The sequence below is a fragment of the Polaribacter sp. P097 genome (assembly GCF_036864555.1).
Lineage (GTDB): Bacteria > Bacteroidota > Bacteroidia > Flavobacteriales > Flavobacteriaceae > Polaribacter.
The window spans coordinates 115,344-576,716 of record NZ_JAZETJ010000002.1 but is presented as its reverse complement, the minus strand read 5'-3'; the positions used below and the strand labels follow the sequence as shown (position 1 = coordinate 576,716).

Below are 461,373 nucleotides of genomic sequence, written 5' to 3'. Positions count from 1 at the left end.
AAAAATTAATGTTGACTTTTAGTTTAGCTCAAGTAGGGGAGTTTGCTTTTGTTCTCTTGTCTTTTGCCTTTGGTTTAAATATTCTAGGTCAAGATCAAATGGATATGCTGTTAGTAATAACTGCACTATCTATGTCTTTAACACCAATTATCACAATGATTAATGAGCGATTAATTTTACCTAAAACTGGTACAAAAGAATCTATAAAAAGGCCTATGGATCATATTGCAAAATCGCAAAAAATAATACTGGTTGGTTTTGGGCATTTTGGAAGCACAGTAGGTAGATTTTTAAGGTCTCATGGAGTAGAAGCAACAATTTTAGATCAAGATTCTAATAGAGTAGATTTTTTAAGGAAAATGGGATTTGAAGTTTATTATGGTGATGCTACAAGAATAGATTTATTAGAATCTGCAGGTATTGCAGAAGCAAAAATTATAATTTGTGCAACAAATAAATTATCAGTTTCAAAAGCAATTAGTAAAATTGTGAAAGAGAAATATCCTCATGTAGATTTAATGATTAGAACCAAAAACAGGTATGATGCTTATGAACTTTTAAATATGGGGCATGAAAAGGTGTATAGAGAATCTTTAGATACATCTTTACTATTGGCAAGAGATGTTTTAAGCAAAATGGGGTATCGCAAATACACACTTAATACACAGCTTCAAAATTTTAGGAAATATGATGAAGAAAGTTTAAAACGTTTAGCTCAAGAACCTAAAAGAGATGAAAAGTATATTTTTAAAGTAAAAGAAGAATTAAAACAGCAAGAAAAATTCTTAAATGATGATTTAAAAAGGGGAGTAGTTGACTTTGATAATCATTGGGATAGTGAATCTATGAAAGAGGCTCTTAAAGACAAAAAGTAAACGAATAAGCTTTTAATTTTAAAAGACTATTGGTACAAATAAAAATGATAGCATAGATCAAAGAATTTAAACTTTAATTTATACTATCAATTCTAAAATTAGCAGGAATTTATCTTTTGTAAATTGGAGTTCTTTTTGCTAAGAAACCTAACGTAATCTTATATGCATTAGGAGTTTGCCAAAAAGATTGATGATCTTTGGTAAAGATGTTTTCACCTTTATCATTATAAATATTCATAGTAATATTGGTAGCATAATTTTGCTGAGTAGTACCAAATGTGCTGCTATTTGTTTTTCGTTTATTACTATTCCAAATATCTCCAATAATATGTCCATGTCTGTCTACTCTAAGACTATTATTTCCGTTTCTTTTGGTCGTTGTATTTGTATTACTGTAAGAAGTTACAGTAGTTTTTTCTATGGAAACCATACCTTGTACCAAATACTCAACACCTAAAATATTTGCAATTTCGCCCATTGTATAACCTGCAATATTATTATTGTTGATACCAGCTTTGGCCAATAATGCATTAGTTGTATTAGGGTCTTGAAACTTTAAAGAAGCTGACTTTCGTTTAAAAATACTAAAAGTTTCCTGTTGAATTTTTTTCTGCATGGTAGCATTACTAGTTTGTTGATCTTTTAAGTAACCAAAAGGTAAAATTGCCACTTTGTTATGATGATCTTCTAGATTATAATTGTTAGATTTTGTATTTAGTTTATTAAAAAATTCGACTCTACCAGAACTAAAAGTAATTTTTACGATGTCAGATTTTCTAACTGTATACTCTATGGTTTCATTTTCATACACAAATTGTATCGTGCTTTCTCCCATTTTTAAAACCTTACCTTTCATTTCTTCACCAGTCGTTTTTAGGATGATGTCACTTTGGGCTAGTGCAATGTTTGTGAATAAAAAACAAACTAGGGCTAAGAGTAAATTTGTGTTTTTAGCTTTAATCATTATCAATTATTTTAAATTTAGGTTATTATTTAAATCAAGTGTAATCTTTCTTATGAAAATTACTGCTACTAATTTAAATATTATTTTTTAACTATTTATCCTGGAGTAATAATATCAAATTATAAAATTAAAAAAAGTGATTCAAATTAAATTTAAATCACTTTTTAAGATTGTTGTTGAGTTTAATATATTAAGCTTGTTTTGCTTTATAATATTTTTTTCGCAGCCAGAAAGAAACTCGAACCAGTAATATTAAAGCAGGTACTTCAACTAAAGGACCAATTACTCCTGTAAATGCTTGACCTGAATTTAAACCAAATACAGCTATAGCTACAGCAATTGCAAGCTCAAAGTTATTACCTGCAGCAGTAAAAGCTACAGCAGCAGTTTTATCATATTCTGCACCAGTTGCTTTTGTAAAAAAGAATCCAATAATAAACATTAGCGTGAAGTAAATTAATAATGGAACTGCTATAATTAAAACATCCATAGGTATTTCTACAATTAATTCTCCTTTTAAAGAAAACATAATTATAATAGTAAATAATAACGCTATCAAGGTTAATGGAGATATTGTAGGAATAAATTTTTGAGTATACCAAGCTTCACCTTTTAGCTTCACTAAAATTACTCTACTTAAAATACCTAAAACAAATGGTAAACCTAGATAAATAGCAACACTCTCAGCAATTGTTGCTATAGAAATATCTATAATTGCGCCTTCAAAACCAAAGTAGGGAGGAAGCACGGTTATAAAAATCCAAGCATAAAAACTATAGGCAAATACTTGAAAAATACTATTTAAAGCTACTAAACCTGCTCCATATTCGCTACTACCATCAGCAAGATCATTCCAAACTAAAACCATAGCAATACATCTTGCTAAACCAATAAGAATAAGGCCAACCATGTATTCTGGGTAATCTTTTAGAAAAATAATAGCCAAAAAGAACATTAAAACTGGTCCTATAATCCAATTTAATAATAATGAGATTGATAAGATTTTAGTATTTCTAAATACTTTTGGTAATAATGCGTAATTTACTTTTGCTAAAGGAGGGTACATCATTAATATTAAACCAATGGCAATTGGTATGTTGGTTGTACCACTATTAAAAGAATTAATAATATCTGGAAATGTGGGTATAAAGTAACCCAAAGCGACACCTATCGCCATTGCTATAAATATCCAAAGTGTTAAATTCTTGTCTAAAAAGCTTAATTTTTTCATTTGATTTTCAATCTATATTTGGTTCATTACTATTTCTTTAATAACTATATTGCAATATTACGATTAAAGATTGAATTTATTCAAATTTTATTCTTTTTTTAAATACTCATTAGAGCCGTATTCTGTAAATAGTATTATCTTATTAGAGTTAGGCATTTCAATTTTATAAGCCATTTTATCAATAGATGACATTCCATTTCCAATACTTTTCATGGTAAGAATTAGTGAATCACCTTTTAATTCCCAATTTTGATAAAGAAGTGTTTCCATATTGTCTGATCGTGCAACGCCATTTTCTAATAAGGTAAAATTTAGCTTGGCATCAGACAGATCTATCCAAGCACCTAAAACATCTTCATTTTTAATACTAGTTGATTGACAGGCCAATACTAATAATAGCATCACAAATAAAAGTTTGTTTATATTCTTCATAAATTCTGTTTTTAGCTTTACAATATATATAAAATATAAATTCTTGATACTTAAGCATGATAAATAAATTGTTATCTCGTAAAGTCGTGTTTACAATTTACTAGGGGAATAATATTAAATAGAATGGAAATACTTTACACCCTTTTGTTCTATAATTTATAATATCGTTAACTAAAATTTCAATGTTTACGAGGGTTTAGAAAAAAAAGTTAAAAGCTGGCAGAAAAAAATTACGCATTTTTAAACATGCCCTTTTTCTGATATTATCTTGCGCACAGTTAGTGTATACTGTGCGAAAAAAAATTAAACTACATATAAAAGATAAGCGTAGTTCTTTTGGTGGAAATATCAAAAGACCTTATTTCCTTTTCCTTGAAATGGGAGAGAAGCAGTTTGTTTTTTCCAATAAGGTAAAAGCTAAAAAATGGTTGGTAACCTTTGAAAATAATTTAAATACGCTAACCCAGGAATTAATTTTAAACGTTCCAAAATTATACACATACAATACTTTACTTTCTTTAAATGTTGATTTTCCAAAACAAAGGCAAATGAGAGAAGATTTAGATTTTGTTATGCAGCGTTATTGGAGATTATATAATTCTGACCATGTAACTTCCATAGGTAGAGAAATAAATAATATACATTTCATTTTAGAAGAACAATTTGACTTTTATAAAAAGCTTTTAGGCAAAAATAGTCGTAATCAAACATTACTGACTCAAATTAAAACTGAAATTAAACATATTAAATATTTGAAAAATGATATTAACGTTTTATTCGATGTTGATAAAAATTTATTGTCATTAGGTAAAGTAGAGAAAACAAAAACAATAAATCAATCAGAAAATTACTTGAGAATAGCATAATTATCATTTTAGATAAAACAACAAAAAGGCGCTTTTAAGCGTCTTTTTTTATTTACACTACACAATTGTAGTTGAAATAGCATATAGCCTCTTAAAACCTCTATTTAGCCCCTTAAAATTTAATTCTCCCAGAGATTATAGTTTTTTTTTAATTTTTTTAACTTTTTTTTGGTCGTATGAGGAAAATAGAAAAAATAGAAATTTATAATTTCTTCTTTTTTCAATTTCAGAAGAGTGCCACGTAGTGGAATGATTTTTTAAAGCGAGTACATGGAATAATTTTTCAATTCTTGAAATTCAATAAAACAAAAAAAACTATTTCTAGTTTTTTGTTAGTTTTATTACATTTCTTTTTGAAAAAATTGTTCTTTGCTTTGCTTTCTAAAATCATTTTTACGCTGATAAGAATACCCTCAATTTTGTAAGAAAAAAAGAAGTAAAAAAAAAGTGTTAAAAAGGACTTGGTGCAAGGTGTCTATAGTAACACACCTTGCCAAGTTCCGATAACGCAACTTTTTTTTGGATAAAACACTGTAAATCAGTGAGAAGACTAAAACTGTTAAATATTTGTTAAAATTAACATAAAACACTGAAAGTCAACTAGTTGTATAATTACTTGTAAATCAAATAGTTAACGTTTTGTTTTGTTTTTAAAAAGTATTCAGAATAGATTTTAATTTACTTCAAAATTGACATTTAAATTATCAAATTATAATAAAGAATATTATTGTAATTTTAGAATAAAACCAGTTTGAATTATTAATAAAATGTTTACTAATAAAATGTTTTAAAGACATATTTACAATTACCATTAATGACTAAATTGAAATTTATTTTACTTTATTTTTTTAAAATATTCCTGATTACAGATCAAAGTTGGGTTCTTACCTAAATTTGACATTCCTGCACCTCCCTCTATTTTTTTATTACCTAATGTTTTCTTAATAAAATCTGTAATTTCAATATAATACCAAGATTTAAATTTTCTTTCATATTGATTATTAACTTGTTTTACAACATAATAATAATTAATGGGATAAGTTTTTTTTAATTTTTTAATATTTTCTAATCTTCTTGTGTCCATACCAAATCCGGGATTTCTCTTACTTAAGTCTTTTTCTTTAATTTCTAAAAAGTTAAATTTTCCATTTTTCTTGCTTATTGAATCTATATCGGACGCTATACCTCTATACTTAGAAAAGCCCAAAAAACCGTCAAAAATTAGTCTTTCAACATAAATATCTAGTAACATTTTAATATCAAAATCCTTCAACATTTCATAACATTCTTTTAAAGTGTTTTTTTCTATTTTGAAATTAACTTTTGTAGGCGTTTTATCAACATATATAGAGGTAAAACTTTCTATTTCCTTCGAAAATAGTTTTATTTCCCCATTAATATACTTATATATTTTTACAGGAGGAATAGGGAAAATTTCATTTTCTATCACTGTACTCTCCCAATTTTTTATTTCATAATTATTAAATTGGATAAAGAATAATGATTTGAAAATGTCTTGAGATAATAACTCGTATAATTCTAAATAATTATTATCAATAATGTTTGAAGATATAGTAAAGTAAATAGGATTATCTAAAGTATTAGATTTGCTTTTTACAGGTAAAATATAGCCACCATCTAATAATAAAGTTTCTGTATTAAATTTACTTTTAAATTCTAATTCTGAACGATAACCAATTATTCTATTTCTAAACGCACGATTATATATATTAAAATTTGTCGCAAATAAATTAGCTTGAAGTAGCTTGAATATATAATTTATTATTGTTTTTTTCAACTTTGATATGTTTAATCATCTGTTCAGCAATTTTTTCCACAACTTTCACAGGCACACTATTTCCAAATTGACGATATGCTTGAGTGTTAGAAACTGGGATTTTGAAATTATCTGGGAACCCCTGCAATCTAGCACATTCTCTAGGAGTTAATTTTCTTGGGTTTTTATCTTTTTGTTGAATCAATACCTCACTACCATCTTTATAATATCTCGCGGAAAGTGTATTTGTATATTCAGAGTTTTCATTAACTATTCCATATCCAAAACCTTTACCTTTCAGTTTATTTTCTCGTTTTCTTCGTTGATGCCCAGCCCAAAGTTTATCAGAAATTGTGTATTTTTCCTCTACAGATTTTTCCAAAATATCTCCAACTCTTGTTACTTCATAACTAGGCTTTGGAAATTTAAAATTAATTTTTTCGTCTAAAAATCCAACAATATAAATTCTTTCTCGATTTTGGGGAAGACCAAAATCTCTAGCTCTTAAAACTTCGTATTGAACATTAACATAGCCAATTTTTTTTAAATGTGATATTATAGTTTTTAAAGTTCTTCCTTTGTCATGTCCTCTTAATTGCTTAACATTTTCTAATAAAAATGCTTGTGGTTTTCTATGTATTAATATTCTTTCAATGTCAAAAAATAAAGTTCCTCTTGTATCTGAAAAACCTTTTTTTAAACCTGCTTGTGAAAATGGTTGACAAGGAAATCCTGCTAATAAAATATCATGATTTGGCACGTTATCTTCATCTATTTCTGTAATATCACCAAAAACTTCTTCATTATTAAAATTAGCTTGATATGTTTCTTTTGAGTATTTATTCCATTCACTTGTAAAAACGCATTCTATTTTATTTTTTGATGCATTTTCAAATCCAAGTCTAATTCCCCCAATACCAGCAAAGAGGTCCACTATTTTTATATTATTTTTCTTTTTATAATTATTCATTTCCCCAAAATTTTAAAATTGAAGGTATTTCTTCGAATAGATAATCTTCAAAACTTATTATATTTTTCATTGATATGAGTTTATCAGAATTAGCTATCCAGTCATATGCGACAACTATTATATTGTGATTGCTCATTTCTTGTGCTTTGCTGGAAGAAATATCTTCATCGGCAGTCAACAAATGAATTTCAGGAATTTTGGTGCGTTCTATTTCTTCTGCAACTTCTTGCCATCGTTCACGTAATGAAGTTTTCATTGTGCCAACAATAGTTTTATTTCTTCTTTTTTCATATGCTTTTACACTAGGTAAAATAGAATCTACCTTTTTCCCTAAACCAAGTTCAGTAAATGTTTTTCTACCAACTTTACCTTGTGAATCAAAATCATAATTTAGACATTCATATACTTTATAAATAATAGATTCAAAAGTTTTACCTGCCCTAGAACGTCTTGAATTTGTATTACTTAATGCTATTTTATAAATATAGGGATATACTCTTCCAGCATATTCTCCACAAATTTTAATAACTTCTTCTTGTAATGCTTTGCCTTCTAATTCTGTTATATTTTGGTTTAACAATGTATCCAAAATTTGTTTAGGAGTTTTTAAGATTTTATATAAATCTTGCATTAAAATAATATTGAATGTCACTTCATCTTTAAGATATTCAGTCCAAACAATTTCCCTTAAATCAGCTATAGATTTACTAACTTCTCCACCAATGATTTTAGCAAAAAATAATTGATTTTCAGTGAATACTTTTTCAACTATTTCTTGAGAATTTCTTATATATTTTTTTCTATAAGTTTTAATTAATTTATCTAATTCTTTTTGTTCGTTGGTAGGTATTTCAATTATAATTGGAATGTTCGTTTTGCTATTCAATTTATTATTAAGTTAGATTAATTACAAAGTTAATTAATTTTTATTTGTGTATATATTTTAAGTAATTCAGTTAAATGCTATGAATTACAATTTATATTGTTTTAAGAAACTTATTTAGTTTTTAAGACAATAAGAGTTGTAAGGAAATTTTTAAATTAGGGATAAAATAGCAATAAATTATAAATCGATTTATAATTTATTATTTTTCCATAAATTATCTGAAATCCCAGAACTTAATTTTTCACTTGCATTTTTCAATTCTAATAATAACGGTTCAATAGCATCAAATCTGTTCTTCAAAAATCCAAAATAGTCTAAATCATAATCACCATCAATTAGCTTTTTAGTATCTCCCATGTAATGAGTATTCAAAGATTGTTTAACCTTTTTATTTTTACCTTTCAATTCTCCTAAGTATGTTTTTGGAGGTTTGTTACTAATTTTGATATTCTCAATTTTGTTAATTCTAACTTTATTTAAAATCGAATCGGAAAAATCAAATTCTGCTGAATCTTTTCCAAATTCAGATTCTAAATAATCTGATGGAAAAATATGATGAACATCAACTTTTTCAGTAAAACTAACGTCTGCAAAATTATTTAGGTTCTTAAATGGTGTTTTATTATACATATAATAGTTTAGAGCCATAAATTTTGCATTTGATTTACTATCAATCTTTTTTAATTCATCAAATGAATAATCAATCCTAATTTTTTGCCAATAAGAATTTGCTGGGAATTTGTTTTGTGCTAAATTTTTCATAACGTCACAATCTTCCTTTATTACAACATTTGTTGAACCATGCCTAGCACCCCCATATCTCGTATCTAAAATTGAACCATAAAACCAAAATTTAAGTAGATCTAATTGTTTTTGACTTGCTTGTGAAAATTCTTTGTGTTTTAAATTCTGATAAAATGATAAAATAGGTAATAGCATTGATCTATATGGTATTTGTTCAACATTAAATAACCAATTATTATCAATTAACCAACCTTGAATTGTAGACAAATCTTTTACAGTATTGCTCCAGTATTTATTAAAATGCGTACCATTTAAATCCTTCAATATAGATTTTTTAGTAACGGCATCGTTAGCAACATAGTTAATGTATCTTACTGAAGAATCTACCAATTTTTCATTGAAATAAGTGTACGTTTTTACTGCTTTGTCAATTTCACTTCTTAGGTTGAATTCTGTGTAAACTTTTGCCGTAATAATATCTGTAAATGATAGTGTTAAACCCTGTGAATTACTTCTCTCAAAGTACAAACAGAATTTTTCTATACTCATATCAAGTAATTGAACTGAAATCAAAGTTTTTTGCTTTAGAATTGAAGAATTAAAATCTGATTTTAATTGTATAGCAAAATCTCGAAGTATTTCTTTTTTTTCATTATCCAAAGAAAAAGTATCAAGAATTGGATTTATATATTCGTCTAAAAAAGGAGTTTCTCTATCGTTTCTAGCTTGATATAAATCTTTTAAACTAATAAATAAAGTCTTTTCATCAGGTTTACTAGAATCAAAACCATCAACATATTCGTCATAACTGACTTTAATTCTTTTATTTTCATAGTCATAAAATTCATCAGACAATAAAGTGTTTACATCTTTAAATAATAAATTTACGACATCAGGTCCTTTAAGTGTTCTGTATATCGAGGTAGCCCTTTGTTGTCCATCCAAAATTGTATAAATATCATCGATTTCAAATTGCTGTTCAGTATACTTTTTAGGAATTGGTCTTCTTTTTTTTGATCCTCTTTCTCTTAAATCCAATTTTTTACAAGCTAAATCGAATTGAGGTTTAGATAGGATTAAAGAACCAATGAATAGATCCTTAAAAATAGAATCAAATAACGTTTCGGATTTTTCTAAGGGCCACTTAAAGTCTCTTTGAAATTCTGGAAGAAGTAATTTTCCATTGTCATACATTGTAATTAACTCCTCAATAGATTTTGTCGGTCTTGAACTACTCATGCTTTTAATTATATTTTTTTATTATGTACATATATTTAACTGTATTTAACTGTATTTAACGTATTTGCATATAAATTCTTTAAATTTATCATCAAAAATTTTTTAAAAATCTTGAGAATTTTATAAAATATGCCATGGATTACTATTAAATTATATCTAGTTTTATCTAAAAATCTTTAATACCAAGAATCATCTTCATCTTCATATATTTCCTCTTCTGGTTCAGTTTTTATTAATTTATATTCAATTGCAAAAAATGTTCCAATATTTAATTCAACTTTTGCCTTAGGTATGATTTGATTTTCTGAATTATAAAAAGAAATCTTAAGATCTTTTAGTATGTCAAAAAAATCATTATTTAAAATAGCTTTGTCATCATCAAATTCAAGCCAATTCTTTTTTATAGTCTCATATAATAGTAACCAATTTTCTCCAAAACTACTTGTGCTTTTAAGTTGTTCTTTTATGGATTTTAAATTGGGTTTTCTACCACTATATAATTTCTTATTGATTATATCGAGACATAAAATTTTAGAAATAGAGTCTTTACTTTCTAAAATTTCTTCCAAAATCTTTTTATCACACCTTATTTTAAATGTAATAAAAAACCATAAAGACCAAGACACCTCAAAGGAATGATTCAAAATTATATGTTCTTCTATTATTTTCTTTAATACATTTTTAATTTTTAGTTTTCCTTTATTATCAATGTACACTTCGTAAATCAAAATAATTTCAAATATCAAAGAGATTACACTAGTATCAATAATTAGTGTTTGCAGTAAAAATGAAAGGAAAATTTCCCACTCATTTATTTTAACTTCTATTTCTCCAGTTTTAAATCTTTTTAAAGCATAATGGATTATCCAAGCTGAATTATTTTTGTTTGAATTAATTGATTGGTGTAAAAGATTAAAGAAATTCCTTATTTCAAATTTATCAAATTTGTCAAATTTATATCTATCAAAACTGTCTGACCAAGATTCAATATACTGAAAGGGAAGGCTATTAATGCTAACTTTACTTTCATTAGTTTCTAATTGAAATTCATACAGTACTTGTTGTATTATTTTTAAAGCATTTTCCGCATCATTTCTAGTATTGAAATAAAAGTAGTAATCGTCATAATATCTAGTTCCAGAATGATCAATGAATTTTAATCTTTTTTTTATTTCAAAATCAATTCTGTTACCTATAACTTCAGCTAAAATAAATGATGTATCGGGTCCAATACTTAAACCAATACTTTGTCGGTCATTACAGTTTCGAACCAAACTATCTATGAAATCAGCTGATCTATATTCCATCGCATCTGTATCATTTTGAGCTAAAAGATTTTTCCATTCTAACTTGTTAGTTGCATAAATTTTAAAAATTTTTTTTGCCTTTTCTTTCCCTAAAATTGCCCAAGGGATTGAATGAGTATAAATAGTTGGATAAAATTGAGAAATATCTAGTCTTAATTCTATTTTTTTATCAAATGATTTTTCAATTAATTGAAATTTAAAATTACTCCAAGAAGAGCTTTTTGTTCTAACTGATCTTTTATTTGAACCTGACTCAATTGGTGTGCTTTCCGAATACTCGCTTTTTTTATAAGTTCTTCGTAATAAGCTCCAATTTTTAATTATAGCATTTGATAGTTCTAAATATTGCTTTGGATTTGGTAAAGAAAGTTTTCGTCTTGAATATATTCCTTTGGGCAAACTAAAAATTGCAAGTTGTGAACTTAAATATTTTCCATATTGATCGTCATACCTTTTTTTAGCTTTATTTTTACTTTCTCCTTTCTTTGGTTTTTGTACTTCAATTATAAGTTTTTCCCACCTTTTTTTGACGAAATTGTGTTTTTTAGCAAAAGATTTAGTTTCAAATGGAGGAGGAAGCTCCTTAGGGAAGTAACCTTTTTCTAATATTTTTTTTAAATTCATTTAATGGTCTTTTTGTTTTTTACTAATTGTACTCAACTTAATTTTACAATAATAAAAATCATTAAATGTTTGTATAATTGAACAATCAGGTACAACTAATTTTTTGTACATACAGTAAAATATTATAAAAAGAATATTCTTGGTAAGAAGGTGGGGTATTTCATTCAAAGATTATTCTGTTGCAATTTTTTATAAAACTAATAAAATTTAATTGACAGAAAATTTATTTAACAAAAAATATGGATATAAATATATTTTGTATGTTTGCGTACAACTGTGCTATAATTTATATTATGTAAAATAGAAAACAATAAAACCTATATCCTACATATTCTGTGTATAATAATTATAATCTTTTAAAACAGTGCTTATAAACTCTTTGTCACTTTTGTGAAGAGATTGAATTTGAGTTACCTCCAAGATTTTCGATCTAAGTTTTATCAAAGTCGAATAATCATCAAACTTTGCAGAACTCTCAAAGGTTTCTTTTATGATTCGTACGTCATTATCAGATAATTTAACAACACTTGGATATGTAGGTTTATACGTGTCTTTTATTTCCTGCAAAATGGTTTGTGAGAATTTTACTTCATCCTTTAAATAAATAACAATGGTATTTGCAATAATATCTCCAAAACGTTGGCTTTTATTTGTGAATAAGATTAAAAAAAAGCCAACTAATTTTCCAAATATAAAAAGTAAAACGAGCAAAATATATTCATCTGTTAATCCTAAGGAAGCCACATAAACAAACAATAAACTAAATATATTAAAATCGATAACTCTTAAAAACCATCTAATAATAAAATCGGTTGTTGTTGGCTTATACCCTTCAATATTAATTACTTTTAAGTGCAATAACTTTTTACCCAATGTTTGACCATTCAATAAAATTTCTGAATACAAAGAATAGAAAGTTATAGGTATCAATACTAAGGCTTCTATGGCTTTGATGTCCCAACTATCGCCATTTAAAGCATTTTCAAGAGAAGAAAATTCAAAAAATTCAAAGATTAAATATAGATAAGTAAACTTTATAATATTGTCTATAATAAACGCTAAAAGTCTTTGAAATACACCAGCCAAAGTAAATTTTATATTTACATTTTGTGCAGTTTTTATTTGGAGTGTTTTCATGCAATGATTAAATTCGCTCTGTATGAGAGAGGTCGCTTTTATAAAGCAAAATAAAGAAAAATGGCTAGAATTTGAACAATTAATTTCAAATAAAGAGAAAAAAAGTCCAGACCTAATTGCCAATTTGCACATAAAAATAATGAACGATTTAGTTTATGCGCAAACTTACTATCCTAAAAGCAAGGTTACCAAGTATTTAAATAAATTAGCTAAATCTAGTTTCGATAAAGTTTATGACTCTAAAAAACGAAATAAAAATGCAATTCTTTATTTCTTTTTAGACGAGGTTCCTCTACTCTGCTATCAATACAGAAAAATTATATACTTCTCATTTATAGTATTTTTTGTTTGTTTTTTTATTGGTTTATTAAGCACATTTAATGATGCTGATTTTGCAAGGCAAATTCTCGGTAATAATTATGTAGATCAAACTCTAGAAAATATTGAAAGTGGTGATGCTATGGCTATTTACAAAAGTGGTAGTAACTGGGCTACTTTTATTGGTATTTATAATAATAATCAAAGAGTTGGGCTAAATATGTTTCTTTCAGGTCTATTTTTAGGCTTTGGTACAGCTTATTATATTGTGATAAATGCTATAATGGTTGCAGTTTTTCAAGCATTTTTCTATCAATACAATAGTCTTTACGATAGTTTAAAAGGAATTTGGATTCATGGAACCTATGAGATTTTTGGTATAATAATAGAAGCTGCAGCTGGCTATATTATTGGAGCTAGTATTCTTTTTCCTGGCACATTAAAAAGATTAGAATCTTTTAAAATTGGCATTAGAGACGCCTTTTATATTTTTATCAGTACAATTCCTTTTACCATTATTGCTGCATTTTTAGAGGGTTATATTACTAGGTACTCTAATCAAATGCCAGATATATTTTGTTTCGCTATTATTTTCTTTTGCTTAATTACAATCAGTTATTACTATCTCATTTTGCCATTTAAAAGAGCAAAACAATATCAAGGAACTGCATGAAAAATTTAATAGCTTCCCTCATTTTATTGTTATGCTTTAATAGTTTTGGCTTTAATCAACCAGACACTACAGATTTAAATTCTAACCATGTAGTTGGGTTAAATACTTACCAAAGAGAGTTGCCAAAAAACCTTAAAGAAAAATACAATGATGATGATTTTATTTATAAAGAGAAAAAGGAAAAGCCGAAAAAATCATCAAATATAAATTCTGCCTTTTTAGACGGATTTATCATTTTTATGAAATTTATATTTCCCTTTCTGTTAGGGATTTTTATTGTTTATATTATTTTAAAAACTGTTTTAAATATCGATATACGATTTTGGAAAAAACAAAATAATGCAACGAATACAGTTCAAAAATTAGAGTTTGATAATAATGATATTCATGAATTAGATATTGATTCTCTATTGAATGCTGCTTTAAATAACAACGATTATAGACTAGCCACAAGATATTATTACCTAAAACTCTTAAAATATCTAAGTGACTTAAATCATATCGATTATCAAATCGAAAAAACTAATTCAGACTATTTGTTGGAAATCAAAAAAGATGAAATTATTTCCGATTTTTCTTATCTATCTTACATCTATGCTCATATTTGGTATGGTAAATTTGCTATAGACGCAATTGGTTTTAAAAATGTGGAAAGTAAATATCAGTCATTTTTTAAAAAATTAAAGGATGACTAAATATTTCAATCATTTTGCTGTATTTATAGTGAGTTTAACAATATTCAGTTGTTCAGAAACCAACTGGGAAGAAAACTTCAATTATAAAGAGAAAAGTCCTTTTGGTACGTACATCATGCATCAAGAAATAAATAATTTATTTCCAAATGATAGCATCATCAACTTAAAGAAAAACTTTAGAGATTATTTGGCTGATGGTAATTTTGATTCAATTTCTACTCAAAATTATGTTTGCATTAATTACAGCATGAATAAACTAGAAGATGAGGGTGTAGATTCTTTGCTATCTTTTGTAAGTAAAGGAAATAATGCTTTTATTGCTCTAGAGTATTTTAGTAAAAAATTTCGTAAAAAATTAGAATTTACCTCTAATAATTTAAGTAAGGATTCTTATTTCTATGAAGATTTGAAGAAACTAAAAGGTCAGTTTTATTTGGATTCTTTGAGAACTGAAACTTACAATTTTGAGCGAAATATTAAAAGAAATTATTTTGTTACCTATAATAAAAACAATACCTCAATTTTAGGATTTGCTGAAATTGACACTGAATTAGTACCTAATTTTATTCGAATAAAACATGGTAAAGGCTATTTCTATTTGCACACAAACCCTATAGTTTTTACAAATTATTATTTGTTAAAAGATGAGAATTCTTATATCAATCAGCTACTCTCTTATCTCCCATCAAGAAACATTATTTGGGATCCACAATTAAGATACAGTAAGAATTCCGATAACAATAAAGACAACACCTCCGTATTTGATTTCTTCTTTAAACACAACACGTTAACTTGGTTTTTAATTGTGTTATTAGCAGGTATACTATTGTTTATTTTATTTAATACCAAAAGAAAACAAAGACCAATACCTATCATTCCAAAATTAGAAAACACTACAGTTGCTTTTACACAAACAATTGCTAGTTTGTATTTAAAGGAACAAAATCATAAAAATTTAGTTGACAAAACAATTCGCTTTTTTCTAGAGAAAGTTAGAACAAAATATTTATTAAATACCAGTAGACTTAATACTGAGTTCATAAAGAATTTAGCATCAAAGTCTGGTAATGAATTGGCAAATACCAAGTATTTAATCAATACAATTAAAACTTTAAATAAAAAGACAGAATGTACTCAAGAAGAGTTATTTGTCTTGCAAAAAATGATTACAAAATTCTTAAAAAAATAATAGTATGGATATGCATAATGAAGACCAAAATACTGGTGAATTATCTTTTGAAAATAGAATAGATTTAGCTGAGTTACAGGCAAGTGTTCTAAAAATTAAAAAACAATTGCAAAAGGTAATTGTAGGTCAAAAAGAAATGGTAGATCTACTTTTAGTTTCACTGTTAGCTAATGGTCATGTGTTAATTGAAGGTGTACCAGGAGTTGCCAAAACTATTACAGCAAAATTATTATCAAAAACCATAAATGTTGGGTTTAGTAGAATTCAGTTTACACCAGATTTAATGCCATCAGATATTTTAGGAACTTCTGTATTTAATGCGAAAACCTCAAATTTTGAGTTTAAGAAGGGGCCCATTTTTTCGAATATGATTTTAATTGATGAAATCAATAGAGCACCTGCAAAAACTCAGGCAGCATTGTTTGAAGTAATGGAAGAAAAGCAAATAACTATCGATGGTACAACTTATAAAATGGATGAACCATTTGTGGTTTTAGCTACTCAAAACCCTATAGAACAAGAAGGTACATATAGATTACCAGAAGCACAATTAGATAGATTTTTATTTAAAGTTATCGTTGAATATCCTAATGCAGAAGAGGAACTAGAAATTTTAATGAAAGAGCAAGCTTTAGAAAATAGTACTAAAACCAGCCAAATAGAAACTATAATTGAAGGTTCTAAAATTGTAGAATATATAGCTCTAGTTAATCAAGTTAAAATTGAAGAAAATCTATTGAAATATATAGCTAATGTAGTTGTAAATACAAGGTCTAATTCGTTTCTATATTTAGGAGCATCTCCAAGAGCTAGTATTGCTATTTTAAATGCTTCTAAGGCTTTTGCAGCTATTGAGGGCAGAGATTTTGTAACGCCAGAAGACATTAAAAAGGCAACAGTACCTGTTTTACAACATAGAGTAATTGTAACTCCAGAAAGAGAAATGGAAGGTTTAACTAGTAAACAAATTATTAAACAAATTATAGAAACAGTAGAAATTCCTAGATAGTCTTGAAATACTTTTACAACTCATTATTTATAAATAAACGGTTTTTCTATGCGTTAAGCATAATAGCCTCACTTTTTGTGATTGGTTTTTTCGTTGCTATATTTTTTAAAATTGCAAAAGTGCTATTATTAGTATTGGTTGTTTTACTTATAATCGATATAACTTTGTTATATAAAACAAAAAACGGAATTTCAGCAGAACGTTTTTTACCTGAAAAATTATCTAATGGCGATGAAAATAAAATTACCCTAGAAATTCATAACAAGTATAATTTTGAAGCACATATAGAATTGATTGAAGAATTGCCTTATCAATTTCAAAAAAGAGATTTTAATTTTCAACTTAGTTTACAAAAAAAAGAAATTAAAGCAGTAAAGTATAGTTTAAACCCAAAAGAAAGAGGACTTTATGAATTTGGTAATCTTAATGCTTATGCAAATTCAGGTTTAAAATTGGCCACTAAAAAATACGTTTTAGCTAAAAAGAAAGAGTTAAAATGTTATCCATCCTTTTTGAAATTACGAGAGTTTGATTTTCAAACATTCAATAATTCTGTAGTTTCTTATGGTACTAAGAAAGTAAGAAGAATAGGTAATTCTTTAGAATTTGAACAAATCAAAGAATACGTCTCTGGTGATGATATTCGTACTTTAAACTGGAAAGCTACAGCCAAAAGCAATCAACTTATGATTAACCAATATATGGAAGAGAAATCTCAAGCTGTATATTGTATTATTGATAAAGGTAGAGCAATGCAAATGGAATTTGAAGGTTTAAGTTTGTTAGATTATGCAGTTAATGCCACTTTAGCGATCAGTAATATAATTTTAAAGAAACAAGATAAAGCTGGTATTTTATCATTTTCTAAAAAGCTGGAAGATATTGTAGTTGCCGAAAAACGAAATTCTCAAATGAGTTTAATTTCTGAAGCTTTGTATAGAATTAAAACTAATTTTTCTGAATCTGATTTTAGCAGTTTATATACTATTGTTAAAAGAAAAATTAGACAGCGAAGTTTACTTGTTCTCTTTTCAAATTTTGAAACTTTAGATGGTTTAAATAGGCAACTTCCCTATTTAAGAGCTTTAGCTAAAAATCACTTAGTTTTGGTTGTGTTTTTTAAAAATACAGAATTGAATGTATTAATTGAAAAAGAATCAAAAAATATTCAAGATGTTTATGATGCTATTATTGCAGAAAAGTTTCTGTATGAGAAAAAGCAAATTGTAAACGAATTAAAAAAATACGGTATACAATCTGTATTGACAACGCCTAAAGATCTTACAGGAGATACTATTGAAAAATATTTAAGTTTAAAATCGAGAGGATTATTTTAATTTATTATTATATTTCCATATTGAAATTAACCAAAATTATAACGAATAATTAATAAAAAAAATGAATTGGTATTTAAAAGTATTAAGACAGTATGCAGATTTTAAAGGTAGAGCTAGAAGAAAAGAATTTTGGATGTTCTACTTATTCAATACAATAATAACCTTATTGTTTCGAATATTAGATCATTTATTAGGAACAAATTATGGTGATTATGATGATCAAGGAATTTTAGAATCTATTTACGGTTTAATCGTTATAATTCCGTTTATAGCAGTAACAGCAAGAAGAATGCACGATGTTGGTAAAAGTGGATGGTTTATGTTAATTCCTTTTTACAATTTCTATTTAAGTGTTATTGATGGTGAACCACATGCAAATAAATGGGGAGATAACCCAAAAGGTTTAGGTAACGATTCTATGATAAATCAAATTGGTAAAGAATAATTTACTCTTCTAATTTAGCCCATTTACCATAATAAATAATGGTAGTTCTAATGCTACTATTAATTCTTAAAGTACTGGTATTATTGGCAAATAAAGTTAGGTTAGCAGTTAAGCTTTCTTTATTTGCATTAAGAATATAAGTTAAGTTGTACCTGTTTTTACTACTGTCAAATTCTATTTTAGTTCTGGCAGGTACTCCTTTAAACACAAGTCCACTCTCAGAAGTGTAAGCACCACCTATTTGCTGTTCTCCATAATAAGGTAGGTACAAATCGATACTATCGTTTTTAATTTTAAAGAAATTGGGATTATTAATTAAACTAATTCTAGCCAAGTTACTTCCTGGAGGTAGTAAATTTTCTAATCCTCTTGTATTTGTGAATGCAACAGGGTTTGCTGCATCAGAAACTATTTCTATTTGAGCATTTTCTACAGCACTTTTTAAATTTGCAATTTGAGTTGCACTAACTTTATTTTTAGAACTGGCACAACCTACTATCACCATAGAAAAAATGCCTAAAATTAAATATCTCATAATGTTATTTTTTCACTTAAAATACTTCAAAATTAATACCACATTCTGCGAATTGAGATTATATTTGACGATTAAAGATAAGATTTTAATATGAGCTTAGAAATTATTTATGAAGATGCCTATTTGTTATGTGTAACCAAACCTAATAATGTTTTGGTACATCATGCCTACCATTCCAGAAATATGGCCGATGAAAAATCACTTCTTCAACTAGTTTCTGAAGAAACTAGGTTAAAAGTTTATCCTATTCATAGATTAGACAGAAAAACTTCTGGAGCAATTTTATTGGCTAAAGAAAAAGAATATGTGGCTAAGTTTCAAGATTTGTTTACTAAGAATCAAATTCAGAAAATATATTATGGGGTTGTGCGTGGTTTTTCACCATCTACAAAACGTATAGATTCTCCTGTAAAAGGTAGAGATGCTAATGTGCATAAAGAAGCGTTAACAGAGTTAAAAACCTTAGCGCAAATTACTTTAGATATTCCTGTAAAACCATATGATAGCAGTAGGTATAGTTTGGTTGAGCTTTTTCCAAAAACGGGTAGAATGCATCAATTAAGAGTGCATAGTAATAAAATTAGTCATCCATTAATAGGTGATGCAAAATATGGTGATAAAAATCATGATGTGATGTTTGAGCAAAACTTCGGATTTAAAAACCTTTTTTTACATGCAGGTAAATTGGAATTTATTCATCCTTATACCCATGAAACCTTAATTTTAAAATCGACTTTTCCAACTGATTGGATTCAGCTTTTTGAAAATTTCAATTGGAAAAACCCTTTAGATTAAAAAAAATCCTGCAAATGCAGGATTTTTTTTATTGCTCTATAGATTGTGCTTGAAAAGCAACTAAAGTACTTTCTTCAAATTGAGGAGATATTTCTATGGGATTGCAGCATACTTCACAATCTTCTATATAAGTTTGTTGTCTTACACTACTGTCTAAAATCATAGAAATTTCTTCCCAACAATAAGGACATTGAAAAAAATGTTCTTGCTCCACCTCTAGTCTTCGATCACTTTTAATACTAACTTTCCTTTTTTATCGCCAGAAAACAATCTGTTATAGGTTTCATGAAAATTCTCAATGCCTTCATAAATATCTTCTTTCGATTTTAATTTACCCTCTTTCATCCATATTCCCATCTGTTTTGCAGCTTCTCCAAATTTCTTTGTGTAATCCATTACAACCATACCTTGCATTGTAGAACGAGTTACTAATAATGATAAATAATTACTTGGGCCATCTACTTTAGACTTGTTATTGTATTGAGAAATGGCACCACAAATTACAACTCTAGCATGCATTCTTAATTTGCTTAGTGCTGCATCTAAAATTTTACCACCAACATTATCAAAAAAGACATCTACACCTTGAGGACACTTTTGTTTTAATGCAGAATAGATGTTTTCTGATTTGTAATCAATAGCATCATCAAAACCTAATTCATTTACAATGTAATCGCATTTTTCTTTACCACCAGCAATTCCAATTACGGTACAGCCTTTAATCTTTGCAATTTGACCAACAATACTACCTACTGCACCAGCTGCTCCAGAAACCAAGACAATATCACCTTCAACTATTTTACCCACTTCTGTAATTCCGAAATAAGCTGTCATTCCTGGCATACCTAAAGTTCCAATATACATAGGCATAGGTGCTAAATTCGTATCTACTTTATACCAACCATCACCATTTGTTATGGCATATTGTTGCACACCACCCCAACTTGTAACTGTATCACCAATTTCGAATTTTGGGTTTCCATTATTTTTAATGACTTTACCAACTGACCCAGCTCTCATTACTGCATCTATTTCAACTGGAGGAATGTATGATTTTGTATCATTCATCCAGCCACGCATTGCAGGATCTAAAGAAATATAATGATGTTGTACTAAAATTTCTCCTTCTTCCAATTCAGGAACTTCATTTGTTTGTAATTCCCAAGTATCTGCATCTGGCACACCTGAAGGTCTCTTTTTAAATATAATCTGTTTATTCGTCATGAATTGATCTGTTTTGAACCCTAAATTTAATTAATAATTATTTATTTCTAAAATAACATTTGTTAAGATTGATTTACTCAAATATTGTTGCTCTAAGTCTGATTGAAAGGGTATTGGAGTATCTAAACTACCTACTCTTTTAACAGGTGCATCTAAACTATTAAAACAATTTTCTGTAATTAACGCAGAAATATCACTAGCAATTCCTCCAAACAAAGAGTCTTCTTGTACAATGACAGCTTTATTGGTTTTACGTACTGATTTGTAGATGGTTTCTGTATCTAAGGGTTGTAAAGTTCTTAAGTCAATTACATCTGCAGATATTTCTTTATGTTTATTTAACACTTCTAAAACCCAATGTACAGTAGCTCCATAAGCAATAATGGTTAGATTTACACCTTCTTTTATCAGGTTTGCTTTACCAATTTCTACAGTATAGTTATTCTTTGGAACATCTTGATATACTGATCTGTATAAAGCTTTGTGCTCAAAAAATAAAACCGGATTTGGATCTTGAATTGCACTAGCTAATAATCCTTTTGCATCTTCAGGAAATGCTGGGTAAACTACCTTTAAACCAGGTGTTTTGGTAAACCAGGCTTCATTCGTCTGCGAATGAAATGGGCCAGCTCCTACTCCTGCTCCACAAGGCATTCTAATAACTACATCTGCATTTTGAGCCCATCTGTAATGAGATTTTGCTAATAAGTTTACGATAGGATTAAATCCTGAAGATACAAAGTCAGCAAATTGCATTTCAACAACAGCTTTCATTCCATTTAAAGACAAACCATAGGCTGCAGAAACAATAGCAGACTCACAAATAGGTGTATTTCTAACTCGATCTTTACCAAATTTATCTGTGAAACCATCCGTAATTTTAAAAACTCCACCATAATCTGCAACATCTTGACCCATAATAACAAGATGATCATCTTGTTCCATTGCCTGTTCTAGACCTTCTGAAATGGCATCTACAAAACGTATGTTATTCGTTAATTTTGATGGTTTTACCTCTTTAAATTGAAATGGTTTGTAAACATCATTTAACTCTTTTTCTAAATTAGGAATGATTTTTTCTTCAGCGTAAGCGATTTCTAAATGTTCATTTATTTCTGAAGTGATGATTGTCTTAAATTCATTATCTATTTCATCATTCAAAATAGATTTGCTTCTAAGGTAATTTTCAAAATTGATAATTGGGTCTTTGGCTTTCCAAAAATCTAATAAATCTTGAGGCACATATTTAGTGCCACTTGCCTCTTCATGACCTCTAACTCTAAATGTTTTGAATTCAATTAAAATAGGTCTGGGTGTTAATCGCATACTTTCCGCTAATTCTTTAACTTTAGTATACACCTCTAGAATATTATTACCTTCTATAATATGGCTTTCCATTCCATATCCTATTCCTTTATCTGCTATATTTTCACAGTTAAACTGTTCTGATGTAGGTGTTGATAAACCATAACCATTATTTTCTACACAAAATAAAACAGGTAAACTCCATACAGAAGCTATATTAAGAGCCTCATGAAAATCTCCTTCACTAGTGCCTCCTTCACCTGTAAAAACAGCACAAAATTTTTGTTTATTTTGTAGTTTATTAGCCAAAGCAATACCATCTGCAACCCCTAATTGAGGTCCTAAGTGAGATATCATTCCAATAATATTGAATTCTTGAGTACCAAAATGAAAGCTTCTATCTCTACCTTTAGTGAATCCGCTCATCTTTCCTTGCCATTGTGCAAATAATCGATATAAAGGAATTTCTCTGGTTGTAAAAACACCTAAATTTCGATGCATAGGTAAAATATATTCGTCTGTATCTAATGCTTTAGTTACACCAACAGAAATGGCTTCTTGACCAATACCAGAAAACCATTTAGATATTTTTCCTTGACGTAATAAAATCAACATCTTCTCCTCTATTAATCGAGGTTTCAACATTGATTGATATAAATTTAATAATGTGGAATGATCTAAATTATAATTTGAATTATAATCAATATTATCTGTCATAAATTATCAATTTATTAATTATAACAAACATAATGAAAGATGAATTCATTGCATAAAAAAATCCTTATCAATTTGATAAGGATTTAGTTTTATATAAAAAGTTAGAATTATAGCTCTGCAAAAATTGCATGCATCATTCTTTTCTTGTCATTAATACTCTCTTCTAAGGCAATCATAGTTTCTGTTCTGTTTACACCTGGAACATCATCTATTTGATAAATAATATCTTTTGCATCGTTTGTACCTTTCGCTCTTACTTTACAAAAAATATTGTATTTACCTGCTGTAACGTATGCTACTGTTACGTTTGGTATGCGTCTTAAGTTTTCTATAACGCTTTGAGTCATTGAAGTTTTCTCTAAATAAACACCAACATGAGCTATAAAAGAATATCCCATTTTCTCATAGTTTAGCGTTAAAGTAGATCCTTGAATAATACCTTCATCTTCCATTTTTTTAACACGAACGTGTATTGTTCCAGCTGATACTAAAAGTTGTTTAGCAATGTCTGTAAATGGTGTTCTTGCATTCTCGATCAAAATATCTAATATTTGGTGATCTATTTCGTCTAAGATGAATTTTTTCATTTTTGTGTTTTATTCAATTTATGTGGCAAATTTATAAATTTAATTTAATCTAATTGAATAAAACATGAGAAAAATTTAAATATTTTTCGATTCGAAAACGATTTCGTAATGTCCTGTTTTACCAATTACGTCATTATTTGGTACTTTCTCTAACTTAGAAACCAGTCTATTATCTACAATTTCATCTATGTATTGATAGCCTTCTATCGAACCATTTTTATATTTATGTATTATATCTAAAAACTTTTTATCATTATTTGGAATAGTAAAATAAGCTTCATAATCTATAAAAGTATCTGAAATTGCAATATGATGCAAGCCTTGCAAAATGCTGTAAAAGGTATATTCTTTCGTTTTTTCTCTTTGATAATCTTCAGGGTAATGACCAGATTCAATTAAAATAGTATTGTAACCTAATTTTTGAAAATTATCTCCTGTTGCTGTTGGATAAAATTCATCTGTATATCTACCCACAAAATTCGGAATTAGCTGCTGTAACATGGCATTCATTGCCACAATTACATTCATTGTTTCAATTCTACCTTTTGTAAGCGCTCTAGTTTCTTCTTCTGAAGGTGCTAAAAATGAAATGGTTGCAGGGTTTTGAGTGCCTTCTACATTAAAAATGGTTCTTTGATCGTGTAAATTAAAGCAAAAAGAAGGATGGAAATCTTCTAAAACCTTTCTTAGTAAAATACTTTCTTTTGCTACTCTATCTACAGCATCTCTATTTAAATCAACTTTATTGGCGTTAACTCTGGTATAATTTTGAGCACCATCAGGATTTAAAATTGGGATAAATAATAAGGTACATTCCTCTAAAATTGTTTTAATTTCATCTGAGTTGTAAGCAGTAAAGCAATTAAACAAATCAAAAAGTGCTCTAGTTCCTGTACTTTCATTTCCATGCATTTGCGACCAAAGCAAAACTTTCTTTTTACCTGAACCAATTTTAAATGTAAAAATGGCTCTACCTTCTTCTGACACTCCTATTTTATGAATTGAAAATGCATCTTTATGCTTTTTAAATAAAGGTAAGATATGCTCTAGGGTAATCCATTTACCAAAAAGTTTTTCTTCTTTTTGATTTTTATATAATTCTTGTAAAATTTCTGGAGATATAATATTCACTCAATATAATTTTTAACCAAACAAATTTACACTATTGGTGGCTAGTTGACAATTCTATCTCATGAAATACCACGATTTTCAAAGAATTAAACTAGCTAGATGATTGATTAAAACAAAGTACTATTTTTAGATTGGTTCATTATTACTAAATATTTGATAACTCAAAATTAATTTATTTAAAGCCTTGATATATTGATGAATAGTAATTATTAGTTAGACTTTTTGATTAAGATTAAATACTATCTTATCATTCAAATAGTTTAGGTTTAGGAATCAGGTTATTATTATTTTATATTTGCTACCCTTAAAATTTTACAATGTTAAACAGTGTTGCTTTTATCAATAGATTAAAACAGATTATGGAGTATCATCAATTCTCAGCTTCTTCTTTTGCTGATAAAGTTGGTGTACAAAGATCTAGCATTTCGCATATTTTATCTGGTAGAAATAAGCCAAGTTTAGATTTTGTATTAAAAATTAATACTGTTTTTGATGATTTGGATTTAGAATGGTTGCTAAATGGCACAGGAAGTTATCCAAAATCTAAAGATGAATTCTCAAATTCAGGCACTACAATAAAAAATACATCAAACATAAAAAAGGAAATTCAAAGAATTGTAACTTTTTATACTGATGGTACTTTTGAAGAATTTATAAAATAATTTATTGCCCATATAACAATAAAAAAACCAGCTATAAAGCTGGTTTTTCTGTATAATATATGAATTATATTTTATTGGTTTCCTAAAATAATAGGTAATCCGTCTTTTCCAGAACCAATAACAATTACCTTACTGTTTGGAGATTTAGACAATTCTAATGTAGCATCTATACCTTTTTCCTGTAAGATTTTTTCTGTTAATGAAGCACTTAAAATTTTATTTGCAACAGCTTTACCTTCAGCATCAATTTTTTGTCTTTCAGCCTCTTTTTTAGCTTTTGCAAGTCTAAACTCATATTCCAAAGATTCTTGCTCTTGCTTTAATTTTGTTTCAATTGCAGTTCTAATTGTTGTTGGTAATTTAACGTCTTCTACTAATACTCTCTTTACAGTTAAAAACTGTCCTTCTAACACTAATTTTACTTCGTCTAAGATTTCTTGCTCAATTACATCTCTCTTACTAGAATATAATTGCTCTGGTGTATAACGCCCTACAACGCTTCTTGCTGCTGCATTAATTGCAGGATCTAATAATTCGCGCTCATAATCTTCACCTTTCGTTTTAATTAAAGAACCTAAGTTCGAAAATTCTGGCTCATACCAAATTGTACCATTTACTTTAACTTCTAAACCGTTTACAGAAAGTACATTCATTTCATCAGAAATAGACTGCTGACGTACTTTTCTAATAATCATTCTGTTCCAAGGTGCTACAATATGAAAACCTTCACCATACGTTTTCTCTGTATTAATACCATCTCCTAAGGTTTCAAAGATAACTCCACCTTCACCTGGACCAATAGTTACTGTTGATTTAGAAAAAAGAATAATAACTGCAATTACAATAAGTACTAAAAAAACTCCACCTTTTGGGAAGTTGAATTCCATTTGATTATTTGCCATTTTGTATTTTATTTATTTTTATCAAATTTACGATTTATAACCTTTAAAGACAATTCATTCAAGGCTATATTTTGCCATTATATTTTCTTACAAACCATTCTATACTTAATAAAGCTATAGAAACGAATAAAAGCCATTTCCAATTGATTAAATTGACTTCGATTTTATTAGATTTTTGAATTGTGTAATAATTTTCATTACTCATTAATTCTTTACTAAGCTGCTCAATTTCATCAGGATAATATAATTGACCACCTGTATTTAAAGCAAGGATATTCAGTTTGTCTTTATTTGCATTTGTAAATTGTTGTTCAATTTCGAATTCTGATACTTTAAATCTGCCAGTTTTTCGAATGTTTTGATTTTCAACAATAACTTCAAAGAAATAATCACCAGAAGCCAAGTTTTCTATTTCTGCTTGATACGACTTTTTTACCAAAGAAAATGGAATGGATGTAACCTCTTTACTTTCAGAATTTGTAACTTTTATTTCTAAATTTGCTCTATCATCAAATCTGTAATTTTTATCGGTATAAAAGGCAGCAATTTTAATACTTGAATTTGCAGGATAAATACTTTCAACATTTACCTCTAACCTATTTCGTTTTTTAGTTGAAGCTAAATATTGAATAATGTTTCCTACAAAACTATCAAATTCTTCAAACGAATTTGTATTTAAGTAGCTGTTAGCTCTCCATTTCCAAATACCCTCTCCTAGCAAAAATCCTTTTTTAATAGAGTTCGATTCTAAGAAAGTTAATAATGGCTGTTTGGTTATTACTCCATTTAAATTTTGAAAAATCAAAGTTTGTTTTTCACCTGAAATGGTAACATCTCCAAATTTATCGGTTAAAGGAGGCAAATTATTAAAGTTGATATCTTCTTGTAAGAAAGTTAAAAAGCTTTCATTATAAAATGGAATTAAATTTTCAGTTTGATTAATCGCATTTTTAGAAATACCTATATTTTGCTGATTGATAAAACTCCAATTCGTATTTGCACCAGAAATTAACCAATAGTTAGATTCCGATTTTTTAAGTTGATTAAGTATTGCATTAAATTTTATTGTTGGTTGATAGAGTATCACTAATTGATAGTCACTTACGTTTTCTTTAAATTTATCAATGCTAAAATTTTCTAAAGAACGTTGTTTGTTGCTTTCAATAGCTTTTTTTAAGGCCCCTATATCAGGATGAACTATTGAGCTAATTAAAGCTATTTTAGTTTGTTCGTTAATTACTTCTATAAAAAATGATTTCACATTATTCTTACTATTTTTTTCGTTCTCTAGTTTTCCTACAGAAACTGTATAATATTGTAAACCCTCAGTAAGTGATTCTAGTTCTGCTGAAATGGTAGCAGACTTTTTAGTTTTGCTAAAATTTACTTGTTTTTGATAAATTCTTTTTCCGTTTTTAATAATAGATACAGGTAATCTATTAGAAAGGGTTCCATCATAATTTAGTATGATTTCTACAGGAAATTTATTGTTTAAATAACTGTATTTATTCACATTTACTTGAGCTATACTAACATCTTCATACTTTGTAGTATCGCCAATAACTATAGGATAAATAGATTGTTCAGATGTTATAAAACTATAATCTAAACCTTTAGTTTGATTGCCATCAGTTAAAACTACAATAGGAGATTTTTTTCCTTTCTGTAATTCATTTACATCTTGAATTGCCTTAGAAATGTTAGTATTTGTATTATCAAAACTTAAGCTATCGAATATTTGTAAATCATTACCAAACGAAAATTTTTCTATTGAAAATTTATTGGCTAATGCTTTATTGCTTTCCAATTGTGCAATTAAATCGTTTACGGTTTGATTTTTTTCAAAGTAATCTATAGAGCTAGAATTATCAACCAATAAAGTTAAAACAGGCTTTTCATTTGTAATTTTTGTACTTTCAATTTTAGGGTTAATTAAAAGAATTAGCAGTAAAAATAGACTGCTAAATTTTAAAACTAATAAAATCTTGGGAAGTGTACTATTATTATTCTGCCTATAAAAATATTGATAGTAAGCAATTAAAACACTTATTAAAAGTGCCAAAAGAATTAGAAAATAAGTAATTGCAGTCAATTTTAAAATTTAAAGGAAAGATATACATATCACATCAAAAAAAAAACCTACAACGAATAAAGTTGTAGGTTAGTTTTTATCAAATTGATATGGTTTCTATAGGGATTCCCAAAAGGGGTTTAGGGTTAACGTTTTCAGAAAGCAATAAAATTTAGGGAAATTTTTTAGGGCTTACTTTCTTTCTACACTGTAAAGATACAATGCGTTTGAAGTTAATTTTCTGAAAATTAGATAGAAACCTTATAAGCTTAGATAATCAGTAATAAAGATTAGATAAGCTGAAATTTGTTATTATTTTTCTTTTGAAAATTGGTATTCTATGTTAACATTCCCCCATCAACAGAAAGTGTTTGTCCTGTTATGTATGCACTCATGTCTGAAGCTAAGAATACGCAAGCATTTGCAATATCTTCTGGCTTCCCTCCTCTTTTTAAAGGAATAGAATCTCTCCAACTTTGAACAGTTGCTTCGTCTAATTTATCTGTCATTTCAGTTTCTATGAAACCTGGAGCAATAACATTACTTCTTACATTTCTAGAACCTAATTCTAAAGCCACTGATTTAGAAAAACCTACTATACCAGCTTTTGATGCTGCATAATTTGTTTGACCTGCATTCCCTTTTAAACCAACAACAGAACTCATATTAATAATAGAACCAGCTCTTTGCTTCATCATTGGTCTAATTACTGCTTTTGTTAAATTAAAAACTGACTTTAAGTTTACTTCAATTACTTTATCAAAATCGTCTTCAGAAATACGCATCAATAAATTATCTTTTGTAATACCTGCGTTATTTACCAAAATATCTATTGAACCAAATTCTGCTAAAACTTCTTTAGCTAATTCTTGAGCAGCATCAAAGTTTGCTGCATTAGATTGGTAACCTTTTGCAGAAACACCTAAAGCTTTTAATTCTTCTTCTAAAGCATTTGCTGCATCAACAGATGAACTGTAAGTAAAAGCTACATTTGCTCCTTGCTTAGCAAATTCGATAGCTATTCCACGACCAATACCTCTTGTTGCTCCTGTAATTATTGCTGATTTATTTTCTAATAATTTCATAAAGTTTGATTTTGTTTAACTCAAATATAAAAAAGAAATTCCCGTTTTTAACGGGAATATTCTCTTCTATATAATTAAATATGTAGTTTCTTATTTTAAAACGCTTGCTACCATTTCTCCTATTTTTGCAGGAGAACTTACTACGTGAACACCATTTTCTTCTAATATTTTCATTTTAGCTTGTGCAGTATCATCTGCTCCACCAACAATAGCTCCTGCATGTCCCATAGTTCTACCTGCAGGTGCAGTTTGCCCAGCAATAAAACCAACAACAGGTTTTCTATTACCATCAGCTTTAATCCATTGTGCAGCCTCAGCTTCTAGGTTTCCACCTATTTCACCAATCATTACAATTGCTTCAGTTTCCTCATCGTTCATTAACATCTCTACAGCTTCTTTTGTAGTTGTTCCAATAATAGGATCACCACCAATACCAATAGCAGTTGTTATTCCATAACCTTGTTTTACAACTTGGTCTGCAGCTTCATAAGTTAAAGTTCCTGATTTAGAAACAATACCTACTTTACCTTTTTTAAAGATAAAACCTGGCATAATACCTACTTTAGCTTCGTCTGGAGTAATAACTCCTGGACAGTTAGGCCCAACTAATCTAGTATCTTTATCTGCAATATAAGCTTTAACTTTAACCATGTCTGCTGTAGGTATACCCTCAGTAATACAAATGATAACTTTTATTCCTGCATCAGCAGATTCCATAATAGCATCAGCTGCAAATGCTGGTGGTACAAAAATTATTGAAGTATCAGCACCTGCTTTTTCTACAGCTTCTACAACTGTATTAAAAACGGGCTTTCCTAAATGTTCTTGACCTCCTTTACCTGGAGTTACACCACCAACAACATTGGTACCATAATCAATCATTTGGCCAGCGTGAAAAGTACCTTCACTTCCTGTAAAACCTTGTACAATAATTTTTGAATTTTTATTTACTAAAACACTCATGGTTCTTTTTTTAATTTAGTTACACAAAAATAGTTATTGTTTACTTTTATAAAAAACTTATTTGCGATTTATTTTTCTTTTAGCAGTCTTTTTAATCCTGCTAATTGTTTTAACTTTTCTCTTGATTCTTCGATTGGTGTTCCGAAATAAGATTTACCTCCTGGAACTGATTTAGTAACACCTGTTTGCCCTAGAATTACAGCCCCTTTTCCTATAGTGATTCCGCTATTTGTACCTACTTGTCCCCAAATGGTTACTTCATCTTCTATAACTACACAACCTGCAATACCTGTTTGTGATGCAATTAGACATTTCTTACCTATAACTGTATCATGACCAACATGAACTTGATTATCAATCTTAGTGCCTTCTTTAATAGTAGTATCACCAGTAACTCCTTTGTCTATTGTACATGAAGCACCCAAATCTACATGATCTTCCAAAATAACTCTACCTCCAGAAATAAGCTTATCAAAACCACTTGGTCTATTTTTATAATAAAAAGCGTCTGCTCCTAAAACTGTATTTGCATGGATGGTGCAGTTATTACCAATGATTGCATTATCATAAATGGTAACGTTTGGATGTATGATACAATTACTCCCAATTTTTACGTTATTCCCAATAAATACATTAGGTTGTATTGTTGTGTTATCGCCAATAATAGCTGTTTCTGAAATACTTACAGAAGAAGCAATAAAAGGATTAAAATGATTGGTAATCTTATTAAAATCTCTAAAAGGATCATCTGAAATTAAAAGAGCTTTACCTTCAGGACAATCTACTTTTTTATTGATAAGAATCGTTGTTGCAGCAGAATTTAAAGCTTTATCATAATATTTAGAATGATCTACAAAAACAATATCACCTTTTTCAACCACATGAATTTCGTTGATTCCTAAGACTTCAAAATTTGCATAACCAATAAATTCAACATTTAGCAGTGTTGCAATTTCTTGTAAAGTTTGCGGATTTTTAAATTTCATAAAAAGCTAAAAGCACTATTACTCTTTAATTCGCTCTTGGTAAGTACCCTTAGTTGTCTCAACCTTAATTTTATCTCCTTCATTGATAAATAAAGGAACGTTTACAGTTGCTCCTGTTTCTACTGTTGCTGGTTTAGTTGCATTAGTAGCTGTATTTCCTTTTACACCAGGTTCAGTATGTGTAACTTCTAAAATTACACTTAATGGCATTTCTACAGATAAAGGCATATCATCTTCTGAGTTGATAATAATAGTTACCACTTCACCTTCTTTCATTAATTCTGGTGTATCTAAAGCATTTTTCTGTAACTGAATCTGAGAATAATCTTGTTCATTCATAAAATGATAAGTATCACCATCATTATATAAATACTGAAATTTGTGAGTTTCCACTCTAACATCATCAATTTTTCTACCTGCAGGAAAAGTATTATCTACCACTTTACCATTGGTAACACTTTTTAATTTAGTTCTTACGAAAGCAGGACCTTTACCTGGTTTTACGTGTAAAAATTCTATAATCTTATAGATATCATTGTTATATCTAATACATAATCCGTTTCTAATATCTGATGTTGTTGCCATTTATCTATTTTAATTTGCTTTGTAATATCCTTTCATGATTCCTCTATGAGAATCTTTTATAAATTGTATAATTTCATCACGTTCTGGAGTTGCTTCCATTTCTGCCTCAATTATATCTATTGCTTGTGTGTAATTGTAATTTTTTTGGAAAAGAATTCTGAATATATCCTGAATTTCTCTAATTTTTTCTGTGGTAAATCCTCTTCTTCTTAAACCAACAGAATTTATACCAACATATGATAATGGTTCTCTTGCTGCTTTAACATAAGGAGGTACATCTTTTCTTACCAAAGAACCACCTGTAACAAAGGCATGATTTCCTACAGATGCAAATTGATGCACAGCAACCATACCTGCTAATACTACATTTGCTCCTATAGTTACATGACCTGCCAAAGTTGTATTGTTTGAAAAAATACAATTTTCACCCACAAAACAATCGTGTGCAATATGACAATAAGCCATAATTAAACAATTATCTCCAATTTTAGTAATCATTCTATCTTTTGTACCTCTATTGATGGTAACACATTCTCTTATGGTTACATTATCACCAATTTCTACAGTACTTTCTTCATCATCAAACTTTAAATCTTGTGGAATTGCAGAGATTACAGATCCTGGAAAAATTCTACAATTTTTACCAATTCTTGCACCTTCCATAATTGTTACGTTAGAACCTATCCAAGTGCCTGAACCAATAACTACATTGTTATGTATGGTTGTAAAAGGTTCAATTACCACGTTTCTGGCAATTTTTGCTTGGGGATGAACGTAAGCTAATGGTTGATTCATAATTTATTTTTTCTTGGCTATTTGTGCCATTAATTCTGCTTCTGCAACTAATTTACCATTAGCATAAGCATAGGCTTGCATATGGCAAATTCCTCTTCTAATAGGTGTAATTAGTTCAGCTTTAAATATTAAAGTATCTCCAGGTAAAACCTTTTGTTTGAACTTAACATTGTCCATTTTCATGAAATACGTTAAGTAATTTTCTGGATCTGGAACTGTACTTAAAACTAAAATCCCTCCACATTGAGCCATTGCTTCTACTTGTAAAACACCTGGCATTACTGGTGCTCCTGGAAAATGACCAACAAAGAAATTTTCGTTCATTGTTACATTTTTCATACCCACAACGTGTTTATCAGAAAGTTCTAAAATACGATCTACTAATAAAAAAGGTGGTCTATGAGGAAGAATATCCATAATTTGATGAATATCCATAAGTGGTGGTTGATTTAAATCGTAAGCAGGAACATTATTTCTTTTCTCTGCTTTTATAATTTTTGCCAACTTTTTAGCAAATTGAGTATTCACTAAATGACCAGGTTTATTTGCAATAACCTTACCTTTAATCCTTGTACCCACTAAAGCTAAATCTCCAATAACATCTAATAATTTATGACGAGCTGCTTCATTTGCCCAATGTAAATTTAAGTTATCTAAAATTCCATTTGGCTTTACTGCAATATCATCTTTCTTAAAAGCTTTCTTTAATTTTTGCATGGTGCTTTGAGATAACTCTTTATCTACATAAACTATTGCATTATTTAAATCTCCACCTTTAATTAAATCATTTTCTAACAACATTTCAATTTCATGTAAGAAACTAAAAGTTCTTGCAGCAGCAATTTCTTCTTTAAAATCAGAAATATGATCTAAAGTAGCATTTTGTGTACCCAAAATTTTAGTACCAAAATCTACCATTGTTGTAACTTGATATTCGTCTGCAGGCATTAAAATAATTTCGCTACCTGTAACTTCGTCTTTATAAGAAATAATTTCTTTTACAACGTACTCTTCAATTTCTGCATCTTGCTCCTCTATACCCGCTTTTTCTAAAGCTTCTATAAAATACTTAGAAGAACCATCCATAATAGGTGGTTCTGAAGCATCTACTTCTATCAATAAATTATCAATATCTAAACCCACAGCAGCAGCTAAAACGTGTTCTGATGTTTGTATTTGAACGCCGTTTTTCTCTAAATTAGTTCCTCTTTGAGTAGTAACTACATATTCTGCTTTGGCCTCTATTGTTGGAGCACCTTCTAAATCAACTCTACTAAAAGCAAAACCGTGATTAACTGGGGCTGGTTTTAGGGTCATTGAAACTGTATTACCAGTGTGTAAACCTACACCTGATAACGTAACTTCTTTTTGTATTGTTTTTTGCTTTTTACTCATTACTTCTGCTTTTGAGTATTTAATTCTTTTTCTATGTTACTAACAGATGCTGCTATTTTTGGCAGATTTCTAAAGTATACATAACTTTTATTAAAGTCTGTATATCCGAAAGCTGGTGTACCTTGAACAACATCATTGTTTTTTAAATTTTTAGTGATTCCAGATTGCGCTTGAATCTTTACTCCATTACCTATTGTTAAATGACCAACAATACCAACTTGGCCACCAATCATACAATTTTCTCCAATTTTGGTAGAACCTGCAACCCCTGTTTGCGCTGCAATTACAGTGTTTTTACCAACTTCTACATTGTGAGCAATCTGAATTTGATTGTCTAATTTTACACCTTGTCTAATAATTGTAGATCCTAATGTTGCTCTATCTATTGTAGATCCAGAGCCAATATCTACATGGTCTTCTATGATAACATTACCAATTTGTGGAACTGCTTTAAACTGGCCTTGTTCATTTGGTGCAAAACCAAATCCATCAGAACCTATAATACAGCCTGAGTGAATTTTACACTGATTACCAATTTGTGTTTCTGAATAAATTTTAACTCCAGAAAATATAACACAATCATCGCCAATGGTAGCATTATCTCCTATATAGGTATTCGGATATATTTTTACATTATTACCAATACTTACATTCTCACCAATGTAAGAAAATGCGCCTATGTATTCATTTTCGCCAATTTTAGCAGAATCTGAAATAAAATGAGGGGCTTCTCTACCTTGTTTATTATTCTTTACTTCATTGTAGAATTCTAACAATTTAGAGAAAGACTTATAAGCATTATCTACTTTAATTAAAGTTGTACTAATCTCTTTTTCAGGTACAAACGTCTTATCAACTATAGCAATAGAAGCATTTGTAGTATATAAATAAGGATTATATTTTGGATTAGACAAAAAGGTTAATGAACCATTTTCACCTTCTTCTATTTTAGATAATTTAGAAACTTCTTCATTTGGGTTTCCCTCAATTTCGCCTTCTAAAATGTCTGCTATTTGTTGTGCTGTAAATTTCATTAACGGCAAAAGTATAAAATTTATAAGTATTTGGCTAATTTCATTTTACTTTGGGTAGCAAATGAAATGTTTTATTACTGGTTTTGTAAGCGCTTGTAAATTTAATTGGTCTGATGCTTTGGCAATATCTTTTAATTTGCCTTTTTTACTTAAAATATAAATTGGCTTTTCTGATTGATATGCTTGATTTCTAATTTCTCTTGTAAACACAAAATATTTTAGTTCTTCAACTGTAATATCTAGCTTTTTAGCAAACTTAGTTTTAATCTTAGTTATTTTTTCTTCAGTAAATTCATTCTTCTGAATTTCTATTTTTAGAAGTTTTCTATTTACAATCATTTGAGATAATAATGATAGTACTTTATCTGAATGATTCGTCCATTCTTTAATGGCAGAAAGAATATCAAAATCATCTAATTTGGCAAATTGCTGTAATGTGTTTTCAGAAAAATTATTAGATGTAATTTGATTTTTTAAGAAATAAGTAAATGCTGAACTAGCATACAGCTCCTCACCTTTTTCGGCCAATTCCTTTGCTCTTTTTAATATATTAACCAATATATTTTCGGCAACCAAACCTGTTTTATGCAAGTAAACTTGCCAATACATAAGTCTTCTAGCAATTAAAAATTTCTCTACAGAATAAATTCCTTTTTGTTCAATAACCAACTCATCATTTTTAACATTCATCATTGTAATTAATCTGTCTGATGAAATATTACCTTCAGTTACTCCTGTATAAAAGCTATCTCTTCTTAAATAATCTAAACGATCTATATCTAACTGGCTAGAAATTAATTGACATAAAAATTTACGTGGATATTTACCTTCAAAAATTTGAATTGCTAAACTGAGTTTACCCTCAAATTCATTATTTAAATCTTTCATGAATTTAAGAGATATTTCTTCATGAGATATACCGTTTACAATACTATTTTCTAAGGCATGAGAAAAAGCACCATGACCAATATCATGTAAAAGAATTGCAATACACAAAGCATTTTCTTCTTCTTTCGAAATTTCTATTTGCTTAAACCTTAAAACACGAACAGCTTTTTGCATCAAATGCATACAACCAATAGCATGATGAAAACGAGTATGATTGGCTCCAGGATAAACCAAACTAGAAAACCCCATTTGTGCAATTCTTCTTAATCGCTGAAAATAAGGATGTTCTATAATATCAAAAATTAAGGTGTTTGGAATTTGAATAAATCCGTAAATAGGATCGTTTAAAATTTTAAGTTTATTCGGTTTTTTTTTCTTCAAAAGATGCTGTTTTGTCAATTTCTAGCAAAGTACGAACATTATTTTTTTTGGCAATAATTTATCATTTAGAACCTTTTAAAAATATAACAAATTGGTACTTTTAACGTTCAATTTATAAATAAAACAATAGAATGAGCAACATACAGATATTATGGGTTGATGATGAAATAGAACTTTTAAAGCCTCATATTCTATTTTTAGAACGTAAAAATTATAATGTAACAACCTGCACAAATGGTGCAGATGCTATAGACTTGGTAGAAGAACAAAATTTTGACATTGTTTTTCTTGACGAAAATATGCCTGGTTTAACTGGTTTAGATACTTTATCTCAAATTAAACAGAAACAAGCCAATTTGCCAGTGGTAATGATTACCAAAAGTGAAGAGGAATATATTATGGAAGAAGCAATTGGTTCAAAAATTGCAGATTATCTTATAAAACCCGTAAATCCAAGTCAGATTCTTTTAAGTTTAAAAAAGAATTTAGACAATTCTAGATTGGTGTCAGAAAAAACAACCTCTAGCTATCAACAAGAGTTTAGAAAAATTGCCATGGATTTATCTATGGTAAATTCATATGAAGATTGGATTGAACTTTATAAAAAGCTTGTTCATTGGGAATTAGAGTTAGAAAATATTAGCGATACTGGAATGCTAGGGATTTTAGAAAGTCAAAAACAAGAGGCTAATAATCAGTTTTTTAAGTTTATGAAAAGAAACTATGAAGACTTTTTAACTTCTAATGACAAGCCTACATTTTCACATACCTTATTTAAAGATTATGTTGTTCCAGAATTAAGCAAAGAACAGGGTGTTTTATGGGTTGTTATTGATAATTTAAGGTATGATCAATACAGAATTTTAGAGCCTCTAATAAACAATTATTATAAAAAAGACGAAGAGTATTCTTACTTTTCAATTTTACCAACTGCTACTCAATATGCTAGAAATGCTATTTTTTCTGGATTGATGCCTTCTGAAATGGAAAAGAAGTTTCCGAATTTTTGGAAAAACGATACAGATGAAGGTGGAATGAATTTGTACGAAAATGATTTTTTAACGGCTCAAATTAAAAGATTAAGTTTAGATATAACTCACGAGTATTACAAGATTACTACTTTAAAAAGCGGTAAAGAATTGGCAGACAATTACAATGGTACAAAACAAAACGATTTAACAACTGTTGTATATAATTTTGTTGATATGCTTTCGCATTCTAAAACAGAAATGGAAGTAATTAAAGAATTAGCAGGTGATGATAAAGCGTATAGAAGCTTAACATTAAGTTGGTTTAAGAATTCACCTCTATTTGAAATTATACAAAAGGCACAAAATTTAGGTCAGAAGTTAATTATTACTACAGACCATGGAACAATAAATTGCAAACATCCAACAAAAGTAATTGGAGATAAAAATATTAGTTCTAACCTTAGGTATAAAACAGGTCGAAGTTTAACGTATGAAGAAAAAGACGTCTATGCTGTTCGTAATCCTAAAGATATTTTCTTGCCAACTGTGGCAATGAATAGTCCTTTTATTTTTGCTAAAGAAGATTTCTTCTTTGCTTACCCTAACAATTTTAATCATTTTGTAAAGTATTATAAGAACACATATCAACATGGAGGTATCTCTTTAGAAGAAGTAATAATACCTTGTGCTGTGTATTCTCCTAAATAAAATTGCAACCAACTTTTTAACTCAAAAATGCCAAAAAATGAAAAAGATAATACTATTAGTGTTGGGCTTACTATGTTTAAACTTAGTAAATGCCCAAGATAAAGAACTACAATTATTAGAAAAAGCAACATATTTATACAAACAGAAACAACATAAACATGCAATTTTAAAGTTAAATGAATTGATAAAAATAAATCCTGATTTTGTTGCAGCTTACTTATATAGAGGTAACAACAAATCTGAGTTAAATCAATTTAATAGCGCTCTTACCGATTTTAAAAAAGTAGTACAACTGGACTCTTTGAACATGTTGGCACTTTTTGAAATAGCGAACAACTACTCTAATCTTTTAGATTATAATTCTGCAATTTTATATTATAACAAATCTGAAAGTTTGCATAAAAATACACCGAAATTAAGTTATTCTGGATTTATGAAAAGGTCTTTTTTAAAAGAGACTAACATGTATTTTGTAGAAGAAAATGATATTTTTTTTAATAGAGGTTTAAGTTATTTTGCATTAAAAGAATATTTGCTAGCATTTAAAGATTTCTCTGGTATTAATAATGAAGGTGTAGATGCTGACACTAAATATATGTTAGGTTTAACTCTGTTAAAATTAAAAAAGACTAAAGAATCTTGTAAAGAATTAGATTCTGCCATTCTTTTAGGTAGTAAAAAAGCTATTATACTTAAACAGAAAAATTGTAGTTAATCTTCTTTTTAAAAATAAAAAAAGAGCTGATAAATCAGCTCTTTTTTTCGAAAATACGATCCAAATTATAATTAGGGATTATTTTTTGAAAACTATTTTCTTGGTTCCAAAGTTTGCATTAGGAGATATAATTTTTAAGAACATTATTGAGTTTCTAACATTAAAATTAAATTCTAATTCATTGATTCCACCTTTCAATTCTATTGTTTGATTTAAAATAACCTTTCCAGTTACATCAAATAAATAAACCATTGCATTACTTGCAGTTTCACTTTTTACTGTTGTTTTAACATAACCTACAGATGGGTTTGGATAAGCTGTAAAGCTATTATCAAATAAGTTACTTGAAGTATCTGATTTTGAAGCTACAGCAGATAAAGTTACGTTTACTGTTGCTGTAGATGCATCACCATTAGCATCAGTAATTGTATACACAAAACTGTCTGAAGTTATATTTTCATCATTCGTTGAATAGTAAGCTATTCTATCATCTGAAGGATCATTTTCTGTTCCATTATCGTCAATTTTAATTCTCATTCCGTTATTACTAGCTGTATCTGTTTTACCATTTAGTAATACTAAAGGATGATTTGCATTCTGGCCATCAGTTCCAAAATCATCATTTGCAGTTACATCTATATAAATAATTTGATTAGGCTCTGCTTCTGTTCTATTTACAGTTACTGCGTCATCTACTGCAGTTGGTGTACCATTTTGAATTACAATTGCTTCTACAGTAATTGTAACCTTGGCACTAGAAGTATCTCCTGAATCATCTGTAATAGTATATGTAAAGGTATCTACACCTACAAAATTTGCAGCAGGGCTGTACAACACCTGATTGTTGGCTACACTTAAAGTTCCTCCTAAATCTGAATTAGCACCCACTGTTAGAGCATCATTTTGTGCTGCTCCATCATCACCATAGGTATCGTTTACTAAAACATCTATACTTGAAGAACTATCTTGATCTACTGTAACTGAATCATCTACTGCATTTGGCACATCTGTAGGAATTGCAACTGTAACAGTTACTGTTGCAGTTGATGCATCACCTGTAGCATCTGTAATTGTATAGTTAAATGAATCTTCTCCAACAAAATTTGCAGCAGGCTCATATACAATAACATCATCTGAAGTATCATTTGTACCTTTATTATCTACACTAATTAAAGCTCCATTTGCGGTGGCACTAGAAAGTGTACCATTGGTCATGGTTAACCCATTATCAATAGCACCATTTAAACCAAAATCGTCATTTAATAAAACATCAATTTCAGTTGAATTTTGTAATGCATTTATATTTACAGCATCATTATTAGCAGTAGGTGTTGCAACTGCTCCTGAACCAGTTACTGTTATTGAAACAGTAGCTATTACAGCATCTCCACTTGCATCTGTAATTCTATAGTTGAAAGTATCTTCTCCACTAAAATCTACACTTGGCGAATATAAAATTACATCATCAGATAAATCATTTGGAGTATTATTATCACCAATAGTTAAAGAACCACCTTTAGCACTGGCATTTACCATAGATCCGTTTGCGAAGGTTAAAGGGTGTGTTGCATTAGGACCATCTGTTCCAAAATCATCGTTTACTATTACATTTATAACATTATCTGAACTATTTTGATTTACAGTAATTGTATCATCTGTAGCAGTTGGAAGACCATTATCTGAAACTACTTCTGTTAAAGTAATAGTAACACTTGCTGTATCTGTATCTCCATTTGCATCTTCTATAGTATAAGTAAAACTATCTACACCTACAAAGCCTGTAGCTGGAGTATACACAACTAAATCATTAGCGATACTCAATTGTCCTCCTAAATCTGAGTTTGATGGAACTGATAACGCATCACTTTGTGCAGCACCATCTGTACCAAAACTATCATTAGATAAAACATCGATATTTATTGTTGAATCTTGTTCTAAAGTAACTGCATCATCTACAGCAAAAGGTACATCTTCTACTCTAGCAACAGTTACAGTAACTTCACCTATTGAAGCATCTCCACTTGCATCTGTAATTACATAACTAAAAGTATCTGTACCTTCAAAACCTGTGGCTGGTGTATACATAAAAATATCATCTGATGTATCTGCAGTACTTTTATTGTCTATAGAAATGGTTGCACCATTTGCTGTGGCACTAATTAATGTTCCATTTGTCATGGTTAAACCTCCATCTATAAAACCATCTAATCCTGCTGTATCATTATCTAAAACATCGATTTCATTATTTAGACTATCTGTAAATACTGATACTGCATCGTTAGTTGCTGTTGGTGTACCATTTACAACATCTCCTGCAATTACTGTAATTGTTACAGTTGCTGGGTCTGAAACTCCTGATGCATCTTCTAAGCTATATTCAAAAGTATCAATACCTGTAAACTTTTCAGCTGGTGTATATTCTATTGTATAATCTAAAGGGTTTCTAGAAAAATTATTCTTTACCACTAATGTACCTCCTTGAGAAGTTGTTAGATTATTAATTATTAATCTTCTTAATAAAACTCTAGCACCAATAATATCATTATCAAAAATTGATATTTCATTACTTACACTATTCTCATCTACTTCAACACTATCGTCAATTAAAGCTAAAAGTGTTTGATCTTCTTCTACAGTTACTGTTACAGTTGCAGTTGAAGCATCTCCATTTGCATCTGTAATTACATAATTAAAAGTATCTGTTCCTGTAAAGTTTGTTGGAGGTGTATATGTGATATAATAATCTCCATAAGGTGAATTGTCATCATTTTTATTGATACAGAATAATGCTCCAATTGAAGTGGTTTGCATCATCCAACCTTTGTCTGTGGTTACAGGGTCATGACTTGTGATTGGTCCTTCGTTTCCAAAAGAATCGTTAGGTAAAATATCTATTACTGCTCTAACACTATTCTGAGTTATAGTAATTACATCATTTTGTGCAACTGGAACATCATTTACAAATTCTGCAGGTGTAACCATTACTGTTACTGTTGCAGATGATGTTTGTGCTGTAGCATCTGTAATTGTATAATTAAAAGAGTCTGTACCACTAAATCCTGTTGCTGGTGTATACACAATTTTGTCATCTACAATCGATATTGAAGCTCCATTTGTTATTGTTGGAACATTAATAGCGAACGAATTATTTTGTGCTCTACCTTCTGAACCAAAAGCATCATTTATTAAAACGTCTATAATATTATCTGAACTGTCTTGTTCTAAAACTACTGCATCATTTTCTGCAGTTGGTACGTCAAAAATTTCTACTTCTACAGTAATTGTTACTGTAGCTATTGAGGCATCTCCATTTATATCTGTTATTGTATAATCAAAAGTATCTTCACCAACAAAACCAGTTTGAGGTACATAGTTAATAACATCATCTGTAGTTGTATTAGTGCCTTTATTGTCTACAAAAATGATTCCTCCATTTGGTGTAGCACTACTTAAAGTACCATTTGTCATGGTTAAACCACTATCAATTAAACCATCTAATCCTTCACTATCATTAGCTAAGACATTAAATTCATTTGCTAAACTTTCTGAATAAACTGTATAGGCATCATTAACAGCAGTTGGACTTGTACTGTCATTATTACCTTCTACAACTGTTACTGTAACAAGAGCTGAAGTTGCATCTCCATCAGTATCAGTTAAGATATAAGTAAACGTATCTTCACCAACAAAATCAGCAGCTGGTGTGTATAAAATAACATCATCTAATAAGTCATTAGGGGTATTATTATCAGAGATAGTAAGTAATGCACCATTATTACTAGCACTATTTAAGCTTCCGTTTAAAAAGGTGAAAGGATGTTCTACATTCGCTTCATTACCACCAAAATCATCATTAGATAATACATCAATACTATTATTCGTGCTATTTTTATCTACTGTTGCAACATCATCTGTTGGTACTGGAATAATTGGCCTTACAATAATAGTTACAGTTGCTGTTGCTGAATCTCCATTGGTATCCTCTAAAGTATACGTAAAAGAATCTGAACCATTATAGTTTGGTTTTGGTGTAAATTGTATAAAATCATCAGTTACATCTGCTGTACCATTATCATTTAAAACAACAGTTCCGTTTTCCGTAGATGTTGCTCCACTAATTGTAAAACTTAAAGCACCATCTGAACCAAAACTATCATTTGCTAAAACGTTTAAAGTGTTGTTAGTTGAATCTTGATTTAAAGTAAATGTATCATTTACTGGTTCAGGTACTACTGCTAGAACGTTAATAGTTACTGTAATGTTTTCTGTTTCATCTCCATTACCATCTGTAATTGTGTAGGTAAAAGAATCTTCACCTACAAACTGCACAACTGGCGTATAAACAACTTCATTGTCTGAGTTTAGGTTAATTGAACCACCTTCTGTTGTGTTTGCTCCAATAGTTAAACTACCAAAACCATCTAAATCGATATCATCATTATCTAAAACATCCAAAATGTTGTTTGAACTATCTTCGAATACAGATAATACATCTGCAGAACCACTAGGCAGTCTGTTAATAGTAATAGAAACAGTAGCTGTTGTTTGATCTCCATTTCCATCTTCTATTCCATACACAAAAGAGTCTGTAGTTACATTGCTTGTAGGTGTATACTCTATACTATTGTTCTGTAAATTTACTATTGCTGTTCCATTAGATGGTGCAGTTTCTATATAAACTGAATTTGTATTTGCAGCTGCATCAGGACCAAAAGAATCGTTAGTTAATACTAAAATTGAGTTGTTTGTAGTACCTTCTGTTACTACAATTGCATCGTTTGATGCTGATGGTAAACCATTAACAATTACAGTTCTTGATACCACTGTAGATTCATTGTTTGAACCATCTGAAGCTTTGTAAGTTAATGTATAACTACCAGAATTATTGGTATCTACTGTACCAGTTATTTGTATTGTTGTGTTAGAGCAATTATCTGCACCTGTTGCTCCAGGATCAGTAAAAGTTGTTCCATGTAAAATATTAATTGTTTCATCTCCATTTAAAGTAATAGTTGGTATAATATTATCAACAACTGTTACTGTAGCTGTTGCTGAAGACGAATTATTTGCCTCATCAGTAACTGTTAAGGTTACTGTATTACTACCCAAATTAGCACAGTTAAAAGTTTCATTATCTAAACTTAAGGTTAAATTTGATGAAACATTATCTGATGAACCATTATTTATTTGATTTGCAGTAATTGAAGCAGCTCCATTAGCGTCTAAACTTACTTCTAAATTTTGTGTTACTACTGTTGGTGGTGTAGTATCTGCGCTATTACTCAACCCATTATTGAATATGTAGGCTGAGCCTGAATTAGTACCATTGTCATCATTTAAATATGCACCAATAATTAAATTATTCCCATCAATTGCTGAGGCCCATCCAAAATAATCATTTGAAGCCCCATCTGAAGCAAGTAATTTAGATTGTTGAGACCATGCTGTACCATTTCTTTGAAAAACATAGGCAGATCCTGAATTAGTTCCTTTGTCATCATCTAATCTAGAACCTACAACAACTACATCTCCAGAAATATCTACAGAAATGCTAAATTGGTCTCCTGTTGCTGCATCTATAGCTGTGATTATGCTTTCTTCCATCCATCCTGAATTTGTCTTGTGATATATATATGCAGCACCTGAATCCGTTAAATTTGAATTATCACTAGCATAAGCTCCCACCACTATATAATCTCCATCAATTCCTATAGATTGATAACTAAAACGATCATATGCGCTGGCATCTGATGCTGTTAATTTAGCTTCTTGGCTCCATGTATTTCCATCATTATTAAAAATATAAGCAGCACCAGCATAGCTATTATCACCATAAGCCCCTACTAATATATTATTTCCACTGATGTCTACAGCCCTTCCAAACTCTTTGTATTGAGAAACATCTGAAGGTTGAATTTTTTGGGTTTGGGTCCAAGTTGAACCATTATGGTTAAAAACATATGCACTTCCAGAACTTACTCCATTATTATCTGTAAACATTGCTCCTATAACAGCTATATTGCCATCAATGGCAACATCCCAACCAAAATAATCGTATTGAGCACCATCTGAAGCCAATAATTTGGCTTCTTGGTTCCATGTATTTCCAGATCTTCTAAAGACATAAGCAGCACCATTTCTTTGGTTATTCGATACATCATAAAAGGCACCCACTATAACTAAATCTCCTTTAATGGCAACAGAGTTTCCAAAATAATCTGAAGATGCTGCGTCATTTGCAATTAGTTTAACCTGCTCTTCCCAAGTATTTAAAGCAACGTTATATTTTAAAATATAAGCAGATCCAGAATTGGAACCAATATCATCATTGCCTCTTGCTCCAACAATAGCGTATTCTCCATCAATAGCTACATCATACGCATAGAAATCACTAGCAGCAGCATCAGAGGCTGTAGTTTTTACAATTTCAGTCCAGGTTTGTGCATTTAAGCCAGAGTTATAAGTTATTGTAAGCAAAATTGCTATTACAAAATTATAATCTTTAAAAAACTTGTTACAAGTTTCTTTTAAGTCATTTACACAAGTAAATAACCTACAATAGGTAGTTTTTAACATCTTAAAGAGGATTTAATGTTAGTTAAAGTTTGGTTAGTATGTAATAATTATGAGTGTGTAAGAATCTTGAGTTGTGATTCTTGATAATTGTATATACAGATTTGCATAAACAACTTGTGTAAAGTAGTTTTCATTTTAGAGGTATTAAGGGGTTAAAAATAGATCGCTTATTATTTTTTCTGAATAATAAACTGGAATAAAATTACTTAAATTCTTGATTGCTAAGTTATAACGAAATTGATAATTAAAGGTATCATTAATAATACATTTTGTATTTTATTATATAAAAGACTGTATATCAATGTTTTAAATTTATCGATTTTGTAATTTTAACAAATGAGTTGCTGAAAATGAGTGCAAAGAAGTACTAATTAAATAGCCTTTTCGCATTAAATTTAGTGCGAAAAAGCGAATTGTAACAAAATTCTAAAATTTATTAGGGAATTACAATCTATATAAAATAACTCCTTATTTTTACCTTATGATTACTACATACTCGTTAAACGATTTGCCAAAAGTGGCTAATTCTATTATTGCAAGTGCAAAGCATAAAGTATTACTTTTTTACGGAGAAATGGGCGTAGGAAAAACAACTTTAATTAAACAAATTTGCAAAGAACTTGGTACAGAAGATAACATTTCTTCACCCACCTTTTCTTTAGTTAATGAATATAGTACTTGTGATAACAATACCTTATATCATTTTGATTTTTATAGAATTAACCATGAAGAAGAGGCTTTAGATATAGGAGTTGAAGATTATTTATATAGTAATAATTGGTGTTTCATTGAATGGCCAGAGAATATCGAAAATTTATTACCTTTAGATGCTGTTGCAATTCATCTTTCTATTTTAGAAGATGGTCAACGTAAAATTGAACTAAAATAAATACACTATATGAGCCAGTTTTCTCCTTTTAGTAAAGAAGAATTATTACCACAAACAGAAATGTTGGAAATAAAGAAAAAGAAAGGAGAACTTTTTATTGGTCTACCCAAAGAATCCCATTTAGGAGAAAAACGTGTTTGTTTAACTCCAGACGCTGTAACCGCTTTAACTGCTAATGGTCATAGAATTGTTATAGAAACTGGGGCAGGTGATGGCGCAAGTTTTACAGACAAAGAATATTCGGAAGCAGGTGCAAAAATTTCTTATGATACAGAAGAAGCATTTAAATGTAATATCATATTAAAAGTTGCACCACCTACTGAACAAGAAATTGAATATATAAATCCTCAGGCAGTATTAATATCATCACTTCAGCTAAAAACTCAATCTAAAAAGTATTTTGAGTGTTTGGCTAAAAAAAGAATTACGGCTGTTGCTTTCGATTATATTAAGGATGAACATAATACATTTCCTGTAGTAAAATCACTAAGTGAAATTGCTGGGACAGCTTCTGTATTAATAGCAGGTGAATTAATGAGTGGTGTTAATAAAGGTAATGGATTGTTATTTGGTAATATTGGTGGAGTGCCACCTACTAGTGTAGTTATTTTTGGAGCTGGTACTGTAGGCGAATATGCAGCAAGAACGGCTTTAGGTTTAGGTGCAAGAGTAAAGGTTTTTGACAATTCAATATCCAAATTAAGAAAATTACAACATGGCTTATCATCACCTATCTATACATCAACTTTACAACCAAAATCTGTTTCTAAAGCTTTAATGAGATGTGATGTTGCTATTGGTGCTATAAGAGGTAAAAACAGATCTCCTATTTGCGCTACAGAAACTATGGTAGAAACAATGAAAGAAGGATCTATTATAGTTGATGTTAGTATTGATAGAGGTGGTTGTTTTGAGACTTCAAATGTGACCTCGCACAACAAACCAACTTTTGTGAAGCATGGAGTAATTCATTATTGTGTGCCTAATATTCCTGCAAGATACTCTAGAACAGCTTCTGTTTCAATAAGTAATATATTTACACCTTATTTATTAAATATTGCTGAAGAAGGTGGTTTTGAAAATGCTGCCAGATTTGATAAAAGCCTAAGAAATGGAATGTATTTTTATCATGGAATTTTAACAAATAAAACTGTAGCAGAATGGTTCGATTTGCCATTTAGAGATATCAATTTATTAATTTTGTAATTCTTTTCTGAACTTAAAATCTTAAATTTGCCACTCAAAATTTATTGATGTTACTAAAACGTATAGGATATTTTTTAATTGGTGCTAGTATTAGTTCTATTGGGGTGTATTTTTTCTGGCAAAAGAAAAACGCCACTTTTGATTATGGTATGGATGCTAGAACGCTTAAAACTATTAGAATTAGAGAAAGAGTCTATTCTGATGAGGCTAAAAAAGTGATGCAAACTTCAGATATTGATAGCCTTAAGATAGAAAAGATTTTAAACTTTGGTGATGTAGATTTTGGTAAAGGAAAACCTAGACAGAAGCCTTGTGCTGAGTACTTTGTTACTGGTAAGAAAGAATTAGAAAATGTTAGTTTATACATTTCTAGATGCGACTCTACTTCTACCATTCAAAAAATAATGATACAATAGTTATTTATATTTATCATTTAAGCCTTTTCCTGCTTTAATTAGAGGAATAATTTTCTCAATTCTAGAATTTTTAGTATTTTCTTTTTTGGCTGTAGAAATATACTCAGCATATTCTCTTTGCTTTGATAAGGTTAACTTATAAAATGCATCATTCAGAGTTTTATTTGAATTCAAAACCAATTTAAGTTCAGAAGGTAAAATCACTGGTTTTGTATTTCTAGTTGGTTTAATTTCTTTACCAGCTTTACAGTTTTCAATTGCTTCTAAAACATAATTCTTAACTAGCTCTTTATCTATTTCATCAATAGAGCTAAATCTCATTTGTCTTAAGGCTTTTGTTTTATTCTCTTGAGCATTGATTAATAGATTTGCTTTATCCTTTAAAAATACACCTTGATGAAACCAAAGACCAACATAATTTTTAAAAGCTGACATTCCCAAAATATTTTTATCATTAAAAATATAAGCAGGTATGCCCCATTTTATATCTTCAACTAAAGGCAACTCATTTAAAATTGAACGAAGTAAAACTAACTCTTCTTTCCAAAAATCTTGTTCGTTAATGTATTCTGTAATTTCATTATTCATCCTCTAATTGTTGGTAAAACCGTTCTTCTATTTTAGTTACATTCTTAATGGTTTCTTTAATCCATTGCAGATATAATTGTTCCTTTTCATCCTTAGAAAGCATCCAATTAATATCTGAACTTTTAAGTCTAGTTGTCACATCTTGTAAAATAATAGCTGCAGCTACAGAAATGTTAAAACTTTCTGTAAAACCAACCATCGGAATTTTTAAAAATCCATCTGCATGTTCTTTTACAGTATCTGAAATACCTGTTGCTTCTGCTCCAAAAACAAAAGCTGTTTTTTTATTAATTTTGAAATCTTGTAAAAGATTAGCATCAGCATATGGAGAGGTTGCTATAATCTGATATCCAGCTGTTTTTAAATCATTTAAACATATTTTCGTATTATCATCATCTGTTTTGTATCTTTTAGTAGTAATCCATTTTTGAGCACCTTTTGTAACATATTTAGATACTCTATTAATGTACCTATTCTCTATTACATGTAAATCTTGAACACCAAAAATATCGCAGGTTCTAACTACTGCACTTGCGTTATGAGGTTGATAAATATCTTCTAAAACAACTGTAAAATGTCTAGTTCTTTCTGCCAAAACTTTCTGAAAAGTCTGTTTTCTTTTGTCAGTCAAAAAACCTTCTAAATACTCCAATAACTTTTTATCTACCATAAATACAAACATATCATTTTATTATTATTTTTACTAATATGAAAAATGTAGTAGTACTTACAGGTGCAGGAATTTCTGCAGAAAGTGGTATAAAAACTTTTAGAGATGCTGATGGTTTATGGGAAGATCATGATGTTATGGATGTTGCTTCCATAAGAGGTTTTAGAAATAATCCTGAATTAGTTTTAGACTTTTATAATCAAAGAAGAAGGCAATTGTTAGAGGTAGAACCTAATAAAGCGCATTTAAATTTAAAGAAGTTAGAAAAATATTATAAGGTAAATATCATTACTCAAAATGTAGATGATTTGCACGAAAGAGCAGGTAGTATTGCTATTACTCATTTGCATGGAGAGCTATTAAAAGTTAGAAGCACTAAAAATGAAACTGATGTTCTAAATTGGAAGAAAGATTTAAATTTAGGTGATGTTTGTAAATTAGGATATCAATTAAGACCACATATTGTATGGTTTGGAGAAATGGTACCTATGTTAGATAAAGCAATAGAAATTACGAAAAGAGCTGATATTCTAGTGGTAATTGGTACTTCAATGCAAGTATATCCTGCAGCTAGTTTAATTGAGTTTGTAAGTAACGAAGTTCCTATTTATTTTATAGACCCTAAACCAAATATAAATAGTCATTTATTTAATAAGCTAACAGTTATAAGTGATAATGCAACTAACGGAACTGATAAATTATTAGAAATTCTTAAGCTGTAAACGGTCTTACTAAACTTTTTCTGTCCATTTCAGAAACACACATTAATTCTGCAATGTGAATTATTTTTAGAAAGGTTAAGCTTAGTCCCATATTAACACTTTCATCAAGGGTTACTTCGTTTTCAGCTTTTATAGAAGATTTGGCTTTTTCAATCTGACTTTCACTAAGATCGCCATAAGAGTTGATATTTAAAGCTGTTACAATTAAGGAAACTAGAATTATTAGGGATTTTCTCATGATATTTTCTTTATATCATAAAGATACCCCCAATTTGAACCTTAAAGATTAAACTTCGCTTTGTACAAATTTACTGTAGACGAATGAAACTTAAGTTACGATTAGAAACTTATAACAGATCTAAACGCTTCATTAATTCTGGTCTGTTAGATCTACTTACGGGAATTACATCCTTTTTAATTAAAACACTATTATCTTCTATATCAATAATATGCTTTACATTAATTATATAAGATCTATGTACTTTTAGAAATAGAGAATCTGGTAACTTTTCCTCTATTTTTTTAAGTGTAGAGTGCACTATGTAATTCTTCTCCTCTGTTTTAATATTGATATAATCACCTTTAGCTTCAATTAGATAAATACTAGGCAAATCAATCTTTATTAGCCTTCTGTCAATATTTACATAAAAGTCATTTTTTATTGTTGGAGCAGCAGTTGTTTTTTCTTTTTTAGCAACAGCTAATGCCTTTTGCGCTTTTTGTATTGCCTTTTTAAATCTAGGTAATTCTACTGGCTTTAAAAGATAATCTACAATAAAATCAAACTCAAAAGCCTCTATAGCATACTTTGCATCTGTTGTAGTAAAAATAACTTTTGGTGGGTCTTTTAATGTTTTTATAAAATCTACTCCACTAAAAGCTGGCATATGAATATCTAAGAAAATTAAATCTACCTTATTTTCATTTAAATACTTTATGGCCTCAATAGCATCAGAAAATTCTTCAACTAGGTTTACATCTTTAATTTCATTACACAGCGTTTTAATAATTACGCGTGCCATTTTTTCATCGTCTATTACTATACAATTCATGTTTCTAAATAGTTTTTAAATATTTAGTAATTGCTGCAAGTGTATTTTCAAATTCTTCTTGTAAACCTTGGTTGGATTGATTGTTTCGAAGTACTTCTTCTAATTTCACAGCACTGTTATAACTAGTTTCTAAGCCCAAAATACTAAATTTATGTTTAATGCGATGAACGTTACTCGCAATAATTTCAGAATTTTTAGTTTTTAAGCATTCAAAATATTCTTTTTTCTCATCAGGAAATTCATCTTTAATCACTTGAATTAAAGTTTGTCTTATTGAGTCATCTCCTCTGGCCAATTGTTCTATATAATTTAAATTGGGTTCTATCATAGCTGCTTTCTTAAAGTAAATATTACAAGTGTTTCTTCACCTGGGTTCGATTTTATTTCAATATTACCATAATAAACTTCCACAATCTTTTTGGCTATAGATAAACCTATACCTGAAGATTGATTGTCATTATTTAATTTTTGAAAAGCATTAAATATTTTATCTAAATACTGATTTTCTATCCCTTTTCCATTATCCTTAACACAGAATTTCCAGTAGTTTTTCTCTTCTTCAAATAGAATTTCAACCAAGCCATTCTCACCTTTATCATTGTATTTAATGGCGTTATCTATTAAATGATAAAAAAGTAAATTTAATCGATATGTATCACCACTAATTATTGGTAGATTGTCTTGAATTTTGATTTCTATTTTATTAGGATTTTTTATTAATTTTAATAAACTTTTTAATAAATCATTTAAATCAATATCTCGCTTTTTATTGTGAATTTTATCAATATTAGTATACTCGTAAACATTTTTTAGAAGAGCATCCATCTTTTCTACATTTTCACCAATTAAACGAAGTATATCTTTACCTCCTTCATCTATCTGATCTTCGTAGTCAGTTTTTAGCCAAGTGGTTAACGCTTCTATACTTTGTAAGGGTGATTGTAAATCATGAGAAATCATATGAGCATAATCATTCAGTTCTGCATTTTGCTTTTCTAAATTAGAAAGTAAAAGATCTTTCTGCTTATTAATTTCTATAATTTCTTTGGTTTGATTATCAATAAAATCTACTAATTTTAAAGAATCTGATTCTTCCAAATTATTGGTTTCATCTAAGCCATAAAACTTTAATGTGTTAATTACATTATTAAGTTTAGCTATTATTTCTTTTTGAGCTTCTGATTCTTCTCTTAACTGCTGATTAGATTCAAATAGTTCTTCTGAACTTATAGATGCAGCTCTTTGCAACATTTTAAATTGCTCATCAGAAGTATTATAAGACCTTTCAATGGCCTCTAAAAATTCATTTAAGTCATCATCTGACTTGAATTTTTCGGGTAAATATTTACGAATTTGTCTTTTAAGTAAAGAGTTCATTACTCGCTTATTAATGTAATTGCCATTGTTTGATTGTGCAGTTGACAATTAGTTTCATCTTCAAAAGGAGCAATTTCTCCATAAGAATAAAAACCGCTTACTAACGTATTTGCACCAATTACTTCCATAACTTCTTCTACTTCCTCCTCTACTCTTTGATCTAGCACCAATTTTCTACCAATACAACTAACTAATATGGCTAATTCAGGTGCATTTTTTCTTTCTGCTAATGCTTTTTCAGCACCAATTTCTGCTGCATTTACAATGCTATCTACATTTGTCATCATTAACTGTACTTGAGATCCTTCTAAAATATCTCCAGCTAAAATCATAGAATTGTCTTCTTCATTAATATTTAAAATGGTTCTAACAATCGATTTTTTGTCATCTTTAGATTTTACATTTAAAGGATATAATAAGGCAGCACCTGGCAATTCTTTAGATTTTTCTCCTAAATAGGTTTTGTATAAGTCTAAAGCTGGTTTACCATCAATTTCGTATAACACATTATCTTTTGATTTTGTAACTAATCTTTCTGGTCCAAAAGGTGTCCATCCTCCATTAGAGGCAAAAGAAATTTCTAAAGATTCTCCATACAAACCAATAGCAATAATTTCGCCTTCTTTTGGCAACTCGTTGTAAGAAGAAAGTGTTTTTTCAAATCTTGCTGCATCTCCACATAGTGCACCTGTAACAATTAAATCTTGGTCTGAAGCTGAGTTCATACCAATAGCCAATTGACTTCCATTAATAAAACTACCATCAGAAATAATAAAAACGTGTTTTAAATTTTCTTGAGGTAATTGTTGTATAAGTTCTTTACCAACTTCTGTACTATTTAAACTTTCTTGATTCTCGCTAATTACGTTGGTAGTTTTAATAACAAAACTACTTTTTTCAAACTCGATAGCTGTTACAACAATAGATTCATCATCTACAGACTCTGATGTAATATTACCAGAGGTTGAACCAAAAACAAGATGACCATCAGGAAAAATAGATTTAATTTCATCATAAACAGATTCTGCTTCTAACAAATATCTGCTACCAAAAATTAGTACCAAAGGTGCTTTTAAAGTTTGCTTTTCGGTAATAAATTTAAACTCTGAATTTGCTTCTCTTTTTAATTGAACAGTTTTCATTAATCTATGTTTGGTTAGAGGTATACTAAATTAATATATTGATTGTATTATACATAGTATAAGCACTAAATTTACAATCTTTTTGGCAATACATAATCTATTTCTGTAAGAATATTATAACAAAAATAAAAAATTATTAAAAAGAACGTTAAAACAAAGTAGCTGATAGCCAAAAGTTTAAAAAACAGATTTAGAAATTAAAATGATGATAAAGTAGATAATAAAAAATTAAAAAAAGTAAAGTTTTTATACTTTTCTTAATTCATTCACGCTCCAATATGCCAAAACTTTTTCAATTTTTTTGACATAATCCTCATATTTAAGTGGCTTTAATACATAACCAGACATCCCTGTTTTGTAACATTCAATTAGGTCTGATTGATTACTAGAAGTAGTTAATATTACTGTAGGAATATGTAACAATTCATCATTAGCTTTAATGATTTTCAAAAATTCAATTCCGCTAATTTTAGGCATGTTAAGATCTAATAAAATTAAATCTGGTATGTTTGATTTATCTTCTAAAAATTTTAGAGCTTCCTCTCCATTCTTTGCCTCATGAAGCGTATGGTTTAATTTTAATAATGAAATGGTTCTTTTCATTTTCATTATTTCGATTAAATTATCTTCTACAAGTAATATTTTAAGGGTTTTTTCCAACTATGCAATTTTTTCGCGTTATTTACTGCAAATTAAATCTAAACTAATTTACTTTATTAATATTCGTGTTAGAAAGTGATTTGCATTCGATTAAATACCAATAAGTGTCGACGAATGGATTTCATCTATCTTTAAGAAACCAAACTGTTTATATAATCGTAAATCTCTCCTTTAGAAATTGAACTACCTTTTTCTATCAAATCAAAGATTTCTAAATTTCTTTCAACATTGTAAGGTTTACTCCCTTTAAAAATTTCTACAGAATTATCCATAGGATTTTGCATGAGCCATTCAAAACCCTTTTGTTCTAATAAATTAATATCCCAATTGACTTTAATAGCAATTCTATGAATTTGTTCATCTTCACATTTAAACAAGTTTGCAGAAGTTTTAGAAAAATGTTCTACATAGTTTACTTTTGTTAAAACATCATCCCAAACCAAATCCGAAAAAATATTCATTTCTTCTTCTGCTACCTTAGGTTTATTGGTCTTAATATCTTGCCATTCTTTTACATCTATACTTTGTGTTGCTAAAAACTGAGCAAACTCTTTATGCAAACTTTCAAATTGTTCTTTGGTAAGTTGTCTATATTTCATTTTGTTCCATTAAAAAACCGCTCAAAAAGTTTTGAGCGGTTCAAATATCTATTTATTATTTTGGTTTAGAAAATATAACGTAGACCAATTTGAGCTTGCCATCTAGATTGTAAGCTACTATCAAAAGCAAACGTGTCTGTTAACGTTTCGTCAAAAGTATAAGTTGGTTGTAATGTATTAGCATCAACAGAAACTCCTAATGGTTGTACATTTCTTGGTTGTTGAACAACACCCCAATCTGAATTAATTAAGTTACCAAGGTTTAAAATATCTAAACTTATTTGAATAGTATTTTCTTTACCATCTGCAACATTAAAATTAAAGTCTTGTAATACTTTTAAGTCCCAACGACCTCTCCATGGAGCTAGAGCACCATATCTTTCTACATACTGTCCTCTTCTTTCACTTAAATAATCATCTTGCTGAATGTAAGATTCAAATGCTGCAGCTTGTCCTGCACCTGTAAATTGCATTGAATTTAATTCTGATGCTGTTGGTACATATAATAAATCGTTTACAGATGAACCATCGTTATTGATGTCTCCTCCATACGTATAATTAAATCTACCTCCTTTAGCATATTCAAAGAATGTAGTAAAAGTTGTTGGAGCTTTTTCTCCAAAAAAGTTAAACTTTTTAGAAGCAACACCAATAATTCTATGTGTATCTCCATATTTAGAGTACGCTAAAACATCGTTGTTAGCATTTCCTACTACTGGATTAAAAGCGAATGCATCTCCTGTAATTTCTGCTTCAATTGAGTTTACATCTTTAGAGTTTAAGTAACTATATGCAATGTTTGTATACAAACCGTTGTCAAACGTCTTTTCTACTTTTGTAGTAAAGTTGTAAGTTCTACCTTTATTTGAGTTGGTAAATACATAACCATTGTTACCTTTATCTGAGTCTAAATAATATGCTCTATTATCTGCACCAGATAAGTTTCCTGTAGGATTTCTTAATCCCCAGTTTTGTACATGTGCACCGTTAATATCTTTACTGTAAGATAAATCTGTAGAGATTACATAGTTGCTTTCTAATTTATAATCTACACCAATGTTGGTTCTCCAAACTTGTGGAAATTGAAAATCTGGATCAACTGCTTGATAAAAGAAAGCCTCTGGATTTGCAATTTGGTTTCCAATCCAAACAAAAGGTAATCTACCTGTAAAGATACCTGTTCCTCCTCTTAATTGTAATTTTCCTTCGCCATTAGCATCCCAGTTAAACCCTAATCTTGGAGAAAATAACCACTTGTCTGTTGGCATTTTTCTGTTGTCTAGAGTAACTTCTTGTTGTGTATTTGGATTATAATAAGGAATATCAGGAGCAAAACAACATGCATTATCTATAACATCTTGCGCTTTCTGAGTAGTATCAAAGAATAAAGGTTTGTCAAAACGTACTCCATAAGTAATCTTTAAATCATCACTTGCATTCCATTCGTCTTGTACATAAAAAGCCAATTGACCTACATTAGTTTCTGCTAATGCAAAACCACCAGGATTTCCTGTACCATTTGCCAATCTTGAATTGTTTGCAGCAATTGCAGCATCAAATTGTGCTTGATAGTTTGCTACTAAAGCAGCTTCTGCTGTTGGGTTACCAACTGTGTTTCTAAAGTCTGCAATATCTCCTGAAGGGAAAAATACACCTTGAGCACCAAAAGCACCTAAGTTAAAAGAGTTATCAAACATAAATTTCTCAAAAGAAAAACCAACTGTATAAGTATGATCTCCTTTAAAAAAGCTCATGTTATTTGTAATTTGTAATACTTTTTGATCTAACTTGTTATTAATAGAAAATGGCTCATGACCAGCAATAATGTAATTAGAACCTCCATTTAATAAAGTAATTGATGGAGCTGGAGTAGATAATGGCGTTCTAAAATCATCAAAATGAGTATACCCAACTTGAAGTTTGTTAGAAGTTTCATCATTAAAAGTTGAATTTAATTCTACTAAGAATGAATTGATATTATTATTTATTTGATAACCTGCATTCTCAAATTGTAATGTAGTTGCATTTGGCCCTCTAAAACCTAATGCTGTTGGGTGTGCTGGTTTTTCTTTAGATGCTGTTAAAAAATTGTATACAAATGCTAATCTATGATTTTCATTAATATTCCAATCTAACTTAAATAAACCTTTCGTTGAATTTGCATCGTAAGTAAAGCCTTCATAAGCTCCTGGGTTATATGTTTGGCCATCACCAATATTAACCTGGCTTAAAATACTACTTACTAATTGTAAATCAGATTCTAAAACTCTAGACTCGTTTAGTGCTCCAGAACCTGTATTTGGTACAAATGAAGAACCTAATTCAGTAACTTCATCTTTCTCAAAATTAGCAAAAAAGAATAATTTATTTTTAATAATTGGTCCTCCAATACTAACTCCATACTGATTTTGAGTTAAACTTGGTTTGAAAACATCTTGACCATTGATTTTACCTCCTGTTAAATCTTCGTTTCTGTAAAAACCATAAACAGTTCCACGAAACTCATTTGTACCACTTTTCGTAACTGCATCTACAGAAGCTCCTGTAAATCCTGATTGAGTAACATCATAAGGTGCTACAGAAACAGAAATTTGTTCAATTGCATCTAAAGAAATAGGCTGTGCGTTTGTTTGTCCTCCAGGTGTTGCAGCATCCAATCCAAAAGGATTGTTAAAAATAGAACCGTCTAAAGAAAAGTTGTTAAACTGATCGTTTCTACCTCCAAAAGAACCATTACTTGCTGTAGGCTCTAATCTAGTAAAATCTGATGCTGATCTAGAAATTGTTGGTAAAACTTTTAATTGAGTAGCTGTTACACTTGTTTGTGCTCCAGTTCTATCGTTATTAAAAATTTTATTTTTTGCAGACGAAATAACAATCTCGTCTAAAGATTCTCCTTCTTCTACTAATTTTGCATCAATGTTTGTTGTTTTACCTAAGGTTAAATAAACATCATTAACTACTTGTTCTTTAAAACCTAAATAACTAAAAGTAATTTTATACGGTCCTCCAACTCTTAAGTTTAAAACGGTATATCTACCATTATCTTGAGCAGTTGTTCCTCTTAACGTACCTGTTGGAACATGTAAAACAGAAATTGTAGCCCCAAAAAGTGCTTCTCCTGTTTCGTCTGTAACAGTACCTTTAATTTTAGATGTTGTAACCTGTGCAAACAGAACAACATTTAACATTAAAAATAATGTTGTGAAAAATAATTTTTTGTTCATTTAATTTTGAATTTAAATTAGAATTTGATATTTCAGCAAAAGTAATAAAAACAAAAAACGCTTACTACAATAGTAAGCGTTTTTTTTAACGTTTAGTTAACAGTTTATTAACTATTCTGAAACTACTTCAAAATTAATATCTGCAACTACCTCTCTATGTAATCTAACAGATGCTTCATAAACTCCTAATCTTTTTACAGAACCACCAACAACTTTAATAAATTTCTTGTCGATTTCTGTTCCTTCTTTTGCTAAAGCTGCAGCTAAATCTATGTTGTTTACAGAACCAAATAATTTGTCTCCTGAACCAGTTTTAGATGCAATTTTAATCTCATATCCTTTAATTGTTTCTGCAACTTTATTTGCATCTTCAATTAATTTAGCTTCTTTATAAGCACGTTGTTTTAAATTCTCTGCTAAAACTTTCTTTGCAGATGAAGTAGCTAAAACTGCTTGTCCTGTAGGGATTAAAAAGTTTCTACCATAACCGTTTTTCACGTCTACGATGTCATCTTTAAATCCTAAATTTTCTACGTCTTGTCTTAAAATCAATTCCATGTCTCTACCTCTTTATTATTTTAACATATCTCCAACGTAAGGCATTAACGCTAAATGACGCGCTCTTTTAATTGCTTGCGCAACTTTACGTTGATACTTTAATGAAGTTCCTGTTAAACGTCTAGGTAAAATTTTACCTTGCTCGTTTACTAAATACATTAAGAAGTCTGCATCTTTATAATCGATATACTTGATACCTTTTTTCTTAAATCTACAGTATTTAGCTTCTTTTTTAGTTTCAATGTCTAATGGTGTTAAATATCTTACATCTGCAGATTTACCACCTTTTGCTTGTTGTTCTATTGATGCCATACCTTATTTTTTAGTAGATTTAACACGTTCTCTTCTTTTCTCTGCCCATGCAGCTGCATGTTTGTCTAGTCTTACAGTTAAATAACGCATAACGCTATCATCTCTTCTAAACTCTAATTCAAAAGCAGTAATTTCTTCTCCTGCAATTTTAAATTCAAATAAGTGATAAAAACCACTTTTCTTTTTTTGAATTGGGTAAGCTAATTTTTTTAAGCCCCAATCTTCTTTAGAAATCATTTCGGCACCTTTAGAAACCAAATAGTCATTAAACTTTTGTACTGTTTCCTTTATCTGAGTATCAGATAAAACGGGATTCAAAATGAAAACAGTTTCGTAATGATTCATAATTAAAAATTTATTGTTTATTTTTAAGGGTGCAAATATAATAACTTTTTTCTATTTAACACATAAAACAACCATTTATAATTAAGTAATTTATTGACTGCTAAATAAACCTAAAACACTGAAATGCAAATACCTAAAATACCTGATTTAATTCATTATGCGATTCCTTTTTTTGTAGCTACTGTAATCTTAGAAATAGTACTTACTATTAAAGTTAAAATGCAGGAATACGAATATAAAGATGCAGGAACCTCAATTATTATGGGTTTAGGAAATGTATTTATAGGTTTATTTACAAAAGCACTTGTATTAAGTTTGTTTTATTTCTTTTATCAATTCAGAGTTTTTAGCATTCCTTTTGCACTTTGGTCTTGGGTTGTTTTATTATTTGCTGATGACTTCTGTTATTATTGGTTTCATAGAATTAGTCATGAAAGTAGGTTTTTTTGGGCTAGCCATGTTGTGCATCACTCCTCTAAAGAATATAATCTTAGCACAGCTTTAAGGCAAACTTGGTCTGGTAGTTTTTTTAGCTTTATTTTCTGGATTCCATTAGTTGTTATAGGCTTTCATCCAATTATGGTTTTGGTTCAGATGTCTGTAAGTTTAATATACCAATACTGGATTCACACCAAATTAATTGATAAAATGCCAAAATGGTTTGAAGCCATTTTTAATACTCCCAGTCATCATAGAGTGCATCATGCAACAAATGCTCAGTATTTAGATAGAAATCATGCTGGAATATTTATTATTTGGGATAAATTATTCAAAACTTACGAACCTGAGGTTGAAGAACCTGTCTATGGTTTGGTAGCCAATATAGATACATATAATCCTATTAAAGTAGCTTTTTTAGAGTGGTATCAAATGTTTAAAGATGCTTTTACAACTAAAACTTCTTTAAGGAATAGAATTAATTACTTTATAAAACCTCCTGGATGGAAACATGATGGCTCTAGCATTTTGTCATCTGACTTAAGAAAATCTTGGGAAGAAAAAAGAGATAAGTAAAATACTTATCTCTTTATTAAAATAAACAATTCTTGAATTATTCAAAAATACCTTCTAGTTCTTCATAAGTAATTTCACCTTTTACAATATTTAATCCTTTTGCTAAACTTTTATCGGTTTCACAGGCCTTTTCCCAACCTAAATTAGCTAATTTTAATATATAAGATAAAGTTACATTGGTTAATGCCATAGTTGATGTGTAAGGCACAGCACCTGGCATATTTGCGACACAATAGTGTACTACATCATCTATAATATAAGTGGGATCTTCATGTGTGGTTGCTTTTGTTGTTTCAAAACATCCACCTTGATCTACTGCTACATCTACAACAACAGTACCTGGCCTCATTTCTTTAAGCATATCTTTTGTAATTAGTTTTGGAGCTTTACCTCCTTTAACTAAAACACCACCCACTATTAAATCGTGAGTTTTGATATGTTGACGAATACTATACTCACTAGAAAAACCAGTAATTACATGATTTGGTAATACATCATTCACATAACGTAAACGTTTCATATTAATATCTAAAATAGTAACATGAGCACCTAAACCTGCTGCCATTTTTGCTGCTTGCACTCCAACAACACCTGCGCCTAAAATTAACACTTTACCTGGGGTAACACCTGGAACACCACCTAATAAAATCCCTCTACCCTTCACAGGTTTTTCTAAATATTTTGCTCCTTGCTGTATAGACATTCTTCCTGCAACTTCGGACATTGGTGTTAATAATGGTAAGGTACCTTCTGAATCTTCTACAGTTTCATATGCAATACAAATAGACTTACTTTCTATCATTGCCTTTGTTAAAGGCTCACTAGATGCAAAATGGAAATATGTAAAAACAATTTGATTTTCTTTAATTAAAGGATATTCTAAAGCTATTGGCTCTTTTACCTTTACTATCATTTCGCTTTTAGCGTAAACATCTTCTATAGTTGGTAAAATTTCTGCTCCAACTTCTAGGTAATCATCATCAAAAAAACCACTTCCTTCACCAGCTGTAGATTGTACATAAACTGTATGATTATTTTTTACTAAGGCAAAAACACCTGCTGGTGTGATACCTACTCTACTTTCGTTATTTTTAATTTCTTTTGGAATACCAACTATCATCTTTAAGGTTTAAAAAATATAGAATAAAAGTAATAGGATTATTTAATATAATCTAAAATAGAATTCTGATTTTAAAAACTTTTATCATATCAACAAAAAAGCTTTTAGAAAATCATAAATCAATAATTATTTAGCACAAAAAAAGTCAATGTAATTACATTGACTTTTTGATAATATTGTTTTTAAAGATTAGTTTAAATCTAAACGAATTCCCATTGAAATATTTCTAGATTCAGAGTTCTTAAATAATGGATTTAAATCATATTTTACATAAAAACTAGTTGATTTGTAACCTATATAACTGCTAATACCATAGTTAAATGTATTCATGTTAAAGTTATCATATTGAACTTGTTTTGTTTCTACACCTGCAGTATCTGCAAATTCTAAATATTGTCTTGTACCTAATTTAAAACCAAAGAATCCACCAACTCCCAAACGTACAGATTCGTTTGTTCTATCTCTAACTCTACCATCTTTGTACACCTTGTTTCTAGATAAATCCCATTCTAAATGTAAAGGGAAAATCATTTGTACATGACGCAATCTACTTTCTGAAAGTGGATCTCCAAAATCTTGAATTTCAGTCATATCTCCATTTTTAACGTGAATTCTATTATCTTCTAATCTTAAGTTATTCCAAAGAAAAGAAAACCCATATTTTACATATAACTGAGATGGTTTTCTAGAAAAACGTGTTTTCCAAGTAAAGCCAAGTTCATAAAAACGAGATCTCCAAAATTGATATTCAGAATCATTTAAAGAAGATAATTCATTATCATTCAAAACATTATTAACACCCATTGCAAAAACGAATTGAGTTGTAGTTGTTCTTTGATGCTTGTTCTTGTAACTCCATCTTTCTTCTCTTTTTTTATTGCGCTCTTCAATGTCTCCTTCAGAAATATTTAGTTTAAAAACCTTATTACCTATTGTAAAGGTATTATCCTCATCTTCATTGGTAATTGAGTCTTCTGAACTTGCAATTTTACCATTAGTTTTTGCTTGTACTAAAATTTGCAACAATGCTTCTTGCTCTCCTACTAATTTTTCTATTCTCTCTGCATGATATTCTGCAGCCTCCTTCTTTAAATCATCAGCAGTATCTTTTGTTATTTTACCTCCAGCCAAACGTTTATCGATGTTTAATACCTTGGCCTTTAGTGAGTCTTTTTGCTGTTTTGTTATTAACTCTATTCTTTTAGAAATTTTGGCAACTTCTTTCTCAAATGTTTTTTCTTGAGATTGCATCATAGTTGTACATAACACAACTAATATTAGTAGTATTCTTTTCATTTTTATTGATTTTAAGATTGTTAGATTATTTTATTTTGTAGAATTAATTAATCGTTTCTACTGGCAATTGCAGAAGCAATATCTGATACTTTGCTTTTTAATGATTTTAAGAAATTATTCTGAAAATCGTCATCATCTATTGTTCTTTCTACTTCTGCTAAAATGGTATTGGGATTAACTTTTAAATTCGATTTTTTGAGCTCAATTTTTATCGTATTCAAAATTGCATCTCTATCCATATTATATTTAGCATAATACTGTTTTACTTCTTGAGAAGTATGCGTAACTGCAAAAAGTAAGTCTTCTGCATTTACTTTAATTTTGCTATTCTTATAGCCTTTTCTTATTGTTGATGCTTTTTTGACATCATCTATTTTTAGGTTATTTTCATCTACTTCTGGATCAACATCAACAATAGCTAAGCCTTTATTTTGTCTTTTATCAGTTGCTATTTTCTTCGTTTTTTTCTTGTAAACACTATTCTTTACAACTATTTTATCTTCGGATTTCGAGAATTTATCAGCATCAATTTCTTCTTTTACTAAAGCTTCTTCTACAGGAATTTCATTTATGAATTCTTCTATTTTAGAATCGATGCTATTTTTATCTACTGGTTTTACAACCACCTCTTTTACAGGTTTAAAATCACTAGAATCTTTAGAGAATAATTGAACTCCTATAGTAACCAATAACAAAATACTTGCTGCTACACCTATATAAAAAAACCAACCAATTTTCTTTTGTTTCGGTTGCTCATCTAATTGTACAGACAAGCGTTCCCAAGCAGAAGCTGATGGCTCAAAAGTTCTGTTTTCGAACTTCTTTTTTATTTGTTGATCTAATTTATTTGTCCTCATGAACTACCTTATTCATTTTTATATAATTTTTCTGCAAAAGTTTACGCGCTTTAAACAATTGAGATTTTGATGTACTTTCAGAAATATCTAATTTTTTAGCAATTTCTGAGTGCTTATAACCTTCTATGGCATATAAATTAAATACCATTTTGTAACCTTCAGGCAATTGATCTATCAATTTTTGAATATCTTCAACAGACGTGTTTTCTAAACTTTCTGTTGCAGAATCATTAAAGACATAATCTTCATCAGATAAATCAATAACATTTTTTTTTCGCAAATAAGAAATACAGGTATTTACCGTTATTCTTCTTATCCAACCTTCAAAACTACCTTCGTGTTTGAACCTATGTAAATTAGTAAAAACCTTTAAAAAAGCTTGTAATAATAAATCTTCTGCATGATGCAAATCCTTTACATATTGCCTGCAAACCCCCAACATTTTAGGAGAATATTGCTCAAACAACATTTGCTGAGCTTCTCTATTGTTAGCAATCGCTTTTTTAATTAGCGATTTTTCTTTGTTATGCAACTTTATAATTTTCAAGCCTCTTTAGTTGGTTTTAACTGCCTTACAAATATATAGACTACAAGGTTCTAAAAAAGGTTGCCTCATTCTAAATTTTATTTATAAATATTTAAAGAAAAGTTATTAAGGCATGAAATTTGATAAATTTATAGCGTTAAATAAAATCTATGAAAGCAAAACTAACTATTCTACTTTTTGTATGTTCTCTTTTATCTCTAGCTCAAACACCTAAAGATGCTGAACTAAAAACCATATCTGGTTTTATATATCATAAAAACAAACCACTAAAAAATGTTACTATTTTAGTCGATAAAACAATTAGATATACTGTTTCTGATGAAAATGGTTTTTATTCAATAGAAGTAAAACCAAATGAGTATTTAACTTATAATTATGTAGGCCTGAATGAAGTAAAAGTTTTAATTGAAGATATTACACAAACTTTAAATATAGATTTAAAACTAAAATCTAGTATTACTAGTATTGAACATGAAAAGGTTGTTAATTTAGGTGAAAGTACTTTTGGTGAAAACTTATCTAATTTTAAAGCTGTAAAAATAGATCCTAAAAAGCTAAACCCAAATGCTACAACACTTACACAAGCCCTAGCAGAGAAAATTCCAGATATTCTAGTTCGTTATAATGATTATGGGCAAGAGATTATTTATTTAAGGGGTAAAGAATTAGATGGCCCAGCAATTTGGGAAATAGATGAAGTAATTTTTGATTTTCCATATCCTATTTATATTTCTGAAGTAAAAGATCTTTTAATAGTTACTAGTTCAGAATTTTATCCTCAGTTAGAAATTACCAATCCACTTATAAAAGTTTCAACATCCATAGATTATAAAAAAATAAAGAATTTAAATTATAATAATTATTACTTCACAAAAGATCATTTCTATTCAGGTGATGCTAAAAAATATAAGTTTGTAGAAAGTAAATATCCTTTCTTAGATAAGTTTAATAAAGTATCTAAAGATGATGAACTACTTAGTATTTATAAAAATAGTTACAATACAGATAAAAACCTTACTAATTATCATTTAGCTGTTTTTAACTATTTCAAAGAAGAAAAAGTCGATAAATCTTTACTATTGAATGTATTATCAGACTTCGAAAAATTCACAGACAATCCAGAATACTTAAAAGCAATTGCGTATAATTATCAATTGATAAATGAAGGTTTAAAGGCAATAGAAGTTTATAAAAGAATTTTAAAAATTAGACCTAAGAAAAGGCAATCGTTTAGAGATTTAGCCAATGCATTTTATGAACAAAAACAATACAAGAATTTTCTTAAAACTTATGCCTATTATTTACAAAAGGGTTTAAAAATAGATGCAACTGATATTGGTGCTATAATGTCATCAGAAATTATGTCAGTTTATAATATGGATTTGGAAAGCATAAATTCTACGCAAAAAATTAAAATTAGTAATCCTAAAAAAAATGAGGAAAGTGATGTAAGAGTTGTAATTGAATGGAATGTTTCTGAAGCTGAATTTGTTTTGGAATTGGTAAATCCTGAATTAGAACGATACACGTTAAAAAATACATCTTCTCATAATCCTGCTTTAATTGTAGATCAAAAAGAAAAAGGGTATCAATCTAAAGAATTAATTATAAGAGATTTAAATCCTAGAAATTACCTTTTAAACTTAACCTACCTTGGTAATAAACAATACAAACCTACCTATTTTAAAATTACAACTTATTATAATTGGGGTAGAGAAAACCAATCAAAAAAAATAGAAATTTTTGAATTGTCTGAAAAAAACAAAAAAGTAAGATTGGGCAAAATAAATCGTAGAAACTTATAATTTTTAGTAAGCATCTACGTCTGCAATAAATCGAATTGGTCTAAATTCTTTTACAGCTTCAAAAGTATTTTTGATTTTAGCCACTTGCTGTTTAGTGTTCGCTAAACTTTGTTTTGGCGGAATTTTTATAACAATGTTTTTTATATATTGATTTCGTATTCTAGAAACTGCTGGTGCTGTTGGGCCTAATACATGTTCACCAAATGAAGAATATAAAGCTTTAAATAACCAATTTACTCCAGTATCTACTTTATTATAATCTCTATGTTTTAGAGTTATTTTTATAAGCCTATAATAAGGTGGATATTTATATTGCCAACGTTCTTGCAATTGTTCCTTATACATTTCTATATAATTTGTTGTAGAAACCTGTTGCAGTATTTGATGGTATGGATTATATGTTTGAATGGCAACATTACCTTGTTTTTTACTTCTACCTGCTCTACCAGAAACTTGTACCATCATTTGGTAAGCTCTTTCATGAGCTCTAAAATCTGGAAAATTAAGCATGGTATCAGCATTTAAAATACCAACAAGAGAAACATTGTCAAAATCTAAACCTTTAGATAGCATTTGTGTACCCACCAAAATGTCTATTTCTCGAGCTTCAAAAGCTCCTATAATTTTTTGATAACCAAATTTACCACGAGTAGTGTCTAAATCCATTCTACCAACTTTAAAATCTGGAAACAATTCTTTAAGTTCTAGTTCTATTTGCTCTGTTCCAAACCCTTTTGTATCTAATGTATTACTACCACAAGCCGAACATGAATTTGGCATTGCTCTTTGATAACTGCAATAGTGACAACGCAACTCACTTCTATATTTATGAAAAGTTAAACTTACATCACAATTAGGGCACTGAGGAGCAACCCCACAAGTTTTACATTCTACTATAGGTGAGTAACCTCGCCTATTTTGAAATAAAATGACCTGCTCTTTTTCATCTAAAGCTTCTTGAATTAATTTTAACAATCGATCTGAGAAATGACCTTTCATTTCTTTTTTCTTATGCTTGTCTTTTACATCTATCAATTCAATTTTTGGCAACTGTACATTTCCAAAACGCCTATTTAATTCAACAAAACCATATTTATTTTGTTTGGCATTAAAATAACTTTCTAAAGACGGAGTTGCAGAACCTAATAAAATTTTAGCATTGTGCATCTTTGCCAAAACAATGGCAGAATCTCTAGCATTATATCTTGGTGAAGGTTCAAATTGCTTATAAGATGTTTCATGTTCTTCATCTACCACAATCAAACCCAAATTAGAAAAGGGCAAAAAGACGGATGATCTTGCACCTAAAATAATTTGTGCTTTTGATTTATTGTTAAGCAAGTTATTCCATACTTCTACTCTTTCATTAACAGTATATTTAGAGTGAAAAACAGAAATTTGTTCTCCGAAATAAATCTGTAACCTTGTAATAATTTGAGTGGTTAAGGCTATTTCTGGTAATAAAAACAATACTTGTTTGCCTTCATCTAAAACATTCTGAATTAATTTGGTATATATTTCTGTTTTACCCGAACTTGTTATTCCATGCAAAAGCGTTACATCCTTACTTTTAAAACTCTCATTAATTTCAGAGTATGCTTTTTCTTGAAATTCATTCAACCTTTTTAAAGCATTAGATTCACCTTTAAAATTTATTCTATCTGTTTGTATTTCGTAGAACTCAAGGATGTTTTTTTCTACTAGAGATTTTAAAATTGCAGCAGAAACATTTGCTTTTACTTCTAGGTCTTTAGCTTTAATGGGCTTTCTGGAAGTGGCTAATTGAAAAAACGTTAATACAGCTTCTCTTTGTTTTTTAGCTCTAGATAATTCTTCTAATAATGAGTTCAACGAATCATCAGAAGTATAATCTGAATGCAAGCGAACATATTTCACCAATTTTGGTTTGTATTGTTCGTAGATTTTTTCTTGAATGAATATTGCTGATTTTTTAATAAGTTCATTCACAATAGGCATCACCTTTTTCTTACCTAAAATATCTGCTACTTGATGAATTGTAAGTTGAGATTGATGTTGTAAAGCCTCATAAATTAAAAATTCTTCCTCCTCTAAAATATCTTCGTTTATAAAACCTTCATTTTTAGAAATAATAGTTTCGCTTTCTAATAAAAAAGCAGATGGTAATGCAGCTCTATAAACATCTCCCAAAGAACACATATAGTAATTAGCAATCCATTGCCAATGTTTAAGCTGTAATTCATTAACTATAGGTTTCTCATCTAATATTTGAATAATATCTGTAGTTTCATATGATGTAGGCTTTTTAGTATGTATGCTAAACACTAAACCTGTATACATATTTTTATTACCAAAGGATACTGCTACTCTCATTCCCTTTTTTAGAAAACTAGCTTCCTCATCTGTAATAGAATAGGTAAAAGTTTTAGGAATTGGTATTGGTAATATTACGTCTATGAAGTTGATGTTTTCTAAAATTTAAAGCTTTGAAAAATCAAAATTAAAGAAAAAATAGTATCTTTAGGTTTATTAACTAATATTTAATCCCCCCACATATAATGACTGCCGAGAATTGGAAAAAACTAGGTAAATATGTAACTATTGATGACAAACGTATTTTTGTTATTGATACTGGAGACCATCCTGATACTTTGGTAATCTTACATGGTTACCCAACTTCATCATACGATTATTTTAGAGTTATACCAGAACTATCTCATTACTACAGAATTGTAGTACATGATCATTTAGGTTTTGGATTTTCAGATAAACCAGATTCATTAACTTATTCTCTTATTGATCAAGCTGATGTTGCTTTAGAATTATGGAGAAAATTGGGTTTAAAAAAAGTGTCTATACTAGCACATGATTATGGTACATCTATAGCCAAAGAAATTTTAGCAAGAAGAAATCATAATTTAATTCCGCTTAAAATTGATAAAATGTATTTGTGTAGCAGTAGTATGCGATTAGAGCACTTGCATTTAAAAAATATTGGTGTTTTACTTAGAGACAGAAAAATAGGAAAATACATTTCTAGACTTACAAACTTTGGGTATCGAAAAATAAGACGTCGTTTTAAGAAAGATAATATCAATTATCAAATAAGTAAAAACTACGATATTAAAGATATGTGGAATCAAATGGATTCTTCTGAAGGTCAAAAAGAAATACATTTTGTTAGTAATTTTATTAATGAACGTTATACGTTTTTTCATAGATGGACTAATGCTTTAAGAGAAACCACAGTTCCTGTTAAAATATTTTGGTCTAAAACAGATTCTTTAGCCATTAAAGAAATTGCAATTGTTTTAGCAACAGAAGAAGAAAACGAAAAACTTGCTTGGGTAGAAAATGTTAAACATTATTCAATTTTAGAAACACCTAATAGTTGGATAAAGTTAGTTTTTGAATATCAAAACAGAACTAAACCTGTATTTTAAATCTAAATTTTTATGGACGTAAAAGCATGGTCAGAAAAAGGTAAAATGTTTTCTGTTTTGGGTAAAGAAGTTTTTGTTATTGATGAAGGTAGTAGTGAAAATACACTTGTTATCTTGCATGGTTATGGAACATCTACCATAGATTATCATAAAATTTTACCAGAATTAACAAAGCACTATAGAGTAGTTTTACAAGATTTAGTTGGTTTCGGTTTTTCTGATAAACCTAACAAACAATATTTTAGCATTCTAGATCAAACTGACGTAATTTTAGAATTATGGAAAATACTAGAGCTTGAAAATATAACACTGGTAAGCCATAATTTAGGTGCAGCTATTGCTTTAGAATTAATGGCTAGAAATAAAACACAGCTTTTAGATATCAATTTTAAAGAATTCGTTTTCTTAAATAGTACAGTATCTTTTAATCATGAAATAGAAGATGAAGAACATGATAACGTTAGTCCTCTTCAAGATTTTTCTCGTAAAATGCAATTGATGTTTTCTTCTTTTGCCTATTATAAAATTAAAGTAAAAGACTTCTTTTTTGATTCCAATCATTTTAGTGAAGAAGACATGAAAGCAAGATGGATTTTAATGGATCATAAAGATGGAAGAGAAATTATAGATTTCCTAGCCAACTATGGTACTGAGTGCAGATTGTTATGGAACAGATGGTTTACTGCTTTAGATAAAAATATATTGCCTTGTAAAATTATTATTGGTAAAAATGATATTATCTATAGTGAAATTGAAGCAGGTCATTTCGCAAATCATATTAGAGATTGCAAACTTCACAATATTGAAAATTGTGGGCACTACCCTATGCTAGAGAAACCAAATGAATTGATTAACTTAATCCTGAATTAAATATCAACTGCATTTTTCTTTAGTTTTCTAGAACCTTCATACAATTCATATTTTACAAACTTACAATCCAAATCTCCGTTTTTAAGTGCAATTCGTTTAGAAGTACGTAAACCAACAGATTTTAAAGCATCTGTATCTGAAGTAATTAACCAAGCTGTAGAACCAGGATAATTGTGCTTTAAAGTATCTCCTATTTTTTTATAGAACTCATTGGTATCAATATTTAAACGTTCTCCATAAGGAGGATTAAATAAAATAGTAGTATTACCAAAAACTTCTTTTGTAGAATTAAAAAAGTTTACATGATGCACACCAATAAACTCTTCCAAATTTGCAGATATTACATTGGCTTTTGCCTTTTGAACAGCAGAAGGTGCTTTATCAAAGCCCATTATTTTAAAATGCGATGATCTTATTTTTTTAAGTAAAGCATCTTGAATGGTAAAATATAGGTCCTCATCATAATCTTTCCAATTTTCGAATGCAAAAAGCTTTCTATTGATATTTGCAGGAATATTATTGGCAATCATTGCTGCCTCAATTAATATAGTTCCTGAACCACACATTGGGTCTATAAAGTTTTCATCTCCTGTATAACCCGAAAGTAAAACCATACCTGCAGCCAAAACCTCGTTGATAGGTGCAATATTGGTTGCTGTTCTGTAGCCTCTTTTATGTAGAGAATCTCCAGAAGAATCTAAAGAAACTGTTAACCAATCTTTCTGAATATGAATATGGATTTTTACATCTGGATATTTTAAATCTACATTTGGTCTTTTATGATATTTGTGTCTAAAATAATCTGCAATTGCATCTTTAGACTTTAATGATATATAATGTGAGTTAGAGGTAAAGTTTTTTGAGTTTACCACTGCTCCAATTGCAAAAGTACCTTCTGCATCTAAATAGTTTTCCCATTTAATTTTTTGAATAGACTCATACAAATCTTCTTCATCATAGATTTTACAAGTTTTAATTGGTTTTAAAATTCGAACAGCAGTTCTTAATGCAATATTAGCTTTGTACATAAAACCTTTATCACCTCTAAAAGAAACACTTCTTACAGCCTCTTTTATATCTTGTGCACCTAACTTTTTAAGCTCTTCTGCCAAAACACTTTCTAAACCAAAAAGTGTTGTTGCTGTCATTTTAAAATCTCTATTCATACTCATTATTATAGACTGCAAAAATACATTTTCTTAAAGTATATATCAGATTTTCTTAATTTCATTTTTAGAAACGTAAGATTTAACTACTTTTGTTGACTTAGTTTATTTATGAAAACAAAAGAGTGGTTTACAGATTGGTTTAATACACCTTACTATCATATACTTTATAAGGATAGAAATGATGCTGATGCACAGTTATTTATGACAAACATAACTGAGTTTTTAGCATTACCAAAAACTACTCATATTCTAGATTTACCTTGTGGAAAAGGTCGTCATTCAGTTTATTTAAATTCGTTAGGATATAAAGTTACAGGTGGTGATTTAGCTGAAAACAGCATTGCTAAAGCCAAAGTCTTTGAAAATGATACTTTAAAATTTAAAGTTCATGACATGAGAGAACCTTTTAATAATTCTTATGATGCCATTTTTAACTTGTTTACCAGTTTTGGATATTTTGAAGATGATAAAGAAGATTTGTTAATTTTAGAAAACATTAAAAACGGTTTAAAGAATAAGGGTTATTTCGTATTTGATTTTTTAAATGTAGAGTTGGTTAAACGCAATTTAGTAGTTTCCGAAACAAAAATTGTAGAAGACATTACTTTTAATATAACAAGAGAAATTAAAGATGGTTTTATTATTAAAACCATTAATTTCTTTGCTGATGATAAACATAGAAGCTACACAGAAAGGGTAAAGTATTTAGATGAAGCCAAAATAAGAGCGTACTTTCATAAAGTTGGTTTTACCATTGAAAACACATTTGGAGATTATCATTTAAATACATTTGATGTCAATAATTCTAATCGGTTAATTTTTGTAGCAAGGTGAATTACATTCTATTAATTATATCTGTTTTATTTGGTGCGCTGCTGGTTTTGTATAAAAAACCGAATAAAAATATTGTTCGATTATTATTGGCTTTTAGTGGTTCATATCTACTATCAGTAACCATTTTACATTTATTACCAGATGTCTACACAATTACTTCGAGCGATAATTTAATAGGTATATTAATCTTAATAGGTATCATTTTACAGTCGGTTTTAGAATCATTTTCTAAAGGTGCAGAACATGGGCATATTCATATTCATTCAGATAATAAAAAATTCCCTTCGCTGTTATTTGTGAGTTTGTGTATACATGCATTTTCTGAAGGATTACCCATACATAATGCAGATGAAAATTTACTTTGGGCAATAATAGTTCATAAAATCCCGATTGCAATTGTACTAACCACCTTTTTACTCCATGCTAAATACAGCAAAAAAATAGTATTTACTTTCTTAACATTATTCGCTTTAATGAGTCCTTTAGGCTTGTTATTAGGAGATAAAATTGATTGCTTCCAAACCTATAATACAGAAATTACTGCGTTAATTATTGGAGTATTTTTACATATTTCAACAATAATTTTATTTGAAAGTACCGAAAATCATAAGTTTAATTTTCAGAAATTTTTGGCAATAATTTTAGGAATTGTACTTACGCTAATAACTTTGTAGAATCATCTTCACTCGAAAAGAATTGAACTTTAATTGGCAACCTCATTTATGAATTTAATTCGCATTAAACGCAATTCATCTTCATCATAATCACCATCAAATTCATCTAAAGCTTCTTGAATTTTATCGGTTTCAGCTTCCATAAAATATTCATGAATTTCTTCTTGCTGATCTTCATCTAACAAATCATCTAAGGCATAATTAATGTCTAATTTAGTTCCAGAAAAAATAATTCTTTCCATCTCTTTAATTAGTTCATTAATTTCTAATCCTTTCGACTTTGCAATATCTTCTAATGGTAATTTTCTGTCTGTATTCTGAATGATGTAAAGCTTTAATCCAGAATTTACACCAGTACTTTTTACGATTAAATCATCTGGTCTTAAAACATCGTTTTCTTTTACGTAAGTTTCAATAAGTTTTACAAAATCTTTACCAAATTTTCTAGCCTTACCTTCACCTACTCCATGAACTTTGGAAAGTTCTTCTAAATTTACAGGATACTTTAAAGCCATATCATCTAAAGATGGGTCTTGAAAAACTGCAAATGGCGGTACTCCTTGTTTGGTAGCTACTTTTTTACGTAGATCCTTTAGTAACTTCACTAATTTTTCGTCAGTAACTCCACCTAATGATTTTGCATTCGTAATAATTGCATTATCATTCTCTTCATTATATTCATGATCTTCTGTCATCATAAATGAAGTTGGGTTTTCTAAATATGCTTCACCTTCTTTGGTAATTTTAATAACACCATATTGCTCAATCTCTTTTTTGATATAATTCACCACCAAAATTTGACGAATTAAAGCCATCCAATAAGCAGCAGATTTACTTTTACCAATTCCAAAAAATGGTTGTAAATGTGTTTTGTGTGAAGTTAGTAATGCATTTTCTTTACCAACTATGGTATTTACAACTTCTTTAGGTTTGTATTTTTGTAAAGTATCTTTAATTACATTAAGTAAAAGCACAACATCATCTTTTGCTTCGTGCTTTTTCTTAGGATTTCTAGAATTATCATCCATATCTGCACCTTCACCATTTACTTCATCAAAATCCTCACCAAAATAATGCAATAGATATTTACGTCTGTTCATAGAAGTTTCTGCATAACCCACAACTTCTTGCAATAGAGCATGCCCAATTTCTTGCTCAGCAACTGGTTTGCTTGCCATAAATTTTTCTAACTTCTCAATATCTTTATACGCATAAAAAGCCAAACAATATCCTTCTCCATCATCTCTACCTGCTCTACCAGTTTCTTGATAATAACTTTCTAAGCTTTTAGGAATATCATGATGAATTACATAACGAACATCGGGTTTATCTATACCCATTCCGAATGCAATAGTGGCAACAACCACATCACAATCTTCCATTAAAAACATATCTTGATGCTTAACTCTAGTTTTGGCATCTAACCCTGCATGATAAGGAACAGCTTTAATTCCATTTACTTGTAAAATTTGAGCAATCTCCTCAACTTTTTTTCTACTTAAGCAATAAATAATTCCAGATTTACCTTCTCTTTGTTTTACAAATCGAATAATATCTTTTTCAACCTCTTTTGTTTTAGGCCTTACTTCATAAAACAAATTAGGCCTATTAAATGATGCTTTAAATCTATTTGCATCAGTAATACCAAGTGTTTTTAAAATATCTTCTTGTACTTTTTCTGTTGCAGTTGCAGTTAAGCAAATTACAGGCACATTATCAATTGCTTTAATAATGTGTTTTAAATTTCTATACTCAGGTCTAAAATCATGTCCCCATTCAGAAATACAATGTGCCTCATCAATAGCTACAAATGAAATGGTTTGTGTTCTTAAAAAAGTAACATATTCTTCTTTTATTAAAGATTCAGGTGCAACATATAAAAGTTTGGTAATTCCGTTAGAAATATCAGCTTTAACTTGTGCTACTTCTGTTTTATTTAAAGATGAGTTTAAGACATGAGCAACTCCATGTTGTTCAGAAATACCTCTAATAGCATCTACTTGATTTTTCATAAGTGCTATTAATGGAGATACAACAATGGCAGTTCCTTCTTTCATCAAAGCTGGTAGTTGGTAACATAAAGATTTACCACCACCTGTTGGCATAATTACAAAGGTATTATTGTTCTCTACAATACTTTTTATAACCTGCTCTTGTAACCCTTTAAATTTATTAAATCCAAAAAACTTTTTCAGAGGACCATGTAAATCCATATAAATATTTATTTGATTGAATAGAAAAAAGAAACCACAAACTATATAGTTTGATGAAAGCTAATTTTATAGTAAATTTGCCTGTTTCCTATATCTAAAGATATAACTTTTTTTTATTCTGAAAAAATATAAAACTTGAAAGATAAATCATCAATAATTGCCAATGCTAAAGAGACAATTTTAGCTGAAAGTAAAGCTATTTCTCAAATGGCAGAACTAGTAGATATCAATTTTGAAAACGCTATAAATTGCATATATAATTCAAAAGGTAGAGTTATTATTACTGGTATTGGAAAAAGTGCTAACATTGCTACAAAAATAGTAGCAACCTTTAATTCTACTGGAACACCAGCAGTTTTTATGCATGCTGCAGATGCCATTCATGGAGATTTAGGAAATGTTTTAGAAGATGATGTTGTAATCTGTATATCTAAAAGTGGTAACACTCCAGAAATTAAAGTTTTACTTCCCTTAATAAAAAATTATGGAAATAAAGTAATTGCCATTACAGGAAATATTGATTCTTTTTTAGGCAAAAATGCAGACTTTGTATTAAATACTTTTGTAGAAAAGGAAGCTTGTCCAAATAATTTAGCACCAACTACAAGTACTACTGCTCAATTAGTTATGGGTGATGCTCTTGCAGTTTGTTTATTAAAATTAAAGGGTTTTACAAGTAAAGACTTTGCCAAATATCATCCAGGAGGTGCATTAGGTAAAAGATTGTATTTACGTGTTTCTGATTTGATTAAAAATAATGAATTGCCTAAAGTAGAAAAAGACGATTCGATTGCTAAGGTAATTGTTGAAATTTCAGAAAAAAGACTTGGAGTTACAGCTGTTATGGACAATGATACCATTGTTGGAATTATCACTGATGGAGATGTTAGAAGAATGCTTACCAAAACAACGCAAATAGAAAACTTTACAGCGAAAGACATTATGGGTAAAAACCCAAAAACTATAAATTCTGAAGCAATGGCTATAGAAGCATTAGAGGCATTAGAAAATGATAGTATTACACAAATTTTAGCTGTAGATGACAATAATAATTACGCAGGAGTTGTACATTTGCATGATTTAATAAAGGAAGGAATCTTTTAATGGCTGCAGAACAAAAAGAAATGTCTTTTTTAGGACATTTAGAAGAATTAAGATGGCATTTGGTTAGAAGTGCAGCTGCAATATTTATACTTGCAATTGTATTTTTTGTTTTTGCCAAACAAGTGTATACACATTTTCTTTTAGCTCATCTTCAACCAGATTTTATTACCTATCAATTGTTTTGTGATTTTTTTAATTTATTTGGAATGGATAGCTCTTTTTGTAGCATCAATTTTGGAGAAAAGAAATTACAGAGTATTAAAGTAACATCACAGTTAATGAACTCTATTTGGTCTTCATTAATTTTAGGAGTGATAGTTGCTTTCCCTTATATTTTATGGGAAATTTGGAGATTTGTTTCTCCAGGACTAACTGAAAAAGAAATTAAAAAATCTAGAGGTTTTATCTTAATTGCTTCTTTCTTATTTTTTATAGGTGTCTTTTTTAGTTTCTACGTAATTGCACCAATATCAATTCAGTTTTTATACAATTATCAAATTACAGAAGCAATTGAAAACAGTTTTACATTAGAATCTCATATTGGCTTAGTAACTAATATGTTATTAGGGGTTTCAGTTTTATTTGAGCTACCTGTGTTAATCTATTTTCTAACCAAAATAGGTTTAATAACACCAGAATTTTTAAGAAAATATAGAAAGCATGCATTAGTAGTTGTATTAATATTAGCAGCTATTATTACGCCTCCAGATGTTGCCAGTCAAGTTATTGTAGCAATACCAATTTTAATATTGTACGAAATAAGTATAAGAGTTTCAGCAAGAGTTATAAAAAATCAAGAAAAGAATGCCAACAAAAGTTAAAGAATTTAATGATTATCGTCAGAAAATGAACGATAAAATTTTAGCTTCAGATAATAAGGTTATCAAAAGAATTTTTAACCTAGATACAAATGCCTTTAAAGAAGGTCATTTACCTGTAAAAACAAAAGAATTATTAGGCTTAGTTGCATCTATGGTTTTAAGATGTGATGATTGTGTACAATATCACCTAGAGGCTTCTATGAAAAACGGAGTTACGAAAGAAGAAGTAATGGAAACATTATCTATTGCCAATCTTATTGGAGGTACTATTGTAATTCCTCATTTACGAAGAGCTGTAGAATATTGGGAAGCGTTAGAAAACGAATAAATCTATTCAACAATAGGTAACGTTTAAGATTCTATTAAGAGGATTTAGATTTAGATTACCTACATTTACCTAGTATTTAATTAAGATTCGTTTTAATTCTATGATTTTAAGAGCAGATAATATTCAAAAACTTTATGGTAGTAGAAAGGTTGTAAAAGGCATTTCTTTAGAAGTACAGCAAGGTGAAATTATTGGTTTATTAGGCCCAAATGGTGCTGGTAAAACCACATCTTTTTACATGATTGTTGGTATGATAAAACCAAATTCTGGCCAAATATTTTTGAATGATTTAGAAATAACTAAAGACCCAATGTACAAGCGTGCTCAGAAAGGTATTGGTTATTTGGCTCAAGAAGCATCTGTCTTTAGAAAATTGTCTGTAGAAGATAATATCATGTCTGTTTTACAATTTACTGATCTTTCTAAAAAAGAACAGAAAATGAAACTAGAGTCTTTAATTGAGGAATTCAATATAGGTCATGTACGTAAAAATAGAGGAGATTTACTATCTGGTGGTGAGCGTAGAAGAACCGAAATTGCACGTTGTTTGGCTTCTGATCCTAAATTTATTTTATTAGATGAGCCTTTTGCAGGTGTAGACCCTATTGCTGTTGAAGATATTCAAAGTATTGTAGCTCAGTTGAAAGATAAAAATATTGGTATTCTTATTACCGATCATGATGTGCAAGCTACTTTAGCCATTACTGATAAAACGTATTTGATGTATAATGGAAGCATTCTGAAGGAAGGAACACCAGAAGAATTGGCAGCAGATGAAATGGTAAGAAAAGTATATTTAGGAAAAGACTTTGAGCTTAAAAAGAAACGTGTTTTTAGCTCTTAAAATTTCCTATATGCCAAAGAATTCCTGAAGGGTCATGCAAAAAGAATTCTTGTCCCCAATCATTCTTAACAATTTTAGATAAACGAACTTTTTCGTATTTCTTATCTAATTTTTTCGCTTTAATTTCTTTCCAATATTCAGTTAGATTTTCAACTTCTAAAAATAACATTGAATTATCTACCCAATCTTTTACATAAGCTTTTTGTAAATAGAAGCCTAAATTATCATGAATAGAAAAATAAAGCATACTGTCTAAATCTACATAGCTAAAACCTAAATCTTGATAGAACTTTTTTGACTCTTCAAAGTTTTTTGCGCCAATAAAAGCTCTAACAGATTTAAACATTTTATGCTGTAATATCTTTAATTAACACTTTAAATTGAAAACAAATTCCTTCAGCATTATCAGCAGGATCTTCTAAAGAATACGTACCTCCTAGCCTTTCTATTATAGATTTTACTGTGGTTAAACCAATACCTGTATTATTATTTTTTTCATTAGAAAGTGTTTCAAACATATTAAAAACTTTATCTCGATATGCTTTTGGAATTCCTGGTCCATTATCACAATAAACAAAAGTATAATACTCGTTATCTTTAGTAAGTTCAATGCTTAACTCAACGTTTTCTTTATCTGTAAACTTAATAGAATTTGATATCAAGTTTTGAAAAACTTGCATCAATCCTATTTTAGAACTAATTATAGAAGTTTTAACTAAATTGTAAGAACAAGACACCAAGTTTTCATGGTCAATATTGGTTATAATGCTCTCTATTGTCTCCTGGATATTAAATTTACTGTAAACAATATTCTCATTATTCACTTTAGTATAATGCAATATATCATCTACAAGGTTACTCATGTAACCCATTCTATCAGCAATTAAATTCAAATAATTCTTAGCTTCTTCATCAATAAATAAAGCTGCATGATCTGTTTTTAAAACTTCCACCAAAAAATTCACTCCATTTATAGGCGATTTTAAATCGTGAGTTAAACGATATGCAAAATTATTTAATTGCTCATTTAAGTTAGAAACTTCTTTATTTACATTTTCAAGTTCGCGGTTTTTCTTTCTAAGTTCCAGTAAGTTTACTACCTGATTTGCAAGTAATTTTAATGCTTCTTTTTGCTCTTCATTTAAAGTTTTAGGCTCATTATCAATTACACATAAAGTTCCTAAAGGATAGCCATCTTCAGTGTTTAAAGGTGCACCTGCATAAAAAATTACGTTAGGATCTCCTGTAGTTAATGGATTATCGAAAAAGCGATCGTCTTTGGTAGCATCATTTATGATGAACAATTCATCTGGTTCTAAAATGCTATGGGCACAAAAAGCAAAATCTCTTGGTGTTTCTCTTGCATCTAAACCATGATTTGCTTTAAACCATTGCCTGTCTTTATCTATTAAAGATATAAGCGCAATTGGTGTATTACAAATACTTGAAGCTATTTTAGCAATAGCATCATAGTCTTCTTCTGGCAAAGAGTCTAGAATTTTATAATTCTGTAAAGATTTTAATCTTTCAGATTCGTCTTTTGGGGGAGTTGCAATGATCATCTATTATTTCTTAGTTACTACGTTCTTTAGTATCGATAAAAGAACATACAATATTATAATGATTGGAATTGAGATGTAATTTAAGAAAATTATAAATAATAACGAAATGATTAAAAATAAATAAACAAACCAATTCTTTTGAACAGAAAAACTCTTGAGTTTTAAAGAGAATAATGGTATTTCTGCATTCATTAAATAACTTAAAGTACAGGTTACAATAATTAAAAAGTAATTGCTGCCAATTAAATTATTTACAAAATCGATATTAGAATTCTCATAGATTAATGGTAATGATATTACAAACAAACACATTGCTGGCGTTGGCAAACCAATAAAGGAATCTGTTTGTCTGGTATCTAAATTAAAATTAGCTAACCTGTAACAAGCTGCTAATGTTAGCAACAAACCAATTAATGCAACATCTAAAAATGAATCATTATAAAATTCAGTTTCTCCAAAAAAATTCAATTCTATAAGTTTAAACATAATTACACCTGGTACTACTCCACTTGTAACCATATCAGCTAAAGAATCTAATTGTTTACCTAACTCACCAGAAACTTTTAACAGCCTTGCCACAAATCCATCAAAAAAATCAAGGACAATACCTAAAACTACAAATAAAGCTGCATAACTAAAATCACCTGAAACAGCGTAAATAGTTGCAATTGTTCCACATAATAAATTTCCAAGCGTTATTAAATTTGGTATATGTTGTTTAATCTTCATTGTGTTTTTTTTGATATAGCTAAAGTAATAAAAGCAAATTGGGTTGTTTTCTATATTGTTAATTTTTTGTCATATTTGTCATATAATTATACAGATGCCAATTTTACCTTCTAATTTTTCGCCAACCATTCCTTTTAGAAATGGTCATTTTAATACCATGTACAGACCATTATTTATGAAAGGTGTTGTTAACTATAAAAGAGAAAGATTACATACTTGGGATAATGATTTTCTAGATTTAGATTTTTCAAAAGTTGGTTCTAAGACCTTGGCAGTTTTAATTCATGGCTTAGAAGGTAGTTCATCTTCTCATTACATTACAGCAACTATTAAACATCTTAATAATAAAAACTTAGATGCAGTTTGCATTAATTTAAGAGGTTGCAGTGGCGAAGATAATAACCTGCTTGCTACTTATCATAGTGGAAAAACTGAGGATGTTAGTTTTGTAATGAATCATCTTTTAGATAAATATAGCTACGAAAATATTGTAATTATTGGTTTTAGTTTAGGTGGTAACTTAACCCTTAAATATTTAGGGGAACAAGGAAAAGAATTGCCATCAGAAATTAAAGGAGGTATTGCTTGTTCTGTGCCTGTAGATATTGCTTCTGCAGAAAAAGAAATGGATAAATTAAAGAATAAACTCTATATGGAAGTGTTTTTTAAAACCATGAAAAATAAAATTTTAGAAAAAGCACATAAGTTTCCTGAATATAAATTAGACAAAGACAAACTGTTTAAAGCAACCAAATTTAAACACTTAGAGCATTTATATACAGTGCCTGTTTTCGGATTTGAAAGTCCTGAAGATTATTGGCAGAAAGCTAGTTCTAAACCTTACATTCCTTCTATTAATAGACCTACACTACTTATTAATGCTAAAGACGATACTTTCTTATCTAAAGAGTGTTATCCGAAAGAACAAGCTAAGACTTCAGATAATTTCTTTTTAGAAATCACCAAGTATGGAGGTCATTGTGGGTTTATGTCTTCTTTTAAACCATCAGATAATACTTGGCTAGAAGAAAGAATTGCAAAGTTTATTCAGAGAAACATCAATATTGATATGCCCTAAACAATAACTGTTAAAAAGAACTGTTATTTTAGTAGGTTTTTAGATATTTGTTATTGGTAATTTTCAATTTTGTGAAATACAAATTTTTACTTCTTAGTATACTTTTTTCTTCCCTTTTAAGTGCACAAGCATTTAGAAATTATTCCAACGAATTTTTAAATATTGGTGTAGATGCAGCTGCTTTAGGTATGAGTAAAGCTGTTGTTGCAACTACAAATAATGTAAATGCTAGTTACTGGAATCCTGCAGGTTTAGTAGGTATAGAAGATTATCAAGGCTCATTAATGCACTCTTCTTATTTTGCAGGAATTGCCAATTACAATCATGCTGCATTTGCTATGCCCATAGATAAACAAAGTGCTTTGGGTATTTCCGTAATTCGATTTGGAGTAGATGATATTTTAAATACCACAGCTCTAATTGATAACGATGGTAATATAGATTTTAATAGAATTAGCCTTTTTTCTGCTGCTGATTATGCATTTAACTTTTCTTACGCTAGAAATTTAATTTTCAAGGATTTAAAACTTGGGGTGAATGCAAAGTTAATTCGAAGAATTATTGGTGATTTTGCTACTTCTTGGGGTTTTGGCTTTGATGTCGGACTTCAATTTGAGAGAAATTCTTGGAAATTTGGGGTAATGGCTAGAGATTTAACTACAACTTACAATAGTTGGGCTATAGATGAAGAAGAGTTTGAAAGTATAAGAAATGCCATTCCTGGTCAAAATCAAGAATTGCCAGAAACAACAGAAATTACCAAACCAAAATTACAAATTGGTGTTGCCAAAGACTGGAAAATTGGTCGTTTCTTCAACTTACAATCCGAATTTGATTTGAATATAAGGTTTGAACAAACCAATGACATTTTTTCATCCGAAGTTGCAAGTATAGATCCTGCATTAGGTTTGCAATTAGATTATGAAAAACTCGTTTATTTAAGGTTAGGTGTTGGTAATTTTCAATACACTACAGAATTCGATAATTCAAAATCATTATCTACACAACCCAATTTTGGAGTTGGCTTTAACTATAAAGGCATTCAAGTAGATTACGCTTTAACGAATATAGGAAGTGTTGGAAACGCACTTTATTCTAATATTTTCTCTATTACTTTCGATTATTCTTTTTTTAGAAGATAACATTACATGAAGAAAAAATACTTAATTTATATACTGTTTTTATTTTTTGCTAAATCAAGTTTTGCACAACTACAACTATCTGTTTATTCTGAGGTAAGTATTATTACTGCTGGTCCTGGTACTGAATTGTATGAGGCTTTTGGTCATTCTGCATTGCGAATTAAAGATCCTGTTTTACAACTTGATCTAATTTATAATTATGGAATGTTCGATTTTAATGCACCTAATTTTTATAGCAATTTTACAAAAGGAAAGCTCATTTATAAATTAGGGAGATATCGTTTTGATTATTTTTTAAGAGGTTATAATACTGACAAACGTTGGATAAAAGAACAAGTATTAAATTTAACTAGAGATGAAAAACAAGCTTTCTTTACGTATTTAGAGAAAAATGCTGCACCTCAAAATGCCTCCTATTTTTATGATCCTTATTTTAATAATTGTGCTACAAAACTAAGAGATATTACTCAAGAAGTTTTAGGTGATAAAATTAGTTGGAATGATGAAGATATTGAAGCTAATCTATCTTTCAGACAATTAATGAATAGAGAAATACCTTGGAATACTTGGGGTAGCTTTGGTATTAATTTGGCTTTAGGAAGTAAACTTGATCAAAAAGCTGATTTTAAAGAATTCATGTATTTACCAGACTATGTTTATTTAATTTTTAAAAATAGTACAGTAAAATTAAACAATGAAAATACTAGCTTAGTCAAAAAAGAAAATACAATTTTGCAATATGATGAATTAGAGCAAAGTACCTCTTTATTAAGTCCTTTTTTAATTTTTAGTTTACTGAGTTTATTAGGTTTATTCATAACCTTTAAAGACTACAAAAATAGGGTTAGAACAAAAGTTTTAGATTTCATATTACTATTTGTTACTGGTATTATAGGAGTGTTAATTGTCTTTTTATGGTTCTTTACAGACCATTCTACAACACCTAACAATTTTAATGTTTTATGGGCATTTGCACCCAATTTAATTCTAGGCTTTTTATTACTAAAGCAAAGAAATTCAGCTTGGTTTCATAAGTATTTTATAGTGCTAGTTGGTTTTCTAATCCTCATTCCAATGATATGGATTTCAGGAATACAATTATTCCCAACTTCAATAATTCCTTTATTGATATTATTTTTTGTTAGATATTTATATTTAGTAACGTATTTCAAACCTAAATCTTAATACAATCATGAATGCAGATTTAGAAATTATTTCTTTTAAAGAGGGATATTCACAACAATTTTATGCTTTAAATGCAGCATGGTTAGAGAAATATTTTTACATAGAGCCTTATGATGAAAAAGTACTTAGCAAGCCTAAAAAATATATTATTGATGAAGGTGGCTATATCTTTTTTGCAAAATATAAAAATGAGATAGTTGGTGTGGTTTCATTAATCAATCAAAAAACATACTTTGAATTGAGTAAAATGGCTGTAGACCCTAAGTTTCAAGGTTTAAAAATTGGTAAATCACTTGTTAAATTCTGTATAGATTTTGCTAAGAATAAAAAATGGGATAATATAATTCTATATTCTCATCGATCTTTAGAAACTGCAATTCATTTATACAGAAATATGGGTTTTGTGGAAATTCCGGTAGAAGAAAACTCACATTACGAAAGGGCAGATATAAAAATGATTTTAGAGTTTTAAGAATACAAAAAGCTCTGAATTGCCAAATCGTAACCTTTTAAACCAAAACCAAAAAGTACACCTTTAGCAGCAGGAGCTATAAAACTTTTATGCCTGAAATCTTCACGAGCATGAACGTTAGAAATATGTAATTCAACAACAGGTGTTTCTATACCTTTTACTGCATCACCAATACCAACAGAGGTATGCGTGTAAGCTGCTGCGTTTAAAATAATTCCATCATAATCAAAACCAACTTCGTGCAACTTATCTATAATTTCACCTTCTATATTCGATTGAAAATAGCTAAGCTCTACAGTATCAAACTTCATTTGTAAAGTTCTGTAGTACTCTTTAAAAGTTTGCGAACCATAAATTTCTGGTTCACGTTTACCTAATAGATTTAGGTTTGGTCCGTTAATAATGATAATCTTCATAACTTCAAAAATACAATTATTTACATAAAAAAAGGAGGCTAAAAGCCTCCTATAAATTTATTGTTGATATTATATTATAACGCAAACGTAAATCCTAATCCTACATTATTTGCATTTGCACCATCATCACTAATACCTTCAAAGAATAGTGATAAACTAGTAGCATCACCAACCATGTAACTTAACATTGGTTTGTAGTAAAATCCACCATCATTACCATCATTAATTCCAAATGCATAACCAATTTTAGATCCTGCAGAGAAATTATTAGAAATTCTATAATGTAATGAACCAGCTACTGGTAAAAATTGAATTGATTCTGCCTCTACTGTTGTACCTAAAAACTCATACTCTTCACCAAAATAATTAATGAATCCAGCTGAAACTCCTAACATTAAATTGCTATCTGTAGCAAAAGAGTAACCTAAATCTCCACTTAATGCAAAAGAACTTGCATCTTCTAAATCGCCAACTGGTAAACCTCCATTAACGCTTACTGTAAATTGAGCGCTTGCTGCTAAACTGCTTAAAACTAAAGCACATACTAAAATTACTTTTTTCATATTTCTTAATTTTAAATTATAATACGAAACTAGAAATAATAGCATTTTCAATTTAACTCATTCACTATTTTTAAGAACGATATCAATTCAGTAAAAAGAGAATTAATTTGAGTTATTTATTATTTTTCTTAGGCTTTACAGTAAGTTTTACAATGTTTAATATTGCTGCTTCACCTTTCTTTAAATTGGCAACTACCTCATACTCTCTTCGAAAATCGAACAGTTTTAATTTAGTAGTATTGGTTTCTAACTTACCTGCATCAACAGTAATAATTTTAAAGGTATTTACCTTTTCGTTTAAGTTTAACACAAAAGACTGTTTGCGTCTTGAAACTTTAATATTCTCTATAACTGGTTTATCATTTTGTAATATGGTAATTATATCACCATCCTCAATTCCATAATCCCAAACATCAATTTTTATTTTGCTAGAATAAACAAATACAGAAACTTTTTCTCCAGAATTAATTTTAGTTTCACTAAACTTTTTAAGATAATTCTCTGGCTTCAAGTTGTCTTTAACAATACTATCTACTCTTTTTACCTTCTTAATTTTTTTATAAACCTTTTTAACTTTCTTTTTAATGAATTTTTTACCTACTAATTTAATCTTACCAGTAGCACAGGTATCTTTATCATCGTAAATACCAACAAAATTACCATCTAACAACTTTTTATTCGAATCGCCTTTAAAATCTCCTTCAAAACTTACAAAGCAGAATTCCTCTGGTAAAAATTTAGATTTGGTATATAGAATATCACTTTCTTTAAACTGAATTTTATTTGTCTTTTTATTGTAGTAACCTCTTATATAAGATTTGGTTTCATCTTCACCATCAATGTCTGTAATAGAATAACCTTGAATAAAATTATTCTTTTCTAAGTTAAATTGAATTTTATAAGATATAAGTTGATTTTCATCTAATACAATTGCTCCAAGTAACTCATAATCGAATTTTTTAAGATCTTGAGCGTTAAAACTAAAAATAGCGACCAAACAAATTAATAAGCAAAAATTAAATTTCATAGATATTTTTTAGTTAACTTTAGAACAAATTAACTAAAATTATATTTGTTATTATGAAAAAATCATTAACTATTTATGCATTCCTAGTTGCCTTTTTAGCATTCTCTTTTAATGCAGAAGCTTCTTTTCCTGTAAAGAAGAAAACAAAAACTGTAGAAGTTGTAAAAGGAGATAAGGTAGAAAAATCAGAAGTTACTACATTTTCTTCAGCAGCAAGTTCAGGCAAAAGTCAAACAACAGCTTTATTACTATCTATCTTTTTAGGAGGTTTAGGTATTGATAGATTTTACCTTGGTTATACCCTTTTAGGTGTTTTAAAACTAATAACCTTAGGTGGATTAGGTATTTGGTATATTATAGATTTAATTATGATTATTACTGGTGATTTACAGCCTAAAAATGGTAGTTATTCAGAAACATTGTAATACATATTTACTTTAAATTATAAACCATCCAATTTTGGATGGTTTTTTTTATATTAGTATTTAATGAATTGGAAAAACGCCATCAACGATTATCAATTATTTTTAAAAATTGAAAGAGGTTTATCTCAAAACACCATAGATAGTTATACTAGAGATTTAAATAAACTAACCCAATTTTTAAATGCAAATGATGTTGAAATATCACCTATAAAAATCGATAAAGAAATTGTGCAACAGTTCATTTATGAGGTTGCAAAAGAGGTAAATCCTAGAAGCCAAGCAAGAATTATTTCTGGTTTGCGCAGTTTTTTTGACTATTTGGTTTTCGAAGACTTTAGAGAAACAAACCCTACAGATTTAATAGAAGCACCCAAAATTGGTAGAAAGTTACCAGACACACTTTCTGAAGATGAAATAAATGCGCTGATTCAATCTATAGATCTAAGTCATCCTCAAGGAGAAAGAAATAGAACAATTCTAGAAACTATGTACAGTTGTGGTTTGCGCGTAAGTGAATTAATTACACTTAAAATATCTGATCTTTTTTTTGACGAAGGCTTTATTAAAGTAACTGGAAAAGGAAACAAAGAGCGTTTTGTACCCATTCATTATAATGCACAGAAATACATTACTACTTATATTCATCAAATTAGAAATCAGGTAAAATCCGTTAAATCCTTTGAAGATACTTTGTTTTTAAATAGAAGAGGCAAAGGTTTAACCAGACAAATGATTTTTACCATTCTTAAAGACTTGGCCATTAAAATTGAATTGAATAAGAAAATAAGTCCACATACACTAAGACATTCATTTGCAACCCATTTATTAAAAAACGGAGCAGATTTAAGAGCAATTCAGCAAATGTTAGGACATGAAAGTATAACTACTACTGAGGTTTATGTACATTTGGATAATAGTTATTTAAAAGAAGTTGTGGAAACTTACCATCCTAGAAAATAAAAAATCCCACAAAAGTGGGATTTTTAATATCAATAAATTTTTAGATTCTATTTCGCTACATTCACAGCTCTAGTTTCTCTAATTACTGTTACTTTAACCTGACCTGGATAAGTCATGTCATTTTGTATTTTCTGAGAAATATTAAATGACAACTCAGAAGCTTTAGAATCGTTTACTTTAGTACTTTCTACCATAACTCTTAATTCACGTCCAGCTTGAATAGCATAAGCCTTCTGAACTCCTGTAAAACCAAAAGCAATTGCTTCCAAATCTTTTAAACGCTGAATGTAAGAATCTAATACTTGACGTCTTGCACCTGGTCTTGCACCAGAAATAGCATCACAAACCTGTACTATTGGAGAAATTAAACTTTTCATTTCAATTTCATCATGGTGTGCACCAATTGCATTACATACATCTGGCTTTTCTCCATATTTCTCAGCCCATTCCATACCTAATAAAGCATGTGGTAATTCACTTTCAGCATCTGGCACTTTACCAATATCATGCAATAAACCAGCACGTTTTGCAACCTTAGAATTTAAGCCCATTTCTGCAGCCATAATTCCACATAAGTTTGCAACTTCTCTAGAGTGCTGCAATAAATTTTGTCCATAAGAAGAACGATATTTCATTCTACCTACAGCTTTCACCAATTCTGGATGTAAACCATGAATTCCTAAATCAATTACCGTTCTTTTACCAACTTCTATAATTTCTTGAGAAATTTGTTTTTCGGTTTTCTTTACAATCTCTTCAATTCTAGCAGGGTGAATTCTACCATCTGTTACTAATTTGTGCATAGACAAACGTGCTATTTCTCTACGAACTGGATCAAAACAAGATAAAATAATTGCTTCTGGAGTGTCATCTACTATAATTTCTACACCTGTAGCAGATTCTAAAGCTCTAATGTTACGACCTTCTCTACCAATTATTCTTCCCTTAACATCATCAGATTCTAGGTTAAATACGGAAACACAATTCTCTACAGCCTGCTCTACACCTACTCTCTGTATAGTTCCTAAAACAACTTTTCTTGCTTCTTGCTCTGCAGTAAGCTTTGCTTCTTCAATAGATGTTTGTACAAAAGCCATAGCTTCTGTTTTTGCTTCATCTTTTAAAGAACTTACCAATTCTTTTTTAGCTTCTTCTGCAGATAAACCAGAAATTTGCTCAAGCATATCTACATGCCTTTTATGCATTTTTTCAAGTTCGTTCTCTTTCTTTTCTAAGAAATCTAGCTTAAAATCATAATCTTTTTCTTTTTGTTCTAAAGATTGATTTAACCTTTTATTTTTATCAAGTTCAGAAGCTACTTTAGATTCTCTATCTCTAATTCGCTTTTCTACATCAGAAATCTTCTTTTCTCTAGATAAAATTACTTTTTCGTGTTCAGATTTTAATTCTATGAACTTTTCTTTTGCCTGTAAAATTTTATCTTTTTTAATTGATTCTGCATCAATCTTTGCTTCTTTTAGAATAGAGCTAGCTTCTTTTCTTGTGCCATTTAAAATCTTCTTTCCTTTAGATTTCTCAATTGATTTAAATATTATAAAACCAAAAGCGATTCCTACTAAAACTCCCAAAATAAGGGGAAGTATTATTCCTTCCATAATTAAAATTTGTATATAAAAAAAGCCTACATTAGTTGGTTTTTTTTAAACTCCATAATGACATGTATAGGACTAACTAACTGTTCAAGGATCCACTCAAGGTGGCTTGCTTTAGTAGTTAAGACTCATCCTTCATAATAGAATAGTGTTGAGTTTAATAAACAATTACTAACGTAGGCAGTGTGTTGTTAATGTATTTTAATGAACTTATTCTAAATGAGTTTTTACCAAATTGGTAAGCTCATTTAACTTTTGCATTTCTTCTTTATTTGTGTCGTTTTTGTTTAAAGATAGTATTTCTAATTTAGATGCAAATTGCAAAGCAGACATGGCTAAAACATCTTGTTTATCGCTCACAGCATAGTTTTGCTCATACATAGCAATTAGTTTATTAATAGCATTTGCTGCTTTACGCATACCTTCTTCTTCTTTAGTGTTATTCACACTTAAAGGATATGTTCTACCAGCAATAACTATATTAATCTTTAATTTACCCACAATGTAAAGAACTTTATTCTTGAAGCTGAGTTATACATTTATCAATTTCTTTGATTAATGAATTTATTTTCAGCTTTGTATCTTTTGTATTTGAACTACTGCCTTCAATAGTTTTTGCAATTTTTAAAGATTCAAATTCTTTTTTTTGAACGCTTAAAGCTTGCTCTTTTTCTATAAGTTCTTTTTGTAATGAAGTGTTATTTTGAAGCAAGATTTCGTTTTCTTTCTTTAAAAATTCATAATTAGAAAGAAGGTTTTGCAACGATTTTTCTAGTAAATGAATTGCTTCTAGTGTGTTACTCATTTTAAACTTTAGAATAAACTATCTCTACAAAGTTAGCATTCTGTTTTAAATATTACAACATTTAATCGCTTTTTTAATAACCTTATGATAACTAACCTTTTACATAAACAATCATTTTTGCTATTTTTACGTAAAAATATTGTCGTTTGAAAAGATTATTAATTTTTGCATTATTTTTAGTGCAAAGTATTTGTTTTGCTCAAAAAGAGTATCCTCAAAATTATTTTAGAAACCCATTAGATATCCCTATTTATTTAGGTGGATCTTTTGGAGAGTTACGTAGCAATCACTTTCATGCTGGTATAGATATTAAAACTCAAGGGAAGGAAGGGTTAAACGTCTATGCTGCTGCAGATGGTTACGTTTCTAGAATTAAAGTACAGCAATTTGGTTATGGTAAAGCATTATACATTACTCACCCTAATGGGTTTACAACCGTTTATGGGCACTTAAATAAGTTTAATGATGAAATTGATGCCTACGTAAAATCGATACAATATAAAAAAGAGAATTATGCAACAGGTAATTTATATTTTAAAGAAAATCAATTTCCGGTTTCTAAAGGAGAAATAGTGGCAATTTCTGGAGATACAGGTGGTTCAGGTGGCCCTCATTTGCATTTTGAAATTAGAAATACTGCTACAGAAAACATTATAAATCCGCTATTATTTGGTTTAAAGGTAAAAGATGATATACCACCAATAATCCAAGCAATAAAGGGGTATTCTTTAAGTGCCGATGCTAGAATAAATCAACAAAGAAAAAGTTTTCAAATACCTATTAAAAAAATTTCAAAGGGTAATTATGTTGCGGATAGAATAGCTACAAGTGGGTTAATTGGATTTGGTGTTAGTGTTTTTGATCGATTTAATGGTGCGCCAAATAAAAACGGAATTTATAGTTTAGAGATGAAAGTAAATGGAAAACGATATTATTATCATGATGTTGAAACATTTGCCTTTTCTGAAAGTAAATTTATTAATCTGCATATAGATTATGCACATTACAAGCGTTATAAACGAAAATATCAACGAACATATAAGCTTACACCTAACAAACTATCTACTTATGAAGAACTTATAAATAACGGTAGAATAAGCACAAAAGAAGGTTTTAATTACATTGTAGAGATTATTGCAAAAGATTTTAAAGGAAACACAAGTATTGTTAAAATACCTGTTGCTGGAAAAAAGCCAAATGCAATTTTTGATGAAGAACTAGATTCTACTGCTTATTTCATTGCTTCTAAAAAGTTCAATAAATTTTCTACAAATAAGGTTACAGTCGCTTTTCCAAAGAATTCTTTTTACGAAGACTTGTATTTAGACTTTAAAGTCGAAGATGGTATTGCTCAAGTTCATAACTCAACAGTTCCTTTAGATAAAAATTTTACATTAACTTTTGACGTATCTGATTATGATGAAGCTGAGAAACAACAGCTTTATATTGCTAGTTTGGCTTATCCTAAATATCCAAGATATCAATATACTAGAAAGAAAGATAGTACATTTTTTACAACAAGTAAAACTTTAGGTAATTACACTTTAATGATTGATAATCAAAAACCTAAAATAAATTTATTGCATTTTAAAGATCAACAATGGATTAGCAATTCAAAAACAATTCAAGTAAAAATTACAGATGTTGGTTCAGGTATTAAAAACTGGAGAGCTACTATTGATGGTGAATGGATTTTAATGCAATACAATCACAAAAAAAAGATTTTGACTTATAATTTTAGTGATAAAAAATTGGTTGGTAGCAAACATATCTTTAAACTTGTAGTTCAAGACAATGTAGGAAATACGAATACGCTTTCTACAACGTTCTTTAAAAAACAACTAAACTAATCTTTGTGAAGCAACTTTTTTTAATTCTATGTTTACTACCTAGTTTTTTTTATGCCCAAAAAACAACCATAGTAAAAGGTACGGTAAAAAATAGCCAGAAAGAAGGTATTGAAAAAGTTTCTATAAAATTTAATAATACAGGAACTGTAACAGATGAAAATGGTAATTATTCCATTAGAATCCCTTTAGACAAAGAAGTAACCATCACTTTTAGTCATGTTTCTTATACTACCTTTATAAAAAAGATTACAGCGAAAAACAGAAATATAATTCGCTTCTCTCCTATTTTACTTACAAAAACTGAAAACCTTAAAGAGGTTATCGTAAAAGATAACAGGAAAGAAGCAGCAGGAATTAAAAAAATTGACATCCATAAAGCAAAAAATATTGTTGGGCCAAATGCAGGTGTAGAAAATGTGTTAATGACTTTACCTGGGGTAAACAACAATAACGAATTGAGTACGCAATATAATGTTAGAGGTGGTAATTTTGATGAAAATCTAGTCTACGTAAATGGTATTCAGGTCTATAGACCTTTTTTGATAAGATCTGGCCAGCAAGAAGGTTTAAGTTTTATAAATTCTAACATGGTGCAAAATATCGATTTCTCTGCAGGAGGTTTTCAAGCAAAGTATGGAGATCGATTATCATCTGTTTTAGATATTACTTACAGAAAACCAACTGAAACTGCTTTAGCCATCGATGCAAGTCTTTTAGGTGCTAGTGCAACTTTTGAAGGACTCTTTTTAAATAATAAATTAAGCGCAATTACAGGAGTTAGGTATAGAGATAACAGCTTATTTGTAAATAGCAAACAAGTAGAAACGAATTTTAGACCAAGATTTACTGATGTTCAAACTTATTTATCTTATGAGTTTTCAGAGAAATTTCAACTCAGCTTTTTAGGTAATTTCTCACTTAACAATTACAATTATCAACCCTTAACTAGAAGAACACGTTTTGGAACTGTAGCTAATCCTTTAGAATTAACTGTGTTTTATCAAGGCCAAGAAGAAGATAAATATTTAACACTTTTTGGAGCCTTAGCAGCAGAATATAAAGTAAATGATTCGTTTACATTAACGACAACTGCCTCTAGATATAACACCCAAGAAGAGGAACATTTTGATATTTCTGCTCAATATAGTTTGGGAGAAGTAGATGCCAATATTGGTTCTGATAATTTTGGTGATGTTCAATTTTCTCAAGGAATTGGTTCTCAATTAAATCATGCAAGAAACGATTTGGATGCGCTAATAACCAACGTAGAACTAAAAGGAACAATAAAGCAAGGGTCAAAACAGTGGAACTTTGGAGTAAAATATCAAAAAGAAGATATTATTGATCGAATTCGTGAATGGGAAGTAATAGATTCTTTAGGCTTTTCAATTAGACCTCCTTTTCACTCTTCTAACAATCAACCTTATGAACCTTTCGAAGGTGAGATTACACCTTTTCAAAATATTAGAAAAGACAACAACGTACAAATAAATAGAATTACCGGTTTTGCTCAATTTAATCAGCGTTCTTTTTGGAACGATCACGAAGTATTTTACAATTTAGGAGTTAGAGCGCATTCATGGACAGTTACAGGAAATGGTTCTAAATCTGAAAATAAAATAATAGTAAGTCCACGTGCTCAGTTTGCAATTAAACCAAACTGGGATAAAGACATGCTTTTTAGAATTTCGGGAGGTTTGTATGCACAACCACCTTCATATAGAGAATTAAGGGATTTTAATGGAGATATCAACATAAATGTAGAAGCGCAAAAGTCTTATCATTTGGTTACAGGAATGGATTATAGTTTTAATCTCTGGAATAGACCATTTAAGCTTACTTCTGAGGCTTATTATAAGAATTTAACAGATGTTAATTCGTACACCTTAGATAATGTTAGAATTAGATATAGAGCAGATAACGTTACTAAAGCTTATGCATATGGAGTTGATTTACGTTTGAATGGTGAATTTGTTCCTGGTAGTGAAAGTTGGGTGAGTTTAGGCTATTTAAAAACTGAAGAAAATATTAATGATCGAGGTTATATTGCTAGGCCATCTGATCAAAGAGTAAAATTTGGAATTCTATTTCAAGATTATGTACCTAATTTACCTGATTTAAAAGCGTATTTAAATCTGGTTTATAATACTGGAGTTCCTGGTGGTTCACCTTCCTATTCAGATCCTTATAATTTTCAAGAGCGATTAAGAGATTATAGGCGTGCAGATTTGGGTGTATCTTATATTTTTGTAGATGCAAATAAACAATATAGCTCAGGCTGGCTATCTAATTTCAAAGAATTAAGTGCTGGTTTAGAACTTTTTAATATGTTCGATATCCAGAATGCTATTACCAATACTTGGGTTAGAGATGTTTATACAAAAACTCAATTTGGAATCCCTAATTTTATGACAGGTAGAGTGTTAAATTTTAAATTAGCGATGAAGTTTTAATTTATAATACCTTTTTTTCTTCAATTAAAGCACCAAATTCTTTTTTATAAATTCTTACAACTACTAAGAATAAACTTATTAATAACGGTCCAAAAATCAAACCAATAAAACCAAATAAAGGTACACCAACGATTACCCCAATTAAGGTTATTAAAGGATGAACGTTATCTAGTTTTTTAAGTAAAAATAAGCGAATAATATTATCTGTAGAACCTACCACAACCAAACCATAAATTAAGATTCCCCAAGCACCAACGGTATTACCATAAGACATACTTAATATAAAAACAGGTAAAATTCCAATTAAAGTACCTACAAAAGGAATCATAGAACCAATAGTTACTATAATAAACCAGAAAAACGGATCTCTAATACCAAAAATCAAAAATCCAATTAAGGCAATAATTCCTTGCGCTATTGCTACTAAAGGTATTCCAATGGCATTAGAACGAACCATGGCTTGAGATTCTGCTCCAATAATTTTTAAATTTTTATTACTAATAGGTATATATTCATACAGCGAATCTTTAAGTCTACGTCTATTAGTTAACATATAATAAAGAATAAAGTACATTAAACCAATACCAATAAAAATATTAAAGGTACTACCAGCAAAGGTTTCCAAGTTACTTGAAATCCATGTAGAAATTTCTTCTGTATTTATTCTAGAACTTAAATCATAACCATATTCGCTTTCTATAGTTCTTATTTTGTTTTGAACTACTCTAGCTATTTCTTCTGAATTTTCTACAGCTTCACCAATTTTTTCGCCCAACATAAAAATAATACCAGTTACTGGTAAAAGAATGCAAATAAAAGAGAGAAACATTAGTAAAATTGCTGCAACATCTGCATTCCAATTTTTATTAATCAAAATAACCATCCATTTTCTAAGAAGCACATAAATGGTAATTGCACCTAACACACCTGATAAATAAGGAATTAACTCTGTAAATATTAAGACTGCAAAAAATATTATAAGTAATAAAACAAATACCTGTCTAATAATTTTTGGTGCGATAACATCATTCATAGTAGCGTAATTTTATGGCAATTTAGAAATTTATTGAACTATAAAATGTAAAAATCCGATATAAAATTAATGCATTTAAAAATAGGAATGCTACTCCTCTTCTCTATTTACTAAATCCATAGAAAAAGCAGGAGTACAAATCGCTATATACTCGCATTCCTCTTGAAAAGGATTTGAATATTGTACACGCACATTTTTCTCAATCTTAATAGACTCTCCTGCACTTAAAACTATTTTCTCATCCTCTATAATAAATTGCTTTTTACCTTTAATGATGTAGGTATATTCATCAAATTGTGGTGTTTGAAAAGGTTCTTTCCAATTTGGAGGAGCCACCATATGTGCAATACTTATATCTGATTGTTTTGTAGTGGCATTACCAAAATGTTCTTCAATTAATTTACCATCAGTTGTTGGCACAACAAAAGGACTTTTTTGAATTTTATATTTTTTCATCAATACTCAGAATAAATTAGAACAGTTATTGAAACCAAATTATAAATAGCTTAATTTTTGCTAAATCAGGAATTTGCTCTAAAGAAACTTTTTGATTCATGCCAAAATCTCTTAATCCTAATTCTTCTTTATCAATAGCAATTGTTGCATTTAATTCGTCTAGAAATAAAGTTACAGATTGTAACGTAGTTTCTGGTCTTGCAGCATAATTTGCATTAATTTCAGAAAATGTAGAATTTAAATTAATTCCAGATTTTGTTTTGTAACGAGAATCATGAATTTCGATACTTTTAATAGTAGAAGTGCTATCTAATTGCTCTTTTGGAACAATAGTTAACAAATGCTTACCTCCTTTTTCATATATTAAATAGGTGTCATCATCTTGAAAATAGTTATCTCCTAAAGCACCTTCACTTAAGTTTTTAACGATAGAATCGTTTTTAAAAATTTCATCTAAATCAGATACAGTAGTTGTTGTAGTAATTTCACCAACTGTGCCTTTGGCTATTCTAAATTTATCGTTGTTGGTACAACTTACTATACATAATGAAAATAGTACTAGGGATAAAAAACTTCTTTTGATCATTCTATTTGGTTTTTATTAACGTTAACGCTAATATTCTTGATTTGTTATTTAATTACTTTTTTTAAAATTCCGAAAACTGCTCTAATAAATGTTGCGCTTGTTAGCACTTTTACTAAAGGATCTTGTCTTGTACTTCTTCGTCTAGAGCCTCTTCTGTAATTTTCTTCTCTTGCTTTTTGTTTGGCTAAACGTTCAATTTCTTTCTGTCTTTCAGCATCTTCAATAGCTTTTTGTTCAGCTTCATTAATATCTTTTATTTTCTGATTTAACAGCTCGTAGGCACTCTCTCTATCTAATTCATTATTGTATTTATGAATTAACCTAGAATTATTGATAACCTGATTCAATTCTTGATCAGTTAAAATATCCATTCTACTCATAGGAGCACGTAACATGGTTCTCGCTAATGGTGTAGGAATACCTTTTTCGTTTAAAACAGAAACAAACGCTTCACCAATACCTAATTGGGTTAAAACTTCTTTGGTATCATAATATTCTGAAGTCGGATAATTCTCTGCAGCTAATTTAATTGCTTTTCTATCTTTTGCTGTAAAAGCTCTTAAAGCATGCTGAATTTTTAAACCCAATTGAGCTAAAATATCTTCTGGTACATCTTTAGGATTTTGTGTTACAAAGTACAATCCAATTCCTTTAGAACGAATTAACTTTACAATACTTTCAATTTGATTTAATAAGGCTTTAGAAGCTTCTTCAAAAACCAAATGAGCTTCGTCTATAAATATCACTAATTCTGGTCTGCCAGAATCACCTTGTTCAGGAAAAGTTTCATAAACTTCAGCCAATAACTGTAACATAAAAGTAGAAAACAGTTTTGGCTTATCTTGTATATCTGTTAATCTTAAAACAGAAATAACTCCTCTACCATCATCATCTATTCTAATTAAATCTTCTACTTCAAAAGATTTTTCTCCAAAAAACAAGTCTCCTCCTTGTTGCTCTATCTCAATAATTTTACGCAAAATTGCTCCTGTAGAAGAAGTCGAAATTCTACCATATTCAGCTTGTATAGCTTCTTTACCTTCTTGCGTTACAAATTGCAATACTTTCTTAAAATCTTTAATGTCTAAAAGTGGTAATTTATGATCATCACAGTATTTAAAAATAATAGCAACAATTCCGCTTTGTGTTTCTGTTAAATCTAAAATTCTAGATAATAGTACAGGTCCAAATTCAGAAATGGTAGCACGCATTTTAGTACCATTTTGTTCTGAAATTGATAAAACTTCTATTGGAAACTTTTTGGCTTCAAAAGGAAAACCAATTTTCTGATGACGTTCATCAATTTTTGGATGTCCAGGACTTGCTTTGGCCAAACCTGAAAGATCACCTTTAATATCCATTAATAATACAGGAATACCTTTTTCTGATAAATTCTCGGCTAAAACTTGTAAGGTTTTTGTTTTACCAGTACCTGTTGCACCAGCAATTAAACCATGCCTATTTAATGTTTTAAGTGGTACTTTTACAATAGCATTTGTAACAGTTTCTTCACCCAACATTGCAGCACCAAGTGCTATAAAATCACCTTTGGTTTTGTAGCCCTCATTTATGTATTCAAAAAACGATTCTTTTTGACTCATCAAAATAAATTTTGATAAAAATAAGTAAAGTTTAAGAAGTGGGAAATAATTTAAGGCTTTTGTGAAATATTTGTTTATATCAAAATATAAATATTTAAATCAACATTAATTTAAAAAGAGTAGTAAATAATAACTAGCGTCTTTGTTTTCTAATCGCTTTGTCTTTTTGCACCTTATCCCAGTATTTTTTAGCAACAAGTAATAAACCAAAACTTTCGCCTTTCTCTTTTCCTAAATGCTTATGATGCATTTTATGCGCCCATTTTATAGCTTTTACATAGGTATTATTACCTCTAGAAAACCATTTAAAACGTTGATGAATAATAACATCATGCACTAGAAAATAAGCAAAGCCATAAAGTGCAATACCAAAACCAATACCTGCAAGCCAGAACACTTTATCTTGCAAACCAAACATTATACATAACCAACTAGGAATAGCAAAGATTAAAAAGAATGCATCATTTTTTTCGAAAAAATGCGCATTTGGTTTGTGATGATCTTCATGCAAATACCATAAAAATCCGTGCATCACATATTTGTGCATTACCCAAGTTACACCCTCCATTATAACGAATGTTATTAAAGTAATTGATAAGATATAAAGAAAAATCATTTATAAAATAAACTAATAGTTATGAAAAATATAAGTTGAATTACATATAAATAAACAGCAAATTTATTCTGTTTATTAAAACTCAAATTTACGAATAAATACTGTAAAATTAAACTTCCAAAAAACCAACATACGTAGTTATAAATTGGAATTTCTCCAAGAGGATACCATTGCCAGAAATTTAATTTGATTGCAACAGGTTCTAAAAATAAATCTAAAAATACTGCTGCAAAGGCTCCAGCTATCGCCAATACATGAAGCTCTAAACCCTTAGAAATTGCCAAGTTATATTTAATCTTAAGCCAAGTATAGGTTTGAAAAGTTAAACTACCAACAGTATACATAGTGATAAACCATAAATTACCCAATAAAATAGGAACACCCCAAATTTTATATCCCATAACACTTGAATATTCATAATCTCCAAAAAGAAAACCTGTATTGATACCAATAATTTCATATGTGAGTCCTGCAAAAATACAGGCTATAAAAAAGAGCCAAAGTGATTTATTAATTTTTTGATGCGTATAAATCAACAATACCAAGGAAACAATTAAATTTAATGGTGTGTTATCAATAAAAAAATCATCGTAATCAGTAAAAAGCAAACCAATAATGGCACTCACATGAAATAATAAAGTTATTCCTATGGCTAATTTATATTTATGTAAGGTTAATTTATTCAATGTCATCTGCTACTAATTTTGCACTTTTAAAACACAAAGGAATTCCTCCTCCTGGATGAACACTTCCTCCACAGAAATATAAATTTTTATAATGCTTACTTCTATTTTGTTGCCTGAAAAAAGCAGCCATTTTACTGTTACTACTTGTTCCATATAAAGAGCCCATAAAGCTTGCCGTTTTTTCTTGAATGTTTAACGGAGATAATGTCTCTTCTACAACAATATGATTTTCAAGATTAGTATTTAATTGTTTATTTATTTGTTTAATAATAAACTTTTTAACTTTTTCTTTCTGTTCTTCCCAGTTATGCTCTTTGTGTGCAGGAGCATTTACCATTACAAACCAGTTTTCACTGTTATTTGGAGCATGACTTTTGTCAAATTTAGAAGTTACATTTACATAAATGGTTGGTTCATCAGGTAAAATTGATTCTTCAAATATTTGTTGAAACTCTTTTTTATAATCTTCACTAAAAAAGATATTGTGCAAACCTAATTCTGAAAAAATAGTGTCAATTCCCCAATAAAATATAAAAGCACTACTACTTCTTTCTTGTTTCAAAACCTTATCAGCAAACTTTTTATCAGAAAGTAAATTTTTATAGGTGTAATAAATATCCATATTACTTACTACGATATCAGCTTCATGCTTTTTCCCATTTACATAAACACCTGTTACTGTTTCTTTTAAAGTTTCAATTTTTTCAACTTTACTCTCTAGGTGAAATTTAACACCAATATCTTTTGCAAGTTGCACTAAAGCTTTGGTAATGCTTATCATTCCTCCATCTGGATAAAAAGTTCCTTGGCTTTGCTCTAAACTTGAAATCATACTTAACATTGCAGGCGCTTTATAAGGATTACTGCCATTATAAGTTGCAAATCGATTAAAAAGCTGAATCATTTCTGGCGTTTTAAAACTTGATTCGTTATAACTATTTAGTGACTTAGCAATGTATGGAAACTTAACACTAAACAACGCTTTGTAAGTTTCACTTTTGGTAATTAAGCTTAAATCTAAAGGAAAATCTAAAAAAAGTTCTCCTATATTTTGATAGGCTTTTTTACTGTTTTGAAGATACTTTACAGTGTTTTCTGCTGGTTCTCCAAAAACTTTTTCTGCTTCATCAGCAAATACTTCAATGCTTTTCTTTGCTACTATTTTTTTTCCGTTTGCAAAAAAATAACGACAACTTTCATCTAAATCTCGATAGGTAAAATAGCTAGAAATGTCTTTTTTGGCCAGACTAAATAGTTCTTCTATATTTTCTGGAGCTGTAAAAAGTGAAGGCCCAGCATCAAAAGTAAAACCCTCTTTTTCAATTGAAGATAGTTTTCCTCCAAAGTAGGAATTTGCTTCAAAAACAGAAACATCATAATTCTTTAAAGCCAATCGAATAGAAGTTGCTAAACCACCTATTCCACTGCCTATAACAGCTACTTTCTTCATTTGTTTAATGTTTACGTAAAAGTATGAAACAAAACAATACTAAACCTTAATTTTTAATTAAAAATCTCATAATAATTAACAGCTTAATAAATGAAATCGAAAAAGAGAAAGCATTTGCCATAAGAGAAAATCAACATATTATTTTTCAAGTTTTTGCAGGATCGTAAAACGTGTAAACATATCTTCACTATACCATTTTTGTTTTCTAGTTTTTTTGATAACAGCTTTATGTTGTGGCATTCTGTAAGCAAAATTTTTCATCATTGTTTTTGATTCCCAAACACTAAAAGTTGCTTGCTTTATCCAAGGAATCTCACCAACTCCGTAAGAATTTACAAATCCTTCTGCAGTAGCCATTTGCGATGCAATTGGAGCTACATTTTTCCAAAAATAACGTAATTTGTTTAGGCGAATTGAGGCTCTAGTTAACACAGCTATTTCACCTTCATAATCTGTAGTTGCTGGTAAATTGCCAAAAACCTTTTTCTTATCCCATAAACCATGACCTTCAATTGGTTTTAAGAAATAGATGGTTTGCCTTTTACAGAATAAATCAAACCATTTTAAAATGAAGCTTCCAAATTGGGATTTTAAATTTAAATCACCTTCGTAAGTTACTAAAATAGCCCATTGAGATAAATCTGGAATTTTATCAAAGGTGCCATTTTTACCAGTACCCATTAATTTATAAAATTGGATGTTTTTATTAAAAAATAATGGAATTCTAAAAATCGCCATCGATAAAAATCCAAAAATGGCAAAAATTCGGTAGTATTTTACGATGATTAAACTTGTTCTCAAAATAGTATCTATACTTCTATTAAAATATACTCAAATATAGATAAAGTTATTGAGGTGGATTCGTATTTAATTTACTGTTTTGAATATTATTTTAGATTATTTATTTCCTAAAAAAATAGTAATTAAAACTTAAGAACTCAAATTGAAAGGTTAGTCAATCCAATTTTTAAAATCTTTTACACGCTCTCTACTTACAATTATTTCTTGCTCATTATAAGAGTGTAGAATTAGTTTTAAACGTGAATTTGAATAAGCAACAATATCTTTTATTGCGTTTATATGAATAATAAACGTTCTATTTACCCTAAAAAATTGTTCTGGATCTAATTGTTCTTGCCAGTTTTCTAAAGAGTTGTCTAACAAGTAATTTCGGTTTTCTGAAGTATGAATATAGGTCGATTTATTTTCGCTGTAAAAGCATTCAATCTCATCAATATGAATAATCTTTATATGTTGGCCAACTTTAATTGAAAGTCTTTTTTTAAATTTTCTATCAACAGGATTTACCAAAAGCTTTCGTATATCATCTAGATTTACTTGTACATCAGTTTGTTTTGGCTGTTGTTTTTTAAACTGCTCTACTGCTGCAGCCAACTCATCATCATCTATAGGCTTTAAAAGATAATCTATACTATTTAGTTTAAAGGCTTTTAGAGCATACTCATCATATGCTGTTGTAAAGATTATAGCAGATTTTACCTCTGTTTCTTCAAAAATTTCGAAAGATAAACCATCAGATAATTGAATGTCTAAAAATATTAATTTTGGATGTTCATTGTTCTGCAGCCAATTTAAAGATTCTTCTACAGAATGTAACATTTGTTGTACTTCTATACCTAGTTCTGCAAGCATTCTACTTAATCTTCTTGCTGCAGGCTTTTCATCTTCTATAATTAATACGTTCATACTTTTAATGCTAAAATCTTCTTTTTTCTTCTTCTTTTTCTAAATAAGCTTGTATTTTTTTTTCTTCCCAGTTTTTATCAAAACCTAAAGATTTAAAACCGAAAACTCCCATCCAATGAAAGAAGATTCCAATTCCCCAGAAAATCCAAGTTGAATATACACCAAAATTAGAAAATGCATCTGTTATTGAATAATTACTTTGCATTAGACCGAAAATAATTATGCCACTTAAAAATATATTTACAAGTACATAGACTATAGCATGAATATAAAACCCTTTAATGGCTTTAACTCGTTTTTTAGCTCTCATGTAGTTTTGCTCTTGTATAAATTTATTGTCCATAATTCTTAACTCTTTTTATTTATAAATTCTTGAATCTTTTTTTCTTCCCAGTTTTTACCAAAACCTAATTTATCAAATCCAAATACACCAAACCAATGAAAGAATAAGGCAATACAAATACCAGCAACAGCATACCAAAAGAAATAAAAATCGGGCACAAATTGTAAATTAACTAGCACTATAATAAATACTGCAAGAATAGAAACTCCAAAATGTACATAAAAACCTTTTATTTCATTGACCTTCTTTTTGGTTTTTAAATAATACTGTTCTTGAATAAATTCTGATTTATCTTCATGATCTTCCAAAACTTCATTTAGTTTCTTAGCTTCCCATTCATCTAAAAATTTTGCAGAACCAAATACATAAAACCAATGTATAATTAAGCCTACAAACCAAGCTGCTATTGCAATCCAAAACCAGTGAAATTGAGGTGCTGTTTGTAAATTGATAAACACTAAAAAAGGCGGAATAATAAATGTAGCCACTAAATGCGTGTAGAAACCTTTAATCTCCTCTACTCTTTTTGCTGCCTTTAGTCTAAGCTTATGGTTGTTTGATTCGATATTCATGTTAAAAGTTTTTATTTTGTTCATCTAAATATTGCTGTACTTTTCTTTGCTCCCATTCTTTGTTGAACAACAAGCTAATGCCAAAAGTATTAATTGCTTGAAAGGCAATACCAATTCCCCAATAAAACCAAATTTTGTAATTATGATAATTGTAAAATGCTTGGCTAAATGTATCCCCATCATTCATATCACCAACTATAAATATTGCCGATAAAAATGTGTTTACAATAAGATAAACCGCTAAATGCTTATAGAATTTACCTATTTTTTCTATACGTTTACGAGCCAAAATATACTTTTGTTCTTGTGTGTATTCTCTTTTCATTATCTTAATCTTTTTTGTTGATTCTCTTTATCCATCATTTCTTTAATCTTTCTTTCTTCCCAATTTCTTCCTAAGAAAATATTATAGTTATTTACTTCTAAGAAGTGGAATAATAAGCCTATTCCCCATCCAAAAGCTGGAAACCAAAACCAGTAAAAACCTGGTGAGAATCTTAAATTGATAAATATTAAAAATGGTATTACTAAACAGTATGAAGCCAAATTTTGATAAAATTCTTTTAATTTTTCTACTCTTTCTACTGCTTTTACGTATTTGCTATTTTCTAAATCTTCTGTAAACATAATTTCGTTCATTTTATATAAGAGAGGTAAACTCACCTTAAATGTTTTATTGTTATTTTCTATTCTAACCCCTTGTTTGGTTAATAAACCATACCTATCTGCAATATTCTGTAAGCCTACTTTGGTGCTTTTACCAATTGCTTCTTTTGGGTTAATGTTATTTTCTATAATTAAAAAACTACCTTCTTGATATATAGTTATCGTTAATGGTTTAGAAGGTGAAACCACATTGTGCTTTACTGCATTCTCTAACAATAGTTGTAATGATAAAGGCACAATCTTTAATGCAGGATCTTTAACATCTTCTGGAATATTAAACTTCACAGCCTCTTCAAATCTCATTTCTAGCAATTGCATATAGGTTTTAGCAAACTTCAGTTCTTCAGAAATTGGTACTAAATCTTTATTTCTTTGCTCTAAAACATATCTATAAACCTTAGATAGTTTTGTGGTAAATTTTTCTGCTTGATATGGATTCTCGCCAATTAAACTGGTTAATACATTTAAACTATTAAATAAAAAATGTGGATCTAATTGATTTTTTAGTGACTCAAACTTTGCAGTTTCTGTTTTGGCTACAATTTGTTGTTTGGTACTTTCTTGTTTTACCGATTTTTTCCATGCAATCATAAATCCTCTAGCATGCAAAAATGCTGATACTCCAAAGGATAAAATGATGTAGAAAATGTGCATCAATAAATAATTGCCACTAAAAAAATTATCGGGATTATTTTTATTGATAATGATGAAGTTCACATAATCTATTAAAAGAACTACAGGAATTGTATATAGTATAGTAGAAACTATACCTGCCCAAACTCTGGCATTTGTATCCTCTACCCAAGACCATTTTTTACTAAGAGCGTGATTAATTACACCTTGTGCAAAACCTAACCCAAAAGAATACATAGCAGAAATCAAAAAGGTGTAAGCAATATTTAATATGCTAAAATTTTGGTTGATTAAAGTAAAAACTACTGCAAAAATGATGGTAATTTTTAAACTTACAGAAACACCTTCTTTTATATTGCTTCTTACTATTCTGCTATTTGTATTCATACTTGGCATTTATTTTTACTAAAATTTTATAATTAAAGATACATTTTTATCAGCAACTACAAACTTAGCGTTTTCATAATTTGGTGGTCCAAAACTCATATTGTTATTAGAAACTCCATAATCTTCTAATGGCATTCTGTATTCTGAAAAATCCATTTTGTCATTATTATTTTTATCATGGTAACAAATAACTGCATATTCTCCAGGTGTAATGTTTTCAAAATCAATTTCTGTTTTACCATTAACAATCTTGCCGTTTTTAGCTTGTACTGGCTCTTTCATAAAATTGTCTTTATTGTATAATGCAAAACCAACTTTACCTTCATCTGAAGAAATATTTTCTATAGTTACTGTAATTGTTTTTGTTTGAGCTGTAATTGTAGTTGAAATAAACATTACAGTTGCGAATAAAAGTGATACTACAAGTTTCATAATTTTTAGTTTTTTAGATTAATTATGGTACAAATATGCAACTGAACTACAGTTTTTAAAACTAAAGATTACTGAACTGTATTTTTTTTAGGCTGAATTGTAATTTTATATATCGTCCACTATCAAGCACTTATAATTTAGTTAGAGATTTGCAAGTTCTATTATGGATTTCAAAAAAACCTATGTCGTTTTTTTCTAATTTGATAAAAATTTTAAAAAAATGATTAATAGTTACCAAGCATAATAAAAAATAAATACATTTGTCACATAATATTATTATATATTTTGATTAAACAACATTACATATCAGCAATTTTTAATTTTACTCCTAGTAGTAAAATTGCTTTTGTGCGTCGCTCTTTCTCTGAGCGCCCTTTGGGTGTTTAATAATTCTTAGGAATTAGGTGCGTCCAATTCCACACTTCAAAACTTTACAAAATAATTCAAATCTTAACAAATCAATACAATGCAAATTGTTATTGCAAATAAATCGCATATTATTTATGCCAACATCATCTGCGAAACTATAGCTGAAGCTGCTAAAGTTAGAGGTACAGGTATTGCTAAAAGAAAACCTGAATATGTTGCTAAAAAAATGGAAAATGGCAATGCTGTTATCGCTTTAGATGGCGATAATTTTGCTGGCTTTTGTTACATAGAACAATGGGGTCATGGAAAATTTGTAGCCAATTCTGGTTTAATTGTTCATCCTAATTATAGAAATATTGGTTTAGCAAAACAGATTAAAGAAGTCATTTTTAAACATTCTAGAACCAAGTTTCCAGATGCAAAAGTATTTAGTATAACAACTGGTCTAGCTGTTATGAAATTAAATAGCGATTTAGGTTACAAACCAGTAACCTTTTCTGAATTAACAGATGATCAAACCTTTTGGAATGGTTGCCAAACCTGCAAGAACTTCGATATTTTAACAAGAACAGAAAGAAAAATGTGTTTGTGTACAGGAATGCTTTTTGATCCTAAAAATCAAGATGAATCTGAATCAAAAGAGGTTAAAGAAAACGTATTTAAAAGATTAAAATCAATGAAACAAAATCTGTTTCTAAAAAAAGATAAAAAATGAAAAAATTAGTTATTGCTTACAGTGGTGGTTTAGACACTTCTTATTGTGCTGTAAGTTTATCGAAAGAATTCGAAGTACATGCAGTAAGTGTAAATACAGGTGGTTTTACTGAAAATGAAGTTAAAAATATAGAGCGTAATGCTTATAAAATGGGTGTTACTACTTATAAAAATATAGATGCTGTAGCTACCTTTTATAATAAGGTTGTAAAATATTTAATTTTTGGTAATGTATTAAAAAATGCTACTTACCCACTTTCTGTGAGTGCTGAAAGAATTATACAAGCTATAGAAATCATTGAATATGCTAAAAGTATAAATGCAGAATATATTGCTCATGGAAGTACAGGTGCAGGAAATGACCAAGTTCGTTTTGATATGATTTTTCAAACGCTTGCTCCAGGAATTAAAATTATTACACCAATCAGAGATCAAAAATTATCTAGACAAGAAGAAATTGATTATCTAAAAACTGAAGGCATAGATATGAATTGGGAGAAATCGAAATACTCTGTAAACAAAGGTCTTTGGGGAACTAGTGTTGGTGGTGTAGAAACTTTAGAATCAGAAAAACCATTACCTAGTGAGGCTTATCCTTCTCAATTGGAAAAAGAAGGAGAAGAAAAAGTTACATTGACTTTTAAAAATGGAGAATTTGTTGCTTTAAATAATCAAGAAAATGCTCCTGAGGTTAATATCGAAAAGTTGAATGAAATTGCTGCTAAATATGCAATTGGTAGAGATATTCATGTTGGAGATACAATTGTTGGTACTAAAGGTAGAGTTGGTTTTGAGGCAGCTGCTGCACTAATTGTGGTAAAAGCTCATCATTTATTAGAGAAACACACGCTTACCAAATGGCAATTACAACATAAGGAATATCTGTCTAGTTTTTACGGAATGCACTTGCATGAAGGACAATATTTAGATCCTGTAATGAGAGATACTGAAGCCTTTTTGCAAAGTTCTCAAAAAATGGTTTCTGGTAATGTAGTTGTTACTTTAAAACCTTATCACTTTACGTTAGATGGTATTGTTTCTAAGCACGATTTAATGTCAAGTAAATTCAGTACTTATGGTGAAGAGAATAAAGCTTGGTCTGCAGATGATGCAAAAGGTTTTATTAAGATTCTAGGTAATCAGAACAAAATATATCAACAAGTAAACTCATAATTATGTTAGAAGTAGGTATAATTGGTGGTGCAGGTTACACAGCAGGTGAATTAATACGTTTATTATTAAATCACCCAAAAACAAATATCAATTTTGTGTTCAGTACTTCTAATGCTGGCAATAAATTGTATAAGGTTCATCAAGATTTAATAGGAGCTACAGAAATTAGTTTTTCAAGCGAAATAAATGCTGATGTAGATGTTTTGTTTCTCTGCTTAGGACATGGAAATTCAACTGCTTTTTTACAAAAAAACAGCTTTTCAAGAAATACAAAAATTATAGATTTAAGTAATGATTTTAGATTACTTGCCGATAAAAGTTTTGAGGGTAAAGAGTTTGTTTATGGTTTGCCTGAGTTAAACAAAAAAGCAATTCAATCTGCTAATTACATTGCAAATCCTGGTTGTTTTGCTACAGCTTTACAGTTGGCTATTTTACCTTTAGCTTCTAATGGATTATTAAAAAATGATGTTCATATTAATGCTGTAACTGGTGCAACTGGTGCAGGAACATCATTATCTGCAACTACGCATTTTACTTGGAGAGATAATAATTTTTCGCATTACAAAGCATTTAATCATCAGCATTTAGGCGAAATAAATCAAACAGTTCATCAGTTACAAACTGATTTTAAAAGTGAGATAAATTTTATGCCAAATAGAGGCGATTTCTCAAGAGGAATTTTTGCGACTACGTACACAAAATTTAATAAATCTCTAGAGGAAGCCATAAAAATGTATGAAGCATACTATAAAGATGCTGCCTTTACATTTGTTACCAACCAAAATTTATTTTTAAAACAAGTAGTTAACACCAACAATTGTTTTATTCAACTGGAAAAACATGGTGATAAATTATTAATCACTAGTATGATAGATAATTTATTAAAAGGAGCTTCTGGTCAAGCCATTCAAAACATGAATTTGATGTATGGCTTTCAAGAAGATACAGGTCTAAAATTAAAAGCAAATTATTTTTAAGTCTTGCAAAAGCTTTACATACTGAACTTGTTTCAGTATCTAATTATTAACAGTTTTAACTTTTGAAAAATTTCAACTTTAAAACGCTGAAATACAAAAAATGAAAATAGCAATTATAGGTACAGGGAATTTAGGTAAATCAATTGCCAAAGGTTTAATCACCAACAATGCAATTACATCTTTATACTTAACCAAAAGAAATATTGAAGGACTTGCTGAATTTGATGGATATTCAAACGTATTTTTAACCGTAGATAATATAGCTGCAGTAAAAAATTCTGATATATTGATTTTTGCAGTGCAACCTGCACATTTTGAAAATATTCTAAAAGATATTAAACCTCATTTAACAGAAAAGCATGTTGTAATTTCTACGATAACAGGTTTCTTAATTCCACAAATTGAAGAAGAAATTGGTGCAGATAAATATATAATACGTGCCATGCCAAATACAGCCATTGCTGTTGGTAAGTCTATGACCTGTTTATGTAGCAATACACAAGGAGAAAAAAGAATACCAATTGCAGAAGCTATTTTTAATAGATTAGGCCATTCTTTAAGTATACCAGAATCTCAAATGCAAGCTGCAACTGTAGTTTGTGCAAGTGGAATTGCATTTTGGATGCGTTTAATTCGTGCTACAACTCAAGCTGCCATTCAACTAGGTTTTGATGCCAAAGAAGCACAAGAATTAGCCATGTTTACCAGTGAAGGTGCTGCCAATTTATTAATAACAAATGGCAATCATCCTGAAGAAGAAATTGATAGAGTAACAACACCTAAAGGTTGTACCATAGAAGGATTAAATGAAATGGAGCATAAAGGTTTAAGCTCTTCATTAATTCAAGGTATGGTTGCATCTTTCAATAAAATTAACAATATTAAAAAAGAACAAATATGAGTTTATTTAATGTTTACCCTTTGTTCGATATTACCCCAGTAAAAGCAAAAGATGTTTTTGTATACGATGAGAATAATACTCAATATTTAGATTTGTATGGTGGTCATGCAGTAATATCAATTGGGCATTCACATCCTAAATATGTAGCTGCAATTTCTGATCAAGTTTCAAAAATGGGATTTTATAGTAATTCTATCCAGAATCCTCTACAGTCTAATTTGGCAAAGAAAATTGTTACACTTTCTGGCTGTAAAGATTATACGTTATTTTTATGTAATTCAGGTGCAGAAGCCAACGAAAACGCTTTAAAATTAGCCTCATTTCACAATCAGAAACATAAAGTTATTGCCTTTAAAAATGGTTTTCATGGTAGAACATCTGCTGCAGTTGCAGCTACAGATAATCAAAAAATTATTGCGCCCTTAAATGCACAACAAGAAGTAGAAATTTTAGAGTTGGGCGATTTAAAAGGTTTAGAAACTGCATTAAAAAAGAACGATGTTTGTGCTGTAATCATTGAATTTATTCAGGGAGTTGGTGGTTTAGACCAAAGTACAGCTGAATTTTATGAAGGAGCAGACGCTCTATGCAAAAAATACAACACCTGTTTTATAGCAGATGAAGTGCAATCTGGTTTTGGTAGATCTGGAGATTTCTTCGCTTTCCAAAAATTTAAAGTTACTCCTGATATTATTTCAATTGCAAAAGGAATGGGCAATGGATTTCCTATTGGCGGAATTCTAATTCACCCAAATATAAAAGCAACTTTTGGTTTATTAGGTACAACCTTTGGTGGAAATCACCTAGCCTCTGTTGCCTGCACAACTGTTTTAGAAGTGATAGAGGAAGAGAAATTGATGGGAAATGTAAAAATGATTTCAAAATACTTTGTTGAGAAAGCCAAAAGCATACCTGAAATTAAAAATATAAAAGGCCGTGGTTTAATGTTAGGTTTAGAATTCGATGCACCTATTGCAGACTTAAGAAAAAGACTAATATTCAATCAACAAGTATTTACTGGTAGTGCAAAAAATCCTAATTTGCTAAGAATTCTTCCTCCTTTAACACTGAAAAAAGAACATGTAGATGCATTTTTTGATGCTTTAAAATCTGAGTTATAATGAAAAATTACACGTCTATAAATGATATTTCAGATATCAATGATTGGATAGCTGAAGCCAAAGAATTAAAAGCAAATCCGCTTCAAAATATCGAACTTGGTAAAAATAAAACCTTAGGATTATTATTTTTTAATTCAAGTTTAAGAACTAGACTCAGCACTCAAAAAGCTGCATTAAATTTAGGTATGGAGCCTATAGTGATGAATGTTTCTGGTGATGCTTGGGGCATTGAATTTGAAGATGGTACAGTTATGAATGGTTCTACAGCTGAGCACATAAAAGAAGCTGCTGCTGTTGTTTCTCAATATTGTGATGTAATTGCTGTAAGAGCTTTTCCAAGTTTAACAGACAAGCAAAAAGATGAATCTGAACAAATTTTAAGTGCATTTGTAAAACATGCCTCAGTGCCTATTATAAGTATGGAAAGCGCTACAGGTCATCCTTTACAAGGTTTAACAGACGCAATTACCATATCTGAAAATTCCAACAAGAAAAAGGTAAAAGTGGTTTTAAGTTGGGCACCTCATATAAAACCTTTACCACATGCAGTAGCGAATAGTTTTACACAAGCTATGCAAAAAATGGATGTTGAATTTGTTATTGCAAATCCTATAGGGTATAATCTGAACAAAGAAATTACAAAGGACACACCTATTTATCACAACCAAGAAGAAGCTTTTAAAAATGCTGATTTTGTTTATGCTAAAAATTGGAGTTCTTATGAATCTTATGGAGAAATTTTAGATGTTGATGATAATTGGACTATCACCAAAGACAAAATTGGTGATGCAAAATTTATGCATTGCTTACCTGTAAGAAGAAATGTTGTAGTAGAAGATGCTGTTTTAGATTCGGAGAATTCTTTAGTTATAACACAGGCAAACAACAGAACCTATGCAGCACAATTGGTGCTGAAAAAAATATTAGAGAATGTCTAAAACTAAATTATCCATAATTAAAATTGGTGGAAATATAATTGAAGATGAACAAGCTTTAAACACTTTCCTTTCTATTTTTTCAAATATAAAAGGTAAAAAAATATTGGTTCATGGAGGAGGAAAACGTGCAACACACATTGCCTCAAAATTAGGTATTACCTCTAAAATGATTGATGGTAGAAGAATTACTGATGCAGAGACTTTAGAGGTTATAACTATGGTTTATGGTGGTTTAGTAAACAAAAATATAGTTGCTAAATTGCAAGCGCTTCAAGAGGATGCTATTGGTTTAACTGGTGCAGACATTAATAGTATTCAGTCTGATAAAAGACCTGTTAAAGAAATTGATTACGGATTTGTAGGTGATGTAGAACAAATCGCATCAAACTCCATAAATAAATTGCTTCAGGCTGACTTTACACCTGTTTTTTGTGCTATAACACATGATGGAAAAGGACAATTATTAAACACAAATGCTGATACCATTGCAAGCACAATTGCAGCGGGTATGAGTGCAATCTATGAAACATCCATTTATTATTGTTTTGAATTGAATGGCGTTTTAAAAGATTTTAATGATAAAGAATCTGTAATTAAAAACATAGATATTAATTCCTATAAAGACTTGCTTCAAGAAGGCGTCATTTCAGATGGCATGATTCCGAAATTAGACAATTGTTTTGATGTTCTAAAAAACGGAGTTACAAAAGTTTACATTGGTAATACATCAATGCTTACTAAGGAAAACAATAATTATACAACCATAACCTTATAATGATAACTATAGATAAATTAACGGAAAAAGCAATTTCACTTTTAAAAAGTTTAATTGAAACGCAATCTTTTTCATCCGAAGAAGAACAAACTGCAGCATTAATAGAAGCATGGTTTCAAGAATTTAATATTCCTTTTAATAGAACCAAAAACAATGTTTGGGCTACAAATAAACATTTTACAGAGGGCAAACCAACATTGTTATTAAATTCACATCACGATACTGTAAAACCGAATTCTGCTTACACAAACGATCCTTTTAAAGCCATTGTAGAAGGAGATAAATTATATGGTTTAGGCTCTAATGATGCAGGTGGTTGTTTGGTTTCGTTAATTGTAACATTCACCAATTTTTACGCCAGTGAAAATTTAAATTATAACTTGGTTATGGTAGCTTCTGCAGAAGAAGAAAGTTCAGGCCCTAATGGATTAAATAGCATGTTATCCATTATTCCTCACATAGACGTTGCCATTGTTGGTGAGCCAACCTTAATGAATTTAGCAGTTGCTGAAAAAGGTTTGGTAGTTTTTGATGCCAAAGTTGAGGGCACACCAAGTCATGCTGCACACCCAAATAATAACAATTCTATTTACAATACAATCGAAGTTTTACAGTGGTTCAAAGATTTTAAATTTAAAAAATCTTCTGAGGCTTTAGGTGATGTAAAAATGACTGTAACTCAAATAAACGCAGGTAAACAACATAATGTAGTTCCTGCTCACGTAGATTTGGTAGTAGATGTTCGTGTAAATGATGCGTATTCAAATCAAGAAATTGCAACTATCTTAAAAGAGCAATCTCCTTGCTCAGAGATTGTTCCTAGAAGTTTACGACTAAACTCTTCTTCTATTTCTACAAATCATGATTTGGTAAAAGCGGGTATTGCAATGGGTAGAGAAACCTATGGTTCTCCTACACTTTCAGATCAATCTGTGTTAACTTGCCAATCTTTAAAATTAGGACCTGGAGATAGTACAAGATCTCATTCTGCAAACGAATTTATATACATTTCAGAAATTGAAGAAGGAATAAAAATTTATATAGAATTGCTAAATAGAGTAATTCTAAAACAATAAAAATTAAAATTATGAAACTTTGGGATAAAGGGTTTTCTATAGACAAACAAATTGAAAATTTTACAGTAGGTAATGATAGAGAAATTGATATGCATATTGCAAAATATGATGTTCAAGCTTCTATAGCACATGCAATAATGCTGGAATCTATTGGTATTATTACAGCTGATGAATTGACCGACTTAAAAAAAGGCTTAAACGAATTAGCTACAGATATTGAAGAAGGAGCATTTGTCATTGAACCTTCTTTTGAAGATGTTCACTCCAAAATTGAATGGGAATTAACCAATAAACTAGGTGAAGTTGGTAAAAAAATACACACAGCACGTTCTAGAAATGATCAAGTTTTAGTTGCGCTACAATTATATTATAAAGAAAACCTAGCCATTGTTAACGATAAAGTAAAATCACTTTTTGATACATTGTTACAACTTGCAGATACGCACAAAGATTCATTATTACCTGGCTATACACATTTACAAGTGGCAATGCCATCTTCTTTTGGGTTATGGTTTTCTGCTTATGCAGAGTTATTAATTGACGATGTATATGTACTAAATGCGGTTTCTAAAGTTGTAGACCAAAACCCTTTAGGCTCTGCTGCAGGTTATGGAAGCTCCTTCCCTATTGATAGAGAATTAACCACCAAAGAATTAGAGTTTGCAACTTTAAAGTACAATGTAGTTGCAGCTCAGTTAAGTAGAGGTAAAAGTGAACGTTCAATTGCTGCTGCATTAGGTGGTTTATGCAATACATTAGCGCGTTTTTCTATGGATGTATGTTTGTATATGAGCCAAAATTTTAATTTTATTTCTTTTCCTGATGAATTAACGACAGGAAGTAGCATTATGCCTCACAAGAAAAATCCTGATGTGTTTGAATTAATCCGTGGAAAATGTAATAAAATACAAGCTTTACATTCAGAAATGTTATTGATAACAAACAATTTACCTACAGGATATCATAGGGATTTTCAACTATTGAAAGAAAATATCATTGCTGCTTTTGAAGATGTAAAAGACATATTAGATATTTTTAATTATTCAATTCAACAAGTAATTGTAAAAGATATTGATTTAAATGATGAGAAATATCAATATTTATTTACGGTAGATTCTATAAATAATTTAGTAGTTGAAGGCATGTCATTTAGAGAAGCTTATCAAAAAATTGGTGGCCAAGTGCAAGAAGGAACCTATAAACCAGATTTAGGCAAGCAACATACACATTTAGGTAGCATTCACAATTTAGGCTTAGATAAAATTAAGGCCAAATATCCTTTAGAATAGTCGCTTTAATAAAGCTTTAGAAAACAAAACAGTTGGCATTTTAGAGAATATTTTTAATTCTTCTGCAAAGTTTGTTTCCTCATCTAAGAATTTAAAAATTAGTTGAGGAGATATACTTTTAAACATTTTAGAAAATATGGCTGCTCCTAATTGGTTTTTCTGTGATAAAATATCCAACAAAAGTAAATCGTAAAACCAAAAACGATTGGTTTTATAAAATGCATTTAAAGGCTTCTGTTGTTTTAAATGCTGTATTAAATTGCTTGTTTTCTTATCGATATTCTTAAAAGTAAAACCTGTACTAGCTTTACTCCAACCACCTGCAGTACCTATATGAATGATATTTTTGGAATTTGATTTCCAAAATTTGTAAGATGTCATTGGTATAGAGCCTTGCTCCTTCTCTATAATTTCATAATCTGTAATATTTTTTTCTTGCAGATATTCTTTTATCGCGTCTGTGTAAGTTTCGTACTTTAAAAGATCTTTAGAAAATAAAGTATATTCAAAAAGTGCCTCATCTTTTGCATATGGTAATATATACATGAACCTAGTATTTCCTTTTTGGGGAATTGTAAAATCCATAAAAGTGGCTGATGATTCATCAAAAACAGGAGATTTTGTTTTGACAAAATAACCTACAAAATGCTGCTGTAAAACTGGATATTGCTCTTGTTTTTTATAAGCATCAGTAAATAGAATGCTGTTAATTATATTTTGAGAACTGTACGTACTCAATTCCGTAATTACTTTACCTAAATTGGTTTCTTGCTGTACTTGTTTAACAGATTCCGTTTTAAACTCAATATTTTCATGCTTGGAAATTACGCCCCATATTTTATCATAGAAGTCGGTACTTCTAATCATTTTGTATTGATAAGGTTTAATTGATAGAGTTTCAGCAATACTATCGCTTTTGAATATGATTGACTTCCAAGAATGGTTTAAGATTGCATCCCAATCACCATTTTTGCTTTCCCAAAAACACCATGTTCTATCATTTCCTGATTTTTTTACTTTATCTAAAATTAAAATTTTCTTGTTGTAAAAATAAGCGTCCTTGCTCATCCTATAGGCCATCATTAAACCAGAGGCACCTGCACCAACAATGATATAATCGTAATTTTTTGTTGATGAGTTCAAAGTAAATAAAGTAAAATAAGATTTAAAAAAGCGGTACTAGTTTTTATACTGTTTAAAGTATTTTAAAGGTACAAATAACATTCCAAAACATTGGCTATCTTCTTTGCCCATATTTTTATGATGGATTTTATGTGCTTTACGCAAACCCTTTAAGTACCAATTATTGGTGTTTTTAAACCATTTAAAACGTTGGTGAATTAGTACATCATGTACCAAAAAATAGGCGATTCCATAACATAATATACCTAAACCAACAAAAGTTAAATAATTGTAATTATCGTAACTACCAAAATAAAATAATGCCATGCTTGGTATTGCAAATATTACAAAAAAGGCGTCATTTTTCTCGAAACCATTGTATTTAGGTTGATGATGATCTTCATGCAAATACCATCCAAAACCGTGCATCACATATTTATGTGTACACCAAGTTATACATTCCATCAACAAAAAAACACCCAACGTAACTAAAAGGAGCATACTAAATAATGTTCAATTTGTATTTCACATAACTTCTAGCCAACAAATTTATTTTCATTGGGTCAGAAATCCTAATCCTTGTATCCATAATTTTTTCCGATGGTACAGCTTTTAGTTTCTTTAGTAATCTTCTGTAATACCTGTAAGCCATGTATACTCCGAATTTAGCTTCCACAGGTAATTTTAAAATTCCATGTGTATACGCATAATCGAAATCGGCTTCTATTTCGTCAATAATAAGTTGTTTAGAAATGGCATTTAACTGTCCTAAATCAACATTAGGAAAGTAAGATCTGTTTAACAATTCAAAATCATCTTTTAAATCACGCAAGAAGTTTACCTTCTGAAAAGCAGATCCTAAACGCATTGCAGCATCTTTTAACTCATTGTATCTTTTTTCATCACCATCTACAAAGACCTTTAAGCACATTAAACCAACTACATCTGCAGATCCATAAATGTATTCGTCATACTCTGCTTTCGTTTCATACTGTGTTTTATGCAAGTCAGCTTTCATACTTTTCAAAAAAGCCTGAACCATTTCTTCTGGTATATTGTATCTGTTTACGGTTTGTTGAAATGAATTTAAAATAGGGTTTAAACTTATTCCTTGTTCTTTAGACATGTAATAATCACGTTCAAAATGAGCCATCAACTCTTCTTTATTGTAATCGTGAAATGTATCTACAATTTCATCTGCAAAACGAACAAAACCATAGATGTTGTAAATGTCTGCTCTAATTTTTGGTGACAGCATATTCACAGCCAAAGAGAATGAAGTACTATAACTTTTTGTAACCAATTTGCTACAATCGTTAGAGACACTGTCAAATAATTCTTTCATGTTACTTGTGATTTTTATTAATTAAATCTGATGCTATTTTACCTGATATTAATGCTGGAGGAACTCCTGGACCAGGAACTGTTAACTGACCAGTAAAATACAAATTACTTACTTTACTACTTTTTATTTTTGGTCTTAGAAAAGCAGTCTGTAACAGCGTATTTGCCATTCCATAAGCATTGCCTTTATAAGAATTATATTCTTCTTTGAAGTCTTTTACACAAAAAGATCGTTTAAAGATAACACTTTTTGTAACGTCTTGATTTGTTAATTTTTCAAATCGGTTCATTATTTTTTCAAAATATGCTTCTCTCAACTCCTCTGTATCTTCAATTCCAGGCGCTAACGGAATTAAAAAGAAACCTGCTTCTTTACCTTTTGGTGCAGATGTTTTGTCTGTCATGGAAGTAAAGTTAGCATAAAACAAAGGTGCTGTAGGCCATTTAGGATGATCATAAATTTCTTCTGCATGCTTGTCAAAATCGGTATCAAAAAATAACGTGTGATGACTTGCGTTTTTTATTTTCTTATCAAAACCAACATAAAATAATAATGAAGATGGTGCAAAAGTTTTCTTAACCCAATATTTTTCTGAATATTGTCTTAAATTGTCGTTCAATAAGGTTTCTGTATGATGATAATCTGCCCCACTTAAAACCAAATCAGTTTTAATTTCTTTTCCATTTACTAGTAAACCCTTAACAGCATTATTATCATCAGTAATAATTTTTTCTACGTTTGCATCAACCTGAAAATGAACACCTAAAGAAGTTGCCAATGAAACCATTCCTTCAACTACTTTAAACATTCCTCCTCTTGGATGCCAAGTTCCAAGACCAAAATCTGCATAATTCATAAAATTATAGAAAGCTGGAGTATTGCTTGGTTTTGCACCTAAAAATAATACTGGGAATTCTAAAATTTCAATAAGCTTTTCATTCTTTATATTCTTACGAACTTGTTTTCTTATTGTTGAAAAGAATTGAGTAACCCTTGCAATAGTAGTAGAATTTACCAACTCTAAAGGAGAAATTCCTGGTTTGTAAACCAAATCTTTTATGGCAGTATCATAATTTGCTTTAGCCGAATCTAAAAATGACTTCAGATGCTTAGAACTGCCTTTTTCTACACTCTCAAATAATTCGTAAATTTCCTTTAATTTATCAGAAATCTTAATAGAATCATTTTCTCCAAAGTAGACTTCATAACCAGGACTCAATTTATCTAACGTATAATAGTCTGAGGGCTTCTTACCAAAATCTGCAAAAAAGCGCTCAAAAACATCGGGCATCCAATACCAAGAAGGTCCAAGATCGAAAGTAAAACCGTCTTTTTTGAACTGCCTAGCTCTACCTCCAAGCGTATCGTTTTTTTCTAATACAGTAACATTATAACCTTCTTTTGATAAATAACAAGATGCTGCTAAAGAAGAAAAACCAGAACCAATTATATAGATATTCTTACCCATGGAAAATATTTGTTCAACAAATATAAATATTAATTAAACAGTTTATAAAGTTTATTATTTTTTTATAAGACTTTTAACAAATCAGGTATTGAATCATACAATTTAATGTTATCATTCAATTCTAAGTGCTTAATCTTCTCAATTTTTCTACCAACAGCAATAAACTGATTGTTCGTATTGTGCATTACTTCACCTATTTCACTAAAATAGTCTTCTACTTTATCATCATAAGGCTGAATAGTTAAAGAAGAAATAAAACAAATTTCTCTATCTCCTTCTAGGAAATAATTCAAGTTATTTAAAGGCAAACTTTGCCCCAAATAAATGGTATGAAAACCTCTTAACACTAACTCATAGTTTAAATATAGTAAACCTAATTCATGAATTTCGTTTTCTGGAAGAAATAAAACGAAAGTTTTATTCGTGTTACTAATGCTATACTGCAGTTTTTCGGTATTAAGTTGTATTTTTTGAGCAATTAAGTTCGATATAAAATGCTCATGAGCAGGTAGTAAAGTTTCTGTATGCCACAACAAACCAATATGATCTAAAAACGGAATGAACACATCTTTAAAAATTTCTCTAAAGGTTTTTTTATGTAACAATTTATGATAAGTATTGTTAAACAACACTTTATCAAATTGAAACATAGAAACTTTAAAGGTATTAATAGCTTCATCATTAGTAGCAATACTAAAGGCCAATTCTCGAGATTGAGAAGTTATCTCATCATCAGACATTGCAGCTATTTTAGAGATTTTATAGTTATTTTTATTTAATAAAACTATATTTAGAAGCTTTGTTAAATTCTCTGGTGTGTAAAATCTTATATTTGTCTCGGTTCTTTTTGGCGTTAATAGATTATATCTTTTTTCCCAAATTCGAATTGTATGTGCCTTGATACCAGAAATGTTTTCAAGGTCCTTAATTGTAAAATCTTGTTTTATATTGTTCAATTTATATCTATTTGAGTTAAACAAATTTACAAAAAATAACGCTCTTAAAATATTTTTTAAGAAAAATGTAACAAATTAATAATTTAAGCTACTTATAGTTAACTAACTAATTTAAAGAAGTGCAGAAAGATTTAGAGGCTAAATTTTTATCGGACTTTGAAACAAATCAAAATATTGCGCATAAAATTTGTAGATTATATACTACAAATAGAGAGGCTCATAATGATTTGTTTCAAGAAATAACCATTCAACTTTGGAAGAACTATCCAAAGTTTAGAGGAGATTCTAAATTTAGTACTTGGATGTACAGAGTTGCTTTAAACACTGCAATTTCTTTATATAGAAAATCAACAAGAAGAGTTAAAACACAAGACATAAGTGACTTTGCCTACAAAATAAAGTCGCAAGATTATGATGATACAGAAGAATTACAACTTAAAGCTTTGTATAAGGCTGTACATCAATTAAATGATATTGATAAGGCCCTTATTTTTCTTTACTTGGAAGATAAGCCCTATAAAGAGATCTCTGAAACGTTAGGAATAACTTCTGTAAATGCAAGAGTTAAAATGAACAGAGCTAAGGAGAAATTAAAAAACATACTAAACCCATAGTTTATGGATGTATTAGACAATTACAAAAAAGCCTGGGAGAATCAACCAGAGGAATCAAATAAGGTTTCTAGTGTAGAAATCTACAAGATGGCGCATTCCAAATCATCATCTATTGTAAAATGGATTTTTATAATTGGTATTTTAGAATTTATTTTTTGGGGTGCTATTAATTTAACCATTCCTGATAGTTTCTATAAAGTTTATGAAGACTTAGACTTAATGGAGTATTTAAACTTCTTTATGATTCTACACTATGTAGTAATCGCTATTTTCTTATACTTGTTTTACATGAATTTTAAACGTGTATCTCTAGTAGATAATACCAAGAAACTAATTAATCGAATCTTAAAAATTAGAAAAACCGTTAAATATTACGTTTTTTACAACCTAGCCACTGTATTTTTAGGAAGTATTATATTAAATGTTATCATGTTTTCTGATAATAACAAGCTAATGAAAGTCATGAATCCTGATAACTTGGCTTTAGACATTAAACAAGTAATTACAATTACAGTTATTAGCCAAGTTATAGCCTTATTTATTATTTTAGTATTGCTTTGGTTGTTTTATAAATTGGTCTACGGAATTCTTTTAAAGAAATTAAACAAGAACTATAAAGAGCTTCTTAAACTGAACGAAAACTAATAAAAAACTCCTTTGCTTGGCAAAGGAGTTTTTTATTATTAGAAGTTTTTAAGTTCTTTTAGTAAAATTTCGTGCATTGCATCTGTATAGTCTAAATGGGTTACAATTCTAATTTTACCTTCACCCATTGGCGTTAATAAGATATCCTTTTTCGCCATTTTCTCAATAAAATGATCTGCTCCTATTTTATCATCAACATAAAATATTAAGATGTTTGTTTCTACAGGTTCTATTTTTGTGATGTAAGAACATGTTTCTAAAACAGCAGCAATTTCTTTTGCTTTTTTATGATCTTCTGCCAATCGTTCTACATGGTTGTCTAATGCATAATCTGCAGCAGCTGCTAAAAAACCAACCTGCCTCATTCCTCCACCCAACAATTTACGCAAACGCAAAGCTTTTTGCATTATTTCTTTACTCCCAATTAGCATAGAACCTATAGGTGCTCCTAAACCTTTTGAGAAACAAATAGAAATGGTATCAAACAAAGCCCCATATTGTTTTGGAGTTTCGCCTTTAGCAACTAGAGCATTAAACAAACGTGCTCCATCTAAATGAAAACTTAATTTATTCTTTTTGGCAACTTTATGAATCTTTTCAATTTCTTTAAAATCCCAACAAGCACCACCTCCTTTATTAGTAGTGTTTTCCAAACAAATTAAACTGGTATTGGGCAAATAAATTTGTGGTTTTGCAGAGGCGACTTCTTCTATCTGTGCTGCTGTAAACATTCCTCTATTACCATCAATCAATTTACAAGTTACACCAGAATTAAAAGCTACTCCTCCACTTTCGTAATTATATATGTGTGCATATTTATCACAAATAACCAAATCTCCAGGTTGTGTATGTAATTTTATTGCAGTTTGATTTGCCATAGTTCCTGAAGGAAAAAAAAGTGCATCTTCCATTCCGAAAAGAGTTGCCACTTTTTGCTCTAATGCATTTACTGTAGGATCCATCTTAAAAACATCATCACCAACATTTGCATTTAGCATGGCCTGCATCATTTCAGGTGTTGGTTTTGTAACTGTATCTGATATTAAATCTATTGTCATTTTTAATTGTACGCTTTAATTAGTTACCAATTGGTGAACCGTCTGGAATTTTAGGTGCAGCCGTTTTTTTGAATGAAGTTGGGTTTTTCATAAAACCATCAATCAATTTTAACATTGCTTGATTGTAAATTTGCTGTACACCTTTGTCTTTTTTGTTTTGATAGATTGTTTTAATCTCAATCAATTTATAAGAAGCTATTGCATTTACTTGCTTGTACTGATTTTTATGTGTTGATAAATACATTAATTCTTCTAAAAACTGTAAATTAATTACATTTTGTAATTCTTGATGATAAGAATCTTTTGGATACACTTTTATGGTATTTTGAATTACAATATCTAGCAATTCTGCAAAACCTAATTGTGATTCGTCTAAACTTTTATGATTGATAAGTCTGGACATTCTCTGAGGATTTAGCAATAAAGAAAAAGTCATTTCAGAAGCAGTTTCTACTGCAGAAAAAGCATCAAAAGCAACCCCTAATTTACTTCTAAAGGATTCTCTAGATCGTCCATAACCTATTGCTCTTGGTGGAAATAAAGCCAGTTTTTCTTCAGGAATGGCAATTTCATTTACTTGTACCGTTTTTAGAACGCTAGCCAATGCTTTTCTTTCTTCAGCTCCAGAAACTCGTTTTACTACAGTAGCATTCCCACCTTTTACAGCGTAAGAATAATCTAAACCTCCTATTAACTTAACAGTAGCTTCTGTTTGAAAACGATGCAGAAAATACAAGGGTACAAATACATCTTCTAACACAGAATAAGGCTCACCCATCTTTATATTATCTGCCGAAAAATTAGTGATTGCTGTTTTTCTAACTTCTAAAAGGTTATTTAATTCATCGTAAATAGTACCTCCATTATCCCATAAATGCGCTGTAGCACTTGCACTACCCTGTGGCCTAGCATCTGAATCAGACAAATAACGCATACCATTGTTAAAACCTTGAGTTAAAATGTTGTTTAAAGCTTGATCTTCATTCGTGTTTTCAGGAAAATCTTGATAAGAGTAAGCCACAGTTAGTTTATCCCAATCACCTATTTTAGTGTCATAAGCGTCAGAAAAATCAATTTGACCATTCTTCAACGTAAATTTTGGGTGTGGATAATCCATCACAGAAGTTCTTCCGTTTGTACTTGCTGCAAAATTATGAGCAAAACCTAAAGTGTGCCCAATTTCGTGTGCAGACAATTGTCTTATTCTAGCAATTGCCATTTGCAAGGCGAATTCATCATCTGCAGTTTTTGTTTTAAAAGGCGCTTGCAAGGCTTGTGCTATTAAATAATCTTGACGAATTCGTAAACTCCCTAAACTCACATGGCCTTTTATAATTTCACCTGTTCTTGGGTCAGAAATGCTTGCGCCATAACTCCAACCTCTAGTAGATCTATGTACCCACTGTACAACATTATATCGTACATCTAACATGTCTGCACCTTCAGGTAACATTTTAAATTGAAACGCGTTTTTATATCCTGCAGCTTCAAAAGCTTGATTCCACCAACGACCACCATCTAACAAAGCAGATCTTACTGGTTCAGGTGTACCTCTGTCTAAATAATAAATAATTGGTTCAACAGGTTCAGACATTGCAGCATCTGGATTTTTTTTAGCCAATCTGTGTCTATAAATAAAACGTTTTGTTAAAGATTCATTTACGGGTGTAGAATAATCTAAATAGCTCATTTGGTAAGAACCAGATCTAGGATCAAACTTTCTTGGTTTGTAATTATCATCTGGCAATTCTACAAAAGAATGATGTTGATTTACGGTTACTGCACTTGCATCTGGAGTAACACTTCTAATATTATATCCTTTAGGAGAACCTTTAAAGGTTAGTAAAACATCAAACTCAGAATTTTTAGGAAACGATTTTGTACGCTCTAAGTTAAAGGCACTTCTACTTTTATCTAAATTATAACTTCCTTGACCTTGTCTTGCTAAACTTCTTGCAACTCCATGTGCATCTCGCATAAAAAAGGAAGTAGCATCTACCAAATGCACATTGTTTTTAGTTTCTTTTACCACAAAACCATGTAAAACCGATTTTGCAAATGCCTCTTTTACTGAGTTTTGTTCTTCGATATTATCTGTAATTGCTCTATAATCTTGATTGGGTTGTACCATCAAAATTTTATTACCGGCTTTTTTAAAATGCACAACTACTCCACCACCTAATTGTCCTCTATCTAAACCAATATCATTAGAACCTATTCCTTCCGATAGTGATCTTACATAAAGAAAATCAGCATTTAATTTATCTATCTGTAAATAAATTTTATCTGAATTTTCATCGTAGTAAAAGGTATAATAACCTGTATATTTTGTAATTCCTTTTTCTAATTTTTTACCAGATTTATCTAAAAAAAACTGAGAGAAACCTTGTAAAGAAAAAGAAACAAATAATAATGTAAGTAGTACTTTTTTCATGAGTAGAATATTTTTATAAAACTATGAAATAAGGAGCAGTTTAAAAACTCGAAATCCTAAAAAATCATTTATTTTTGTTCAACTTATGATTACACAAGACCAACTTAAAGATATTTCAACAAGAATCGATAAACTAAAATCTTATTTAGAGATCGATAAAAAATTGATTGAAATAGCGAATGAAGAAGAGAAAACAGCAAACCCTGATTTTTGGAACGATCCTAAAGCAGCAGAACTTGTAATGAAAGAGTTGCGTTTTAAAAAGAAATGGGTAGAAGACTACAACACTATTATTCGATTGAATGAAGATTTGAATGTTTTTTATGAGTTTTACAAAGAAGATGAAGCTGATGAAAAAGATGTGGTACAACAATATGAAAAAACCATTGCCTTATTAGAAGATATTGAGTTTAAAAACATGTTGTCTGATGAAGGTGATTCATTATCTGCAGTAATTCAAATAACAGCTGGTGCTGGAGGAACAGAATCTTGTGACTGGGCAGAAATGCTATTTAGAATGTACACTATGTGGTCTGAAAAGCAAGGCTTTAAACTTAAAACGCTTAATTATCAAGCAGGAGATGCAGCCGGAATTAAAACTGTTACTGTTGAAGTTGAGGGCGATTATGCTTTTGGTTGGTTAAAAGGTGAAAATGGTGTGCACAGATTAGTACGTATTTCTCCTTTCGATTCAAATGCAAAACGTCATACAAGTTTTGCTTCTGTTTATGTGTATCCTGTTGCAGATGATTCTATAGAAATAGATATTAATCCTGCAGATATCGAAATCACCACTGCAAGATCTAGTGGTGCAGGTGGTCAGAATGTAAATAAAGTAGAAACTAAGGTTCAATTAACGCACAAGCCTTCAGGTATTCAGATTTCTTGTTCTAACTCTCGTTCACAGCATGACAATAGAGCTACAGCAATGCAAATGCTAAAATCGCAATTGTATGAAATAGAGCTGCAAAAACAACAGGCTGCTAGAGATGATATTGAAGCTAACAAAATGAAAAACGAATGGGGAAGCCAAATACGAAATTATGTGATGCATCCTTATAAATTGGTAAAAGATATTAGAACAGCTCACGAAACAGGTAATGTAGATGCTGTTATGGATGGCAATATAAATGCCTTCTTAAAAGCCTATTTAATGTTAAATGGTCAAAAAACTAGTGAATCTTTATAATTAAAGTTCCGCAAAAATTAATTATATGATAAAAATATACCATAATCCACGATGCAGAAAGTCTAGAGAGGGATTACAACTTTTAGAAAATTCTGGTAAAGAGTTTGAAATTGTTAAATATTTAGAAAATATTCCTACAGAAAACGAATTAAAAGAAATCATTCAGAAACTAAATATTGCTCCTATCGAATTGGTAAGAAAAACCGAAAAAATTTGGAAAGAGGAATACAAGGCTAAGAAATTGACTGATAATGAAATCGTTAAAGCAATGGTTGATAATCCTAAACTAATTGAAAGACCAATTGTAACTCATAATAACCAAGCAGTAATAGGCAGACCTGCAGAAAACATCACAGCTATTATTTAGTTAAATTATTATAAAATTGTTTAACTTTTTTTTAACTCACTTAAACTTAAAGAAGATGAATCTTTGCAAAACAAACTAAAAAAAACTTGTTTTGACAAAAAAAATTATCCTCCTTCTTTGCTTATTTTTATCGGCAAACCAGTTCTTTGCACAAGCTAAATCGAGTGCAGATGAAATTAAAATAACTGGTAAAGTAATTGAGGCTGGTTCTAATATGGCTTTAGAATACGCTACTATTGTTTTAAAAAACACAAAAACCAATGCCATTTCTGGAGGAATTACAGACATGGAGGGTAAATTCAGTATTTCTGCCCCAAAAGCAACCTATGAAATTAGTATAAAGTTTATTTCTTTCAATTCTAAAAACTATCCTGCCAAAAACATTACCTCAGATTTAGATTTGGGCGTGATCAAATTATCAGAAAATTCGAAATCGTTAGACGAAGTAGTTATTGTTGCTGAAAAAACAACCGTAGACATTCGTTTAGATAAAAAAGTTTTTAATATTGGTAAAGACCTTTCTATTAGAGGTGGTAATGCTAGTGATGTATTAGGGAATGTACCCTCAGTACAAGTAGATGTAGAAGGTACAGTGAGTTTAAGAGGTAATGAGAACGTAACTATTTTAATTGATGGTAGACCAAGTGCACTAGTTGGTTTAAATGGTGCTGAGGCCTTAAGACAAATTCCTGCTGAGGCTATAGAGAAGGTAGAAGTTATTACTTCTCCATCTGCAAGATATGATGCAGAAGGTACAGCTGGTATTTTAAATATTATTCTTAGAAAAAATAAATTAACTGGTTTTAATGGCTCTCTTCAATTAGATTTAGGATATCCTGAAAGATTGGGTGCTGCCTTTAATGCAAACTGGAGAACAGAAAAATGGAACTTATTTACCAATACAGGTTTTAGGTATAATGAAACTCCAGGTAATTCTTTAAGTGAATCTAACTTTTTATCTTCTACAGCTCAGAATGCAAGAGTTATAGAGCAAAGAAATTTTGGAAGACTAGGTAGATCATTATTCACAAGTTTCGGAGCTGAATATTATTTAACCAAAAGCTCTAGCATTATTGGTAACATAGTATTTAACAGTGGTAATGATGATGATGTAAATACCAACGATATTCAAAGATATGATGCAAATGGTGGTTTAAACGAAGCTACATTTAGAACAGAAAGTGAAGGTGAAGACGAGCAAAGAATACAGTATACTTTAGATTACGTAAATAATTTTGATCAAAAAGGGAGAAAATTATCTGTGAACCTACAGTACTCTACAGAAATGGAAGATATTTTAAATAATATTACTGAGGTAGATACGCAAATCAATGAATTGAATGATCTAGAGCAAGTAATTGAAGATCAAGATGAAAATAGAGCTTTATTACAAATAGATTATGTACATCCTGTGGGTGAAAACATTCAGTATGAAGCTGGTTATAGAGGTAACTATAGAGATATTTTCAACAGCTTTTATTTAGCAGAAAGACAAGTTTTTCCTGATGGCCCATTAGTGCCAGATACAGGACTAAACAATTCATTCAATTACGAAGAATTTGTGAATGCAGCCTATTTTCAATATGGTCAAAAATTCAATAACATTTCTTTACTAGCAGGTTTACGTTATGAATATACCTCTATAGAAATTGAGCAGCAAACTGCTACAACAGTAGATTCTGGAAGTTATGGTAATCTTTTTCCAACCATCAATTTAGGATATGAGTTTAAAGACGGAGAAAATATTACAATAGGTTATAACCGAAGAATTAGAAGACCAAGAGGACGAAACTTAAATCCTTTTCCTAGTAGATCTAGTGAGGCTAACATTTACACAGGTAATGTTGAGTTAAACCCAGTAATTACAGATGCTGTAGATATTGGATACTTAAAAAGATGGGAGAAATTTACATTAAGTACTTCATTATATTACAATATTAGTAATGATAATTGGGAAAGAATACAAGAAGATACAGGTGAAGTTACGGATAATGGAGATCCTATTACAAGAAGGTTCCCTATTAACTTATCTACCTCAGAAAGATTAGGTTTCGAGTTTACATTGAACTACAGACCATTTAAAATATGGAATATTAATAGTGATTTTAACTTATATCAAGTTACAACAGATGGTGATTATACCAACCCTACTACTAATGTTACTCAAAGTTTCGATTTCGAAAACACTTCTTACTTTATAAGATTGAATCAAAAAATTACTTTAGGCAAAACAGACTTACAAATTAACTCTAATTATAGAGGGCCGTCTCAAAACGCACAAACAGAAAGTCAGGGTGTATTTAGCATGAACATTGCTGCAAGTAGAGATTTCTTTGATGAAAAAGCTTCTTTAAGTGTTAACTTTAGCGATGTTTTTAACAGCAGAATTAGTAGAAGAACTACAAACATTCCTGGATTCTTAGATCAGTATTCAGAGTTTCAATGGAGAGAGCCACAATTTAGAGTAAGCTTGGTGTATAGATTCAACCAAAAGAAGAAAAGATTTGGCAGAGATAGAGAAGATAATGGTGGAGATGATTTTGAAGAGTAGCAAAATCAATAGTATAAAAAACAAAAAACTCGTTCATAAAATGAACGAGTTTTTTTTATAATAAAATCTAAAAACGACTACTTACCTTCAGCAGCTTTCTTAGCATCTCTTTTTAATTTGAAATTCTCCCAAATTGTTCCTCCAATCCAGTAAGGAACTACAAATGTTAATAAGAAAATTAACAACCAAAAACCGGCTGTAAAAATAAACATGAATAAAACTAAACCTGAAAATTCTGAAAAATCTAACATTTATTGGTAATTATATTTATATACATGCAAAAATAACAGATTTTTTTAAAAGTACACAATTAAAATTAAAGTTTTTGTGCCTATTTACCCTTGTTAATATTAAAATATTTGAGCGATATTATTTAAATTTGTTATCCTAAAATATAAAGTACATCATGACAAAGTTTAGAGTAGAAAAAGATACCATGGGTAATGTAAATGTTCCTGCAGATAAATATTGGGGAGCACAAACAGAACGTTCTAGAAACAATTTTAAAATAGGTGCACCAGCTTCTATGCCATTAGAAGTTGTGTATGGTTTTGCTTATTTAAAAAAGGCGGCTGCATTTACCAATGCTGAATTAGGTGTTTTATCTGAAGAAAAAAGAGATTTAATTGCACAAGTATGTGATGAAATTTTAGACGGTAAACATGATGACCAATTTCCTTTAGTTATTTGGCAAACAGGTTCTGGAACGCAATCTAACATGAATGTGAATGAAGTTATTGCCAACAGAGCTCACGAAATTGCAGGTAAAGTTATTGGTGAAGGTGATAAAACCATTCAACCAAATGATGATGTAAACAAATCACAATCTTCTAACGATACATTTCCTACAGGTATGCACATTGCTGCTTACAAGAAAATTTTAGAAAATACCATGCCTGGTTTAGAACAGTTAAGAGATACGTTACAAGCCAAAGCAGAAGCATTTAACGATGTAGTTAAAATTGGTAGAACGCATTTAATGGATGCTACTCCACTTACTTTGGGTCAAGAATTTTCTGGTTATGTAGCGCAGTTAAACTTTGGATTAAAAGCTTTAAGAAATACATTAGACCATTTATCGCAATTAGCATTAGGAGGTACTGCAGTAGGTACAGGTTTAAACACCCCTAAAGGCTATGATGTTTTAGTGGCAAAATACATTGCAGAATTTACAGAATTACCATTTGTAACTGCAGAAAATAAATTTGAGGCATTGGCTGCACACGATGCTTTAGTAGAAACGCATGGCGCTTTAAAGCAAATTGCGGTTTCTTTAAATAAAATTGCTAACGATATTCGTTTGATGGCTTCAGGACCAAGATCTGGAATTGGAGAAATTATCATACCAGCAAATGAACCAGGTTCATCTATTATGCCTGGTAAAGTAAACCCAACACAATGTGAAGCCTTAACAATGGTTTGTGCTCAAGTAATGGGTAATGATGTTGCTGTGACTATAGGTGGTACTCAAGGACATTATGAACTGAATGTATTTAAACCAATGATGGCTGCAAATGTGTTACAATCTGCACAATTAATTGGTGATGCTTGTGTATCCTTTGATGAAAACTGTGTTGCAGGTATAGAACCAAATCACTCTAGAATTGAAGAATTAGTAAACAATTCATTAATGTTGGTTACTGCTTTAAATACAAAAATAGGCTATTATAAAGCTGCAGAAATTGCAAATACTGCTCACGAAAACGGAACAACTCTTAAAGAAGAAGCTGTTCGTTTAGGGTATGTAACTCCAAAAGAATATGATGCTTGGGTAAAGCCAGCAGAAATGACTGGAAGTTTAAAATAATTAATACATCCACTAAAAAAAACCGAAGTTTTGACTTCGGTTTTTTTTATTTCTATAAACGTTATTATTTATCTTCTACCCTCTTTATACACAGTAATGCCTCCCTTTAATTTTCTTTTCATTTTAACAGAAGGCTGAAAGTTTACATGAAACTTTTTAATGTTTCTTTTAACACTTAAGGCTTCAGGTGATTCCTCTGCTTTGCCACTAAAACCCATTTTAAATTTACCAACATCACCTAAATCAACTATTTTACCATCGCTTAAATAAAAATCAAGCTTTTTACCTAGTGCTATTAAAACCGCTTTTACATCTACACTATGCAGAGTGCACTCATTACTTATGCTTTCACTTAACGTATCTAAATCTATAGTACCTGTATTGATGGCTTGTAAAATATAATTTGGTGTATTTTCTGAGATACTATTATTTCTTTTGGTAATTCTGTAACGTAAAGACATTTGCTAAGGTTTTAATCTAAAGTTTATAAGAAATTGTTTCATTCCTCCTCAGCAAATTACAAAAAATACTACATTATTTTATAAAATATACTAGTATATTTTATAATTTATACTAGTATATTTTTATATAAGGTATAAAGCTTTATAAAAATACTTTCGCATCTATGTTATAGAAGAAACTAAGCTTTACAATGATATCAACTAAACTATTGAATTAAGAAAGCAGTACTTAATAATTACTTTCTTTTTTAAAATTCAATATTCTAAATTTAGGATTTGTAATTCCACAAAAAAAGCCCAAAAACAAATCTTGGGCTTTTCATATTTTATATAACAATTAGACTATGGTCTAAATTCAATTTTACGCATACGTAAACTTTCTGGAGTTACTTCTAAATATTCATCTCCTTTAATATACTCCATACATTCTTCTAAAGAGAAATCTGTTTTAGGAGCAATCTTAACACTATCATCTGTTCCAGAAGAACGAACGTTTGTTAATTTTTTACCTTTAATTAAGTTTACACCCATGTCTGTATCCTTACTGTTCTCACCTACAACTTGCCCAATGTAAATTTCTTCATTAGGATCGATAAAGAAACGTCCTCTATCTTGTAAACGATCAATAGCATAAGCAGTTGCTTTACCTGCTGCAGAAGAAACAATAGCACCTTTAATATCTTCTGAAAACTCACCTTTATAAGGACCATATTCCGAAAAACGGTGGTTGATAATTGCTTGACCAGCTGTTGCAGTTAATATCTTATTACGTAAACCAATTAATCCTCTAGATGGAATGGTAAATTCTAAGTGTTGTAAATCACCTTTTGGTTCCATTACTAATAAGTCTCCTTTTCTTAAAGAAACTAAGTTAATGGCTTTAGAAGCTACATCTTCTGGAACATCAATAGATAATGTTTCATAAGGTTCTGATTTTACACCATCTATTTCTTTTAAAATAACTTGTGGTCTCCCAACTTGTAACTCATACCCTTCTCTACGCATTGTTTCTATCAATACAGATAAGTGTAAAACTCCACGACCAAATACGTTAAACTTGTCTTCAGAATCAGTAGTATCCACTCTTAAAGCTAAGTTCTTTTCCATTTCTTTAAACAATCTGTCACGTAAATGACGAGAAGTAACAAATTTACCTTCTTTACCAAAGAAAGGCGAATTGTTAATGGTAAACAACATACTCATGGTAGGTTGGTCTACTTCAATTCTTGGTAATGCTTCAGGATTTTCTAAATCTGCAATAGTGTCTCCAATTTCAAAACCTTCAATACCTGTAATTGCACAAATATCTCCACTTCTTACTTTAGAAGTCTTTGCTTTACCCATACCTTCAAACACATGTAATTCTTTGATTCTTACTTTTTTAGTAGAACCATCTGCTTTCATTAACATGTAATCTTTATTCTCTTCTAAATCTCCTCTAAAAACACGACCAATAGCAATTCTACCTGTAAACGCAGAAAAGTCTAATGACGTAATTTGCATTTGAGGAGAACCTTCTCTATAAGGTGCTTCTGGGATAGACTCAATTACAGCATCTAATAAATCGATAATGTCTTCTTTTTCATCTTTCCAGTCTGTAGACATCCATCCGTTCTTAGCAGAACCGTAAATGGTAGTAAAGTCTAACTGCTCTTCTGTTGCATCTAAAGCAAACATTAAATCAAAAACCTTTTCATGTACTAAATCTGGTGTACAGTTTTCTTTATCTACTTTGTTTACAACAACAATTGGTGTTAAACCTAATTCAATTGCCTTACCTAATACAAAACGAGTTTGTGGCATTGGGCCTTCAAAAGCATCAACTAATAATAAAACACCATCTGCCATTTTTAATACACGCTCTACTTCTCCTCCAAAATCGGCGTGACCTGGTGTATCAATTACGTTAATCTTTACACCTTTATAATTTACAGACACGTTTTTAGAAAGAATAGTAATTCCTCTTTCACGCTCTAAATCATTATTATCTAATAATAAATCAGTACGTTCTTTACGATCGTCTAAAATTTTTGCTTGGTCTATAATTTTATCTACTAACGTTGTTTTACCATGATCAACGTGTGCAATAATTGCGATGTTTCTTATTGATTGCATTTATACTTTCTTAAATTTCGTGCAAAAGTAGTTGTTTCTATGCGATTTACACCTTATCTAACAGATTATTTTATTGTTAAGGTTGCAAACGACTTACTTAAAGAAAGATATTAGAGAAAAGCTGCTAGTGTTCTGATGCATCTTCTCGAAACGCAGAGGGTAAAATATCTGGAATTAATTTAATTAAGAGTGGCAAAAGAATTGCGCCCCCAGGTAATAAAAATACTGCTAATGCTGGTATAGATTTACAAATGTCTAAAATGAGAACATATATCTTTTGACGTTCTTCTGGCGTTAATTTGGCGTGTGTAGATTTACGAATTAAAGACATTGCTTCTTTACTCTGAACGAGTTCTTGATGCAATCGCAATTTATTTTTATGCAATAATGCCCTTATTTCTTCTGCTGTTTTCATTTTAGTTTTCTACGCTCGCGTTCTGTTTGCAGTAGATTTAACTCTCTACTTGTTTGGCCAGCTACAGAAGTATTTTCTTCTGCTCTTCTAATTAAGTACGGCATAACATCTCTAACAGGCCCAAAAGGCAAATACTTAGCTACATTGTAACCTTCTTTGGCTAAGTTGTAACTAATATTATCGCTCATACCAAATAATTGTCCGAACCAAAGTCTTCTATCATTATTTCTTAGTTGATATTCCTTAGCTAAATCCATTAACAAATAAGAGCTTTCTTCATTATGCGTGCCTGCAAATAAAGCCATATGCGAATTGTCCATCATATACTTAATGGCAGCATTAAAATTTTCGTCAGTTTCCTGTTTGTCTTTACAAATAGGATCTCTATACCCCATTTCTTGGGCCCTTTTGCGCTCTTTCTCCATGTAAGCACCTCTTACCACCTTCATACCTATGTGAAAACCTCTTGCTTTTGCTTTTGTATGTAGGGCTTGTAAATAGTGTATTCTATCATGTCTATACATTTGTAATGTATTAAACACAATGGCTTTTTTAGTATTGTACATCTCCATTAAATCTTCAATAAGCTCATCAGCTGCATCTTGCATCCAACTTTCTTCTGCATCAATTAATAAGGGTACATCTTTTTCTAAGGCAACTTGAGCAACTTTGTGAAATCTTTTAATGACTTGAATCCACTCAATTTCTTCTTTTTCAGTAAGCTCTTTACCTTCTGATACTTTTTGATAAAGTGCAAAACGACCAAAGCCTGTTGGTTTAAAAACGGCAAAAGGAATTGATTTTTTCTCTGCACAGAAATCGATAATTTTAAGAATTTTCTGCAAGGCCTCATTAAAGCTTGCTTCTTCGTCTTTACCTTCTACAGAATAATCTAATACGCTATGAACATTACCATTAGTGTACATGTTTTCAATGATAGGTAAGCAATCATCTTCTGTAACTCCTCCACAAAAATGATCAAAAACCGTAGAACGAATTAAGCCTTCTATAGGTAAATGCGCTTTTAAAGCGAAATTAGTTACAGCACTACCAATTTTAACAAGAGGCTGATTTTGTATCATTTTGAATAAATAATAAGCTCTCTCTAACTGCGAATCTGATTTTAATGCAAAAGCAACTTCTGTATCATCAAAAAGTTTCATACTATATCGATTTAGTGGTACAAATATAGTGTTTGGATAGTAATTTTTATATAAATTCTAGTTATTTTGCACTTTCAATTTTACAAAAAATGAAGACTATAGAAGCTGTTTCTTATCCTGTTCATTTTCAGGAAGAAAGCTATGCAGAATTATCTAAATTAATTCAGAATAAAGACTATTCTACTTTATTTGTTCTGGTAGATGAAAATACCATGGAACACTGTTATCCTAAATTTATACCTAATTTAAAGACAGACAAGACAATAGAGGTTATAGAAATAGAGTCTGGTGAAATTAATAAAAACTTAGAAACTTGTGTTGGGCTTTGGAATGCCATTACAGAGTTGGGTGGAGATCGAAAAAGTTTGCTAATTACTTTAGGAGGTGGCGTAATTACAGACATGGGCGGTTTTGTGGCTTCTTGCTTTAAACGAGGAATCGATTTTGTAAACATACCAACCACATTATTATCTATGGTAGATGCTTCTGTAGGTGGAAAAACTGGTGTTGATTTAGGGGTATTAAAAAACCAAATTGGCCTGTTTGCAAATCCGCAAATGGTAATTGTAGACGACCAATATTTAGCAACAGTTTCTGAACGCGAATTAAAATCTGGAATGGCAGAGATTATAAAATATGGTGTTACCTATGATGTTTCTTTGTTCGCGCATATTAAAGAGCATAAAGAGGCTAATATTAGTAACCTTATTTTTAGATCTGTAGAAATTAAAAACGAAGTAGTACTTAAAGATCCTAAAGAAAAAAACTTGCGTAAAATTTTAAATTTTGGGCACACACTGGGGCATGCTATAGAATCTTTTTATTTAGAATCTGAGGATAAAGAAAACTTAACGCATGGTGAAGCCATAGCTATAGGCATGGTTTGTGAAAGTTATATTTCTAATAAATTACTTGACTTTCCTTTACAGAAAGTAAATGATTTAAAAGAAGTGGTTTTAGCCATTTATGATAAAATTGATTTGTTGTCTGAAGATTTTTCAGCAATTATGGACTTGTTAAAACACGATAAAAAGAATGTAAATGGGCAAGTTAATTTTGTGCTCTTAAACGACTTTGAAGATTTTAAATTAGATTGTAAAGTAAGTGAAGACTTAATACAAGAAAGTTTACACTTTTATAACGCATAAAAAAATCCCATCAAACAAATGATGGGATTTTTAATATCTAGAAAAGTATCAATTATACTTTTTTAACTTTTACTGCATTCATACCACGCATACCTTTTTCTAGTTCAAAAGTTACTTTGTCATTTTCTGCAATAGTATCTATTAAACCACTAACGTGTGTAAAGTATTTTTCTCCATTATCAGAATCGATAATAAAACCAAATCCTTTAGAAGAATCAAAGAAATTCACTTTACCTTTTCTTACAGGATCTTCCTCTGGTAAATCTTCTTTTTTAGTAGTAGATATTTGAATATCTTCTAACTCATACTCTACTTTTAATTCTGGATCTGGAGGAGTATCTGTTAAGTTTCCATTATGATCTACGTAAGCAAACTGAATTCCAGAAGTTCCACTTTCTTCTTTAGCAGCTTTCCTTGCTTCCATTTTTTTACGCTTGTCTTCGCGTTTTTTTAAACGTTTTTTTTCTTTTTCACTTTTACTAAATGTCTGTTGCGATTTTGCCATTAACTATATAACTGTTTTTATGTGGTTTTTCTTACTAAATCTAAAGAAAGGTAATTGCACCTAGGGCGTTTGCTGTAGAATCAATTTTAAAAAAACAAAATGAATTTGCTATTTTATTTACCAGTAGTTCTTTAGTGCTACAAAGGTATTAAAAAATTAGCTTTTATGAAATAGCTGCAATCAAATTTAATGCAACAGCACCAATTGTTAAATTATGTTAAAAAAGAAACACTAAAAACCAAGTTGTACTTCCTTTCGTATATATACCTGAAAACTAAAATTAAATTACAATGAAAACAATTAAGACACTTGCACTTATTGGTGCTATTGCATTAGGTTTAACCTCATGTTCAGACGAAACTTCAAACGTAACAGCACAGCTAGACACAAAATTACTTTTTACCTCTAATAATGACGATGGTAATGTAAATGTATATAATGTAACGAACTTAAGTGCTGTAGCTACTTCTACTTTAACTACACCTATTTCTGCAGCTGATGGCGTTTATTATAATAGTGATGAGGACCTAGTTGTGCAAGCCTCTAGATCTACATTTGGTTTAGAAGGTTATGCAGGAATTACTACATCATCTTCTCTTATTTCTACAACTGTAACTGCAAACGTAGTTGGTAGTTTAGATATGACAAGTCCAAGAGAATTAGCCGTAAATGGCAACTTTTATGTAGTAGCCGATAATGCTGATGCAGATGGAGATGATACTACAGATGATGGTAGATTATTTGTATACACTAAAAATGGAAATAGTTTTACACTAAGAAATACTATTACCACAGATATTAAATTATGGGGAATAATATTTATTGGTAACGATTTGTATGCTATTGCAGATACTACTAATGAATTAGCTGTTTATACCAATTTTTTAAACAACACAACAACTACAACATTGGCAACCTCAAAGAAAATTGCTGTAGAAGGTATTATAAGAACTCATGGTTTAACTTATGATGCAATGACAGATACCATGGTTTTAACAGATATTGGTGATGCGTCTAATGGCCAAGATGATGGTGGGTTTCATGTAATTGATAATTTCACTTCAAAATTTAGTGGTACTGCAAACGGAGCTAAATTAGCTACGGCTCAACAAACAAGAGTTTCTGGTGCAAGTACGCTTTTAGGTAACCCAGTAGACGTAGCTTATGATGGTGAATCTCAAACCGTTTTTATTGCTGAAGCAGGTAATAATGGTGGAAGAATTTTAGCCTTTAGCAATGTAGGTTCAGGTGGCGATGTAGCACCCAGTTACAACTCTTCTTTAGCCAAAGCTTCTGCAGTATATTTACATAAAGAATAATAATTGAGTTAAGTTAATATGTAGAAAGCCTTTCGGATCTGATTCGAAGGGCTTTTTTTATGCTTTATGCTTTATTTTTAAATGTTAAAAAATCATTAAAAATTAGAATTACATTCTAAAATAATAGTATTGCTATTATATTTGCATTTAAATAGTAAAACCATGAAAGATTTATTATCTACTTTAAAAATATCTGTTCCAGATAAAATATATATAAAGGATCCTGAAACCTCTCAATTAGGTAAACGAATTATAGAAAACAGTATCATTATAATTAATGAAATTGGTTTTGAGAGTTTTACTTTTAAGAAGTTAGGTATTCGAATAGGTTCTAATGAAAGTTCTATTTACAGGTATTTTGAAAGCAAACATAAGCTTTTATTATACTTGTCTTCTTGGTATTGGGCTTGGTTAGAATACCAATTGGTATTAGAAACATTTAGTATTTCTAATAAAGAAGAAAAGTTAGAAAAAGCCATTACTATTTTAACAAGAACTGTAGAAAAAGACAGTAATTTTTCGCATATCAATGAGGTTTTATTGTATAAAATTATTGTGAACGAAAGTTCAAAATCTTTCTTAACAAAAGAGGTAGATAATGATAACAAAGAAGGCTATTTCGAAGTTTACAAGCGTTTGGTAACGCGTTTGGAAGAAATGATTTTAAATGTGAATCCAGAATATAAATTCGCGCTAAGTTTAGCAAGTACCATTATAGAAGGTGGTTTGCATCAGCATTTTTTAAACAGCCACTTCCCTTCTATTACCAATTGTGATAATAATAAAGTACCCACAAAATTCTTTTTGCATTTAGTATTTCATACTTTAAATAAAGATAATGACTAACACAAAACTAACTCCTTGGCAGCGTTTCCTAGGACTTTTAAAATTAGAAAAAAGAGAAATCTTTCAAATTTTTTACTATGCCATTTTTGGCGGAATTGTTTCGCTTTCATTACCCTTAGGTATTCAAGCTATTATCAACCTAATTCAAGGAGCACAAATATCTACTTCTTGGATTGTTTTAGTTGTAGCTGTAACCATAGGTGTAATTTTTTCTGGTGCATTACAATTAATGCAGTTAAGAATTATTGAAACCATTCAACAACGAATATTTACAAGAGCATCTTTTGAATTGAGCTATCGTTTTCCAAAAATGAAAATGATAGAGTTGCGTGAATATTATCCACCAGAATTAGCCAACAGGTTTTTTGATACTTTAACTATACAGAAAGGATTGTCTAAAATATTAATAGATGTGCCAACAGCCATCTTACAGATTATTTTTGCTTTGATTTTATTATCATTTTATCATCCATTCTTTATCATCTTTGGTATTTTATTATTATTACTAATCTATATTGTATTTAAGTTTACAGCTCAAAAAGGTTTAGAAACCAGTTTAGTAGAATCTAAGATTAAATATAAAGTAGCACATTGGATTCAGGAAGTTGCAAGAACGGTAGTAAGTTTTAAGTTATCTGGTAATACAAATTTAGCAATGTCTAAGAATGATGCATTGGTAGATAAATATATTGAAGCTAGAGAAAATCACTTCAAAATTTTGATACTACAATTCATGCAAATGATTGGTTTTAAAGTTATTGTAACTGCTAGTTTACTTTTAATTGGTGGTGCATTAGTATTAAACCAAGAAATGAATATTGGGCAGTTTGTAGCTGCAGAAATCATTATTCTTTTGGTAATTGCTTCTGTAGAAAAACTAATTGTAGGTTTAGAATCTTTTTATGATGTACTTACCTCAATTGAAAAAATTGGTCAGGTTGTAGATAAAGATTTAGAATCTCAAGATGGCGAAAAACCAATTTTTAAATCAGGTTTAACTGTTGAATTAGATAATGTTTCTTATGAAGTAACGAATAGAAAAAAACCAATTATTAAGAATGTATCATTTAAAATAGAACCTAAAAGTAGAATTCTAATTGTAGGTGAAAGTGGTGCAGGTAAATCTAGCTTACTTCGTTTAATCTCTGGAGTTATCGAGCCAACAGCTGGTAATATTTATGTAAACAACCTAGCCTTAGGTAGTTTAAACTTAAACCATTACAGATCTCAACTAGGTTTGTCTTTATCAGAAGAAACACCATTTGAGGGTAGCATAAGAGAAAATTTAATTTTTGGTAATGATAAAATAAAAGATTCTAAAATATTTGAAGTACTAGAAATTGTTGGTTTATCTCAATTCTTGAAAGAACAGAATAATGGTTTAGATACCATTTTAAATGCTGAGGGTAAGCAAATGTCTTACACAATTGCTAAAAAGATAATTTTAGCTAGAGCCATTATAAAAGAACCAAAAATAATGATTTTAGAAGATCCTTTAGATCAATTTAATTTAGAGGAAACTATAAATATTATTAAGTATTTAACAGATAGTGCAAGACCTTGGTCTTTAATTGTAGTGAGTAGTAAAAAGAGCTGGAGAACAGAATGCAGCCAAACTATTACAATTGATAAAGGTGAAATTAAAGCTATAAACTAGTATACAATGTTAAACATATCTAACAATCAAGTTCATAAAAAAGTAGATTTAAGACAGTTTAAATCTGGAGGAAGAGTTTACGCAAAAGAATACTATAAGGCATTCAATAAATTCTTATTGGCAGCTGCAATTATTGGTTTTATTTTCTTGTTTCTCCCATGGACACAGAACATAACTGGTAATGGTATTGTAACTACGTTAACTCCTGAGCAAAGACCACAAACCATTCAATCTCAAATACCTGGTAGAATTGAGCAATGGTATGTAAGAGAAGGAGATTATGTAGAAAAAGGTGATACTATTCTTAGAATTTCTGAAATTAAAAGTGAGTATTTTGATGATAAGTTAATTGAAAGAACCAATGAGCAAATTAACGCAAAAACATCATCTGTAGGTGCTTATGCTTTTAAAGTAGCTGCTTTAGATAGACAAATTGAGGCGCTTAAAGAAGAACAAAAATTAAAATTACAGCAAGCAAAAAACAAACTATTACAATCAAAACTAAAAGTACAAAGTGATAGTATTGCATTCGAGGCTGCTAAAACCAATTTAAAAATTGCTCAAAGTCAGTACAATCGTGATTTTACCCTACAACAAGAAGGAATAAAAGCGGTTAAAGATGTAGAAGAAAAGCGTTTAAAATTACAAGCAACAGAAGCAAAAATTATAGAGCAAGAAAATAAATTATTAGCCTCTATTAATGAAGTAATAAATGCTCGAGTAGAAATATCTAGAATTGATGCAAGCTATGCTGATAAAATTTCAAAGGCGCAAAGTGATAAGTTCACAGCACAATCTAGTGGTTTTGATGCCAGAGCTCAAGTATCTAAATTAGAAAATAGCAATAGTAACTATAAGGTTAGAAATAGTTTATTATACATACAAGCACCACAACATGGTTTTATTAATAAAGCCTTAAAAGGTGGAATTGGAGTAACTTTTAAAGAGGGTGAAGAAATTGTGGGCATTATGCCAGCACAATATGATTTGGCTGTAGAAACTTACATTAGACCTATAGATTTACCTTTAGTTCATATTGGTGAAGAAGTACGTGTGCAGTTTGATGGTTGGCCTGCAATTGTATTTAGTGGTTGGCCTAACATTTCTTACGGAACTTATGGTGCTAAAGTAGTAGCCATAGAAAATTTTATCAGTGATAATGGTAGATATAGAATTTTACTTGCGCCAGATGAAACCGATCATACTTGGCCAACAGCCATAAGAGTGGGTTCTGGTGCAAAAACCATAGCACTTTTAGAAGATGTGCCAATTTGGTTTGAATTATGGAGACAGTTAAACAGCTTCCCTCCTAATTATTATCAGCCAGATGGAAAATCTGCAAGCAAAAAAAGCACAAAAAAGTAACTTATAACATCAATTAATTATAGAATTTAATTTATGAAAAAAATTATTGGTCTTCTGTTTTTACTGATGTTTCAGCAATTTACTGCACAGGATAAGATTGAGTCTGTAATGACGTTGTCTGAGTTTTTAGGTTATGTAAAAAACTATCATCCTATTGTAAAGCAAGCAAACTTAGTTATCAATACTAGTGAAGCTAAATTATTAAAAGCTAGAGGTGCTTTTGACCCTAAAATAGAAATTGATTTTGATAACAAACAGTTTAAAGAAAAAGAGTATTACAATAAGTTAAATGGTACATTTAAAATACCTACTTATTATGGGTTGGAGTTCAAGGCCAATTTTGAAAACAACGATGGATTGTTTTTAAATCCTGAAGCAAATGTACCCACAGATGGCTTATATGCTGCAGGAGTTTCTGCATCTTTATTAAAAGGATTATTGATCAATAAAAGAATGGCCGATTTAAAACAAGCAAAATTGTTTTTAAATCAGGCTAAAGAAGATCAGCAAATTTTAGTGAATGAAATTCTTTTTAATGCATCTTTATCTTACTTTAATTGGTTAAAAATATTCAATGACAGAAATGTTTATTTGAATTTCTTAAACAATGCTGTTGTTCGTTTTGAAAGTACTAAAAGAGCTTTTCAACAAGGAGATAAAGCTGCTATAGATACTGTAGAAGCAGGAATTACTTTAAATAACCGAAAGCTAAATTTAGAAAAAGCACGTATAAAATTAGTTAAAGCTTCTTTAGAGCTGTCAAACTTTTTATGGTTGAATGATAATACTCCTGTAGAATTACAAGACAATATTATTCCAGATGTAAATACCTTACAAAAAGTAGATACCACTTTTAATATTGCCCTATTTAACAATGCTAATTTTGATATAGAGAATCATCCTAAAATTAGATCTTTAAATTTTAAAGTAAGAAGTTTGGGTGTAGATAAACGATTAAAAGCTAACAATCTTTTACCACAACTAGATGCTCAATATAATTTTATTACGCAAACTCCAAGGCAAGGTAATTCGTTTAATGTTGATAATTACAAAGCAGGAATTAGCTTTAAATTACCGATTTTTTTAAGAAAAGAAAGAGGAGATTTAAAATTAGCGAAAGCGAAATTACAAGATGCCGAATTTGAAACGGAAGCTGCAAAAGTTGCCATTAGAAATAAAGTAAATGCAGTACAGCAAGAATTAGATTCTTATGTAACTCAGAATGATTATATTATAAATATAGTAAGAGATTATGGTACTTTATTAAAAGCGGAAGAACGTAAATTCTTCTTAGGTGAAAGCTCGTTATTCTTAGTGAATTATAGAGAATCTAAACTTATAGAAACCAAATTAAAGGCTATTGATTTAGAAAATTCTTATTTAGAAACAAAAGCCAATCTATTTAAAACAGCTGTAATTTCTATAGCTGATTAAATACTACAATAAATAATATAGATAAGAGGATGATTAAGCTAAACAAGAGTTTAATCATCCTCTTCTAGTGTAAAGAATTCATTAACAGTTATATTAAAGACTTTAGATAGTTTTAAAGCCAAAACTGTACTGGGCACATATCTATTTTTTTCGATAGAATTTATGGTTTGTCTAGAAACGCCAATTTGTTTCGCTAAATCGTCTTGTGTAAGATTTAAAATAGCACGTTGTACTTTTAGTGTATTCTTCATCTTATTTATTAAATCTTTTCAGTTGCCAAAAAACCATTAACTGAACTACTAGCATATAAAACAATACTTGAAAGTAATCAAAACCCTGTAATTTCTCTGTTTCATCAAAAAGTAGACCTACTCCGTAATTTATTAAGGGTTGCACTAAGGCATAAAGAATTACCAAAATAAAGGCAATTCTGTAAGATTGAGATCGTAAACTATCTATATACTCATCTTCTACTTTTTCTTTGGCTAAAGAAATAACTAGCATACCAATTAATAATAAACCAGATAACACTGGTTTTACCCAAGTTGGTTCATCTACAAACTTTTTAGCAATCATTAAAGCAAAAGCCGATAATGATATGATGTATCCTATTTTTTTATACTTATGATGCAGTTGAAACTTGTTCATTTTTTCTACATAACTTCTTTCCCTTTCACAGATTGATTGCTTATTCATTTTAATTTTGTTTTACAAATTGACAAATGCTTTTTATATAATGACAAATATACTTTACATTTTAAGATTTTGCAAATTTTTTACTACATTTAAAAAATCAACCAAAGAACTACATAATGAATATCAAGAAAAAACCGAGTACTAAATTTTATATAATTGCGGTATTGGCACTTATTTGGAATTTAATGGGCGTTGGCGCTTACTTAGTCCAAGCCTTTATGACAGATGAAATGATAGCCACTTTTCCAGAAGAACAGCAAGCTGAATTTCTAGTAGAGCATCCTGCTTGGTATACAGCTCTTTTTGCACTAGCCGTTTTTGGTGGAGCTTTAGCTTGTATTTTACTACTAGCTAGAAAAAAATTGGCCTATTATTTATTTATAGTATCTGGAGTTTGTGCAATTGCCCAACAAGGATATTTATTAGCCACAGTAGATCTATCTAGTGTAGTTATGCCAATTATGATTATTATTTTCTGCATCTTTTTAATTTGGTATTCTAAAAGGTCTATTACAGAAGGATTATTAAATTAACCAACCGAAAAAAGCTGCTTTATGCAGCTTTTTTTTATCAATCATATTTATTAAATTTTCCTACTAATTATTAAACCCATTCAAATTTTATGAAACTACAATACAAATTTATAATTGCGTTTTTTATAGGATTGCTTTCATTCCCTTTGAACGCTCAAAAAAAAGACTCCTTATCTGGTCAAGAAAAGTTTAAAGAATTGCCTTTAGAAAGTGGAAGAAAAATAAACTTTAAAACTACAGAAGGTACTTGGTTGTCTTTAGATATCAGTCCAGATGGTGAAACAATCATTTTTAGTATGCTTGGTGATTTATATACCATTCCTTTTTCAGGTGTTAAAGCCACTAGAATTACAGATGGTTTAGCCTTAGATACAAAACCTAGCTATAGTCCAGATGGTAAAAGCATCGCTTTTGCATCAGACAGAAGTGGTAATGATAATGTTTGGATTTTAAATTTGGAAACAAAAGAAACAAGACAAGTAACCAAAGACAAAAGAGGTGCAGTTGAATCTGTAGCTTGGTCTCCAGATGGCGAATATATTGTTGCTGCTAAAGGTAAAAGAAACTTAAAATTACATTTGTATCATAAAGATGCAGGAAGTGGTACACAACTAATTAAAGAACCTGCAAGTCTTAAAACTGTAGAACCTGTTTTTAGCCCAGATAATAAGTATATTTATTATTCATCAAGAACTGGTGGTTGGAACTACAATGCACAATTACCTCAATATCAAATTTCTAGATATGATTTAGAAACCGGGAAATCTACGAGAGTAACTTCGAGATATGGTTCTGCATTTACACCTACACTTTCAAGTGATGGTAAATACATGGTATATGGTTCTAGATATGAAGAAAAAACTGGCTTGGTTTTAAGAGATTTAATTTCTGGTGATGAAAACTGGTTGGCTTATCCTGTTCAAAGAGATGAGCAAGAGTCTGTGGCTTCTTTAGGCGTTTTACCAGCAATGGTATTTACCCCAAATAATAAAGAGGTATTGGCATCTTATGGTGGTAAAATTTATAGAATTCCGATTTCTGGAGAAAAGGCAATAGAAATTCCTTTTGAGGTAGATGTAGATTTGGCTATAGGACCAAAATTAGAATTTAAATACCCTATTTCAGACAATCCAGAAATGTTTGCAAATCAAATCAGAAGTCCAAAAACTTCTCCTGATGGAAAACATATTGTATTTAATGCTTTAAATAAACTATATGTAATGCAACTTCCTGATGGCAAGCCTAAAAGGTTAACTAAAATGGATGTAAATGAAATGCAACCAAATTGGTCTCCAAATGGTAAAGAAATTGTCTACACTACTTGGTCTGAAAAAAATGGAGGCCATTTATATAAAGTAAATGCTAAAGGAGGTAAACCAATAAAACTAACCAACACATCAGCATTATATAACACTCCTGTTTGGGATGCAAAAACCAATAGAATTGTATTTACGAAAGGAAGTGCTCAAAACTTTAAAAACGCCTACACTAGAGGTGCCTTTTCTGGGAGTGAAGATTTAGCTTGGATTTCAAGTGATGGTGGAGAAGTAAATTTTATCACTAAAACTAATGGAAGAAGAAATCCTCATTTTGTAAAAAGTGACGATAGAATATATTTAAGTAATGGATCTGGTTTAAGCTCAATTCGTTGGGATGGAACAGATGAAAAGAAAATTGTTAGCATTAGAGGTATTGTAACTTTTGGTAATTCTCATAAAGACAATGTTGATTTTGGACATGTAGATGATGATGTAAGTGAAGAAAGAAACAATGCTTCTAGACCTGTAGAAGTGTATATGGCTCCAGAAGGAGATAAAGCAATGGCTTTAATTACAAATGATGTGTATGTGGTAACAGTTCCTAAATATGGACAAACGCCTACAATCTCTGTATCTAACCCTTCTTCTGCATCATTCCCTTCATGGAAATTAACCACTTTTGGAGGTGAATTTCCTTCATGGTCTAAAGATGGCAACAGTGTGCATTGGGCTTTAGGTAAGGCATTTTTTAGTTACAATTTAAAAGAGGCAAAGCAAGTTGAACAAGATTTAAAAGATAAAAAGAAAGCAAGAAAAGAAGAACTCGCTAAACTATCTGACGAAGAAAGAAAAAAAGAAGAGAAAAAAGATAAAGAAGCTGCTAAAAAAAATAAAAAGGATGAAACCTATCAACCATTCGAAATTGATGTTAATGTGCCTATTAAAAGAGATATTCCAAATGGAACTGCCCTAATTAAAGGAGCTCGTTTAATAACTATGAACAACAATGAAGTTATTGAAAATGGAGATATTTTAGTAGTAAATAATAGAATAAAAGCAATTGGTGAAGCTGGTTCATTAGAAGTGCCTAGAAATGCTAAAATCATAGATGCAAAAGGAAAAACAATTATACCTGGTTTTGTAGACACACATTCTCATTTAAGAACCTATGCAGGCATACATAAAAAGCAAATATGGTCTTACGCAGCAAATTTAGCTTATGGTGTTACAGCTTCTAGAGATCCGCAAACAGGTACAACAGATGTTCTTACGTATTTTGATTTGGTAAAAACTGGTGAAATGTTAGGGCCAAGAGCCTATTCTACAGGGCCTGGTTTAGGGTATTGGGCATATAACTTAAAAAGCTATGATCAAACCAAAGAAGCTTTAAAAAAGTACAGTAAATATTACAACACGAATACCATTAAAATGTACATTGTTGGGAATAGACAACATAGACAATGGGTAATTAAAGCTGCCAAAGAACAACAATTAATGCCAACCACAGAGGGTGCTCTAGATTTTAAATTAAATATTACAGAAATATTAGACGGTTATCCAGGGCATGAACATTCATACCCAGTAACACCTTTGTATAAAGATATTATTCAATCTGTGGCAGAATCTCAAATCGCTTACACTCCTACTCTTTTAGTTTCTTATGGAGGACCTTGGGCTGAAAACTATTTTTACTCTAGAGAAAATCCATATCATGATAAAAAGTTACAATACTTTACACCTTATACAGATTTAGCGAGTAAAGCTAGAAGAAGACCAGGTTGGTTTATGGATGAAGAACATATATTTACGGAGCATGCAAAATTTGTAGAGGATTTAATTAATGCTGGTGGATTAACAGGTGTTGGAAGTCATGGACAATTGCAAGGCTTAGGTTTTCATTGGGAGCTTTGGGCAACCGCTTCTGGAACAAGTAAAATGAATGCCTTAAAAGCGACTACCATTCTTGGTGCTAAATCAATTGGTTTAGATGGTGATATTGGTTCTTTAGAAGTTGGAAAAATGGCAGATTTTATCATTCTAGATAAAAATCCTTTAGATGATATTAGAAATACCAATACTATTTACCAAGTGATGAAAAACGGGCGTTTATATAATGCCAATAATTTGGATGAAGTTTATCCAAGGCAGAAAAAAGCTACCGATTTTTGGTGGCATCAGAAAAAACCAAATGGTTTACCTGGTATTCAGAATTAAAATTAAAAACTCTCACTTTCTAAGTTGAGAGTTTTTTTTTATCTCTTTATTCAAATAAGGCAGCCAAGAATTCGGCTACACATGCAGGTTTTTCTTGACCTTTAATTTCGATAGTGCAATTAAAAGCTACTTTAATTCCGTTATTTGCCAAAGTCTCAATTTCTTTAACAGAACTTAGCATACGTAACTCACTATTTACAGGCACAGGATTTGGAAAACGAACTTTGTTTAAACCATAATTTAAACCCATTTTTACACTTTTAATGGTAAATGCTTCCTCTAGCATTCTAGAAATCATAGCTACAGACATAAAGCCATGTGCTACAGTGCTTTTAAAAGGCGATTCTTTTTTTGCTCTTTCCTCATCAACATGTATCCATTGCTTGTCTAAAGTGGCATTCGCAAAGTCATTAATCATTTCTTGATTAATTGTATACCACTCGCCTTTTGGTAAATCCTTACCAAGCATTGTTTTAAACTCTTCAAAATTTTTAAATTCTTGTGCTTTCATAGTTATTGTTTTTTAGAGAATAAATCGTCATTAATTTTGGGCAATTCCAATTCGTATTTTACAGAAACTAAACGAATGATGATAATTACAGAAGCAGAGATTATAAAATTAATGTCTTTTGGAGCCTCTGCTAAATTTAAAACTAAATACGATAAACCACCAGCCAAACAGGCTGATGCATAAATTTCTTTTTCAAAAATTAAGGGAACCTTGTTCGTTAATACGTCTCTTAGAACTCCACCAAAAACGGCAGAAATCATTCCCATAATTAAAGCAATTAATGGATGCAAATCAAAAGATAAACCCTTTTGCAAACCTAATAAAGTAAATACGCTAATACCAATAGTATCGAATAAAAATAAGGTTTTACTTAGGAATGCAATTTTACTTTTGAATAAGAATGTTAAAAAAACCGCTAAGAAAATTGTCCATAAATAATTTAAATCGCCAATCCAATTTATTGGATGAGCATTGATTAAAATATCACGCAACATTCCACCACCAACAGCAGTTACAAAAGCAATGATAAGTACACCAAATAAATCGAACTTTTTGTCTGAAGCAACAAGTGCACCACTTATAGCAAATGCAAAGGTTCCTAAAATATCTATGGTATAAATTAAATTCATTTACACTGTAACTTCTGTAAATTTAATGTTCAACTCTTTTTGAAGTTGATGAATTTTTTCTAATTCTGATGGTAAAATAAAGGCTAAAGATGTACCAGTTTTACCAGCTCTTGCTGTTCTACCACTTCTATGTGTATAATATTCTAATTGTTCTGGTAATTGATGATGAATTACAAACTCTAATTCTCTAACATCAATTCCACGTGCAGAAACATCTGTAGATATTAAGTATTGTAAACTTTCGTTTTTAAAAGCACGCATTACTTTATCACGTTCTTTCTGTTGCATATCGCCTTCTAAAGCAGCTGCAGAAAAGCCTTCATCTACCAATTGTTTAGCTAAATTTTGAGCACCTGCTTTTGTTCTACAAAAGATAATACCCCTTTGTCCTTGTCTTTTTTCTAGAAATGTAATAATATCTGCTACCTTCTCTTTTAAGGTAGTTTTGGCAAATTGATGACGAATATTGGCGTTAACCAATGTATTTTTATTAATCTCTATTCTAGGTGCATTAGCATCCATATAAGTTTTTACAATGCGCTTAATTTCATCTGGCATTGTTGCAGAAAACAACCATGTTTTTCTATCAGATTTATTAGTGAACTTTAAAATTCGGTTTAAATCTTGTTTAAACCCCATGCTTAACATCTCATCAGCCTCATCTAAAATTACTGTTTTTACATGGCTTATGTCAACTGCACCTCTTTCAATTAAATCTATTAAACGACCAGGAGTTGCAATTACAATATGCGTGGTTCTCTTTAAATTATTCATTTGTTTATCTATTTTTTCTCCACCAAAAACGGCTTCTAAAAAAATACGATCATCTACATATTTCGTAAACTTGAACAATTGTTTTTTAATTTGCTGCACCAACTCTCTAGTTGGAGAAAGAATTAAAGCCTGAATATGATCTGAATTAGCATCTATATGATGTAATACAGGCAACCCAAAAGCAGCAGTTTTACCAGTACCTGTTTGTGCTAAACCAATAAAATCTGTAGGTGATTTTAGTAATACAGGTATTGCTTTTTCTTGAATATCTGTAGGTTTTGTAATCCCAATTTCTTTTATCGATTTTATATAATCTTTTCTAATTCCTAATGCTGCAAATGTTGACATGCTTTTTAAATTTTGTGCAAAGATACTTTTATTTAAAAGGTTGCAATAGATTTAAAATGTTTTCTCTTATTCTAACTGGTTTGTAACTTTTTGCATCTAATAAAACCCATATGGTTTTTGATTTGGCTAAAAGAGTTTCACCCTTATAAAATTCTATGAATCGTTCAGAGGTTACACCCTTAGTATTGCCAACATAAGTTTTAGCTGTAATTTCATCACCTAAAAAAGCTTCGCTTTTATAATCAATTTCGTGCCTGCTTACCACCCAAATGGTATCTGTAATTGGTTGATTTTTTGTTAAATGTGCCCAATGCGTAAAAGCAACTTCATCCATCCATTTTACGTAAATAGCATTATTTACATGATTTAAATCGTCTATATCTTCTGCTTTTATTTCGATTTTAACCTCGAAAAAATTATTCATAATTATCAATTTTCGTAAACTTATAAAAATTTACTTAGGTATAGCTAATATTGATGATAGTTTACCAATTTAATAAACTATTAGTAGGATATTTGCATAGAACTATGGCACAATTAGCAAACGAATTAGGTACAGAAAAAATTAATAAGTTATTGATAAAACAAGCAGTTCCTGCTACTATTGGAATACTTGTTATGTCTTTAAATATGATTGTAGACACCATATTTGTTGGGCAATGGATTGGTGTTTTAGCAATTGCAGCAATCACAGTGGTTTTACCTATTGCTTTTTTAATTTCATCTATTGGAATGGGAATAGGAATTGGAGGTTCTTCTATAATCTCTAGGGCTTTAGGTGCAGAAAACTCAGAAAAAGCCTTTCTAACTTTTGGTAATCAAATTTGTTTAACGCTAATTCTAGCCATCATATTTGTGCTTCTGGGTAACTTTTTTAGTGTCCCAATTTTAGATTTGTTTGGTGCAAAAGGAGATATTTTACCTATTGCATCAGATTATTTTGCAGTTGTTATTTATGGAGTTCCTTTTTTGGCTTTTGCAATGATGGGTAACCCTGTTATACGCGCAGAAGGTAAACCTAAATTTGCCATGTATGCTATGATGATACCTGCTGTATTAAATATTGTGTTAGATATCATCTTTATAAAATATTTTGATTGGGGTATGACAGGAGCTGGCTTAGCCACTTCTATTTCATTTGCCAGTTGTGGTTTGTATATTCTGTACTTCTTTTTATCTAAAAAAAGTGAATTAAAAATTATTCCTAAAAACTTTAAACTAGATATAAAAATTGTTAGAGAAATTGTAGAATTAGGTGGAGTTTCTGTTGTAAGACAAGGGGCTATAAGCATTTTAATGATCGTCTTAAATTATTCTTTATTTACGTATGGAGGAGAAATATCCATATCAATATTTGGAATTATAAACAGAGTAATGATGTTTGCACTATCTCCTGTATTAGGAGTTTCGCAAGGTTTTTTACCAGTAGCAGGATTTAATATTGGTGCAAATAAAAATGATCGAGTAAAGGAAACTATAAAGAAATCTATTTATTTTGGATCTCTTTTGGGCACAATAATCTTTATAGGAATAGTTGTTTTTAAAGAACAAATCATATTCATATTTACACAAGACAAAACCTTATTAAGTGAAACCCCAAATGCAATGCTTATTGTATTTTTAGTTACACCAATTGTAACTATGCAATTGATAGGCTCTGCATATTTTCAAGCAGCAGGTAAAGCTGTTCCAGCACTTATATTAACCTTACTAAAGCAAGGTATATTTTTAATACCTCTAGCCTACTTTTTACCAAAATATTATGGTGTTGCTGGTGTTTGGTGGTCTTTTCCTATTGCAGATACACTGTCCACAATTGTTACTGTTTTGGTACTTAAAAGAGAAGTAGATAAAAATTTAAATTCTTCAATAGTAAAAAATTAACAAACCTTTTCTTCCTAATTAAAAAAAAGATTGTACATTTGAAACGTTCATTTCAAATAAATGCCAAAAGTAGAAAATTTTAATAAAGAAGAAATTATAATCAAGGCTTTAGAAGTATTTCATTCTAAAGGTTACAACCTAGCTTCTATGCAGGATTTAGTAGATGCTACAGGCTTAAACAGGTCTAGCATTTACAATTCTTTTGGAAGTAAATTAGAGTTATACAAACTATGTTTAGCTGCTTATAAAAGAAACTCTAGAATTGCAGTAAATGATTGTTTAGAAAAATCTAACTGCGTTTTAGAAAACATTAAAGCAATATTTTCTTTAGCCATTTCTGAAAATGAAGAAGAATTAAAAAAGGGCTGTTTGTTTAATAGTTGTGCTTCTGAAATGGCCAATCAAGAAGCTAGTGTTAAACCCATTCTGTTAAACAATAACCTTCAAATGCAGGAATTATTTACAAGCTTAGTTCAGAAAGGTCAAGATAATGGACTTTTTAATACTAAAAGAACTGCTGGAGAATATGGTCTTTATTTACTTTCTTCTTTTCAGGGAATAAGAATTAGTGGTATTATATTAAATGACAAGAAAGATTTAGAAACTATTATTCAAACAGCAGTTTCTATATTAGAGTAATTTTTTTTTAAACTAATTTGAAACGAACGTTTCAAATAAAACAAATAACATGAGTAAATTAAAAAACAAAGTAGCCATAATTACAGGCGCAAACAGTGGAATTGGATTAGCAACAGCCAAAGAATTTTTAAATGAAGGTGCTAAAGTGGTTTTATCTGGTAGAAGAAAAGAAGCCTTAGATGAAGTTGCCAAAGAATTAAATGGTGCTTTTATTACTGTTGTAGCTGATGTAGCAATAGATGAAGACAATAAAAGGTTAATAAAAGAAGCTACAGACAAGTATGGAAACATCGATATTATTTACCTAAATGCAGGTATTGCAACTCCTACTCCAACTAATGAAGTTACTGCAGATCATTACAATTCAATATTTGATATTAATGTAAAAGGACCAATTTTGGCAGTAAAAGAAGTACTGCCTCATTTAAATGATGGAGGAACTATTTTATTTACAAGCTCAATTGTAAGTCAAAAAGGTTTTGATGGATTAGGTGTATACTCTGCAAGTAAAGGCGCTATTAGATCTTATGCTAGAGTGTTAACTTCTGAATTAAAATCTCGTGGAATTAGAGTGAATACCATAGCTCCAGGACCAATTGAAACTCCCATATATTCTAAAATGGGATTACCTGAGGACGTTGTAGAAGAAATGGGGAAAGGTTTTGCAGCTCAAGTACCTTTAGGAAGGTTTGGTAAATCTGAAGAAATTGCAAAAACTGCACTTTTCTTAGCTTCAGACGATGCTTCTTATATCAATGGAGTTGAAATTGAAGTTGATGGTGGATTGAGTCAGATTTAAGATTTAAATAATAGCTGAGTTATTTAAGTAACTCAGCTATTATTATAGTATAGATTCACCATTTAAATTGGTAGTGAGAATATCACTAAATAAATTAAAGAAAGGTCTTAAAGCTAAGAAACATTCATTTACGTTGTCTGTAAAATCTTTTGATAATACTTCTTTATCTGTAAATTTCTTCATGGCAATGAATCCTTTTTTTCTTAAAAGGTCTACGTCTTTATGATCTTTATCAAAACCTCTTGGAGCCGTTTTTAATTCGCTAAAACTGTAAAACGAATCACCAAAATGTTTTTGAAATTCATTATCCTTCAAAATGCCTCTAATTTCTGAAGCATCTTGTTCAATCTCTTTTCTTAATCGAAATAAATCATCTTTGTTGGGTTCCCAAAATCCGCCAGCTAAAAAAGATTCTCCAGGTCTCACTTGCAGAAAATAGCCTCCTCGTAAAGAAGCTCCTAACCTTGAATATGAATTCGAAAAATGTGCTTTGTAAGGTGTTTTATCTTTAGAGAAACGAACATCTCTATAAATTCGCATCATTTTAGATTTCTCTATTTCATCATGCATTTCTAGTTTTTCTAAAACTTCTGCAAATACAGCTTTAGCATTACCTCTTGCTTGTTCGTATGTGTTTTTATGTTCTGCAAACCAATCTCTATTATTGTTTTTGCGTAAATCTTTCAGAAATTGAAACGTAGCTTTATCTATTGTCATTTATATTCTGTTTGAACTTTCAATTTACAAAATAGAAATTGTAATTTCGAATAAGAAATGGATTTTAAAACAAAAGTGATTCAAAAAAGGTATGATGGTTATTTAACCACTTCAAGTCTATGGCTTAACCAGCCTATCTTTGGCTTACATCAATTTAAAATTGATTCTTTATCTCATAAAATTGATGTTTTACTTGACGATAAAATTCGATTAGGTAAGTACATAGAGCGATTTGTATCCAATCATTTATCTAGCAAAAATAACATAACAATCGTTGCTGAAAATATTCAGATTCAAAAAGAAAAAAGAACTTTAGGAGAATTGGATTGTTTACTATTAAAAGACGATAAACCCATTCATCTTGAGATTATTTATAAGTTTTATTTGTATGATGATTCTGTAGGAACCAATGAAGTTGAACATTTTATTGGACCTAATAGAAAAGATGCTTTGATTGAAAAGATAACAAAACTAAAGGATAAGCAACTGCCTCTGCTTTATTCAGAAGACTGCAAGCCTTACTTAAATCAAAATAAAATCAATCTAGAAGAAGTACAACAACAAGTTTTGTTTAAAGCTCAGCTATTTCTGCCTTATTCCAATCAATATATTGACTTTCAAACTTTGAATAAAGATTGTGTTGAAGGTTATTATATTCAACTTAAAGAATTAAACGAATTTACAGATTGTAAGTTTTACATACCAACTAAGAAAGATTGGCTTATTACACCCCATGAACAAGTAAATTGGATTGAATTCATTGAATTTAAAAGAGCTTTAGATGAGTTTGTATCTAGAAAATTTTCTCCTTTAGTTTGGATAAAATCGAAAAAAGGAAACCTAACTAAATGTTTTGTTGTTTGGTGGACATAAAAAAAGGGAACTCAAATTGAGTTCCCTTTTTTTATCCTTATTATTTAACAACTTTTAGTTGTTACTAACTTCCATAATTCCTGAAGTCTTGTTCCAAATCTTAATTTCGTCTTCTTCAGTAATTCCTTCTAAAACTTCTACATTAACACCATCTGAAGTACCTAACTTTAAGGTTCTTCTTTCGAAAGTACCTTCGCCTGTTTTTACCTCTACATAAGGCTCTTCTGTTTTATTATCGAACTTTAATAAAGCTTCTTTTATAGATAAAACACTGTCTTTTTTCTCTAAAACAATATCTGCATTAGCACTATAACCAGCTCTAATAAAATAGTTATTATCTAAAGAAACATCTGCTTTAATTTTAAATTGTACAGCACCACCTTCTTCTGTTCCTTTAGGAGCAATAAAGTTTAGTTTAGCTGGAAATTTCTTACCTTCTATAGCGCCTATTGATACTTCAATATCTGCACCATTTTGTAGTTTACCTACTTCAGATTCATCTACTTTTCCTTCAAAGATCATTTTACTCATATCTGCAATTGAAGCAATTGTTGTACCTGCGTTAAAGTTGTTAGATTGAATTACTTGATCTCCTTCCTTTACAGGAATTTCTAAAATAGTTCCAGAAATCTGAGCCATAATATTGGTATTTGCAGAACCTCCAGTACCAGCAGAACCTCTTTTAATGATTAAATAATCATTCTGAGCATTTTTTAAATCTTGCTTTGCTTGGTCGTAAGTTAATTCTACGTTCTCAAATTCTTGTCTAGAGATAACACCTTTATCAAATAGATTTTTATTTCTATCATACTGTACTTTAGCATTATCTAATCTAATTTGAATGTTATTTACTCTACCTTTTGCACTAATTAAAGATTGCTCATTAGGTACAACTCTTACAGTAGCAATTAAATCACCCTTTTTAACTTTAGAGCCTTCTAACAACATTATTTTATCAATAATACCTGTAATTTGTGGCTTAATTTCAATTTCTTCTAGTGGTGTAACTTTACCAGTAGCAACAGTTTTCTTAACTATTGTAGTTTTAAATGCAGTTTCTGTTTCGTACTCAACAATGCTCTTCTTGTTCTTTTTTCCGAACCAAATTAAGGCTGCTACAAATAGTACACCTATAACTATTAAAATTATTTTTGCTCTTTTACTCATGATTTTAGTTGATTATTTTTATTCTTCTCTTAATGCTTCTATTGGTCTAACAACTGTAGCCATATGTGCAGGTATTAAACCTATTAGTGTACCTAACACAATTAATGTTACAAATGCTATAATAATTATTGGAATATTTACGGTTGGATTAATTAGTGCTGCATCATCTCCTTGCCCAAAAGCAGAATCGATAAAATATAGTATTAAACCTCCAAATACAATACCCAGCATTCCTGCTATTGTTGTAAGAAATACAGATTCTAATATAATTTGCTGACGAATACTTTTAGGAGTTGCACCTAAAGCTCTTCTAATTCCTATTTCTTGTGTTCTTTCTTTAACTGTAATTAGTAAGATATTACCAATTGCAAATACCCCTGCAATTAAAGTGGCAATACCTACAAACCAAGTCATGAATTGTAACCCTGTTAAAAACCCAGTTACTTTTGCAATTTGAACTCCTAAGTTAAAAGAACCAAATGCTCTTTTATCTTCTGGGTGTACATTATGTAAACTTTTTAAAGTCAAAATAACATCACTCTCCATTTGCTCAATATCTATACCTTCATTGGCTGTAATTACCATCCAATCTATATTATTGGCTGTATTGTAAACCCTTTTGAATGTGGTAAAAGGAATGAATGCAGTATCTCCATCCAAATCAATTCCATTGGATGAGCCATAAACTCCAACAACTTTGTAATTTATACTATTAATTTTAATGTACTCACCTATAGGCTCTTCTCCTTTATCAAAGAGTTGTTTGTACATATTTTCTGAGATAACAGTTATTTTAGCTGATGATAAAATATCGTTTTCATTAATAAATCTTCCAAAGATTAATTTCTTTTTTTGAATTTGATCTAGAACTGGATAATCTCCACTTACTGAAAAATTACCAGATTTAAAATCATGAATAATTAGATTATTGGTTTGATTTCTAGGGGCTAACAATTTAATTTCATCTTGATATTCAGATTTTAACACCTCTATATCACTCATTTTAAGACGAAACCTTCTGCCCTCTTGAAAACCTTTAAAAGGTGTATCTGTAGACTGCGTCCAAACAAAAACACTGTTTGTTGCAAAGTCTCCAAAAATCTTTTTAAAACCATTGTCTACACCTCTTGCAGCTCCTAATAAAACTACTAAAAGAAATATACCCCAAAGAACACCAATAATGGTAATTGCGGTTCTCACTTTATTTTTACGGATGCTTCCGTAAATTTCTTGCCAAGTATCTGAATCAAATAAAAACTTCATAATTAATCTGCTCTTAGTGCTACAATTGGTTTAATATTGGCTGCTTTTTTAGCAGGTATGTAACTTGCTATTAAACCTGATAGAATTAATACTACAGTAGCCCCAATAACAATACCTGTGCTTACACTTGGGTCTTTAATAAAGTAATCTTCTTCTAGACTATTACCAATTAAACTTAATAAGTATGTACCAAAAGATAAGCCTAAATACCCTGCTAATGTGGTTATTAAAACCGTTTCTTGAACTACAATGCCTACAATAGATGATGGCTTTGCACCAAGGGCTTTACGAATACCAAATTCTTTCGTTCTTTCTTTAATCACAAAAATCATAATGTTAGAAATACCTATAATACCTGCTACTAAAGTTCCTGAACCTACAAGAATTACAATGGCATAAAGTATTCCCATAAATTGGCCAACTCCTTTATTTGCTTCTGCCATATTTTGCACGGAAAGTGCACTTTGATCATCTGGATGAATGTTCATCTTATTCCTTAAATCACGCTCCATTTGATTTCCAAAAGCAACAGCTGCATCTAAACTTAATTTAGGATTGTACCCTAAGGCAATTTGACTAATATAGTCGTTATTACCATAAATCATTTGAGCTGTACTTAAAGGAATAAATGCTTTACGCTCTTCATTATCACCTCCTTCATCAGAGAAAATACCGATAATTAAATAAGAACTTCCATTAACATTTAAACGCTTACCTAAAGCTGGTTTTTGACCAAATAAATCTTCTTTAATTAATCTACCAATTACAATTACCTTCGCTTTATCTTTAATATCTCTTTCATTAACATATCTCCCTTCATTAATAATCGTTTTTTCTAAAAATTGATGATCAGGATTGATAGCCATTACACTGTAATTACTAGCCTCATTTTTATATTTTAGTGTAAAATTCTTGTAAATTCTAGATGATTTATATTGAATTTTATTTCCATATTCATCATTAATGTAGTCGTAATCACCATTTCTCAATTGAATAGTTCTACCTGTCTGTAAACCTCTGTAAGGTTTTGTAGTTTTCCATACTCTTACAAACATTGCATTTTGTGCATCATCTGCAAATGCATCTGTAAAAGTGTTACTTAAACCACTTACAATACCAAAAAGTAAGGTGAATAATAAAATTGCGAAAGCAACAGTAAATCCAGACATTACAGAACGTAATCTGTTTTTATTGATGCTCTGAAAAATTTCTCTCCATCTATCTAAATCAAACATAATTAGACTGCTTTAGATGCTTTTGTAAATTCGTCACTAATAATAACGCCATCTTTTAAACGAACAATTCTCTTTGTTTGCTCTGCTACTTCTTCTTCGTGAGTAATTACAAATACAGTCATTCCTTCGTCATTAATGTCTTTTAACAAGTCCATCACAGAATCTGTAGTTGTAGAATCTAATGCTCCTGTTGGCTCATCTGCTAAAACAACTTTTGGTTTTGTAACCAATGCTCTTGCAATGGCAACACGTTGTTTTTGACCTCCAGAAAGTTCGTTTGGTAAATGATTTGCCCAATCTTTTAAACCTACTTTTTCTAAGTAATCTAAAGCAATTTGTAAACGTTCTTTTCTACCCATTCCTTTATAATACAAAGGAAGTGCAACGTTTTCTAATGCAGTCTTATATGAAATTAGGTTAAATGATTGAAATATAAATCCTAAAAATTTATTTCTTAAAAGTGCTGCTTTTTTCTCATTCATGTCTTTTATAAGCTGACCATTTAAATAATAATCACCTTCATCATGAATGTCTAACAAACCTACTATGTTTAGTAATGTAGATTTACCAGAACCTGAAGAACCCATAATAGATACAAATTCGCCTTCTTTAATATGTAAATCAATACCTTTTAAAACGTGTAGTGAGTCTTTTCCTATTGGATAAGATTTGTGCAGTTTTTCTATTTTTATCATGGGTTGGTTAATTTTATACTAAAGTATTGAATGCTATTTGAAGCGCTTATTAATTTTTTGTTAAAAGCCCTTATTTAGAACAATACAACCATAAGACGTATCAGTATAAATTATGTTACAAAAAAATTACAAAAAGATTTAAAATTTCTAAAAATTAGTAGATGACAGAATCTGCAGATTTAGATAATAAATTCCTAAATTAGCAGTTAATCAAGATATAACATGATTACTATCCCTAAGAATAAAAAATTAATTCTGTTTGATGGTGTTTGCAATCTTTGCAATTCTGCAGTACTAAAAATAATAAAGCACGATAAAAAAGATGTTTTTCTTTTTGCTGCTTTAGATTCTGATACTGGTAAAAAAGTAATTCAACATTTAAAAATTGATGTAGAAAAAATAGACTCTATAATTTTGTATGAACCTAATGTTTCTTATGAAATTAAATCTACAGCTGCCTTAAAAATTGCCCAAGATTTTGGTGGTATTTGGTGGTTAACTAGTGTGTTTATGTTTATACCCGAAACTGTAAGAAATTATGTTTATGATTACATTGCAAAAAACCGTTACAAATGGTTTGGCAAAAAAGAACATTGTTTGCTACCTAATTCTAAATTGAAAGCAAAATTTATTTAACATTAAAACTTCCCCCTACAAATGAAAAAATTAAATTTAAAAACCGACATTAAGTTTAAATTTACGATTGTCATTATTTCTTTATTGGTACTTATTTTAGTACTCAGTTCTCAATTCACAGATAAAAATTTCTATTTAGTAACCACAATAATTGGCGTTCTTTCATTAATAGCCATTATTATTTCTGTAATAGGACTTTTAAGATCTATTAAAAACCTAAAACAACCCACATCTAAAAGAAGAATTACTTCAATAATTGTAATTGCATTTGTTACGTGCTTATTTTTTTACTTAATTGTAGCCAATATTATTGAAGCTTTAAAACAAATAACATAAATGAATATACCTAAAGAAATTAAATGTGTCATTTTTGATATGGATGGAGTAATTATAGACTCTGAAGAAATTCATAAAAAGGCCTATTATGAAACATTTAATTCAATTGGTGTAAATGTTTCAGATGAATTGTATAAAACATTAACAGGCTCATCTACCATAAATGCATTCCAGAAATTAGTTTATCATTTTAAACTAGATTTAAATCCTGAAGATTTAGTATTAGATAAAAGAAAAAGGTATGTAAACTTTTTTGAGAATGATCCTACCCTTCATTTGGTAAAAGGCGTAGAAGACTTAATTAAACATTTATACCACAATAAAGTTACGTTAGTTTTAGCCTCTTCTTCTGCTATGATTAATATTGATAGGGTTTTTACGCGATTTAACTTACATCAATATTTTAAGGCGAAAATAAGTGGTGCAGATTTAAAGGAATCAAAACCAAATCCTGAAATTTTTGAAAAAGCAGCCATTTTAGGCGAAATTTCTAAAGAACATTGTGTGGTTATTGAAGATTCAGATAATGGAATTAAAGCTGCAAATGATGCAGGTATTTTTGTGATTGGCTATAAAAACCCAATGGCTAAAGATCAAACTTTAGAAAATGCGAATTATGTTTCTGATGACTTTCTACATTTAAAAGCAGCTTTGTTTTAATGGAGAAAATAATTCAGCTCACTACAGAAGATTCAGAAAATGTAGCTCTTTGGAAAATCACCAATGACAAATCAACAAACAAACATTTATTTCTAATTCATGGAACCTTTTCTGACAAAGATTTCTTTAATGGTTTTACAGATTATTTTTTAAACTTAGGGTACACTTGTTGGGCCTTAGATTGGAGAAATCATGGTGCAAGTAAAAAAACAAACAAAAAATTTAAAATAGCTACTATTGGTAAATATGATGTTAAAGCTGCATTCCGTTATTTAACAGATACTGAAAATATAGGTAAATTACATTGTGTTGCTCATAGTGGAGGAGGAATTGCAATTACAGTATGTTTAATACATCATCCTGAATTTAAAAAATTCATAAAAAGTATCACACTTTTTGGAGTACAAGCATTTGGGGCAAACACTGGCATCCAACAGAATATAAAACTACGAGTAGCCAAGTTATTTTCTAAATTAATTGGCAAAGTACCTGCAAAACTGGCGGGTTCTAAGAATAACGATGAAACCTATTTTACCATGAAGCAATGGTTTAACTGGAACATCTACAGGCAATTTAAAGACAGTAATCATTTTGACTACGAACCTGAAATGAAAGAAATTAAAATACCAATCATTTCTTTTTGTGCAAAAGGTGATGACTTTATAGCACCTAAAGAAGGTTGCCAATTATTTTTAAACGCATTTCAAAATCCTAAAAATGAGTTGGTTTATTGTGCAAAAGAATTGGGCAATTTAGAAGATTACAATCATAGCAGAATACTAAAGTCTAGAAATTCTATGAAAGAATTGTGGCCTAAAGCTGCTGCTTGGATGAATACACATTCTTAAATTTCTACAACAATTTAGACATTGCTGTTTTTATAATTTCAATGTTTTTTAAGTAATTAGATTTGCTTTCTTTTTTCTGCTGATCAACCATTTTTCGCATTAAGTTAATCATTACTTTATCAAAATTAAAACCAGTATACTCTTTCCCTTTCACAACCATATCATCTACTAAATTTTGAATAGCTTCTGTATTGTTGCTTACAGCAATTTGATCAAAAGCTTTTTGATATAAGACTTTTGTAGCATCATCATTCGCCAAAAACATTCCAGAAACTACACTTTTAGCAACGAAAGGCAACTCAGATTCATCTTTAGCCTCAATAAATATTTTAGTTAAAGGCGTTGCTAATATTTTACGAACTTCATCTGGTAATTCTTTAGATTTTTGAATAGCCAAAGGTTGATCTATATAATACATAGAAACCAAAGCTTTACCCAATACAGAATACGATTTGCTTTTTAAGGCCTTCTCAAATATTGGTTTTAATTCAGGGTCTGTTAATTTACCTAAAGTGCTTAAAGCTTCTGCCTGAACTAAGGTTTTTTCATCATTATTGGCCATTCTCATAATTTTACGAATGGCGTCTTTTTTAGAGAACTTATTTATTAAATCGATTTGTTGTAAAGCCAAAATTCTAATTTTGTAAGAATCATCATCTAGTGCACTAACAATGGCATTAAACGCATTTTTATCATCTTGTTTAGAAGCTACCTGAAACAATGCCTCTCTTCTATGTGCAAAATTATCGGCATTTTTAAGTTGAAAAATATATTCGCTTAAAATTTTGTTTTCATACAAATTACATACTAAAACATTATCTGCATTTACTTGAATTAAATTAGGCTGTTTGTTGTATGGAAATGTAAAAGAAGCATCATTTGAATCTATAAAAACGGTATGTCTTGTTTTTTGATTCCCTTCAAAAATATCAATAGCAAAAGGAAACTTAAATGTTTCAGATTGCAACTGAGCAATGTTTACCGTAACTGTTTTTCTTAATGTATTGTAATCATAAGAAATTTCAATATTTGGATGATTTGCTCCAAAATACCATTGATTAAAAAACCAGTTTAAATCCTGCCCAGTAATTTCTTCGAACACCAATCTTAATTGATGTACTTCTGCAGTATCAAATTTATAATTGGTTAAATAGGTTTTTAATCCTAGAAAAAAAGCTTCATCGCCTAAATATTTTCTAAGCATGTGAAGTATTGCTCCACCTTTATTATAGCTAACTAAATCAAATAATTCTTCTCTATCATCATAATTATAACGAACTAAGCTTTTATCTTGATTTTGACCATTTTTATACGCCTCAACTTGCTCATAATAATGCATTTCTGCATCTGTTTTACCATATTTGTGTGCTCTCCAGAGATATTCACCATAATTGGCAAAAGACTCATTTAAGGTCAAGTTAGACCAACTTTCTGAAGTTACTAAATTACCAAACCAGTGATGAAAAATTTCGTGAGCAATTGTATTTTCTTGTAAATTGGCATCTATTAATTGTCCTGGTTTTTGATATGCTTGTTCACCATGCACAACTGTAGTAGTATTTTCCATGGCTCCAGAAACATAATCACGAACTACAATTTGACTGTATTTTGCCCAAGGATAATCTACTCCTAATCTCTTCTCGAAAAATCCAATCATTTCTGGAGTTAAGCCAAAAATATCTTTTGCATATGGTGCATATTCCTTTTCTACATAATAATTAACAGGTATATTTTTATAACTGTCTTTTATAATAGCAAACTCACCAACTCCCATGAACGCTAAATACGGAGCATGTTTTTTATCTTGTTTCCAATAATCGGTTCTGTTGTTACCTTTATTGGTTTGGCTAACTAATACTCCATTAGATAATGTTTGGTATTTATTAGGAACAGTAATCGCTATTTCTTGGGTCATTTTTTGGTTAGGTGCATCTATAGTTGGGAACCAAGCAGAATTAGCTTGTGTTTCACCTTGTGTCCAGATTTGTGTTGGTTTGGTAGCATCTTTACCATCTGCATTTATAAAATACAATCCTTTGGCATCTGTTATAGCCTTACTTCCTTCATCTTTTACCTTTTCTGGTCTAGCAGTATATTTAATATAAATTGTAAACTCTTCGTTCTTGGTATATACTCTAGGCAATTCAATTTCTAAAACATATTCATTATATTCAAATGCGAGTGGTTTGTTATCTAAGCTAACTTCGTGAATGCGCATTGAATTGGCATCTAAAGACACTTTATTTGTAACATAAAAGTAAGGTGATGCTGTAATCCATGCTTCGCCATTCATGGTTTTATCATCGAAATTAAAATCCACATTTAACTTGGTGTGTATTAGTGTATGTTTTTTCTCTTTCTCTGCTTTATATGTACTGCTTTGTGCCAAAAGTGATGTACTAAAAATTAAAAAGCTTAAAAAGAATATGGTATTGAACTTCATAAATGGTATTGTCTTGGAACTTCAAAAATAGTAAAACTGATTGTAGAAGCTGTTAATGCTCAGTTAAATTCAATAAGTATACCAAAAAAAGAAGAGAGCCAAAATTCTAAAAATTTTGACTCTCTTATTATTACAAGTTTTTGGGGGAAAACTAATTTAATTCGCGTTAAAGATGTTACCTAAGTTTCCTAAGCTATTTTCATCCATTTCTACACTGCTCAACATTTGTACAATTTTAGAAGGGTCCATATCATCACCTAACAATCGTACAACTCCTACTCCATTTTGATCTCCATAACCAAAGGCTACAATTTCATCAATAGCTTCTGTTTTACCAGAATAGAATACAGATACATTCATACCCTTCAATTTCATGGCCATAAGACTTTTGTAATCTTCATTATCTTTAAAAATCTCTTTTAACTTAGCTTTTTCAGTTTCATAAGAGGCCTCATTAGCTTCTGTTTTTGGAAGAAAAACAACATTAATCTTCTTAATACTTTGCATAGTTTCTTTAACATCATCAGCTACATCTGCTTTTGGAGATAATACTGAACTTACAGGTATATCTCCTGTATAGAAACCTTCTTTACCACTAGTATCTACTAAATAGGTTTGTAAAGATTTATCATTTTTACAAGAACTCATTAGCAAAACAACTAATAGGAAAGAAAATACTGTGGTTAATTTTTTCATTTGAATATTTTTGGTTGAATAAGTTGGGCTATTACACCCAACTTATTACATTGGTTTTACTTGTTTTCTTTTACAATTTTATCTGTATAATCAGCCATTTTATTAATGTCTATATTACCTGTTAACGATAACACCATAGCTTCAGACATTCCATTAGTTTTCTTGTCTATGCCTTTAACAAACATTAAAACTTCGCTTACAAAATCTTTGTTTTTAGTAGCCTTTACGTAAATTTTAACTCTAGAATCGTCTTCTTTAATACGCATTAACTCTGTAAGGTTTGCTTTCTTAATGGCAGACTTTACCATGCTTTCCATTTTGTTTGCAATGGTTACATTATCTGTAGAAAACATTTTGAATTCTTTTAATTCATTTAACATTTCAAAGGCTTGCATTACATCATTACCTTCTACTTTTGCGTCTTTTGGTTTAAACTTGTTAAGCAACTCAAATGCATCTTTGGTTACCACAACCATATCTACTTCATCTAAATCTTCTAAACTATCAAAGATTGATTGTGCATTAGAAAACATTGGTGCTAATACAAATGCTATTAATACTATTATTTTTTTCATAATTTCTGTGTTTACTTGGTTTTACTAATTTATTACTTGGTTTATTTTAATACTTTTTTTACTGCAGTTCCATGCTTATAAAATTGGTCTACTGCTTGTTCTCCTTTTTTAAGGTTGCTAGACAATAAAGTGAACCCTTTATTTAATTGTGCATAAATTTTTTCTGCTTTTTTTCTTTCTTGATATTCCTTATATTCTTGCTGGCCAAGAAATACACTGAATAATAACATTACAGATGCTGCTACAGACAACCATTTAAAGTTCATCTTCTTAGATTTCTTAGGCTCTAACTTTATGCTTTTGGTATAAGTATCTTCTTTTACAGCAGTAAAATATGTAAACATATACGCATACTCTTGCAAATGTGGAGCAACATTACCTTCTGTAAAGTACGTTCTTAAGGTTTGCTCTTCTTGCAATGTAGTTTCTGCATTTTCATACTTTTCTACTAATTTTTCTATGTTAGCTAACTCCATAGTTGTGTTTTTTAATTAATTCTTCTCTAATTGTTTTTCTTGCTCTAGATAATGCTACTCTAACTGCTGTTGGCTTCATATCTACCATTTTACAGATCTCATCAAAATCATACTGTTCAACATCTCTTAATTGAATAATTATCTTTTGATTTTCTGGCAATTTCTCTATCAATTGGTGCACTTGGTTTACACTGTCTTGATATTCTAATTTCTTATCTAAAGAAGTTTCTTTCTCTTTATAATTACTATGTACTAAAGTTAAATTACTTGCTTGCTTACTTTTTAAACGATCATAACAATAGTTTTTAGTCATTGTCATTGCAAATGCTTCAACATTTTTATAATTCCCAATTTTACCTTTGTTTTTCCATAGTTTAAAAATAAGCTCTTGGGTAGCATCTTCTGCTTCTTCTCTAGATACTAACAATCTTTTTGCTAGTCTAAAAACCTTATCTTTAAATGGTAAAACAACTTCTAAAAAGTCTGACTGGTTCATGGGTTGATTTTGTTTTTCTGATATTTTTTCATCTCTTATATCAGGTTTACATAATTACGACGAGTAACAATTTATTTTGTTACATCCATATTTAAAAAAAATACTAAAAAGGTTTACATTGCGTTAAATTTACTGTAAACATTAGACTTTTCTTTATGAAAAAAAATAAAAATATTATCTACTTCTTACTAAGTTGTGCGTTATTCTTTGGTTGTTCTAAAGAATATGAAGTACCTCAAAATTTAGTTGTGCACGATTTTGTTTGGAAAGGTTTAAACGCTTATTATTTATATCAAGATGATATTGCAGATTTGTCTGATAGACGTTTTAATTCTGATGAGGAATTAAATGCGTACTTAAATTCTTTTGCAGATTATAATTTACTTTTTGAAAGTTTATTACTTGAAAACGATATAAAATCTACCTTAATAGAAGATTATAATACTTTAACAGCTCCTGAATTAAGAAGTAGATTTACAAATGGTTTAGAATTCGGAATTATTGCAGACCCAAACAATTCTGAAAATGTCTTGGGTTATGTAACACATATTTTACCAAATTCTAATGCTGCCAATCAAAACATTAATAGAGGTGATTATTTTAACGCTGTTGATGGTGTATTACTTACAAGACAAAATTATCAGGATATTTTATTAAATGGTCAAGATAATTTTACCCTGAATATGGCAAATTTTGATGGCAATACAATTACGCCAACTACAACTACAGTTAGTTTAGAAAAAGAAGGTTATAATTATCCTGGTATTTTTATGGAAGACGTTTTAGCTGTAAATGCGGATAATGTGGGCTACATCATTTACAACAACGATTTCTCTACCAACTACATTAATAACTTAAAACAAACTGCAAACAATTTTGTAAGTCAGAATGTAAATAAATTGGTTTTAGATTTAAGGTATAGCATTGGTTCAGGAAGTTTTGCTAGAAATATGGAAGCATTTGCAAGCGTTATCACTGGGCAGTTCCAAAATGAAGTTCTCATCAAAGAAAATTGGAACAATAAAGCACAAGCTTGGTTTTCACAAAATCAACCAGATTCATTGGTTACACGTTTTTCTGCTAACAATGCCAACACTTCTGTTCAAGGCATGCAGGTTACAGATTTATTTATCATTTTAAATGGTGCTAATTTTGAAGGCTCATCTGCTATTGAATTACTGGTAAATAGTCTAAATCCGTATATGAATGTGCAAATAATTGGTAACAATACTGCTGGAAACAATACAGGTTCTATTACACTTTATAATTCTGAAGATTATGATTTTGGACTAAAAAACACATCACATACAGTAGCTTTACAACCTGTAGTGTTAACTTTCTCAAATAATAACGACGAAACCTATAATAACGGATTATCACCTATAATAAATCTGTGTAATCAAGAAGATATTCTAAATTTAGGCGTTTTAGGAACAAGAACAGAACCTATTCTAAATAGCGTTTTAAATTTAATTGAAACTGGAGCAGCAAATTCAAACACCAATTGCAATCCTAACAATTACGAATATCTGTTTAATAGTATTGCTCCACAAAGAAATATTGATAATGGGGTTTTTATAGAACAAGATTTACCTAATACAAATTAAATTGATGAAAAATATATTCAAAACCTTTATACTACTTGCGGTATTTACTTTTGCTTCTTGTGAAAAAACTGAGATAGATGCTATGCAAAATACCACGCAAGATGACATTAACTATTTTATATGGAAAGGTTTAAATGTGTATTACTTTTGGCAACAAGATGTGCCAGATTTAGCAGATGATCGTTTTACAACTTTTGATGATTTATATACTTATTTCAGAGATTTTTCATCTCCAGAAACGGTATTTGAAAGTTTATTAAATAGACCTGAAGATCGATTTTCAGTAATTGTTGATGATTATGTTGCCCTTGAAAATTCGTTTCAAGGTTTAAATTTAAGCAATGGTATTGAGTTTGGCTTGGTAAGGTATAAAACCAATACTAGCAATGTTTTTGGTTATGTGCGTTATGTAGTGCCCAATTCTGATGCAGCTTCTAAAAATATAGTTCGTGGTCAAATATTTACATCTATAAATGGTCAGCAGTTAACAGATACAAATTTCAGCTCTTTATTATTTAGTAATAACACCTCTTATTCTATGGGATTTGCCGATTATAATGATGGAGATCCTGTACAAAATGGAACTCTAGTTACTTTACAAAAATCAGATTTACAAGAAAACCCAATTGCTATTGCAAAGGTTGTTGAGGCAAACAATCAAAAAATTGGATACTTAATGTACAATCAATTTGCAAGAAACTATGATGCTGAGTTAAATGCCGCTTTTGCAAACTTTAAATCAGAAAATATAGACGATTTAATTATCGATTTAAGATACAATCCTGGAGGGTCTGTGCAAACTGCAAGTTATTTAGGAAGTATGGTTACTGGGCAATTTACAGACCAAGTTTACTCTAAAGAAATATGGAATGATAAAATATTAGCTGCAAATCCGTCAGAAAATTTTATCAATAATTTCACTAATCAAATTAGAAACGTAGATACTAATGGTAATGTAATTGTTGATGAACCTATTAATAGTTTAGGTTTAAACAGAGTCTACATCATCACTTCATCTAGTACTGCTTCTGCTTCAGAATTATTAATGAATGCTTTAAGTGCATACATAGATGTCAATGTTGTAGGTACAACAACTGTTGGTAAACAAGTGGGCTCTATAACTTTATACGATTCAGATAACTTAAGAAAAACAGGTGCTAATTTTAATACCGATCATAATTATGCGTTGCAACCTTTGGTGTTAGAAATCACAAATAAAAACAATGTAAACTTTCCAAACGGAATAACTCCAGGCGTAGATTTACCAGGTATTGTTTTAACTGAAGATTTTGATAATTTAGGAACGTTAGGTAGTGTAAATGAACCATTATTAAGTAGAACCATTCAGTATATTATTACAGGCTCTAAATCAACATCAAAAATAGAGAAGAGTAATGTTTTCGATGAAATTTACGATTCTAAAATGGCAACACCTGCAAGTAATAACATGCAATCTGAAGGAAGAAGTATTGTTGGGTTTTAAACTTAAATGTTTAAGTTTTCTACATTATCTACACCCTCTTCAATTTCTTTATCTGTAAGAACGTCTGGCCTAAATTCGCTCATTAATTCTTCACGTTTTGATTTTGCGTATTTGTAACCAGATTTCCACCATTTGCGCATTAAAACCTCATCGAACACTAAAGAATTTGTGGTTAAAACAGTTGGAGTATAATATAAATTTAATTTTACATTTTTATTATTTGCAGCCAATTTTCCAATAGTAATATTATGCCTTTCTACATGTGTTAGCATAAAATCGAAAACATCAAATAATAACGAAAACGGATTCTTTGAAGGCAACCTGTTAAACTGGCTCACTTCTGTTTCTAATATAATAGCATCAATTTCTGTGGCACCTCTTAAAATAGCCTCTCTAATTGGTACTAAAGAGCCAAAACCACCATCTGCATATTGTTGCCTATCTTTTTCTAAAATACTCATGAAAGGAACATAGTTACAAGAACCCCAAATCCAATCTACAAAATCGTCGTAAGTACAATCATTACTCGATTTATATTCAATCTGATTTGCAGTTAAATTACTCACAGTAACCACAATTTCTTTATTTCTTTCTTTAATTTTTTCAAACATTTCTTTGGTGACATTCTTTTTTATAAGACGCCTTAAATTCTTACTCTCACCAAAAGTTTTTCTTCCTTTTAAAAAGTTTCGAAGCATTCCAAAATGATTAATATTAATCACTTTTTCACCAGAGACTTTTTTTATTTTAAAGGGATTGCTGCTAAAAATTGTACTTTGATTCACATTGGTATACAAATGCTTCAATTCATCTAACATATCTAAAGCCAAATGAGAAACCATTAAGCTACCTGTAGACGTACCCAAAAACAAATCGTATTCTCTGTTTTCTTTCTTCATTAAATATTGAGCAACACCTCCTGCAAATGCTCCTTTACTTCCACCCCCAGAAATAACCAATGCTTTTTTCATTAACCTTAAATGATTTGTTTATTTTAGTTCTATAAAAATATCAAAAATGAACAGAATTGCGCTACTTCTACTCACATTTGTTTTATTGTATTCGTGCAAGGAAGAATATCAACCTAGAAATATAAAATCAATTGACATTCAAGAGTTTAACATAATTAACTCTAGTATTAGAGCCATTCACGCTACAGATTCTACAAAAGTTTTTTACGCTGGTTCTAGAGGAGATGTTGGTTTTAAGACCATTGAAGGTGTTTCTTTAAATGCCCTAAACATTGCATTTTCAGACAGTATTTTACCACATTTTAGAAGTTTAGCTTTTAATGGTGAAGATTATTTTGCCTTATCAATAGGTAATCCTGCTCTTTTATATAAAATTACAGAGGGTGAATATTCTTTGGTATATAGAGAAGATCATGAAAAGGTATTTTATGATTCTATGAAATTTTTTGATGATAATTTACATGGCATTGCAGTTGGAGATCCAACAGAAAACTGTGCTTCAATAATTTTAACTGCTGATGGTGGAGAAACTTGGCAGAAACTATCTTGTGATGATTTACCTGATTTTGAAGAAGGAGAAGCTTTTTTTGCTGCAAGCAACACCAATATTAAAACAATAGGTAGTACAGTTTGGATAGCTTCTGGTGGTAAAAAAGCGCGAATTTTAAAATCTACAGACTATGGTAAAACCTGGCAAATTTTTGATACACCTATTATACAAGGAGATGGCCCTCAAGGGATTTATTCAATGGATTTTTATGACGAAAAAACAGGAATTATTATTGGAGGCAACTATGCTAAACCATTAGAAAACAGAGCCAATAAAGCAATAACTAAAGATGGTGGTTTAACCTGGTCTTTGGTGGCAGATAACCAAAACCCAAATTACAAAAGCGGAATTGCCTATGTGCCGAATTCAAATGGTAAAGAGGTTTTTGCTGTAGGCAAAACAGGTATTTCTTATTCTAAAGATGGTGGTTTAAACTGGTTAGAAATTTCAGACAAAGGTTTTTACGCTATTACTTTTGTAGACCATAACAATGCTTGGTTAAGTGGGAGCAATAAAATTGCAAAATTTAGATTAGACTAGATGAAAAAAATTTTAATTCTTATTATAGTTATTAGTTTACAATCCTGTTCAAAACCTTTTCAACCTTTAGAAGATTTTGATTGTAATACATCTGTCTTAAAAAATCTGGAAGAAGTTGAGGATTCTAAAAACCTATTTTCTTTAGAACTGCCTAAAGACTGGGAAACAAATCTTTACCAAGACCAAATTCAATCTTCTATTTTTAGCGCAGATACTTCAAAAAACTTAACAGAATCTATTTTGTTAGATGTTTCTTATATCAATAAAGAACTAATAATAAATGAAAATTTCATACTAAAACAAGAACAAGAATATCTGCAAAAAAAATTGATTATGGTTGAAAACAGAGTTTTTAATTATAACAATACCAAAGCAATTTACATGATATTTAAAGGCAAAAAGAACAACTTAAAATATCAAATTTGTAGCATTTTTATACATCTAAATTCGTCAAATTTTGTTTTAGCCAAAATAGAATTGTATGGTGATGAAGCCATCGCAGAAAGACGATGCAAGGCATTATCCTTAATTGAAAACATAAAACTAAATCAATACTAAATGATTGATAAAAAACATATTACAAATCGATTTTTAAGTTACGTAACTATGGATACAGAATCAGATCCTAACAATCCTGCCTTTCCTAGCACAGAAAAGCAATGGAACTTAGCTAGAGTATTAGAAAAAGAATTAAAAGCTATTGGTTTAGAAGAAGTAGAATTAGATGAAAATTGTTACATCATGGCTACTTTACCAAGTAATTTAGATTTTGAAGTGCCTACCATTGGTTTTATTTCTCATATAGATACAAGCCCAGATTTTACTGGTGCTAATGTAAAACCTCAAATCATAGAAAATTACGATGGCAATGATATTGTACTTAATAAAGAACAAAACATTGTACTTTCTTCTAGTTATTTTGATGATTTAAAACAGTATAAAGGTCAGACTATAATTACCACAGATGGTACTACTCTATTGGGTGCAGACGATAAAGCTGGAGTTACAGAAATAGTATCTGCAATGGAGTATTTGGTTAAACATCCTGAAATTAAACATGGTAAAATTAGAATTTGTTTTACTCCAGATGAAGAAGTTGGTAAAGGAGCTCATTTGTTTGATGTGGAAAAATTTGGCGCAGATTGGGCTTATACTATGGATGGAAGTCAGATTGGAGAATTAGAATACGAAAATTTTAATGCAGCAAGTGCAAAAGTTACTGTAAAAGGTAAAATTGTGCATCCAGGTTATGCTAAGGGTAAAATGATTAATTCATTACTTATTGCTAATGAATATATTGCAGCTGTACCTTCTGAAGAAGTGCCAGAAAAAACAGAAGGTTATGAAGGTTTTTTTCATTTACATGATGCAAAAGGTGATGTAGAAGAAACTGTTTTAGAATACATTATTAGAGATCATGATTTTGATATTTTCGAAAAGAGGAAATATCTTATGCAAAAAATAGCTTTTGATATCAATAAAAAATTAGGAGATGATTTTATACAAGTAGCTATCAAAAATCAATATTTTAATATGAAAGAAAAGGTAACTCCTGTTATGCATATTGTAGATATTGTAGAAGAAGTTATGAATGAAATAGGTATTACACCATTAATAAAACCAATTAGAGGTGGTACTGATGGTTCTCAACTTTCTTATAAAGGATTGCCCTGCCCAAATATTTTTGCAGGCGGACATAATTTTCATGGGCGTTTTGAATACGTTCCTGTTGAATCTATGATTAAAGCATCAGAAGTTATAGTAGGTATTGCAAAAAAAGTAGCTATTAAATACCAATAAAAAAGTCTTCAGAAATTTCTTTCTGAAGACCCATTGAAACAATAGAAAACTATAGTTAATTTCTCTTGCAATAGAAAACCCCTACATCTTATATATTAAGAGAAATACTGCGCAAGTATACACGTTTATAAGTAGTTAGCCTAATTAACTAAGACAAATCAGGGTTTTTCCCTTTTATATTTTTATAGAATGATCGTAAAAATTTAAAGTCGGATTCTTTGTCATCTGTAGGATAAAAAGGTGCTGATATTTTTATTGTTTTATTTTCAAAATCTAAAGTAGCCATAACTATAGGTACATTTGCACCTTTGGCTATGTAGTAGAATCCAGTTTTCCAAGTTGTTACTTTTTTTCTAGTTCCTTCAGGTGATAAACCCAATTTAAATTCGTCTTTACTATTAAAAATAGCAATAATAGCATCAACCAAATTATTGTTTTTAGTTCTATCTACAGGTGTGCCACCTAAAGCTCTAAAGAAAAAACCAAAAGGCCCATTAAATAGTGAAGCTTTACCAATAAAGTGTATCATTACACCAGAACTTATTCTTGCTAAAATGGCAATAGGAAAATCTACCCAACTTGTATGAGGAGCAGCAATAACAACATATTTTTTAATATCAGTAGGAAAAAAACCTTCTATTTTCCAGCCTAAAATAGTAAACAATATAAATTTTGCGATTCTTTTCATTCTCTCTTTTAAAAGTGATAAATTTAAGGACTTAAATTGATACAATGATAGAATTGATAGCTTACTTTTTAATAGCACTGATATTTAGCTTTATAGGTCTTTATATAGGTAGACTTTTAGCCAAAGTAAATTTTGAGAAAGAGAAAACAAATTTAGAAAAAGAGAAATCTACATTCGAAGAGCGCGTTTTATTGTTACAGCAAGCTAAAGACACCTTAGAAAATAATTTTATTGAATTGCAAAAAGACATAAAAACAAATCAATTAGAAAAAGAAAGTTTACTTAGAATAAATACTACTCAAGAGTCTAATATAAAAAATCTGAAAAGCAAATTAGAGGAGCACAAGCAAGAAGTTGAAAATTTACAGAAGAAATTCACTAATGATTTTGAGGTTTTGGCAAACAAAATTTTAGAAGAGAAGTCAACAAAATTTACAAATCAGAATAGAGAGAACATTAAAAATATTTTAGAACCATTAGAAAAGAAAATTCAAACTTTTGAAAAAAAGGTTTCTGATAGTGATGAAAAAAGAGCTGGGTTTCATTCTGCACTAAAAACACAATTAGACCACTTAAAAGAGTTAAATGCCCAAATGAGCAAAGACACCATAAATCTTACAAAGGCTTTAAAGGGAGATTCTAAAATGCAAGGAAATTGGGGTGAATTGGTATTAGAACGAGTGCTAGAAAAGTCAGGCTTAGAAAAGGATAGAGAATACTTTGTACAGCAAAGTTTTACAACAAATGAAGGTAAAAAAGTATTGCCAGATGTTGTTATTCACTTACCTGATAACAAGAAAATGATTGTGGATTCTAAGGTTTCGTTAGTAGCCTATGAACGATTTACAAACGAAGAAGATGAAACACTTAAAATACAGTATTTAAAAGAACATGTAAACTCTTTAAAAAGACATATAGAACAACTTTCTGAAAAGAAATACGAAGATATTTACCAAATTGAATCACCAGACTTTGTATTGCTTTTTATCCCAATAGAACCTGCATTTGCAGTAGCTTTAAATTCTGATAATCATCTGTATAATAAAGCTTTCGAAAAAAACATTGTAATTGTAACTCCATCAACTTTATTAGCCACTTTAAGAACTATAGATTCTATGTGGAATAATGAAAAGCAACAAAGAAATGCCATTGAAATTGCAAGGCAAGCTGGGGCTTTGTACGATAAATTTCAAGGTTTACTTACAGATTTAGTAAGCATTGGTAAACGCATTGACGATAGCAAAAAGGAGTATTCAGGTGCCATGAACAAACTTGTTGAAGGTAGAGGAAACTTAATTACCAGTGTTGAAAAATTAAAAAAGATGGGTGCAAAAGCTAAAAAATCTATGCCAGAAAATATTATTAAAAGAGCACAATTGGAAGAATAATTTTCTTTTGAGTTAATATTTGAATTGATACCACAAACCACTACTCTATATATGTCATAAATTTGATTTGAATCTAAAAATCAACAATTTATGAGTACTGAAAATAAATCAAAAGAAAGCAAAGAAGAACTTAATACAGATCTTTATAAGGATGTTAAAACTGATGATACCACAAGTCATGTTGTAGGTAAACCAGATATTCATACAGAAGAAACTAAAATCTTAAAATCAAAAAACAGTAATGATGGTAAAGAGATTTTAATAGGTAAAGATATTGAGGAAATCGAAAAAATTGAGGCCGATCATGAATCGCTTCAAAGAAAAATATTAAACAAATTATCTTAAAAATATAACTATGAGCACAGACAAACACGAAAGAGGATTGCATCCTTTAAAAGGAACCGTAAAAGAGGGTTATAAAGATAAAGACAGTAGTAAAAATAGATTAGAAGGCACAGATAAAGAAAAATTAGAAAATCAAGTGCATTCTGCTACAGATAACTCTGATAAAAGAATTGCTGATAAAATTCAGAATTCTGAGAATAAAGATAAATAGAGATGATACACTCTAAAATTTGTATTATAAAATTAAAACTAATGTTATGAATAAAGACACAAACGAAGGAACTTGGAAACAGATAAAAGGAGAGTTTAAAGAAACTTATGGAGAAATAGCTAATGATGAATCTGCAGAAGCAGAAGGTAAAAAAGATAAGCTATTTGGAGAGATCCAAGAGAAATATGGTAAAACCAAAGATGAAATTGCTGAAGCTATAAAAAACTGGTAATCTCCATTTACAATAAACAAAAAGTACTAAAGAGTTTTCTTTAGTACTTTTTTTATGTCTTAATTATACTTCTTTTTTATATTTCTTTACTAAACCACCTACAGTTAAACCTTGAGCTATAATTGAAAATACTACTACAATATAGGTTATCACTAAAAATAAATCTCGATACATTTCTGCAGATAAACCTAAGGCTAATGCAATAGAAATTCCTCCTCTTAAACCACCCCAAGTCATTATTAAATTTGTTTTGGGTACAAAATTTAATTTCTTTTTAAATAAATTAATTGGCAGAAATAAAGAAATATATCTGCATACTAAAACTACAGGAATTGCTATTAAACCTGCTACAATATACTTACCTTCTAAAACTAGAATTAGCATTTCCATACCAATTAAAACAAATAAGATTGCGTTTAATAGAATATCTAATAACTCCCAGAATTTATCTACATACTTTTCTGTGGTTTCAGACATAGAAGATGATCTTATAGTATCATTACCAACAATTAAACCAGCTGTTACCATTGCTAATGGTGCAGATAAATGAAATTTTTGTGCAATAAGTGTACCTCCCATAACTGCTGCAAGAGTAATGATAACTTCAATATCATAATCATCAATAGACTTTATTAATCTATAAGAAATATAGCCTAAAAGAGCTCCTAGTAAAATACCACCTAATACTTCTTGTCCAAATAGTTGTATCACATCAAAAGCTTCAGTGTCATCGATACCAGATTTTGCAATTTGAAATATAGTTAAAAAAATTACGACTCCTACTCCATCATTAAATAAGGACTCACCTACAATTTTTGTTTCTAACTTTTTAGGTACGCCTGCTTTTTTCAAAATTCCTAATACTGCAATAGGATCTGTTGGTGATATTAATGCTCCAAATAGTAAACAGTAGATAAACCCAATTTCAAAACCTAAAAGTTGCAAAACCAAATACATTACTGTACCCACAAGAAAAGTAGATGTTAAAACACCTAATGTTGAAAATAGTAGAATTGGCCAACGTTGAATTTTTAGTTGCTCAAAATTGGTGTGTAATGCACCAGCAAATAATAGAAAACTAAGCATTTCATCTAATAAAACCGATTTAAAATCAATATTAGAAATAATTGATTTTTCTAAGTTTAGCAAGGTTGGATCTACATAACTATACAACAAAACTCCCAAAGTAAAAATGATTGTAATAATCATTAAACCAATGGTATTTGGCATTTTTAAAAACTTAACATTGATGTATCCAAAAACAGCTGATAAGAAAATTAAAACTGTAGCTATAAAATAAGTATCCATAATTTTTTTTCTGATTGTAAGATATAAAAAAGCATCAAGAAATAAACTTGATGCTTTTAGTATTTTGAGATTTTATATGTTGTTACATTACGAAAAGTCTTCTAGAACTCATCATATCAGAAACACGCTCTCCTATTTCATGTAAAGCTTCTTCATTATCAGCATTTTGTATAGCTTCATCTATAAAGTTTACAACAGCTTCCATATCTTCAGTTTTTAAACCACGTGTTGTAATAGCAGGCGTTCCTACACGAATACCTGAAGTTACAAAAGGACTTTTATCATCAAAAGGAACCATGTTTTTGTTCACTGTAATGTCTGCTTTACCTAAAGCGATTTCTGCATCTTTACCAGAAATGTTTTTATTTCTAAGATCGATTAACATACAGTGATTATCTGTTCCACCAGAAATTAAATCGTAACCTTTTGCTACAAATGCTTTAGCCATAGCTGCTGCATTTTCTTTTACTTGAATTTGGTAATCTAAAAACTCATCTGTTAAAGCCTCTCCAAAAGCAATTGCTTTAGCTGCAATTACGTGCTCTAAAGGTCCTCCTTGATTACCAGGAAAAACAGCAGAGTTTAACAACATAGACATCATTTTAGGCTTACCGCTTTTTAAAGTTTCTCCAAATGGATTTTCGAAATCTTTACCAACCATTATAATTCCACCTCTAGGCCCTCTTAAAGTTTTATGCGTAGTAGAAGTTACAATATGACAATGAGGTATTGGGTCATTTAAAATACCTTTAGCAATCATACCTGCAGGATGAGAAATATCTGCCATTAAAATTGCACCAACAGAATCAGCAATTTCTCTAAAACGTTTAAAATCAATATCTCTAGAATAAGCAGAAGCACCAGCAATAATTAAGTTTGGTAACTCAGTAGTTGCAGTTTCTTGAATTTTATCGTAATCTAAAACTCCTGTTTCTTTGTCTACACCATAAAAAGAAGTTTCATATAACTTACCAGAAAAGTTAACAGGAGAACCATGAGTTAAATGCCCTCCATGAGATAAATCAAAACCTAAAATTTTATCTCCTGGCTTTAAACAAGCTGCAAAAACAGCAGTATTTGCTTGAGAACCTGAGTGTGGCTGAACATTTACATACTCTGCACCAAATAATTCTTTAGCTCTATCAATTGCAATTTGTTCTACAATGTCTACAATTTCACAACCTCCATAATATCTTTTTCCTGGATATCCTTCAGCATATTTATTGGTTAAAATAGATCCTTGAGCTTGCATAACTTGGTCGCTCACAAAGTTTTCAGATGCTATTAATTCTAAACCATTTAATTGTCTTTCTTTTTCCTCTTGAATAAGGTCAAAAATTTGATTGTCTATTTGCATTTTGCTGTTATTTATTAAGTTAACAAAAATAATTAAAATAGATATGCTAGTAAAGGTATTTTTGCCATGTTTTCAACAAGTTATTAATAATTATTCTTAATAGATTAAACTAATATTAAAATTGAATTTTTAATAAAAATTTAGTTTTAAAATGAGAAAAAATTATGTAGGTTTGAATAAACGAAAAAAAAGTAAAGATGATTATAACTGCAAATAATCCAAAAAGAAAATCTTGGTTAAAGGTAGAGGAAAATTCAGATTTCCCTATTCAGAATATTCCTTTTGGTGTTTTTATTACAAGAGATGATATTATTACAATAGGAAGTAGAATTGGTGACTTTGCAATAGATTTAGGTGCATTTCATCAATTGGGTTATTTTGAGGGTATACCACTTACAGATGATATGTTCTTACAAGATAACTTGAATGACTTTATTGCTGATGGTCGTAAAACTTGGAGATTGGTTCGTAATAGAATTGCAGAAGTATTTGATGTTACTAATGGTTCTTTAAGAGATAATGCAGATCATAAAGATAAAATCATCTTTAGAATGGATGAAGTAGAAATGTTGTTACCAGTTGCTGTTGGTGATTATACTGATTTTTATGCAAGTAAAGAGCATGCTACCAATGTAGGTTCGTTATTTAGAGATCCAGAAAATGCATTATTGCCAAATTGGTTGCATATACCTATTGGCTATCATGGTCGTAGTTCATCTATAATCCCTTCAGGAACACCAATTAGAAGACCTTATGGACAAACTAAACCAGCAGAAGGTTCTAATACACCTGGTTTTGGGCCAAGTAAATTAGTAGATTTTGAATTAGAAATGGCTTTTATTACTACAGATGCTAATGTTTTAGGTGATAGAATACCTATTGAAGAAGCAGAAGAATATATTTTTGGTTTAGTTCAGTTTAATGATTGGTCTGCAAGAGATATTCAAGCTTGGGAATACGTGCCTTTAGGCCCATTCTTAGGAAAGAATTTTGCTTCTACAATTTCTCCTTGGATTGTTACTTTAGATGCTTTAGAGCCATTTAGAACTGAAAACCCTAAGCAAGTGCAAGAACCATTGCCTTATTTAAAACAAGAAGGTAACGGAAGTTATGATATTCATTTACAAGTTGGTATTCAACCAGAAAATGGAGACGAAACAGTTGTGGCAAACTCTAACTTTAAATATATGTATTGGACAATGGCTCAACAATTGGCACATCATACTGTTAATGGTTGCCCAGTTGAAGCTGGAGATATGATGGGTTCTGGAACTATTTCTGGACCAACCAAAGATAGTTTTGGTTCGATGCTAGAATTAACTTGGAAAGGTCAAAATCCTATTAAATTAAAAGACGGTTCTACTCGTAAATTTATAAACGATAATGATACTGTAATTATGAGAGCTCATTGCAAAAATGATAAGGTAAGAATCGGTTTTGGTGAATGTATAGGTAAAATATTACCAGCAAAATAAAAACCGAATTATAAATCATAAAAAAAGCTTCACAGTATTGTGAAGCTTTTTTTATTAAAATGTATAATGTGAAGTAACTAAGACTTCCAAAAAGTTCTTTTCTTGTTTAACTCTTCTTCTGTTTTTAAGTAGTCTTCTGCTTCTTCAGGAGAAAGTACCTTTAAAAATGAAGGATGTTGTTCAATCGCATATTCTATTTTAGTAACAATTTCAGCAATATCTTCATTATCATAGTCAATTTCTAAAGGCTCTTTTATCACCATAGACTGTAATACATTCTTTCGCTTAATATTTAAGCCTTTCTTATCAAAAGAACGTCTAAAACCATCAATTACAATAGGTACTACAATTGGTTTAAAGGTTTTAATTATATGCGCTGTTCCTCTTCTAATTGGCTTAAAAGGCGTTGTTGTACCTTGTGGAAAAGTAATTACCCAACCATCTTTAATGGCTTTACCTATATTAGAAATATCAGAATTTTTTACCTGTCTTTTTACATCTTTCCCTGCGCTTCTCCAAGTTCTATCAATAGAAACAGAACCTGCATAAGCAAAAAGTTTTGGCAGTAAACCAGATTTCATAGTTTCACCTGCTGCAACAAAGTAAATATTTAATTTAGGATTCCAGATGTAGCCAATATTTTTAATAGAATCTTCTCTACCACTTAAAGAGGCATTAAATACATGAAACATGGCAGCAACATCTGCAAAGTAAGTTTGATGATTTGAAATAAAGAGCACATTCTTATCTGGTAAGTTTCTCAAAATCTCTGAACCTTCTATATTTAGGTTATTAAATTTTCGATATCTTCCATGAGAAATGATACCAAAAATTCTAATAATCATTTTTTTTAAGAATAAAAGATGACCAAAAGGATTTCTTTTAAATAATGGCATTTAAGCTGTGTTTTAACGTTAAACAAATTTACAAAACTAATTATTAATAGATAGTTTTTAGTAAATCTTTAATTTCTGACAACATCATACCTGTTGCACCCCAAATTATTTTATTATCAATTGAAAATGCTGGTACATCTACATTATCCATATAAGAAGTATTCATATTAACTGAAACAATACTGCTATCTGACATTAAGTCATTTACAGTAATTTCTATAGTACTCTCCACTTCATGATTTATTAAATATTTAGGCCTTTTAATGGCATAACCAATAAAAGGAGTAGCTAAAAAATTGCTAGGTGGAATGTACACGTCTGTCATTTCACGAATAATGGTAACATCAGATTTATGAATACCAACTTCTTCAAACGCTTCTCTGAGTGCTGTTGCTTGCAAATTTTTATCGCTCTTTTCTACTTTACCTCCAGGGAAACTTATTTGTGCAGAGTGCGTACCTTTATAACTTGCTCTTTGCGTTAGCAAAATAGATGCTTCATTTTTTTTATTCGGGTAGAATAAGGCCAAAACTGCTGCCTTTTTAGGATTATTTGCTGCAATTTTTTGTTGATCATATTTAAGTCTAAGTTTAGGTGCTAACTTAAATTGTGCATCTAAGCCACCTAACTTTAGTTGTCTTAATTCCTCTATATGATTGGTAAATTTTTTAAAATCCATTTTGATTAACTACTTTTAACAAACATGCCATTTTAAACCATCTTTAATTTTGGCAAGAATTTTGAACATAATAAAGCATGAACAAAAAATATAAAAAATTAATATTAAGTATCATTTTTGATGCAATAGGTATGGCTACTATTCTTCCTTTCGATTTAATCTGGGCTCCAGTTTCTGGTTATTTAATGACTAGAATGTATAAGGGTAATTTAGGTAAAGCAGCTGGTGTAATCAGTTTCTTAGAAGAAATCATTCCGTTTTCAGATGTTATACCAACTTTTACAATCATTTGGGTATATAAATACGTGATTAAAAAAGAAGATAAGAACGAAGAAACAGTAATAATTGATATTTAATCTTCTTGCTTAAATAAAAAACCTAAACCTAATCTTGTTAGAAACTTTTTTTCAAAAGCCCAAAAGAACTTAAACTGTCCAAATACCCAACCAACAATTGGTAAAGTAAGTTGGTAAATTGGAAAAATAAGTAATATTCTTAATGGCCAGTAAATCCAACCTGAAATAGTTTCAGGATTTAAACCTAAAAAGTTCGTAACAGGTTTGGCTACCCAAGCAGCAAATGAACCATTAATTGCAAATACAATTAAAATAGCTAGAATAGACCAATTACTTTCTATTCCCCATCTTTCTTTTAATTTTTCCATTACTCTACTGTTGCTGTATTTTTAGTTTTTCTAACCATTAACCAAATACCAATTAAAACTAATGGTATGCTTAAAACTTGGCCTGTGTTTAAAGAATTGAATACCCAATCTTCTCTACCATCTACTTGTGCTTCTTTCAAAAATTCTATGAAAAAACGCAATGACCATAAAACTGTCATAAACAAACCAAATAGAAATCCTGTTTGATTTTTCTTATCTGTTTTCCAGTACAAATAATACATTGCAAAAAACAGAATTAAATAACTGAATGCTTCATATAATTGAGTGGGATGTCTAGCAAAATCTTCTCCATTTGCTTTAAAAATTACTCCAAAGTCAGAATTGGTTGCTTTACCATATATTTCTGAATTGAAAAAGTTACCAGTTCTTATAAAAAAACCTGCTAGAGCTACCATAATTGCTAATCTGTCTAAGATAAACAACCAAGGTTTGTCTAAATGTTTCTTGGCATAGAAATACATGGCCAATATGATAGATATTGCTGCTCCATGGCTTGCAAAACCTGTAAAACCTGTAAATTTCCAAGTGCCATTAACTTGTTTAAACGGAATTATAATCTCTAATAAATGATCTTGATAATAATCCCAACTGTAAAAAAAGACATCTCCTAATCTCATACCAACTAACATGGATACAAATACATACATGAAAAGTGTGTCTAATTTTTCTACAGGAATATTATCATTTATATAAATTTTCTTCATTAGATGTAAACCCAATAAAAAAGAAGCTACAAACATTAAACTGTACCAACGAACTACAAAAAATCCTAAATCGATACCTAATGATGGATCCCAATTTATTGCTAAAAAATTCATATATGCTTTTAATATTAATTAATAGTAAAATTATTTATCTTTAATCTTCTCTGGTACAGGATCATAACCTGAACCTCCCCAAGGATGACAACTAAAAATACGTTTCAAAGATAACCAACCTCCTGAAAATAACCCATGTTTTTGCAAAGCTTCTATTGTATAATGAGAACAAGTTGGGCTATACCTGCATGTTGCTGGGGTAAATGGTGATATTGCTGTTTGGTAAAAACGAACCAACAATATAAAAGGATATGAAAGTATTTTTTTCAATTACTGATATAAAAATTGAGCTAAAAAGTTCAATTGTATTTAATTTATAGAAAAGGTAGTGCCTTCTTTACCATCTTTTAACTGAATGCCTAAGGCAACCAACTCGTCTCTAATTTGATCTGATAAGGCCCAATCTTTATTTTCTCTTGCTTCTTTTCGTAACTTAATTAAAAGTTCTACAACACCTTTTACTTTGTCTGAATTGTCTTGAGCATCTTCGCCAATTAAACCTAAAACATCAAAAACAAAAGCTTTTATGGTAGTTTTAAATAAAGTTAAATCTGTTTCTGTTAAAGAACCTTTACCTTCTTTAATTTGATTGATTAGCTTAACAGCCTCAAATAAATGAGAGATTAAAATTGGTGTATTAAAATCATCATTCATGGCTGCATAACAATCTTTTTTCCAATTCTCAACATTGAAAGTAGATGTACTTCCTGCTTCAATTTTATCTAAATATGCAACAGCTTCCATTAATTTAGAATGCCCTTTTTCTGAAGCCTCTAAAGCATCACCAGAAAAGTCTAAAATACTTCTATAATTGGCTTGCATGTTAAAGAAACGCACTACAGATGCAGAAAATGCTTTTGGTAAAATATCATTATCACCCGTTAAAATTTCGTTTGGTAAAATAAAATTACCTGTAGATTTTGCCATTTTCTGGCTATTTAGCAACAACATGTTTGTATGCATCCAATAATTTACAGGTTTTACCCCTGAACAGGTTTTAGATTGTGCAATTTCACATTCATGATGAGGAAATTTTAAATCCATTCCTCCTCCATGAATATCAAAACTTTCTCCTAAATATTTAGTGCTCATTACAGAACATTCTAAATGCCAACCAGGAAAACCATCACTCCAAGGAGAAGGCCAACGCATAATATGCCTATCATCGGCTTTTTTCCATAAAGCAAAATCTTGCGGGTTTTTCTTATCTGATTGCCCATCTAAAGTTCTTGTATTGTGAATTAAGTCTTCTACTTTTCTACCAGAAAGTATTCCGTAATTTTCTTTTTTGTTGTATTCTAAAACATCAAAATATACAGAGCCATTTACTTCATAAGCAAAACCTTTTTCAATGATTTCCTTAATCATTTCTATTTGCTCTACAATATGACCTGTTGCTGTTGGCTCTATACTTGGTGGTAAAAAATTGTAATTCTCTAATACATTATGAAAGTCTACAGTATATTTCTGTACAACTTCCATTGGTTCTATTTCTTCTAATCTTGCTTTTTTAGAAATACGATCTTCACCTTCATCTGCATCATTTTCTAAATGACCAGCATCTGTAATATTACGTACATAGCGAACTTTATAACCTAAATGCAGTAAATAACGATATACTACATCAAAAAACATAAATGTTCTAACGTTACCTAAATGCGCATTGCTGTAAACTGTTGGTCCACAAACATACATACCTACATAACCTTCTGTGATTGGTTTAAAATCCTCTTTAGATTTAGAAAGAGAATTGTATATTTTAAGTTGATTTTCTTTATAAAGTTCCATTAAAATAAGTGACTATTTATAGGGCATAAAGATAGGCACTTTAAGAAGAATAGCGAAATGGAATTTGTTAGAAGTTTTCTAGAAGAAGTGTTTACTTTATAGTAATTGTACTATACTCTCCATTTACTTTAATGAAGTTAGTTGAAGTTGCATTTAAAGGGTTTTTGGTGGCTTTGTTATTTAATTTAACTTTATTCACTCCGTATTTGAATTTACTTGGCACATCTTTTAAAAGTAAAATAGCTTCAGACTGACTTAAATTAATGATAAAATTACCAAAATTAGGATTAAAATTTTCTACTGTAAAAAGACCAAATTTATCTGTAACAATTACATCTTCATTAACATTGGCTACATTAACACTAGATGAATTATTAGATAATGTAGTATTAGTAACTGATGCTATTTTAGCATCAGTTACATTGTTTAAGAATAGTGTACAAGCGTTTAAATCGTTAATGGTAACTTTAGAATAATCTATGGCCAATTCACCATCAATTAAATTATTTGCTATAAAAGTACCATACTTTACTTTACCAATAGCAACTGTATTTGGCAGTTTTACTCTACAATGACGAGTGTTTAAATCGAAAGTTGCTTTTTTAGGAACTTTAATTTCCAAACGCTTTTTTATTTTAACGGTTTTACCATTAATAATAATTTCGTTTTTGTCTGAACTGAAATTCATTTTCAATTTCTTTAATTCAGCTTTGGCTTTGGCTAATTCGTTTTTAATTTTTTGTTTATCTATTTTTTTTAATTCCTCTTTAGCCTTCTTCATTTCTATTTTAACCTTCTCTTTAGATTCTGCGATTTCTTTACGCATCTTCTCTTTATCTATGTTTAGCTTTTCTTTTAACTGCTTATATTCTTTGGTTTTTTTAAAGGCCTCCCACTCTTCTTTTGAAGTAATTACAATATCATGATCATCATCTTTCCATCTAAAATCGTATTTCCCATTTTTACCCATATTTTCGTCTATGTCAATAAGGATATTATCGAAATTAAAATCGAAATCAAAATTCATCTCTGGTAAAACAATGGTCTCAAAACTCGAAAAATCTATATCTGGCATTTCAAAATCAAAATCCATATCATCGAAAAAGACAAAGTTGTTTTTAAAACCTTCAGGCCCTTGACCTTTAGATAAAATATTTACTTTACGTTTATTACTTAATGCTTCAAACTGCCAGTTGTTAAAGTACTTTTCTGCTTCTTCTTTAGAAACACCTTCAACTTCTATATAGGCATTTATTTGCACCTCGTTCTTATTCCAAGTAGTTACATCAATATCTGTATTAGATGCATCTATAACAACCTGTACATCTTTATTGGTCTTAAAGGTTTCAGTATATTTTTTATCAAACTTTTGGGCTGATACAATACTTATAAACCCAAGGCAAAATAAGGTTAGGTATAATTTATATGATTTGTTGTTCATTTTGTTTTGTGTTTAAATTTTTAAATTCATTTAACTGCTTTTTTAAACGTTGTAAAAGCTGTAGGCGTAATTGTAAATTACGAATTAATGCATCTATAGTTGCGTCATTAACCCCTTTTGTATTGAGCTCTTGGGTTAAATCTTTATACTCTTTTGTTAGTTCTGCAATTTTTAACAAATAGTTATCTACTAATTCTTTATTCTCTTCAGATAAATCTAATTGACTAATTTCTAAATTGATACTATTTGTATAATAGGTTTCAATAGTATTGAATTCAGGTGATATATTTCCTAAAGTAATTTGTTTTGGAGTTGAATTATCATCTGTTTTAATTAAAATAGGATCTTCTTTCTTTGTAGGATAAAACTGTACTCCAATAATTACAAGTAATAAAATAGAAGCTGCTATAGATAGCCATTTTATATTGTTTTTCTTAGGCTTTGTTTGATGCAATTCTTGATTTAAAAGTGCCTCGAACTTCTTAGAATGGTTGCTAGATAACTCAACCTTTTCTTCTTTATAATTTTTAAATTTATCTCTAATATCTTGCTGCATATCTCGTACTTTTTAATTCTTCTCTTAACATTCTTTTACCTCTTAACAAATGTGTTCTAGAAGTGTTTTCACTAATATTTAATACTGATGAAATCTCTTGATGATCATAACCTTCTAAAAGATATAAAGTGAGTACCAATCTATATTTATCTTTCAATTCGTTAATTTTTGACACAATTAAATCTATACAAATATCACTTTCAAAATGCCAATTATCGCTTTCTAAATTCCCTGTTATTTCTTCATTAATAGTAACCAATTCTAATTTCTTTTGCTTTAAACAATCTATACATTGGTTGATCACTATTCTCTTTAACCAAGCTCCAAATGCTACTTCGTTTTTATAAGATTTAATATTTTTAAACGCCTTAATAAAAGCATCTTGCATTACATCTTCTGCCAAAAATTTATCTTTCATATACCTAACAGCCACAGCAAACATTCCTTTTGCATACAAATTATACAATTGCATTTGCGCTTTTGCATCATTGCTTTTGCATTGATCAATTATAGTTTGATGTAATTGTTTGGTTGGTTTCATTAAATCATTCTTATACTAAAGACGATACATTTTTAACGATGTTGCAAAACGTTCTAAAATTTATCTTTAAATTTACATATTAACTTTTACAATGAATAAAAAACAATCTGCATTGCATGAAAAAGAAGGTGTTTCTAAACCAGAAACCACTAACTATTCTAGTGCAGAAAAAATAAAAATTAACAGAGCAAAAAGAAATTCTGTTGATGAATTTGTAACTCAAATTTTAAAAGGCAACATTACATTTCTAAGCAGAGCAATTACTTTAGTAGAAAGTACAAATGCAAATCATCAAAAAAAAGCAAACGAAATTTTAGAAAGATGCTTGCCTTTTGCAAACAATTCTGTAAGAATTGGTATTACTGGAGTACCAGGTGTTGGTAAAAGTACATTTATAGAAGCTTTTGGTAAATACCTTACAAATAAAGGAAATAAAGTTGCAGTTTTAGCTGTAGATCCAAGCAGTTCTGTAAATAAAGGTTCTATTTTAGGTGATAAAACCAGAATGGAACAGTTGGTTTCAGATCAAAATGCGTTTATAAGACCCTCACCCTCTGGAACCTCATTAGGTGGAGTTGCTCAAAAAACCAGAGAGTCTATAATTTTATGTGAAGCTGCAGGTTTTGATACTATTATTATTGAAACTGTAGGAGTTGGCCAATCTGAAACTGTAGTTCATTCCATGGTAGATTTCTTTTTATTATTGAAACTTGCAGGTGCAGGAGATGAATTGCAAGGAATTAAAAGAGGAATTATAGAAATGGCAGATGCCATTGTCATTAATAAAGCTGATGGTGATAATGCTAAAAATGCAAACATTGCTAAGGTAGAATTTAACAGAGCTTTGCATTTATACCCTTTAAAAGAAAGCAATTGGCAACCTAAAGTTTTAACTGCAAGTGCATTGCAAAATTTGAACATTGATAAGGTTCATAAAATGATTGCTGATTATCTTATACTTACCAAAAACAACAATTACTTTGAAGAGAAAAGAAATGAACAAAATACCTTTTGGCTACTTTCTACCATAAATCAGCAATTAAAAGATAATTTCTATAACAATCCTAACATTAGTAAAGAATTAACTAAAGAAATTATGAATTTAAAAAATGGAAAAACCACACCATTTAACGCTGCTAAAAGATTATTAAATTTGTAATTTTTTTGGTTGGTTTTCGACTACAAAGTATATAGTTTTGTCTAAAATTTAGTGCTAAAACAATACTATCAATAATAGCATAAAAAGCTATTCTTAAGATTCTATTTAAACCTATGATACATCAAAAATTAAATAAATTTATTGCTCAAGTAGTTGATAATATGCCTAGTGATTGGGTTAATCTAACAACTCATAGACTGGATATATATAATGAATCGCTTGCAAAAAGTGAATTTTTAGCAAAATTTGAAGCTTTATTTCAAAACGATACAATCAATAAACATAAGCTAGAAAATTTACCAACTGCTTATGATTATATTCGTTTAGGGCACCCTTTATCTTGCGTTCTTGAATGGATTTTAAGTAAATTAAACGATTTACATCCAGATGAAGTAATCAGTTTTTCTTCTTTAACGATGCCTATTTTGGCAGTTTTAAGGAAAAATTTATTGGAAAATAAAGACACAGCTATTTATTTTACAAATTCCAGATTTAATGATATAGATTTTGAAACCTTAAAACGTGTTTATGGCTACAATTTTAGTACTCATTTAATTGATAATGAAAGTGAAATTCAAGAATCTGATTCAAGTACTATTTTTATATCTGATAAAGAAGACTTTAAAACGTTTAATTTAAACTCATCAGTAGATTTTTATGTAAATGCGTATTCAGACCTAGGAAGTGTTCTATTGGTAAATGGAGTGAAAAATAAAGAATACACATCAGAAATTCAGCATGTTAGAAGAAGAGAAAGTGTTGCTATGACACCTTTAAATTCTTTAAAAGCGTTAAATCTGTTTTTAGGAAGATCATACACCGAAAATGATACAAGTGATAATGAATCTAAAAAATTAGTACAAAGTTTAATCAAAGATATTACAGGCACAAAAGCTACTCCTTTATTAGGCTCTAGTGGATTATCTATTCAATATGCAATTATGATGGGCTTAGTTGATGATGCTCAACAAAATCATAAAAATAAAGCTATAAAATTTATTGTACCACCAAATTGTTATGGAGGTACAAACGATCAAGCAAGAAGAGTTGCAGCATTAGATAAAAATATTGACGTTGTTGATTTACTTGTTGATGGTAAAAATGATATGGTTTCTAGCATAGACCGCATTTTAGATGAAGTTGCAAATGAAGATGCTGTACCTTATATCATTGCAGAAATACCTACAAATCCAAGGGTTGAAGTTCCGAATTTAGAAGATTTAAAACGTGTTTTAACCAAAGAACGTAAAACCAATTCTGGAGAAACTGCAATAGATCCTATTTTCATTTTAGACCAAACTTTTTGTCCTAATTATCAATTTTTAGGCGAAGGTGAAATTTTATCAACTTGCAGAAGTATAGCATATGCTAGCGGTTCTAAATTTCCTAGTGGAGGTAAATGTACAGCTGGTTATTGTGTTTCTAATGATAAAGCAAAGGCTTTAATGCACAAAATTGAGCATCACTTAACTTTATGTGATAATGAAGCTACAAAACAACAATATGATATTCTTGCTGAGCAGTTGCCTAGTATGAACCATAGAATTCTAGAAGCTTATCAAAATACAAAAGATTTTGTAAGTTTTATTCAAAAAGTTTTACCAGAAGCTAAAATTAATTTTGTTTCAGAACAGTTGGCTCTACAAGGTTTTACACCTTCTGTATTCTCTTTAGATTTGCCTACAAAAGGTACAACTTTAGAAGAGCAAGAGGCTTATAAAAGAGCCTTGAATTTAAAATTAATTAATCTAATGATTACAGAAATTCCTGACGAAAGTAAATTCTGTGTAAGTTACGGACAATTAAAAGGATGTTATTGGACAGTTCCTGCAACATCTACTCAAGGTACTACAAAAGAAGGAGATAAAGACTATATTGTTCGTGCATCGTTATCGCCAGATCTAGATTTAGAATTACATAAAAAAGTATTTACAGATTTTGTTAACTCTCTATAAATTCCAATTAACATGAAAAGCTTTCATCAAACTACATTTTTGTTTTTACTAATTTTTGCCATAAGTTTTTCTGTGTTTAGTCAAAAAGACAACAATTCTTCAGGAGATTATATTTACAAAAAAGGAGATTTTAATGGAATTGGAAAATGGTATTTAGGCAGAGAAATTGCTTATGTAATGGGTTATGAAGGCATAAATTGGTTAGAACGTTCTACGCGTGAAAAAGAAGAAAACACTTCCAAACTAATCAAAAACATGAATATTAAATCTACTGATATTATTGCAGATATTGGTGCTGGTTCTGGATATCATGTGTTTAAAATGGCACCTTTATGTAAGAGTGGATATGTTTATGCTGTAGATATACAGCCAGAAATGTTAAATGCTATTTTAAAAAATCCGAAGTTTGAAAAATACACCAATATTGAGTTAGTTGAAGGTGATGAAAAATCTGTAAATCTTCCTAAAAATACTTTTGATAAAGTACTGATGGTTGATGTGTATCATGAGTTTAGCTATCCAAAAGAAATGATTTTATCCATTAGAAAAGCATTGAAAGAAAATGGTAAAATTTATTTGATAGAATATAGAATGGAAGACAAATCTGTTCCTATAAAAAAACTTCATAAAATGAGCGAATAGCAAGCTGTTAAACAATTACAGGCTGCTGGATTTAAGCTCGATGAAAATATAAGTAATTTACCTTGGCAACATTGTATGGTATTTAGTAAACAATAATCGCCAAGATCTTTTTAATGACTTTCCTTTTTTAATAACTCAGGAAATTTCTTCTTGAACTTATTTAATCGAGGCACAGAAACCGCTTTTACGTAACCCTGATTAGGATTTCTTCTTTCAAAGTCTTGATGATATTCTTCTGCCTCATAAAACTTAGTATGTTTTGTTACTTCTGTCACAATTTGATTGTTATAGGTAGACTTATTTAATTCTGCTATTTTATCTTCAATAATTTGTTTTTCTTCTGCTGTGCTATAAAAAGCAATAGACCTGTACTGAGTACCATAATCTGGGTGTTGGCCATCTTTTGTTGTTGGATTATGAGAGCCAAAAAATACAGTAACTAAGGTTTTAAAAGAAACTTCTTTTGGGTTATAATAAACGGCTACAGTTTCTGCATGACCTGTTTTACCAGTACCAATTGATTGGTAAGTAGGATTTTTTGTAAAACCACCTGCGTAACCTGATACAGCCTCCTTTACTCCTTTAACACTCTGAAAAATAGCCTCTACACACCAAAAACAACCACTAGCAAAATAAGCTACTTTGGTATCTTCTGAAGGTGTATAACTATTAATTTTTTGAGTATCATTAGAACTAGAATCTTTTTTAGAAAACCCTAAACAAGAAAATAATAGTAAAGAAAAAGTAACTGTAAAAAATGCTTTGTAAAATTTCATAAAATTAACATCGTTTTTAAATTAAAATTTGCACCAAGAACAAACTAAAAAAATTCTTGGCACAAATTTCTGAACTTTTAACTCGATAACAAAACCGAATTACAGTTATAGTCGCAAGAAAAGAGAGCATCATACAGTTTGTTTACAACTTTAGCATTTTGTTAAGAAACCTTATTGTAAAAAACGGATTAGATAGTTACTTTTGTTATTCAATTCAAATTAATTCATGGAGCATTTTATAGTTTCTGCACGTAAATATAGACCTCAAAATTTTGAGGACGTTGTTGGGCAACAAGCCATCACAAATACGTTAGAAAACGCTATAAAAAACAACCATTTAGCGCAGGCTTTGTTATTTACAGGTCCTAGAGGAGTTGGTAAAACATCTTGTGCCAGAATTCTAGCAAAAAAAATAAATCAGCAAGAAGTAGAAAGTTCAGAAGATGAAGATTTTGCTTTTAATATTTTTGAATTGGATGCAGCCTCTAATAATTCTGTTGATGATATTAGAAGTCTTACAGATCAAGTACGTATACCACCACAAACTGGTAAGTACAAAGTATATATTATAGATGAGGTGCACATGCTTTCTCAGGCAGCTTTTAATGCGTTTTTAAAAACCTTAGAAGAACCACCTGCTCATGCTATTTTTATTTTAGCAACAACAGAAAAACATAAAATTATACCTACAATTTTATCTCGTTGTCAAATTTTTGATTTTAAAAGAATTGGTGTTTTAGATGCTAAAAACTATTTAAAAACAATAAGCGAAAAAGAAGGAATTAATGCAGATGATGATGCTTTGCACATAATTGCTCAAAAAGCAGATGGTGCAATGAGAGATGCTCTTTCTATTTTTGATAGAGTCGTTAGTTTTTCTGGAAAAGAATTAACTAGAGAAGCGGTTACAGAAAACTTGAACGTTTTAGATTATGAAACGTATTTTAATATGACAAGTTTGTTGCTCGAAAACAAAATACCTGATGTTTTAAACGCTTTCAACACAATTCTTAGTAAAGGTTTTGAAGGGCATCATTTTATAAATGGATTAGCTAGTCATTTTAGGGATTTACTGGTTGCAAAAGATAAGGCCACAGTTGCTTTATTAGAAGTTGGTGATTCTGCCAAAAAGAAGTATTTAGAGCAGGCTACTAAAGCAAGCATACCGTTTTTAATGCAAGCCATTAACAAAGCTAACGATTGTGATCTAAATTATAGAGCAAGCAAAAATCAGCGATTACTTGTAGAATTAACTTTAATGCAAATTGCCTCTATCACTTTTGATGGAGAAAAAAAAAAGTCAGCTAACTACATAATTCCTGCTACTTTTTTTCAAGCTTTATCACCTAAAATTCAAGAAGTTAAAAAACCTACTTTAAACAATAGCTTTACACCGAAAGCTAATGTAGAAGTTACAAAAGCTGTAAAAGAAAAGCCTGTTTTAAAATCTGTTCAGAGAAGGTCTTCTTCGTTATCACTAAAAAGTATTCACCAGAAAAAAGAGGTTAAGAAAAGTGTTGTTGAAGAAAATTTTGACAATCACCCTAAAGATGATTTTACACTAAAAGAACTACAAAAACACTGGGATATTTATCACAAAAAAATGATTAGTAAAGGTGAAAACAATATGGCTACAGCCTTAGGTGTGAGTAAACCTAAATTGTTGCCTAATTTTGTTATTCAACTAAACCTACCAAGCACTTTAATAGAAGATCACTTTAAAGAAGGTAAGTACAAGTTTTTAAAATATTTAAGAGAATCTTTAAATAACTATGGATTATCTACCAAAATTGTAATTGACAAGACTATAGAAGAGAAAAAAGCCTATGGTAATGTAGGTAAGTACAAAATTTTGGTAAAGAAAAATCCGCTTTTAGATAAATTAAGACAAACTTTCGAATTAGATCTATAAATAAACCTCTTTTTCGGTTTTGTAACTTTCATCAATATCTTTACCCAGATAAGAAAAAGTTAATCCTTTCTTATCTAAACCAGCCTTTTCAAACTCAGTAATTAAATATATTCCTTTATCCTTTTCAATAAATAACGGAATTGACTTTTCTTCTTTAGCTAATAACTCTAAAATTTTGTTGTACTCCTCTTCAGAGTTAATTTCAATTTCTTTAATTGTAGGATTTTCTCTAAATGCCTCACTTAAATTTATATAATCGTCTTTTGGTGTAAAGAAGTTTTCACGTTCTTCAGAAGTGGCATTAATAACCTCTAAAGAAGAGGCTAATCTAAATGCACCATGTTCACCAAAAATTGTAGAAAAATTAGCCAATGCATATTTATTTACTGCATCATTACCTGTCATTGCAATTAAATAACCAACATCATTTAGCTCTATATTATCTCTTAGTTCATCATCATAAATATTTACAGCTAACGCTTCTAAATCTTCGTTTAAGGCTTGCTTGATAAAGTTTTTGTTAGAATCTATAATTACCACTCGCTTTCCTTTACTTTTTAAGAAACTTGCTATTAATCTTGAAGGATTTGAAGCACCAACAATTAAAATAGCATTAGAACTCTTTAAAAACACCCCTACCAACTTTGCAAACAATCTAGCTGTGGTTGCATTTAATAAAACAGTTCCTAATACAATCATAAAAACCAAGGGTGTAATATACTCTGCACCTTCAACACCCTGTTTTAACAATTTACTTCCAAATAAAGAAGCAATACCTGCTGCAACAATACCTCTTGGCCCTACCCAGCTAATAAAAAGTTTTTCGTTAAATTTTAACTTTGAATTCGTAGTGCTTAAAAACACAGCCAAAGGTCTAATGATAAATACTACCAATGCAAATAGCGCTGCTGTTTTCCAAGTATAAAGCAGTAATAGCTGATCCATATTGATATTTGCTGCCAATAATATAAATAGGATAGATATTAAGAGTACACTCAAAGATTCTTTAAAATAAAGCAGCTCTTTAATGTTGTTTAATTTTCCATTACCTAAAACCATACCCATTACAACTACTGCCAATAAACCAGATTCATGAGCAAAAAGTTCAGATTCTACAAAAACTAAAAGAACAGCTGAAAGCGAAACAACGTTTAACAGGTAATGTGGAATTAATTTCTTGTTGATAGCATATGCTAATGCATGAGCAAAAGTGAAACCAAAAGTTGTACCAAATAATAAAATTTTTCCAAACTCAATTAAGGCTGTTTTTGTAAAACCACCTTCACCACCAACACTTATAAACTCAAATACCAATACTGCAACTAAAGCACCTATTGGATCTATCAAAATACCTTCCCATTTAAGAACAGTACTTATATCTTTTTTTAAAGGAATATTTCTTAAAATTGGTGTAATTACGGTTGGCCCAGTTACAATGATTAAACCTGAGAATAGAAAGGAAATCTCCCAACCTAAATCAAAAATAAAATGAGCAATAATGGCTGCACCAAAAAAGGTTACAGCAGAGCCAAGTGTAATTAACTTAGTAATAACTGGCCCTACATTTTTAATTTCGTTTCTTTTTAAGGTTAAACCACCTTCAAAAAGAATAATACTAATAGCTAATGAAACAAAATAATACAAGTAATCACCAGGAAAAAGGCCTTTATCACCATTCCAAATTGGTTCAATCCATTTTGTACCATCTTCACTTAGATATTCAGCTGCAATTGGCCCAACTATTAAACCAATTAAAATTAATGGTAAAATTGCCGGAATTTTAAATTTCCAAGCAACCCATTGAGCTAAAATTCCTAAAATAATGATACCTGCTAATTCTAACATATAAATCTAAATAGTATTAAAAAGTAAATTTAAGAATGTTTACCCATCTTAAAAATAAAATGACCTATTTTTTTGTTGCCCTTAGAATCAAGCTAAACAGTAAAAACTCTAACCTTTTTCTTTTTAAGATAAACGTTGTTGAGTTTTTCTACCAATCTTGCTGATTCTGATTTTGGAATAGCTACAAAAGCACAATCTTGTTTCAATTCAATAACACCCAATTGATCTTTGTTTAATGCACCTTTTTTAAAAAATAATCCTGCAATATCTCCTTTAGATATTTTATCTTTTCTACCTCCAGAAATGAATAAAGTTTCCCAATAAATGGGTTTTAATTTTTGTTGATTGGAAATATCTACATTATTTGCTCCTTTTATAAAATCTGGTAATTGTTCTTTGGCCCATTTTAAAACATAAGCTGTTCCTTTAGCATCTACTCTAGCTGTTCTTCCATTTCTGTGGGTAAACTCCTCTATTCTTTGAGGTAATTCATAATGCACAATGTATTTAATTTCAGGAATGTCTATGCCTCTTGCAGCCAAATCTGTAGCCAATAAAATTTGGCTAGTTCCGTTTCTGAATTTGATTAAAGAGCGCTCACGATCCCTTTGTTCCATTCCACCCGAAAATGTGCTATGGGTAATATTGTTCTTTATTAAAAAATCACTAACATTTTCTATAGTACTTTTTAAATTACAAAATATAATACCTGGTTGATTTCCTATATACTTCAGCAATTCTACTAAAGTTTGATTCTTATTTTTATTGCTAGATGTTACTATTTTAATGTCTAATTTCTTTGATTTTTTACCTGTTAAATAATTTAAAGTCTTCGCATTTTTTAAACCAACAAACTCTGGAATGTCAGTTTCTTGAGTTGCAGATGTTAGAATTCTGTTTTCTAGATTAGGCAACTGATTAATAATACCTCTCATTTCATATTCAAAACCAACTTCTAAAGATTTATCAAATTCATCTAAAATTAATGTTTTGATACTTTCTTTAGAAAAACGATCGTTTGCAAAGTGGTCCGAAATTCTACCTGGAGTTCCTATTAAAATACTAGGTGTGTGCTTTAATTCTATTTTATCTTTTGCCATAGACCTACCTCCATAAACAGCATTTACCTTAAAACCAGTACCCATTTCTCTTATTACTTGCTCAATTTGAATAGCAAGTTCTCTAGAAGGCACCAAAATTAAAGCTTGTATATTTTCATTATCAACATCTAACATTTTTAAAGTTGGTAATAAAAAAGCCAATGTTTTTCCTGTTCCTGTAGGACTTAAAATAACAGTGTTTTTCGTGTTTTCTATAACCTCTATGGCTTCATTCTGCATTTCATTTAACTCGTAGATATTTAGCTTTGCTAAAATTTCTTCTTGATTTTTAATGTTATTGGCCATAATTCTATTTGTTGATTGTAATGAAAGTTTTATCTAAATTCTTGCCAAAGATAGTGTCTCTTTTGCCAATAAAGGCTTTATATTTTTTACTTTTGTAATCTTAAATAAAGATTATGTTAGGCTTACAATTTGAAACAGAAACTTCTTGGGCAGAAATTGCAAAAGTTAATTTAGAACAAATATTAACAGATCATGCTTTTTTAGAACAAAAAGCAGCTTCTAATGCAGTATCTATCATTATTAATTATTCTGAAGAAACCGAACTTGTAAAAGAGATGAGCAATATTGCTATTGAGGAAATGCAACACTTTAAAATGGTGCATCTTTTAATGGTAAAACGTGGAATGGTTTTAGGAAGAGAGCAAAAGAATGATTACGCAGTTCGTTTACAAAAGTTTTTTCCAAAAACAAAAAACAGAACAGATGCTTTAGTTCAACGTTTATTAGTTGCTGCTCTAATTGAAGCTAGAAGTTGTGAACGTTTTAAAGTATTCTCTGAAAATATGGAGGATGAAGAATTGAAAAAATTCTACAAAAATCTTATGATTTCTGAAGCCAACCACTACACAACGTTCTTAAAATATGCCAGAGATTATCAAGATAGAGAAATAGTAGATACTAAATGGGCAGCTCTCTTAGCTTTTGAAGCAGAAATGATGAAAGAAAGAGGCCATGTAGCTAAAATTCACGGATAAAATTACATAGAAACATGTTTTCTAAAGAAGAAGCAGCACAATTACGTAAATTATTCTGGACAAGCTTTGGAAAGTCCTTTCCTAGAAAATGGCTTTTGTACAATACAAAAATTAAAGGTTTTGCCTTTAAATTTGTAGCTGATAGAAAAAAAGCGATGGTTTGTTTAGATATAGAGCATCCAGAAGAAATTGCAAACGAGCTACTTTTTGACCAAATGCTATCTCTAAAAACCTTATTAACGAACGAAATACCAGAAATAATTTTCGATAATTCTTACGAGTTAGAGAGTGGCAAACAAATTCATAGAATTTATGTTCCTTTTGATAATAAATTTAGCATTTACAATAAAGATACTTGGAGAGATTGCTATGAATTTTTTGTAGAAGAAATGTCTAAGTTTGAATTATTTTTCTACGAATATGAAGACTTTATAAAACAAGCGATATAAAAAAAACGCCTTTTCAGGCGTTTTTTTTATTTTATAAATTTTATGGAAAAAGGATAACTAGGTGGTTCGTTATTGCTAGCCTTAACAGCATTGGTTATTGGAAAAATCAAGTAGGCAAAACCTAAAACAATTAGTCCTAAAATACCCAAACCTAATAATAGAATTAAAGGAATACAAATTAGAACATACAGAAACATAGAAATTCTAAAATTTAGAATTGCCTTACCATGTTCATCCATATCATAAACCTCATCTTTTTTAGTTGCCCACAAAATTAAAGGAACTATAAAGCCACCTATACCTGATACAAAATCTAATAATTGGCTTAAATGGGTTAATACTAATAATTGTCTATTTTCTTTCATCATCTTTAGTTTGGTTTGTAATTATTGGACGCGAATCAATTTAAAATGTTACATCATATTTTATTTTTTTCATTTTAAATAATCAGATAAACAATACTTTACTACAAAAATAATTATTGTTATTCAAAAATTGATTGAGTCAAGCTTAAAATTAAATGAGCAAAGCCAAGCTAACCTTAGCTATTACTTTTGTAGAGTAATTATAAATGAAAAACAATGAATTATTTAAACTTAGACAATCACAAAGTATTACCAGTGGTAACAGAGCTAAATGTACTTTTAGCAGATTACCATGTTTATTATCAAAAACTAAGAAATTTTCATTGGAATATTCTAGGTAAAAATTTTTTTGACTTGCACAATAAGTTCGAGGAAATGTATAATGTTACCAGAGTAAAAATCGATGAAATTGCAGAACGAATAATTACCTTAAGGTATCACCCAATCAGTAAATTATCAGACTATATAGAAGTTTCAAAAATTAAAGAGTCTAGCCCATTATTATCTGATGAAGAGATGGTGAAAGACATTATCAATGATCATAGTATTTTACTGGAACAGTTAGGTAAAATTATAGATAGAGCTAATAAAGCAAATGATGAAGGTACTGTAGATTTAATTGGAGCCTATATAAGAGAATTAGAAAAATCAACTTGGATGTTAAATGCTTGGTCTAAAGATACCCAAGATGAACTAAACACCAGTTTTGTAAAATAGAAATTAACCAAACTTAAAGCCAAAAAATGAATAAAATTATCGAAAAATTAGAATTATGGAAAGATGTGTTTATTAAAAACATACCAAATATTGCTATCGCAATTGTAGTTCTAATAGTATCCTATTTCGCATCAAGAGCAATTAGCTCTTTTGTAAACAAAGCTATAGGAAATAGAATTAGTCAAAAATCTGTAAGAAATCTTGTATCTAGAGTTGCATCTGCCCTAATCTTTTTATTAGGTCTATACTTTGCAATGACCATTTTAAAGTTCGACGATACTTTAAAAACCATTGTGTCTGCAGCAGGTGTTTCTGGTATTGTTATTGGTTTGGCTTTACAAGGCACATTATCTAACACAATTTCGGGTATCGTTTTATCTTTCAGAAAAAATTTAGGTATTGGTAATTGGGTAGAAACCAATGGTTATTCTGGTGAAGTTATAGATATTAACCTAAACTACTTTGTTATTAAAGAAGCAGATAACAACATGGTTGTAATTCCTAATAAAACCATTTTAGAAAATCCGTTTAAAAATTACTCTTTAACCACTAAAATGAGAATATCTATCGAATGTGGTGTTGAGTATGGAGCAGATTTAGAAAAGGTAGAAGCTTTAACAAAAGAGGTTATTACCAGCAACTTTAATCAAAAAGAAATAGACAAACATGTAGAGTTTTACTTTACAGAATTTGCTGATAGTTCTATTAATTTCTTATGCAGATTTTGGGTAGATTCTCAAAATGCATTAGAAAAATTAAAAGCTAAGAGTAAAGCAATTATAGAAATTAAAAAAGCATTTGATAAAGAAGGAATAAACATTCCATTCCCAATTAGAACATTAGAGTTTTCTAACAAATTAGATATTCAAAATCAATTGGCAAAATCAAATAATTCCCAGAACCAGGAGTAATAAATGGTTTAGTATTAGTATTAACAATTAAAAAAATAATTATGAAAAATTTAAAATTAACAGTATTAGGATTAGTATTCGCAACATCAGGTTTATTTGCACAAGAAGCAGATTTAGACATGTCAGATAAGTGGATTACTAAAGATGTAGTAACAATGGAAGTTGATTCTGATGAGTATGATGTAGATGAAATTACAATGTTAGAAATCACAGAGGTTTTTACACCAGTAATGCTAGATCCAGAAGATAGATATAAGTTAAATCAGGATATCATTTTCATGCCGGCTCAAATTACAAAAACCATTAAATTAGATTATGATGCAGATGCATTATATGATAGAGAAGTAGAATTTACCTATAACAAATCAGATGAGTTTGATTTAGATTTTACCTTAACCAAAGATGGTATTATCATTTTAACAGATAAAGATGATTTATTTGTAAGAAAAATGTGGGATAAAAATTCTGAAGTAATGTTTTCTAACATTAAAGATAAAAGAATTAAAAATGAAGGTGAATATGTAATTGAATTAACTGATGGACAAAAAGTTGATTTAAAAATATCAAATTACGAGAGAATGTAATGATATACCTCACAGAGTAAAATTAAAGGTTTAATACATTTTGTATTAAACCTTTTTTTGTGTTTTATAAATTGAACATAATCAAATAAGATACTATTTTACAATTGAGTTAAACTGATTTTTATAAGAGTTAACCTAAAGCTTAGAACGCAATTATATTTGTAGTGTACAATAAGTATGCTTTGAAAAAGAAAGCGCCAAAAAATTTAACCTTTAAAAGAATTACATTATGAAAACTTTAAAATTAACAGTATTAGGATTGGGATTATTATTATCAGGAACTGCAATTGCTCAAAAAGGAGATCCAAACATGTCAGATAAATGGGTAACTACAGATTTTGAAAAAACAGAATTAAATAATGGTAAAGGAGATAGATATTTTGTAAAACAATTTGTTGTTACAGAGGTATACACTCCAGTAATGTTAGACCCTGCAGATAAATATAAATTGAATCAAGATATTATTTATATGCCTGCTCAAGTAACTAAAAAAATTAGATTAGATAATGATACAGATGCTGCCTATGATAGCTTTGTGGAATTTAACTACACAAAACCAGTTAAAGGCGATGTAAACTTTACTTTAACTAATGAAGGTATTGTAATTAATGCTGAAGATAGTTCTGTAAGCATAGATAAAATTACAGATAAAACAGCTGTAATGCACAAAGACGTTAACAATATTATGAAAGAAGGAAACTATACTTTAAGTTTATCTAATGGAGAAGAAATTGATGTAAAAGTTTCTAACTATAGTAGAATGTAAAAAATAAAAGAAAAAGAAAACCCTATTTAAAAGCGTAACACTGCAAAGTGTTGCGCTTTTTTATTATGTCCTAAATTCTTTATGTATTTTTGCAATATGATTAAAAACGATACTATAATTGCATTAGCCACACCTTCTGGATTAGGTGCTATTTCTGTTATTAGGCTTTCTGGAAATAAAGCAATTACTATTGCAGATTCTTTCTTTAAATCAATAAAAAAAGATAAAAAACTTACAGATCAAAAAACACATACCATTCATTTAGGGCACATTGTAAATAATGGATTAATTTTAGATGAAGTATTAGTTTCAGTTTTTAAAAATCCGAATTCTTATACAGGAGAAAATGTAGTAGAAATATCTTGTCATGGCTCTACTTACATTCAACAAGAAATTATACAGCTATTCCTAAAAAATGGTTGTAGAATGGCAGATAATGGCGAATTTACAATGCGAGCTTTCCTAAATGGAAAGATGGATTTATCGCAAGCAGAAGCAGTGGCAGACGTTATAGCCTCTAATTCAGAAGCAAGCCATGTTATGGCAATTCAGCAAATGAGAGGTGGTATTTCTAATGAACTTAAAGAACTTAGAGGGCAATTATTAGATTTTGCAGCATTAATAGAACTAGAACTCGATTTTTCTGGAGAAGATGTTGAATTTGCAGATAGAACAAAATTTAAAGAATTAGTTGCTAAAATAACCCAAGTTTTAAAAAGATTAATCGATTCGTTTTCGTTTGGTAACGCAATGAAAAACGGAATTCCTGTTGCAATTATTGGAGAGCCAAATGTGGGTAAATCTACCCTTTTAAATGCTTTATTAAACGAAGAAAGAGCTATTGTATCTGACATTGCTGGTACTACAAGAGACGCTATAGAAGATGAATTAATTATAGAAGGTGTTGCCTTTAGATTTATAGATACTGCAGGTATTAGAAAAACAGAAGATATTGTAGAAAATATTGGTATTAAAAAAGCTTACGAAAAAGCAGAAAATGCACAGTTAATCATATTTCTTATTGATGCTAAATCAGAAAATAAAGAAAATAGATTGGCAGAAATTGAAGCTATTCAACAACGATTTCAAAATAAAAAATTGTTGGTAGTTGCCAATAAAATCGATTTAATTCCGACAGAAGAATTTGAGCAATTAAAATCCAATATTGACAATCTTATGTCTTTGTCTGCAAAAAACAATGTTGGTATAGATGAATTAAAGCAAGAGTTAACCTCCTTAGTGAATATTGGTGCATTAAGTAACAACGAAACTATAGTTACGAATTCAAGACATTTTGAGGCTTTAAATAATGCCTTAATTGCAATTTCTAGCGTTCAAAAAGGAATTGATTTAGAAATTTCTACAGATTTGTTTTCAATTGATATTAGAGAATGTTTACGTCATTTAGGCGCAATTACTGGAGATTATGATGTAGATAAAGATATATTGGGTCATATCTTCTCTAATTTTTGTATTGGAAAGTAACCTTCTTTCTTTTATTTCATAACTAGCTGTTTTTCTTTGTTTTATACAATAACATCTTCCTTTATTTGTTGTTTATTACGTCTTTTTTGATTAAATTCGTTGTATAATCGTTGCCTTAATCCATTATTTGTTGCCCAAACAGACAAATAAAAACACATAGGAATTATTATGCACCATAATACTACCTATTGACCCATAAGGCTACTTAATGCACCAAAAGAATGAGTAGTAACATATATCTTTTAAAAAATTGTCAGCAATGTAATAAGACCTTTACAGCTCGAACAACAGTTACTAAATATTGTGGGAGTTCTTGTAGTAAAAAAGCTTGGAAGCTCAGAAAAAGAGCTGAAAAAATAAATACTGCAATTTCTGTAAATGAAATTACAAGTAATTCAAAAGATAATACGAATACTTTTCTGAATACAAATAAAGAGTATTTGAGTATTACTGAAGCTTCTCAGCTCATAGGTGTAAGTAGATGGACTATTCAAAGAATGGTACAAAATGGACGTCTTAAAGCTGTTCCTTTTGGCAGGAAAAGAATTCTATCAAAAAAACAAATTGAAAATTTATTTAATGAATAAACTATGAAAGTTACGCTAAGAAAAAGAAAGAAGAATAAAAACATTAGTTTATATCTCGACTATTATCACAAGGGAAAGAGGAAAACAGAATACTTAAGACTTTACCTCACTCCTAACCCTAAAACCTCCACAGAGAGAGAAGTCAACAAAAAAACACAACAACTTGCTGAAACTATTTGCGCTCAACGACAAATTGAATTACAAAATGGAATCTATGGTTTTGATAGTCTTGAAAAATTAAAAGGTAGTTTTATTAGTTACATTAAGACATTAGCTGAAACCAAAAACAATAGTTCTGGTAACTATGGTAATTGGAATGGTATGCTAAAGCACTTAGATAAATTTTGTTCTAATGATATTAGCTTTAAAGATGTTGATAAAACGTTTGTAGAGAATTTCAGAAATTATTTAGATAAAGATGCCATTGGTAGAGCTGGTAAAAAACTATCTCAAAACTCAAAGCATTCTTATTTTGGTAAATTTATGGCTGCACTAAAACAAGCTGTTAAAGATGATATTCTAAAAGTGAATCCTGGTCAAAATGTAAAACATTTTAAACAAGGAGAACCTCAACGTGAATTTCTAACTTTAGACGAATTACAAGCAGCAGCAAAAACAGAATGTGCAATTCCAATTTTAAAAACTGCTTTTATATTTTCAACATTAACAGGATTACGATGGTCTGATATAGTAAAATTAAAATGGTCAGAAATTCAACATTCTAAAGAAATGGGGTATTACATCAGATTCACTCAAAAGAAAACAAAAGGAACGCAAACCCTTCCTATATCAGAACAAGCACGAAAATTATTAGGTGAAGAAGATAATCAAGAAAACCAAATTTTTAAAGGATTGAATTATAGTGCTTGGTCAAACTTAAAATTACAACAATGGATGATGAAAGCAGGAATTAATAAAACCATAACTTTCCATTGTGCAAGACACACCTATGCTACCCTACAATTAACCTTAGGAACAGATATTTATACGGTTTCAAAACTACTAGGTCATAAAGAATTGAGAACAACTCAAATTTACGCAAAGGTAATAGACGACAAAAAAAGAGAAGCTGCTAACAAAATAAATTTAGACTTATAATGAAGAAAGATATTTTTACATCTCTATTATCAATCACAGAAGGCATACATAAAGATAGTAGCACAGAAAAAGAATATAAAGAGCTTAACAAGAAAGTAAAAAATAATGCGTCTTACAAAACAACACCTCTATTTAGTATCAATTTTACTGAAAGAGATTTAGGTTCTAAAAGAAAATATTATAAAAAGTTAATTGATAATGAAGCTTGTAAAAAGTTCAATAAACTAATTGATAGTTTTCCAGAAAACGCAACAGAATACGAACATACTTTCAAATATAAAATAAACTTTAATGAGTTCAAACAGTACTTAATTGAAGTTGATGAATATATAGAAAAGTATAACTACGATAGAACAACTATACAAGAAGAAAATACTTATGTAATTCAATATTTAAAAACAAATATGATCTGGTTGTTTTTAGAGTTGCAAGAACGCTTTGCCAAATATGGTGATGAAGATTATTTGTCTGTTGAAGAAGTTTATAAGTTTTATTTTAATGAAGTTTTAGATGAAATTGAAATAATTCCATATTCTAAAAAAGAACCTGTTATTGCAACTAAAGTAGAAACAACACCATTTAGACCAATATCAAATGACTTACCCCATAGACCTACCAATAATAACATTTTAAAATATGATGACATTGTAAAAGATTCGAAAAGCTTTAGTAGAGCTGAACAAATAATGTTTGAAGCAGATATTATTGATAAAGACTATAATTTTGTTTACAATGCAGCCAAAAAAAACAAATCTATTTTAGGTATCTTATATTTTCTCTTTATTCAAAAAGGCTATTTCAATTCAGTCAGAATTACACCTTTCAAAAAAATTAAAAACACAGATATTGTTAGGTTTTTAAATAATAGATACAATACTGATGCACGTAAGCAATTTAAAATATTCGAAAATGATGCTGAAAAACGAAATGAATTAATAAGTAATGAATACTTCTTACAGAATCTACCTAACAAAATTCGGTAATCGTTAATTTACTTCCATTTATCAATTCCATTACAGATATTAACATACTAATTATTAGCAGTTTATAAGCATTACCATTTCCACTTTTATTTTTACTTTCTCTTCTTTGTTCATTTGTCCTGTTCTTGAAAACCAAGAATGACATTTGGCCAGATGTCCTAATTTATTTTTTAAATCAATTTAAAGATGGACACAATTATCATCGAAAAATTAAACAGCATTGAAAAGCTCATAGTTGAGCAACAAACATTGCAAAAACAAGTATTAAATTTTAATGAAACGTGTAAGTATTTAGAGTTATCTCAATCTCACTTATACAAATTAACAAGTACAGGAGCAATTCCACATTACAAACCAAATGGTAAAAAAATCTATTTCAATAGACCCGAATTAGACCAATGGTTACTGCGTAATAAAATTGATTCATTAGACGAAATCGAACAACAGGCAGCTAATTTTTTAATCTCTAAAGGAAAAATAAAGCTATGACTGAAATAATCGATTTGCTACTAACGATGTCACAAGAAATAAAAGACATTAAAGCACGTATAGAATTAATCAAATATCAAAAAACTGATAAGTTTAAAGATAATTGGATAGACAATCAAGAAGTAATGCAAACCTTACATATTAGTAAACGAACATTACAAACTTTTAGAAGTAATGGTACAATACCATATAGCAAAATTCAAGGTAAATTTTACTATAAAGTGTCAGATATAGAGCAACTACTGCAAGACAATTACTACAACCATAATTTTAAAAATCATGGAAATAAGTAAAGCAGCAATACTCAATAAAACACATTATGGGATAAAAATTTACGCCTATATATTGAAACAGTATTATTCTAATCAAACAGTTCTTTCCTTAACAGGAAGGAACTGCAGAATAACTAAAAATCCATTTAATAAGGATAGAGAAACATTAAACATCAGTATTGATAAAAATATTGCAATACATAATGATACTGAATTAAATAGCTTTAAAGGTGATGTTTTTGATTTTGCTCAAATGTATTTTAAAACTTCTAATTGTAAAGAATTATTGAACACGATAAATGAAGTATTGAATTTAAATCTTGAAGTTAAAGAGATAGAAGAAGAAACTTTTTTTCATAATGCAGAAAATACTTGGATTGCAAAATGTAGCTTTTTCAAAGCCCCTATTAGAAATGTCTTTCCTGCTGATTCATTGTGGTTACATCAAATTCATAAATTGATAACAAGTGATAAATACAAATCTACTACAGAGAATTATAGAAAAATTGTAGATGTTAAAGAAGCTCGAAAATTCAAAGCTAACAATTTCGACTATGTTACTTTTTCTGGAATTTTTAAGAAAAGAAATGACAAAAATCTAATAAAACACTCAAAACTGTTAACCCTAGATTTTGATCATTTAGACAACCTAAAAGAGTTAAAAGGTATTTTACTGAATGATGCCTATTTTGATACAGAACTATTGTTTACCTCTCCTTCTGGAGCAGGTTTAAAATGGATTATTAATATAGATATTTCTGAAATTTCACATGCAGAATATTTTAAGGCAGTAGCCAATTATTTAAATATCACTTACAAAATTAAAGTAGACCAATCAGGTAAAGACGTTTCCAGAGCTTGTTTTTTATCATATGATCCAACTGCTTTTATTAACAAAAGACATCAAATATTATGAACAAACAATTCAATCCAAAAGAATGGCTAAACATTCCTAAAAAAATCAATGATACAAATGCCAGCAATAAGAAGAACAAAACTATTACAACTCCTATTGCTAAAACTATTGCAATAGATAACAATACTTTTAATAAAGATAAAATAGAGCAATATATTGCTGCAATAGAACAATCTAAAATAGATATTACAGGTGACTATACAAATTGGCGAAACATTGGTTTCGCTATTGCAGAAGAATATGGCGAATCTGGAAGAGATTATTTTCACAGAATAAGTAAATTCTATTCAAGTTATGATAGTAAAGATTGCGATGAACAATATTCCAAATGCATCAACGCAAAAGGTCACGGAATTACCATTGCAACATTATACCATCATATGCATCAAGCAGGTATTAAAATACCAATACAACAAGAAATCAACATTGTTGCAACAGAGAATGCAGCATCAACTGAAACCATTAAAGCTACATTACCAACAATTTCTGATAATGTATATCAAACAATTCCAGAATTTTTAAAATTAGTGGTTGAACCAGCATCTAGTGCAGAAGAAAAAGATATTTTATTGTTAGGCGCTGTTACAGCTTTTAGTGCTTGTTTACCGAAGTTGTTCGGTATTTACGACCAAAACAAAGTGTATAGCAACTTGTATTTATTTGTTACTGCTCCTGCCTCTGCAGGAAAAGGAAGATTAAACAAAATTAAAAACTTAGTAGACCCTGTTCATAAATCAAAAAGAGAACAATCTAAAGTATTAAAGCAACAATACGATTCAGAAATGAATATGTACAATTTACATAAAGGGAAAAGTGAAAAAGCAGAAAAACCAAGTAAACCTCCAGAACAAATGCTATTCATTCCTGCTAACAATAGTGTTACAGGCGTTTATCAATTAATTTCTGACAATGAAGGGAAAGGGTTAATTTTTGAAACAGAAGGCGATACACTTGCACAGGCCTTTAAAAGCGATTATGGTAATTATTCCGATGGTTTTAGAAAAGCCTTTCATCACGAAACCATAAGTTATTATAGAAGAACAGACAGAGAATATGTAGATATTGAAAGGCCTTGTTTATCTACAATTCTATCAGGTACACCAAAACAAGTAGCTACCTTAATTCCGAATGCAGAAAATGGGTTGTTTAGTAGGTTTATGTTTTACTATATGAACATAAAACCAGTTTGGAAAAACGTTTTTAATAATAGCAATAAATTAAATTTAGACGATTATTATAATAATTTAGGACTTCAATTTTTAGAACTTTATAAAACCTTAAAAAATAATGCTGAGATTGAAATTCAACTATCAGCTAAACAGCAAGTAGAGTTCAATACTTTTTTTGAATCCTTACAAACCAAATATTTGAACTTGCAGCCAGAAGAATACATTGCAACCATTAGAAGATTAGGTTTAATTGCATTTCGATTAATGATGGTTTTCTCGGTGTTAAGAATTATGGAAGATGGAGATGTAAATACCATTAGAATATGTGAAGATGAAGATTTTAATAATTCGGTTTCAATAGTTTCAACATTAGTAAAACACAGTAGCAAAGTATTTAATGATTTACCTATTGAGCCTAAAACCCAAAAAAGGTTAAATAAAAAAGAGCGATTTTTAAATGAACTTTCAGCAAAATTTACGAGACAAGATTATTTAGATGCTGCAACTAAGTTAGGAATCCCAAGCAAGACAGCAGAAGGATATATTACCACATTTGTAAAAGCCAATTTAATTCATAGAGATGCACATAATTGTTATACAATTCCTACTAAAGAAAGTTAAGGATTCCAAGGAAATCAAGGAAGCAAAAGAAATAGTATTCTTTTGCTTTTTTCTTGAAATCCTTAAATCCTTTATATCCTCATAAGCTATATTTTCATTAAAACAATCAAGTGTTAATAAATCATTATGAAATAAGCAGGTATTATTCTTTCTTTTAATTCCCTTTTTCTTAGTTTTATAATAAATTTTTTATTTAAAGGGATTATGCTATGTCCTTTTATAAATAATAATGAAAAAGAAAATAAATGAGAGAACACTTAAAAACGAATGTCTTAACATTCGATTGGCCCAAAAAAACACCTACTTTCTATTTTACAATTAATGAATTAAAGGATTCTCACCCCATACACAAATCTAAATTTTCAAAGCAAATTTGTAATGCTTTTAAAGATATTGGCATTAATAATTTAGACCAAATCTACACCACTTTTATAATAAAAACATCAAATAGCATAGGTGTAAAAATCAACTTAACAGATTATAAAGAATTAAGCATCTACAAGCAATTTCTAAAACATCAAATAAGAAATTATTGTAAAGAACAAGGTTTTATAGTTACTAAAAACTTTGTGAGAAACATACAGGTTTGGCTACCAACAAAAGCAGTATCCAAAGATTACACTTTATACCTAAAATTTGCTTTTAAATTACAATTTGCAAAATTAACAGAGCTTCCAGAAATGATAATTTCATATGATGGTACTTCTAAAGTACTCAATACATCAGTACAAGAAATTGAGGATACAGAGGATGTTAAGAAATGTATCTATAAAAACAAGATCATTAACTATCAAATGCCTTTAGATACACCAGAAAAAGAAGAAGCTTTTAATCAAATAGACTTTAATAATGCTTATCCTATTTTCAATCTTCAACTCGCTAAACAATTAAACCTAACTTTAGAAGAAGTTAATAGACCCAAAAACAAATACCAAACCTATACAAAGCTCATTAACAAATTTGCAAATAAATATTTGTTTACAAATGCCTTTAAAGTAATAATACCGATAAAAAAAGAGGAATTTATAGATGTTCCATTAAACAGAATCAATCATATAGATGCTAATGTAGGTTTATTAGAATTTGGTAAAGATAGTTATGGTAATAAAAAAACACATTTAGTGCCTAAACAGGCAATGAACTTCTTAACACCTTACAGAAGACCCGTCAAACCAAACATAAAAATTTTCTTTATTTGCCACACTTCTCATAAAGATTTTGTGAAAGATTTCTACACTAATTTTATGAAAGGTGTAAATACAGAAAAAAACTATTACAAAGGTTTTGAGGCTTATGTAAACGTAAAAGCTTCATCTTCTAAAGAGCATTTTATAGAGTATACCAATCTAAACCATCCATTGCCTGAAATTATTGAAAAATTAGGAAGTTTTAATTTCAATCACGACACTACAAAATATGCGGCTTTTTACATAAGTCCTTTCGATAAATACACACCAAATACAGAAGACAAAGAAATATATGTAAACATCAAAGAACTATTTTTAAAAGAAGGTATTGTTACTCAAGTGGTCGATTATCAAAAAATGGTTGGCAACATTCAAAATCAATATACGTTTCAATTCTCTTTACAAAATATGGCATTGGCTTTACACGCTAAATTAGGAGGTAAACCTTGGAAACTTGCTGTAACTGATAAAAAGGAATTAGTAATTGGTGTAGGTGCGTTTACAAATCAATCAGAAAACATACAATACATTGCAAGTGCCTTTAGTTTTCAAAACAATGGCTTATTTAGAAACTTTGAATATTTCAGTAAATCAGAGTCAAAACTATTAGCTGGTAGTATTTTAACTGCCATTAGAGATTTTACTTCAGTAGCACAAGCAGACAAAGTAGTTATTCATTTTTACAAAGAAATGAAATACGAAGACGTAAAACCAATTATAGAGGGGATGAACAAATTAAACCTTAAAATTCCGCTATACATTTTAAACATTAACAAAACAGAATCTCAAGACATTATTGCCTACGATTTAAATTGGGGCGATAAATTAATGCCATTAAGTGGTACATATATCAGAATTGCAGTAAATCAATTCCTTTTATTTAACAACGTACGCTATTCAAATAGCTACAAATATTCAGATACAGAAGGCTACCCCTTCCCTATTAAAATAAGTATTTCAAGTCCTGATAGTGACGCATTTGATGATGCAGATATTGTGCTAGAATTACTAACACAGGTATATCAATTCAGTAGATTGTATTGGAAATCTTTAAGACAACAAAATGTACCCATTACCATAAAATATCCAGAAATGGTAGCACAATTAGCACCTCGTTTTCAAGCTCCTATTAAAGATCACGCTAAAGATAAATTATGGTTTTTGTAGCACATTTGCACAATCATTGCATAAGTATTTGTCTATCTTTGTAACAGTGAAAAATGTTACAATTATATTATCATTATTAATACTATTGCTTTCGGCAAAGCCTTGTTCTGATGGTCAAAATTTAGAAGACCAGCATCAAGATGAAATAAGTATGAACCACAATCACCAAGAAGATAGTGATGACACCTGTCCAAGTATGTGTATTTGTAATTGTTGTGGTATGTCAATAACTTATGAGCCTTTAGCAACATTTGAGTTATTAACTTTCAATAAAATTTCTACAAAATTAATATCTACTTATCAGTCTATTTATAGATTTGATTTCCAATCTAATATTTGGCAACCACCAAGAGTAATAAGCTAAATTATTACGGTTTATAAAATCAATTATTTAGTTAATATTACAATTAAAATTCAATGAATAAATACTTATTGAGCATAAAGCTCATATTAATACTTTGCCTATCTTTAAAGGCACAAACAAAAGATATACAAATAAAAGTAATTACAGCAGAAGAAAACGAGCCTTTAATGGGTGCTACTGTTTACTTTGAAACATTAGAAAAAGGAGCAGTAACAAATTTTGATGGTATTGCAGAATTTACAAAAATCCCAGAGGGTCAGCATCAAATAATCATTTCATTTTTAGGTTTTGAATCATTCGAGACTTCAATTCAAATTCCAAGTAATACAGCGTTAGTCTTTAAATTAAAAGAAGGAGCTAATCAATTAGAAACTATTGTAGTGCAATCTACTAGAAGTACAAGAACGGTTAAAAAAATACCAACACGTATTGAATTTATAGGTGCAGAAGAATTAGGAGAAAAAGCAATAATGAACCCTACTAATATTTCTATGGTGCTTCGTGAAAGTACAGGAATACAAATGCAACAAACCTCATTAAGTAGTGGTAATACCAATATTCGTATTCAAGGTTTAGATGGAAGGTACACTCAACTTTTAAGAGATGGTTTTCCATTATATGGTGGTTTCTCAAGTGGGTTAAGTATTTTACAAATCCCACCTTTAGACCTACAACAATTTGAAATTATTAAAGGAAGTTCATCAACACTTTATGGTGGTGGTGCAATTGCAGGTTTAATAAATATGGTATCCAAAACGCCAGATTATGAACCTGCTCTAGATATAATGCTCACGCAAACACAAGCATTAGGAAGTACAGCCAATGTATTTTATAGCAAACGAACTGATAAATTCGGTGTGTCACTTTATGGCTCTGCTCATTACCAAAAAGCATACGACCCTGAAGGTGATGGGTTTAGTAACTTACCAAAAACAACTTCAATTTCTTTTAATCCTAAACTTTTTTATTATCCATCTGAGAATACAACCGTTTGGTTAGGTTTAAATGGTACATATGACGATAGAATTGGTGGTGATCTTAATAAAATTGAAAGTGGTGAAGATGGTATTCATCAATACACAGAAGAAAACAACTCAAAACGAGTAAGCAGTCAATTAGTATATCAAACGCAATTAGATGCTGTTAGTTCATTAGAGTTTAAAAATAGTGTCTCTTTTTTCGATAGGAATTTAACAGTTCCTGATTTTAATTTTGATGGCAAACAAACAAATACGTTTACTGAAATTACATATAATACAGCATCAGAAAAAACGGATTGGATAATTGGAGCTAATCTTTATACCTCAAATTTTGATGAAAATGATAACGCACCATTACAGAGAGACCAAAAAGATGTCACCTTTGGCGCATTTGCAAATAATATCTACGACATATCGGATAATTGGATATTAGAAACAGGATTAAGAGCAGATTACAATACTGATTTCGGTTTCTTTCCACTTCCAAGAATTTCATTACTCTATAAAAACAATAGTGGCTTTTCAAGTAGAATTGGTGGAGGTTTAGGGTATAAGATTCCAGATATTTTTACAGAAGAAGCAGAATATATTAACTTTGAAAATGTGCTTGCAATAGATAAGTCTACAGTAAATGCAGAACGTTCTTATGGTGTTAATTTTGATTTGAATTATCAAACGCGACTATCTGATGAGATTGGTTTTTCTATAAATCAATTATTCTACGTGACTGCTATTAATGATGGCTTGCTTTTAAATTCAACAGATAACGGATTGTTTCAGTTTGAAAATGCAACAGATGAAATCTTAAGTAAAGGAGCAGAAACAAATATAAAATTTACATATAAAGACTTTAGGTGGTTTTTAAACTATGCGCTTATTGATACCAAACTAAATTATTTACCTGGCAATCCACAGAAGCCATTAACAGCAAAACATAACGCAGGTAGTGTTTTGATGTACGAATCTGAAAAATGGCGAATAGGATATGAAACGTTTTATACTGGCAAACAGTTTTTATCTAATGGAACAGAAACTACAGACTTTGTAACTATGGGTTTATTGGTAATGCGTAACTTTAAATTAGGAAGTGTATTTGTAAATTTTGAAAATTTTACTGATAGAAGACAAAGCAGGTTTTCACCTTTGGTTTTACCACCGCACGAAAATCCTGTTTTCCCAGAAATATATGCGCCAACAGATGGTTTTATATTTAGTGTAGGACTTATTATTAAACCATTTGGTAACGAAGACCACGATTAATTATGAAAACAATAGAACAACTTTTAGAATCTAAAAATATTCGTATTACAGCGATGCGTTTGTTAATTTATAAGTTTCTTGCTGAAAAAAAGGTAGCAGTTACTTTGAGTGATATAGAAAATGCTTTTGAAAAAGCTGATCGTACAACACTTTACAGAACTATTAAAACTTTTGAAGAAAAAGATATAGTACATCAAATAGACGATGGTACAGGAATTACGAAATATGCGCTATGCGAAGAGGGATGTAATTGTGATATAAAAAATGATTTGCATTTACATTTTCATTGTAATAATTGTAATGAAACAACTTGTTTAACCGACCATAAAATTCCGCAAATAAAAGTGCCTGATGGCTTTGTTTCAGAGAATGTAAACTTGGTTGTAAAAGGTATTTGTGATAAATGTAGTAGATAACAAATGCACTTCCATTGCACTTACTATTGTACTACTTTTACACAAAATTAATGGATATGAAGTTTAATACTAAAATACCTATACGTCTGAAACAGGCGTATAACGAAGAATTAAAACTATACAGTTTCTGTTTAGAAAATAAGCATTTTGGCAATGCTTGGTATCATTTAGAACGCAGTCATATCATGGGTCAATCTTATCCAATAGAACATACCTATTCACATTGGTTAATGCTAAAATTTGGCTTTAGACAAAAAGATACTAAAGAAGTAATAGGTCAAATGATTAGGCTTATTGTTGGTGGTTGGAAATCATTTATAAATCACGTTCCACTTGGTAATACAGGTGGAGCAAACGTGCCACCATTAAAACAAATGCCTATTCCCAATGACATTGAAAAATTATTAAATATTAAATGAAAAAAAAGAACGTTAATTTAAGAGATTTAAAACCAAATTCAGAAGAACAACATTCTCACGATGATGGTCACGACCACGGAAATGGAAGTGCATTCAAAACATACATTCCTGCTATTATAAGTTTTGTTATGTTAATGGTAGGTATCGCTGTAGATTATTTTGATGCGATTCCTCAATTTGAAGGATGGATTCGAGTAGTTTGGTACACTTTAGCATATATTCCTGTTGGGTTTCCAGTTATCAAAGAAGGTTGGGAAAGCATTAAAAAAGGCGATTTCTTTACAGAATTCTTTTTAATGTCTATCGCCACAATTGGTGCATTTGTTATTGGTGAATATCCAGAGGGTGTTGCTGTTATGTTGTTCTATGCAGTAGGAGAATTATTTCAAAGTGCTGCTGTAAATCGTGCAAAAGGAAATATAAAAGCATTATTAGATGTTAGACCTAAAGAAGCTAATGTTTTTCGTAATGGTGATTATAATAGTGTGTCGCCAGAAAATGTAAATATTGGTGAAAAAATTCAAATTAGAGTAGGTGAAAAAATCCCATTAGATGGTAAGTTGTTATCCTCAAAAGCATCATTAAATACGGCAGCTTTAACAGGTGAAAGTAAACCAGATACAATCGTTAGTAATGAAAAAGTATATGCAGGTAGTATTAATTTAGAAAGCGTAATTGAAGTTGAGGTAACCAATAAGTTTGAAGACAGTTCTATTGCGAGAATATTAGACTTGGTTCAAAATGCTACAGCTCGTAAGTCTAAAACAGAATTATTCATCAGACAGTTTGCTCGTATTTACACACCAATTGTTGTGTTTTTGGCTATTGGCGTGATATTCATTCCTTACTTTTTTGTAGAGGATTATGTATTTAGAGATTGGTTATACAGAGCATTAATTTTCTTGGTAATATCTTGTCCTTGTGCGTTGGTAATTTCCATTCCATTAGGTTATTTTGGTGGATTAGGAGCAGCTTCAAAAAACGGCATATTATTCAAAGGAGCTTCTTTTTTAGATGCTATGACCAAGATAAATACTTTGGTAATGGACAAAACAGGAACCGTTACTAAAGGTGTATTTAAAATCAAAGAGGTGAAAGCATTCGGTTGGAATGAAGCCGAATTTATGCAATACCTAATGGCAATGGAAGAACAATCCACGCATCCAATTGCTAAAGCCATTTTAGAATACAAAGCAGAAGGAGAGGATTTTGAAGCAAAAGAAGTTTCTGAAATTGCAGGTAAAGGATTAAAAGGCATTGTTAATGGTAAAATAATTTTAGTAGGAAATAAAGCCTTAATGACTGCGAATAATATAAATGTTCCATCTGAAACGGAATCTATTGTAGAATCGATAGTATTAGTTGCAATCGATAATCAATTTGCAGGTTATGTAGTCATAGCAGATGAATTAAAGGAAGATGCAAAAGAAACTATAACAGAATTACACAAAGTAGGCATTAAAAAAATTATGATGCTTTCCGGTGATAAAGATTCCATTGCCCAACAAGTTGCAAAAGAACTAAATATTGAAAATGCTAAAGGTGGTTTACTACCAGAAGATAAATTAAACGAAGTTGAGATTTTAAAGTCGAATCCTGAAAATAAAGTAGCTTTTATAGGTGATGGTATTAATGATGCGCCTGTTTTAGCAGTAAGTAACGTTGGTATTGCAATGGGTGGTTTAGGTAGTGATGTCGCAATAGAAACCGCAGACGTTATTATTCAAACAGACCAACCTTCAAAAGTTGTTAGAGCCATTAAAATAAGTCGTTCTACACGAAAAATAGTTTGGCAGAATATCATTTTAGCTTTTGGTGTTAAAGTTATTGTCTTAATATTAGGAGCAGGTGGTTTAGCCACAATGTGGGAAGCAGTTTTTGCAGATGTAGGAGTAGCATTATTAGCAATTTTAAACGCAGTCAGATTACAACGAATGACTTGGGATTAAGCAGATTAATCAATTAAACTTCTGTTAAACAAAATCAATAGTCGTTAAAATTTTATACATTTGCAAATAGATATGAAGCAATTTTCCCATAAAATAATGGCATTAGTAATGGCTTTTGTAGTGTTATTCTCTACAACTTCATTTGCTATCACAGAACATTATTGTGGTGATACTCTTATGGATACTTCTATTTTTTCAAAAGCAAGTTCCTGTGGTATGGAAATGGAATCTAAATCTACTGTTGAAGGTTGTTCTATTGCCAAAGAGAATTGTTGTACTGAACAACAAATTTTAAAAAGTGCTCAAGATGAAATGCAAACTTCAACTGATAAAATATCATTTGAACAAAAGCTTTTTATTGCTTCATTCATTTATACTTATACAAACCTATTCGAAGGTTTAGATAAAAATGTATCTTCTTTTGAAGAATACGCACCTCCTGTCGTCACAATTCAAATCTACAAGATTGACGAGAGTTATTTAATCTGATTTTAAACAATATACAGTATTGTCCTATAACTAAACAGTTATAAGGATAATTTGTTGTAATCGGTGTTTTTTTAACGCCTTTGTCTAATTGTTTAATTATCAAGATAAATGATAAATAATAGTATCAAATTTTTAATAGAAAACAAACTCGTAGCAGTGCTGCTACTCGTTCTTTTTGTAGGATGGGGAACGGTTAATGCACCATTTAATTGGGATACAGGTTTCTTACCAAGTGATCCAGTTGCTGTAGATGCAATACCAGATATAGGTGAAAACCAACAAATTGTATTTACAAAGTGGGATGGTCGTTCACCACAAGATATTGAAGACCAAATTACCTACCCATTAACTACTTCATTATTGGGTATTCCAGGTGTCAAAACTATACGTAGTTCTTCTATGTTTGGCTTTTCAAGCATCTATATCATTTTTGAAGAAGATGTTGAGTTTTATTGGAGTCGAAGTAGAATCCTAGAAAAACTAAATTCATTACCTAGTGGATTATTGCCTAACGATGTAAATCCAGCATTGGGTCCAGATGCCACAGGATTAGGTCAAATATATTGGTACACTTTAGAAGGTAGAGATGAAAAAGGAAATGTTACTGGTGGTTGGGATTTACACGAACTAAGAAGTATTCAAGATTACTATGTTAAATATGCCTTGTCTTCAGCAAGTGGTGTTTCTGAGGTGGCCTCAATTGGTGGTTATGTTCAAGAATATCAAGTGGATGTGAATCCAGAATTAATGCGTCAGTATAATATTGGATTGCATCACGTTGTAAATGCAGTTAAGGAAAGCAATAAGGATATTGGAGCACAGACTTTGGAAATTAACCAAGCCGAATATCTAGTACGTGGTTTGGGGTATGTAAAATCCATTGTAGATATTGAAAATGCAGTAGTCACTTCCGAAGACTACACAGCAATAAAAATAAAGGATATTGGTAAAGTTTCATTAGGTCCTGCAACAAGACGTGGATTATTAGATAAAGAAGGCGCAGAGGTTGTTGGTGCTGTTGTGGTAGCTCGTTATGGTGCAAACCCAATGGAAGTCATTAATAACGTAAAAGAAAAAATTAATGAATTAAGTGCTGGATTACCTTCAAAAGTATTAGCGGATGGTAGAACCTCACAAGTTACCATAGTTCCTTTTTATGACAGAACAGAACTGATACAAGAAACATTAGGAACACTTAATGAAGCCTTAACGCTAGAAATATTGATTACCATTTTAGTAATAATTCTTATGGTGTTTAACCTTCGAGCTTCCGTACTAATTTCTGGACTGTTACCTGTTGCAGTTTTAATGGTATTTATTGCGATGAAACTCTTTGGCGTCGATGCTAATATTGTCGCATTATCTGGTATTGCAATTGCTATCGGAACAATGGTCGATGTTGGTGTTATACTATCAGAAAATATCATTCGGCATTTAGACGAGAATCGTTCCCACGAAAGTGGGAATCTCATCCCAATTAACACAGTAGTTTACAACGCAACAGCCGAAGTTTCTGGTGCAATCGTAACCGCAGTAATGACTACAATTATAAGTTTCATTCCTGTATTTACAATGATTGGCGCTGAAGGAAAACTATTCAGACCATTAGCATTCACAAAAACCTTTGCATTAACAGCTTCAATAATTGTAGCATTGTTTTTAATTCCACCTTTTGCAGCGTTTTTATTCAGAAAGAAAAGCATAAAAACGCATTTTAAATATGCTTTAAATGGCGTTTTAATAGTATTAGGGATAATAGCAATAATCTATGGTTATTGGTTAGGATTAATATTGATAGCTTTTGGAATTACAGCAGGTCTCAATCTTCAAAATAAGATAACAGACAAGCAAGCAAATCTTATCAATATTATTATTTCAGCATCAGCAATAGTATTCTTGTTAGCAGAATATTGGAGACCATTAGGAGTGGATAAAAGCATTTTCTGGAATCTTATTTTCGTTAGTATTATTTGCTTTGGTTTATTAAGTGTTTTCTCATTATTCATAAAATACTACACACGCATTTTAAGGTGGTGTTTAAATAATAAATTGCTCTTTTTGTCTGTCCCAACAGCTATTGTAATTGCAGGTGTTTTCATTATGAAAAATACAGGCAAAGAATTTATGCCATCGTTAAATGAAGGTTCTTTTTTATTAATGCCAACTTCGATGCCACACTCTGGTGTAGAAGAAAACAAGCGTGTTTTACAACAGTTAGATATGGCAGTAGCCAGTATTCCAGAGATTGAAACCGTAGTTGGTAAAGCAGGTAGAACAGAATCAGCTTTAGACCCAGCACCACTATCAATGTATGAAAACATCATTCAGTACAAACCAGAATATATGCTGAATGAAAACAGAGAACGCCAACGCTACAAAGTCAATGATGATGGTATGTATAAATTGAAAGATGGCCGATTCATCGCAAATCCAAATACTATTGAAAATGTCACCTTGAGCGCAGTTGAAAGGTCTCAACTCATTCCTGACGATGATGGCGAGTTCTACCGTAATTGGCGACCAGAAATACAATCTCCAGACGATATTTGGAATGAAATTGTAAGAGTCACCAAATTGCCAGGTGTTACCTCTGCACCAAAACTACAACCTATTGAAACCCGATTGGTAATGCTTCAAACAGGTATGCGAGCACCAATGGGAATTAAAGTTAAAGGTCAAGACCTAAAACAAATTGAAGCGTTTGGTGTGCAATTAGAAAACATCATCAAAGAAGCTAAAGGGGTTAAAAAGGAAGCTGTTTTTGCAGACCGTATCGTAGGGAAACCCTATTTGTTAATTGATATTGATAGAGAAAAAATTGCACGTTATGGTATTTCAATACAAGATGTACAAGATGTACTTAAAGTTGCAGTTGGCGGAATGGTATTAACCCAAACCGTTGAAGGTCGAGAACGATATGGTGTACGCGTGCGTTATCCAAGAGAATTACGAGCAAACCCAACAGACTTACAACAGATTTATGTACCAGTTGAAAAGGGTAGTCCTGTGCCATTAAGCGAATTGGCAAACATTCGCTATGAACAAGGTCCACAAGTCATTAAAAGTGAAGATACTTTTTTAGTAGGCTATGTCTTGTTCGATAAATTGGATGGTTATGCGGAAGTCAATGTGGTTGAAAATGCACAAGCCTTGATTCAAGAAAAAATAGATAATGGCGAATTAGTAGTACCAAAAGGTATTAATTATCAATTCACAGGAACATACGAAAATCAGTTGCGAGCCGAAAAAACCTTGTCGGTTGTTGTGCCTTTAGCATTAGCAATTATTTTCTTAATTCTGTATTTCCAATTCCGTTCTGTAGTTACGTCCTTAATGGTATTCACAGGTATCGCAGTAGCGTTTGCAGGTGGTTTTATAATGATTTGGCTCTATGGTCAAGGTTGGTTTTTAAACTTCAATGTCGCTGGCGAAAATATGCGAGACTTATTCCAGATGCATCCTATTAATTTAAGTGTAGCAGTTTGGGTTGGATTTATTGCGCTCTTCGGTATTGCAACAGATGATGGTGTAGTAATGGCAACCTATTTAACGCAAACTTTTGATAGAAATACACCAGAGAATAAAAAGGAAATTAGAGCATCCATAGTGGAAGCAGGAGAAAAACGTATCAGACCCTGTTTAATGACTACAGCTACAACCATTTTAGCATTATTACCAGTATTAACCTCTACAGGTCGAGGAAGCGATATAATGATACCTATGGCAATACCAAGTTTTGGAGGAATGCTTATAGCCTTAATAACCTTATTTGTAGTCCCAGTTTTATATTGCTGGAAAGCCGAATTTCAACTTAAAAGAACTGTAAAATGAAACAGATAATATCACACATTAAAACAGTCTCTATTCTTTGTTCGTTATTCTTTGTTCTCAAAGGAAATGCACAACAATTGGAAACACTTATAGATGAAGCCTTAACAAACAATCCCTCAATTCAAAAGTTTGAGTTACAATACAAAAGAACTTATGAAAAAGTAAACGAAGTCAATACCATTCCTAATACTGAATTCGGTGTAGGATATTTTGTGAGTGAACCAGAAACTAGAACAGGAGCACAACGCTTTAAAGTATCTGTTAAACAAATGTTACCGTGGTTTGGTACCATTACTTTTCGAGAAAATTATGTGAATTCTTTAGCGGATGCTAAATACGAAGACATTGTTATCGTAAAGCGAAAACTATTGGCTTCGGTATCACAATCCTATTACAATTTGTATGCTAACCAATCAAAACAAAAGGTATTAACTGAAAATATTAACCTTTTAAATACTTACGAAACACTAGCTTTAACATCAGTTGAAGTTGGTAAAGCATCCGCAGTAGATGTATTACGATTGCAAATGCGCCAAAACGAAATGCAACAATTAAAAGATGTTTTAAGTCAACAATTTTTAGCAGAACAAACTAACTTCAATAATCTATTGAATCGAGAAAATGATGTTGAGGTCAATGTGGTAGATAGTTTAATGATACCTTCTGAAGACTTTGATATTACTACTGAGAATCTAGAATTACATCCTGAATTAATAAAATATGATAAACTATATCAATCCATAGAGCAATCAGAATTATTGAATCAAAAAGAAAGCAGTCCAATGATTGGTTTTGGTTTAGATTATATCAATGTTGCTGAAAGACCAAATATGGATTTCAGCGATAACGGAAAGGATATTGTAATGCCAATGGTTTCGGTATCTATCCCTATTTTTAATACAAAATATAAATCCCAGACCAAACAAAATGAGTTACAACAGAAGGAAATTACCGCTCAAAAACAGGAACGTTTAAATGCATTAGAAACGCTTTTAGACAAAGCCATTAATGAACGTATTTCAGCAAGAATAAGTTTTGCTACCCAAACCAAAAATCTAAAGCAAGCCAAGGATGCAGAAGACATTTTAATCAAAAGCTATGAAACAGGAACGATTGATTTTAATGATGTTTTGGATATTCAAGAGTTGCAATTAAAATTTCAAATCAATCAAATAGAGTCTATTAAAAACTACTATTTGCAGTCAACAATAATTAATTATTTAACACAGCAATAATGAAATGAGTGGATGTATTATTATAAAACTATTCAAGATTTTTATAAACGAATTACATCTGACCATTAAAAAATAGATAACAACAGATGAAACATACATATCACATACACGGAATGACTTGCAACGGTTGTCGTAGTCATGTGGAAGAAACGCTCTCTAAAGTAGAAGGTGTTTTAAAAGCAACGGTCAATTTAGAAAAGGCTGAAGCTACCATAGAAATGGAATCGCATATTCCTATAGAAAAGTTTCAAGAAGCCTTAAAAAAGGATGGTGACAGATATAGTATTCATAAACAAGGTGAACAGCATCAGCATTCCGTAGCCAAAAAGAAAGAACAACCCAAAGGTAAAGGTACAGGCACATTTTATTGTCCTATGCATTGCGAAGGCGATAAAACTTATGATGTATCACGCGATTGTCCTGTTTGCGGAATGGATTTGGTGGAAGAACAAAATCTATCAGCAACTTCAAAGGAACAATGGACGTGTTCTATGCATCCAGAAATTATCAAAGACGAAGCAGGTTCGTGTCCTATTTGTGGTATGGATTTAGTACCAATGGAAGTAAATAGATCAGCAGAGGAAAAAACGTATAAGAAGCTATTAAAGAAATTTCGGATAGCATCTGTATTCACATTACCCATTTTCGTAATTGCTATGAGCGAAATGCTCAATAACAATCCATTGTATGATATAATGGAACAGAAAAATTGGAACTGGATTCAATTTGCATTATCCATCCCAGTTGTCTTTTACGCTACGTGGATGTTCTTTGAGCGTGCTTATAGAAGCATAAAAACGTGGAATCTCAATATGTTTACACTCATTGGTATCGGCGCAGGTGTGGCTTGGTTGTTTAGCGTAATTGGTATGCTATTTCCAGATGTATTTCCTGAACAATTTAAAACTGAATCAGGCGCAGTTCACGTCTATTTTGAAGCAACAACAGTTATTCTAACGTTAGTGCTTTTAGGTCAGTTGTTAGAAGCTCGCGCGCATAGTAAAACCAATTCGGCTGTAAAAGAGTTACTAAAATTAGCACCTAATAAAGCCATTAAAATAGTTGATGGTGAAGAAGTTGAGGTCAGTATTGACGAGATAGAATTAAATGATATTCTAAAAGTGAAACCAGGAGATAAAATTCCTGTGGATGGTGTGATAACTGAAGGCAAAACAACTATTGACGAATCTATGATAACAGGAGAACCCATTCCTGTAAACAAATCTCAAGAGGATAAAGTAAGTAGCGGAACAATAAATGGCAATCAATCCTTTTTAATGAAAGCTGAAAAAGTTGGTGGTGACACCCTTTTATCACAAATCATTCATATGGTGAATGATGCCAGTAGAAGCCGTGCACCTATTCAAAATTTAGCAGATAGAGTTTCGGGTTACTTCGTGCCAGTTGTGGTTCTTATTTCTATTATCACATTTATTGTATGGTCTATTTGGGGGCCAGAACCAGTTTATGTGTATGCTTTTGTAAATGCAATTGCTGTACTAATCATTGCGTGTCCTTGTGCTTTAGGTTTGGCAACACCAATGTCTGTAATGGTTGGTGTAGGTAAAGGTGCTCAAAATGGAGTATTGATTAAAAATGCTGAAGCCCTTGAAAAGATGGATAAGGTAAATACGCTTATCGTTGACAAGACAGGAACAATTACAGAAGGAAAACCAACAGTTGAAACCGTTGGTGCTTTTAATGATACTTTAAGCGAAAAAGAAGTGTTACAATACATCGTTTCATTAAATACCAATAGCGAACATCCTTTAGCAGAAGCCACAATTGAATATGGTAAAGAACATAACACAGAAATTTTAAAGGCCGAAGATTTTAGTGCAGTCACAGGTAAAGGTGTTGAAGCTAAAATTGATGGTAAACAAGTAGCATTAGGTAACCCTAAAATGATGGAATATGCCAAAGCAGATATTACTTCTAAAATGAGAGACGAAGCTAAATCTTACCAAAAACAAGGTAAAACAGTTTCTTATTTGTCAATAGAGGAAACCGTTGTTGGGTATGTAGTTATAAGAGATAAAATAAAAGAAACGAGTGCCAAAGCGATTAAAGCACTTCAAGATAAAGGCATCGATGTTATAATGCTTACAGGCGATAATCAAGATACAGCACAGGCAGTAGCATCAGAACTTAATCTAGCAGATTTTAAAGCCAGTATGCTACCAGAAGATAAACTCAAAGAAGTAGAAAAACTGCAAGAAAAAGGAAAAGTAGTTGCTATGGCAGGTGATGGAATTAATGATGCACCAGCATTGGCTAAAAGCGATATTGGTATTGCTATGGGTACAGGAACAGACGTAGCGATAGAAAGTGCGATGATAACACTCGTAAAAGGTGATTTACATGGTATTGTAAAAGCAAGAAATTTAAGTGTTTCAGTAATGAAAAACATTAAGCAAAACCTGTTTTTTGCACTTATCTACAACACAATAGGTTTACCCATTGCAGCAGGTGTTTTGTTCCCATTTTTCGGAATATTACTCTCGCCAATGATAGCAGCTTTAGCAATGAGTTTTAGCTCTGTTTCGGTAATAGCAAACGCATTAAGATTAAGAACAATAAAAGTATAACTATAAATAAAAAACTAATGAAAAATCTAACCCTATTAATTGTCATGATGCTTACAATAGTGAGTTGCAAAAATGAAAAATCAAGTACGGTAAAGCTAAAACATGATCATAACAAAGCAACTGAAAAAGTAGAAGAGCCAAAGAAAAAACCGTTAAGTCCACATACTGAAACGATGGCAATGATAGGTGATGCCCATATTCATATTGATTATTCTTCACCAGGAGTAAGAGACCGAATCATTTTTGGTGGTTTAGTTGGTTATGACCAAGTATGGCAAGCTGGCGCTCATATGGCTACATGGTTAGAAACCAATAAAGATTTAATCATTAATGGAGAAACGCTTCCTAAAGGGAAATATGGGTTTTTTACAATTCCATCAAAAGGAGACTGGTCTGTGATGATTAATAAAAACTGGGAGCAACATGGTAAAGATGAGTATAACGAAAAAGATGATGTTATTCGATTTAAAATTACACCAACATTATCAGAGGAAATCACAGAACATTTAGAGTATGAGGTCAACAAAATAAATGATAAAAGTGGCACTATTTCGATGGCTTGGGAAAAAGTTAAACTCGAATTTCCTTTTGCAATTAAAAAATAGAAAATGGTAAAAAGGCATACAGCTTTAAAAATTAGAAAAACCCACAGGTATTTGGGGCTATTTTTAGGAATTCAATTCCTATTTTGGACCATTAGTGGTTTATACTTCAGTTGGACAGACATCGATGAAATACACGGCGATCAATTTAAAAATTTGGAGTATCAACCCAAAGCGTTTAATAATTTAATAAGTCCTTCAAAACTTAGTATAGCTGAAGGTGTAAATACTATAGAATTAAGGGATATTGGCAATTCACCTTACTATTGGATTAATAAAAACAAGTTGTATAATGCTTTAGATGGTGTGCCAAAAAATAGTATTACGCAAGATGAGGCACTCTATATTGCCAAAAACCATATGAAAAGTGGTTTAGAGGTAGAATCTGTTGAACAAATTACTAAAACTGGGAAACATCACGAGTATCGAGAAAAACTACTACCTGCTTATGTTATCTCATATAAAACCGATGAAGCTCTAAAAGCCTATGTTTCTGTAAACGATGGTAAATTTCAAACCGTAAGACATCGTTCTTGGCGTTGGTTTGATTTTTTATGGATGACACATACTATGGACTACGAAGGCAGAGACAATTTTAATACCCTTGTTTTGAGAGCCTTTTCACTTTTAGGGTTACTAACCGTATTAAGCGGTTTCTTATTGTGGTTTACCTCTTCACCTTCAATTAGAAAAATATTTAAAAACAGAAAAAGTAAAGTTTAATTATAAAATCAAAAATTATGAAAACAAATAAGCATACAAACAACGATAAAGGAAAGAGCAATTACACAAAATTCTTTCTAATGCTTGGTGCATCTTTTATAGCAATGTATATCACCATGTACCTAAATACTTATGAATTTGACCATGTATATTTTAGCTTAACACGCTTTTATATGGTTTGTCTGGGTATTTCTACTATGGCATTGATTATGTTTTTCTTCATGAAAAACATGTACACCAATAAAAAGAAAAACTTGGGTATTGTTATTGGCAGCATAGTTCTTTTTCTTAGTGCTTTAGGACTAGTTCGCGACCAGAAATCTACAGTTGACGATGTCCTTTGGATGAAAGCAATGATACCACATCATTCTATCGCTATTTTAACAAGTGAAAGAGCAGATATTCAAGACCCAGAAGTTAAAAAATTAGCAGAAGACATTATTAAAGCACAAAAGAAGGAAATAGAAGAAATGAAAGCAATGATAAAACGATTAGAGAATGAAAAATAATAAAATAGTCATATACGCAGGTTTACTGGTAGTAGGCGTGGTATTGGGGTGGTTGCTTTTTGGTGGCTCATCAAATAAAGAAACAGACCATAATCACAATGCGGTTGCAGAAACCAATCAAATGTGGACGTGTTCTATGCATCCACAGATTATAAAACCAGAACCAGGTGATTGTCCTATTTGTGGTATGGATTTAATTCCTGCGGAAAGTAGTGCAGATGGTTTATTAGCAGACCAATTCAAATTGACTGAAAACGCTATGGCTTTAGCTAATATTCAAACAACTACTGTTGGTAAAGGCAATGTTGAAGGCAATACTATCAAATTATCTGGTAAAATTGCTGAAAACGAAGAAGCCAATGCAGTGCAGGTAAGTTATTTCGCTGGAAGAATTGAAAGTTTGAATGTGAGTTTTACAGGCGAAGAAGTTAGTAAAGGTCAATTATTGGCAACCATTTATTCGCCAGAACTCTATGCAGCACAACAAGAATTAATTACAGCAGCATCTTTAAAAGCATCGCAACCGGCTTTGTACAAAGCAGTTCGTAATAAACTGAAATTATGGAAGCTCTCTGAAAATCAAATCAATCAGATAGAAGAAACCCAAAAAGTGAAAGAAAACTTTCCTGTTTATGCAACCGTTTCAGGAACTGTTACCGAAAAACTGGTGGAGCAAGGTGATTATATCAAACAAGGACAACCCTTATTAAAAATTGCCAATCTCAACACAGTTTGGGGAAACTTTGATGTGTATGAAAATCAGATTGACCGCTTTAAAAAAGGACAGGAAGTGATGATAACAACCAATGCTTATCCTAATAAAGAGTTTAAAGGTAAAGTTGATTTCATAGACCCAGTTTTAAACACGAAAACAAGAACTGTAACCTTACGTGTTGTTTTAAGCAATAAGGACGATGTATTTAAACCAGGAATGTTTGTAACCGCAAATATTGAAGGCAGTAAAGCTAAAAATGATGAAGTATTATCAATTCCTGCATCTTCTGTATTATGGACAGGTGAACGTTCTGTGGTGTACCTTAAAACAAATCCAGACCAACCTATTTTTGAAATGCGTGAAATTAAATTAGGCAATCAAATTGGTAATGAATATGAAGTTGTAGAAGGCTTATTTGTTGGAAATGAAATAGTGACTAACGGAACATTTACGGTTGATGCAGCAGCACAATTACAAGGCAAAAAGTCTATGATGAATAAAGATGGTGGTAAAGTAATGACTGGACACGAAGGTCATTTAGGAATGGATAACAATTCATCAAATAAAGAAATTGACCACACCAATATGAATGAACGTTTGGAAGTATCAGAGAAATTTCAACAACAGTTAAATAGTGTTTACAATGAGTATATCAATTTAAAAGATGCTTTAGTAAAAGAAGATTCAAAAAGCACTTCAACAAGCGCATCAACTTTACTAAAGAATTTAACCAAAGTAGATATGAAATTGTTATCAGATAATAAGGCGCATAACCATTGGATGTCATTAGAAGACGAAATAAAATCTTCTGCAACTTCAATTTCTGAAACGTCCGATATAAAATCACAAAGAGACCATTTTAAACATTTATCATCACATCTAATCAATGCTGTACAATTGTTTGGCGTAAATGAAAAAGTCTATTTAGAATTTTGTCCAATGGCTGATAATAACAAGGGGGCGTTTTGGTTGAGCAAAGAAGAAAAAGTAATCAATCCATATTTTGGCGAAGAAATGCTAACCTGTGGTGAAGTAAAACAAGTAATAGAATAATAAATCAAGTAATAACAATTAAATTTTAAACAATGAAGAAAGTAATTTTAAGTGTAGCTGTAATAGCAGTATTAGGTTTAATAAGTTGTAAAAACGAAACCAAAAAAGTAACAGAAACTACAACTACTGAAATGTCAAAAGATATGGCAATGACAGACCTGTCTTTTGGTGTAAGAGGAAATTGCGGAATGTGTAAAAGTACCATCGAAAAAGCAGCTAACGGTGTTGAAGGTGTTGCAAGTGCTAATTGGGATGTCGATAAAAAGAAGATTGACGTATCTTTTGATGATACAAAAACGGATGTAATGGCAATTCATAAAGCAATCGCAGCTTCAGGTTATGATACCGAAAAAGTAGCTGGTGATTTAGATGCTTACGACGGTTTACCAGGTTGTTGCAAATACGACCACGAAATGATTATGAATCAATCTGGTGAAGAAGAAAGTGACGACCATTCAAATCACGACCATTAAACCAATAATGAAAGAGTCTTTTTCGGAAGGCTCTTTTTTATTCCCCACAACCCAAAACCCAGTTTTTTCGTACCTCAAAATCCTCTGTCTTTTGTGTTGTTCCGCTCACCTAACAAGTTTAGCGTTTCACTGTTCTAAAGGTATTTGCATTGTATAGCTTGTCTTTTCGTAAACTCAAACACAACTATAAAAAGCAATCTTTCTTATTGTTTTCATAAAACACAAAACTCCCCAAAGCTAAGTTACATAATGTGCAGTTATACACACATTCATTCACTTTCTGGTCTATAACGCCATTATGTAAAATAGCGGCTTCTCAGAGCTAAAATTCCAACTATAAACAAAATTACCGCTATTCATGAACTCCTGTAAAAATTAAAAAAGTCGTGAACTAAATAGCCGCTCTTCCAACGCTTTTGCCAGCCACTTCTGCCCACGCACTAGGTACTCAATTCATATTATTATTTCTTATCTCATTCTACTGCACAAAACCATCACTAAGTCCAAGTATTCCTTATCTCAAGTCTTTGTTTGTTTCATTTCACTAAAAAATAATAATCCTATAATAACAACATTTAGAACAGTAAAATAAAAGATAGCAAATATAAGTGCCTTGCATCAGCCAACGCTTTAAGCCTGTAAAGGTCAAGCCCTATGGGTTTTGAATAAAACTTTTTTTTTAGTAGCCTTTCTCTTTTTTAAGTAAAATTTTTACATAAAAAACTTTTACCCAAAAACCTTGACAGTCTTTCCAAAGGCACTATTTATTAGCGCATCTTTTTTTTCTCAAAAAAAAATAGTGCGAAGCGTAGCGAAGCAATTTTAATTTGGATAGCTATGTCAACTTTTGAAATCAAAACCCACCAGATTGGGCGCACTTACTCAAACCCACATTTTTTTATTTTAAACAAAGGATTAAATAGCGGAAAACCATTAGCTCTCCCCTGCCCTAATTGTTTTGTGATAATCTCAAAAAATGAAGAAGACAAAAACAAACTTTATCATTTAACTATGATGCTGCAAATAGGCGGTTTTTACGCATACCATTTAAAAGGTAGTGTTATTCCATTTATCTCTATAAATGATTGTAAAATCACATTAATAAAAGGTTTAGAATCAAGCAAAGATTCAGAATTTAATAAGCATTTTAAAGCTGTCAGTAGAATTTCTAAAAAAGAAAAAGAGTTACAAAATGTCATTGATAAAATGGCACTCTTAAAAAAAGCATACATTAAAAATATATTTAAAAAAGCAAATTAGGGCAACAAAGGGCAACAAAAACCAAACACTCTTTTTTGCATAAATATTGCAATACATTACTAAAGTTGGTGCAAGTTAAAACCAAGTCCGTACCAACTCTAAATGTATATTAATTTTTAAATCAAAGTAAAATGGGTAAAATTTCACAAGGTATTTTAGGTGGATTATCTGGTAAGGTTGGGAACGTTATCGGAGGAAATTGGAAAGGTATTGATTATTTAAGAATCAAGCCTTCAAGTGTCAAAAATCCTCGAACAGAGGGACAAGTAAATCAGCGTAATAGATTCTCTATTACATTAAACTATTTACAGCCAAATTTAGGTTTCATTAAGTTAGGTTATAAATCGTTTGCAACAAAAAAGACTGAGTTCAATGCTGCAATGTCTTATGTATTAAATAATGCAGTTGGAGGCACTGCTCCCAACTTCACAATCGACTATTCTTTAGCATTGTTAAGTAGAGGTACTTTATCAGGAGTTTTAAATGGAATAACTGATTTAACAACAGCTGGACAAGTTACCTTTAATTGGAATGATAATTCTGCCGAAGGTAATGCAAATGCGGATGATAAAGCAATGTTACTTGTATACAATCCTGGTAAAAAAGAATCTATTTATGTTTTGGATGGTGCAGACAGAACAACGGGATCGGATGTAATTTCAATACCTAGTTCTTATGCAGGAGATACTGTACATCTTTTTATGGCATTTACAACTGTTGATAATAGTAATGTATCAAATAGTATTTATTTAGGCTCTGGAACTGCTAGTTAATACTTTTGTTTTTTGTTTAAAAACCACTCAATTGAGTGGTTTTTTTTTGTGCTATATTTGTAAATATATTTATTGTTATTTATGTCAAAGTTTCTTTTCTTATGAATTATTTGCACCCTATTTGTTGCCCTATCCCATTAGACTTAATAGCAGTAGGCTTAGTTAAATATTGTATTGGAAAGTAAATGAATATCGAAGATTTAATTGGCACCTACTCTATTCTTGGTACAAATCAAAATGATTCTGGAATCACCTATTCTGGCACTTTAAAATTATCGCTTCAAAAAAACCAAATAATTGCAAAATGGCTTATCAATAAAAGTCAAGAGCAATTTGGTATTGGTTTTTATAAGGATAGAGTTTTGGTAATTAACTTTAATTACATAGGTGATGAAAACACTACTTATTTTGGAACAGTGGTGTACAAGTGTTTGAATAAGGATATTTTAGAAGGTTTTTGGTCTGAAGAATTTGGAAACCCAGAATTTTTAGGAACTGAAAATTGTTTTAGAATAAAAAACAGCTTTGTGAATTAGTCAATAAAGACAACACAAAGCTGAAACTTAAAAAAAAAAAAAATCTACTTTTCTATGAAACTATTTTGGTTGGATATTTGTTATCCTTAATCTCTACTTGATTGCCATTCACCTTAATCTGTGATGATTTATTTTTTGATCTGTATGTCCAAGCTATTTGCCCTAATTGACCTACAATTTTTATTGAGTCTTTCATAGATAGTTTAGAACCATCAGCATGAATCCATCTTTTTAATGGTTGCTCACATAAAATTTCTCTTGCTCTCTCTAAACCATAGTGATGTGTAATTCTTTTAAAGATTTCTACATCAAAAATCCATTGAGTAACAAACTTTTCATTAAAAGAGATACCAATTACATCTTTGTGGAAAATTTTAGCACCACATTGAGTGTCTTTGAAATCCATTTTAAGAATTTTTCTAATAATAAAGTTTATGGTTAAACTAATTATTTTTCTTGCTGATTCTTTAGTGATGTCAGCACCCATTCTACTAATTCTTGAACCACTTACAATTTTGTAGTCAGAGTTTTCTATGGTTGATACTAAATCATCAAAATCTGTTAAGTCTGTAGATAAATCTGCATCTAAAAATCCTATATAATCTAAATCAGATTTTTTAGCCATATGCAACATTCCTAATCTTACAGCTTCTGCTTTACCTCCATTTTTTTCACAGTCGTACACTGTAATAAAATCTTCTCTACCTTTTTGTATCTTATGTAAAACCTCTAATGTTTTATCTTTACTACCATCATTTACAAAACATAAATGATAGCCTGAATGCTTTTCTATAAAGTTTAAAAACTCTTTACTTAATAATCTATCTTCTTCATTATAACATGGTATTACTACACCAACACATCTTTGCTGTATTAATACATCTTTATATTGTTTTCTTACGCTTTTTTGTTCTGGTACACCAATTAATCTTTTAGTTCTAGAACAAACTTCACTTAAGCTTAATGGTTTTTTCATATAATCATTAGCACCTAAATCAAATGCTTTTTCAATCATATCATCAGAAGTGTTACCACTTAAAACCATAATTGGTGTATCCGACTTTTTTTCTTCTCTAATATGTTTTACCACGTCTATACCTGTTGTAATTGGCATGTTAATGTCTACAATTACTAAATCTGGTTGAAAAGTGTTAAAAGCTGATATACCTGCTAAAGCAGAAGTTTCTGTTTGTACTTCATAACCTAAGGCTTTTAATCTAGTTTCTAAAGGGATTAAAACTAATTTCTGATCATCGATTGCTAATACTTTCATGATGTTTTTTTTTTTAAGATTGTTTTTTTTATGCAAATCTAAGGCTATAACCATGTTTTATTTTGAATAAAAAGATAAACACTAACCTTTAGTTAGATGAACTGCAATAATCTATAGTCAAATTAAAAGTATAGAATACTGAAAATCTTTTATCTTTACATTGTAGATATATGAAGCAAAATTCGAATAAACATCTTATTAGTGCTGTATTACTTGGTATTGCCTTTCATGGTACATGTATATTTTTTACTTTAGAATATACATATGATGCTTTAATACACTTATTCTTTGCAGATCATTATTCAGGTAGTTGGTTTGAACCCTGGAACTATGAGTGGTACACTGGTTTTACTGTAATGAGTTATCCACCATTGGTGCATCAATCTATAGCAGCACTCTCGTTAATTGGTGGTTTAAAATTCGGAATGTTTTCTGTAGCATTAGTAGCTATTGTACTTTTTATAACAGGAGTATATAGGTTTACATTAATGATGACAAGTAATGAATCTGTTGCTGGTTATGCAGCCATTCTTGCAGTATTCTCCTCCTCTTTTTTAGAAACATTACACGTATTTGGTCAATTACCTAGTATTATTGGTATATCTGTGTTAATGCATGCTTTGCCTGAAATTTATTTATGGCTAAAAACAGGTAAATACAAATTTTTATTTACATCACTCTCTTTAATAGCAGTTACAGTAACCTCACATCATGTTACTCCAATTTTTGGTATGGTATTCTTTATCTTTCCATTAATTGGTATGGTTATTATGGATGTTGCTTATGATGATGTAAAATCCTACAAAAAAATAACCATTAAAGTCTTTTTAAAACACTTCTTTAAACAATTAAAAAAGAATTTAACCTTTGGATTTATATCATTATTTCTAATCATATTTTGCATTTTACCTTATTGGATTAACTCTAAAGCCAACCCAATAACGCAAGTACCTATTCCTCATGGTTCAAGAGATAATTTTTTAGAAACTACCTCTTCTGGTTTGGTTTTTTTCTTAATTCCTTGGGGTATACTAATGTTTATGTTGCCTTTCTTCTTTTATAGATATTACAGCAAACGTTATTTATTTTTTGGATTATCTTTTACAATGCTAGTGATTTTAGGTACAGGTGGCTCTACACCAGTACCAAAAATGATTTTAGGAGACAATGCCTTTAACATACTAACATTAGACAGGTTTACACTTTGGGCTTCTATTATGGCTTTACCCATGTTTGGCGAGTTTATATATCGATTTGTACAAGGAGATTTAAAAGAGCTAATACAAAGAAGATTTGGTGCTGTTTATCATAGATTATTTGGAGTTGTATTGGCTTCTCTCTTTTTATTTATGATCATTTTTACAATGAGCTTAGGATATTTTAGACCTTCTCAGCCGCAGAAAATTAAAATGCTACCTATTGTAAACTTTCTAAATCAAGATCAGCATTTTAAATGGCGATTTTTAACCTTAGGTTTTGGAGATCAAATGGCTTGGCTTTCTGCACAAACAGATGCCATGACTGTAGATGGTAATTATCATTCTGCAAGAAGATTACCAGAATTAACAACAAGACCCATAGAACGTTTAGAGAATTCTAAATTTAAAGGAGTAGCAGGTATTGGTTCTTTGCAACAATTTTTAACCACACCAGAAAAATACAATTTAAAATATATCTTTTCTAACGATAAGTTTTACGACCCTATACTCTATTTCTGTGGTTGGCAACGTTTACCTCAATTAGAAAACGGAATTATGGTTTGGGAGCGTTTAAATGTACCTCCACTCTCTTCTATACTGCCTAAAGACGATGTTGCCAAATGGCAAAAAATACTTTGGGGTTTAATGCCTTTCTCTACAGTAATCATTGCATTTCTATTGAATATTCAACCCATTTTTGTTCGTAATTTACGTTCTAAGATTCAGGTAAATAAAGATTTTTTAAGGTATAAAGTTAAGTTAGAGAACTTTCCTAATGGTTTATTAAGAATTACACATATTTGGAGTTTCATTTTATTTATGATTATTGGGTATGGAATGTGGTTGTTTTATTTAAAAAACGATTCTCAAGTTACACCAGAAAACCTTATCACTTCATATTACGATGCGTTAGATTTTAAAGAATTTGAAAAAAGTTTCTCTTTAACAGATCCTGAAAGTAATATTACTATTTCTCAATTTATGCTAGAAAACTCTGTAACTGATGGTTTACTAAGTTCTTATGCAAAATTAGATGCTATAGAAACAGAGCGAATTAAAGAGTCTGATAGTGTTGTGGTCTTAAAGGTTGATACCAAATGGATTACACCTTTAGAAAAAATTAATAGAACCGATTATAAAACTGTGGTAAGCAGAAAAGGTAAATGGTATGTAAAACCTGTTAAACTAGATTCAGATTTACCTCCAGATCAATTGTACTCTAACAATGTAACTGGGTATTTTAATCAAGGTAGAAGAAGAGTAACCACAGAACAAACCTATCATGAAGATGTTTTAAAACAACCTGTGCTAGAAATAGTATCAGCAAAACTGGTAAAACATAATAAGAGTTATGCTATTATTGGTGAAGTTCAAAATATTGATAATGTTCCTGCTGATGTTATCATTAAAGGAACCTTGTATAATGATGTTAACAAGCAACTAGCCACGTACAATGCTAAATATCATATCAAACATAAATTAATGCCAAAAGAAATTAGTTCTTTTCGTATTAACTTCGAAGGTATAGCTTGGTCTAAAACACAAGATTCTATCCCTAATGCCTTTGATCCTGATGAGTTTACGCCTATAGAGTTAGATGAGCAACCAACCAAATTTAATCTACAAGCTGCAGGTAATGTATCCTATGCAGATTTGTATAAAAATGTTGTTCTTAATGATGTAGATTTGGTAAATGATCAAGTAAAGGGTACACTTTTTAATAGCGGTTTACAAGAAATTACAGTTCCACAACTTTTAATTACATACTATACAAAAGATAAAAAAATGGTTTGGGTAGACCATATGTTCTTAAAGAATGGTATTCGTCAACAAAGAAAACAATATTTCTCTTATCCTATATTAACTAATGATACTTTAAAAGTAATTAGTACAGACATGAGTAACTGTTATGTAAATGGTTTACCTAATGATGATATTGCTGCTAAAATTATTGCAGAAAGAATTGAAAATCATGATAGAAATACACTTTTAGAAATTGATAATGAAAATTATCAATACCTAAAAATAGAAATGAATAATTACATTGGTAACCCAAAATAATGAATTGTAAAAAAACACTTCTTTTCGTAATTTTTATGCTTGTTGTTAATTCTATAACAGCACAGCTTAGCAATGAAATTAAATTACTTAATGACACTACAACATATCAAGTAGGCGATTCTATCGTTTTACAATTTAAAGCAAATGGTATAAGTAACTTAAAATTGTATTGTGCCAATAGTTATGGCAATACTTTAGTATCACCAATAGTTGAAAAAGATGTTTATTCATTTGCTATCCCAAGATTTTTAACAATTAAAAAAGGCATTTTAAATTGGTCTGTATTTAACAAGAAGCAGAGAGTTTCTGGAAATCTAACTATTATACCTAAAGAAAACCCAATAGAAATGGAAACCTATTTGGGTCCACCAAGCATAGAGGCTGGTGGAACAGATTTTACAATGTTAGTCGTAATTCCAACAGATGATTTAGACAACCCTTTAGTAGATGGCACAGAAATAGATGTGAACAAACAATTTTTAACTTCAAGAGAAAATTTACAAATAAAATCGAACAATTTAATCGGCTATAAAAGAATTTTCTCACCCATAAAAAGTGGTAGAGTAATTTTGTCTTCAAAAGCCAAACAATTAGATTCTAAAGAGTTTGATGTTAATATTATGCCTGCAATTGCAGAAAATTTTCAAATTTTCTATGAAAGGCTTCATGAGTATGCAGATGGTAATCAAATTACTACTTTTTTCACCTCTATTATTAAAGATAAAAATGATAATGTAGTAAGTGATGGTACTTTTGTAGATTTCTTTATTACCAATAAAGCTGGTAATATTTTAAAAACTTCAGGCACCACCATTAAAGGAATTGCTTATGCTAAAATACTACATCCAGATGCTGAAGAAACATGGCAAGTAAAAGCAATTATTACAGGTATTTCTGAAAGCGATTCTATAAGTTTATCATACAATAGAGCAATTGAAGATTTTACAGTATCTTTTAGTGAAGGAAACAGAAAAATTAAGGTAGGCCCAATAAAAAGTTTTATGAATCAAATGATTCCAGATGGATTAACAATTACCTTAAGAATTTTTAATAAGGGCCAACTCATTGAAGAAATTATAAAACCATCTAGGGACGGTTATGCATTCTATGAGCTAGATAAAGCTATTTATAAAGATGATTTATATACTTTTCAAGTAAAAACTGCAGGAATAGAAAAGAATTACGAGTCTAAAAAAGTATGGTAAAAACGAATAAATATATGCTTAGAATATTCATAATCATGAGTTACGTTTTAGTAATCTCAGTGATCACTTTTTTAATAAGTTCGCTTTTCACCTATTTAAATACTGGTGCAGACAGAGCTAAAATTCTACATTTAGAAGTAAAAAAAGAAGTGCAGTATTTACCAAAACTAACTTGGGCAGAAAATGGCAATGAAGGTAGAGAAATGGATGACCAAGTGCTTAATAGCATAGAAAACGATTATTTAGACGCATGGTATGTAAAAAACGTAGCTTTTAGAAACAACGACATCACTGGTATTGAAGATTTTTATACAGAAAGTGCTAGAGTTAATCTATATGATAATATTTATAAAAACAAACTAGATTCTTTAACCATAGAATCTACAACATTTAAACATAAACCAGATATTCTATTTTTTAGTGAAGATGGACAATTAATTGTGCTTGAAGATAAAAATGTAATTGAGTATAAAAAGTTCTATGAAAAAGATGAGCTAGTTTTTGAAACTACAGAAGAAAATTCTTACAAAGTAATTCTATTATTAGAAGATGGTTTTTGGAGAATTAGACACATGGTAAAACAATCTTCTAAACCAATTGCACCAAGGTTTGATGCTATACCTATGAATTTTACTATGAAAGGAATCAACTACTACCCTAAAGATACTCCTTGGGATATGTTTGGTGACGACTTTAAGCTTAGAGTCATAAAAAAGGATTTTAAAATAATTCGAAAAGCAGGTTTAAATAGTATTAGAATTTTTATTCCTTATGAAGATTTTGGAAGTGCAGTTGTACTGCCAGAAAAGCTAGAAAAGCTGAGAAAAGTTTTAGATGCTGCCGAAAAAAACAATCTTAAAGTGGTTGTTACTCTCTTTGACTTTTATGGAAACTATGACATTTTAGATTGGACGTTGAACCAAAGACATTTAGAAACAATTGTAAATACTTTTAAAGATCATAAAGCAATATTAGCTTGGGATCTTAAAAACGAGCCTAATTTAGATTTTGATCAAAGAGGAAAAGAATCTGTAATTTCTTGGTTAGAGCAAATGTTAATCCTAGTAAAATCGATAGATAATAACCATGCAGTTACTGTTGGTTGGTCTAATACAGAAAGTGCTCATATTTTAAGTGATAAATTAGATTTTGTTAGTTTTCATTATTATGAAGATAAAGCCAATTTTGAGGATGATTATTTAGTACTTAAAAAACAAATACCGAATAAAGAATTGGTGTTGGGTGAATTTGGTATTTCTTCTTACAGTGGTTTATGGAAACCTTTTATAGGATCTCCAGAAAAGCAAGCCATATACCATGAAGAAATGCAAAAAGTCCTTAATAAAAATAATATTTCATTTTTATCTTGGACTTTGTATGACTTTGAAACTGTACCTTCAGAAGTTGTAGGGAAACTTCCTTGGAGAGTGAATCCTCAAAAAGAGTTTGGTTTTATAGACGTAAAAGGGAATAAAAAACCATCATTTAAATTCATTACTAAATAGCAGATACATTTTTTACTGCACCACCATTTTTAGCGATAATTTTTTCGAACTCCTCTAAATATATATCAGTTATTCTTTCCATTGGGTAAGCAGTAGCTGCTTTATAATTTGCTATTTCTAACTTAATTCTATGTGCTTCATTAGTTACAATGGCCTCAATAGCTTTAGCCAAACTTTCTGTGCTTTCTGGCTCAAAAAATTCTCCTCTGTAACCTTCATCTTCAATTAAAGTTGCTAAATCGCCTAAGTTTGGCATAACAACTGCTTTACCATAACTTCCTGCTTGATGCAATACTCCAGAACTACCTGTAGTTGATGTGTAAGGGAAAACAACTACTGCACTTTCATTGAATAAAGGAGCAACTTCTTCTTCTTCTACATAACCTGTAAATCTTAATTGAGGTACATGATTATATTTTTCTTGAACACTTTTTAAATAACCAGGCACATTTGGATTATCTGTACCAGCAACAACTATTTCTAAGTCTAAACCTGAAGAAGCTCTAACCATTTCTACAGCTTCAATCATTTTTTCAACTTTTTTATAGGTTCCAAATTTACCAAATGTCATTACTTTTAAAGGTCCTTCTGGTAAATCATGAGATGGTTCAGTTGGAATTTCAAATGTTCCATGAGGAATCATTTTTACATTTCCTGATTTGTACTTTTCTTCTAATGTAGTTACATACTTATCCATAGTAACTGCAACTAAATCTGCTTTTAATATCAATTTCGTTAGAGTTGTACCAATAAAATTATATACATTTTGTGCGATCTTGTTAGAAGTAAAACCTGCCTTATCTAAATCTACTTGTTCTAGAATATTGTGTAATAAAACTATAGTAGGTATTTTTTTCAACTTGCAAATTAATGGTAACATTAATCCAGTTGCTGCAACAATCTTCTTATCACCAAACTTCATAAATTGTAAGTTGAATAATACAGAATCTGGTTTAACTTCAGAAATCGCCTTAGTTACATTTATAATGTTTTTATAACTATTAAACTTCCAACATTCTTTTACAGTAATTTTGCATCCATTTTCTGTGAAAGAAATATCTTTTGCTCCAGGGGTTTCATCAGTTAATAAAACCAATTCAGTTACTTTTTCGCTCTGTCTAAAGCTTTTTACTAGGTGATATGCGTATTCGTTTAAAGTTACTTTACTTGGTGGGTAAGCTGTTACAATGGCGAGTTTCATAATTTTTATTTTTTTAAGTTATAACAAATTTCAATCATTTTTCTTGACTTTTTAGTCTATAAAAGATTAAAAGTAGAAAACTTTAGATGAATGGTATTATTATATAGTTTTTTTGATTTTTACTGATTTTGAGTGGTTTAAAAAGAAATAAGCCAATTGTACCCCTAATAATAACACCATAGCTATTATTTGTACATGAACCACTTGAGCCAATGAATTATGGTATACTGTAACTAAAACCACTTGTAATAAACCAAATATTCCAGATAAAACCACTGGCACATATTTATCTAATGAAAGATAGTAATAAGCGAATATGTTAGATATTGCAAAAACTCCAGTAGCTGAGGCATATTTCCATAATAATGGTGCAATTTCTAAATAACTGCTACCAAATAAAATGTTTATTATTTGTTCTGGGAAAAAGAAACAAGCTACAATTATAGAAGCTGCAATCATACCAATGTAACCTACATACTTCATTAAAATTGGTAAAGTAGATTTACCTTCTTTCTTTAATTGAACAACAGTTGGTAATAAAAGCATTACAAACATCCAAGCTATAAAATATACGACTCTACCAATTAACGCCAATGACGCATATAAACCAGCTTCGTAAGAATCGAAATAATGTTTTACTAAAAGAATATCACTATTATTAATAATAATTTGGGTCAATTCATAAAATGCAGTAATAATAAAAAAGTTACGAACTAGTTTGCTGTTGTCTACATCTAATTTAAAAGAAGTTTTAAATGAAAATATTTTGTACTTAAAAGGCAGCATTCCAAATACGAACGAACATAAAATACCTACTGCAATTAGTACTGAAGAATCAAAATCTAAGAAATATAAAAGCGAAAATGTAATCAACAATCTACTAATCATTTCTGATTGATAGGTAACTGATAAAGAAGTAAGTTCTTGTTTTCCTTGAAAGACTCCCCTATTTACACTCATTAAAAAGTAAAAGGGTACACCAATACCAAAAAGTAAAAACATTTTAGAAGTTGATGTTTTAAAGAATTCTTGCAATTCTGCAGAGAAAATAATAATGGCTAATGCCAAAATGATTCCAACAATAAAAGCTCTTTTGTAAAGGGTAGAAATGAATGATTGAAAACTTTCATTCTCAAATAACACCGAAAATTTAGCTGCGACTAATTGAAATGTCATTGCCACAAAAGACAGAACCAGTAAGAATGTTACTAAAATAGCTGCATCTGCAAATTTATCTGGACCTAAAAATCTACCAAGAATTAAATTGTATAAATAATTACCTCCATTTACCAGCAAAACACTTAACATAAAAAGCTGTTCTGGCTTTATTTTGCTCTTAATGAGTTTAATAGTTGCATTCATGATTTTTTTTTAATACAAATATCGAATAGAAAATGAATTTTTAAATAAATAATCGATGAAAAACAATTACCTTTAGATTAGCGTTACAATTTGAATGCTGAAGCCAAAAACCAATTTTAATACATATGCGAACGAAAAACCTCCTATTCCTTCTAATAGTATTCATAGCACAATTTACCTTTTCACAAGAAATGAAAGAAGGGTTTACCTACTTAGAAACAGGTAAATACAAAAAAGCAGAAGTTTTTTTCAAACAAATTTTAGAAGATTTTCCAACCAATAAAACTGCAAAACTTTGTTATGGAAGAGCTGTTGGTTTAACAGGTAATGCAACTAAAGCTACTCGAATTTTTACAGAGCTTTTAGAGAAATATCCAAATGATTTTGAAGTAAAACTAAATTATGCTGAATCTCTTTTATGGGGTAGTCAGTTTCAAAAGGCTAAATCTTATTATAAAAACCTGGTAGATGAAGATGATCAAAGTTTCTCTGCTCTTTTGGGTTATGCAAATACTTTATCTAACTTAAAAGAGTTTGAGCAAGCAATTGTTTATGTAGATAAGGCACTTAAAGTTTCACCTAACAATCCTAATGCACTTGTTAGTAAAAAGTATATGAGATTAGGTTTAGCTAATACAAAGGTTACAGATAAAGAGTATGATGAAGCAGAACGTATTTTAAATGAAAACTTTTCAAGTTTTGAGAATGATAAAGAAACCTTACTAAACCTAGCCAATCTGTATTTGATTTCTAATCAGCCAGAAAAAGCAAAAGCAACCTATGAACAACTAGGCTTAGATCCTAAAAATAAACTGATCTCTTTAAACGGAATTGCGTTAGCTCATCATATTAATGGAAAAGAGAAATTGGCTTTAGCAACTAGCAAAAAGGCATTAGAAGCCATTACTGAAAACACTAGTGAAACAGAAAAAAATCAAACTAAAGAAAGGTACATTCAAGCCTTAATTTGGAATAATAAATATACTGCTGCAGAAAGTGAAATTGATACTTTATTTGCAAATACAGATGAGCCAGAAAACTGGATGCTAAGTTTAAGAGCTACATTAAATATCTATAAAAGTGATTTTAAAAAGAGTATTGCTGATTACAATTTAATTTTAGAGAACGATAGTGCTTCTTTTGATGGAAATCTAGGGAAAGCAAATGCTTTAAAAGCTTCTGGTTTTTATGAGAATGCCTACAAAAGTGCAAACAACACTTTAAATTTTTATAAAAAGCAGAAAGATGCTACTCAGTTTATAAAAACACTAGACAAACAATTTACACCATTTGTAGAAACAAAAGCTGCTTATTCTTTTGATAATGGTAACAACAAAGCCTATTCGTATACCGTAAATTCAGAATTACCTTTGTCTACCAAATTTAAGCTTACAGGCTCTTACAATTACAGAACAACCTCAAATGATGTTTTAAACTTAGATGCAAAATCAAACAACATTCTTTTAGGTGCATCTTATCAACTATTAAATAACTTAACTGTAAATGGTAGTTTTGGTTTTACATCTTCTGAAGCAGAGAACAATAGTTTTAATCAGTTATTAGCAGATGTTAGTTTTAATATAAAACCATTTAAACTGCAAGATTTACAAATTGGTTATAAGAGAGACATACAAAGTTTTAATGCAGAATTAATAGACAGAGAAATTGTACAGAACAATTATATTTTAAACTACAGTTTAAGTACTAACTTTAATTTAGGATGGTTTACACAGTATTATTATACTTCTCAAAATGATGGTAACACTAGAAATCTACTATTCACTTCTTTGTATTACAATATTTTAAAGAAACCATCTTTAAAAGGAGGTTTTAATTATCAAAACATTTCATTTAAAAACCAAGTACCAACTATTTACTTTAGTCCAAGTAAATTTCATGCTGTAGAAGTTTTTATCAATCTAATTAAGGATGAAAATATTGCGAAAGAAAAAGAATGGTTTTATGGTTTAACTGCGGCTACTGGATTTCAGTTCATTGAAGATGATGAAAGACAAGGAACCTACAGAATACAAACTACTTTAGGTTATAAATTTTCTGAAAGAAGTTTACTAAACTTTTATGGCACAAGAAGTAATATAGCCTCTGCAACTGCTGCTGGTTTTACGTTTACAGAACTTGGCTTACGTTTTAAATGGTATTTTTTAGGCAAACCTATCTATAAAAAATAAAGACTAAAGAATTAACTTTAGTCTTTATATAAGGGTAAATTTTGGGTACTATGAAAAATTTTCTTGTTTCGTTTTTGATTTTTCAATCCTCTTCAATGGGTCTTCTTATTGGCTAATTACAAAAGTTCCTTTATGAACTCTTTTAGCATCGTCTTCTATTACATACTTATAAATACCTGAGTTTACCTTTGGTGCTGTATAGTTTACTTTAGTGCTAGAACCGCTAGTTGTAATCTTTTTAACATCTACTGTTCTACCTAATAAATCAAATACTTTAATATTTACAAATTCTGATGTGTTTGGTAATACTATAGTAGTATTAGTTGCAAACGGATTTGGATAGTTAACCAATGTATTTTCATCAGACAAATTAAAGTCTTCTGCAGATAATACACTTCCTGCAGCACTCAATGCTAAATTATCTACAGATAATTGAAATGCTTTGTAAGTTGAGAAATCTCCAATTACAGAAAATACTATTGTTTTAACGTTAGCAATCGTTGCACTTTTACCACTTGCATCTTTAAACATATCAAAATCAATACTTACAGCTCTCTTTGTATTACTTGCTGATAAAGTATATCTTAATCTGTTTTCCCATGTTCTATCATCTTCCTGCATTATTACAATTTCTATATCTTGATTGTTTGCAATTTCTGCATTTACAAAATTATAGTCAGTTGCAACAACTGTTTGATCTCCTGCTAATAAATGTCTGAATAAGTTAATGTTACCTTTTACATCTCCTGTTAATGATACATTTCTGTCTACATCAAAATTAGATTCATCATATACTCTATCTGAAATTGATATTGCAAAGTCAGTCACAGTTGCTTGGTCATCTAAATAATCTAATCCCCAAGGACCATCTGCAAGATATAAAGCATCTTTTTGTGGTGAAGAATCTGTTTCTAAAGACAAACCAATATCAAATAATACACCAGTTTGTACAGTTAAAATTTCATTATAGTTACCAGATAAGGCATACGTTCTAGTCATTTCTTCATAATCAGACAATTCTGTTTTAGCAATATTTCCCACAAATTCTAATGACGTTTCTTTTGTTTTATTAATAATTTCTAATTCTAAAACACCATTGGTATATTTACCAGACTTAACAAATACGTTTGGTAACACGTTATCTACTTTTGTACTTTTTAATCCGTTTGTAGCAGTATGAGTATCTATAATATGATTAGCAATTGCAAATACTTGAGAGAATGAACTACCCCAAATTTGAAAGTTTTGATAGTTTCCTGCAGGGTATTGATCTATATTCCAGAAGCTAAACAATTCAAATTCAGATCCGTCAGTTTTAATAGAGAAACTTAAGGTATACTCTATATCTTCTGATGCTCTTTTAATTTTAGAGGCAATAATTTGATGACCTCTAGTTTCTACTGTTCTAATATCTTCTAAACTTGAGTTATTTAAACGATCACAGATAACTTTTGAATGGTCATATATTTTACCTTCTGTAGATGTTGCTAATACTGCAGATACTCTTTGGTCTCCTTCATACATGTCTAAAGAGAAAATTTCTACTGCATTTGTAATACCTAATAAATCATCTGGACTAGAAATTTGAGCTACCTCTGTTTTGTACATACCAGTCTCAGGTAAATAATCTGCTAATGAAGTAGCACCTGATTTGCTAGAATATGCACTTTTAGAAAACTTTAATTGATTCGCTTTCTTATTTAAATTATGTTTTACTTTTTCTCTTTTAAAATTTCTTTTTGCAATTAAATTTGCTAAATCACCATTACTTTCTAAACCACCATCATTTGCAGAACTAACATCTGTTGCATCATCTACATCTGCATAGTTAGTAGTATCCATTGCTTCATAAGGGTTTGCAGTTACATAAAAAATTGCATCGTTAAAATCATTATCACATGAACCATAATCTCTTCTAATATCTTCAAAACCTAATATTACTCTTTCATTGTCTGGATCTGCTAATAACACATTGTGGTATCTTAAATCGGCATTCGCTTCTGGATTAAAATCTGGGTTAGAATATAATTGCCAATGACCATTACCAACTGTTTGTGTAGTTTGGCTCCAAGCGTTTGCTAATAAAACCCAACCAATTCCTGTACCAGCTTTAAATGATCCTATTTTTACTTTATCTCCTACTAATAATCCTCCTCCACTTCCTAAAGCAGATGCATTAGGAAAAATAATTGTAATATCTTCTTTGGCAGGTGCACTTGTCATTGGGTTTTCTAAATCATATGTATAAAAACCTAAAACATTTCTGTAACCTGCACCTTCACTAATGAATGTAATCCAAACATCAGCATCATCATTTAATTTGATATCTGTATCATAACCTGCAGTAATGTATTGTGGGTTATAATCTGGAACAGGATAAGACTCAGGTAATGAGTTACTTATCATTTCTAAAGTTGCCACTGAAACAACATCTCTTTCTGGCTCTAAATATAATGGAGTTCCTAAAGCATCATAACTTCCTAAAAAGTTGTATGATTGAGCAGCCATTCCTAAAGTGCTAAACGTAAATAAAATAAGTAGTAATTTTTTCATGATATATGATTTATACCACAAATTTAACCGCAAATAGTGTTGTAAAATTTATTTTTCGGTTTCCTACAATTATTATGTAGATAAATTACAAATTAGTGTCGACGAATGAAATTATGCTACGTTTAAAGAAATGTTTTAAATGATTAAATATGACTATTATTTGAACACATTTAGGCCTAAACCTATTTAAAATCAACAACTTTAATACTTGAAAATGGTACTATAAAGATGCTATAAATGAAGTGATGTTTTCTAAAATTTGATGAAATTCGTTTTGTAGATCAAAGTTATTTTCAAGTAAATTAGCCTCGTAAGTATTGGCTATTTCATAACTTTTTTCAAGACCCAAAATACTTATTTTATGCTTTATTTTATGCACTGCCTCTTGAGTTTTCTTGGCATCTTTTGCTTCTAAATGGAGATAGTAATTTTCTTTTTCTTCAGGAAATTCTTCAATAACAATATCTAACAACATCTTTTCAGTTTCTGCATCACCTTGCGCATACTGCTGTATAACTTTTAAATTCGGAGTTTCCAATATTATTTTTTTAGTGTAAAATGAAACGTGGTACCTTTATTCAGTTCAGATTCTAACCAAATTTCACCATTGTAAATATCGACAATTTTCTTAACAATAGATAAGCCAATTCCACTTGAATTTTCTGATTGTTTTAACGATTGAAATATTTTAAAAATCTTATCAAAATTTCGTTGTTCTATACCAATTCCATTATCTGAAATCGTAAATTTATAAAACGATTTGAGGTCTTTAACATTAATATTAATAAAACCATTTTCCTTGTCATTAAATTTAATAGCATTACCAATTAAATTCTGAAAAAGTTGTTGAAATTTTGTTTTATCGCCTTTAATAACAGGTAGTTTGTCTTGAATATTTATGGTAATATTCAATGGCACATAAAGCATATGTATAACCTCTTTTACCATAACATCTAAATCTACTTCATCCTCTTCGTTAACAGTTGCATCTAAACTAGAAAATTTTAGAACATCTGTAATTAAAGCATCCATTTTTTCTAAGGTAGTTTCTATATCATTAAAATTCTGTAAACTATCTTTATCAAAAACATCTGCATTGTCCATTTTAATCCAAGAAGTTAAAGCTGATATACTTCTTAATGGCGATTTTAAATCGTGAGATACAATATGAGCATACTCTTTAAGCTCTTCATTACTTTTTGCCAATTTAGATAAAAGATCTGCATTGTCTTTCTCTGCTTTTTTACGCTCTATTAAGTTTAAGGCACTTTTAAGTTGCATAGCTACCAAATTTGCGACACTTTCTAGGGTATTTATTTGCTCTGGCTTAAAGAAGTCTTTTTGTGTATGCCTTGCGTCTATAACTCCAATGATTTCTTTATCATTTATAATTGGTACAGAAATTATTGATAACTTTTCCTTACCGAAAGAAATATACCTGTCTTCTAGGCTAGTATCATTTATTATTTCTGATATGCCCGATTTTGCAACAGAACCTAAAATACCTTCACCAACCGATAATTTTGGTCTATCATTAATTTTATCTGTATTGTAAGTAGCTATAGGCTCTAAAAATTTAGTGTCTGAGTTTATTAAATAAACAACGCAATTATCCGTATTTAGGTAACCTGTAATTTTATTGGTAATCTCCCAAGCAATTTCATTTACATCTTCTTTACCTAAAATAGATTTTGCTGTATCGTTTATTAAATCTAAAACAAGCTGCTTTTCTCTTTGTGAAGTAACATCTCTAATAATACCTTGTGCTGCAATAGGATTATTATCTTTATCAAAAATTACACTAGCATTAATATTTACCCATTTTACATTTTTGTTTTTGGTAATTATTCTAGCATTATAATCTGCAAACCTTCCTTTTTCAGTAAGTTGTGTAAAAGAAGCCATAGCATATTCATAGTCTTCATAATAAATTAAATCTACCACATTTACATCTTCTTCTTCTAGTGTAAACTCAAAGAACTTTTCTGCAACATCATTCATTTTAATAACATTGCCTTCTAAATCCATAACAAGATAGGCATCGTTAATATTCTCAAAAACGCCTTGTAGTTGAGAATTTTTCTCACCTAAAAGGCTTTCTAATTGCGCATTAACTTTTTTTAACTCTAATGAGGTATTGTAAAGTTCACGAGATTTATCTTCAAGAATTTTTTCTGCTTGAAGTCTTGCTTTTTTTTGTCTATTTAATGCTCTATTTAATATTTCTTCTTTTTCTGAACTCACTAATTTTTTCGAATTATGAATCTTACTTCAGTACCATCTTCTGCTAGTTTTTCTAAAGTTATTTCTGCAGTTGTTTTGAAGTGTTTAAATGTTCTGTTCATTAATCCTAAACCAAAATAGTACATAGCTCTACTTGATTTGTACACCATGATTAATAAATCTTCTGATTTTTCTTCTACAACAAATGTTGGTAATTCTGCTTCAGGATATATTTTACGAACTTCTACGTGAATATGGTTCTCTATAGATGATAACATTTCTATAGGATCTTTATAGGTATCTACAAGTCCCATATAACTTCTTTCAATAACGCCAAAAAAGTGTTCTCCATACACCAAAAGCAAGTCATCTATACTAATATTTGTTCGTTCGCTTAAGTTAGTTAATAAGGAAAGCATTTCCGAAAAATTATAGGTACCTATAGCAGTATAAACCCCTTCTGATTCTAATTCTGATGCCTCAATAATAGAGTCCACCATTTCCATTCCAAATTTTTCTTCTACAAGTTCTAAAAATTCGGTAAAAACAATTCCTTTCATAGTTAGTATTTTAAAAATTCATTTAGGCTCCAGTACCTAAAAATAGCCTTAATTTTAGCTTCATATTCTTCGTATTTTAATGGTTTAAGCACGTAACCTGCTATACCTAGTTTATAGCACTCGTGTATATCTCTCTCATTATTTGAAGTGGTTAAAATAATTACAGGAATATGCAAAAGATCATCTCTACCCTTCATAATTTGCATAAATTCTATACCATTTGTATCTGGCATATTTAAATCTAACAAAATTAAATTTGGCATGTCTTCTTCAATCCTTTCAAAAGCCTCTTTACCATTACTTGCAAAAGCTAATTCGTAATTATCTAAATCTTTAGCAATAGATCTTTTTAACTTTAAAACTTCTATTCTATCATCTTCTACTAGAAGTATTTTTAACTTATCTGTTCGCATTTGACTTTTGTTTAATTTATCAAAAATACCTTAAAGTTTATAGCCCGAACTTTACTGTAGATTAATTAAAAATTAATATAGATGAAATACCAAAAAGTGTAGATGAATAGATTTTATTTAATGACAGCCTGAAACTGTAGTTAATGCATTTTGCAAAACAGGTTCTGGAGATATGTATGGTATACCAAGCCCTAAACCTCTAACTATAAATAAAACACCTATAAAAACCACCATAATTGGAATCACTTTCTGTATTTTTTTTCGAAAACCATTCTTTGTAAAGTTTCCTAAATATACAAAAATTGTCATTAAAGGTATTGTGCCTAAACCAAATAGCATCATATAAATGCTACCATAAAGTGATGAAGAAGTTGTTATGGCCCCAAATAAAGCCATATAAACTAGGCCACATGGTAAAAATCCGTTTAAAAAACCAAGAGTAAAAAAAGTATCATTCCCTTTCTTTTTTAATTCTTTCCCTAAAGAACTTTTAACTTTTAAAATGATATGACTAATCTCTTTAGATAGTGGGATTTTATTAGACAGCTTTGGAAATAGAATTAAAACGATCATAAAAATACCAACAATAATTGAAACTTGTTGCTGAAAACCAAACAGATAAAAACCTTTACCTAATAAGCCAAATAACAAACCTATGAGAGCATAAGTAAAAATTCTACCAAAATGATAACTTAATATCTGAAAGAACGCTTTAGTTTGATTGCGTCTATCAACAGGCAAAATAAAAGCTATTGGACCACACATGCCTATGCAATGAAAACTGCCCAATAAACCAAATATGAGTGCTGAAAGTAACATTAGTAAACAATTTCTTTTTTAAATAAATAAGGTTTATTTTTAAATGTCCAAAATACTATAATGTTCCAGCGACCATCTACTAAACGTTGTTCAGGCACGAGCAAATATGTATTAGAAGTTGAAATAGGAATATCAAAATCTAATTGTTTATTAGATGGTCTATATAGGAACACATTACCTTCTATGTTTTTATTTTTAAAATCTTCTGGAAGTTGAATTTTTAAACCTGTTTCTGATCTTTGAACTGTAACTTTGGATTTTAGTTCATTCAAATTTTTTATGGCATCAATTTCATCTTGAAATTGCAATTCTTTCTGATAATATTTTTCTGTAACCAAATCATGACTATAGGTATGATTTGTACTCATGGTTACCACAAAATACATAATGAATGCAATAAATGCTACTATCGTAATTACAATACCTGTACCCCAATTTATTTTCATGATTCTATTATTTATATGTTCTTGGTCCTAAAAAATTGGTTTTAGTGGTTTCTAATAATTCATCATTACTAAAAACACCAATTTCAATATCTACATTATCATCTTTTAAAACAGACTTATTTATCTCGATAAATAAAGTACCTTCTGCCAAGCCTTGTTTCGGAATTATAAAGTTTTGATTAGAAACCAACTGAATTTTACCCTTATGAGACAGCAATTTATAACTCATATTTTCAATGTCTTTGGTTGTTTTGTTAATCACTTTAAATGTATAAACGTTGCTAATTATATTATTTTCCTTTTGCTGATATAATTGACCTGGTAATCTTAAAATTCGTGCTTCTACATCATTTCGTAAAAAAAGCATACCTACCAAAATTCCTGTTAGAATAAGTAAAACAGCAGAATAACCTTTCATTCTTGCTGTAAATTCAAAAGGTTTTTTCTTAGTGATATTCTCTTCACTCGCATATCGAATTAAACCTTTTGGTAAGTTGATACTTTCCATAATATGATCGCATTCATCTATACAAGCTGTGCAGTTTACACATTCTAATTGAGTTCCATTTCTAATATCTATACCTGTAGGACAAACAACTACACATTGTTTACAATCAATACAATCACCTTTACCTAGAGCTTCTCTATCTTCATTCTTTTTAAATTTAGAACGCCCTTGTTCTCTTTCTCCTCTTTTATAATCGTAGGCGACATTAATGGTTTTATTGTCTAAAAGCACACCTTGCAATCTTCCATAAGGACAAGCTATAATGCACACTTGCTCTCTAAACCATGCAAATACAAAGTAAAAAACACAAGTGAAAATAATTAAAGAAATAAGTGTATTAATATTATCTAAAGGATTACCAGTGATGTAATTAATAACAGTATCTCCACCAATTAAATACGCTAAAAAAACGTTTGCTATGATAAATGAAATCACAAAAAACACAAACCATTTTAAAAGTCTTTTTCTTATTTTTTCTGCATTCCAAGGTTGTTTATCTAGTCTTATTTGTTTTCCTCTATCACCATCAATCCAATATTCAATTTTGCGAAAAACCATTTCTAAAAAAATGGTCTGTGGGCAAATCCAACCACAAAATAAACGTCCAAAAACCACTGTAAACAGTATTACAAAAACAACACCTGTAATCATAGAAATTACCAAGAGATGAAAATCTTGTGGCCAAAATGGAAAGCTAAATATATTAAACCTTCTTTCTAATACATTAAACAGCAGAAACTGATTTCCGTTAATTTTTATAAATGGTGCAGAAAGTAGAAAAGCTAATAGAAAGTAACTTACATAACTTCTATACTTATAATATTTTCCATTTGGTTTTTTAGGAAATACCCAAGAACGCTTTCCTTCTTTATTGATGGTTCCAATACTATCTCTAAATTTTTCGTTCTCAGGTGTTTCCATACTAACTAAAAACTAACATTATCTAACTATTCTTCTTTCCAAATTTCTCCTTGAGGCGCTTTTGCCTTTTCTGGTGTTGTTCCTTGCAATGAAATAACATAACTAGCAACTTTCTCCATATCTGATGGCTTCAAAGTATTTTTCCATGAAATCATACCTTTACCATCTCTACCACCATTTAATAAAGTTGTAAATACGTTTTTAACTCCACCTCCTAATATCCAGTATTCATCAGTTAAATTAGGCCCAATAGCTCCACCACCATCAGCTAAATGACAAGAAGCACAATTTAAATTAAAGACTGCTTTACCCCTTTTTAAAGAGCTTGCATCTGTTAAAAGTTCTACAGTTTCAGCTGTGATTAAATCTGGAGCAGATTTTTTAAACTTATTTACTTCCATTTGAGCTTGAGCTACAGCTGCTTGATATTCCATTTCTGGAGTGGCACCACCCATAATTTCAAATCGAACTAGGTACACAACAGCAAATAAAATGGTAGCATAAAACATGTATACCCACCAAGGAGGAAGTGAATTATCTAACTCCTGAATACCATCGTAATTATGATCTAGAACAATGCTTTCTTCTTCTTCAACAGATTTGGCTCTTGTCCATTTTACCATCAACTTCTTAATCCAAAGATTAGGGTCTTCTGGAATTATGCCTTCTTTCTCGTTAATTAATTCTGTTGCTTTTTTAGTGGCCAAATAATTTACCAATTCCTTTAATGAAATCACTAATACAAAACCTATTAAAGCAAGCCATACCAATGGGTTTTCGAAAAAATTTAACGGATTTTCATAGGCTATAAATGCCTTAACTAATGCAAAAAATGTAGTTAAAACAAAAAGTATATAAATTATTGATTGAATCTTTTTTTTCATCGTTTACATTTTTATAATTAATCTAAAGGAATGTTGCTTACTCTTTGAATGTATTCTTTCTTAGCTGTAATTACCCACCAAAAAAGCGCTACAAAGAATGTAAAGAATATTACTAATGATATTAATGGATAGATTTCTATGCCAGTAATACTTTCCATATGGTTTTTTACAAATTTTAGCATAATCTTAATTTTTGATGATTTTTTGTTCTTCTTTTACCTTAATATCTGTTCCTAATCTTTGGATGTAAGCAATAATTGCCACCAATTCTCTGTCTTTCATCTCTACAAATGGCTCATTATTCTCTTTTGCATATTTTTTATCTTCTAAATAACTCTTAGCAAAATCAGGATCTTGATATAGGTTTTCTTCTATCTGTTTTCCTTGTTCATCCATTAATTGTTGAGCGTTGGTAATTTCTTCTTCAGAATATGGCACTCCTAAACTAACCATAGCTCTCATTTTATCTTCTGTGTTAGATTTGTCCAACTCATTTTTAATCAACCATTTATAAGAAGGCATTATTGAACCTGGAGATGTACTTTGAGGATCATAAAAGTGATTTAAATGCCAGCTATCAGAATATTTTGCACCAATTCTATGTAAATCTGGCCCTGTTCTTTTACTTCCCCATAAAAATGGATGATCGTACACAAATTCACCTGCTTTTGAATATTCTCCATATCTCTCTACCTCACTTCTAAAAGGCCTAATCATTTGTGAATGACAACCAACACAACCTTCTCTAATGTAGATATCTCTACCTTCGAGCTCTAAAGGAGTATAAGGTTTTACACTGCTAATGGTTGGTATGTTAGATTTTACCAATAAAGTTGGAATAATTTGTACAACTCCTCCAATAAGAATAGCAACTGTAGCGTAAATAGTTAATTTAATAGGTTTTCTTTCTAACCACGTGTGATATCCTTCACCTTTAGTTCTATATTTTGAAACCTTGGTTAAAGGTGCAGCTTCTGCTAATTCATCTTGTACAGTACTACCAGCTCTAACCGTTTTTACTACATTATAAAGCATTACAATAGCTCCTAGAATATACATAGATCCACCAATGGCACGCATCCAATACATAGGAATAATCTCATTCAAGGTTTCTAGAAAGTTTCCATAGGTTAGAGATCCATCAGGATTAAATTGTTTCCACATAGAAGCTTGTACAAAACCTGCTACATACATAGGTAAAGCATATAAAATAATACCTAATGTTCCTATCCAGAAATGAAAATTAGCTAACGCTTTTGAGTATAAAGTAGTTTTAAAAATTCTTGGAATCATCCAATACAACATACCAAAGGTGAAAAACCCATTCCAAGCTAATGCTCCAACATGCACGTGAGCAATGATCCAATCAGAAAAGTGTGCTATTGCGTTTACGTTTTTAAGTGATAGCATAGGGCCTTCAAAAGTAGCCATACCATAACCTGTGATTGCAACCACCATAAATTTTAAAACAGGATCTGTTCTTACCTTATCCCAAGCACCTCTTAAAGTTAGTAAACCATTGATCATACCTCCCCAAGAAGGAGCAATTAACATTACCGAAAATGCAACACCTAAATTTTGCGCCCAATTTGGTAATGAAGTATATAATAAATGGTGAGGACCAGCCCAGATATAGATAAAAATTAAAGACCAAAAATGAACTATAGATAATCGATAAGAATACACAGGTCTGTTTGCAGCTTTAGGCACAAAATAATACATTAAACCTAAAAAGGGTGTCGTTAAGAAAAATGCCACAGCATTATGACCATACCACCATTGAACCAGTGCATCTTGAACTCCTGCGTAAACTGAATAACTCTTTAAAAAACCTACTGGTAAAGCTAAACTGTTAAAAATATGTAATACAGCAACTGTTACAAAGGTTCCTAAATAAAACCAAATGGCCACGTATAAGTGACGTTGTCTTCTTTTAAGAATTGTCCAAATCATGTTTACACCAAATGCAACCCAAACCAATGCAATCATAATATCTATTGGCCATTCTAACTCAGCATATTCTTTAGAACTTGTATAACCTAATGGTAAGGTTATTGCTGCTGCAACTATAATTAATTGCCAGCCCCAAAAATTAAAATTACTTAGAAAGTTACTAGCCATTCTAGCTTTTAACAAACGTTGCAAAGAATAATAGACACCTGCATAAATAGCATTACCCACAAATGCAAAAATTACAGCGTTTGTGTGCAATGGTCTTAAACGACCAAAACTTAACCAAGAAATTCCATCTGTTACATTAGGAAACAAAAACATAAAGGCTAATAGTAACCCTACTGAAAAGCCAATAATACCCCAGAAAAGTGTAGCGTAGATGAATTTTTTAACGATTTTATTATCGTAATAAAACTGTTGCATCTTCATAATTGAATTTAATTTTAGTTGATTTTTTTAGTTTCTTTTACCAATTCATCATCAAACAAAATTCGTACGGAAGGTGTATAAGAATCATCATACTGTCCTTTCTTTACTGAATAAATAAATGCAATAAAGAATACAATTGCCACTAAAATACTTAGGGTAAGTAGTAAATATATTACGCTCATATCTTGCCTGATAATTTGATACATCAAAAATACTTAGCGTAGTTATTTTAAAACATGATATTTATCAGGTTTCAAAAATTAAAGGAAAAAATTAAAGGAAAAGCGTACTCAAAATATAAATATCTGAGTACGCTTTGAAAATCGATAAGGATCTTTTGTATTAATTTTCATTTATTAAAAAATAATACAAAACCTACTAAAATAAATATTTAGAGCATATACTCTAAAAATCTTCTTAGGTAGTAAAACAAAAAAATCCTTTAGCTATCGATTTTGAGTAGTGGGGGACTATTTTTTTATCTGGCTATAATATTAATTAAGCTAAATTTGAAAAAATATTTGAGAAAAAAAGTGTGAAAAAAATTCCGAAAAGGTTTTAGATTTTTTCTAAGAAGTACTTTTAGTTCCGTAGAAATCAAATCATAAAGTTTAGTAACGTATGAGAAACCGTCCAAATACAGGTCACTAAAAGTTTTAAAAATTAAGCACAAAAATATAGTTCACAAAACTTTGATGTTTGGCCAACTAATTGTGTTTATTGAAATGGAAAGACATAACAAGACATATTTTCGAAAATTTATAAAAAATTTCGAAAATATGAATTTTAGCTTACAGGTCCGATTTTAAAAGTTGATTAAGCTCTCAACCATAAAGATAATACTTACCGTTAAAATTAATAATTTTAGACTTGCGTCTCCTAGTCTAAGAGTTTCTGAAGTACTTCTTAAATCTGAAAATTTACGAGTTTTCATAGTGTGGGGGACTATTTAAGTTAATAATATGTAATAAATTTAATAAAATTAATTACAATACCAAATTAAATCTATAAAAAATTGATAGTTTTTTTATCGAAAAGGATTTTAATTTACTTTTTTCAATAGCATCCAATTTTAAAATTAATCCACATTAAGAATATAATTACCTTATTATCAAATACTTAAATATTATTTTAATTTTAAAACAAGCTTTCAAATAAAAAGACAATACTTAACGATAAAATAAAAAGTTTTACGGTCGCATCACTTAAACTAATAACTTTAGACATAAGATTAGAGGCAGAAGATTCTGTATTTTTCATTTTTAGGGGATATTTTAATTAATAATACCTAAATATACAGTAAAGAAACACCTTATACAACTTATGTCTTAAATGGTTAGCGAGAAGGTTTTTTGGTCAGATTTTACTTTTAATAATTTCTTATCGAAAGCCATACATACGTTTCTAACAAATGGTCTTGCCTTTTCTGGAATATAGATAGTATTGCCTTTTAAATGAACTAAATCATCTTTTATTAATTCTTCAAGTTCATGCAAATGAATATCAATGTTTGAAATCTTCATTTGGTCTAAATCCCAAGAAGTACTAAAGTTGCACATCAAATTTAAAATGTGTTTTCTTATTATTTGATCTTCTTTAGTTAAAATATGACCTCTAAAAACAGGAATTTCTCCTAAGTTCACTATTTTTTGATATTCTTTAACTGTTTTTACATTTTGAGAAAAACCATACCAAGAGTCAGAAATGGCAGACATTCCTAAACCAATCATTAGTTGGGTTTTATTCGATGTATATCCCATAAAGTTTCTATGTAACGTATTTTCTAAAGTTGCTTTATAGAGAGAATCGCTTTTTAATGCAAAATGATCCATACCTATTTCTTCATATCCCAAATCTGCAAATAGTTTTTTTCCTATTTCATACAGTTCTCTTTTTTCTTCGTCTTTTGGTAAATCATTTTCATTAAAACCTCTCTGCCCTACTCCTTTTACCCAAGGTACATGGGCATAACTGTAAAATGAAATTCGATCTGGTTTTAGCTCTTTGGTTTTATTAATGGTATAGATTACGTTTTCTTTTGTTTGATGTGGTAAACCGAAAATTAAATCATGACTTATAGAAGTGTAACCAATTGCTCTAGCCCAATCTGTAACTTGTTGCACTTCTTCAAAAGTTTGAATTCTATTAATTGCCTTTTGAACATTTTGGTTATAATCTTGAACTCCATAGCTAACTCTGGTAAATCCGCAGTTATACAACGTTTGTAATTGTTCTTTGGTTGTATTACTAGGATGACCTTCAAAACTAAACTCAGCATTATTGTGCTTTTTAGCATTTTTAAAAATACCTTGTATTAAGTACTCTAAATTTTCTTTAGAGAAAAATGTGGGTGTACCACCACCTAAATGTAATTCCTTTATAATAGGAGTTTCGTTAGTTAAATTAACATACAATTGCCATTCTTTAATTACTGTATTTATGTAATCCTCCTCTACTTCATGTCTTTTTGTAATATGTTTGTGACAAGCGCAAAACGTGCATAAACTCTCACAAAAAGGTAAATGAATATATAAGCTAATACCTTCTTTCTGATTACTTTCTATAAAAGATTGTTGAAAAGAGTTGATCCATTTTTGTTTAGAAAACGTTTCATTATTCCAATATGGCACTGTAGGATAACTAGTATATCTAGGCCCTGGAACATTATATTTTTGAATTAAATTTTTCATCGTTTACGTAATTTTTTACCAATGACATTGGTTGAAATAGTTGTGAAAATAACTATGCTTATAGAACTTAAGGGCATTAAAATAGCTGCAATTACTGGCATTAATTGGGCTGTTACTGCAAAATACAACCCAACAATATTATAAAGTAGTGATAATGCAAAACAGTATTTTATAATTGTAATTGCCTTTTTTGAAGCTTTGAAAAAAGCAGCTAATTTATCAAATTGAGATGCATCTAAAATAGCATCGCAAGCAGGAGAAAAAACATTAATATTTTCTGAAAGTGCAATACCAACATTACTCTTAGCAAGGGCTCCAGCATCATTCAAACCATCACCAATCATAGCAACATTTCTGCCTAAATTTTGTTGATTTTCAACAAATTGTAATTTATCATCTGGTTTTTGATTAAATAAAAATGTAGTTTCCTTGGGTAAAAATTCTTTCAAATACACTTTTTCACCCTCATTATCTCCTGAAATTACAGCCAGAGAATACGATCTTTTTAACGTATTAAAAATAGACTTTACCCCTTTTCTGTAAGCGTTTTTAAAACGGAATTTACCTTTGTAATTCTCATTAACACTTACATGCACTGAAGTATCAAATGATGATTCATCTTTGCCATTTTTTACAAAGGATGCAGCACCTATTTTAAGACTATTATTCTTAAGCTTAGTTTCTATTCCTTTACCTAAATGCTCATTATATACCTCTAAAACCTCAGTATTTACATTATTCAAAGACTTGTATAACATTCTACTTAAAGGATGATTTGATGCTCTTAAACTACTTTTTAAAGCTATCTTTTCTTCCATTATTAAAGGTGAACCTTCATACGTAATTGTACTTTCTTTATTATTGGTTAAGGTTCCTGTTTTGTCAAATATAACAGTATCTACACCCGCTAATTGTTCAATAACTGTTGCGTTTTTCAAATAGAATTTTTGCTTTCCAAAAATGCGCAATAAATTACCTAGAGTAAAAGGTGCAGCCAGAGCTATTGCACATGGACAAGCAATAATAAGCACTGCTGTAAATACATTTAAAGCTTTGCTAGCATCAAAAAACAACCAAAAAGTAGTAGATAAAATAGCAATGGTTAACACTATAATTGTAAAATTTTTACTGATTTTATCTGTTAGTGTTTTAAAAGACGAACTTTTATCATTCTTAAAAACATCATTACTCCACAATTGTGTTAAGTAACTTTGAGATACTGAAGCCAAGACTTGCATTTCCAAAATTCCTGTTAATTGTTTACCACCAGCAAATAACTTGTCTCCAGACTTTTTAGTTACAGGTTCTGCTTCACCAGTAACAAAACTATAATCTATTTGTGCATCTCCATTAATTAAAATTCCATCTACAGGTATTAGTTCTTGGTGTCTTATTAATAATCTATCACCTTTTTTAACATCGTAAATTTGAACATTTTCCTCTGTTTTATCTGATAAAATTCGAGTAACCGCAATTGGAAAGTACGATTTGTAATCGCGTTCAAAAGACAAGAAATTATACGTTTTTTGCTGAAAGAACTTACCTAAAAGCAAGAAGAAAACTAAACCAGTTAAACTATCGAAAAAGCCAGTACCTAAATCAAAAATAATCTCGATAGTACTTCTTATAAATAAAACAGAAACGCCCAAAGCAATAGGCACATCTATATTTAGCATTTTAGATCTTAAGCCTTTGTATGCTGAAATAAAATAATTATTGGCTGCATAAAAAACTACAGGCAAAGAAAAAACAAACATTAACCAACGAAAGATGTTTTTGTATTGATTTAACCAAAACCCATCAACCTCAAAATATTCTGGAAACGATAAAAACATCACATTACCAAAAGCAAAACCTGCAATTCCTAATTTATAAATTAAACTTCGGTTTACTTTTTTCTTACCAGTTTCATAATCTTCTAAACTTATATAAGGTTCGTAACCAATTGTACTTAATAAAAGTACTATTTCTTTAAGTGATGTTAGGGTTGCATCATAAGATACTCGAACTGTTTTTTTTGGGAAATCTACTTGAGATGAGTTTATTTTATCATTTAATTTATGCAAATTCTCTAAAACCCAAATGCACGAGCTGCAATGAATATGTGGAATATAAAGCGTAACAATTTGTGTGTGTTCGTCATTAAATTCTAAGAGTTTCTCTATAATTTCTTTGTTCTCTAAGAAATCATACTTCCCCTCAATTTCTGATGGAATTGCACCAGGATTTTCTTGTAGATCGTAATAACAAGTTAAATCGTTTTCTGAAAAAATCTCATAAACGGTTTTACAACCATTACAGCAAAAACGCTTTTCGTTAAGCGTAATTTCTGTGTTCTCACAAGAATCTCCACAATGATAACATAGTGTAGTATTCATATTTACTCTTTTTGCCTACTGCAAATTTCGAATTTCTATTCAGTTTAAAATATGATATTTGTCAGGTTTTAAATATATTTGTTAGGCAACCAATCAATACAATTATGAGTAAATGTGAACAATGTATTGTTCGTCAATTTAATTCTTTAAAACATCTTTCTAAAGATGAATTAATAAGAATGTCTGCTTGTAAAACCTCTAAAATTATTAAAAAAGGTGAACCTTTATTTATTGAAGGTGAGCATATTAATGGAGTTTTCTGTATTAAAGATGGTATTTGTAAAGTTTCTAAAATTAGTGATAATGGAAAAAATCAAATAGTAAACTTGATTAAAAAAGGCGATTTAATTGGTGAACGCAGTTTATTAACTGAAGAAGTTTCTAATTTAAATGCTGTTGCTCTAGAAGATTTAGAAGTGTGTTTTATACCAAAAAGTGAAATTGTTAAAGATTTAGAGAAAAATCAGAACTTTACAATGGATGTTTTAAAAAACATGGCAAACTCTCTTAAAAATGCAGATAATTTAATAGTTGATATGGCACAGAAAAGTGTAAAACAACGTTTGGCTGAGACACTTTTAAAACTACAAACCAAATTTGGAACCACAGAAGAAGGCAATCTAGACATTCATTTATCTAGAGAGGACATTGCCAATATTATAGGTACAGCCACAGAATCTGCAATTCGTTTATTGTCTGAATTTAAGAAAAATGGCTATATTGAAATGAAAGGCAAAAGCATTAGTATTGCTAATGAAAATGGTTTAAAGAAAGTTTCTAGCGGATTTTAACCTTAGAAAGAATAACCTATTGCAAAATTAAATACAGGTTCATCTAACCTAAAATCTAAGCGTTCTCCTTCAGGCAAAGCTGGGTCATGAAATGGTGCTGCTAAATCAAAACGAATTACAAAACCTTGCACATCAACCCTTAGTCCTAAACCTGCGCCCATTCCTAATTCATTTAAGAAGTTAGATGTAAATTTATCATTACCATTAAAAGCCGGATTTTCATTTGAGTTCCATACATTACCAGCATCAACAAAAAAGGCACCTTTAAAAAAAGAGTAAATAGGAAAGCGATATTCTATATTAGCTTCTAACCTAATATTACCTGTTCTATCAAAAAAGGAAGTACTGTTTTGATTGTTGGTATCTGTATAGGTACCTGGGCCTAAAGACCTAGTATTAAAGGCTCTTACACTATATGGACCTCCAGAAAAATATTGTTTTACAAAAGGTACAACATCAGAATTACCATAAGCCAAACCATAACCAGCAAATAAACGTGTTGCAATGGTTTGAGCATACTTATCACCAAAATTAAAATGATATCTAAAATCTACATCTGCCTTTGCATACTGTGCATATTGCAAACCTAAAAATTCTTTTGGTTGACCTGCTGTAGTTTCTTTACCTAAAAGACTTATTGAATTTCCTGCAACATCAATTGTTGAATTAAAGAAAAATTGATGGGTTCTTTTTGCAGCTAGCATTTCGTTATACGTAAATGAAAAAGTTAAACCAGAAATAAATTGCTGTTCAAAACTTCTTGCTAAAAATGGGTTGTCTGCTAAAATTTGATCAAATTCTGGTGTGGTATTAGACAACCTTGTGTAATTAACAGAAATAGGATTTACCTCATAGGTTATGTATTTGTTTGCATTCCACACATAACCAAAAAGTGCAGTTCCTGATAATAAGGTATATAACTGACTACGATCTAAATATGTTGCACTTAAACTTGTTTTTGTTTTAGGTATGGAATATTTAAAAAAGTCTTCGTTAATTGAAAACGGAGCAATTACTCTAGGAAAAATTAATTCTGTTTTTAATTCTAATTCTAAACTACTTAAGCCTGAATTATCACCTGATGAAACTTGGGTTTCATACCCAATACTAGAACTTATATTTAAGGTCTCTCCTCCTCCAAAAAGATTTCTGTTACTAAAAACCAAACCAAGAGTTGGACCAGCAAAATTGTTAGATTTAGTAACAGCTTGTAACTCTGCACGAAGCGCACGTTTGGTTAATGGTGATAAAAAGATATTGGCTTCTAATGCACCTTCATTATCATCTGCAAGGGTATCTAATTCTTTGTACTGAATGTTTACATATTTATAAGCACCTATTGTAGATAAACGTCTTGCAGTATTTTTTGAATTATCAGGATTGTAATAGTCACCTTCTTTTAGTGTGATAAAATCATCTAAATATTTAGGCTTGAAAAATTCATCATTTTGATAGTAATTTTTCTCTTCAAATCTTTTTGAAATATTAGTTGTAGAATCTCTTAAATTATAATTTGGGTAAACATTGATAGTTTTTACCTTATAAGGAATAATAGCTTTCTCAGGCACATCCTTTTTTAATTTCAAAAAAAGATCGAATTTCTTATTCTTGTATTGATTTGTATCTGCCTCAAAAATTAAAAAGTTATTATTAAAATTATAATAGCCTAAGTCTTTCAACTCAATATCTAAACGTTGCCTTTCTAACTTTAAATTCCCCAAATCGAAACGCATATCCTTTTCAAAAGGAGAATTTGAAGTAAGCTTTTTAATGTCTTTAAAAATTGGTTTAGTAAAACTATCTACTTGATAATTGGCTAAAGTATAAGGTTCTTTAATTTTTAACTGATATAACACAGATGCTCTTTTCTCTGATTCTGTAAATGATGAAGTTGCAGAGCTATAAAAGAATCCACTGTTTTCTAATCTATTTAAAAGAATGTCTTCTACCTCTAAATTCGCTACATCAGATTGATAAACTGGCTCTTCACCTAATTGCTTAAACAACCATTTATTAATAAAATTGGTCTTTTCTTGCTCATTTTTATAATAGTAGTACAAACCCAAATGCATTCCTAAAAACTTAGAGTTGGGTTCAGGTCTTAAAACTTGTCTAAGATTTTCTTTTAACTGCGCTACTTGAGGTACTGCAGAATCAGCATCCATTTCTATTTCTGCGCCTGTATACAGGCGTTCGCCTTCAGGTATAAATTTGTTAATGCTACAAGAATATAGCATAAATAATATGCTACTAAAAAAGAGACTATTTTTAATTATTTTTTTCAATGATTAGTTTTTTTTCTTTTCTAAACTTTTATCAATTTTATCTTCTTTCTCTTCTAACTTTTTATCTACTAGCTCCTTTTCTTTATCTGCTTTTTCATTCTGGGCTTTAAAAATTGCATCCCAAAGTTCTCTAAATTGATTAAACTCTTGTGTGAATATAAGAGCAATTCCATTAACTATGGTTTGCCCATCAATAACATTTTCAAATTCACTTTTTCTAAATCCTTTTAAGCGATATCTACCATCTTCAGACAATTTGTACTCTAAACTTACATTACCAATTAGCGGAGTTTCATCTCCTGTTTGGCTACTACCTTGCAAATCGACATCACTACCTACCCTAACTGTTAAACGATCATTAAATAACTTTTTCTGAGCAGTTACTCCTAATTGAGTTCTGTCTGTAGCGGATGTACCTTGGTAATCTGTATAACTGTTTAAATCAAAATCTAACTCAATTCCAGAATTGCCTAATATTTTGTCTGAAAATGCATTTAATTGTCCAGAAACAGCATCATTCAAATTATCTCTAGCTATGGTTGCAAAACCTCCTGAACTACCATCACTGCCTGAATCAGGATAAAACCTATTTAAAACCAACAGCGAAAACACCTGTTTATTTAGTTCCTCTTCTTGTTGATTTACCTGTTGCACTCTGCCATAAACTTGACCTCCAACTGCACCTTGTTCATCTTCTGGCATATCTAAATTAAAAGATATCTTAGGCTGTAATAAATCGCCATCGATATTTAGATAAACATTAAAAGGTAAAACTTGCTTAAATTTATTTTTTACTGATGGATCTTCATCAGAAATTTGAGCAGCCATTAAAGGCGATGCTGTTGTTTCAATTTTATATATGGCACTTACATCTAAGCTGGCATCAAAAGGATCTCCAGACCAAGAAACTCTGCCTCCAGGAGCTAGATTAAATCTTCTATTTACCAAACCATAAAGGTTTAATTCATAATGCCCAGAAGCAATTTCGAAAGTTCCTGTTAAAGATAATCTTCCATTAGGCACCATGTTAAAAATAAATTCTCCATCACCAGAAACATTAAAATTATCTCCTGTATCCTCATCAATTACTACAGTTACAGATGCTTCTTTATTTACATTTAATTTTGCAAAAATATCAAATCCCGTAATTACAGCCGACTTTTCTTCGGTTTGCGTAAGAATTGCATCCGGATTTTCTCTATTTACAAAAACCACAACATCATCTCTATTTTCTACACTAGCATAAGCAGTTGGCAAAACATAGGTAACATTGGTATCTGAACCTAGAGTTACGTTAGCAGATAATTTTGGTATTTGCAAATCTCCAGTTAAATCTGCATTCGCATTAAAAGTAGCTAAACCATACAATGATGGATTATCTTCTTTTTTGGCATTTAAAAGCCTAAAATCTTTAGCTCTTAATTGTAAATCAAATTCAGGATTAATAAAACTTTCTGTTAAGATTTTACCCGATAATACTAAAGAGTTTTTATTGGCATCTAAAATAGTAAACTGAGATAAATACAGACCTTCATTATCTAAACGTAAGTTTTCATTTTGCAAAGAAAATTTGGTGTTTAGCTTTTTAATTGTAAAATCTGCATTGTTAAAGTTTAAGTTTCCTTTATAATTTGGATTTGATACTGTACCTGTAACCTTAAAATCTCCAGAGAAACTGCCATTTGTATCTTTTACTTCGCCCAAAGAAAGTGTATTTAGGGCTTTCATTTTAAACTCATTTAGTTTGATATCTAAGTTTAAATTAGCATCATTATTTGCAACTACGTAATCACCCACTAATTCTAAATTGATATCGCCTTCTTTTAAGTTTGCATTAAAATCGTACTTATTTCCACCTAAAGATTTTGCATCTATAGAAAGCTTTCCTAAATCCGTTTTTAGTACTTTAAATTGATCAACTTTTAAATCTGCAACAATTCCTGTATCGTTAAATGGCTCTTCTAAAATAAAAGTTCCGTTTAAAATTCCGTTTGCGATATGCTTATCAGGATTCAAATAATTAAGTACTTCACTTATTTTAAAGTTTTTATAATTAATAGCAACATGCGTTTTTTCAATATTATCTGCTTTGTCTGTAATTGCTATGGATTGATTGTTTTTATCAATTTTAAAGTTGTTAAAATTAAGTTGATTGTTATTTACTAGAATCATGCTATTATCAGCAGGAATATTCCAATTTGACTTATTTAAAATCAAATTATTTGAATCTACACTAAAAACCAAACGTTCACGACTACCAGTAATTTTGGCAGCAACATTCATTAGAGTTTCCTCCTTATCAAAACCTTTAAAAGTTAGATCAAGCTGATTATTTACTTGTTTACCTGTAATTTTAGTTTGTGGCACTCTAAAAGGCGTAGCTTGAATACCCTTAAAACCAAGCTCAAAATTGAAGCTTTCTTTATCTGTATTCATGGTAAAAGCCAAACTATCTAGCTCATTACCACTATAATTTATATGAGGAGCTGTTATTTCTGCATCTAATTTTCTTTCTATTTCATTAAAATCTAAGGTAATATCTACAGTATCAATATCTTTTAAATTAACTAGAAATACATCTTCTAACAATGGAGTTTGAGAAATTTTACCTCTAAATTTAATGTTTACAGGGTTTTTAATAGTGTCTGTAACAACTACATCTCTGTAGAAATAACTTTCTATATGTTTTTGTAATGATGTTGCAAACGTTTGTGGATCTGTATTAGACTCCAACTTTAGGTTTACCATTTTGTTATTCAAATTAACTATTGTAGTGTCTTTATTGGTAAAACCATTTGCTGTAATTTGCCCTAATAGAAAAGTATCATTATCATAAACAACCACCCCATTTTTAATAATAGCATCAACTTGATACGACTCTAGGTTTCCATTAAAACTAGCAGAAATATCCATACCTGTTTTAATATTTCTTTGCATCAAACCTAAACCACCTAAATCTGCACCAATAATGTCTAAATTTAAATTGGCTTGGGTATTTGTGCTGTCTAATTCAACTTGGGCTTCTAAGTTAAAGTTTAAATTTTCATCTTTATAGCTTGACGAAAATTCACCCAAACCATTATTAAATTCACCTGACAGTACCACATCATTAATAGCATAATTGTTATAGGTGAAATCCGAAATAGTAGCATTTACAGTAGCATCTAAATTATTCAATGTATTTCCACTTCCTGAAGCTTTTAAGTCTAAACTAATTGCCCCTATTTGATCATTTTGTAAAAGCTTATTTACTTGATATTGATCTACTTTAATGGTAGCATCGAAGTCAATAATTTCTTTATTTTTAAACTGTCCATCAATTGCTATTGAACCTTGAGAAGACTCTAAAGTTAAATCGGTTTTAATATTTTCCAATCCTCCATTTACAGAACCACGTAATGCAATTTCTTCTGGAACTTGAATTCCAAAATCTTTTTCATTGATAAATTTTAAAATATCTGTTCTAGTTGTAGAAGCTTTTAAATTTGGTAGATTAACTTGCAACTCATTAGGATTGGTGGCATTGAGAATATTACCATCAACAATAATATTTGTATTTGATCCCCAATTAATAGTACTTTTTTCTAAGGTGATGTTGGCCAAATTACCTTTGGCAAAAACAGAACCCTTAACTGGTTTTTTACTCAATTCTAAAAGGTAAGGATTACTTTTTAATGCTGGTTGAAAATTTAATAATTGCTTTAAGTCTAGTTGGATGGTTGGTAAGTTAAGTGCTAAATAGGCATTGTTAGGTGCTTCAATTAAATTGTTAATAGATAAATAATTCATCTTTATATTACCACCAACCTTGCTATCTTTTAATTTAAAGTAGAAATTATTTACAACTAATTTAGAGTCTGAAATAGAAGTTTGAAACTTTAATTGATTTAAATTTAATCCAGAGCTTTCTCTAAAGTTTAAAGTATTTACAGAAAGTTCTCCTTTTTTATCTTTAAAACTAATGTTTTTAGCTTTTAAATTTAGGTTTGTAAATGAAACTGCATCCGGATTAAATATGTTTTTCTCTATTTTCTGATTGTTTACAACATAAGAAATTGCATTATTTTCTAAGGATAAATCATCTAAATTAAATACTATTTCTGGCCATTGAAAAGTATTATTCGAACCTTTGTTCTCATTTGGTTGGCTAGACATATTAATATCTACAGTTGAGTTTTTTAAACTAACTGAATTAATATAAAAAATTGCATTCTCTAAATCGATTCTTGGAGAATTTGCCTCGAAATTGGTCAAATCTAAATTTGCGGCTATTTGATTTACTTGATCTTTATACAATAACTTGGTATTCTCAATATCCATATAGGTTGCAAAAAGATTAGGGAGAGGCACTTCTTCTGAAGAAATTAGTAGCACTGGTAATTGTTCAAATTGAATATTTGAACTAGATAAGTTGATACCACTTGTCTCAAAAATCATTTTGTCGATATCAAACTTTTGAACTTCTGTAGATAATTCGCCTATTTTAAAACTACTTTTAATTCCTAAAGGAATATCATCATAAACAATATCAAAATCATTCAACTCAAAGCTACCTAAAATAATTTCTGGAGATGTACTTGTGGTATCTTGAGGTACAGTATTTGAATTTTGAGCTGCAAAAGCATCTAATAAAAACTGAAAATTATAACCCTTAATAGTATCTTGCCTTTGAATATTTGCCTTTAATCCTGTCCATTCAACATTATCAACACCAAGGGCAGTTCCATTTATTAAGCCCCAAATAGGTAAGTTTGCTTCTAAAGTTTTCGAATAAATAAGTGTATCACCTTTTTCATCTTCTAAATACAAACCATCTAACTCCAGATTACCATCAAAAGTGATGAAAGCTTTATCAATATCTACTACTGTGTTGGTTTTACTAGATATGTAGTTTGTTGCTTTATCTACAATAATATCTTGACCCCAAGGACTTCTAATAAAAAGTAACAATAGAATTAAAAAAAATAAAACACCCAAAAACACCCTAAGAAACCTTCTTAGATAACGAAATTTACTTTTCTTATTTTTTTTGGCTGACACTACAAAAATTTTGATTTACAAAGATATTACAGCTGAGCTACTAAATTATCTTATTTACATAAATTATTAACACTATTCAACTGTAATTATTCCTTAAAAAAGTTTTAATACATTTGTTACTACTAAAAAGAATAGCTTTAAACTGATGAAACAAATTATTATTTTTTTACTTCTAATAATAGCTGCAGTAATTGGCTATGGAGAATATAGTGATTACCAAAGATACAATTCGCCAAATGTGAATTATAAATCAGATCTAAAAATAGATTTAAACTACTACAATCAAGAACTGATTAGTAACTACTATAAAGCTGTAGAAGACTTAAATAGCTATGTAAAATTACAATGGACTGCCAATGATATTGATGTTAGAGCTCCTGAAGATGAAGATTTAGAAACAAAAGATGCTGTTAAAAAATATGCTGATAAATTAGCATTAGTTAAATTCTATGAAGCTAAACTTCATAATTCATTGGAATTAAAAGCTGAAGGAAAAAATAATAAAGAGATACAATTTTTAGAATTAAATGGCATTAGCTTAGAAAAATATAACAATGAGCAGCATGCTCAGTTGATAAAGTCTTTGTTTAAAACCAATACAAAATTGTATAATGGCGAAAAAAATGCTATTATTTATGAGGTACAGAAAAAATTGGTTGAAAAAGGGGAAACTATAAGGTTAGATGGCGTTTATAGAATTGAAACTTTAAATGCAATTAAGGCTTTCGAAGAAAAAAACAATCTGCTTGCAGATGGATATCTAGATGAGCTGACTTTAGAATTGTTATTTCAAAACTAACTATTTAAGCTAATCTTTTTCATTGTTTCAGTTCGTTGAATCTTACCTGTTGATGTTTCTGTAAATTGATCTAGAAAGTAAATCTTCTTAGGAATTTCAAACTTAGTTAAGGTAGAAAAATTTTTTATTTGATCGATTGCAATACAATTTGCTGCACCTTCAACAATTAAAATTAATTTTTCTCCTAATTTTTCATCAGGAATTCCAGAAACAAAAAATCGGTTGGTTATTAATTGACCTAACTTCTTCTCTATTTGCTCTGGATTTAGTTTAATGCCCCCAGAATTGATAATATTATCAAAACGACCTAACCACTCAAATTCATTTTCTGATATTAATTGAACAACATCATTTGTAAATACAGTTTCTTTAGCAACCTTTGGAGCTTTGATAACCAAACAATTTCTTTGATCTATAAAAAGATCTACATCAGATAAAGCTTTAAAGAATGCCCTTTGTATAGGTAATTTAAGGCCAGTTTTTTCATTATTTACTTTTTGTACTGCAATATGGGTAATTGTTTCAGTCATGCCATAGGTAGCAAAAACAGCTGTTGAAACCTTTTGTAGTTTTTGATAAAGAGTATCGGAAATTGCTCCTCCACCTACAATTAAGGTATCAACCAAATCTAATTTAGACAGAGAATTTTCAACTTGCAAAGGCACCATTGCAGAAAAATCATAAGATGTATTAATATTTTGTAATGGTGAAGAATTAGATTCAACTATATCTAAATGCCATCCTAAAGTTACTGCTCTTATCAACATCATTTTACCTGCTATATAACTAATAGGTAAACATAATAATGCTTTAGTTGTGGCTTCTAGATTAAAATAAGCACCTGTTGCTTGTGCTGAATTAACCATAAAGTTTTTTTGCAGTTGAATTGCTTTAGGCTTACCTGTAGAGCCAGAGGTATTCACAATTACATAAGTTTCACTGTTGAACCATTCTTCTAAGAATAAGCTCGTTTCTAAGGAAACTTTTTTGGCATAATTGCACAAATCACCTTCATTGGAAAATGATTTACCATTCAATTTAAAATTTGGATGAATTTTGTTCTTCACAATTATCTCTTGTAACTAATTAATTATCACTAAGAGTAACAGGTTTTTCTATTTTGCCAAATAGTTTTTCTGACCAATTAGACCACTTATATTTCTTAGCAAACACGAAAAGCAAGATTGGGAAAATCACAAAAACAGGTAGGTAAACATCAGCCCCTAAAGCTGGTTCTGACATATCAATTAAAACAGAATCTGTTTGAAAAACGGTCCAATCTGCAGTTACTAAAACAGCAGTAAACAGGTTATTTGCTGCATGGAATCCCAGTGCTAATTCTAAACCTTCATCCATCAAGGTTAAAATACCTAAAAAGAAGCCTGTACCAATATAATATATGAGTAATTCATACCCTAACTTGCTTACCTCAGGATTTGCAATATGTAAAACTCCAAAAACAACCGATGTAAAAATTAAAGGAAACCATCTAGTTTTAGTTGCAACACCTAAGCCTTGCATTAAATACCCTCTGAATAAATATTCTTCAAAGCTGGTTTGTAGTGGAATTAATAAAACAGCAACTACAAGTAAAACTAAAAACTTATTAAGGTTAAAATTCCATTGATAATTTTCTGGAGATGCAAAATAATCAATCATTAAAAAGGCTGTTGTTACAGTACCCCATAAGAAAAATGCAAAAAACACTCTTTTCCAATCTATTTTTTTTCTAGAGGTAGTTAATGATGTTAATGATTGTTGATGCACATATTTTGTCCATAATAAAACTGCAGCTAAACCTACTGCAAACGGAATGAGACTTTCAATTAAGAAACGTGTTGCACCTTTATTTTCTATTTCTGTTTGAATTATTTTATCAACATCTAAATCTAGAACCATCATTGCTAAAAAATTTAGAAACATTAGACCAAAAAATAAAAATGGAATAATTAAATATTTCCACATTCCTAATTCTCCTTTGTATGCTTGTTGTATGTAATTCATATTAATAATTAAAATTCCAATTTAAACTTGTATTGTATTGCAATGTTCCTTTTTTAACTTCTAAAGGGCTTTGAATATTATTGGTAAATAAACTTCCAGTACCTAAACCTTGAGGCAAATTACTACTTAAAGTGTAAGTAAATTGTGCTATTGCATTTAAACCTACATTACTTTCTAAGGCAGAAGTTATCCACCAACCACAATCATTTTCTTCTGCTAAGTTAATCCACTCAGTACTACCTGCAAATCCGCCAACCAAACTAGGTTTTAAAATAATATATTGAGGCTTTATGGTTTGAATTAGATTGCTTTTAGCCTCCTTAGAAAATACACCTATCAATTCTTCATCTAAAGCAATTGCTAAAGGAGTTACCTCACATAATTCAGCCATTTCTTGTAATTGACCTTGTTTAATTGGCTGCTCAATTGAGTGAATTTCTAATTCTGATAATACTTTTAATTTCTCTAGAGCAGTACTTGGGTCAAATGCCCCATTTGCATCTACCCTAAGCTCTATTTCTTTTGACGAAAATTCCTTTCGAATGGATTTTAGTAATTCAATTTCAGTATCAAAATCAATGGCTCCAATTTTCATTTTGATACATGAAAAACCCGATACTAACTTTTCTTTAATTTGAGTTTTCATGAACTCTTTGTCTCCCATCCAAACTAAACCATTAATAGGTATAGCACTTTTACCTTGTGTAAAATTAGAAGGAAATAACTCAAACTTATTTTTACTTTTTAAAGATAAAAAAGCCTGTTCTAGACCAAATTGAATTGATGGGTAATGTGCAAGCTCTTCTAATAAAAAATCTAAACCTTTGTTGATACTGTTACAAACCCAAGTTAATTTTTCTTCGTAATTAGAAACATCATCTATACTTAAGCCTCGAAACAAGCCTGTTTCTCCTACTCCAATTTTATCATTCTCATTTAAAATGATAAAATAGGTTTCTTTAGTTCTTAAAATTCCACGAGAAGTACCACTTGGATTTTTAAAATTTAGAATGTACTTTTTATAACTAGCTTTAATCAAAATGAATTATTTATTTTCTATATACGTTTTAAAATTATTCAAATAACCTTGATCTTGATCTTGAAAAGTTGACTTAAAATATGGAAACATGCAAGCCATAATATAAGAATCGCTTCTGCAACTTGAATTTAAAGTTATAGTGGTTATTCCATTATTTTCGGTAAAAACATAATCATCTTTCTTTAGCATATTTTCTGCATCAAAAAATAGGGTAACTTTTTCATTAGGTACATAAGCCATCACCTTCTCTGTCATTGTAATTTCTTGACCTTGGTTGTCTAAAACTATTTTATAGCTACTACCTGTTTTACCTACATTTTCATTTATAGTCTTTACAGATTTAATTTCAGGAATCCAATTCTTCACATTTTCTGTGGTATTAAAAGTTTTAAAAACTTCAGCTAAAGGCTCGTTCACAGAAACTTTAGCTTCATAGTTTGTTTCTTTTACCAATAAGCCTGTTGCAAAAAATGCTAAAACTAACGCTGTAATTATACCTAATATAATTTTTATGGTTTTCATAATTTCAATTTAAAAAATAAAGTTTGTAATCCCGAAAATTAAAGCAAATAAGAAAGTACTTAGTGCAACTTTTTTTAATTCGCCATCTAATTCTGCTGGAATTGTATTTTTAGAAACAGTTATAATATTTAAAATTAACGGAATAAATGCTACTAAATATATCAACTGGTAATAGCTTTCAAAATTAAGATAAGTGTAGCTTAAAGCAGCAATTAAGGCTCCTAAAATTAATGAATAATGATAAATTTTTGCATTTGCAATTCCTAATTTAACTACCAACGTGTTTTTATTATTGATTTTATCTTCATCTCTATCTCTTAAATTATTAAGATTTAGAACTGCTGTGCTTAACAAACCAATAGAAATTGCTGGTAAAAAAATTTCAAAATTGATGGCTTTTGTGAATAGGAAATAACTACCAACTACACTTAACAAACCAAAAAATAGAAATACGAAAATATCTCCAAAACCAGAATAGCCATAGGCTGAATTACCTACAGTATATTTAATAGCTGCAACTATAGAGGCTATTCCCAAAACAAAAAAGAGAATAGAATAAAGAAAATTTTCTTTTCCGAAAGAAAAATAAATCAGTAGCAATGCAATAATTAACGTGATAATTGTAGTTACAATCATAGCGTTTTTCATTTGTTTAGGAGTAATTGCACCACTTGAAACCATTCTTGCTTCTCCTATTCTATTTTTATCTGAACCTTTAATACCATCTCCATAATCATTTGCAAAATTAGACAAGACTTGAAAACCAATTGTGGTTAAAATTGCCAAAATAAATATTGTAATAGACGTTTCTACATCAATATGATTTACTTGAAAAGTTGTACCTAAATCATCGCTTATATTTTTCGAATCTGAGTTATTGAATTGTGAAACTCCTAAAAGTGAGCCTACTATAATACCAGAAACTGATAATGGTAAAGTTCTTAAACGTGCTGCTTTTATAAAACTTTTTACATCCATGGAGCATTGCTTGTTTCTACTTTAAACAAAGTATGATTATAAATTTTAATAGCTTCATTATAGGCAATACAAGGTATTTCAATTTTACCAGAAGCTGTTTGTAAAACTATATCTGCAACATTACTTCTTTTTTGAAAGATAGACTGTTTCATCTTAATATTTTGAACTTTAAAAATATCTAGATACACCAAATGTGTTTCCAACAACCCCTTACCCACAATTAACATTTCATCAGAAATTTGATAAAACCTTTTCTTTATTTTCTTTAGAATTAAGAACACTGCTAAGGGAGCAACCAATAATAAAGAATAAAAAACCTCTATATGAGAAATGAAATAATAGGTTACTGAATACAAAATAAAAAAGAATAAACTTGTCCAAAAAAATATTCTCTTTTTGTAATAAGAGTCAGGGTTCTTTTTGACATTATTCTCAACATTAAGTGTTTTAAAAATTGATTCTTTAACAATTTCTATCTGATCTTTTTTACACCCAACCAAACGAATTAACTTTTCTTTCTTTGCATTATTTACCTTACCACTAACAGCTTGTTTGAAAGTGATGAATGATATACCAATAAGTCTCTTTAAAGGATTTGTAGAAATCGTTACGTTTTGAATTTTTTGCTTCTTTAAAACAATTGATTTCTTGGTTAGCAATCCTTGATTTATCTCGAAAGCATCATCTTTTAAATATGCTCTAAGATTAAAATGGATTAAAAACACCTTTACAAAAGAACTAATTAAAGCGATTAGCGTTAGTAAAATTACCAATATTGTAACTAATACAACACTTGCAGATAAATTACTGGTACTTTCAGAAATGTAACCATCTAAAGCCTCAGCTTTACCAAAACTTTCTGAAATTTGTTGAATTTGGTTAAAAAAACCAATAACGATAGCAAAAAAAAGAAATAAGTTCTGAAGGTGATTTTCAGTTAAACTAACCTTTAATAGAGAAAAAAAGCTAATTTTTATAATTGGTTCTATTTCCTGCTTCTCTAAAACTTCAATATCTAATTTTTTAGCTTCAGAAATAGCTGCCTTTAATGCTTCTGCTTTTTCTAAGGACAATGCTTTAATTGCAATTTCTGTGTCTTTAGAACCTGCTGTTTCAATACTTACCTCAAACACACCTATAATTTGCTGAACTATATTTTGTTTAAAATTAATGTTCTGAATTCTATGAATAGGAATTTCTACTAATGTCTTTTTTAGAATTCCTTTTTTTAAAATAAAATGCTGATTTTCTATTTTAAACTGAAAATTAATATAAATTAAATAAGCTCTCAGTAATAAAAGTGCCAGCAGTAATCCTATCCCTAAATAAATATAAATAGCCCCATAAGAGGAAAACTTAGAGAAATCTTTAAAAATTATGAATAGAAAAATCCAAAATAATTTGATAACTCTATAAATCTCTGCAAAATAAATAATGAATATTCCTTTTGGAGATTGTTTAGAGAATTCGGAAAATGTATACGAATTATTCATTAATTTTTGAGCTAATGAATTCTTTGATTTCTAAGGCTTCCTGCTTTTTAATTCCTTTAATTACTAAATCATCACTAGAATCTCCAGCTGTATATACACTTAAAGAAGCAAGGTTAAACAATCTTGATATTGGTTTTTCATCGGTTTCTACATGCTGAATTCTTGAAAATGGCACTGTTGTAGTTTTTAAAACTAACAATCCAGACTTGTAAGAAATATCCTTTTCTCTTAAAGCATATTTTTTCTTCGGAAATGCTAAAAGCGTGTATAACAAGCAAAGTGCAAAAAAGGAAGTAAAACCAAAATAAATATAAGTGCTATAGTTTAAAACATCTTCTGAAAAAGCATATTGATGCAAAGCTATTAAACCCAAAAATAGTATTATAAAAACTAAAAAAAGATTGATTAAAATTACTTTTAAATAATCTTTATCAATCTTTTTAAAATGTATTTTAGTAATGTCTGGTAATTCTGTAACGAGTTCGTTTTTAAAATTTTCTGACATTTTTAATAAAACCTTATTTTACAAATTATTTGCTTCTGCTATCAATTCTGCGATATCTTTAACAACAACTTCAGCCTCTTTTTCTTTAAATTTAATACCATCTGTCATCATAGTATTACAATATGGGCAACCAGTTGCAATAATGCTAGGGTTTGTTTCTAAAGCATCTTCTGTTCTTAACACATTTACTTCTTTATCTCCTGGCTCTGCATCTTTAAACATTTGTGCACCACCTGCTCCACAACATAAAGCTGTAGATTTATGGCGCTTCATTTCTGTTAAATTTACACCTAATCTCTTAATTAAATCACGAGGAGATTCATAAACTTCATTGGCTCTACCTAAATAGCAAGGATCATGAAAAGTAACTCTTTTACCTTTTAGAGTTGCATCATCTATTTTTAAGCGGCCTTCTTTTATTAAATTTTGAATGAACTGTGTATGATGATAAACCTCATACTTACCTCCTAAAGAAGGATATTCATTTTTTATAGTATTGAATGAATGTGGGTCACAGGTTACAATCTTTTTAATTTCATAGCCATTTAAAACCTCAATGTTCATCATTGCCTGCATTTGAAACAAGAATTCATTTCCTGCTCTTTTAGCTGCATCTCCTGTAGATGTTTCTTCTGTTCCTAAAACAGCAAAATCTACATTAGCTTGATGTAAAATTTTTACAAATGCTCTACTAATTTTTTTAGCTCTGTCATCGTAACTACCTGCAGCACCAACCCAAAACAACACTTCTGGTTGCTTGCCTTGAGCCATCATATCTGCCATTGTTGGTACATTCATATCTTTCGTTTTTAGTGTTAAATTTTAAGTACTTAGTTATTGAAACTACTAATTAACTACTTAAATTTAAATATTATCTTATTCTTCGTTTGCCCAGTTTAATCTATCTTGTTGATTATATTGCCAAGGAGCACCATTATTTTCAACATTGGTCATCATCATATTTAATTCTTGAGGTGCAGCACTTTGCTCCATAACTAAATATCTTCTCATATCCATAATGATAGAAAGTGGATCTATGTTTACAGGACATTCTTCTACACATGCATTACAACTTGTACAAGCCCATAATTCTTCTGGAGTGATGTAGTCATTTAATAATTGCTTACCATCATCTTTAAATTCACCTTTGTTTTCATCAATGTTTCTACCAACTTCTTCTAAACGATCTCTAGTATCCATCATTATTTTACGAGGAGAAAGCTTTTTACCTGTTAAGTTTGCAGGACATGCAGATGTACATCTCCCACATTCAGTACAGGTGTATGCATTTAATAATTGCACCCAGCTCAAATCTGCAACATCACTAGCTCCAAATTTTTCTGGTACAGTTTCCTCTGCTCCTTCTTCTGGCACAGCATAAGGATCTGCATCAGGATCCATCATTAATTTTACCTCATTAGTAACAGCTTCTAAATTATTGAATTGACCTTTTGGTTTTAAATTCGCAAAATATGTATTTGGAAACGCCAGAAGGATGTGTAAATGTTTAGAGTAATATAAATAGTTTAAAAATACTAGAATACCTAAAATGTGAATCCACCAAGCAGTTCTCTCGATTAAATGAACGGTCTCTGCAGAAAAACCATCAAATAATGGTGCCACAGATTGACTGATAGGATTTCCTATTCCTGCCTGCTGAAATGCTGTATCTGTAGCATTCATAACAATAAACAGCGTCATTAAAACCATTTCAAAGTACAAAATATAGTTACCATCTTTCTTAGGCCAACCTTTCATTTCTCTACTTAAAAATCGCTTGATGTTTGAAATATTTCTCCTTGTCCAGAAAATGATTACGGCTACAAAAACAAGTGCTGCTAAAATTTCGAAAGTTCCAATTAAGAAAGCATAGAAACTATCGCCAATAATACCTTGAAAAATTCTATGTGTTCCAAAAATACCATCTATAACGATTTCGAGAACTTCTATATTTATGATGATAAATCCGACGTAAACGATAATATGTAAAAATCCTGAAAGTGGTCTTTTAACCATTTTTGACTGCCCTAAAGCAATCATGGCCATATTTTTCCATCTTTCAGATTTATTATCAAACCTGTCTACATCTTTACCTAGTTTAATATTTCTTGATATTTTTCTGATGTTCATCACAAAAAAACCAATACCTGCAATTAAGGCTATTATAAAAAGTAAATTTGGTAAATATTGCATTATGTAAAAATTAAATTAGTGTTTTAGTCTTTTATAAATAGTAAACTATCTGGAGCTGTTGGTTCATATTCTTGTGGCTTTTTACCAAATAAAGAAAAATGAACATATCTTTTTGGGTTGATTTTTAAATCTCTTAGCAACTGCTCTAATTCTTTTGTTGCAGCCTCTACATTTCTGTATAACTCATCATCATTAATTAACCTACCAATAGAACCATCTGTAGAATTAATTTTCATAGATAATTCATTAAAATTATCTACTGCATTTTCTGCCTTTTGAATAATACTATTAAAATTAACAGTGGTTAAACTGTCTGCCAATTTGTTTAAGTTTCCAGTAATATTCTTCGTGTTTTCAAGAGTTTCTTTTAAATTATCTTGATTATCAACAACCAACGAATTTACAGTTTTAATGGTTTGTCTTAACTCGTAAATAGTTGCTGCTAAATTAGATACAGAAGAGTTTATACCATTTATGGTTTTATCATTTAAAATTTTATTTACACCACTAAACAAAGTATCTGCTCTTACAATTACTTTTTCTATTTTAGTTTGTAAAGGGTCTAGTCTTTCACCTATAGATGTAAAAAGACTTTCTTCCATTTCTCCTTTTAACATATCTCCAGAAACAGCCATTTCACCTTCATAATTGGGCACAATTGCTAAATTAGATGGAGATAATGGATTTGGCGAATAAATTTTTACAACACTATTTTTAGAAAACTGAAAGTCATTTTCTACAGCAAACGTCACAATTAACTGACCTCTTTTTTCTTCTGTAGTATTAAATGCTATGTCTTTAACTTGGCCAACTTTTAAACCATTTAAAGTTACAGAACTAGCTCTGTTTAAACCTCCAATTTTAGTGTATTCTACTTGGAATTCACGAGCTTTACCATCTAGTAAATCATGACCTTTTAAAAAGTTAAAGCCCCAAACAAAGGAAACAATAACGATAATTAAAATAATACCAATTTTTAATTCTTTAGACATAGATAGAAATTTACTAACAATATTACTACTATTTTTTATTTGCTACTAAGCAAATTTAAGGCATTTTATTCACTTCTTCTACAGATACTTTTGTACCATTTTTAAAAGCTACAAGAAATGCTGTTTTATAACCTTTCTGTCTAGCCACTTTTAATGATTTTTTAGCCTCTTTATATGAGGGAGTTACACCATAATAATACTTATAAAAAGTACCAACTTTAATTCTTTGGATATTTTTTAAACCTTTAAAATTATATGATTTTGTTGGTATTTTATTTTTACCTGAAGCAATTTGAACCTTAAATTCAATAAAATCTTTTTGCTCGGCTACTATGCCATTATCTACAACCGTATTTATTTTTAGATTAGTTACATAGTTTTCGATTGCTTGCGCAACAGATTTTGCCATTTTTTGTTGACCTTGTTTTGAATTTAAGAATCTGCCTTCTTTTTTATTCGTTAAAAAACCAAGCTCAACCAAAACACTTGGCATCACAGTTTCTCTTAATACTTGAAAGTTATCTTGTTTTACTTTACGATCGAGCCTGTTTAATTGCTTTGTGAAATTATTTTGAATAAGACTTGCAATCTCTAAGCTTTTGTCTAAATTCTCTTCTTGTAATAATGAGAAACCTACTACAGATTCTACAGAATTAGCATCAAAGCCCTTATATCTTTGCTCGTAATTTTCTTCTAATAAAACAGCTGCATTTTCTCTTTTGGCAATTTCTAAATTCTTTTTATTTCCTCTAAGTCCTAGAACAAAGGTTCCTGCTCCATGAGCTGCAGGTCTTGGTAAGTAAGAATCACAGTGAATAGACACAAAAAGATCTGCATCTGCTTTATTTGCAATATCACCTCTCTTCCATAAATCTATAAAAACATCTTTCTTTCTAGTAAAAATCACCTTGATATCTTTATTTTTCCTCAGCTCATCACCTACCAATAAAGCCACCTTTAGTGCTATATTTTTTTCATAATAACCATTTCCTCTATTTCCAGGATCTTTTCCTCCATGACCAGCATCTAAAACAATAGTATACTTTTTTTGTGCATTTGTAGTTATAGGTAAGAATATCATAAAACAAAAGGCTATAAAAAATAGCTTTTGAAGAATGGTATTAAATTTGTGGATTTCTAGAAAATTCATCAATAAAATTTAACTAATTTTGGCATCTTTAATTTTGTGTTTCAAATATTGAGCCATACTTTTACTCATATACAAAAATAGTATTTATAGCATTGCAATCAAATCTATCATACCTACTTTTATTTTGTTGCTTCTTTTTTATAAAGTTAAGTTTTTCACAAGATATTCCTACTAAAAAGAAAATCGAAATTCCTTCTGTTAAGAAAGATACACTAATTGCTAAAAAAATAGATTCATTAGGCATTGTTAAAAGAGATTCTTTGTTGGCCAAAAAAACAGATACCATAAACTCTGATTCTATAAAGCCAAAGGAAAGCATAGACGATATCATTACACATATTGCTAAAGATTACACCATTCAAGATGCTAAAAATAAAACTGTAACTCTTTATAACGAAGCCAATATTACTTATACTGATATTGATCTAAAGGCGGGTATTATTATTATTGACTATAAAAACAATACGCTGTTTGCAAAAGGTATTGTAGATAGTACAGGCTATACACAAAGACCAAATTTTAAACAAGGTAATCAAGAATCTGAGCAAGATTCTCTTCTATATAACTTTAAAAGTAAACGAGCTTTAATTTATGGTCTAAAAACGCAACAAGGTGAAATGTTTACTTATGGTGAAAAAACTAAAAGAGTAAATGATTCTACTATTTATATTAGAAAAATTAGATTTACAACTTCAGATAAAGAAAATCCTGATTATTATATTACAACCAATAAAGCAAAATTAGTACCTGGTAAAAAGATTATTGTTGGTACAAGTAATTTGGTTTTAGCTGATGTACCTACTCCACTATTTTTGCCTTTTGCATATTTTCCTATGAGCGAAAAAAGTGTTTCTGGTTTTTTAATTCCTGCTTTTGATACTGGAAGTAGCTCAAGAGGAATTGGTTTTCAGAATGGTGGGTATTATTTTGCCATTAATGATTATGTAGATTTAACGCTGTTAGGTGATGCTTATTCTAATGGAAGTTGGGGAGTAAGAATGTCTTCTAACTACAACAAGAGATATAAGTTTAACGGAACTTTTAGTTTTAACTTTGAAAATAACATCAATGGTATTAGAGGGTTTGATGATTTTTCTAGAGCGAACAACTTTAATGTTAGATGGTCTCATAATCAAGATTCTAAAGCGAGTCCGAATTCGAGATTTACAGCTTCTGTAAATTTAGGTAGTAGTCGATTTTTTAGAGAATCTTTAAATCAATTTAATGTTTCTCAATCTCAAAACAACACCTTTAATTCGTCTATAAATTATAGTAAAAACTTTGTTGGTACACCATTTAATATGGCTGTTACAGCTTCACATCAACAAAATACAAATACAGAAAGTATTATAATGACTTTGCCTTCCTTAACGCTAAATATGAATAGGATTTATCCTTTTGCTGGAAAAAATGGCGTTAAGAAAAACCCAATTCAAAAATTAGGTTTTAACTACAACATGCAGGGTCAGTATTTGATAAACACTACAGATGACGAGTTTTTTACAAGTAAAATGTTTGAAACTGCAAGAGCTGGTGTACAACACAAAACAAGTACAAATACCAACATAAAAGCTTTCAGGTACTTTACACTTTCACCAAGTGCAAACTATGAAGAGACTTGGCATTTTGATTATGTTCAAAAAACATACGATCAAACCAATAACGAAGTGGTTACAGATACTTTGCGTGGATTTAAATCTTATAGAGAATATAATTTAGGTGTTAGTTTATCAACAAATATATATGGTGATTTTTCTTTTTCTAAAGGAAGACTTAAAGCAATAAGACATACGTTTAGACCAACTATCTCTTATACTTACAGACCAGATTTTCAAGACAGATACTTGCAGCAAGTACAACAAAGTGCAGATCCTTTAGATGTAATTGATTATACTGTTTTTGATAATGGTATTTATGGAAGACCCTCAGGAGGATTAAGCAATTCCATTGGTATTTCTTTAAACAACGTTTTAGAAGCAAAAATAGCTCCCAAAGATCCTGATAGCGATGAAGAGGACGAAAAAATAATGATTTTAAATAATCTTAATTTTAATACTGCCTACAATATTGCTGCAGATAGTTTACGTTGGTCTAATGTAACATTTAGTGCTGGTACTCGTTTGTTTAAAGACAAACTAGCAGTAAATTTTAATGGAAGTTTAGATCCTTATCAAGTAAATGAAAATGGGGTTAGAATTGATAAATTTAATCCTGGTATTTTTAGATTATCTAATGCTAATTTAACTGCAAACTATTCAATTTCTAGCAAAGATTTTGAAAAGGATTCAAAAAATAAAAGTGCAAACCAAGAAAGCAGAAATGGAAATGGTGCAAACAACCCTCCAGATACCATGGGTGCAGATATTGATCCTACCAACAGGTTTGGTAGACAAGATGCCAATGATGTTGGAGGTGGAACAAAAGAGACAGAACTTTACAACTCTAAAATTCCATGGACTTTGAACTTAGTGTATGCAGCTACATACAGAAATAATGGTGTAGATCCTGGAGAAATTGGCGTACATACTTTAGGCTTTAGTGGTAATATTGAGTTGTCTCCAAAATGGAAAGTGGGTTATTCTTCTGGTTATGATGTTAAAAATGGTGCCTTTTCGTTCTCAAGATTTAATTTTACTAGAGATTTAGACAGTTGGCAATTTAATTTTAATTGGGTGCCTTTTGGATCTAATTCTTCATACACCTTTTTTATTGGTGTAAAATCTTCTACACTTGCTGATTTAAAATGGGATAAAAACAAACCACCAGACAGATTATTATTCTAATAATAATTGCATAAAAAAATCAAAATCAAATGAAAAAAATAATATCGACTACAAAAGCTCCAGCTCCTATTGGACCTTATAATCAAGCAGTTTTAAGCGGAAATACATTGTACACTTCCGGTCAAATTGCTATTGATGCAGAAACTGGTGAATTAGTAATAGATTCAATAGAAGCTGAAACTAAAAAGGTGATGGAAAATATGAAAGCAGTTTTAGAAGCTGCAGAAATGACATTTGAGAATGTTGTAAAATCATCAATTTTTATTTCAGACATGAACAACTTTAGTGAAATAAATAAGGTTTATGCTCAATATTTTGATGAAGAAACTGCACCTGCTAGAGAAACAGTTGAAGTAGCAAATTTACCCAAATTCGTTAATGTAGAAATTAGTATGATTGCTATTAAGTAATTTTAAAAACGACCTTTTTAAAAATAAAAAAAACCTGATAGAATATTCTATCAGGTTTTTTAGTATTATGTTTTCTATAATTATAGAGAAGCAGAATATTCTACTAAGTCTACTAATTTAGTTGAATAACCAATTTCATTATCATACCAAGAAACAACTTTTACAAAGTTATCATTTAAGGCAATACCTGCATTTGCATCAAATACAGAAGTACGAGTTTCACCAACAAAATCTTGAGAAACTACTAACTCTTCAGTATATCCTAAAACTCCTTCCATTTCATTTTCTGAAGCTGATTTCATAGCTGCTTTTACTTCTTCGTAAGTAGCACCTTTTTCTAATTTTACAGTTAAATCTACTACAGAAACATCCATAGTTGGTACTCTAAATGCCATACCAGTTAACTTACCATTTAATTCAGGAATTACTTTACCTACTGCTTTTGCAGCTCCTGTAGAAGAAGGTATAATATTGTGAATTGCTGCTCTACCACCTCTCCAATCTTTTACAGATGGTCCATCAACAGTATTTTGAGTTGCAGTTGCTGCATGTACAGTTGTCATTAAACCTTCTGCAATTCCAAAGTTATCATTTAATACTTTTGCAATTGGTGCTAAACAGTTTGTAGTACAAGATGCGTTAGAAAAGATTGTATCTGAAGCTTGTAATTTTGTATGGTTTACACCCATTACAAACATTGGTGCATCACCAGAAGGTGCAGAAATTGCTACTTTTTTAGCTCCACCTTGAATGTGTAAATTTGCTTGTTCTAAACTTTTGAAAATACCTGTACATTCTAAAACATACTCAGCTCCAACTTCATCCCATTTTAAATCAGCAGGATTTCTTTCTGCAGAAATTCTAATTTCGTTTCCGTTAACAACTAATTTACCATCTTTAACCTCTACAGTTCCATCAAATGCTCCATGCACTGAATCGTATTTTAACATATAAGCTAAATAATCTACTTCTAATAAATCATTAATTGCTACAACTTGTACGTTATCTCTTTTTACTGCAGATCTAAATGCTAATCTACCTATTCTTCCAAATCCGTTAATTCCTATTTTTATCATTTTGTTAATTCTTTTTTTATGTTATGTAGACATGATGTCTGACACTCTTATTAATTCTTTATTTATTTTTGATTGACCTTTAATTGCTTTGTCTAAAGGAGTTACTGCCATTTTTTCGTTTAACAGACCCACCATTAAATTAGATTGACCTTCTAATAAACTTTCTACAGCTTTAACACCCATTCTACTTGCAAGAACTCTATCAAAACAAGAAGGTGAACCACCTCTTTGCATGTGACCTAAAACTGATACTCGAACTTCATATTCAGGTAGATTTTCTTCTACATAATCTTTAAGTTCAAATACGTTTTTACCAATCTTATCTCCTTCTGCAACAACTACAATACTAGAAGATTTACCAGATTCTTTACTTCGTTTTAAAGATTCTAATAAACGATCTAAACCAAGATCTTCTTCTGGTATTAAAATTTCTTCAGCACCTGCACCTACTCCTGCATTTAATGCAATATGACCAACATCTCTACCCATTACCTCTACAAAGAATAATCTATTGTGGGAAGAAGCTGTATCTCTAATTTTATCAATTACATCTACAACTGTATTTAATGTAGTATCATATCCTAAAGTATGGCTAGTTCCTGTAATATCATTATCAATAGTACCAGGAATACCCATTACTGGAAAATTAAATTCTTGATTAAAAATTAGTGCTCCAGTAAAAGTACCATCTCCACCAATTACAACAAGTGCATCTATGTTAGCAGCTGTTAAAGCATCGTATGCTTTTTGCCTACCTTCTTTAGTTCTAAACTCGTTAGATCTGGCCGACTTTAAAAAAGTACCTCCTTTATTAATAATGCCTTTTACGCTTCTTGCATCTAAAGAAATAAAATCTCCTTCAATCATACCTTGGTAACCTCTATAAATACCTGCACATTCAATTTTATAAAATGCACAAGTTCTTACCACTGAACGAATTGCAGCGTTCATACCTGGAGAATCGCCTCCAGAAGTCATTACTCCTATTTTCTTTATTTTACTCATATTTCAATGTAAAATTAATTCTTTTAAATGATTTATAATAATAAAGTTACGAAAACGATTGAGCCTAAATAGCCCATTTTTATTATAAAAATGTTAATTATTTAAGGCTAAAATTATGATTAAAAAATGGGTGGAAAATACTAATTCCCTTCGAAGTTAATTAGATTATTTTTAGGCACAAGAAGCGTATCTTTCTTAATTTCTGGCTTCTTTTTTTCTTTCTTTTTCTTTAAACCTATTTTTGATAAAAGTTCTGAAAGCGTATTAAAGTTTACTTGATAAGACAAACCAACTCCTTGTGTATAACCTTCTTCTTGTTGTGAATATTGAATTTCGTTCTGCCTATTAAAAATAACGCCTCTAAAGTTACCTTCTTCATTTAGTAAAACCTCTACTTTTACCTCACCTACAACACTAGATTGTGTTTGTGCACCAACAGGTACACCTACTTTACCATTAATAATTACTCTATCACTTACTTGTGTGCTTACAGAAACATCTACTTGATTGTCTATATTTAAACGATCTATACTGTTACCTTGATCTCCTTGCTGATAATCTACACCTAACTGAAATTTACTGTCAGGACTATTTAGAATACTGGAAAATGCTGTAGCAATTGCACTTGAAGCTGTACCTGTTAAGGTGTTATTTACATCGAAACTTACTTTTTCTGGGTTTCTAAAAGTACCAAAAGCCAAAAGTGAAATAAACTGAGTTGTTTTTTCATTGATATTATTATCATTTAAAACAAACTCCAACTCGCTTGCAATTGTTGGATCTACATTGGTTAATTGAATGTCTAATTCTTGCTTAGAATTAAATAAATCTCCAGTAATTCTAGTCACTAAATCTATTTCTTCTTTTCTGTTAGAATTAAAGTTCTGTAGTAAAACTGCAGGGTTTGCTTTGGCTTTATAGATTGCTGTTACATCTAGATCTGCTTCATAAGGGTTACCATTCCAAGAAACTGTACCACCTTTTTGAATGATAAATGGTTTGTTGATAATTCCTCCATACTTAAAATCATATACTCCACTATCTATGGTATAATCTCCAAACATATCAAACCTACCTCTAGTATTAATTACTATTTCTAAATTACCAGAACCTCTACCAGTTAATTGGCTACCATTTACTTCATCAATTACTACTTGTGCTTCTGCATCTTTGGTAACATCTAAATTTATGTTTAAAGAAAGCCCCTTTATAGCTTCTTGTGCTAGTTTTCTTTGACGTTCTTCAGTGTCCATTTTATCTGTCTTAAAATGAATTAATTGATAACTATCTACTGTTTCTATGTCTTTTAACGGAACTACAAATTTTGTATTTGGATTAGTTTCTGCATTAACAGTAATATCTAATTGATCTGTTAAACCTGTAATACTTGCTGAGCCATCTATAAAGGCTGTTCCATAGTAAAGTGCTTCTTCTGTATTTTGGGTATCTAAAACCAATAAATTATCTGTAACAATTTCTAAGTCTAAGAACCACTGTTCAAAATTTTGATGAGTTATGTTACCCAATAAAACACCTTCTGTTTTGTATTTAGAATCTAATAGTTTAATGTTTTCGAAAATAAATGATTGTTCTGATAAAGTTATGGTTGATAAACCATCAAAATCTAAGTCTACATTTAAATACGGAAATTTTAAACCTGCATCATGCAAACGCAAAGTACCTTCCATATCCGGATTTCTTAAAAATCCTCTTAAATAAAAATCCCCTGAAACCAAACCTCTCATAGAAGAGATTACATCTGCGCCTAAAGGACTAAATGCCTTTAAATTATAATCTTCTAAAAATACTTGCAAATCAATTAAAGGCCTTTGGTTAGAAAAATCTAAATTACCTGTAGCTGCAATGCTTTTTACTTTATCATTATTTATAGATAAATCAACTTTGTATTTATCGTAAGCATTATCACCAACAACATTCAAGGCCAATTCACCTTGTTTAAAATCATTTACCTCAAAATCTTTAATAATTAAAGTAGCTTCTGGAGTATATATATTATTTGCTTGAACAAAATCAATATTACCTGTAACCTTACCTTTTAAAGCCAAACTATCTATTTCTGGTAAGAAGCTTTGCAGCTTAACCTTGGTTAAATCTGCTAATAAAGTTTTTTCAGTGTCTCCTAAAATACTACCAGTAAATTCAACTTTTTGTTCGCCTGAAACCAACTTGAACTGACTAAAATTAAACTCATTACTCTTTAAATCGAATACAATTTTATCTGTATTTAATTCATCAGGATTTATACTCCAAATGGTATTTTTAAATTCAAACGTAGATTTCTCAAAACCCAATACAGATTTTTGATTTTCATTAATTGTATAGAAAAAATCTAAGTTAAAATTTTCTTTGTTTTGAGGACCTCCATCAAATTCTGATTTAAAAAATAAAGTGTCATTTTGTGTTCTGTTCAGTAAATTCAATTTAGAAACATTATAATATTTTGTATTTACTTCTGATGCTGTTAAGTGCGAATTATATAGAGGATTTTGATTATCTGTTCTTAGTAAAACATCCTTTAATTCATTGCCATAAACATCTATTTTCGGCGATGAAAATGTGAGTCTTAATTGGTTTTTATTTGATTGAATTTTACCTCTTATTTTGGTATTATCATCTATAGAAATTTCTGGGTAAAACACAGACACTATTTGATTATAAATGGTAAAGTTAAAATCTAAATATTGGTTTGGAGCTACAGGATAAGGCTCGTAATTGGTATAAATACTACCTAAAGCATTTTGTGCCACATTTGGAACTTCAGAAAAAGTAAACTTACCAGAAATATATCCATTTGCAATATCTTCTGATGTTACTTGAATCTTTTTAATACTATCTTTTACAGAAGACGAAATATTGAATTCCTTAAAGCTAAATTCTTCTTTTTCATTAGTATAAAATACATCTGTAAACGTGGCATTACCAATAATATCATCTAATGTGTTACCTTCTACATCTAAAGAAATAAAACCTTTTAATTGAGCTGTGCTATCTCTTGTAAAAAGGTTTGTTTCTTTTAAATCTAAATATTTAATTTCTGATAAAAAATCAAATTTATTCACTGCTGATGATAAATCCGCCAAACCTTTAAAATCCATTTTAAAGTTGGTATCATCTATAGACAAATCACCATCAAATTTATTATTTTGGTATTGACCATTTGCTAAAATTGAAGTGTATACATAGTCTTTAAACTCAAATTCTGAAATTTCTCCTATAAACCTTGTATCTATGTTTTCTAGTTGAAAACCACTACCATCTACATCACCTTTTAAAGAAATAATACCAAACAATGGATCATTAAAAAATACACCAATATCAAATTTTTGCAGTTCTACATCTCCATCATAAACTGCAAAATCAATATCATCTATGTTTGTAATTTGTAAATCTGTAATTGCATCTCCTATATCCGATTTTACATCTATAGTTGCCTGCATTTGCTCTGGAGTAACTTTTAGCCTACCCTTTACCGTAAATTTACCCAATTTACTAAACTCTGAAGGAACGTTTTTACCTAAGACATTTGGTAGAATTCGTTTTAACTCATTATAAGTTGCTGTAAGATTGTTTAAATCTCCCTCAAAAATAAAGCCTCTTTCTACATCTACAGCATTTACAAAAGATAAATCTCCATTTACATACAAGCCTTTCTTATTGCTGAGATTTAAATTTTTGAGTTCGAAATTGTTAAGCTTTCCATCAAAAACACCCTTAAAATCTAAGATATCATTACTACTTAGTTCGTTGTAGAATTTCTTTACATCTTGAATTGCTATTTTACTATCGGTAAAATTTGCATCTATTTGAACTTTGTTTACAAAATCTGCTAAATCTTCTCTTTCATAAGTAAAAAGAATATCGCCTTTTATATCTGTTTTTTTAGTTTGAAGCGTAGTATTTAAAAACTCCATTTGAGTTTTAGTGTAGGTAAAATCTGTAGTTAAATTAGATACTTGTAAATTGTTCATATCAACAAAATACAAGCCTCTTATATCAGAAGAAAAATCTGGCCCAATAATAGATAGGTTTTGCAAATTACCACCAGCATTAGTGACTGAATAATTTAAAGAATCTTTTTTGTTAGCATTAATAATTTTAAAATCTAAATTATCTACATAAACATTTTCTGATTTTAAAATAAAAGGATTTAATGAATCTTTCTTTGAACCATCATCAAACGAATCTATGAAAATAGCCATGTTATCATCTTCTTCGCCTTTATAAGTTTTCATGTAATAATAGGCATCCTCTAAATAAATAGGTCCTAGTAGAACTTCTTTATTTAAAACCTTATTCGCATTTAGAATAGAAGTACTTAATTTATCAACAAAAATAAGGGTATCTTGATGATGGTCTCTAATTTTAACTCCTCTAAATCGTACACTTCCTAAAAGTGAAAAGTCAACTTTTTCGATGGTTAAATCTGTACCAAAATCATCATTAATTCTTTTTGTAAAATAATTACCAAATTTTGTTTGAACAGCAGAAATTGATAGCAAAACACTTAACAACAGCAAAAGGAGCACAAAGTACCCTAGAAATTTTAGAATTTTTTTGCCGAAATTTTTAATAACAATCAATTTTTTAAAAGTAACTAACCCCCTAAGTATAATACATATTTTAGCTACTTATTACAAAGAACGTGCAAATTTAACAAAGAATTAAATTTCTATTCCTAAAAAATAAAGCACTCATAAAAATATACTTAATTTTGCAATTGCTTAACATTAATTTAAAATGGATAAACCTACCTATATTCTTGCAATTGAATCTTCTTGTGATGACACAAGTGCAGCTGTAATGTGCAATGCTAAAGTTTTAAGCAATGTTGTTGCCAACCAAGATGTGCATTCTAAATATGGTGGAGTTGTGCCTGAATTGGCTTCTAGAGCGCATCAACAAAACATTGTACCTGTTGTACAACAGGCTTTAGCCCAAGCTAGCATTACTAAAAATGATTTAGCTGCAATAGCTTTTACCAAAGGTCCAGGTTTAATGGGTTCTTTATTGGTAGGAACATCTTTTGCTAAGTCTATGGCTTTGGGTCTAAACATTCCCTTATTAGATGTAAACCATATGCAAGCTCATATCTTGGCACATTTTATTGATGAAGAAGGCACTAAGCAACCTAGTTTTCCTTTTATATGTTTAACTATTAGTGGAGGGCATACTCAAATTGTAAAGGTTTCTAATTATTTCGATATGGAGATTTTAGGAGAAACCATAGACGATGCTGTTGGTGAAGCTTTTGATAAATCAGCGAAACTTTTAGGTTTACCTTATCCTGGAGGGCCTTTAATTGATAAATATGCACAATTAGGAAACCCGAAAGCGTATTCTTTTACCAAACCAAAAGTTGGTGATTTAGACTTTAGTTTTAGTGGTTTAAAAACTGGAATTTTATATTTTATTCAAAAACAACAGCGAGTAAACCCAAATTTTGTTGAAGAAAACTTAAATGATATTTGTGCATCCATTCAGTATACTATTGTAGAGATTTTTATGGATAAATTAAAGAATGCTGTTAAACAAACAGGCATAAAACAAATTGCAATAGCTGGTGGAGTATCTGCTAATTCAGAAATTAGAAAACGTTTAATGCTAGCAGAAAAACATTTTGGATGGTCTACCTATATTCCGAAATTTGAATATACTACAGATAATGCAGCAATGATTGGTGTAACTGGGTATTTAAAGTTTATAAATAACATCCATGCAGACATCAACGTTACTGCAAAAGCAAGATTAAAAGTAACAGATTAATACTATGAAAACACTAGTAAATAGAGCTGCTTTTAATTTTAAATACTTCTTATTCTGGATTGCTTATTTTGTTTTTGCTAGGCTGATTTTCTTATTGTATTATTTTGATAAAACGCAAGAATTATCCTTTTCAACAATATCTAAAACAATTGTATATGGTTTAAGACTAGATGCTTCTTTTTCGGCATACATTTCTCTGTTGCCATTTCTGTTGATTGTTTTATCAATTTTTATATCGAACAAACCTATTTTAAAAATTATAAAAGTATATACCTATTTTGTAATTGTTGGCTGCACACTTTTATTATTTATTGATGCTGGTTTGTATAAAGCTTGGGGAATTCGTTTAGATGCAACCTTGTTAGATTATTTGAACACACCAGAATTAATGGTTTCTTCTGCATCTACAAGTCAATTAGTTTTTGGTGGCTTATTTTGGTTTATCACCTCTATTTTATTTATAAAATTTTACAAAAAACTTCATCAAAATTTCTTAAACTTCATAACTAAAGATCATTTTTCTGAGGTTTTAATTTCTTTATTTTTAGTTGCATTTTTAATTTTGCCTATAAGAGGTGGTCTACAAACAATTCCCATCAATCAAAGTAATGTTTATTTTTCGAAAAACATGTTTGCCAATCATGCTGCTTTAAATTATATGTGGAATTTTACCAATACAATTAGTCATAAAGCAGATTTAGATAATCCGTATCAAATTTTTGAGCCAAAGGTTGCAAATAATATTATTCAAAAAACTAAAAACAAACTACTTAACTCTAATTACGATAGTATTCTAATCACTAAAAAACCGAATGTAATTCTTATCATTTGGGAGAGTTTATCTGCAAAAGTAGTTGGTAGTTTAGGGGGAGAAAAAGGTGTTACTCCAAATTTAAATAGACTTTCTAAAGAAGGAATTTTATTTACTAATTTCTATTCAAATGGAGATAGAACAGATAAAGGTATCCCAGCTATTTTAAGTGGTTACTATCCTCAACCTGTTAGAAAAATAATGAAGTTGCCTAGCAAAACTAGAAGCTTACCAATGTTGCCTTTTGAAATGAATAAATTGGGGTATGAAACCTCTTTCTATTATGGTGGAGATTTAAATTTTGGCAATATGAATACATATTTGCTAAATGCAGGAATTACCAATTTTGTTGATGGTAGTTATTTTGATAGTAAAGATTGGAATTCTAAATGGGGTGCTTATGATGATGTATTTATGAAAAAATTTACTGATGATTTAGCAAATCAGCCAAAAGAACCATTTTTTAAAATAGCGTTAACACTTTCTAGCCACGAACCTTATGAAATAAAAGGTGAATATAAATTTGGGAAAAAAGGTACAGACAATTTGTATAGAAGCGCTCATTTTTACACTGATAAAGTTATAGGAGATTTTGTTGAATTTGCAAAAAAACAAGATTGGTATCAAAACACGATAATTGTAATTATGTCAGATCATGGTCATAGTTCTCCAAAGCATGAAGGTGAATTTTTTGCGCCAATTAAATTTCAAATTCCAATGTTGTGGTTGGGTGGAGCTGTAAACAAAAACATAAAAGAAGTTGATGCAATATCAAGTCAAGTTGATTTTTCTTACACCCTATTAGATTTGCTAGGTGGAGATAACAGTAAATTTGTTTTTGGTAAAAATTTATTTAATACTTCTGATAATCAATATGCCTATTATTCTTACAACAAAGGTTTTGGTGTAGTATCTAAAAAAGGAAACTACCTTTTTGATTATATTAAAAATGAAAGTGTCTCTGCTTCTGGCACTTATCAACATTTAGACTCATTAGGCAAAGGAATTACTCAAAATGCTTATGATGATTATTTGAACAGAAAATAATTACTTCTTTTTTAAATACTCTTCAATATCAGCTATATGATGTTGCAAAGCCTGCGTAGATATTTGAATTTCTCTAATTAAAAATACAAGCGAAAGCAATAATAAAACCAAACCTAATCCAAATGCATAAGCTGCAATTGTAAATAGATTAATGTAAATTAAGAACATGGTTAATACACAAAATAAAAGACTTGTAATACCAAATATTTGCATCCATCTTGTTAAGTTCAACCTTAGTTTTAAATTCTGAATTTGTCTCAATAAAGAATCGTCTTTTTCTTTTAAATATTTATCGTGCAAATTTCGAATTACTGCAGCATAGGCTAAAAATCGATTGGTGTAAGCCAGCATAATTAATGAAATTGCAGAAAACAATAAAGCTGGTGTTGTTAGAGATAGTTCTTCCATAGTTTCAAATGTAGATATTTTTACGAAATGCATTCATAATTAATTTGATTGTATTAAAAATGACTTTGAATTACATATAATTTTGTAAAAAAAGAACTATGGAGACTATTAGAAAAATCGGAATTTTAACTAAAGGAATCATCTATTCTTTAGTTGGGATATTAACTTTTTTAGCTGCCATAAACTATGGTGGTCAAGTATCAGGCAAAAATAAAGTCATCAACTTTTTAGAACAACAAACTTTTGGGCAAACCTTAGTATTAATAATTGCCTCAGGTTTCCTCTTGTATGCTCTATGGAGATTTTATTCGGCTTTTTTAGATGGTAAAAACGAAGGTTCAGATAAAAAAGGAATTGTAAAAAGAATTGGTTATTTCATTAGTGGAGGTATTTATGCTTTGTTATCAATATCAATTTTTACCAAATCTCTGAGCTCTTCAAACAGTGGTAAAACTGATGCAGCACAAATGCTGATTGATAATCAAGCAGGTTTAATTTTATTATACATTATTGGAGTTATATTATTCTTTGTTGGTGTATATCAATCTTATAAAGGATATACTTTAAAGTTTTTAAAAGATATTGAGAATTCAGGAAGTGTAGAATCTAAAACAATTTTAAAAAAATCGGGTAAATATGGTCACATTGCAAGAGGAATATCATTCTTAATATTTGGATTCTTTGTTATAGTTGCTGCTTATGAAAAAAATGCTGGAGCTATTAAAGGTTTAGAGGGCATGTTTAATTATTTACAAACATATCAATGGGGAAATATTTTAATGGGTTTAATGGCGGTTGGATTTTTAGCTTATGGTACTTATCAATATTTCTTAGCAAGATATAGCTCATTGTATTCATAGGAAACTATTACATTTGTTGTATGATTAATAAATATTGTTTTCTCTTTATACTATTTACTAGCAGCCTTTTTAGTCAAAAAATGGCAAAAGGATTTGTTTATCTTTCAGATATAGCACCCACTATTCAAATGGAATTGCGCTATAACTCAAAAAATAACTTTATTGGCACACCTATAGATGGTTATAAAAACAATTGTGTAATTCTTACCAAACAAACAGCTCTTGCTTTAGAAAGAGTGCAATCAGAATTGAGTAAAAAAGGTTTAAGCCTCAAAATTTTTGATGCGTATAGACCACAAAGAGCAGTAGATCATTTTGTGAGATGGGCTAAGGTTTTGAATGATACTTTAATGAAGAAAGAATACTATCCTAATGTGCTAAAATCAGAATTATTTCAGAGAGGCTATATAGCTTCAAAATCTGGACATACAAGAGGAAGTACAGTAGATTTAACAATTATAGATCGTAAAACAGGAAAAGAATTAGATATGGGTAGTCCTTATGATTTTTTTGGAGTACAATCTCATCCTTTCTACAATGATATATCTAAAGAACAGAAAGAGAACAGAATGCTTCTACGTAGAGTGATGATGGCTCAAAAATTTATTCCCTATAAAAATGAATGGTGGCATTTTACCTTAAGTAATGAACCCTTTAGAAATCAATATTTTAATTTTAATATTGAATAGAAATTTTAACAATTCTAAAACAGCTTACGTTTAATCTCGGCATTATATTTGCTTTTAATGACTTGTAAGAACATTTATATGAAAATCAAATTTCACATCACAATAAGCTGTCTATTGCTATTTATAAGTTTAAATACTTATAGTCAATTAGATACCAATAAAGGCACCAAAGAAAAAGGTAAAACGAAAGCTGTAGTATTAAATAATGCTAAAGTTGTAAAAAAACCAAATTCAATAGAATTAAATGGTACTACTGGTTTTGAAAAAGCCTATAATGCAGAAAAAGAGAAATTAAGAAAACAGAATAAACAAAAGAATTTAGACAATAAAGGTATATTAACACAGGCAAAATTAAATGAACAACGTTTTTTAAAATCGTTCAAAAAAATAAATGGCCAATACATTATACCAAAAATAGATCAAGATTTAGGTAGTTTTAGAACAGATTCTAAAAGTGTAAACATTATTTGTAGAGATTATCAATATCCAGATGGAGATCGAGTAACGATTTATATTAATGATATTCCTGTAGTTTACAATATAACCTTAAGAGAAAGCTATCAAAAATTCAACATTCCTTTAGATGTTGGTATCAACAAAATAGTAATCGAAGCATTAAATCAAGGTACTTCTGGCCCTAATACTGCTGCCTTTAAAGTTTTTAGTGATTCTGGCGCCTTAATTTCATCTAATGAATGGAACTTAGCAACAGGTGCTAAAGCTACACTTCTTATAGCTAAGGATAAATAATGGCAATCTAGCTAAATCGATTTCGCTAAAATTAAATAATCAAGTTTTTTTATTCTTTATAAATGCGTTATTTTTGTATTAACTGTTATACAATGACGTATTGTATTATAACTTAATCAACGATTTAAAGAATGAAAAAAATCACCAAAGAAACGTATTTAGATTGGTACAAAAACATGCTTTTCTGGCGTAAATTTGAAGATAAATTAGCTTCAGTTTATATTCAGCAAAAAGTAAGAGGCTTTTTACATTTATATAATGGTCAAGAAGCAATCTTAGCAGGTGCTTTACATGCAATGGATTTATCTAAAGATAAAATGATTACTGCATACAGAAATCACGTACAACCAATTGGTATGGGTGAAGATCCTAAAAAAGTAATGGCAGAATTATATGGTAAAGCTACAGGTACCTCTAAAGGTATGGGTGGTTCAATGCATATTTTCTCTAAAGAATTTGGTTTTTATGGAGGACATGGAATTGTTGGTGGTCAAATACCTTTAGGAGCAGGTATTGCTTTTGCTGATAAGTACAAAGGTAGTGATGGTGTTACCTTAACTTGTTTTGGTGATGGTGCAGCAAGACAAGGTTCTTTGCATGAAGCATTTAACTTGGCTATGTTATGGAAATTACCAGTAATCTTTATTTGTGAAAACAATGGGTATGCAATGGGTACTTCTGTAGAAAGAACAGCAAACCACACAGATATTTGGAAATTAGGTTTAGGTTACGAAATGCCTTGTGGACCTGTAGATGCCATGAATCCTATAAAAGTAGCTGAAGCTATTGATGAAGCATTACAAAGAGCAAGAAGAGGTGATGGACCAACATTCTTAGAAATGAAAACGTATAGATATAGAGGTCACTCAATGTCTGATGCTCAACACTACAGAACAAAAGATGAAGTGGAAGAGTACAAAAAAATAGATCCTATTACTCAAGTAAAAGATGTAATTTTTGAAAAAGGGTATGCAACAGAAGATGAAATATCTGCAATCGATAAAGAAGTAAAAGCTATGGTTAAAGAATGTGAGAAGTTCGCGGACGAATCTCCATATCCTGAAACTCAACAATTGTATGATATGGTTTATGAACAAGAAGATTATCCTTTTATAAGTTAAGATATGGCTACAGTTATAAATATGCCGCGTTTAAGTGACACCATGGAAGAAGGTGTTGTTGCACAGTGGTTGGTAAAAGTTGGGGATAAAGTTGAAGAAGGTGATATTCTAGCTGAAATTGAAACTGATAAAGCTACAATGGAGTTTGAATCTTTTCACGAAGGAACTTTATTACATATAGGTATTCAAGAAGGGGAAACATCTCCAGTGGATAAATTATTAGCAATTATTGGTGAAGAAGGTGAAGATATTTCTGGCCTTTTAAGTGGTGAAGCGAGTTCAGAAGAATCTGATTCATCTGCTAATGAAGCAAATAATGAAGAACCTAAAGAATCTGAGGCTAAAGCTGAAGAAAAATCTGAAGGTGCTAATATACCAGAAGGAGTTAATGTAATTTCTATGCCACGTTTAAGTGATACCATGACTGATGGTACAGTTGCAACTTGGTTAAAGAAAGTTGGTGATAAAGTTGAAGAAGGTGATATTTTAGCTGAAATAGAAACAGACAAAGCAACAATGGAGTTTGAGTGTTTCTATGAAGGAACAATCTTACATATAGGTGTTCAAGAAGGTGAAACAGCTCCTGTAGATAGTTTATTAACCATTATTGGTCCTGAAGGAACAGATGTTTCTGCTATCGTTAAAAATGGCGGAGCAACAACTTCTTCTTCTTCAGAAACTAAATCAGAAGAGGCTCCTAAGAAGGAAGAATCTACTAAAACCGAATCAAAAACTGAAAATACGCAACCTGAAGCAAATACTACTACAAATTCAAATGGTGGTAGAATATTAGCTTCTCCTTTAGCGAAAAAAATTGCTTCTGATAAAGGAATAGATTTATCTAAAGTTTCTGGTTCTGGAGAAAATGGAAGAATTATTAAAAAGGATGTAGAAAACTACACTCCAGCTGCAAATACAGAAACTGCTGCTCCAGCAGCAAGTAATGCTACAGTTCCAGTTGTTTCAATTGCTGGTGAAGAAAGATCTGAAGAGGTTAAAAACTCTCAAATGCGTAAAGCAATTGCAAAATCTTTAGGTAACTCTAAATTTTCTGCACCAGACTTCAGTTTAAATATTGAAGTTGATATGGAAAATGCAATGGCATCAAGAAAAACAATCAACGCTATTCCAGATACTAAAGTATCTTTTAATGATATGGTTGTTAAAGCTTGTGCAATGGCTTTAAAGAAACATCCACAAGTAAATACTTCATGGTCTGACAACAATACTATTTATCACTCTCATATTCATGTAGGTGTTGCAGTAGCTGTAGACGATGGTTTATTAGTACCTGTTATTAAGCACACAGATCAATTAAGTTTAACTCAAATTGGTGCAGGTGTTCGTGATTTAGCTGGTAAAGCTAGAAACAAAAAAATTGCTCCAGCAGAAATGCAAGGAAGTACATTTACTGTTTCTAACTTAGGTATGTTTGGTATTGATAACTTTACATCAATAATTAACCAACCAAACTCAGCAATTTTATCTGTAGGTACAATAGTTGAGAAGCCAGTTGTGAAAAACGGACAAATTGTAGTTGGTAATACTATGAAATTGACGTTAACTTGCGATCATAGAACTGTTGATGGTGCTGTTGGTGCACAATTTTTACAAACGTTAAAAACATTTATTGAAAACCCTGTTACAATGTTAGCTTAGTTTCTTTAAATGATGAAATATAAAAAATCCTTAACTTAATTGTTAAGGATTTTTTTTGGTCTATAAAAAGAGATTAAACCTTTAAATTTTCTGATATAATTTGTTTAATCTTCTTATTCAGATATTTTAAAGAGTTATAACTTGTATGCTCTAACACTATAACCACCAAATCTTCTTCTAAATAATTGGTTAAAGCAGTACTAAAGCCATTCCATTTACCATAATGATAAATGTTTTTATCGTCTCTCCTATCCATTCTAAAACCAAAACCATAAGGCACTTTACGTCCAAAAATAGTTTCGCCTTTAGTATACATTTGTGCAAGTGATTCTTTAGACAATAGATTACCTGAATTCAATGCATAGGTCCATTTAAACAAATCTTCTGCAGTTGAGTAAACATTTTTATCACCTACAATAGCATCATTAATTGTATTACCTATTGTTAAGTGTTTCCAGCCTCTGTATAAACGATAACCTTTTAACTGATTTTTCCTCACAGTATCATTTTGGTAACTATACACAAATGAATTTTTCATGTCTAAAGGTTCAAAAATGTACTTTTTCAAATATTGATTATAAGGTAAGCCACTTACCTTTTCTACAATAGATGCTAAAACTACATATCCTGTATTTGAGTAATCGAAATTACGACCTGGTTTAAAGAAACGTTGTGCTTTAGATAATGGCAATACATTCATTAAATCTGTATTGGTTGGTGCTTTGTTTTCTTTCCATTCGTGCTCTGCTACCCAAAAATACTTTGGCAAACCAGAGGTATGATTCAATAAATTCTTAATGGTGATATTCTTGTAAGGAAACTCAGGAAAATAAAAGTTTACAGTATCTGTTAACTTAATTTTACCTTTCTCTTTTAATTGCATGATGGCTGCAGCTGTAAACTGTTTACTTACAGAGGCCAATTGAAACACAGACTCTTCTTTTAATGGAACTTTCTTTCTAAAATCTGCATAACCTACCTGGTTTTGATACACTATTTTTTTATTCTTAGCCACTAAGACAGATCCGTGAAAATCGTGTCTTTTATTAATTCTTTTAAGTAATGAATCTAATTTTTGATTTACTTCTTTTGTAGTTTCTTCAGGATAATATTCTACAGGTATTTCAAGCTTATTGTCTGTTTTATGTACAACTTCTTTTTTTACAGTTGCATTAGAATTATCTTCTTTTCCTTGGAAAGAAAAGATTGAAAAAACAACGCATCCAATTATTATTATTAAAATTATTATGTTCTTATAAATTTTACTCAACATCATTCATTTAACTGATATTACTCCATATTTTAGAGGTTTTACTAATTTTAGCAAACGTATTTTTTACTGGTAAATTGTGTGGTTTTTCTAAGTTTGGATCTTCTTGTAATACATCTATGGCTGTATTTCTAGCTGCAACCAAAATTTTGGAATCTTTAGCTACATCAGCAATTTTTAAATTTAACACTCCACTTTGTTGAGTACCCATTAAATTTCCTGGTCCACGTAGTTTTAAATCTACCTCAGCAATTTTAAATCCATCTGTAGTATCTACCATTGTTTTTAAACGTGTTTTACCTTCTTCAGACAATTTATAACTAGAAAGTAAAATACAATAACTTTGGTCTGCACCTCTACCCACTCTTCCTCTTAATTGATGTAGTTGAGACAATCCAAATCGTTCTGAACTTTCAATAATCATTACACTTGCATTGGGTACATTTACACCAACTTCAATTACAGTTGTAGCCACCATAATCTGCGTTTCTCCTTTTACAAAACGCTGCATTTCATAATCTTTATCTGCAGGTTTCATTTTACCATGAACAATACTTATTTGATATTTAGGTGATGGAAACTCTCTTGCAACACTTTCATAACCATCCATTAAATCCTTATAATCCATAGCCTCAGATTCTTGAATTAAAGGGTATACAATATATACTTGTCTACCTTTTGCTATTTCATCTTTCATAAATTTGAATACAGACAAACGATTGCTATCAAATCTATGAACAGTTTTTATTTCTTTTCTTCCTGGAGGTAATTCATCAATAACAGAAATGTCTAAATCTCCATAAACAGACATGGCTAAAGTTCTAGGGATTGGTGTTGCTGTCATTACCAAAATATGAGGAGGCAAGGAGTTTTTAGCCCAAAGTTTAGCTCTTTGTTTTACACCGAATCTATGCTGTTCATCTATAATTGCAATTCCTAAATTTTTAAATTTTACTTTATCTTCTAGTAATGCATGTGTGCCAATTAAAATATGTAATGTACCATCTTCTAACCCTTCATGAATTTCTCTACGTTTTTTAGTTCTAACAGACCCTGTAAGAATATCAACTTTAATAATCATGCCTTCTACCAATTCTGAAACTGCAATAAAATGCTGATTTGCTAATATTTCTGTTGGAGCCATAATTGTTGCTTGATATCCATTATCTATGGCTAAAAGTGTAGTTAATAAAGCTACAATTGTTTTTCCTGAACCAACATCTCCTTGTAACAATCGATTCATATGTGCACCAGAAGCTACATCTTTTCGAATTTCTTTCAATACCCTTTTCTGAGCATTGGTTAAATTAAAAGGTAATTTTTCTGAATAAAATTGATTAAAAATAGCACCTACATTTTCAAAAACAAATCCCTTAATCTTTGCTTTGTTGATTAGTTTTTTTCGAACCAATTGTAATTGAATAAAAAAGAGTTCTTCAAACTTTAAGCGATTTTGTGCCTTGGCTAAATTTTCTTGACTTTTAGGAAAGTGTACATTCAATAAAGCATCTCGCTTTTTCATCAACTTAAAATCATTAATAATTTCATTTGATAAACTTTCTTGAATACCATCGTAAAATTGCTGTAACAACTTTTGAATGTAAGAACGAATCATTTTATTTGAAACACCAGAATTGGTGAGTTTTTCTGTAGAATGATAAATGGGCTGCATTTTAGTTTGCAACTTTTTCTTGTATTCAGAAACCAACTCCATTTCTGGGTGTGGAATACTAAAAGTACCATTATAATGATTCAGTTTACCATAAACGACATAGGGCACATCAGTTTTTAAAGAATCTTTAATCCATTTTTGACCTTTAAACCAAACCAACTCCATAGATCCAGTCGCATCTTGAAAGGTAGCTACTAACCTACTTCCTCTTTTTTGTGCTACAGACTTAACATTGATAATTTTACCCACAACTTGTACTTCTGAGGAGTTTGGTTGCAGTTCTTTTATAGCATGAAACTTAGTTTTATCTATATATCTAAAAGGAAAGAAATTTAAGAGGTCATTACATGTTTTAATACCTAATTCTGAATATAAGAGTGTAGCTCTTTGCACACTTATTCCTGAAATATATGTAATTGGGTATTCTAAGTTCAAAATTTATAAAATGGATACTCAAAAATAACAAATTCATTATTTAATAATTAGCATTATCCAAATTATTACAAATAAAAAAAGAGCTGACGTAGTCAGCTCTTGAGATCGCTAGTTCAATTAATACCCCTAAAAATTGGAAACTAGCAATTTGTATTAATAATTATCTAAACAGTATTTTTGAAGTACCATAATCTGACTCTTGACTTGTAACCTTTAAGAATAAAACACCAGGTTTTACATTAAAATTATAGTCTAGTTCGTTTTTACCTGCAGTTAAATTCGCAGTTCCTCTATAGATTGTTTTACCATTAATATCCGTTAATGTTACTGTTGCTTCAGTATCATGCTCACTAAATAACATCACATTTACATTTCCTTTAGACGGATTTGGATATGCCATAAACTCATTTTCGAACTTCTCTATTTTATTTACAGTTTCACTTTCTACAGCAACCTTAGTAAATCTTACATCAGAAATTACTAAATCTAATTCTTTAGTTTGTGCTTCTACAGGTAAGAATGTAAAAGTCAATGTAGTTAAGTCATCTGCAGTAATTGTGTTTTCTGTTGCACTAGAAGCAAATATTTCGAAAGGAACATAGTAAGTTTGTTCATCTTCAGATAAATCTACCATAACTCTATATTGAGCTTTCCAGTCTTCTATAGATGCCTTAATTAACCCAAGTTCCATTAATCCAGAACCTTTGGCAGTGAATGCAACATAATTGTATTCTGAGTAATCTGCACTTAGTGTTCCTGGTAATAAAGACTTGTAGATGGTTAAATAATCGTACTCACTTTTTGCTTTAATTTCTACGCTTCTATTAATGGCATGCTCATCATCTTTGTATTCTCTATTGAAATTGTTCCAAACAAAGTAATTCTCAATTTCTGTATAGTTTTTATCATAGTCTAAACCCCAGTTACCATCTGCATGATAAAAAGCATCTTCAATTTCACCATCAACTTTTACTAAACCATCATACTCATAACCATCTGCAATATCTACTCTTAATGTCTGCTCTAATTCTGTATTTACTGGGTTGTATCTGTGTTTTACATTATTAGCAGTTTCAGAATAAATCTCTTCCATAGAAATCTCTGTATTTAAACCTTTTTGAGTACTTCTTAAAAGAATTAATAACTCTGATTTTTCTCTACTAATTTTTGCTGCAAATGTTTTAGGTACTTTCTGAATTTCTGTTTGTTTAACAGGCATAAAAGTGTTTAAGTTATGTAAAACATCTTTAACTAATTTTTGCGTATCTGTTGGATTTGTAGACCAAACTTGAAAATTATAAACATCATTAAATTTTATGTAATTGTTTACGTACCAATTTGTTTGAATGGTATAATTCGCATCATTATTATTCTTTGCAGTTGCAAAAGAAATTGCATATTCTACTACTCCATTTCTTTGTTTAATTGCTTGCATTAAGAAATTATACCCTTCTAAATGCACTTTTTGAATATTTAAAATCTCTGCTCCTCTTAATCTATCACAAGAAGCTTTTGTATGATTGTAAATTTTATCTGATGTTTTAATTCCTAAAACAACTCCCTTTGTTTTACCATCTACAGAAAAATCTACCGATAAAACTTCATCTGCAATAGTGTAGTCTAAAATATCTGTTGGCGAAGTTACATTGGCAACATTACCAGCAATTAATTCTGTTGGAAACATATCTAACAAAGTTTGTCCTTTTCCTTGGTAAGGTTGAGCTTGCTTTAATTTTGCTTTGTTGTATAAGTTAGCACTAGACTTTACAAAGTTAGTTGGCACAGAATTCTTTTTTCGGGCTACATAAATTTTAGAAATAGCATCACCTAAAGATTCAGATTCTACTCCTCCTCCATTTCCACCAGAAACCTCGTCAGAAGTAACTGTTACAGGAAATTGTTGTGTTACTGAACATCCATTTACATCTACAGCTGAAACCTCTACATAATATAAACCTGCATTAGAAATAGTAGTTGTTGCTGAAACATCTGTTCCTAAATTTTGAATTTCATATTTATTTTGATCTAAGAAAGACCAAGTAAATGATGTAAAGTCATTAGCATTATCGATTGTAAAATTCTTAGTTACACTATCATCAGAATTTGTAATTGTACTTGTAGTTAAAGAAATAGTAGCTTCTTGTTTAACAATAATTTGTTTAGTAAAAACATCTGTACCAAATGAATTAGTAGCCTCTAAAGTTACTGTATACGTACCTGGAGTATTATAAACTTTTGTTGGACTCATTAAAGTACTTGAAGTATTATCTCCAAAATCCCAAACATAAGTAATTGGATTTCCTGGTTGAACTATGTTACCCGTATTTGAATTATTCGTAAATTCAAATGAATTACCAGCTAAACATTGAGTTTCGTTGTTTACAGAAAAATCAGCAGTTGGAGCTACTCCATTATTTACAGAACAACCACCAATAGTAGGTGTAAAGTTTGCTGAATGTACTTCTCCACCTGCATGTTTAAATGAGTTTGCAATTACTTGCCCTTCTATATTTGCTTGATTTACTGTTTTTACAACATCAGCATTTGGTGCTAAAACTGTACCTTCTATTGTAGAATTTCCTTTAATATTTAAAGTTGTAGTGTTGTAAAAGTTATACATTATATATGGTGCATCTTGCTGACCTACGCCTGCTTGATTCCAAACATTCCAATCAAATGTACCTGAAGCATCTACATTTATTACTAAAACTTTAGAAGCACTTGGCTTATTATTGTAAGTAAATACACTTACATTGTTTAAGTCAGTACCTGAAATATTTAAATAGTTTACACCATCTTGTAAATTAATTTTTACTTGATTTGGCAAACCTGTATTTGAAATTGATTGTCCATTTGGGTTTGTTAATACTGCATTGTTTGTTTTCTGAGAAATGCTAACTGAATTATTTTTTAAACTTTGAAAAGCACTAGCAAAATCTATAACGTTGCTTTCAAAAACTGGATTATTAGTACTTGAAACCCCTAATTGATTTGCATTTGCTTGTAAAGCAATTCTTGGACTTGAGTTATAGTTTGAATTACTAGTAACTCTTATAGGTGCAAATGCACTATTCTGATCTTGATACCAAACAACAGCTCCATTACTTTCTCCAACCTTTAGATAAGTATTTTGATTAAGCTGTAATGCGTTTCCTGAATTGTAATTTACTTTACCACCAACAACTAAACCTACAGGAACATTGTTCACCTCAAAACTACCAGCATCATTTGTTGTAATTTGATAGTTACCAGATATTGTTAAATCTCCTCCAGTTGCAACAGCACCTTCAGTTTCGTTAGTACTTAGTTCTAAACCGTTTAATGTAAATACATTAAAACCTAAAGCTGCACTTGTAGGACTTTCGCTACAAGTATCTTCTGTTAAAGTTACATTTACAGTTTCTAATATACATGCATTGTTTGCATGAGAAATTTCAGCAAAATAAGTTGTATTATCTAAACCAGTAACATCTGCTATATTTAAGGTTGCAGAAGTTGCACCTGAATACACACCAGAATTTGAAATTGCAGTACCTCCATTGTTAGGGTCTCCTAAATACCATTGATAAACAACATCATTATTAGAATTACCTGCAGTTGCATAATTTGGAGATCCGTTTGTATAGCTTGTTGCTTGCTCAGCAGAAACTGTTACTGTAAAAAAAGTAGCTTCTCCAACTTTAATTGATTTATCCACAGGACTTGAAACCACAGCTAATTGATGTGCGTTTACCTCATTTCCATTAGAACCATCATATCCTCCAGTAGAGCCTTCAACTAATCCTTCATTATCAAAACCAGTTCCGTCAATAATACCATCATTATTGGCATCTAATCCTCCAGATTCAACAACATCTAAACAACCATCTCCATCTGAATCTAAATCTTTACTGTTAGGAATACCATCATTATCTGTATCTAAATCACAAGTAATTTCAGTTAATAAAATATTATCTACACCAACATCATTACCCGCATTTCCATTAGGCTGAGAATTTTTAATTACGATATTTACTTTAGAAGTAGTAGGTGTAAACTCTAAGGTTACACGTTTCCATTGATCGTCATTCAATACTCCTATTTGAGTTGATGTTATAGAAACCAATTCATTACCATTTTCATCTTCAATTAATAAAGTAAAAATTGGTGTATCATTACAACCAAAACATAAGCCAGAAAAATCTACTCTAAATCTATGCTTGTTTGCTGAGTTTACAGTAATATCATTTTGACGATAAATTTCTGAAACCGCAGGTGAATTGATATTTATTGATAAAAATCTACCATTAGAATCACCATCTGCATCAACATCGCCATTTCTATCTGTTCTATTATAGTGTGCCAAACCTGGACTTAAAGAAGAAACTACTGCATAAGAACCATCAGGAATTGCGCCATCAGTATCATAAGTATGATTGGCAACATTTGAGTTAGATTCTCTAGTAGTTCCGAATCCAAAATTTTCTTCAAAAATTGTATTTGTTTCTGCACATCCTTCTAAATCATCTTTGATACCATCATTATCATCATCTGAATCACATAAATCTGCTACTCCATCTAAATCTGTATCTAAATTTCCTGAAGCCAAAGCATCACAAGGATTAGCCAATAATTGTGCACTTGCAACCTCATTTACGCAAGCATTGTCTGAATGCGTTACTTTAACATAGTATGTGCTATTATATAAACCGGCTGTATTTGAAATATTTAAGGTTTTTGATGTTGTGTTAGAATAAGCACCAGAATCAGTTAATATAGTTCCTCCATTATTTGGATCTCCTAAATACCATTGGTATTGAATTTTATCATTCGCATTTCCTGCATTAGCATAAACAGGGTTTCCATTAGCGTAACTTGTTGCTTCTTCTGATGTAGCTTCAATTGTAAATGATGTTGAATTACCATAGGCAATAGTTTTATCTGATGCCAAACTCGATACATTAAAACTGTGTGCAGTTGTTTCAAAACCCGTTAAACCATTATAAGTTCCTGAAGAACCAGAAACTAAACCATCATTTGTAAAACCAGAACCGTCTGCAATACCATCGTTATTAGCATCTAACCCTCCAGACTCTACAACATCAAAACATCCATCTCCATCAGAATCTAAATCTAAGTTATTATCTATACCATCATTATCAACATCACAATCTGTAAAAGTTCCATATACTCTACCAAAAATATAGGTTGGTCCTGCTACTTCTTGTGAAACAATAAAATTGTTAGATGAAGTTGCGTTCCAAGTAAAATTATTAAAAGCATTACCATTAAATAATTCTAATTCAAATAAAGGCCCATTAGAAACTTTACTTGCATACATTTTAACGTCTAAATTCTCATCTACTACAAAACGAACTAGAGGAGTTTCTGGTTGTACAGTTCCATAATACTGAAACTGATAAATTTGAGGAATACCATTTTTCCCCCATAAACTACCGTCTTTAAATCTAATATTTTGTCCTGTAGTTGTTCCATTTTGCTGAAACTGAATTTCTTGTGTTGTTAAAGGAGTGCCGTTAATAGTTAAATTAAAACTATTGTCCATTTTAGTAATATCTAAAACAAAACCAGTTCCAACTGGTGTTAAAGAAAAATTTACTGAAGCACCATTCTCCACTTCAAAAGGAGTTTCACCAATTAATACAGTACATTCTTCAGTATCTAAAATTCCATCATTATCATCATCTAGATCACAGTCGTTATTTATTCCATCTCCATCAGCATCGTTAGCAGTAATAACACCTACAACTGCACCAACAGTGCAAGGATCTGTTTGTGTTGCTGAAAAAACTGGGTTATAAAAACTACAAGCAAAAACTAATAATAGGGCTAGGTAATGTTTAGAGGTAAGTTTCATAATTTAGGGTTTAAAAAGTAGCTGTGGTTTTTAATCACAACCATTTATACCACGAAATTACTATCAAAATCAACCTATAATTGACCATTTTCGATGAAACAACCACTGTTTTCGTCTAAAAAATAAATAATTCATTCGTCGAAGTTAAGTGTCGATGAATGGTATAGTTGAATGGTAGTATTTTAAAAAATCACTTATTTTCAGATATCCAAAAGCTATATTTCGATGTTTCTAACACCTCTATTTATGTTAGAAGATGAAACTAAAATTAACGTCATTAACTATATAATTCGTCTATATTTGCACTCTATTAGATTACTATAAAATGAGATTACACAGAAACTTAACTTTTGCTGTTATTGATAGCATTAGAGATATATTTAACGAAGGAGTTTATGCTGATAAAGCTGTAGAAAAAGCTTTAAAAAGAGATAAACGTTGGGGAGCAAGAGATCGTAAATTTGTTGCTGAAACGATTTATGACATTGTACGCTGGAACAGACTGTATGCAGAAATTGCAGAAGTTAAAGTACCCTATGATAGGGATAACATTTGGAGATTATTTTCTGTGTGGTGTATTTTAAGAGGAATTAAATTACCAGATTGGAATCAAATAGGTGACGTACCAGAAAGAAGAATTAAAGGACGATTTGCAGAGCTTTCTAAGACTAGAAAATTTAGAGAATCTATTCCAGATTGGATAGATGAACTATGTGTTTCTGAATTAGGAGAAGAAGTTTGGACCAAAGAAATTGCTGCTTTAAATCAGCAAGCATCAGTTATATTAAGAACAAATACTTTAAACATTTCTAAAGAACTTTTGCAAAAAAAGTTAAGAACAGAGAATGTTATTACGCAATTTGTTCCTAACCATCCTGACGCTCTAATTTTAGAAGAACGTGCCAACGTTTTCAGAACAGAAGCTTTCCATAATGGATTTTTTGAAGTTCAAGATGCTTCCTCTCAATTAGTTGCTGCCTATTTAGATGTTAAACCAGGCATGAAAGTGGTAGATACTTGTGCTGGTGCAGGAGGTAAAACCTTGCATTTATCTGCTTTAATGGAAAATAAAGGTCAGGTGATTGCTATGGATATTTACGAAAGTAAATTACGTAAATTAAAAATTAGAGCTAAAAGAAATAAAGCTCATAATATAGATTTAAGGGTGATTGACTCTACAAAGCCAATCAAAAAATTGCATGGTAAAGCAGATAGAGTACTAATAGATGCTCCTTGTTCTGGTTTGGGTGTTATTCGTAGAAATCCAGATTCTAAATGGAAGTTACAACCAGAATTTATAGATAATATTAAAAAGGTTCAACAAGAAATTTTACAAAGCTATTCTAAAATGGTAAAACCAGGTGGTAAGTTAGTATATGCTACCTGTTCTATTTTACCATCAGAAAATCAAGAACAGGTTAATGAATTCTTAACATCTGAGTCAGGAAAAGATTTTACTTTTGTAAGCGACAATAAGGTATTAGCTCATAAATCTGGTTTCGACGGATTTTACATGGCACTATTAGAGAAAAAACAGTAAAAATTTAAATTTTACTTGCTCTAAACTTGCTTGACTGAGAAATTGTTTAATGCCCTATGAAAACAATTTTATGAAAAAAAATGATCTTATATTTATCCTTACATTCCTATTTACCATTATTTTTTATGGTCAAGAATCATACTACAATGATGTAAATTTAAACGTAACAGGTTTAACCTTAAAAGAGGAGTTAGCTACTAAAATAATAAGTACACACACTCAATTCTTATTTTATGATCAAATTTGGGATGCTGCTAAAGCAACAGATGTAAACCCAGATAATAATCAAGAGGTACTGCTAATTTACGGTTTTGAAAATGGTACAGACACAGATGTAACTAATGACAGAACACGTGGAATAGATAACAATAGTGGTGCATCTGGAGATTGGAACAGAGAACATGTTTATTCACAATCTTTAGGAACTCCTGCATTATCAGACTCAGGTCCAGGTTCAGATGCGCATCATTTGAGACCTGCAGATGCTCAAAGAAATTCATCAAGAAATAACAGAAAATTTACAGATGGCTCTGGTAATTCAGGCATTCAGTCTAATGGAGGTTGGTATCCAGGAGACGAATGGAAAGGTGATGTTGCTAGAATGATGATGTACATGTACGTAAGGTATGATGATAGATGCCTTATGAGTAATGTTGGTATAGGAGATAATTATGCTACAACAGATGACATGATTGATTTGTTTTTAAAATGGAATGTAGAAGATCCTGTTTCTGATTTTGAAAAGCAGAGAAATACATATCATGAAGATACTGCAAACCAAAATGCGCAAGGAAATAGAAATCCTTTTATAGACAACCCAATATTGGCTACTAGAATTTGGGGTGGAGACAATGCAGAAGATACTTGGGGTATTTATACTAGTTCAGATAATGAAGCTCCTACTGCTCCAACAAATCTTTCAGCTTCAAATATTACCACGTTTTCAGTAAATCTTACTTGGGATGAATCAACAGATAATATAGGCGTTACAAGTTATGATATTTACGTAAACAACGTTCTACAAATAGCAACCTCAGAAACGTCTATAACCATAGCCAACTTAGCTTCAAATACAACCTACTCATTTGCTGTATTAGCAAAAGATATTACGAATAACTCATCTACTCTTAGTAATGTATTAAATGTTACAACCTTAGAAGATATTTATTCACCAACTGTGCCTACTAACTTAGTAATTAGTAACGAAACTGAATCTTCTTTTATCGTTTCATGGTCTGCTTCTACAGACAATACAAATGTAGCTTTGTATGAGGTATATGTTGATAATGTTGTAAATGGCAATACAGCAGATGTTACCTACACAGTAACAAGTTTAACAGCAAATACTACTTATAAAATCGAAGTTTTAGCTATAGATGATGTAGGAAACAAATCTGCATTATCAAGCCCAATAAATGGGTCTACAACAAATGGTGCTGGTGTTGCTACTGAATTATTTTTCTCTGAATATTTAGAAGGAGAAAGTAACAATAAGGCTATAGAAATCGTTAATCTAACCAATACAGATATCGATTTAAGTTCTTATAGTTTGGCAAGACAATCTAATGGAGGTTTAAATGGTGCTGATTGGGAATGGATAATGCCTTTAGCTGGTACTATACAATCTCAAGATGTTTATGTGGTAGTCAACGAAGCAGCTGGCGAACATACTTCTTCAAAAACTCAAGCGGCTATAGTTGCTGGAGACTATTTAATTCAAATTGCTGATTCAATTCGAGTTCATGATGGAGATACCAATTTTGGAGCTCCAATAAATTTTAATGGAAATGATCCAGTAGGTTTGTTTAAAAATGATGTTTTAATAGATATTATTGGAACATATAATGGAGGTTCAGCAAACTTTGGTAAAGACAAAGTACTAAGAAGAAAAAGCGGTATTTCTCAACCAAATACAGCATTTGATTTAGATAATGAATGGGAAGTTTTTAATAAAAATGATGCCAGCGATTTTGGCACACATAGTGCAATTGTATTATCAACAAACGGTTTTACCAAGGAGTACAATATTCATTTTTACCCAAATCCAACTGAAGATGTTTTGAGAATTCAAAATAAAAGCGGTTCAAGAATTTCAGAAATTAGTATTTACAACACTTTAGGTAAAGAGGTTTTATCAGTACAAAATGTATCTAATGAAATTTCTTTAACAGTTTTACCTATAGGGTTTTACCATTTAAAATATAAAATAGAGAACCAATGGTTCGTCTTAAAATTGATTAAAAAATAATGAAATATAAATTACTCTTACCACTTATTTTAATTGCAACTTTTAGTTTTGCACAAGCCCCTACAGGATATTACAGTTCAGCAAGTGGAAGTGGTTATACTCTTAAAACACAACTAAAAAATATCATTAAAAATGGTCACATAGACCAAGGTTACAGTGCTTTGTATGATGCTTATGAAACCTCAGATACAGATAGTTTTTATGAAAACGATAATACTGTATTAGATATGTATTCAGAAAATCCTTCTGGCACAGATCCTTATAATTACACACATGGAGCTAGAAAATGTGGTAATTACAACTCTGAGAATGATTGTTATAATAGAGAACATATTTTTCCTCAAGGATTTTTCAATAGTCAAACTCCCATGAGAACAGATATCCATCATGTAGTACCTTCTGATGGTTCTGTAAATGGACGAAGAAGCAATTATCCTTTTGGAGAGGTTACAAATGCGAATCACACTTCTTTAAATGGATCAAAAGTTGGAAATAATACTGTGTTTGGTTATTCAGGTATTGTTTTTGAGCCTATTGACGAGTTTAAAGGCGACATTGCAAGAATGCTATTTTATTTTGCAACTCGCTATGAAGATGACGTGACTGATAGTTCTTGGGATGATCCTAATGATTCTGCTAACAACCCATTAAATGGCACAAATCATCAAGTGTATGCTCAATGGTATATTCAATTATTATACAAATGGCATCTAGAAGACCCTGTAAGTCAAAGAGAAATAGTAAGGAACAATGAAGCTTATGATTTTCAAGGTAATAGAAATCCTTTTATCGATCATCCAGAATATGTGAGTGAGATTTGGTCTTCTGTTTTATCTACAGAAAGTTTTAATAAGACTAGTTTTAAAATATATCCAAACCCAAATGTAAACGGAACATTATACATCAATACCAACACAGAGATAAACGTAAACATTTACAATGTATTAGGCAAAATTGTGTTGAATTACAAAATTGATGCAAATACAAACAGTATAAATATTAGCTCATTGCCAAAAGGGGTCTATTTAATAAAATGTAATACTGCCTCTACTTCAATCACAAAAAAGCTAATTAAAAAGTAACATCAAAATTTAAATTAAAAAAAGACGACTACTTCAGTCGTCTTTTTTGTTTTAGAATATCTAGAAATTATTCTAAAAATATTGTTGATAATTACGTTTACAAATTCTGAAATAATTCATTTATTTTAATTGCCTTTTGTAAGTAATATTTTAACTTTACACCCTTAAATCTAGACTACAAATGATTCATTTCTTTGGAAACAAAAACAGCAAAGTTTATGCTGTTCAAACAACAAAAGAATTCACTCCAGAAACAATTGCAAAACTTACTTGGTTATTTGGTGACCAAAATATTATAGAATCTGCGTCTTTAGACGCTTTTTTTATTGGTCCAAGAGCAGCAATGATTACACCTTGGAGTACCAATGCTGTAGAAATAACTCAAAATATGGGTATTTCTGATATTCTAAGAATAGAAGAATTTAATGCAGTATCTGAAGACTTTACGGATTTTGATCCAATGATTTCAGAAAAATTCAGTAGTCTAAATCAAAAAATGTTTACCATTGATATTCAACCTGAGCAAATTTTAGAAATTGATGATATTGCAGCATACAATGCTAAAGAAGGTTTATCTCTAAGTACTGAAGAAGTTGAATATTTAGAAAATGTATCAGAAAAAATAGGAAGAAAATTAACAGACTCTGAAGTTTTTGGTTTTAGCCAAGTAAATTCAGAACACTGCAGACACAAAATTTTTAACGGAACTTTTGTTATTGATGGTGAAGAACAACCTTCTTCTTTATTCAAAATGATTAAAGAAACTTCAAAGCAAAATCCAAACGATATTGTATCTGCATATAAAGATAATGTTGCCTTTATAAAAGGCCCTAAAGCTGTTCAGTTTGCACCTAAAACTGCAGACAAACCAGATTTTTACGAAACTAAAGATTTTGAATCTGTAATATCTTTAAAAGCAGAAACACACAACTTTCCAACCACAGTAGAACCTTTTAATGGAGCTGCAACAGGTTCTGGAGGAGAAATTAGAGATAGACTTGCTGGAGGAAAAGGTTCTTTACCTTTAGCAGGTACAGCTGTTTACATGACTTCTTATTCACGTTTAGAAGAAAATAGATATTGGGAGAATAAGTTTGATGCAAGAGAATGGTTGTATCAAACACCAATGGATATTTTAATAAAAGCATCTAATGGAGCTTCAGATTTTGGAAACAAATTTGGTCAACCATTAATCACAGGTTCAGTTTTAACTTTTGAGCATGAAGAAAATGCTGCTTCAAGTGATGCTAAACCAAGAAAGTTAGGGTATGATAAAGTTATTATGCAAGCAGGTGGTATTGGTTATGGTAAAGCAGACCAAGCACTAAAAGATACACCAAAAGAAGGAGATAAAATAGTAATTCTTGGAGGTGAAAACTACAGAATTGGGATGGGTGGTGCTGCAGTTTCTTCTGCAGATACTGGTGAATTTGCTTCAGGTATTGAGTTAAATGCTGTACAAAGATCAAATCCGGAAATGCAAAAGCGTGCTGCAAACGCAGTTCGTGGAATGGTGGAGAGCGATGATAATTTCATCGTTTCTATTCACGATCATGGTGCAGGAGGTCATTTAAACTGTCTTTCTGAATTGGTAGAAGATACAGGTGGTAAAATTGACCTAGACAAATTACCAGTTGGAGACCCAACGTTATCTGCAAAAGAAATTATTGGTAACGAATCTCAAGAAAGAATGGGATTAGTTATACCAGAAAAACATATAGAAACGTTACAAAAAATTGCTGAACGTGAACGTTCTCCAATTTATAAAGTAGGTGATGTTACAGGTAATGACAGGTTTACTTTTGAATCTAAAACTACAGGAGAAAAACCTATGGATTTAGCTTTAGAAGACATGTTTGGTTCATCACCAAAAACAATAATGACAGACAAAACTGTTGTTAGAAATTATAAAAACCCGAGATATAAATCTAAAAATTTAAAAATTTATTTAGAGCAAGTTTTGCAGTTAGAAGCTGTAGCTTGTAAAGATTGGTTAACGAATAAAGTAGATAGATGTGTGGGTGGTAAAGTTGCCAAACAACAATGTGTTGGTTCATTACAAATTCCGTTAAACAATGTCGGAGTTATGGCTCTTGATTATAATGGAAAAGAAGGTGTAGCAACATCAATTGGGCACTCTCCTATTTCTGGCTTAATTCATCCAGAAGCTGGGAGTAGAAACTCTATCACAGAAGCATTAACTAATATTATTTGGGCACCTTTAAAAGATAATTTAAACTCGGTTTCTTTATCTGCAAACTGGATGTGGCCTTGTAAAAATGAAGGTGAAGATGCACGTTTGTATAAAGCTGTAAAAGCAGTTTCAGAATTTTCGATTGATTTAGGAATTAATGTTCCTACAGGAAAAGATTCTTTATCAATGAAACAAAAATATCCTGATGGAGATGTAATATCTCCAGGAACTGTAATTATTTCTGCTGCTGCCAATTGTAACGAAATTACTAAAGTAGTTGAACCTATTTTACAAGTTGATGGTGGAAACATCTATTACATAAATATTTCTCAAGACAATTTTAAATTAGGAGGTAGCTCATTCAATCAAGTATTAAATGCTATTGGTAATGAGGCTCCAGATGTAACAAATGCAAAGTTTGTTAGTAATACCTTTAATACAATTCAAAGGTTAATTAAAGATGATAAAATTGTTGCTGGGCATGATGTTGCTTCAGGAGGATTAATTACTACACTATTAGAACTTTGTTTTGCTGATGTAAATTTAGGCGCAGATTTTGATTTATCATCTTTAAACGAAGAAGATTCTATTAAAGTTTTGTTCTCTGAAAATTCAGGAATTGTTTTTCAAGCAGATACTTCTGCAGAAACAGTTCTTTTAGAAAATAATATTGAATTCTTTACTATTGGTACAGCAAACAATTCAGGTAAAATCACTATTAAAAATAACGAAGATAATTTCTCTTTCGATGTTGCTGAAATGAGAGATGTTTGGTACAAAACATCTTTCTTATTAGATCAGAAACAAACTGCCAATAACTTAGCACAAGATAGATTTGATAATTATAAAAAGCAGCCATTAACGTATAAATTTCCAGAAAGCTTTACAGGAAAGTTACCGAAAATTGGTAAGAATAAGCCTAAAGCTGCCATCATTAGAGAAAAAGGTTCTAACTCAGAACGTGAAATGGCAAATGCCATGTATTTAGCTGGTTTTGATGTAAAAGATGTACACATGACAGATTTAATTTCTGGTCGTGAAACTTTAGAAGATATCCAGTTTATTGGTGCAGTTGGTGGTTTTTCAAATTCTGATGTTTTAGGTTCAGCAAAAGGTTGGGCTGGTGCTTTTAAATACAATGAAAAGGCTAATTTAGCGCTTAAAAACTTCTTTGAAAGAGAAGATACCTTATCTGTTGGTATTTGTAATGGTGCTCAATTATGGATGGAATTAGACTTGATAAATCCAGATCATAAAGTTCATGGAAAATTAGTGCATAACGATTCTAAAAAACATGAAAGTTCGTTTACTTCTGTTAAAATTCAAGAAAACAATTCTGTAATGTTGTCATCATTAGCAGGTTCAGAATTAGGAGTTTGGATTTCTCATGGAGAAGGTAAATTCAGTTTGCCAGAAACAGAAAACAACTATAACATCTGTGCTAAATATGGTTATGAAGGATATCCTAATAACCCAAATGGATCTGATTTTAACACAGCAATGATGTGCGACAAGTCAGGAAGACATTTAGTAACTATGCCTCATATAGAGCGTTCTACGTTTCAATGGAATTGGGCCAATTACCCAGCAAATAGAAAAGATGAAGTTACTCCTTGGCTAGAAGCTTTTGTAAATGCTAAAAACTGGTTATTAAATTTAAATAAATAAAAAGCTTAAAAAGGCGATTTAAATAGTATTAGACTCCTAAATACTTTGATTCACATTTGTTTAGAAATTTGATTTTTCTTAACTTCGCAATCGAAAAATTAAATTAGTGATTTGGGGGAATGACTTATTTAATAAAACAAAGAGACTGATTTATTTCAGTCTCTTTTTTTTATCCCAATTTTTACTCCGCTTTTTGAGAATTTTTCATCTCTTGATAATTTAATTAAACCATTTATTTTTAACTAAAGTTTGATCAACTGTCACAATTCAAATTCTAATTGGTCTTTATAGAAACAGATTAAAACTTTACAAGATGAAAATTAAATTTACTTTACTTACAATCCTTTTTTTATCACTTTCATTAACTGCGCAAAATAAAATTGATGCATCCACAATTATGGAAAACATTGCAAACGGAAAAGATATAAACTACACTAACAAAACTATTGTTGGTACTTTAGACTTTACTTATATGGAGGAGGCCTTGAAGAAATTACCAAAGAGAAAAAAGAAAAATAGTTGGTGGGGTAATGGAAATTACTCTAACTCCATAGAAAAAGATATAGATGTAAAAATTTCTTTTACAAACTGTGTCTTTAGAGATGATGTTTTGGCTTATATACCAGATGAAGACTCAGGTTATACATTCACAGCCGATTTTAAGGAGTCTGTTATTTTTACCAATTGTAATTTTGAAGGTAAAGCAATGTTTAAGTACTCTGACTTTGATAGTGATTCAGATTTTTCTGGAAGTATTTTTTCTGAAGATACTACCTTTAAATATGCTAAATTTGATAGAGAAATTTCTTTTGAGAACACAAAATTTGTTGAAGTTTCAACATTTAAATATTCAGAATTTAGAAGAAATGTAAGTTTTGCAGGTTCTGTATTCGAAGATTCAGCAATTTTTAAATATACAAAGTTTAAAGACGGTGTATCTTTTAGAAATGTAAACTTCGAAGAAGACTTAAATATTAAATATATGAATGTATCAGGTGATTTTGATATTTCTAATATGAATGTGGGCTATGATATAGACTCTAAATACACAAAAATTAATGGAAAGAGTTTTAGTAAGTATTTACTTAATGTAAAAAACTAACTAAACTATATTGTCATAAAAAAAAGGGATCATACAAATATGATCCCTTTTTTTATAGTATTATTAAATTATGATTTCACCTTTAAACTCCATTGAAACGTAAAATTAGAAACCACTACTCCATCTGAATTTACACCCTCTGCAACCAAATTAACAACCTGGCCTTCTTTTGTTACTGCCGATTTTTCTATAGCATCTTTTATCTCATTACCATTATTACAAGTAAAAACAATTTTTCCTGTAGCTTTTTTAAAAAAAATTCCATCTTGATGTGTTACTAACATCGAAACTTTCTTTTTAGAATTTTCTATGGCTTGCATTACCAAAACTCCTGTACTCATTTCTGCAGCCATACCTTGTGCAGCCCAAAACATACTATTAAAAGGGTTTTGATTCATCCACCTGTGCTTAATAGTTACTACACATTTTTGGTTATCTAACTCTTTAACTCTCATGCCTGATAAATATCCTAAAGGAAGCTTAAAAAGCATAAAAGCATTAATTTTCTTCGGTGTAATCTTCATAAGTACTGAATTTATTAGCAATGTACCACTTTTAACTTTAAGATTTGTAAAAGTACAAATGTTAAAGAAATGTTAATTATAGTACTATGTATTGCATAATACCTTTTAAAAGATATATATTTGTATAAGCAAGTATTATATTAATCATCAACCATGAAAAAAAATAACGAAAGTACCAATGCTTTTTTAATACATATATCTGCATTTGCAGGTTTTATATTTCCATTTGGTAACATCATTACTCCCCTTATTGCTTGGCAAACCTTAAAAGATAGAAGTTTGTATTTAGATGAACAAGGTAAAGAAGCCATCAACTTTAACATCAGCTACACACTGTATGTATTTTTAATTTCTATTCTTTTTATACCTTTTGCTTTTGGCTCTTTTTTTAGAAGAAGTTTTAACGACTTTCATCTAAATATAGATTTTCCAAACTTTTTTGGCTTTCTAGGTATAGGCTCTGTTGCTACAATAATTTATATCATAGGTATTGCTCTAGTTATCATTGCAAGCCTAAAGGCGAAAGAAGGTGAAGGTTATAAATATCCTTGCACCATAAAATTCATAAAATAAATCACAATACATGAAGATTGAAAACACAAAAGCACAAATGCGAAAAGGTGTTTTAGAGTTTTGTATTTTATCTATATTAAATAGTGGAGATGCATATACTTCTGAAATTCTATCATCGCTTAAAAGTGCAGAAATGATTGTGGTTGAAGGAACCATATATCCGTTATTAACTCGTTTAAAAAACGCAGGTTTACTAACTTATAGATGGGAAGAATCAACCTCTGGACCACCAAGAAAATACTACGTTTTAACAGAAAATGGAGGCATGTTTTTAAAAGAATTAGATAAAACATGGAACAGCTTAATAAACTCAGTTAACCAAGTAACTAGCAAAAAATCAACTACAAATGAATAAGACTATAAACATAAATTTAGGCGGATTTTTCTTCCATATAGATGAAGTTGCCTATCAAAAATTAAAAAGATATCTAGAGTCTATTTCTAGGTCTTTGAGTGATGATCCTCAAGGTAAAAATGAAATTATTGCAGATATAGAAGCAAGAATAAGTGAACTTTTATCTGAAAAAATTACAGATGCTAGACAAGTAGTAAATGAAGGTGATATAGATGATGTAATTAAAATTATGGGGCAACCAGAAGATTATGCAGATGCTGAAGAAGCTTATAGCGATTCTAGTTATTCGTATAAAAGAAATAGTGCCTCTGGTAAAAAACTTTTTAGAGATGGTGATGATAAATTTTTGGGTGGTGTAGCATCTGGAATTGCTCACTATTTTGATATTGATACTATTTGGATTAGACTTGGTTTGTTAGCCCTATTTTTTGGAGCTGGTTTTGGAGTAATATTGTACATTATTCTTTGGATTTTATTACCTGAAGCTAAAACAACCGCAGAAAAATTACAGATGGAAGGTGAGCCTGTAAACATAGATAATATTGAGAAAAAAATTCGTGAAGAATTTAACAATGTTTCAGAAAATGTAAGAGTTGTTGCCAATCAAGCATCAGAAAAGTTAAAAGAAGGTGCCAACGAATTTTCTGATAAAATGAGCAAAACATTTTCGGGAAAGACAACAAAAAATAATGGAGCAAGTGACTTTTTTGACACTATTGGTAAAATTATCTTAGCCGTTTTTAAAGTTATTGGTAAGTTTATTGGTGTAATTATCATTTTTGTTTCTGCTGCTGTTATTTTATCTCTTATTATAGGAGGGTTTTCTGTAGGAAGCTTAGAATGGTTAAATGTAGATGGAGATTTTGTAACCTATCCTCCATTCTTTCACGATGCAATTTTACCTGTTTGGTTGTTAACATTATGTTCTTTTTTATTAATAGGTATTCCATTTTTAGTATTATTTATTCTAGGTCTTAGAATATTATCTAGTAACGTACAAAAACTGAATAAGCCAACATCATTAACACTTTTAGGTATTTGGATTTTATCTTTATTAGCGATGATATTTACTGGAATTGAGTTTGGATCTTCACACTCAAACTATGGAATATCAACAGAAAAAAATGAATTAAACTTTGTTGCACAAGATACTTTAGCTATTAAAATGATAAATGATGATACTATACTTTATCGTCATAACTTAAGAAGAAGTTCTAGCAAAGAAGAAATTTTAATTGATGGCGAAAAGAAAGTTTACTCTAGTTACATCAATGTAAATGTAGAAAAAAGTAATTCTGATAAAAGTTATATGATTATTCAAAAAGAATCTAGAGGTAGAAATAAAGTATCTGCCAAAAACAATTCTAAAAAAATAGAATATGACTTTGAGATTGTAGACAACACTATTGTATTAGATGCTTATTTCTTATCTGATTTTAAAAATATCTGGAAAGAAGAGAAAATTAACATTGCCATTTTTATTCCAGAAGGTGTAATTGTCTATTTTGATAATAGTACTCGTAATTTCTTATATGATGTAGAAAATACAGGAGATATTAGAGATAGAGACATGGCTAAACACCACTTTATTATGACAGAAACTACCTTAGATTGTACAGACTGTATTTCGAATTCGAAAGTAGATATAATAAACGAAGAGGAAAAAAATGAAGATGATAAGATAGAAATTATTGTAAAAGAGAAAAGTATTGAAGTGATTTAACACTTCAGTACTTTAATTCTACAACTGGGCAACTTTTCTTTAATAATTAGCGTCTATTGTGAGACATTTGACTCGTAACCAAATAAAAATCAACTATTATGAAATCTATATCAAAACAAATCGTATTCTTTTTAGCAGTAACCTTAATGCTTAGCTCATGTAATATGAACATGATGAATAGTGTTAACGGAAATAAAAATGTAGAAGTTGCAGACAGAACTGTATCTGAAGACTTTACTAAAATTAAAGTTAGTACTGGCTTAGATCTGTATTTGTCTCAAGGCAATGAAAATAAAATTACCTTAGAAGCAGATGAAAATTTGCATGAAATTATTTTTACTGAAGTTGAAAATGGTGAATTAAAAATTTATTCAGATAAGAATATTTGGAATGCAAAGGCTAAAAAAGTTTATGTAACTGTAAAAGACTTAACTAGCTTAGTAGCTACAAGTGGTGCTGATGTTGTTACTGAAGAAGAATTAAATGTAAAAAATATCAATGTAATTTGTACTAGTGGTGCAGATATAGATATTGAATTAAATGCAAATTCGGTGATAAGCACTGCAACAAGCGGATCTGATATAGAGTTAAATGGGTCTACAATTAACCATACTTCTAGCGCAACAAGTGGTGCATCTATAGAAGCTTATGGATTAAGAAGTGAAAATGTAACTGTAAACGTTACTAGTGGAGCAGACATTAACATATATGCTTCTGTAAGCTTAGATGCTAGAGCAACAAGTGGTGGAGATATTGATTATAAAGGAAAACCAAAAAATGTTCAAAAATCATCCACTTCTGGTGGAAGTATTTCAGCCAATTAATAAAATTATCAATCAACCAAAATAGTTTTCTAAGGGCTTATTTTAAGCCTTTAGATTTCTTTAAACCAACCAAAAATGAGCTTTGTAAAAGGATTATCACTTGTAAAAATTATCATCACTTTATCAATAACAATATTTAATTTTATAACAACTTTATTAGAATAGCTAACTCTAATAATTATACTAATACTTGGTTTTATTAGTTTACTTGGTAAGTCGTCGTTTTTTAATTTAAAACGACGCTTACTTTTTTATACCTCTTATAAAGCCAACAAATAGCCAATATCTGCTTCCAAAATTTTATATTTGTAGCCTATATAAATATAAAGATGAATAAATTTATACTCCTAGCCTTTAGTGCACTTCTATTAACTGCATGTGCAAACCCAACAGAAAATAATTTTGTAACGCTTTCAGGAAGTTTAGAAAATAGTAAAGACACCATTTTATCTATTGCTAACAATACTGGTGTTCTTAAAGAAATTAAGATAGATGAGTATGGTGTATTTAATGATACTTTAAAATTAAACACTAGCAAAGGTGAGATCTACACGCTTTTTACAAATCCTAACAATAGAGCACCTATATTTCTAAAAAACGGTTATGATATTACTTTAAAAGGTGATGCAGATCAATTTATGGAAAGTTTTATCTTTTCTGGCAAAGGAGCTGAGAACAGCAACTTTGTATTAGCTCAAATACAACAAAGTCAAAGTATAGGAAATCCACAAGATGTTATAGAACTAGAAGAAGCTGCATTTAAAAAAAGAGTAAATGAAATAAAGTTTGAATATGACAGTATTTTAAACTCTTACAATAACTTAGATTCTGCCTTCTATGCTTCTATAAAAAAACAAAATGAACAAATGGTTGCTTATTTCGAGAATGCTTTTCAAGAAAACTTAACCATGGGTAAAGGAAATCCATCACCAGTATTTACAGATTATGTAGATATTAAAGGTGGTACAAAGTCTTTAAGTTCATTTAAAGGAAAGTTTGTTTACATAGATGTTTGGGCAACTTGGTGTGGTCCTTGTATTCAGCAAATTCCTTACTTGCAGAAATTAGAAGAGGAGTATAAAAATAAAAACATTGCTTTTGTAAGTATTTCTACAGACGAATCTCAAAGAAGTGGTGGATCTTGGGAAGCCGCAGAAAAAAAATGGAGAAACTTTGTAAAAGACAAAAATATGAGTGGTGTTCACTTATGGTCTGGAAAAGACTTTTCTTTTCAAAGAGCGTATAAAATAAATACCATTCCAAGGTTTATTTTGATAGATCCAAAGGGTAATATTGTTGATGCCAATGCACCTAGGCCTTCAGATCCTAATTTAAAAAACCTTTTTACCTCTTTGGGTATTTAATACGAAACAGAACTAACTAGTTTGCTGCCTAATCTTAAGAAATAATTCATAAAAAAGATAAAAGAAAAGAAGAAAACCATACCAACTCCAAAATCTAAAAATGATTCTAATCCATTCTGAGACATTAAGTGTTTACCAGAATAATAAACTAAACTAAGGGTAACTAAAAATAGAAAAATCTGTTGTAACGTGCTTTTAAACATAACTCAATATTTAGGGATTAATGAATAAGTATCAGATAATTAACTTTGATATCTTTTACTTTTAATCAAAGATACAATCCAAATAAAGTTTACAACTAGCATCGAAGTTGAATAACAATTTACTAAAGACGAATGCAATTCAACTGTGGATTTACTAAAAATTGGATGTACAAAAAAAGCGAAATTCTAAATAGAATTTCGCTTTTTTTATGTTAGATTATTTTAACCTATTCTTTATATACACCCATATCTGCATATTTGTCCATTCTTTTAGACACTAAATCTGCAGGAGTTAAATCTTTAAGTTGATCAAAAGCTTTTACTATTTGCTGTTCTACAGCTTTAAAAGCCCCTTCTCTATCTGAATGTGCACCTCCAATTGGTTCTTTAATAATAGCGTCTATTAACTTTAAACGCTTCATATCTGAACCTGTTAATTTTAAAGCTTCTGCTGCTTGCTCTTTAAATTCCCAACTTCTCCATAAAATTGATGAACAAGATTCAGGTGATATAACAGTATACCATGTATTTTCCATCATATATACTCTATCTCCTACTCCTATTCCTAATGCACCTCCAGAAGCTCCTTCACCAATTACAATTGTAATAATAGGTGTTTGTAAACGAGTCATTTCTAAGATATTTCTAGCAATAGCTTCACCTTGCCCTCTTTCTTCTGCTTCTAAACCAGGGTAAGCTCCAGGTGTATCTAATAAAGTAACAACAGGAATACTAAACTTCTCTGCCATTTTCATTAAACGTAAAGCTTTACGATATCCTTCTGGGTTTGCCATACCAAAATTTCTGTATTGGCGTGTTTTAGTATTAAAGCCCTTTTGTTGCCCAATAAACATAAAAGATTGATCACCGATTTTACCTAAACCACCAATCATGGCTTTGTCATCTTTTACATTTCTATCTCCATGAAGCTCCATAAAAGTATCTCCACAAATTGCTTTAATATAATCTAAAGTATAAGGTCTATTTGGGTGTCTAGATAATTGAACTCTTTGCCAAGGAGTTAAGTTTTTATATATATTTTTTCTAGCGTCCACTAGTTTTTTCTCAATCTTTTTGCAAGTTGCAGTAACATCAACATCACTTTCTTCACCAATTATCTGACACTTTTCTAATTGATCTTCAAGCTCTTTAATCGGCATTTCAAAATCTAAATATTCCATTTTTAGTTATTTTGATTTAGTTAATAGAATAAACAAACATACTACAAAATTTGCTTTTTTACACCAAAAGGAATTACTTTTTTGAGCCCACCTTTCGCTTCAACTTTTGTTTTAAAGTTGCTTGGTTTTTAATAACCCCATTTGCTAAAACGACACTTAAAACAATGGCTGCACCCAAGTAAAATTCTGGATTCATTTTTTCTTTATCACCAAAAATAAATAGGGCTAAAATAATAGCATAAATTGGTTCTAAATTGATGGTAAGCATTACTGTATAAGGAGATATGTATTTCATAACCTTAACAGAAGCTATAAAAGCATAGGCAGTACAAATGCTGCTTAATACAAAGAGATAGAACCAATCCATCTTTTGTAAAGCAAAAAATTCTAGTGTTATCTGGCCATTAATTACTAGATAAATAAACACAAATAAAGTTCCGAATAAAAGCTGATAAAGAGATATTCTATTCTCATCATATTTTTTAACAAACAGGCCATTTAACACTGCAAACAGTGAACCTAGAAATGAAGAAATTAGGGCATAAATAATACCTAGTTGATATTGGCTCTCAAAATTAAAAATGATATATAAGCCTACAATTACAAAAAGCCCAAGAATTAATTCTAAGGATTTAATTCTTCTTTTAAAAAAAACAGGTTCTATTAAAGAAGTAAAGAAAGCACCTGTACTCATAGTAACCAAGGCAACAGAAACGTTAGATACTTTTATGGCTTTGAAAAAGAAAATCCAGTGAGTGGCAATAATTACTCCTGTTATTAAAAACTTAAACACACCTGTTTTATCTAAATAAAAAGACTTTTTCTTTATTAAAAAGTAGAGAGCTATAAATAGAACAGCCAAACCCATTCTAAAGAAAACTAAAGGAATAGCATCAATAGTGATTAATGCTCCTAAAATGGCAGTAAAGCCCCAAATAAATACTATAAAATGAAGTAAAAGGTAATTTTTAAGCTTATTTTCTTGCATTTAAATAAAGATAAAGTGCAATAGAACCAAAAAAGATATTTGGCATCCAAACGTATATAAATGAGTTAACACCTGCTACAGCACCTAAGACTTCCGATATTTTTAAAAGAAAAACATAGATGAACATCATACCTACACCTATTGCTAAATTTACTCCTGTACCTCCTCTTCTCTTTCTAAATGCTAAAGCTACTGCAATTATGGTAAGTACATAAGAAGCTATTGGCAAACTAGTTCTTTTATGAAATTCTACTAGGTAAGCATTCAAATTTTTAACTCCCCTTTTTTCTGAAATTTCAATAAATTTTAGCAATTCATCAGAAGGCATTTCTTGAGACAAAGCCGATTTATATATCAAATCTCTAGGTGTAAAATTAAATACAGTATCTATTTTATTACCTGAAAATATACTGTCTTTATCATCGTAAATTTTTCTTAACCTCCAGTTTTGAAGTGCGAAAGTAGAATCTTTATCATTATACCTAATATTGTCTGCTACCAATTTAGATTTCATTGTTAAACCATCATAAACTTCAGATGTAAAATCATAACCAGCATTACTTTGCGTGTTAAAATTTCTAATAAAAATATAGGTACTATCTGTGAGTTGTAAACTAAAATCGCTTATGTATTTAAACTCTTGATTCTGACGCTTATTTTTAATATAAGTTAGTTCAAATTTCTTTCGAATTTTACTACTACTTGGAACCACAAAATGATTCATTGCCAATGACAATAAGGTAATTAATGTAGCGCCTATAAAATAAGGAAATAAAAATCGCGTAAATGAAATTTTAGCATTGTTAATTGCAATAATTTCAGTGTTGTTAGATAGTTTAGAGGTAAATAAAATTACAGCAATAAACAACGCCAATGGCATAAAAGTGTTGGCGTAATAAATTATAAAATTGATGTAATACTCATCTACAATTTGTAGAAAACCTAAATCTTGATGCTCTAAAAAATTATCTATTTTCTCTGCTATATCAATAGCAATAGCAATTGGAATCAATATTAACAAGGTAAACAAAAAGGTTACCAAAAATCGTTTTAATATGTACCAATCTAAAATCTTCAAATTACAAACGTTTATCCATTTGTTTAACCATCATATCTTTCCATTCTCTAAAATCACCAGCAATAATATGTTTTCTTGCTTCACGAGTTAACCAAACATAAAAACCTAAATTGTGTATAGATGCTATTTGTTTACCTAACATTTCTTTAGACACAAATAAGTGACGTAAATAAGCTTTAGAATACATAGTATCAACAGAAGTAATACCCATTTCATCTATTGGCGAAAAATCTTCTGCCCACTTCTTATTCTTGATGTTTATTGAGCCATGAGCAGTAAACAACATACCATTTCTTGCATTTCTAGTAGGCATAACACAATCAAACATGTCAATACCTAAGGCAATATTTTCTAAAATATTAATTGGCGTACCTACACCCATTAAATAACGAGGCTTATCTTCTGGTAAAATTTCTGTAACAACCTCTGTCATTGCATACATTTCTTCTGCAGGCTCACCAACAGAAAGACCACCAATTGCATTCGCTTTTTGATCTGAATTTGCAATGTATTCAGCAGATTGCCTTCTTAAATCTTTATATGTACTTCCTTGAACAATTGGCAAAAAAGTTTGCTCAAAACCATATTTGTATGGCAAACCATCTAAATGATTTATACATCTTTTTAACCATCTATGTGTCATATGCATAGATCGTTTTGCGTAATTATAATCACAAGGATAAGGTGTACACTCATCAAAAGCCATAATGAAATCTGCACCAATAGTTCTCTGTGTTTCCATTACATTTTCTGGCGTAAAAAAGTGCATAGAACCATCAATATGACTTTTAAACTTTACACCTTCTTCATTAATTTTTCTTCTACCAGACAAAGAATAAACTTGGTAACCACCAGAATCTGTTAAGATATTTCTATCCCAATTCATGAACTTATGCAAACCACCAGCTTTTTCTAAAATGTCTAACTTCGGTCTTAAATATAAGTGATAGGTGTTACCTAAAATAATATCTGGATTGATATCATTTTTTAACTCAGTTTGATGAACACCTTTTACAGTACCAACTGTGCCTACAGGCATAAAAATAGGAGTCTCAATAACTCCATGAGCTGTAGTAATAGATCCTGCTCTAGCTTGACTTTTAGGATCTGTAAGTTTTAAATCGAATTTCATTGTGGGCAAAGATAGTACTATTTAAGAATTGAAAAATTAAATAAATCCTAATTTTAAAATGGATTTAGATTTACTTACCTCCTTTTTCTTTTAGAAGAAAATGAGGTGTTTTTTCTTTTATTTTTGGGTGATGATTTTCTAAAAGAGGCGCTCTTTTTATTAAAATCGTTTTTGGCAGGTGCCAGTTTCTTTTTTGGCTTTTTAGCTTTAGGCTTTTCTTTAATTTTAGAAGCTTCTTCTGTTTTAGATGATGTTGAAATCATTTTATTAATTTCATTCATCTCTTCTTCAGTTAATTCACGCCAATCTCCAGTTTGTAGATAACCCAACTCTACATTCATTATTCTTGTTCGCTTTAACTTGGTAACTTCATAGTCTAAATATTCACACATTCTTCGAATTTGCCTATTTAAACCTTGAGTAAGAATTATTTTAAAGATTTTATCGTTTACTTTTTCTACCAAACACTTTTGAGTAACTGTTCCTAAAATAGGAATTCCATTCCCCATTTTTTCTATAAAATCTTCTGTGATTGATTTGTTTACAGTAACAAAATATTCCTTTTCGTGATTGTTACCTGCTCTTAAAATCTTATTTACAATATCACCATCATTGGTTAAAAAAATTAAGCCTTCAGAGGGTTTATCTAAACGTCCTATAGGAAATAAACGCTCAGGATAATTAATGTGCTTTACAATATTATTTGGTTCTCTACCATCTGTGGTAGAAACAATACCTACTGGTTTATTTAAGGCAATGTAAATCGTTACATCTTTTGGTTTTACTACTCTACCATCTAGTTTTACAATATCATTCTTAGTTACTCTATTGCCAAGTTGTGTAGGTTTACCATTAAGAGTTACTCTACCTTCTTTAATAAATTTTTCAGCCTCTCTTCTAGAACAAATTCCAGATGAACTGATGTACTTATTTAGGTTTGTAGATTTTTGATTGTTAGTATCCAAAGAAAATATTTTGTGCAAAAATAGACAAACAGTTATAATTCTATTGTTCTAAAGGTTAAATTAATTCGAGGTGAATTTACTTTTTTAGTGGGTGGTAATCTATGCAACCAATTTGTTTGTGTTCCCTGTTTCATAACTAACAAACTGCCTCTTTCTAAAACAATATCTATTCTTTGTTTATTTTCTTTATGTTTAAAAGAAAATTTACGCTCAGCCCCTAAAGATAAAGAAGCTATTGCACCATCTTTTTTCATCATTTTTTCTCCATCTGAATGATAAGCCATGCCTTCATCTCCTGAATGATATAAATTCAGTAAGCAAGAATTATACGTTTCATTACTTTCTTTTTCAACAATATCTTTCAAATCTAACAACTCCTTAATCCACAGATTTGCCTTTTTGGTAACTTTAGAATAGGTGTAAGAATATTCTGATTCTCCATACCAAGCTACTTTTCTTTTAGTGATAATGCGTTTGCCAAAAATAATAGCTTCGTCATTTTTCCAATTGATTTTCTGCATTAATACGTCAAAATAAAAATCGCATTGCTCTTTATTTAATACAATACCATGATAATTGGTTACACCATCAAATGGTAAAATATTCTTAATTTTTTCTGAAGAAAATAAATCCATACTCTAAAATAAAACAATTCGAATGCCTATCAAAATTTAACGTCAATTTTAAAATTTTCTATTTTTTATAGTCTTTAAGTATGCGTATTTTTACAGTATGCAATTTAAGATAAAATCGGAATTTTCTCCTACTGGAGATCAACCAGAAGCAATAAAACAACTTTCTGAAGGTGTTAAACAAAATGAGAAATTTCAAACACTTTTAGGGGTTACAGGTTCAGGTAAAACCTTTACCATTGCTAATGTTGTAAAAGAGGTAAAAAAACCAACCTTGGTTTTGGCTCACAATAAAACTTTGGCTGCACAATTGTATTCTGAGTTCAAACAGTTTTTTCCAGAAAATGCCGTGGAATATTTTGTTTCTTACTATGATTATTATCAACCAGAGGCTTACATTCCTGTTTCAGGTACGTATATCGAAAAAGATTTATCAATCAATGAAGATATTGAGCGTTTGCGTTTAAGCACTACTTCCTCTCTGCTTTCAGGTAGAAGAGATGTTTTGGTAGTAGCATCAGTTTCTTGTTTGTATGGTATTGGAAATCCTACTGAATTTAAGAAAAATGTTATTCCTGTTAGAGTTGGTCAACAAATATCGAGAACCACATTTTTACATCAATTGGTTACTAGTTTGTATTCTAGAACCGAAATTGAAATAAAAAGCGGAAAATTTAAAGTAAAGGGTGATGTTGTAACTATATACCCCTCTTATGGTGATAATGGATATCGTGTTCATTTTTTTGGTGACGAAATAGAAGAAATTGAAGCTTTTGATTTAGAGAATAATACTGTAATTGAAAAATTTGAATATTTAACCATATATCCTGCAAACTTATTTGTTACCTCTCCTGATGTATTGCAAGATGCTATTCATCAGATACAAGAAGATATGGTAAAACAGGTAAACTATTTTAAAGAAATAGGGAAACCTCTAGAAGCAAAACGATTAGAAGAAAGAACCGAATTCGATTTAGAAATGATTCGTGAATTGGGGTATTGTTCTGGTATTGAAAACTATTCTCGCTATTTAGATGGACGTGAACCAGGCACAAGACCTTTCTGTTTATTAGACTACTTTCCTGATGATTACTTAATGGTAATAGATGAAAGTCATGTTACAGTGCCACAAACACATGCCATGTATGGTGGAGATAGAAGTAGAAAAGAAAACTTAGTTGAATATGGTTTTAGATTGCCTGCAGCTATGGATAATAGACCTTTAAAGTTTAATGAGTTTGAAGCCATACAAAATCAAACCATATTTGTTTCTGCAACACCTGCAGATTATGAATTGCAAAAATCAGAAGGCGTTTTTGTAGAGCAAATAATTAGACCAACAGGTTTATTAGATCCACCTATTGAGGTAAGACCGAGCTTAAATCAAATAGATGATTTAATCGAAGAAATTCAAGTTAGGGTAGAAAAAGACGAGCGTACTTTAGTAACAACACTTACGAAACGTATGGCTGAAGAGTTAACAAAATATTTAACTAGGGTTGATATTCGTTGTAGATACATACATTCTGATGTAGATACTCTTGAACGTGTAGAAATAATGCAAGATTTGCGTAAAGGTTTGTTTGATGTTTTAATTGGTGTAAACCTTTTAAGAGAAGGGTTAGATTTACCAGAAGTGTCTTTAGTAGCCATTTTGGATGCTGATAAAGAAGGTTTCTTACGTAACAATAAATCGTTAACGCAAACTGTTGGTAGAGCTGCAAGAAACGTAAATGGTTTGGCGATTATGTACGCTGATAAAATTACTGACAGTATGCAAAAAACCATTGATGAAACAGAGAGGAGAAGAGAAATTCAAATTGCTTACAACACCAAACATAATAAAGTACCTACACAAATTAATAAGAAAATTGAAGATACTTTAACCAAATCTGCTGTTTCTAGTTATCATTATGATAATGCCATTACAAAAGCTGCAGAACAAGAATTACAATACTTACCTAAAGAAGAAATACAAGATAGAATTCGTAAAAAACGTAAACAAATGGAAGCTGCAGCTAAAAGTTTAGACTTTATTGTAGCAGCACAATTAAGAGATGAAATTGCAGTTTTAAAAGAGCAAGTTTAAAACAGAATATCTCATAAATAAAAAACCTCGCAAAAGCGAGGTTTTTTATTTTGTATAAACTTAAATATTAAGCTTCTAAAACTTCAGCAACTTTATCTGCTGCTTCTTGAAATTCTGTAGCAGAAATAATTTCCATTCCAGAATTGTCTATTAATTCTTTTGCTTCTTTAGCATTAGTACCTTGTAATCTACAAATAATTGGAACTGTAATCTTATCTCCCATACTTTGGTAAGCATCTACAACACCTTGCGCTACTCTATCACAACGTACAATACCACCAAAAATATTTACTAAAATTGCTTTTACGTTTTCATCTTTTAATATGATACCAAAAGCAGTTTCAACTCTTTGTGCATCTGCAGTACCACCTACATCTAAAAAGTTAGCAGGCTCTCCTCCAGATTCTTTAATTAAATCCATAGTACCCATTGCTAAACCAGCACCATTAACCATACAACCAACATTACCATCTAAATCTACATAGTTTAAACCAGCAGCTTTAGCTTCTACCTCAATAGGATTTTCCTCTCTTAAATCACGCATTGCTGCATAATCTTTATGTCTAAATAATGCATTTTCATCTAAAGAAACTTTAGCATCAACAGCCATTATTTTGTCATCAGAAGTTTTTAATACTGGATTAATTTCAAACATTGAAGAATCTGATTTGATATATGCAGTATATAAAGCAGAAACAAATTTTGTCATTTCTTTAAATGCTGTACCAGATAAACCTAAGTTAAAAGCAACTTTTCTTGCTTGAAATGGCATTAAACCTAATAACGGATCTATTTCTTCTGTAAAAATTAAATGCGGAGTTTCTTCTGCAACAGTTTCAATATCCATTCCACCTTCTGTAGAATACATAATCATGTTTTTACCAGTTGCTCTATTTAATAAAACAGACATATAATATTCTTCTGGCTCAGAATCTCCAGGATAATATACATCTTCAGCAACTAAAACTTGATTTACCAACTTACCTTCTGCAGAAGTTTGAGGTGTAATCAACATCATACCTAAAATATCATCAGCAATGCTTTCTACTTGCTCCAAATTCTTAGCTAGTTTTACTCCACCACCTTTTCCACGCCCACCTGCATGAACCTGAGCTTTAATAACATGCCAACCTGTGCCTGTTTCTTCAGTTAATTTCTTAGCAGCTGCAACAGCTTCAATTGGTGTACTTGCTACAATTCCTCTTTGAATTCTAACACCAAAACTATTTAATATTTCTTTTCCTTGATATTCGTGTAAGTTCATTTGTATCCTTTTAAAAAACGTAAACAAAAATACAAATTCAATAGAGAAAGCAACTAAAGTTTTTTAAAAAAAATAAAATAAAATCAATTCTTATTATTTTCTAGAATTCTGCAAGTAGATTTTGTTAAAATGATACTGAAAATGCCTCTGAAAATTATTTTAATATGCTTTTAAGAATTAATTAACAGTCCATTTTTGTCACACTTGAAATATTAGAGTGTCTTTACTCATAGTTACAATTACTTTAAAATCCTCCTTTTAATTTTAAGATAGCGTAACAACAAATCAACCAAAAAATACATGTTACAAAAAATTTCTATGCTTCTTTTTGCAGTATTTCTATTGCAACAGGTAAATGCACAAAATCAAAAGGAAAGAAAAACAATTAAAACTACAAGAGTTGCAAAAGCACCTAAAATTGATGGTGTTTTAAATGATGAGGCTTGGAAAAATGCTGAATTAGCTACAGACTTTGTAATTTTTAGACCTGCAAACGGAGTTTTAGTTCCTGCAGAATATCAAACTACAGTTAGAGTTGTTTATGATGATGATGCAGTATATATTTCTGCAGAAATGCTAGATCCTGATCCTGAAGGTATACCAAAAGAATTTGCAGTTAGAGACAATTTTTCCATTGCAGATTTTTTTCTAATAACAATAAACCCAAATGATGATGGCCAAAATCCTTTTGAGTTTATAGTACAAGCAACAGGTAACCAATTAGATGCAAAAATTTCTAACGGAAATGAAGATTTTAATTGGAGTGCAGTTTGGGCAAGTGCTGCTGTAATTACAGATAAAGGTTGGAATGCAGAAATAGAAATACCCTACAGAGCTATTCGTTTTGCAAATAGACCTGTACAATCTTGGGGATTTAATTTTCACAGAAGACTCGAAAAATTAAACGAACAACATACTTGGACGCATATTGATAATTCTGTAGGAAGATGGACACAATATGATGGTCTTATTGAAGATTTTAGAAACATAAAACCATCAACAAGATTAAATTTATACCCATATGCTTCAGCCACCACCAATACTTTTGAAGGAAATACTGAGTTTGACTGGAGTGTTGGAATGGATATTAAATATGGTATTACAGAAAACTTTACATTAGATGCTACTTTAATTCCAGATTTTAGTCAAGTTGGTTTTGATGATGTTGTACTAAATCTTGGGCCTTTTGAACAGCGATTTACAGAACAAAGACAGTTTTTTACTGAAGGTACAGAACTCTTTAATATTGCCAACTTATTTTACTCGAGAAGAATTGGTGCTGCCCCAATTGATCAATTTAATGTTTCTAGTACTTTAACTGCTGATGAAGAAATTATAGATTATCCTAGAAAAGTAACTATGATTAATGCAATTAAAATATCTGGAAGAACCAAAAAAGGGCTAGGTATTGGTTTTTTTAATGCCATTACAGAAAAAACAAATGCAACTATTAGAGATAACGCTACAGGTGATGTAAGAGAGGAAGTCATAGATCCTTTTACCAACTACAATATTTTGGTGTTAGATCAGCAATTCAACCAAAACTCTACTGTATCCTTAATTAATACAAATGTTACAAGAGATGGTAGATTTAGAGATGCAAATGTAACTGCCTTAGATTGGCATATAGAAACCAAGGATAGTAAATACAATGTTGATGGTTCTTTTAGAATGAGTAATATTTCTGATGATGTGAATAATCCAAATACAGGTTACACTTTTGACAACAGTTTTGGATACAATTCTGGACATTGGTATTGGGAGTTAGGTTATAATTTTGAAAACAAAGATTTTAATCCGAACGATTTAGGAATTCTATTTAGTAATGACCAACAAACCTTTTATAACAATGCAGGTTGGCGAACTTTACAACCCACCAAAAATTTTAATAGGTATAATTTCAATTTTTATAGCCAAACCAATTTTCAACATTTCTCTGGCTTATTTACAGGATTCAATTCTGGTTTAAACTACAATGCACAAACTGTTAAAAGATTCTCTTTTGGTGGAAACTTAAATTATGGCTCTGAACAAAAAGACTTTTTTGAACCAAGACAAGGAACTACTAGTGGAGTATATTTTTTACAACCAGAAAGAATGAATGTTAATGGTTATATTTCTACCAACTCTCAAAAAAAATTAGCTTTAAACGCAAATGGATATTATTCAGGTTATACCAACAACCCAAAGCAAGGTTTTGGGTTTAGCCTTGCTCCTAGATATCGTTTTAACAATCAATTTTCATTACGTTATCGTTTGAATTATAATAAAACAAATGACGATCAAGGTTATGTAGATGAAACATCAAACAATATTATTTTTGGAATGAGAGATCGTAAAAGTTATACCAATACTATTTCAGGAAAATACAGCTTCAGTACAAATTCTTCTTTATCATTAAGCTTTAGACATTATTGGAGTGATGTAAAATATAATGCATATTACAATTTAAATAGTGAAGGTGGTTTAGATGAGAATAACTCATATATTGGCGAAGATGTAAACTTCAATAGCTGGAATTTAGACTTAAATTACATTTGGCAATTTGCACCTGGAAGTCAATTAATAGCTTTTTATAGAAATTCAATATTTAATTTAGATACACAATCTGAGCTTACTTTTTTTGAAAATCTAGACAATTTATTTGAACAATCACAAAGACATACATTTTCAGTTCGATTTGTATATTTTATTGATTACAATAAATTGAAGAAAATATTTTAAATAAGGTTCCCCAACTTTAAATAAAAACGGGTATACAATAAAAGTATATCCGTTTTTTCATAAATTCGTATTTCGATATAAAACCTATGATAATTACAAAAAACATCCATAAATATTATGGTGATGTAGAAGTTTTAAAAGGCTTAGATTTAGAAATTAAGAAAGGAGAAATTGTAGCCATTGTTGGGCCTTCAGGAGCTGGCAAAACTACGCTTTTACAGATTTTAGGTACTTTAGATCAACCTATTAAAGAGCAAGATTTCGAGTTACAAATCAATAATACTTCTTTAAAAAATTTAAGCGACAAAGCACTTTCTAAATTTAGAAATGAACATATAGGTTTTATATTTCAATTCCACCAACTATTGCCAGAATTTACTGCCTTAGAGAATGTATGTATTCCTGGATTTATTGCAAAAAAAGAAAAGAAAGATGTAGAAAACAGAGCCAAGGAATTACTAACATTTTTGGGTTTGTCACATAGAATAAACCATAAACCTAGCGAACTTTCTGGTGGTGAGCAGCAAAGAGTTGCTGTAGCTAGAGCTTTAATTAATAATCCATCTATTGTTTTGGCAGATGAACCTAGTGGAAATTTAGATAGTACTTCTGCTAAAAATCTTCATGAACTCTTTTTTAAACTAAGAGACGAATTTGGTCAAACTTTTGTCTTAGTAACTCATAATGAAGAACTTGCAAATATGGCTGATAAAAAATTAACAATGAAAGATGGTAAAATATCTTAATAACCCAACATAATTTTATGATCGAAACTCTAAAAGAGCTTTTTATTTATTTTAAGAACCCAATTCTTGAAGAAGACCAAAATATTGATTTTAGTTATAGAATTAAAAAATTCATTTCATTATTATTAATATGTTTGGCAACTGGTTTCTTAATATCACCTCTTTTTATTCTTATTGAGAGTTTAGGATTTGTAGACATGCAAGACCATGCTATGGAAGATTTAATGAAGAAACTTTCTAAACCCATCATATTTTTATTTGCAGCAATTATAGCCCCAGTTTTTGAAGAATTAATATTTAGAGCACCTTTAACAGCTTTTAAAAAGAAGAATCAATTTAGAATTGCTTTTTATGTTTTTACCATTTTATTTGGTTTAGTTCATATCACAAATTTTGATATCACTACCAATGTTCTGCTTCTTTCACCGATTTTAGTTTTACCTCAATTGCTAGTTGGTGGTTATTTCGGATTTATCAGAATACGCTTTGGTTTGATTTGGAGCATGGCTTTGCATGGCTGTTATAACGCTATTTTAATGCTTGTTTCTTTTTCAACTTACTAGTTAAATGAGGAAAAAAGATTTAAAAATTTTCTTAGACGAAAAAGTTCAGAAGTACAACAATCCAAAGTTTATTGAATCTGATCCGATACAAATTCCACATTTATTTCATAAAAAAGAAGATATTGAAATTGCTGGTTTTTTAGCTGCAACCATTTCTTGGGGTAACAGAACAATGATCATCAAAAATGCAAAAAAAATGATGCATTTGTTAGATGATGCTCCTTATGATTTTGTAATAAATCACGAAGAAAAAGATTTAGAAAACTTAAATAACTTTGTTCACAGAACCTACAATTCAACTGATTTTAAGCAATTTATAAAATCACTGAAACATATTTACAAGAACCATAATGGGCTAGAAAGTGCGCTGAAAATTAAAGATAATTCAAATAATTATCAAACTGCCATCCATAGTTTTAAACAATTGTTTTTTGAAATAAATCATGAAAGTAGAACCTTAAAACATGTTTCAGATCCTTTAAAAAATTCTGCAGCAAAACGCATTAATATGTTTTTAAGATGGATGGTAAGAAATGACAAGGCTGGAGTAGATTTCGGAATTTGGCCTAGCCATAATCCTGCAAACCTTTCTTGCCCATTAGATGTGCATTCAGGGAATGTAGCCAGAAAACTAAAGTTGCTTACCAGAAAACAAAATGATTGGAAAGCATTAACAGAGCTTGATAAAAATCTTCGCAAATTAGATGCTAAAGATCCAGTAAAATATGACTTTGCGTTATTTGGTTTAGGTGTTTTCGAAAAGTTTTAATAAGTAGTTAACAAGTTTTTTTAGTTCTTTTTATTTGTAATAAATTAGATTCTCTAATCTAATTCATTATGAAAAAAATAATCTTTTTAATAGCGCTAACTGTACACTTTTCTTACCAGGCCCAAGATCATAGAATACCTTTAGACACCATGGTTGTTACTACCAACTCTGTAGTAATTAAAGGTAAAACTGTACCTTATAAAGCCACAACAGGCATGCAACCTGTTTGGAATGATAATGGAAAAATTATAGCCTCTTTATATTATACTTACTACAAAAGAATCGATGTTAAAAATGATGAAAACAGACCTATCATTATGTCTTTTAATGGTGGACCAGGTTCTGCATCAGTTTGGATGCATATCGCATATACTGGACCAAAAGTTCTAAAAATTGATGATGAAGGATTTCCTGTGCAACCTTATGGCGTAAAAGACAATCCTAATTCAATATTAGATGTAGCTGATATTGTTTATGTAAACCCAGTAAATACTGGCTATTCTAGACCAGTATTAGCAAAAGGAGAAAAATTAGATAAGTCTCAATTTTTCGGAATTAATGCAGATGTAAAATACCTTGCAAGTTGGCTAAATACGTTTATCACTAGAAACAACAGATGGAAATCTCCTAAATATATTATTGGAGAAAGTTATGGAGGAACAAGAGTTATGGGCTTAGCTGCAGAACTTCAAAACAGACAATGGATGTATTTAAATGGAGTAATTATGGTTTCTCCTGCAGATTACAAAGTGCTAAGAACAGAAGGTTCTGTAGATTACGCAATTAACTTACCTTATTTTACAGCTGCTGCTTGGTATCATAAAATGCTTAGTCCTGAATTGCAAAACAAAGACTTAAACGAAATTTTACCAGAAGCCGAAGATTTTGCAATTAATACATTACTACCAGCCATTTCAAAAGGAGGATTTATTTCAGACTTAGAAAAAAACTCAGTTGCCCAAAAAATGGGGTATTATTCAGGATTAAAAACAAAAGTAGTATTACAAAACAATATGGAGGTATCTCCAAGTTTCTTTTGGAAAGAGTTGTTACGTGATAAATCAGGTCAAACAATTGGAAGACTAGATTCTAGATATCTTGGAGTAGACAAAAGAGAATCTGGGTCAAGCACAGAATATAACTCAGAGATAACCTCTTGGCTACACTCATTTACACCAGCCATAAATTATTACATCAGAGAAGAACTAAACTTTAAAACCGATGTTAAATACAATGTTTTCGGCTCTGTTTCTCCTTGGGACAATAGAAACAATAATGTTAGAGAAGGATTAAGACAGGCAATGGCTCAAAATCCGTACCTAAAAGTACTCATACAGTCTGGATATTATGATGGTGCCACAACCTATTTTGGTGCAAAATATACGATGTGGAAAACTGATCCTAGTGGAAAAATGAGAGATAGATTTTATTTTAAAGGATACAGAAGTGGCCATATGATGTATCTAAGAAACGAAGATTTACAAAAAGCAAATGATGATTTGAGAACTTTTATAAGCAACAGTTTATCGAATGGAAAATCTGCAAAATACTAAGTAAATGCAATTCCAAAATCCTGAAATTTTATATTTTCTAGCACTCTTAATTATACCAATTTTAGTGCATCTTTTTCAGCTACAAAAATTTAAAAAAGTACCATTTACAAATGTTGCTTTTTTACAAAAAATAGAGCAACAAAGCAGAAAGAGTTCAAGCCTAAAAAAATGGTTAATATTAGCCAATAGATTACTATTATTTTCAGCGATACTTTTTGCGTTTTCTCAACCCTATTTAGGTAAAAAAAATGATAAGAAAGATAACCAATTTTTCATTTATTTGGATAATTCTTCTAGTTTAAACACGAAAGGAGAGAGAGGGAATCTGTTTAAAATTTCGGTGCAAGAGGTAATTGAAAATGCTCCTAAAAATGCTATTTATACATTACAAACTAATTCAAATTTCTTTCAAAATTTAGACTATTCAGCGCTTAAAAATAAGCTCTTATCATTAAAAATAAATAGTCAAGAAGCTAAAAAAAGCAATATTCTTTTAAAAATACAGTCAAAAAACAAAGCCGAAACTAAAGATTTAGATGAAGTAATTTTAATATCTGATTTTCAGAATACTTACATCAACGAGTTCACAAATGTAACACCCAATATTTCTGCCATAAAAGTGAATACTAGCACCAATACCAACCTTTCTATTGACAGTGTTTTTATTTCTGGAAGAACCAACAGTAACCTTACTGTAAATGTTATTATAAAAAATCAGGGTGAAGCAAAAAACAACGTTCCTATTGCAATATTTAACAACAAAGAACCATTGAGTAAACAAGCTTTTTCAATAGAAGAAAATACGCAGAAGAAAATTGAATTCACACTCAAAGACAAACCAATTCAGTTAGGTGAAATTGAGATAACTTTTAACGATACTTTTCTATTTGACAACTCATTTTATTTTTCACTAAACAATGCTAAAAAAATTAATGTTTTAAGCATTGGAAAGGATACAGAATACTTATCTAAAATCTATACAAAAGAGGAGTTTAATTTTATATCAACAACAACAAAAAACACCAATTATAATTCTTTCGAAAATCAAGATATTATCATTCTAAATGAGTTAGAAAATTTACCTCAAATTTTAATAAACAGTTTAAATACATTTTCTAAAAAAGGAGGCACTTTAGTTTTAATTCCGAATTCAAATTCAAATTTAAATTCCTATAATTTGCTTCTTTCTAAATTTGGTAAAACAAAATTACAATCGAAAATTTCGGATACTTTAAAAATCACTTCGATAAATTTTGACCACCCACTTTTTAAAAATGTTTTTTCTAAAAATGTAAAGAACTTTCAATTTCCAAAAGTCAATAGCTACTTCCCTATTACAGCATCAAACAGTAGTTCAATTATAGATTTTGAAAACAAATTATCATTTATATCAGAAATTAAAGGCTCTAATGGTAATTTGTACTTATTATCAAGTTCACTGTCCAAAGAAAATAGTAACTTCTTAAATTCACCCTTAATTGTGCCTGTTTTCTACAATTTCGGAAAATTAAGTTATCAAAATTCAGAATTATACTACTATTTAAATAAAAAAAACAAGATTGATGTAAATGTAAGTATAGAGAAAGATCATATTTTGACAATATCTAACCAAACATCAACCTTTATTCCCATACAACAAACCTACCAAAACAAAGTAAGTATCGTTACAAAAGACACACCAGTTTCTGCTGGATTTTACTATGTTTTAAAAGATAAAGATACTTTGCAGACTTTAGCTTATAACATTCCTAAACAAGAGAGTTTATTAAATTTTCTTGATTTAAATTTACTAAAGGAGACAAATAAGAATATTAAAATAGAAAGTAGCATAACTTCTGTTTTTAAAGAAATTAAAGAAAAAAACGAAGTTCAATGGCTTTGGAAATGGTTTTTAACCTTGGCAATTGTATCTTTGCTACTAGAAATTTTGATTTTAAAATTCTATAAAACATGAGTACGCTTCTAAAAAACGCAACTATTGTAGATGCTTCAAGTCCTTATCATCATCAGAAAAAAGACATTTTAATTAATAATGGAATCATTGAAAAAATTTCAGATTCAATTTCTGCAGATGATACAACTAATATTGTTGAATTAGAAAATTTACATATTTCTTGTGGATGGTTTGATACTAGCGTTTCTTTGGGAGAGCCTGGTTTTGAGGAGAGAGAAACAATAGCAAATGGTTTAAAGGTTGCTGCCAAAAGTGGTTTTACAGCTATAGCAGTAAATTCAAACACTAACCCTGTAATTGACTCAAAATCTGATGTTGAGTATTTGATTAATAAAGCTAGAAATTCCGGAGTAACTTTATACCCAATTGCAGCTTTAACTCAAAAAAGTGAAGGGAAAGAATTAGCAGAATTATATGATATGCAACAATCTGGAGCTATTGCTTTTTCTGACTACAATAGACCTGTTGAGAGTGATAATTTAATGAAAGTTGCACTTTTGTATGCTCAGAATTTTGATGGTTTAGTACTTAGTTTTCCAAAAAATAATTCAATTTCTGGAGAAGGAATTGTAAATGAAGGAATAAATAGTACCAAATTAGGTCTAAAAGGGACACCTACTTTAGCAGAACATATTCAAATTGCAAGAGATTTATTTTTACTAGAATATACTGGAGGCAAACTACACATACCTACAATTTCGACAGCAAAATCTGTAGATTTAATCAAGGAAGCTAAAAAGAAAGGCTTGAGAGTAACCTGCAGTGTATCAGCTCATCACTTAACACTTACAGATGATGAATTACATGGTTTTGATAGTAGATTTAAAACAAATCCACCACTAAGAACAGACAAAGACAGAAAAGCGTTAATTAAAGGTATAAAATCTGGAGTGATTGATATCATTACATCAGACCACAATCCAATAGACATTGAACATAAAAAAGTAGAATTTAGTGAAGCTAAAGATGGTGTAATTGGTTTAGAAACTTTATTCACTGCTACAAATACTGTTTTAGATTTAGATGATTTGATAAATGCTTTAACCACAAAACCTAGAGCTATTTTTGAATTAGAAACTACAAGCATTAAGGAAGATAATAAGGTAGATATCACTTTATTTAATCCTGATAACAACTTCATTTTTACAGATAAACATATAGCATCGACCTCTAAAAACAGTCCTTTTGTGGGCAAAAAATTAAAAGGAGAAGTTTATGGTATTTATGCAAACAACCAATTAACTCTAAAATAGGCACATGGAAGTTATCAATAACGAACAGGATATAAAAGAAGGAAAACTTGCAGCAATTATATGTCATTTTTGGATTGTAGGATTAGTAATAGGGTTTGTAATGAACCTGAATAAGAAAAATTATTTTACTAGCTTTTACTTAAGACAAATGATAGGAATGAATTTAGCTCAATTTTTAAACGGAGTTGTGGTTTATGCTTATTTAGGAGATACTGCAGGCTGGATTGTTGGAATTTTACTTTTCGTTGGCTGGCTAATATCTTTATTTGGCGCTATTAAAGGAGAAGAAAAGTTAGTACCTTATGTAGGTGAATATTTTCAAGATTGGTTTAATCAAATTTAAAATTAGAGTTCGTTAAAATTATGAATCTAGAACACATTGTTAGAGAACCATTAGTAAAATCTGAAAATCCACCTTTGTTAATTTTACTACATGGCTATGGAAGTAATAAAGAGGACTTATTTTCTTTTGCAGAGGAATTACCTAAAGAACTTTTAATAATAAGTGCACAAGCACCTATTGAAATGGGTTATGGAGGTTATGCATGGTATGCCATTAATTTTGATAATGTAAATGGTAAATTTTCTGATTTAAAACAAGCTAAAGAATCTATAGATAAAATTGCAATTTTTATAGATGATGTAAAAGCAAAATACAATACAAACCCAAATAAAACTTTTTTATTAGGTTTTAGTCAAGGAGCTATTCTAAGTTATTCACTAAGTTTGTTTTATCCTAACAAAGTAAATCACGTTATTGCTTTAAGTGGTTATATAAATGTTGATTTATTACCAGAAAACATACCCACAAACATAAAAACAGATTACTATATTTCTCACGGAATTGTAGACCAGGTTTTACCAATTGATTGGGCTAGAAAAAGTAAACCTTTTTTAGATAGCTTAAATTTACAAAGTGTTTATTCTGAGTATAAAGTAGGTCATGGAGTAGCACCTCAGAATTTTTATAGTTTTAAAATTTGGATTGAAGATAGACTATGAAAGTCTTATAAATGACTTTTTAAGATCTCTACAAACTGAATAGCCGTAAATGGTTTAGGTATAACACCTGCAAAACCTAAACCTTTATATATTTCTATATCTTCTTTAGAATTGTTGGCGGTTAAAGCTAAAAAAGGAATCTCTGAATTAGATTGCTTCATTTCTTCTTTACGTTTAATAAGCTCATCACCTTTTAAGTTTGGCATATTAATATCTAAGAGAACAATATCAAAAGTGCTTTTATTCATGGCAGAAATAGCTTCTATACCATCTTTAACCAAAGTGTGCTCTGCTTCTTCTTTATCTAAAATGTGAGATACAATACTTAAATTTAAAAAGTTATCATCTGCAACTAAAACCTTTTTACCCTTTAAAGAAATAGCTGAATTATCATCAGAAACACCAGCAATTCTAGAATCTGCATTAGCATCTAATTTAAAAGGAATATCAATAGAAATTGTAGTACCATAGTTTTTTAAACTATCTACTTTAATTCTACCTTCCATAACATCTACCAATCTTTTTACAATTGATAAACCTAAACCAACTCCATTATGCATTCTATTGTCACTTAACCTATTTTGCTGATATTCATCAAAGATTTTATCAGCTTGTTCAGGTGTCATTCCTCTACCTGTATCTTTTACTTTAAAAGAAATTAAAGCTTTATCTGTATCAGAAAAAAGCAATTCTACAGAGGTAGTTACAGTTCCTCTTGGTGTAAATTTTATAGAGTTATTTATTAAGTTGGTAAGTATTTGAATTAAACGTACATCATCTCCCAAAACTTCTTCTGGCAGATTATCTGAAACATTAAACTCTAGTTCAATATCTAAATCTTTATGACTACCTTGATAATTATTTTTTATTTGCTCAATGATAGATGAAATACTCATTGGCTCGCTTGCCAAAACAAGTTTACCTGCTTCTACCCTAGATAAATCTAAAATATCATCTACAATTACCTTTAAGTTACGACCAGAAATGGTAATGTATTTTAAATACTCTTGAGCCATCAAAGAAGTTTCTTCTTTATTGATTAGCTCTGTGTATCCTAAAATTACATTTAAAGGGTTACGAACTTCATGACTCATCATTGCTAAAAATCGAGATTTTTCTGAATTTGCTTTATCTGCAATTTCACGAAGCCTAATAAGTTCTTTGTTTTTTTCTGCTATTTCTCTTTTTAAGAAATACAAATCATTTCTACTTTGATTTAAATGATTTACAGATTTGTAAACATTAGATCTATTGTGAATAATGATTGAAATATTTTCTGTGGATTTAAAAAGCTCTAAATCTACATTGAATTCTCTGCCTTCAGAAACAATTAGCATGCTCTCAATTACAAATAATTCGCTATCTGGTAAAGACTGTAAAGTAACTTCTAAAAAAGGGCAAGTATCAAAAATAGATTGACCTAGTTTAAAATCTTGGTCTAAAAATTTACCTTTAATAACCTTAATAATAAGTCCACTAAAATCGGTTATTAAGTCTATAAATATATCGTCTATCTTAGAAGCTTCCAATATATTTATTTTAATGATTGAACAACAATCTCTCTAAACGCTTCTTCTACACTATCGTTATCTTTTGCACTAGTGATTGCGTTAATAGGCAAAGGACATGTAGCTCTAATTTCTTCAATTCTTTCTTCTGATAATAAATCTTTCTTATTACCAACCAATAAAATAGTATCTAAACCAGATATTTCTTTTAATTCTTGAATTTTAGCATCTACGTTAATATAAGTTTCTTCTCTGTTTAAATCGAAAACATACATGGCAGCACTAGCACCTAAGAAATAAGCTTTTGGAATTTTTTCATCATCACTAGTACCAGCAACATCCCAAATAAGAAGCTTCATTTCTTCTTCTTCTACGTTTAAAATTTTGGTACTTACTCTTACTCCAATTGTACTAATATAGTCTTCAGAAAACTCGTTTAAAACGAATCTTCTTATCAATGAAGTTTTTCCTACTCCAAAATTTCCAACCAATAAAACTTTTTTTGCAATCATTTATAAGTTTGTATGCTAATCTTCGATTTCTATAAGGGTTGTTTCTATTAGTTTGTTTAATCTTAGTTCATCTTTCAAAAAACTTCGATCTCTTAATATTTTGTCTGCTAAAGTATTAATATTCTCAGACAATTCTTCCTTAAATTCTCTATTTATTACTCCTGATGTTGCAGTTGCTATATAAATTGAGTTATAATTGGCCATTGATAGCTGAAAAGTCTCGAATTTTATATCTTCTAAATCTTGACCTTCTTTAGAAAAAGCATCTTCTACAAAAGATTTAATTGCTGTTAGCATACCAGAAACCATATCTTTATCTGCAATATTTCCTCTAGAGTAACTACCTATTAATAGGCCAGAATTTTCTTCAATAATAAAAACTTCTTCAATTGTTGGCTCAAAAACTTCTTGAAAAACATCTTCTGCATCTGTTCTTTTACCCTTAAACAATCGTTTTATAATATGTGATAATGAAAATTTATTATTAATAGTTTCATTAATATTATCTGACAATTTGGTAATTTCTGCGACAATAAACTTCTTAACCAATTTACCCATAATAGGATAAAGTGCTTCTACAACTTCGTCTTGAGATTCTCTTATTTGAACTTTAATAGCATTTGTAACTTGGTCTCCAAAATGAAGAGGAAAGTTATCTTTTAGGTCTTTAATCTGTTCATCAATAACAGGTTTTACCTCTTTTTTAATTTGATCTTTCTCTAAATATTTTAGTCTTAAAGATTCAAATTCTTGCCTATCTTCTGTTAATAAAAGTTCTTTAAGTAATTCAAAACGATTTTCTGCTTTATGGTCTAAAGTCGTTTCTTCCATTTATTCTTGCAACATCAATGCAATTTTCTCTAAGGCTTTACCTAATTTTCTTCTATCTGCTTTTTCATCATCTAAATCAGCTAATTTCTTATCTAAATCATCATTTAAATCTTGAAATTTATGATCTACCAAACTTTCTAAATCAGCCAATTTACTTTCTATGCTAGCTACAGAATCTGCTAAACTTTTTTGTGAAGCTTCCTCTAATGATTTGATTCTGTTGTAAACATCTTCAAATTCAGAATTGTATTGTTGAATATTTTCACCAAAAATAAGATCTCTTACTGCAGCTATTCTAGTATCAATCTGCTGATTAGCAACTGGTTCTTGATTGTTTTCAGTTGTTTTTGCCATGAATTATATAATTTTGTTTGGACTATTTTTTGTTTTATAAATAAAACTAAAGTCTTGTAAACAATAGCTCTACAAACAAATATACACTAAAATTAAAACTACGAAAGGCTACACTGTAATTTTTAGGCCATCAAAAGCTAGAAAAACGTTTTCCGGTAAAGAATTAGACACTTCTTCATGAAAGCCTAATTTGTGACTTATATGCGTAAAATAAGTTCTTTTTGGTTTTAATTCTGCAACAAAATCTAAAGCTTCTTGCAAGTTAAAGTGAGTTGGATGTTCTTCTATTCTTAAAGCATTTACTACTAAAACATCTAAATTTTGTAATTTCTTTTTTTCTTCTTCTGCCACAAACTTAACATCTGTTAGGTAAGCAAAATCTTGAATTCGGTATGAAGTAACAGGCAATCGACCATGCATAACTTCTAAAGGAATTATGGTTACATCATTTATGAAAAACGGATCCTTATCTACAATAGTTGGCTCAACACTTGGTGCTCCTGGGTACCTGTTTTCTTTGCTAAAAATATACTCAAAACGTTGTTCTAAACTTTTTAAAGTTCGTGCATTTAAATATATAGGCATCTCTCCTATTTTATAGCAATAGGGCCTTAAATCATCTAGACCTGCTGTATGATCTGCATGTTCGTGAGTAAATAAAACTCCATTAACCAACTGTACATCTTCTCTAATCATTTGTTGCCTAAAGTCTGGGCCACAATCAATTACATAAGACGCATCATCCCAAGAAATTAAAATAGAAGAGCGTAATCGTTTGTCTTTTACATCATCAGATAAACATACAGGGTCTTTACTTGCAATCATAGGTATACCTTGTGAAGTACCTGTACCAAGAAACGTTATTTCAAGTTGTTTTTTAGCTTTTTTCATTGCTAACAAAAATAAGATAAAAATTGACTGATAGCTATCTTATTTAGTACATTTGTTTAAGATTAAAATACAAAATTAAATGGCAATTTCTTTAAAGGGAGATCAAGAAATTAGTAGTGTACCGACTACTAAAAGTAAAGCATTAAGAATTAATTTAAACTCAGATATTTACGGAACTTTTGCTGAAATTGGGGCAGGTCAAGAAACTGCGCGTAATTTCTTTAGATCTGGAGCTGCATCTGGTACTATTGCAAAAGCAATGAGTGCTTATGATAAAGATTTTTCTGATGCTATTTACGGAGTTGAAAGCGACAATAGATACGTTACTGAATCTCGTTTAAAGAAAATGTTAGGTCATGAAATTAATCTAATGGAAGATAGACTTAGCAGACAAAAACATCCTGACAAGTTATTTTTCAGTTACGCAAATACTGTAACAACGATTGATTTTGCTAGAAAATTTAAAGGACATGGTTGGGTTGGTATCCGTTTTCAGTTAGATCCTTTAGAAGATTATAATGAAATTGTACTTCACCTTCGTTTTAAAGAAACAGATGCTCGTTTGCAACAAGAAACCTTGGGTGTTTTAGGTGTAAACTTAATTTATGGTGCTTTTTATTTAAATGATAATCCAAAAGAATTGGTAAAATCATTTTATCATAACTTAGGAAATCATCAGCTAGAGATTGATATGATTAATTTCTCTGGACCACGTTTTATGTATGTAGACAACAGATTAATGAGTTTACAATTGCTTAAAAACGGAATGACAAATGCTGTTATGTTTGGGCCTGATGGAAATAACTTATTGCCTGCACAAGTATTATACAAAAAGAATATTTTAGCTTTAAGAGGTAGTTTTAGACCAGTAACTAAAGTTAATATGGATATGTATGAGCAATCTAAAAAGATGTTCTTACAAGAAAACAAGGTTGAAGAAAGTAAAACTCAAGTTATTTTCGAAATTACGTTAAGTAACCTTTCTGCAGAAGGTAAAATTAATGAAAGAGACTTTTTAGATAGAGCTGAATTACTTTGTTCTTTAGGGCAAAATGTAATGATTACCAGCTTTCAACAATACTTTAAACTGGTTGAATATTTTAGTGAATTTACTAAAGAAAGAATGGCACTTGCAATGGGTGTTTACAACTTAATTCAAATTTTCGATGAAAAATACTACAGAGATTTGAGTGGTGGAATTTTAGAGGCATTTGGTAAATTATTCTACAGAGACTTAAAGGTGTACATGTATCCTTATCATGATCAAGATTCTGACGAATTTATTAATAGCGATAACCTAAAAGTACATCCTAGAATGAAAGAATTGTACAAATTCTTTAAAAACAATGGTAAACTTTTAGACATTAAAGGCTTTGATAAAGGCATCTTAGACATCTTTTCTAGAACCGTTTTAAAAATGATTATGAATGGTGAAAAAGGTTGGGAAGCTATGTTACCTGAAGGTATTGCAGAAACTATTAAGCAAAAAAGACTATTTGGGTATTCTAGAACTAGAAACTAATTTTTTTTTAATTAAACCTTTTCAGTAAATTTCTGTCTAATAGAAAAAGTATTTTTTGACAGAAGAACTTACCTTAATAACAGAATTACAAAATTCTAAAACAAAAGAAATTGCTTTTCGTAAGTTAATAACTACTTACAAAGAGCGTTTGTATTGGCATATTCGTAAAATTGTTATTAGTCATGATGATGCAGATGATGTTCTTCAAAATACATTTATAAAAATATTTAAGAATATAGATGGCTTTAACAATAACAGTAAACTTTATTCTTGGATGTATAGAATTGCAACCAATGAAGCTATTACTTTTATTAACAAAAGAGCCAAGGAAAGAAATGTAGATATTACTGAATATCACAAATCTGTTGCTAGCACTTTACAAAGTGATGTTTTTTTTGACGGTGATGAAATAGAAATTATTTTACAGCAAGCCATAGCAACTTTACCAGAAAAGCAAAAGCTTGTTTTTAACATGAAGTATTTTGACGAAATGAAATATGATGAAATTTCACAAATTTTAGATACCTCTGTAGGAGCCTTAAAATCATCCTATTTTCATGCCGTAAAAAAAATAGAAAATTATATTAAAACAACTACAAATTAAACCTTTAGCAAAAATTAGTGTCTAAATAATAATGGAAAACGAAACAAGAAATAGCGAACAATTTATTAAAAGTACTTTAGGTAATAAAAACCCTTTTGCTACTCCAGATAATTATTTTGATGCTATAGAAGATCAATTCTCAGCTAAATTAGCAGAAGAAAATTTTTCTAAAGAAAACCCTTTCAAGGTTTCTGATAATTATTTTGAAAGTTTAGAAGACACTATTCTAGCTAAGGTAGAATCAGGTAAAAAAGAAGTAAAAGTTATTTCTCTAAAAGATAGATTATTAAAAGTAATTCCTTTTGCAGCTGCAGCATCTATAATATTATTTATAGGTCTTAACACCTTTAATTTTAACACAGATAATACAGCCAGTTTAGATAGTCTTTCTGATGCTGATATTGAATACTGGTTAGATTCAAACACATTACACACTACAGATATTGCCTCTGTTTTAGAAGACGATCTGTTAGAAGAAAATGCTTTTTACTTTACAGATATAGAAGATGAAAGTATTGAAGATTACATTAACACAGACGATAATAGTTATTTATTAAACGAATTAAAATAAAAAAGATGAAGAATATTTTAACCTTAATGTGCTTGAGCATATTTTTTAGTTGGTCTTTGTCTGCACAAAAGCCAAGTGAAAGCAGAGAAAAAATTAAAGCGTTAAAAATTGCTTATTTAACAGAGCAATTAAATTTAACGACTACAGAAGCAGAAAAATTTTGGCCAATTTATAATGCGCACGATAAAGAGCACAATGCTTTACGTTATAAAATGAGAACAGCCATTAAAAACGCAATAGATAAAAACACTAGCGTAGATAATATCTCAGAAAAAGAAGCACAAGATCTAATTCAATTAAAACTAGAAACAGATAAGAAAATTTATCAATCTCAGAGTGCTTTCATTTCTAAAGTAAAAAAAGTACTTAGCTATAAAAAAATCATGAAGCTACAAGTTGCAGAAATGGAATTTGGCCGAAAATTAATGAGGAAATACAAGCGTAAACGAAAAGAATAAATAGAAAAAAAAGGAAGCAAAATTGCTTCCTTTTTTTTCTATGTAATTAGAGGCAAACAAAGGTTTAACTCAGGTTTATTTGCTGTAAAGTGTTTTAACCATATTGCAAGTTCTTTAATTTCGTAAGGCAATAACCTTTTTAAAGACTTTTCTAACTCTTTACAAAACAACTCTGAATTAAAACTTACTTTCATTAAAATAGTTTTAGTGTATTCAAACATTGCTCTGGCCATAAGTAAAAAGATTTAATAGTTATACAACGATTATTATAAAACTTTATTGTAACCAAATTTAAATAAAAAACCAACATTTGTAAAAATGTTGGTCTTAAAATTTTCCTTAAAAAATGTTAATTTAAATAGCATTAATCTTTTCTACCAAAGCTCTTGCCTTAGTTTCTAATTCTTGATTAATCTCTTTGTAGTGTTTTTTATTATTTTCAACATTCTTAGCATGAACCTTTGCAATCAAAGCATCGAAAGTTTCGATTGCTTCATCTATGATTTCATCACCTTTTTTAGGTTCATTTTTTAATGTTGATACATCTAAAGCATATTCAATAACATCTCCTAAAACGTAATTAATATCTTTCTTTAAGTTTTTAATACTTGCCATTACTTATTTTATTTAAAATGCAAATTTAGGTGTTTTTATCTAATTGGCTTTGAAATTCTTCAAAAAATAACCCAATATGATAACCATCTACCAATGCATGATTTACTGTAATTGCCACTGGCATTTTTAGTTGATCTTTTTCTATAAACGTTTTTCCGAAAGCAAGTTTAGGTATACTATCATTCTTTACACCAGAAACTGGCTCTTTATGACTTGTGAATGTAAACCAAGGCAATGCAGAACAATACATGCAATCATCTGAATTTATTGGAGGAAATAAATCTGTTGAGTTTAATATTCGTTCTTTTTCTTTTTTAAAATTTTCATTAAAAAGATAAAAATCTTCTTCGAAATTGATAAATGAAAATCCGAATGTATTATCTTCTCTAGCTACAGTTGCAGATGCATGAATTACATCATAAATAGCGATTTTATCATCATGAATTCTGTATCTAAAATTTTCAAAGGTATTTAATGCTTTTAAGCAAGCATGCAAATACGATACAAAGAAAGAGTGTTCTTCTTTTTGCGCTTTTTTATAAACCTTGGTTACGTCTACATTTACAGTAACTGCAAAAGAAGGATTTTCTAAACTTTTAAAATGAGTATAATGCTGTTTTCTGTTCCAAGTATCAACGTCTAAATATTTCATAAAAGTGATGGCAATTCTTTAATACTTGCCAATGTTTTATAAGTTTCGTTTTGTTTTTCTTGTTCTGTAACTTCTTCATGCATCCAAGTTGTATGAAAAGGAATATGTATTGCAGATGCACCAATTTTAATTAGTGGTAATACATCAGATTTTAAAGAGTTACCAATCATTAATAATTCTGATGGTTGAATATCTAAATGATTAATAAGCTTGGTGTAATCTTTGTCTTTTTTATCGCTCATCACCTCTATATGATGAAAATACTTTAAGAGATTAGATTTTTCTAACTTACGTTCTTGATCTAGTAAATCGCCTTTTGTTGCGACAATTAGTTTGTATTTGCCTTGCAAAGATTTTAGAACCTCTTCTACTCCATCTAAAAGTTCAATTGGTTTTTCTAACATCTCCTTACCAATATTTACAATAGCTTCTATGGTTTTAGGTTGAATGTTATAATTAGACAATTCTAAAGCACACTCTATCATAGACAGTACAAATCCTTTAATACCATAACCGTAAAATTTAAGATTTTGAATCTCTTTCTTAAATAACTCCTGATCTATTTTATTTTTGGTTTCGTATTTCGAAAGCAATTTTGCAAATTCTTCTTCTGCCTCTCTAAAATAAGTTTCGTTAACCCATAAAGTATCATCTGCATCAAAGGCAATAACTTTAATATTATTATTCATGATTTTCTAAAAGTTTTATAGCTTTTTCTAAATCTTCTGGTGTATCTATACCTATAGATTCTACAGATGTTTCTACCATTTTTATTTTTTTACCAATTTCTTGGTAACGAATAGCCTCAATTTTTTCAGCAGCTTCTAAAGGTGTAATTGGTGTATGATAAAAATCGATTAACGCTTGTTTTCTAAAAGCATAAACACCTTTATGTTTGAAGTATTTTACATCAACTGCATCATCTCTATGATAAGGAATAACGCTTCTAGAAAAGTAAATAGCCATATTATTAACATCAGTAATAACCTTAACATTATTTGGATTCTCTATATCTTCCTTTTCTGTAATTTGAACTTTTAGTGAAGCCAAATCGACTTGTTTCTTAGCATCTTCTTTAAAAACTTGAATTAATTTGGTTAACGATTCTGTATCTATAAAGGGCTCATCTCCTTGTACATTTACAACGATATCTACATCCAAATCTAAAACAGCTTCAGCAATTCTGTCTGAGCCACATTCGTGCTCTTTTTTGCTCATAATTGCTTTTCCTTTTGCTTCTGTAATTGTGTTGTAAATAATATCTGAATCTGTAACTACAAAAACATCATCAAACAAATTTGTTTGTAAGGCTGCTTCATAGGTTCTTAAAATAACAGATTTACCACCTAAGTTTTTCATCAATTTACCTGGAAAACGAGACGCTTTATAACGTGCAGGAATCATTGCAATTGTATTCATAGTCTACTTATAAAATATCATCAAAGATAATATTAAAATGGATAGCGTTAATTTTCAAGATATAAAAAATATAATTTTGAAGTGAACTAAAAAAACAGAAATTATGAGAAGTATATTATGGTTAGTAGCAGTTATTTGTATTATTGTTTGGTTATTAGGCTTTTTAGGTCTAGCACCAGGAATTGCAACAGGAAATTTAATTCACATCTTATTAGTAGTAGCAATTATTGCAGTATTATATAATTTAATATCAGGTAGAAAACCTTTGAACTAGTAATAAGCAACACCTATATAAAAAAGCCTAAAACTTAGTTTTAGGCTTTTTCTTTTTTAAGAAAAATTGATTTTATGATTTATAAATTATTAAGTATTAATTTAAATAATGAATACTCCATTTTGAAATTTAGATAAACTTCTTTTTTACGTATTTTTGCAACGTTTAATTTATTGGGGAGTAAAGTGAATAGCAACAGATTACTTTTTATTTTAATTCTTTTGTTCTGCATCAATTTATATGGTTCAGACAGAACATTATACGTAGATAATTTTAGCAATATTTTAGGCAACCCTGGTAAAGAAGATAAACTACTACTATTTGCAAAACGAAATAACTTTAAAACTTTAATATTATATCAACTAAACAAGGTTGATAAACGTTGGTCTTTAACAGATGCTTCGAAAAACGGAATTTTAGCAGAGTTTATTTCTAAAGCAAAAACCAAGTATAGTGTTCAAAATATTGGTGCTTCTGGTGAAAGTGCAACCTTTTTTACCAATAGAATAGATCCTTACAACAATACTAGAACTAAAAGCTCTGAAAAATTTGATATCTACAATTTAGAATTTGAATATTGGTCTAAAAATGCTTCTGGTGATGATGGCTATTATTGCGAAAATTACCTGAGAGAAAACAACTTGGCATGCACAAGAACTGGCTCTTTTCAATATTTTGTAAATAATTTAAAAGAACTAAATTCTTTATCATCTAAAAACAAACACAACATTAAGGTAGAGGCCTATTTAGCCTATTTTTCTAAAGAAGAAATGAAGGTAATTAACGAGTTGTGCGATCGTGTAATTATACATGGCTTTGGTAAAAATCCAAAAACCGCAATGAATTCTGCCACAAAAAGCTTAAAACTAATAATGAATTTAAATAGTAGTATTAAAACGTCTATTTTGCTTTCTACTAGAATGAATCATATGGGTTATTGGTTTAAGCATAATAGCTTAGGTAAAAGCGAATCTTTACTGTTTAAAGAAATGAATGGTAAAAGTCTTGAACTTAGAAAACAACTAAACCTAGATGGTTTTAGCTACCAAACTTATTCTTACCTAGAAAAGGCTATAAGCTACTATTCTTACAGTCAAAACTAACCATTATCAAAACTTTCTAATCATTTAAAAATCTCGTAAAGTCGAAAAGTTTTCGGCTCACAATTAAAAAACACCTCCTATTATTTTGATATTTAGTTAATTATGACTATTTTTAACTTGATGTATTAATGGGTATTAATACATCAAGCCAAAAATTAATTACATCCCCCACATTATGTATACTAAAAAAAGTATTCTTCTTCTTTTATTGATATCGTTATCAATTCCAATATTTTCTCAAGAACGCATTCTATACGTAGATAGTTTTAAATCTATTTTGGGTGATGAGAAAAAAGAAATTAAATTACTCAACTTTGCTAAAGAAAATAATTTTTCTAGTTTAATTTTATATGAACTAGATAAGATTGATAAGAAACTTTTTCACTTAGCAGATAATACTAAAAATTCAGTTCTTGTAAATTTTATGGTGAAAGCCAGAAAGTTTTACGGAATAAAAGAAATCGCTGCTTCTGGAGAAAGTGGAGGGTTCTTTGTGGATGAAATTGCACCTTACAATTCAGGTAGAACAGACCCAAATGAAAAGTTTGATGTTTATAATTTAGAATATGAATATTGGAAATACGACTCTTCTAATTTAGGAGGATATTATTGTGAAAACTACTTAAGAAAAAACGGAATACCATGTAATAGAGAAGGTAGTTACAACTACTATAAAGAATCGCTTTCCATAATGGAATTGCTTGCGGAAGAAAGTGATACCAAAATTAAAACTGAAGCGTATTTAGGCAATTTTAAGTCTAGTGAAATTAATAAAATAAGCAAACACACAGATCGAATTTTAATAAGTGGTTATGCCAATACTCCAGAAAACAGTTTTACAGTAGTAAAAAAACTATTAAAACTTATTGCAAAATGTGAATGCAAACCAGAAGTTTCTGTTATTTTTTCTTCTGAAGTAGAATTTATGAAGGGATACCTAAATTACCATTCTTTAGATGTTATTGAAGAAAAGTTCATTAAAGAAATGAAAAGAAATAATCTCTATAACAAAGTTAATCTTGTAGGTTTTACTTACTACAACTATTCTTACTTAGAAGATGCAGTAGAAAATGAAACTTTTAGAAGAACGGGTATTAGAAAGTAAAATTATTTATTCACCAGAATAACTCACAAAATTCCTAGGCGTTTCGTAAAGTGTAATCTTCAGCTCTAAGTCAGTTGGTAAATGCTTTCTAAGTTTATCATAAGTTACAACACAAATGTTTTCTGCAGTCGGATTTAATTCTTGAAATTCTGGAACTTCAACATTCAAATTTTTATGATCAAAACATTCTTCAATCTCAGATTTAATCAGGTTTTTCAAAATTCCTAAATCGTAAACGTAGCCTGTATCTTTATCAATTTCTCCAGTTAAAGAAACAATTAATTCATAATTATGCCCATGAAAGTTAGGATTGCTACACTTATTAAAAACATCAAAATTTTTCTCATCAGACCAATCTTTTCTATATAAACGATGTGCAGCATTAAAATGTGCTTTTCTGTGAACTGTAACTTTAGGCATTAGTTAGTCTTTTATAAGATTCTTTAAAAATTATTTTAAACCACTCAGTATAAATCTCAGGGTTTTGCTCAATATCACTCTTAACATCTTCTAATTGCATCCATTTATAAGCTGCAACCTCATCTTCGTTAATAACTGGTTTATCTTCATATTTACCAATTAACACATAATCTAATTCGTGTTCGGTTAAACCATTATCAAAAGGCGCTTTATAAATAAATGAAAACACTTCTTTTAACTCTGTTGTAAAACCCATTTCTTCTTGTAATCTTCTTCTACCAGCTTCAACATTATTCTCTCCTACTCTTTGATGAGAGCAGCAGGTGTTCGTCCATAACAAAGGCGAATGGTATTTATGTGCTGCTCTTTGTTGCAACATTAACTCACCTTTTTCATTGAATACAAATACTGAAAACGCTCTATGTAAAAGGGCTTTTTCATGGGCTTCCATTTTGGGCATTGTGCCAATTTGATTGTCGTCTTTATCAACTAAAATCACTTGTTCTTCCATATGTTACAAATATACTGCAATCATAATCCTTAAAAAACTAAACTTTTTATAAAATCATCAAATATTTCTATTCTTTTATTTTGATGATTTATATTTGAAGCTGATTCTTCAAATTCAACCAAATTGAAATTTATTTTTAGACTTTCTTTAATTGCATTTGCCATTTTCTTGTATCAATGCAACTCAGCTCCTAAACAGAAAAAAAAGTTAGAAGAAAAAAAGCAGGTTGAAATAAAAAAGAAAGAAGAAGAAAAGGTCGTCAAAGCTTGGGACAGCTTAAATAGATTTAATGCTGAAGCTTTTTTAACAGCATATGGCAAAGAGAACCCAGAAACTAAAGTTATTATTAAAACCAAGTTTGGCGATATAAAAGTGCGCTTGTATAAAGATGTACCTGTTCATAGAGCCAATTTTATTTTTCTAACAAAAATCAAATATTTTAATACCACTGTAATTTATAGAGTTGCCAAAAACTTTGTAATTCAAGGAGGTAATTCAGACAATTTGTACACGCAAAAACAGCGAAGAAAATATGGTAACTATTTGCTTGAACCAGAATTTCGTAAACATAGAAAGCACAAATATGGTGCTTTAGCTGCTGCCAGACAATGGGAAAATAATCCAAACAAACTCTCTAGTCCATTCGAATTTTACATGGTACACAAAAGAAATGGTGCACATCATTTAGATAATGAACATACTGTTTTTGGAGAAGTTATCTCTGGCTTTGATACCTTAGATAAAATATCTAAAGTAAAAGTGGGTGTAGATGAATGGCCAGTGGATGATATACCAATGACCATTGAAATTTTAGATTAGTCGTTTTCGATTACTTTATTTAAAACTTCTTGAGGCAGTAATTTACTTATAATTTCAAGCTTTAAATTATCGATAGCTAAATATTTCCAATCCGTTTCTCCATCATAAGAAATACTTACAATAGTCTGATTAACAATTACATTAAAAAATTTAGTTTTCTCATCAAACTTTACGTTTTCACTTCCATATTGCTGCTCAAAATTTAATTTTAAAGCATACAATAATCTATCATCTAAACCTAAAGCCTTATTATCATCTCCTAAAACTCTAATTCTTTGATTACCTGTAATCTTTAGAATAGCATAAAACTTGTTATTTACCTGAAAAACATCTGAAATATCTAAAACCTTAGGTAGGTCAGAATCAATTTGCATTTTAGGATTGTTAAAAGTAGCCTCCATTACTGATACTAATTGTTCTTTTGGTACAATCTCAAAAAGCTCTTCTGCTGTAAATTCTAATGATTTTTCAAATTCTTTATCTAACAAGGCTTGTTGCATTTTAATAAATCGCTCTTTAATCAATTTATTTTGAGCATTTATTGATGCTATACTTAAAAACAAAAAGGCAAATAAAAATACTTTTTTCATGTGTTTTAGCTTATAAAATCGGCCAAAGATATAAAATTAAACATACAATACATTTGAAATACTTATCATTGACAATTGACTTTGTAAAATGTATCTTTGCACCTCAAATTTTGTAAATGAGTTTTTTAAAGGAGATAGCACGTAGAAGAACATTTGGTATAATTTCGCATCCAGATGCTGGTAAAACTACCTTAACAGAAAAGTTACTTTTATTTGGGGGTGCTATTCAAGAAGCAGGTGCTGTAAAAAATAATAAAATTAAAAAAGGTGCTACTTCAGATTTTATGGAGATTGAGCGTCAAAGAGGTATATCTGTTGCCACATCTGTTCTTGCTTTTATCTATAAAGACAAAAAAATAAACATATTAGATACTCCTGGTCACAAAGATTTTGCAGAAGATACTTTTAGAACGCTAACTGCTGTAGATAGTGTAATTGTAGTTATAGATGTTGCAAAGGGTGTTGAGCCACAAACCGAAAAATTAGTTGAAGTATGTAGAATGAGAAGCATACCAATGTTGGTTTTTATTAACAAGTTGGATAGAGAAGGAAAAGATGCTTTTGATTTGTTAGACGAAGTTGAACAAAAACTAGGTTTACGAGTAACACCTATGAGTTTCCCAATAGGAATGGGTTATGATTTTAAAGGGATTTACAACATTTGGGAAAAGAAATTAAACTTATTTTCTGGTGATAATAAACAAACCATTTCTGAAGGAATTGAGTTTGATGATTTATCGAATCCAGATTTAGATAAAGCTGTTGGTGAAAATGCTGCAGATACACTTCGTGAAGAAATTGAATTGATTAGTGAAGTTTATCCTGAATTTAATCAGGAAGAATATTTAAAAGGAGAATTGCAACCAGTTTTCTTTGGTTCTGCCTTAAATAATTTTGGTGTTAAAGAGTTGTTAGATGCATTTATAGAAATTGCACCTTCTCCTCAACCTAAAAAAGCAGAAGAACGTTTAGTAGACTCTAAAGAAAATAAAATGACTGGTTTTGTGTTTAAAATTCACGCAAACATGGATCCTAAGCACAGAGATAGATTAGCGTTTATAAAAGTCGTTTCTGGAACTTTCAAAAGAAACTCTCCTTATTTGCATGTTAGAAATGGAAAAAAGGTAAAATTTTCTAGTCCGAATGCATTTTTTGCAGAAAAGAAAGAAATTGTAGATGAGTCTTATCCTGGAGATATTGTAGGTATTCATGATACAGGAAACTTTAAAATAGGTGATACCTTAACTGAAGGAGAAGATTTAAACTTTAGAGGTATCCCTAGTTTTTCACCAGAACATTTTAGATATGTAAATAATGCAGACCCAATGAAATCTAAACAATTGTATAAAGGTTTAGATCAATTGATGGATGAAGGTGTAGCCCAATTATTTATTCTAGAAATGAATGGTAGAAGAGTTATTGGTACAGTGGGTGCTCTGCAATTTGAAGTAATTCAATATCGATTAGAACATGAATATGGAGCAAAATGTACCTACGAAAACTTGAGTGTACACAAAGCTTGTTGGGTAGAACCAGAAGATGCTAAAAGCGAAGAGTTTAAAGAATTTAAAAGAGTAAAACAACGTTATCTAGCAAAAGATAAACAAGGTCAGTTGGTGTTTTTAGCAGATTCTGCTTTCACCATTCAAATGACGCAAAGCAAATATCCGAATGTAAAATTGCATTTTACAAGTGAATTTAAAGACTAATATTTTATGAAAAAACTGCTATTTATATTATGTATTATTAGTTCTTTAAACGGACAGTCACAAGAATTCAATTTATCTAATTTACAAGGTAAAGAACTAAATAATAATATTCGTTTAAATTACATTTTAGTAAATCAACCTGTAGATAAAGTTAGCTACGAATTAGAACCTACAATGGGTTTTGTTGGGTTAAACTATAACATTCCTTTAAACGATTGGTTATATACTGGTGCAGGTTTTCATACTGCAATTACAGGAGATCAAGGTGGTTTATTTACTCTGGGTGTAAACTTAGGGGTAAATTTTCCTTTGTATAAAAATCTTTATTTTGATGCTAACGTGCACTTTGGTGGTGGTGGTGGTTACAGAAGTTTAGTAAATGGTGGTGGAATTATTTATCCTAATGCTGGTCTACAGTACAAAACTGATAAATTTTCATTCGGAGTTCAATATGGATATGTAGACTTTTTTACAGGAATTCAAAAAAGTGATAATGTATCTTTCTTTATAGAAATTCCGACAACTATTAGAACTAGTTCTTACGCAAATTCTCACAAAACATATACTGTAGATGGTTTAGACGAAGATGAATTTTGGCAAAAACCTGCAGTTAAAAGCGTTCAGCAAATTACTTTTGATTATTTCTTTCCTGTTGGTAATTCAAGAACAGATGCAAGCACTAACCCAAGATATCAGCAAATAGATAATACCTTATCTATATTAGGGTTTGAATATCAGAGATATTTAACTGATGATACTTTTATCTATGCACATGTAGATGCTATGTATTCAGGTTTAACAGCTGGTTTTATGGATTTGTTTTTTGGAGTTGGAAAAAACTTTATAGAAACAAAGTATGTAAATTTCTTTGCTAAAATGGGTATTGGAGCAGCTGGAGGTAGAATTTTCCCTGAAGGTGGTTTAACAGCTTACCCAAATGCAGGTGCAGATATTAGAATTACAGATAAATTTGGTTTAAGCGTTCATGGAGGATATCACAGATCTATAGGTGGTGTTGCTAGTTTTCAAGCATATACTGCTGGCTTTAGTTTAAAGTACTATGGCTTAAGTGGTGGTGTTACAGATCCTTTCACAAACGAACGTGCCAAAACAATTAGAGCACAGGGCATCCAAATTATAGCCCAAAATCAAACTTATTTTGATGTTGCTAAATTCGGAATTCCAGATAGCGACTTACAGTTAATAGGTATTAAAATTTTATACGACATTAACAAAAGATTTTATTTAGCAGGTGAAGCTTCATTTGCTTACGAAGGCGAATCTGGAGGATATGCTCATGGAGTATTTGGTTTGGGTGTAAAAAGTAATAAATTCTTTAACGAAAAAGTCTCTACCTTTTTAGAAATGTCTGCAGGTGTTGCAGGTGGTGGACGTGTAGATTCTGGAGAAGGTATTTTAGTAAGACCAACTGCTGGTATAAACTATCATGTAAATAATGATTTATCATTTCATGTTTCTGGAGGACAAATGTGGTCTCCATTTGGAAATGTAAACTCAACAAACATAAATATTGGTTTAGCTTATGGCTTATCAATTTTAAATGCAAAAAAATAATAACGATTAAACAAGTAACAATGAATAACGGAATTTACGCAAAGTTTAAAACACCTAAAGGTGAAATATTAGTACAATTAGAGCACGAAAAAGCACCTGGAACTGTAGGTAACTTTGTTGCCTTAACAGAAGGTAATATGGAGAATGCTGCAAAACCACAAGGAACTCCATATTACGATGGTTTAAAATTTCATAGAGTAATTCCAGATTTTATGATACAAGGTGGTTGTCCTCAAGGAACAGGTACAGGTAATCCTGGCTATAAATTTGATGATGAATTTCACCCAGATTTAAAACACGATGCTCCGGGTAAATTAGCTATGGCAAATTCAGGGCCAGCAACTAATGGTAGCCAATTTTATATAACACACGTACCTACTCCATGGTTAGATGGTAAACATACTGTATTTGGTTCTGTTGTTGAAGGGCAAGATATTGTTGATGCTGTTGCACAAGGAGATGAAATGACTGTAGAAATTGTTAGAGTTGGTGAAGAAGCAACAAACTTTAATGCAATAGAAGCTTTTAGAACTTTTGAAGGTGCAAGAGAAAAAAGAGAGGCAGAAGAAAAAGCAAAACAAAAAGAATTGTTAGATTCTGTAGCTGCTGGTTATGATGAAACTGCAAGTGGTTTACGTTATAAAATATTACAAAATGGAAATGGTAAACAAGCTACAAAAGGTGCTGGTGTTTCTGTACATTATAAAGGTCAATTACTAGATGGTACTGTATTCGATTCTTCTTACAAAAGAAAACAGCCAATTGACTTTAATGTAGGAGTTGGGCAAGTAATTTCTGGTTGGGATGAAGGAATTCAATTATTAAAAGTGGGTGATAAAGCTCGTTTTGTAATACCTTCTAACTTAGCTTATGGTGCTCAAGGTGCAGGTGGTGTAATACCTCCAAACGCAACTTTAATATTCGATGTAGAATTGATGGATGTGAAATAAGAACATCTAAACCTATATTTAAAAACTCCTTAAATCAATGATTTAAGGAGTTTTTTTTGTTAATGTCACCAAGAAATACTTATATTGTGATAACTTTTAATTAAGAACATGATACCTCCCCCAGATTATGTCGAATAAACTTTCAGTTTCTTTTCGAAAAGCAACAGCAAGAACGGCTGTACTTTTCTCGTTGATTTTTCTTAACGGATTTATATTTTGTTATATCACAGGAATTACAACCTACAGAAATTACTTGCTGTTATTTAGTGCTGCTTCATTTTCAGTAGTATTTCTAACCAAACTTAAAAACACATTAATTCCGAGGTTAGTTTTACTAGTTACCCTTTACTTAGGTGTCTTTTTCTATTCTTTGGTTTATGGTGCTAGTGGTTGCGTAGAAATATTTCTTTTAGTAATTGTGGGTATGGTTTTCGGAATGTTTTCTTATGAAAAAGAAAAATGGTACATCTACTTCTTTGCTGCAATAACTTTGGGTATTTGGCTCACTCTATACTTAATCAATTTTACCATTCCTGGAGTAGCGCAATTAACTGCAGCAGAAAGAAATGTTATTTACCTAGATGTAATGATTTGTTTGTTGTTATCTGTAGTGATACAACTGTACAACTATCATCGTTTAAATTACGAGTTTTATCAAAATATTAAAGAAATTCAAGTTCAAGCATCACAAGATGCTGAAGAAAAAACGAATTTTTTAAATACCATGAGCCATGAAATTAGAACTCCTTTAAATGCAATTAATGGCTTATCTTATATTCTTAAAACAGAAAATCCAGAAGAGCATCAAATCGATTATATTAATTCTATAGAATATTCAGGTAAAAGTCTTATGAATATGCTAAATAATTATTTGGAGTTTAGCAAATATCAAGGTGATATGATTGAGTTAGAAATAGCATCATGCACCATTCAAGATGTCATAAAAGATATTGTAATTCATCACGAAGTAGAATGTGAGAACAAAGGAATACTTTTTGAGCTCAATTTAGATGATAACATTCCTGATGTTCATATAGATGTGAATAAGCTAAATAGAGTTATAGACAACCTACTTTCTAATGCTATTAAATTCACAAAAACTGGGTTAATTTGTTTAACTGTAAAAGAAAAAAAATCGAACCCAACCACTTCTGAAATAGAGTTTATTGTAAAAGATACAGGAGCTGGAATATCAAATACTAAACAGCAATTAATTTTAGATAAGAATGATTACATCTATTCCTTATTTAAAAATGATAATAAAATCGGTTTAGGATTACCTATTGTAAAGCACATTTTAGAACTTATGAATAGTAAATTATTCATAAAAAGTAAACTAGGTTTAGGTAGCCTTTTTCAATTTACACTTGAACTAGAAAAAGCTTCTTTAGCAACAAATAAAAATGAATCATTAAAAGAAGAAAACAAGCTAAAAATTGCTGGTAAAAAATTATTAATTGTAGATGATAATAAGTTAAACATCATGGTTACTCAAAAGTTTCTAGAGCAAGAAGAACTTTTAATAGAATCTGCAAATGATGGTCTTGAAGCAGTAGATAAAATGAAGGCTAATGATTTTGATATGGTATTGATGGATATTCATATGCCAAATTTAAATGGTTATAAGGCAACAGAAGAAATTAGAAAATTCAACACAAATACTCCAATTTTTGCAATGTCTGGCTCAGTGCTAGATGACATCAAAGAAGAATTAGAGTTTTATGGCTTAAATGGTTTAATTATTAAACCTTTTAAACCAAACAATCTTATTGAACTCTTAAAAAACAATATTGGCTATGAATAATATTTTAGGAGCTAAAATATCTACAAGAAGATTCGATTTACTAAAAGCGTACTTATACATAGGTACAGCTATTGCAAGTTCATTCTGGCTAGTTAGCTTTTATATAGACAGTTATTACCTGCGTTTCTTATTCACCATCTGTGTTGCACTTTGTTTTGCGTCTTTGTACTTCTTGTATCGTAAACCAAGAATTGCAAGATTAATTTTTGTAATCGATTATTTTATTACAGTAATTGTATGTACACCCTTAATTGGTAAAGAGGGTATGTTTGATATTTTCTACGGATTTTACTTTCTACTGATTACACTACTCTATTCATTTAGAAAGGAGAAAGTTCATATTATCACCTTTTTCTCTTTAACAACTGTAGCATGGATTTTTCTAATTTCTTGGAATTATTTTGGAATAAACATTGCAGAAATTGATACCGAAAACGCCTCTACATACTTCTACCCTATTACGTTTTTGGGTAACTTCATTTTTTTATCATCTACCTTAATATCATTCGCGCAAAAAAATGAGAGATATACCAGAATTGTAAACGAGAAAAAGAATGAAGCTCTAAAAATATTAAAACTTAAGAATATCTTTCTAAATGCCATTAACGAAGAAATAAGAGAACCTTTAAATTCAATAATTGGGTTGACACATGTTTTGAAAGATAACAATCCTAGAAAAGATCAAGAAGAATATTTAAAATCTTTAAACTCATCAGGAATTAGTTTGTTAGAACTATTTACAAACGTGATTAACATAAATACACTCGAATCTAAAAAGGTGAGTATTAAAAATAGGGAAACCAATTTAAACACCTTAATTGAAAATGTTATTCAGATTCATAAAACAGCTTGCTCACAAAAAAATGTAAATCTTATTGCAAAAATCGATGTTAACTTTCCCATTATTTTAATAGATCATGTCAGGTATCAGCAAATATTAAATAATTTGGTTTCTAATGCTGTAAAGTTTACAAACGAAGGTGAAATTATTTTAGAAATAAAGATTCTTAGAAAAAACAAAAATAAAATTGTCTTTAGTACAAATGTTATTGATACTGGAATAGGAATTTCTAAAGATAAAATAGACGTGATTTGGCAAAACTTTACACAAGCGTCAAATTCAACTGCTAGATTGTATGGTGGTTCTGGTTTAGGCTTACCTATTGTTAAAAATATTGTAAGAAGCATGGGTAGTGATATTCAGTTAAAAAGTGAACCTAACAAAGGATCTCATTTCTATTTTGAACTTACTGCTAACATTGCGAAAACAAGTAAACTAAGAATAAGAAACATAGCAAAAGTTAAAAAAGAAGAAATAACAGTTATACAAGAATTAGCCAACAAGAAAATATTGGTTACAGATGATAACAAAATTAACATTCTTGTTCTTAAAAAGATTTTAGAAAAAGAAAATGCAATTATAGATGAAGCGTGTAATGGTTTAGAAGCTGTAGAAGCAACCAAATCCAAAAAGTACGATCTAATTATTATGGACCTAAATATGCCTGTAATGAGTGGAGAAAAAGCAATTGCAAATATTCGAAAATTAGACAAAGACATACCAATAATTATTATAACAGCATCTAATAGTTATGATTTAGAAGATTTTAAAAATCAAAATATTAGCTATACCATTCGTAAACCATTTGTACCTAAAGAACTTTTACAAAACATTAAAAAAGCCTTATCAAATTAAAATAAATATAATTTGCATCATCTACAGTATAAACTAACAAACAGAAAAAATAATAGTACTATTTGATTTTTTTTGTTAAATTTAAGCAACCCAACCTTCTAAATGTAAGCTTTAAGATTATGTTTAGTAAATTCAATTAATGCCAACCACAAGAAAGAAAATACAATCCAAACGACTTATTCGTAATACTTACAAATTAAGCTTCTTTGCCTCTATTTTTGGAGTGCTTGGTTTCTTTTTTGGGCTGTATTTAGATTTAGAATACTTAGCTTATTACCATCTAATAAGTGCTTTTGCGTATGCAACCTCAGCAATATTGGCAAAAAAACAATTTCTAACTGCCTCTAGAATTGTATTTTTTATATTCATAAATGTAGGTATAGCCATTACCTCATCTTATATAGGCAAACCTGGTAGTGTAGAATACTTATTCATGAATGCTATTGCATTGCCTTTTATGATGTTTTCTTTCAGAAACGAAAGACATTTTGTTTACATTTTCTCGATATTTTCTGCGGTTTTATGGGCCATACTTAATGCTACAAATTTTAATCTTTTTAATTCAGAACATTTAGATCCAGCAATCGCTGCAAGTTTTATCTACCCTGTTTCTTGCATAACATTGGTAGGTTTTGTTTTTATACAAATGCTTTATTTCTCTCAAATCAATATTAAACATTATGCAAAAATTTACTCTAAGAGAAAATATGCTTTAGAAGCTTCTGAAGCAAAATCTAAATTTCTTAGCACTATGAGTCATGAAATTAGAACTCCTTTAAATGCGGTTATTGGTTTATCTCATATTTTAAATGAAAGTGACCCTAGAGAAGATCAAAAAGAGAATATTGAGGCTTTAAATTATTCTGGTAAACTATTACTAAATCTACTAAACAACGTTTTAGATTTTAGTAAAATGCAATCAACAGAAATTCAATTAGACCATATTCCTACCAAAATTGATAATGCTGTAAAACAACTTAAAAAGATTCATGAACCTTCTTGCCAAAGAAAAAACATAAAATTAGACCTTAAAATTGACGATAATTTACCTGTAGTAATTATAGATGTGGTAAGATTTAATCAAGTTTTGAACAACTTGGTTTCTAATGCTATAAAATTTACGGATAAAGGAAAAGTAACCTTAATCATCAAGAAAAAGAAAATTATTGATGATCAAGTTTTGTTGCATGTAGAAGTGAGAGATACAGGTATTGGTATACCTAAAACAAAACACGAGAGTATTTGGGAAGCATTTACCCAAGCTTCTAGTTCTACTACTAGAATTTACGGAGGAACAGGTTTAGGATTACCAATTGTAAAGAGCATTTTAAATGCAATGGATTCTAGGGTTAAAATTTTTAGTAAAGTAGGTAAAGGAAGTAGATTTATTTTTGACTTAAAACTAGATATCACAAAAGAAACTGATTTAGATGCTACTGCTAATAAAAAGGAATTTGATTTTAAAGGTAAAAAAGTACTACTTGTAGATGACAATTTGATAAATGTAATGGTTGGTAAACAGATTTTAGAAAAATCGAAACTGACTGTTGCTGTTGCTAATGATGGGCAACAAGCTGTAAATAAAATGAAAGAAGAAGATTTTGATATTGTGCTTATGGATATTCAAATGCCAATATTAAATGGTTATGAAGCTACAGAAGAAATTAGAAAATTCAATAGCTCTACTCCTATTTTAGCTTTATCTGCAGCTGTTTTTATGGAAATAAAAGATAAAGTAGAAGCTTGTGGTATGAATGGTTATGTGTTTAAACCATTTAATCCAGAAGATTTATTATCAGAAATTGAAAAGTTTACAAAAGATGTATAATTATAAAGGCCATAAAACTTCTGCAAGAAGAGTAAATATGATATATACCATGTGTAATGTTGGTATGATATCATCTTTGGCTTTTGCTGCCTTTTGCTATTATATACAAGGTCTAGGTATTTCTTTATTTTTAATTTTCTTAGCTGCAGTTTATTTATTTGCAGCAAGCATTACAAAAATAAAACCAGCACTTGCAAGGTTAATATTTATAATATCCTTTAACATAAGTGTTGCTGTTATAGCATCCTATTTTGGTAGAGGTGCAAGTTTCGAACTTATTTTAATGTATGCCATTGGTCTCTCCTTCATAATTTTTAGCTATAGAAGAGAAAAAGAAATGGTTATCGCTTTTTCTATTTTACCTGTAACATTATGGATTATATTATATTTTACAGATTTTGAATTATTAAAAAACAGTTCTGTAAATCCTGACATTATAGATACTGTTATTTACCCCATTTCTATTTTAACAACGCTCATTTTAGTGTCTTTTCAATTAGGCTACTATATTTATTTAGTGTCAGGATTTAGTCAATTAGTACATAGTAAAAAACAAGCAGCCATAGATGCATCAAATGCCAAAACAAATTTTCTTAGTACTGTTAGTCATGAAATTAGAACTCCGTTAAATGCAGTTATTGGATTATCGCATATTTTGGGAGAAAACAATCCAAGAGAAGACCAAAAACAAAATATAGAAGCCCTAAATTATTCAGGAAAAATACTATTAAATCTATTAAACAATGTTTTAGATTTAAGTAAAATGCAATCCTCTAATATCAACTTAGATCATGTACCTACAGATTTAACATCGGCTTTAAAGCAGATAAAAAAAATACACGAAACGAATTGTATACAGAAAAAGATTACCATGAATCTTTTTATAGATGATGAAATTCCTGTGATTTGGTTAGACATTGTAAGGTACAATCAAGTAATTAATAATTTGGTAACCAATGCAATTAAATTCACCAATAAAGGCTCTGTAACTGTAAGAATTACAAAAGAACATATTGATGATAATCAGGTTAAAATAATAACAGAAGTTATAGATACAGGTATTGGTATACCAAAAGATAAACATGACACTATTTGGGAGGCATTTACACAAGCATCTGCAAGTACAAATCGTTTATATGGAGGGACAGGCTTAGGTTTACCCATTGTAAAAAATATTGTAGAAGCTATGGGTTCTAAAATTCACATTGATAGTGAAGTTGGTAAAGGAAGTAGATTTCATTTTGAAATAAAGACGAATATTGCTACGAATAATGATCTTAAAGAAAGTAATAAAGTAAACACTTATAATTTTAACCAAAATAAAATTCTTTTAGTTGAAGATAACCAGATAAATATTATGGTCTGTAAGCAGATTTTAGAAAAAGAAAACTTGGTTGTAGAAACTGCTTTAAACGGATTAGAAGCTGTAAAAATGGTAAAAAAGAATAAGTACGATTTGGTGCTTATGGATATTCAAATGCCAATCATGGATGGTTATACTGCTTCTACAGAAATAAGAAAATTTAATAAAACAATACCAATAATAGCCTTATCTGCCTCTGTATTTATGCAAGTTAAAGACAGAATTAATAAAAGTGGAATGAATGGTTTTATCTTTAAACCTTTTGATCCTGACGATTTATTAAGTCAAATTGAACACCAAATTAATCAATCTTAAGTTTCTCTTTTGCGTTATTTATTTTTCTAATAAAGTACACCAAAATTCTTTTATTATAATTATTTTTGAGTCAGATGATAAATATAATTGAGAATTATAAACGTGTTCGCAATCATACAGAATACCTCTGTAGCTTTTTAGAAATAGAAGATTTTACACCACAATCTGCAGCATTTGCAAGCCCTCCAAAATGGCATATAGCACACACTACCTGGTTTTTTGAGCAAATGATTTTACTAGAGTATGATGAAGATTATACTGTTTTTAATAAAGACTTCTCTTACCTTTTCAATAGCTATTACAACACAATAGGTAAAAGAATTGCAAGACATGAAAGAGGCTTGCTTACAAGACCTTCTGTAAAAGAAGTACTCAATTACAGAGAGTACGTAGATGAAAAAATGTTGACTTTACTTACTAATAAAAATAAAGAAGTAAATACACTAACTACTCTTGGCTTACATCATGAACAACAACATCAAGAATTATTTTTATCAGATTTAAAATATACATTTTCTAGAAATCCACTAAATCCTGTTTATCGCAAAGAAAACTATGTAAGCAGTTTAAACTCTGAAGAAGGTTGGTTAGCTGTAGAATCAGGCATATATGAAATAGGACATCAAAATAGTGACTTTTGTTTTGATAATGAATTAGGTAAACATCGTGTTTTTTTAGAGCCCTTTAAAATTTCTAAAGCTTTGGTAACCAACAAAGAATATTTAGAATTTATTGAAGATGGTGGTTATGAAAAGGCCAAATATTGGTTAGATGATGGTTGGCATTGGTTACAAGAAAATACAATTACACATCCTTTATATTGGGAAAAATTGAACGATGAATGGTATCAATATTCATTATCTGGCTTAATAAAATTAGAAGATAATGATATTGCCTGTCATATTTCTTATTATGAAGCTGCTGCATTTGCATTCTGGAAAGGCATGCGTTTACCAACCGAATTTGAGTGGGAAATAGCAGCTAAAAATTTGAATTGGGGTCAAAGATGGGAATGGACAAATTCTGCCTATTTACCCTATCCTAATTTTAAAATAAGCGATGGTGCAGTTGGTGAATACAATGGAAAATTTATGATTAACACTATGGTTTTAAGAGGTGCATCTACTGCCACATCCAAAAGTCATAGCAGAATTACATACAGAAACTTTTTTGCCCCAAATACTCAGTGGCAATTTACAGGAATAAGATTGGCTATATAAATGAAAGAGACTTTTAAAAATGATGTAAATGAAGGCTTAAGCAAGACATCTAAAACATTGCCTTCAAAATATTTTTATGATGCCATTGGCGATAAGATTTTCATAAAAATCATGCACATGCCAGAATATTATTTAACCAGAGCAGAACATGAAATTTTTAAAACTAAAACAGCAGCTATTATAAACGCTTTAAACATTAGTAAGGATTCAAAGTTCGATATTATAGAATTAGGTGCAGGTGATGGTACAAAAACCAAATTACTTTTAGAAGATCTTGTTTCAAAAGAATATCAATTTAAATACTTACCTATTGATATATCTAAAGATGCATTAAATCATTTAAAATGCAGCCTATCTAAAGAAATTAGCTCTTTAGAAGTAGAAACAAAACAAGGTGACTATTTTCATGTATTAGACGATTTAAAATCGCATAAAAACAAAAAGATTATTCTATTTCTTGGCTCTAACATTGGAAACATGTCTGATGATGAAGCAAAACAATTCTTAGAAAAATTAGGAAAATCTATCCATAAAGATGATGTGATACTTTTAGGAGCTGATTTAATTAAAAGTGAGGATATTGTACTTCCTGCTTATAGTGATGATGCAGGAGTTACCAAAAGCTTTAACCTAAATTTATTAACCAGAATAAACTCAGAATTAGAAGCCAATTTTAATATCAATAAATTTGAACATTTAGCCACTTATACTGAAGATGAAGGTATAGCTAGAAGTTTTTTAGTGAGTAAAGAAAAGCAAGAAGTAGAGATTAAAAGTTTACAAAAAAGCTTTTTATTTGAAGCGAATGAAAAAATACATACTGAAGATTCTAGAAAATACAATAATCAAATTTTAGAAAATTTATTAAAAAACACCTCTTTACAAATTTCTAATAAACTTACGGATAGTAATAATTATTTTGCTGACTATATTTTAACGAAGAAATAAAATGAACAGTGTAATTGGCATATTGGGTTTGGGTGTTCGTTCAACTAACTTTTATATTCAACAGCTGCACACCAAAATGCATAAGCATTTTGGAGATTACCATACTTTTCCTTTTTTAAACTATCAAATAGACTTTAATCGTTTAAATCCATATTTACCTAATAATTTTGAAAAATTAGAACCTGAATTAACTAAAATTTTAGAGGAAATAAATCCACTGAAAATTCAGAGATGGTTAATACCAAATATTACGTTACACGAAACTTTAGATAGGGTAAATCATCATTTATCACTATTTCATCCAGTAGATTTAGCTATAGAAAATTGTATAAAGAATAACATTAAATCTGTTGTTATTCTTGGTACCTATTATTCAATGGAGTCTAACTATTTAGCCTCTAATTTTAATAAAAATAATATTTCAATTATAAAAATTTCTAAGGATGATAAAGCTTTTGTAGATCAATTAAGAATTAAAATTTACAATGCTCAAGAAACCAAAACTGATATTAAAAATTACAATACACTAATTCAAAAATATACTCAGAACTCACATGCAATCATTGCTTGTACTGAATTATCTTTACTTTCAGATAGCATAAATAATAACAAAATTTTAGATTTAGCCCAATTGCAAATTAGTGAAGCGTTTCAATTTTATTTAGAAGTGAATAGAATGTAAATCACTTTCGATTATATCTAAAAAACAAACTTAACACATAAAAAAAGCGCTCATAATGAGCGCTTTTTTTATCTATATTATAATTATTCTATACGTTTTCAGCTAACCAATCACCAACTTCAGAAGTACCATATGATTTTCCGTTTTCTGATAAATCTTCAGTAACAATTCCTTTTTCTAAAGCACTATTAACAGCATCTCTAATAGCTTTACCTTCTTCTTGTAAACCAAAATTTTCAAACATCATTGCTGCTGATAAAACTGTAGCCATAGGGTTTGCAATATTCAATCCTGTTGCTTGCGGGTAAGAACCGTGAATGGGCTCGAATAAACCTATATCTGAACCTAAAGAAGCACTAGGCATTAAACCCATAGAACCAGAAATTACAGAAGCCTCATCCGTTAAAATATCACCAAATAAATTCTCTGTAATTAATACATCATAACTATTAGGCCATTGAACTAATCTCATAGCTACTGCATCTACAAATTCATAAGAAACCTCAACTTCTGGATAATCTTTCTCCATAGCTTGTACAGTTTCTCTCCATAAACGAGATGTTTCTAAAACGTTAGCTTTGTCTACACAACATAATTTTTTATCACGAGTCATGGCTAATTCAAAACCTTTTTTAGCTAGCCTTTGCACCTCTGCTCTAGTATATACACAATTATCAAAAGCAGTTTCACCTTCTTCTCTTCTACCCTTTTCACCAAAATAAATACCACCTGTTAATTCTCTTAAAAACACCAAGTCTGTACCTTCAATTCGTTCTCTTTTTAAAGGAGATTTATCTAGTAAAGAAGGAAAAGTAAATGTTGGTCTTACATTTGCAAATAAACCTAATTTTTTACGCATTTTTAATAACCCTTGCTCAGGACGAACTTTTGCAGAAGGATCATTATCAAAACGTGGATGCCCAATTGCACCAAACAAAACAGCATCAGAAGCCATACAAATTTCATGAGTTTCATCTGGATAAGGCTCTCCTACAGCATCTATTGCTGCTGCACCAGTTAAAGCTGGTTTCCAATTAATTTCATGCTTAAATTTCTTTGCAATTGCATCAGAAACTTTTACTGCTTGATCTATAACTTCAGGTCCTATTCCATCTCCTGCTAATAAGGCTATATTTAATTTCATTGTTTTGTATCTTTTGGCTTGATTTCTTCTAAATAATATTTAACATTTTCTCTGTAGCTTTAATTGCAGATACTGTTTGATCTGAATCTAAACCATGAGTAACAAATTCTTTTTTATCCCTGCTCCAAGTAATAATTGTTTCACACAAAGCATCAGAATTACTTCCTGGTGGAATTCTCACTGCATAATCAATCAACTTTGGTAAGTCTTTTTTACTGTGAGTTTTATATAATTTTTTCAGAGCATTCATAAAGGCATCAAATTGTCCATCTCCTTGTGCATGTGCCTCATACAATACTCCTTCTACTCTCAATTGTAAAGTTGTAGACGGTTTTAAACCTCTTGCATGGCCTAAAACATAATTCTCTACAACCACTCTTTTCTCTATAGTGTTAGAATCTAAAACATCAGATATGATATAAGGTAGATCTTCTTGAGAAACGATTTCCTTTTTATCACCTAACTCTATAATTCTTTGGGTAACCTTCTTTAATTCATCGTCATTTAAGCTTAAACCTAAATCTTGTAAATTTTTCTGAATATTAGCTTTACCAGATGTTTTACCTAAGGCATATTTACGTTTTCTACCAAAACGCTCTGGCATTAAATCGTTAAAATAAAGGTTGTTTTTATTATCACCATCTGCATGAATACCAGCTGTTTGCGTAAACACATTTGCACCAACAATTGGTTTGTTTACTGGGATTCTAAATCCTGAAAAAGTTTCTACTAACTTACTAACCTTATTTAGGGCTTTCTCGTTTACATTTACAAAAACCTCATTAGATAAGAAATCATTAATCACTGCAATTGCACTAGCAATAGGTGCATTTCCTGCACGTTCACCCATACCATTTACAGTTAAATGTAAACCATGAGCTCCTGCATTTATTGCACTCATAACATTGGCAACACCTAAATCATAATCATTATGACCATGAAAATCTATATGTAAAGTTGGATATTTTTGTTGTACTTCTGAAATAAATTCAAAGGTTTCATCAGGAGTTAAAACGCCTAATGTGTCAGGCAATAGCAGTCTTTCTATGTGTTGCGTTTTTATAAAATCTAAATACTCAAAAACATAAGCTTTAGAATTACGCATTCCATTAGACCAATCTTCTAGATAAACATTTGTTTTAATATTGTTTTTAGCTGCTAATTCTATAGTAGCTTGTATATCTGCAAAATGTTGTTCAGGTGTTTTTTTAAGTTGATGTGTTAAGTGATTTAATGAACCCTTAGTCAATAAATTTTGAACTTTAGCCCCTGATTCTAACATCCATTTAATAGATTTTCCACCATCAACAAACGTTAAAACTTCAATTTTATTTAAAACATTTTCTGAAGCAGCCCAAGTTGTAATTTTTTGTACAGCTTCTAACTCACCTTTAGAAACACGTGCAGAAGCCACTTCTATTCTATCTACTTTTAATTCTTCAAGTAAAAGTTTTGCAATAGTTAGCTTTTCTGAAACTGAAAAAGATACTCCAGAGGTTTGCTCTCCATCTCTAAGAGTAGTATCCATTATTTCAATATTTCTTGTAGCCATCAATATATTTTAAGAATAAATTAAAATGGTCTTGTTGCTGCAAAAGCAGAGATTTCATCTTCGATATTTTTTAAATAATCGATATCATCAAATCCATTTAACATGTTATCTTTCTTATATGTGTTAATCTCAAAAGGCTCAGATTCGCCTGTTGCAACTAACGTTACTGTTTGATTTGGCAAGTCAACTTTAATTTCTGTTTTTGGGTCAGCCATTATAGCATCAAACAACTTATCAGCAAAAACACCTGTAACTTGTACTGGTAAAACACCAACATTTAAACAGTTGTTTCTAAATATATCTGCAAAGAATGATGATATTACACATCGTAAACCAAAATCGTAAACAGACCAAGCTGCGTGTTCTCTTGAAGATCCTGAACCAAAGTTTTTTCCTCCAACTAAAATCTTAGATCCTGCATAAATTTCTTTGTTTAAAGGAAAATCTGCTTTTGGTGATCCATCTTGGTTGTATCTCCAATCTCTAAAGAAATTATCTCCAAATCCAACTCTCTCTGTCGCTTTTAGAAAACGAGCAGGAATAATTTGATCTGTATCTACATTCTCAATTGGTAAAGGGTATGCTGTGCTTGTTAAAACGTTAAATTTATCGTAAGCCATTTGTTTTATACTTTGTGCCTTTGGCTAAATGCTTTAGGCATTAATTTTATACTTTATGCTAATGGCTTGTTGCCAAAAGCGAATAGCAATTATGCTGTTAATAATGTTCTTGGATCTGTTACTTTTCCTTGCACTGCAGAGGCTGCTGCTACAAGTGGAGAAGCTAATAATGTTCTAGAACCTGGACCTTGTCTACCTTCAAAGTTTCTATTTGAAGTTGATACTGATAATTTTCCTGAAGGTATTTTATCATCATTCATAGCCAAACACGCAGAACAACCTGGTTCTCTTAACACAAAACCAGCGTCTTCTATAATTTTATCTAAACCTTCTTCTTTAATTTGATCTACAACTTTATGTGAACCTGGAACTAACCAAGCAGTAACATTATCTGCTTTTTTTCTACCTTCAACAATAGAACAAAAAGCTCTAAAATCTTCTATTCTACCATTTGTACAAGAGCCTAAGAATACAAAATTTATTTCTTTACCTAACATTGCATCTCCTTCGTCGAAGTTCATATAGGCTAAAGATTTTTTATACGATTTTGCTCCACTATCTGCATCATCTGAATTAGGAATCGACTTTGTAACACCTATACCCATTCCTGGATTTGTACCATATGTAATCATAGGTTCAATGTCTGAAGCATCAAAAGTTATTTCTGCATCAAATTCTGCATTATCTTCTGTATATAAGGTTTGCCAATAATTCATAGCTTTATCCCAAGCTTCACCTTTAGGCGCTAATGCTCTTCCTTTTATGTAATGAAATGTCTTTTCATCTGGAGCAATCATACCTCCTCTTGCACCCATTTCAATAGAAAGGTTACAAACTGTCATTCTACCTTCCATAGACATTTCTTTAAATACATCTCCTGCATATTCTACAAAATAACCTGTAGCACCTGAAGTAGATAATTTTGAAATGATATATAATGCAACGTCTTTTGGAGTTACTCCAACACCTAATTTGCCATTTACATTTATTCGTAAACTTTTTGGTTTAGGTTGCATAATACATTGAGTAGACAATACCATTTCTACTTCACTTGTACCAATACCAAAAGCAATAGCTCCGAAAGCACCATGAGTAGATGTATGAGAATCTCCACAAACAATGGTTGCACCTGGTAATGTAATTCCGTTTTCTGGACCTACAACATGCACAATTCCGTTGTTTTTATCTCCTAAACCCCAGTGAGAAATACCGTATTTTTTAGCATTCTCTTCTAAAGCATTTAATTGATTTGCAGATAAAGGATCTTCAACTGGTAAATGTTGATTTATAGTTGGTGTATTGTGATCTGCTGTTGCAAATGTTTTTTCTGGATATACAACACTGTTTCCTCTACTTTCTAATCCTAAAAAAGCAACAGGACTCGTTACTTCGTGAATAAAATGACGATCTATGAATAAGACATCTGGACCATCTTTTACATTACGAACAACATGAGCGTCCCAAACTTTATCGAATAATGTATTTGCCATTTTTAATTATTTTCAATCAATTACCAAAAATAGATTTAAAATGTTTTTAAAATTGATTTTACCTTTTGCAAGTACTATATTCATCAAACTTTGCCAAATACATTATTCTGATTATCAATTATTTAAATCATTTTAAAATACGATGTCTATCTTTTTTAAACTTCTTCAATAAATTTTTATACTTTAGTTCAACTGATTAAAACATGTATTGGGGTTGGCTCTTTGTAACAATTTATGCAAATCAATCGTCTTATAACAAATCAACCAAAAAAGTACCATGAAAAAATTTATCTATCTATTGCCCTTAGCAATTTTATTTGCAAGTTGTACATCACAAAAAAATTCAGAAGAATTTATCAATAAAACTTCAGGAAGGTATTTGTTTAATGCCAATGAAGTATTAGAAATTTATTTTGAAGATGATGTTATGCATGCAAAATGGAGAGGAAATGATGATATTAAATTGTTAAAAGTAAATGATAGCGCTTTTTACATGCAAGAATTGAATGAAAAAATGCTTTTTGTAGCTAAACCAGAAATGCATATTGAACTTGCTGAGAAGGTGGAACATGATGGAGTTAAATACTATTTTCAAAAGATGGAAGAAGGAGCAAAAACGGCTAATGAATATTTTAAAGCAGAAGAATATCAAAAGGCAAAGGAGGCTTACTTGAAAATTCAGAAAAAAGATTCTTTAAATTTCCTTATTGAAGAATATAAAATTAATAGATTAGGTTATCAATTTATAAGAAAAGATGAAAATGATAAAGCCCTAGAACTATTTAAAATTAATGTTGCTCTATATCCTAAAAGTTCTAATGTGTACAATAGTTTAGGAGAAGCTTATTTTTTAAAAAAGGATACTGTAAATGCGATTGCAAACTTTAAAAAATCTTTAGAAATTAACTCAGAAAACAAAAACTCTAAAAAGTTTTTAGAGAGGTTAACACAAAAATAAATGGAAATAGATTCTTTAAAATATCCTATTGGTTTAGTTCAAATTCCTGAAAATATTACTTCTAAAAATATCGAAATTTGGATTTCTGACATTGAACGTTTTCCTCAAGAATTAGAATTTTTGGTAAAAGATTTATCAGACAAGCAATTAGATACTTCTTATAGAGAAAAAGGCTGGACAGTAAGACAGGTAATTCATCATTGTTATGATAGTCACCATAATTCTTACACCCGCTTTAAATGGGCTTTAACTGAAGACAACCCAACCATAAAAGCGTATTTCGAAGACAGATGGGCTGAGTTGGAAGATTCGAAATCTGCGCCAATATCACTTTCTATAGATGCATTAAAATCACTCCACTCTAAATGGGTTTATTTTTTAAGAGGTTTAACCGAAAAAGATTTATTAAAAACGTTTGTGCATCCTTCAGGAAATAGTGTAAAAACTTTAAAAGAAAATATAGGTATTTACGCTTGGCACTGTCAACATCATTATGCACATATAGAGCAATTAATAAAAAGAAAAGGCTGGCAATAATTTAATTTTAAAAAATAGTACCTTTATTTTTTAATTTTACTGATATGAAATCTGCACAAGCTTACTTTGATGAATATGCTGTAAGTCATCAAAATGAAACCAACCAAACCATACATTACATTTGTGTGCCTTTAATATTTTTTAGTGTTATTGGGCTATTAATGAGTATTCCAACAGGTTTTTTAGAAAGTAATTTAGGGCTCTACAATCCGTTAATAGAAAACTGGGCAGTTGTTATTACTGTGTTTATTTCAATCTTTTATTTAAGATTAGGCTTTTGGTATTTTGCAGAAATGCTATTTGTAATTTTGCTATGTATAATTGGTAATTTCTGGATTAGTAATATTGCAAATCTTTTCTATGTATCTCTAACTATTTTTGTGCTTGCTTGGATTGGTCAATTTTACGGTCATAAAATAGAAGGTGCAAAACCATCTTTCTTAAAAGATTTAGAATTCTTGCTAATTGGCCCACTTTGGGTAATTCAAAAACTAGGTAAAAAGAATAAATAATATGAAAGATGAAATTACTTTTGAAGATTTTTTACAGGTTGATATTAGAGTTGGAACCATTATAGAGGTTAATGATTTTCCTAAAGCTAGAAAACCAGCTTATCAATTAAAAATTGATTTTGGTTCTTTAGGAATTAAAAAATCTAGTGCTCAAATCACAGATTTATATACCAAAGAAGAGCTGCTTCACAAACAAGTTTCAGCTATAATCAATTTTAAATCCAGACAAATAGCAAATTTTAAAAGTGAAGTTTTGGTTTTGGGTGTTTATAATACTGATGGTAAGGTTGTGTTACTACAACCTAGCAAAACCATTAAAAATGGTGAACAAGTTTCTTAATTCTTAGGATTGTTTAAAATTACCAAAGCACCTATTATTCCTGGAATCCATCCACAAAGTGTTAGTAAAAATATGATAAAAAAAGATCCACAACCTTTATCAATCACTGATAATGGAGGGAAAATAATAGCAAATAAAACTCTAAAAAAACTCATTTATATTTAGTTGGTTATACAAATAAGACGATGTACATATCTATTTGTTACAACATTTTACTAGAGTTATCTTTAAACAAAAAATCGCGAAGCCTATATTTAAGCTTCGCGATTTTTCAATATTAATTAAAAGTAATTAACGATATAAAATATTACATTTTATCACCAAAGAAAATAGTGTTCATTAATAGTTTGTTAGTACCAAACCAAAACGCCCTAAAATTGGTATTGTCTGTAAAAACAATAACTCTACCTCTACCAAATCTACTTACTTTAAAAGGAACTGTATTCGGAACTACTTTTGCATTTTCTTTAGAAATATAGCCACTTAACAATGGCTCTGAAGTATATTGAATAGGATTGTTATAACTATCCTTATCTGCTTCCATAAACATGGTTGAGTTTCTAAATAAAGCCAATTTATCATCTTTGTAGCCAAAGTTAATAGGATGAGATCTATCTAATTTTGCTTCAAAAATAGCACCTCCAATTACCTGTGCTCCAGATTTTAACGATCTGTTTTCGAAAGAAACATCTTTTATAGAATCTCTTTTGGCCCTCTTAAAGTTAATGTTGATCATTTTATTACTAGCCAACCATCTTGCAGAGTTTTTATACCCAACTAATACTCCACCATTTCTAACCCAAGTTTGTAATTTAGTTATTGCAGATTTCTCTAGGCCACTACTTGGAATAACAATGTGGGTGTATTTCGCAATATTAACTCTATTAAAATTTCTAGTATCTAAACGTGTAATTGGCATATCAAAACGTTGGTCGAATAAATGCCAAATTTCTCCAGAATCGTTACCAGCAACTCCATCACCAACTATCATAGCTACTTTTGGTTTTGTAATAGCTCTAAAATTATTACTTCCTAAGTCTATACCATCATTTAAACCAGTATTCACTGCATTAATATTAATATGACTTTCTTTTGCAACTTCACCCAAAAACGTAAACATTTCTAAAGCATCTAATTTTTGATTTTGAACAGGTATAAAGATGGTTCCATATTCGTAAGAAATACCTCCATTTTTAAAGTTTTTCATTGAAACTTTTGCTCTTAAACCTTTTTGTAAAATGGCATGTAAAGCTTTAGGAGCGTAAAACTCGTTCCAAGGCATTAAGTAACCATAATCACTTTTAAACGAAACTGAACCTGGTTTTAGTACAAGGTTGGTAATTTCGTTACCTGCTTTTGATAATGAAATATTTTCTGCATAATCAACGTCAAAAGCATGGTTAAAAGTCCAAGCAGAAACATCATAAAATAGGCTGTCTTTAAAAGTAGTTCTAACATCAAACATCGCTTTCACTAACCTATGATTTTTTTGATTCATAGGTACTACATAACTGTATCCTTTCTTAAAATTCTTTCCATTTTGAGTGAAGTCACTTTTTATTTCATGAATTTTAACTTGATGTCTTTTTAAAACTTCTGCCAAATGAAAAGTTTTGGCTGCATCTTTTTCATCACCAAAAACAATAGCATTTTTAGACCCTGTATTTCTACTTTCTTTATAAAAATCCTGTTGGTATTTTAAAATCTTTAAACGCATTTTATTTGCTGCTTCTAATGTAGAAAAAGCAGCTGTAGCTTGATTTCTAATTGTAAATGGGAAAGTTAAAATTCCGTTTGTAGTTTCTTGAGCATGACCTCTAGAACTTGCTTGCTCAAAAAGAATACCTATACTACCATTAATGTCTGGAAAAGTTGAACCTTTACCATAATAAAAGTCATCAAAACTCTCTTCTGAATAATACATAGAACCAATTTTATCTAAAGCCTTTGCATGATATGTAGCAATTTCTTTAGTTAAATCTTGATTCATTTGTGGTGTTAATGGATTTGTTCTACTAGGAATTCCTGGTTGAAAAAAGAAACTAGAATTGCTCCCCATTTCATGATGATCTGTTAAGATGTTTGGTAACCATTTATGAAAAGTGGCAATTCTTGCCTTACTTTCTGGCAATTGAACTGGCAACCAATCTCTATTCATATCAAATTGATAGTGATTAGTTCTACCTCTTGGCCAAATCTCAGAATATTCTCTATCATTAGGATCTGGATTAATATTTTTACTTCTATTGGTATTTGCCCAATAAGCGAAACGTTGCAAACCATCAGGATTAAATGAAGGATCGAATAAAATTACTGTATTTTTTAGCAAATCTTGAGTTTCTGCAGTTTTAGAGGCTGCCAGATAATAAGCAACAGCCAATGCAGCATTCGATCCACTTGGTTCATTACCATGTATTGAAAATCCTTGGTACACAACTATTGGGTTATCTACACTTAATGAAGCATCATTTGTAGCATCTATATGCTCTTTTCTAATTTGTTCCAAATTTTTATGATTCTCAGCAGATGTAATCGTCAACAATAACAAAGGTCTACCTTCATAAGTTTTACCTCTATTTTCAATAGAAATTAGGTCTGAAGACGCTGCCAAGGCTTTCATATATTCCACAAGTTTATCATGTGTAATATGCCACTCACCTACTTCATGACCTATAATATCTTTAGGTTTAGGAATACTAGAATCATAATTCTCTGAAGGCAAATAATAAGATAAATCTACCTGTTGTGCAGAGCTGTATATTGTAAATAAAAGAAAGAAAACAAAAAGTTTTTTCATTGCTAGATTAAAATTTAGTTATCTAACAAATATATGAATTCGTAAATTTAATTTCATCAGGTTAAATTATTGTTTTTAAGAAACAGAAACTTTAACATTTAACAAACTACCCAGAATATAAATTAAAAATTATACGTATTTTGCTGACTGTCAATATCTAAAAATAACTTTATGAAAAGGTTATTACTTTTAACCATCTGTTGCTATTTGCATTTTATAGGCTTAGCACAGATAAATTATGTGGAAAATTTTAATGAAAGAGGGTTACCCACTAATATTCCTGCAGATTCATATTGGAAATTTTATAATGATATAAATCCAAGTCAGACTGAATGGAGTAAATTTATTCCTGGTGATGGTAAAGCCTATATTACTGTTGATGCAGATGTTTCTAATGACACAGATGCCTCTTACCCTTATCAAACTTTAGTGTTTGGAGGAGTGGCTGAAAATCACAGATTAGAAGTTAGAATGAAAGGAGCACCTGTAGATGGTGGCTTGGTCGCATTTATTTTTACCTACCATCAGGTGGGTTCTACCTTTAATGAGGTAGATATAGAATTAGTTGCAAATGATAAAAATAGTGCACCACATGAAACCTTGCCTCCAAATGGATGGACAGACGCAAGATTTAATACTTGGAGAGACGCAGATGAAAACACAGCATTACCTCATACAGGTTCAGCAAAAGCGATAATTGATGCAAATGGCGATAATATTTCTTTGGTAGATGATAAATTTCATAATTACACCATAGATTGGAGAGCAGATGAAGTAGATTTCTTTATAGACGATGTTTTGCAAGAATCTTTTAATACAAATATTGCAAAAGGTTGGGCAGAAGTAATCATTGGTTACAGACATTTGCCTTGGGCTGGTGATTTCAAGTGGTCTGGAAGTCATACCATGATTATAGATTATTTTAAAATTGAACCATTAGGTGCTAAATCTATCTTAAACTTAAACAATTTTGAAATGGGTACTAACGAAATTCAAATATTTCCAAATCCTGCAAATGATATTTTAAACTTAAAATATTCACATAACTTAGAAATTTTGAAGATGGAAATAATTAATCCTATTTCATCTAAGGTTACTACAATTAAAAGCCTGCAAAATCAGATTGACATAAGTACACTTGCAAAAGGAGTTTACTTTTTAAAAACCACTTTAAAAAACAACAAACATCTCATTCATAAAGTTTTAAAACTTTAAAATAACTAGAATTTCATTGAATATTTTTTTCATATATTTGGTTAACCACTTTGGTTTACCAAAAAAAAATCAACTAAAAAAGAAAAAAATGACATCCCCAATTCAAAATTCTAGAAGTTTTCCTTTTATTTCGAAACAGTTTTTAAGTGTAATTATCGTTTTAATATCACTTCAAAATTTTGCGCAAACAACTTATAATATTGATGATCCAGAAAAATTAAGAGATGTTATTTATGAACCTGGAGATGTAATAATATTAAAAAACGGAACCTATACCACAGATGAAAGAATTCAGTTCTTAGGTTCTGGTACAGAAGAAAACCCTGTTACTTTTAGAGCAGAAACTCCTGGAGGTGTAGTTTTTACTGGAGGCCCCAGATTAACTATTGGTGGTGAATCTGAAAATGGAGTTAAAATTGCTACTGGTGAATATTTGGTAGTAGATGGTTTTCATTGGAAAGGTGGTTATGGAGCTAGTAATTTTATAGAATTTAGAAATGGTCAAGATTTTGCACATCATAGTACTATCCAAAACTGTGTAATTGATGGTTTAGGCATAGAACCTAATGAACTAGCAGAAGATTTAGCCAATGAGCAGATTACCAAACATAGATGGATTGTTTTATATGGAACATATAACACAGTTATAAATTGTTCATTTATGAATAAAGTTAGTTCTGGTGCAATTATTCTAGGAGAATATTCATACAATGCTTTTCCTGAAGTTACAGATGGAGAACCTGAGGTAAATAATAGCTGTGAGGAAGTTGGTCATACAATTACTAAAAACTACTTCTATAATTTTCAAAAAATGGAAGATTTATATGGTAGAAAAGCAAATGGAGATCAACTTTCCAATGCTGGTGATAGTGAAACCATTCGAATTGGAACAAGCTCTTATCAAATGGTAAATAGTAATGTAACCATTAGCAACAATTATTTTGTGCAATCTGATGGAGAAAATGAAATCATTACCAATAAAAGCAAAGGAAATATAATTACCAACAACACTTTTAGAAGATGCAGAGGCTCTTTGGTTTTAAGACATGGTTCTTATGCCACTGTAGATGGTAATATTTTTTTAGGTGAGAATGTAGATGGAACTGGAGGTATACGAATAACAGATAGCAATCACACAATTACTAACAATTATATTCAAGATTGTATTACAGTGCAAGATCAGGCAAAATGGAATAATGGAATTACCTTTATTGGTGGTAGTGCAAATGCAGACGTTTCTTGTACTTCAGATAATGTTTCTAATGGATATCAGAAATCAGAAAATATAAATGTGTCTAACAACACTCTCGTAAATACAAATGCTCCGCTTTTTTATAATACTGATAAAGGAAGCACAGATCCTACAGGAACAGTGAACAACAATCTTATCTATTTTGATGCAGGTAATCCAAACTTATCAGATATAATTTCTGGAGATACTAACACTTCATATGCAGATTTAGGAACTACTTTATCTTATTCTGGTAATGTTTTTACAGGCACAAATTTAGGAGTTACAAATACTGGGTTTTCTGAAGAAAATGGAATTATTGCAACTACAAATGGAGAAATGTTTACTTTTTCAGGATCATCTTCAACAAATAAAGGTGCAAGTTTAGGCACATACATAGCTACTACAGATGCTATGGTTGGCTATGGAATTGGAGCATGTTTCACCAACAATTTAGGTGAAAGTATTACTGATGGAGATTGCACCATAGAAATATCCGAAAACTTAACCATTAGTAGTTTAGAAACATTTGCTGCTTCTGCTTCAAGCAAGGATGTAAATGTAACTGCAAATGTCAGTTGGACAGCAGTATCAAATAACGATTGGATCACAATATCTACCACCTCTGGTACAGGAAGTGCAACAGTAACAGTTAATGTAACTGAAAACTCAGAAACAACCTCAAGAAGTGGTTCTGTAACATTTTCTCAAGTTGCTGGTGGAGATGATATTGTAAGAACTTTAAGCGTAAATCAAGAGGGTGCAAATTTAACAGATTTGTACACCTTAATTAATACAGGTACAAATGGAGCTCCTGTAACCATACATTCGTATTCGAAACAGCAAGACACTGGTGGTAAAACCAATTTTGCTACAAATGCTTTAGACAAAAATTTCTCTACACAATGGACAGCAGATGATGGAGATATTCTTTCTGGAGACTATAAAGGAGATGGAGAATATGTAATTTTTGATTTAAGTGATGAATATCAATTAGATTTAATTCAAATCGCGACAGATGATAAATCAGACCCTTATGGCTTGCAAATTTGGGTGTCTACTTCAGGTGTAGATTCAAGTGATTTTACAAAATTACTACCAACATCAAATGATTTATTAATCACAACTACAACAGGCACTAGAACAGATTTTGATACTTATCAAGTTTCAGAGAATGCACGTTATGTAAAATTAATAGGTTTTGGAAGATTTAATACAGACGGAAATTCACGTAAAAGCGTTTGGACAAACATTACAGAAGTTGAATTTTATGGAGAATCTACGAGTTTATCTGCAGATTCTTTTCAGGAAAATTCAATTTCAATGTATCCAAATCCTGCTAAAACATTGGTAACTATTAATGCTAAAGTAGACATTAAAACTATTCGAGTTTTTAGTTTAGATGGTAAAGAAATTTTAAGTAAAAATGTAAAGGATACTAAAAATGAAATTATACTGAATACCAGTAAAATTTCAAACGGAATTTATCTTGTTCGTTTTTCAAACGAGAATGGTTTAAATGAATCTAGATTGATAAACATTGCTCATTAATTACTAGCAAAACCGTTTTATTTTTCAACTTAATTCATTTTTAGGTAGTAGAATTGCATCATTTTATCAAATTAATAAAAATGGTGAAACCTTCTTACAGATTGCAATAATTGATAATATTATTCAGATATTTGTAAAGAAGATAGTTCACTTTTTTAGATGATTTCAAACACAACTTTAGATAGCTTAAACAATTCACTTTCAGGAGATGTTTTGTATGATGATTTACACAAAACATTGTATGCTACAGATGCCTCTGTGTATAGAAAAATTCCTTTAGCAGTTGCATACCCTACCAATGAAAAAGACATAAAAGTTTTAATTGATTTTGCTACTAAGAACAATATCACATTAATACCAAGAACTGCAGGTACATCTTTAGCAGGGCAATGTGTAGGTGATGGAATTGTAGTTGATGTTTCAAAACATTTTACAAACATTATAGCTTTTGATGAACTATCTAAAACCATTACTTTACAGCCAGGAATTGTAAGAGATTCTTTAAATGGATTTTTAAAACCATATGGTTTATTCTTTGGCCCAAACACCTCTACTTCTAACAGATGTATGATTGGTGGTATGGTTGGTAATAATTCCTCAGGTAGTACTTCTATAAAATACGGTGTCACTAGAGATAAAGTAATACAAATCAACGCAATTTTAAGTGATGGAAGTACTGCTGTTTTTAAAGAAATAACATCTCAAGAGTTTATTCAAAAAACCAAACTAGATACTTTAGAAGGTAAAATTTACAAATCAATTATTGATGAACTTTCACCAAAAGAAGCTCAAAGTGAAATACACAATGAGTTTCCAAAACCAGCTATTCACAGAAGAAATACAGGTTATGCAGTAGATGAGTTTTTAAAATCAGACTTGTTTGGTGGAACAGAAAAAACCATAAATGTTGCAAAGTTTTTAACGGGTAGTGAAGGTACTTTAGCCTTTACAACCGAAATTACTTTACAGTTAGATGACTTACCTCCTACCGAAAGTATTATGGTTTGTACTCATTTTAAAAGTATTAATGAGAGCTTACAAGCTACTGTTATTGCAATGAAACATAATTTGTACAACTGTGAACTGATGGATAAAACCATCTTAGATTGTACAAAAAACAATAGAGAATTAGCAAAAAATAGGTTTTTCTTACAAGGTGATCCTGAAGCAGTTTTAATGCTAGAAGTTGCTGCAGAAACATTACTAGAGGCACAATTATTAGCAGATAAATTAATTGCAGATTTAGCTAAAAATAATTTCGGTTATCATCATCCAAAAGTATATGGTAAGGATATTGCAAAGGTACATTACTTAAGAAAAGCAGGTTTGGGGGCTTTAGGAAATATGGTTGGAGATCAAAAAGCAGTGGCATGTATCGAAGATACAGCTGTAGCCTTAGAAGATTTACCAAACTATATTGAAGAGTTTACTCAAATTATGGCAAAATATCAGCAAAATGCAGTGTATTATGCACATGCAGGGGCTGGAGAATTGCATTTAAGACCAATTCTAAACCTAAAGAAAAAAGCCGATGTTGTACTTTTCAGGAAAATTACCACAGAAACAGCAGAACTTGTAAAAAAATACAAAGGTTCTTTTTCTGGTGAACATGGAGATGGAATTGTTCGTGCAGAATTTATTCCTTTAATGATTGGCGATAAAAATTACCAGTTGTTAAGAAGAATCAAAAAAGCTTTTGACGCAAACAATGTTTTCAATAAAGGTAAAGTAACTGATGCTTTTGCCATGGACGAAAATTTACGTTATGAGATAGATCGTAAAGAACCAGAAATTGATACTATTCAAGATTTTTCGGATAGTAAAGGTATTCTAAGAATGGCTGAGAAATGCAATGGTTCAGGTGATTGTAGAAAACCTGTTGAAGCAGGTGGAACAATGTGCCCAAGTTATAGAGCAACCAAAGATGAGAAAGATACAACCAGAGCAAGAGCCAATACTTTACGTGAAGTTTTAACGAACAACAAAGAACAAAATAAATTTAATTCTGCAGAGTTAAAAGAAGTGTTAAGCTTATGTTTAAGTTGTAAAGCGTGTGCTTCTGAATGCCCAAGTAATGTGGATGTAGCTACAATGAAAGCAGAATTTCTTTATCAATATCAAGAAGAAAATGGCTATTCTTTTAGAAACAAACTTTTTGCCAACAATGTTAAGTACAATAAACTAGGTAGTATAGCTCCTTCAATTACAAATTTGGTGTTAAATACTTCTTTAACTAAAGCTATTATGGGAGTCGCCCAACATAGAAGCGTACCAAAGTTAGCTCCTAAAACCTTAAAGAAATGGTATACTAAGCAATCATTTACTTCTAAAACTTACAAAAAAACAGTTTACTTGTTTTGTGATGAGTTTAGTAACTATTATGATGTAGAAATTGGAAAAGATGCCTTTATATTACTTCATAAACTTGGCTATGATTTAAAAATGATAAATCATGCAGAATCAGGGAGAAGTTTTATTTCTAAAGGATTTTTAAAGGAGGCAAAAGCAGTATGTAATTTAAATATTGATTATTTTAAAGATATTGTAACTGCGGATACACCTTTAATTGGCATTGAACCCTCAGCAATTTTAACGTTTAGAGATGAGTATTTACGTTTGGCTGATGATAAAAAAGCCGCTGAAAAAATTGCTAAAAACACCTTTACTTTCGAAGAATTTTTAGCAAATGAAATTAAAAAAGGTAATATTAATGATAAGCTGTTTACTCAAGAAGAAAAGCAACTAAAGATTCATGGTCATTGTCATCAAAAAGCATTGTCAGGAACAAGTTCTAGCTTTCAAATTATGAATTTACCTAAAAATTATAAGGTAACAATCATGAATACAGGATGTTGTGGAATGGCTGGTTCTTTTGGTTATGAGAAAGAACATTATGATGTTTCAATGCAAGTTGGTGAAGACACATTGTTTCCAAAAGTTAGAAATTGTAGTTCAGAAACCGAAATTGTAGCTGCAGGTACAAGTTGTAGACATCAAATTTATGATGGTACTAACAGAATTGCAAAACACCCAATTACAATTTTAAAAGAAGCCTTAATTTAATTAAAGTCAGTTCTATTTTTGTATTTTTAAAGTCTAACCTAGAAAACTTTGATACAAAAGAAAAAAATTGCATCCATGTTCTCCTTAATCATAGCAGGAGAAGCCATTTTTCTATTACCTTTTATTTTAATGCGTGTGTTTAAACCTGTAATTAGAGACGCCTTTTTAATTTCAGATGCTCAAATAGGTGAAGCACAAGCCCTATATGGAATTACTGCTGTTGCTTCTTATTTTTTTGGGGGTTTTATTGCAGACAAATATGAACCTAGAAAATTACTAACACTCTCGCTAATTCTTACAGCTTTAGGTGGATTTTGGTTAACATTAATGCCATCTATCATTGGTTTAAAAGCACTTTATGCATTTTGGGGAGTATCTACCATACTTTTATTTTGGTCTTCTTTAATAAAGGCAACTAGACAATGGGGTAACCAGAATAATCAAGGTATTTCTTTTGGTTTATTAGATGGGGGTAGAGGTTTTTTTGCTGCAACCATTGCTTTATCTGGAGCAGGAATTCTAACTTATTTTTTTCCAGAAAAAGGAATTGAAATTACCTTTGAACATAAAGTAGAAACCTTGCAATACATTATTGGCTCTATCACAACTATTGTTTTTGTAATAGCTTTATTAGTTTGGCTATTTATTCCGAAAGGAAAATCGGAGTTTGAAGAGAGCAAAGAATTTCAATTTGACTTTAAAAAGGGATTTAGTTTAATGAAGCAGAAAAAGGTAATTTATCATTCTATAATAATATTTTGTGCTTATTGTTCTTATAAATTAACGGGTGTTTATGGCACATATGCAAAAGATGTCTGGAATTACAGCCTTGAAGAAGCTACTTATTTTGCAGTTCTTATTCAATATATTAGACCAATAGCAGCAATAACAATTGGTTGGATTGCAGACAAGTATATGCCTTCAAAAATTATAATTCCAAGTTTTTCTTTACTTATTATTGCTTCTTTACTATTAGGATTGGGTTTATTTAAAACCTTACCAATCGCTTTATCTTTCAGCACATTTATAATGATGGCATTAGGTACGTATGCCTTAAGAGGGTTGTATTTTGCTATTATCGAAGAAACCAAAACTCCAATTCAATTTACAGGAACATTAGTTGGTATTATTTCTGTAGTTGGTTTTACTCCTGATATTTTTATGTCTTTGTTTAACGGTTATATGTTAGGCGAAAATCCAACAATTGTTGAATATCAGCATTTATTTACAACATTTACCATTATTCCTATTGTTGGTTTATTAGCTACATTAAGGTTTAGAAAAGCCATCAAAACCACTAAAAACCAACATATTAAATAATAAATTCTTGTATTATTTTATTTTTAAGAAGTAAAAAAACAAAGCCCAATTTTTATCTTAAAATATAGTTTTAGACTTTCTTTAAGACAGTTTTGTTAAAATTTAACTATTTTTGTTTAAAGATTAACTAAAAACTATAAACACTATGTCAAAAGAAAAAATTATATTCAAAAATGCAATATTAATCGTCTTAATGATTGGAGGATTCTTTTTCCTATCTAAAGCTTTAGGCTTAGAGGGTAATCCTTATTTAAGATTTGTAAATTTAATATTTGTATTGATTGGTATTAGACAAGCTGTTAAAACAAATATTGAAACAAATAACATGACTGGTTATGCCAAGAATGCAGGTGTTGCCTTTGGTACTTCTATTATAGGAGTATTATTATCTACATTAGGAGTTTTAGTATATATTGAATTCATAAATCCTGAATTTTTAAGTACAATGAATAATTCATTTTTAATAGGAGGAGATTTATCTATATACGAATTGTTATTTACACTTGTAATTGAAGGTATTGCTTCATCTGTAGTAGGTTCATTAATTGTAATGCAGTTTTATAAAAATCATGGAAAATCTGAAGATGTATAAAAAATCATTATTATAAATAAAAAAACACTCCAAATTGGAGTGTTTTTTTTTGACCTATTTTTTGTAAACGTTACTTTTCGCTATTTAAAAGTGCAAAAAACTTATTAATATTAGGTAGAATAACAATTCTAGTTCTTCTATTTTTCGCTCTATTTTCAGAGGATGTATTTGGCAATAAAGGCACAGTATCTCCTCTACCAGAAGCAATTAACCTACTACCATCAATCTTAAATTTATTTTGCAATAAACGAACAATTGAAGTGGCTCTTTTTACACTTAAATCCCAATTGTCTTGAACTGTTGCATTGCTAATTGATTGAGAGTCTGTATGCCCTTCAATCATTATATCAATACTTGGCTCAGACTCTGCAATATCAGCAATTTTAGTAATTAAAGAAAGTGCACTTTCTTTAACTCGATAACTACCTGTGTTAAACAATAGTTTATCTGAAACAGAAATCATAACCACTGTTTCATCTATATCAATGTCTAGTTCATCTGAGTTTAATAGTTCTGCTTCACCCAAAGTTTGAGTAATAATATTATAAGATAAAGCTAGATTTAGTGAATCTTTTAAAGTTTTTGCTTCTGCTAATTTTTTAGGATCCACCTTAGCTAGAGTTGCATCCATAATTGCTCTGCCTTTATCAGAAATAACAATATTATCGCTATTTACATCAAATTTTAAAGCATTTTCTTCTTCTAAATTTGCATTATCGTCTTTTAAAGAATTGATTTTATCATAATACATTTCAACTCTTCTGTCTATTTCTTCTTGCTTTAATTGTAGCTTTTGAAGATTGCCTTTAGCATCTGTATATTTATTTTCTAACTCGACATATTTCTTTTTAGAAACACAAGAAGTCATCATTAACATACAAATTGATACTGGTAAAATTAAATTTCTCATTTCGTTTTATTTTTAGGAGAAATTAAATATAACCAATTTATTATGGATGGCTAAAAGATTTTATTTTAAAGAATTTAAACTACCAATAATGGTTTCTATTTTAGCTAGAGTATCTGCCTCTTTCTTGCGTTCTAAAGTAATTACCTTTTCTGGTGCATTAGCAACAAAACGTTCGTTAGATAATTTCTTTTGAATACCTACTAAAAAGCCTTGGGCTCTTTTTAATTCTGCAGATAATTTTTCAATTTCAGCTTCAACATCAATATTGGCAGCAGAAATAGGCACAAAATATTCGTTAGATTTTACTCTAAAAGATGCTCCATCAACTTTTTCTGACACATAATTTATAGTTGACGTATTTGTAAGTTTTTGAATTATACTATCAAATTTAACAGATGAATTAGAGTTATTAACTACATACAATTCTACTGCATCTTTAAACGCAATATTCTTATCTTTTCTAATAGTTCTAATACCAGAAATTACACCTGTTGCAAATTCAAACTCATTAATAATATCTGCATCAAGCTCTTTTTGAACAGGATATTTTCCGATAATTAAGGCTTCTTCAGAAGTTCTTTCTGCTATAAATTGCCAAATTTCTTCAGTTAAGAATGGCATAAATGGATGCAGAACTTTTAAATTGTTTTCTAAAACTTCAATAATTGCATTAAAGGTTACTTGATCTATTGGATGTTGATAGGCTGGCTTCACAATTTCTAATAACCATGATGAAAAATCATCATTTATTAGTTTATAAATGGTCATTAAAGCATCAGACAGTCTATATTTAGAAAAGTGATCTTCAATTTCTGCTAAAGCTTTTTGAAACTTAGCTTCATACCAAGATAAACCAATTTTTGCAGTTTCTGGCTGCTCTAAACTGGCATCTACCTCCCAACCTTTTATCAAACGAAAAGCATTCCAAATTTTATTGGCAAAACCTTTTCCTTGCTGGCATAAGTCTTCATCGAATAAAATATCATTTCCTGCAGGTGCACTTAATAACAATCCAACTCTTACACCATCTGCACCATAATCATCAATTAATTTTAATGCATCAGGAGAGTTCCCTAAAGACTTAGACATTTTGCGTCTTTGTTTATCTCTAACCAAACCTGTTAGATAAACATTTTCAAACGGTTTAGCGTCTTTATATTCATAACCTGCAACAATCATTCTTGCTACCCAGAAAAATAAGATATCTGGTCCTGTAACTAAATCGTTTGTTGGGTAATAATATTTAATTTCTTCGTTTTCAGGGTTTCTAATTCCGTCAAAAACAGACATTGGCCATAACCAAGAAGAAAACCAAGTATCTAAAGCATCTTCATCTTGTTTTAAATCAGACGTTGTTAATGCTGTATTTCCTGTTTTTTCTTTTGCTAAAACTAAAGCTTCTTCTATATTTTCTGCTACAACAAAATCTTCTTTTCCATCTCCATAGAAAAAAGCAGGTATTTGCTGACCCCACCAAAGTTGACGAGAAATGTTCCAGTCACGAACATTTTCCATCCAATGACGATAGGTGTTTTCGAATTTCTTAGGTACTAAGTTAATTTCAGTGTCATCACCTAAAACAGCATCTATTGCAGGTTTTGCTAAATCTGTCATTTTTAAAAACCATTGATCTGATAACCTTGGTTCAATAACAGCTTTTGTTCTTTCGGATGTACCAACTTTATTCGTATGTACTTCAGTTTTTACTAAGATTCCTTTTTCTTCTAATTCCTTGGCTATCTCTTTACGAACTACAAAACGATCTTTACCTTCATAATGCAATCCAAAAGAGTTTAAAGATGCATCATCATTAAAAATATCTATTACTTCTAACTGATGTTTATCTCCTAAATTTTTATCATTTTCATCATGAGCAGGAGTTACTTTTAAGCAACCTGTACCAAATTCTAAATCTACATATTCATCCTCAATAATAGGAATTACTCTATTACATAAAGGAACAATTGCCTTTTTCCCTTTTAAATGAGTAAAACGTTCATCATTTGGATTGATACAAATTGCAGTATCTCCAAAAATGGTTTCTGGTCTTGTTGTTGCAATAGTTAAAGTGTCTTCTGAACCTTCAATTTTATATTCTAAATAATATAAATTACCTTGTCTTTCCTCATGAATTACTTCTTCATCAGACAATGTAGTTTTGGCTTCAGGATCCCAATTTACCATTCTATAACCTCTGTAGATTAAACCTTTGTTGTACAAATCAACAAAAACCTTAATTACAGATTCAGACATTTCTGGATCCATAGTAAAAGCGGTTCTTTCCCAATCACAAGAAGCACCCAACTTTTTAAGTTGTTCTAAGATAATTCCACCATATTCATCTTTCCAATCAAATGCATGTTGTAAAAACTCTTCTCGAGTTAAATCGCTTTTAGCAATACCTTGCTCTTTTAATTTAGCTACAACTTTAGCTTCTGTAGCAATAGATGCATGGTCTGTTCCTGGCACCCAGCAAGCATTTTTACCTTGTAAACGTGCACGTCTAATTAATACATCTTGAATTGTATTATTAAGCATATGACCCATATGCAAAACCCCTGTAACATTTGGTGGAGGAATTACAATAGTATAAGGTTCTCTTTCATCTGGAGTTGAATGAAAATAATTATTTTTCATCCAATAAGAATACCACTTATCTTCTACCTTACTTGCATCATATTTAGATGGAATTGCCATACTTTGGAATCGTTTTTGATATATAGTTGGCAAAAATACAATTCTCTTTTTTGTAGAGAAAATTAGCCATTGATTTTTTAAAATAAAATATAAACCCTAATTTTACAGTATTAAACCCTTAGTTATGAAAGTATTCGGATCTTTTTTAGTTGTTTTTTTAATTTCTTTTTCCATAAATGCTCAAGAATTTAAGTTTGAAAAAGAAACTATAGATTATGGTAAAGTAAATAAAGGTTCTAATGGCGAGCGTACTTTTGTGTTTACAAATGTGGGTGATGCTCCTTTAATAATTAAAAATGTAAGATCTACTTGTGGTTGTACAGTGCCTAAAAAACCAGAGCAACCAATTATGCCTGGAGAAAAAGGAGAAATTAAAGTTTCTTATGATACCAATAGAATTGGTGGTTTTTCTAAGTCGATTAATATTTTTTCGAACGCTAAGAATGCTAGAAAAGTAATTCGAATTAAAGGCGTTGTTCTAACAGGAGTTTCTATGGAGAAAGAAAAAAGTATTGTTTCTGATTCTCAATAATTAGATTTTTTTCTCTAGAAAAAATTCAAACTTCATTTTTTGCTCATTTCTTAAAACGGTTATCCTTATTCGTTTTTTGTCTCTTTCTTGAAATTTCTGATTGATAGATTCCAGTGTTAAATCTGCAGCATTTGCATTATTTAGCTTTAAAATGATATCACCTTTCTGAAGACCTGCAACATGACTTGGTGAACCTTTAACCACATTTCTTATTTTAAAGGATGGTTTAAACTTATAAGAAAAACTGCTAATAAAATTAATTGTTTTACTGTTTTCAGATCCTTTGCTAACAGGATTTGAAACTATGGTTTTTCTTTTTTTCACCAATTGTTTTCCACTGTAAATAACATCTAAGCCACTCATATTGTAATCAAAACCATTAGTTAAAGAACCATTTTTTTTCAACATTAATTTCTGATTAGCATAATCAAACCAAACAATGAATCGCTTTAAAATACCAGCACCTATACTTCCATTTCTATCTTTTACACTCCTTGCGTTTTTGGTGGAAACTGAATCTAGAAAAGATACAGTTGGCTCTTTAACTATATAATTACCCAATTGTACAGCTGGAATTCTACTTCTTTTGCCATAAATAGTACCACTTAAACCTTCACCTAATATATCTGTAAAAAAACGATTTGGCGTTTGAATATTGTATTTGGAATTTTCGAACAACCAAAGTGCATCACTACCTCCTGTGTCTATCAATAATTTAACTTTGGTAAGTTTATTACCAATAGTGTCTAACTTTATATCTGTATTTATATAAGGTTTCTTTCGATGAAATGTTAACGGAAAAACTTCGCAATTTCTGCAGGCTTTGAGTTTAACTTTTTTAGGGTTGTAAAAGTGAATATACTTTGTTTTGTAATTGATTTTAACAATAAAATTTTTAAGTAAATCATAACCCAAAATCCCATGGATTGTAATTCCCATTTTACCAGATAAATCAAAATAATCTCTTAGAATTACATATACAGATTCATCATTACTTTGAATATTATCTACAGAAATTTTATTGCTTTTAGACATTAATGCTTCTACAGCATCACCTTTACCTAAGCCTTGAAGTTTAATTTTCTCTAAATTATTTAAACCTAAACTATCATTTTTGGTGATGTTAAAAAGAATGGTTTTAGTAACACCAGAATCTAAAATAAACGATACCTTTTTATCATTAATTTTAAGAGGTACAACTATTAAATTATTTATCAATTTAAACTTAACACTAACTTTCTTTTTCTTCTGATTCAAAAACCGAAAACCTTCTTGTGCTTCTGTATTGATAAACCAGAATATGAAAAGTAAAATAAATATGGATTTTCTATGTTTCAAATGCTTCTTTTAACTTATCTATTTAAATATACAAATTATGATTTGCTTTATTAAAAAAATGAGTGGGAAACCTTTTAAAGATTATGAAATTTAACAAGACTTTTAAAATTAATTTCGCAAATTTGCAGGAAAATTTAAGTAAAAAATTATTATGCCTTCAATATCTATCAAAGGACTTCATATGCCAGAATCACCAATTAGAAAATTGGTGCCATTTGCTGAAAATGCGAAAAAGAGAGGAACTAAGGTTTATCATTTAAATATTGGTCAGCCAGATATTAAAACACCTCAAATAGCTTTAGATGCTGTTAAAAACAACACTATAGAAACCTTATCTTATGCACGCTCTGAAGGTTCTGAAGAATACAGAACTAAATTGGCAAACTATTATGCAAACCATAATGTGAATGTATCTGCAGATAATATAATTGTTACTACAGGTGGTTCAGAAGCCTTACTTTTTACTATTGGTAGTATAACAGATGCAGGTGATGAAATAATTATTCCTGAACCTTTTTACGCAAATTATAATGGGTTTTCTACAGCTTCTGGAGTAACAGTTGTACCTGTAATTTCAAAAATTGAAGATAATTTTGCTTTACCAAAAATTGAAGATTTTGAGAAGCTAATTACAAAAAATACAAAAGCTATTTTAATTTGTAATCCTGGAAATCCTACAGGATACATGTACTCTAAAGAAGAGATTCTAAAATTAAAAGAAATTGTTTTAAAACATGATCTTTTTCTTATTGCAGACGAAGTTTATAGAGAATTTGCTTATGATGGTTTAGAGCATACCTCAGTAATGGCTATAGAAGGTTTAGAAGATAATGCTATTGTAATAGATTCAGTTTCTAAAAGATATAGCATGTGTGGTGCAAGAATTGGTTGTATTGTTTCTAAAAATGAAGCATTTATAGCAACAGCTATAAAATTTGCACAAGCAAGATTAAGCCCACCCACTTATGCTTTAATTGCTAGTGAAGCTGCTTTAGATACACCTCAAAGTTATTTTGATGATGTAAAAGCGGAATATGTTCAAAGAAGAGATACTTTAGTTGCTGAATTACAAAAAATAAAAGGTGTAAAAGTAGCCATACCAAAAGGTGCTTTTTATTGTGTTGCTGAATTACCAGTTACAGATACTGATGATTTTGCAAAGTGGATGTTAGAAAGCTTCAACTACAATAACGAAACTGTAATGGTTGCACCAGCAAGCGGATTTTATTCTACTGAAGGTGAAGGAAAAAATCAAATTAGAATGGCATACGTTTTAAAGAAGGAAGATTTAATTAGATCTGTAGAAATTCTTAAGAATGCCCTAGAAGCTTATCAAGCATAATTGAATATCAAAGAAAACATATCATTAAAAGAGTACAATACTTTTGGTATTGATGTAAATGCAAAACGATTTGTAAGTGTAAATTCAGTTTACCAACTACAACAATTACTTAAAGCAGAAAAAAATGTATTTCTAATTTCTGGAGGTAGCAATATGCTGCTTACTAAAGATATTGACAAACTAGTTGTACATATTGATTTTAAAGGAATATCAATAGATAAAGAAGATGATGATTTTGTTTATTTAACAGTAAACGCAGGAGAAAATTGGCATGATTTTGTTTTGTATTGTGTAGCTCAAAATTATGGAGGATTAGAGAATTTAGCCTTAATACCTGGTAATGTTGGTACTTGCCCAATACAAAATATTGGGGCATATGGTGTGGAAGTTAAAGACACCATAACAAAACTAGAAGCTGTTAATCTAGAAACTACAAAGTTAGAATCATTTTCTAATGAAGATTGCAATTTTGGCTATAGAAATTCAATTTTCAAAAACTCAGTAAAGGGGAAATATGTAATTACTTCAGTTGCGTTTAAATTAACCAAAAGAAATCATAATTTAAATACTTCTTATGGTGCTATTGAAACTGAATTGGCTTCTAAACAAATTACTGAACCAACTTTAAAAGATATTTCAGATGCAGTTATTGCAATTCGAAAATCAAAATTACCTGATCCAAAAGAAATAGGAAATAGTGGAAGTTTTTTTAAAAATCCTGTGATTTCTAAAACACAGTTTTTAGAAATTCAAAAAGAGTATCCTAATACACCTAGTTATATCATTTCTGAAAATGAAATAAAAGTACCTGCTGGCTGGTTAATAGAAACTGCAGGTTTTAAAGGTAAACGTTTTGGAAATTATGGAGTTCATGAAAAACAAGCTTTGGTGCTTGTAAATTATGGCAATGCTTCTGGAAAAGAAATTTACGCTCTTGCTCAAAAAATTCAAAACGAAATTCTCAATCAATTTAAGATCGATTTAGAAATTGAGGTAAATATTATAAAGTAAAAAACCTTGTATTAAATACAAGGTTTCTTCTGTAAGTATTCCCCCAAATACAAACATTAACTCTTTTGCAGCGTTTTTATATCAGCAATTAACTGCTTTACCGAATTTTTATTCAGACCATTATAAATGCCTCTTATGTGTTTATTCTTATCTATTAAAATAAAGTTTTCTGTGTGCAGAAAATCGTCTATTCCTTTTGGTTCACCTAAATCATTTTCTACAAAATAAGATGATCTTCCTAAATCATAAATTTCTTGTTTCTTTCCTGTAATCAGATGCCAATTATTTCCAATATTTTTTTCTATGGCATAATTCTTTAATTGAGCTACAGAATCAATTGACGGTGTTACTGAGTGCGAAAGCATTAAAACAGAATTATCTTCTTTAAAAGCTTCTTGTACCAAATGCATATTTTTAGTCATTAAAGGGCAAATCCCTGGACAAGTAGTAAAGAAAAAATCAGTTACATAAATTTTATTCTTAAAAGTATCTTGAGTTACTTGCTCTCCATGTTGATTTGTAAACTCAAAATCAGGAATTTTATGAAAATCCTTTAATTCTTTATCATTAGATGAAATCCATCTTGGCGTAAATGAAGCTTCGTTATAGTAAGGCAAAGCCTCTACTCTACTTGATAACTTACTCTTTTTCTGATTTTTACAACTAAAAATTAAAAGCGCTGTAAAAAATAAAATACTATATGTTTTTACGTTCCTCAATTTTTTCATTTTTAAGTTGATAGCACAAATTGGCTCTTTGCATCCCGAAAATTCGTCCATTTTTCGCTTCATAATTCACATAAATAGTTCCATTTTCTAGCCAAGCTTGTTGTAATCCATCTTCTTTACCCTGAGTAAGATTTCTTTTTTTGGCCAATTGACCACTAGAATACCATACTTTCTGAACACCTTCTAGTTTACCATTTACATAATTAAATGCTGCTATAAGATTTCCTTCTTTATCATAATTCAACTTTTTACCATGCAATTGATTGTTTACATAAAAGGCTTTTCTTTTTATACCTCCATTTTTAAAGAACATAAAATTATCACCTTCTCTTTTACCATTGTAAAACGTTGTTTTTTCTGATATACTGTCATTCGCATATCGTTTTACGCTATAACCATTAAAGGGCTTATTATTATAAAACCACTTCCCTTTTAATGGATCTAACTTTAGTTGACTTTTATCAACAAAAACATTTTCAATTACCTTTTTAGAAGGCAAAATAAGCTCTTGATTCTCCTGCTTTTTACAAGCAAGAAAAATAAAAATAGCAATTATGTAATATTTAGTTAATCGCATTTGGTGTACCTTGGTAAGGCCCTGCAAATGCTAAGTACCTGCCTGTTGTAGAATATAAATCGTTAATAATATGATAATGATAAAGCGCTTCTGTAGAATGTTGTGTTGTACTTGTATGCCCTCCAGAAGCATCTAATCCTGTTGGGTAAGTTCCTGTTGAGCTACATTTTCTACCATAGATAAAAAATCCGTCAGAAATAATACCTACTAATTTATCATCATCATCTGTAAAAGCCAATGGCTCTAAATGATAATGATACTGAGAAGGACCAATATGAGCACCTGCATAATCTAAACTACCAGCTGCACTATCTAAAGGCCCATTACCTTCTTGATCATTGTAAATGTATGCACCACTAACTGCAATACCAATTGCACCTAAACTCGTTGCTGTTGTTGAGCTTGCAACAGAAGAAGAAGCAGATACAGTTAAAGAACCAGATAAATCTCTACCAGAAGTATCAATTCTTGTTGGTGTCATGTTTGCTTCAGATGTTACAGTTGGAGCTACATATAATGGATGACTCTCACTCCAATATGGAGTTGTATGATTTGGCAAACCTGTTGTTTCTATGGTGATTGAAGTTCCATTTCCAGAAATATAAATATCTGTTTCATCTTCATCAAATTCTTCAAAAGCAGTTGGTAATTCCGTAATTATATCTACGTTAGTAGCGTCATCAATAATGGTATCTACGTCATCATCATTAGAACTACATGCTATAAAAGCACTTATAGAAACTGCTGCAAATACTATTGATTTTAAAAATTTAGTTTTCATAATTGTTTGGCTTATAGGTTTAATTGTCTTCTCTTCTTTCTGGTCTCTCTGGTCTTTTAGGCTTTGGTGCCTTTTTTAATTCTTCTTTAGAAATAAAACCATCTTTATTGGTATCAATCTTTTTAAAATCTTGTTTTAATGGGCCTTTTGCTTCTTTCAAAGAAATTTTTCCATCTTCATTTGTGTCTAAATCTTTAAAAATCTTTTTTATTGTTGGTGGTCCTTGTCTTTTTTCATTTTCTCTGTTTTCTTGACCAGAAGTTTTTAACACTCCAAGTGCAACAATTAATATGGTTAAAATTGATTTTTTCATGATTATGTTTTAATGTTCTATTAGTTAAGATGTGATTATTTTAAAATACTTGCGCTCTTAACTTTTTTTTAACTTTATCGTTTACTCATTATTAACGAAAGGATCTGAAAACTTCTCATCAAAAATAAACTCTTCATCTGTTAAAGTTCTTAAGAAATCGACCAGCGCCTGTTTTTCTGCGTCTGTTAGGTTAAGTCTTCTTACTCCATTTCCTTGACGTAATCTACCATCTAAATCTGCACTATTTTGCACACCTGAATTGTAATGTTCAATCACCTCTTCTAAAGTTGAAAAACGTCCATCATGCATAAATGGTGCTGTTAATTCTATATTTCTTAAAGAGGGTACTTTAAATTCACCATCATTTCTACCTTCATCAGTTAAAACTGCATCTAAACCATTATTTCTTGCTCTATCTCCAACAAAGGCATTTGTATCATGACAATCTGAACAACGGGTTCTATTACTGAAAAACAAGTTTTTTCCTAAGTTTTCTGATGCTGTAAAGTTTGGAAAATTCGCATTTTGATTGTTCGTCTGTGCTAAACCTTCATCATACTTTGATTGATAAGAAACCATAGATCTAACAAATTGTGCCAAAGCTAAAGCAATTCGCTCGCTAGAAATTTCATCATCTCCAAAAGCTCTCGTAAATAAAACTGAATAATAGGCTTCGTTTTGCAATTTACTCTCCAATTCATCTAATGTTAAACCCATTTCCACAGCATCTTGAATAGGTAATAATACTTGCTCTTCTAAACTCTCTGCTCTTTCATCCCAAAAGAAACGACCATTATCATAAAATTTAGCGTTGGCTAAAACCATTGAATTTCTTGCAGTTAGCTCTCCGTTAAAACCTACACTTAAAGTATTTACATCAGAAAAACCTGTAGATTGGTCATGACATGAAGCACAACTCACAGCATTATTTACAGACAATTGTTTATCGTAAAACAAAACCCTACCTAAAGTAGCACCTTCATCCGTAATTGGATTATTATTAGGCGTATTGTCTTCTTGGGCAGTGCCATTTGCCAAAAAATGATTTGGTAAAATTACATTTTCGTAATTGAAAGAATTGGCAGGTAAATTTAGAGTTTCAGCTAAAATTTCTAAGTCTGAATTTGAATCTATATCTATAGTAACATCATCTGTTAATTCTAAATATTCATTCTCTGATGAGCAAGACAGGAAACTTACAGCTAAAAAAAATGTAAGAAATTTGTGGGTTAAAGTCATAATTTTAAAATTTAAGTAAATAAAAAGTAAAATTGCTCCATATATCTAATTTTTGGTTGATATATGTTTAGATGACTTATTGTTAAAAAACTTGCAAAAAAGTTAAAATAAATTATCTTGGTGGTGGAGGCATTCTTCTTTCAGGAGGAAAACCATTGCCATTTCTATTGGGTGGCACAGGCCTTTTACCTCTTAATGCTTGTTTAATTATTTTATCAAATTTAACCTTCTGCTTCTCAGTACAAATGGCTCTAACTTGTTTAAAAAATTCAAAAACCTCTAACTCTTTTTCTACTTCTAACCTGCTTGTTCTTTCTATTATATCTCTTGTATTTACATTGCTATCATTAGTTTGAAAAGAACTAAAAAGAGCATCTTTATGATGAGTAATTTGTCTTTCAAAATGTTGCATTTTATTTTTATGCTCTTCATCTAGCTCAGTAAAAGTTTTCTTTTGAGCTTCTGTAAAATCTAGTTGATTTATTAGAAAATTTCTTGCTGGAGGTTTATTATTCCTTTGATGAGGCTTAGCAACCAACATAAATATTAAAACTCCATTTAATATCACCAAAACCGTTATTAAAACTACAAGTAATTTTGTTTTCATACGTTTTAATTTAATAAACTAGTTTGCGATTTCAAATTATACTCCTGAGCAAAACCTTCTATATTATTAGGGTTTGAAGTTTGTTCTTCTGTATTAAAAGCATAATAGAAAGCTGAAACATTTATACACAATACAATTGCTAAAACTGCCCATTGTAAATTAGGTGTAACCCAACTGTAAACTTTGGAATCCATTTCTTTTTCTTGCTCTATTTTTCGCAAAACTTTATGCTTAAAAAAGTGATTTACTTTCACTTCTTTAATAGAATCTAAGACCTCTAAATGTTGTTCTAAATTGTTGTTTCTCTTTTGCATTTTATTTCTTTTGACTGCTCAAAATAATTTTATAATTATTTAGATGTATTCTATTTTTAAAACTTGCGGAAATTTTTAAATAATTTTTTAAAAACCTCTTTTTCAAATAATTAAACTTACCTATTTTTATTTAAGTTACTTAATTTCTCTTTTAAATTTTTCTTTGCTCTAAACATAATAGATTCTACAGAAGATAAACTTTTACTAGTTATTTCCACAATTTCTTGGTAACTTTTACCATCAATTTTAGCCAATGTAAACACCACTCTTTGTGATTCTGGCAATGTATTTATTGCTTTAAATATAGTTGCAGCTTGTTCTTTATTTTCTAAAATAATTCCTGGGTGCTTAAACTCGGTAAAGTAATTTGTTTTATCAATTGGAATTTCATTACCTAATATAGATTGCATAAAGGCAAATCTCTTTTTAGTATTTTTTTTGCGAATAAATTCTAGACTCTTATTCGTGGCTATTCTATATATCCATGTAGAGAGTTTAGAATTACCTTTAAATTTATGTATAGATCTAAAAACCTCCAAAAACACTTCTTGGGCAATATCTTCTGCATCTTCTTTATTGGGTACAAAAGACATACAAGTATTAAATACTTTCTGCTCGTAATCATTTAACAATATGCCAAATGCAGAAGATTTACCCTCTTGTAATTCTTTTATAAAATCTAGTTCGCTCAATGATTATTGCCTAAAAAAGTAAACATACAAAAAAGTTAAAACTATACTACATAAGTAGATATCTATTTCACTTTTAATTCTATAATTTGTAACTTTGCAGTATGAAATTATTATTATTTACTTTAGGGCTTTTAGCATTAGGTGTTGCTGGTATTGCTATTAAAATTTGGGCTAAAAAAAATGGTGAATTTGCAGGTACTTGTGCTAGCCAAAACCCAATGTTAAATCAAGAGGGTGAAGCCTGTGGTTTTTGTGGTAAAACTCCAGATCAATTCAGTACTTGTGCTGAACCAGAACATAAATAAGCCATTTTACCAATGCTATTAACTGTACTTTTCTACGCTTTTGTAGTTGTTACAGGAATTCAAATTATTTATTATCTTTTATTTGCTACCATTTTAGGTAAAAAGAAAAAAGAGGTTGTAAATTCTAAAGAATATCCAATAACTGTTATTGTCTATAACAAGAATAATGGTAATGCTTTAGTTGAAAACCTTCCTAGTCTTTTAAATCAAAATTACGCTAAGTTTGAAATACTAATTGTTGATAATAATTCTAACGATAATACTATTGATAATGTTGAAGATTTGGTTGACAAGCACAACCATTTAAAAATAATTCAAGTAGAAAACAACGAAGCCTTTTGGGGTAATAAAAAGTATGCACTTACGCTTGGAATTAAAGCTGCAAAATACGATCATTTATTATTTACAGATTCGCAAACTAAGATATTAAGTACAAATTGGATTTCTGAAATGAGTTCAAAATTTTCTGATACAAAGACCATCAATTTAGGATATAGAAAATTTACAAAAAATTCAACATTTTTAAACTTATTGACTCGTTTCGAAAACTTAATAAAAGCTTTACAATGTTTTTCTTACATTAAAATCAATAGTCCTTTTATGGCTTTTGGAAAAAATTTGGCTTATGAAAGACAAGAGTTTTTCAATGTAAAAGGTTTTATTTATCATATTAAAATTAATAATGGTGAAGATGATCTTTTTATAAGAGATGCTGCAACGAAAGAAAATATTACTTATACCATTTCTTCTGATAGTTTTGTAGAAACTGAATCTCCAAAATCTTTAAGCGAATGGTTTGGAACATTAAAATCCAATAGGTCACTTCAAAAACATTATAAATTCAAACAACAATTACTTCTGCATCTATTTACAATCTCTAAGGTGTTATTTTACGTTTTGGGTACATCAGCATTTTTCTTTTTTTCTTGGAAAATAATACTACCAATTGTTTTAGTTTATTTCTTAACGCTATGGATTGTTGTTGGAGTATCTAGCAAAAAATTAGAAGAACCTCAACTCATTTTCTTTTTACCAATTTTAGAAATTTCTTTAGTATTGATTCAAATTAGTATATTTATTGCTAATTCATTTTCAAAATCAAATCGTTGAGCAAAGAAGATTTAGTACTTAGAGAAAATATTGCTAAAGCTAAAGAAGGCAATCAAGCTGCTTTTCGATATTTATTGAACCTTTATTGGGTAGAAGTTTACGGTTTTTTACTAAAAAGAATTAATAATGAAAATGAAGCAGAAGATATAGCCATACAAGCCTTTTCTAAAGCTTTCGACAAAATAACCACCTTTGACGATAATTATACTTTTAAGACTTGGCTAATTACCATTTCTAAAAATGTACATATAGATTTAGTTCGTAAAAAGAAAATATCTGTTGCTACAGAAACAACCAAAGACCAAGAAGAGAAAGTCTATTTGGTTGCTGATGAAAACCCTACACCAGAGGATAAAATTATTAGAGAACAGAACCTGGCAAAGCTTTTGAGAGATATTAGACAATTAAAACCTAAATATCAAGAAGTAATTCAGTTAAGGTATTTTCAAGAACTTAGTTATAAAGAAATTGCAGAGCAAACCAACGAACCAATGAATAATGTAAAAGTTAAGTTGTTACGCGCTAAAAAATTACTGGCAGAAATCATCAAGAAGTCTTAGCATTTATTAAGGCCTAATTCGCCTTTATTCTGCATTTAAATCAAAAAACCTCATGAAGAAATCATTCTTGCAATCCTTAGGACCAGGCCTTTTATTTGCTGGTGCTGCAATAGGCGTTTCTCATCTTGTACAGTCCACAAGAGCTGGTGCAGATTTTGGTTTTGGTTTACTTTGGGCACTTCTATTGGTAAATTTATTTAAGTATCCCTTTTTTCAATTTGGCCCAAGATATGCAGCTGCAACAGGCGAAACATTACTTGATGGTTACAAAAAATTAGGAAAATGGGTTTTAGTGATGTACTATATTATCAACTTTGCTACTATGTTTACAATACAGGCTGCAGTTACCATTGTTACTGCAGGCTTAGCGTCTCAATTATTTGGCTTAACTGATAATCTTGTAATATGGTCACTTATCATCATGTCAATCAGTATTTTGTTATTGATAATTGGTAAATATAAATTATTAGATAATATGATGAAATTTATCATTATCATATTATCTATAAGCACAGTTGCTGCAGTAATAATAGCACTTAATAATTCTTCAGATGCTTTTGATGTAACTCAAATTATACCATCAGGCACTGTAGAATTAACCTTTTTAATTGCCTTTTTAGGATGGATGCCTGCACCTTTAGACATTTCTATATGGCACTCAATTTGGTCTGTAGAAAAAAGAAAAGTAAATAACATTGTCATAAAACCAAAAGATGCCATTTTTGATTTTAATGTGGGTTATATTGGCACCATTATTTTAGGAGTTTGCTTTGTTTTATTGGGGGCTTTAGTTATGTATAAATCTTCAGAAACATTTTCTAATAAAGGTGGAGAGTTTGCCTCTCAGTTAATAAATTTATACACAAAAAACTTAGGTGCTAAATCTTTTTTTTTTATTGCTATTGCTGCCTTTACAACTATGTTTAGCACAACCATAACTACTTTAGATGCATCTCCTAGAGCCATGAATTTAAGTACAAATTTAATATTCAATAAAAAATTTAAATTTGGTTATTGGTTTTGGCTAGGACTATTATTTCTTGGAACTTTTTTAATACTACAGTTTTATATTGTAAACATGGGAGTTTTAGTTAAAATTGCAACAATTTTATCTTTTTTAACGGCCCCTTTCTATGCAATTTTAAATTATATTTTAATAACAGGAAAGCACACACCAAAAGAGCATCAACCAAAAATTTTTACCAAGATTTTAAGTTTAATCGGAATTGTATTTTTAATTGGATTTAGCCTGTGGTTTTTAACTAATATTTAAATCTTTTCTTCGTAAATTTGCATTCTAATCTAGAATGATAATGGCAATAGAAACTGCAGTACTTCCAGAAAGACCAAAAAAACCAAAATGGTTACGTGTAAAACTACCTGTTGGTAAGAAATATACAGAATTAAGAGGTTTAGTAGATAAATACAAACTAAATACCATCTGTACAAGTGGTAGTTGTCCAAACATGGGCGAATGTTGGGGAGAAGGAACTGCAACCTTTATGATATTAGGAAACATTTGTACACGTTCTTGTGGGTTTTGTGGTGTAAAAACTGGTAGACCAGACACAGTTGAATGGGATGAGCCAGAAAAAGTAGCAAGATCTATTAAGTTAATGGGTATTAAACATGCTGTAATTACATCTGTAGATAGAGATGATTTAAAAGATGGTGGTTCTATCATTTGGGCAGAAACTGTAGATGCTATTCGTAGAGCAAATCCAAATACAACTTTAGAAACCCTTATTCCCGATTTTCAAGGTAACACTAAACAAATAGATAGAATTATAGAAGTTGCTCCTGAAGTAGTTTCTCATAATATGGAAACAGTTCGCAGATTAACTAGAGAAGTGAGAATACAAGCTAAATATGATAGAAGTTTAGGTGTTTTAAAATACTTGAAAGAAAATGGTATGAGAACCAAAACTGGTTTAATGCTAGGTTTAGGTGAAAAGGAAGAGGAAGTAATACAAACAATGAAAGATTTAAGAGCTGTAAATTGTGATATAATTACTATTGGTCAATACCTACAGCCTACAAAAAAACATCTTCCAGTGAAAGAGTTTATTACTCCAGAACAATTTAAAAAATATGAAACTTTAGGTTTAGAAATGGGCTTTATGTATGTAGAAAGTGGTGCCTTAGTGCGTTCTTCTTACAAAGCTCATAAACATGCTAAATAATTAGTAAAAAAATTAAATTCAAATAAAGTTTGGCACAGAGTTTGCAAATAATAAAATGAAAGCAACGTAGTAAACTGTTTTCATTGTGTAAATTTATTTGAATTAGTTGATTTAAAAAACCACCTTAAAAAGGTGGTTTTTTTTGTGTAATTAAAGCGAAAAAAAAATCGCCTATCTTTTAAATTCTAGACGATTTTTTATAACATATTATAAATCCCCCAATTCGTAATAGTTATGAAACAAAGAAACAACTTTATTGATTTTTTCGTCAAAATAGGCGATGAACGACTCTTAAGTGTCGACGAATGACATTTTACCTTCGATAATCATTTTTAGAAAACTTTAACACTTTTTAAATAATAACTATCTTAAAAACAAAAAACACCTAAAAAAAATTTAGGTGCATTTTGATAACTTAATATAAATCCCCCAATTCGCAAAAGTTATCTGATTCAAAGAAACAACTTTATTAAGTTTAAAAATGTTAATGCTCGCTTATAACAAATTTACTATAGACGAATGGAAAATAAGTTTCGACTACCTCTATTTACAGAAAGTATAAAACAAAAAAACGTCTAAATTATATTTAGACGTTTAACTTTTTGCTCATCCAATGGATGTTTTATTTTTTAGGTTAGTCCTATTAAATTAAATCGTTTAGGAACTTTTTTAAAATAAAAAACACCTAAAATAAATTTTAGGTGAATTTTGATAACTCATTATAAATCCCCCAATTCGTAAAAGTTATCTGGTTCAAAGAAACAACTTTATTGGGTTTAAAAATTTAATTGTTCGTTTATAACAGATTTACTTTAGACGAATAGAAAGTAAGTTTCGACTACCTCTATTTACAGAAAGTATTAAACAAAAAAAACGTCTAAATATAATTTAGACGTTCCGTTTTTGCATCTCTAAAATGCATCTTCTACTTTTTAACCTTGTTCAAATTTATGACATTTACCGTTGTTGAAAATCATTTATTCGACCATCAGCATCTAATTATCGACCAAGGGTATAATTATCGAGATTTACTAAATTGAACTAATTACATCGTACTTTGTTACAATGTGATAATTACCATTTTCTAAATCTACTAATACTGCTTCATTTTCTTTAGAAATCAGTTTAGATATTGCATCTATCTTCGCAGATTTCTTAACTATTGGGTAAGGTTTACCCATAATGTCTTTAATAGGTTTATCTGCAATCTCTTTATCTGTAATGAAACTTCTTAATAAATCTGTTTCGTCTATTGAACCTACAAAACCTTCTGCATCTTTCACTGGAATTTGAGAAATCTTAAATTCTTTCATTCTTTCTATAGCATGCGAAACCAATTCTTCTGTTTGTGCAGTTACTAAAGGTTTATTTTCATGATTTTTAATTAAATCAGCAGCCGTTTTTACTTCTTCTTCCAAAAATCCGCGATCACGCATCCAATCATCATTAAACATTTTACCTACATATCTACTTCCATGATCATGAAACAAAACAACTACAACATCATCTTTGGTAAAATTATCTTTTAATTGTAATAAACCTTTTATTGCTGCTCCTGCTGAATTACCCAAAAACATGCCTTCCTCTTTTGCTAATTTCTGTGTGTAAATAGCAGCATCTTTGTCTGTAACTTTTGTAAAACCATCAATAACATCAAAGTTTACATTTTTTGGTAAAATATCCTCACCTATACCTTCTGTGATGTAAGGGTAAATCTCATTTTCATCAAAAATTCCTGTTTCATGGTATTTTTTAAATACAGAACCATATGTATCTATCCCCCAAACTTTAACTGTTGTGCCAGCTTCTTTGGCTTTCATTTTCAAATAAGAACCCACACCAGAAATTGTACCTCCTGTACCAACACCAACTACAAAATGGGTTACTTTACCTTCTGTTTGTCCCCAAATTTCTGGACCCGTACTTTGAAAGTGGGCTTTACAGTTACTTGGATTATCATATTGATTTACGTACCAAGAATTAGGAGTTTCTTCTCCTAATCTTTTAGAAACAGAATAATAAGATCTTGGATCTGATGGATCTACATTTGTAGGACAAACTACTACCTCTGCTCCTACAGCTCTTAAAATATCCATCTTTTCTTTAGACTGCTTATCAGACATAACAAAAATACATTTGTAACCTCTAACTATTGCTGCTAAAGCCAAACCCATACCTGTATTTCCAGAAGTACCTTCTATAATAGTTCCTCCAGGTTTTAACCTTCCATCTGCTTCTGCATCTAAAATCATTTGCAAGGCCATTCTATCTTTTACAGAATTTCCTGGATTAAAAGTTTCATATTTTGATAATACCAAACAAGGTAATTCCGCTGTTAATTTGTTCAACTTAACAAGTGGTGTATTTCCTATTGTTTCTAATATATTTTCTGCGTAATTCATCTTATTCATTTATAGAACAAAGGTAAATTATTTTTTATGCGCTAACGAAATGAGAGAAAAGAAATATTAATTAATCCTTACTTTTAATAGCTTTACGATTATCTTATTTAAATTTTAATAATCGTAAAGCTATTTTCTTTTAGAATTTGATAATATTTAAGAATTGACTAGTATACACCTATAATACATAAATACAAAGGCATACCTATTGTAATATTAAAAGGGAAAGTTATGGCTAAAGCCATTGGTATATATAAACCTGGATTTGCTTTTGGTGCAGCCAATTTCATTGCAGCTGGCACTGCAATATAAGAAGCACTTGCTGCCAAAATAGACATTAGCAACCTGTTACCAATTTCCTCCATGAAAAATCCGCTTAATACTGCAACTATACAACCATTTATAATTGGAATAATAATAGCGAACGAAACTGTAAACCATCCTTTCTTAAGTAAAGCTTTTAGTTTTTGACCACTTACAATACCCATATCTAATAAAAAAACGGCTAAAAATCCTTTAAAGATATCTGTAGTAAAAGGTTTTATACCTTCTGCTTGGGCATCATTCGTAAAATATCCCACTATTAAACTACCTATGATTAGCACAACACTTCCATTGGTTAAAGAGTGATGCACAACACTTTTTAAAGAGCCTTTATTTTTTTTATTCGAGCTAAAAATAGCAATTAGCATCACTCCTACTATAATAGAGGGTGCTTCCATTAACGCCATTACAGCAACCATATGCCCACCAAAAGGGATGTTCGACATCTCTAAAAATGAAATAGTCGTTACAAAAGTTACTGCACTAACAGAACCATATGCAGAGGCAATAGCACCAGAATTTTCTACACTTAATTTAATTCTTAAAATAAAATAACAGTAAATAGGTACAACTACTGCTAGTAAAATTCCAAATAAAAGTGCGTTAATAATCTCTGAAGTAATAACACTATGAGCCAATTCTTGACCACCTTTAAAACCAATAGCTAAAAGAAGGTATAATGATATAAATTTAGACGAGTTTTCTGGAATTCTTAAATCACTTTTAATATTAACTGCAACAAGACCTAAAAAGAAAAATAATAGTGCTGGGTTGGTTAAATTATCTATTAAATAATGTAAATCCATAGGTTAAAATTTGGCATAAAAAAAGTAGGAAAGCCTTTTACAAGTCAGTTCTCCTACTCTAATATGTTGGTTAGTTGTATTTTACTCTTCTAATGTAATATTGATTGTACTAGAAATTTTAATGTTCTGACCTTTACTTTCTAGAGCTCTTAAAAAAGCTTTAGTTTCCTTTTTATCGGTCATTAATTCTGTAATTCTAGAGTTGTCATAAAGACATTCATCATTAATGTTTCCTTCGGTTTTAGACAACCTTTGAATTTTGTGAAAGTTAATTTTTACGTTTAAAACATCATTAATAATATTTAAAGCCTCTCCTTTAGTAAAAGTACCTTCTATTAATTGTATACTTTTTTGCTTAGTTTCTGTTGATGTTACTGCAGATTCGTTCATGATTATTTATTTATTTTTTGATTTTATTTGAATTAGAACTTTTAATGAAAAGAATCATTAAAATAATTATTTCGGAAATGAGCAATTCTTGAATAAACGGACTTTCTAAGTTAATCGCCAATAATGTAAAGCCTGAAAAAACAATAGCTGCCAAAACCATAAGAATTGTACTTAATTGACTTTTAGTTATTTGCAATACAACATCGTTATTAGAATTCTTTTTTTTCTGGGTCACATTTAAAGTTGCTAAATCCATCGTTTTATTTTTTTACAAAGGTGCAACACATTTTTAATATATTTTTATATATATTTATTATGTTATATATAAATATATTTTATGAACTATACTTTACATCAACTTGAAATTTTTAAAAAGGTGGCAGAATTAAAAAGTGTTACCAAAGCTTCTGAGCAACTATTTATGTCTCAACCAGCAGTTTCTATTCAATTAAAAAACTTTCAAGATCAATTTAAACTACCTCTTTTTGAGATTGTAGGCAGAAAATTATATATCACAGAATTTGGAAACGAAATAGCAGAAGCAGCTACTAAAATTTTAGATGAAGTACTGGCCATAAACTATAAGTCTAATTTATTTGAGGGTAAATTAGCTGGTAAACTAAAATTATCTATAGTTTCTACAGCTAAATATGCAATGCCTTACTTCTTAACCGATTTTATAAAAAAGAACGATAGTGTAGATGTTACTATGGATGTTACCAATAAAATGTCTGTAATTAGAGCTTTAGAAAATAACGAGTGTGATTTTGCGATGGTTTCTACAATCCCAAAAAAATTAAAGATTAACACCATTGAACTCATGAGTAATCAAATGTTTTTTGTGGCTGGCAAAGACTATAAAAACAATACAAAAGAGGTCAATTTAAAAGACTTGAATAAATCTATTTTTTTATTCAGAGAAAAAGGTTCTGCAACTCGTTTAGCAATGGAACGTTTTTTAATAAAACACAAAATAGAAATTCAAAAAAAGATGGAACTTACTTCTAATGAAGCTGTAAAACAAGCTGTAATTGCTGGCCTAGGAATTTCAATTATGCCAATTATAGGTATACAACAAGCTCTAAAAAACGGTGAATTACAAATTTTAAATATTAAAGGTTTACCCATAGAAACTACTTGGAATTTAATTTGGCTAAAAACCAAAAACTTATCTAATGTAGCTAAAGCTTTTAGAGATTATATTTCTGAAAATAAAAACGATATTATAAAAGAACAATTTCCAATACCGCAAATCAGCTAATAAGGTTTAAGCAAACTTAATAGACTTTGAAGGATCTATTTTAGTGATAATAACTGAAGGAATTATCAACATTAAAAAACACAAAATGAGCGTACCTAAATTCAATAACAGAACTGCCCAAAAAGAAATATAGACTGGCATTGTTGTTACATAATATGTATCTGGATTTAAAGTAATAATCTTAAAATAGTGCTGAATAAATATAATAGTTAAACCAATGATATTTCCCCATAAAAGCCCTTTTAAAATTAGGTAAGACGCATTGTAAAGAAACACTTTTCGGATGCTTGTATTACTACTACCTAAGGCTTTTAAAATCCCCACCATTTGCACACGCTCCAGAATTAAAACTAATAAAGCAGTAATCATGTTAATACCTGCTATGAAAATCATAATAGCAATAATAAACCATACATTATTATCAAATAACTTAATCCAACCAAATACATTTGGGTAAGTCTCAATAATAGATTTGCTATTTAAAGTTACAGCAATTTCGTTATCAATCTCCTCTCCTTTCTCTGTTATCGTATCAAATTCATCTAATAAAACCTCAAAACCTCCAACTTCATTTTCAGTCCATTTATTCAACTTTTGTACCTCCCTAATATCACCAATCATCATATTTTTATCAAACTGAGCAAATCCAGAATTGTAGATACCAACAATTGTATATTTTCTGTTAGAAGGTATTTTGCTATTGGTAGTTTTAACAAATGTGGCAGTTATTGTATCATTTAATTTTAACCGTAAACGGTTTACAATAGTTAGTGATAAAAGAACACCTTTAGTTCGAGGTTGATTAAAATCTGGCAAGTTACCCTCTACTAAATACTCTTTAAAAAAGGTCCAATCATAGTCTGTAGAAACACCTTTAAAAACAATACCCTCAAAGTCTGAATCTGTTCTTAAAATTCCAACTTTATTCGCAAATACTTGCACATTTTTAATACCTGAAATATCCTTAAATTCAGGATAAAAATTTTGATTAACAGAAACTGGAGTTGTAGAAACATCAGAATTATTATTGTCGTAATTTACAATTTGAATATGACCTTTAAATCCGGCCATTTTATCTCTAATTTTGTATTGCAAACCAGCACCTGTAGCAACAGCAATAAGCATAATTATAATACCCAAAGCAATTGCAGTTATCGCAATTTTTATTATTGGAGATGATATGCTATTTTTATACTTTTTGCCAGCAATAATGCGTTTTGCAATAAATAACTCGTAATTCAAATTAATGATTCTTTTAAAACTTCGTAAAAGTACCTATTTATTTTTGTTTTTGCTGATGAATTTTCAGCTGATTTCTTGTGCTCAAAAAGTACAAAACAAGAAAATTGAGCAAAAAAACACAGCCAAAGAAATAGTAGAAATAATTCCTGCAGCAAGCAGATTTAATCTTTATACGAATTTATTAAAAGATAAAAATATTGCAATTGTAGCCAATCAAACATCTGTTGTTCAATCACTACAAAGAGCAGAAGTGGCTCCAAATGTTATGGGTTCTAAAAAAATCAAACAACATTTGGTCGATTATTTAAACAGTAAAAAAAACATCAATGTTCAAAAAGTATTTGCACCTGAACATGGATTTAGAGGTAAAGCAGATGCAGCAGAATTGGTTAAGGATGGTAAAGATGCTAAAACAGGTTTACCTATAATTTCTTTGTATGGTAAAAACAAAAAACCAACAGCTGCACAATTAAAAAATATAGATGTTGTGGTTTTCGACATTCAAGATGTTGGTGTTCGATTTTACACATATATATCAACCTTACATTATGTTATGGAGGCTTGTGCAGAAGCAGCAATACCGGTTATAATTCTAGACAGGCCAAATCCGAATGCACATTATATAGATGGCCCAACCTTAGAAATGGAACACACCAGCTTTGTTGGAAAACATCCTGTTCCTGTAGTTTATGGATTGACAATTGGTGAATATGGTAAAATGATTAATGGTGAAAAATGGTTAAAAAACGGAATTCAATGTGATTTAACTGTAATTCCTATTGAAAATTACAACCATGATTCTGAATATCATTTAGAGGTAAGACCTTCGCCAAATTTACCAAATGACAAATCTATAAACCTATATCCTAGTTTAGGTTTTTTTGAAGGTACAACTATTAATGCAGGAAGAGGAACTGAGTTTCAATTTCAAAGATATGGAGCTCCTTTTTTCCCAAAAACAGACTTTAGTTATACTCCAAAACCAAATTTTGGGGCTAAATATCCCAAACATAGAAACCAATTATGTTATGGTGTAGATTTATCTGATACAAAAAAATTATCAGCAATTAATTTAGAATGGTTGATTGACGCCTATCAAAAAACTCCTAAAACCGAAAAGTTCTTTGGCAGCACTTTTACCATTCATGCTGGTAACACTAAATTACAACAACAAATACAAGAAGGATTATCAGCTAAGGAAATACGAAAAACTTGGCAAAAAGATTTAGAAAGCTTTCAGCAAATAAGAGTAAATTATTTAATTTACGATTAAATTATTTCCTACGTTTTTTCTCTTTATACTCATAAGGCATTACGTTTTTTAAATTCTCAACAATATTATATGTAGCTGGACATACAAATGTATTGGCAATAGTTAAATCAGTAATTTGAATAAATTTTCTTCTATCTGTGTGAGGGTATTCTGCACAGGCTTTTGGGCGAACATCATAGATAAAACAGGTATTATCTGTTTCATCTAAAAAAGAACAAGGAGAAGATTTTAGAACCATAAAATCATCTTTATCTCTCTCTAAATATTGCTCAATAAAATCTGCAACCTTCATTTTTAAGTGTTTAGAAATACGTTCTATATCTTTAACCGTAAAAATTGGGCTAGTAGTTTTACAACAATTACCACAATCTAAACAATCTGTTTTTGCAAATTCTTTATCATGCAAATCTTGCATAACGTAATCTAAATTTTTAGGTGTACGTTTTTTTAAATTTGCAAAATATTTCTTGTTTTCTTTAAGTGCTTCTTGAGCCAATTTTGGCAATTGTTCTAATCGTTTTTGCATTTGCGAAAATTACGATATTTACCTTTAAAAATATGCTTATTTTGTGTATTTTCGCGACTTAATTTTTTAGGGGTTTATGAATATTCAGCATATAATAGAAAGCAATGTTAAAAAAGGTTTTTCAACCTTGTATAATACAGAAATTCCTTCTGTAGAGTTTCAAGCAACTCGCAAAGAATTTGAAGGTGATATTACTGTTGTTGTTTTCCCAATGTTACGATTTAAGAAAGGAAATCCTGTTCAAATTGGTGAAGATTTAGGAAAGTATTTGGTAGAACATGTTTCAGAAATTACAAATTACAATGTTGTAAAAGGATTTTTAAACCTAGTAATTTCAGACGCTTTTTACTTAGATTTTTTCAACTCGATTTATAAGAATGAAAATTTTGGTACATCAGCCGCTAAAGAAGATGAGAAAGCTATTATGGTTGAATACTCATCACCAAACACAAATAAACCACTTCATTTAGGTCATGTACGTAATAATTTACTTGGTTTTTCTGTTTCAGAAATTATAAAAGCTTCAGGTAAAAAGGTTTACAAAACACAAATAATTAACGATAGAGGTATCCATATTTGTAAGTCTATGTTGGCTTGGCAAAAATTTGGAGAAGGTGAAACACCAACTTCTACTGGCTTAAAAGGAGATAAATTAGTTGGTAATTATTACGTAAAATTCGATCAAGAATATAAAAAAGAAATTGCAAATTTAATTGCAGAGGGTAAAACTGAAGAAGAGGCTAAAAAAGAAGCACCATTACTTTTGGAAGCACAAGAAATGTTGAGAAAATGGGAAGCTGGAGATGATGAAGTAGTTTCACTTTGGAAAGAAATGAATGGTTGGGTGTATGATGGCTTTGAAACTACATACAAAAATATGGGTGTCGATTTTGACACTTTGTATTATGAAAGTGATACTTACCTGTTAGGTAAAGATGTGGTAGCCCAAGGTTTAGAAAAAGGTGTTTTTTATAAAAAAGAAGATGGTTCTGTTTGGTGCGATTTAACTGATGAAGGTTTAGACGAAAAAATTGTTTTACGTTCAGATGGCACAGCAGTTTACATGACTCAAGATATTGGTACAGCCATACAAAGAGTAAAAGATTTTCCTGATGTTGGTGGTATGGTTTATACTGTAGGTAATGAACAAGATTACCATTTTCAAGTGCTATTTTTAATCCTGAAAAAATTAGGATTTGATTGGGCGAAACAATTGCATCATTTAAGTTATGGAATGGTAGATTTACCTTCTGGAAAAATGAAATCTAGAGAAGGTACAGTTGTAGATGCAGATGACTTAATGGTGGAAATGACAACAACTGCTAAAGAAATTTCTGAGGAGTTAGGAAAATTAGATGGCTATTCTGATGATGAGAAAAACGAACTGTATAAAACCATTGGTTTAGGAGCATTAAAATACTTTGTTTTAAAGGTAGACCCTAAGAAAAGAATATTATTCGATCCAAAATCATCAGTAGACTTTCAAGGAAACACAGGTCCTTTTATTCAGTATACATATGCCAGAATTCAATCAATTATTAGAAAAGCTGAATTTGATTATTCAAATGCAGTAACTATTGATTTGCATGAAAAGGAAAAAGAATTACTAAAACAGTTGGCTTTATTTCCAGAAACTATACAACAAGCTGCTTCAAATTATTCACCTGCAGTTATTGCAAATTATACTTACGATTTGGTAAAAGAGTTCAATTCTTTTTATCAAAATGTTTCAATTTTAGGGGAAGAAAATCAAGATAAAAAAATATTTAGAGTACAGTTATCTAAAAAAGTAGCAGATACTATAAAAATAGCGTTCTCTCTATTGGGTATGCAAGTACCTGAAAGAATGTAAACAATAAAGAGTTTAAACTTTTTATATTAACAATCATTGTTTAAATTTGCTTTTGGCAAAATCATCAATTAGAAAATAATAAAATCATGAAATACGATATTATAATTATTGGAAGTGGACCTGGAGGTTATGTTACAGGAATTAGAGCTTCTCAATTAGGTTTTAAAGTTGCAATTGTAGAGAAAGAATCTTTAGGAGGAATCTGTCTTAACTGGGGTTGCATACCAACAAAAGCATTATTAAAATCGGCGCAAGTTTATGATTATTTAAAACATGTAGATCAATATGGTCTTAAAGCAGAAGCTATAGACAAAGATTTTAATGCTGTTATAAAACGTAGTAGAGGTGTTGCAGATGGAATGAGCAAAGGTGTTCAATTCTTAATGAAGAAAAACAAAATTGATGTAATTAATGGTTTTGGTAAAATCAAAACTGGTAAAAAAGTAGATGTAACTGCAGAAGATGGTACTGTAACAGAATATTCTGCAGACAATATTATTATTGCAACTGGAGCACGTTCTAGAGAATTACCAAACTTACCACAAGATGGCGAAAAAGTAATTGGTTATAGAAAGGCAATGACTTTACCTAAACAACCAAAATCTATGATTGTTGTAGGTTCTGGAGCTATTGGTGTAGAATTTGCACACTTTTATAACACAATGGGTACAGAAGTAACTATTGTAGAATATATGCCAAACTTAGTTCCTGTAGAAGATATTGATATCTCAAAACAGTTCGAACGTTCAGTGAAAAAATCTGGAATAAAAGTGATGACAAACTCATCTGTAGAATCTGTAGATACTTCAGGAGAAGGTGTTGTTGCCACTGTTAAAACTAAAAAGGGAGAACAAAAATTAGAGGCTGATATTTTATTATCTGCAGTTGGAATAAAATCTAACATCGAAAATATTGGTTTAGAAGATGTTGGTATCATTGTAGATAGAGATAAAATTTTAGTAAACGATTACTACCAAACTAACATTCCAGGATATTATGCGATTGGAGATGTTGTGCCTGGTCAAGCTTTAGCACACGTTGCTTCTGCAGAAGGTATTACTTGTGTAGAGAAATTGGCTGGTTTACATACAGAACCAATAGATTATGGTAATGTTCCTGGTTGTACTTATGCAACTCCAGAAATAGCATCAGTAGGATTAACAGAAGCAAAAGCAAAAGAAGCAGGTTACGAATTAAAAGTTGGTAAATTCCCATTCTCTGCTTCAGGTAAAGCAAAAGCAGCAGGTACACCTGATGGTTTTGTAAAAGTTATATTTGATGCTAAATATGGTGAGTGGTTAGGTTGCCACATGATAGGTGCTGGAGTTACTGATATGATTGCAGAAGCAGTACTTGGTCGTAAGCTAGAAACAACTGGTCATGAAGTGTTAAAAACCATACATCCTCACCCTACAATGAGTGAAGCTGTAATGGAAGCTGTGGCTGATGCTTATGATGAGGTAATTCACCTATAAAATATGACAGTTCAAAGAAAAACGTCATAACAGAAGTAGCTTTTATAGTATTTTTGGAGAAGTAAATCCCCCACTAAAACGATTAAATTAAATTTAGAAAATCAATAAATGGGTTTCGTTGAGTGGTTTCTTTCTTTTGTCTATAAGATAAAGACCTTCCCCTTAATAATACAAATAACAATTGTATTAACAATTGTATTCATTGTTGCAACTATTGCATTAATGATTACTATTGGTACAATTAGAAGAAGACATAACAGATTACAGAAAACACTAAAAAATAGTGTACCTGAAATTGTTAAATTGTTTTCAGAAATTTTGTTTACAGAAAAAGAATTTTCAGAGCAAGAGATATTCTCAGACTTTGAAGAAGTTGTAGATGAAGTTAATAGGGAGTCTTTAGATATTGCTGTAGATGTTTTGGTCGAATTTAAAAACGACCATAGAGAATCAGAAAAATATCCTTTAATTATTAGTGCATTAGGCATTGTTGAACATTTGGAGCGTAAATTCGACTCACGTTCTAACAAAGAAAAAATTGATGCATTTCAAGAAGCTTTTGTATTAGATTTAAATAAATTTGATTCAAAAGTTTTACGTTATGCTTACAGTAAAAATAAAGTCATACGTAAAGAAGCAAGAAACTCTTACCTAGCACTTAGCTCCAATGATCCTTACCGATTTTTTGACGAATTTGATCGTGATTTAAGTAAGTGGGATGAAATAGAATTAATGCAATACCTTAAACTGCAAAAAGAAAGAGGTAACTTAGAAGGGTTAGGAAAATGGATTAACTATTCTAAAAACGATTCTTTAGTAGTTTTTCTTATTAAAATGGTTGGTTACTTCAATCAAAAAGGTATTGACGAAATTTTGTTAGAAAAACTAGAAGATGAAAATGCCTTGGTTAGAGCACAGGCTATTTTAACATTAGGAGAATTGCATATTTCTGAAACAGAACAAGATTTAATTGATAGGTATTATACTGAGCCAGAAATTTGTCAAGTGGCCATTGTAAAAACCATTAGAAAATTTAATAGTGGTAAATCTTTAATGTTTTTAAATGAAATATTTAAAGAATCTAACAATACAGATACTAAGAAAATTATTGCTGAGGCAATCTTAAATTATAGTTATGAAGGTAAAATTGCCTTTCAAAATTTAAAAAGTACACTAAAGGGTTTCGAACTTACCATTTTGAAACATGTAGAAACTCCGTTAATTAAATATAAATAGATGTTTGAAATTTTTGTAAAAGTTTACGAGTATTTTATATTTTTCTATGCTACTGCATTAATCCTTAGCTACATAGTATTAGCTATCTTTTCTTTTATTGCTATCAACAGGTATAAAAGTTACAATACAGATATAGATGATGAAGAATTATTAAGCTCTCACCTTGCACCAGGAATTTCGGTAATTGCACCTGCATATAATGAAGAAAAAACAATTATTGTAAATGTAAAATCATTATTAACCTTAAACTACCCATTATTTGAGGTAATTATTGTTAATGATGGTAGTAAAGACAAAACATTAGATTTATTAATAGAGGAGTTCGATTTAGTAGAAGCACCATTTGCCTACACAGAAAAAATTAAAACAAAACCTTACAAAAGAACCTTTAAATCTACCAATCCAAAATACGATATTCTTACTATTGTAGATAAACACAATGGTGGTACTAAAGCAGATGCCTTTAATGCAGGTTTAAATGCATCCGTATTTCCATATTATTTAAACACAGATGTAGACTGTATTTTAGCGAGGAACACACTAACTAAAATGATTAAACCCATTTTAAATGCAAAAGTTAGGGTAATTGCTGTAGGTGCAACTTTAAGAATGTCTAACAATTGTGAAATTGAAGAAGGTGTAATTACAAGAGTAAGACCACCAAAAGCTTTAATTCCACGTTTTCAAGAATTAGAATACATTCGTTCGTATTTGTTAGGAAAAATGGGTTGGGAGTTAATTAACTCTGTGCCTAATGTTTCTGGAGGTTTAGGAATGTTTGATAAAGAAATAGCCATTAAAGCAGGTGGTTATGGTGCAGACTCTCATGCAGAAGACATGGATATGATGACACGTATGGCTGCCCATATGATGAACAACAGACTTGATTATAAAATAGGATATATACCTCTTTCTTGTTGTTGGACTGAAGGTCCACCAAATTTACAGATTTTAGGACGTCAACGAACAAGATGGGCCAGTGGATTATTTCAAATGTTTAGTGAACATAGAAAAATACTTTTTAACCCCGGTTACAAAAGACTAGGTATGATAACATTTCCATACATTTTTATATTTGAGTTTTTAGCGCCAATTATAGAAGCATTCGGAATTTTATTCTCTATATTTTTATTATTCTATGGTTATGTAAACTGGACGTTTGCCCCATTAATTTTATTATACTCATACACGTTTGCATTAATGATTTCATCTATTGTAATTATTTGGGATCAAATGACGTTTAAATATTACAACACAACAAGAGAAGTACTCACGCTGTTTTTAACAGCATTTATAGAACCTATAATTTATCACCCATTAATTATGTTCTTCTCATTAAAAGGTTATTTCAGTTTTATTACATCGCAAGAACTTGCTTGGGGTACAATGACAAGAAAAGGATTTGACAATGATGACAAGAACAAAAAACAAGATGGAGATGGAAAGAGTTCAGGAGATAGCAGTGCTTCTAAAGATTTTGAACCAATAAAAACATAAGTTACATAGTTTATTCAATTATGAAAATAAATAAATCTATAGGTATTTTAATTGTGATGTTATTATCACAAATAAACTTACAGGCTCAAGAAACATATGATTCTTCGGATTTATATTTTGAAAACGCAAAAGCCAGTATTGCCGAAGAAAATTTTACAAGAGCTGCCAAATTAAGTTGGAGAGGATTACAATTAGCACCTGATGATTTGGATTTAAAGACCCTTCTTGGTGCTGCAAATCTTCAATTGGGTAGATATGATACTGCTAGATGGGTATTAAGACAGGTATATGAGAAAAGACCAAAAAATACAGATATCTTAAAGTACTTAGTAAATATTGAACAAACTACGCAAAGATATTCTGATGCTATTTGTTTTGTGAACGAACTTTTAGAAATTACTCCATACTCTAGAGGTTGGCACATGCGTAAAATTGCCATTTATAAAGAAATGGGTAATTTCGAAGAAGCAGAAAGAGCTTTAAAACGTATTTATCAAATTTACCCTAATGATAGTCAGCTAAAAGAAGAATACAATTACATAATGATTGGTGATGGTGACGAAGCCATTAATAGTAAAAATTATGAAGAAGCTAGTGAAATTTATAAAACCATAATTACCAATACTCCAGAAAACAAAGATGCGTATATAGGTATAATTAGAAACGAAATGCAAAAGGGTAATCCTGAAGCAGCTTTACAATATACCAATAGATCATTATTAGAATTACCTTTAGATAGAGAACTGGTTGAAAAGAAAATAGGTTTATTAGAGGCTTTAGGCAGGCATGAAGAGGCAATTGTTTATATAGAATCTAAACCAATCAAAGACGCTTTTCCTGATATTTATAAAAATACAAGACCTTATTTAATGCAGCAATCTGCAGATTTTAATGAGTATAATGATCCTTATGAAATCAATAAAAAATTGGCAGAAACTGGTAATTCTGTTGCCTTAGATTATGTTATAAAAAATGCTTTAGGTAAGGGTTATTATGTAGATGCTGAGTACTTTTTAAATATCGCTTTAAAAAGAAGTCCAAACTCTAAAGACTATTTGATTAAACAAATGGAGCTTTATAAAGCTACTTTAAATACTGAAGAATACAACAAAGCAGTTTTAGAATTACATGAAAAATTTCCAACGGATACAGATATTACTTATGCTTACAATAAGTTAATGTATGATACTGCTAAGAATTATGTAGCAAGCAATCAAGACCAATTAGCATTGCCAATTTTTGAAGAGTTAGTATCATCACCAGATTTTCAAAAAGAAGCTGAACAACAGATTTATGGTATTTATATTTCTCAACAAAAATATGATGAAGCTACAGATCAAATAGACAAATTAATAGGTTTAGACCCAAACAATCCAGATTTTTTAAGAAGAAAATCTACCTTATATCAAGAAATGGAATTGTTTGATGATGCCTTGGAAATCACTAGAAATTTAGAGCAAAACTATCCTTTAAATCAAACTTACCCAGCTTTATATGTAGATCAAATTGAAGCATATGCCACTTATTTAATGAGAGAACAAAGGTATAGAGCTGTAATACCAGTTGTTGAAGATGGGTTATCTAGAGAAAATAATAACAAAAGATTATTAGATATAGCTATTAATGCTGCTTCTGCTATACCAGATTATGAAAAAGGAATCAATTATGGTTTAAGTGCTTTAAGTTTTTATCCTAACAACAAAAATTTTAAACTTAAATTATCTAATTTATATTCTCAAAATCAAGAATATGCAAAAGCAAAAGGGGTTTTAGATACTTTAAGAACAACTTATATTTACGATAGAAAAATTAAAAATGCTTTAGCTGAAGTACTATTTTACAGAGCAAAAGCGCAGGAAGAAGATGGTTTGGTAGAAGAAGCTTTAGTAAATTACGATTCTGCTGTATCTCTAAATCCAGATGATAGAGGTTCTTTAATGAGAATGGTTAATTTACACATTACTCAAAAACCTAGTAATGAATCTTTAGAATTTATAAATGAAAAATTAGAGGAAAGACCAGATGATAATTTCCTAAAATATAAAAAAGGTATTGTTTTTGAATTGTTGAAAGAATACGATTCTGCTTACTACTATCAAAAATTTAGAGAAATAGACAATCCTTTTGAAAAGCAAGAATGGAACTTAGTTCTAGAAACACTTAGAGCTGCACAACTTAAAAATCAAATTGCAGCAACCTATCTGCAAGCAACCTCAGATTCTATTGCATTTAGTACCTCTTTAGCCAGTTTAAACTATAGTAGGGAATACACTAAAATGACTTATGGGGCAGACATTAATTATGCTGCAAGAACCTCTGGAGTTGGTGTTCAAGGTGGAGTAAATGTATCTAGAATTTTTACGGAAACTATTTACGCTGATGTTGGTTTATTAGTAGGAACACGTTTTTTTCCGAAGTTTAAACTGTATGGAAATGCGTATAAAGGTTTTAAATCTGGCTATGAAGCTCAAGTTGGGCTAAGTTTTGCAAGATTACAGAATGATCAGAACTATTTAACCTTAAGTCTTGGAGGCTCTAGAACTTGGGAAGATATTTGGGTACAAGCAAGGCTCTCCTTCTCTCCTACTTCTGTTCCTTTTGTAGACAACACAACCATACCATCTACAACCACATTTCAGAGCTTTCTCTATACCAATGTTATGGTTCAAGCACGGATTAATGTAAACGCAAGAAAAGATTATTTCTCTGTAATTGTTTCAGGTGGTAGTGCTCCATTTGACCAACAGTTAGAGTTTCAAGATAATACCTTCTTAAACTTTACAAATGTAATGGTTGGTGCTGGTTATATGTATCATATGACACCAAGATCATCATTGTTAGTAAATGGAACGTGGATTAATTTCTTAAGTAACCAAACTACAAGCAACCAAGTTGTATTAGATCAAATTTATACCAATCAATACAATTTATCTGTTTCGTTTATTACTAGATTTTAAGTTCATCTCTAAATTTAAAACAGCTAATGTTTAAAAAATACATCTTCTTAACCTTATGTTTTTTAAGCTTTATATCATGTGCGCAAAACAAAGTTACTTTGTACTCTAAACAACATAATATTGCTCCTAAAATTAGCATTCCACTTGCTGCTGATATTTTGGTGAGTAATGCTGCCAATGATTTTAATGCAAAGTTTAAAAAAATTACTGGCCAAGCTTTACAAATTGAAAGGAGTAATAGTTTAAATAAAAACAGTAATTATATTTTATTAAGAGTTAACCCTACTCAAAGAGATGCTTTCTGTGTTTACAAAAGAGACAGTAACATTACAATACAAGGCACTACAGCTCAAAACTTACTTTATGGAATTAGTGATTTCTTTAAAAGATACACCAACTTGAATTATGAAATTTTAGAAAATTCTTTAGAAGATTATCAGTTAACTTCAGATATCGAAATTCCTGAAGTTTTCAATCATTGTTCCTCTCCTACATTCGCATATCGTGAGCCTTACTATTCTCCTAATTTTAATCCTGATTTTAGAAATTGGTACAAAACAAATTACTTAGAATTAGAATGGGGTATTTGGGGTCATAACTTGCCTAAAATTTTAAAAGATTACGATTTACCTGAAACAGCTTATGCCAAAGTAGGTAAAAAACGTGTTGAAAGTCAGTTTTGTTTTACTAGTGATAGTCTTTTAAAGTTTACCAAAGAAAGTGTAAAACGTATTTATGATAGTGATCATGCATTGAATAAATTCATGATTTTACCAAATGACAACAGTTTAGTTTGTACATGTAGTACTTGTACAGCAGTTGGTAATACAGCTAAAGATGCTGCACCTGCCGTTTTTAGTTTTATGAATAAACTAGCACAAAGTAATAGAAAAGCAACTTTTTTTACAACTGCTTATGTTACTGTAAAAAATGTACCCAAATTTAAGCCAGAACCAAATACTGGCCTATTTTATAGTACAATAAGTATTCAAAAAGGTATTCCCATAGAAAAAAGTAAATATTTCGATCAGTTTGAGGAAGACATCAAAAAATGGAGAAATTACCTTCAAAACGTATACATTTGGGATTATACCGTAAATTTTGACAATTACTTTGATATCTATCCTACTTTAAAAGTTACACAAGAAAATTTAAAGTTGTACAACAAACTAGGAGTTAATGGTGTTTTCTTACATGGTAGTGAGTATAACTACAGCACATTTGAAAAATTAAAAGCATCTGTTTTAGCCAAATTACTTTGGAATCCCAATTTAGATATAGACCAAGAAGTAACCTCTTATTTTAATGCCAAGTATTCGAAAAAACTAGCAGAAGTTCTAGGTAACTATTACAACTTTATAACTGAAGCTTTTTATTTAAGTAATAAAGAATTATCTATTTATAGTGGAATTCATGAAACCGCTAAAAAGTATTTAGACCCAAAAGTTTTCTTTGCTTTTTACGATGAGTTTGATACACATACACAAGCAAATAAATTTGATAAAGACTATCTCCAAATTGCAACAGCTTTAACTTTTTTAAAGTTAGAAATTATGAGAGATTATGGGTTTGGTCAATATGGCTTTGCTAATCTTAATGATAAAAATGAAATCATTGTAAAAAATGATGCTGCAATTTTATTAGATCATTTAACTGCCTATAGCAAATCTGCAAAACTAGATACGTATAATGAAGTAGGTTATCAACTAAAAGATTATATAGATAGTTGGAGAAAAACCATCTACAGAAATCATAAAAAGAAAAATTACTTCTATAAAAAGCCTTTTGAAGTAATTTCTAAGATGGATGAAGATTACACAAACACAAAAGCGTTAAACGATGGTGCATTTGGGTTAAAAGATTACAATACAAATTGGCATATTGCATCTATAGATAATTTAACTCTTAAAATAGAGAAAGAAACCATACAAAAATCAGAAAAAATAACGTTTACGTTTTTACAAGATATTAAACACAACATTTTTTTTCCTAGTTCTATTGAAATAATGGATGAAAAAATGAAAATCATAAAAAGATTAAGATTGCCTCTAGATGATATTAAATTAGACACAAAAGAGGTTACTATAGATTTGCCAACATCTTTTGATAGAAAAGATTTGCCAGATACTTTTATTGTTAAAATCACTAAAAGCACTATAGAAGGTAAGAATGCATTAGCATGTGATGAAATTATTTTTAATTAAAAAAGATTAAATTTACAATGATGAGAAAATTTATTTTACTTCTATTTATAGCAATAACCTCAATTTCTTGTGAATTAAGAAAACCAGATATAGAAAACGTTCGTAAAACAAAAATGGAGATTATAGATCCTGAACGTCATTATTATCCTATTTTACGTGGTTCAGAAATTACAGCTACCTACAAGTTTTATAATAGAGGAAATGAGCCACTAATTTTATATGATGTACAAGCCTCTTGTGGATGTATAGACATAGATTTCCCTAAAACTTCTATTGGTAAAGATGATTTTGGATTTATTGTTTTAGATTATGACAGTGCTAAGAATATAGGCTATGTAGAATTTTACGTAACGATTTTAGCCAATACAGAAAAAGATGTATTTACCACTATTAAGTTTGACTTAAATGTGGTTACCTCTCCTCATTACACACAAGACTATGAAGAAATCTATTTAAGAAGAAGAAAAGAAAAACTAGCAGGAGAAGTTGATGGTGATTTAACACAACAAGGTTACTATACAGACGAAGAAAGAACTATTAGATAATAGTTAAGAATTAACTAAAATAAAATGAATATGAAAGCAAAATACCAAAGTGTATTAGATTTAGGAGAAAAATTAAACATCAAAAATGGAGATGTTAAAGAAGAAGATGGAAAATTAAAAATTTGGGGGACTGCTCATACACAATTTGAAAAAGACCTAATTTGGGATGAAATAAAATCTGTTGGAGGTGACAACCCAAGCGATTTAATGGCAGATATTAAGGTGGATGACAAATCTGTATATGCATATCATACTGTAGAAAAAGGAGAAACGTTAGGGAAAATAGCAAAACATTATTATGGTAATGCATCAAAGTACACTGTACTCTTTGAAGCAAATACAGACCAATTAAAAAGTGCTGATTTAATTCATCCAGGTCAAGAATTAAAAATTCCTAATCTATAAGATTTGAATTTTAGAATAGAAAAACCGAAGTTTTAAACTTCGGTTTTTTTTATATCAATGAATTTTTTAAACCATTTTCTATATTAAGCCAAAAGTAATTCCAAAAAGATTTTGTTTGGTCTCTCTTTACTTCTTTTATTTCTGCATCAGCCAATCCTCTCCTAGATTCATCTTTAACAAATAAGTTTACCAGCCAGCTTAAAACTTTCTTTTTATGCTTTTCTTGATCTAAGATTCTTAATTTAAGATCTTCAAAATCCATTTGCATTTTACCATTAGAAATATAATTATTCCCTTCTATATCAAAATACATTTTATGTATGGCACCATCTACTTTTACATTCATAGTTGGTAATAAAAAAGAACTCATATCTTCAGACTTTAAATTAAATAAACTACCATTCAACCTAAAATCATCTTCTTTATTATTTATATCAAAAGTCCATTTAATATTTAAAGGAGAATCTTTCATAAAACTAGTTTTAATTTCAGCTACAGTCATTTTCTCTTCTTTAAAATAAGAATTGTTAATGTTGGTAATATTTGCCTCTAAATCATTAAAAACAAGGATTCCAGCTTTATTTTCTTTCTTGGTTAATTCTTCATAAACTAACTTAGAGTTATTAATTTGTAACGTTTTTACATCTAACTTTAAAGGTAATTGTCTAAGACTTTTGCTATACAAATTTTTATGTTTTCTAGAATGTTGCAGAACTGTAGCATCTAAGTACAGATCAAAATTAGTTTCATCAATTACAATTTCATCTACACCTAAAAACAAGGAATCTTGCTCTTCTATACTAAAGTTTGAAAACTTTATTTTTTTTGTAAATAAATTTAATAACTCTTGCTCTTTCTCTACAAAATAAATGTATTCTTTTCTAGTCTTGGTAGGTTTTACAAATAAGCTATCAATAACCAAATCATTATTAGTGATTGAAATTTTACCAATTGAAAAATCTTGAACTTCAGATAATGTAGTTTCAAAATGATTAATTTCAGAAGTTATATTTTCTATAGTAAATGGTATTTTTTTTGATGAATTTAAATCTAATGCAAAATCATCTAAAGAAACATCTAACGATTGAATTTTAAGAGGATAATTATTTTTTTTCTCAATAGCTACCTCAATATTTTCGAGAGAAATGTTATCAATATTTAAAAATGATAGTTCTTTATTGTTTGTAGAATCTACTTGAACTGTATCTACTTCGTTTTCAATTAATTTACCAACAATTTTAGCGTTCGAAATTTTAAAACCATTAAAATGAATTTCTTTTTTACTGAAATATTGATAGTAAGATAGGTCTTCGATGCTAATATTTTCAGCAGAAATTGTTAAGCTATCTTTTGCATAAAATACTTCTGCTAATTCTAGATTTCCACTAAGAAAACTAATATCTAAATCAGCATACGAAACACCTTCAGACTTTAAATAAAAGGCAACTTTTTTTGCAGCATAATTATCTAAAACCTTAAAAATTACAAACAAAATTAATGCAACAATTAAAATTTTAAATGGCTTTTTTTTACCCATGATTTTTGGTTAATTAATCGATTTAAAATATAGTGCAAAAAAATGAATTGAAAAGCCAATTCTTAATTAAACAAAAAAAATGAGTTTTCAAAAGTCATATTTTATTTAAGATTGGTACTTTTACGCAAAACCTAAACATTGATTCTTAATACTGAAAAATTTACTAAAGAGTTTCTAAAGTCGTTTCTTAAGCTAATAATAGCAGGAGTTTTTATAGGTGTACTCAAAAAATACGATGAATTAATTGCGTGTATTTTAATTTTAAAAATTATTCATAATATCTATATAGAAATAGTATTACCAAAACAAAATAAAAATTGGTTATTACTAATTGGTATGCTTTTAACTGGTTTTGGAGGTATTGTAGGCGAAACTTGGGGTGTTGCAAATGGTTATTGGGAATATCATGTGGTTACTAAAGCTATACCTTTATGGGTGCCCTTTGCATGGATGCTGGCCTTTCATTTCTTGTACAAATTAGAACGAAATTTAATTCCACTTTTAGAAGATCAAACACAGAAAAATAAAATTATTTTGGCAATAATTTTAGCTTTAATTTTACCTGCTTTTGGTGAAATAGTTACTATTTATTTAGGGGTTTGGACCTATTATTGGCCTTATCAAATACTTGGTGTGCCTTTGTATGCATTTTTGTGCTTACTGTTTGTGCATATGCTAGTGTATGTAATTTTACACTTTATTTGCAAGAAATATAAAATTAACGATATCGTTTATCATTAAAATCTCCAACAGACAATTCGTGTAACCTTATTTCCTTGTTGCATTGGTATTGTTTTAAATTCTGTAACTCCTAATTTTTTAGAGGAAGCTTTTAAACTTTCTACATTTTCTTTTTTAGAAACCAAACTTGTAAACCATTTGCTCTTTTTGGGTTGCAAAGAACTTTCATATAAATAGGTATGTAAAAATGCTTTTTCACCTCCAACATACCAAAGTTCGTTATTATTACCAGAAAAATTACGAACAGCGTTATTTCCTAAATTTCTACTTTTTCGTTTGTTAGCTCCTTGAGCTTCTTCTGCAGATTTGTAGAATGGAGGATTACACATGGTTGCTGAAAAGAAATCATCATCTTCTAAAATATCTTTAAGAATATGTTCTTCTTTAAATTGTTGACGTAATTCTATGTTATCAGTAAAATTATTATCATCAATATTATCTTGAGCAGTATCTAAAGCATCTAAATCTATATCTGTAGCAACAAAACTCCAGTTGTATTCTGCAACTCCTATTAAAGGATAAATACAGGTTGCACCAGTACCAATATCTAAAATCTTGATATTCTTTTCATTGCCCAACAATTCGTTTAAATGATGAATATAATCCAATCTTCCAGGTATTGGAGGACATAAATTTTCATCTGGAAAATCCCAAACAGAGATGTTTTTATAAGTAAACAACAAAGCTTTGTTGAGTTCTTTTACAGCCTGTGGATTTGAAAAATCGATAGTTATTGAATTGTATTTATTGGTAATAATAAATTCTTCCAAAATTGGATTTTGTTTTACCAAAACATCAAAATCATATCCTTTATTAAATCTATTTTCTGGATGAAGCCCTTTATTTTTCATTAAATTTCTAAGATTGTAAATTCTAATTGCAAAGGGTTTAATTCCTCTTTTAATATGTTTAAAAATCTAGACCCAAATTCTAAATAATAGTTCGAAAAGTTTCGTTGTCGCTCTTCTAAAGATTCGTTTGGTAATATTTCATTTTGCAATAGCGTAATTCTATCTACCAAATCTTTCTGTCTGCGTTTTTCTGCTCTGAGTAGACGTTTCTCAAGGTTTTCTAAACCTTTAATTTGCTTTCTTTCCTGAGCATTTACGGCATTTAAAAAAGTAACATCCGTTTTTATGGCAACTTCTTTTAAATCTTTAAATTGATTTTTTAAAAATTCAATTTTATTAGAGAAATCAGTTTCAATATCTGTATTTGCTACTACTTTTTTTGATATTAAATCAAACTGATTAGAGAAAATTTCCTTTTTAGAAATATTCAATTTTTCTAATTTACCAGCTTGTTTTTCCGAAATAACCTGCACAGAATTTCTTAATAATAAAATTGGAAAAGGTACATGTACTTCATTAAAATACCCTTTTAGCTCTAGCCAATAAGCCAATTCTCCTCCTCCACCAATATAACATAGATTGGGTAAAATTACTTCTTGATATAAAGGTCTCATAATTACGTTAGGAGAAAATGCTAACGGATTTTTCTCTACCTCCAACAAAATTTCCTCTTTTGTAAAAGAGTATTCTGTGTTAAGTACCTTATAAAGTTCATCTTCAAAAATAATGCGCTCTCTAAAACCTTGCCCTAAATAAAACAGATTTAATTCTCTAGGATTAACTTGAATTTTATAATTTTTTTCTAATTCATAAATTGATTTAGAAACGGCTTTAAAAGATGATTCTTGTTGCAACTCTTGCTTTACAAATGGGGCAAATAAAGTTTTTAGCTTTGCATCATCTCCATCAACAATAACCAAACCATAAGCTTTAAAAATTTCATTAGCTATAAAACGAGTGGCATCAGCTAAATTATTATGTTCTAAATATCCTTTCGTAAATAAACTTTTTAAATAAATGGCATTTTTAGAATTACCTAAATGCTCAGAAAAAACATCAAAAACTTCTTTTAAACCTTCTGTAGAGAATCTACCTACTGCTCCACCATCTTTTCTATTCCAAGCTACTTTTTTACCATCAAAATTAAAATAATTAATTTCATCAAAATCATGGTCTTCTGTGGCCATCCAATAAATAGGAACAAAATTATTATCAGGAAATTCTTTAGATAGCTGTTCACATAAGTTTATGGTTGAAAATATTTTATATAAGAAATATAAAGGTCCTGTAAATAGGTTTAATTGGTGACCTGTGGTTATTGTAAAGGTGTTCTCCTCTATTAGTAATTCTATATTGGATTTCGTTTCTTCAGAAACCTGAAACTTGTCATATTGTTCAGTTAATGCTGAAGCTAAAACCTTTCTATTTTCTACTGGGAATGAGTTTTCTTTTTCTACTAATTGTTTTCTAAATCCTTCTAAATCAGGAAAATTATTATAAAATGGTTTAAGATTTTCATTTTGCTCTAAATAATGATGCATTATTTCTGAAAAAAAACCAGTTTCTTGAAAAGGAATGTGTGTTACTTTCATAATTAATAACGCCTTTTATTGCAACACTCAGAATCTAAAATAGAAATCATATAGTTTGGTTAAATTTTCGATAAAAATACAACTATTTTAAGCGATGTTAAAAATTGTAAAACGCTCTAACATATTTTTAACTTCATCAGGAAAAGGTCACTATAATTAGTAAATTATATTGCTTACATTTGGAGAAATTCAAATTTAAATTCATGAAAATTAAGGCGTTTTTCTTTTTATTTTTAATCTCATCAATTTCAGTTTTTGCACAATCAGTAAAATCTCCAGCAGAATATTTAGGTTATGAAATTGGTAGTAGATTTACAAGACATCATCAAGTTGTAGATTACTTTAAATATGTAAGTAACACATTGTCAAATGTTAAATTAGAAAAATATGGTGAAACCAATGAACATAGAGAGTTGTATGTTACCTATATCTCATCTCAAGAAAACATCAATAATTTAGAAACGATTAGAAAACAAAATTTATCTCAAACCAAAAACAGTAATACTAGTACTAATGATAAAGCTATTGTTTGGCTGAGTTATAACGTGCATGGAAATGAGGCTTCAAGTACTGAAGCTTCTATGTTAACACTTTTTGATTTAGTAACAAATAAGAAAGAATGGCTAGAAAACACTGTTGTTATTATAGATCCTTGTATAAATCCTGATGGAAGAGATCGTTATGTAAATTGGTACAATCAAGTAAAAAGTACTCCTTTTGATATTGGGCAAGATGCCAAAGAACACCATGAACCATGGCCTGGAGGAAGACCAAATCATTATTTATTTGATTTAAATAGAGATTGGGCTTGGGCTACACAAGTAGAAAGTCAGCAAAGAATTAAAATTTATAATAAATGGATGCCTCATATTCATGTAGATTTTCATGAACAAGGTATAAATAATCCTTATTATTTTGCACCTGCTGCTGAACCATTTCATGAAATTATTACAGACTGGCAGCGTGATTTTCAAACCCAAATAGGAAAAAATCATGCTAAATATTTTGATAAAGAAGGCTGGTTATATTTTACAAAAGAGAGCTTTGATTTGTTATATCCAAGTTATGGAGATACCTACCCTACTTTTATGGGTGCAATTGGTATGACATATGAACAAGCTGGTCATGGAAGAGCTGGTTTAGGTATTGAGACAGATGAAGGTGAAGTATTAACTCTAAAAGACAGAGCAATTCATCATAAAACGACAGGATTATCTACTGTTGAAATAGCATCTAAAAATGCCGAAAAATTAAATGTTGAGTTTAAAAAATACTTTAATAATGATAATGTAAAGTATAAAAGCTTTTTAATTAAGAATGAAAATCAAGATAAAATTAATCGCTTAAAATTACTATTAGATAAGCACGAAATTAGTTATGAAACTGCTAAAGGAGGTACTGTAAAAGGGTATGACTTTGCAACACAGAAAGAAGCTAAATTTAATGCTTCTAATAATGATTTGGTAATCCATACAGATCAACCAAAAGGGAAAATGGTTAATGTACTTTTTGAACCTTCAGCAAAGTTGGTAGATTCTTTAACTTACGATATTACTGCTTGGTCATTACCTTATGCTCATGGTTTTAACGCCATTGCATCAAAATCGAAAATTACCGCTACTCGTTACAATGAAAATGATCTGATATTTAATGCTACTATTGATAAAAATGCTTATGCCTTTATTTTTAAATGGAATAGCTTAAATGACGCTACTTTTTTAGCCGATTTATTACAACATAATATTGTACCTCGTTTTTCTGAAAAACAATTTACAACAAATGGTAAATCGTTTGAAAGAGGAACAATAATCGTTTTAAAAAATGATAATAAAAGTCCTGATTTTTTAGTTAAGCTAGTAAAAATAGCCTTTAAACATAAAAGAGAAATTACATCAACCTCAACAGGTTTCTCTGATGCTGGAGTAGATTTTGGCTCTTACTCTGTGAAACCAATCAATAAACAAAAAGTTGCTTTGCTTTCTGGTGAAGGCACATCTTCATTAAGCTTTGGTGAGATTTGGCACTTTTTCGAAACAGAGTTAAAATACCCATTAACCATTATTGATTCAGATTATTTTGGAAGAACAGATTTCTCGAATTACGACGTTATTATACTTCCTAATGGATATTATAGTAGTATTTTAAATAAATCTACTTTAGATAAATTAACTTCTTTTGCCAGATCTGGAGGTACAGTTATAGCAATAGGAAGTGCATTAAATAGTTTTGCTGATAAAAAAGGATTTAGCTTAACCAGAAAAAAACTTGAAGATAAAAAAGACAATAATCTATTGCCTTATGCAACTCAAGAAAGAAATAATGTAGAAAATTTAATTACTGGAGCAATCTTTAAAAGTACCATAGACACTACGCATCCTTTAGGGTTTGGTTACAACAGTGAATACTTTTCTTTAAAATTAAGTGGTAGTACCTACAACTATTTAAATTCTGGCGTTAATGTTGGTTATTTTGATAAAAATGCCATAAATGTTTCTGGTTTTGCAGGTAAAAAAGCCTTAAAAAATGTACCAGAATCACTTTTATTTGGAGTAGATGAAAAAGGTAGGGGAAGTTTTGTATATATGGTTGACAACCCTTTATTTAGGTCTTTTTGGGATAATGGAAAGTTATTCTTAGCAAACGCCGTTTTTCTCTTAAATTCAGATCAATTAAAATAAATAAAAAAACCACTCTTAATTTGAGTGGTTTTTTTGTGCTGATTATTTTGTTCTTTTTTGATGCAAAGGTTGTGGCTTTTCTTGCTTCTTAACAGGTGTTCCATACAAATCATAATCTCCTGCTTCATAAATTTCTACATCTATAAATTCACCAATTTTAATATAATGCTCTCTAGCATCTACCAAAACATCATTATCTACATCAGGTGAATCAGACTCTGTACGTCCGTAAAAATATTCTCCATCTTTTCTATCAAACAAACATCTAAATGTTTTGCCTACCTTTTGTTGATTCAATTCCCACGAAATTTGAGATTGAACTTCCATAATTTCATTTACTCTTTTAAACTTTACTTCTGCAGGAACATCATCTTCCAATACATAAGCACCAGTATTTTCTTCATGCGAATACTCAAATGCACCCAGTCTTTCAAAACGCATTTCTTCTACCCAATCTTTTAACTCTTGGAACATTTCTTCAGTTTCACCAGGATAACCTACAATAAGGGTAGTTCTGATTGCCATTTCTGGAACTGCTTCTCTAAATTTGTAGATTAAAGCCGTTGTTTTTTCATGAGTTGTACCCCTTTTCATAGATTTTAACAACTCTGTATTGATGTGTTGTAAAGGTATATCTAGATAGTTACACACTTTAGGCTCACGTTTCATAACCTCTAAAACATCCATAGGAAAACCTGTAGGGAAAGCATAATGCATTCTAATCCATTCTATACCATCTACTTTTACAAGGGCTTCTAACAATTCAGCTAATGCACGTTTTTTATAGATATCTAAACCATAATAAGTTAAATCTTGTGCTATAAGCATAATTTCTTTAATTCCTTTTTCTGCTAACTTAGTAGCTTCAGTAACTAAATCTTCAATTGGAGTAGATCTATGTTTGCCACGCATTAAAGGAATTGCACAAAAAGAGCAAGGCCTATCACAACCTTCTGCTATTTTTAAATAGGCATAATGTTTTGGAGTAGTTGTTAAACGTTCACCAATTAACTCATGCTTATAATCTGCTTCTAAAACCTTTAATAAATTGGGTAAATCATGAGTACCAAAATATTGATCTACATTCGGAATTTCCGCTTCTAAATCTGGCTTATATCGTTCACTTAAACAACCAGAAACAAAGACTTTATCCACTTCACCAGCCTCTTTTCTTTTTGCATAATGCAAAATAGTATCTATAGATTCTTCTTTTGCCTTACCAATAAATCCACAAGTATTAATAACCACAATGTTTCCATCATCATTTACATCTTCATGAACCACGTTTTTACCATTGGCTTTTAATTGTCCCATTAAAACTTCACTATCGTAAACGTTTTTAGAACATCCTAAAGTAACTACGTTAATTTTATTTTTCTTGATGGTTTTTGTACGCATTCCGTTTTTATTTAAGCGAGTGCAAAAATAGTACTTTTTAAATGATTGATATTCTTTCTATTGATAGTTTTTAGGCATTTTTCTAGCTTTCGTTAATTGCTCAAAAGCATAGCCTAATTCTAATAAATTTCTTTCCTCAAAAGGTTTACCCACAAAGGTTAAACTTATTGGTTCTCCAGAAGTTTTATACCCCATAGGAACAGTTAAAGTAGGATGAAATGAAACAGCTGCAATACCTGAATGATAATTGTTAATAGATAAAATAGCATCTAAATCCTCACTCTCTAAGGCCTGTAAATACTTATTTGCTTCTGTCTTTAATTTTTCTTTAATAACTTCTAATTCTGCAATTGTAGTTACATCTCTTTCTATACCCTCAAAAAGTTGCTGCCCATAAGGAGCTCTTAATAAAGAATCTTTTTTATTAAACTCAATTACATCTTTTACATTTTTAATGAATAATGATTTATCTGCATTTTCTGATAAATATTTAGGTAAATCATACTTCATATCAATATTCAATAAAGTCACAAATCCGTTAAATGAAATTTCAGGTGGCGTAATTTCTACTATTTCCACACCTACTTTTCTCATTTTCTCAATATTTAAAGCATAAATTGAATCTGATAATAATGGTTTAAAAACACCAATTCTTTTACCCTTAAAACTATTTCGAAATCCGTTTTGAACATACTCTTCATCAATTTCTTTGGATTTGCTATCATTTTGATCAAAGCCTCTCATTGCATTCATAAAGATGGCATTATCAATTACATTCTTAGTCATTGGTCCAGGCGTATCTAAAGTGCTAGAAATAGGCACAATTCCTGTTCTACTCAAAACACCAATGGTAGGTTTTAAACCTACTACAGAATTCTGACTTGAAGGTGATGTAATAGATCCTGACGTTTCTGTACCCACAGCTGCTACAGCAAAATTTGCGGCTACAGCTACTCCACTTCCAGAAGAACTTCCTCCAGTTTCAAATTCAGCTCTTCCATAAGGATTTAGGGTTTGACCACCAATGGCTGAATAACCTAAAGGACACCCAGAACAAAAGAAATAAGCCCATTCACTTAAATTTACTTTTCCTAAAATAAGGGCTCCATTAGCTCTTAGTTTTTCAACTATAAAAGCATCACTTTTCGTATAATTTCTTCGCAAAGCCAATGCACCAGCAGTGGTAGGCATTTCTTTTGTATTAATATTATCCTTTAATAAAATAGGCATTCCATACATAGAAAATTCTGAAACGTTCGATTTATTTGCATCCTTTTCTCTAGCCTCTTTTAATACATTAGGATTTAAAGCTATAATTGAATTTAAAGACAAGGTAGAATCACTTTCGAACTTTCTAATTCTATATAAATAAAACAATGTTAATTTTTCATAAGATAAAGTACCATCTTTTACATGACGTTGTAAAGTGGGAATATCTTTCTCCAAAATAAGAGGTTTCAAATTATTATATTCTTCATCAGAAAACTTCTTTAATTCTGACTGGAATGGTTTATAAACTTCATTCATATCTAAAACTTTAGATTGAAAAAGTTTAAATTTCATTCGGCCATTTTTATGATTTTGCTGAGCCTCTAAAGCAGCAGTTTCATCATACTTTTTAAATTGAAACTCAGCTTCTTTTTCCTGATTCTTACAAGAGATTAAAACCAGTGAAGCAAATAGAAATATAAGTGATTTTTTCATTACAGTAAATTTATAGTCAAATATAAGAAACAAAAAACACCTTTTATGAAAAACATAAAAGGTGCCTTTATAATTTTAAGAAGTAAGCTTTTATTTAAAGAAAGAATCTACAAACTCTACTTTATTAAAAACTTGTAAATCATCTATACCTTCGCCTACTCCAATATATTTTACAGGAATCTGAAATTGGTCTGATATACCAATAACAACTCCACCTTTTGCTGTACCATCTAATTTGGTAACTGCTAAGCTTGTAACTTCTGTAGCTTTAGTAAATTGTTTGGCTTGCTCAAATGCATTTTGCCCTGTAGAACCATCTAAAACCAATAAAACATCATGAGGTGCATCAGAAACTACCTTCTGCATCACACGTTTTATCTTTGTTAACTCGTTCATTAAATTTACTTTATTGTGTAAACGACCTGCAGTATCAATAATAACAACATCTGCATCTTGTTTAACTGCAGATGCTAAAGTATCAAATGCTACAGATGCAGGATCTGAACCCATTTCTTGACGAATTATTGGCACATCTGTTCTGTCTGCCCACACTTGTAATTGATCTATAGCTGCTGCTCTAAAAGTATCTGCAGCACCTAAAACGACTTTTAAACCTTGTTTTTTAAATTGACTTGCCAATTTACCAATAGTCGTGGTTTTACCTACACCATTTACACCCACTACCATTAAAACATAAGGCATTTTCTTACCCTCTTTTTTAGGTATTTCAGGTATGGTAAAATCGGTTTCGTTACCAATGTTCGTTTCAGAAAGCAAGCCTGCTATTTCTTCACGAAGAATTGCATTTAACTCATCTGTACCTACATACTTATCTTTAGCAACTCTAGCTTCGATTCTGTCAATAACTTTTAAAGTGGTATTTACACCAACATCAGAAGCTACTAAAACCTCTTCTAAATTATCTAAAACATCATCATCTACTTTAGATTTACCAGCAACAGCTTTAGATAGTTTACCAAAGAAACTTTCTTTAGTTTTTTCTAAACCTTTGTCTAAAGTTTCTTTTTTCTCTTTTGAAAATATATTTTTAAAAAAACTCATATCTTTTATTGATTTAAATATCAAGAATTAAAAAATGCTGATATCTAATTTATTGTTGCTGTAATTGCTGAATAGACTGTTTCAAATATTTGATTCACAATCATACACAAAATACAGTGTATAAAAATACGTAATTATAAGGCATAAAAAAAACTACTTTCTATTTCTAAAAAGTAGTTTCTAAATTATATATAAGTTGATTATTTTTTTGCTAAAAATTTATCAACTTCTGAAGGATCCATAATTGCTTCAACAAACATGTAAGCTCCTGTTTTTGGAGACTTTACCATTTTTATTGCTTTACTTAATCTTTTTGATCCTGTTTGTAACGATGCTACTGATTTCTTTGCCATGTTAAAATGTTTTTAATCTATGTGCTCTATTCTGAGTTCTAGATTGTTTAGAATTACTTAATTTCTTTGTGAACAGTCATTTTCTTTAAGATAGGATTAAATTTCTTAATCTCTAATCTATCTGGAGTGTTCTTTTTGTTCTTTGTAGTAATGTATCTAGAAGTACCTGCTTGACCAGATGCTTTGTGCTCTGTGCACTCTAAAATTACTTGAACTCTGTTTCCTTTTTTTGCCATCTCTGTATAATTTTATTAGCTAGAACCTAATTATTTTGTTAAAAACCCGTTAGCTCTTGCTTCTTTGATAACTGCAGAAATTCCTTTCTTGTTAATATTTTTTAAAGCAGACGCAGATACTTTTAAAGTTACCCATTTATCTTCTTCTGGAATATAAAAACGCTTGGTCATTAAATTAGCGTCAAATGTTCTTTTAGTTCTATTTAATGCTTTAGAAACATTGTTTCCAACCATTGCTTTTTTTCCTGTTAATTCACAAACTCTAGACATCTTCTTAGACAGTTTTATAGTGTTATCTCTAAACGAGGTGCAAATCTACAAATAAATCTAATTCTGAACAAAACAATTTTGCTAATTTTTTAATATTTCTTTTTGCAGCATTTCTAATGCTTTATTTACAGTTTTATCAATAACCCTTCCTCTAGGTTTTCCAAAATTAAACTCTTCTACCAATACTTCTTTTCCTGAAGCTATTGCAATAAAAACTACACCTACACTTTTATCATTATGATCTGTGGTTGGGCCTGCATTACCAGTAACAGCAATTGCATAGTCTGTTTTTAGTTTTTCTTGTACTCCAACTACCATTTCTTTGGCTACCTCTTTACTTACAACTGTATTACTTTCTATTGTTGCTTTTGATACATTTAATAGACTTTGCTTCAACTCTGCAGAGTATGCTACAATACTACCTTTAAAATAGGCAGAAGAACCTGCCACAGAAACTATAGTTGCTGCAATTTTACCACCTGTTAAACTTTCTGCTGTTGCTAAAGTTTTATTCGAGTTTTTTAAAAGTGTTCCTATTTTATCTTCTAGCTTTCCTCCTTCATCAAAACCACTTATAATATCTGGAATTAATGTATACAATTTTTCTATTTGTTCATCAATAGCCTTTTCTAAGGTTGATTTATCATCACCTTTAGCAGTTAAGCGTAAACGAACTCTACCATAATTAGGTAGGTAAGCCAATTTCACAAAAGATGGTAAATTATTTTCAAACTCTTCAATTCGTTCTGCAACCACACTTTCTCCTTGGCCATAAGTCATAATTGTTTTGTGGACAATAAAAGGTAGTTTAAATTGTTTTTGAATTTTAGGCAACACTTCATACTTCATTAAACCTTTCATTTCATTTGGTACACCAGGTAAAGAAACAAATACTGTATTGTTTTCGTAAAACCACATTCCAGGTGCTGTGCCATATAAGTTTTTTAGAACACTTGCTTTAGTAGGTAACATTCCCTGTAATCGATTAGATTCACCAAAAGGAATTTTATATTTCTGAAATAACTCCTTTATATGTGTTACAACATCATTATTCAGTTCTAAATGATCATCAAAATAAGAAGCTATAGTATGTTTTGTAATATCATCTTTTGTTGGCCCTAAGCCACCTGTAAGAATTACAATATCTACTCTTTGCTCAGCTTCTTTTAAAGCTGCTAAAATATGTTCTTTATCATCTTGAATGGAAGATATTTGATGCACAGATACACCAATCTTATTTAATTCTGTTCCTATCCACTGAGAATTGGTATCAACGATTTGCCCAATTAAAATTTCATCTCCTATAGTAATTATCTCTGCTTTCATTGCGCTCCTATTTCATCTATTTCTAAGTTGGCTTTGCTCTTTTTTTCTAAAAACAACTTCATCAACCTAAAACATATTATACTAATTATGATACTTAAAACTATTGATAAATTTCTGTGATAATCAAGATTTTGGTCTACTTTAAAATCAGTAAATAAACCATATAATACTAGGTAAATTATTCTTATTAATAAACTTATTACAAAACCAAGACAAAAATAGATTACATTATTTTTCTGATATCTTTTTGCTAGAAAAACAAAACATATGCCCATTAAAATACAGACAAATATTTGAAAAATAAAATTTATCAAACTGTTATTTTACTCTAATATTAAAAGATTCTTTACCTTCTATAACCCCTTTTAGGTTATCGTTTTCTACAACTTTTCCTACGCCTGCAGGTGTTCCTGTAAAAATTATATCCCCTTTTTTTAACGTGAAGTACTGAGAAACATAGGCAATTAATTCATCTACTTTCCACAACATAGCAGCTGTATTTCCATTTTGTACTATTTCATCATTTTTAACCAATTGAAAATTTAAATCATTTATGTTAAAATTTTCTTTTGGATAAAACTCACCTATTACTGCACTGCCATCAAAAGCTTTTGCTTTTTCCCAAGGCAAGCCTTTTTCTTTACATTTTGCCTGTACATCTCTTGCAGTAAAATCTATACCTAGCCCAATTTCATCATAATATTTATGAGAAAACTTGGCATCTATATGCTTACCAACTTTATTAATTTTTACTAATACCTCTACTTCATAATGTACGTCATCAGAAAATGGTGGAATAAAAAATGGATTTTTTCTTGGTAAAATAGCAGAATCAGGTTTTAAAAATACAACAGGATTTTCTGGTTTTTCATTTTCTAACTCCTCTATATGTTTTGCGTAATTGCGCCCAATACAAATTATTTTCATAATTGAATTATTCTCCTGTTTCTGGAAATACAATTGCTCTGTTTCCTGAAACTATAATTTGATTATTTAAATGATATTTTACTGCTCTTGCCAATACTAGCTTTTCTGTATCTGCACCAATTCTTTTAAGAGTTTTGGTGGTACTTTCATGATTTACATGTTTTACATCTTGATCTATAATTGGCCCTTTATCTAAATCTTCTGTGGCATAATGAGCTGTTGCTCCAATTAGTTTAACACCTCTTTGATAGGCTCTCTCATAAGGATTTGCTCCTTGAAATGCTGGTAATGAAGAATGATGAATATTTATGATTTTACCCTCATAATCGTTAATGAAACCAGAAGATAGCACTTGCATATACCTAGCCATAACAATTAAGTCGATATTATTCTCTTCTAATAATTCTCTTACCTGTGCTTCTTGTTGCAGCTTTGTATCTTTCGATATTGGTAAATGATAATAAGGTATACCAAACATATCTGCAACATACCTCAATTTATCGTGGTTGCTTATAACTAATTTTACGTTACAATTTAAACCACCTTCTCTAGATCTTTCTAACAAATCGTATAAATTATGACTTGTATGTGAAACCATTATAGCTACATTTTGCACTTCATCTCCATAATTAACAGACCATTTAAAATCTAAAGGAGTTGCAAGATCTAAAAAGTCTTTTTCTAAAGAAGATTTAGAAATATCTGAACCCTCAGAGTTTAGGCGAATTCGCATAAAATAGGTATTCTCTAAAGCATTTACATATTGCTGACAACTTAGAATATTGAATCCTTTCTCAAAAAAGAAACTGGTAATTTTAGCTACCAAACCTTTTTGATCTGGACACTGAATTAAAAAAGTTACGACTTGTGATTTCATTGTATTGAATTAGGATTGAACTATGGAATCCATTTTTTAGGAAAGTTTGGCTTACGCTTTTCTAAAAACGCATCTCTACCCTCTTTTGCTTCATCTGTCATATAAGCTAAACGAGTAGCTTCACCCGCAAATACTTGCTGACCAACCATACCATCGTCTGTTAAATTCATGGCAAACTTTAACATTTTAATAGAAGTTGGACTTTTCTCTAAAATTTCTTGTGCCCACTCATAAGCTGTACTTTCTAACTCATCATGTGGAATAACTGCATTTACCATTCCCATTTCATAAGCTTCTTGTGCTGGATAATTTCTACCTAAAAAGAAAATTTCTCTTGCTTTTTTCTGACCTACCATTTTGGCTAAATACGCAGAACCATAACCACCATCAAAAGAGGTTACATCTGCATCTGTTTGTTTAAAAATAGCGTGTTCTTTAGAAGCCAAAGTTAAATCGCAAACCACATGTAAACTGTGGCCACCACCAACTGCCCAACCAGGAACAACAGCAATAACTGCCTTTGGCATAAAGCGTATTAAACGTTGAACTTCTAATATATTTAATCTGTGATACCCATCATCACCCACATAACCTTGATGACCTCTTGCTTTTTGATCTCCTCCAGAACAAAAAGAATACACACCATCTTTGGTACTTGGTCCTTCTGCAGAAAGTAAAACTACCCCAATAGAAGTATCCTCACCTGCATCATAGAAAGCATCATATAATTCTTTTGTGGTTTTTGGTCTAAATGCGTTTCTAACATTTGGCCTGTTAAATGCTATTCTTGCTACACCATTACATTTTTTATACGTAATGTCTTCATATTCTTTAGCAACTTTCCATTCAGGTTGTATCATATTTTTGTATTTTGTACGTTCTTGTTACCGTTAAAACTTCGTTGGTTACAAAAATAAACATTCTAACTTATGATTAAGAAATCACTATCACTTATATTTTTACTTTTTTGCTTTTCTGGTTTTTCTCAAAACATAATTACCAAGCAATTAGAATCTGACATATTAGAAACTACTAGAAATTTAAGAATTTATATCCCTGCAACTTATGAGCAAGACAGTATTAAAAACTACCCCTTAACTATTGTTTTTGATGAAGAATACTTATTTGATACTTATGTTGGTAATGCAAAACTTTTTGCAAAGAAAGACAAAGCTCCTCAACAAATTATTGTAGGTATTTCTATGGATGAAACAAGAAGTCAAGACATTTCTTTTGACAGAAATTCTGGAAGATTATCTACAACTGCAAACTACTTTTACGAATTTGTAAGAGATGAAGTGATTTTCTATATGGAAAGCACCTATAGAACATCGCCTTTTATAAGTATTGTAGGTCAGGGCTATTCTGCAAATTTAGTAACACATTATTTAAAAGAAAATACAGCTTTTATTAATGCATTTGTATGTATAAACCCTAGTTTTTCTGATTTTATAGGGCAAGAACTACAGAGATACAACTTGCCAAAATATCAAAAAGAAGACAACACTTTTTATTTTTACACTAATAATGCTACCTCTTTTTCTAGCCAAAAACAGGTTAAAATAGATCAAGTTCAAAAAGGTTTATCTGGTTTAGAAATTAAAAACTTTAATGTTGTTAATGATGTTATAGAAACTCCGAGTGCAGTATCAGCAATGGGAGAAGCAATACCAAGGGCATTAACCAAGATTTTTGAGGTTTACTCTGCAATATCGAAAGAAGAATATGAAAAGAATATTAAAGAGTTATCTCCTGAAGATGCCATTTATTATTTAGAAAACAAGTATTTAGAAATCGAATTTTTATTTGGAACCAATTTAGGAATTAGAGAAAAAGATATTTATGCTATTGAAAACATTATTATTGAAAAAGAAAATGGAGATAAGTTAAGAGACTTTGGTAAAATGATCTTAAAGCTTTTTCCTTCATCGCCTTTAGGAGAGTATTATATAGGCAGGTATTACGAAACTGGTAAAATGTTTAAAAAAGCGCTAAAATATTATAAAATAGGATATGGAAAAATGGATCCTGCAGATCCTAATTCTGATGCTTATTACGAAAATATTTTAAGACTTGGTGGTCAATAATATAAGTTGGCAGTACAAATTTTATTCAATAATAACTGCCAACTTTAAACTGTATTCTGATTACTGATTTATAAGCTCTATCCTATCTTCTTTAATAACTATTAATTTATTTTTATAAAGATTCCCTACAGCTTTTTTAAATGCTTTTTTACTCATTTTCATATGAAAACGTATGGAATCTGGAGAGCTTTTATCAGTCAATAATAAAAAACCTTCTCTACTATCTTTTAACTTTTGTAAAACTTTTTCTACATCAGAATCAATTACATTTCTAAAACCTTGAGGACGTAAAGAAACATCTATTTTACCATCTTCTCTTATGTTTTTAATGTAGCCAGTAACCTCCATATTTTCTTCTAATGGCTGAAAAACTTCACTTCTAAAAAGTAAACCATCAAACTCTTCATTAATTAAAACTGTATAACCTAAACCTGTTTCAGTTTCAATTACTAACTGCACTTTATCTCCTTCTTGTAAATCCATTATTTAATATATTTAAAGTATTCTTTTAAAACTTTATCATTCTCTAAACTTGGTGTAAAGATTTCTAAAATTTTAGGTTGATTTGATTCTTTATAAAAATTTTCTAATTCTTTTTGAACAGAAATCGTAGAAAACGCTTTGCTGTACTCAAAATTATACATTTTACATAAATGCTCTGCTGTTAAACAATGAGGCGTTTCGAAATATTTTGTGGCGTTTGTAGTTTTGGGGCCAGGAATAATTTTAAAAATTCCACCTCCTGAATTATTCACTAATATAATTCTAAAATTTGTTGGTATATTCTTATTCCACAAACCATTACTATCATAGAAAAAACTTAAATCTCCAGTAATAAAAATAGTTTGTTTGTTACAGGCATAAGCTGCACCAATAGCTGTAGATGTGCTACCATCAATACCACTTGTACCTCTATTACAAAATACTTCTAAAGTCCTGTCAATAGTAAACATTTGCCCATATCTAATAATAGCACTATTACTAAATTGCAACTGACTATTTTTAGGGATACTTTCTAAAACTTGCTCAAAAACTTTTAAATCAGAATGTGCTATAGTCGCTAAATATTCAGCATGTTTTTGCCTTCTCTCATCTCTAATAGCCAACCATTTTGGTTGATAATCACTCTGTTTTTTAGAAATGATACTATTAAATTTACTAAAGAAATCTACAGGTTTTGTTTGTATAAATTCAGACAAGCAGAAAAAAGTATTGGTTGCTTTTTTCTCATCAATATTCCAATGATGTTTAGGCTGATAATCTCTTAGAAAACGTTTAATTCTTTTAGAAACTATCATGCCACCAAACGTAATAAGAATGTCTGGTTGCAACTCTTTAAATTCTTCTTCTCCCAAAGAAAAAATAAGTTGATCTATTGAGTTTATGGCTTTAGAATGATGCAGATTAGAAGTCGTTTCAGTTAACAAAATAACAGAATCATCTTCTGAATATAAATCCATTAATTTATGCAATTCAGTATCTGGATAATTCACACCAATCACTAACATTTTCTTATCAGAACTGTTCCATATTTTAGCCAATTCATCATAATTGATATTAGAATTATCTAAAGAACTCATACTTATATGAGGAAAATGAAAATCTTCTAAATCGCTTACAGTATCATACAATGGCTCATCAAAAGGTACATTAATATGAACAGGACCTTTGTTTGAGTTTGCCAATTGTAAAGCCTCACCTATTAATTGAGCGTTCCTAGTTTTAAACTTTGGATTTTCAATCAAGTTGGCAGAAAATAGAATGTGATTTTCAAACACATTTTCCTGACGAATTGTTTGTCCATCACCAATATCTATAAGATGTTTTGGTCTATCAGCAGAAATAACAACTAAAGGTATATTACTATAAAACGCTTCTGCAATTGCAGGGTAATAATTTAGTAATGCAGAACCAGAAGTACATAAAACTGCAACCGGTTTTTGAGTTTGCTGTGCAATACCTAGCGCAAAAAACGCAGCACACCTTTCATCTACCACACTTAACGTTTCAATTTCTGGATGATTAGAAAAACCAATAGTTAAAGGTGCATTTCTAGAACCTGGAGAAATAACAACAGTATCAACATTAAATTGATGACAAGCTGCTATAACTAATTGTGCAAGTTCTTTTTTTGGGTACATAAAAATCTTTAGTGATTTAAATGCAAAGTTACGAAGAGATAAAGATTTAAAAGAAAAAAAAGCCAGAAACTAAATTGAATTTAATTGCTGGCTTTTTAAATATTCTATTTGAAAAGAAATTAGTTTCCTTTATTAAAATCTGCTAAAAATTTAGCTAAACCTATGTCTGTTAATGGGTGCTTTAATAAACCTTCAATAGCACTTAAAGGTCCTGTCATAACATCTGCACCAATTTTAGCACAATCAATAACGTGCATTGTATGTCTTACAGAAGCAGCTAAAATTTCAGTTTCAAAACCATAATTGTTATAAATAGTTCTAATTTCTGCAATTAGATTTAAACCATCTGTAGAAATATCATCTAATCTACCAATAAATGGTGATACATAAGTTGCACCAGCTTTTGCAGCCAATAATGCCTGACCTGCTGAAAATACTAAAGTTACATTTGTTTTGATTCCTTTAGATGAGAAATATTTACAAGCTTTAATACCATCTTTTATCATAGGTAATTTTACTACAATCTGAGGGTTCAATGCTGCCAAAGCTTCACCTTCTTTAACCATACCATCAAAATCTGTAGAAATAACCTCTGCAGAAACATCTCCATCTACTAATTCACAAATTGCTTTGTAATGATTAATGATATTATCTTGACCAGTAATACCTTCTTTAGCCATTAATGATGGGTTTGTTGTTACACCATCTAAAACACCTAAAGCTTGTGCTTCTTTAATCTGCTCTAAATTAGCAGTATCTACGAAAAATTTCATGCGTTGAAAATTAAATTTATTTTCGTCAAAGATAAAAAACTATCACTTTTCTAATGTGCATTACTCAATTATTTTTTACACATATTCGCTTAGATAAAAATGCTTAAATTTTGTTAAATAGTAACTCAATTCGTTTTTACTTTATAAAACCTTTACTTTTGTAAAAAAGAGTCTATTTTGAATTTTATAAAAACGTCTGGTTTACTGCTAATTATTTGTTTAGCAACATCTTGTTCTACAACTACCTCATCAGAAATTATAGATCCTGTTACTCCTGAAATAGAAGAATGCGTTAATACTGATATATCTATTTCTGAAGCAGATAATATTGTTGTTCCTCATGCTACAAACCCTGTTGTTTGGGAAGGTTCTTATAATGATGACACTGTAACAATTAGTTTTACAACACCTGTTGGTACTGATGGAGAAACTGAAACTAAAGCTTTTATTTTTGATAAAAAAGATGACTGCCTTACTAAAAATAGAGCTTACGAATATTATAATGGAGAAAATGTAGACGTTTCTGCTGTAACAGAGATGGAGGTATCAGAATTTTATATCAAAGAGTATATTGAAGATGAAAAATTTACAGGTTATGTTGTGTATACAGATCCTCATGATAAAATTACCTATTCAAAAAAATTCTATGTTGAATTTACCACAGATGATTTTAAAGTAGAAATTACCAATTTTCTACTTTTTGAAGATTGTTTATTAGACAAATTACCAATAGAAATCGACCTTAATTCTGATGGAATTGTTGATTTTAATTTAACTTATGAAGAAGTAAATGATGTTGGTAACAGACCAAGATACAATCAATACACTATTAAATTAACATCTACGTTTGAAGATCAAAACAAAATTTTATCTCCTATTAAAAATCAAGAGCCTTATTTTATTGTGCATGAACCGCCATTTACATCAGAAAATAAAACACAATATATTAATGGTGTAAAAGATGCTTTAGATATATTTTACGAATATGAAGCTCCTTATCAAAACTTTAATTATTTCTTAGACAATACCTTAACCTATAGTAGCACTTTAAAAAATAATATAGACGATTACTTTATAATCAGTATGTCTTTAAACAACGAAATCTATTATGGTTGGATTAAATTTACTGTAAATACTCAAAATTGTGAAGCTGCAATTTTAGATACTTTTTTAAGCACAACTGCAGATGAGCATGTAAGTGTGAATTAAAGTTTGTAATGATTCATTAAAATTTTCTCATAAATTCTGTCTGGAAGAATTCGTTTTAAAACAATCGAAAACTTTTCTAAAGTATTCCCTACTTTATAGTGTATTTTAGGATTTTTAGTGTTTGTTATTTTATAAATCACTTTAGCCATTTCGACAGGATCTTTTCCCCCATCAACATCTGCATCAATAATTTTTAAATTATTCTCATAATCCTCTTTGTAAGCAGAATTTTCAAAAACTGGTGTATGATATCTACCTGCAGCAATATTTGTTGCAAAATCTCCAGGTGCAATACTTACTACATTTATACCAAAACCTTTTACCTCCATACTAACTCCTTCTGTAATCAATTCTAAAGCTCCTTTAGATGCTGAGTACAAACTTCTAAATGGCAAGCCCATATAACCAGCAATAGAAGTAATATTAACAATAGTACCAGAGTTCTGTTTTCTCATTTGTGGTAAAACAGCTTTCATAACATCAATAGCTCCGAATAAATTGGTGTCGAAAACAGATTTCATTTCATTAGTTGGAGTATCTTCAATAGAACCTGTAATTCCCATTCCTGCATTATTTACCAAAACATCCAATCTGCCTTTCTCATTAATAATTTGATTTACAGCAGCTGTAATAGACTCATTTTTTAAAACGTCTAATGCAATTAATTTAAAAGTAAAGTTTTCTTGGTTCTTAGGATTTCTGCTAGTTCCATAAACATGATATCCCTTTTGTTGCAAATAAGTGGCTACAGCCTTACCAATTCCTGAAGATGCACCTGTAACTAAAACTACTTTTGACATAATTTCTATTTTAAAAAATCAATATTACAAAATCTAAATTTAGGGCACAAAAAATGGCAAGCTACCTACATCACACTGCTACAACCTAATACCTTTGCTGTGTTCCCACCCTGGAGGATTCAAAGGGAGCTAGTTGTGTAGAACTTGCCACTGCAAATTTACATTCTATTTTTAAATTGACAATTAAAAAAATATTAAAATTTTTGTAACAATTATAACTTCTTGATTACTAATAAAATGTTTTTAGATGAACTTATTTTAAAGAAAAATAGTCATCTATTAGAAATTAATATATTTGTAAAACATCAACTAAACTTTAAAAAATGGAAAATCAAGTAAGTAGTAAAGGTATTATTTTAAACAACGGTTTATATTATGGAATCGTTTTAATTTTAGCTAGTCTTGTTATTTATGCACTAGGAATGCATTTAGACCCAACAGGTGGTTACATTAATTTTGCAGTAATTGCAATTGCAGTAATTGCTTTTCCTATTATAGGGATGTCTGCTTTCAAAAAAGCAAATGGTGGTTTTATGACTTGGGGACAAGGTGTTAAAATTGGTGTAGGTATTGTAATTATTGGTTCTTTATTAACCATTGTTTATCAGCATATTTTTACTGCATTTATTGAACCTGAATTTTATACTCAAGTAGAAGAAATTACAAGAAAAGGCTTATATGATGCTGGATTAACAGAAGAACAAATTGAAACTCAAATGGAAATGACCAGCAAGTTCCAAGGTACAATAATTGGTGATGCTATTGGTTTATTATTCATGGCCTTTATTGGTTTTGTAGTTTCTGCAATTGTAGCTGCTGTGAAGAAAAAAACAGAAGAAGAAACATATTAAACTGTTAGAAATACGTCCTTCTAAGATACTTTCTTAACTTTACAACTTGTAACTATATAGAAGAAATATGGAAATTTCGGTAGTAATACCACTTCTTAACGAAGAAGAATCTTTACAAGAATTACACGATTGGATTGCAACTGTTATGCAATCCAATCGTTATTTATATGAAATTATTTTTATTGATGATGGTAGTTCTGATAACTCATGGCAAAAAATAGAAGAGCTATCTTCTAAAAACAAGTCAGTTAAAGGAATTCGTTTTCAAAAAAACTATGGAAAATCTCAAGCCTTAGATGCTGGTTTTGAATTAGCCCAAGGTAATGTTGTTATTACTATGGATGCAGATCTACAAGACAATCCAGAAGAGATACCAGAACTTTACAATTTAATTGTTGATGAAAATTTTGATTTAATTTCTGGATGGAAAAAGAAACGTTATGACAACGTAGTTACTAAAAATATACCATCTAAATTATTTAATGCAGCTGCTAGAAAAACTTCTGGTTTAAAACTTCATGATTTTAACTGCGGCCTAAAAGCCTATAAAAATGAGGTAATTAAAAGTATAAAAGTAAGTGGAGAAATGCATAGATACATACCTGTTCTAGCCAAAAATGAAGGCTACAATAGAATAGGAGAAAAAGTGGTACAACACCAAGCGAGAAAATATGGTGAAACTAAATTCGGGATGGATCGTTTTGTAAATGGTTTTTTAGATTTAATTACTATTTCTTTTTTATCTAAATTTGGAAAAAGACCTATGCACTTTTTTGGTCTTTGGGGTACTTTTATGTTCTTATTTGGTACTTCTGCTGCTTTTTATATTGGTGCATATAAATTATATAAGGTTTTTAATAACATAAAAACCATTCTTGTTACAGATAATCCTTGGTTTTATATTGCACTAACTTCTATGATTCTAGGAACCCTATTATTCTTAGCAGGATTTTTAGGAGAACTAATCATTAAAACAAAAAACACCGAAAAACACTATACAATAAGAGAAAAACTTAATTTCTAACTGTATATTTGTATTAAACCAAATAAAAAAATTACTATAAACCATTAAACTCTAACTCATGACAGACTTTGTAAATAAAGCAAAACAGTGGTTAACACCAACTTTTGACGCAGAAACACAATCGGAAATTCAAAATTTAATCGACAACAATCAAGCTGAATTGGCTGATCGATTTTATAAAGACATGGAGTTTGGTACTGGAGGTATGAGAGGTGTTATGGGTGCAGGTACTAATAGAATTAATAAATACACTTTGGGTAGAGCAACCCAAGGCCTATCTAACTATTTAGTAGATAACGTTTCTAAAGATCAAATAAAAGTAGTTATTGCTTACGATTGTAGACACAACAGCAAAAAATTTGCTAAAGTAGTTGCAGATGTTTTATCTGCAAATAATATTAAAGTTTTTCTTTTTGAAGATTTAAGACCAACTCCAGAATTATCTTTTGCAGTTCGTCATTTAAATTGTGATGCAGGTATTGTTTTAACAGCTTCTCACAATCCACCAGAATATAATGGTTACAAAGTGTATTGGGCTGATGGTGGACAAATTGTACCTCCACATGATAGTGGTATTATAAGTAAAGTAAATGCTTTAGAATTTTCAGAAATTAATTTTGATGCCAATGAAGATTTAATTGAAGTTATTGGTAAAAATGTAGATGATGTTTTCATAGAAGCTTCTGTTAAAAACGGTTCTTTATCAGATAAAATTGATAGAAACAGTCTTAAAATTGTTTTTACGCCTTTGCATGGTACATCAATAATGTCTATTCCTCACGCCTTAAAAGGCGCAGGATACACAGATGTTCATATTGTAGAAGAACAGCGCAAGCCAAATGGAGATTTCCCTACTGTAAAATCACCAAATCCAGAAGAGCCAGAAGCTTTACACATGGCTACTGAATTAGCGAACAACATTGGTGCTGATATTGTTATTGGTACAGATCCTGATTGTGATAGATTAGGGGTTGCTGTAAGAGATTTAAATGGCAATATGAAACTGTTAAATGGTAACCAGACAATGGTTGTTATGACAGATTTCTTATTAAAAAAATGGAAAGAAGAAGGTAGATTAAATGGTAAAGAATTTATAGGTTCTACAATTGTATCTACAGAACTTGTAAACCAAATAGCTGCAAAATACAATGTTGAAACCAAGGTAGGTTTAACTGGTTTTAAATGGATAGCTAAAATGGTTGTTGATTTTCCTGAACTAGAATTTATTGGTGGTGGAGAAGAAAGTTTTGGTTATATGGTTGGTGATTTTGTAAGAGATAAAGATGCAGTGACTGCTACATTATTAGCTTGTGAAGTTGCAGCTTATGCCAAACAGAATGGAAGTTCTTTCTATCATGAATTATTAAATATTTATATAGAAAATAGCTTTTATAAAGAACATTTAATTTCAATTACCAAAAAAGGTATGGATGGTGCTGCAGAAATTCAGCAAATGTTAAGTGATATGAGAAACAATCCATTAACTGAGATTGATGGAGAAAAAATAGAATCACTTTCTGATTACCAAGCATCAACTAGAAAAAATTTAATTACTGGTGAGGTTTTAAACATGGATATACCAAAATCTAATGTACTTATTTACCAAACAGCTTCTGGAACTAGAATTGCAGCAAGACCAAGTGGAACTGAGCCTAAAATTAAATTTTATTTTAGTGTAAATGCTCCTTTAGACAAAGTTGAAAATGCAGAAAAAGTAGAAGATGCTTTAGATGCTAAAATTCAAAGAATCATAAAAGAGATGAAATTGAATTAATGGGTTATTTTAAAGATATTCTTAAATATGAAAGAAAGTACAGAAAGTTTACATTATTAAATGTAGTCTTTAATATTTTCTATGCCATTTTTAATGTTCTTTCTGTACTTGCTTTTATTCCTGTTTTGGGTATATTATTTGAAACAGACAAAGACATTGTTGTAGAACCTGTTTATGAAGGTATTACAAGTATTGGATCTTATTTAAAAGAAAGCTTTTACTTTTTTATATCAGAAAAAATAGAAAATGATGGTCAAATAAAAACATTATTATTCATATGTTTATTAGCACTTTCATTATTCTTTTTAAAGAATTTTTTCAGGTATTTAGCATCTTACGTCATTACATTCTTAAGAACAGGAATTGTAAAAGACTTAAGAGACAAACTATATCATAAAATTGTAGAACTACCCATTTCTTACTTTACAGAAAAAAGAAAAGGAGACATTATTGCAAGAATGACTGCTGATGTTCAAGAAGTAGAAGTTTCAATTTTAACCTCTATAGAAACTATTGTTAGAGAACCTCTTACTGTTGTAATTGCAATTTCTATTATGCTTTTTATGAGTGTTAAATTAACGCTGTTTGTTTTTATATTACTACCAGTTTCAGGATTTATCATTTCATCAATTAGTAAAAAATTAAAAGCAAACTCGGTTAAAGCACAGCAAGAAACTGGCACATTTTTATCATTTATAGAAGAAACACTAACAGGTTTAAGAGTTATTAAAGGTTTTAATTCAGAAAAGATTATAGAGAGAAAGTTTAATGCATCTACTACCACTTTTAGAAATTTGATGACCAGCGTTTTTCATAGGCAAACGTTAGCATCACCTATGAGTGAATTTTTAGGGTCTGCAACAATTATTGCTATTTTATGGTTTGGTGGTAGAGAGGTTTTATCAAACACAAGTTCTTTACAACCAGATGAATTTATGGGTTATATTGTATTATTCTATACTGTATTAAATCCAATAAAATTAATTACAACTTCTTACTACAACATTCAAAAAGGTGAAGCTTCTGCAGAAAGAATTATGTCTGTTTTAAATACAGAAAATCATATTAAAGACAAACCAAATGCTATTATTAAAGCTTCTTTTGATAGTAAAATTGAGTTTAAAAACATATCTTTTAAATACAAAAAAGACTATGTTTTAAAAGACTTTTCTTTAACTATTAATAAGGGTGAAACTGTTGCTTTGGTTGGCCAATCAGGAAGTGGTAAATCTACTTTAGCAAATCTAATTACTCGTTTTTATGATGTAAATTCTGGTGATATTTTAATTGATGGTGAAAGTATTAAAAACATTACTAAAAAATCTTTACGAGATTTAATGGGTATTGTAACGCAAGAATCTATTTTATTTAATGACACTGTAGAAAATAATATTAAATTGGGTACAGAAAATGCAACTGAAGCAGAAGTGTTAGAAGCTTCTGAAATTGCGAACGCAAATGAGTTCATTCAAAATTTACCTGAAAAATTTCATACTAACATTGGTGATAGTGGAGGCACTTTATCAGGAGGTCAAAAACAACGTTTATCTATTGCTAGAGCTGTATTGAAAAATCCGCCAATTATGATTTTAGATGAAGCTACATCTGCCTTAGATACAGAATCTGAGCAACTTGTGCAGTTAGCTTTAGAAAAAATGATGCAAAATAGAACCTCTTTAGTTATCGCTCATAGATTATCTACTATACAAAAAGCAGACACCATTGTAGTAATGAAAAAAGGTGAAATAGTAGAACAAGGTAAACACGATGAGTTACTAACCAAAAAAGGTGAATACTTTAAGTTAGTAACTATGCAAAGCCTGTCTTAATTTAAGCTTAAAACTAAATCATCAGCGTTAACAATTGTACCTTCAGTTAATATGATAGTGTCAATTTTACCATCATCATTGGCTGTAATTGTAGTTTCCATTTTCATGGCTTCAATAATAAATAATGGCTGATTTTTAGTTACCTTTTCTCCTTTTTTAACTAAGATAGTAGACAATAGCCCTTGCAAAGGTGCACCAATTTGTTTGCTATTATTTTTATCAGCTTTTATATTTTGAACTGATGTAACTTTGATAGACTCATTTTTAATCTGCACTGTTCTTCCTTGTCCATTTACTTTAAAATAAACAGTTACAAATCCTTTTTCATTAGCTTCACTAATAGAATCTAACGTAATTAATACAGTTTTACCTTTATCTAAATCAACAGTAATCTCCTCTCCTATTTCCATGCCGTAAAAGAAATTTTTGGTAGGTAAATTGGTTAGATTATCGTATTTTAAATGTGTATTAAAAGCATCTAAAAACACCTTTGGATATAATTTATAGGATAAGAAATCTGTAAAATCAATTTTTCTACCCAAGTCATTTTCAAATATTCTTCTAAATTCCGCATATTCTTTATCAAAATCTACAGGTGGTAAATGTGCATTTGGTCTTTCTGTATAAGGAGATTGATCTTTTAAAATAAGTTTCTGTAATTTTTCTGGAAAACCACCAACTGGTTGACCTAAATCTCCTTTAAAGAAACTCACCACAGATTGAGGAAAAGAAATGGTATCACCTCTTTCTAAAACATCATTTATAGTTAAATTATTACTTACTAAATACTGAGCCATATCACCAACAACTTTAGAACTTGGTGTAACTTTTACGATGTTACCAAAAAGTGTATTTACTTCTCCATACATTTTTGTAATTTCATGAAAACGACCTTCTAAACCTAAAGCTTGTGCTTGTGGTTTTAAATTTGAATATTGGCCACCAGGAATTTCGTGTTTAAATACTTCTCCTGAGCCCGACTTTAAGCCAGATTCAAAAGGATAATAATATTCTCTTACAGTTTCCCAATAGTTAGAATACTCATTTAAGGAAGTAGCATTCATAGGGTTTTCCCTTTCGTGAAACTTCATCATTTCTACAATTGAGTTAAAATTTGGTTGCGATGTTAAACCAGACAAGCCACTTAATGCAACATCTACAACATCTACACCTGCCTCAATTGCTTTTAAATAAGTGGCAGATTGTATAGAGGATGTGTCATGTGTATGCAAGTGAATTGGAATGTTTAATTCCGATTTTAAAGCAGTAACCAATTCTGAAGCTGCATAAGGTTTCAACAAACCAGCCATATCTTTAACTGCTAAAATATGTGCGCCTGCATTTTCGATTTCTTTGGCTAAATTGATGTAATATTTTAAATTGTATTTAGTGTTTTTTACATCTAAAATATCAGAAGTATAACAAATAGAACCTTCTGCTAAACCTTGTGTTTTTGTTCTTACATGCTCTATGCATGGTGCAATCGATTTCATCCAATTTAGAGAATCAAAAATTCGGAATAAATCAACTCCATTTTCCCAAGATTGTTCAACAAATTTACCAATTAAATTGTCTGGATAGGCAGTATAACCAACACCATTAGAGCCCCTTATTAACATTTGCAATAGCACATTTGGCATTTTTTCTCTAAGCAAACGTAATCTTTCCCATGGATTTTCATGTAAAAATCGTAAGCAAACATCAAAAGTGGCACCTCCCCAAACTTCCATACTAAAAATATCTGGATGGTTTTTAGCATAGCCTTCTGCAACTTTTAACATATCGAAAGTTCGCATTCTGGTTGCTAATAAACTTTGATGCGCATCACGCATTGTAGTGTCTGTAAAATGGATTTTCTTTTCATTTTTCAACCAATTAGAAAAACCTTCTGGCCCTAACTCCGTTAATAAATCTTTTGTTCCTTTTGGGTAAGTTGCATTAACATCAAAAGCAGGAATTTTGGGTTTTACAAATGTTTTAGCTGCATCAAATTTCTTAACATCTGCATTGCCATTAATAGTAACATCACCCAAATAAGTAATTATTTTATTAGCTCTATTTCTAGGTGCTTTAAACTTAAATAAACTTGGTGTAGATTTAATAAAGTTTACTGTAATTGCACCTTTTCTAAAAGTTTCGTGCTGAAGTATATTGTCTAAAAAAAGCATGTTAGTTTTTACACCACGAATTCTAAACTCGCCAAGAGCTCTTCTAATTTTACGAGCAGCACCATCTAAAGTTCTACTATTTGCAGTAACTTTTACCAACATAGAATCAAAAAACGGAGATATTGTAACACCTTGATAAACACTACCTGCATCTAATCGAATACCAAAACCTGAAGCACTTCTGTAGGTAGATATTGTTCCAAAATCTGGTTTAAAATCGTTTTGCGGATCTTCTGTAGTTATTCTACACTGCAGTGCATAACCATTTATTTTAATAGACTCTTGATTCGGAATTTTTATTTGTTGATCAGATAATTTATAACCTCCAGCAATAAAAAGCTGTGTCTTCACCAAATCTATATTTGTTACAACTTCTGTAACAGTATGTTCTACTTGTATTCTTGGATTAACCTCTATAAAGTAAATTGAATCATCATCATCTACTAAAAATTCTACAGTACCAATATTATTGTAATTTACAGCCTTACATATATCTATTGCATATTTGTATAGTGCATCTTTTGTTTCTTGCTTTAAACCGTAAGAAGGTGCAAATTCTATTACTTTTTGATAGCGTCTTTGCACAGAGCAATCTCTCTCAAATAAGTGAACTGTATTACCAAAATTATCTGCAACAATTTGAATTTCAATATGTTTTGGATTTTCAACAAATTTTTCTAAAAAAACAGTGTCATCTCCAAACGCATTTAATGCTTCTCTCTTACTTTCTCCATAAGCTTTTTTAAGTTCATCTGCTTTTCTAATAACTCTCATTCCTCTACCTCCACCTCCAGAAGCAGCTTTTAACATTATTGGGTATCCAATTTTTTCTGCCTCTTCTAAAGCTATCTCAATACTTTCTAAAGGGTTTTTGTTACTTTTTATAATAGGTATATTAATATCTATTGCAACCTTCTTGGCCGTAATTTTATCTCCTAAAGATTTTAAAACAGATACTTTCGGTCCTACAAAAATAATATCGCTTTCTTCACATTTTTGAGCAAAATTGGCATTTTCAGATAAAAATCCATACCCAGGATGAATGGCATCTACACCATTATCTTTTGCAACTTTAATTATTGCATCAATATCTAAATAAGGTTTTAAAGGTTGATTATCTTCACCTATTTGATAAGATTCATCAGATTTATATCTATGTAAAGAGTAGCGATCTTCGTAAGTATAAATTCCAACAGTTTCTACATTAATCTCTGCACAAGCTCTAAAAATTCGAATAGCAATTTCTCCTCTATTTGCAACTAATACTTTTTTAATTTTCATAACGATTTGTAGGTTTTTAGCGAATGTTCGCTGTAAAAATACAAAACGCAAATTAGAGTTTAAGTATTATTTATAATAATTTACCATTATTTGTAATCATTTAATATAAAATACTTACTAATTCTACTGATTACACAAAAAGTAAATTAAAAAAATAATAAGTAGTAATGTCAGTAAAAGTTTAATAAATGAATTAAAAGCTAAAAATTAAGAGTAGTAGAGCTTAATCTATATCTTGATGTAATTTGAACCCAAACTTTTTAAAGGTCATTTTTTTAGAAATTTCAGGAATATGCTTATAAGCTAAAACAGATAAAATCGCTTGATCTTGCCTATGATTGTCTCTACTACTACCCTCAGGAGCAATTACCTTTTTATTTAAAGCTGCATCTTTCCATTTTTCAATAACCACTCTAGCAGTTTCGCAATTATAGTTTACAGCAATACACGCACCATTTAAATTGGTTTGTTTAAGCAACGTTTTATTGTTTGATACTTCTAAAATTTTTAAAGATTTATAGTGTGTCCAATCAGCAATTGTGTCTTTAGAAAATGGTGAATAAAACCCTAAATATTCAATAACTTTTCGTAAGCTTTTTAACTCTTGAGTAATTACATTACCAGCATCAATCCAACAAACGGAACATTTAAATTCGTTTAAAACTTGATGCACTATTACTGGTTTCCAAGCATACTCTCCTGCATTACTCTTAATA

Annotated in this window: 417 protein-coding genes and 2 other RNA genes (2 of these 419 running past the window's edge); 200 read left to right on the top strand and 219 right to left on the bottom strand. The window is 30.0% G+C overall.

Features of this window, described 5'->3' with window-relative positions; translation table 11 throughout:
- Positions 1–875 carry the 3' end of a monovalent cation:proton antiporter-2 (CPA2) family protein gene (locus V7R38_RS09885; RefSeq protein ID WP_334058028.1) on the top strand. The gene continues 1,009 nt to the left of window position 1, outside the view, so the window shows 875 of its 1,884 coding nt (coding positions 1,010–1,884); the start codon falls outside the window, past its left edge; its stop codon occupies positions 873–875.
- Positions 876–984: 109 nt separating this feature from the next.
- On the opposite strand, the gene V7R38_RS09880 is transcribed toward V7R38_RS09885, so the two are convergent.
- The 3 genes from V7R38_RS09880 to V7R38_RS09870 all read right to left on the bottom strand — a co-directional run bounded on the left by V7R38_RS09880 (position 985) and on the right by V7R38_RS09870 (position 3,502).
- Positions 985–1,839, bottom strand: a complete 855-nt coding sequence (locus tag V7R38_RS09880; protein WP_334058027.1) for a hypothetical protein — start codon at positions 1,837–1,839, stop codon at positions 985–987.
- Positions 1,840–2,029: 190 nt separating this feature from the next.
- Positions 2,030–3,070: an ACR3 family arsenite efflux transporter gene (gene arsB, locus V7R38_RS09875; protein ID WP_015480200.1), complete on the bottom strand. Its 1,041-nt coding sequence runs from the start codon at positions 3,068–3,070 to the stop codon at positions 2,030–2,032.
- Positions 3,071–3,157: 87 nt separating this feature from the next.
- Entirely contained in the window at positions 3,158–3,502 is a 345-nt protein-coding gene (locus V7R38_RS09870; RefSeq protein WP_334058026.1) for a lipocalin family protein, read from the bottom strand.
- 290 nt (positions 3,503–3,792) lie between these two features.
- Between V7R38_RS09870 and V7R38_RS09865 the strand changes: the two genes are divergently transcribed.
- Complete coding sequence (locus V7R38_RS09865; protein WP_334058025.1) at positions 3,793–4,368, top strand: hypothetical protein; 576 nt, start codon at positions 3,793–3,795, stop codon at positions 4,366–4,368.
- Positions 4,369–5,203: 835 nt separating this feature from the next.
- On the opposite strand, the gene V7R38_RS09860 is transcribed toward V7R38_RS09865, so the two are convergent.
- The 6 genes from V7R38_RS09860 to V7R38_RS09835 form a co-directional block, all read right to left on the bottom strand.
- On the bottom strand, positions 5,204–6,166 hold the full coding sequence (locus V7R38_RS09860; RefSeq protein ID WP_334058024.1) for a hypothetical protein: 963 nt from the start codon (positions 6,164–6,166) through the stop codon (positions 5,204–5,206).
- A complete protein-coding gene (locus tag V7R38_RS09855; protein ID WP_334058022.1) occupies positions 6,120–7,115 on the bottom strand; it encodes a DNA cytosine methyltransferase in 996 nt (331 codons plus the stop codon). The genes V7R38_RS09860 and V7R38_RS09855 overlap by 47 nt, the downstream gene beginning before the upstream one ends.
- On the bottom strand, positions 7,108–8,001 hold the full coding sequence (locus tag V7R38_RS09850; RefSeq protein WP_334058020.1) for a type II restriction endonuclease: 894 nt from the start codon (positions 7,999–8,001) through the stop codon (positions 7,108–7,110). Before V7R38_RS09850 ends, V7R38_RS09855 begins: the two co-directional genes overlap by 8 nt.
- A gap of 189 nt (positions 8,002–8,190) precedes the next feature.
- Entirely contained in the window at positions 8,191–9,984 is a 1,794-nt protein-coding gene (locus V7R38_RS09845) for a GmrSD restriction endonuclease domain-containing protein (RefSeq protein ID WP_334058018.1), read from the bottom strand.
- A gap of 176 nt (positions 9,985–10,160) precedes the next feature.
- Entirely contained in the window at positions 10,161–11,915 is a 1,755-nt protein-coding gene (locus V7R38_RS09840) for an RNA-directed DNA polymerase (protein WP_334058016.1), read from the bottom strand.
- Positions 11,916–12,239: 324 nt separating this feature from the next.
- Positions 12,240–13,052, bottom strand: coding sequence for an RDD family protein (locus tag V7R38_RS09835; RefSeq protein WP_334058014.1), 813 nt, complete (start codon positions 13,050–13,052; stop codon positions 12,240–12,242).
- Between the two features lie 22 nt (positions 13,053–13,074).
- On the opposite strand from V7R38_RS09835, the gene V7R38_RS09830 reads away from it, so the two are divergent.
- From V7R38_RS09830 to V7R38_RS09805, 6 genes are all read left to right on the top strand, one after another.
- Positions 13,075–14,043: a stage II sporulation protein M gene (locus V7R38_RS09830; protein WP_334058012.1), complete on the top strand. Its 969-nt coding sequence runs from the start codon at positions 13,075–13,077 to the stop codon at positions 14,041–14,043.
- On the top strand, positions 14,040–14,738 hold the full coding sequence (locus V7R38_RS09825) for a hypothetical protein (protein WP_334058010.1): 699 nt from the start codon (positions 14,040–14,042) through the stop codon (positions 14,736–14,738). The genes V7R38_RS09830 and V7R38_RS09825 overlap by 4 nt, the downstream gene beginning before the upstream one ends.
- On the top strand, positions 14,731–15,927 hold the full coding sequence (locus V7R38_RS09820; RefSeq protein ID WP_334058008.1) for a hypothetical protein: 1,197 nt from the start codon (positions 14,731–14,733) through the stop codon (positions 15,925–15,927). The genes V7R38_RS09825 and V7R38_RS09820 overlap by 8 nt, the downstream gene beginning before the upstream one ends.
- Before the next feature lie 4 nt (positions 15,928–15,931).
- Positions 15,932–16,936 carry an AAA family ATPase gene (locus V7R38_RS09815; protein WP_334058006.1) on the top strand — a complete coding sequence of 335 codons (1,005 nt, stop codon included), beginning with the start codon at positions 15,932–15,934 and terminating at the stop codon, positions 16,934–16,936.
- Between the two features lie 59 nt (positions 16,937–16,995).
- Positions 16,996–18,273, top strand: coding sequence for a DUF58 domain-containing protein (locus tag V7R38_RS09810; protein WP_438825600.1), 1,278 nt, complete (start codon positions 16,996–16,998; stop codon positions 18,271–18,273).
- A 61-nt stretch (positions 18,274–18,334) separates the two neighbouring features.
- Entirely contained in the window at positions 18,335–18,718 is a 384-nt protein-coding gene (locus V7R38_RS09805; RefSeq protein ID WP_334058002.1) for a DUF805 domain-containing protein, read from the top strand.
- Between the two features lies 1 nt (position 18,719).
- On the opposite strand, the gene V7R38_RS09800 is transcribed toward V7R38_RS09805, so the two are convergent.
- Positions 18,720–19,253, bottom strand: coding sequence for a DUF4251 domain-containing protein (locus V7R38_RS09800; RefSeq protein ID WP_334058000.1), 534 nt, complete (start codon positions 19,251–19,253; stop codon positions 18,720–18,722).
- Between the two features lie 90 nt (positions 19,254–19,343).
- Between V7R38_RS09800 and V7R38_RS09795 the strand changes: the two genes are divergently transcribed.
- Positions 19,344–20,048, top strand: a complete 705-nt coding sequence (locus tag V7R38_RS09795) for a pseudouridine synthase (protein ID WP_334057998.1) — start codon at positions 19,344–19,346, stop codon at positions 20,046–20,048.
- Between the two features lie 28 nt (positions 20,049–20,076).
- Here the strand turns inward: V7R38_RS09795 and V7R38_RS09790 are convergent, their stop codons facing one another.
- The 5 genes from V7R38_RS09790 to V7R38_RS09770 form a co-directional block, all read right to left on the bottom strand.
- Entirely contained in the window at positions 20,077–20,262 is a 186-nt protein-coding gene (locus V7R38_RS09790; protein WP_041383309.1) for a CPXCG motif-containing cysteine-rich protein, read from the bottom strand.
- A 2-nt stretch (positions 20,263–20,264) separates the two neighbouring features.
- Complete coding sequence (locus V7R38_RS09785; RefSeq protein WP_015480212.1) at positions 20,265–21,272, bottom strand: NADP-dependent oxidoreductase; 1,008 nt, start codon at positions 21,270–21,272, stop codon at positions 20,265–20,267.
- A 30-nt stretch (positions 21,273–21,302) separates the two neighbouring features.
- Positions 21,303–23,294 (bottom strand): alpha-ketoacid dehydrogenase subunit alpha/beta, encoded by a 1,992-nt coding sequence (locus V7R38_RS09780; protein ID WP_334057994.1) that lies wholly within the window; start codon positions 23,292–23,294, stop codon positions 21,303–21,305.
- A 107-nt stretch (positions 23,295–23,401) separates the two neighbouring features.
- Positions 23,402–23,881 (bottom strand): Lrp/AsnC family transcriptional regulator, encoded by a 480-nt coding sequence (locus V7R38_RS09775; RefSeq protein WP_015480214.1) that lies wholly within the window; start codon positions 23,879–23,881, stop codon positions 23,402–23,404.
- Positions 23,882–23,956: 75 nt separating this feature from the next.
- Positions 23,957–25,012, bottom strand: a complete 1,056-nt coding sequence (locus tag V7R38_RS09770; protein WP_334057992.1) for a M14 family zinc carboxypeptidase — start codon at positions 25,010–25,012, stop codon at positions 23,957–23,959.
- Between the two features lie 317 nt (positions 25,013–25,329).
- Between V7R38_RS09770 and V7R38_RS09765 the strand changes: the two genes are divergently transcribed.
- Entirely contained in the window at positions 25,330–25,674 is a 345-nt protein-coding gene (locus V7R38_RS09765; protein WP_334057991.1) for a helix-turn-helix domain-containing protein, read from the top strand.
- Between the two features lie 71 nt (positions 25,675–25,745).
- Here the strand turns inward: V7R38_RS09765 and V7R38_RS09760 are convergent, their stop codons facing one another.
- The 10 genes from V7R38_RS09760 to V7R38_RS09715 form a co-directional block, all read right to left on the bottom strand.
- Positions 25,746–26,576: a prohibitin family protein gene (locus V7R38_RS09760; protein WP_015480217.1), complete on the bottom strand. Its 831-nt coding sequence runs from the start codon at positions 26,574–26,576 to the stop codon at positions 25,746–25,748.
- Between the two features lie 64 nt (positions 26,577–26,640).
- Complete coding sequence (locus V7R38_RS09755; protein ID WP_334057990.1) at positions 26,641–28,668, bottom strand: VWA domain-containing protein; 2,028 nt, start codon at positions 28,666–28,668, stop codon at positions 26,641–26,643.
- Positions 28,669–28,985: 317 nt separating this feature from the next.
- Positions 28,986–29,732, bottom strand: a complete 747-nt coding sequence (gene fabG / locus V7R38_RS09750) for a 3-oxoacyl-[acyl-carrier-protein] reductase (RefSeq protein ID WP_053974760.1) — start codon at positions 29,730–29,732, stop codon at positions 28,986–28,988.
- Between the two features lie 90 nt (positions 29,733–29,822).
- The gene (gene sucD, locus V7R38_RS09745; RefSeq protein WP_334057988.1) at positions 29,823–30,695 is read right to left on the bottom strand and encodes a succinate--CoA ligase subunit alpha; all 873 of its coding nucleotides are present in this window, start codon (positions 30,693–30,695) and stop codon (positions 29,823–29,825) included.
- Positions 30,696–30,763: 68 nt separating this feature from the next.
- Positions 30,764–31,681: a UDP-3-O-(3-hydroxymyristoyl)glucosamine N-acyltransferase gene (locus V7R38_RS09740; protein ID WP_334057986.1), complete on the bottom strand. Its 918-nt coding sequence runs from the start codon at positions 31,679–31,681 to the stop codon at positions 30,764–30,766.
- A gap of 18 nt (positions 31,682–31,699) precedes the next feature.
- On the bottom strand, positions 31,700–32,266 hold the full coding sequence (gene efp / locus V7R38_RS09735; RefSeq protein ID WP_015480222.1) for an elongation factor P: 567 nt from the start codon (positions 32,264–32,266) through the stop codon (positions 31,700–31,702).
- A gap of 9 nt (positions 32,267–32,275) precedes the next feature.
- Positions 32,276–33,061: an acyl-ACP--UDP-N-acetylglucosamine O-acyltransferase gene (gene lpxA / locus V7R38_RS09730; protein WP_015480223.1), complete on the bottom strand. Its 786-nt coding sequence runs from the start codon at positions 33,059–33,061 to the stop codon at positions 32,276–32,278.
- Positions 33,062–33,064: 3 nt separating this feature from the next.
- Entirely contained in the window at positions 33,065–34,456 is a 1,392-nt protein-coding gene (locus V7R38_RS09725; RefSeq protein WP_334057983.1) for a bifunctional UDP-3-O-[3-hydroxymyristoyl] N-acetylglucosamine deacetylase/3-hydroxyacyl-ACP dehydratase, read from the bottom strand.
- On the bottom strand, positions 34,456–35,490 hold the full coding sequence (lpxD, locus tag V7R38_RS09720) for a UDP-3-O-(3-hydroxymyristoyl)glucosamine N-acyltransferase (RefSeq protein WP_334057981.1): 1,035 nt from the start codon (positions 35,488–35,490) through the stop codon (positions 34,456–34,458). Before lpxD ends, V7R38_RS09725 begins: the two co-directional genes overlap by 1 nt.
- A gap of 45 nt (positions 35,491–35,535) precedes the next feature.
- Positions 35,536–36,759, bottom strand: coding sequence for an HD domain-containing protein (locus V7R38_RS09715; protein ID WP_334057979.1), 1,224 nt, complete (start codon positions 36,757–36,759; stop codon positions 35,536–35,538).
- A 131-nt stretch (positions 36,760–36,890) separates the two neighbouring features.
- Here V7R38_RS09715 and porX point away from each other — a divergent pair, with 131 nt between their 5' ends.
- The gene (porX, locus tag V7R38_RS09710) at positions 36,891–38,438 is read left to right on the top strand and encodes a T9SS response regulator signal transducer PorX (protein ID WP_334057977.1); all 1,548 of its coding nucleotides are present in this window, start codon (positions 36,891–36,893) and stop codon (positions 38,436–38,438) included.
- A 37-nt stretch (positions 38,439–38,475) separates the two neighbouring features.
- A complete protein-coding gene (locus V7R38_RS09705; RefSeq protein ID WP_334057975.1) occupies positions 38,476–39,153 on the top strand; it encodes a tetratricopeptide repeat protein in 678 nt (225 codons plus the stop codon).
- A 78-nt stretch (positions 39,154–39,231) separates the two neighbouring features.
- On the opposite strand, the gene V7R38_RS09700 is transcribed toward V7R38_RS09705, so the two are convergent.
- Complete coding sequence (locus V7R38_RS09700; RefSeq protein ID WP_334057973.1) at positions 39,232–45,729, bottom strand: Ig-like domain-containing protein; 6,498 nt, start codon at positions 45,727–45,729, stop codon at positions 39,232–39,234.
- Positions 45,730–46,210: 481 nt separating this feature from the next.
- Here V7R38_RS09700 and tsaE point away from each other — a divergent pair, with 481 nt between their 5' ends.
- Genes tsaE through V7R38_RS09685 form a run of 3 tightly spaced genes read left to right on the top strand, consistent with a single transcriptional unit; the run spans position 46,211 to position 48,240 of the window.
- Positions 46,211–46,618 carry a tRNA (adenosine(37)-N6)-threonylcarbamoyltransferase complex ATPase subunit type 1 TsaE gene (tsaE, locus tag V7R38_RS09695; protein WP_334057971.1) on the top strand — a complete coding sequence of 136 codons (408 nt, stop codon included), beginning with the start codon at positions 46,211–46,213 and terminating at the stop codon, positions 46,616–46,618.
- A gap of 9 nt (positions 46,619–46,627) precedes the next feature.
- A complete protein-coding gene (locus V7R38_RS09690; RefSeq protein ID WP_334057969.1) occupies positions 46,628–47,824 on the top strand; it encodes an alanine dehydrogenase in 1,197 nt (398 codons plus the stop codon).
- Positions 47,825–47,871: 47 nt separating this feature from the next.
- Positions 47,872–48,240, top strand: coding sequence for a DUF4258 domain-containing protein (locus tag V7R38_RS09685; RefSeq protein ID WP_334057967.1), 369 nt, complete (start codon positions 47,872–47,874; stop codon positions 48,238–48,240).
- Here V7R38_RS09685 and V7R38_RS09680 read toward each other — a convergent pair whose 3' ends face one another.
- Together V7R38_RS09680 and V7R38_RS09675 are read right to left on the bottom strand one after the other, a co-directional pair.
- The gene (locus V7R38_RS09680) at positions 48,241–48,828 is read right to left on the bottom strand and encodes a YdeI/OmpD-associated family protein (RefSeq protein ID WP_334057965.1); all 588 of its coding nucleotides are present in this window, start codon (positions 48,826–48,828) and stop codon (positions 48,241–48,243) included.
- Positions 48,821–49,510, bottom strand: a complete 690-nt coding sequence (locus tag V7R38_RS09675; protein ID WP_334057964.1) for a TrmH family RNA methyltransferase — start codon at positions 49,508–49,510, stop codon at positions 48,821–48,823. Before V7R38_RS09675 ends, V7R38_RS09680 begins: the two co-directional genes overlap by 8 nt.
- A 26-nt stretch (positions 49,511–49,536) precedes the next feature.
- On the opposite strand from V7R38_RS09675, the gene V7R38_RS09670 reads away from it, so the two are divergent.
- Positions 49,537–50,220, top strand: coding sequence for an SIR2 family NAD-dependent protein deacylase (locus V7R38_RS09670; protein ID WP_334057963.1), 684 nt, complete (start codon positions 49,537–49,539; stop codon positions 50,218–50,220).
- Here V7R38_RS09670 and V7R38_RS09665 read toward each other — a convergent pair.
- From V7R38_RS09665 to rpsF, 11 genes are all read right to left on the bottom strand, one after another.
- Positions 50,210–50,458, bottom strand: a complete 249-nt coding sequence (locus tag V7R38_RS09665; protein ID WP_334057961.1) for a hypothetical protein — start codon at positions 50,456–50,458, stop codon at positions 50,210–50,212. The two genes, V7R38_RS09670 and V7R38_RS09665, sit on opposite strands and share 11 nt — an antisense overlap.
- Before the next feature lie 109 nt (positions 50,459–50,567).
- Positions 50,568–51,272: a LytR/AlgR family response regulator transcription factor gene (locus V7R38_RS09660; RefSeq protein ID WP_334057959.1), complete on the bottom strand. Its 705-nt coding sequence runs from the start codon at positions 51,270–51,272 to the stop codon at positions 50,568–50,570.
- A 4-nt stretch (positions 51,273–51,276) separates the two neighbouring features.
- Complete coding sequence (locus tag V7R38_RS09655; RefSeq protein ID WP_015480238.1) at positions 51,277–51,600, bottom strand: hypothetical protein; 324 nt, start codon at positions 51,598–51,600, stop codon at positions 51,277–51,279.
- Positions 51,597–52,649 carry a sensor histidine kinase gene (locus tag V7R38_RS09650; RefSeq protein WP_334057956.1) on the bottom strand — a complete coding sequence of 351 codons (1,053 nt, stop codon included), beginning with the start codon at positions 52,647–52,649 and terminating at the stop codon, positions 51,597–51,599. Before V7R38_RS09650 ends, V7R38_RS09655 begins: the two co-directional genes overlap by 4 nt.
- Positions 52,649–53,791, bottom strand: coding sequence for an FIST signal transduction protein (locus V7R38_RS09645; protein WP_334057954.1), 1,143 nt, complete (start codon positions 53,789–53,791; stop codon positions 52,649–52,651). The genes V7R38_RS09650 and V7R38_RS09645 overlap by 1 nt, the downstream gene beginning before the upstream one ends.
- Before the next feature lie 246 nt (positions 53,792–54,037).
- The gene (locus V7R38_RS09640) at positions 54,038–54,451 is read right to left on the bottom strand and encodes a response regulator (protein ID WP_334057952.1); all 414 of its coding nucleotides are present in this window, start codon (positions 54,449–54,451) and stop codon (positions 54,038–54,040) included.
- A 131-nt stretch (positions 54,452–54,582) separates the two neighbouring features.
- Positions 54,583–55,050 (bottom strand): DUF6495 family protein, encoded by a 468-nt coding sequence (locus tag V7R38_RS09635; protein ID WP_334057950.1) that lies wholly within the window; start codon positions 55,048–55,050, stop codon positions 54,583–54,585.
- A gap of 65 nt (positions 55,051–55,115) precedes the next feature.
- Entirely contained in the window at positions 55,116–58,277 is a 3,162-nt protein-coding gene (locus V7R38_RS09630; RefSeq protein ID WP_334057947.1) for a TonB-dependent receptor, read from the bottom strand.
- Positions 58,278–58,388: 111 nt separating this feature from the next.
- The gene (gene rplI, locus V7R38_RS09625; RefSeq protein WP_334057945.1) at positions 58,389–58,835 is read right to left on the bottom strand and encodes a 50S ribosomal protein L9; all 447 of its coding nucleotides are present in this window, start codon (positions 58,833–58,835) and stop codon (positions 58,389–58,391) included.
- A gap of 15 nt (positions 58,836–58,850) precedes the next feature.
- The gene (gene rpsR / locus V7R38_RS09620) at positions 58,851–59,147 is read right to left on the bottom strand and encodes a 30S ribosomal protein S18 (RefSeq protein ID WP_015480245.1); all 297 of its coding nucleotides are present in this window, start codon (positions 59,145–59,147) and stop codon (positions 58,851–58,853) included.
- 3 nt (positions 59,148–59,150) lie between these two features.
- Complete coding sequence (gene rpsF / locus V7R38_RS09615; RefSeq protein WP_015480246.1) at positions 59,151–59,492, bottom strand: 30S ribosomal protein S6; 342 nt, start codon at positions 59,490–59,492, stop codon at positions 59,151–59,153.
- 123 nt (positions 59,493–59,615) lie between these two features.
- On the opposite strand from rpsF, the gene V7R38_RS09610 reads away from it, so the two are divergent.
- Positions 59,616–60,506 (top strand): sterol desaturase family protein, encoded by an 891-nt coding sequence (locus V7R38_RS09610; RefSeq protein WP_334057941.1) that lies wholly within the window; start codon positions 59,616–59,618, stop codon positions 60,504–60,506.
- 37 nt (positions 60,507–60,543) lie between these two features.
- Here the strand turns inward: V7R38_RS09610 and ald are convergent, their stop codons facing one another.
- From ald to V7R38_RS09590, 4 genes are all read right to left on the bottom strand, one after another.
- Complete coding sequence (ald, locus tag V7R38_RS09605) at positions 60,544–61,626, bottom strand: alanine dehydrogenase (protein WP_334057939.1); 1,083 nt, start codon at positions 61,624–61,626, stop codon at positions 60,544–60,546.
- Positions 61,627–61,815: 189 nt separating this feature from the next.
- Positions 61,816–62,922: a hypothetical protein gene (locus V7R38_RS09600; protein WP_334057937.1), complete on the bottom strand. Its 1,107-nt coding sequence runs from the start codon at positions 62,920–62,922 to the stop codon at positions 61,816–61,818.
- Between the two features lie 47 nt (positions 62,923–62,969).
- Positions 62,970–63,779 (bottom strand): hypothetical protein, encoded by an 810-nt coding sequence (locus V7R38_RS09595; RefSeq protein WP_334057935.1) that lies wholly within the window; start codon positions 63,777–63,779, stop codon positions 62,970–62,972.
- The gene (locus V7R38_RS09590) at positions 63,766–64,326 is read right to left on the bottom strand and encodes an RNA polymerase sigma factor (RefSeq protein WP_334057933.1); all 561 of its coding nucleotides are present in this window, start codon (positions 64,324–64,326) and stop codon (positions 63,766–63,768) included. The genes V7R38_RS09595 and V7R38_RS09590 overlap by 14 nt, the downstream gene beginning before the upstream one ends.
- Before the next feature lie 149 nt (positions 64,327–64,475).
- Between V7R38_RS09590 and V7R38_RS09585 the strand changes: the two genes are divergently transcribed.
- Positions 64,476–66,131: a carboxypeptidase-like regulatory domain-containing protein gene (locus tag V7R38_RS09585; RefSeq protein ID WP_334057931.1), complete on the top strand. Its 1,656-nt coding sequence runs from the start codon at positions 64,476–64,478 to the stop codon at positions 66,129–66,131.
- Between the two features lie 3 nt (positions 66,132–66,134).
- On the opposite strand, the gene priA is transcribed toward V7R38_RS09585, so the two are convergent.
- Positions 66,135–68,558, bottom strand: coding sequence for a replication restart helicase PriA (gene priA / locus V7R38_RS09580; protein WP_334058656.1), 2,424 nt, complete (start codon positions 68,556–68,558; stop codon positions 66,135–66,137).
- Positions 68,559–68,668: 110 nt separating this feature from the next.
- Here priA and V7R38_RS09575 point away from each other — a divergent pair, with 110 nt between their 5' ends.
- Both V7R38_RS09575 and V7R38_RS09570 read left to right on the top strand, forming a co-directional pair.
- A complete protein-coding gene (locus V7R38_RS09575; RefSeq protein WP_334057929.1) occupies positions 68,669–69,553 on the top strand; it encodes an alpha/beta hydrolase in 885 nt (294 codons plus the stop codon).
- Between the two features lie 12 nt (positions 69,554–69,565).
- Positions 69,566–70,423 (top strand): alpha/beta fold hydrolase, encoded by an 858-nt coding sequence (locus V7R38_RS09570; RefSeq protein ID WP_334057927.1) that lies wholly within the window; start codon positions 69,566–69,568, stop codon positions 70,421–70,423.
- Here the strand turns inward: V7R38_RS09570 and V7R38_RS09565 are convergent.
- Positions 70,420–71,589, bottom strand: coding sequence for a THUMP domain-containing class I SAM-dependent RNA methyltransferase (locus tag V7R38_RS09565; protein WP_334057925.1), 1,170 nt, complete (start codon positions 71,587–71,589; stop codon positions 70,420–70,422). The two genes, V7R38_RS09570 and V7R38_RS09565, sit on opposite strands and share 4 nt — an antisense overlap.
- A gap of 111 nt (positions 71,590–71,700) precedes the next feature.
- Here V7R38_RS09565 and V7R38_RS09560 point away from each other — a divergent pair, with 111 nt between their 5' ends.
- Both V7R38_RS09560 and V7R38_RS09555 read left to right on the top strand, forming a co-directional pair.
- Complete coding sequence (locus tag V7R38_RS09560) at positions 71,701–72,426, top strand: class I SAM-dependent DNA methyltransferase (protein ID WP_334057923.1); 726 nt, start codon at positions 71,701–71,703, stop codon at positions 72,424–72,426.
- Complete coding sequence (locus V7R38_RS09555; protein WP_334057922.1) at positions 72,423–73,100, top strand: ZIP family metal transporter; 678 nt, start codon at positions 72,423–72,425, stop codon at positions 73,098–73,100. The genes V7R38_RS09560 and V7R38_RS09555 overlap by 4 nt, the downstream gene beginning before the upstream one ends.
- A gap of 29 nt (positions 73,101–73,129) precedes the next feature.
- On the opposite strand, the gene V7R38_RS09550 is transcribed toward V7R38_RS09555, so the two are convergent.
- Positions 73,130–75,313: a RecQ family ATP-dependent DNA helicase gene (locus V7R38_RS09550; protein ID WP_334057920.1), complete on the bottom strand. Its 2,184-nt coding sequence runs from the start codon at positions 75,311–75,313 to the stop codon at positions 73,130–73,132.
- Positions 75,314–75,448: 135 nt separating this feature from the next.
- On the opposite strand from V7R38_RS09550, the gene V7R38_RS09545 reads away from it, so the two are divergent.
- The 4 genes from V7R38_RS09545 to lptB all read left to right on the top strand — a co-directional run bounded on the left by V7R38_RS09545 (position 75,449) and on the right by lptB (position 78,410).
- A complete protein-coding gene (locus tag V7R38_RS09545; RefSeq protein WP_334057918.1) occupies positions 75,449–76,417 on the top strand; it encodes a KpsF/GutQ family sugar-phosphate isomerase in 969 nt (322 codons plus the stop codon).
- Positions 76,417–77,238 (top strand): twin-arginine translocase subunit TatC, encoded by an 822-nt coding sequence (tatC, locus tag V7R38_RS09540; RefSeq protein WP_334057916.1) that lies wholly within the window; start codon positions 76,417–76,419, stop codon positions 77,236–77,238. Before V7R38_RS09545 ends, tatC begins: the two co-directional genes overlap by 1 nt.
- Entirely contained in the window at positions 77,222–77,566 is a 345-nt protein-coding gene (locus tag V7R38_RS09535; protein ID WP_015480262.1) for a carboxymuconolactone decarboxylase family protein, read from the top strand. Before tatC ends, V7R38_RS09535 begins: the two co-directional genes overlap by 17 nt.
- Positions 77,567–77,666: 100 nt before the next feature.
- Positions 77,667–78,410 carry an LPS export ABC transporter ATP-binding protein gene (lptB, locus tag V7R38_RS09530; protein ID WP_015480263.1) on the top strand — a complete coding sequence of 248 codons (744 nt, stop codon included), beginning with the start codon at positions 77,667–77,669 and terminating at the stop codon, positions 78,408–78,410.
- Here the strand turns inward: lptB and V7R38_RS09525 are convergent.
- Genes V7R38_RS09525 through V7R38_RS09515 form a run of 3 tightly spaced genes read right to left on the bottom strand, consistent with a single transcriptional unit; the run spans position 78,400 to position 80,701 of the window.
- On the bottom strand, positions 78,400–78,756 hold the full coding sequence (locus tag V7R38_RS09525) for a glyoxalase (RefSeq protein ID WP_334057912.1): 357 nt from the start codon (positions 78,754–78,756) through the stop codon (positions 78,400–78,402). The genes lptB and V7R38_RS09525 overlap by 11 nt on opposite strands.
- A gap of 1 nt (position 78,757) precedes the next feature.
- Entirely contained in the window at positions 78,758–79,972 is a 1,215-nt protein-coding gene (locus V7R38_RS09520) for a sensor histidine kinase (protein ID WP_334057910.1), read from the bottom strand.
- A 3-nt stretch (positions 79,973–79,975) separates the two neighbouring features.
- Positions 79,976–80,701, bottom strand: coding sequence for a CDP-alcohol phosphatidyltransferase family protein (locus tag V7R38_RS09515; RefSeq protein WP_015480266.1), 726 nt, complete (start codon positions 80,699–80,701; stop codon positions 79,976–79,978).
- Positions 80,702–80,795: 94 nt separating this feature from the next.
- Between V7R38_RS09515 and V7R38_RS09510 the strand changes: the two genes are divergently transcribed.
- The 4 genes from V7R38_RS09510 to V7R38_RS09495 all read left to right on the top strand — a co-directional run bounded on the left by V7R38_RS09510 (position 80,796) and on the right by V7R38_RS09495 (position 84,578).
- Positions 80,796–81,779 (top strand): YheT family hydrolase, encoded by a 984-nt coding sequence (locus V7R38_RS09510; protein WP_334057908.1) that lies wholly within the window; start codon positions 80,796–80,798, stop codon positions 81,777–81,779.
- Between the two features lie 71 nt (positions 81,780–81,850).
- On the top strand, positions 81,851–82,921 hold the full coding sequence (locus V7R38_RS09505; protein WP_187288765.1) for a putative type IX sorting system protein PorV2: 1,071 nt from the start codon (positions 81,851–81,853) through the stop codon (positions 82,919–82,921).
- Positions 82,922–82,927: 6 nt separating this feature from the next.
- Positions 82,928–84,106, top strand: a complete 1,179-nt coding sequence (locus tag V7R38_RS09500) for a lipoprotein N-acyltransferase Lnb domain-containing protein (protein ID WP_334057905.1) — start codon at positions 82,928–82,930, stop codon at positions 84,104–84,106.
- A gap of 7 nt (positions 84,107–84,113) precedes the next feature.
- Positions 84,114–84,578 (top strand): GNAT family N-acetyltransferase, encoded by a 465-nt coding sequence (locus tag V7R38_RS09495; RefSeq protein WP_334057903.1) that lies wholly within the window; start codon positions 84,114–84,116, stop codon positions 84,576–84,578.
- Here the strand turns inward: V7R38_RS09495 and aroQ are convergent.
- The 3 genes from aroQ to V7R38_RS09480 form a co-directional block, all read right to left on the bottom strand.
- Complete coding sequence (aroQ, locus tag V7R38_RS09490; protein ID WP_334057901.1) at positions 84,575–84,994, bottom strand: type II 3-dehydroquinate dehydratase; 420 nt, start codon at positions 84,992–84,994, stop codon at positions 84,575–84,577. The two genes, V7R38_RS09495 and aroQ, sit on opposite strands and share 4 nt — an antisense overlap.
- A gap of 74 nt (positions 84,995–85,068) precedes the next feature.
- Positions 85,069–85,557, bottom strand: a complete 489-nt coding sequence (locus V7R38_RS09485; RefSeq protein ID WP_334057899.1) for an outer membrane beta-barrel protein — start codon at positions 85,555–85,557, stop codon at positions 85,069–85,071.
- A 112-nt stretch (positions 85,558–85,669) separates the two neighbouring features.
- Positions 85,670–86,584 carry a hypothetical protein gene (locus tag V7R38_RS09480; protein ID WP_334057897.1) on the bottom strand — a complete coding sequence of 305 codons (915 nt, stop codon included), beginning with the start codon at positions 86,582–86,584 and terminating at the stop codon, positions 85,670–85,672.
- A 53-nt stretch (positions 86,585–86,637) separates the two neighbouring features.
- Here V7R38_RS09480 and V7R38_RS09475 point away from each other — a divergent pair, with 53 nt between their 5' ends.
- Both V7R38_RS09475 and xerD read left to right on the top strand, forming a co-directional pair.
- Positions 86,638–87,009, top strand: coding sequence for a TM2 domain-containing protein (locus tag V7R38_RS09475; RefSeq protein ID WP_334057895.1), 372 nt, complete (start codon positions 86,638–86,640; stop codon positions 87,007–87,009).
- A 63-nt stretch (positions 87,010–87,072) separates the two neighbouring features.
- Positions 87,073–87,969: a site-specific tyrosine recombinase XerD gene (gene xerD, locus V7R38_RS09470; protein ID WP_334057893.1), complete on the top strand. Its 897-nt coding sequence runs from the start codon at positions 87,073–87,075 to the stop codon at positions 87,967–87,969.
- A gap of 47 nt (positions 87,970–88,016) precedes the next feature.
- On the opposite strand, the gene rny is transcribed toward xerD, so the two are convergent.
- From rny to V7R38_RS09450, 4 genes are all read right to left on the bottom strand, one after another.
- Complete coding sequence (rny, locus tag V7R38_RS09465; RefSeq protein ID WP_334057891.1) at positions 88,017–89,585, bottom strand: ribonuclease Y; 1,569 nt, start codon at positions 89,583–89,585, stop codon at positions 88,017–88,019.
- A 47-nt stretch (positions 89,586–89,632) separates the two neighbouring features.
- Positions 89,633–89,739: non-coding RNA, 6S RNA (gene ssrS, locus V7R38_RS09460), on the bottom strand.
- A 53-nt stretch (positions 89,740–89,792) separates the two neighbouring features.
- Positions 89,793–90,083 (bottom strand): cell division protein ZapA, encoded by a 291-nt coding sequence (locus V7R38_RS09455; RefSeq protein ID WP_015480277.1) that lies wholly within the window; start codon positions 90,081–90,083, stop codon positions 89,793–89,795.
- A 13-nt stretch (positions 90,084–90,096) separates the two neighbouring features.
- Positions 90,097–90,387, bottom strand: coding sequence for a hypothetical protein (locus tag V7R38_RS09450; protein ID WP_334057889.1), 291 nt, complete (start codon positions 90,385–90,387; stop codon positions 90,097–90,099).
- Between the two features lie 146 nt (positions 90,388–90,533).
- Between V7R38_RS09450 and V7R38_RS09445 the strand changes: the two genes are divergently transcribed.
- Together V7R38_RS09445 and V7R38_RS09440 are read left to right on the top strand one after the other, a co-directional pair.
- Positions 90,534–92,237: a M23 family metallopeptidase gene (locus tag V7R38_RS09445; protein ID WP_334057887.1), complete on the top strand. Its 1,704-nt coding sequence runs from the start codon at positions 90,534–90,536 to the stop codon at positions 92,235–92,237.
- Positions 92,238–92,242: 5 nt separating this feature from the next.
- Positions 92,243–94,690 carry a TonB-dependent receptor gene (locus V7R38_RS09440; RefSeq protein ID WP_334057885.1) on the top strand — a complete coding sequence of 816 codons (2,448 nt, stop codon included), beginning with the start codon at positions 92,243–92,245 and terminating at the stop codon, positions 94,688–94,690.
- Position 94,691: 1 nt separating this feature from the next.
- Here the strand turns inward: V7R38_RS09440 and V7R38_RS09435 are convergent, their stop codons facing one another.
- From V7R38_RS09435 to V7R38_RS09370, 14 genes are all read right to left on the bottom strand, one after another.
- Complete coding sequence (locus V7R38_RS09435; RefSeq protein ID WP_334057883.1) at positions 94,692–95,723, bottom strand: AI-2E family transporter; 1,032 nt, start codon at positions 95,721–95,723, stop codon at positions 94,692–94,694.
- Between the two features lie 90 nt (positions 95,724–95,813).
- On the bottom strand, positions 95,814–96,179 hold the full coding sequence (locus V7R38_RS09430; RefSeq protein WP_015480282.1) for a cupin domain-containing protein: 366 nt from the start codon (positions 96,177–96,179) through the stop codon (positions 95,814–95,816).
- Between the two features lie 25 nt (positions 96,180–96,204).
- On the bottom strand, positions 96,205–96,765 hold the full coding sequence (locus tag V7R38_RS09425; protein ID WP_334057880.1) for a hypothetical protein: 561 nt from the start codon (positions 96,763–96,765) through the stop codon (positions 96,205–96,207).
- A 44-nt stretch (positions 96,766–96,809) separates the two neighbouring features.
- Positions 96,810–98,366: a helicase HerA-like domain-containing protein gene (locus V7R38_RS09420; RefSeq protein WP_334057878.1), complete on the bottom strand. Its 1,557-nt coding sequence runs from the start codon at positions 98,364–98,366 to the stop codon at positions 96,810–96,812.
- 133 nt (positions 98,367–98,499) lie between these two features.
- The gene (locus V7R38_RS09415) at positions 98,500–98,982 is read right to left on the bottom strand and encodes a beta-carotene hydroxylase (RefSeq protein WP_438825597.1); all 483 of its coding nucleotides are present in this window, start codon (positions 98,980–98,982) and stop codon (positions 98,500–98,502) included.
- Positions 98,979–99,674 (bottom strand): carotenoid biosynthesis protein, encoded by a 696-nt coding sequence (locus tag V7R38_RS09410; protein ID WP_334057873.1) that lies wholly within the window; start codon positions 99,672–99,674, stop codon positions 98,979–98,981. The genes V7R38_RS09415 and V7R38_RS09410 overlap by 4 nt, the downstream gene beginning before the upstream one ends.
- The gene (gene crtD / locus V7R38_RS09405; RefSeq protein WP_334057870.1) at positions 99,661–101,118 is read right to left on the bottom strand and encodes a 1-hydroxycarotenoid 3,4-desaturase CrtD; all 1,458 of its coding nucleotides are present in this window, start codon (positions 101,116–101,118) and stop codon (positions 99,661–99,663) included. Before crtD ends, V7R38_RS09410 begins: the two co-directional genes overlap by 14 nt.
- A gap of 138 nt (positions 101,119–101,256) precedes the next feature.
- On the bottom strand, positions 101,257–101,799 hold the full coding sequence (locus tag V7R38_RS09400; protein WP_334057868.1) for a spheroidene monooxygenase: 543 nt from the start codon (positions 101,797–101,799) through the stop codon (positions 101,257–101,259).
- Between the two features lie 270 nt (positions 101,800–102,069).
- Positions 102,070–102,825, bottom strand: coding sequence for a LytR/AlgR family response regulator transcription factor (locus V7R38_RS09395; protein ID WP_334057866.1), 756 nt, complete (start codon positions 102,823–102,825; stop codon positions 102,070–102,072).
- Between the two features lie 10 nt (positions 102,826–102,835).
- Positions 102,836–103,168, bottom strand: a complete 333-nt coding sequence (locus tag V7R38_RS09390) for a 2TM domain-containing protein (protein ID WP_334057864.1) — start codon at positions 103,166–103,168, stop codon at positions 102,836–102,838.
- 5 nt (positions 103,169–103,173) lie between these two features.
- Positions 103,174–103,740 (bottom strand): 2TM domain-containing protein, encoded by a 567-nt coding sequence (locus V7R38_RS09385; protein ID WP_334057862.1) that lies wholly within the window; start codon positions 103,738–103,740, stop codon positions 103,174–103,176.
- 1 nt (position 103,741) lies between these two features.
- Positions 103,742–104,065, bottom strand: coding sequence for a 2TM domain-containing protein (locus V7R38_RS09380; RefSeq protein WP_334057860.1), 324 nt, complete (start codon positions 104,063–104,065; stop codon positions 103,742–103,744).
- Positions 104,065–105,426 carry a 2TM domain-containing protein gene (locus tag V7R38_RS09375; protein ID WP_334057858.1) on the bottom strand — a complete coding sequence of 454 codons (1,362 nt, stop codon included), beginning with the start codon at positions 105,424–105,426 and terminating at the stop codon, positions 104,065–104,067. The genes V7R38_RS09380 and V7R38_RS09375 overlap by 1 nt, the downstream gene beginning before the upstream one ends.
- 18 nt (positions 105,427–105,444) lie before the next feature.
- Positions 105,445–105,858 carry a DUF2141 domain-containing protein gene (locus tag V7R38_RS09370; protein WP_334057856.1) on the bottom strand — a complete coding sequence of 138 codons (414 nt, stop codon included), beginning with the start codon at positions 105,856–105,858 and terminating at the stop codon, positions 105,445–105,447.
- 466 nt (positions 105,859–106,324) lie between these two features.
- Between V7R38_RS09370 and V7R38_RS09365 the strand changes: the two genes are divergently transcribed.
- The 9 genes from V7R38_RS09365 to argH all read left to right on the top strand — a co-directional run bounded on the left by V7R38_RS09365 (position 106,325) and on the right by argH (position 115,194).
- Positions 106,325–106,942 carry a GNAT family N-acetyltransferase gene (locus V7R38_RS09365; RefSeq protein ID WP_015480295.1) on the top strand — a complete coding sequence of 206 codons (618 nt, stop codon included), beginning with the start codon at positions 106,325–106,327 and terminating at the stop codon, positions 106,940–106,942.
- Entirely contained in the window at positions 106,939–108,114 is a 1,176-nt protein-coding gene (locus V7R38_RS09360) for an argininosuccinate synthase (protein WP_334057853.1), read from the top strand. Before V7R38_RS09365 ends, V7R38_RS09360 begins: the two co-directional genes overlap by 4 nt.
- Before the next feature lie 2 nt (positions 108,115–108,116).
- Positions 108,117–109,094 carry an N-acetyl-gamma-glutamyl-phosphate reductase gene (gene argC / locus V7R38_RS09355; RefSeq protein ID WP_334057851.1) on the top strand — a complete coding sequence of 326 codons (978 nt, stop codon included), beginning with the start codon at positions 108,117–108,119 and terminating at the stop codon, positions 109,092–109,094.
- A 100-nt stretch (positions 109,095–109,194) separates the two neighbouring features.
- Positions 109,195–109,995 carry a pyrroline-5-carboxylate reductase gene (gene proC, locus V7R38_RS09350; RefSeq protein ID WP_334057849.1) on the top strand — a complete coding sequence of 267 codons (801 nt, stop codon included), beginning with the start codon at positions 109,195–109,197 and terminating at the stop codon, positions 109,993–109,995.
- A complete protein-coding gene (locus V7R38_RS09345; RefSeq protein WP_334057847.1) occupies positions 109,992–111,116 on the top strand; it encodes an aspartate aminotransferase family protein in 1,125 nt (374 codons plus the stop codon). The genes proC and V7R38_RS09345 overlap by 4 nt, the downstream gene beginning before the upstream one ends.
- A complete protein-coding gene (locus V7R38_RS09340) occupies positions 111,116–112,054 on the top strand; it encodes an N-acetylornithine carbamoyltransferase (RefSeq protein ID WP_334057845.1) in 939 nt (312 codons plus the stop codon). The genes V7R38_RS09345 and V7R38_RS09340 overlap by 1 nt, the downstream gene beginning before the upstream one ends.
- Positions 112,047–112,829 (top strand): acetylglutamate kinase, encoded by a 783-nt coding sequence (gene argB, locus V7R38_RS09335; protein ID WP_334057843.1) that lies wholly within the window; start codon positions 112,047–112,049, stop codon positions 112,827–112,829. Before V7R38_RS09340 ends, argB begins: the two co-directional genes overlap by 8 nt.
- Positions 112,829–113,905, top strand: coding sequence for a M20 family metallo-hydrolase (locus V7R38_RS09330; RefSeq protein WP_334057842.1), 1,077 nt, complete (start codon positions 112,829–112,831; stop codon positions 113,903–113,905). The genes argB and V7R38_RS09330 overlap by 1 nt, the downstream gene beginning before the upstream one ends.
- 11 nt (positions 113,906–113,916) lie before the next feature.
- Positions 113,917–115,194 carry an argininosuccinate lyase gene (gene argH / locus V7R38_RS09325; RefSeq protein ID WP_334057841.1) on the top strand — a complete coding sequence of 426 codons (1,278 nt, stop codon included), beginning with the start codon at positions 113,917–113,919 and terminating at the stop codon, positions 115,192–115,194.
- Here the strand turns inward: argH and V7R38_RS09320 are convergent.
- The 5 genes from V7R38_RS09320 to V7R38_RS09300 form a co-directional block, all read right to left on the bottom strand.
- On the bottom strand, positions 115,186–116,337 hold the full coding sequence (locus V7R38_RS09320; protein ID WP_334057839.1) for a lycopene cyclase family protein: 1,152 nt from the start codon (positions 116,335–116,337) through the stop codon (positions 115,186–115,188). The genes argH and V7R38_RS09320 overlap by 9 nt on opposite strands.
- A gap of 36 nt (positions 116,338–116,373) precedes the next feature.
- Complete coding sequence (locus V7R38_RS09315) at positions 116,374–116,781, bottom strand: sterol desaturase family protein (RefSeq protein ID WP_051058570.1); 408 nt, start codon at positions 116,779–116,781, stop codon at positions 116,374–116,376.
- Positions 116,782–116,818: 37 nt separating this feature from the next.
- Positions 116,819–117,661, bottom strand: a complete 843-nt coding sequence (locus V7R38_RS09310; RefSeq protein ID WP_015480306.1) for a phytoene/squalene synthase family protein — start codon at positions 117,659–117,661, stop codon at positions 116,819–116,821.
- 1 nt (position 117,662) lies between these two features.
- Positions 117,663–119,129, bottom strand: coding sequence for a phytoene desaturase family protein (locus tag V7R38_RS09305; protein ID WP_334057835.1), 1,467 nt, complete (start codon positions 119,127–119,129; stop codon positions 117,663–117,665).
- 62 nt (positions 119,130–119,191) lie between these two features.
- Positions 119,192–120,085 carry a MerR family transcriptional regulator gene (locus V7R38_RS09300; RefSeq protein WP_334057833.1) on the bottom strand — a complete coding sequence of 298 codons (894 nt, stop codon included), beginning with the start codon at positions 120,083–120,085 and terminating at the stop codon, positions 119,192–119,194.
- A gap of 119 nt (positions 120,086–120,204) precedes the next feature.
- Between V7R38_RS09300 and V7R38_RS09295 the strand changes: the two genes are divergently transcribed.
- Positions 120,205–120,699: an RNA polymerase sigma factor gene (locus V7R38_RS09295; RefSeq protein ID WP_015480309.1), complete on the top strand. Its 495-nt coding sequence runs from the start codon at positions 120,205–120,207 to the stop codon at positions 120,697–120,699.
- A 3-nt stretch (positions 120,700–120,702) separates the two neighbouring features.
- A complete protein-coding gene (locus V7R38_RS09290; RefSeq protein ID WP_334057830.1) occupies positions 120,703–121,344 on the top strand; it encodes a hypothetical protein in 642 nt (213 codons plus the stop codon).
- A 38-nt stretch (positions 121,345–121,382) separates the two neighbouring features.
- On the opposite strand, the gene V7R38_RS09285 is transcribed toward V7R38_RS09290, so the two are convergent.
- The gene (locus tag V7R38_RS09285; RefSeq protein ID WP_334057826.1) at positions 121,383–122,402 is read right to left on the bottom strand and encodes a threonine aldolase family protein; all 1,020 of its coding nucleotides are present in this window, start codon (positions 122,400–122,402) and stop codon (positions 121,383–121,385) included.
- A gap of 19 nt (positions 122,403–122,421) precedes the next feature.
- Positions 122,422–124,836 (bottom strand): zinc-dependent metalloprotease, encoded by a 2,415-nt coding sequence (locus V7R38_RS09280; protein ID WP_334057824.1) that lies wholly within the window; start codon positions 124,834–124,836, stop codon positions 122,422–122,424.
- A gap of 85 nt (positions 124,837–124,921) precedes the next feature.
- On the opposite strand from V7R38_RS09280, the gene prfB reads away from it, so the two are divergent.
- From prfB to V7R38_RS09265, 3 genes are all read left to right on the top strand, one after another.
- Entirely contained in the window at positions 124,922–126,025 is a 1,104-nt protein-coding gene (prfB, locus tag V7R38_RS09275) for a peptide chain release factor 2 (protein WP_334057822.1), read from the top strand.
- Between the two features lie 25 nt (positions 126,026–126,050).
- A complete protein-coding gene (gene arsC, locus V7R38_RS09270) occupies positions 126,051–126,392 on the top strand; it encodes an arsenate reductase (glutaredoxin) (protein ID WP_334057820.1) in 342 nt (113 codons plus the stop codon).
- Positions 126,393–126,483: 91 nt separating this feature from the next.
- Positions 126,484–128,943, top strand: coding sequence for an outer membrane beta-barrel protein (locus V7R38_RS09265; protein ID WP_334057817.1), 2,460 nt, complete (start codon positions 126,484–126,486; stop codon positions 128,941–128,943).
- A 77-nt stretch (positions 128,944–129,020) separates the two neighbouring features.
- Here V7R38_RS09265 and V7R38_RS09260 read toward each other — a convergent pair whose 3' ends face one another.
- Positions 129,021–129,194: a hypothetical protein gene (locus V7R38_RS09260; protein ID WP_015480316.1), complete on the bottom strand. Its 174-nt coding sequence runs from the start codon at positions 129,192–129,194 to the stop codon at positions 129,021–129,023.
- A 155-nt stretch (positions 129,195–129,349) separates the two neighbouring features.
- Between V7R38_RS09260 and fumC the strand changes: the two genes are divergently transcribed.
- Entirely contained in the window at positions 129,350–130,750 is a 1,401-nt protein-coding gene (fumC, locus tag V7R38_RS09255; protein WP_334057814.1) for a class II fumarate hydratase, read from the top strand.
- A gap of 68 nt (positions 130,751–130,818) precedes the next feature.
- Here fumC and V7R38_RS09250 read toward each other — a convergent pair whose 3' ends face one another.
- The 4 genes from V7R38_RS09250 to V7R38_RS09235 all read right to left on the bottom strand — a co-directional run bounded on the left by V7R38_RS09250 (position 130,819) and on the right by V7R38_RS09235 (position 134,904).
- The gene (locus tag V7R38_RS09250; protein ID WP_334057812.1) at positions 130,819–131,211 is read right to left on the bottom strand and encodes an HU family DNA-binding protein; all 393 of its coding nucleotides are present in this window, start codon (positions 131,209–131,211) and stop codon (positions 130,819–130,821) included.
- A gap of 342 nt (positions 131,212–131,553) precedes the next feature.
- A complete protein-coding gene (gene typA / locus V7R38_RS09245; protein ID WP_015480319.1) occupies positions 131,554–133,326 on the bottom strand; it encodes a translational GTPase TypA in 1,773 nt (590 codons plus the stop codon).
- Positions 133,327–133,450: 124 nt separating this feature from the next.
- Positions 133,451–133,741: an LETM1 domain-containing protein gene (locus tag V7R38_RS09240; protein ID WP_334057810.1), complete on the bottom strand. Its 291-nt coding sequence runs from the start codon at positions 133,739–133,741 to the stop codon at positions 133,451–133,453.
- The gene (locus tag V7R38_RS09235; protein ID WP_334057808.1) at positions 133,738–134,904 is read right to left on the bottom strand and encodes a proline dehydrogenase family protein; all 1,167 of its coding nucleotides are present in this window, start codon (positions 134,902–134,904) and stop codon (positions 133,738–133,740) included. The genes V7R38_RS09240 and V7R38_RS09235 overlap by 4 nt, the downstream gene beginning before the upstream one ends.
- An 89-nt stretch (positions 134,905–134,993) precedes the next feature.
- Between V7R38_RS09235 and aroB the strand changes: the two genes are divergently transcribed.
- Complete coding sequence (aroB, locus tag V7R38_RS09230) at positions 134,994–136,052, top strand: 3-dehydroquinate synthase (protein WP_334057806.1); 1,059 nt, start codon at positions 134,994–134,996, stop codon at positions 136,050–136,052.
- 52 nt (positions 136,053–136,104) lie between these two features.
- Here aroB and V7R38_RS09225 read toward each other — a convergent pair whose 3' ends face one another.
- Positions 136,105–136,557: a cold-shock protein gene (locus tag V7R38_RS09225; protein ID WP_015480323.1), complete on the bottom strand. Its 453-nt coding sequence runs from the start codon at positions 136,555–136,557 to the stop codon at positions 136,105–136,107.
- 290 nt (positions 136,558–136,847) lie between these two features.
- Here V7R38_RS09225 and V7R38_RS09220 point away from each other — a divergent pair, with 290 nt between their 5' ends.
- The 5 genes from V7R38_RS09220 to V7R38_RS09200 all read left to right on the top strand — a co-directional run bounded on the left by V7R38_RS09220 (position 136,848) and on the right by V7R38_RS09200 (position 143,178).
- Positions 136,848–137,876: a hypothetical protein gene (locus tag V7R38_RS09220; protein WP_334057804.1), complete on the top strand. Its 1,029-nt coding sequence runs from the start codon at positions 136,848–136,850 to the stop codon at positions 137,874–137,876.
- A gap of 162 nt (positions 137,877–138,038) precedes the next feature.
- Positions 138,039–138,722, top strand: coding sequence for a TetR/AcrR family transcriptional regulator (locus V7R38_RS09215; protein ID WP_041383327.1), 684 nt, complete (start codon positions 138,039–138,041; stop codon positions 138,720–138,722).
- Positions 138,715–140,379 (top strand): peptidase domain-containing ABC transporter, encoded by a 1,665-nt coding sequence (locus V7R38_RS09210; protein ID WP_015480326.1) that lies wholly within the window; start codon positions 138,715–138,717, stop codon positions 140,377–140,379. Before V7R38_RS09215 ends, V7R38_RS09210 begins: the two co-directional genes overlap by 8 nt.
- A 6-nt stretch (positions 140,380–140,385) precedes the next feature.
- The gene (locus V7R38_RS09205; RefSeq protein WP_334057800.1) at positions 140,386–141,744 is read left to right on the top strand and encodes an HlyD family secretion protein; all 1,359 of its coding nucleotides are present in this window, start codon (positions 140,386–140,388) and stop codon (positions 141,742–141,744) included.
- A 33-nt stretch (positions 141,745–141,777) separates the two neighbouring features.
- On the top strand, positions 141,778–143,178 hold the full coding sequence (locus V7R38_RS09200; RefSeq protein WP_334057798.1) for a TolC family protein: 1,401 nt from the start codon (positions 141,778–141,780) through the stop codon (positions 143,176–143,178).
- Positions 143,179–143,228: 50 nt separating this feature from the next.
- Here V7R38_RS09200 and V7R38_RS09195 read toward each other — a convergent pair whose 3' ends face one another.
- Both V7R38_RS09195 and V7R38_RS09190 read right to left on the bottom strand, forming a co-directional pair.
- On the bottom strand, positions 143,229–143,429 hold the full coding sequence (locus tag V7R38_RS09195) for a helix-turn-helix transcriptional regulator (RefSeq protein WP_015480329.1): 201 nt from the start codon (positions 143,427–143,429) through the stop codon (positions 143,229–143,231).
- 1 nt (position 143,430) lies between these two features.
- Entirely contained in the window at positions 143,431–143,874 is a 444-nt protein-coding gene (locus V7R38_RS09190; RefSeq protein ID WP_334057796.1) for a hypothetical protein, read from the bottom strand.
- Between the two features lie 116 nt (positions 143,875–143,990).
- On the opposite strand from V7R38_RS09190, the gene V7R38_RS09185 reads away from it, so the two are divergent.
- Both V7R38_RS09185 and V7R38_RS09180 read left to right on the top strand, forming a co-directional pair.
- Entirely contained in the window at positions 143,991–144,407 is a 417-nt protein-coding gene (locus tag V7R38_RS09185; protein WP_334057794.1) for a hypothetical protein, read from the top strand.
- 89 nt (positions 144,408–144,496) lie between these two features.
- Positions 144,497–147,880 (top strand): amidohydrolase family protein, encoded by a 3,384-nt coding sequence (locus V7R38_RS09180; RefSeq protein ID WP_334057792.1) that lies wholly within the window; start codon positions 144,497–144,499, stop codon positions 147,878–147,880.
- Positions 147,881–147,926: 46 nt separating this feature from the next.
- Here V7R38_RS09180 and V7R38_RS09175 read toward each other — a convergent pair whose 3' ends face one another.
- The 4 genes from V7R38_RS09175 to V7R38_RS09160 are packed head-to-tail and all read right to left on the bottom strand — an operon-like array spanning position 147,927 to position 150,566.
- Positions 147,927–148,391, bottom strand: a complete 465-nt coding sequence (locus V7R38_RS09175) for a MaoC family dehydratase (protein ID WP_334057790.1) — start codon at positions 148,389–148,391, stop codon at positions 147,927–147,929.
- A gap of 2 nt (positions 148,392–148,393) precedes the next feature.
- A complete protein-coding gene (locus V7R38_RS09170; RefSeq protein WP_334057788.1) occupies positions 148,394–149,020 on the bottom strand; it encodes a trimeric intracellular cation channel family protein in 627 nt (208 codons plus the stop codon).
- Positions 149,021–150,142: a DEAD/DEAH box helicase gene (locus V7R38_RS09165; RefSeq protein WP_334057786.1), complete on the bottom strand. Its 1,122-nt coding sequence runs from the start codon at positions 150,140–150,142 to the stop codon at positions 149,021–149,023.
- Between the two features lie 28 nt (positions 150,143–150,170).
- The gene (locus tag V7R38_RS09160) at positions 150,171–150,566 is read right to left on the bottom strand and encodes an acyl-CoA thioesterase (RefSeq protein WP_334057784.1); all 396 of its coding nucleotides are present in this window, start codon (positions 150,564–150,566) and stop codon (positions 150,171–150,173) included.
- Between the two features lie 104 nt (positions 150,567–150,670).
- On the opposite strand from V7R38_RS09160, the gene V7R38_RS09155 reads away from it, so the two are divergent.
- From V7R38_RS09155 to V7R38_RS09145, 3 genes are read left to right on the top strand one after another with little or no spacing between them, the layout of a single operon-like run.
- Positions 150,671–152,026, top strand: a complete 1,356-nt coding sequence (locus V7R38_RS09155; RefSeq protein WP_334058653.1) for an MATE family efflux transporter — start codon at positions 150,671–150,673, stop codon at positions 152,024–152,026.
- A 60-nt stretch (positions 152,027–152,086) separates the two neighbouring features.
- Positions 152,087–152,665: a TetR/AcrR family transcriptional regulator gene (locus V7R38_RS09150; RefSeq protein WP_334057782.1), complete on the top strand. Its 579-nt coding sequence runs from the start codon at positions 152,087–152,089 to the stop codon at positions 152,663–152,665.
- Between the two features lie 49 nt (positions 152,666–152,714).
- Entirely contained in the window at positions 152,715–153,464 is a 750-nt protein-coding gene (locus V7R38_RS09145) for an SDR family NAD(P)-dependent oxidoreductase (RefSeq protein ID WP_334057781.1), read from the top strand.
- Between the two features lie 42 nt (positions 153,465–153,506).
- On the opposite strand, the gene V7R38_RS09140 is transcribed toward V7R38_RS09145, so the two are convergent.
- Positions 153,507–154,181, bottom strand: coding sequence for a DUF2461 domain-containing protein (locus tag V7R38_RS09140; protein WP_334057779.1), 675 nt, complete (start codon positions 154,179–154,181; stop codon positions 153,507–153,509).
- Between the two features lie 57 nt (positions 154,182–154,238).
- Between V7R38_RS09140 and V7R38_RS09135 the strand changes: the two genes are divergently transcribed.
- The gene (locus V7R38_RS09135) at positions 154,239–155,054 is read left to right on the top strand and encodes a DUF1853 family protein (protein WP_334057776.1); all 816 of its coding nucleotides are present in this window, start codon (positions 154,239–154,241) and stop codon (positions 155,052–155,054) included.
- A 54-nt stretch (positions 155,055–155,108) separates the two neighbouring features.
- On the opposite strand, the gene V7R38_RS09130 is transcribed toward V7R38_RS09135, so the two are convergent.
- Genes V7R38_RS09130 through V7R38_RS09115 form a run of 4 tightly spaced genes read right to left on the bottom strand, consistent with a single transcriptional unit; the run spans position 155,109 to position 159,414 of the window.
- Positions 155,109–156,221 (bottom strand): efflux RND transporter periplasmic adaptor subunit, encoded by a 1,113-nt coding sequence (locus V7R38_RS09130; RefSeq protein WP_015480340.1) that lies wholly within the window; start codon positions 156,219–156,221, stop codon positions 155,109–155,111.
- A gap of 18 nt (positions 156,222–156,239) precedes the next feature.
- Positions 156,240–157,484, bottom strand: a complete 1,245-nt coding sequence (locus V7R38_RS09125) for an ABC transporter permease (protein ID WP_015480341.1) — start codon at positions 157,482–157,484, stop codon at positions 156,240–156,242.
- Positions 157,485–157,486: 2 nt separating this feature from the next.
- A complete protein-coding gene (locus V7R38_RS09120) occupies positions 157,487–158,719 on the bottom strand; it encodes an ABC transporter permease (protein ID WP_334057773.1) in 1,233 nt (410 codons plus the stop codon).
- Positions 158,720–158,721: 2 nt separating this feature from the next.
- Positions 158,722–159,414 (bottom strand): ABC transporter ATP-binding protein, encoded by a 693-nt coding sequence (locus V7R38_RS09115; RefSeq protein ID WP_015480343.1) that lies wholly within the window; start codon positions 159,412–159,414, stop codon positions 158,722–158,724.
- 222 nt (positions 159,415–159,636) lie between these two features.
- Between V7R38_RS09115 and V7R38_RS09110 the strand changes: the two genes are divergently transcribed.
- The 4 genes from V7R38_RS09110 to V7R38_RS09095 are packed head-to-tail and all read left to right on the top strand — an operon-like array spanning position 159,637 to position 161,894.
- The gene (locus V7R38_RS09110; protein WP_334057770.1) at positions 159,637–160,050 is read left to right on the top strand and encodes a thiol-disulfide oxidoreductase DCC family protein; all 414 of its coding nucleotides are present in this window, start codon (positions 159,637–159,639) and stop codon (positions 160,048–160,050) included.
- A gap of 21 nt (positions 160,051–160,071) precedes the next feature.
- Positions 160,072–160,386, top strand: a complete 315-nt coding sequence (locus V7R38_RS09105; protein WP_334057768.1) for a hypothetical protein — start codon at positions 160,072–160,074, stop codon at positions 160,384–160,386.
- Positions 160,387–161,046 (top strand): HAD family hydrolase, encoded by a 660-nt coding sequence (locus tag V7R38_RS09100; protein WP_334057766.1) that lies wholly within the window; start codon positions 160,387–160,389, stop codon positions 161,044–161,046.
- The gene (locus V7R38_RS09095; protein ID WP_334057764.1) at positions 161,046–161,894 is read left to right on the top strand and encodes an alpha/beta fold hydrolase; all 849 of its coding nucleotides are present in this window, start codon (positions 161,046–161,048) and stop codon (positions 161,892–161,894) included. The genes V7R38_RS09100 and V7R38_RS09095 overlap by 1 nt, the downstream gene beginning before the upstream one ends.
- Positions 161,895–161,898: 4 nt before the next feature.
- Here the strand turns inward: V7R38_RS09095 and V7R38_RS09090 are convergent, their stop codons facing one another.
- From V7R38_RS09090 to V7R38_RS09070, 5 genes are all read right to left on the bottom strand, one after another.
- Entirely contained in the window at positions 161,899–164,337 is a 2,439-nt protein-coding gene (locus V7R38_RS09090) for a M1 family aminopeptidase (protein WP_334057762.1), read from the bottom strand.
- Between the two features lie 156 nt (positions 164,338–164,493).
- Positions 164,494–165,033: a DUF4252 domain-containing protein gene (locus V7R38_RS09085; RefSeq protein ID WP_334057760.1), complete on the bottom strand. Its 540-nt coding sequence runs from the start codon at positions 165,031–165,033 to the stop codon at positions 164,494–164,496.
- 56 nt (positions 165,034–165,089) lie between these two features.
- A complete protein-coding gene (locus V7R38_RS09080; protein ID WP_015480350.1) occupies positions 165,090–165,608 on the bottom strand; it encodes a DUF4252 domain-containing protein in 519 nt (172 codons plus the stop codon).
- 41 nt (positions 165,609–165,649) lie between these two features.
- Entirely contained in the window at positions 165,650–166,084 is a 435-nt protein-coding gene (locus tag V7R38_RS09075) for a hypothetical protein (RefSeq protein ID WP_334057758.1), read from the bottom strand.
- The gene (locus V7R38_RS09070; RefSeq protein WP_015480352.1) at positions 166,071–166,580 is read right to left on the bottom strand and encodes an RNA polymerase sigma factor; all 510 of its coding nucleotides are present in this window, start codon (positions 166,578–166,580) and stop codon (positions 166,071–166,073) included. The genes V7R38_RS09075 and V7R38_RS09070 overlap by 14 nt, the downstream gene beginning before the upstream one ends.
- 155 nt (positions 166,581–166,735) lie before the next feature.
- Here V7R38_RS09070 and V7R38_RS09065 point away from each other — a divergent pair, with 155 nt between their 5' ends.
- Positions 166,736–168,187, top strand: a complete 1,452-nt coding sequence (locus tag V7R38_RS09065; protein WP_334057755.1) for a hypothetical protein — start codon at positions 166,736–166,738, stop codon at positions 168,185–168,187.
- A gap of 4 nt (positions 168,188–168,191) precedes the next feature.
- A complete protein-coding gene (locus tag V7R38_RS09060; protein WP_334057754.1) occupies positions 168,192–169,670 on the top strand; it encodes a S41 family peptidase in 1,479 nt (492 codons plus the stop codon).
- 2 nt (positions 169,671–169,672) lie between these two features.
- Here V7R38_RS09060 and V7R38_RS09055 read toward each other — a convergent pair whose 3' ends face one another.
- Positions 169,673–170,641, bottom strand: coding sequence for a patatin-like phospholipase family protein (locus V7R38_RS09055; protein ID WP_334057753.1), 969 nt, complete (start codon positions 170,639–170,641; stop codon positions 169,673–169,675).
- Positions 170,642–170,687: 46 nt separating this feature from the next.
- Here V7R38_RS09055 and V7R38_RS09050 point away from each other — a divergent pair, with 46 nt between their 5' ends.
- From V7R38_RS09050 to pepT, 3 genes are read left to right on the top strand one after another with little or no spacing between them, the layout of a single operon-like run.
- On the top strand, positions 170,688–171,731 hold the full coding sequence (locus tag V7R38_RS09050) for a WD40/YVTN/BNR-like repeat-containing protein (protein WP_334057751.1): 1,044 nt from the start codon (positions 170,688–170,690) through the stop codon (positions 171,729–171,731).
- Positions 171,732–172,289: a hypothetical protein gene (locus V7R38_RS09045; protein WP_334057749.1), complete on the top strand. Its 558-nt coding sequence runs from the start codon at positions 171,732–171,734 to the stop codon at positions 172,287–172,289.
- Positions 172,290–173,531 carry a peptidase T gene (gene pepT / locus V7R38_RS09040; RefSeq protein WP_334057747.1) on the top strand — a complete coding sequence of 414 codons (1,242 nt, stop codon included), beginning with the start codon at positions 172,290–172,292 and terminating at the stop codon, positions 173,529–173,531.
- 148 nt (positions 173,532–173,679) lie between these two features.
- On the opposite strand, the gene V7R38_RS09035 is transcribed toward pepT, so the two are convergent.
- Positions 173,680–174,219: a 1-acyl-sn-glycerol-3-phosphate acyltransferase gene (locus V7R38_RS09035; protein WP_334057745.1), complete on the bottom strand. Its 540-nt coding sequence runs from the start codon at positions 174,217–174,219 to the stop codon at positions 173,680–173,682.
- A 44-nt stretch (positions 174,220–174,263) separates the two neighbouring features.
- Between V7R38_RS09035 and rmuC the strand changes: the two genes are divergently transcribed.
- From rmuC to V7R38_RS09015, 4 genes are all read left to right on the top strand, one after another.
- A complete protein-coding gene (rmuC, locus tag V7R38_RS09030; protein WP_334057743.1) occupies positions 174,264–175,607 on the top strand; it encodes a DNA recombination protein RmuC in 1,344 nt (447 codons plus the stop codon).
- A gap of 90 nt (positions 175,608–175,697) precedes the next feature.
- Positions 175,698–175,952 carry a hypothetical protein gene (locus V7R38_RS09025; RefSeq protein ID WP_334057742.1) on the top strand — a complete coding sequence of 85 codons (255 nt, stop codon included), beginning with the start codon at positions 175,698–175,700 and terminating at the stop codon, positions 175,950–175,952.
- A 10-nt stretch (positions 175,953–175,962) separates the two neighbouring features.
- Positions 175,963–176,163, top strand: coding sequence for a hypothetical protein (locus V7R38_RS09020; RefSeq protein ID WP_015480363.1), 201 nt, complete (start codon positions 175,963–175,965; stop codon positions 176,161–176,163).
- 46 nt (positions 176,164–176,209) lie between these two features.
- Positions 176,210–176,395, top strand: a complete 186-nt coding sequence (locus V7R38_RS09015; RefSeq protein ID WP_334057738.1) for a CsbD family protein — start codon at positions 176,210–176,212, stop codon at positions 176,393–176,395.
- Between the two features lie 63 nt (positions 176,396–176,458).
- On the opposite strand, the gene V7R38_RS09010 is transcribed toward V7R38_RS09015, so the two are convergent.
- A complete protein-coding gene (locus V7R38_RS09010; RefSeq protein ID WP_334057736.1) occupies positions 176,459–177,703 on the bottom strand; it encodes a cation:proton antiporter in 1,245 nt (414 codons plus the stop codon).
- Positions 177,704–177,785: 82 nt separating this feature from the next.
- A complete protein-coding gene (gene glyA, locus V7R38_RS09005; RefSeq protein WP_334057734.1) occupies positions 177,786–179,060 on the bottom strand; it encodes a serine hydroxymethyltransferase in 1,275 nt (424 codons plus the stop codon).
- A 197-nt stretch (positions 179,061–179,257) separates the two neighbouring features.
- Between glyA and fahA the strand changes: the two genes are divergently transcribed.
- On the top strand, positions 179,258–180,535 hold the full coding sequence (gene fahA, locus V7R38_RS09000; RefSeq protein ID WP_334057732.1) for a fumarylacetoacetase: 1,278 nt from the start codon (positions 179,258–179,260) through the stop codon (positions 180,533–180,535).
- Positions 180,536–180,612: 77 nt separating this feature from the next.
- Here fahA and V7R38_RS08995 read toward each other — a convergent pair whose 3' ends face one another.
- Together V7R38_RS08995 and V7R38_RS08990 are read right to left on the bottom strand one after the other, a co-directional pair.
- Positions 180,613–181,431: a lysophospholipid acyltransferase family protein gene (locus tag V7R38_RS08995; RefSeq protein ID WP_334057730.1), complete on the bottom strand. Its 819-nt coding sequence runs from the start codon at positions 181,429–181,431 to the stop codon at positions 180,613–180,615.
- 43 nt (positions 181,432–181,474) lie between these two features.
- The gene (locus V7R38_RS08990) at positions 181,475–182,110 is read right to left on the bottom strand and encodes an NUDIX hydrolase (protein ID WP_334057729.1); all 636 of its coding nucleotides are present in this window, start codon (positions 182,108–182,110) and stop codon (positions 181,475–181,477) included.
- Between the two features lie 77 nt (positions 182,111–182,187).
- Between V7R38_RS08990 and V7R38_RS08985 the strand changes: the two genes are divergently transcribed.
- Positions 182,188–182,466, top strand: coding sequence for a hypothetical protein (locus V7R38_RS08985; protein WP_015480370.1), 279 nt, complete (start codon positions 182,188–182,190; stop codon positions 182,464–182,466).
- Here V7R38_RS08985 and V7R38_RS08980 read toward each other — a convergent pair.
- From V7R38_RS08980 to V7R38_RS08950, 7 genes are all read right to left on the bottom strand, one after another.
- Positions 182,463–182,774 carry a DUF6787 family protein gene (locus V7R38_RS08980; protein ID WP_334057727.1) on the bottom strand — a complete coding sequence of 104 codons (312 nt, stop codon included), beginning with the start codon at positions 182,772–182,774 and terminating at the stop codon, positions 182,463–182,465. The genes V7R38_RS08985 and V7R38_RS08980 overlap by 4 nt on opposite strands.
- Positions 182,774–183,613 (bottom strand): prolipoprotein diacylglyceryl transferase, encoded by an 840-nt coding sequence (gene lgt / locus V7R38_RS08975; protein WP_334057725.1) that lies wholly within the window; start codon positions 183,611–183,613, stop codon positions 182,774–182,776. Before lgt ends, V7R38_RS08980 begins: the two co-directional genes overlap by 1 nt.
- Before the next feature lie 30 nt (positions 183,614–183,643).
- Positions 183,644–183,883, bottom strand: coding sequence for a membrane protein insertion efficiency factor YidD (gene yidD / locus V7R38_RS08970; protein ID WP_334057723.1), 240 nt, complete (start codon positions 183,881–183,883; stop codon positions 183,644–183,646).
- A gap of 39 nt (positions 183,884–183,922) precedes the next feature.
- A complete protein-coding gene (gene cysS, locus V7R38_RS08965) occupies positions 183,923–185,401 on the bottom strand; it encodes a cysteine--tRNA ligase (RefSeq protein WP_334057721.1) in 1,479 nt (492 codons plus the stop codon).
- Between the two features lie 91 nt (positions 185,402–185,492).
- Positions 185,493–186,842, bottom strand: a complete 1,350-nt coding sequence (locus V7R38_RS08960) for a hypothetical protein (protein WP_334057719.1) — start codon at positions 186,840–186,842, stop codon at positions 185,493–185,495.
- On the bottom strand, positions 186,823–187,398 hold the full coding sequence (locus tag V7R38_RS08955) for a hypothetical protein (protein WP_334057717.1): 576 nt from the start codon (positions 187,396–187,398) through the stop codon (positions 186,823–186,825). Before V7R38_RS08955 ends, V7R38_RS08960 begins: the two co-directional genes overlap by 20 nt.
- Positions 187,382–187,939, bottom strand: a complete 558-nt coding sequence (locus V7R38_RS08950) for an RNA polymerase sigma factor (RefSeq protein WP_334057715.1) — start codon at positions 187,937–187,939, stop codon at positions 187,382–187,384. The genes V7R38_RS08955 and V7R38_RS08950 overlap by 17 nt, the downstream gene beginning before the upstream one ends.
- A gap of 91 nt (positions 187,940–188,030) precedes the next feature.
- On the opposite strand from V7R38_RS08950, the gene meaB reads away from it, so the two are divergent.
- The 3 genes from meaB (at position 188,031) to V7R38_RS08935 (ending at position 191,695) form a co-directional block, all read left to right on the top strand.
- Positions 188,031–189,098 carry a methylmalonyl Co-A mutase-associated GTPase MeaB gene (gene meaB, locus V7R38_RS08945; RefSeq protein WP_334057714.1) on the top strand — a complete coding sequence of 356 codons (1,068 nt, stop codon included), beginning with the start codon at positions 188,031–188,033 and terminating at the stop codon, positions 189,096–189,098.
- 113 nt (positions 189,099–189,211) lie between these two features.
- Positions 189,212–191,053: a cystathionine beta-synthase gene (locus tag V7R38_RS08940; RefSeq protein WP_334057712.1), complete on the top strand. Its 1,842-nt coding sequence runs from the start codon at positions 189,212–189,214 to the stop codon at positions 191,051–191,053.
- Positions 191,054–191,065: 12 nt separating this feature from the next.
- Complete coding sequence (locus V7R38_RS08935) at positions 191,066–191,695, top strand: class I SAM-dependent methyltransferase (protein ID WP_334057710.1); 630 nt, start codon at positions 191,066–191,068, stop codon at positions 191,693–191,695.
- 110 nt (positions 191,696–191,805) lie between these two features.
- Here V7R38_RS08935 and msrA read toward each other — a convergent pair whose 3' ends face one another.
- Positions 191,806–192,471: a peptide-methionine (S)-S-oxide reductase MsrA gene (gene msrA, locus V7R38_RS08930; RefSeq protein ID WP_334057708.1), complete on the bottom strand. Its 666-nt coding sequence runs from the start codon at positions 192,469–192,471 to the stop codon at positions 191,806–191,808.
- 226 nt (positions 192,472–192,697) lie between these two features.
- Between msrA and dnaX the strand changes: the two genes are divergently transcribed.
- Complete coding sequence (gene dnaX / locus V7R38_RS08925) at positions 192,698–194,383, top strand: DNA polymerase III subunit gamma/tau (RefSeq protein WP_334057706.1); 1,686 nt, start codon at positions 192,698–192,700, stop codon at positions 194,381–194,383.
- On the opposite strand, the gene V7R38_RS08920 is transcribed toward dnaX, so the two are convergent.
- A complete protein-coding gene (locus V7R38_RS08920) occupies positions 194,378–196,228 on the bottom strand; it encodes a cation:proton antiporter (protein WP_334057704.1) in 1,851 nt (616 codons plus the stop codon). The genes dnaX and V7R38_RS08920 overlap by 6 nt on opposite strands.
- Positions 196,229–196,320: 92 nt before the next feature.
- Positions 196,321–197,634 (bottom strand): DEAD/DEAH box helicase, encoded by a 1,314-nt coding sequence (locus tag V7R38_RS08915; protein WP_334057702.1) that lies wholly within the window; start codon positions 197,632–197,634, stop codon positions 196,321–196,323.
- A 113-nt stretch (positions 197,635–197,747) separates the two neighbouring features.
- On the opposite strand from V7R38_RS08915, the gene V7R38_RS08910 reads away from it, so the two are divergent.
- Both V7R38_RS08910 and V7R38_RS08905 read left to right on the top strand, forming a co-directional pair.
- The gene (locus tag V7R38_RS08910) at positions 197,748–198,329 is read left to right on the top strand and encodes a tRNA-(ms[2]io[6]A)-hydroxylase (RefSeq protein WP_334057700.1); all 582 of its coding nucleotides are present in this window, start codon (positions 197,748–197,750) and stop codon (positions 198,327–198,329) included.
- A gap of 14 nt (positions 198,330–198,343) precedes the next feature.
- Complete coding sequence (locus V7R38_RS08905) at positions 198,344–198,778, top strand: DUF4268 domain-containing protein (protein WP_334057698.1); 435 nt, start codon at positions 198,344–198,346, stop codon at positions 198,776–198,778.
- A 26-nt stretch (positions 198,779–198,804) separates the two neighbouring features.
- Here V7R38_RS08905 and V7R38_RS08900 read toward each other — a convergent pair whose 3' ends face one another.
- Positions 198,805–199,143 carry a DUF4870 domain-containing protein gene (locus V7R38_RS08900; protein WP_015480386.1) on the bottom strand — a complete coding sequence of 113 codons (339 nt, stop codon included), beginning with the start codon at positions 199,141–199,143 and terminating at the stop codon, positions 198,805–198,807.
- Positions 199,144–199,359: 216 nt separating this feature from the next.
- Here V7R38_RS08900 and V7R38_RS08895 point away from each other — a divergent pair, with 216 nt between their 5' ends.
- From V7R38_RS08895 to V7R38_RS08750, 30 genes are all read left to right on the top strand, one after another.
- A complete protein-coding gene (locus V7R38_RS08895) occupies positions 199,360–199,860 on the top strand; it encodes a Dps family protein (RefSeq protein ID WP_015480387.1) in 501 nt (166 codons plus the stop codon).
- 26 nt (positions 199,861–199,886) lie between these two features.
- Positions 199,887–200,771 (top strand): mechanosensitive ion channel family protein, encoded by an 885-nt coding sequence (locus tag V7R38_RS08890; protein ID WP_334057694.1) that lies wholly within the window; start codon positions 199,887–199,889, stop codon positions 200,769–200,771.
- Between the two features lie 41 nt (positions 200,772–200,812).
- Positions 200,813–201,355, top strand: a complete 543-nt coding sequence (locus V7R38_RS08885; RefSeq protein ID WP_334057693.1) for a hypothetical protein — start codon at positions 200,813–200,815, stop codon at positions 201,353–201,355.
- A gap of 229 nt (positions 201,356–201,584) precedes the next feature.
- Positions 201,585–202,121, top strand: coding sequence for a hypothetical protein (locus tag V7R38_RS08880; RefSeq protein WP_334057692.1), 537 nt, complete (start codon positions 201,585–201,587; stop codon positions 202,119–202,121).
- Positions 202,122–202,217: 96 nt separating this feature from the next.
- Positions 202,218–203,606 carry a tRNA uridine-5-carboxymethylaminomethyl(34) synthesis GTPase MnmE gene (gene mnmE / locus V7R38_RS08875; RefSeq protein WP_334057690.1) on the top strand — a complete coding sequence of 463 codons (1,389 nt, stop codon included), beginning with the start codon at positions 202,218–202,220 and terminating at the stop codon, positions 203,604–203,606.
- 221 nt (positions 203,607–203,827) lie between these two features.
- Complete coding sequence (locus tag V7R38_RS08870) at positions 203,828–204,193, top strand: excisionase family DNA-binding protein (protein ID WP_334057688.1); 366 nt, start codon at positions 203,828–203,830, stop codon at positions 204,191–204,193.
- Between the two features lie 3 nt (positions 204,194–204,196).
- Positions 204,197–205,291, top strand: a complete 1,095-nt coding sequence (locus V7R38_RS08865) for a site-specific integrase (protein WP_334057686.1) — start codon at positions 204,197–204,199, stop codon at positions 205,289–205,291.
- Positions 205,291–206,274, top strand: coding sequence for a DUF6617 family protein (locus tag V7R38_RS08860; protein WP_334057684.1), 984 nt, complete (start codon positions 205,291–205,293; stop codon positions 206,272–206,274). Before V7R38_RS08865 ends, V7R38_RS08860 begins: the two co-directional genes overlap by 1 nt.
- Positions 206,275–206,460: 186 nt before the next feature.
- Positions 206,461–206,763 carry a helix-turn-helix domain-containing protein gene (locus V7R38_RS08855; protein ID WP_334057682.1) on the top strand — a complete coding sequence of 101 codons (303 nt, stop codon included), beginning with the start codon at positions 206,461–206,463 and terminating at the stop codon, positions 206,761–206,763.
- Positions 206,760–207,056: a helix-turn-helix domain-containing protein gene (locus V7R38_RS08850; RefSeq protein ID WP_334057680.1), complete on the top strand. Its 297-nt coding sequence runs from the start codon at positions 206,760–206,762 to the stop codon at positions 207,054–207,056. Before V7R38_RS08855 ends, V7R38_RS08850 begins: the two co-directional genes overlap by 4 nt.
- Positions 207,057–207,108: 52 nt before the next feature.
- A complete protein-coding gene (locus V7R38_RS08845; protein ID WP_334057678.1) occupies positions 207,109–207,951 on the top strand; it encodes a BT4734/BF3469 family protein in 843 nt (280 codons plus the stop codon).
- Entirely contained in the window at positions 207,948–209,741 is a 1,794-nt protein-coding gene (locus V7R38_RS08840) for a DUF3987 domain-containing protein (RefSeq protein WP_334057676.1), read from the top strand. Before V7R38_RS08845 ends, V7R38_RS08840 begins: the two co-directional genes overlap by 4 nt.
- Positions 209,742–209,986: 245 nt before the next feature.
- Positions 209,987–212,095, top strand: a complete 2,109-nt coding sequence (locus tag V7R38_RS08835; RefSeq protein ID WP_334057674.1) for a Piwi domain-containing protein — start codon at positions 209,987–209,989, stop codon at positions 212,093–212,095.
- 46 nt (positions 212,096–212,141) lie between these two features.
- Positions 212,142–212,459 carry a DUF6660 family protein gene (locus tag V7R38_RS08830; RefSeq protein WP_334057672.1) on the top strand — a complete coding sequence of 106 codons (318 nt, stop codon included), beginning with the start codon at positions 212,142–212,144 and terminating at the stop codon, positions 212,457–212,459.
- Positions 212,460–212,512: 53 nt separating this feature from the next.
- Entirely contained in the window at positions 212,513–214,699 is a 2,187-nt protein-coding gene (locus tag V7R38_RS08825) for a TonB-dependent receptor (protein ID WP_334057670.1), read from the top strand.
- A 2-nt stretch (positions 214,700–214,701) separates the two neighbouring features.
- Positions 214,702–215,115, top strand: a complete 414-nt coding sequence (locus tag V7R38_RS08820; RefSeq protein ID WP_334057668.1) for a Fur family transcriptional regulator — start codon at positions 214,702–214,704, stop codon at positions 215,113–215,115.
- 56 nt (positions 215,116–215,171) lie between these two features.
- Positions 215,172–215,534 (top strand): DUF3703 domain-containing protein, encoded by a 363-nt coding sequence (locus tag V7R38_RS08815; RefSeq protein WP_334058651.1) that lies wholly within the window; start codon positions 215,172–215,174, stop codon positions 215,532–215,534.
- Positions 215,531–217,483 carry a heavy metal translocating P-type ATPase gene (locus tag V7R38_RS08810; protein WP_334057666.1) on the top strand — a complete coding sequence of 651 codons (1,953 nt, stop codon included), beginning with the start codon at positions 215,531–215,533 and terminating at the stop codon, positions 217,481–217,483. Before V7R38_RS08815 ends, V7R38_RS08810 begins: the two co-directional genes overlap by 4 nt.
- Positions 217,484–217,555: 72 nt before the next feature.
- On the top strand, positions 217,556–217,972 hold the full coding sequence (locus tag V7R38_RS08805) for an HYC_CC_PP family protein (protein WP_334057664.1): 417 nt from the start codon (positions 217,556–217,558) through the stop codon (positions 217,970–217,972).
- A gap of 108 nt (positions 217,973–218,080) precedes the next feature.
- Positions 218,081–221,803, top strand: coding sequence for an efflux RND transporter permease subunit (locus V7R38_RS08800; protein ID WP_334057662.1), 3,723 nt, complete (start codon positions 218,081–218,083; stop codon positions 221,801–221,803).
- Positions 221,800–223,038 carry a TolC family protein gene (locus V7R38_RS08795; protein WP_334057660.1) on the top strand — a complete coding sequence of 413 codons (1,239 nt, stop codon included), beginning with the start codon at positions 221,800–221,802 and terminating at the stop codon, positions 223,036–223,038. Before V7R38_RS08800 ends, V7R38_RS08795 begins: the two co-directional genes overlap by 4 nt.
- Positions 223,039–223,124: 86 nt before the next feature.
- Entirely contained in the window at positions 223,125–225,626 is a 2,502-nt protein-coding gene (locus tag V7R38_RS08790; RefSeq protein WP_334057658.1) for a heavy metal translocating P-type ATPase, read from the top strand.
- Between the two features lie 44 nt (positions 225,627–225,670).
- The gene (locus tag V7R38_RS08785) at positions 225,671–226,231 is read left to right on the top strand and encodes a DUF2911 domain-containing protein (protein ID WP_334057655.1); all 561 of its coding nucleotides are present in this window, start codon (positions 225,671–225,673) and stop codon (positions 226,229–226,231) included.
- Positions 226,232–226,234: 3 nt separating this feature from the next.
- Positions 226,235–226,951: a PepSY domain-containing protein gene (locus V7R38_RS08780; protein WP_334057653.1), complete on the top strand. Its 717-nt coding sequence runs from the start codon at positions 226,235–226,237 to the stop codon at positions 226,949–226,951.
- Positions 226,952–226,968: 17 nt separating this feature from the next.
- Positions 226,969–227,460 (top strand): DUF305 domain-containing protein, encoded by a 492-nt coding sequence (locus V7R38_RS08775; protein WP_334057651.1) that lies wholly within the window; start codon positions 226,969–226,971, stop codon positions 227,458–227,460.
- Entirely contained in the window at positions 227,450–229,228 is a 1,779-nt protein-coding gene (locus V7R38_RS08770) for an efflux RND transporter periplasmic adaptor subunit (RefSeq protein WP_334057649.1), read from the top strand. Before V7R38_RS08775 ends, V7R38_RS08770 begins: the two co-directional genes overlap by 11 nt.
- Positions 229,229–229,260: 32 nt before the next feature.
- Positions 229,261–229,701: a heavy-metal-associated domain-containing protein gene (locus tag V7R38_RS08765; protein WP_334057647.1), complete on the top strand. Its 441-nt coding sequence runs from the start codon at positions 229,261–229,263 to the stop codon at positions 229,699–229,701.
- Positions 229,702–230,538: 837 nt separating this feature from the next.
- Positions 230,539–230,961 (top strand): DUF6943 family protein, encoded by a 423-nt coding sequence (locus tag V7R38_RS08760; protein WP_334057645.1) that lies wholly within the window; start codon positions 230,539–230,541, stop codon positions 230,959–230,961.
- Between the two features lie 131 nt (positions 230,962–231,092).
- Positions 231,093–231,734, top strand: a complete 642-nt coding sequence (locus V7R38_RS08755) for a DUF6266 family protein (RefSeq protein WP_334057643.1) — start codon at positions 231,093–231,095, stop codon at positions 231,732–231,734.
- Positions 231,735–231,919: 185 nt separating this feature from the next.
- On the top strand, positions 231,920–232,270 hold the full coding sequence (locus tag V7R38_RS08750; RefSeq protein WP_334057641.1) for a hypothetical protein: 351 nt from the start codon (positions 231,920–231,922) through the stop codon (positions 232,268–232,270).
- Positions 232,271–232,322: 52 nt separating this feature from the next.
- Here V7R38_RS08750 and V7R38_RS08745 read toward each other — a convergent pair whose 3' ends face one another.
- Positions 232,323–233,543, bottom strand: a complete 1,221-nt coding sequence (locus V7R38_RS08745; RefSeq protein WP_334057639.1) for a response regulator — start codon at positions 233,541–233,543, stop codon at positions 232,323–232,325.
- 170 nt (positions 233,544–233,713) lie between these two features.
- Between V7R38_RS08745 and V7R38_RS08740 the strand changes: the two genes are divergently transcribed.
- The 3 genes from V7R38_RS08740 to V7R38_RS08730 are packed head-to-tail and all read left to right on the top strand — an operon-like array spanning position 233,714 to position 239,513.
- The gene (locus V7R38_RS08740) at positions 233,714–236,803 is read left to right on the top strand and encodes a hypothetical protein (protein ID WP_334057637.1); all 3,090 of its coding nucleotides are present in this window, start codon (positions 233,714–233,716) and stop codon (positions 236,801–236,803) included.
- Entirely contained in the window at positions 236,803–238,008 is a 1,206-nt protein-coding gene (locus V7R38_RS08735; RefSeq protein ID WP_334057635.1) for a hypothetical protein, read from the top strand. Before V7R38_RS08740 ends, V7R38_RS08735 begins: the two co-directional genes overlap by 1 nt.
- Entirely contained in the window at positions 238,002–239,513 is a 1,512-nt protein-coding gene (locus V7R38_RS08730; protein WP_334057633.1) for a cellulase family glycosylhydrolase, read from the top strand. Before V7R38_RS08735 ends, V7R38_RS08730 begins: the two co-directional genes overlap by 7 nt.
- On the opposite strand, the gene V7R38_RS08725 is transcribed toward V7R38_RS08730, so the two are convergent.
- Complete coding sequence (locus tag V7R38_RS08725) at positions 239,506–240,714, bottom strand: glycosyltransferase (RefSeq protein ID WP_334057630.1); 1,209 nt, start codon at positions 240,712–240,714, stop codon at positions 239,506–239,508. The two genes, V7R38_RS08730 and V7R38_RS08725, sit on opposite strands and share 8 nt — an antisense overlap.
- A gap of 99 nt (positions 240,715–240,813) precedes the next feature.
- The gene (locus V7R38_RS08720) at positions 240,814–242,076 is read right to left on the bottom strand and encodes an oligosaccharide flippase family protein (RefSeq protein ID WP_334057628.1); all 1,263 of its coding nucleotides are present in this window, start codon (positions 242,074–242,076) and stop codon (positions 240,814–240,816) included.
- Positions 242,077–242,201: 125 nt separating this feature from the next.
- Between V7R38_RS08720 and V7R38_RS08715 the strand changes: the two genes are divergently transcribed.
- Positions 242,202–244,265: a tetratricopeptide repeat protein gene (locus tag V7R38_RS08715; RefSeq protein WP_438825596.1), complete on the top strand. Its 2,064-nt coding sequence runs from the start codon at positions 242,202–242,204 to the stop codon at positions 244,263–244,265.
- Positions 244,266–244,370: 105 nt separating this feature from the next.
- On the opposite strand, the gene V7R38_RS08710 is transcribed toward V7R38_RS08715, so the two are convergent.
- From V7R38_RS08710 to V7R38_RS08640, 15 genes are all read right to left on the bottom strand, one after another.
- The gene (locus V7R38_RS08710) at positions 244,371–246,818 is read right to left on the bottom strand and encodes a DUF4114 domain-containing protein (protein WP_334057625.1); all 2,448 of its coding nucleotides are present in this window, start codon (positions 246,816–246,818) and stop codon (positions 244,371–244,373) included.
- Positions 246,819–247,038: 220 nt separating this feature from the next.
- On the bottom strand, positions 247,039–247,356 hold the full coding sequence (locus tag V7R38_RS08705; protein WP_334057623.1) for an Hpt domain-containing protein: 318 nt from the start codon (positions 247,354–247,356) through the stop codon (positions 247,039–247,041).
- Positions 247,357–247,358: 2 nt separating this feature from the next.
- Positions 247,359–249,062, bottom strand: a complete 1,704-nt coding sequence (locus tag V7R38_RS08700; protein ID WP_334057621.1) for a GAF domain-containing sensor histidine kinase — start codon at positions 249,060–249,062, stop codon at positions 247,359–247,361.
- A complete protein-coding gene (locus V7R38_RS08695) occupies positions 249,062–249,601 on the bottom strand; it encodes a heme NO-binding domain-containing protein (protein WP_334057619.1) in 540 nt (179 codons plus the stop codon). The genes V7R38_RS08700 and V7R38_RS08695 overlap by 1 nt, the downstream gene beginning before the upstream one ends.
- A gap of 2 nt (positions 249,602–249,603) precedes the next feature.
- A complete protein-coding gene (locus V7R38_RS08690; RefSeq protein WP_015480404.1) occupies positions 249,604–250,014 on the bottom strand; it encodes a response regulator in 411 nt (136 codons plus the stop codon).
- A gap of 117 nt (positions 250,015–250,131) precedes the next feature.
- Positions 250,132–250,833 carry a sulfite exporter TauE/SafE family protein gene (locus tag V7R38_RS08685; protein ID WP_334057616.1) on the bottom strand — a complete coding sequence of 234 codons (702 nt, stop codon included), beginning with the start codon at positions 250,831–250,833 and terminating at the stop codon, positions 250,132–250,134.
- Positions 250,833–251,279, bottom strand: coding sequence for a FixH family protein (locus tag V7R38_RS08680; RefSeq protein WP_334057614.1), 447 nt, complete (start codon positions 251,277–251,279; stop codon positions 250,833–250,835). The genes V7R38_RS08685 and V7R38_RS08680 overlap by 1 nt, the downstream gene beginning before the upstream one ends.
- Before the next feature lie 7 nt (positions 251,280–251,286).
- Positions 251,287–252,708, bottom strand: coding sequence for a cytochrome c oxidase accessory protein CcoG (gene ccoG, locus V7R38_RS08675; RefSeq protein ID WP_334057612.1), 1,422 nt, complete (start codon positions 252,706–252,708; stop codon positions 251,287–251,289).
- Between the two features lie 26 nt (positions 252,709–252,734).
- Positions 252,735–253,592 carry a cbb3-type cytochrome c oxidase N-terminal domain-containing protein gene (locus V7R38_RS08670; RefSeq protein WP_334057610.1) on the bottom strand — a complete coding sequence of 286 codons (858 nt, stop codon included), beginning with the start codon at positions 253,590–253,592 and terminating at the stop codon, positions 252,735–252,737.
- Between the two features lie 17 nt (positions 253,593–253,609).
- Entirely contained in the window at positions 253,610–253,774 is a 165-nt protein-coding gene (locus V7R38_RS08665; protein WP_015480409.1) for a hypothetical protein, read from the bottom strand.
- Between the two features lie 4 nt (positions 253,775–253,778).
- Positions 253,779–255,974 carry a cytochrome-c oxidase, cbb3-type subunit I gene (gene ccoN / locus V7R38_RS08660; RefSeq protein ID WP_334057607.1) on the bottom strand — a complete coding sequence of 732 codons (2,196 nt, stop codon included), beginning with the start codon at positions 255,972–255,974 and terminating at the stop codon, positions 253,779–253,781.
- Positions 255,975–255,988: 14 nt separating this feature from the next.
- Positions 255,989–256,156 (bottom strand): cbb3-type cytochrome oxidase assembly protein CcoS, encoded by a 168-nt coding sequence (gene ccoS, locus V7R38_RS08655; protein WP_041383825.1) that lies wholly within the window; start codon positions 256,154–256,156, stop codon positions 255,989–255,991.
- Between the two features lie 623 nt (positions 256,157–256,779).
- Positions 256,780–256,908: a hypothetical protein gene (locus V7R38_RS08650; RefSeq protein WP_015480412.1), complete on the bottom strand. Its 129-nt coding sequence runs from the start codon at positions 256,906–256,908 to the stop codon at positions 256,780–256,782.
- Between the two features lie 394 nt (positions 256,909–257,302).
- Positions 257,303–258,664, bottom strand: a complete 1,362-nt coding sequence (gene hemN, locus V7R38_RS08645; protein WP_334057603.1) for an oxygen-independent coproporphyrinogen III oxidase — start codon at positions 258,662–258,664, stop codon at positions 257,303–257,305.
- Positions 258,661–261,042: a heavy metal translocating P-type ATPase gene (locus V7R38_RS08640; protein WP_334057601.1), complete on the bottom strand. Its 2,382-nt coding sequence runs from the start codon at positions 261,040–261,042 to the stop codon at positions 258,661–258,663. The genes hemN and V7R38_RS08640 overlap by 4 nt, the downstream gene beginning before the upstream one ends.
- Positions 261,043–261,146: 104 nt before the next feature.
- Between V7R38_RS08640 and V7R38_RS08635 the strand changes: the two genes are divergently transcribed.
- A complete protein-coding gene (locus tag V7R38_RS08635; protein ID WP_334057599.1) occupies positions 261,147–261,833 on the top strand; it encodes a Crp/Fnr family transcriptional regulator in 687 nt (228 codons plus the stop codon).
- Between the two features lie 2 nt (positions 261,834–261,835).
- Here V7R38_RS08635 and tamL read toward each other — a convergent pair whose 3' ends face one another.
- Both tamL and V7R38_RS08625 read right to left on the bottom strand, forming a co-directional pair.
- Positions 261,836–264,070 (bottom strand): translocation and assembly module lipoprotein TamL, encoded by a 2,235-nt coding sequence (gene tamL, locus V7R38_RS08630; RefSeq protein ID WP_334057597.1) that lies wholly within the window; start codon positions 264,068–264,070, stop codon positions 261,836–261,838.
- 51 nt (positions 264,071–264,121) lie between these two features.
- Positions 264,122–269,158: a translocation/assembly module TamB domain-containing protein gene (locus V7R38_RS08625; protein ID WP_438825595.1), complete on the bottom strand. Its 5,037-nt coding sequence runs from the start codon at positions 269,156–269,158 to the stop codon at positions 264,122–264,124.
- 145 nt (positions 269,159–269,303) lie between these two features.
- Here V7R38_RS08625 and V7R38_RS08620 point away from each other — a divergent pair, with 145 nt between their 5' ends.
- Entirely contained in the window at positions 269,304–269,957 is a 654-nt protein-coding gene (locus tag V7R38_RS08620; protein WP_334057594.1) for a peptidoglycan-binding domain-containing protein, read from the top strand.
- Here the strand turns inward: V7R38_RS08620 and V7R38_RS08615 are convergent.
- The 11 genes from V7R38_RS08615 to V7R38_RS08565 form a co-directional block, all read right to left on the bottom strand.
- On the bottom strand, positions 269,954–271,027 hold the full coding sequence (locus V7R38_RS08615) for an AMP-binding protein (protein WP_334058649.1): 1,074 nt from the start codon (positions 271,025–271,027) through the stop codon (positions 269,954–269,956). The genes V7R38_RS08620 and V7R38_RS08615 overlap by 4 nt on opposite strands.
- Positions 271,028–271,043: 16 nt before the next feature.
- Positions 271,044–271,961, bottom strand: a complete 918-nt coding sequence (locus tag V7R38_RS08610) for a CPBP family intramembrane glutamic endopeptidase (RefSeq protein WP_334057593.1) — start codon at positions 271,959–271,961, stop codon at positions 271,044–271,046.
- A gap of 1 nt (position 271,962) precedes the next feature.
- Positions 271,963–273,000, bottom strand: coding sequence for an o-succinylbenzoate synthase (locus V7R38_RS08605; protein ID WP_334057591.1), 1,038 nt, complete (start codon positions 272,998–273,000; stop codon positions 271,963–271,965).
- A 6-nt stretch (positions 273,001–273,006) separates the two neighbouring features.
- Positions 273,007–273,522, bottom strand: coding sequence for an SRPBCC family protein (locus tag V7R38_RS08600; RefSeq protein ID WP_015480422.1), 516 nt, complete (start codon positions 273,520–273,522; stop codon positions 273,007–273,009).
- A 9-nt stretch (positions 273,523–273,531) separates the two neighbouring features.
- The gene (gene menA, locus V7R38_RS08595) at positions 273,532–274,500 is read right to left on the bottom strand and encodes a 1,4-dihydroxy-2-naphthoate octaprenyltransferase (protein WP_334057588.1); all 969 of its coding nucleotides are present in this window, start codon (positions 274,498–274,500) and stop codon (positions 273,532–273,534) included.
- Positions 274,491–275,993: a PH domain-containing protein gene (locus tag V7R38_RS08590; RefSeq protein WP_334057587.1), complete on the bottom strand. Its 1,503-nt coding sequence runs from the start codon at positions 275,991–275,993 to the stop codon at positions 274,491–274,493. The genes menA and V7R38_RS08590 overlap by 10 nt, the downstream gene beginning before the upstream one ends.
- Positions 275,986–276,498: a PH domain-containing protein gene (locus V7R38_RS08585; protein WP_334057585.1), complete on the bottom strand. Its 513-nt coding sequence runs from the start codon at positions 276,496–276,498 to the stop codon at positions 275,986–275,988. The genes V7R38_RS08590 and V7R38_RS08585 overlap by 8 nt, the downstream gene beginning before the upstream one ends.
- Positions 276,499–276,516: 18 nt before the next feature.
- On the bottom strand, positions 276,517–277,296 hold the full coding sequence (locus V7R38_RS08580) for a (Fe-S)-binding protein (protein WP_015480426.1): 780 nt from the start codon (positions 277,294–277,296) through the stop codon (positions 276,517–276,519).
- A gap of 78 nt (positions 277,297–277,374) precedes the next feature.
- On the bottom strand, positions 277,375–278,691 hold the full coding sequence (locus tag V7R38_RS08575) for a (Fe-S)-binding protein (protein WP_334057582.1): 1,317 nt from the start codon (positions 278,689–278,691) through the stop codon (positions 277,375–277,377).
- Between the two features lie 23 nt (positions 278,692–278,714).
- Positions 278,715–279,683, bottom strand: coding sequence for an MlaD family protein (locus V7R38_RS08570; RefSeq protein WP_334057580.1), 969 nt, complete (start codon positions 279,681–279,683; stop codon positions 278,715–278,717).
- Positions 279,684–279,738: 55 nt separating this feature from the next.
- A complete protein-coding gene (locus tag V7R38_RS08565; RefSeq protein ID WP_438825594.1) occupies positions 279,739–280,833 on the bottom strand; it encodes an N-acetylmuramoyl-L-alanine amidase family protein in 1,095 nt (364 codons plus the stop codon).
- A gap of 92 nt (positions 280,834–280,925) precedes the next feature.
- On the opposite strand from V7R38_RS08565, the gene V7R38_RS08560 reads away from it, so the two are divergent.
- Positions 280,926–283,616 carry a putative LPS assembly protein LptD gene (locus V7R38_RS08560; RefSeq protein ID WP_334057577.1) on the top strand — a complete coding sequence of 897 codons (2,691 nt, stop codon included), beginning with the start codon at positions 280,926–280,928 and terminating at the stop codon, positions 283,614–283,616.
- Between the two features lie 29 nt (positions 283,617–283,645).
- Positions 283,646–284,026, top strand: a complete 381-nt coding sequence (locus tag V7R38_RS08555; RefSeq protein WP_334057575.1) for a Rid family detoxifying hydrolase — start codon at positions 283,646–283,648, stop codon at positions 284,024–284,026.
- A gap of 80 nt (positions 284,027–284,106) precedes the next feature.
- Here the strand turns inward: V7R38_RS08555 and gap are convergent, their stop codons facing one another.
- From gap to V7R38_RS08540, 3 genes are all read right to left on the bottom strand, one after another.
- Positions 284,107–285,102 (bottom strand): type I glyceraldehyde-3-phosphate dehydrogenase, encoded by a 996-nt coding sequence (gap, locus tag V7R38_RS08550; RefSeq protein ID WP_334057573.1) that lies wholly within the window; start codon positions 285,100–285,102, stop codon positions 284,107–284,109.
- Positions 285,103–285,123: 21 nt separating this feature from the next.
- Positions 285,124–286,107, bottom strand: coding sequence for a 6-phosphofructokinase (gene pfkA / locus V7R38_RS08545; RefSeq protein WP_334057571.1), 984 nt, complete (start codon positions 286,105–286,107; stop codon positions 285,124–285,126).
- Positions 286,108–286,247: 140 nt separating this feature from the next.
- The gene (locus V7R38_RS08540; RefSeq protein WP_334057569.1) at positions 286,248–290,627 is read right to left on the bottom strand and encodes a translocation/assembly module TamB domain-containing protein; all 4,380 of its coding nucleotides are present in this window, start codon (positions 290,625–290,627) and stop codon (positions 286,248–286,250) included.
- Between the two features lie 238 nt (positions 290,628–290,865).
- Between V7R38_RS08540 and tsaD the strand changes: the two genes are divergently transcribed.
- Together tsaD and V7R38_RS08530 are read left to right on the top strand one after the other, a co-directional pair.
- Positions 290,866–291,891: a tRNA (adenosine(37)-N6)-threonylcarbamoyltransferase complex transferase subunit TsaD gene (gene tsaD, locus V7R38_RS08535; RefSeq protein ID WP_334057567.1), complete on the top strand. Its 1,026-nt coding sequence runs from the start codon at positions 290,866–290,868 to the stop codon at positions 291,889–291,891.
- Positions 291,892–291,895: 4 nt separating this feature from the next.
- The gene (locus V7R38_RS08530; protein WP_334057566.1) at positions 291,896–293,749 is read left to right on the top strand and encodes an LTA synthase family protein; all 1,854 of its coding nucleotides are present in this window, start codon (positions 291,896–291,898) and stop codon (positions 293,747–293,749) included.
- Here the strand turns inward: V7R38_RS08530 and V7R38_RS08525 are convergent, their stop codons facing one another.
- The gene (locus tag V7R38_RS08525) at positions 293,750–294,157 is read right to left on the bottom strand and encodes a DUF2721 domain-containing protein (RefSeq protein ID WP_334058647.1); all 408 of its coding nucleotides are present in this window, start codon (positions 294,155–294,157) and stop codon (positions 293,750–293,752) included. It lies immediately after the preceding gene.
- Between the two features lie 98 nt (positions 294,158–294,255).
- On the opposite strand from V7R38_RS08525, the gene V7R38_RS08520 reads away from it, so the two are divergent.
- The 5 genes from V7R38_RS08520 to V7R38_RS08500 all read left to right on the top strand — a co-directional run bounded on the left by V7R38_RS08520 (position 294,256) and on the right by V7R38_RS08500 (position 299,236).
- Entirely contained in the window at positions 294,256–295,017 is a 762-nt protein-coding gene (locus V7R38_RS08520) for a DUF1206 domain-containing protein (RefSeq protein WP_334057564.1), read from the top strand.
- A gap of 80 nt (positions 295,018–295,097) precedes the next feature.
- A complete protein-coding gene (locus tag V7R38_RS08515) occupies positions 295,098–295,706 on the top strand; it encodes a M15 family metallopeptidase (RefSeq protein ID WP_334057562.1) in 609 nt (202 codons plus the stop codon).
- Positions 295,707–295,784: 78 nt separating this feature from the next.
- Positions 295,785–296,456, top strand: a complete 672-nt coding sequence (locus tag V7R38_RS08510; RefSeq protein WP_334057560.1) for a hypothetical protein — start codon at positions 295,785–295,787, stop codon at positions 296,454–296,456.
- A 131-nt stretch (positions 296,457–296,587) separates the two neighbouring features.
- A complete protein-coding gene (gene pdhA, locus V7R38_RS08505) occupies positions 296,588–297,577 on the top strand; it encodes a pyruvate dehydrogenase (acetyl-transferring) E1 component subunit alpha (RefSeq protein ID WP_015480441.1) in 990 nt (329 codons plus the stop codon).
- Positions 297,578–297,580: 3 nt separating this feature from the next.
- On the top strand, positions 297,581–299,236 hold the full coding sequence (locus V7R38_RS08500; RefSeq protein WP_334057557.1) for a pyruvate dehydrogenase complex dihydrolipoamide acetyltransferase: 1,656 nt from the start codon (positions 297,581–297,583) through the stop codon (positions 299,234–299,236).
- 73 nt (positions 299,237–299,309) lie between these two features.
- Here V7R38_RS08500 and V7R38_RS08495 read toward each other — a convergent pair whose 3' ends face one another.
- The 3 genes from V7R38_RS08495 to V7R38_RS08485 all read right to left on the bottom strand — a co-directional run bounded on the left by V7R38_RS08495 (position 299,310) and on the right by V7R38_RS08485 (position 308,470).
- On the bottom strand, positions 299,310–300,512 hold the full coding sequence (locus V7R38_RS08495; protein WP_334057556.1) for a serine hydrolase domain-containing protein: 1,203 nt from the start codon (positions 300,510–300,512) through the stop codon (positions 299,310–299,312).
- A gap of 4 nt (positions 300,513–300,516) precedes the next feature.
- Positions 300,517–302,613, bottom strand: coding sequence for an ATP-dependent DNA helicase RecG (gene recG, locus V7R38_RS08490; protein WP_334057555.1), 2,097 nt, complete (start codon positions 302,611–302,613; stop codon positions 300,517–300,519).
- 160 nt (positions 302,614–302,773) lie between these two features.
- Positions 302,774–308,470 carry a choice-of-anchor A family protein gene (locus V7R38_RS08485; protein WP_334057553.1) on the bottom strand — a complete coding sequence of 1,899 codons (5,697 nt, stop codon included), beginning with the start codon at positions 308,468–308,470 and terminating at the stop codon, positions 302,774–302,776.
- Between the two features lie 325 nt (positions 308,471–308,795).
- On the opposite strand from V7R38_RS08485, the gene V7R38_RS08480 reads away from it, so the two are divergent.
- The 5 genes from V7R38_RS08480 to V7R38_RS08460 all read left to right on the top strand — a co-directional run bounded on the left by V7R38_RS08480 (position 308,796) and on the right by V7R38_RS08460 (position 318,304).
- A complete protein-coding gene (locus V7R38_RS08480) occupies positions 308,796–310,010 on the top strand; it encodes an RsmB/NOP family class I SAM-dependent RNA methyltransferase (protein WP_334057551.1) in 1,215 nt (404 codons plus the stop codon).
- A 70-nt stretch (positions 310,011–310,080) separates the two neighbouring features.
- Positions 310,081–312,258: an endonuclease gene (locus V7R38_RS08475; RefSeq protein ID WP_334057548.1), complete on the top strand. Its 2,178-nt coding sequence runs from the start codon at positions 310,081–310,083 to the stop codon at positions 312,256–312,258.
- Positions 312,258–313,340 (top strand): endonuclease, encoded by a 1,083-nt coding sequence (locus V7R38_RS08470; RefSeq protein ID WP_334057545.1) that lies wholly within the window; start codon positions 312,258–312,260, stop codon positions 313,338–313,340. The genes V7R38_RS08475 and V7R38_RS08470 overlap by 1 nt, the downstream gene beginning before the upstream one ends.
- A gap of 181 nt (positions 313,341–313,521) precedes the next feature.
- On the top strand, positions 313,522–317,202 hold the full coding sequence (purL, locus tag V7R38_RS08465) for a phosphoribosylformylglycinamidine synthase (RefSeq protein WP_334057544.1): 3,681 nt from the start codon (positions 313,522–313,524) through the stop codon (positions 317,200–317,202).
- Between the two features lie 313 nt (positions 317,203–317,515).
- Complete coding sequence (locus tag V7R38_RS08460; RefSeq protein ID WP_334057542.1) at positions 317,516–318,304, top strand: pentapeptide repeat-containing protein; 789 nt, start codon at positions 317,516–317,518, stop codon at positions 318,302–318,304.
- A gap of 68 nt (positions 318,305–318,372) precedes the next feature.
- Here the strand turns inward: V7R38_RS08460 and V7R38_RS08455 are convergent, their stop codons facing one another.
- Positions 318,373–318,828 carry a DUF4442 domain-containing protein gene (locus V7R38_RS08455; RefSeq protein WP_334057540.1) on the bottom strand — a complete coding sequence of 152 codons (456 nt, stop codon included), beginning with the start codon at positions 318,826–318,828 and terminating at the stop codon, positions 318,373–318,375.
- Positions 318,829–318,981: 153 nt separating this feature from the next.
- On the opposite strand from V7R38_RS08455, the gene V7R38_RS08450 reads away from it, so the two are divergent.
- The 5 genes from V7R38_RS08450 to V7R38_RS08430 all read left to right on the top strand — a co-directional run bounded on the left by V7R38_RS08450 (position 318,982) and on the right by V7R38_RS08430 (position 323,667).
- Positions 318,982–319,401 (top strand): DUF4870 domain-containing protein, encoded by a 420-nt coding sequence (locus tag V7R38_RS08450; RefSeq protein ID WP_015480452.1) that lies wholly within the window; start codon positions 318,982–318,984, stop codon positions 319,399–319,401.
- Between the two features lie 10 nt (positions 319,402–319,411).
- Positions 319,412–319,756: a PadR family transcriptional regulator gene (locus tag V7R38_RS08445; protein WP_015480453.1), complete on the top strand. Its 345-nt coding sequence runs from the start codon at positions 319,412–319,414 to the stop codon at positions 319,754–319,756.
- A complete protein-coding gene (locus tag V7R38_RS08440; RefSeq protein ID WP_334057537.1) occupies positions 319,749–321,479 on the top strand; it encodes a PspC domain-containing protein in 1,731 nt (576 codons plus the stop codon). Before V7R38_RS08445 ends, V7R38_RS08440 begins: the two co-directional genes overlap by 8 nt.
- 98 nt (positions 321,480–321,577) lie before the next feature.
- Positions 321,578–322,303: a head GIN domain-containing protein gene (locus V7R38_RS08435; protein ID WP_334057535.1), complete on the top strand. Its 726-nt coding sequence runs from the start codon at positions 321,578–321,580 to the stop codon at positions 322,301–322,303.
- 329 nt (positions 322,304–322,632) lie between these two features.
- Positions 322,633–323,667, top strand: a complete 1,035-nt coding sequence (locus tag V7R38_RS08430; protein WP_334057533.1) for a TlpA family protein disulfide reductase — start codon at positions 322,633–322,635, stop codon at positions 323,665–323,667.
- Here V7R38_RS08430 and V7R38_RS08425 read toward each other — a convergent pair.
- The 7 genes from V7R38_RS08425 to V7R38_RS08395 form a co-directional block, all read right to left on the bottom strand.
- Positions 323,664–323,870, bottom strand: coding sequence for a hypothetical protein (locus V7R38_RS08425; protein WP_334057531.1), 207 nt, complete (start codon positions 323,868–323,870; stop codon positions 323,664–323,666). The two genes, V7R38_RS08430 and V7R38_RS08425, sit on opposite strands and share 4 nt — an antisense overlap.
- A 227-nt stretch (positions 323,871–324,097) precedes the next feature.
- Positions 324,098–325,051 (bottom strand): acetyl-CoA carboxylase carboxyltransferase subunit alpha, encoded by a 954-nt coding sequence (locus tag V7R38_RS08420; RefSeq protein WP_334057529.1) that lies wholly within the window; start codon positions 325,049–325,051, stop codon positions 324,098–324,100.
- 73 nt (positions 325,052–325,124) lie between these two features.
- Positions 325,125–326,039 (bottom strand): DMT family transporter, encoded by a 915-nt coding sequence (locus V7R38_RS08415; protein ID WP_334057525.1) that lies wholly within the window; start codon positions 326,037–326,039, stop codon positions 325,125–325,127.
- Complete coding sequence (locus tag V7R38_RS08410; protein ID WP_187288766.1) at positions 326,026–327,117, bottom strand: LptF/LptG family permease; 1,092 nt, start codon at positions 327,115–327,117, stop codon at positions 326,026–326,028. The genes V7R38_RS08415 and V7R38_RS08410 overlap by 14 nt, the downstream gene beginning before the upstream one ends.
- Position 327,118: 1 nt before the next feature.
- A complete protein-coding gene (gene tgt / locus V7R38_RS08405) occupies positions 327,119–328,249 on the bottom strand; it encodes a tRNA guanosine(34) transglycosylase Tgt (RefSeq protein ID WP_334057522.1) in 1,131 nt (376 codons plus the stop codon).
- A gap of 74 nt (positions 328,250–328,323) precedes the next feature.
- Positions 328,324–329,214: a 23S rRNA pseudouridine(2604) synthase RluF gene (gene rluF, locus V7R38_RS08400; protein ID WP_334057520.1), complete on the bottom strand. Its 891-nt coding sequence runs from the start codon at positions 329,212–329,214 to the stop codon at positions 328,324–328,326.
- A gap of 32 nt (positions 329,215–329,246) precedes the next feature.
- Positions 329,247–329,849, bottom strand: a complete 603-nt coding sequence (locus tag V7R38_RS08395; RefSeq protein ID WP_015480463.1) for an alpha-ketoglutarate-dependent dioxygenase AlkB family protein — start codon at positions 329,847–329,849, stop codon at positions 329,247–329,249.
- Between the two features lie 97 nt (positions 329,850–329,946).
- Between V7R38_RS08395 and uvrB the strand changes: the two genes are divergently transcribed.
- Positions 329,947–331,935, top strand: coding sequence for an excinuclease ABC subunit UvrB (uvrB, locus tag V7R38_RS08390; protein ID WP_334057517.1), 1,989 nt, complete (start codon positions 329,947–329,949; stop codon positions 331,933–331,935).
- A gap of 67 nt (positions 331,936–332,002) precedes the next feature.
- Here the strand turns inward: uvrB and sucC are convergent, their stop codons facing one another.
- Positions 332,003–333,199: an ADP-forming succinate--CoA ligase subunit beta gene (gene sucC / locus V7R38_RS08385; protein WP_015480465.1), complete on the bottom strand. Its 1,197-nt coding sequence runs from the start codon at positions 333,197–333,199 to the stop codon at positions 332,003–332,005.
- Positions 333,200–333,499: 300 nt separating this feature from the next.
- On the opposite strand from sucC, the gene V7R38_RS08380 reads away from it, so the two are divergent.
- The 9 genes from V7R38_RS08380 (at position 333,500) to V7R38_RS08340 (ending at position 343,763) form a co-directional block, all read left to right on the top strand.
- A complete protein-coding gene (locus V7R38_RS08380; RefSeq protein ID WP_334057515.1) occupies positions 333,500–335,923 on the top strand; it encodes a DUF5916 domain-containing protein in 2,424 nt (807 codons plus the stop codon).
- Positions 335,924–336,009: 86 nt separating this feature from the next.
- Entirely contained in the window at positions 336,010–336,669 is a 660-nt protein-coding gene (locus V7R38_RS08375; protein ID WP_334057513.1) for an ABC transporter ATP-binding protein, read from the top strand.
- A gap of 17 nt (positions 336,670–336,686) precedes the next feature.
- Entirely contained in the window at positions 336,687–337,232 is a 546-nt protein-coding gene (locus V7R38_RS08370) for a CPBP family intramembrane glutamic endopeptidase (protein ID WP_334057511.1), read from the top strand.
- A 4-nt stretch (positions 337,233–337,236) separates the two neighbouring features.
- Positions 337,237–338,001, top strand: coding sequence for a TIGR02757 family protein (locus V7R38_RS08365; RefSeq protein WP_334057509.1), 765 nt, complete (start codon positions 337,237–337,239; stop codon positions 337,999–338,001).
- A 68-nt stretch (positions 338,002–338,069) separates the two neighbouring features.
- The gene (locus V7R38_RS08360) at positions 338,070–339,554 is read left to right on the top strand and encodes a S10 family peptidase (protein ID WP_334057508.1); all 1,485 of its coding nucleotides are present in this window, start codon (positions 338,070–338,072) and stop codon (positions 339,552–339,554) included.
- A gap of 4 nt (positions 339,555–339,558) precedes the next feature.
- A complete protein-coding gene (locus tag V7R38_RS08355) occupies positions 339,559–341,508 on the top strand; it encodes a BatA domain-containing protein (RefSeq protein WP_334057506.1) in 1,950 nt (649 codons plus the stop codon).
- Entirely contained in the window at positions 341,505–342,761 is a 1,257-nt protein-coding gene (locus V7R38_RS08350; protein ID WP_334057504.1) for a dihydroorotase, read from the top strand. The genes V7R38_RS08355 and V7R38_RS08350 overlap by 4 nt, the downstream gene beginning before the upstream one ends.
- A gap of 4 nt (positions 342,762–342,765) precedes the next feature.
- Positions 342,766–343,104: a hypothetical protein gene (locus V7R38_RS08345; RefSeq protein WP_334057502.1), complete on the top strand. Its 339-nt coding sequence runs from the start codon at positions 342,766–342,768 to the stop codon at positions 343,102–343,104.
- A 20-nt stretch (positions 343,105–343,124) separates the two neighbouring features.
- The gene (locus tag V7R38_RS08340) at positions 343,125–343,763 is read left to right on the top strand and encodes an alpha/beta hydrolase (RefSeq protein ID WP_334057500.1); all 639 of its coding nucleotides are present in this window, start codon (positions 343,125–343,127) and stop codon (positions 343,761–343,763) included.
- Between the two features lie 5 nt (positions 343,764–343,768).
- Here V7R38_RS08340 and V7R38_RS08335 read toward each other — a convergent pair whose 3' ends face one another.
- The 5 genes from V7R38_RS08335 to V7R38_RS08315 form a co-directional block, all read right to left on the bottom strand.
- Positions 343,769–345,292 (bottom strand): hybrid sensor histidine kinase/response regulator, encoded by a 1,524-nt coding sequence (locus V7R38_RS08335; protein WP_334057499.1) that lies wholly within the window; start codon positions 345,290–345,292, stop codon positions 343,769–343,771.
- Positions 345,293–345,297: 5 nt separating this feature from the next.
- Complete coding sequence (locus tag V7R38_RS08330; protein WP_334057498.1) at positions 345,298–345,783, bottom strand: Rab family GTPase; 486 nt, start codon at positions 345,781–345,783, stop codon at positions 345,298–345,300.
- 15 nt (positions 345,784–345,798) lie between these two features.
- Positions 345,799–346,614, bottom strand: coding sequence for a hypothetical protein (locus V7R38_RS08325; RefSeq protein ID WP_015480477.1), 816 nt, complete (start codon positions 346,612–346,614; stop codon positions 345,799–345,801).
- Positions 346,615–346,968 (bottom strand): hypothetical protein, encoded by a 354-nt coding sequence (locus tag V7R38_RS08320; RefSeq protein ID WP_015480478.1) that lies wholly within the window; start codon positions 346,966–346,968, stop codon positions 346,615–346,617.
- Positions 346,969–347,076: 108 nt separating this feature from the next.
- Positions 347,077–347,859, bottom strand: a complete 783-nt coding sequence (locus V7R38_RS08315) for an MBL fold metallo-hydrolase (protein ID WP_334057495.1) — start codon at positions 347,857–347,859, stop codon at positions 347,077–347,079.
- A gap of 79 nt (positions 347,860–347,938) precedes the next feature.
- On the opposite strand from V7R38_RS08315, the gene V7R38_RS08310 reads away from it, so the two are divergent.
- From V7R38_RS08310 to V7R38_RS08295, 4 genes are read left to right on the top strand one after another with little or no spacing between them, the layout of a single operon-like run.
- On the top strand, positions 347,939–349,381 hold the full coding sequence (locus tag V7R38_RS08310; RefSeq protein WP_015480480.1) for a hypothetical protein: 1,443 nt from the start codon (positions 347,939–347,941) through the stop codon (positions 349,379–349,381).
- Positions 349,382–349,436: 55 nt separating this feature from the next.
- Entirely contained in the window at positions 349,437–349,985 is a 549-nt protein-coding gene (locus V7R38_RS08305; RefSeq protein ID WP_334057492.1) for an RNA polymerase sigma factor, read from the top strand.
- A 31-nt stretch (positions 349,986–350,016) separates the two neighbouring features.
- Positions 350,017–350,556 carry a hypothetical protein gene (locus V7R38_RS08300; protein ID WP_334057491.1) on the top strand — a complete coding sequence of 180 codons (540 nt, stop codon included), beginning with the start codon at positions 350,017–350,019 and terminating at the stop codon, positions 350,554–350,556.
- 5 nt (positions 350,557–350,561) lie between these two features.
- Entirely contained in the window at positions 350,562–351,014 is a 453-nt protein-coding gene (locus V7R38_RS08295) for a sensor of ECF-type sigma factor (RefSeq protein ID WP_334057489.1), read from the top strand.
- A gap of 38 nt (positions 351,015–351,052) precedes the next feature.
- Here the strand turns inward: V7R38_RS08295 and V7R38_RS08290 are convergent, their stop codons facing one another.
- The 5 genes from V7R38_RS08290 to kdsB all read right to left on the bottom strand — a co-directional run bounded on the left by V7R38_RS08290 (position 351,053) and on the right by kdsB (position 353,700).
- Entirely contained in the window at positions 351,053–351,247 is a 195-nt protein-coding gene (locus V7R38_RS08290) for a hypothetical protein (protein ID WP_334057487.1), read from the bottom strand.
- Between the two features lie 121 nt (positions 351,248–351,368).
- Positions 351,369–351,629 carry a hypothetical protein gene (locus V7R38_RS08285; RefSeq protein WP_334057485.1) on the bottom strand — a complete coding sequence of 87 codons (261 nt, stop codon included), beginning with the start codon at positions 351,627–351,629 and terminating at the stop codon, positions 351,369–351,371.
- A gap of 25 nt (positions 351,630–351,654) precedes the next feature.
- Entirely contained in the window at positions 351,655–352,281 is a 627-nt protein-coding gene (locus tag V7R38_RS08280; protein WP_334057483.1) for a chloramphenicol acetyltransferase, read from the bottom strand.
- Positions 352,278–352,970: an HAD family hydrolase gene (locus V7R38_RS08275; RefSeq protein ID WP_334057481.1), complete on the bottom strand. Its 693-nt coding sequence runs from the start codon at positions 352,968–352,970 to the stop codon at positions 352,278–352,280. The genes V7R38_RS08280 and V7R38_RS08275 overlap by 4 nt, the downstream gene beginning before the upstream one ends.
- On the bottom strand, positions 352,963–353,700 hold the full coding sequence (kdsB, locus tag V7R38_RS08270; protein ID WP_015480488.1) for a 3-deoxy-manno-octulosonate cytidylyltransferase: 738 nt from the start codon (positions 353,698–353,700) through the stop codon (positions 352,963–352,965). Before kdsB ends, V7R38_RS08275 begins: the two co-directional genes overlap by 8 nt.
- A 103-nt stretch (positions 353,701–353,803) precedes the next feature.
- On the opposite strand from kdsB, the gene V7R38_RS08265 reads away from it, so the two are divergent.
- From V7R38_RS08265 to V7R38_RS08255, 3 genes are all read left to right on the top strand, one after another.
- Complete coding sequence (locus V7R38_RS08265; protein ID WP_015480489.1) at positions 353,804–353,974, top strand: lmo0937 family membrane protein; 171 nt, start codon at positions 353,804–353,806, stop codon at positions 353,972–353,974.
- Between the two features lie 185 nt (positions 353,975–354,159).
- Positions 354,160–355,077 carry a hypothetical protein gene (locus tag V7R38_RS08260; RefSeq protein ID WP_334057477.1) on the top strand — a complete coding sequence of 306 codons (918 nt, stop codon included), beginning with the start codon at positions 354,160–354,162 and terminating at the stop codon, positions 355,075–355,077.
- A 175-nt stretch (positions 355,078–355,252) separates the two neighbouring features.
- On the top strand, positions 355,253–356,182 hold the full coding sequence (locus tag V7R38_RS08255) for a hypothetical protein (RefSeq protein ID WP_334057475.1): 930 nt from the start codon (positions 355,253–355,255) through the stop codon (positions 356,180–356,182).
- Between the two features lie 6 nt (positions 356,183–356,188).
- On the opposite strand, the gene V7R38_RS08250 is transcribed toward V7R38_RS08255, so the two are convergent.
- Positions 356,189–356,602: a 6-pyruvoyl trahydropterin synthase family protein gene (locus V7R38_RS08250; RefSeq protein ID WP_334057473.1), complete on the bottom strand. Its 414-nt coding sequence runs from the start codon at positions 356,600–356,602 to the stop codon at positions 356,189–356,191.
- Entirely contained in the window at positions 356,595–357,113 is a 519-nt protein-coding gene (gene idi / locus V7R38_RS08245) for an isopentenyl-diphosphate Delta-isomerase (RefSeq protein WP_334057471.1), read from the bottom strand. The genes V7R38_RS08250 and idi overlap by 8 nt, the downstream gene beginning before the upstream one ends.
- Before the next feature lie 123 nt (positions 357,114–357,236).
- Here idi and V7R38_RS08240 point away from each other — a divergent pair, with 123 nt between their 5' ends.
- Positions 357,237–357,932, top strand: coding sequence for a peptidylprolyl isomerase (locus V7R38_RS08240; protein WP_334057469.1), 696 nt, complete (start codon positions 357,237–357,239; stop codon positions 357,930–357,932).
- Here the strand turns inward: V7R38_RS08240 and V7R38_RS08235 are convergent.
- On the bottom strand, positions 357,929–358,522 hold the full coding sequence (locus V7R38_RS08235; RefSeq protein WP_334057467.1) for a hypothetical protein: 594 nt from the start codon (positions 358,520–358,522) through the stop codon (positions 357,929–357,931). The two genes, V7R38_RS08240 and V7R38_RS08235, sit on opposite strands and share 4 nt — an antisense overlap.
- A 116-nt stretch (positions 358,523–358,638) precedes the next feature.
- On the opposite strand from V7R38_RS08235, the gene V7R38_RS08230 reads away from it, so the two are divergent.
- The 10 genes from V7R38_RS08230 (at position 358,639) to V7R38_RS08185 (ending at position 372,612) form a co-directional block, all read left to right on the top strand.
- Complete coding sequence (locus V7R38_RS08230) at positions 358,639–360,231, top strand: peptide chain release factor 3 (protein ID WP_334057465.1); 1,593 nt, start codon at positions 358,639–358,641, stop codon at positions 360,229–360,231.
- Between the two features lie 6 nt (positions 360,232–360,237).
- Complete coding sequence (locus V7R38_RS08225) at positions 360,238–361,806, top strand: hypothetical protein (protein WP_334057463.1); 1,569 nt, start codon at positions 360,238–360,240, stop codon at positions 361,804–361,806.
- 20 nt (positions 361,807–361,826) lie between these two features.
- Complete coding sequence (locus V7R38_RS08220) at positions 361,827–362,756, top strand: peptidylprolyl isomerase (protein WP_334057461.1); 930 nt, start codon at positions 361,827–361,829, stop codon at positions 362,754–362,756.
- 127 nt (positions 362,757–362,883) lie between these two features.
- A complete protein-coding gene (locus V7R38_RS08215; RefSeq protein WP_334057459.1) occupies positions 362,884–364,560 on the top strand; it encodes a response regulator in 1,677 nt (558 codons plus the stop codon).
- On the top strand, positions 364,553–366,256 hold the full coding sequence (locus V7R38_RS08210; protein ID WP_334057457.1) for an ATP-binding response regulator: 1,704 nt from the start codon (positions 364,553–364,555) through the stop codon (positions 366,254–366,256). The genes V7R38_RS08215 and V7R38_RS08210 overlap by 8 nt, the downstream gene beginning before the upstream one ends.
- A gap of 139 nt (positions 366,257–366,395) precedes the next feature.
- Positions 366,396–368,084, top strand: coding sequence for a response regulator (locus V7R38_RS08205; RefSeq protein WP_334057455.1), 1,689 nt, complete (start codon positions 366,396–366,398; stop codon positions 368,082–368,084).
- Positions 368,077–369,762: a response regulator gene (locus tag V7R38_RS08200; protein WP_334057453.1), complete on the top strand. Its 1,686-nt coding sequence runs from the start codon at positions 368,077–368,079 to the stop codon at positions 369,760–369,762. The genes V7R38_RS08205 and V7R38_RS08200 overlap by 8 nt, the downstream gene beginning before the upstream one ends.
- 74 nt (positions 369,763–369,836) lie before the next feature.
- Positions 369,837–370,982, top strand: a complete 1,146-nt coding sequence (egtB, locus tag V7R38_RS08195) for an ergothioneine biosynthesis protein EgtB (protein ID WP_334057452.1) — start codon at positions 369,837–369,839, stop codon at positions 370,980–370,982.
- On the top strand, positions 370,983–371,930 hold the full coding sequence (locus V7R38_RS08190; RefSeq protein WP_334057450.1) for an L-histidine N(alpha)-methyltransferase: 948 nt from the start codon (positions 370,983–370,985) through the stop codon (positions 371,928–371,930). It abuts the gene before it with no gap.
- A 1-nt stretch (position 371,931) separates the two neighbouring features.
- A complete protein-coding gene (locus V7R38_RS08185; RefSeq protein ID WP_334057448.1) occupies positions 371,932–372,612 on the top strand; it encodes an aspartate/glutamate racemase family protein in 681 nt (226 codons plus the stop codon).
- 88 nt (positions 372,613–372,700) lie between these two features.
- On the opposite strand, the gene leuB is transcribed toward V7R38_RS08185, so the two are convergent.
- The 4 genes from leuB to leuC all read right to left on the bottom strand — a co-directional run bounded on the left by leuB (position 372,701) and on the right by leuC (position 377,418).
- A complete protein-coding gene (gene leuB, locus V7R38_RS08180) occupies positions 372,701–373,756 on the bottom strand; it encodes a 3-isopropylmalate dehydrogenase (protein WP_334057446.1) in 1,056 nt (351 codons plus the stop codon).
- Between the two features lie 28 nt (positions 373,757–373,784).
- A complete protein-coding gene (locus V7R38_RS08175) occupies positions 373,785–375,308 on the bottom strand; it encodes an alpha-isopropylmalate synthase regulatory domain-containing protein (protein ID WP_334057444.1) in 1,524 nt (507 codons plus the stop codon).
- A gap of 20 nt (positions 375,309–375,328) precedes the next feature.
- Entirely contained in the window at positions 375,329–375,928 is a 600-nt protein-coding gene (gene leuD, locus V7R38_RS08170; RefSeq protein ID WP_334057442.1) for a 3-isopropylmalate dehydratase small subunit, read from the bottom strand.
- 89 nt (positions 375,929–376,017) lie between these two features.
- Positions 376,018–377,418, bottom strand: coding sequence for a 3-isopropylmalate dehydratase large subunit (gene leuC, locus V7R38_RS08165; protein ID WP_334057440.1), 1,401 nt, complete (start codon positions 377,416–377,418; stop codon positions 376,018–376,020).
- 277 nt (positions 377,419–377,695) lie between these two features.
- Between leuC and V7R38_RS08160 the strand changes: the two genes are divergently transcribed.
- From V7R38_RS08160 to V7R38_RS08145, 4 genes are read left to right on the top strand one after another with little or no spacing between them, the layout of a single operon-like run.
- Complete coding sequence (locus V7R38_RS08160; protein WP_334057438.1) at positions 377,696–378,376, top strand: tetratricopeptide repeat protein; 681 nt, start codon at positions 377,696–377,698, stop codon at positions 378,374–378,376.
- Positions 378,377–378,913 (top strand): YfiT family bacillithiol transferase, encoded by a 537-nt coding sequence (locus V7R38_RS08155; RefSeq protein ID WP_334057436.1) that lies wholly within the window; start codon positions 378,377–378,379, stop codon positions 378,911–378,913.
- Positions 378,914–378,957: 44 nt separating this feature from the next.
- The gene (locus V7R38_RS08150; RefSeq protein ID WP_334057434.1) at positions 378,958–379,425 is read left to right on the top strand and encodes an Mpo1 family 2-hydroxy fatty acid dioxygenase; all 468 of its coding nucleotides are present in this window, start codon (positions 378,958–378,960) and stop codon (positions 379,423–379,425) included.
- A 1-nt stretch (position 379,426) separates the two neighbouring features.
- The gene (locus tag V7R38_RS08145) at positions 379,427–379,765 is read left to right on the top strand and encodes a tRNA-binding protein (RefSeq protein ID WP_334057433.1); all 339 of its coding nucleotides are present in this window, start codon (positions 379,427–379,429) and stop codon (positions 379,763–379,765) included.
- Here V7R38_RS08145 and V7R38_RS08140 read toward each other — a convergent pair.
- Together V7R38_RS08140 and V7R38_RS08135 are read right to left on the bottom strand one after the other, a co-directional pair.
- Complete coding sequence (locus V7R38_RS08140; protein WP_015480514.1) at positions 379,762–379,920, bottom strand: YqaE/Pmp3 family membrane protein; 159 nt, start codon at positions 379,918–379,920, stop codon at positions 379,762–379,764. The two genes, V7R38_RS08145 and V7R38_RS08140, sit on opposite strands and share 4 nt — an antisense overlap.
- 152 nt (positions 379,921–380,072) lie before the next feature.
- The gene (locus tag V7R38_RS08135; protein WP_334057430.1) at positions 380,073–382,562 is read right to left on the bottom strand and encodes a M14 family zinc carboxypeptidase; all 2,490 of its coding nucleotides are present in this window, start codon (positions 382,560–382,562) and stop codon (positions 380,073–380,075) included.
- 171 nt (positions 382,563–382,733) lie between these two features.
- On the opposite strand from V7R38_RS08135, the gene V7R38_RS08130 reads away from it, so the two are divergent.
- From V7R38_RS08130 to V7R38_RS08110, 5 genes are all read left to right on the top strand, one after another.
- Positions 382,734–383,777, top strand: a complete 1,044-nt coding sequence (locus V7R38_RS08130) for a family 16 glycosylhydrolase (protein WP_334057428.1) — start codon at positions 382,734–382,736, stop codon at positions 383,775–383,777.
- Positions 383,778–383,865: 88 nt separating this feature from the next.
- Positions 383,866–386,559, top strand: coding sequence for a chondroitinase-B domain-containing protein (locus V7R38_RS08125; RefSeq protein ID WP_334057426.1), 2,694 nt, complete (start codon positions 383,866–383,868; stop codon positions 386,557–386,559).
- Positions 386,560–386,718: 159 nt separating this feature from the next.
- A complete protein-coding gene (locus tag V7R38_RS08120; protein WP_334057424.1) occupies positions 386,719–389,622 on the top strand; it encodes an FAD-binding and (Fe-S)-binding domain-containing protein in 2,904 nt (967 codons plus the stop codon).
- Between the two features lie 48 nt (positions 389,623–389,670).
- Positions 389,671–390,942: an MFS transporter gene (locus tag V7R38_RS08115; RefSeq protein WP_334057422.1), complete on the top strand. Its 1,272-nt coding sequence runs from the start codon at positions 389,671–389,673 to the stop codon at positions 390,940–390,942.
- A 145-nt stretch (positions 390,943–391,087) separates the two neighbouring features.
- Positions 391,088–391,534: a hypothetical protein gene (locus tag V7R38_RS08110; RefSeq protein ID WP_334057421.1), complete on the top strand. Its 447-nt coding sequence runs from the start codon at positions 391,088–391,090 to the stop codon at positions 391,532–391,534.
- Between the two features lie 70 nt (positions 391,535–391,604).
- Here the strand turns inward: V7R38_RS08110 and V7R38_RS08105 are convergent, their stop codons facing one another.
- On the bottom strand, positions 391,605–392,444 hold the full coding sequence (locus V7R38_RS08105) for an OmpA/MotB family protein (RefSeq protein ID WP_015480521.1): 840 nt from the start codon (positions 392,442–392,444) through the stop codon (positions 391,605–391,607).
- 60 nt (positions 392,445–392,504) lie between these two features.
- On the bottom strand, positions 392,505–395,141 hold the full coding sequence (locus tag V7R38_RS08100) for a valine--tRNA ligase (RefSeq protein WP_334057418.1): 2,637 nt from the start codon (positions 395,139–395,141) through the stop codon (positions 392,505–392,507).
- A gap of 124 nt (positions 395,142–395,265) precedes the next feature.
- Here V7R38_RS08100 and V7R38_RS08095 point away from each other — a divergent pair, with 124 nt between their 5' ends.
- Positions 395,266–395,673: a DUF1573 domain-containing protein gene (locus V7R38_RS08095; RefSeq protein WP_334057416.1), complete on the top strand. Its 408-nt coding sequence runs from the start codon at positions 395,266–395,268 to the stop codon at positions 395,671–395,673.
- Here the strand turns inward: V7R38_RS08095 and V7R38_RS08090 are convergent, their stop codons facing one another.
- Positions 395,674–397,011 carry an aspartyl protease family protein gene (locus V7R38_RS08090; protein WP_334057414.1) on the bottom strand — a complete coding sequence of 446 codons (1,338 nt, stop codon included), beginning with the start codon at positions 397,009–397,011 and terminating at the stop codon, positions 395,674–395,676.
- Between the two features lie 151 nt (positions 397,012–397,162).
- On the opposite strand from V7R38_RS08090, the gene V7R38_RS08085 reads away from it, so the two are divergent.
- Together V7R38_RS08085 and murB are read left to right on the top strand one after the other, a co-directional pair.
- The gene (locus tag V7R38_RS08085) at positions 397,163–398,353 is read left to right on the top strand and encodes a pyridoxal phosphate-dependent aminotransferase (RefSeq protein WP_334057412.1); all 1,191 of its coding nucleotides are present in this window, start codon (positions 397,163–397,165) and stop codon (positions 398,351–398,353) included.
- Positions 398,354–399,364: a UDP-N-acetylmuramate dehydrogenase gene (gene murB / locus V7R38_RS08080; protein ID WP_334057410.1), complete on the top strand. Its 1,011-nt coding sequence runs from the start codon at positions 398,354–398,356 to the stop codon at positions 399,362–399,364.
- Between the two features lie 56 nt (positions 399,365–399,420).
- Here the strand turns inward: murB and V7R38_RS08075 are convergent, their stop codons facing one another.
- The 8 genes from V7R38_RS08075 to V7R38_RS08040 form a co-directional block, all read right to left on the bottom strand.
- Positions 399,421–400,092 carry an SCO family protein gene (locus V7R38_RS08075; protein WP_334057408.1) on the bottom strand — a complete coding sequence of 224 codons (672 nt, stop codon included), beginning with the start codon at positions 400,090–400,092 and terminating at the stop codon, positions 399,421–399,423.
- Positions 400,061–400,669: a toxin-antitoxin system YwqK family antitoxin gene (locus tag V7R38_RS08070; RefSeq protein ID WP_334057406.1), complete on the bottom strand. Its 609-nt coding sequence runs from the start codon at positions 400,667–400,669 to the stop codon at positions 400,061–400,063. Before V7R38_RS08070 ends, V7R38_RS08075 begins: the two co-directional genes overlap by 32 nt.
- Positions 400,656–401,450 (bottom strand): YHYH protein, encoded by a 795-nt coding sequence (locus V7R38_RS08065; RefSeq protein WP_334057405.1) that lies wholly within the window; start codon positions 401,448–401,450, stop codon positions 400,656–400,658. Before V7R38_RS08065 ends, V7R38_RS08070 begins: the two co-directional genes overlap by 14 nt.
- Positions 401,451–401,469: 19 nt before the next feature.
- Positions 401,470–401,763 carry an EF-hand domain-containing protein gene (locus V7R38_RS08060; RefSeq protein WP_334057403.1) on the bottom strand — a complete coding sequence of 98 codons (294 nt, stop codon included), beginning with the start codon at positions 401,761–401,763 and terminating at the stop codon, positions 401,470–401,472.
- Positions 401,764–401,844: 81 nt separating this feature from the next.
- Positions 401,845–403,002, bottom strand: a complete 1,158-nt coding sequence (locus V7R38_RS08055; RefSeq protein ID WP_334057401.1) for a cytochrome-c peroxidase — start codon at positions 403,000–403,002, stop codon at positions 401,845–401,847.
- Positions 403,003–403,114: 112 nt separating this feature from the next.
- A complete protein-coding gene (locus tag V7R38_RS08050) occupies positions 403,115–403,609 on the bottom strand; it encodes a Spy/CpxP family protein refolding chaperone (protein ID WP_334057399.1) in 495 nt (164 codons plus the stop codon).
- 5 nt (positions 403,610–403,614) lie between these two features.
- On the bottom strand, positions 403,615–403,923 hold the full coding sequence (locus V7R38_RS08045; protein ID WP_334057397.1) for a hypothetical protein: 309 nt from the start codon (positions 403,921–403,923) through the stop codon (positions 403,615–403,617).
- 116 nt (positions 403,924–404,039) lie between these two features.
- Entirely contained in the window at positions 404,040–404,615 is a 576-nt protein-coding gene (locus V7R38_RS08040; protein ID WP_334057395.1) for an RNA polymerase sigma factor, read from the bottom strand.
- Positions 404,616–404,716: 101 nt separating this feature from the next.
- On the opposite strand from V7R38_RS08040, the gene V7R38_RS08035 reads away from it, so the two are divergent.
- From V7R38_RS08035 to lipA, 5 genes are read left to right on the top strand one after another with little or no spacing between them, the layout of a single operon-like run.
- The gene (locus tag V7R38_RS08035) at positions 404,717–404,920 is read left to right on the top strand and encodes a membrane or secreted protein (RefSeq protein WP_334057392.1); all 204 of its coding nucleotides are present in this window, start codon (positions 404,717–404,719) and stop codon (positions 404,918–404,920) included.
- Positions 404,921–404,932: 12 nt separating this feature from the next.
- Positions 404,933–406,030, top strand: coding sequence for a glycosyltransferase (locus tag V7R38_RS08030; protein ID WP_334057390.1), 1,098 nt, complete (start codon positions 404,933–404,935; stop codon positions 406,028–406,030).
- The gene (locus tag V7R38_RS08025; RefSeq protein ID WP_334057388.1) at positions 406,027–406,590 is read left to right on the top strand and encodes an RNA polymerase sigma factor; all 564 of its coding nucleotides are present in this window, start codon (positions 406,027–406,029) and stop codon (positions 406,588–406,590) included. The genes V7R38_RS08030 and V7R38_RS08025 overlap by 4 nt, the downstream gene beginning before the upstream one ends.
- A gap of 52 nt (positions 406,591–406,642) precedes the next feature.
- Complete coding sequence (locus V7R38_RS08020) at positions 406,643–407,863, top strand: Nramp family divalent metal transporter (protein WP_334057387.1); 1,221 nt, start codon at positions 406,643–406,645, stop codon at positions 407,861–407,863.
- 40 nt (positions 407,864–407,903) lie between these two features.
- Complete coding sequence (gene lipA / locus V7R38_RS08015) at positions 407,904–408,773, top strand: lipoyl synthase (protein ID WP_334057385.1); 870 nt, start codon at positions 407,904–407,906, stop codon at positions 408,771–408,773.
- Positions 408,774–409,804: 1,031 nt separating this feature from the next.
- Here the strand turns inward: lipA and V7R38_RS08010 are convergent.
- From V7R38_RS08010 to V7R38_RS07995, 4 genes are all read right to left on the bottom strand, one after another.
- A complete protein-coding gene (locus V7R38_RS08010) occupies positions 409,805–411,175 on the bottom strand; it encodes a pyridoxal-phosphate dependent enzyme (protein ID WP_334057383.1) in 1,371 nt (456 codons plus the stop codon).
- A 167-nt stretch (positions 411,176–411,342) separates the two neighbouring features.
- Entirely contained in the window at positions 411,343–412,305 is a 963-nt protein-coding gene (locus V7R38_RS08005; RefSeq protein ID WP_334057381.1) for a sodium-dependent bicarbonate transport family permease, read from the bottom strand.
- Positions 412,306–412,386: 81 nt separating this feature from the next.
- Positions 412,387–412,695 (bottom strand): hypothetical protein, encoded by a 309-nt coding sequence (locus tag V7R38_RS08000; protein WP_334057379.1) that lies wholly within the window; start codon positions 412,693–412,695, stop codon positions 412,387–412,389.
- 10 nt (positions 412,696–412,705) lie between these two features.
- Entirely contained in the window at positions 412,706–412,951 is a 246-nt protein-coding gene (locus V7R38_RS07995) for a hypothetical protein (RefSeq protein ID WP_334057377.1), read from the bottom strand.
- Between the two features lie 81 nt (positions 412,952–413,032).
- Here V7R38_RS07995 and V7R38_RS07990 point away from each other — a divergent pair, with 81 nt between their 5' ends.
- Positions 413,033–413,956: a LysR family transcriptional regulator gene (locus V7R38_RS07990; RefSeq protein WP_334057375.1), complete on the top strand. Its 924-nt coding sequence runs from the start codon at positions 413,033–413,035 to the stop codon at positions 413,954–413,956.
- Between the two features lie 6 nt (positions 413,957–413,962).
- On the opposite strand, the gene V7R38_RS07985 is transcribed toward V7R38_RS07990, so the two are convergent.
- Entirely contained in the window at positions 413,963–415,198 is a 1,236-nt protein-coding gene (locus V7R38_RS07985) for an ABC transporter permease (RefSeq protein ID WP_334057374.1), read from the bottom strand.
- A 55-nt stretch (positions 415,199–415,253) separates the two neighbouring features.
- Between V7R38_RS07985 and V7R38_RS07980 the strand changes: the two genes are divergently transcribed.
- A complete protein-coding gene (locus tag V7R38_RS07980; RefSeq protein ID WP_334057372.1) occupies positions 415,254–416,471 on the top strand; it encodes an exo-beta-N-acetylmuramidase NamZ family protein in 1,218 nt (405 codons plus the stop codon).
- 1 nt (position 416,472) lies between these two features.
- Here the strand turns inward: V7R38_RS07980 and V7R38_RS07975 are convergent, their stop codons facing one another.
- Complete coding sequence (locus tag V7R38_RS07975) at positions 416,473–416,997, bottom strand: YkgJ family cysteine cluster protein (RefSeq protein WP_334057370.1); 525 nt, start codon at positions 416,995–416,997, stop codon at positions 416,473–416,475.
- 76 nt (positions 416,998–417,073) lie between these two features.
- Here V7R38_RS07975 and argS point away from each other — a divergent pair, with 76 nt between their 5' ends.
- The 8 genes from argS (at position 417,074) to V7R38_RS07935 (ending at position 429,168) form a co-directional block, all read left to right on the top strand.
- Positions 417,074–418,849: an arginine--tRNA ligase gene (gene argS / locus V7R38_RS07970; RefSeq protein WP_334057368.1), complete on the top strand. Its 1,776-nt coding sequence runs from the start codon at positions 417,074–417,076 to the stop codon at positions 418,847–418,849.
- A gap of 86 nt (positions 418,850–418,935) precedes the next feature.
- Positions 418,936–420,324 (top strand): dihydrolipoyl dehydrogenase, encoded by a 1,389-nt coding sequence (lpdA, locus tag V7R38_RS07965; RefSeq protein ID WP_334057366.1) that lies wholly within the window; start codon positions 418,936–418,938, stop codon positions 420,322–420,324.
- A gap of 222 nt (positions 420,325–420,546) precedes the next feature.
- Positions 420,547–421,560: a HEAT repeat domain-containing protein gene (locus V7R38_RS07960; RefSeq protein ID WP_041383368.1), complete on the top strand. Its 1,014-nt coding sequence runs from the start codon at positions 420,547–420,549 to the stop codon at positions 421,558–421,560.
- Complete coding sequence (locus V7R38_RS07955; protein ID WP_015480551.1) at positions 421,561–423,057, top strand: glycosyltransferase family 2 protein; 1,497 nt, start codon at positions 421,561–421,563, stop codon at positions 423,055–423,057.
- Between the two features lie 20 nt (positions 423,058–423,077).
- Positions 423,078–426,014 (top strand): tetratricopeptide repeat protein, encoded by a 2,937-nt coding sequence (locus tag V7R38_RS07950; protein WP_334057364.1) that lies wholly within the window; start codon positions 423,078–423,080, stop codon positions 426,012–426,014.
- A gap of 98 nt (positions 426,015–426,112) precedes the next feature.
- Entirely contained in the window at positions 426,113–428,218 is a 2,106-nt protein-coding gene (locus V7R38_RS07945) for a DUF4838 domain-containing protein (RefSeq protein ID WP_334057363.1), read from the top strand.
- A 20-nt stretch (positions 428,219–428,238) separates the two neighbouring features.
- On the top strand, positions 428,239–428,763 hold the full coding sequence (locus V7R38_RS07940; protein WP_334057361.1) for a DUF1573 domain-containing protein: 525 nt from the start codon (positions 428,239–428,241) through the stop codon (positions 428,761–428,763).
- A gap of 24 nt (positions 428,764–428,787) precedes the next feature.
- Entirely contained in the window at positions 428,788–429,168 is a 381-nt protein-coding gene (locus V7R38_RS07935) for a LysM peptidoglycan-binding domain-containing protein (protein WP_334057359.1), read from the top strand.
- A 49-nt stretch (positions 429,169–429,217) separates the two neighbouring features.
- Here V7R38_RS07935 and V7R38_RS07930 read toward each other — a convergent pair whose 3' ends face one another.
- On the bottom strand, positions 429,218–430,705 hold the full coding sequence (locus tag V7R38_RS07930) for a hypothetical protein (protein ID WP_334057358.1): 1,488 nt from the start codon (positions 430,703–430,705) through the stop codon (positions 429,218–429,220).
- Positions 430,706–430,843: 138 nt separating this feature from the next.
- On the opposite strand from V7R38_RS07930, the gene V7R38_RS07925 reads away from it, so the two are divergent.
- Positions 430,844–431,446 carry a hypothetical protein gene (locus V7R38_RS07925; RefSeq protein WP_334057356.1) on the top strand — a complete coding sequence of 201 codons (603 nt, stop codon included), beginning with the start codon at positions 430,844–430,846 and terminating at the stop codon, positions 431,444–431,446.
- Here V7R38_RS07925 and rlmF read toward each other — a convergent pair.
- Both rlmF and bshC read right to left on the bottom strand, forming a co-directional pair.
- Positions 431,443–432,297, bottom strand: coding sequence for a 23S rRNA (adenine(1618)-N(6))-methyltransferase RlmF (gene rlmF / locus V7R38_RS07920; RefSeq protein WP_334057354.1), 855 nt, complete (start codon positions 432,295–432,297; stop codon positions 431,443–431,445). The genes V7R38_RS07925 and rlmF overlap by 4 nt on opposite strands.
- Complete coding sequence (gene bshC / locus V7R38_RS07915) at positions 432,297–433,889, bottom strand: bacillithiol biosynthesis cysteine-adding enzyme BshC (RefSeq protein ID WP_334057352.1); 1,593 nt, start codon at positions 433,887–433,889, stop codon at positions 432,297–432,299. The genes rlmF and bshC overlap by 1 nt, the downstream gene beginning before the upstream one ends.
- Positions 433,890–434,092: 203 nt before the next feature.
- On the opposite strand from bshC, the gene V7R38_RS07910 reads away from it, so the two are divergent.
- A complete protein-coding gene (locus V7R38_RS07910) occupies positions 434,093–436,567 on the top strand; it encodes a M14 family metallopeptidase (RefSeq protein ID WP_334057350.1) in 2,475 nt (824 codons plus the stop codon).
- Between the two features lie 42 nt (positions 436,568–436,609).
- Here the strand turns inward: V7R38_RS07910 and rimO are convergent, their stop codons facing one another.
- From rimO to V7R38_RS07860, 10 genes are all read right to left on the bottom strand, one after another.
- Positions 436,610–437,965: a 30S ribosomal protein S12 methylthiotransferase RimO gene (gene rimO / locus V7R38_RS07905; protein WP_334057348.1), complete on the bottom strand. Its 1,356-nt coding sequence runs from the start codon at positions 437,963–437,965 to the stop codon at positions 436,610–436,612.
- A 57-nt stretch (positions 437,966–438,022) separates the two neighbouring features.
- A complete protein-coding gene (locus V7R38_RS07900; RefSeq protein ID WP_334057347.1) occupies positions 438,023–439,669 on the bottom strand; it encodes an amidase family protein in 1,647 nt (548 codons plus the stop codon).
- 90 nt (positions 439,670–439,759) lie between these two features.
- Positions 439,760–440,731 (bottom strand): signal recognition particle-docking protein FtsY, encoded by a 972-nt coding sequence (ftsY, locus tag V7R38_RS07895; RefSeq protein WP_334057345.1) that lies wholly within the window; start codon positions 440,729–440,731, stop codon positions 439,760–439,762.
- A 200-nt stretch (positions 440,732–440,931) separates the two neighbouring features.
- On the bottom strand, positions 440,932–441,084 hold the full coding sequence (locus V7R38_RS07890; RefSeq protein WP_015480564.1) for a DUF4295 domain-containing protein: 153 nt from the start codon (positions 441,082–441,084) through the stop codon (positions 440,932–440,934).
- 53 nt (positions 441,085–441,137) lie between these two features.
- Positions 441,138–441,320 (bottom strand): 50S ribosomal protein L33, encoded by a 183-nt coding sequence (gene rpmG, locus V7R38_RS07885; RefSeq protein ID WP_015480565.1) that lies wholly within the window; start codon positions 441,318–441,320, stop codon positions 441,138–441,140.
- Positions 441,321–441,350: 30 nt separating this feature from the next.
- Positions 441,351–441,590 (bottom strand): 50S ribosomal protein L28, encoded by a 240-nt coding sequence (gene rpmB, locus V7R38_RS07880; protein WP_015480566.1) that lies wholly within the window; start codon positions 441,588–441,590, stop codon positions 441,351–441,353.
- An 81-nt stretch (positions 441,591–441,671) separates the two neighbouring features.
- Positions 441,672–442,916 carry a competence/damage-inducible protein A gene (locus V7R38_RS07875; RefSeq protein WP_015480567.1) on the bottom strand — a complete coding sequence of 415 codons (1,245 nt, stop codon included), beginning with the start codon at positions 442,914–442,916 and terminating at the stop codon, positions 441,672–441,674.
- A gap of 318 nt (positions 442,917–443,234) precedes the next feature.
- Positions 443,235–443,843, bottom strand: coding sequence for a fumarylacetoacetate hydrolase family protein (locus tag V7R38_RS07870; protein ID WP_015480569.1), 609 nt, complete (start codon positions 443,841–443,843; stop codon positions 443,235–443,237).
- Positions 443,844–443,850: 7 nt separating this feature from the next.
- Entirely contained in the window at positions 443,851–444,720 is an 870-nt protein-coding gene (gene purU, locus V7R38_RS07865) for a formyltetrahydrofolate deformylase (RefSeq protein WP_015480570.1), read from the bottom strand.
- Between the two features lie 20 nt (positions 444,721–444,740).
- The gene (locus V7R38_RS07860; protein WP_334057339.1) at positions 444,741–445,580 is read right to left on the bottom strand and encodes a 1,4-dihydroxy-2-naphthoyl-CoA synthase; all 840 of its coding nucleotides are present in this window, start codon (positions 445,578–445,580) and stop codon (positions 444,741–444,743) included.
- 69 nt (positions 445,581–445,649) lie between these two features.
- On the opposite strand from V7R38_RS07860, the gene V7R38_RS07855 reads away from it, so the two are divergent.
- A complete protein-coding gene (locus V7R38_RS07855) occupies positions 445,650–446,807 on the top strand; it encodes an alpha/beta hydrolase-fold protein (protein ID WP_334057337.1) in 1,158 nt (385 codons plus the stop codon).
- Between the two features lie 60 nt (positions 446,808–446,867).
- Here the strand turns inward: V7R38_RS07855 and V7R38_RS07850 are convergent, their stop codons facing one another.
- From V7R38_RS07850 to fsa, 3 genes are all read right to left on the bottom strand, one after another.
- On the bottom strand, positions 446,868–447,290 hold the full coding sequence (locus V7R38_RS07850; protein WP_015480573.1) for a hypothetical protein: 423 nt from the start codon (positions 447,288–447,290) through the stop codon (positions 446,868–446,870).
- Positions 447,290–448,948, bottom strand: a complete 1,659-nt coding sequence (menD, locus tag V7R38_RS07845) for a 2-succinyl-5-enolpyruvyl-6-hydroxy-3-cyclohexene-1-carboxylic-acid synthase (protein ID WP_334057335.1) — start codon at positions 448,946–448,948, stop codon at positions 447,290–447,292. The genes V7R38_RS07850 and menD overlap by 1 nt, the downstream gene beginning before the upstream one ends.
- A gap of 119 nt (positions 448,949–449,067) precedes the next feature.
- Positions 449,068–449,721, bottom strand: coding sequence for a fructose-6-phosphate aldolase (fsa, locus tag V7R38_RS07840; RefSeq protein WP_015480575.1), 654 nt, complete (start codon positions 449,719–449,721; stop codon positions 449,068–449,070).
- 177 nt (positions 449,722–449,898) lie between these two features.
- Here fsa and V7R38_RS07835 point away from each other — a divergent pair, with 177 nt between their 5' ends.
- A complete protein-coding gene (locus V7R38_RS07835; RefSeq protein WP_334057332.1) occupies positions 449,899–450,930 on the top strand; it encodes a hypothetical protein in 1,032 nt (343 codons plus the stop codon).
- Here the strand turns inward: V7R38_RS07835 and V7R38_RS07830 are convergent.
- Both V7R38_RS07830 and ffs read right to left on the bottom strand, forming a co-directional pair.
- Positions 450,927–451,730, bottom strand: a complete 804-nt coding sequence (locus V7R38_RS07830; RefSeq protein WP_334057331.1) for an SDR family oxidoreductase — start codon at positions 451,728–451,730, stop codon at positions 450,927–450,929. The two genes, V7R38_RS07835 and V7R38_RS07830, sit on opposite strands and share 4 nt — an antisense overlap.
- Before the next feature lie 51 nt (positions 451,731–451,781).
- Positions 451,782–451,880, bottom strand: an RNA gene (gene ffs / locus V7R38_RS07825) — signal recognition particle sRNA small type.
- Between the two features lie 173 nt (positions 451,881–452,053).
- Between ffs and V7R38_RS07820 the strand changes: the two genes are divergently transcribed.
- The 4 genes from V7R38_RS07820 (at position 452,054) to V7R38_RS07805 (ending at position 457,208) form a co-directional block, all read left to right on the top strand.
- The gene (locus tag V7R38_RS07820) at positions 452,054–452,581 is read left to right on the top strand and encodes a DUF4199 domain-containing protein (RefSeq protein ID WP_334057329.1); all 528 of its coding nucleotides are present in this window, start codon (positions 452,054–452,056) and stop codon (positions 452,579–452,581) included.
- Between the two features lie 67 nt (positions 452,582–452,648).
- Positions 452,649–453,605, top strand: coding sequence for a glycosyltransferase family 2 protein (locus V7R38_RS07815; protein WP_334057327.1), 957 nt, complete (start codon positions 452,649–452,651; stop codon positions 453,603–453,605).
- Positions 453,606–453,663: 58 nt separating this feature from the next.
- Complete coding sequence (locus V7R38_RS07810) at positions 453,664–455,379, top strand: phospho-sugar mutase (protein WP_334057325.1); 1,716 nt, start codon at positions 453,664–453,666, stop codon at positions 455,377–455,379.
- Positions 455,379–457,208, top strand: a complete 1,830-nt coding sequence (locus V7R38_RS07805; protein ID WP_334057324.1) for an ABC transporter ATP-binding protein — start codon at positions 455,379–455,381, stop codon at positions 457,206–457,208. Before V7R38_RS07810 ends, V7R38_RS07805 begins: the two co-directional genes overlap by 1 nt.
- On the opposite strand, the gene V7R38_RS07800 is transcribed toward V7R38_RS07805, so the two are convergent.
- Together V7R38_RS07800 and V7R38_RS07795 are read right to left on the bottom strand one after the other, a co-directional pair.
- Positions 457,205–460,657 carry a pyruvate carboxylase gene (locus tag V7R38_RS07800; protein WP_334057322.1) on the bottom strand — a complete coding sequence of 1,151 codons (3,453 nt, stop codon included), beginning with the start codon at positions 460,655–460,657 and terminating at the stop codon, positions 457,205–457,207. The two genes, V7R38_RS07805 and V7R38_RS07800, sit on opposite strands and share 4 nt — an antisense overlap.
- Before the next feature lie 223 nt (positions 460,658–460,880).
- Positions 460,881–461,373 carry the 3' portion of a DUF1647 domain-containing protein gene (locus tag V7R38_RS07795; RefSeq protein ID WP_334057321.1) on the bottom strand. Its footprint extends 278 nt past the window's final position, so the window shows 493 of its 771 coding nt (coding positions 279–771); its start codon lies beyond the right edge, outside the window; its stop codon occupies positions 460,881–460,883.

What these genes read in the sequence shown, in the direction of transcription:
- V7R38_RS08530 (WP_334057566.1), top strand. Translation starts at nt 291,896, where the DNA reads ATGAAAACACTAGTAAATAGAGCTGCTTTTAATTTTAAATACTTCTTA.
- V7R38_RS09595 (WP_334057935.1), bottom strand. Translation starts at nt 63,779, where the DNA reads ATGAGGACAAATAAATTAGATCAACAAATAAAAAAGAAGTTCGAAAAC.
- V7R38_RS08055 (WP_334057401.1), bottom strand. Translation starts at nt 403,002, where the DNA reads ATGACTTTAACCCACAAATTTCTTACATTTTTTTTAGCTGTAAGTTTC.
- V7R38_RS08840 (WP_334057676.1), top strand. Translation starts at nt 207,948, where the DNA reads ATGAACAAACAATTCAATCCAAAAGAATGGCTAAACATTCCTAAAAAA.
- V7R38_RS08320 (WP_015480478.1), bottom strand. Translation starts at nt 346,968, where the DNA reads ATGGCAAAAACAACTGAAAACAATCAAGAACCAGTTGCTAATCAGCAG.
- dnaX (WP_334057706.1), top strand. Translation starts at nt 192,698, where the DNA reads ATGGAGCATTTTATAGTTTCTGCACGTAAATATAGACCTCAAAATTTT.
- rpmB (WP_015480566.1), bottom strand. Translation starts at nt 441,590, where the DNA reads ATGTCTAGAGTTTGTGAATTAACAGGAAAAAAAGCAATGGTTGGAAAC.
- V7R38_RS09195 (WP_015480329.1), bottom strand. Translation starts at nt 143,429, where the DNA reads ATGAAGAATACACTAAAAGTACAACGTGCTATTTTAAATCTTACACAA.
- V7R38_RS09500 (WP_334057905.1), top strand. Translation starts at nt 82,928, where the DNA reads ATGAAGAAAAAATACTTAATTTATATACTGTTTTTATTTTTTGCTAAA.
- aroQ (WP_334057901.1), bottom strand. Translation starts at nt 84,994, where the DNA reads ATGAAGATTATCATTATTAACGGACCAAACCTAAATCTATTAGGTAAA.
- V7R38_RS09215 (WP_041383327.1), top strand. Translation starts at nt 138,039, where the DNA reads ATGAAAGATTTATTATCTACTTTAAAAATATCTGTTCCAGATAAAATA.
- V7R38_RS07810 (WP_334057325.1), top strand. Translation starts at nt 453,664, where the DNA reads ATGACAGACTTTGTAAATAAAGCAAAACAGTGGTTAACACCAACTTTT.
- V7R38_RS09070 (WP_015480352.1), bottom strand. Translation starts at nt 166,580, where the DNA reads ATGAACCAGTCAGACTTTTTAGAAGTTGTTTTACCATTTAAAGATAAG.
- leuD (WP_334057442.1), bottom strand. Translation starts at nt 375,928, where the DNA reads ATGGCTTACGATAAATTTAACGTTTTAACAAGCACAGCATACCCTTTA.
- V7R38_RS09690 (WP_334057969.1), top strand. Translation starts at nt 46,628, where the DNA reads ATGAGCCAGTTTTCTCCTTTTAGTAAAGAAGAATTATTACCACAAACA.
- V7R38_RS09650 (WP_334057956.1), bottom strand. Translation starts at nt 52,649, where the DNA reads ATGAACTCTTTACTTAAAAGACAAATTCGTAAATATTTACCCGAAAAA.
- V7R38_RS09775 (WP_015480214.1), bottom strand. Translation starts at nt 23,881, where the DNA reads ATGAAAAAATTCATCTTAGACGAAATAGATCACCAAATATTAGATATT.
- V7R38_RS08360 (WP_334057508.1), top strand. Translation starts at nt 338,070, where the DNA reads ATGAAAAAAATAATCTTTTTAATAGCGCTAACTGTACACTTTTCTTAC.
- V7R38_RS08255 (WP_334057475.1), top strand. Translation starts at nt 355,253, where the DNA reads ATGTATACTAAAAAAAGTATTCTTCTTCTTTTATTGATATCGTTATCA.
- efp (WP_015480222.1), bottom strand. Translation starts at nt 32,266, where the DNA reads ATGGCAACAACATCAGATATTAGAAACGGATTATGTATTAGATATAAC.
- sucD (WP_334057988.1), bottom strand. Translation starts at nt 30,695, where the DNA reads ATGAGTGTTTTAGTAAATAAAAATTCAAAAATTATTGTACAAGGTTTT.
- menD (WP_334057335.1), bottom strand. Translation starts at nt 448,948, where the DNA reads ATGTACCCAAAAAAAGAACTTGCACAATTAGTTATAGCAGCTTGTCAT.
- V7R38_RS08075 (WP_334057408.1), bottom strand. Translation starts at nt 400,092, where the DNA reads ATGAAAAAATTGAGGAACGTAAAAACATATAGTATTTTATTTTTTACA.
- V7R38_RS08865 (WP_334057686.1), top strand. Translation starts at nt 204,197, where the DNA reads ATGAAAGTTACGCTAAGAAAAAGAAAGAAGAATAAAAACATTAGTTTA.
- purU (WP_015480570.1), bottom strand. Translation starts at nt 444,720, where the DNA reads ATGAAATCACAAGTCGTAACTTTTTTAATTCAGTGTCCAGATCAAAAA.
- V7R38_RS08815 (WP_334058651.1), top strand. Translation starts at nt 215,172, where the DNA reads ATGAAGTTTAATACTAAAATACCTATACGTCTGAAACAGGCGTATAAC.
- V7R38_RS08420 (WP_334057529.1), bottom strand. Translation starts at nt 325,051, where the DNA reads ATGGAATATTTAGATTTTGAAATGCCGATTAAAGAGCTTGAAGATCAA.
- V7R38_RS09125 (WP_015480341.1), bottom strand. Translation starts at nt 157,484, where the DNA reads ATGAAGTTTTTATTTGATTCAGATACTTGGCAAGAAATTTACGGAAGC.
- V7R38_RS09175 (WP_334057790.1), bottom strand. Translation starts at nt 148,391, where the DNA reads ATGAAAGCACAAGAATTTAAAAATTTTGAAGAGTTTAAAACAATGCTT.
- V7R38_RS08150 (WP_334057434.1), top strand. Translation starts at nt 378,958, where the DNA reads ATGAAATCTGCACAAGCTTACTTTGATGAATATGCTGTAAGTCATCAA.
- V7R38_RS08810 (WP_334057666.1), top strand. Translation starts at nt 215,531, where the DNA reads ATGAAAAAAAAGAACGTTAATTTAAGAGATTTAAAACCAAATTCAGAA.
- V7R38_RS09655 (WP_015480238.1), bottom strand. Translation starts at nt 51,600, where the DNA reads ATGATAGAACCCAATTTAAATTATATAGAACAATTGGCCAGAGGAGAT.
- V7R38_RS09080 (WP_015480350.1), bottom strand. Translation starts at nt 165,608, where the DNA reads ATGAAAAAAATAATAGTATTAATAGCATTTGTATTAGCACCAATGTTT.
- V7R38_RS09630 (WP_334057947.1), bottom strand. Translation starts at nt 58,277, where the DNA reads ATGAACAAAAAATTATTTTTCACAACATTATTTTTAATGTTAAATGTT.
- kdsB (WP_015480488.1), bottom strand. Translation starts at nt 353,700, where the DNA reads ATGAATACAATTGCAATGATTCCTGCACGTTATAAAGCGTCTCGTTTT.
- V7R38_RS08325 (WP_015480477.1), bottom strand. Translation starts at nt 346,614, where the DNA reads ATGGAAGAAACGACTTTAGACCATAAAGCAGAAAATCGTTTTGAATTA.
- V7R38_RS08585 (WP_334057585.1), bottom strand. Translation starts at nt 276,498, where the DNA reads ATGTCAGAAAATTTTAAAAACGAACTCGTTACAGAATTACCAGACATT.
- argS (WP_334057368.1), top strand. Translation starts at nt 417,074, where the DNA reads ATGAATATTCAGCATATAATAGAAAGCAATGTTAAAAAAGGTTTTTCA.
- V7R38_RS09170 (WP_334057788.1), bottom strand. Translation starts at nt 149,020, where the DNA reads ATGAATTTAATTTATACCATAGATATTTTAGGAACCTTTGCATTTGCT.
- V7R38_RS07935 (WP_334057359.1), top strand. Translation starts at nt 428,788, where the DNA reads ATGAATATGAAAGCAAAATACCAAAGTGTATTAGATTTAGGAGAAAAA.
- V7R38_RS08940 (WP_334057712.1), top strand. Translation starts at nt 189,212, where the DNA reads ATGATACATCAAAAATTAAATAAATTTATTGCTCAAGTAGTTGATAAT.
- rpsF (WP_015480246.1), bottom strand. Translation starts at nt 59,492, where the DNA reads ATGAATCATTACGAAACTGTTTTCATTTTGAATCCCGTTTTATCTGAT.
- mnmE (WP_334057690.1), top strand. Translation starts at nt 202,218, where the DNA reads ATGATTAAAAACGATACTATAATTGCATTAGCCACACCTTCTGGATTA.
- V7R38_RS08450 (WP_015480452.1), top strand. Translation starts at nt 318,982, where the DNA reads ATGAAAAAAAATAACGAAAGTACCAATGCTTTTTTAATACATATATCT.
- V7R38_RS09675 (WP_334057964.1), bottom strand. Translation starts at nt 49,510, where the DNA reads ATGTTTGTATTTATGGTAGATAAAAAGTTATTGGAGTATTTAGAAGGT.
- V7R38_RS07900 (WP_334057347.1), bottom strand. Translation starts at nt 439,669, where the DNA reads ATGAAAAAATCACTTATATTTCTATTTGCTTCACTGGTTTTAATCTCT.
- arsC (WP_334057820.1), top strand. Translation starts at nt 126,051, where the DNA reads ATGATAAAAATATACCATAATCCACGATGCAGAAAGTCTAGAGAGGGA.
- V7R38_RS08820 (WP_334057668.1), top strand. Translation starts at nt 214,702, where the DNA reads ATGAAAACAATAGAACAACTTTTAGAATCTAAAAATATTCGTATTACA.
- V7R38_RS07950 (WP_334057364.1), top strand. Translation starts at nt 423,078, where the DNA reads ATGAAAATAAATAAATCTATAGGTATTTTAATTGTGATGTTATTATCA.
- V7R38_RS08745 (WP_334057639.1), bottom strand. Translation starts at nt 233,543, where the DNA reads ATGAAAGTATTAGCAATCGATGATCAGAAATTAGTTTTAATCCCTTTA.
- V7R38_RS08600 (WP_015480422.1), bottom strand. Translation starts at nt 273,522, where the DNA reads ATGAAAACCATAAAAATTATATTAGGTATAATTACAGCGTTAGTTTTA.
- V7R38_RS08500 (WP_334057557.1), top strand. Translation starts at nt 297,581, where the DNA reads ATGGCTACAGTTATAAATATGCCGCGTTTAAGTGACACCATGGAAGAA.
- V7R38_RS09400 (WP_334057868.1), bottom strand. Translation starts at nt 101,799, where the DNA reads ATGGGTACTGGTAAAAATGGCACCTTTGATAAAATTCCAGATTTATCT.
- ccoN (WP_334057607.1), bottom strand. Translation starts at nt 255,974, where the DNA reads ATGAAGATGCAACAGTTTTATTACGATAATAAAATCGTTAAAAAATTC.
- V7R38_RS08915 (WP_334057702.1), bottom strand. Translation starts at nt 197,634, where the DNA reads ATGGCCAATAACATTAAAAATCAAGAAGAAATTTTAGCAAAGCTAAAT.
- bshC (WP_334057352.1), bottom strand. Translation starts at nt 433,889, where the DNA reads ATGAAAGTAACACACATTCCTTTTCAAGAAACTGGTTTTTTTTCAGAA.
- V7R38_RS09515 (WP_015480266.1), bottom strand. Translation starts at nt 80,701, where the DNA reads ATGAAGATTAAACAACATATACCAAATTTAATAACGCTTGGAAATTTA.
- V7R38_RS09060 (WP_334057754.1), top strand. Translation starts at nt 168,192, where the DNA reads ATGAAAAATATATTCAAAACCTTTATACTACTTGCGGTATTTACTTTT.
- pepT (WP_334057747.1), top strand. Translation starts at nt 172,290, where the DNA reads ATGATTGATAAAAAACATATTACAAATCGATTTTTAAGTTACGTAACT.
- V7R38_RS09480 (WP_334057897.1), bottom strand. Translation starts at nt 86,584, where the DNA reads ATGAAATTTAATTTTTGCTTATTAATTTGTTTGGTCGCTATTTTTAGT.
- V7R38_RS09165 (WP_334057786.1), bottom strand. Translation starts at nt 150,142, where the DNA reads ATGTCAACATTTGCAGCATTAGGAATTAGAAAAGATTATATAAAATCG.
- V7R38_RS08755 (WP_334057643.1), top strand. Translation starts at nt 231,093, where the DNA reads ATGGGTAAAATTTCACAAGGTATTTTAGGTGGATTATCTGGTAAGGTT.
- V7R38_RS08920 (WP_334057704.1), bottom strand. Translation starts at nt 196,228, where the DNA reads ATGTTAGAATTAGCAGGTATCATTATTTTAGGAATTTTAGCTCAATGG.
- V7R38_RS08225 (WP_334057463.1), top strand. Translation starts at nt 360,238, where the DNA reads ATGAAAAAACTGCTATTTATATTATGTATTATTAGTTCTTTAAACGGA.
- V7R38_RS08470 (WP_334057545.1), top strand. Translation starts at nt 312,258, where the DNA reads ATGAAATATAAATTACTCTTACCACTTATTTTAATTGCAACTTTTAGT.
- V7R38_RS09075 (WP_334057758.1), bottom strand. Translation starts at nt 166,084, where the DNA reads ATGGAGTTAGCTAACATAGAAAAATTAGTAGAAAAGTATGAAAATGCA.
- V7R38_RS08725 (WP_334057630.1), bottom strand. Translation starts at nt 240,714, where the DNA reads ATGAAACTCGCCATTGTAACAGCTTACCCACCAAGTAAAGTAACTTTA.
- V7R38_RS08750 (WP_334057641.1), top strand. Translation starts at nt 231,920, where the DNA reads ATGAATATCGAAGATTTAATTGGCACCTACTCTATTCTTGGTACAAAT.
- V7R38_RS09520 (WP_334057910.1), bottom strand. Translation starts at nt 79,972, where the DNA reads ATGATCATTGCAACTCCCCCAAAAGACGAATCTGAAAGATTAAAATCT.
- V7R38_RS09610 (WP_334057941.1), top strand. Translation starts at nt 59,616, where the DNA reads ATGCAAATACCTAAAATACCTGATTTAATTCATTATGCGATTCCTTTT.
- V7R38_RS09685 (WP_334057967.1), top strand. Translation starts at nt 47,872, where the DNA reads ATGTTACTAAAACGTATAGGATATTTTTTAATTGGTGCTAGTATTAGT.
- V7R38_RS09825 (WP_334058010.1), top strand. Translation starts at nt 14,040, where the DNA reads ATGAAAAATTTAATAGCTTCCCTCATTTTATTGTTATGCTTTAATAGT.
- V7R38_RS08190 (WP_334057450.1), top strand. Translation starts at nt 370,983, where the DNA reads ATGAAAGAGACTTTTAAAAATGATGTAAATGAAGGCTTAAGCAAGACA.
- V7R38_RS07955 (WP_015480551.1), top strand. Translation starts at nt 421,561, where the DNA reads ATGTTTGAAATTTTTGTAAAAGTTTACGAGTATTTTATATTTTTCTAT.
- tgt (WP_334057522.1), bottom strand. Translation starts at nt 328,249, where the DNA reads ATGAAATTCGATTTAAAACTTACAGATCCTAAAAGTCAAGCTAGAGCA.
- V7R38_RS09105 (WP_334057768.1), top strand. Translation starts at nt 160,072, where the DNA reads ATGAAAAAATTAAATTTAAAAACCGACATTAAGTTTAAATTTACGATT.
- V7R38_RS09705 (WP_334057975.1), top strand. Translation starts at nt 38,476, where the DNA reads ATGAAAAAGATAATACTATTAGTGTTGGGCTTACTATGTTTAAACTTA.
- V7R38_RS09845 (WP_334058018.1), bottom strand. Translation starts at nt 9,984, where the DNA reads ATGAGTAGTTCAAGACCGACAAAATCTATTGAGGAGTTAATTACAATG.
- V7R38_RS09410 (WP_334057873.1), bottom strand. Translation starts at nt 99,674, where the DNA reads ATGACATTGAATAAATTAACCTTACATAAATATAAATTAGCCATAGGA.
- V7R38_RS09840 (WP_334058016.1), bottom strand. Translation starts at nt 11,915, where the DNA reads ATGAATTTAAAAAAAATATTAGAAAAAGGTTACTTCCCTAAGGAGCTT.
- V7R38_RS08985 (WP_015480370.1), top strand. Translation starts at nt 182,188, where the DNA reads ATGAACAAAAAATATAAAAAATTAATATTAAGTATCATTTTTGATGCA.
- arsB (WP_015480200.1), bottom strand. Translation starts at nt 3,070, where the DNA reads ATGAAAAAATTAAGCTTTTTAGACAAGAATTTAACACTTTGGATATTT.
- V7R38_RS09485 (WP_334057899.1), bottom strand. Translation starts at nt 85,557, where the DNA reads ATGAAAAAAGTAATTTTAGTATGTGCTTTAGTTTTAAGCAGTTTAGCA.
- argH (WP_334057841.1), top strand. Translation starts at nt 113,917, where the DNA reads ATGAAACTTTGGGATAAAGGGTTTTCTATAGACAAACAAATTGAAAAT.
- porX (WP_334057977.1), top strand. Translation starts at nt 36,891, where the DNA reads ATGAGCAACATACAGATATTATGGGTTGATGATGAAATAGAACTTTTA.
- V7R38_RS07805 (WP_334057324.1), top strand. Translation starts at nt 455,379, where the DNA reads ATGGGTTATTTTAAAGATATTCTTAAATATGAAAGAAAGTACAGAAAG.
- V7R38_RS08990 (WP_334057729.1), bottom strand. Translation starts at nt 182,110, where the DNA reads ATGGATTTTAAAAAATTTACCAATCATATAGAGGAATTAAGACAACTA.
- V7R38_RS08680 (WP_334057614.1), bottom strand. Translation starts at nt 251,279, where the DNA reads ATGAAAATAAATTGGGGTACAGGTATTGTAATTACGATAGTAGCATTT.
- V7R38_RS08355 (WP_334057506.1), top strand. Translation starts at nt 339,559, where the DNA reads ATGCAATTCCAAAATCCTGAAATTTTATATTTTCTAGCACTCTTAATT.
- V7R38_RS07855 (WP_334057337.1), top strand. Translation starts at nt 445,650, where the DNA reads ATGATTAAGAAATCACTATCACTTATATTTTTACTTTTTTGCTTTTCT.
- V7R38_RS09800 (WP_334058000.1), bottom strand. Translation starts at nt 19,253, where the DNA reads ATGAGATATTTAATTTTAGGCATTTTTTCTATGGTGATAGTAGGTTGT.
- V7R38_RS09880 (WP_334058027.1), bottom strand. Translation starts at nt 1,839, where the DNA reads ATGATTAAAGCTAAAAACACAAATTTACTCTTAGCCCTAGTTTGTTTT.
- V7R38_RS08125 (WP_334057426.1), top strand. Translation starts at nt 383,866, where the DNA reads ATGACATCCCCAATTCAAAATTCTAGAAGTTTTCCTTTTATTTCGAAA.
- V7R38_RS08980 (WP_334057727.1), bottom strand. Translation starts at nt 182,774, where the DNA reads ATGGAAAAATTAAAAGAAAGATGGGGAATAGAAAGTAATTGGTCTATT.
- V7R38_RS09190 (WP_334057796.1), bottom strand. Translation starts at nt 143,874, where the DNA reads ATGAATAAGCAATCAATCTGTGAAAGGGAAAGAAGTTATGTAGAAAAA.
- V7R38_RS09115 (WP_015480343.1), bottom strand. Translation starts at nt 159,414, where the DNA reads ATGATAAAAATAGAAAAACTGCACAAATCTTATCCAATAGGAAAAGAC.
- V7R38_RS09535 (WP_015480262.1), top strand. Translation starts at nt 77,222, where the DNA reads ATGCCAACAAAAGTTAAAGAATTTAATGATTATCGTCAGAAAATGAAC.
- V7R38_RS08155 (WP_334057436.1), top strand. Translation starts at nt 378,377, where the DNA reads ATGGAAATAGATTCTTTAAAATATCCTATTGGTTTAGTTCAAATTCCT.
- cysS (WP_334057721.1), bottom strand. Translation starts at nt 185,401, where the DNA reads ATGGAACTTTATAAAGAAAATCAACTTAAAATATACAATTCTCTTTCT.
- V7R38_RS08995 (WP_334057730.1), bottom strand. Translation starts at nt 181,431, where the DNA reads ATGCCATTATTTAAAAGAAATCCTTTTGGTCATCTTTTATTCTTAAAA.
- V7R38_RS08740 (WP_334057637.1), top strand. Translation starts at nt 233,714, where the DNA reads ATGAAGCAAAATTCGAATAAACATCTTATTAGTGCTGTATTACTTGGT.
- V7R38_RS09065 (WP_334057755.1), top strand. Translation starts at nt 166,736, where the DNA reads ATGAAAAAAAATAAAAATATTATCTACTTCTTACTAAGTTGTGCGTTA.
- V7R38_RS08565 (WP_438825594.1), bottom strand. Translation starts at nt 280,833, where the DNA reads ATGAATTTTCTAGAAATCCACAAATTTAATACCATTCTTCAAAAGCTA.
- V7R38_RS08445 (WP_015480453.1), top strand. Translation starts at nt 319,412, where the DNA reads ATGAAGATTGAAAACACAAAAGCACAAATGCGAAAAGGTGTTTTAGAG.
- V7R38_RS09600 (WP_334057937.1), bottom strand. Translation starts at nt 62,922, where the DNA reads ATGAAAAGAATACTACTAATATTAGTTGTGTTATGTACAACTATGATG.
- V7R38_RS09395 (WP_334057866.1), bottom strand. Translation starts at nt 102,825, where the DNA reads ATGAACGTATTAATTATAGAAGATGAAAAGCCTGCAGCAAGAAGATTA.
- V7R38_RS08730 (WP_334057633.1), top strand. Translation starts at nt 238,002, where the DNA reads ATGGTAAAAACGAATAAATATATGCTTAGAATATTCATAATCATGAGT.
- V7R38_RS09380 (WP_334057860.1), bottom strand. Translation starts at nt 104,065, where the DNA reads ATGAAAAGAGAATACACACAAGAACAAAAGTATATTTTGGCTCGTAAA.
- V7R38_RS07990 (WP_334057375.1), top strand. Translation starts at nt 413,033, where the DNA reads ATGAACTATACTTTACATCAACTTGAAATTTTTAAAAAGGTGGCAGAA.
- V7R38_RS08885 (WP_334057693.1), top strand. Translation starts at nt 200,813, where the DNA reads ATGAAAAATTTAAAATTAACAGTATTAGGATTAGTATTCGCAACATCA.
- V7R38_RS08215 (WP_334057459.1), top strand. Translation starts at nt 362,884, where the DNA reads ATGTCGAATAAACTTTCAGTTTCTTTTCGAAAAGCAACAGCAAGAACG.
- V7R38_RS08835 (WP_334057674.1), top strand. Translation starts at nt 209,987, where the DNA reads ATGAGAGAACACTTAAAAACGAATGTCTTAACATTCGATTGGCCCAAA.
- V7R38_RS09425 (WP_334057880.1), bottom strand. Translation starts at nt 96,765, where the DNA reads ATGATCAAAAGAAGTTTTTTATCCCTAGTACTATTTTCATTATGTATA.
- V7R38_RS09370 (WP_334057856.1), bottom strand. Translation starts at nt 105,858, where the DNA reads ATGAAACTTGTAGTATCACTTTTATTCGCAACTGTAATGTTTATTTCA.
- V7R38_RS09765 (WP_334057991.1), top strand. Translation starts at nt 25,330, where the DNA reads ATGTTAAACAGTGTTGCTTTTATCAATAGATTAAAACAGATTATGGAG.
- V7R38_RS09035 (WP_334057745.1), bottom strand. Translation starts at nt 174,219, where the DNA reads ATGAAAAGAATCGCAAAATTTATATTGTTTACTATTTTAGGCTGGAAA.
- tsaD (WP_334057567.1), top strand. Translation starts at nt 290,866, where the DNA reads ATGGATAAACCTACCTATATTCTTGCAATTGAATCTTCTTGTGATGAC.
- V7R38_RS09420 (WP_334057878.1), bottom strand. Translation starts at nt 98,366, where the DNA reads ATGAGTCAAAAAGAATCGTTTTTTGAATACATAAATGAGGGCTACAAA.
- V7R38_RS08340 (WP_334057500.1), top strand. Translation starts at nt 343,125, where the DNA reads ATGAATCTAGAACACATTGTTAGAGAACCATTAGTAAAATCTGAAAAT.
- V7R38_RS08315 (WP_334057495.1), bottom strand. Translation starts at nt 347,859, where the DNA reads ATGAAAAAAGCTAAAAAACAACTTGAAATAACGTTTCTTGGTACAGGT.
- V7R38_RS09635 (WP_334057950.1), bottom strand. Translation starts at nt 55,050, where the DNA reads ATGAAATATAGACAACTTACCAAAGAACAATTTGAAAGTTTGCATAAA.
- V7R38_RS09645 (WP_334057954.1), bottom strand. Translation starts at nt 53,791, where the DNA reads ATGAAAACTGTTCAATTAAAAAGAGAAGCAAATTCAGAGTTTAAATTT.
- V7R38_RS08070 (WP_334057406.1), bottom strand. Translation starts at nt 400,669, where the DNA reads ATGCGATTAACTAAATATTACATAATTGCTATTTTTATTTTTCTTGCT.
- V7R38_RS09725 (WP_334057983.1), bottom strand. Translation starts at nt 34,456, where the DNA reads ATGAGTAAAAAGCAAAAAACAATACAAAAAGAAGTTACGTTATCAGGT.
- V7R38_RS08415 (WP_334057525.1), bottom strand. Translation starts at nt 326,039, where the DNA reads ATGCAAGAAAATAAGCTTAAAAATTACCTTTTACTTCATTTTATAGTA.
- V7R38_RS09315 (WP_051058570.1), bottom strand. Translation starts at nt 116,781, where the DNA reads ATGGAATGTATAACTTGGTGTACACATAAATATGTGATGCACGGTTTT.
- idi (WP_334057471.1), bottom strand. Translation starts at nt 357,113, where the DNA reads ATGGAAGAACAAGTGATTTTAGTTGATAAAGACGACAATCAAATTGGC.
- V7R38_RS08290 (WP_334057487.1), bottom strand. Translation starts at nt 351,247, where the DNA reads ATGGCCAGAGCAATGTTTGAATACACTAAAACTATTTTAATGAAAGTA.
- V7R38_RS09560 (WP_334057923.1), top strand. Translation starts at nt 71,701, where the DNA reads ATGAAAACAAAAGAGTGGTTTACAGATTGGTTTAATACACCTTACTAT.
- V7R38_RS09240 (WP_334057810.1), bottom strand. Translation starts at nt 133,741, where the DNA reads ATGAAAACAGCAGAAGAAATAAGGGCATTATTGCATAAAAATAAATTG.
- msrA (WP_334057708.1), bottom strand. Translation starts at nt 192,471, where the DNA reads ATGAAATTTTACAAAGCATTTTTTACAGTTACTTTTTCTTTACTATTA.
- V7R38_RS08310 (WP_015480480.1), top strand. Translation starts at nt 347,939, where the DNA reads ATGGCAATTTCTTTAAAGGGAGATCAAGAAATTAGTAGTGTACCGACT.
- V7R38_RS08510 (WP_334057560.1), top strand. Translation starts at nt 295,785, where the DNA reads ATGAAAATCAAATTTCACATCACAATAAGCTGTCTATTGCTATTTATA.
- V7R38_RS08000 (WP_334057379.1), bottom strand. Translation starts at nt 412,695, where the DNA reads ATGAACGAATCTGCAGTAACATCAACAGAAACTAAGCAAAAAAGTATA.
- V7R38_RS08495 (WP_334057556.1), bottom strand. Translation starts at nt 300,512, where the DNA reads ATGATGTTGAGTAAAATTTATAAGAACATAATAATTTTAATAATAATA.
- V7R38_RS08860 (WP_334057684.1), top strand. Translation starts at nt 205,291, where the DNA reads ATGAAGAAAGATATTTTTACATCTCTATTATCAATCACAGAAGGCATA.
- V7R38_RS07975 (WP_334057370.1), bottom strand. Translation starts at nt 416,997, where the DNA reads ATGCAAAAACGATTAGAACAATTGCCAAAATTGGCTCAAGAAGCACTT.
- V7R38_RS09390 (WP_334057864.1), bottom strand. Translation starts at nt 103,168, where the DNA reads ATGGACAATAAATTTATACAAGAGCAAAACTACATGAGAGCTAAAAAA.
- V7R38_RS09250 (WP_334057812.1), bottom strand. Translation starts at nt 131,211, where the DNA reads ATGTCTTTACGTTACAGAATTACCAAAAGAAATAATAGTATCTCAGAA.
- V7R38_RS08030 (WP_334057390.1), top strand. Translation starts at nt 404,933, where the DNA reads ATGCTATTAACTGTACTTTTCTACGCTTTTGTAGTTGTTACAGGAATT.
- V7R38_RS08710 (WP_334057625.1), bottom strand. Translation starts at nt 246,818, where the DNA reads ATGAAAAAATTACTACTTATTTTATTTACGTTTAGCACTTTAGGAATG.
- V7R38_RS09565 (WP_334057925.1), bottom strand. Translation starts at nt 71,589, where the DNA reads ATGAATAGAGATTTTAAAATGACAGCAACAACACTTTTTGGTTTAGAA.
- V7R38_RS08695 (WP_334057619.1), bottom strand. Translation starts at nt 249,601, where the DNA reads ATGAAAGGAATTGTTTTTACCGAATTTTTAGAACTTGTAGAAGAAAAA.
- V7R38_RS09100 (WP_334057766.1), top strand. Translation starts at nt 160,387, where the DNA reads ATGAATATACCTAAAGAAATTAAATGTGTCATTTTTGATATGGATGGA.
- V7R38_RS08430 (WP_334057533.1), top strand. Translation starts at nt 322,633, where the DNA reads ATGAATAAATTTATACTCCTAGCCTTTAGTGCACTTCTATTAACTGCA.
- V7R38_RS09785 (WP_015480212.1), bottom strand. Translation starts at nt 21,272, where the DNA reads ATGACGAATAAACAGATTATATTTAAAAAGAGACCTTCAGGTGTGCCA.
- V7R38_RS08085 (WP_334057412.1), top strand. Translation starts at nt 397,163, where the DNA reads ATGCCTTCAATATCTATCAAAGGACTTCATATGCCAGAATCACCAATT.
- V7R38_RS09740 (WP_334057986.1), bottom strand. Translation starts at nt 31,681, where the DNA reads ATGAAATTTAAAAATCCGCAAACTTTACAAGAAATTGCAACACTGCTA.
- V7R38_RS09570 (WP_334057927.1), top strand. Translation starts at nt 69,566, where the DNA reads ATGGACGTAAAAGCATGGTCAGAAAAAGGTAAAATGTTTTCTGTTTTG.
- V7R38_RS09220 (WP_334057804.1), top strand. Translation starts at nt 136,848, where the DNA reads ATGAAAACAATTAAGACACTTGCACTTATTGGTGCTATTGCATTAGGT.
- V7R38_RS08065 (WP_334057405.1), bottom strand. Translation starts at nt 401,450, where the DNA reads ATGAAAACTAAATTTTTAAAATCAATAGTATTTGCAGCAGTTTCTATA.
- V7R38_RS08035 (WP_334057392.1), top strand. Translation starts at nt 404,717, where the DNA reads ATGAAATTATTATTATTTACTTTAGGGCTTTTAGCATTAGGTGTTGCT.
- xerD (WP_334057893.1), top strand. Translation starts at nt 87,073, where the DNA reads ATGAATTGGAAAAACGCCATCAACGATTATCAATTATTTTTAAAAATT.
- V7R38_RS08620 (WP_334057594.1), top strand. Translation starts at nt 269,304, where the DNA reads ATGAAACAAATTATTATTTTTTTACTTCTAATAATAGCTGCAGTAATT.
- V7R38_RS09225 (WP_015480323.1), bottom strand. Translation starts at nt 136,557, where the DNA reads ATGGCAAAATCGCAACAGACATTTAGTAAAAGTGAAAAAGAAAAAAAA.
- V7R38_RS09150 (WP_334057782.1), top strand. Translation starts at nt 152,087, where the DNA reads ATGCCAAAAGTAGAAAATTTTAATAAAGAAGAAATTATAATCAAGGCT.
- V7R38_RS09815 (WP_334058006.1), top strand. Translation starts at nt 15,932, where the DNA reads ATGGATATGCATAATGAAGACCAAAATACTGGTGAATTATCTTTTGAA.
- V7R38_RS08365 (WP_334057509.1), top strand. Translation starts at nt 337,237, where the DNA reads ATGAGGAAAAAAGATTTAAAAATTTTCTTAGACGAAAAAGTTCAGAAG.
- V7R38_RS07830 (WP_334057331.1), bottom strand. Translation starts at nt 451,730, where the DNA reads ATGTCAAAAGTAGTTTTAGTTACAGGTGCATCTTCAGGAATTGGTAAG.
- prfB (WP_334057822.1), top strand. Translation starts at nt 124,922, where the DNA reads ATGATTACACAAGACCAACTTAAAGATATTTCAACAAGAATCGATAAA.
- V7R38_RS08295 (WP_334057489.1), top strand. Translation starts at nt 350,562, where the DNA reads ATGAAGAATATTTTAACCTTAATGTGCTTGAGCATATTTTTTAGTTGG.
- V7R38_RS09780 (WP_334057994.1), bottom strand. Translation starts at nt 23,294, where the DNA reads ATGACAGATAATATTGATTATAATTCAAATTATAATTTAGATCATTCC.
- V7R38_RS08380 (WP_334057515.1), top strand. Translation starts at nt 333,500, where the DNA reads ATGTTACAAAAAATTTCTATGCTTCTTTTTGCAGTATTTCTATTGCAA.
- rplI (WP_334057945.1), bottom strand. Translation starts at nt 58,835, where the DNA reads ATGGAATTGATTTTAAGACAAGACGTAGAAAATTTAGGATTTAAAGAT.
- V7R38_RS09375 (WP_334057858.1), bottom strand. Translation starts at nt 105,426, where the DNA reads ATGAATACAAATAGCAGAATAGTAAGAAGCAATATAAAAGAAGGTGTT.
- V7R38_RS08955 (WP_334057717.1), bottom strand. Translation starts at nt 187,398, where the DNA reads ATGCAGCAAGATATTAGAGATAAATTTAAAAATTATAAAGAAGAAAAG.
- leuC (WP_334057440.1), bottom strand. Translation starts at nt 377,418, where the DNA reads ATGGCAAATACATTATTCGATAAAGTTTGGGACGCTCATGTTGTTCGT.
- V7R38_RS07820 (WP_334057329.1), top strand. Translation starts at nt 452,054, where the DNA reads ATGGAAAATCAAGTAAGTAGTAAAGGTATTATTTTAAACAACGGTTTA.
- V7R38_RS08640 (WP_334057601.1), bottom strand. Translation starts at nt 261,042, where the DNA reads ATGAATACTACACTATGTTATCATTGTGGAGATTCTTGTGAGAACACA.
- proC (WP_334057849.1), top strand. Translation starts at nt 109,195, where the DNA reads ATGAAAATAGCAATTATAGGTACAGGGAATTTAGGTAAATCAATTGCC.
- V7R38_RS08735 (WP_334057635.1), top strand. Translation starts at nt 236,803, where the DNA reads ATGAATTGTAAAAAAACACTTCTTTTCGTAATTTTTATGCTTGTTGTT.
- V7R38_RS08905 (WP_334057698.1), top strand. Translation starts at nt 198,344, where the DNA reads ATGTTTTCTAAAGAAGAAGCAGCACAATTACGTAAATTATTCTGGACA.
- rlmF (WP_334057354.1), bottom strand. Translation starts at nt 432,297, where the DNA reads ATGAAAAATAAAGGGCTTCATCCAGAAAATAGATTTAATAAAGGATAT.
- V7R38_RS08575 (WP_334057582.1), bottom strand. Translation starts at nt 278,691, where the DNA reads ATGCAATATTTACCAAATTTACTTTTTATAATAGCCTTAATTGCAGGT.
- V7R38_RS09020 (WP_015480363.1), top strand. Translation starts at nt 175,963, where the DNA reads ATGAGCACAGACAAACACGAAAGAGGATTGCATCCTTTAAAAGGAACC.
- V7R38_RS09670 (WP_334057963.1), top strand. Translation starts at nt 49,537, where the DNA reads ATGAAAAATGTAGTAGTACTTACAGGTGCAGGAATTTCTGCAGAAAGT.
- V7R38_RS09830 (WP_334058012.1), top strand. Translation starts at nt 13,075, where the DNA reads ATGAGAGAGGTCGCTTTTATAAAGCAAAATAAAGAAAAATGGCTAGAA.
- V7R38_RS08050 (WP_334057399.1), bottom strand. Translation starts at nt 403,609, where the DNA reads ATGAAAACAAAATTACTTGTAGTTTTAATAACGGTTTTGGTGATATTA.
- V7R38_RS08230 (WP_334057465.1), top strand. Translation starts at nt 358,639, where the DNA reads ATGAGTTTTTTAAAGGAGATAGCACGTAGAAGAACATTTGGTATAATT.
- V7R38_RS08330 (WP_334057498.1), bottom strand. Translation starts at nt 345,783, where the DNA reads ATGATTGCAAAAAAAGTTTTATTGGTTGGAAATTTTGGAGTAGGAAAA.
- V7R38_RS08205 (WP_334057455.1), top strand. Translation starts at nt 366,396, where the DNA reads ATGCCAACCACAAGAAAGAAAATACAATCCAAACGACTTATTCGTAAT.
- V7R38_RS09760 (WP_015480217.1), bottom strand. Translation starts at nt 26,576, where the DNA reads ATGGCAAATAATCAAATGGAATTCAACTTCCCAAAAGGTGGAGTTTTT.
- V7R38_RS07800 (WP_334057322.1), bottom strand. Translation starts at nt 460,657, where the DNA reads ATGAAAATTAAAAAAGTATTAGTTGCAAATAGAGGAGAAATTGCTATT.
- purL (WP_334057544.1), top strand. Translation starts at nt 313,522, where the DNA reads ATGATTCATTTCTTTGGAAACAAAAACAGCAAAGTTTATGCTGTTCAA.
- V7R38_RS09585 (WP_334057931.1), top strand. Translation starts at nt 64,476, where the DNA reads ATGAAAGCAAAACTAACTATTCTACTTTTTGTATGTTCTCTTTTATCT.
- V7R38_RS09700 (WP_334057973.1), bottom strand. Translation starts at nt 45,729, where the DNA reads ATGTTAAAAACTACCTATTGTAGGTTATTTACTTGTGTAAATGACTTA.
- V7R38_RS09010 (WP_334057736.1), bottom strand. Translation starts at nt 177,703, where the DNA reads ATGGATACTTATTTTATAGCTACAGTTTTAATTTTCTTATCAGCTGTT.
- V7R38_RS09110 (WP_334057770.1), top strand. Translation starts at nt 159,637, where the DNA reads ATGATTACTATCCCTAAGAATAAAAAATTAATTCTGTTTGATGGTGTT.
- V7R38_RS08890 (WP_334057694.1), top strand. Translation starts at nt 199,887, where the DNA reads ATGAATAAAATTATCGAAAAATTAGAATTATGGAAAGATGTGTTTATT.
- V7R38_RS08235 (WP_334057467.1), bottom strand. Translation starts at nt 358,522, where the DNA reads ATGAAAAAAGTATTTTTATTTGCCTTTTTGTTTTTAAGTATAGCATCA.
- V7R38_RS08685 (WP_334057616.1), bottom strand. Translation starts at nt 250,833, where the DNA reads ATGTTACTTTCAGCACTCATATTTGGTTTATTGGGCAGTTTTCATTGC.
- V7R38_RS08670 (WP_334057610.1), bottom strand. Translation starts at nt 253,592, where the DNA reads ATGAAAAAAAAGATTCAATCAATAATTTATATACTTTTTGTTTTAACT.
- V7R38_RS08870 (WP_334057688.1), top strand. Translation starts at nt 203,828, where the DNA reads ATGAGTAGTAACATATATCTTTTAAAAAATTGTCAGCAATGTAATAAG.
- V7R38_RS08060 (WP_334057403.1), bottom strand. Translation starts at nt 401,763, where the DNA reads ATGAAAAAATCAATTTTAACCATATTAATTGTTGCACTTGGAGTGTTA.
- V7R38_RS09340 (WP_334057845.1), top strand. Translation starts at nt 111,116, where the DNA reads ATGAAAAATTACACGTCTATAAATGATATTTCAGATATCAATGATTGG.
- V7R38_RS08280 (WP_334057483.1), bottom strand. Translation starts at nt 352,281, where the DNA reads ATGAAATATTTAGACGTTGATACTTGGAACAGAAAACAGCATTATACT.
- V7R38_RS08720 (WP_334057628.1), bottom strand. Translation starts at nt 242,076, where the DNA reads ATGAATGCAACTATTAAACTCATTAAGAGCAAAATAAAGCCAGAACAG.
- V7R38_RS07890 (WP_015480564.1), bottom strand. Translation starts at nt 441,084, where the DNA reads ATGGCAAAGAAATCAGTAGCATCGTTACAAACAGGATCAAAAAGATTA.
- V7R38_RS09345 (WP_334057847.1), top strand. Translation starts at nt 109,992, where the DNA reads ATGAGTTTATTTAATGTTTACCCTTTGTTCGATATTACCCCAGTAAAA.
- V7R38_RS08345 (WP_334057502.1), top strand. Translation starts at nt 342,766, where the DNA reads ATGGAAGTTATCAATAACGAACAGGATATAAAAGAAGGAAAACTTGCA.
- V7R38_RS08300 (WP_334057491.1), top strand. Translation starts at nt 350,017, where the DNA reads ATGGAAAACGAAACAAGAAATAGCGAACAATTTATTAAAAGTACTTTA.
- egtB (WP_334057452.1), top strand. Translation starts at nt 369,837, where the DNA reads ATGATAAATATAATTGAGAATTATAAACGTGTTCGCAATCATACAGAA.
- V7R38_RS07815 (WP_334057327.1), top strand. Translation starts at nt 452,649, where the DNA reads ATGGAAATTTCGGTAGTAATACCACTTCTTAACGAAGAAGAATCTTTA.
- V7R38_RS09820 (WP_334058008.1), top strand. Translation starts at nt 14,731, where the DNA reads ATGACTAAATATTTCAATCATTTTGCTGTATTTATAGTGAGTTTAACA.
- V7R38_RS09680 (WP_334057965.1), bottom strand. Translation starts at nt 48,828, where the DNA reads ATGAATAATGAAATTACAGAATACATTAACGAACAAGATTTTTGGAAA.
- V7R38_RS08135 (WP_334057430.1), bottom strand. Translation starts at nt 382,562, where the DNA reads ATGAAAAAACTTTTTGTTTTCTTTCTTTTATTTACAATATACAGCTCT.
- V7R38_RS08475 (WP_334057548.1), top strand. Translation starts at nt 310,081, where the DNA reads ATGAAAAAAAATGATCTTATATTTATCCTTACATTCCTATTTACCATT.
- fsa (WP_015480575.1), bottom strand. Translation starts at nt 449,721, where the DNA reads ATGAAATTTTTCGTAGATACTGCTAATTTAGAGCAGATTAAAGAAGCA.
- V7R38_RS08485 (WP_334057553.1), bottom strand. Translation starts at nt 308,470, where the DNA reads ATGAAACTTACCTCTAAACATTACCTAGCCCTATTATTAGTTTTTGCT.
- V7R38_RS09805 (WP_334058002.1), top strand. Translation starts at nt 18,335, where the DNA reads ATGAATTGGTATTTAAAAGTATTAAGACAGTATGCAGATTTTAAAGGT.
- V7R38_RS09365 (WP_015480295.1), top strand. Translation starts at nt 106,325, where the DNA reads ATGCAAATTGTTATTGCAAATAAATCGCATATTATTTATGCCAACATC.
- V7R38_RS09435 (WP_334057883.1), bottom strand. Translation starts at nt 95,723, where the DNA reads ATGAATGATGTTATCGCACCAAAAATTATTAGACAGGTATTTGTTTTA.
- V7R38_RS08515 (WP_334057562.1), top strand. Translation starts at nt 295,098, where the DNA reads ATGGCAAAAGGATTTGTTTATCTTTCAGATATAGCACCCACTATTCAA.
- lpdA (WP_334057366.1), top strand. Translation starts at nt 418,936, where the DNA reads ATGAAATACGATATTATAATTATTGGAAGTGGACCTGGAGGTTATGTT.
- V7R38_RS08520 (WP_334057564.1), top strand. Translation starts at nt 294,256, where the DNA reads ATGGAGACTATTAGAAAAATCGGAATTTTAACTAAAGGAATCATCTAT.
- V7R38_RS08935 (WP_334057710.1), top strand. Translation starts at nt 191,066, where the DNA reads ATGAAAAGCTTTCATCAAACTACATTTTTGTTTTTACTAATTTTTGCC.
- V7R38_RS08175 (WP_334057444.1), bottom strand. Translation starts at nt 375,308, where the DNA reads ATGGCTACAAGAAATATTGAAATAATGGATACTACTCTTAGAGATGGA.
- V7R38_RS07860 (WP_334057339.1), bottom strand. Translation starts at nt 445,580, where the DNA reads ATGATACAACCTGAATGGAAAGTTGCTAAAGAATATGAAGACATTACG.
- V7R38_RS08690 (WP_015480404.1), bottom strand. Translation starts at nt 250,014, where the DNA reads ATGCGAACAGATAAGTTAAAAATACTTCTAGTAGAAGATGATAGAATA.
- V7R38_RS09145 (WP_334057781.1), top strand. Translation starts at nt 152,715, where the DNA reads ATGAGTAAATTAAAAAACAAAGTAGCCATAATTACAGGCGCAAACAGT.
- V7R38_RS08960 (WP_334057719.1), bottom strand. Translation starts at nt 186,842, where the DNA reads ATGAACAACAAATCATATAAATTATACCTAACCTTATTTTGCCTTGGG.
- V7R38_RS09430 (WP_015480282.1), bottom strand. Translation starts at nt 96,179, where the DNA reads ATGAAAAAATATAAAATTCAAAAAAGTCCTTTTGTTGTGCCAACAACT.
- aroB (WP_334057806.1), top strand. Translation starts at nt 134,994, where the DNA reads ATGAAGACTATAGAAGCTGTTTCTTATCCTGTTCATTTTCAGGAAGAA.
- V7R38_RS07960 (WP_041383368.1), top strand. Translation starts at nt 420,547, where the DNA reads ATGATTACTATTGGTACAATTAGAAGAAGACATAACAGATTACAGAAA.
- V7R38_RS08140 (WP_015480514.1), bottom strand. Translation starts at nt 379,920, where the DNA reads ATGAGTTTTTTTAGAGTTTTATTTGCTATTATTTTCCCTCCATTATCA.
- lpxA (WP_015480223.1), bottom strand. Translation starts at nt 33,061, where the DNA reads ATGAATCAACCATTAGCTTACGTTCATCCCCAAGCAAAAATTGCCAGA.
- V7R38_RS09130 (WP_015480340.1), bottom strand. Translation starts at nt 156,221, where the DNA reads ATGAGTAAAAGAGCAAAAATAATTTTAATAGTTATAGGTGTACTATTT.
- V7R38_RS07980 (WP_334057372.1), top strand. Translation starts at nt 415,254, where the DNA reads ATGAATTTTCAGCTGATTTCTTGTGCTCAAAAAGTACAAAACAAGAAA.
- V7R38_RS09495 (WP_334057903.1), top strand. Translation starts at nt 84,114, where the DNA reads ATGAATGCAGATTTAGAAATTATTTCTTTTAAAGAGGGATATTCACAA.
- gap (WP_334057573.1), bottom strand. Translation starts at nt 285,102, where the DNA reads ATGATAAAAATAGGAATTAACGGATTTGGAAGAATAGGTAGATTAGCA.
- V7R38_RS09085 (WP_334057760.1), bottom strand. Translation starts at nt 165,033, where the DNA reads ATGAAAAAATTAACCACAGTATTTTCTTTCCTATTAGTTGTTTTGCTA.
- V7R38_RS07940 (WP_334057361.1), top strand. Translation starts at nt 428,239, where the DNA reads ATGAGAAAATTTATTTTACTTCTATTTATAGCAATAACCTCAATTTCT.
- meaB (WP_334057714.1), top strand. Translation starts at nt 188,031, where the DNA reads ATGAATAAAAAACAATCTGCATTGCATGAAAAAGAAGGTGTTTCTAAA.
- V7R38_RS09235 (WP_334057808.1), bottom strand. Translation starts at nt 134,904, where the DNA reads ATGAAACTTTTTGATGATACAGAAGTTGCTTTTGCATTAAAATCAGAT.
- V7R38_RS08635 (WP_334057599.1), top strand. Translation starts at nt 261,147, where the DNA reads ATGAGTAAATGTGAACAATGTATTGTTCGTCAATTTAATTCTTTAAAA.
- V7R38_RS09120 (WP_334057773.1), bottom strand. Translation starts at nt 158,719, where the DNA reads ATGTTTGATTTAGATAGATGGAGAGAAATTTTTCAGAGCATCAATAAA.
- V7R38_RS08610 (WP_334057593.1), bottom strand. Translation starts at nt 271,961, where the DNA reads ATGAATTACATACAACAAGCATACAAAGGAGAATTAGGAATGTGGAAA.
- V7R38_RS08460 (WP_334057542.1), top strand. Translation starts at nt 317,516, where the DNA reads ATGAAAATTAAATTTACTTTACTTACAATCCTTTTTTTATCACTTTCA.
- V7R38_RS08350 (WP_334057504.1), top strand. Translation starts at nt 341,505, where the DNA reads ATGAGTACGCTTCTAAAAAACGCAACTATTGTAGATGCTTCAAGTCCT.
- leuB (WP_334057446.1), bottom strand. Translation starts at nt 373,756, where the DNA reads ATGAAATTAAATATAGCCTTATTAGCAGGAGATGGAATAGGACCTGAA.
- V7R38_RS08855 (WP_334057682.1), top strand. Translation starts at nt 206,461, where the DNA reads ATGGACACAATTATCATCGAAAAATTAAACAGCATTGAAAAGCTCATA.
- V7R38_RS09835 (WP_334058014.1), bottom strand. Translation starts at nt 13,052, where the DNA reads ATGAAAACACTCCAAATAAAAACTGCACAAAATGTAAATATAAAATTT.
- argC (WP_334057851.1), top strand. Translation starts at nt 108,117, where the DNA reads ATGTTAGAAGTAGGTATAATTGGTGGTGCAGGTTACACAGCAGGTGAA.
- rmuC (WP_334057743.1), top strand. Translation starts at nt 174,264, where the DNA reads ATGATAGAATTGATAGCTTACTTTTTAATAGCACTGATATTTAGCTTT.
- V7R38_RS09330 (WP_334057842.1), top strand. Translation starts at nt 112,829, where the DNA reads ATGATAACTATAGATAAATTAACGGAAAAAGCAATTTCACTTTTAAAA.
- hemN (WP_334057603.1), bottom strand. Translation starts at nt 258,664, where the DNA reads ATGAAAAATTTAATTCAAAAATATAATGTTCCAGGGCCTAGATATACT.
- V7R38_RS09305 (WP_334057835.1), bottom strand. Translation starts at nt 119,129, where the DNA reads ATGGGTAAGAATATCTATATAATTGGTTCTGGTTTTTCTTCTTTAGCA.
- V7R38_RS09660 (WP_334057959.1), bottom strand. Translation starts at nt 51,272, where the DNA reads ATGAATTGTATAGTAATAGACGATGAAAAAATGGCACGCGTAATTATT.
- V7R38_RS08825 (WP_334057670.1), top strand. Translation starts at nt 212,513, where the DNA reads ATGAATAAATACTTATTGAGCATAAAGCTCATATTAATACTTTGCCTA.
- V7R38_RS09310 (WP_015480306.1), bottom strand. Translation starts at nt 117,661, where the DNA reads ATGAAAGAATTATTTGACAGTGTCTCTAACGATTGTAGCAAATTGGTT.
- lgt (WP_334057725.1), bottom strand. Translation starts at nt 183,613, where the DNA reads ATGAATTTTTTAGCAATAAATTGGGATCCATCATTAGGTATCGATTTA.
- V7R38_RS08020 (WP_334057387.1), top strand. Translation starts at nt 406,643, where the DNA reads ATGAAGAAATCATTCTTGCAATCCTTAGGACCAGGCCTTTTATTTGCT.
- V7R38_RS08100 (WP_334057418.1), bottom strand. Translation starts at nt 395,141, where the DNA reads ATGGCAATTCCATCTAAATATGATGCAAGTAAGGTAGAAGATAAGTGG.
- V7R38_RS08775 (WP_334057651.1), top strand. Translation starts at nt 226,969, where the DNA reads ATGAAAACAAATAAGCATACAAACAACGATAAAGGAAAGAGCAATTAC.
- V7R38_RS09665 (WP_334057961.1), bottom strand. Translation starts at nt 50,458, where the DNA reads ATGAGAAAATCCCTAATAATTCTAGTTTCCTTAATTGTAACAGCTTTA.
- V7R38_RS09095 (WP_334057764.1), top strand. Translation starts at nt 161,046, where the DNA reads ATGGAGAAAATAATTCAGCTCACTACAGAAGATTCAGAAAATGTAGCT.
- V7R38_RS08715 (WP_438825596.1), top strand. Translation starts at nt 242,202, where the DNA reads ATGCGAACGAAAAACCTCCTATTCCTTCTAATAGTATTCATAGCACAA.
- V7R38_RS08440 (WP_334057537.1), top strand. Translation starts at nt 319,749, where the DNA reads ATGAATAAGACTATAAACATAAATTTAGGCGGATTTTTCTTCCATATA.
- V7R38_RS08590 (WP_334057587.1), bottom strand. Translation starts at nt 275,993, where the DNA reads ATGAATAATTCGTATACATTTTCCGAATTCTCTAAACAATCTCCAAAA.
- V7R38_RS09185 (WP_334057794.1), top strand. Translation starts at nt 143,991, where the DNA reads ATGAATATCAAGAAAAAACCGAGTACTAAATTTTATATAATTGCGGTA.
- V7R38_RS09415 (WP_438825597.1), bottom strand. Translation starts at nt 98,982, where the DNA reads ATGATTTTTCTTTATATCTTATCAATTACTTTAATAACATTCGTTATA.
- rimO (WP_334057348.1), bottom strand. Translation starts at nt 437,965, where the DNA reads ATGCGTACAAAAACCATCAAGAAAAATAAAATTAACGTAGTTACTTTA.
- argB (WP_334057843.1), top strand. Translation starts at nt 112,047, where the DNA reads ATGTCTAAAACTAAATTATCCATAATTAAAATTGGTGGAAATATAATT.
- V7R38_RS08370 (WP_334057511.1), top strand. Translation starts at nt 336,687, where the DNA reads ATGATCGAAACTCTAAAAGAGCTTTTTATTTATTTTAAGAACCCAATT.
- V7R38_RS08185 (WP_334057448.1), top strand. Translation starts at nt 371,932, where the DNA reads ATGAACAGTGTAATTGGCATATTGGGTTTGGGTGTTCGTTCAACTAAC.
- ccoG (WP_334057612.1), bottom strand. Translation starts at nt 252,708, where the DNA reads ATGGAAACACCTGAGAACGAAAAATTTAGAGATAGTATTGGAACCATC.
- V7R38_RS08580 (WP_015480426.1), bottom strand. Translation starts at nt 277,296, where the DNA reads ATGAATGTACCAACAATGGCAGATATGATGGCTCAAGGCAAGCAACCA.
- V7R38_RS08375 (WP_334057513.1), top strand. Translation starts at nt 336,010, where the DNA reads ATGATAATTACAAAAAACATCCATAAATATTATGGTGATGTAGAAGTT.
- pdhA (WP_015480441.1), top strand. Translation starts at nt 296,588, where the DNA reads ATGAAAAAAATCACCAAAGAAACGTATTTAGATTGGTACAAAAACATG.
- V7R38_RS08395 (WP_015480463.1), bottom strand. Translation starts at nt 329,849, where the DNA reads ATGGATTTATTTTCTTCAGAAAAAATTAAGAATATTTTACCATTTGAT.
- V7R38_RS09360 (WP_334057853.1), top strand. Translation starts at nt 106,939, where the DNA reads ATGAAAAAATTAGTTATTGCTTACAGTGGTGGTTTAGACACTTCTTAT.
- V7R38_RS08005 (WP_334057381.1), bottom strand. Translation starts at nt 412,305, where the DNA reads ATGGATTTACATTATTTAATAGATAATTTAACCAACCCAGCACTATTA.
- V7R38_RS09855 (WP_334058022.1), bottom strand. Translation starts at nt 7,115, where the DNA reads ATGAATAATTATAAAAAGAAAAATAATATAAAAATAGTGGACCTCTTT.
- V7R38_RS07875 (WP_015480567.1), bottom strand. Translation starts at nt 442,916, where the DNA reads ATGAAAGCAGAGATAATTACTATAGGAGATGAAATTTTAATTGGGCAA.
- V7R38_RS09140 (WP_334057779.1), bottom strand. Translation starts at nt 154,181, where the DNA reads ATGACAATAGATAAAGCTACGTTTCAATTTCTGAAAGATTTACGCAAA.
- V7R38_RS09475 (WP_334057895.1), top strand. Translation starts at nt 86,638, where the DNA reads ATGAAAAAATCATTAACTATTTATGCATTCCTAGTTGCCTTTTTAGCA.
- V7R38_RS09285 (WP_334057826.1), bottom strand. Translation starts at nt 122,402, where the DNA reads ATGACAATAGATTTAATATCAGATACAGTTACAAAACCAACACCTGAA.
- V7R38_RS08210 (WP_334057457.1), top strand. Translation starts at nt 364,553, where the DNA reads ATGAATAATATTTTAGGAGCTAAAATATCTACAAGAAGATTCGATTTA.
- V7R38_RS08790 (WP_334057658.1), top strand. Translation starts at nt 223,125, where the DNA reads ATGAAACATACATATCACATACACGGAATGACTTGCAACGGTTGTCGT.
- menA (WP_334057588.1), bottom strand. Translation starts at nt 274,500, where the DNA reads ATGGATGTAAAAAGTTTTATAAAAGCAGCACGTTTAAGAACTTTACCA.
- V7R38_RS08250 (WP_334057473.1), bottom strand. Translation starts at nt 356,602, where the DNA reads ATGCCTAAAGTTACAGTTCACAGAAAAGCACATTTTAATGCTGCACAT.
- V7R38_RS08275 (WP_334057481.1), bottom strand. Translation starts at nt 352,970, where the DNA reads ATGAATAATAATATTAAAGTTATTGCCTTTGATGCAGATGATACTTTA.
- V7R38_RS09210 (WP_015480326.1), top strand. Translation starts at nt 138,715, where the DNA reads ATGACTAACACAAAACTAACTCCTTGGCAGCGTTTCCTAGGACTTTTA.
- V7R38_RS08105 (WP_015480521.1), bottom strand. Translation starts at nt 392,444, where the DNA reads ATGAGAAATTTAATTTTACCAGTATCAATTTGTATGTTAATGATGACT.
- V7R38_RS09180 (WP_334057792.1), top strand. Translation starts at nt 144,497, where the DNA reads ATGAAACTACAATACAAATTTATAATTGCGTTTTTTATAGGATTGCTT.
- V7R38_RS09795 (WP_334057998.1), top strand. Translation starts at nt 19,344, where the DNA reads ATGAGCTTAGAAATTATTTATGAAGATGCCTATTTGTTATGTGTAACC.
- V7R38_RS08130 (WP_334057428.1), top strand. Translation starts at nt 382,734, where the DNA reads ATGAAAAGGTTATTACTTTTAACCATCTGTTGCTATTTGCATTTTATA.
- V7R38_RS07870 (WP_015480569.1), bottom strand. Translation starts at nt 443,843, where the DNA reads ATGAAAATAATTTGTATTGGGCGCAATTACGCAAAACATATAGAGGAG.
- V7R38_RS08800 (WP_334057662.1), top strand. Translation starts at nt 218,081, where the DNA reads ATGATAAATAATAGTATCAAATTTTTAATAGAAAACAAACTCGTAGCA.
- V7R38_RS08110 (WP_334057421.1), top strand. Translation starts at nt 391,088, where the DNA reads ATGTCAAAAGAAAAAATTATATTCAAAAATGCAATATTAATCGTCTTA.
- V7R38_RS09025 (WP_334057742.1), top strand. Translation starts at nt 175,698, where the DNA reads ATGAGTACTGAAAATAAATCAAAAGAAAGCAAAGAAGAACTTAATACA.
- V7R38_RS08770 (WP_334057649.1), top strand. Translation starts at nt 227,450, where the DNA reads ATGAAAAATAATAAAATAGTCATATACGCAGGTTTACTGGTAGTAGGC.
- tamL (WP_334057597.1), bottom strand. Translation starts at nt 264,070, where the DNA reads ATGCTATATTCTTGTAGCATTAACAAATTTATACCTGAAGGCGAACGC.
- pfkA (WP_334057571.1), bottom strand. Translation starts at nt 286,107, where the DNA reads ATGAGTAAAATAAAGAAAATAGGAGTAATGACTTCTGGAGGCGATTCT.
- V7R38_RS08265 (WP_015480489.1), top strand. Translation starts at nt 353,804, where the DNA reads ATGAGAAGTATATTATGGTTAGTAGCAGTTATTTGTATTATTGTTTGG.
- fumC (WP_334057814.1), top strand. Translation starts at nt 129,350, where the DNA reads ATGACAAAGTTTAGAGTAGAAAAAGATACCATGGGTAATGTAAATGTT.
- typA (WP_015480319.1), bottom strand. Translation starts at nt 133,326, where the DNA reads ATGCAATCAATAAGAAACATCGCAATTATTGCACACGTTGATCATGGT.
- V7R38_RS08010 (WP_334057383.1), bottom strand. Translation starts at nt 411,175, where the DNA reads ATGAATTACGCAGAAAATATATTAGAAACAATAGGAAATACACCACTT.
- V7R38_RS09525 (WP_334057912.1), bottom strand. Translation starts at nt 78,756, where the DNA reads ATGTTTAAATCTGTTAGAGCTTTTATTGGCGCAAAAAACTTTGAAGAG.
- V7R38_RS08285 (WP_334057485.1), bottom strand. Translation starts at nt 351,629, where the DNA reads ATGGCAAGTATTAAAAACTTAAAGAAAGATATTAATTACGTTTTAGGA.
- V7R38_RS08805 (WP_334057664.1), top strand. Translation starts at nt 217,556, where the DNA reads ATGAAGCAATTTTCCCATAAAATAATGGCATTAGTAATGGCTTTTGTA.
- tatC (WP_334057916.1), top strand. Translation starts at nt 76,417, where the DNA reads ATGGCTGCAGAACAAAAAGAAATGTCTTTTTTAGGACATTTAGAAGAA.
- V7R38_RS08120 (WP_334057424.1), top strand. Translation starts at nt 386,719, where the DNA reads ATGATTTCAAACACAACTTTAGATAGCTTAAACAATTCACTTTCAGGA.
- V7R38_RS09550 (WP_334057920.1), bottom strand. Translation starts at nt 75,313, where the DNA reads ATGGATTTACATGGTCCTCTGAAAAAGTTTTTTGGATTTAATAAATTT.
- V7R38_RS09160 (WP_334057784.1), bottom strand. Translation starts at nt 150,566, where the DNA reads ATGAATAATTTTTTCGAGGTTAAAATCGAAATAAAAGCAGAAGATATA.
- V7R38_RS08525 (WP_334058647.1), bottom strand. Translation starts at nt 294,157, where the DNA reads ATGGAAGAACTATCTCTAACAACACCAGCTTTATTGTTTTCTGCAATT.
- ftsY (WP_334057345.1), bottom strand. Translation starts at nt 440,731, where the DNA reads ATGAGTTTTTTTAAAAATATATTTTCAAAAGAGAAAAAAGAAACTTTA.
- rny (WP_334057891.1), bottom strand. Translation starts at nt 89,585, where the DNA reads ATGGAAGGAATAATACTTCCCCTTATTTTGGGAGTTTTAGTAGGAATC.
- V7R38_RS08435 (WP_334057535.1), top strand. Translation starts at nt 321,578, where the DNA reads ATGAAATCTATATCAAAACAAATCGTATTCTTTTTAGCAGTAACCTTA.
- ald (WP_334057939.1), bottom strand. Translation starts at nt 61,626, where the DNA reads ATGATAGTTGGTATTCCAAAAGAAATTAAAAATAACGAAAGTAGAGTA.
- V7R38_RS08665 (WP_015480409.1), bottom strand. Translation starts at nt 253,774, where the DNA reads ATGCTAAAATTTGTAAAAAACCATATGGAAAGTATTACTGGCATAGAA.
- fabG (WP_053974760.1), bottom strand. Translation starts at nt 29,732, where the DNA reads ATGAAATTATTAGAAAATAAATCAGCAATAATTACAGGAGCAACAAGA.
- V7R38_RS08765 (WP_334057647.1), top strand. Translation starts at nt 229,261, where the DNA reads ATGAAGAAAGTAATTTTAAGTGTAGCTGTAATAGCAGTATTAGGTTTA.
- lpxD (WP_334057981.1), bottom strand. Translation starts at nt 35,490, where the DNA reads ATGAAATTTACAGCACAACAAATAGCAGACATTTTAGAAGGCGAAATT.
- V7R38_RS08160 (WP_334057438.1), top strand. Translation starts at nt 377,696, where the DNA reads ATGAAAAAATTTATCTATCTATTGCCCTTAGCAATTTTATTTGCAAGT.
- V7R38_RS09290 (WP_334057830.1), top strand. Translation starts at nt 120,703, where the DNA reads ATGGATGTATTAGACAATTACAAAAAAGCCTGGGAGAATCAACCAGAG.
- V7R38_RS08910 (WP_334057700.1), top strand. Translation starts at nt 197,748, where the DNA reads ATGTTAGGCTTACAATTTGAAACAGAAACTTCTTGGGCAGAAATTGCA.
- V7R38_RS09050 (WP_334057751.1), top strand. Translation starts at nt 170,688, where the DNA reads ATGAACAGAATTGCGCTACTTCTACTCACATTTGTTTTATTGTATTCG.
- V7R38_RS08455 (WP_334057540.1), bottom strand. Translation starts at nt 318,828, where the DNA reads ATGAAGATTACACCGAAGAAAATTAATGCTTTTATGCTTTTTAAGCTT.
- V7R38_RS09090 (WP_334057762.1), bottom strand. Translation starts at nt 164,337, where the DNA reads ATGAAGTTCAATACCATATTCTTTTTAAGCTTTTTAATTTTTAGTACA.
- uvrB (WP_334057517.1), top strand. Translation starts at nt 329,947, where the DNA reads ATGCAATTTAAGATAAAATCGGAATTTTCTCCTACTGGAGATCAACCA.
- V7R38_RS08555 (WP_334057575.1), top strand. Translation starts at nt 283,646, where the DNA reads ATGAAAAAAATAATATCGACTACAAAAGCTCCAGCTCCTATTGGACCT.
- lipA (WP_334057385.1), top strand. Translation starts at nt 407,904, where the DNA reads ATGGCAATAGAAACTGCAGTACTTCCAGAAAGACCAAAAAAACCAAAA.
- V7R38_RS08795 (WP_334057660.1), top strand. Translation starts at nt 221,800, where the DNA reads ATGAAACAGATAATATCACACATTAAAACAGTCTCTATTCTTTGTTCG.
- V7R38_RS09200 (WP_334057798.1), top strand. Translation starts at nt 141,778, where the DNA reads ATGAAAAAAATTATTGGTCTTCTGTTTTTACTGATGTTTCAGCAATTT.
- V7R38_RS08425 (WP_334057531.1), bottom strand. Translation starts at nt 323,870, where the DNA reads ATGTTTAAAAGCACGTTACAACAGATTTTTCTATTTTTAGTTACCCTT.
- V7R38_RS09575 (WP_334057929.1), top strand. Translation starts at nt 68,669, where the DNA reads ATGACTGCCGAGAATTGGAAAAAACTAGGTAAATATGTAACTATTGAT.
- V7R38_RS08045 (WP_334057397.1), bottom strand. Translation starts at nt 403,923, where the DNA reads ATGCAAAAGAGAAACAACAATTTAGAACAACATTTAGAGGTCTTAGAT.
- V7R38_RS09385 (WP_334057862.1), bottom strand. Translation starts at nt 103,740, where the DNA reads ATGAATATCGAATCAAACAACCATAAGCTTAGACTAAAGGCAGCAAAA.
- V7R38_RS09045 (WP_334057749.1), top strand. Translation starts at nt 171,732, where the DNA reads ATGAAAAAAATTTTAATTCTTATTATAGTTATTAGTTTACAATCCTGT.
- V7R38_RS08650 (WP_015480412.1), bottom strand. Translation starts at nt 256,908, where the DNA reads ATGAAAACTCGTAAATTTTCAGATTTAAGAAGTACTTCAGAAACTCTT.
- V7R38_RS09260 (WP_015480316.1), bottom strand. Translation starts at nt 129,194, where the DNA reads ATGTTAGATTTTTCAGAATTTTCAGGTTTAGTTTTATTCATGTTTATT.
- rpsR (WP_015480245.1), bottom strand. Translation starts at nt 59,147, where the DNA reads ATGGCATCAATAGAACAACAAGCAAAAGGTGGTAAATCTGCAGATGTA.
- V7R38_RS08200 (WP_334057453.1), top strand. Translation starts at nt 368,077, where the DNA reads ATGTATAATTATAAAGGCCATAAAACTTCTGCAAGAAGAGTAAATATG.
- V7R38_RS08880 (WP_334057692.1), top strand. Translation starts at nt 201,585, where the DNA reads ATGAAAACTTTAAAATTAACAGTATTAGGATTGGGATTATTATTATCA.
- glyA (WP_334057734.1), bottom strand. Translation starts at nt 179,060, where the DNA reads ATGCAAATAGACAATCAAATTTTTGACCTTATTCAAGAGGAAAAAGAA.
- V7R38_RS07995 (WP_334057377.1), bottom strand. Translation starts at nt 412,951, where the DNA reads ATGGATTTAGCAACTTTAAATGTGACCCAGAAAAAAAAGAATTCTAAT.
- V7R38_RS09280 (WP_334057824.1), bottom strand. Translation starts at nt 124,836, where the DNA reads ATGAAAAAAGTACTACTTACATTATTATTTGTTTCTTTTTCTTTACAA.
- tsaE (WP_334057971.1), top strand. Translation starts at nt 46,211, where the DNA reads ATGATTACTACATACTCGTTAAACGATTTGCCAAAAGTGGCTAATTCT.
- V7R38_RS09510 (WP_334057908.1), top strand. Translation starts at nt 80,796, where the DNA reads ATGCCAATTTTACCTTCTAATTTTTCGCCAACCATTCCTTTTAGAAAT.
- V7R38_RS09155 (WP_334058653.1), top strand. Translation starts at nt 150,671, where the DNA reads ATGGCACAATTAGCAAACGAATTAGGTACAGAAAAAATTAATAAGTTA.
- V7R38_RS09055 (WP_334057753.1), bottom strand. Translation starts at nt 170,641, where the DNA reads ATGAAAAAAGCATTGGTTATTTCTGGGGGTGGAAGTAAAGGAGCATTT.
- V7R38_RS09015 (WP_334057738.1), top strand. Translation starts at nt 176,210, where the DNA reads ATGAATAAAGACACAAACGAAGGAACTTGGAAACAGATAAAAGGAGAG.
- V7R38_RS09205 (WP_334057800.1), top strand. Translation starts at nt 140,386, where the DNA reads ATGTTAAACATATCTAACAATCAAGTTCATAAAAAAGTAGATTTAAGA.
- V7R38_RS09135 (WP_334057776.1), top strand. Translation starts at nt 154,239, where the DNA reads ATGGATTTTAAAACAAAAGTGATTCAAAAAAGGTATGATGGTTATTTA.
- ccoS (WP_041383825.1), bottom strand. Translation starts at nt 256,156, where the DNA reads ATGAGCGTAATATATTTACTACTTACCCTAAGTATTTTAGTGGCAATT.
- lptB (WP_015480263.1), top strand. Translation starts at nt 77,667, where the DNA reads ATGATTTTAAGAGCAGATAATATTCAAAAACTTTATGGTAGTAGAAAG.
- sucC (WP_015480465.1), bottom strand. Translation starts at nt 333,199, where the DNA reads ATGAACTTACACGAATATCAAGGAAAAGAAATATTAAATAGTTTTGGT.
- V7R38_RS08785 (WP_334057655.1), top strand. Translation starts at nt 225,671, where the DNA reads ATGATGCTTACAATAGTGAGTTGCAAAAATGAAAAATCAAGTACGGTA.
- V7R38_RS08900 (WP_015480386.1), bottom strand. Translation starts at nt 199,143, where the DNA reads ATGAAAGAAAATAGACAATTATTAGTATTAACCCATTTAAGCCAATTA.
- V7R38_RS08570 (WP_334057580.1), bottom strand. Translation starts at nt 279,683, where the DNA reads ATGTCTAAAGAATTAAAAATTGGTATTATTTTAATTATCGTTATTGTT.
- V7R38_RS08760 (WP_334057645.1), top strand. Translation starts at nt 230,539, where the DNA reads ATGTCAACTTTTGAAATCAAAACCCACCAGATTGGGCGCACTTACTCA.
- V7R38_RS09870 (WP_334058026.1), bottom strand. Translation starts at nt 3,502, where the DNA reads ATGAAGAATATAAACAAACTTTTATTTGTGATGCTATTATTAGTATTG.
- V7R38_RS08950 (WP_334057715.1), bottom strand. Translation starts at nt 187,939, where the DNA reads ATGAAACCAACCAAACAATTACATCAAACTATAATTGATCAATGCAAA.
- V7R38_RS08895 (WP_015480387.1), top strand. Translation starts at nt 199,360, where the DNA reads ATGAATTATTTAAACTTAGACAATCACAAAGTATTACCAGTGGTAACA.
- fahA (WP_334057732.1), top strand. Translation starts at nt 179,258, where the DNA reads ATGATTATAACTGCAAATAATCCAAAAAGAAAATCTTGGTTAAAGGTA.
- V7R38_RS08145 (WP_334057433.1), top strand. Translation starts at nt 379,427, where the DNA reads ATGAAAGATGAAATTACTTTTGAAGATTTTTTACAGGTTGATATTAGA.
- V7R38_RS07850 (WP_015480573.1), bottom strand. Translation starts at nt 447,290, where the DNA reads ATGGATTTACAAGAAGGAGATAAAGTGCAGTTAGTAATTGAAACTGAA.
- V7R38_RS08480 (WP_334057551.1), top strand. Translation starts at nt 308,796, where the DNA reads ATGAGATTACACAGAAACTTAACTTTTGCTGTTATTGATAGCATTAGA.
- V7R38_RS08095 (WP_334057416.1), top strand. Translation starts at nt 395,266, where the DNA reads ATGAAAGTATTCGGATCTTTTTTAGTTGTTTTTTTAATTTCTTTTTCC.
- V7R38_RS07910 (WP_334057350.1), top strand. Translation starts at nt 434,093, where the DNA reads ATGAAAATTAAGGCGTTTTTCTTTTTATTTTTAATCTCATCAATTTCA.
- V7R38_RS08850 (WP_334057680.1), top strand. Translation starts at nt 206,760, where the DNA reads ATGACTGAAATAATCGATTTGCTACTAACGATGTCACAAGAAATAAAA.
- V7R38_RS08780 (WP_334057653.1), top strand. Translation starts at nt 226,235, where the DNA reads ATGGTAAAAAGGCATACAGCTTTAAAAATTAGAAAAACCCACAGGTAT.
- rpmG (WP_015480565.1), bottom strand. Translation starts at nt 441,320, where the DNA reads ATGGCAAAAAAAGGAAACAGAGTTCAAGTAATTTTAGAGTGCACAGAG.
- V7R38_RS09450 (WP_334057889.1), bottom strand. Translation starts at nt 90,387, where the DNA reads ATGAGTAACACACTAGAAGCAATTCATTTACTAGAAAAATCGTTGCAA.
- V7R38_RS07930 (WP_334057358.1), bottom strand. Translation starts at nt 430,705, where the DNA reads ATGGGTAAAAAAAAGCCATTTAAAATTTTAATTGTTGCATTAATTTTG.
- V7R38_RS08220 (WP_334057461.1), top strand. Translation starts at nt 361,827, where the DNA reads ATGAATAACGGAATTTACGCAAAGTTTAAAACACCTAAAGGTGAAATA.
- crtD (WP_334057870.1), bottom strand. Translation starts at nt 101,118, where the DNA reads ATGAAGAAAGTAGCTGTTATAGGCAGTGGAATAGGTGGTTTAGCAACT.